We start from the raw sequence: 449013 nt of genomic DNA, 5'->3' as shown, positions 1-449013 counted from the left end.
TTTCTGGGCGATGTGATCCTGCCGTTCGTGCTGGGCGGGGCGATCGCCTACTGCCTCGACCCGATCGCCGACCGGCTGGAGGCGCTGGGGCTGAGCAGGACCGTCTCTGTCGCCGTCATCTCCCTCGTCGCGATCCTGATCTTCGTGCTGATGTTCTTGCTGGTGATCCCGACACTGGTGACCCAGACATCCGCGCTGATCGCCGCGGCACCGGACATGCCGGAGCGTCTGCGCGAGTTTCTGTCCGAGCATTACCCGTCCGCGCTCGACCAAAGCAGCACGGTCTATCAGCAGCTTGCCCGCGTGGGCGAGGCGATCGAGGCGAAGGGGGGCGCGCTGATCGAAGGATTGCTGACCTCCGCGTTGGGGCTGATCAACGTGCTGGTCCTGCTGGTGGTCGTGCCGGTCGTCGCGTTTTACCTGCTGCTCGACTGGGACAACATGACCGCCCGCATCGACGAGTTGCTGCCGCGTGACCATGCCCCCACGATCCGGGTAATCGCACAGGACATCGACAAGACACTGGCATCCTTCATTCGCGGGCAAGGCACCGTCTGTCTGATCATGGGAACATACTATGCCGTCGGACTGATGGCCGTCGGGCTGAATTTCGGTCTGGTCGTCGGATTCATCGCGGGTCTGATCACGTTCATCCCTTATGTGGGCGCGCTGATCGGCGGGGCGCTGGCCATCGGTCTGGCCCTGTTCCAATTCTGGGGCGAATGGACCTGGATCATCGCTGTCGTCGCCATCTTTGCCTCGGGCCAGTTTCTGGAGGGCAATATCATCACCCCCCGGCTGGTCGGAAATTCGGTCGGGCTGCATCCGGTCTGGCTGTTGCTTGCCTTGTCCGTCTTCGGCGCGCTTTTCGGGTTTGTCGGCATGCTTGTCGCCGTTCCGGTCGCCGCGGTGATCGGCGTGCTGGTGAGGTTTGCCACCGGCCAATACAAGCAAAGCCTGCTTTATCGCGGTCTGACGGACAAAGACTGACCATGGCGCGACAACTTGCCTTTGACTGGCCGTCGGGCGTGGCGCTGGGGGCCGATGATTTCTTTGTCTCCGATGCCAACCGCGCCGCCTACGACAGTCTGACGCTGCCGGTCGACTGGCCCGACGGGAAACTGGTGCTGACGGGTCCGGCAGGCAGCGGCAAAAGCCACCTTGCGCGTATATTCCAGAACAGGACCGGGGCATATCTGATCGCGGCGGCCGACCTCACCGAGGCGCCACCGCCCGAGGGTGCCGTGATCGTGGAGGACGTGGACCGCCTGCCCGAACGGTCCGAGACCGCGATGTTCCACCTGCACAACCATCAGCGCAACACCGGCCAGCCGCTGCTGATGACGGCGCGAACGCCCCCGACCCGCTGGGACATCGCCCTGCCCGATCTGGCCAGCCGGATGCAGGCCAGCATGGTCGCCCATATCGCGGACCCGGACGATGCGCTGCTGACCGTGCTGATCCTCAAGCTGTTCAGCGACCGCCAGATCACACCGCCGCCGGACCTTGTCCCCTACCTCGCGCGACGGATCGAACGTTCGTTTGCCGCTGCCGCGCGGGTCGTCGACATGCTAGACCGCGCGGCGCTTGAAAGCCGTAAACCGGTTTCGCAGCGCATGGCCGCCGGTCTGCTGGACAACACAGGGGCGGATGACGGATAAGCATGGACCTGCGGACGTGTCACAAAACCGCAACCAAGCACACGGTAAACCATGATGATGACAGCCGATTTCCTTGAAAGCCCGTTTCCCGCGCCGATCACGCTCGACGATGTGGACCTGACCACCGCCGACCGTTTCGTGAACCGCGAACTCAGTTGGTTGGGCTTCAACGACCGCGTGCTGGAAGAGGCTGAAAATGCCCGTGTGCCGCTGCTCGAACGGCTGCGGTTCCTCTCGATCTCGGCCACGAACCTCGATGAATTCTACACGGTGCGTGTAGCGGGCCTGCGCGAGCTGGCCCACGCGGGCAACACGACGCCGGGTCTCGACGGGCGCACGCCTGCCGAACAACTGGCGCTGATCGACGTACATGCCCGCGCCTTGATGGCCCGGCAACAGGACGTATTCCGTGCATTGACCTCCGATCTGGCTGCCGCCGATATGCACCTTCTGGTCCGCGACGATCTGACGGACGCCGACAAGAGCTTTCTGGACGATATGTTCCTCGATCAGGTTTTTCCGGTCCTGTCGCCGCTGGCCATCGACCCGGCGCACCCCTTCCCGTTCCTGCCGAACGAAGGCTTCGCGCTGGCGCTGCAACTGGAACGCGCCAGCGACAAACGTGCGCTACGCGCCCTGCTGCCGGTGCCTGCACAGATCGACCGTTTCATCCGTCTGCCGTCCGAAACCGGCCACCGCTTTCTGCCGCTGGAGGAACTGTTGCTGCTCCACGTCAGCCGCCTGTTCCCCGGCTACCGGATCAAAGGGCATTGCGCCTTCAAGGTCTTGCGCGACAGCGATCTTGAGGTCGAGGACGAGGCCGAAGACCTCGTGCGTGAATTCGAGACCGCCCTGAAACGCCGCCGCCGGGGCGAGGTCGTGCGCCTGAAACTGTCGGACAACGCGCCACCCGCGCTCAAATCGCTGATCATGGGAGAGCTGCACGTCACCGAAGACGAGGTGGTCGAGGTCGACGGCATGATCGGCATCGCCGACCTCAAGGAGCTTGTGGTGGACGAACGGCAGGACCTGCTCTGGCCGCCGTTCAGCCCGCGCGTGCCCGAACGGGTACAGGACCATGACGGCGATATGTTCGCCGCGATCCGGCAGAAGGACATGCTGTTGCACCACCCCTACGAGACCTTCGACATGGTGGTGCGGTTTCTGGCGCAGGCCGCGCGCGACCCTGATGTCGTGGCAATCAAGCAGACGCTTTACCGCACCTCCCGCAACTCACCCATCGTCGACGCGCTTTGCGAGGCGGCGGAGGACGGCAAATCCGTCACCGCCTTTGTCGAACTCAAGGCGCGGTTCGACGAGGCCGCCAATATCCGCCAGTCGCGCCGTCTGGAGCGGGCGGGCGCGCATGTGGTCTACGGCTTCCTGAACTACAAGACCCACGCTAAGATCAGCACCGTGGTCCGGCGCGAGGGCGACAAGCTGGCGACCTACACGCATTTCGGCACCGGCAATTACCACCCGATCACCGCGCGCATCTACACCGATGTCAGCCTGTTCACCTGCAACACGCAGCTGGGCCGCGACGCCACCAAGGTGTTCAACTACCTATCCGGCTACGCCCAACCCGATGACCTCAGCAACCTCGCCATCTCGCCCATCGACCTGAAATCCTCCCTAATCGAGATGATCGAGAACGAGACCAAACTAGCGCAGGCCGGCAAACCCGCGACGATCTGGGCCAAGATGAACTCGCTCATCGAAAAGGACGTGATCGACTCGCTCTATGCCGCCAGCCAGGCGGGCGTACAGATCAGCCTTGTGATCCGCGGCATCTGCGGTCTGCGCCCAGGTGTCGTGGGGCTGTCGGAAAACATCCGCGTGAAATCCATCGTCGGGCGGTTCCTCGAACACTCGCGCCTTGTCTGTTTCGGCAACGGCCACGAATTGCCCAGCAAGAAGGCCCGAGTGTTCATGTCGTCCGCCGACTGGATGAGCCGGAACCTCAACCGCCGCGTCGAAACCCTGATCGAGATCACCAACAACACCGTCAAGGCGCAGATCACCGGGCAGATCATGGCGGCCAACCTGCATGACGTAGCGCAAAGCTGGGTCATGGACGGGCGCGGCACCTTCACCCGCGATCTACCGCCCGAAGGTGAATTCGCCTTCAACTGCCACCGGTTTTTCATGGAAAACCCGTCGCTGTCGGGGCGCGGCTCTGCCGGGGCGTCCGATGTGCCGCGCCTAACCCACACCGACGATTGACAGCGGCCCACGGCAGACCACATGGTCGCACCGGGGATGAACGAGGCTGCCATGCAAACGCAAGACACTGCGACAGACGACACGATCGACTGGGGCGGCTTCGGCAGACCCCTGTTCGAGGATGCCGCCGCTATGGGTCTTGGCCGTGTCGGTGTGCTCGACGTGGGCTCGAACTCCGTCCGTCTGGTGGTGTTCGACGGGGCCGCGCGCTCGCCCGCCTATTTCTACAACGAAAAGGTCATGTGCGCCTTGGGCGCGGGCCTGTCCCAGACCGGCCACCTGAACCCCGAAGGCCGCGTGCGTGCGGTATCGGCGATCAAACGCTTTGCCGCATTGGCCGACGGCATGGGCATCAGCCCGATCACGGCCGTCGCCACCGCCGCCGTGCGCGAGGCGTCGGACGGCAAGGATTTCCGCGCCGAAATCCTGCGCGAAACCGGCATAAAGCTCTGGGTGATCGACGGCAAGGAAGAGGCGCGCCTGTCCGCACAGGGTGTGCTGCTGGGCTGGCCCGGGTCCTACGGGCTGGTCTGCGACATCGGCGGCTCTTCGATGGAACTCGCCGATCTGGCAGAGGGCCGCGTCGGGCGGCGCGTGACCTCGCCCCTGGGTCCGTTGAAACTGCGCGAGGTGCCTGGCGGCAAGAAGGCGCTGAAATCCCACATCAAGGACATCATGCTCGGCCTGCATGACGACATGGGCAACGAGACCGGAATGCGTCTCTTCCTCGTCGGCGGCTCCTGGCGGGCCATCGCGCGTGTGGATATGGAGCGGCGCGGCTACCCGCTCACCGTGCTGCACGAATACCGCATGACCGCCCGACAGGTCACCGCGACAGCGGACTATATCGCGAAAAACGACCTGCAGGAGTTACGTGGGCGCTGCGGCATTTCCGACAGCCGGATGTCGCTGGTGCCGCTGGCGATCGAGGTGCTTAAACGACTGGTCCGCGTGTTCAAGCCCAAGGATATCGCGATCTCCTCCTACGGCATCCGCGAAGGGATGCTCTTTGAACAGATGCCGCGCGAATTGCGCGAACGCGACCCCCTGGTCGAGGCGTGCCGCTTCGCCGAAAGCAAGGATGCCCGCCTGCCCGGCTTCGGCCGCATCCTCTACGATTTTGTCCTGCCGCTGTTTCCCCGCGCCAACTGGCAACGCAAACGGATCATCAAGGCCGCCACACTGCTGCATGACGTCAGTTGGCGCGCACACCCCGACTACCGCGCCGAGGTCACCTTCGACAACGCCACCCGCGCCAATCTAGGCGGGTTGAAACACTACGAGCGTGTGCTGCTCGGGCTGGCGCTGATGTATCGCTATACGTCCAAACCCGGCGGCGGGCGGTTCGATACGCTGCTCGATATGCTCGACGACGATCAACGCAAGGAGGCGGAAATCCTGGGCCGCGCCATGCGCCTGGGCGCAATGCTTTGGCTGTCACCGGACGAGGCGCCGGGGTCTTTGAAATGGAAACCCAAGGCCCGCGAATTGACGTTGACGCTGACCGAACACGCCCGGCCATTGTTCGGCGAAGTCGCGGAATCACGCTTCAACGCACTGGTGTCGGCATTGGATGCCACCGGCACCGTCCGTTTCAAGGGCTGACACGCGGTCTTGACCTAAAGTTCGATTTCCTCACCTTCGGGCAATTCCGGCAGGGGCGCATTCGGATCACGGCGAATGATGATGTCGCCGTTCGGCAGCATCTCGGGGTTGCCGTAGTTGTCGAAATCATCGACGATCTCCAGCAGCATTTCCAGCCGCGGACCAAGCTCTGTCAGCATCGCGGCGATCTGTGGGCCGAATTCCTCCATCATGGAGCGGAATTCGTCCATCCCCGGCTCCATCTCCGCCATCAGGCCGCGCAGCAGCAGTTTGGCCCCTTCCTCCATGAGGTCGAGGCCCTCTTCGGTTTCTTCGGTCTGCGCTTGCACCGGGCTGATCGCCAGACACAGCGCCACGGTCAAAGCGGCGAAATGTTTCATGATGACAATATAGCCCAATCCGCGCCGCTTTCCAAATCACAGATCGAGGTCGAGCGTGACAGGGAAATGATCCGACGCAGCCAGCAGCGCATTGCGCAGCGGTAGGTCCTCGTAACAGTCCGGGTGATCGAACGGATGCCAGATTTGCCAGCGCGGATTGCGCGCGCGCAGACCGGGCGACACCATCACGTAGTCCAATAGCGCCTGCAGATACGGTCCGTCGCGTTTCTTGAACCGGGCGGTAGAGACGATTGCACCCACACGCTGCCCGAGCGCCAGTTGCGCGTGTGGATCGTAAAGCGGCACAGCATCCCCCTCGCCCAGCACGATCTCCACCCCCGACCGGCCGAACAGCTTTTCGTATTCGTCCAGCCCTGGCCCGTCATTGAAATCGCCCAGCACGATCAGGTCGTCGCCCTGGTCCAGATGCTGGTTCACCCGCTGGCGCAACCAGATGCACTGCGCCAGTTGCTTGCGCCGGTTCTGGATCGAAATGCGGCTGGCCTCGGGATCGTCCCGCGCGCCGTGCGGGGCCTTGGATTTCGCATGTACGCCGATCAGACGCAGCGCGGCGTCGCCCTTCGTCAGCGCCACCTCCAGCGGCGGCTTGGACCAGCGGATGATGTCGGGGCGCGCGTCGACGTCGATATCCATCTGCAATTCGTAGTCGAACCGCGGCGCGGGGCTGTCACCATCCAGATCGCCGACTGGATCATGCCGCGCCTGCACCACGTCGGGATCATAAAGAAGCGCGATTTCCTGCTGCGTGTCGTTGGTAAACCCCATCACCACCGCGCTGGTCCGCAGGCCAAAACGCGCGGCGAAACGCTCCAGCGCCGTCGTGCCATCGCGGTGGCGGCTCGTGTCCGGCGCTTCGATGATCATCACCACATCGGCATCCATCGCGCGGAACACATGACCCAGCGCCGCGATCTGCTGCGCACGGCTCACATTCCAGCGGCCGGACCAGCCGTCATCTTCTTTCAGGTCGCCGTTGTCATCGAATAAATTGTTGAACCATTCAACGTTGTACGTGGCGATCCTCATGCAGTTTCGCTCTGCCGTTCCTGGGTGATCTGCTCCCACGCGCGGTTCACCGCGATCAGGCGGGTTTGTGCCAGCTTGACCGCTTCCTCCGGCACGCCGCGCGCTTTCAGCTGATCGGGATGCGTTTCGCGCACCAGCTTCCGCCAGGCCGCGCGGACCTGATCCATCGGCGCGTCGGCGTCGACGCCCAGCACGTCGTATGGATCGCGCTCGGCATCGCGCACGAATTGCGACCGGATTCGCACGAACCGCCGCTCGTCGAAACCGAAGGCATCGGCCACCTCGCGCAGGAAATCGTTCTCGCGCGGGTGATAGACGCCGTCGGCCAGCGCGATGTGGAAAAGCCCCTCCATCAAGTCGCACAAAGGCGCATCATCTTCGCCGTACATCCGCTTGATTCTGCGTGCATATTCCTCAAACCCTGCCACGTCTTGACGGGCCAGGTTGAAAACGCGCGCCGCCTGCGCCTCGTCCTCGGGCGCGATGTGGAACACCTCGCGGAAGGCGGTCACCTCATCACGGGTGACCTGGCCATCGGCCTTGGCCATTTTCGCGCCCAGCGCGATCACCGCGATGGTGAAGGCGACCGACATATCGGGTTTTGCGCGCAGCTTGTCGAACACCGAAGACAGCCCTTCACCGGCGGCGAGGGCGGATAGCGCGTCGGAGATGCGGGTCCAGATCGACATGGGTTGAGTTTAGCAAACCGCGCCGCGGATGTCAGAGCCGTTTTTGCGCGATCACCAAATCTATGTCGCGTCCGAACTTGTAACCCACGCCCGGCAACAGTCCGGTGCGGGCAAAGCCCATTCGGTCGTGGAACGCGAGACCCTGCCTATTCTCGGCGCTGATCGCGGCGATCAGCGTGGTTTTACCCGCGTCACGGGCGTGATCGGCAATCCGTCCCAGCAGCGCCCGCCCGACCCCCTTGCCCTGTGCGGCGGCGGTAACGGCGATGGAATACTCCACCGTACGGGCATAGCCGGGACCAGCGCGAAACGGGAAATACGTGGTGTAGCCCAGCACCGTGCCGGCGTCGTCAAAGACCAGAACCGGGGCGTCACCGGTGATCATCGCCCCGATATCGTCTTGTGTTTTTTCAACATCGGTGAAGGTCACTGTGGTGTCGCGCACGATCGGGTTGATCAACGCCAGCAGCGCGGGAATATCCATCGCGGTCGCAAGGCGGACGGTCATAGCGTGACAGTGCCGCCAGGCGTTTGGATCACGGCGATGAAGCCCGGATCGCCGGTTTCGAACCTGACGCGCGGATCGTCAATCGGCACGTTGTCGCGCAGCCAATCGGCCCGTGGGTGCGAAACGATCCAGCTTTGCAGGCGGCACACGCTGTCGGGAAGCCGGGCGCTGGGCGGGGTGATTCCCGGTGCCCATTGCAGCAGCGACGGATAACCGCCCTGCATCGGCAGGCTGCCGTCGTCAGGCACCGTCAGCTGCCAGCGCAGATCGCCGCGCGACAGGCTGACAGGCGGGCCGGTGATGTCAGGAGCAAGCATCAGATCGTCGGTACGGCAGATCCAGTTCGCAAGGCGCGGCGGGCCGCTGAAATTGTCTAAACCGAACCATGTCGGTCGCCCGGTCGGAACTGCGGCCGGATTGCGCGCAATGACTTCGAGATAGACGTCACCCATTCCCAGCAGCCTGTTGTGCGTGCCGAAATGCACGTGATCCCCGCCCGGCGCGAGAGTGACGCCGAGTCGCTCCTCGGTCCAGACAACGCCGTCGGCGAGGGTCTCGCAGCCGATGGCGATGTGATCGAAAGCCAGCATCAGGTGCGGGTTTCACGGATAAGGCGCAAAATATCCTCTGCCGCCGCAGGGATATTGGTGCCGGGTCCGAAAATCGCCTTCACGCCGTTGTCGTAAAGGAATTGGTAATCCTGCTGCGGTATGACCCCGCCACAGATCACGAGGATGTCCTCTGCACCAGCATCCTTCAGCGCCGTGACCAGCTTCGGGGCCAATGTCTTGTGGCCCGCCGCCTGAGAGGAAATGCCTATGACGTGAACATCGTTGTCGACAGCGTCCTGCGCAGCCTCCTCCGGGGTCTGGAACAGCGGGCCGACATCGACGTCGAAACCGATATCGGCGAAAGCGGTGGCGATCACCTTTGCACCGCGGTCATGACCGTCCTGCCCCATCTTCACGACGAGCATGCGGGGCCTGCGGCCCTCTTCCTCGGCAAACGCCTCCACCGATTTCTGGATCGCGACAAAGCCTGCGTCGCCTTCGTAAGCCGCGCCGTAGACACCTGCCAATGTCTTCACCTCCGCCCGGTGCCTCCCGAAGGCCTTTTCCATCGCCATGCTGATCTCTCCTACGGTGGCGCGGGCGCGGGCGGCGTCGACCGCCGCCTCCAGCAGATTGCCGCCTTCGTTGGCCCGGCGCGTGATCTCTGAAAGGGCCGCGTCACAGGCCGCCTGATCGCGCTCCGCCTTCGTGCGTTCGATCCGCGCGATCTGCGCCTTGCGCACGCCCGCGTTGTCGATATCTCGGATGTCGATGGGGTCTTCGCGGTCCTTGCGGTATTTGTTGACGCCGACGATGACTTCCGTGCCGCGGTCGATCATCGCCTGCCGCGTGGCGGCGGTTTCCTCGATCCGCAGTTTCGGCATGCCCGACGCGACGGCCTTGGTCATGCCGCCCATCTCCTCCACCTCCTCGATCAGCGCCCATGCCTTCTCGGCCAACTCGTGCGTCAGGCTTTCGACGTAGTAGGACCCCGCCAATGGATCGACGACGTTGGTGATGCCGGTTTCTTCCTGCAATATCAGTTGGGTATTGCGCGCGATACGGCTGGAGAAATCTGTAGGCAGGGCGATCGCCTCGTCCAGCGCGTTGGTGTGCAGCGACTGCGTGCCACCGAGCACGGCGGACATCGCCTCGTAGGCCGTGCGGATGACATTGTTGTAAGGGTCCTGTTCCTGCAACGACACGCCGGAGGTCTGGCAATGGGTGCGCAGCATGGAGGATTTTTCGTTCTTCGGTTCGAATTCCGCCATGACGCGCGACCAGAGCAGGCGCGCGGCACGCAGTTTCGCGGCCTCCATGAAAAAGTTCATGCCGATGGCGAAGAAGAACGACAGGCGGGGGGCAAATTTATCGACATCCATACCCGCCTTGATCGCCGTGCGGACATATTCGCGACCGTCCGCGATGGTGAAGGCAAGCTCCTGCACCAGGTTCGCGCCTGCCTCCTGCATATGGTAGCCGGAGATCGAAATACTGTTGAATTTCGGCATGTTATCGGACGTATAGGCGATGATGTCCGCGATGATACGCATCGACGGTTCGGGCGGATAGACATAGGTGTTGCGCACCATGAATTCCTTGAGGATGTCGTTCTGGATCGTGCCTGACAGGACCGAGACGTCGTGCCCCTGCTCTTCCCCTGCGACGATGAAATTGGCCAGAATCGGAATCACCGCGCCGTTCATCGTCATGGAAACGCTGACTTTATCCAGCGGGATGCCGTCGAACAGGATCTTCATGTCCTCGACGCTGTCGATGGCGACGCCCGCCTTGCCCACGTCGCCCTCTACCCGCGCGTGATCGCTGTCATAGCCCCGGTGCGTCGCCAGATCGAAGGCGACGGAGACGCCCTGCTGTCCGCCCGCGAGGGCCGCGCGGTAGAAGGCGTTGGATTCTTCTGCAGTGGAAAAACCCGCATATTGGCGGATCGTCCAAGGGCGGCCTGCGTACATCGTGGCCTTCACGCCGCGCGTATAGGGGGCCGCGCCAGGAATGCCGCCGATATGCGGCAGATCGGCCGTGTCGTCTGCGGTATAGAGCGGTTTGACGGGGATCCCTTCGAGCGTGTCCCAGGTCAGGCTGTCCACCGATTTGCCGCGCAATTCCCTTGCGGCGATTTCGGCCCAGGTGTCTTTAGATGCCATGTCCGTCTCCGTGGTTGGGGTGCGTGGGTGCGGGAAGTGACGGGGAAGTGAGGTTTTGCCGCACCGAAGGCTTAGCTTTTGCGTGCGACCCGCCTATATCATGTAGCATGAAAAGATTTTTGACAGCGGGCGTCGCCGCCCTTTCGTTTCTTGCAGCCCCCGCATCGGCCGAGGACATCGACGTGCTGGGCCAGTGGCAGGAGGAGCATGCGACGATCTTCAATGCCGCCGACGTGGTGCTGGACGACCTGATCTGGCAGGCCCGCCCGCTCGTGGTTTTCGGCCAATCACCGCAGGACCCGCAATTCCAGCAGCAGATGGCGATGATTCTGTCGGAGATCGACCGGCTGGAAGAGCGCGACGTGATCGTCATCACCGACACCGATCCGGAAACCCCCAGCGACCTGCGGCTGGAATTGCGCCCGCGCGGGTTCATGTTGGCGCTGCTGGGCAAGGACGGGCGTGTCGCGTTCCGCAAGCCCGCACCTTGGAGCGTGCGGGAGATTTCGCGGTCCATCGACAAGATGCCGCTGCGCCAGCAGGAAATCAGCGACCGGCGGCTGGGCAACGGATAGCGCGCGCGCCGGTCGTTCGTGGCTGTGGCGGTGGGCTGTCTCATTCGAATTCCATGATAACGTCGTCGACGGCGAGGCTGTCGCCCGCCGCCGCGTTGATCTTCGTCACCACGCCCTTGCGCTCGGCCCGCAGGATATTCTCCATCTTCATGGCCTCTACGGTACACAGTGCCTGTCCCTCCTGCACTTCGTCGCCTTCGACGACGTTCACGGTGACGATCAGGCCAGGCATCGGGCAGAGCAGCAGTTTGGACGTATCGGCCGCCACCTTGACCGGCATCAGTTTGGCCAGTTCCGCCTGACGCGGCGTGTGGATGTGCACGGGCATATCCGCACCGCGATAGCGCACGCGGAACCCGCCGGGGATCTTGCCGACCTTGAGCACCAGCGGCGTGCCATCGACCGTGAGGCGCGCCAGCGGCTGCCCCGGTGTCCAGTCGCTTTCCACGCGCAGGGTTTCGTCGCCGATGGCCACGGTCGCACCATCGGGGTCGGCGGCGATGAAGGTCGAAAACGCCGTGTCCTGCAACGTCACCACCCATTCGGCGCCGACCTTGCGTTCGTGGTTGTCCATCCGGCCCGACACGCGGGTGCGGCGGATTTCGGCGACACGGTGCATGGCCGCGACGGCGGCGGCGATGCGGATCAGGTCCCGCTCCGGCAGGGTGACGCCAGCAAAACCGTCGGGATACTCCTCTTCGATGAAGGCCGTGGTCATGTTGCCGGAGGTGAACTTCGGATGGTCATAGACCGCCGACAGGAACGGGATGTTGTGACCGATGCCCTCGACCTCGAACGTATCAAGCGCAAGTCGCATTTCCTCGATCGCGGTGGCACGGTCGGGCGCCCATGTACACAGCTTGGCGATCATCGGGTCGTAATACATGCTGATCTCGCCGCCCTCGTAGACGCCAGTGTCGTTGCGCACGCAGTGATCGGCCCAATGGCCCTCTTGCGGGGGGCGATAGCGGGTCAGACGCCCGATGGAGGGCAGAAAGCCGCGATAGGGGTCTTCGGCATATAGGCGGCTTTCCATCGCCCAGCCGTGGATTTTCAGATCGTCCTGTTTGAAGGGCAGTTTTTCACCATAGGCCACGCGGATCATCTGTTCGACCAGATCGATACCTGTGATGAGTTCCGTGACCGGGTGTTCGACCTGCAAACGTGTATTCATTTCCAGGAAATAGAAGTTCCGGTCGCCATCGACGATAAACTCGACGGTGCCGGCACTGGCATAGTCCACCGCCTGAGCGAGAGCCACGGCCTGTTCACCCATGGCCTTGCGCGTCGCTTCGTCCAGAAACGGCGACGGCGCTTCCTCGATCACCTTCTGGTTCCGGCGCTGGATCGAGCATTCGCGTTCGTGCAGATAGACGGCGTTGCCGTGGCTGTCGCACAGCACCTGAATTTCGATATGGCGCGGCTGCGTCACGAATTTCTCAATAAAGATGCGGTCATCGCCAAAACTGCTGGCGGCCTCGTTCTTGGAGGACTGGAACCCCTCGCGCGCCTCTGCGTCGTTCCAGGCGATGCGCATACCCTTGCCGCCGCCGCCGGCACTTGCCTTGATCATCACCGGATAGCCGATTTCGCCCGAGATTTTCACCGCCTCGTCCGCATCCGCGATCAGGCCCATGTAACCCGGCACGGTCGAGACATCCGCCTCCTGCGCCAGCTTCTTGGAGGTGATCTTGTCGCCCATCGCCTCGATCGCGCCTTTGGGCGGACCGATGAAAGCGACGCCCTCGGCCTCCAGTGCCTCGGCGAATTTGGCGTTCTCGGACAGGAAGCCGTAACCGGGGTGCACCGCCTCTGCTCCGGTTTGCCGGATCGCATCCATGACCTTGTCGATCACGATATAGGACTGGTTGGCTGGGGCCGGGCCGATATGCACCGCCTCGTCCGCCATCTGGACGTGCAGCGCGTTGCGGTCTGCATCCGAATAGATCGCCACGGTCGCGATGCCCATCTTGCGGGCCGTCTTGATCACACGGCACGCGATTTCGCCCCGGTTGGCGATCAGGATTTTCTTGAACATCAGATACGGTCCTTTGCACGCAAAAACGCCGCCGGAGCAAGACCCCGACGGCGTTGGAATTGTACCGGCGAGAGCCGGTAGGTTTTAGCGACCGGTGACGTCGTTGACGAGCGCACCGGCAAGACCGCCAGCAAGCGCGCCTTCGACGCACTGACCGCCACGGCCCAGCGTTTCGCCAGCCACGCAGCCGATGCCTGCGCCAACCAGTGCACGCTCACCATCGGTGTCGATCCCGGCACAGGCCGAGAGACCGACAAAGGAAACTGCTGCGAGAACGGTAGATACTTTAAGCATATTTTTCTGCCTTTTTCTGTCGAAGTGAATGTGTGGGCAGAATCATCATTCTGCTTGTGAACATCAAGCCTAATGTTGGGTTGATATCCAATAACGGGGGAAAACCTTACCAAAATACCGCGCCGCGCGGCGGAATACGGCGCAGGCGACCGGCCAGACGAAAAGACCGGCACGGCCCGGGGAGGGCCGTACCGGTCAGGGGAAGGGTAACGGTTTCGAACGTTCGCAACCAAGGCGTGTTGGGGACGCCCGGTTGCACGTTCGACTGTCACCGCGTTTTCGCGCGCCGCAAAGACAAACCTTGCGACCGCGCCGGAATGCGCCATTTCCCGCCAATTCGCGCCGCGTCGAAGCAGTTTTCCGCCGACAGCCATCATGCGCCGTCGCCAGTGATTTCGGGGAAAGAGACGCGCATGCGGTCCGCGTCGATACGCAGCAGGGCCTCGTAATCCGCCGGATCGAAGTCATCCCCGACAGGGACCACCTCCCGCCCCAGAAGCCAGCCCAGCCGCCCGGCATCAAGGTTGCCGCGCACGAAGGGTTCGGTCCCGAAATGATCCCAGAGCGCCTGCATGAAGCCCGCGTCGGCCCGCCTGTCGGCGGGTTTCCGGTCGGGATAGCGTTCGCGCGCGACAAGGGGCGTCGCGCCATCCTTGTGCGGCCGCCGGATAGTGAACTGGAAATCCGTTCCGGGCAGCCGGCCGGGGAAGCCGCGGTGCTTTTCCATGTCGGGCAGTGATGCGCGTCCCATCAGAACGGCTCCCATGTGCAGACGCCGTCCTGGACGGCGTAGGGTTGGAAATACTGGGTGATGTCGGGGGCCGGTTCACCGAACGGCACCTCGGCCTCGGACAGGGAGATCACGACATTGCCGTCGGTCCAGCCGTTCGCGGCAAGCGCGGGCACGACGACATCGGCACACAGGTAGTCGATATCGTCGACGAGTTCGGCAAATGTGACCAGCCCGCCCTTGATCTCGGGTGCGAGGAACCGGAACCGCGCCATCCTTGCAGGCTCCTCCTCCAGCACGACTTCGAACAGGACCATTGCCTTGCCGGAGGGCACGGCGACTTCCTGGGCTGCGGCTGGGCCGGTCGTGGCCAGCACCAAAGTCAGGGCGTGAGCGACCCTCATTCCGGTGCGGTCTCCGGGCGGGTTTCAAAGATCGCCGGGCTGGTGATTTCGATCAGTTCCATATCGTCGGAATGGCGCACCTCGCGGTGGACGATCCCGGAGGGTTGCAGCACGCAGGACCCTTCGCGCAGGATATGTTCGCCCTCGCCTGCGTATTCGAACACGACCCAGCCCTTCGTCACATAGACAAGCTGAAAATCGAGCGCGTGGGAATGCCACGCGCCTTCACTTTCGCGGCCCGGCACGGCGCGGATCACATGGGCGTTGAAGTCGCCACCGGTTGCAGCGTCGATCCCCATCTGGCGGTATTCGAAAAAGGCGCGCAGGCCCTGCCCCTCGAACGGGGCATCGCCGACATGGGAAATACGAAATGCCTGATCAGCCATGAGCGTCTCCTTACAGCGGAATATTATCGTGCTTTTTCCACGGGTTCTGCAACTGCTTGCCGCGCAGCGACGCGAATGCGCGGCACACCCGTTTACGGGTGGAATGGGGCATGATCACCTCGTCGATGAACCCCTTTTCGGCGGCGACGAAGGGATTTGCGAAACGATCCTCGTAGTCCTTGGTGTGGGCTGCGATTTTCTCGGCGTCGCCAAGATCGGCGCGGTGGATGATCTCGGTCGCGCCCTTGGCGCCCATCACCGCGATTTCCGCCGTGGGCCAGGCATAGTTGAAATCGCCGCGCAGGTGCTTGGACGACATCACGTCATAGGCCCCGCCATAGGCCTTGCGGGTGATGACCGTGACCTTCGGCACCGTCGCCTCGCCATAGGCGAACAGCAGTTTCGCGCCGTGCTTGATGACACCGCCGAATTCCTGTGACGTGCCGGGCAGGAACCCGGGCACGTCGACAAGCGTCAGGATCGGAATTTCGAAGGCATCGCAGAACCGGACAAACCGCGCGGCCTTGCGGCTGCTGTCGATGTCCAGACAGCCCGCCAGCACCATCGGCTGATTGGCGACGACGCCGACGGTGGACCCTTCGAGCCGGATGAACCCGGTCAGGATATTCTTGGCGAAATCCTCCTGAATTTCGAAGAAATCACCCTCGTCCGCCAGTTTGAAGATAAGTTCCTTCATGTCGTAGGGCGTGTTGGCGTTGTCAGGGATCAGCGTGTCCAGGCTGTGTTCGATCCGATTGACGTCGTCGAAGAACGGTCGCACCGGCGGTTTCTGGCGGTTGTTGAGCGGCAGCAGATCGACCAGACGCCGCACCTCGATCAGCGCCTCGACATCGTTTTCGAATGCCGCGTCCGCGACTGAGGACTTGCGGGTGTGCGTCGTCGCCCCGCCCAGTTCTTCCGCCGTCACCACCTCGTTCGTGACGGTCTTGACCACGTCGGGGCCGGTCACGAACATGTAGGACGTGTCCTTCACCATGAATATGAAATCGGTCATTGCAGGGCTATAGACGGCCCCGCCCGCGCATGGCCCCATGATGACGCTGATCTGCGGCACCACGCCGGATGCCATGACGTTGCGCTGAAACACCTCGGCGTAGCCCGCTAGCGAGGCGACCCCTTCCTGAATGCGTGCACCGCCACTGTCGTTCAGCCCGATCACGGGTGCGCCATTCTGCATCGCCATATCCATGATCTTGCAGATCTTCTGGGCATGGGTTTCCGACAGCGACCCGCCGAAGACGGTGAAATCCTGACTGTAGACATAGACCATGCGCCCGTTGATCGTGCCCCAGCCGGTCACGACGCCGTCGCCCGGAGGACGCTGCCTGTCCATGCCGAAATCGGTGCAGCGGTGCGCCACGAACATATCGAATTCCTCGAAGCTCTCGTCGTCGAGCAAAAGTTCGATCCGCTCGCGCGCGGTCAGTTTGCCCTTGGCGTGCTGTGCGGCGATCCGCGTCTCTCCCCCGCCCAGACGGGCGACGGCGCGGCGGTCTTCAAGCTCTTGCAGAATGGACATTGGGGCGTGGCTCCTGACCTGACGGTGACGCGGTCGATCCTAGCAGATCAAGGCGGACAGAAAACACGAATTTTGCAAAGCGAGCCGCGATCCATGGCGTCGATTTGCAAAACTGCAAACCAAGGATCGCTACGGCATCCTTGCCCATGGACACCCCGTCTGTCCCGGCCTAGCTATATCCTATGACAACTGCCCCTCTGGTCCGGTTTCTGGACCGCACGACCCCGCCCCATATCGCGACATTGATCCTGCTGGCGGGGATCTCCGCGCTGACCATGTCGATCTTCGTGCCGTCCCTGAACCGGATGGCCGATTACTTCGACACGTCCTACAGCATCATGCAGTTGTCGATTTCGGGATACCTCTTCGCGACGGCGGGCCTGCAGCTCTTTATCGGGCCCATCGCGGACCGGTTCGGACGCAGACGGGTGGTTCTGACGTCGCTGGCGATCTTTGTCATCGCCACGATCGGAGCCCTGTTTTCGACCTCTGTCGAGGCGTTCCTGTTCTTTCGCATGTGCCAGGCTGTCGTCGCCGCGGGTATCGTGCTCAGCCGCGCCATCGTGCGCGATATGGTGCCGCAGGATCAGGCCGCGTCGATGATCGGCTACGTCACGATGGGCATGGCGCTCGTGCCGATGTTCGGCCCGATGATCGGCGGGCTGGCGGACCAGCTTTTCGACTGGCGCGCAACCTTTGTGTTGCTCGCGCTGGCCGGGGCGGGTGTCTGGCTTTTGTGTTTCAACGATCAGGGTGAAACGGTCGCCAAGGGCGGCGTGTCCTTTGCCGACCAGATCAAGGGATATCCCGAGCTGCTCCGCTCGCCCCGGTTCTGGGGCTACTCGCTGTCCTCTGCCTTCGCCTCCGGCGCGTTCTTTGCGTTTCTGGGCGGCTCGTCCTTCGTGGCGGGCACTGTGTTCGGGCTGTCCCCGCTCTGGACCGGCATCACCCTGGGCGTTCCGGCCATCGGCTATGCCACAGGCAATTTCTTTTCCGGTCGCTACTCGGTCCGGGTCGGGATCAACCGGATGGCATTGATCGGGTCGATCATCATCAGCGCGGGCATGGGCATGGGACTGCTGCTGGCGCTGGCCGGTTTCAACTCTGCCCTGCTGTTCTTCGGCTTCTGCACGTTTCTTGGTATCGGCAACGGGCTGATCCTGCCCAACGTCATGGCGGGCACCCTGTCGGTGCGCCCGCACCTGGCAGGCACCGCAAGCGGTCTAAGCGGTGCGATCATGATCGGCGGCGGTGCCGCACTTTCCGCGCTGGCCGGTGCCTTCCTCGATCCGGCCTACGGTGCGATTCCCCTGCAGATCATCATGTTCCTGACCAGCCTTGCATCGCTCGGGGCCATCATGTTCGTGATCCGGCGTGAAAGACACGTCACGGCTTGATTTGCAGCCTTCGCAGGCCCTATTGCAAAGCCAGCAAAGGGGCCCGTCATGAAAAAACAGAAGCTGTTCGCCGGGGCCAAGCTGCGCGAGTTGCGCGGCCGGGCCGGCCTGACGCAAAAAGCGTTCGCCACCCGGCTTGGCCTGTCGCTGCCCTATCTCAACCAGATGGAGAACAACAACCGCCCCGTCAGCACCGCCGTGCTGGTCGGCCTTGCCGAGGAGTTCGGGTTCGACGTCAGCGAGCTGGAGTCGGCAGACGAGGCCCGCCTTGTGAGCGACATGCGCGAGGCGCTTGCCGATCCCGTGTTCACCGGCCCTGCCCCTGCCCTTTCAGATTTGCGCCTTGCCGCGGCAAACGCGCCGACGCTGGCGCGCGCCCTTCTCGACCTGCATCGCAGCTATCAACAGACCCACGAAAGGCTTGCGTCGTTGAACGAGGCGCTGGGTCGCGACGACAGCCGCCCTGCCCCCAGCCCGTGGGAGGAGGTGCGCGACTTCTTTCATTATTGCGACAACTACATCGACGCCGTGGACCGGGACGCCGAGCATTTCGCGACCCGAGGCACGCCCGGGACACCCGTGCTGCAAAAGGCCATCGCGGCGCTCGAAAAGCGTGGCGTCACATTGCGGATCGGTGCCTGTGACCACCAGCGCCACTATGACGCCGCGACCCGCTGCCTCACGATCTCGGGCGATCTGTCGCTGGCGACCCGCAGTTTTCAGCTGCTGCATCAGGTGGCGCTTCTCACCCGGAACGACCTGCTGGAAGCGACGCTCGATCTGGCACGGTTCCAGTCCGGGGCCGCACGCGACATCGCCAAAATCGGCCTGGCCAACTATTTCGCCGGGGCCGCCCTGATGCCCTATGCCGCTTTCCGTCAGGCCACGCAGGATACGCGGCACGATCTGGAACAACTCGCCACGCGCTTCGACGTATCGCTGGAACAGGTCGCACACCGGCTGTCGACGCTGCAGCGCCCCGGTGCGAAGGGTGTGCCGTTTTTCTTTGTCCGCGTCGATCAGGCGGGAACCATCACCAAGCGACACTCGGCCACGTCACTGCAGTTCGCCCGCTACGGCGGGGCCTGCCCGCTGTGGAACGTGCACCGGGCGTTCGAGACACCGGGTCAATTCCTGCGTCAGCTTGCCGAAACGCCAGACGGCGCACGCTACTTCTGCCTGGCCCGCGACGTCAGCAAGACCGGCGGTTCCTATCTTGCCCCAATGCGCCGCTATGCCATCGGTCTGGGCTGCGAGGTCGCCCATGCCGGTGCCCTCGTCTATGCCGACCACATGAACATCGCGGCCCCCGAGACGTACGAACCGATCGGGATTTCCTGCCGCATCTGCGAGCGGAAAAACTGTCATCAGCGCGCGGTGCCGCCACTGGAACGGAACCTGCGCATAGACCCGGATGTGCGCGACGTGCTACCCTACCGCATAGATTGATTGATTTTATTTGGGGGATGCATGATGTCGCCTGTTTCAACCTATGATTTATTGACCGAAGTCTGGTTCGGATTCTTTCCGTTCTTGCTTGTCATTGTGTTGGCCGCGATCCTGAGCCTCGTTCTGTCCAACCCGCGCAACCGAATGGGAACGGTGTTTGGTGTCGCGCTGGCCTTCGGTGCAGTCGGGCTGACCCTGGGAATATTTGCGGGGTTAAGCGACCTGTCCGCCGTCACCGCTGCAATCTCGGCCGTGCTGGCCGGGATCATAGGTTATCTGATCGTCACACTGCGCGACCGGTTCACGGATGAAACACGCGACGGCAAGATGACGGGCTTGGCCGCCGTTTTCGCCCAGACCGCCGCCGCGCAGGACAAGGATAGCGAAAGCGGCGGCGACGGTACCATTACATTGGACGAATTGTCGCCACGACTGGTGATGCTGGCGGTGACGATGCTGATGTTTACCACCACTTTGGGCATGTTCTGGGGGCAGGGTCTTGCAAGCGCGCGCGCGGCGGCCGGTCATGACCGCACGATCGCGGCAGAGGAGCGCGCAGCGCAGGCCAAACAGGACCAGACCCGCCTGGAAGCCGAGATCGCCGCAGAAGCCGCCGCGTTGACGGCGGCACATGAGATCGAAAAGCTGCGTTTGGGCGCGGATGTGTCGCAATAAGGCTTGCCAAGTGCCTTGCCCACCCGCAGTTTCGCGACAGGGGTAACCGGAGGGGCATACCATGGAACTTCAAGGCGAGCGTATCATCGCGGCGGACCCTGCCACGGTCTGGGCTCATTTGAACGACCCCGAAACGCTCAAGGCCTGCATCCCCGGCTGTCAGGAACTGACCGGTTCACCCGAAGACGGGTTCGAAGCGACGGTCAAGCAGAAGGTCGGTCCGGTGTCCGCCACTTTCAAGGGCGCGGTGACGCTCACCAACGTCAACGCCCCCACCAGCTATACGATCGTGGGCGAGGGCAAGGGCGGCGTCGCCGGTTTCGCCAAGGGCAGTGCCGACGTCACCCTGAGGGAAGTCCCGGACGGGACGGAATTGGTCTATGCCGTGGATGCGCAGGTCGGCGGCAAGCTGGCGCAACTGGGCAGCCGGATCGTCGGCGGTTTCGCCCGCAAGATGGCCGACCAGTTCTTCAAGAACTTCAAGGACGTGGTCGAAGGCGGCGAGACCGCCTGAGACACGCGCCTAACGTTGCTGCGTCTGCCAGTGCGGATGAATCCACGGCTCGTCGTTGACCGGGGCCAGGGGCGCGCGGTTCAGGATATGATCCGACACCTTTTCCCCCACCATGATCGACGGCGCGTTCAGGTTGCCGTTGGTGATGCGCGGAAAGATTGAACTGTCCGCCACCCGCAAGCCATCGACACCGATCACGCGGGCTTGCGGGTCCACCACGGCCATCGGGTCGTCCACGGCCCCCATCTTGCAGGTGCCGCAGGGGTGATAGGCACTTTCCACGTGTTCGCGGATGAAATCGTCAAGGGCCGCGTCCGATTGCGCCGCCTCGCCTGGCTGGATTTCCTTGCCGCGATAGGGCCTGAACGCCTCCTGCGCGAAAATCTCGCGGGTCAGGCGGATGCAGGTGCGGAAATCCTCCCAATCTGTCGGGTCCGACATATAGTTGAACAGAATGCGCGGGTTGTCGTCGGGGTTGGCCGACCGTAACGTAACCTGCCCACGCGAGACAGACCGCATCGGGCCGACATGCGCCTGGTACCCGTGCCCCTCGGCGGCGACCTTGCCGTCGTAGCGCACCGCGATCGGCAGGAAATGGAACTGGATGTCGGGGTAATCCACGCCCGCCTTGGATCGAATGAAACCCGCGCTTTCGAACTGGTTCGACGTGCCGAGGCCGGTCTTGCGCACCAGCCATTCGAACCCGATCCGGCTTTTCCACAGCAACGTCCAGTATTTGAACAGCGACACCGGCTTGATCGCGGCCTGCTGGATGTAAAGCTCCAGATGGTCCTGCAGGTTCTGGCCCACACCGGGGCGGTCGGCGATCACGTCGATGCCATGCTCGGCCAGATGCGCGGCGGGGCCGATGCCTGACAGCATCAGCAGCTTGGGCGAATTGAGCGACGACGCGGCGATGATCACCTCGCGGTTGGCGGTGATCACCTCCATGCTCCCCTTGCGGGTCACCTCGACGCCCGTGGCGCGCCCGTCCTCGATCACGATCCTGCGGGCCAATGCGCGCACCAGCGTGCAATTGGGGCGTTTCAACGCGGGCCGCAGGTAGGCGTTCGCGGCGGACCAGCGCCGCCCTTTCCAGATCGTCGCATCGAAGGGGCCGAAACCTTCCTGCTGCCTGCCGTTGTAATCGTCGGTAATCTGATAGCCTGCCTGCCGTCCGGCATCGACAAAGGCGCGGGTCAGCGGGTTTTTGCGCGGGCCGCGGGTGACATGCAGCGGGCCGCTGCGTCCGCGCCACGCGGGATCGCCACCGTGCCCGCCCGAATGCCAGTTTTCCATGCGCTTGTAGTAGGGCAGCACATCGGCATAGCCCCAGCCCTGCGCACCGCTTTCCGACCAATGGTCGAAGTCGCGGGCATGCCCGCGCACGTAGATCATCCCGTTGATCGACGACGATCCCCCGATCACCTTGCCCCGCGGCGTGACCAGCGTTCGCCCGCCCAGATGCGGCTCCGGTTCGGTGCTCATCCCCCAGTCGTACATCTTCATGTTCATCGGATAGGACAACGCCGCCGGCATCTGGATAAACGGCCCGCCGTCCCAGCCGCCGTGTTCGATCACCAGCACCTTCTGCCCGGCCTCGGCCAGCCGGTAGGCCATGGCACAGCCTGCGCTGCCCGCGCCCACGATCACATAATCCGCATTCATCTCGCTCGTCCTCTTTCACGATTCTCGGGCGGGTCAAGGATCGCCGCAGGCGACCGTGCGCAGCACGGCTTGTCCTTGACGCGACTGAGACTCGCATCACCCTCGGTCAGGTGACCTGAGGAACGGCATGATCCCTCAGGCACCTCATTGCAGTTGGGCCTGTGCCCGCTACCCGCACCGCCGTTGCCCATTCCGGGTGATCACGCGGTGCCGGCAATCAATCAAAATGTGCGGAAGCACTCCGCCAGGTCAGGCCCGGTCAGAACGGTGCCTCCACGTCGCCCATCGCCACATAGACACCCTTCAACTGGCTGTAGTGTTCAATCGCCGCCTTGGAGTTCTCGCGCCCCACGCCGGAATTCTTCATCCCGCCGAAAGGAGCCTCCACGGGTGCGAGGTTGAAGGTGTTGATATAACAGGTCCCCGCCTCGAACCCCGCCGCCATGCGGTGCGCGCGGGTCAGGTCGTTGGTGAACACCCCCGCGGCCAGCCCGAATTCGGTGTCGTTGGCCCGGCGCAACGCCTCTTCCTCGGTTTCGAAATCCAGCACCGACAGCACGGGGCCGAAAATCTCCTCTCGCGCGATGGTCATGTCGTCGGTCACATCGGCAAAAACGGTCGGTTCGATAAAGAACCCCTCGCCCTCGACAACATTGCCGCCGGCCACAAGCCGCGCGCCCTCGGCCTTGCCCTTGTCGATATAGCCCAGCACGATCTCGCGCTGTCGTTCGGACACCATCGGTCCAAAATTCGTGGCTTCGTCCAGTGGATCGCCCATCTTCACACCCGCCAGCCGCTCGGTCATGCGTTTCAGGAACGCCTCCTTGATGCCCTTATGTACGAAGACCCGCGTGCCGTTGGAGCAGACCTGACCGGTCGAATAGAAATTGCCGAGGATCGCACCCGACACCGCCTTTTCCAAGTCGGCATCGTCGAAAACCACCATCGGGGATTTGCCGCCCAGTTCCATCGTCACGTGGCGGATGCCTTCGGCGGCGGCGGCATAAACTTTTTTGCCTGTCGGCACCGATCCGGTCAGCGACACCTTGTCGACGCGCGGGTCGGTGATCAGCGATGCACCAACGGCGCCGTACCCTTGGATGACATTGTAAACACCGGCAGGCGCGCCCGCCTCCATCAGGATTTCCGCAACTTTCAGTGCCGAAAGCGGCGTGGTTTCCGACGGCTTGAACACCATCGCATTGCCGCAGGCCAGCGCGGGCGCACCTTTCCAGCAGGCGATCTGCGTGGGGTAGTTCCACGCGCCGATCCCGACGCAGACACCCAGCGGCTCGCGCCGGGTGTAGACCCAGTCCTCGCCCAGTTGGATATGCTCGCCGGTCAGCGATCCCGCCAGCCCGCCGAAATATTCCAGCGCATCGGCACCCGACGTGGCATCGGCGACAGAGGTTTCCTGATACGGCTTGCCGGTGTCATAGGTTTCCAGCACCGACAGGTCGTGATTGCGCTCGCGCATGATATCTGCGGCCCGCCGCAGCACCCGGCCCCGCTCCGTGCCCGTCATCGCGGCCCAGGCCTTCTGCGCGCGCTTCGCGGCATTCAGCGCCTGATCTACGATCGCGGGCGTCGCCGCATGCAGCGTCGCGATCACCTCTCCCGTGGCGGGGTAGATCACCGGAATTTCGTCGCCTGCCGTATCCTCGACGTATTGCCCGTCGATGAAGTGGCTGGCCGTGGGTTGGATATTCATGTCGTTCAGTCCTTTGGGGTTGCCCCCGCGCGGTCCGCGCAGGGGCGATTTGCTTTATTCGGCAGGAACCGCGCCTGCGCTGTTGTCTGCGGTGTCGATCCGGGCGACCTCGGCCCGTTTGCGCAAGAAGATATACGCAAGGCAGGCGACATAGATGCCGATCACCACGGTGCCGACCCACTGGATCTGCAGCCACTGGCTCTGGAACAGCAGCGTCAGCGCGAAGAGCACCACCGTGTTGCCCACAACATAGACCACCGATCCGAACCGTTCGACCGTCAGGTTCAGGTTGTCGGTGTAGAGCCGGATCAGACTGTCGAAGGAGTTCACCACGAAGATGATTCCGACGATGGTCATCGCCCAGTTGATCATGCCGGCGGTCGGGATGTCGTTGAGGTAGTAATAGTAAACGACAGAGAACCAGACGCCGAGCGGGATCGACGGAAAGACCAGCAGGGCCGCCAGCAGTTGCCAGGTCGTCAGACCACCGACGAAGCGTGACGTGAACTGACCGATCATGATCGACCAGGCGAACCACCAGAACAGGTAGAATTCGTGGTAGTCCGTCAGCGGGATGATGAACTTGTGCAGATTGGCGAAGTAGCCGCCGATGTTGCTGGCCGTGGCACCGAATTCACCCAAGCTCATGCCCGCGTTGATCCACATGAACGCGATCAGCCCGAAGAATAGCAGGGTAGAGCTGACCGACAGCACCTTCACGAACTTGATGTCGGTGGAGGAGAACGCCGCCACGAGGATCACCAGGAAGCAGATCACGTAGAACACCGGCAGGATCGTCTCCCCGTCGCCGACCTCGGCGATGTAGTATGGCATGTAGATCAGGAACAATGCGCCGGTGAAGGCACAGGTCGTGATGATGACGATGTTGTTGAGCAGCTTGACGAGCGGGATCTTGAAGAACCCGATCCGCGGCTCGATGGCGCAGAAGTAAAATGCGGTCAGGAAATAGAACGCCCAGATCAGAAAGCCCCAGAACCCGAATTCAAGTGCAAGCGGGTTGGTGAAGGCATAGGCCGGCTCCGCCGCCGTATCCGCATAAAGCGGATAGTCGAAGGCCAGCGGGAACATGATCAGCCCCACGTCGAGGCCCGATGTGAACAGGATCGCGATGAAGGTGAACAGCCCCACGGGCGTCGGCCCGATCAGGCGCATGTTCCACCATTTTATGGTGCAGATGATCACAAGCACAAAGGCCATGATCACTCCGAACGAGATGATTGTCGTCAGCATTTGTCCCTCCCTTGGGGGTTTGGTGTGCGCCGTCCGGCGCGTTTGCGGGGGATTATTCCCCTCTTGGAAATCTCTGGTTTTCTTCCAGCACGTTGAGGTCCATGTGGTTACGCATGTATCGCTCGGACGCTTTTTGCAACGGCTGGTAGTCCCATGGAAAGTACGATCCGTTACGCAGGGCCTCGTAAACCACCCAGCGGCCGGCCTGTGAATGGCGCACGTTCGCGTCGAACGCATCGAGGTCCCAACGCGCTTCGGCCTTGGCGCGCAGCTGGTCGCGCGTGCCCTGGTGGTCGGGGTGCTCGGCCAGATTGGTCAACTCGTGCGGATCGGCCTCCATGTCGAACAGCTGATCGGGGTCGAGGGCGCACATATTGAACTTCCACTTGCCATAGCGCAGCGACACCAGCGGCGCATAGGATGCCTCTGCCGCGTATTCCATCGCCACGGGCGTGTCGCGATGGCCGCCCTGCCCCAGCGGCACCAGGCTTTCGCCCTCGGTCCAGGGCATCACCTCGGACATATCCACGCCCGCCAGATCGCAAAGCGTCGGGCAGATGTCGATGTTGCTGACCGGCGTCGTGATCAGCCCCGGTTCCATTTCGGGAGCGGCGATCATGATCGGCACGCGCGCCGATCCGTCGTAGAACGACATCTTGAACCACAGCCCGCGCGCACCCAGCATGTCGCCGTGATCGGCCACGAACAGGATCGTCGCCTCCTGCCGGGTCATCTTTAGCGTGTGCAGCAACTCGCCGACCTTGTCGTCGAGATAGCTGATATTGGCGAAATAGGCGCGGCGCGACCGCTTGATATCCTCATCGCTGATGGTGAAGTTGTCGCGGTCGTTGGCATCCAGAATGCGCTGCGAATGGGCGTCCTGTTCTTCATATGGGATCGGGCCGACCTCCGGCATCAGGTGGTCGCAATCCTCGTACATATCCCAGTATTTCTTGCGCGCGACATAGGGGTCGTGCGGGTGGGTAAAGCTGACGGTCAGACACCATGGCCGCTGGTCATGGCCGCGCGACAGATCATAGAGCTTGCGGGTCGCGTGATAGGCGACCTCGTCATCGTATTCCATCTGGTTGGTGATTTCGGCCACGCCCGACCCGGTCACCGAGCCCATGTTGTGATACCACCAGTCGATCCGTTCGCCGGGTTTGCGGTAGTCCGGGGTCCAGCCAAAATCGGGCGGATAGACATCCGTGGTCAGGCGTTCCTCGAACCCGTGCAGCTGGTCAGCGCCGACGAAGTGCATCTTGCCCGACAGGCAGGTTTGGTAGCCGGCCCGGCGCAGATGGTGCGCATAGGTCGGGATGCTCGATGCGAACTCGGCGGCATTGTCGTAAACGCCCGTGCGCGACGGCAACTGCCCCGACATGAAAGACGCCCGCCCCGGCGCGCAGAGCGGCGACGCGGTATAGCCCTGCTGAAACCGCGTGGACCGCGCCGCCAGCTTTTTGATGTTGGGCGCGTGGAGCCAGTCGGCAGGGCCGTCGGGAAACAGCGTCCCGTTCAACTGGTCCACCATGATGATCAGAATGTTCGGTTTGCTCATGTGACCCTCCCGGTCAGGATGTTCAAAAGCGCCAGCGACCGGCCCAGCGGGTCGGTATCGGTGTCGGACAGTGCCGCCTGCAGATACAACCCGTCGATCAGCGCCGCCAGCAGGTCCGCCGCCTGACGGGGCTTTGAGCATAACGGACGCAGCGCATGTGTCAGGTTCGACCGCAGACGCCGCTGATAGATATGCAGCAATCGCAGCGCCTGCGGGTCGGTCTGGGCCTGCCCGTAGAACGCCATCCAGGCGCTGACACTGGCGGGATCGAAACAGGTGTCGGCGAAATTGGCCCGCAGGATCGCCGCCGCCCGGTCATGCGGCGTGGTCACCTGCGCCAGCGCGCTGCGTACCTCGGCCCCGTATTCGCGCAAAATCTCGCGCATCGCAGCCAGAAAAATCTGGTCCTTGCCGCCAAAATAGTGATGCGCCAGCGCAGAGGACATCCCCGCCCGCTTGGCAATTTTGCTCACCGTCACGTCGAGCGAGCGCGCCGCGCCGATTTCGGCGATGGTGGCCTGCACAAGCGCCTGACGGCGGATCGGTTCCATTCCCAGCTTTGGCATGCTCCCTCCTAACCGGTTTTTTATTGATCCGTCAATCAACTTCCGGCCCGTGCATCATTTTGCCAAAAATACTCGCGCCGCAGGCGGGGTGGCGCGCGCAGCGCGGCACCCCTCGCGACCGCGCAAGCGGGCGCAATCACCCCTTGGTCTGGGCTACCGCAGGCGTTACCGCACGGCGGGCCACGGCCTCGCGCCAGGTGATGAAACTGACCGATCCCATGATGACCACGCCACCCAGCACCACCCAACCATCGACGGCCTCGCCAAAGACCACGGCCCCCAGCAGCACCGCCCAGACCAGTTGCAGGAAGGTCACCGGCTGCGTCACCGTCAGCGGGGCCGCGGCAAAGGCCATCGTCATGGTGTAATGCCCGGCGGTGGCAAAGCAGGCGACCAGGAACAGCCAACCCAGTTGCGTCACCGTGGGTGTCACCCAGACCGCGACGGCGAAAGGCAGCAGCCCGATGGTCACCGTGATCGACAACATCCCGACGATCACCGCAGGGGCAAGTTCGCCGCTCAACTGCTTGGCCAGCAGATAGCCCACGGCGAACATCACGGCCGTCCCCAGCATCGCGATATGGCCCGGCTCCACCGCCTTCATGCCGGGGCGCAGGATGATCAAAGCGCCGATCAATGCCACGATCACCGCGATCAGGCGGCGTGGCGGCAGCTTTTCACCCAAGAACAATGCCGCCCCCAGCGTCACATAGACCGGCGACACATAATTCATCGCCGTGACCTCCGCGATGGGGATACGCGCCATGGCAAAGAACCACAGGATCACCGCCAGCGTGTGCGCCACCCCGCGCCAGACGAAGAGCTTCACCTGCCGCCCCGTCAGATGCGCCGACAGGATCGGCCGGATCATCGGCAATAGGAACACCAGCCCCAGCACATAGCGCAGAAACGCGCCCTGTGCGGCGGGCATATCAGCGCCCAGATGCTTCACGATGGCCGTCACGGCGACGAAATTCAGGCCGGTGACGACCATCCAGAAAATGCCGCGCGAGGTGGACGTGCTTTGCATCCGCTATCGGTGGCAGCGCGCCGCCGGAAAGGCAAGCGCGCGTGCCAGGCGCAAGGTCATTCCTCGGCGAAGGCCGCCATCACCGCGTCGGAGGCTTCGAAATTGGTGGTCACGTTCTGCACGTCGTCGTCGTCTTCCAGCGCATCGACCAGCTTCATCAGCTTTGTCAGACTGTCGAGATCGAGTTCCGTCGTCGTCGTGGGCCGCCAGATCAGCCGCGCACTTTCGCTTTCGCCCAGCTCGGCCTCAAGCGCGTTGGACACCTCGTTCAAGTCGGTGTCGGCGCAATAGATGACGTGGCTTTCCTCGTCGGATTCCACATCCTCCGCCCCGGCCTCGATCGCGGCCATCATCACCGTGTCCGCGTCGCCCACCGACGCGGGGTAGGTCACGGCCCCCTTGCGGTCGAACATGAACCCCACGCTGCCGGTCTCGCCCAGGTTGCCGCCGTTCTTGGAAAACGTCGACCGCACGGTCGATGCGGTGCGGTTGCGGTTGTCGGTCATCGCCTCGACGATCACGGCGACACCGTTGGGGCCGTAACCCTCGTAGCGGATCTCGTCGTAGTTATCGCCCTCGCCCGACTGCGACTTCTTGATCGCGCGGTCGATCACGTCCTTGGGGACCGAGTTCGATTTCGCCTCCTTCACTGCCAAACGCAGGCGCGGGTTCTTGTCCGGATCGGGGTCGCCCATCTTGGCGGCGACGGTGATTTCCTTGCTCATCTTGGAAAACAGCTTGGCCCGGATCTTGTCCTGACGGCCCTTGCGGTGCTGGATGTTTGCCCATTTGGAATGGCCGGCCATGTGAAACCTCGTCTGCGCGATATGGATGAATTCGCGCCTCTATAGGCCAAGCCCCCGGTCCCCGGCAAGGCCCCGCGCGGACGCGCCGTTCAGGCCGGGACCAGTGGCCAGATCAGCGGAATGACAGCGGACACGATCGGCGCCAGCGACAGGTTCAGCGGCACGCCGATGCGCATGAAATCCGAAAACCGGTAACCGCCCGGGCCATAGACCAGCGTATTGGTCTGATAGCCGATGGGTGTCGCGAAACTGGCGCTGGCCGCCACCATCACCGCCACCACCAACGGACGCGGATCGACGCCCAGCGCAGTGGCAAGACCGATGGCGATGGGGGTCATCACGACGGCCACCGCATTGTTGCTGACCAGTTCGGTCAGCACGTTCGACAGCACGTAAACGGCAAGGATGACGAAAAATCCGGGCAGGACCAGCATGACCGGGGCCAGCGCGTTCGCCACCAGTGCGACGGCACCCGAGGATTGCAGCGCCGCACCCACGCCCAGCATCGCAAAGATCAACGCCAGCAACGGGCCGTCGATGTTCGAGAACGCCTCGTCCGCGTCGATGCAGCCGGTCATCAGCACAAGTGCCACGCCCACGATGGCCAGCAGCAGGATCGGGGCCGCGTTCAGCGCCGCCAGAACCACAACGGCCAGCAACACGCCGATGGCGATGGGAGCCTTGTTGCGGCGATAGGCGCGCTCGGACGGGCGCGACACATCGCCCAGGTTCATGTCGTCCGACAGGCGCTGGATGTCCTCGGGCGCGCCTTCCAGCAGCAGCGTATCGCCGACTTTCACGACGATATCGTTGATCTTCTGGTCGATGTTCGTGTTCCGGCGATGCACGGCCAGCGTATAGACCGCATAGCGCCGCCGCAGCCGCATAGCCCCCAGCCGTCGCCCGACCATGCGGCAATCGGGTGTGATCAGCACCTCGACGGTGGTGGTTTCCACCGCCGACACCTGATCGACCCGGCGCAGTTCCGGGGTGGCCTGCAGCGACAGAAGCTCGCTCATCGCGGTGCGCAGGATCACCCGGTCCCGCGCCTGCAGTTCGACCGCATCGAGGTTGTAGCGCAGCGATGTATCGCCGCGCACCACGTCGATCAGCCGCACGCCTTCGCGCTTGAACAGTTTGACGTCCGTGGCCTGCCGTCCGATCAGGTTGCTTTCGAGCGGGATCACCGCCTCGGTAAAGAATTTCATCTTCGACCGGTCCGACAGCATCGACGCCATCGACGTGCGGTCGGGCAGCAATCGTCCGCCGAAGAAATAGAGATACGTGAACGTCCATGCGACGACCACGATCCCGATGGGTGTGATTTCGAGGATCGAGAACGGCGTCATGCCGCTCGACCGGGCGACGCCGTCGACGAGCAGGTTCGTCGACGTGCCGAGCAGCGTCATCGTGCCGCCGACGATGGCCGCGTAACTGAGCGGAATCAGCAGCTTGGAAGCCGACGTTCCCAGACTGGATGAAAGCTGGATGAACACCGGAATCATCACGACGACCAGCGGCGTGTTGTTCATGATGGCACTGGCGAAGGCCACGAACAGCAGCGCACCGCCGATCGCACGCGCGGGGCTGATCCGGGCCTGCCGTTCGACCACCTGCGTCAGCGCGTTCAGCGCGCCCGTGCGTACCAGCGCGCCCACGATGATGAACATCGCGGCGATGGTCCATGGCGCGGGGTTGGACAGGGCCTGCACCGCATCGTCATAGCGCAGGATGCCCGTCACCAGCAGGATCGACACGCCGATGATGGCCACGACCTCTGTCGGATAGACCTCGCGCAGGAACATCACGAACATGCCCGCCACGACGCAAAGCGTCAGGATCGCGGCTTCAAGTTCGGTAAAGGTGAAGAAATCTATCACGGATGGGCCTTTGCGTGGGAAAATGGCCGAGGGCTTTGGGCGAGTGTCGACGCAGAGCGCGCCGCTTGCAAGCCCGGCGTTCAGTCGGGCCCAGCCGCCTGCAGCCGCCCGCCCTGACGGACCATCGCCACGCGCGTGGCCTTGCCGGTCCGGTCGTCGGTTTCGACGTAGAGACCCGACAGCGTCGCCTCCTCCGCCGCGGGGGTGAAACGGTCCTTTGGCATGCCGGTTACGAAGCGGCGCAAAGGCTCTGCCTTGTCCATGCCGATCACGGAGTTGTAATCGCCGCACATGCCCGCATCGGTCAGATAGGCGGTACCGCCGGGCAGAATCATCGCGTCCGACGTCGGCACATGGGTGTGCGTGCCCACGACGACGCTGGCGCGCCCGTCGCAGAAATGCCCCGTCGCCATCTTTTCCGATGTCGCCTCGCAATGGATATCCACAAGGCTCGCCTGCACCTGCCCGCCCATCGGATATTGCCGCAATGTCGCATCCAGTGCCGAGAACGGATCGTCGAAGGCGCGTTTCATGAACACCTGCCCCAGCGCCTGACAGACCAGGACCTTGCGGCCCTGCGACGCCTCGAACACCCGCGCACCCACACCGGGGGCTGATTTGGAGAAGTTCAATGGCCGGATGATCCGCGGCTCCGTCGCACAAAACGACAGCATGTCCTTCTGGTCAAAGGCATGATCGCCCAGTGTGATCACATCCGCGCCTGCATCCAGCAGCACCCACGCATGCGCCGCCGACAGCCCGTGGCCGGAAGTCGCGTTCTCACCATTGACCACGACAAAATCGAGCCGCCAGTCGGCGCGCAGCCCCGGCAGCCTGTCGGTGATCGCGGCACGCCCGGCGCGGCCCATCACATCGCCCAGAAACAGTATCCTCATGGTGTGACGATCCCGGTCTCGGTGACGATCATATCAAGCGGCTGATCGGTCGGCTCCAGCGGCAACCCGTCCGCCTCCTGCGCTGCATAGGCAAAGCCGATGGCCAGCGTGGGCCGCTGTGCGCGCAGCCCTTCCAGCGTCCGGTCGTAGAACCCGCCGCCATAGCCCAGCCGCCCACCTTTGCGATCGAATGCGACAAGCGGCACGATCAGCACCTCGGGCACAATCCAGTCGCCACCTTCCGGCACCTGCGCGCCGAACTCTCCCGGCACCATCGCGCAGCCCGGCGTCCAAGCGCGAAACTTCAACGGCTGTCCGGCTCCCATGATGACCGGAACACCGACCGGGCCGTGGGCCGCGGCCTCCTCCATCGCGGGTGTCGGGTCGATCTCGGTGCGCATCGCCATATAGCCCGCAAGCGGCACCCCGCGATGCCCGGCCAGCACGCTGCTCAGAAACCCCGCGCTTGCGGCGAGCGGATCATGCGCCGCGGCACGGCGTGCAAAGGCAGCCTTGCGCGCGGCCTGCTTGATCGTGGCCAGATCGGTCACAGCAGCCAGACCGCGGCCAGCCCCAGAAAGGCAAAGAACCCGACAACATCCGTCACCGTCGTCACGAAGGCACCCGAGGCAAGCGCCGGGTCCACACCCATCTTTTCCAGCACGATGGGAATGCCGGTGCCCGCCAGCCCTGCGACCACCATGTTGATCACCATTGCCACGGCAATCACGACGCCCAGCATCGGCGTGCCGAACCAGACGACACCGATAACACCCATGACCACGGCAAAGACCAGCCCGTTGATCAGGCCCACAAGCACCTCGCGCCGGATCACACGCCAGACGTTCGCCCCGGTCAGGTCGCGGGTCGCCAGCGCGCGGACAGCCACCGTCAGCGACTGGGTCCCGGCGTTTCCGCCCATGGAGGCGACAATCGGCATCAGCACGGCCAGCGCCACCAGCCCGGCAATCGTCTCCTCGAACAGCGAAATCACCAGCGAAGCGAAGATCGCGGTCAGAAGGTTCACCGCCAACCAGGGAAAACGCTGCTTGGCGGTCTCCCGGACCCGGTCGGACAGCGACCCGTCGCCGACGACACCGGCCAGTCGCATGATGTCTTCCTCGGCTTCTTCCTCAAGAAACACCATCGCATCGTCGATGGTGATCACGCCGACCAACCTGTCGTCATCGTCGACCACAGGGGCAGTGATCATATGATAGTGGTTGATCGCCTGCGCGACCTCCTCCACATCCTGATCGACATGGAAGGTGCGAAACGTGTCCTCGACGATATCCTTGAGTTTCACATCGCGCCGGTTGCTCAGGATGCGGCCCAGCGTGACGTAACCCACGGCCTTCAGCCGGGCATCGACGAGGATCAGGTGATAGAATTGTTCCGGCAGCGTATTGTCGTCCGAACGCAGGTAGTCGATCGCCTCGCCGACGTTCCAGTATTCCGGCGCGCGCACAAGTTCGGACTGCATGTGCCGCCCGGCGGATTCCTCAGGGTAGGTCAGCGCCTTTTCGACCGCGACCCGGTCCGTGGCATCCAGCGCGCCCAGCACCTGTTCCTGCTGGTCCTCGTCCAGATATTCGACCAGATCGACGACATCGTCACTATCCAGATCGCGCACGGCCTCGGCCAGTTCGGCAGGTTCCAGCGCCTCGATCACTTCCTCGCGCAGGGACTCGTCAAGTTCCGACAGCACGTCACCGTCGACGCCCGCGCTCCAGACATCCAGCAGCGCCGCACGTTGGCGACCGTCGATCAGCTCGATCAGATGGGCGATGTCGGCGGCGTGAAGCGGCTCAAGCAGGGCGTCGATGGCCGGCTTGTCACCCGCCTCTACGGCGTCCAGCACGTCTGACAGCAGGCTGTCGGTGATACCGAAGGCCTCTTCTTCCAACTCGTCACGCATGTCGTTTGCGTCGCCCATCCCGGCCTCCCTCGGCTTTGCGCCAACATAGTTGTTCGGTAGGGCGCGGCAACCGCATTCCCCCGCCGGATCGGTGATTTACCCCGTTTGCAAAGCGGCCTATCACGGGCGCATGGCAAAGCAACTTCTTCTTGGGCAAACGCTTTGGTTCGATGGCAATCCGCTGACGGGTGACTGGGCGGACTGCGCACGGCATGACAGCGCGGGCGGCGTGCTGATCGACAGCGGGCGGATCGTCGCGGTGGGGCGCGGTGCAGATCTGCGCGCCGCCCATCCCGAAGCGGTGATAACCGACTATGGCGACGATCTGATCACCGCCGGTTTCGTCGACGCCCACATGCACTACCCCCAGACCCGCATGATCGCGAGCTGGGGCAAGCAGCTGATCGACTGGCTCAACACCTACACCTTCCCCGAAGAGGCGAAGTTCGGCGATCCCGCCTATGCCGCCGCCGTCGCCGCCGATACGCTCGACCTCGCGCTGGCGCAGGGCACGACGACGCTGGCCAGTTTCTGCACGATTCACCCGGAAAGCGTGGATGCGTTTTTCAGTGCCGCCGCCAGCAGGAACATGGCCATCGTCGCTGGCAAAACCTGCATGGATCGCAATGCGTTGCAGGGCGTTCTTGATACACCACATGAAGCCTACGACGACAGCAAGGCACTGCTGGAAAAGTGGCACAGGCGCGGACGGGCGCAGTATGCGATCACGCCGCGATTCTCGCCGACCTCCACGCCGGATCAACTGTCAGCGCTTGGCGCACTCTGGGCGGAATACCCTGACGTGCTGATGCAAACGCACCTGAGCGAACAACTGCCTGAAATCGCCTGGGTCCGCGAGTTGTTCCCAGAGGCGCGCGATTATCTGGATACCTACGAGGCGTTTGGCCTGCTAGGCGCGCGCGGCCTTTACGGCCATGCGATCCATCTGGAACCGCGCGAAATCGACCGGCTGGCAGAAGTCGGCGCGGCAGTCGTGCATTGCCCGACATCCAACACCTTTATCGGGTCCGGGCTGTTCGATCTGATGGGCGTCGCGGCGTCCGGTATCCGTACCGGGCTGGCGACGGACACCGGTGGCGGGTCATCGTTCTCGATGCTGCACACCATGGCCGCCGCCTATGAGATCGGCCAGTTGCGCGGTGTGGCGCTGCACCCTGCGCAGCTGATGTGGCTGGCCACAGCCGGGTCGGCGCAGGCGCTGCACATGACCGGCGAGATCGGCAATCTGGTGCCGGAGGCCGTTGCGGATATCTGCGTGCTCGATCTGGCATCGACGCGGGCCATCGCGCAACGGCACCGACGCGCGGACGATATCTGGGACGCGCTGTTTCCGACGATCATGATGGGCGACGACCGTGCGGTGCGCGATGTCTGGGTCGCAGGCAAGCGGGTGCAGCACGCCTAAAGTGGCACCGCGCCCTACTCCGCCAGCGCCCGCGCAAGCCTGTTCTGCCGTTCGACCACGTTCGGCAGATCAATCGTCGCCATCTGCCCCTCCGCCACGACCTGCCGCCCCTCGACGAACAAGTCGCGCACCCGTGTCGGCCCGGCCAGCAGCAGCGCCGCCGGATCCCAGCTGCCTGCGCTTTCGATCCCGCTCACATCCCAGATCGCGATATCGGCGCGCTTGCCCACGGCGATCTGGCCGCAATCGTCACGACCCAGCACCTGCGCGCCGTCGCGTGTGGCGATCTCCAGTGCCTCGCGCGCGCTCATCGCGTCCGCACCTTTCGCGACCCGTTGCAGCAACATCGTCTGCCGCGCCTCGGCCACCAGATTGCCCGCGTCGTTGCTGGCCGAACCGTCGACGCCCAGCCCGACACGCACGCCAGCATCGCGCATGGCGCGCACCGGCGCGATCCCGGATCCCAAGCGGCAGTTGGAACAGGGGCAATGTGCGACCCCGGTGCGTGTTTTCGCAAAAAGGTCAATCTCTTGCGCGTCCAACTTTACGCAGTGCGCGTGCCAGACATCGTCTCCCGTCCAGCCCAGATCCTCGGCGTATTGGCCGGGACGGCAGCCGAATTTTTCCAGGCTGTAGGCGATGTCTTCTTCATTTTCGGCCAGATGGGTATGCAGCATCACGCCTTTGTCGCGCGCAAGCAGGGCCGCGTCGCGCATCAGGTCCCGGCTGACGGAGAACGGCGAACAGGGCGCGACACCGACGCGGGTCATGGCACCTGCGCGCGCGTCGTGGTGGGCGTCGATCACGCGGATGCAATCGTCGAGGATCGCGGCCTCACGCTCCACCAGACTGTCAGGCGGCAGGCCGCCGTCGCTTTCCCCGATGCTCATCGCGCCGCGTGTCGGGTGGAACCGCAGGCCGATCTCTGCTGCGGCGGCGATTGTATCGTCGAGCCGCGATCCGTTTGGATAGAGGTAGAGATGATCGGAGGTCAGCGTGCAGCCGGAGAGCGCCAGTTCGGCCAGCCCGGTCTGGGCCGACACGAACATTTCGTCCGGGCCGAAACGCGCCCAGATGGGGTAGAGCGTCTGCAACCAGCCGAACAGCAGCGCGTCCTGCCCGCCGGGCACGGCGCGGGTCAGGGACTGGTAGAGATGATGGTGGGTGTTCACCAGCCCCGGCGTGACCACGCAACCTTCGGCCAGCACCTGCACGGCATCGGGTGCATCCAGATCTTCGCCGATCGCACTGATGACGCCGTCGCGCAGCAGGATGTCGACACCGGCAAGCTCCTGCCGCGCGTCATCCATCGTCACGACAGACCCGGCCCGCCGGATCAAGACATCAGCCATCGGCATAGTCCTGCAGGATTTGCAGGGCCACCGCGTGGATATCGCGGTTGGCCGCAGCGATGACGCGCCCGCCATGATGCGCGGCACCGCCCTGCCAGTTCGAGACGATCCCGCCCGCCGCCGTGATCACGGCAATCGGCGCATGGATGTCGTAGGGTTGCAGACCCGCCTCGACGACGAGATCGACCTGCCCTGCCGCGAGCAGGGCATAGCCGTAGCAATCCATGCCGTAGCGGGTCAGCTGCACCCTCTCGGACACCGCGTCGAAGGCGCGCCGCTCCATGGTGGAGCCGACCTCGGGAAAGGTGGTCAGCAGCGTGGCGCGTGCGAAGGGGCGGCTCTTGCGGGTGGCCAGATCGGTGGTGCCGTGCGGGCCGGTCACATAGGCCTGTCCGAACCCGCCGACGAACCGCTCCTGTATATAGGGTTGGTCGATCAGGCCGAACAACGGGCCTGTCGCGTCGGCTACAGAGATCAGCACCCCCCAGGTCGGCGTGCCGCTGATATAGCCGCGAGTTCCGTCAATCGGGTCAAGCACCCAGGTCAGGCCGTTGCTGCCCGGTTTAGTGCCAAATTCCTCGCCCAGGATTCCGTCGTCGGGCCGTTCGCGGGTGATCACGTCGCGCATCGCCTGTTCGGCGGCGCGGTCCGCTTCCGTCACCGGGTCAAACCCGGCCCCCTCTGCCGTCTTGTCGTCTGCGACAAGGCCCGGTGCGCGGAACAGTCGCAGGGTTTCGGGGCGGGCGGCATCGGCCGCAAGATGCGCCACGCGGATCAGATCCGCCTGAACGTCGTCATCAATGTGCTGGATCATGGCTGTCCTGACTACCTCTACCCTAGCGGTATCGCGAGTGTCAGAACAGCGTCAAGTCATCAGGCCGTGAGGTTTCTAGGCCGCCTCGCTCAGCACGCGGGCCAGATCGAACAGGCGGCGGCGCTGATTTTCCGGGATCGCGTAGTAGGAGCGCAGCAGCTCCAGCGCCTCCTTGTCGGTCAGGATGTCACCTGGCAGGTCGGAGGCCTGATGCTCGGCCGCGGTCGCCGCATCGAGCCCTTCAAAAAAGAACGATACCTCGACCCCCAGCACAGCGGCGATGTCCCACAGGCGCGACGCGCTGACGCGGTTCATGCCGGTTTCGTACTTCTGTATCTGCTGGAATTTGATGCCCACTTTTTCCGCCAGCTGCTGTTGGGTCACGCCGTTCATCCAGCGACGGTGACGGATGCGTTGGCCCACGTGGACATCAACTGGGTGGCTCATCTTCAATTCCTCTTCAACTTCGTCCGTCGTCGCGGAGCGGCACCGGAAACCGTATTTTGCGGGGCAGGACGATTCCATCTCCCCGGCGTGCCGCAGTGATTGCCACCCCTATCACAAAACACGCAACGGTTGCAGCGCCCGACCTGACCTTAAAGACAGGTTCCGCGCCCCGATCCTGCGCCAAACCCCTGAACTCTGCGTTAATTTTGAGCAGGGTGTCGCGGCCGACCGTTTCCGCTATGGTCCGCCCGAACCTAACTTTTATCGCCGGAGAACGCGCCAGATGCAGGCCTTTCAGACCCATGATTTCAACACCGCCCCCACCCTGCGCGATGTGCCGGTTCCGCAGCCGGGGCAAGGCGAGGTCTTGATCGACATCGCGGCCTGCGGGCTGAACTTTGCCGATCTGCTGATGGCGAAGGGGACCTATCAGGACACGCCGCCGCCCCCCTTCACGCTCGGGATGGAGGTCTGCGGCACCGTTACCGCGCATGGCGAGGGTGTGACCGCCCCGGCGGTCGGCGCCCGTGTCGCGGTTTTCGGCGGTCAGGGCGGGCTGGCGCAGCAGGGCGTGTTCCCGGCGGCGCTGTGCCGCCCGGTGCCCGACGCGATGCCATCGGAGGTCGCGGCGGGGTTCATGGTCGCCTATGGCACGTCGCATCTGGCGCTGACCCGGCGTGCGCGGCTGCAACCCGACGAGACGCTGCTGGTGCTGGGGGCCGCGGGCGGCGTGGGCCTGACGGCGGTGGAGATCGGCAAGGCGCTGGGGGCGACGGTGATCGCGGTGGCGCGCGGTGCGGACAAGCTGGCGGTGGCCAAGACAGCGGGCGCCGACCATCTGATCGACAGCGAAACGCAGGATATCAAATCCGCCGTCAAGGCACTGGGCGGGGCCGACGTGGTCTATGATCCGGTCGGCGGCGGCGCGTTCAAGGCCGCACTCGGAGCCTGCAACCGCGAGGCGCGGGTGGTCGTGATCGGCTTCGCCAGCGGTGACGTGCCACAAATTCCCGCCAATATCATACTGGTCAAGAACATCAGCGTGATCGGGTTCTACTGGGGCGGGTATCTGAAATTCGCACCCGATGCGCTGACCGACAGTCTGGCGGATCTGATGGCGCTTTATGCGGACGGACTGCTGAAACCGCACATCAGCCACGTGGTGCCGCTGGCACAGGCGCAGGATGCGCTCGATCTCCTGGCGAGCCGCAAATCGACCGGCAAGGTCGTCGTCACGCCCTAGACGCGGGCGTCAGGCGACCGCGGTGGCCGCAAGTGCCGGTTTTCCGCGGTAGGCCGCCCGGATCATGTCCGCCAGATCCGCGACCATCGGCGTGTGCGTCTGCCGGCTGTGATACATATTGATGCTGGTCTGCCCCAACTCCGGCAGGCCGCAGCCTGCAGGCAAGACGGCGCAATGCGACGGCACGGTGCCGTCCAGCATCACATGCACGGCAAGATCGGCGCTGACCGTCGCCTCGATCGTGCGCGACGAGGCGGATTCGACCGCCATGTCCCAGGCGATACCGGCCGCATCCAGACGCGCCTGCGCCATCTGGCGGAACATGCAACGTTGCTCGAACGCGAGCCGCAGCGGGCGTTGCTTGTAGGCGGTGCCGCCAGGGGCGCCGATCCAGACCATCTGCCGCGCGCCGAGCCGCTCACCGCCCGGGTCGAGATCGTCTTCTGTCGTCAGGACGACATCGGTCTCGCCGCGCGCGAACTGCTGTTTCAACTCGACTGTGAAGGATGACAGAAGCTGCACCCTGACCCGCGGATAGGCCGCGGCAAAGCGTTGCAGGACGGGCGGGATCGCCGGGTACACGATGTCGTGCGGCACGCCGAGCACGATTTCGCCCTCGTAGGTGTTGGCCGTCAGACGCCCGTAGGCTTCGTCATTCAGCGCGAGCATGCGGCGCGCGTAGCCCAGCAGTTGTTCACCAGCCGCCGTCAGGGCGATGGTCCGGGCGGAGCGGTCGAGCAGCGAGACGTTCAGGTTCTCCTCCAGCCGCTTGAGCTGCATCGACACGGCGGACTGCGTGAGGTTGAGGAAGCCTGCCGCGCGGGTCACGCCGCCCTCTTCCGCCACAGCGACGAACGAGCGGAGCGCGGTCATGTCCAGATTTCTCATCATCACGATCCTTGATGTCATACATAACTTTAATTCGTTTTCATAATGCATGCCTGCAGTGCATATATCAAGCAACAAGATATGAAATACGTCAAACTTCACGAAAGGACATCAGATGACCGATTTGACCTGCACCGAGACCCGCGCCCCCGGCGCTGCGCGCGCCGGCATCGTCAAGACCCTTCTGATCTGGCGGGCCTTGTGGCGGCAGCGACGTGCGCTGGCACGCCTCGACGCCGCCGGTCTGCGCGATATCGGGGTGGCCCCGGATGCAGCCCGCGACGAGAGCATCCGCAAGCCCTGGGACGTGCCCCGGACCTGGCGCGACTAGCGACAATCGACCCGCCTTGCGGCGGGTCGTTGCGCGGCCTGCGACAAACTGACCTGATCCCTGCTGAAACCGTTCGAAATGCTGCCGAATAGCCTTGAAAAACGCTGTGGGCCTGCCAATATCTGAGGCAATACGTCACTTCGACGTGCGCAGTTGTAATTTCGGAGGCATCTATGGCTCAATATCAATCCACTCGTACGGCGGGCGGCATACGCACGGCGGCGATCGACGAGGGCCTTCGCGCCCACATGAACAAGGTTTATTCGATCATGTCCGTCGGCATGGTCATCACTGCGGCTGCGGCCTGGGCGTTGTCCGGGCTCGCAATGACCACAGACCCCGCACAGGCAGCGCTGCAACTCAACGCCGACACCTATTTGACGTCGTTCGGTGCCACGCTTTGGACCAGCCCGCTCAAGTGGGTGGTCATGTTCCTGCCGCTGGTCATGGTTTTTGCGTTCGGCGCGATGATCAACAGGCTGTCGGCCGCGGGGGCGCAGACGTTCTTTTACGCCTTCGCCGCAGCGATGGGTGTGTCGATCTCCTGGATCTTCGCGGTCTTCACCGGGTTCTCGATCATCCAGGTGTTCCTGATCACGGCGGTGGCCTTCGCCGGTCTTTCGCTCTGGGGCTACACGACCAAGAAGGACATTTCCGGCTGGGGCAGCTTCCTGATCATGGGTGTGATCGGCCTGATCGTGGCGTCCATCGTCAACCTCTGGCTGCAGTCGCCCGCGATCATGTATGCGGTGTCGATGATCGGTGTGCTGATCTTTGCCGGCCTTACCGCCTATGACACGCAGAAGATCAAGACCGACTACATCGCACATGCCGCGCATGGCGATCAGGAATGGCTGGCGAAATCGGCGATCATGGGGGCGCTGAACCTCTACCTCGACTTCATCAACATGTTCATGTTCCTGCTGCAGCTGTTCGGCAGCCGCGAATAAAACAGGTCGAACGACCCCAAATGATTGGCCCGCCGGACACCCGTCCGGCGGGCTTTTTTCGTGGCCGCTATTCCGGCTGAACGTCCGGATTGAAGATGTCGTATTCCGGTTTGTAGATATCGCTGCGCATGCCGAACGCCCCCATGACACTGTGGAACGGGAAGTCGTGGGGGTAGCTCACATCCGGCACGATGTCGTCGGCGCTCAGCCCGCGCGACGCCTTGAAGGCGTCGTTCATCCAGACGAGATACGGCACCCGGAACTGCACGTCGGGTGCCACGGAGACCGGCACGCCGTGCAGATAGATGCCGCCCTCGCCCAGCGACTGCCCGTGATCGGACACATACATCATCACGATGTTGGCGTCAGGGATCGCGGACAGCTGGTCGATCAGGTCGGCCAGCAGGAAGTCGTTGTAAAGCAGCGTGTTGTCATAGGCATTGTACAACTCCTCCCGGCCACAGTTGCCGACCTGCACAGTCTCGCAGACCGGTGTGAAAACCTCGAATTCGGGCGGGTATTTCTGGAAATACCGCGGGCCGTGGCTGCCGGTGTGGTGCAGGGTCACAAGAACGCGGTCGGCGTCGCTGGCCATGATCTCTTCGGCCAGCCGGTAGTTCAGCGCACCGTCAAGGCTGCCGTCCGGGCAATCGTCGCCGTCGCATCGGGCAGCGATGTCGCGGCCGCGTTCGACGCTGTTGGCCTGGAACGGCGGTGTGCCGCCGCCGTTGGTGCGATAGATCGTGTCGATCCCGCTGCGGGTCATGTAGCTGACCAGCGGCTCGTAGGCGGTGCGCGGCGATGCGGCACGCCCTTCATGCGTGTTGATACAGGCCATCGCGCCGATCGTGTAGGTGGTGCAGGCGTTGCCTACCGGCAGTACGATCAGACCCTTGTCGCGGGTGTAGGGGTTGGTCTCGCGCGCATAGCCATAGTAGGCGAAATTGTCGGCGCGCGCCGCCTCTCCCATCACGAAGACCACGATATCTTTGCCTTCAGGCGGTGGCCGGATGAACGTGGCGTCCGGCAGCAATATCTGCGCGCGGTTCCGCATCGCCTGTTTGTTATAATAGCGCCCCGTGTTCACGATATAGGACCACGGCAGGATGCGCCCGCCCAGCCGCGTGCCATGCGCATCGTACCACAGCCACGTGCTAGCCGTGGCAAAGAGAAACGCCAGCAGCGCCGCAAAGACGCCGACCGCGCTGCCAAGACGCACGAACCAGCGCGGCTGTCTGATGCGGGCCTTCCAGATCAGAACCGTCGGGACCACACCGAGGACCAGCGCATAGGCCCCGATCTGCCAATGCCACAGATCGGCGGATTGCTGGGTATTCGTGGCCAGAATATTCGTGATCATCGTCAGATCGAGTTCGACCCCGTAGCTGTGCATGAAGTACAGCGCGACGGCATTGGTCAGAAAGAACAGGCTTGCGACGATCTTGGCCAGCGCCACGGAGACCACGCTGAGCAAGAGCAGGAAGCTCGCCATCAGGCCGACCTGCAGTATCTGCAGCGACAGCAGGTTGAGCACCGTATCGCCGCCCGGATCGGAGACCGAAACCGCATAGCGCACAAGCGGGTCCTGGAAGAACAGCAGGTGCGCCAATGCGACGGCAAAGACGAAGACGAGAAGCGGACAATCGAACCGCGAGGTCATGATTTTCGCCAGCATGGCAGCACTTTCGTCAATTTGGCCCGGAGTCCGGGGTTGATAGGACGCCTGACCGACACGGGCAAGATCGCGCGGCGCACCTTGTCAATCGGGCGCCATCGCCGTCGCCTTGATCATCGCATGCACGGCCTGTCCAGGCTGCAGGCCCAGCCGCTTTGCCGACCGTTCGGTCAGCGCCGCCCAGAACGTCGCGGACCCGGTCCGCAGGCCGACCGAAACACCGCCCTGCCCGTCGGATGTGATCCGGGTGATCGTCGCAGGCAGGACATTCAGCGCACTGACGTCCGGCGGCGGCGACAGGGCCAGAATGACGTCATGGGCCGGAACCCGCAGGCGCACCGGAGCACCGACCATGCCGATCAGCCCCGGCAGCAGGATTTCGCCGCCGTCGAACACGGCGCGGGTCAGGTTGTCGCCGGTGTCATGCCCGGTCACGGTGCATGTCAGCAGCCCGCCCCGATCATGACGCGCCAGCAGCGCACCGCTGTCCGGGTCGCTCAGCACGTCGGCCAGCGGTCCGGCCTGCGTCACGCGACCGTCTTTCAGCAGGACCAGCGTGTTGGCCAGGCGCACTACCTCGGACATCTGATGGCTGACATAGACCACCGGAACACCAGAATGATCGCGCAGGCGGACGATATAAGGCAGGATTTCGGCCTTGCGCGGCCCGTCGAGTGCTGCCAGCGGTTCATCCATCAGCACCAGATCGGGGTCGCGCATCAGCGCGCGCCCCAGCGCGACGCGCTGTCGTTCGCCCCCCGACAGCGTCGCGGGCCTGCGCTGCAAAAGCGGCGAGAGGCCAAGCAGGTCGATCAGACGGTCCCTGTCGTGGGTGCCGCCATAGCTCAGGTTGCGTGCGACGTTCAGATGCGGGAACAGCCGCGCATCCTGAAAGACATAGCCGATCCTGCGCCGGTGCGGCGGCAGCCAGATGCCGCACGCGCTGTCGTACCAGACCGTGTCGTCCAGCGCGATCCGGCCCTGTTCGGGCCGCCACAACCCGGCAAGTGCGTTCACGACGGTCGTCTTACCCGCACCCGACGGCCCGAACAGGGCGGTCACCCCGTCCGGCGCATCGAATGCCACATCCAGCGCCGTTGCGCCGATCCGCCCGCTGATCTGCACCGACAACATCAGCGCTGCACCTTCCGGGCCAGCCATTCGGACAGCACCAGCGCACCCATGGCCAGCGCCGCCGCGATCAGCACGAGCGAGACCACCGCCGGTTCCTCGCCCGGGACCTGCAGCAGGGCGTAGATGGCGGAGGGGATCGTCTGCGTCTCGCCGGGGATCGCCGCGACGAAGGTGATCGTCGCGCCAAATTCGCCCAGCGCCTTGGCAAAGCCCAGCACTGCCCCGGCGATCACGCCGGGCAGGATCAGCGGCAGCGTGACCGTGCGGAAAATCCGCCAACGCGATGCACCAAGCGTCGCCGCCGCGTCTTCAAGCCCGGTATCGACCGCCTCGAACGCCAACCGGATCGCGCGCACCATCAGCGGCAGAGCCATGACAGCCGCAGCGAGCGCCGCACCGGTCCAGCGAAAGGCCAGCGTGATGCCGAAAAGATCGTGGATCACGGCACCCAGCACCCCCTGCCGCCCGAACAGTACGAGCAGCAGATACCCCGTCACGACCGGCGGCATCACCAGCGGCAGATGCACCAATCCGTTCAGCAGGTGCCAGCCGGGAAACCGCTTGCGCGCCAGCACATAGGCCAGCGCCACGGCAACGGGCAGCGTCAGCACCGTCGCCCAACCGGCGACCTTCAGCGACAGGAACACCACGGTCCAAAGCTCGGGCGACCACGTCATGGATCGGCAGGGTCCGGCGCAGCAGTGAAACCGGCAGCCCGCAGCTGTGCCTGCGCATTTGGCGACTGCAAATGCGTCACGAACCGGGTTGCATCGGGATGACCGCTGATCGCGGTCACCGCCGCCTGATAGCTTATGGGCGTGTGGCTCTCTGGCGGGATGCGGGCGACAATCGCGAGGTCCGGAACGACAAGCGCGTCACTGGCATAGACCAGCGCCAGGGGCACCTCGCCGCGTTCCACCAACGCCAGCGCCGCGCGGACGTTATCGACCTCGACCACACTCGCCGCCACCGTATCCCATAGGCTCATTCCCACCAGCGCCTCTCTGCCGTAGATGCCTGCCGGGACCGACCGGGTGAACCCCATCGCCAACTTCCCGTCGCCCAGCGCAGCTTGCATCGCATCCGGTGTCAACGGGATCGCGCCACGACCGCGCGGCGCGATCAGGACGAGCGTGTTTCCCGCAACAGACACCACCGTTTCGGGCAGAACCGCGTCCTGCGCCAGCAGATGATCCATCCAAGCCACATTCGCCAGTAGTACGACATCCGCCGGTGCGCCCTGCGACACCTGACGGGCGAGTGCGCCGCTGCCGCCGTAGGAAATGCGCACGTCGCCGAAATCGGTCGCGATCTCGTCCAGCGGACCCTTTAGGCTCGCCGCGGCAAAGATCGTCAGCGGGGCGGACAGCACCGGTTGGGCAAGGCACAAGGCCAATCCGACAAGGGCAAAAAGGGTTTTCATCCCGCCGGTTATCCGCGCTCCGCCGCGGGGTGACAAGCCCGCATCAGTGCCAGACGTCCATCCGTGCCTGCAATGTCCGCACCCTTTCGCGCACGGCCTCGCCGATCTGTCCGTGACGGGGCGTATCGCGCAGTGTCGTCAGCCAGTGGGCGGGTGGCACCTTGATGCGGCGCTGCCCGTCCCATCGCAGACCCTGCAACACCCTCATAGCCGCGCCCGGCAGCCGATCGGGTATCTCCCGCCCCGACAGCGTGGCCCAGACGCCTGTCCAGCAGCGCCCGACCGACCACGGGTTATACCCGCCGCCGCCCAGCACCAGATAGCGCGGTGCAAGCGGCATCAGCCCCGCCGCAACCGCCCAGTGGGTGTTGTTCGACATCGCAAGCCCCGACTGCGGATCCTCCAGCAGCGCGTCGGCCCCGCATTGCAGGACGATGGCATCGGGCGCGAAACGCTGCACCAGTGGCAGGATCAGCTCCTCGCGCACCAGCGTCATGTCATCGTCGTGGCTGCGGCGTGGCAGCGGGATGTTCCAGACCTGCCCCGCGCCCCGGTCGGTCAGCGCACCGGTGCGGGGCCAGCGGTTTTCCTCGTGCACGGAAATCAGCAGCGTGTCGGGATCGTCGGCAAAGGCGTATTCCACCCCGTCGGCATGATGCGCGTCGATATCCACATAGGCCACGCGCGCGGCCCCGTTGCGGCGCAGCGACTGGATCGCCAGCACCGGATCGTTGAGATAGCAGAAGCCGTTGGCCCGGTCCGGCATCCCGTGATGCGTGCCACCTGCGGGTGTGTAGATTATGCCGCCACCGGCCAGCAGTTCCCCCGCCAGCATCGCCGCCCCGACGGATGTCGCAGGACGGCGATACATCTCTGGAAAAATCGGGTTGGACGGTGTGCCGAGGGCGTGACGGGCGCGCACCGCGTCGGTCACGGCCTGCGTCGCCTCTGCCGCCTGAAGTGCCGCGATATAGCGCGGAGTGTGAAAGCCGGTGAGCGCGGCAGGCTTGGCGCAGGGCGAGGTCAAATATTGCGCAGCGGGCAGCCAGCCCATCGCGCGCGACAGATCGAGAACGGTCGAGACACGCGGCACCCGTAGCGGATGCGTCGGCCCATAGCTGGACGTGCGGTAGATTTCGGCACCGATCAGCCGGGGCCGCGCACTTGTCTGCGCCGTGGCATCGTGTGACGATGGGAAAACACTGGTCATTTCGCGCAGAGAACAGCCCCAATTCATGCCCAAGATCAAGCAAAAGGTCCGGCCCCTGCACCTGCGCGGCGCAGCGAAGACGGATGTGCGCACCCAGTTTGCGGCGCTGTGCTACCGGATCAAGCGCAAGGAGTTGCAGATTTGCTTGGTCACCAGCCGCGGCACCGGGCGCTGGATCCTGCCCAAGGGCTGGCCGATGCACAAGCAGACGCCGGCCAGTGCGGCCGCCACCGAAGCCTGGGAAGAGGCCGGGCTGACCGGCAAGGCCGGCAACACCTGCCTCGGGGTCTACAGCTACCGCAAACCTGTCCGAAAGCGCCCGCTGCCGATCTTGGTGCTGGTCTATCCGGTAAAGGTGCGCAACGTGCACAGCGACTGGCCGGAAAAGGACCAGCGCCGGCGCAAGTGGTTCACCCCGGCCAAGGCAGCGACGAAACTGGCCGAACCGGACCTGCGGCTGATCGTGCAGAATTTCGATCCCGCGCTGCTGCCACGCGCCTGACCCGCTTGCACAAACGGCGCCGCCGCCTATCTTGAAACGCAGAGCAGGCCCCGGAAAGCACACCCATGATCCGCTATCAGTTGACATGCGATCGCAACCACCCCTTCGAGAGCTGGTTTCAGTCGGCGGATGCGTTCGACCGGCTGCAATCGGCAGGGCAACTCGAATGCACGACCTGCGGCTCGACCCGGATCAGCAAATCGCTGATGGCACCGACCGTGCAGGCGAAGCCCGACCGCACGCCCGCGACCCTTGATTCCACGCGCGAAACAGCCCTTGCCAAAATGCGCGCCCACGTCGAGGCGAACGCCGAGGACGTCGGCCCCCGGTTCGCCCAAGAGGCACGTGCGATCAACGACGGCATCACCCCGGAACGGGCGATCTATGGTCAGGCCAACGGGCAGGAGGCGCGCGCGCTGTTGCAGGACGGCATCCCTGTTCTGCCGCTGCCTTTCGTGCCACGCAAAAAGGCCCACTGAAGCAGCGCACCCTGCGCATTATCTTGCCAGAAATACTCCCGCGCGGCGCGCTCCCGCACTCACCACAGGCAAAGACGCCAGCGATGATCCACGCAAAACGTGTCGTGCGCCCGATCAGGGCGCTCCTTTCGGTCAAACCTGCATTGCCCTGCGCCGCGCTCCTGCGTAAGAGAGCGCGGAGAATTCAAACCGCAGGCCAGCAATCCGGGACCTGACATGCCAACACTCGTGATGAAATTCGGCGGCACCTCCGTCGCCAACCTCGACCGGATCGCCCGCGCGGCAAAGCGCATCGCGGTCGAGGTCTCCAAGGGCTATGACGTGATCGTCATCGTCTCGGCCATGTCGGGCAAGACCAACGAGATGGTGGATTGGGTCAGCAGCACCTCGCCGCTTTATGACGCGCGCGAATATGACGCGGTCGTCAGTTCGGGCGAGAACGTGACCGCAGGCCTGATGGCGCTGCGCCTGCAGGAGATGGATATTCCCGCGCGCAGCTGGCAGGGCTGGCAAGTGCCGGTCAAGACGACATCCGCCCATGCCTCTGCCCGGATCGAGGAAATCCCGACCGAAAACATCAACGCGAAATTTGTGGGTGGCATGAAGGTCGCCGTGGTGGCCGGTTTTCAGGGTGTGAGTGACGAGGGCCGGATCACCACGCTGGGGCGCGGCGGGTCCGACACCACTGCAGTGGCCTTTGCCGCGGCTTTCGGCGCGGAGCGTTGCGATATCTACACGGATGTGGACGGGGTCTATACCACAGACCCACGCATTACCAACAAGGCGCGCAAACTGGACAAGATCGCGTTCGAGGAAATGCTGGAACTGGCCTCGCTCGGGGCCAAGGTGCTGCAGACCCGCTCGGTCGAACTGGCGATGCGCTACAAGGTGCGCCTGCGGGTGCTGTCATCATTCGAGGAACCGTCGGACACGGCTGGCACGCTGGTCTGCGACGAGGAGGAAATCATGGAACAGAATGCCGTGGCCGGTGTGGCCTATTCCCGAGACGAGGCGAAAATGACCCTCATTTCCGTGGCCGACCGCCCCGGCATCGCCGCCGCGATCTTCGGTCCGCTGGCGGACGCGGGCGTGAACGTCGACATGATCGTGCAGAACATCTCCGAGGAAGGCCGGACCGACATGACCTTCTCTTGCCCCACCGATCAGGTCCTGCGCGCGGGCAAGGCGATGGCCGAGGCGATGGAAAAGGGTGACATCAACTATCATGATCTCGTCACCGACGAAGGCGTGTGCAAGGTGTCGGTCGTCGGCATCGGGATGCGGTCCCACGCCGGTGTCGCCGCCCGGATGTTCAAGGCGCTCAAGGACGAGGGCATCAACATCAAGGTCATCACGACCTCGGAAATCAAGATTTCCGTGCTGATCGACCGCAAATATCTCGAACTGGCTGTGCAGGCCCTGCATGATGCGTTCGGGCTGGAAAAGGTGGCCTAGCGCCTCTCAGCCCATTCGCCGAACCCCTTCGAGCAGATCGTCCTGCAACGCATCGCCATGCAGGACCGAAATATCGCCGGTCGTTTCCAGAACCACGGCGCGGACATCTTCCAGACGCAGCACGTTTGCCTCGCGCAATTTGGCGATCACGTCGTCCCGCGCGACCCGTGTCGCGGTCAATGCGTCTTCGACGATGATGCCGTTCTCCATCAATAGCACCGGATCGTTCTGGACAGTCCGTTCGAACCGCTCCGATGACTTGCGCAGCCGCGCCACTGCATATTGCACGCCCAGCAAAGCCACCGTGGCGAGTACGGCCTGAAAAAACCCCGCCCAGCCGGTCGCCTGACCTGCACCCGCCAGTAGCGAGCCGGTCGCGACGGTGACGACGAAGTCGAAGGCCGTCATCTTGGAGAAGGTCCGCAGACCGATCACGCGGACCAGCAGCACCACCCAGGCTACGGCGAGCGACGACAGGATCAGCCCGCGCAGAACGACATCGAGAAATTCGTGGGAGACAAACATTTCGGAACGATCCTCTCAGGTTAGGTGCCGCGCTGCAGGCGGTTGCCGCGCATGATGAACAGACGCGAGAGGGTCACGACCTGCGCCATCGCGATCAGGCCGAGGCCGCGTTCGTAGATGCCGTCGATACCGGTCGGCAGGAAAAAGAAGATCGGCGCGGCAAGGATCCACAGCCCGCCGATGATCCGCATCACATGGCCATAGTGCGCACCTGCGCGAGCAGCGCCGGGCGCGAGGCAAAACGGGATCACGGCCATCAGCAGACCCAAGGCATAGACCAGATAGATGTGTATGACCGCGCCGTCCTGATCGGCGTCGCCATATTCGTTGCGCGCGCCGACCAGAAAAACCACCAGCGCCAGCAGGGCAAGGCTGACGAGGCCGATGCTCCAGCCGATGCCGCCCAGATGCACATGGGCGCAAAGCAGGGCCGTCGCGATCAGGGAAGCGGAAAAAGTATAAAGGCCGATATCGACAATATACTCGTATTTGCCCGCGCCCAGATCGCTGATCGTATCCGCGATCCAGTCGTGTTCGGGGACGACGAAATCCGCGATCAGGATCGACGCGGCGAAAAGGACGCAGCCGATCACAGCATACCAGCCAAGCCAGATCATCAGTGTCGGCCGTTCCCGTCCCGCGGATGCGATCGCATTATCCGTCATATCTGTCCCCACCAGTTACGGGACAACGCGCGATGGCTGTGTATCGTTGCGCGCTGCCGGACAGGACCGTCACATAAGGCGACCAGCGACATGCTTGAACTTGGCCGTTCAACTCTGCCGAATGCTCCGCTATGAAGACGCCAAGGGGGCCAGTGATGCCACATCGCACGGAAACAGGAAGTCGCAAGCTGCTGGGCAAGCTGCGCGCGGCGTTGGCGGATGACGGGGCCGGTCAGGCCCGGCTCGACCGTGTCGTGCAGATCATCGCGGAGTCCATGCAGACGGAGGTCTGCTCGATCTACCTGTTCCGTGACGCCGAGACGCTTGAGCTTTGCGCCACCGAAGGATTGCAGGCCGAGGCCGTACACAAGACCCGGATGCGGCTGGGCGAGGGCCTTGTCGGCCGTACCGCGCGGTCCCGCCGAGTGATCAACACCGCCGACGCGCCCGCCGCGCGCGGCTTCCGCTACATGCCGGAGACCGGCGAGGAACGCTATTCGTCGTTCTGCGGTGTGCCGATCCAGCGGTTGGGCGACATTCTGGGCGTTCTTGTCGTGCAGTCCAAGGCCGCACGCCAGTATTCCGCCGACGAGGTCTATGCGCTCGAAGTCGTGGCGATGGTGCTGGCGGAAATGACCGAACTAGGTGCCTTCGTGGGCGAAGGTGCGGCCCTCGCAGCACCACACCAGCGCCCGTCGCTTTTTCGCGGCTCCATCGCGCAGGAAGGCGCGGCAGAAGGCACCGTCTATCTGCACGAGGCGCGGGTCGTCGTCACCAACCCGATCTCGGACGATCCCGAAAGCGAGTTGGTGCGTCTGCGCGAAGCGATGGATACCCTGCGCACCACGGTGCAGGACATGCTCAACGATACCAGCGGCATGGACCATGAACAGACCCAGATTCTGGACACCTACCGCGAATTCGCCAACTCGCGCAGCTGGCTGCGCCGGATGGAGGCGGATGTCACAACTGGCCTGTCGGCAGAGGCCGCTGTCGAGAAAGAGCAGTCGCTGGCGCGCGCGCGGCTGAACCGGTCCGGCAATGCCTATATGCGCGAGCGGATCAACGATCTGGACGATCTGTCGAATCGGTTGCTGCGCATCCTGACCGGTCAGGGTGCCGACGCGGGCGAATTGCCCGAAAACCCGATCCTTGTTGCGCGCAACATCGGCCCGGGCGAGTTGCTGGAATACGGCAAGGCGCTGAAAGGGATCGTGCTGGAGGAAGGCTCCGTCGGATCGCATGCCACCATCGTCGCCCGCGCCTGGGCGATCCCACTGGTAATCAACGCCAAGGGCGTGTCGGTCGAGGCGCTGAACGGCGACACGATCCTTGTCGACGGCGACCAAGGGATCGTCCACCTGCGGCCCGAAGAATCCGTGCAGGGCGCATTCCGCGAAAAGATCGCGATGCAGGCGGCGGCGCAGGAACGCTATGCCTCGATCCGCGATCTGCCCGCGACGACGACCTGCGGCACGACGATCAACCTCACAATGAACGCAGGGCTGATGGCCGACCTGCCGTCGCTCGAAGGGTCCGGGGCGGAGGGCGTCGGCCTGTTCCGCACCGAATTGCAGTTTCTGATCCGCAACAAGATGCCCCGGCGCGGAGAACTGTCGCAGCTGTATCAGCGCGTCATGAAGGCTGCGAAGGGCAAGCGGGTGGCGTTCCGCACGCTCGATATCGGGTCGGACAAGGTCCTGCCCTACATGAAGCCCAATGACGAGCCGAACCCCGCGATGGGCTGGCGTGCGATCCGCGTCGGGCTGGACAAGCCCGGCGTGCTGCGGATGCAGTTGCAGGCGCTGATGCGGGCCGCCGACGGCGGGCCGCTGACGGTGATGTTTCCCTTCATCACCCAGCTGGACGAATTCCGGCAGGCCCGGGCACAGGTCGACAAGGCGCTGATCCGCGAGCGGATATTGGGCCACCCCCTGCCCGCCACGCTGGAGGTCGGCGCGATGCTGGAAACACCGTCGCTCGCCTTCGCGCCCGATGCGTTTTTCGACGAGGTCGATTTCGTCTCGATCGGAGGCAACGACCTCAAGCAGTTCTTCTTTGCCGCAGACCGGGAAAACGAGCGGGTCCGCAAACGCTACGACACTCTGTCGTTCAGCTTTCTCGATTTTCTGTCCACGGTCGTGCGCCGGTGCGATGCCGCAGGCACACCGCTGTCGTTCTGTGGCGAGGATGCGGGCCGCCCGGTCGAAGCCCTCTGCTTTGCCGCATTGGGGTTCCGGCACCTGTCGATGCGACCTGCCTCTGTCGGGCCGGTCAAACACGTACTACGCAGGGTCGATCTGGGCGAGGTCCGCAAGATCATGGAACAGTCGCGGGACAACGGCGACATTTCGACACGCCGCGCCGTCGCGGACTGGCTGGCCTATCAGGTCTGAGGGAGCGTGCCGTCATGCCCGACATGATCACCGACCCGGACGCCTATTTCGCCAAGGGCTGCGGCCGTTGCGACCGCTTCGACACCGCCGATTGCAGCGCAAAGGTCTGGGCCAAGGGTCTGGCCGCACTGCGCGAATTGTGTCTTTCCGCCGGGCTGACCGAGACGGCAAAATGGGGCCATCCCTGCTATGTGCTTGGGGATCGCAACATCGCGATCTTCGGTGCGTTCCGCGATGATTTCCGGCTGACGTTCTTTCACGCCAGCCTGCTGGACGATCGCGACAAGGTTCTGACGAAGGCCGGTCCGAATACCCAGACCGCAGGGGTGTTGCGTCTTGCCGATGCAGATGACGTGGCACGGCTGAAACCGCAGATCACCGATCTTCTGGCGCAGGCCATCGACCACGCAAAGGCAGGACGGCTTCCGGAAAAGAAGCAGGCGGAATTCGATCTGCCGGACGAACTGACAGACGCACTGGACGCTGACCCGGAACTGTCCGAGGCCTTCGACGCACTGACACCCGGGCGGCAGCGCAGCTATGTCATAGCGTTGTCGTCGGCCAAGAAATCAGAAACACGCGTCGCGCGTATCGCAAAGTTTCGCGACAAGATCATCGCCGGCAAGGGCGCACAGGAATACTAGGCGCGGTTGACCGGCAGCTTGCGGGCGGCCAGCTCGCGGTGGAATTCATCCAGCACCGCCGCGTCGCCATGGATGCGCGCGATCCGGCGCAGGCCGAAATGCACATGCGCCATGCTGACATAGTAATCGACGAAAGCGAAATTGGTGCCCGCACCGGCGGCGGCCCCCAGCAGCGGCACCGCCTGGCTGGCCAGTTTTTGCGACAGCACCGCACCGAAACGCGGCGCGATCTTGGCAATCAGCTTGTGCAGGGCCGCGCCCGACAGGCTCAACCTTGCGCCGATGAAAGACGTGTCGACGCCATTGTCGGCGCTACCCGGTCCACCGGCACCAAAGACCGCGAGACATTCCATCCGGGTTTCTTCGCTCAGCGGGTCCTCGCCGTATTCTGCGGCCACACCCTGCACGGCGCGAAAGATCACCGTTGTCGCCACGGGCAATTCCGCAAGTGCCGTGGGCAAACCGCCAAGGCCGCCCAACGCACCGGAAATCGCACCAAGAACCTTGTGCATCGCATCGGTGCGCGCCAAGCCCGACAGCCGCCCGGCCCGTGACCGTTCGGCGGCGTTGTAGCTGTAGGTCAACGCGGAGCGCGCGGCAGAGTCGATCTGCCCGCGCACGCCCTTGGGCAGCAGTTTCATGCCATCCTCGACCTGCCCACCGACGAAATTGATCGCCGTCATCAGCACGCCGTTGGCTTTCAGCTGGCGCGCGGCAAGCCCCGCGATGGCGCTGCGTGCGTCATCGGTCAGCGGCGGCGGCGCATCCTCCGGGTTCACGACCTTCAGTTTGTCCGAATCAATCGTCATGTCACTAAAATGGGGTCATTGCGGGGAATTGCAATCAGGTGCACGTGTGACCTGCCCCCTGACATGGTCCCAGGCGTTGTCTTTCAACGGCAGCCCCAGCACGCGGTCGGGGTTCGTCGGGGGTGGCATTTCAACCCTGTCCAACCTGTCGAAACCGAAACGCCGGTAGTACGGCAGATCGCCCACCAGCAGCATCCGCGACCAGCCCGCATAGTAGGCGGTATCAATCGCCATATGCATGAGCAATGCGGCGATCCCCTCGCCCTGCCGAGTCGGGTGCACGGCCACCGGGCCAAGCAGCACCGCCACGTCGCGCCCGACCTTCACCGGCCAGTTGCGGATCGCCCCCGCCAGCGTGCCATCGGGGTCGCGCGCGGTGAAACACAGTGACGCTATGGGGGGAACGTCGTCGCGCAGACGGTAAGAAGACAGCGCCGTGCGACCGGGCGCAAAGCACAGATCGAACAGCGCCTCGACCTCCCACCAGTCGGCGGCGACTTCCTGCGCCAGCGCGATCTTGATCTGCTGTCTCATGTCTTTGCTCTGGCCTTGCCTCGGCGCACAGGCTAACCGCAGGTGACGGAAACGAAAAGGGACACCTCATGTTCTACGCCCCCGAAGACGGCCACGGGCTACCGCACAACCCATTCAAGGCCATCGTCTCGCCCCGGCCCATCGGCTGGATCGGCACGCGCGGCAGCGACGGACGCGACAACCTGGCCCCCTATTCCTTTTTCAACGCAATCGCCAACGACCCGCCGCAGATCATGTTCGCCTCTAACGGATCGAAGCCCGACCGCGGCGACACCAAGGATTCGGTCGGCAATATCCGCGATACCGGCGTTTTCACGGTCAGCATCGTGGGCCACGACCTGCGCGACCGGATGAACATCAGTTCCGGTCCGGAGCCCCGCGAAACGGATGAATTCGACCTGTCCGGCCTGCCAAAGGCAGAGGCCCGGCGGATTGATTGCCCGTTTGTTGCGGATGCACCTGCGGCACTTGAATGCAGGATGACCCGGATCGTCGATCTGGTGGGCGACACAAACATCATGGTGCTGGCAGAGGTCGTGGGCGTGCACATCGCGGACGATTGCCTGAAAGACGGCCACCTCGACGTCACGGTCTATCGGCCGGTCGCGCGCATGGGTTACCTCGACTACACCACCGTCGACGCGGTTTACCAGTTGAAGCGGCCGGGCCAGAACTGACGTGATCCGGCCGCCGAACCACGGGTCCGGTCAGGCGGACGGGAATAGGGCCACCAGATATCCCGCATAGGCGAGCAGCATCGCCAGCCCGGTCAACCGGCCCAGACGGCCTGTCCCGTAGGCCAGCGCCACCAAGCCAGTCGCCGTGGCGAGCAGCAGGAGGCTGTTGAACCCCGCGAGCCCGGCCGTCACGGGCAGCGGAACGACAAGCGCCGTGACACCCAGAATGCCAAGGATGTTGAAGATATTGCTGCCGACCACGTTGCCCAACGCCATGTCGGCCTGACCTTTGCGCGCGGCGATCACCGACGTGACAAGTTCCGGCAGACTGGTGCCGATCGCAACGATGGTCAGCCCGATCACCGCCTCGGACACCGCAAAGGCGCGGGCGATACCGGTCGCGCCGTCGACCAGCAGCTTGGCCCCGGCCAAAACACCGACCAGCCCGGCGACGAACAGCAGCGCCGCCGGGGCGAGGCGGCCGACGGCGGGCAGGTCCGGTGTGGCGGGTGCCTCCTGCGACCCGCGCAGGGTCACGAAAAGATAGGCCGCCAGTAGTGCGACCAGCCCGAAGCCCACGATGCGCCCGATCTGGCCCGACGCGATCAGCGCGACGCACAGGGCCGATACCGCGATCAGCACCGCGCCGTCCCGCCCGCGCGCACCCGTCAGCGCGACGGGCGCAAGCAATGCCGCAGCGCCGAGGATCAGTAGGATATTGGCGATGTTGCTGCCGACCACGTTGCCCAGCGCGATCCCCGGCGCGCCGTCAATCGCGGCAAGCACGCTGGTCATCAGTTCCGGGACCGATGTGCCGAAGCCCACCAGCGTCAGCCCGATCACCATCGGCGAAAGGCCCGCGCGGCTGGCAATCGTGACGGCGCCGCGCACCAGCGCCTCGCCACCGCCCACGAGGGCCGCAAGCCCGCAGACCACAAACAACAGATCGGTCGACATTCCGGTGAACCCCAAATGCAATCACGCGCGTGTCGGCCTGATCCTGCATCGACGATGAAGTGGCCCCGCCGGGCAGTTTGCGCAAGATCGGCGCGAAAATATTCCGCCGACCCGCCCGGTGTCAGTGGTCGCCCAGAATGCCCGTGCGGACGCCGTAGTCGACGGCCAGTTCGTAGTCCGGATCGTCATCACTGTCGACGACCAGATGGCCTGCGCGCGCCAGAAGACGGTGGCAGTCGCGGCTCAGGTGGCGCAGCTGGATCCGCTTGCCCTGCGTCTCGTATTTGCCCGCGACGGCCTCGATGGCCTGCAACGCCGACTGGTCGGCGACCCGGCTTGCGGCGAAGTCCACGATCACCAGATCGGGGTCGTTCTCGACATCGAAAAGTTCGGCAAAGCCGTCGGCGGAGCCAAAGAACAGCGGACCCTGAATCTCATAGACTTTCGCGCCCGCCTCGGTCCGGCTCTCACGTTCGATCGCGTGAATACGCGTGGCGTTCTGCCAGGCATAGGCCAGCGCCGACACGATCACGCCGACGACCACCGCAGTTGCCAGATCGGTCGCCACCGTGACCACGGTCACGAGGATCGTGACGAAAGCGTCGGTCTTGGGCACCTTGCGCAGGATGGTCAATGAGTTCCACGCAAACGTGCCGATCACCACCATAAACATCACGCCGACGAGTGCTGCCAGCGGAATCTGTTCGATCAGGCCGGAGGCGAACAGGATGAACGCCAAAAGGAACAGCGCCGCCGCGATGCCGGCAATACGGGTGCGCCCGCCGGACTTCACGTTGATCATCGACTGGCCGATCATCGCACAGCCACCCATCCCGCCGAAAAATCCGGTCACCGTATTTGCCACGCCCTGCGCCACGCATTCCTGGCTGGCACCGCCGCGCTTGTTGACGATCTCGCCAACGAGGTTCAGCGTCAGCAGGCTTTCGATCAGGCCGATGGCCGACAGGATCAACGCATAGGGCAGGATGATCATGAAGGTGTCCCATGTGGCCGGCACCATGGGGATGTGGAACATCGGCAAACCGCCTTCGATGCTGGCCAGATCGCCGACGCGCGGCACGTCCAGACCGAAGACGATCACGACCGCCGCTACGATCCCGATTCCGGCCAGGGGCGCCGGGATCGCCGTCGTGACCCGCGGCATCACCCAGATGATCGCCATGGTCACGGCGACCAGCGACAGCATCAGGAACAGCGGCCAGCCGGACAGCCATTCGCCATTGGCCATGCCGTGACCAGCACTTTCCGCGGTGCCGGGCACCTGAAACTGGCTCATCTGTGCCAGGAAAATCACGATGGCCAGACCGTTGACGAACCCCAGCATCACCGGATGCGGCACGAGCCGGATGAATTTACCCCAGCGCATGATGCCGACGAAAATCTGGATCAGACCCATCAGCACGACCGTCGCAAAAAGATATTCCACGCCGTGCTGCGCCACGAGGCTGACCATGACGACGGCAAGCGCACCGGTCGCACCGGAAATCATACCGGGACGCCCGCCGATCAACGCCGTGATCAGGCCCACGATAAAGGCCGCATAGAGGCCCACAAGCGGGTGAACCCCGGCGACGAAAGCAAAGGCCACGGCCTCCGGCACCAGCGCCAGCGCGACGGTCAGACCGGACAGCACCTCGATCCTGATGCGCGAGGCGTTCATCGGGGTCTCGGGGTCGCGAAGCGAAAGACTGTCGGCAAAACTTGCCAGAAGGGCGCGGGCCATGGGGATTACCTGTCACGATGCGTGGTTTTGCCGCCGCCTAACGGACCCGTGGTCGATTGTCACCCCCTGCCCGGCATTGCGCGCGGCACCGGGTCCACTTGCCACACCTTTCGCTCTCTGATTGTCTGGCGACGGACCCACGGTGCGGAGCGACCCATGACGAAACTCGGGATTATCGGCGGCTCCGGCATCTATGATGTCGCCGGGCTGGAACAGGCGGAATGGGTCACGGTGGACAGCCCTTGGGGTGAACCCTCTGACGCATTCTTGACCGGTCGCCTGTCCGGAATGGACATGGTGTTCCTGCCACGCCACGGGCGCGGCCATGTGCACAGCCCGACCGACGTGCCCTTCCGCGCGAATATCGACGCGCTGAAGCGGCTGGGCGTTAGCCATATCGTCAGCGTCTCTGCCTGCGGGTCGTTCAGGGAAGAGCTGGCACCGGGCGACTTCGTCATCGTCGACCAGTTTATCGACCGCACCTTCGCCCGACCCAAATCCTATTTCGGGTCCGGTTGCGTCGCCCATGTGAGTGTGGCGCATCCGACCTGCGCGCAGCTTTCCGCGGCCTGCCACCGGGCCGCGACGGCGGCGGGTATCACGGTCCATGACCGCGGCACCTATCTTGCGATGGAGGGGCCGCAGTTTTCGTCCCGTGCGGAAAGCCTGATGTATAAATCCTGGGGCTGCGACGTGATCGGCATGACCAACATGCCCGAGGCGAAGCTCGCCCGCGAGGCGGAGATCTGCTACGCCTCCGTCGCCATGGTCACCGATTACGACAGCTGGCACCCCGATCACGGGGCCGTCGATGTGGCAGAAGTGACCGCGACGCTGCGGGGCAACGGGACCAAAGCCGCCGACATGATCGCGGCCCTGCCTGGGGTACTCGGCGATCGGGCGGACCCCTGCCCGCATGGCTGCGACCGCGCGCTGGACAACGCGATCATGACGGCCCCCGACAAGCGCGATCCGGCGCTGGTGGCCAAGCTGGATGCCGTAGCCGGGCGTGTGCTGTGATCGCGACCCTGCGCAATCTGATGATCGCCCTGATGCTGGTGGCCCTGCCCGCCTGCGCCGACGACTATGTCCGGGTCGACGGGCAGATTTCCGACGATGATTTCTACCGGCTCGTCGCCTGCGCCGCACCGCCGGGGGGCATCTGCGCCTTTCCCATCGTGCGATGGCCCGCGCAACAGGCGCAACAGCTGACCTATGCCATCGCCCCCGCCGCCGACGGCTACCCCCCTGCCCTGGAGGCGGAACTTTCGGCAGCACTCGACCGCGTGATCGCCGAGATCAACGGTGCGGGAGCTGCTGTCCGTCTGGCCCGCGCCGCAAAACACACGACCGCGGATGTGGTGATCTATCCGCTGGACCTGCGCGACGGGGACCGGATCAGCGGGCTGGGCCAGCCGCAGGTCGACGGGCTAGTGATCGGCGCGGCCCATGTTCACATCTGGTGGAACGCAGGCCTGCAGATCGACGACGCGCTCATCGTCATGGCGGCCGACATTCCGCGGCACGAAGTGTTTCCGATCCTGCTGGAAGAGATCACGCAGTCGCTCGGCCTGCTGACGGATATCAAGGGTCGCTGGTACGAAACCCGGTCCGTCTTTTCCGAAGACAGCAACAGCGTGATGAAGCTGGGCGCGCAGGACCGGATGGCACTGCGCCGCCATTACGGCCCCGGATAGGGCGCTGGCCATGGCACACAGAATCGTCAATACATCGTCCGCCCGATGACAAAGGACCCACCATGAAGACCGTTCAGGACTACATCCGCACGATCCCCGATTTCCCGCACGAGGGGATCATGTTCCGCGATGTCACGACGCTGTTTGCGGACCCGCGCGGCTTCCGGCTGGCCATCGACCAATTACTGCATCCCTACGTCGGGCTGAAAATCGACAAGATCGTCGGGCTGGAGGCACGCGGTTTCATCCTCGGCGGGGCCATCGCGCATCAGCTGTCACGCGGATTCGTCCCGATCCGCAAGAAGGGCAAATTGCCCGGCCAGACGCTGGAGCAGGCCTATACGCTGGAATACGGCGAGGCGGTAATGGAGGTGCATGACGACGCGCTGCAACCGGGCGAAAAGGTGCTGCTGGTCGATGACCTGCTGGCCACCGGCGGCACGGCGGAGGCCGGAATCAAGTTGATCGAAAAACTGGGGGCCGAGGTGATCGGATGCGCCTTCGTGATCGACCTGCCCGATCTGGGCGGCCGCGCGAAGCTGGAAAAGATGGGCATGGCGGTGCACACGCTTTGCGCTTTCGACGGCGACTGAAGTCTGACGCCCTTGGGCGGCTTTCCCCTGTCCTGTCACAACCGGCACGAAAGTTGAATTGCATCCGCACCGTCGCTCGGCCATATTGCGGCACAAGTCAAAACGAACAATGCGCCACGCAATTTCGGGCGACATGACGGCAGGTGAGGCAAGGATGCGCATTCTTTTCATAGGTTTGTCCATGGCGACACTGGCGGCTTGCGGCAGTTCCGTCGGCAACGGCGTCGTCGCCAAGGCCTGTATCGACGCCGACCGCCGCGCCGCGACGCCGCAACTGTGTTCCTGCGTACAACAGGCGGCGAACCGCACGCTCAGCGCATCCGACCAGTCGCTTGCGGCATCGTTCTTCGAAGACCCGCAGGCGGCGCAGGATATCCGCCAGCGCGGTATTCCCAGCACCTCTGCGTTCTGGCGCCGCTACCGGAATTTCGCCGATACGGCGCGGTCGCTCTGCGGCTGATCGGCCGACGGCTTGTCGTCAGACAATCCGGCAACGATCGCATCGGCCGCCACCGCGATCAGATCCAGTGCCGTTTCGAAATCACCGGTGTAATACGGGTCCGGCACATCCTGCGCCGCAAAAAGCCGCACCGGCGTCGCGTTCCCTGCCGGGCGGATCGCCTCGACATCCGCGCGGTTCCGACGATCCATCGCAAGGATCAGGTCGAAACGGTCGAAATCGGACGCTGTGATCTGTCGCGCGCGCTGGCCGGACAGGTCCAATCCACGTTTGCGCGCCGCGTCGATCATCGGGCCGTATGGTGGATCGCCGACATGCCAACCGCCGGTTCCGGCGCTGTCGACCGACCAATCCGGCGCGCGTTGTCGCAACATGGCCTCTCCTGCCGGGGACCGGCAGATGTTGCCCAGACAGACGATCAGAACAGCGGTCAGCGCAGCACCCCGCGCCGCCGCATCGCGCGGGCATAGATCAGCAACAGGATCAGCACGACGAAGATCGCCGCCGAGAACGCCATCTCCGCAGGCCCGCCCATCGTCATCGCCGACGGCTCCGCCACGCCGTAGGTAAAGACCGCCGATACGATCAGCCCCAGCAGCGACAATCCGAAGGCGGCGACCGCAAACCGCGACCGCAGCAGCAGCAAAAGCGAACCCGCAATCGAGAACCAGACCCCGATGCCCCAACTGAAATCGAACCAGAGCGGCGCGTTTTCCAGCATCGCGATCCGCTCCGCCGGCATCTGCGCCAGATAATCCGCAGCGCCTGTCCGCGTCATGACGTAGTCGTATCCGCCACCCGCATTCCACAACAGCGACAGAACGCCGACGATCCAAAGGTGAACGGGAGTTTTCATGGCGATGCCCCTTCTTGTCCGATGAACCGGACGATACCACATTGAAGGGCGTGCCCAAATGCCCAATTTACATGGCTGTGCGACCGACACGGATGATCGACAAAGCTGGTGCGCGTGAGTATCACCGCTGCCATGACGCTTCATCGCGCAACAGACTCTCTGGCAACCGGCGTCCAGGCGGGCGACCGTCGCGCGCTTGCCCGCGCGATCACGCTGGTGGAAAGCGGGCGGGCGGACCATCGCGCCGACGCGCTGGCTCTGCTCGACCAGCTTGGCACCGACCGGCAAGCCTTGCGGATCGGCCTGTCGGGCACACCCGGAGTCGGCAAATCGACCTTCATCGAAAGTTTCGGTCTGATGCTGACGGGCATGGGCAAGAAGGTCGCCGTGCTCGCAGTCGATCCCTCCTCCGCCCGCTCCGGCGGGTCGATTCTGGGTGACAAGACCCGGATGGAGCGGCTGTCGCGCGATCCCCACGCCTTCATCCGTCCCTCGCCCAGCCAGACGCAACTGGGCGGCGTGGCCCGCCGCACCCGCGATGCCGTCGCCCTGTGCGAGGCGGCGGGTTATGACATCGTGCTGATCGAAACCGTGGGCGTCGGCCAGTCCGAAACCATGGTGGCGCAGATGGCCGATCTGTTCGTCCTGCTGTTGGCCCCGGCGGGCGGCGACGAACTGCAAGGCGTGAAACGCGGGATCATGGAAATCGCCGACCTGATCCTGATCAACAAGGCCGATGGCGATCTGAAACCGCAGGCCGCGCGCACCTGCGCAGACTACGCCGGTGCCCTGCGCCTGATGCGCAAGCGCGAGCAGGACCCGGACGGGTTTCCCAAAGCCTTGACCGTGTCCGCGCTTGAGGACAGCAATCTTGAAAAGGCATGGGACGAGATGACTGCGCTGGCCGACTGGCGGCGGGCGCAGCGGGTCTGGGACACCACCCGCGCAGCACAGGGCCGCTATTGGTTCCACGAGGAGGTCCGCCTGCAGATGTTGGAACAGCTTGAACGCAATCCAGACCTGCAGCACCGGATGACGCGGATGGAACGGGCCGTGACCGAGGGCCAGATCGCCCCGGCGGTGGCCGCGGCAGAGGTGGTGACTGCGCTCATGCGGGCCACCAAGACCGACGCCGGGGAATTCCCGCCAGAGGATGCGTAATCCGGGTTGACGGGTCGCCGGAATCCCCATATCCCGCCGAAACTGAATTCAAGGTCCCGCGTCCGCGCGGGATTTGGCCGTTTGACAAGGGTGACCCGCAATTCTGTGCGCGTGACACCCTCATAGACAAGGAAAATGATCATGTCGCGTCGTTGCGAACTTACCGGTAAAGGCCCGATGTCTGGCAACAATGTCAGCCACGCCAAAAACCGCACCCGCCGCCGGTTCCTGCCCAACCTGCAGGATGTGTCCCTGCGCTCCGACACGCTGGGCCGCACGTTCAAGTTCCGCGTATCCAACGCGGCCCTGCGCACGGTCGATCACCGTGGCGGCCTCGACGCCTTCATGGCCCGCGCGAAAGAGGCGGAACTGTCCGCCGACGCGCTGAAGGTCAAGAAAGAGATCGACAAGGCCACCGCGTAACGCGCAAGCCACGTCACCGATTTGCAAGGCCCGGTTGATGATCAGCCGGGCCTTTTGCTTTGCCGCGCTATTGCAGCAGTATCTGCGCCCGCGCCGTCTGCCCGTTCGCGTCGATCACCGTCAGCGCCGAATACCCGGCCCCCAACGTGCCCAGATCGACCTCGCGCGCGTGGCTCGTCAGCACCGGCGCGCCGTTGGCCAGCCATGTGAATGGGGCGGCACCGTCGCGCACCTTGGCCGTCAGGCGCGCGGCATCGAGGGTCGCCCCGTCGGGCGGAAAGGCGATCCGGGGGCCATCCGCCAGCGACACGCCGCGCGGGCGGAACCGCTGCAACGCCTGCGGCAGTTGCGCCGTCGGCAGCAGCAGCGTTGCCGCAGGCGGGGCGGCAATTGGGTCGATCCGCGTTTTCAGCCGTTCGAAAGCGGCAAACATCACCGGGGCCGCCAGATCACCGCCGAAGACACCCGGCACCGCCGTGCCATCGGCGCGCCCCATCCAGACGGCCACCACATGCCGCCCATCGAACCCCACCGCCCAGGCATCGCGGTGGCCATAGCTGGTGCCGGTCTTGAACGCGATGCCCGTCCCCTGCACCCCTGCCGGGCGCGGTGTTTCCAGCAGGATGTCGGCCACCTGCCAGGCCGCCACGTCTCCCAGCACCCGCTGCGGCGCAAATCCGTCTGTCGCCGCTGTCTGCCACCGCAGATCGACCGCCACACCGCCGTTGGCGATGGCGGCATAGCTACGGGTCAGGTCTTCCAGCGTGATCCCGACACCGCCCAGCGCGACAGCCAATCCCGCACGCCCGCCGGGGATCACCGGCTTGGCCCCGGCGCGTTCCAGCGCCGCGATCAGGTGTTGCGGCCCCAGCGCTTCCAACACGCTGACGACAGGGATGTTCAGCGACAATTGCAACGCCGTGCGCACCCGCAATTCGCCGCGAAACAATCCGTCAAAGTTCTGCGGCGCGTATCCGCCAAAATCCGTGGGCCGGTCGGCGATGAGCGTCTCGGGGTGGATCAGCCCCCGGTCAAAGCCCACCCCATAGACCAGCGGCTTCAACGTCGATCCGGGCGAGCGCAGCGCCTGCGTCAGGTCGACAAACCCCGCCCGGCCATCCGCGCGATATGCGGCGGAACCGACAGAGGCCAGTACCTCGCCCGTCCGATGATCCGCAACGATCAGCGCCGCCTGCACGCGGTCGCTGCGTCCTGCCGTCACGTCTGCTGCAAGTTGTTCAAGCGCTGTCTGCACAGACCTGTCCAGTGTCAGATCATGGCGCGGGGTGCTCGGGTCGGCGGCAACCACCCGATCCGCCAGATGCGGTGCGAGGGCAGGTAACAGGTGTCGCGTGGGCGGCACCGGCCGCCGCATCGCCCCTTCCAGCGTTTCGCTGTCCAGCACGCCCGCCCCCTCCATCCGGGCCAATACCCTGTTCCGCGCGGTTGTCGCGGCGACGGCATCACGGTCCGGGCGGCGCGCCTCCGGTGCCTGCGGCAAAGCCACCAGCAGCGCTGCCTGCGCCGCCGTCAGCCGCCGGGGCGGCTTGCCGAACCACGCCAGCGACGCTGCCCGCACCCCTTCGATATTTCCACCGAACGGCGCGCGGTTCATGTAGAGCGTCAGGATCTCGTCCTTGCTCAACTGCCGTTCCAGCGCCAGCGCGACCCTGATCTGGCGCAGCTTGCCGCTCCACGCCCCTGTACCGCCATCCTCCAGCAGACGTGCGACCTGCATCGTCAGGGTCGATCCGCCCGATACGATCCGCCCGTGCCAAAGCGCCTGTGCAGCCCCCCGCGCCATGGCGACCGGATCAACACCGGCGTGATCGTAGAACCGCTTGTCCTCGTAGCGCAGCAGCATGGCGACATAATCGGGATCGACCGTATCCAGCGTCGTGCCCATGCGCCAGCGCCCGTCGGCCACCGTGTAGGCGCGCAGCAGATCGCCGTTGCGGTCCAGCACCTCCACCGATTGCGCGATCTCAAGCGGCGGCAGCACCGCCGCGTCGATCCACGCGTCAAAGCTGTCGCGCCCCAGTGCCGCGGCCCAAAGTGCGGCGACGAGGATGATCAGGCGGCGCATGTCACTCTGTGACGACGACACGGCCCGTGTCGGTGCGCGCACGCATCTGCGGGCGATACATATCCTCCACGCTGGCGGCGGGGTGATGGAAGTTGCCGGGTGACACGGCCCGCACGATGTAGGCCAGTTGGAACGGCGCGTCGGATCGCCAATCCACCGCCGCAAGGAACCTGTCGCTACGGAATTCGGCGTTCTCGCTGCGCACGGGTTCCAGCCAGTCGAGCGCGCGGATATCGCCGCCCTGCAGCAGGTTCGGGTTGTCGATCTCGAACCCGGCGGGCAGCGGATCGTCGACCATCAGCCGCCCTTCCTGCCGCCCGATGGGTGCGACCGTCAAGACGGTGACTAGCCGCGTCCCGGCAGCTACGTTGCCCACATCGGCGAACGCGCCATCGGTGGTGAAATACTCGCGCCGGATGGCGTAACCATTGCCGCCCGCAGGTTCCGGCGTCTCTGGAACGCCGAAGGTTGTCACCGTGATCTCGGTATCGCGCGGGCTGCTGTTGGCGATAGCGATGGCACCCGCGCTGGTATCGTCCTGCAGCACCTGCACGATCGGTCCTTCCGGTGCGCGGCCATCCACCGTGATGCCCTCGGTCCGCAGATCACGGATCAGCGCATTCGCGGCAAGCAGCGTCCAGGCCGCCTCCTGCGTGCTGGCGCGTCCTGACCGGTCGGCAATCGCCAGCGTCAGCGTCTCGCGGTCCACCGCATCCGATCCCGCCTCGACCGCCAGTGCCAGCACGGCGGCGGTGTCGCGACGATAGGAGCCATAGTCGCTGCGCCAGATCATCCGTTCAGCGGTAGCATAGTTCAGCGCCAATTTGCGCCCCGCCTGCGCGAACATCGCATCCGCACGACGTTGGTCACCGTATTGCGCCAGTGCCGCGCCAAGCTGCGCCAATGCCACGGCGTTGAACGCCGATGCCTTTTGGTCGGCATAGTAGCGCAGATCGCCGACCGCGGCAGCCCCTTCGCGCGCCAGCACCATCATTGCATAGGCCAGGTCAGATCCGCCTTCGTCGAAATCGGGGTAGTAGTTCACCCGGTTGCGCAGGTTGTCGATGGCGTTCCGGAACGCGAGGTCGGGCACGTCATGGCCCTCCGCCCGTGCGCGGCTCAAGAAGTCGGTGACATAGGCATCCAGCCACATATCGCCGCTGCTCGCGCGCCACAGGCCAAACGCGCCGTTGGCCGCCTGATTGGCCAGCACCTCGGTGATGCTCTGCTCGATCCGTTCGGACAGCTGATCCCGCGTGCCCAACCCCATCGCGGCAGCAACACTGTCGAGATACAGCAACGGCATCGCGCGGCTGGTCAGCTGCTCCGTGCAGCCATAGGGGTAGCGATCCAGCGTCGACAGTAGCCCGGGCGCATCGAAGCGCGCCAAAGCGCCGACGGACAGGGTCGCGTGGCCGGTGCCGTCGACCATGCCGTCAAAGACATTGCGATCAAAGCTGAAGGTCGATCCCGCCGCCAGCGTGAAACGTGATATCCGGCTGACCTCCGGGTCGTTCACGACGACAGGCACCGTCAGCGATTTTTCCAGTACCTGCCCGTCGGGCGTCGTCAGGCTGATGTCGATGCTGTGCACGCCCACGTCGAATGCGCCGAACGGCACCGCAAAGACTTTCTTTTCCGCCTCATCCAGCGTGAAAGTCGCAGGCGGCACGTTGGCCAGCGCCAACCCGTCGGCGCTGAGGTTCAGCCCGACCACACCCGTCGGTCCATCCGCATGGACGATCTCCAGCAGCAACCGGCTCTGGTCACCTGGGGCGAGGAAGCGTGGCACGGATGCCGTCACGACCACCGGATCGCGCACCAGCACTTCCGCCTCGGCCTCACCCACGCCGGTCTCTGACCAGACAACTGCCATCAGCCGCACGGTGCCGTTGAACGCGGGCAGATCGAAAGTCACCGTCGCGCGGCCATCGGCCCCGACCGTGACCGGCCCTTCGAAATAGGCGACGAGTTCTTCGGTCGGCGGCGGGCTCTGCATCGACATGCCGGCCATCGCGTCACCGCCCGAGCGCACCGTGCCCATGTCATCGTTCAGCCCGTCGATCAGCCGTCCGTAAAGATCGCGCATCTCCACGCCCAGCTTGCGCTGGCCAAAGTAGTGGCCGGACGGGTCAGGGCTTTGAAAGCCGGTCAGGTTCAGGATACCCACATCGACCGCCGCCAGGGTCACATAGGCGGTCTCGCCCGCCGTGACCCCATCCACCTGCACCCCGACCGATAGCGTCTCGCGCGGTTGCGCGGCATCCGGCACATCAATGCTCACCGCCAACGCCTTGTCGCCCGGATCGACTGCGGCATAGCCCAGCCCCAGAGCGCGCGCCGGGTTGCGGCCTGCGTCGGCATCCATCGGACGGATCACCGTGGCGCTGACATAGGCGCCCGCGCCCCATTCCTCTGTCACCGGCAGGTCGATCACGTTTTCGCCCTCGGTCACCTGCACGGTCTCCATCGCGATCAGGCGGTTCGACATCACCGTCACCACCGCCGTCCCGGCATAGCGCGGCACGATGCGGAACCGGGCGGTGTCACCCACCGCATAGCTTTCGGCATCGAGCGAGGCCTGCAAGAGGTCGGGCGTATCCGTGGCCTCTGCAGGGGCGTACCATCCCGCATAGAAACTCTCGGCGGAGGCAAGGTAGTCCGCCCCGGTCCGTTCCACCACCAGTTCGTATCGGCCCCACTCCACATTCGCGCCGACGGTCACCGGTGCCGCGCCCAGCGTGGTCGTGCCCGTGGCGATCCGCTCACGCGAGGTGACGGGCTCCCAGTTCCAGTCGCCGTAAAGGGAATACCACTGATAGCGCGTGGTGACGCGGTTCAGCGTCCATTGCACCGGCATCTCCTGCGGTTGCAGGTCGGCCTCCAGGCCGATCAGCTGGAATTCAGCGCGCTGGCCCTCGCCCAGCACATCGTCGAACAGCGGCTTGATCCCGATCATGTCGGTGCCGGGCAGAACCGGCACGGTGATCTGCCGTTCGACCGGGCGGCCGGACCCTTCGGACACCCGCGCCGTCACACGCAGTTCCAGCGGCTGGTTGACGCTGATGTCGGCCATCTCCACGCCGACCCGCGCGATCCCGTCAGCACCGGTACGGCCCCCGTCCAGATAGGTCAGTTCGGCATCAACAGGTTCGTCGTAGCGACCGAAGCGATATCCGGGATAGGCATCAAGGCCACCAGACGCGCGCAACAGCGCCTCGCCCTCGACCGGCAGGTCACCGGCGGGCGGACCGAACAGGTAACGCGCGTCGATGGTCAGCGTCGGGCTGTCGCCCACGCGCAGATCGTTCGGCAGTGACAGGTCGAAGTCGATCCGCTCGGGCAGGAAATCTTCGACCAGCACTGACCGCGTCGCCAACGCCGGGGCCTCGACATCGGCCTTCAGCGCGATCTGCCATGTGCCGCGCGGGGCCGTGCCCGCGACCGGCAGCGCAAAGACATGCCCGCCCGCCAGATCGTCCAGCGATGTCGTGCGGCTGTATTCCACGCCGTCGGGTCGGGTCAGTATTGCGGTCAGCGGCACGTCTGTCAGCGCGCCCGCCTGCGCGTCGCGCATCAGGGCGGTGACATGGATCGTCTCGCCTGCGCGATAGGCCCCGCGGTCCGTGGCCAGAAACACATCCATCGGCGGCGCAGGCTCGCGCCCCTCCACACCCCGATCGGACAGATCGAACGCCGCATCGCGCAGCGACAGGAACGCCGCATCGTCGCCATGTGCCACCGTCACCAGCGCGGGCGCATTTACGCCCACCCCGCGCGTCAGACCAGCGGCGAATTGTGCAATACCGCGTGCATCCGTCTGCGCCGTCGCCAGCACTTCGTTGCCCTCGGACAGCAGCGTGACGGTCGCACCGTCCTTCGCCGCCGCGTCCGCCAACCCGCGCACCGATACCGTCAACCCGTCGGTGCCCAGGTAGCTGGCGATGCCAAGATCGGACAGCACGAACCATTGCGTCGCGGGCGGGTTGTCGTAGGGGTCTGCCCCCGGCACAGCCGCCGACAGCACATAGATACCGGCGGGTTCATCGCTGAGCATGTCGGTCAGCGGAATGCGCGTCAGCACGTCGCGGTTCAGCTCCGTCCCGGTCTGCGCAGTGCCTTCCCAGACGGTTCCGGCGAACCGGCTTTCCAGATACTCCTGATCGTAGGCATAGAGCGGCGTGTTGAAGACACCCTCCTGCATCGCGCGGATCACGTTGCGGTCGGTCATCCGCCGCAGCGTCAGCGCCACCTCCGGCAGGTTCACCGTCTCTACCGGGATCGCGATATCACCCAGCCGCGGCAGCACATAGGCACGCGAGGTGAAGCGCACGGCTGGCGATCGGTCGCGCACGTAGAGCGTCAGTTCCACCGGGCGCAGCAGTTCCTCGCCACTCGCCGCGGGCAGCCCCTGACGCAGCACGATCCGGTACCGCTCGCCGTGCTGAACGCCGGAGATACACAGCTGCCCATCATTGACCTGCACCACCATCGTCGGGTCGGGCAGTTGCACATAGGGCGTATAGTCGACACCCGCCTTGACCAATTCTTCGTTGAAGGCCGCACAGATACGCGGATCGGCGCTGTCGCTTTCCACCTGCGTGTCGGTCACCCGGAACCCGTATTTACCGATGGCGTCGTCCAACGCCGCTTCCAGCACGTTCGACGGTTGCAACGATAAAGCCAGCCGCAGGGTCGGAATCATGTCGCGCCCACGGCCACGTGCCTCGAGCGCAAGCGCAAGCTCGTTCAATGCCGTGACCCGTTCGCCGACGGACAGCGCCCGCAGATATCCCGCGACCGCCGCCGGGATCATCCGGCCCCGCATATTGGACCCGTCGTCATTGCGGATCACGGCCGCATAGCCCACCCAGTCGCGCGAAAGATCGGTTTCCGCAGCCCGGCCGCCCAGCGTCCGCTGCGCGCCGGAATCTTCGGGCCGGTCGCGCCCGATGGCCAGCGCCAGACCATAGGCCGCGCTCAGATCGCCGTCGCGCAGGAAATCCAGATCGGCGGCACGGGCGGCCGATTGCTGCAGGACAGGCGTCGCGGTGGCATAGACCTGCCCGGACACCGCACCGTCGTATGGCGCGTATTCCGTGACGCTCCGCTTGGGAAAACAGGCGTTCGAGCGGGCATTGAACGTAAAGGCCGTACAGCTTGCGTCATTCAGGCATGCCGCCTCGCAGGCCTGCAGGGTGGTATCGAAAATATTGGCGATGTCATTGCCCAGAAAATCCACGTTCTGCGTGATCACCACCCTGCGGTCCGGGACCACCTGTGATTGCTGAGCGGTCGCGCCAATCGCGCAGATCATGAAAACAAGCGATGTGAAAATGAGAGCGATGAGACGCGACATGATGCAAACTCCGGTCTGAATGGGCCGGATGGTGGCACGGGTCCCGGATTCGGGCAATGGCGCAGAAGGTGAGGTTTTCCGCACCTTTCGCGCAGGGATCAGCCGTTCGCCGACCCCTGATAGGGACGCAGGAACACCGGCTTTCCCGCCTCCGACAGGTCGGGATCGTGGCGATACCCGCCGCTGGCGAAGCCGCGCAAATCCGCAGGATCCGTCAAACGATTGGTCACGATATAGCGCGCCATGGCACCCCGCGCCCGCTTGGCGAAAAAGCTGACGATGCGCGGTCTGTCGTCCTTCACCTCCATGAACTGCGGCGTGATCACCTGCAGTTTCAGGGCCTTGCGATCCGCCGCGCCGAAATACTCCTGACTGGCGCAATTCACCAGCACATCGGTGCCTGTCGTCTCTGCCTGTGCGTTCAGCGCCTTGGCGACGGTATCGCCCCAGTAGTCATAAAGCGTCCTGCCCCGCCGCGTCTTCAACCGGCTGCCCATTTCCAAACGGTAGGGCTGGATCGCGTCCAATGGGCGCAGCAGGCCGTAAAGCCCCGACAGGATACGCAGATGGTCCTGCGCCCAGGCCATCTCGTCATCGCTGAGTGTCTTCGCCTCCAATCCCTGATACGTATCGCCGTTGAACGCCAAGGCTGCCGGTTTCACGCTCTCCGGTGCCGGCTCTGCCGCAAAGGCGCGAAACCGGTCGCGGTTCAGCCGCGCCAAATCGTCGGAAAGGCTCATCAGCCCCTTCAGGTCGCGCAGGGTCAGGTTCCGCGCTGTCTTCGCCAGCCGCACCGCATCGTCCTGAAACGCGGGCTGCGTCGGCGCAATCCCGACCGGGGTCCAGTCGAGCGCCTTGGCAGGCGAAATGACGGTCAGCATGGGGCACTCCTTTGGCGCGGCATTCGGAGACACGACCTAGCACGTTTTTTCGCGGCCAACACCCAAATGGGTGATGCCGCAAAGACAAGACGCGGGGCAAGGTTAACGAATCGCCGTCCCGCATGTCTGGTCGGCCCAAACCTCAGCCACCAGAAAGTTTATAGCAAATGCATTACTCTCCTCATCTCAAAGCAGCAATCGCCACAGCCGTTCTGTTCGCCCTCGGCGCATGCAGCGGCGGGTCGTCCTCCGATACCATGGATATGGATATGACCCCGGGCGCTTCAGGCTATGGCGATCGTGTCGCCAGCCTCCGGGCGGCTACCGACAACGGCAGCGCGAGCTTTGGCGGTCGTCCGACAAGTGCCATTACCGGTGATACCTTCTTTGTGCCCGGCACGGTGACGATGTCCGGTCAAATGGCTTTGTTGAACGAACGCGCCACCCTGGATGCGTTGGATACCACGGTCGACATGCAGGATACGACCACGGGCGCAATCCTCGCGACACGCGACGCCCTTTTCGCACCGGACGTCATCGGCAACCTGTCGATCACGGCGACGCTGACCGACCAAAGCGGGACATTCACCGGAACCGCGACCGACTTCGTCGATCGGACGAACGCTGCCCATAGCGGCACGATGACGATCAGCAACGGCACCCTGACAGCTACAACCGCGAGAGACGGCGAACAAGAAATCGATGTTGCGGCCATAACGTCGGGCACCCTCACGACTCCGCAGGGTGCGGATCGCGACCTCAACGGCTTTCTGGGCGGGGTGGTCGCGAACGTGAACGGCCCGGTCCTGACAGGTATCGTGCGCGGCGTCGCGGCGGACAATCAGACGAACACCTTGATCGGGCTTTTCGGAGCGAATTGACGGTCACGGGACGCGGCGACTGTCGCTTCCTTCCCGTCCTTGCGCGCGTGTCATCGGCTCGCGGCGCTCTATTGCGCTGTATGCCGAAACATTCCAAAGTCGAGGCATGTAATTCAAAAAAAGGATTATTTGCCCATGTCCCGAATGAATATCGCCTTGTCCACAACCGCTTTCGTCGTGGCGCTGTCAGCCTGCGGCGGCAGCACGACCACGTCGTCTCCCGCGTCCTACGAGGGTCTGTTGCAGCGATTCAACGCGAATTCCAACGCGGGAAGCGCCCCGCTGGAGGGTGGTGGCCTGACGCCGGTTCCGGCCACCACCTACTTCACCCCCGGCAGCTTCACCTATGCCGGGGAAATGACACTGACCACCGACCCTGCGACGATCGCTACGCTCAACGCAGCCGCTACCGACGAGGACCGATTGTTCCCGCTCATCCAATCCGCCTCGCTCATGCCTGATATGATCGGCACCATGACGATCACGGCAAACCTGACCGACACCGACGGCAGTTTCACCGGTGCCGTACAGGATATCCGCACGGCGGACGACGCTCCGGTCGATGGCGCGCTGTCGCTTGTCCGTGGCAGGATCATGGCGGAACCCGACTTCTTCGGCACCACGGGCGTCAAGTTCGATGGCGGGTTTGGTGGCGATCTGACCACGGCAGACGGCGCGACCAGCAGCTATGCCGCCAGCCTGCGGGCCTATGCCTATGATGACGGCGGCCCGCTCATCGCTGGACTGGGCGAAGGTACGCGCACAGATATTTCAACCGGTGGGGAATCAGGTTTCGTCGCATCCTTTGCCGCGCGGTGACCGCGTCAGCTGTCCTCCAGTACCTCCAGAAACGCATCGCCGAACCGTTCGGCATAGCGGTCCCCGATCAGCCGGGTCAGCCCCGCCATATCCGCATCGCGCAGCTGTGCAACCTTGGCCAGTTGACCGGCGCTCAGACTCATCGGCTTGTCGGCCCCGTGCGGGCCACGCTGCAGGTCGGATTGCACGGACAGTAACCTGTCGTAGATCGCGCCGGCATCACGTCCGGCCAGTTTGCGGCGCTGCGGGTGCACGTCATCCTGTGCGCCCGCAATCACTTCGAGAAACGCGCGGCCATAGCTTTCCAGCTTTTTTGCACCGACCCCGCCGACCGCGGCCATCTGGTCCAGCGTCACAGGCTTCTTCTCCGCCATCTCGATCAGGGTGCGGTCGGTGAAGATGATATAGGCCGGCACGCCCGCGCTTTCCGCCAGCGCGCGTCGCTTGGCCTTGAGCGCCGACAGCAGCGGCGCGTCCTCCTCGCTGACCTGCGCGCGCACCTTGGGGCCGACGCCCCTGGCCGCGCGGATCGTGTCGCGGCGCAGGTCGATCGTCGCCTCGCCCTTCAGGATCGGGCGGGCCTTGTCGGTCATCCGCAAGGCACCGTGGCGTTCCGGGTCCGGGCGGATCAGGTCATGGCCCATCATCTGCCGGAAGATCGCCTGCCACTGTCGCTTGTCGTAATCCTTGCCCACGCCGTAGGTCGGGAGGCTGTCGTGGCCGCGCTGCCTGATCTTGTCGGTCTGCGCACCCAACAGAATGTCGATCAGGTGCCCCGCCCCGAACCATTCCTCGGTGCGCAAGGCGGCGGACAGCGCCATGCGCACCGGCGTCGTGCCATCGAAGACCTCTGCCGGTTTGTCACACAGGTCGCAGGTGCCGCAGGTCACGTCCGCCTCTCCGAAATAACCCAGCAGCGTTTTACGGCGGCACTCCAGCGCCTCGGCCAGCCCCAGCAGCGCGTTCAGACGTGCATGATCCGCTGCGCGCCGTTCCGGCGGGGCCAGCCCCTCGTCGATCTGCTGACGGCGGTAGCGGATGTCGTCGGGGCCAAACAGTGTCAGCGTCTCCGCCGGTGCACCGTCGCGCCCCGCGCGGCCGATTTCCTGATAGTAGGCCTCGACGGATTTCGGCAGGTCCGCATGCGCGACCCAGCGGATATCCGGTTTGTCGATGCCCATGCCGAAGGCGACGGTGGCCACGACGATCAGCCCGTCCTCCTGCTGGAACCGGCGTTCGACGTCGCGCCGGTCCTGCGCCTCCATCCCGCCGTGATAGTGGCAGGCGGAATGGCCGCCCTCGCGCAGCCCCTGCGCCAGGGTTTCGGTCTTTGCGCGGGTGCCGCAATAGACGATACCGGATTGCCCCTTGCGCGCGTCGGCAAAGGTCATGATCTGCGCCCGCGGGCCATCCTTGACCGCAAACGTCAGGTGAATGTTCGGCCGGTCAAAGCCATGCAGGAACCGGGCAGGCTGCACACCGTCGAACAGCTTTTCGATGATCTCGGTCTGCGTTTCCGCATCCGCCGTTGCCGTGAAGGCCGCAAGCGGCACGTCCAGATCACGCCGGAGCGCCCCGATGCGCAGGTAATCAGGGCGGAAATCGTGACCCCACTGGCTAACGCAATGCGCCTCGTCGACGGCGATCAGACCGACGCCCGCCTGCCGCAGCATCCGTGCCGTTCCGCCGGCGGCAAGCCGCTCCGGCGCCATGTAAAGCAGCTTGAGCGTACCATCCTGCAGCGCCGTCCAGACGGCATCGGTCTCTTCCTCGGTATTGCCCGAGGTCAGCGCACCCGCCGCCACCCCGGCCGCCTGCAACCCGCGCACCTGATCGCGCATCAGGGCGATCAGCGGCGAAATCACCACCGTCACCCCGTCGCGCATCAACGCGGGCAATTGAAAGCAAAGCGATTTGCCGCCACCTGTCGGCATGATCGCGAGCGTGTTGCGCCCCGCGATCACGGCGTCGACGATCTCCTGCTGGCCAGGGCGGTAGGCATCGAAGCCGAATACATCACGTAACAGCGTGGCAGCGCTCATCCCGGTGTCCTGTTTTTCTTGTTCTGCTCTTTTCCGCACAATCGCAGAAACCGGCATATCGAACAAGGCGCGGGCAGACGTTGACACAAAGTCTGCAAACAAATCCTTATACAGGATTTGCCCGCAAAATTTCGTGAAATTTTGGCGCCCGTTGCGTCCGGCCCGGTGACGCACTACCCCTGACCCCGACAAGGGAGACACGCATGGGTGAGATCACACTGGTCCGGCACGGGCAGGCCAATTCAAGCGCCACGGACGAGGCGGGCTATGACCGGCTGACCGATCTGGGCCACCGGCAGGCCCGCTGGCTGGGCGAATGGATGGCCGCCCACGACGGCCCATTCGACGAAGTGCATGCCGGCACCCTGCGCCGTCAGCAGGAAACGGCTGCAGGCATGGGGTTCGACGACGTGCAGACCGATCCCCGCCTGAACGAGATCACCTACTACGACCTGACTGCGGAGATGGACCTGCATCAGCCCGACCTAAAACGCAGCGGGCCGGAAGACTTCGCCATCCACTTCCCGGCCACGCTCACCGCCTGGCGCGACGGCCATATCAAGGGCACGGAAAGCTATGACGCCTATGGCAAGCGTGTCGCCGACGTGCTGGCCGAGGCCGCACGGCCCGGCAAACGCATCCTTTGCGTCACCTCCGGCGGGATCATCGCGCGGGCAGTGGCGCATATCCTGCATCTCGACATTCCGCGCATGGCGCAGATCGCGCTGCCGATCCTGAATACATCGGTCCATCGCATCCACGTCACGCCGCACGGGCCGATCCTGGCCACCTTCAATTCCGCGCCACATCTGGACCACGCCGACAGGCTGGCCGCGCGCACGAACTACTAGGAGACCGCAATGCTGAAACTGCACTACGCCCCCGGCACGATTTCCATCGCCGTCGCCATCGCGCTGGAAGAGACCGAAACACCCTATGAGACGATCAAGGTCGATTTCGCCAATCAGGCGCAGACGAAACCCAGTTACCACGCAATCAACCCCAAGGGCCGCGTGCCCGCGCTGGAAACGCCCGACGGTATCCTGACCGAAACCGGCGCGGTGCTGGAATACGCCTGCCCCGGTCTGGTGCCCAACGATGCCTATACGGCGGGACGGATGCGCGAGGCGATGTATTATCTCGCCTCCACCATGCACGTCGCCCATGCCCACAAGATGCGCGGGCATCGCTGGGCGGACCGGCAAAGCAGTTTCGACGACATGAACCAGAAAGTGCCGCAGACCATGGCCGACTGCTGCGCCTATCTGGAAGGTGCCTATCCTCTTGACCCTTACGTGACCGGCGCCGATTTCACGCTGGCCGATCCCTATATGACGCTGGTGCTGGGCTGGCTGGACGGCGACGGTGTGGATATCACGCAGTATCCCAAACTCGCCGCATTTCTGATCCGTATGCGCACACGGCCTTCGGTGCTTGCGGTCATGGAAAAGGGAATGCTGACGTGACCCACATCTGGCTGCGGGCAGAGGAACGGCCGCACGAACAGCGCGTGGGGCTGACGCCCGAAGGTGCCGCCAAACTGCTGGCGGCGGGTTTTGACGTGACGGTCGAAGACAGCGCCCAGCGCGTCATTCCGTTGTCGGACTATGCAGACGCGGGCTGCGCCACGGCACCTTTGGGCGGCTGGACCGACGCGCCAGACGATGCGGTGATCTTCGGGCTGAAGGAACTGCCCGATGCCGATTTTCCCCTGCGCCACCGCCACATCATGTTCGGTCACGCCTACAAGGGCCAGTCCAGCGGGCGCGTGCTGCTGGACCGGTTCAAGGCAGGCGGCGGCACACTGCTCGATCTGGAGTATCTGACAAATCCAGACGGCAGACGGGTCGCGGCCTTCGGCTATTGGGCGGGCTATGCGGGGGCCGCCGTGGCGCTGAAATGCTGGCTGGCACAGCAAGGCGGCGGGGTCGCCGGGGCGATGTCGACCTATCCCAACGCGCAGGCGCTACGCGACGAATTGGCGGGAGCGATGCCCGAGATACGGCCGGATGCGCTGATTATCGGGGCGTTGGGACGTGTTGGCACCGGGGCCGCCGATTTATGCGCGGCACTGGACGTGCCGACAACACGATGGGACATGAAGGAAACCGCATCCGGCGGCCCGTTCCCGGAGGTGCTGGAGCACGACATCTTCCTCAACTGCATCCTCGCCCGCCCCGGCACGCCGGTGTTCGTGCCGGCTGACACGCCACAGGCCGACCGCAAGCTGACCGTCATCGGCGATATTGCCTGCGACCCCGACAGCGATTTCTCACCGATCAAGGTCTATGACCGCACGACGACATGGGACGCCCCTGCCCTACGTGTGCATGAGAACCCGCCGCTGGACGTCACCGCCATCGACAATCTGCCCGCGATGCTGCCGCTGGAAAGCTCCGAAGATTTCGCGGATCAGCTTTTGCCACATCTGCTTTGCTTCGACACTGACCCCGAAGGTGTCTGGGCGCGGGCACGGGATGAGTTCAATGAACACGTGTAGTGCTTATGTAACCGCGCCTGACCTTGGGGAAGCGTGAAGCGCCTCCCCAAGGTCAGGCGCTGTCCGGCTTCGCCGGACAAATGAAAACGGCTGGCTACTTGCTGCCGAACAACCGGTAATACGCCCAGTCCGGCAGGAACTGCGACAAGCGGAACACCCATGAAAACAGCAGCGGGAAGCTCTTCTTGAAATCGTCGCTGTTCATATGCTCGAACACTTCGCGCGCGGCCTCTTCGGGCTCCATGATGAAGGGCATGTGAAAATCGTTCTTGTCGGTCAGGCGAGTCTTGATGAACCCGGGGTTCACGACCTGCACCTGCACCGGGCTGGTGCGCAGGTCGGCCTGCATGCTTTCGGCCAAGGCCATCAACCCGGCCTTGGACGCGGAATATCCGATCGCGCCCGGCAGGCCCCGGAACCCGGACAATGAGCCAGTCAGCACGATATGCCCCTGACCGCGGGCGATCATCGGGCCGATCACGGCCCCCACGCAACGCGACGCGCCAAGATAGTTAATCTCGCCCATCTTGTCGGCTTTTTCGTTGTCCCATTCACTGGCCTTCATCGGCCAGTACACACCGGCGAGGTAAACCATCCCGTCAATCTCGCCGACCTCCTTCGCCGCCGCCTCGACCGCGTCGCGGTCAGCCACGTCGACCGTGACGAAGGACGCCTTCCCCGGCAGTTCCTCGACCAGCGACTTGAGGCGATCCTCCGACCGGGCCGACACGATCACCTCGGCCCCGGCGCGGCTCAGGCATTTGGCGACCTCGCGCCCCAGCCCCTCGCTTGCACCCACCAGCCAGTATCTCTTGCCCTGCCATGTCTTCAACGGTCACTCTCCTGCATAAACATCCTGTTTCGGTCGCATGGTGGCGACGAGTTCGGCCACCTTGATACCAAACTTGCGAAACTGGGATCGGTTCATAATCGCACCGTTGGCCATCAGATACATCCAGTCGGTGGTGTCCAGTATATGGCCGCCCGCCTCTGCGGCCAGCTTGATCCGGTAGCGCAGCACGACAGCCGACCCAAGTTGCTGCCCTGTGCCCGTGCCGACCAGATCGGGCGCATCCGCCCTGATCGCCCCGTCATTGCCCAGCCGCAGCGTCCAGACCCGTTCCTGCACGGTGCCGCTGTCATAATGAAACGTCTCTGTCATCGTGCCGACGTTCCCCTGCCACGACGCCTCGAAATCCGCGACGAAGCGCGACGTCACCCGCCCCAGCGGGCCATAGATCACGCCCTCGCACTGGATCGGGCCATTGAACCGCTCGCGGATGTCAAAGACCGGACCATCGGCATAGTCTTGCGGCATCTGCGCCAGAAACGATGCCCGGCGCGACAGCCCCCACCAGAGCAGCGCAACGATCAATGCGCCCAGCGCCAACATCACAGCGGTCCACATGGGATCAATCCTTCAGCGTCGTGACCGCCAGCAATCCGATGGCCACCAGTTTCAACAGTGACGGCACGCCCGCGTAAAGCAGTGTCAGCATGGCCGTCGCGTCGTCGGGTTGTGCGGCCTGACCCGATTGGAACCCGGCGCTTTCCAGCACCGGCAACAGGACGACCGCGGCAAAGGCCAGCGTGAATTTGCTGACCAGCGACCACAGGCCGAACCCCTGCCCCCCGTTCGGGGCAACCACGCTCATCCGTTTGGCGAACATGGCGGGCAGCAGGGTCAGATCGGCGCCTATCGTCGCTCCTGATAATACGCAGACAACGGCAAAGAGGATCACATCACCCTCGCCCAGCGTCAGGGTATAGCCGAACGACAGCACCGCCAGCACCATCGCGACCAGCAGAACCCGCTTTTCCCCGAACCTGCGCGCCAGCGCCGACCAGCCGGGCGAGGACGCGGCGGCAGCCAGAAAGAAGAGCACAAGCAGTGGCCCTTCCCAGCCCACGCCGCCCAGCACGCTTTCGACGTAGAACAGGAACAGGGTCGATGACACCGCCAGCGGCGTGGCGTTCACCAGCGCCAGCAACAGCAACCGCCGCGCGGTGCCGTCCGACCAGATCGCCTTGATCGGCGTCGGCTCCGTCGGCACGCGAGATGTCCACTCCGGCCACATCCAGATGACAGCCACCAGCGTGACGACGGCAAAACCCCAGGCGAATGCCGCGAAGGCATCGAACCCGTAGCCCATCAGCAACGTCGGCGTCACCGCCGCCACGCAGATGCCCAGCAATGCACCCGTCTCGCGCCACGCGGCCAGCCGCACATGGCCGTCCTTGGCATCCCCCGCCTTGGCGATGCCCTGCGCGTAGAAATTGATCGTCAGGAAACTGAAGGCCGAAAACAGCCCGGCCAGCGTCAGCCCAAACCACCACAGCGGCGCGATCGGTGGTTCCACCGCGAAAAGCCCGATCATCGACAGCGCCAGCACACCGCCCGCGAAGGCCACCGCAATCGGGCGGGTCCGCCCGCCCAGCCGTTCGGAAATCCAGCCCAGCACCGGGTCCTGCACCACATCGAACAGACGCAGCGCGAATAGCATCGTGCCCAGTGCGGCCAATGTGACGCCGTAATTGTCGACATACATTTTCGGCGCGTAGATATAGATCGGCAGCCCCGCCGCGTTGATGACGGCGGCGAACAGGCAGTAGGCGGGCAGCCGCGTCATCACATGGGCGTTCACCGGCTGATCTCCTCGCCGGGCGGTTCCGGACGCGACCGGAACGTCGCCTTTTTCCACCACAGCTTCACCGCCTGCCAGTGGATGAGCGCCAGCACACGACGCGATCCGAACGGGCGGCGGATCGCGGCCCAGAGGATGCCGCGATTCGTCAGCGGCCTGCGCGGCCCTTTTAACGTGGCGACCAGCCCGCCGTTGCCGCGCGTATAGTCAATGATGATGTGGATGCTGTCCGGCTGGATTTCATAGCGAAAGGTATAGCCCCCTTCGATCGGCTGAAACGGCGAGACGTGGAATATCTTGGTGGCCGTCAGCGTGTCCTCTTTCGTGATCTCGCGTAGGTCATCATGGTGACACAGGTAGGAGTGGCGGTCACCAAAGGTATTGCTCACTTCCGCAATGACGACCCGCAGCACCCCGCCTTCATCATGGCACAGCCAGAACGACACCGGGTTGAACACGTGGCCAAGCAGACGCGGCTGCGCCAGCAGGTCGATCCGCCCGGTCACATCCAGATCATGCGCCGCCAGCACATCGCGGACCCATGCGGCCCCGGTGCCGCCTTTAGGCGCGCCGCCATGGTCGCTGTCATGCAGCGACATCAACCCCGCCCCGTTGCGCGTGAACAGTGCGGGCCCGGAAACCTCCGCCTCTGCATCGAGCAGCACGTAGTCGATAGAATAGCGAAAGGCGTTCTTCACCGCACCGCGCCGCCCATGATAGGTCTCTCCGGCGATATGATGCACCGCTGCCGTCACTCCGCCGCGACGTCCAGCCGCTCCATCGCATTGAGCGCGTGCACCACGTCATAGGCCGAAGACAGGCCATCCTCGTGAAAACCGTTTTTCATCCAGGCACCGCAGAACCACGTCCGGTTTGACCCGTTCATCATCGCTGCCTGTTTCTGTGCAGCCAGTGCGCCGGTATCGTAAACCGGGTGGCGCAACGTGACCTCGTCCCAGATCAGCTTGGGGTCGATGGCCCGCGTGGTATTCAGCGTCACCATAATCTCGTCGCCCGTCAGCCACGGTTGCAGCGAGTTCATCCAATAGGTCAGGTCGATCTGGTCGGACCTTTTGCCCGCGTCCTCGGTATAGATCCACGACGACCAGACTTGCCGACGCCTGGGCATGATCGACGTGTCGGAATGCAGCACGACCTTGTTGGGCTGGTAGCGCACCGCGCCCAAAGTCGCGCGCTCTGCCGGGGTGGGGTCCGACAGCATCGACAGCGTGTCGTCGGAATGGCTGGCGAAGATCACCTCGTCGAACATCTCCCAGTCGCCGCCATGCGCCTTCACTTCGACGCCCTTTGGCCCGCGCCGCACGGCATCGACCTTCGCATCGAGCCGCATGTCGACGCCACGCTGGAACATATCCGCGCCCAGCCGCGCGACATAAGACTGGCTGCCCTCGGCAACGGTGTACCACTGGTGCTGCCCGGTCGCACCCAACAGCGCGTGGTTGTCGAAGAAGGACAACAGCGTATGCGCCGGAAAATCCATGATTTTTTCCTTCGGCGTCGACCAGATCGCCCCGGAAAACGGCAGCAGGTAGTGGTCACGGAAATGCGCCGACAGCCGCAGCTTGTCCAGCAATCCGCCGATGGTCAGCCCGTCCTCCGCACTCGCAGCCAGCCCGTGTTTGTTGAAGTGGAAAATGTCGCGCACCAGCCGCAGAAACTTCGGGTTGGCGATGTTGCGGCGCGTGGCAAACAGCGCGTTCAGGCTTTCCAGCCCGTATTCCATCTGGCCGCCGTTGAAGGACGCGCCGAACGACATCTTGGATTTGACCACCGGCACCTCGAGGTGCTCGAAGAGCGCCGTCAGGTTCGGGTAATTTGCATAGTTGAACACGATGAAACCGGTATCCACCGCCTGATCGCGGTTTGTCCCCGCCATCTTCGTGCGCGCGTGCCCGCCCAGCCGCTTTTCCGCCTCGAACAGGACCACCCGGTGATCCTTGGCCAGCAGATGTGCAGCACCCATGCCCGAAATGCCCGCCCCGATCACCGCAACTCTGCGGGGGGCGGCTGTCGTCGTTTCAAATGGCATGTGGCACAGGCTCCGTTACGCTTCGTGTTGTAGTCATATTTACGTCACGATGTCATGCCCGGATTAGTTTCAATTTCCGCAGCTTAGGATTGATCCACTCCTCTGCGCCCTGCGTAAACCTGTCATGTTGACGACCTACACCCCCTCGGCCAAACCAATGGCAGGCCTGATGCGCTCCGCGAACCCGCGCGGCGTATTGCGCCTGACTGATGACGAGGGGCCGCAGGTGGTCGAGGACAAGAATGCAAAGCGCATGGCGTGGGTGACCGAAGTCCGTGCCATCCGTGACGACAAGAACAAGGATGCCTTCGCCCGCGTCTTTGCCCATTTCGCGCCGCGCGTAAAAGCGTTCCTCATGAAATCCGGCGCAACACCTGACCTTGCCGAAGAATGCGCGCAGGACGTGATGGTCACGCTCTGGAACAAGGCGCATCTCTTCGATCCGGCCAAGGCCAGCGTTTCGACGTGGATATTCACCATCGCGCGCAACCGCCGCATCGACTTTCTGCGCAAGCAACGCCGCCCGGAACCCGAGGACCTCCCCTGGGGCCCAGAGGCGGAACCCGATCAGGCCGATGCCCTTGCCCTGCAGCAAGAGAGCGAAAAACTGGGGACGGCGATCGCCGCCCTGCCCGCCAAGCAAAGAGAACTGATCGAAAAGGCCTATTTCGGCGAATTGTCGCAAAGCGAAATCGCCGCCCAGACCGGACTGCCGCTCGGCACGATCAAATCCCGTATCAGACTGGCGCTTGACCGCCTGCGCCACGCCATGACCGAAAGACCCCACAAATGACCGCGATCAAACATCACCTGACCGATGCCCTGCTGATGGGATACGCCACCGGCACCCTGCCGGAAGCGTTCAGCCTCGTCGTCGCCACGCATATCTCGCTTTGCGACGAGTGTCGCGCGGCAGCGGCGAGCTATGATGCCGTCGGCGGCGTTCTAGTTGACGGGACTGCCCCCGTCGCGCTCTCCGCCGATAGTCTCACCGCCACGCTTGACCGCATCACACGGCAGGACACGTCTGTCGCCAAACCCGTAAAGGTTGTCGATGGCGTCTTCCCCCGCCCGTTGCAGGACTACGTTTCAGGCGATCTGGCCGACGTGAGATGGCGCAAGATCGGCGGCGGCGTCAGCCAGATGGTGCTTGAGACCTCTGATGCGGCCACCGTCCGCCTGCTGCGCATCCCCGCCGGCACCGCCGTACCCGATCACGGCCATGGCGGCACAGAGCTGACGCTGGTGCTGCAGGGTGCCTTCGTCGATGAAACAGACCGTTTCGGCATCGGCGACGTCGAAGTCGCGAATGAAGACCTGCACCACACCCCTGTGGCAGAGGAGGGTGCCGATTGCATCTGCCTCGCCGCCAGCGATGCGCCGCTGCAATTCAAGGGCCTCCTGCCCCGGATCGCCCAGAAATTCGCAGGTATCTAGATGGTCGCGGTCTATCCTTGTAGCCGCAAAACCATATGCGGCAGGCTGCGTCCGGGGATCGACCCGGACGGCACCCTTCCGGCAGTCTCAAACCCGATCCGGCGATAGAACCCTTCCGCGCCCGGATCGGAATCGAGGTGCAGACTCGCAAGTCCCAGATCCCGTGCCGCCCGCGCGACTTCCGACCACAGCATCCGCCCCACACCGCGCCCCTGCCAGTCGGGGTGAACGAAGAACGATTTCACTTCGCCGCTCTGCTCGTCGTCATCGACCGCAAGGCCGACAAACCCGCAAGGCGCGCCGTCTTCCGCCACCCAGAATCGTATCGCATCGATATCATCCACCGTCACACGCAATTCATCCACGCAGGCCGCCATGAACGCATCGTCGTAGCCGTTTGATTGCTTCGAGATCATCGCGATGGTCGTCAGCGCCGCCGCATCTCCGCGCACGGCACGCCGAACTGTCACGGCCGTCATACTGGCAATCCCAGAAACCGCGCGCCGCTCATCAGATCCGGCGCGACATGATGGCCCAGCGCGCGCACCTCCGGCGACGGTTGGACAATATCCGGCACTTGCACCACACGCGCGCCGGATGCCACCGCCGCGCGCGTGCCGGTATCGCTGTCCTCGAATGCCGCGCAATCGTGCGGATCGGCACCAAGGTGCCGCGCCATCGCCAGATACCCCTCCGGGTCCGGTTTGCCCTTCGCCACCTGATCGCCGCCGACGATATGCGCCATGAAGGGCAGCAGGCCCGCGTCACCCAGATGCTCCGCCGCCCGCGCGCCGCGGGTCGAGGTGACGACCCCGGCCGGGATACCCGCGACCTTTAGCGATTGCAGCAAGGTCATCGCACCGGGCTTTACCGGAATGCCCGCGCCGAAGGCCACGGCAATCGCCTTACCCCATGCGGTATCGAACGCCGTCCTGTTCACATATTGCCCGATGGAACGGTCCAGCACCGCCGCGCTGTCCGCATCGCGCAGGCCGATACAGCTGCAAAACACGGAGTCCAGGTCGACCTCGCCAGCCAGCCCATGCGCCTGCCCGACAGCCACGAAAGTCTCCAGGCACAGCCGCTCGGTATCGAGCAGCAGCCCGTCCATGTCGAACATCGCGGCCCTGATCATGTCAGCGGGTCAGTTCCACGCCAGCGGTTCGTAGACACCATGCCGCTTAACATACCCGTCACCGCCCGGCGACAGGTAGAACGTACGCCCCGGCACAGCACCGCTCACGACGAAGAAGTCCAGCGTCCGCGCCAGATGCCCGGCCCGCGTGCCGCAGATGTGGGTGCCGCCCCGGCAGGGCGTCAGTTGAAACGTGTGCAACTCACCGTGCTCTTCCGACAGCACCGAAATCGCGCCGGTGTCGAAGGGTGTGTCCTGAAAATTGTCGGCATAGAGCCGGTTGATATCCGCCGTGGCATCCCAGACGAACTGCTCTGCCGACGCGGCGACCCGGTCACCCGTCGCCTGCACCGTGCCCTGACAGGCCGCCAGCACGCCCGTCGCCGCCAAAACCAGGATCATCCGTTTCATGGCCGTTCTCCCATTGTCGCTCATACTCTGGCGTCAGGACTTGGGTTGTGCAAGCGGCACGACCGGCGCGGGCGCGTCCTGCGCCAGTTCCTCGAAATCGAAGTTGTGCAAACGGCCCGACCGTTTCCCCGCCTTCTCCGCACTGATCATGATGTCGTCCACATCCTTGCGGGCCTGCGTGAAGTGCCGGTCGAGGTTGCCGACCCGGGTCACCAGCCGGTCCACGTCACCGTGCAGCATCCCCAACTCCTTGCGGATCGCACCCGCCTGCTCGCGCATCCGCGCGTCCTTCAGGATCGCGCGCATCGTGTTCAGCGTGGCCATGCAGGTGGTGGGCGACACGATCCAGACGCGGGCTGCAAACCCGTCGCGCACCAATTCGGGGAAATTGGCGTGCAGTTCGGCATAGACCGCCTCTGACGGCAGGAACATCAAAGCGCCGTCGGCGGTCTCGCCCTCCAGAATATATCTGTCGGAAATATCCCTGATGTGTTTCTTGACGCTGACGCGCATCGCCTTGGCGGCCTCGTTCGCCTCCCACTGGGTGCCCGCGTTGCGGATCGCCTCGTAGGCTTCCAGCGGGAACTTGCTGTCGATCACGATCGGCCCCGGCGGATTGGGCAGGTGGATCAGGCAATCGGCCCGCTTGCCGTTGGAAAGCGTGGCCTGCAACGTGTAGCTATCCTTCGGCAGCGCCTTGCCCACGATATCGGTCAGCTGGATTTCCCCGAAAGCCCCGCGCGTCTGCTTGTTGGACAGGATGTCCTGCAACGACAGCACGTCGCCCGACAGTTTGGTGATGTTGTCCTGCGCCTTGTCGATGGCCTGCAACCGCTGCTGCAACTCGCCAAGGCTCTGCGCGGTGCGCTGTGCCGATGTGCCCAGATTGGCGTTGAGCGAGGCCGTCACCTGCGCCAGCCGCTGCTCGACAAGCTGGATCGTCTTGGCCTGCTGCTGCGCCTGCGCCTCCGTCACCGCGTTCAGCCCGCCGAACAACTGCTGCTGCCCGTTGCCCAGCATCTCGACCCGGCTGCCCAACCCGCCCATCTGGCTGGCCAGCACTTCGGCCATCTCGAAAGACTTGCCCGTGCGCCGCACCGCCATGATCAGCAGCACCACGATCAGCAGCACCAGCACAACAGCGAGGATCAGCCCGATCACCAGAGGATCGCTGAAGGCATAGGTCGCGTCACCGATCTGGATCATGTGCGGCCAAACAGGCGTTCGATATCGCTCAACTTCAACTCCACGTAAGTCGGCCGCCCGTGGTTGCACTGGCCCGACATGGGCGTCGCCTCCATTTCGCGCAGCAGCGCATTCATCTCGGCCCCCTGCATCCGGCGGCCCGACCGGATTGATCCGTGACAGGCCACGCGGGACAGGATCGCCTCGATCTTGGATTGTACCCGCGCGCTGTCGCCCTGATCGGCCAATTCGTCCAGAATATCACGCAGCATTGCGGTGGCATTCACCTCGCCCAAAATCGCGGGGGTCTCGCGCACCGCGATGGCCCCGCCGCCGAACGCCTCGATCCCCAGCCCCAGTCGCGCCAGATCGTCCGCGATCTCCAGCAACTGCGCGGCCTCGCTGTCGGTCATCTCCACGATCTCGGGGATCAGCAGCGCCTGCGTGGCCACGCCATTCTCGGCCATCTGCCGCTTCAGCTTCTCATAAACCAGCCGTTCGTGCGCCGCGTGTTGATCGACGATCACCATGCCGGTTTCGGTCTGCGCGATGATGTAGTTCTCGTGCACCTGCGCCCGCGCTGCTCCCAGCGGCAGGTGGTCGGGTTCGTCGTCCACCACTGGTTCGATCCGCGCCGACGGGGTTTCCGCGAACCCCGACTGCGGCGCTTGCGCCTGAAACGTCATCGACCGCGCGGTAAACGATGGCCGATCCATCTGATAGACCCGCGCGCCGGTCGGTTGCGGTTGCATCGCGCCCAACGTCGCGGCACCCACAGTGGTCGATGCGCGGTGCCCCGCCTCCGCCAGCGCGTGCCGTAGACCCGACACGATCAGCCCGCGCACGGTGCCCGGATCGCGGAAACGCACCTCGGATTTCGCCGGATGCACGTTCACGTCCACCAGCATCGGATCGCAGTCGATAAACAGCGCAGCCACCGGATGCCGGTCACGGCTCAACACATCCATATAGGCCGCGCGCAAAGCACCCAGCAGCATCTTGTCGCGCACCGGCCTGCCGTTCACGAACAGATATTGCGCCACTGCCGCCCCACGCGAATAGGTCGGCAAGGCGGCATAGCCCGTCAGGTGGAACCCATCCCGCTCCGCATCCAGCCGCAGGGCATTCTCCGCAAAGTCGCGCCCGATGACACCCGCCAGCCGCGCGTGCAATGCGTCGAACATATCGCCGGTCTGCGCATCGGCGCGGAACGTGGTGCGGCTGTCGCCGCCCGACACATCGCGCAGGATGAACGTTATGAAGGGTTCCGCCATCGCCAGCCGCTTGACGACATCGCCCACCGCCTGTGCTTCCGCCCGGTCGGTGCGCAGGAATTTCAGCCGCGCGGGCGTGGCGTAGAAAATGTCGCGCAACTCCACGACCGTGCCGCAGGACAGCGCCGCCGGTTTCACCGCGCCCGTCTTGCCACCCGCCACAGCAAGCGCCGCCCCCTCTCCGCTGTCGACGCGGCTGGTGATCGTCAGCCGCCCGACCGCACCCAGCGACGCCAGTGCCTCTCCCCGGAAGCCGAAGGAGTGGATGTTCAGCAGGTCGGATCCGTCGATCTTTGACGTAGCGTGCCGCGACAGCGCCAGCGGCAGATCGTCCGCCGCGATCCCGCAGCCGTCGTCCGTCACACGGATCAGCGTCTTGCCGCCGTCGGCGATCACCACCTCGATCCGCGTGGCCCCGGCGTCGATGGCGTTTTCCACCAGCTCCTTCACGGCAGAGGCCGGACGCTCCAACACCTCGCCCGCCGCGATCCGGTTGATCGCGGCCTCGTCCAGCTGCCGGATCACCGGCTGTGGCTTTATCTGGGGGTCTGCAATGGCCATGCCACAAGGGATAGCATGACCGTCCGCGATTCTGCGAGTGTCACACCGATTTTTCGGCGAAAAATCGACGCCTGCGCATTTTCGCGAAAATGCTCATTCGGCGACCGGCAATCCCTCCGGTTGCCCCACCACCACGAAATGCAGCGCGTCCGGCTGCAGCAGTTCGGCGGCCACCCGGTTCACATCCTCAAGCGTCACCGCCTCGATGTAGTCGTTGCGGTTGATGACGTAGTCCGGCGGCAGGCCGATCATCTGCATGCCGACCATGATGTCGGCAATTTCGCCGTTGCCGTCGAACCGCAACGGATATTCACCGGTCAGGTAGGTCTTGACGGTTCCGAGTTCATCCTGCGTGATCCCGTCCTCTGCCATGCGGGCCCATTCAGCGCGGATCACGGCGATGGCCTCCGCAATCGTCGCATTGGACGAGGCGACCTGCCCCAGCATCAGTTCCGCGTGCAGTTTCGGCACCAGAAACGTGCTGATCCCATAGGTCAGCCCGCGCTTTTCGCGAACCTCGTTCATCAGCCGGCTTTCGAACCCGCCGGCACCCAGAATTTCATTCACGATATAGGCGGCAAAGAAATCGTCGTCGTCCCGCTCGATCCCTTCATGACCGAAAAGCGCCACCGCCTGCGGGGTCTCGAAATCGACGACCGTCACACCGCCCGCCAGGCCGAAATCAGCCTCTTGCGGCAACGGCGGACCTTCGGCAGGCAATGCGCCCAGCAGCGTATCCAGCATCGGGCCAAGCTCTTCCGCGGTGATGTCGCCCACAGCGGAGACATAGAGCCTGTCGCGCGTCAGCACGTTGCGATGTGCCGCGACCATGTCGTCACGGGTCAGCGCATTCACGCTCTCGACGGTGCCGTCGGCAGCTGTGCCGTAGGGGTGGTCGCCAAACGCGGCGGCGTTGAATGCCGCACCCGCGATCCGGGCGGGGTCCTTTGCATCGGCTGCGATTCCCGACAGGACCTGCGCCCGGACCCGGTCGATGGCGTCCTGATCGAAACGCGGGTCGACGAGCGCGTCGCGCAACAGCGCCAGCGCCTCGTCGCGATTTTCGGTCAGGAACTGCGCCGAGATCGAGGCGGTATCGTCATAGACCCGGAACCGGAATGTCGCGGCAAGACTTTCCAGCTTCGCCTGAAACGCCCGCGCGTCCAGATCGCCTGAGCCTTCCTCGATCAGGGCCATCATCAGGTTGACCGCCCCGCGCTTGCCCGGCTCATCCAGCGACGTGCCGCCGCGGATGCGGATTTCAAGCGCCACGAACGGGATCGACGGCTCCTCGACCACCCAGGCGCCGATCCCGCCCGGCGATGTGATCGTCTTGATTTCGACTGCGGCCTGTGCCGCCGCCGCGATCAGCGTGAAAACTGCCGTCAGTATGAAATGCCGCATCACCGGGCCTCCTCTTGGCTGGCCACGACCCAGCCGGTCACCGCGCGATCACGGTCCAGGACCTGCCGCGCCACGGCCTTGACGTCGTCCGCCGTCACATCCTGCAAAATCTGCGGCCAGTCCTGCACATCCGCGATGGTCAATCCCTGTGTCAGCGCCGCGCCATAGCGCCGGGCCAGACCCTGCACATCGTCCTTGGCGTAGATTTCCGACGCGCGGAGTTGCGTGCGCAGGCTTTCCATGCGTTCGGGGTCGATCTCCTGCGCCAGAAAATCCGCGATCGCCGCGTCCATCGCGGCCTCGGCCTCCGACAGGCTGACACCTTCCGACGGCGCCACGGTGATCGCGAAGGTGCTGTCGTCCAGCGCGCTGCCGTTGTATCCCGCGCCGGTATAGACCGCCGTCTGGGTGTCGAACTGCAATGCGATACCAAGCGTGGAAGTAAACGGCGAACCACCCAGCAACTCCGCCAGATAGACCAGGGCCGCGGCCTCCTCCTGCGCGCCTGCATCGCGTTCCGGGGCCAGGTAGGACCGCGTCAGATAAGGCTGGCTGACACGCGGATCGACATAGGTGATCCGCCGCTCGGCCCGTTGCGGTGGCTCTTCCGGTCGCGCGCGCGCCGGTAACTCCGGCTCTGCCGGGATCACACCGTAATAGGTCTCGGCGAGCGTGCGCACGGCGTCCGGCTCCACATCGCCCGCCACGACAAGGATTGCGTTGTTGGGGGAATAGTAAAGATCATAGAACGCCAGCGCGTCCGCCATCGACAGCTCCGCCATCTCGTGTTTCCAGCCGATGATCGGCACGCCGTAGCGGTGGTTCTGGAACTGGGCGGCCTGAAACTGCTCACGCGCCAGCGCGCCCGGATTGTTTTCGGTGCGCTGGTTGCGTTCTTCGAGAATGACCTGCCGTTCGGTCACGATATCTTCGGGGGTCAGCACCAGATTGTTCATCCGGTCGCTTTCCATCCGCATCATCAACTCCAGCCGGTCTGCCGCGACGCGCTGGAAATAGGCGGTGTAGTCGTAGCTGGTAAAGGCATTGTCCGACCCGCCGTTGGCGGCGACCGTGGCGGAGAACTCCCCCGGTGCCAGCGTATCGGTGCCCTTGAACAGCAAATGTTCCAGAAAATGCGCGATCCCGGACGTGCCCGGCGGCTCGTCCGCTGAACCGACCCGGTACCAGACCATATGCACCACGACCGGCGCGCGATGATCCTCGATCACCACGACATCCATGCCGTTGTCGAGCGTGAATGTCGTGACGTCTTCGGCTCTTGTCGCGGTCGCCAAAGCGGCGACACCAGCAGCAAGAGCGATCAGGAGATTACGCATATTGATATGTTCCACACAGTGCGTTGATAGATTGATGTGGAAGTTAAAGCCGAATGCTTATTAAGCAACTCTCGCTTACACGGTTGTGATCGAAAGACCGCGCCCGATCCGAGGGGCGGAAAGCGAAGCGCCCGCCCCGTGGGGGCGGATCGGGCGCTGCCAAATCGCGGATTTGGCAAACAGACCTACAGCCAAAAGGCCTATGTCGCCTTGCCTTCCAGCGCCGCGATCCGGGCCGACAGCGCCTCATTCTCTTCCCGTGCCTTCTGCGCCATGGCGCGCACCGCGTCGAATTCCTCGCGCGTGACCAGATCGCGGTCGGCCAGCCAGCGGTCCATCATGGACGACATGGCGTTTCCCGCCTCGTCGCGCGCACCCTGTGCCACGCCCATGGCGTTGGTCATCAACTGGCTCAGGTCGTCGAAAATCTTGTTTTTGCCTTGCATCGTGCCGCTCCGGATCAAAGGACTGTTACCTTCTATATGGGTCCGGGGTGGACGGGGCGCAAGCCGGTTGACTTTGGCCATATCGCCGCACAAGACAGGATCATGACAGGCCCCATCCCCTTTCCCGACATCTCGCCCTTCGTGTTTCCGAACGGGCTGTTCGGCTACGACATCCCGCTGCGTTGGTATGCGCTGGCTTATATCGTGGGCATCGCCATCGGCTGGCAGGTGATCGCGGCGGCCCTGCGACGCGACAGGCTCTGGCGCAATGACAGCGCACCTATGGCCCCCGCCAAACTCGAGGACCTGCTGACCTATATCGTGATCGGCGTGATCGCGGGGGGGCGGCTAGGCTACGTGCTGTTCTACAACCCGTCACGTTTCATCGCGAACCCGCTGGAAATTCCGATGATCTGGACCGGCGGCATGTCGTTTCACGGCGGGTTCCTGGGCGTGGTCGCGGCGGTCTGGCTGTTTTCGCGCCGTCATGCGGTGCCGCTGGGCTCGCTGGCCGATGTGGTTGCCATCGCCGCGACCCCTGCGATCCTGCTGGTGCGGATCGCCAATTTCGTGAACGCAGAACTCTGGGGCCGCCCCACCGACCTGCCCTGGGCTGTGGCCTTTCCCGGGCAGGCCGCGCAAAGCTGCGCAACGGCGACGGAACTCTGCGGCCGCCACCCTTCGCAGCTTTACGAGGCAGGTCTCGAAGGGCTGCTGCTCGGCGGTGTTCTGATGACGCTCGCCTTCGGCTTCGGTGCGCTAAAACGGCCGTGGCTGCTGACCGGCGTGTTCTTCGCAGGCTACGGGATCGCGCGCTTCCTCATTGAATTCGTCCGTCAGCCCGACGCGCAGTTCCAGTCGCCCGGCAACCCGCTGGGCCTTGCACTGGAATTCGGTGGCTACGGGCTGACCATGGGGCAGATCCTGACCCTGCCGATGATCCTTGTCGGGGTCACCGTGATCGTGCTGGCCCGGCGGCGGGCGTGACCCCGCTGGGCGATCTGATCCGCGCCCGGATCGCGGCGCAGGGGCCGATCACGCTCGCCGACTACATGGCCGACTGCCTCATGCACCCCGGCCATGGCTATTACGCCACGCGCGATCCCTTTGGTGCGGATTTCATCACCGCTCCCGAAATCAGCCAGATGTTCGGCGAACTGGTCGGGCTGTCACTGGCGCAATGCTGGCTGGATCAGGGCGCGCCCGCACAGATCACACTGGCCGAACTCGGGCCGGGGCGCGGCACGCTGATGGCGGACACCCTGCGCGCGACGCGTGGCGTGCCCGGTTTCCATGATGCGCTGACCGTGCATTTCGTCGAAACCTCCCCGCATCTGCGCGCGCTTCAGGCCAAAGCTTTGCGAGGAGCAAACTGGCACGATACCGTGGCCACTTTGCCCGATCAGCCACTCTACCTCATCGCCAATGAATTCCTCGATGCCCTACCGATCCGCCAGTTCCAGCGCGCCGGCCAAGGCTGGCGCGAGCGTGTGGTGACCATAACACCGGAAGGTCTGTCCACCGCCCTCACCGCCCCTGCCCCCCTCGCCGGCCTGACGCACCGGCTGGAGGACACCGCCGAAGGCGACATCGTGGAAACCTGTCCGGCCCTGCCCGCCATCGTCGCCGACATCGCGACACGTATCGCCCGGCACGGCGGCGCGGCGCTCTTCATCGACTACGGCGACTGGCGCAGCCTCGGCGACACCTTCCAGGCCCTCCGCGGCAACGCGGCCGTCGATCCCTTCGCCGCTCCGGGAGAGGCGGATCTGACCGCCCATGTCGATTTCGAGGCCATCGCAAGCGCAGCCGCCCCTGCCCAGCCGACCCCCATGATCCCGCAAGGCGTGTTTCTGGAACGGCTGGGCATCACCGCCCGCGCGCAGCAACTGGCGCAGGGCCTTGCGGGCGACGCGCTGGACCAGCATATTGCAGCCCATCACCGGCTGACCCACCCGGACGCGATGGGCCGGCTGTTCAAGGTCATGGGGCTTGTGCCGAAAGGCGCAGCACCGCCACAGGGGCTTGAGGCATGAGTCTGGACATCATCACCCACGATCTGCTGGCCGGGTTCCCGCACGGCTTCTTCGGGCGCGCGGGCGGTGCGTCGTCGGGCGTGTTCGCGGGTCTGAATTGCGGCTTCGGCAGCTCCGACCAGCACGACATCGTCGCGATCAACCGCGCGCGCGCGGCACAGGCGGTGGGCGTCGCGCCGGATGCGCTCTGCGGCGTGCATCAGGTGCATTCAGCGGATGCCATCACGGTCACAGCCCCCTTACAGGACAAACCGAAAGCCGATGCGCTCGTCACCGCCAAACCGGGAATCGCATTGTCGGTGCTGACCGCCGATTGCCAGCCGGTGCTTTTCGCCGATGCCGCCAACGGTGTGATCGGCGCGGCACATGCCGGCTGGAAGGGGGCGGTCTCCGGCATTCTGGAAAACACCCTTGCCGCGATGGAGGCGCTGGGCGCCGACCGCGCCCGCACCGTTGCCGTCATCGGCCCCACGATCAGCCAGCGCAACTACGAGGTCGGGCCGGAGTTCTTCGACGCGGTCATGGCCGAACACGACGGGGCGGCACGGTTTTTCGCGAACGGCACCGGTGACCGGATGCATTTCGACCTGCCGGGGTTTGGCCTCGCGCAACTGCGCGCGGCGGGCGTCGGCGATGCCGCCTGGACCCGCCACTGCACCTATGCCGACCCCGCGCGGTTCTACAGCTATCGCCGCGCCACCCACGCGAAAGAGGCCGATTACGGACGCCTGATCGCGGCCATCTCCTTGCCGAATGGGGCGGCAATCTGACGCCCCGCCGCCACGGCGTTGCCGCAATCCGGGAAACAATGGGCGGCCTTGATCCCCGATTGTCCATCGCCTCACACTGATCGTCCTTGTTTTGCAGCCCAATCCGGCCTGGCCCCACCCTACTGTCGCACTGCCATAATCAATGGCGCAGGCCGCGCGAAGTTTTTTACGCGCGGTCAAACTCTGGCCGTCTTGACGCGCCAGTCTGTTCCCATCGACGGCCAATGCCAAAGACCGACTGAAAAGGAACGACACATGACCGACAAACGCTGGATGAAATCCGTGAAAGCCGAAGCCGAAACCTGCACGACCAAGATGCCATGGGAGCGCGGCCTGCGCCGTCAGGCCATGATCGCCCGCCGTCTGGAGGCCGAGGACCGCTGCGCCAAGATCACCCTGCCGCCGCTGCCCGCCTTCATGACGCTCGACGCCGCCGGCTAAACCACACCTCATTTTCTTCAGTCGGCAAACAAGCCGCGCAGGTCCTCCCCCTGCGCGGCTTTTTCGTGCGCAGGGCCGAACACGACATTCAGGGCGCGATTCGCCCGTATGCGACCCGATTTCCCCGCGTGGCAGCCCGAATTATGGCAGCAGCGTCCACGCCCCGGCGACAATCCCGACCCGGCCAACAGGATTGATGCGCCCGCGCCGCAAATCATCGAAAACCTTTGACGATCCTGCCCCGATTGCGTCACATTTGGTCCAACAGCAACAACTCCTCAGATGTTGTCGGTGGGGCCGGCAGATGAGAGCGACCGAAAGGTTACTCTGATGAAAACGACCCCACGCACCGCCGAAGGCCTCTCGGCGGACACCCATACCTCTCCGGCCCGCATGGGACGGATCGCTAGTCCAGATGGGCAACCTCTCCGCACACGGCCTCTGATGCGGAAATACGAGGTTGCCCACCTGACCTCCTCCGGTGATATCGACGACTTTACCCGCATCGCCCCCGCGACACCTGCGTTCGAGGACAGCTTCGCCGCCCTTGGCCGCGGTGCCATCGTGCAGACCGAAACCGGCCCTGTCGCGGTCGAGGATCTGCTGCCTGGCGACCGCGTGAAGACGACGACCAGCGGATACCAGACGCTGAAATGGCGCGGCGCGATGCAGATCGTGCCCGGCGCGCAGAACCACCGCCCGGAAATGGGCACGATGACGCGGATCACGGCGGATGCGCTCGGACCGGGCCGCCCGGGTCCCGACCTTGTGCTGGGGCCTGCGGCCCGGATGCTGCACCGCCACGCGGGCGTGCGCACTTTGACCGGCAACGACGCGGCTTTCGTCCCTGTCCGTGATTTCATCGACGGCGCCAGCATCATCGAGCTGCGCCCTATCGCCCCCGTCAGCGTCTATCAGCTTGGCTTTGACAGCCACGAGCGCATTTCCGTGAACGGCATCGAGGTCGAAACCCTCCACCCCGGCCCGCCCCACACGTTGCAAGTGAAACACGATATGCGCATGATCTTCATGTCCCTCTTCCCCCACAAACGCGACATCAACGCCTTCGGCACGATGTGCCACCCCCGGATCAGGCTGCGCGATCTGGATTTGTTCGCGGTGGCGTGAGGGGGGCTGGCAAGACGACCATGTGAGAAACGTCTTCAGTGCGGGACCTTGCTGCCGTTCGTTCTCGAAAGTCAAATTTCCGCATTCACGGTTTCTAGTGGTCTCGGTCGCACAAGTTGTGGTCGGCCAATGACGCCAACACGTAGCAATCCTCGGATACACCTTCACCGTCGCAGCCTTTCGATATCCGGCTGAGTTCCTTTTCAAGTGTTCTAAGACGTTTGATCTTCGCTCGTACCTCTTCAAGTTGGAACGTGGCAATGTCCGTTGCAGCCTCGCACGACCGGTCCGGATGCTCTTGTAATTCGATCAACGACGAAATCGCTTCAATCGAAAACCCAAGGTCACGCGCATGGCGGATGAAACTCAACCGCTCCAAACCAGCTTTGTCGTATCGTCGTTGGTTGCCGGATGTGCGTTCTGCCTCAGCCAATAATCCCATTTCCTCGTAATACCGGATGGTCGGAACCTTGACCTTTGTGCGCTTTGAAAGCTCGCCGATGGAAAACATGAAAAAAACCCCTTGAACCTCTAGTCACTAGAGACATTACACTATGAGCAAGCAAAGATGAAAGAGGATTCCCATGGCTGGTTGCTGCGGACATGATGCCAAGTTTGACGGCGTTTCAGATGACTATAAAAGACGGCTCTGGATCGTCATCGCGCTCAACGCGACGATGTTCTTTGTCGAGATGACAGCAGGTCATCTGGCCAAGTCTCAAGCATTGCAAGCCGACGCCCTCGACTTTGCGGGCGATGCTCTGACCTATGGCATTTCGCTTGCGGTTATCGGGGCATCGCTCCGCGCGAGAACGAACGCGGCATTGTTCAAAGGCGTCAGCCTTCTTCTGATGGGTCTTTGGGTGTTCGGATCGACGGTCTATCGCGTCTTCTATGTTGGCGTCCCCACCGCAGAGATCATGGGTATTGTTGGCTTTCTTGCGCTGCTCACCAATCTGGCAAGCGTCTTGCTGTTGGTGCGCTACAAGGACGGTGATGCCAATGTCCGATCGGTCTGGCTGTGTTCGCGCAATGACGCGATTGGGAATGTAGCAGTGATGTTTGCAGCGCTTGGTGTGTGGGGGACAGCAACGGGTTGGCCTGACCTGATCGTGGCAACCGTCATGGCCGGATTGTTCCTATCATCAGCCTTCCAGATCGTGCGCCAAGCCTTGGCAGAGCGGCGGGAAATTTCCGATCACAATCACGTCGAAGCATGATGCAGCCAGTCTTGATCGTCTTCGGTCTTGCGATCGCAGCAGCCACTCTAGCCGCGATACTTTGGTCTATCGCATACCCTGAGCATCGCCTTTGGCCGCCAAGGCGCTACACCAAGGCGACTCCTATTTTGGTTTGGGTTCCGACATTCACGCTATTCGGTATCCTGATCATCCTTGGGTTGATGAATTGGGGAAGCCTGCCAATCCCGACTTGGCTGCGGTTCGGTGTTGGCATTCCACTGATCATTGCTGGCAACGTCATCGTATGGTCAGAGGTGGCGCAATTCGGAATAGCCCAGACTGGCGGCGCGAAAGGATCGCTTCGAACGGGCGGCATGTATCGCTATTCGCGAAATCCACAGTACGTTGCAGATATTGCAATGATTGTCGGCTGGATTGTGCTTTGTGCGTCGTCTGAAGCGGCGCTCATCGGTCTTGCCGGAATAGCCGTTCTTTTCGCCGCGCCTTTCGCCGAAGAGCCGTGGCTCAAGGAGCAATACGGTTTCGCGTTCGAGAGCTACAGAGCAAAGGTCCGACGGTTCTTGTAGACAAATGACCAAATGCAAAGGCAGACCTTCGCCACGGTGCGGCATCTTGGTAGGTGTAGGCTCAGTCCCGACATTCGCCGCGCATGCCCCACCGTGGTGCTGCATCGGCTCCGTCTCATCACCCCCCATGTCACATCCGCAACACCCGCAGCCAAAAACCACCCGACTGCCTTTGCGTCGCCCTATTCCACAGTAACGTCGGCAGAATGACCTACGCCCGCGCCAACACCTTCGCCCTTTCGGGCATCTTCATCATCGCCATCACGCTGCTCGCGTGGGGGCAGCCGATGATCTGCACCTGTGGCTATGTCCGGTTCTGGATCGGGTCGATCTTCCATTCCGGCAACTCCCAGCATATCGCCGACTGGTACACGCTCAGCCACATCCTGCACGGGGTCCTCGTCGCCCTCGCCGGGCGGCTGCTTTTCCCGCGCATCCCCGGCCCGTGGCTGCTGGCCATCGTCGCCTTCACCGGCATCGCGTGGGAGATCGTGGAGCACACCGAATGGGTGCTGGGGGCCTTCCGCGCCACCACCATCAACCAGGGCTACTACGGCGATTCCGTGCTGAACGCCGTGGCCGATTACATCTGGATGCTGGGCGGTTATTTCGCCGCCCGCGCCCTGCCGACGCTCTGGGTCATCGTGGGCGTGCTGGTGCTGGAACTGACGGCTGCCTTGATCGGCCGCGACAGCCTGGCGCTCTCCACCCTGATGCTGATCTATCCGGTCGAGGCGGTGGAAAACTGGCAGCAGGATCTGAACCCGATGCGCGGCAACGGCAGCTAGATATCAGTTAACAAACTGTTAATAAATGAAAACCTTCCCCGTGGGGAAGGTCCGCCCGCTCACGCCTCTTTCGCCAGCCGCGCTTCGAGCACGTCGAACGGCACGCCCGGTTCGTCTTTCGACCCGCGGATCACCAGCGAGGTCTTGACCGACGCCACGTTCGGCGCGCTCGTCAATTCCTCCGTCAGGAACCGCTGGAAACTGCGCAGGTCGGGGGCTACGCATTTCAGGATGAAATCCACCTCACCGTTCAGCATGTGGCACTCGCGCACCAACGGCCAGCCGTCACAGCGTTTCTCGAAGGCGCTCAGATCCGCCTCCGCCTGACTGACCAGCCCGACCATCGCGAAGACCTGCACCTCGAACCCCAGCGACCGGGCGTCGACATCCGCGTGGTACCCGCGGATATAGCCCGCTTCCTCCAGCGTGCGCACACGGCGCAGGCACGGCGGCGCGGAAATGCCGACCCGCTTGGCCAGTTCGACGTTGGTCATGCGGCCGTCGGCCTGCAGTTCGGCCAGAATCATCCTGTCGATCTCGTCTAGCTTCTGGCCCGGCATCGGTGTCTCCCGCCTCCTAATATCATTACGATAACTACGCAAAAGCACCGAACAGCGCAACAATATTTCAGACCTACGCAAGATGTGCAAAAAATCGACGCGGCAGCGGCCCTCTTCACCTTCGCTGTTTCGCGTCCTATATCGGGTGCCAGCGACATTGGGGGACCAGCATGACCGACACGCGCCACACCAAAGTTCTGATCGTCGGCTCCGGCCCCGCGGGCTATACCGCGGGCGTCTATGCCGCGCGCGCGATGCTGTCCCCCGTCCTGCTGCAGGGGATCGAACCCGGCGGCCAGTTGACCACCACCACCGAGGTCGAGAACTGGCCCGGCGACACGCAGGTGCAGGGCCCCGACCTCATGGTGCGGATGGAGGCCCACGCCCGCGAGATGGGCTGTGAGATCATCGGCGACATCGTCACCGCACTCGACCTGTCCAAGCGCCCCTTCACCGCGCAGACCGACAGCGGCACCGTCTGGACCGCCGACGCCGTGATCCTGTGCACCGGCGCCCGCGCCAAGTGGTTGGGCCTGCCGTCGGAGGAGAAATTCAAGGGCTTCGGCGTCTCGGCCTGCGCCACCTGCGACGGCTTTTTCTACCGCGGGCAAGAGATCGTCGTGGTCGGCGGCGGCAACACCGCCGTGGAAGAGGCGCTGTTCCTGACCAATTTCGCCTCCAAGGTCACGCTAGTGCACCGCCGCGATGAACTCCGCGCCGAAATGATCCTGCAGGACCGCCTGAAGAAGAACCCCAAGATCGAACCACTCTGGTTCCACGAGGTCGAGGAGGTCACCGGCACCGAAAACCCGCTGGGCGTCGAGGCCGTGCGCGTCAGGCACACCAAGACCGGCGAAATCACCGAAATACCAGCCAAAGGCATCTTCATCGCCATCGGCCACGCCCCCGCCTCCGAACTGGTCAAGGACCAGCTGGAAACCCACAACGGCGGCTACGTCAAGGTGACCCCCGGCACCACCCGCACCGCCATCCCCGGCGTCTTCGCGGCGGGCGACCTGACCGATCACATCTACCGTCAAGCCGTCACATCCGCCGGGATGGGCTGCATGGCAGCACTCGACGCGGAAAAATTCCTCGCCGAAAGCGCCGATACGGATGTGGAAAAAGACACCACGCTGCCGCTGGGTTACGGCGCACCGCAGGACGCTGCCGAATGATCAAGCTCGTCACGGCTCTGGGTCTTCTGGCCTGCGGAACCACAGCGCAGGCCGATTGGCTTTGCGGTGCCGACGATCTGAACGCCGAGGGCAAACTCGCCTTCGGTCCCGGCCCGTTCACGGTCACGCAATCGCCGCTGACCTTTGGTTTCGTAGGGTTCGCGCCGCTGCCGCTTGACCCGATGGACCCGGACGTGGCGACACCGGACTGGCCCGGCACAGTCCTTGCCGAAGGCATGACCGACAACTACCCCGGCGCGATCCTGGTCGTCTCCGTGCGGCAGGTCGAAGGACAGACACTTGCCTTTACCCATGCCGCGAAAACACCGGAGAGTACGCTGCCGCAGGAACCCGACCGCGCACCGGTGACGTGCCGACCGCAGGATTGACGCGAGATCGTCACGGTCCGCCCGCCGTCATCCCGCCATGGCGGCCAAACCGGGCCAGGTCCGGTCACCTTCCGCGATAAAGCCGGGAATATCGGCCTCCCACTTCTGCTGGATGCCCGACGAATAATTCATGTAAAGCTTCCCGTCGACGATCCGCCACGCCTCCGGCGTCGTCGAAAACAGCTGGCCTTTCGCGGCCACGGCCCAGGCGCAGAACCCGCCGTATTGCGGGGCATAGGCCTCCGGGTCGCTCAGGAACGTCTCGCGGTTTTCCGCGGACGCGAAATGCCAGGTGGCATCGTTCCACATCGCCGCGAAATCCGCCGACCCTGCGACGGCCTCTCCTTGGGTGAAATAGGCCACCGGGTCGGTGCCGCGGATCGCGATCCCGTCCGCGTCGGTATAGACGGCACTGCCGGTAAAATCCTCCGGTGCCAGCAGCCTGACGGCGACAAAGGCACCGCCTGCGGCGATACCTGCAAGTCCGGCACCGGCAATCAGGGTGCGGCGGTTGATGACTGACATGATCGGCCTCCTTGCGATCAGCATGACGCATGCCCGCCCGGCGATCCACCCACGCCGCGACACGTTCCGGTGACGCTCTGTAACACGCAAAGCGTCAGACCCATTTCCAGGCGGCCGCAGCACATCGGGTGCCACGGGCGCCCCGCGTCACTGCGCGTGGTGCATTTCCTGACCACGCCCGCCACAATTCACCAAATCCGCACGCGCGCGCTTGAAACTGGCCACATTCCCCGGCTACCACGCGCGCAACAGTCTCAAATTCACGAGTAGTCAGCCAAAATGTCCCAGACCCTCGCCCCGATCCCGGAACTCTACGTCTCCTACGACTCCGCGCAAAAGCTGAAGGCAGAGGCGGCGGATCTGACCAGCCACGATCTGACCCCGCGCCAGATCTGCGATCTGGAATTGCTGATGAACGGCGGCTTCAACCCGCTCAAGGGGTTTCTGGGAAAGGACGACTACGACAGCGTCGTCGACACGATGCGCCTGACCGACGGCCAGCTTTGGCCGATGCCGATCACGCTCGACGTGTCCGAGACATTTGCAGATACCGTAGCGGTCGGACAGGACATCGCGCTCCGCGATCAGGAGGGCGTGATCCTCGCCACGATGACGATCACCGACAAGTGGGAACCGAACAAGTCGCATGAGGCAGCTTCGGTCTTCGGGGCCGACGACAGCGCCCACCCGGCGGTCAACTACCTGCACAACCAGGCCGGCAAGATCTACCTCGGCGGTCCGATCACGGGCATCCAGCAGCCTGTGCACTACGATTTCCGCGCGCGCCGCGACACGCCGAACGAGTTGCGCGCCTATTTCCGCAAGATGGGCTGGCGCAAGGTCGTGGCGTTCCAGACCCGAAACCCGCTGCACCGCGCGCATCAGGAACTGACCTTCCGCGCCGCGAAAGAGGCGCAGGCGAACCTGCTGATCCACCCCGTCGTCGGCATGACGAAACCCGGCGACATCGACCATTTCACCCGCGTGCGCTGCTACGAGGCGGTGCTGGATCAATACCCGTCATCGACCACCGCCATGTCGCTGCTGAACCTGGCCATGCGCATGGCCGGCCCGCGCGAGGCGGTGTGGCACGGGTTGATCCGCAAGAACCACGGCTGCACCCATTTCATCGTCGGTCGCGACCACGCCGGCCCCGGCAAGAATTCCGCCGGTGACGATTTCTATGGCCCCTACGACGCGCAGGACCTGTTCCGTGAACATCAGGACGAGATGGGCATCGAGATGGTCGACTTCAAACACATGGTCTATGTGCAGGACCGCGCGCAGTACGAACCCGCCGACGAAATCAAGGACGCCGAAGATGTCACGATCCTGAACATCTCCGGCACCGAACTCCGCCGCCGTCTGGCCGAGGGGCTGGAAATCCCCGAATGGTTCAGCTTTCCCGCGGTGGTCGAGGAGTTGCGCAAATCCCGCCCTCCACGCGCGAAACAGGGCTTCACCGTGTTCTTCACCGGCTTCTCCGGCTCCGGCAAATCCACCATCGCCAATGCGCTAATGGTCAAGCTGATGGAAATGGGCGGCCGACCCGTCACGCTGCTCGACGGTGATATCGTGCGGAAAAACCTGTCGTCGGAACTGGGATTCTCGAAGGAGCACCGCGATCTCAACATCCGCCGGATCGGCTATGTCGCCAGCGAGATCACGAAAAACGGCGGCATTGCCATCTGTGCGCCCATCGCCCCCTATGCCACGACCCGCCGCGCGGTCCGCGAGGAGATCGAGGCTTTCGGTGCCTTCATCGAATGCCATGTCGCAACGAGTATCGAGGAATGCGAACGCCGTGACCGCAAGGGCCTCTACAAGCTGGCCCGCGAAGGCAAGATCAAGGAATTTACCGGCATTTCAGACCCTTACGACGTGCCTGAAAACCCCGAACTGCGGCTTGAGACCGAAAGCGTCGAGGTCGACAACTGCGCCCATCAGGTGATCCTGAAGCTGGAAAGCATGGGTCTGATCAAGGCCTGACTTTGAATGAAGGGCGTCGCCGCCGGTGTCCGTCTTCTTTTGGTCGGAAATACCTCACAGGGGTGCGGGGGTGTGAAACCCCCGCGCGGCCCGGCACGGGCCGCCCCCCGGGCGACGCGCACGGCGCGGCGCAAAACCTGCACCCTAGATTCTATCCGCGGGAGGACGGCAACGAACCGTGCCTAGTGCACCGTCACCGGCTGCAGGTTATTTTCGCGCGCCAGATGAAAGGCCAGCCTGCGGTTCGCGACCAGCGCCAGTTGCGCGCCGTTCTCGTCATGCACCGAAAACAGCGTTTCCAGATCGCCGACCTCGTCCTGCACCTCTTGCGGCAGATCGGAGGCGGCGACGGACTTCACATAGACGATGTTCTGATCGACCTTGTCGAATTTCACTTTGGTATCCATGACCTTATCCTTTCCTGATCGCAATCGTCTGAACAACGCGGTCGGGCACCGCGCGGTTCAGATCGACGTGCAGCAGCCCGTTCTCCATCCGCGCCTCGCCCACGTCCACGCCATCGGCCAGAACGAATGATTTTTGGAACTGCCGCCCGGCGATACCGCGGTGCAGGAACACCCGGCCCGCGCTGTCGTCGGTCTGCCGCCCGCGCACGACAAGCTGGTTGTCCTCCAGCGTGATCGCCAGATCGTCCTCAGCAAAACCGGCCACGGCCAGCGTGATCCGATAGGACGTCTCGGAGGTCTGTTCGATATTGTAGGGCGGATAGCCGTCATTGCCGGTCTTCGCCGTGCGTTCAACCAGCCGTTCGAGTTGTTCAAATCCCAGCAGGAACGGATGCGTTCCCAAAGCCATCTTCGTCATGTGACACGTCCTTATACGTCAAGCGACTGTGTTGGTGCGGCCCCTTACGGCGACCATTGATCGAAATATGGGGTGCGGCAGTGACCGGTGCAAGGGCTGGCAAGGCCGTGCAGTGCTGCGGGGCAGCATAAATCGCTAGGCGGAATCGCCGGTTGCGGTTAGTATCGAGGCTCTTTTCAGGGCAGCAACGGGCGATACGCATGAACACCTCCACCAAGATGGAACAGCAAGAGGTCCTGCGGGTGGAACTGGCGGTGCTGCGGCAGGAACACCGCGACCTGGACGACGCGATTCACGCGCTGCACGCCAAGGGCACGCCCGACATGCTGACCCTACAGCGGCTCAAACGGCAGAAACTGGCGCTCAAGGACCAGATCGCCCGGATCGAGGACCGCCTGACCCCCGATATCATCGCCTGAGACCCGTTGCGCACGACCGCGCCGTGGCTATAGTGCCGCTTCCCGTCGCAGCAGGCCAACTGACATGACACATCCCTCCGTCGGCATCATCATGGGCAGCCAGTCCGACTGGCCCACCATGCGTGAAGCGGCCGAAATTCTCGACACCCTCGGCGTGGCGCACGAGACCCGGATCGTTTCGGCGCACCGCACGCCAGACCGTCTTTGGGAGTATGGCAAAACGGCGGTGGACCGTGGCTTGCAGGTGATCATCGCAGGCGCGGGCGGCGCCGCCCACCTGCCCGGCATGATGGCCTCGAAAACCCGCATCCCCGTAATCGGCGTGCCGGTGCAGACCAGGGCGCTTTCCGGTGTCGACAGTCTCTATTCCATCCTGCAAATGCCGCGCGGTTACCCCGTCGCCACCATGGCCATCGGGGCTGCGGGCGCGGCGAATGCGGGGTTGATGGCCGCCGGCATCCTTGCCTTGCAGGACGCCGACCTTGCCGCGCGGCTGGACCGGTGGCGCGCCGAGCTGTCCTGCTCGATCCCGGATACGCCCACCAATGACTGAGGCGCTCAAACCCGGTGGAACCATCGGTATTCTGGGCGGCGGACAGCTGGGCCGGATGCTGTCGGTTGCGGCGGCCCGCCTTGGCTTCAAGACCTGTGTGTTCGAGCCGGGCGGCGATTGCCCCGCGTCGCACGTCGCAAACTTCCACATAAAAGCCGGCTATGACGACACCGACGCCCTGTGCCGGTTCGGCCAGTCCTGCGATGTCGTCACCTATGAGTTCGAGAATATTCCGACCAGCGCGCTCGACCTGCTGGAAACGCTCGCTCCGATTCACCCCGGTCGGCAGGCCCTTGCCACGTCACAGGACCGGCTGACCGAAAAGACGTTCCTGAACGATCTGGGGCTGGCCACCACACCCTTCGCCGACGTGCCCGACATGGCGGCGCTGACGATGGCGCTCGACCGGATCGGCACGCCCGCCATCCTGAAAACCCGCACCATGGGCTATGATGGCAAGGGGCAGGCCCGGATCATGGCCCCCGATCAGGCCAAAGCGGCCTTTGCCGACATGGCAGGCGCGCCAGCGATCCTCGAAGGCTTTGTCGATTTCAGTCACGAGGTCTCGGTCATCGCCGCGCGTAATGCCGCCGGGCAGGTCGCCTGCTATGACCCGGGCGAGAACGTGCACCGGGGCGGCATCCTGCACACGACGACCGTGCCCGCTAGGCTGACGGCAACCCAGCGCACGGACGCCGTGCTGATCGCCGCCCGTATCCTGAACGCGCTGGACTACGTCGGCGTCATGGGGGTTGAGCTGTTCGTGACCCCGCAGGCGCTGATCGTGAACGAGATCGCGCCGCGCGTGCACAACTCCGGCCACTGGACACAGAACGGCTGCCTGATCGACCAGTTCGAACAGCACATCCGCGCCGTCGCGGGCTGGCCGCTGGGCGACGGTGCGCGCCACGCGAACGTCACCATGGAGAACCTGATCGGCGATGACATGGACCGTGTGGCCGAGATCGCCGCGACAGACGCCGCGCTTCACCTCTACGGCAAGGTCGAGGCGAAGCCGGGCCGCAAGATGGGGCATGTAAACCGGGTGACAGGGGCGGTGTGAGGGCAGTTGGGCCTTACGCAGATTGGAATAGCGTTAGGCCGATCAGAAGCATTTACCATCGCTGAGCCGGTCAATACTGACGTCCCTTGGCTCGTGATTGACCTAGAATGCTGACGTCCCGTTGCGGGGAAGAGGCGGAGACTGGTCGTTCGCTAGGGCCCGACTTGAAATCTGCTACGCGGGACTTTGCTGCTGTTCGAACAGATTCAACTTATGTGTGGTTTATACAGTTTCACCAGCCACATGAACTTGATTTGAGATAGAGACACTGCCATCTCCAATACAAGATTGCGCTGAAAGGAACATCGGGCATGAAAGCGGTTAAGTGGCTCGTTGTTATCGTCGCATTCCTCTTTCTTGCCGTCTTTTTGCTAGCGTACTTTACCCCTGCCGCATATTTGAAGATTTTCAGCGAAGTGGGTGTTTGGCCGATCTCGCTAACTTGGTCTGTAAACAATGCAAGCGAACACCTTGAAAACGCGCCTCTCAAATACTGCGAAGACCCATTTCTCCTTTCTTGGCAAGGCAGCTTCGGTGAAATTAGATTGCTCCCAGAGCATGTCACCCCTCCGGAAGCCGACGAATACACAAAACTAATCTTGGGTCGAACAGATATTATAAATGAAAGTAGAAGTGCTGCACTAACCGCGATGTCGAATTTCAATTCTCAGCTTATCGCTCGTTGCTTCTAGCTGACGCAAAAGCGGACCTTGGCTTCAACGCAGAAAAGCTGCTCGATGGGCTTATTCCTGCTTTTCACGGCGAGACGTTCCCAATAACTGCTATGGACCGACCGCTGCGCTCGCATCCCCTGTCGGACTCCTCTAAAGCCGACGCAACAACACGCCGCCCACCCCGCTCAATCCAGCCCGAACACCACATCCCCGATGCTCAGCCCGCGCTGGAACCGGCCGTCGGTCAGGAACGCCTGCACCTGTGCGATCACCAGCGGGTTGTTCATCATGAAGGTATGCGTGACCGGCAGCACGATGTGGTCGGTCATGCCCTCCAGCCGGGTCGAGGCGACAGAGACCTTGCCGTCGTCGGGCCCCTCGATCAGCGAGGAATAGACCGGGTTCAGGCTGGCGTCGCCTGCGATGATCCCGATCTCGTAGGGCACCGCATCCAGTGAGTTGGGCACGGAGGTGATCCCGGCGTCGATCTGGTCGGCGGTGCCAAGCTGCAGCCCCGCCGGGCCGTGCACCCACTCGAAGGGTTCGAAGTCACCGAAGATGTCGACCAGTTCCGACCCGTGGTTCGGCGGGGCCAGCATCACCACGCGGCCCATCTTTTCGGGGCGTTCCTCCGACAACCAGGCGCGCACCAGGATGCCGCCCATCGAGTGCGTCACGAAATTCACCCGTTTGTCGCCACAGGCCGCCACATCCGCCGGCACCGTCTCGCGCACCAGCATCTCGATGGGTTGGTCGGTCGAAGGATAGCCGGTGTTGACGACCTGATAGCCCGCCGATTCCAGCACCGCCGCCATCGGGGCCAGCGACACCTCGGACCGGGCCAACCCGTGCAGCAGCACCACGCATTCGTCCGTGGTGCGTGGCTCGGCATGCACGAGGCTCTGCGCGATGGGCGCGCAGCCCAGAAGCGTCAGACTGATGATCGCAAATCGTTTCATACCCCATAGGTAACACCGCCAGACCCAAAAGGAAGGTCAGCCGATCCTGACCTTGCGTCTTTCTGCGCGGCGGCCCAGCATCACGCCATGCTCCGCCCGCCCCGCCTTGCCGTCCGCGCGATCCTGCTGCACGAAAACCGTCTGCTGCTGGTGAATGCCTGGAAAGGCAGCGACCGGCTGCTTTGCGCGCCCGGTGGCGGGGTGGAGCCGCACAGCAGCCTGCCCGACAACCTGATCCGCGAGGTGATGGAAGAGACGGGATTGCAAATTTCCGTCGGCGCACCCTGTCTGGTCAACGAGTTCCACGATCCCGACCACGACTTTCATCAGGTCGACGTCTATTTCCGCTGTCGGATCATATCCGGCGATCCGCATGGCGACTGGACCGACCCGGAAGGCATCGTGACGCACAGGCGGTGGGTCACCCGTACCGACATGGCCAGCCTGCGGGTCAAGCCCGACAGCCTCGCCGCCGTCGCCTGGCAGGACGCCGATGCGCCCGGCTACGACCCATTGGAGCCGATCCTGCGCTAGCGCCTGATCAGTGACACGGCGATTCCGCCCAGCACCAGTGCGCCCGCGATCAGCAGCCGCGCGCTCAGCGCCTCGTCCAGAAAGACCACGCCCGCCGCGACAGCGATGACCGGCACGCTCAACTGCGCGACGGCCGCTGTCGTCGTCGCCAGCCGCGGCAGGACCCGGTACCACAAGGCGTAGCCCAGCCCCGAGGTGACGGCCCCGGCCAGCACGGCCGTCGCCACACCGCCGACGGTGAGCGCCCCGGGTCCGGCCAGACCCAGCCCAAGCGCCACCAGCGGCAGGCACAGCACGAAGTTGACCGCCGTCGCCCCCAGCGCATCTGCCTCGCCCCGGCCCAGCAGCGTGTAGACGCCCCAGCCCACGCCCGCCGCGACCATCAGGAGCGATCCGGCAAGTGGCACGGCCGCGTCCCCGCCGGGCCACAACAACACCGCCAGACCCACCAGCGCGATCCCTGCCCCGGCCCAGCGCAGCGGCGTGATCCGCTGCCCCTCCACGATGGCCCAGCCGAACATGACGACCTGCAGCACACCGAACAGGATCAGCGCACCCAGCCCCGCATCGAGGCTGAGGTAGGCCGCGGAGAAACCGATCATATAGATCGTCAGTGCCACGGCCCCGCCGAACCGCTTGGCGCTGAGGACAGGCGGGAACGGCACCGACCCGCCAAGGACCAGCACCGCCAGCATCGCCGCCCCCGCCGCCGTGCGGATCGCGGCAAAGACCAGCGGGTCCATCCCGTATGTCGCGACACCGATCCGGTTCAGCACCGAATTCGCTGCAAAGGCGGTCATGACGAGAGACGTGAGAAGAAACAGCTGCATGACCGGCAGCTAGATTACGGATACCCCGGTGATGCAATCCCCGTCGCGCCGATGTGATACGACGGGATGCGAATGACGGTCAGTCAGACGATCCGCGCGAACAGACCCTTGCCTTGTCGGGTTACAGGCTTCACGGCTTGCCCGATCCTCATACACCAAACCTTTTCGGTGATGCGCAGCGATATGGGTTGTCGTTGCGAAGTCCGGTTCGGCCAGCGTGGTCTTGTACTGCGTGGCGAAGACGCTGGCGTTGCGCTGGTCGCGTTCGAACACACCAGCACAGGATTTTTCGGTGCTTGCTTCGGGCACGACGGAAAAGCCGCGCAAATCCAGTGCCTGATCGGGGCGATGAAATAAGAAAGGGCGCCCCGGTTTGGGACGCCCTCGGTGTTTGTGACGGTGATGCTTTCAGGCTCTTTTGCAAGCAAAAGACCTTGCCGCATCCAGCCGCGTTTGCCCTGCGGGCAAAACGCGTCTTACATCATGCCGCCCATGCCGCCCATGTCGGGCATGCCGCCGCCAGCGCCACCGGCACCTTCTTTCTGCGGCTTATCGGCGACCATCGCTTCGGTCGTGATCAGAAGACCGGCAACCGATGCGGCGTCCTGCAGCGCGGTGCGCACGACCTTTGCGGGGTCGATCACGCCGAACTTGAACATGTCGCCATATTCCTCGGTCTGGGCGTTGAAGCCATAGGTCTTGTCGTTGCTTTCGCGGATTTTGCCCGCAACGACCGATCCGTCCACGCCGGAGTTCTCGGCGATCTGACGCAGCGGCGCCTCGAGCGCCTTGCGGACGATGGAGATACCGACGTTCTGGTCGGAGTTCGCACCTTCCAGACCTTCCAGCACCTTGCCGGCCTGCACGAGGGCGACACCGCCACCCACGACGATGCCTTCCTGCACGGCCGCACGGGTCGCGTTCAGGGCGTCGTCGACACGATCCTTGCGTTCTTTCACTTCTACTTCGGACATGCCGCCGACGCGGATCACGGCAACACCACCGGCGAGCTTGGCCACACGTTCCTGCAGCTTCTCGCGATCGTAGTCGCTGTCGGTGGTTTCGATCTGCGCGCGGATCTGCGTGACCCGTGCCTCGATCTCGGCCTTGTCGCCGCCGCCGTCCACGATGGTGGTCTCGTCCTTGGTGATGTTCACCTTCTTGGCCGAACCCAGCATGTCGATCGTGACGTTCTCCAGCTTCATGCCCAGATCTTCGGAAATCACCTGACCGCCGGTCAGGATCGCGATGTCCTGCAGCATGGCCTTGCGGCGGTCACCGAAACCGGGAGCCTTGACGGCCGCGATCTTCAGACCACCGCGCAGCTTGTTCACGACGAGCGTGGCCAGGGCTTCACCCTCGACGTCCTCGGCGATGATCAGCAGGGGCTTGCCGGACTGGATCACGGATTCCAGCAGGGGTACCATCGGCTGCAGCGACGACAGCTTTTTCTCGTGCAGCAGGATGATCGCATCCTCCAGCTCGGCCGTCATCTTTTCGGTGTTGGTGGTGAAGTAGGGCGACAGGTAGCCGCGGTCGAACTGCATGCCTTCGACGACATCGGTTTCCGTTTCCAGACCCTTGTTTTCTTCAACGGTGATGACACCCTCGTTGCCGACTTTCTGCATCGCGTCGGCGATCTGACGACCGATTTCGGCTTCGCCGTTGGCGGAAATTGTGCCGACCTGCGCCACTTCGTCGCTGTCGGTTACGTCGCGTGCGGCGGCCTTGATGGCCTCGACGACTTTCAACGTCGCGAGGTCGATGCCGCGCTTGAGGTCCATCGGGTTCATACCGGCGGCGACGGATTTCATGCCTTCCTTGACGATGGCCTGCGCCAGAACCGTCGCGGTGGTGGTGCCGTCACCGGCTTCGTCGTTGGTGCGGGAAGCGACTTCCTTCACCATCTGCGCGCCCATGTTCTCGAACTTGTCTTCCAGCTCGATTTCCTTGGCAACGGACACACCGTCCTTGGTGATGCGCGGTGCGCCGAAGGATTTGTCGAGAACCACGTTGCGGCCCTTTGGCCCCAGCGTGACCTTTACGGCGTTGGCCAGTGTGTTGACACCTTTCAGCATGCGATTGCGTGCGTCGGTATCGAATTTGACGTCTTTAGCAGCCATTGTTCAGCTCCTTGAATTTCTATGTGTGGATTGCGGTCATTCGGTCGGCAGGCGAGGCCCGCCCTCTGGCTTACAGCGTGCCCAGAATGTCGCTTTCTTTCATGATCAGAAGGTCTTCACCGTCGATCTTCACCTCGGTGCCGGACCACTTGCCGAACAGGACCTTGTCACCGGCCTTCACGGCCATCTCGATCAGCTCGCCGCTGTCTTTGCGTGCACCTGCACCGACGCTGACGACTTCGCCCTCGGCCGGCTTTTCCTTGGCGCTGTCCGGAATGATCAGGCCGCCCTTTGTCTTTTCGTCGCTTTCGATGCGACGCACCAGTACACGGTCATGAAGTGGTGTGAATGCCATGTCGAAACTTCCCTTGCTTGCGTTTCTCCCGATGTTAGCACTCACACGGGGCGAGTGATAACGCAGCGTAGGTAAGTAAGTGGCCGGTGCCTGTCAACGGGCCACGTCGCGTTTTTTTCCCGCGCCGCCGCGCCCCGGAGCGGCAGCTTTGCCACACAGCTGCGCGCCATCCGCAAAAACCCTTTGGTTGCGGCACCGGGCTGCGCTAACACCATGCCAGCGAAAACGCGAATCGAAAGGAACGGCAATGCGCAATATGGAGACCCTTTGTACCCACCCGTGGTAGCGCACTGCCTAAGCGTGCGTCCCGCGACGCACCCCCTTTCCCGACATTCCAGACGTTTTCAGGACACGTTCCATGCATCCCCCATTTATCTTCACCGACCACAGGGTCGGCCCGCATCCGCATCCGTCCGCCGGCGTGAAACCGCCGCGGCGCAGCCTGCCTGCCCGGCTTGACCTGCGGCCTTCATCGACAGGCTGGCCACCGGTGCCGCTGATCGCACCGCCCGCGACGCTGCCGCTGTCGCCCAGCGGACGGCCGATGATTGCCGGGCTGCGCCTGCAGGTCGTGCCACCGCCGCGCCGCAGCCTGCGCGATCATCTTGGCCGCTGGCTGATCCGGATCGGACAGCGTATGATCATGCAGCAGCGTCCGGGCTGACCATCGCCCGGACGCCCCACCCGTCACCCGGAGGATCCCGCCCCGTGTTTCTGCGCATCTGTCTGACTGCCGGTCTGGCCGCCTGCCTGACCGCCCCGGCCCTGCCCGCCTTCGCCCTCTGCGACGGCCCGGGGCTGATCGAAACGATGCCGCCGGACGATCTGGCCGCCCTGCGCGCCGCTACGAATGCAACGCCCTACAACGCGGGTCTGGTCTGGCAGGCAACGCGCGATGACGCGACGATCACCGTGATCGGCACGATCCACATCGACACCCCCGCGCTGCCCGCGATCCGTGACCGGGTCGCGCCGCTGGTCACACAGGCCGACCTGCTGCTGGTCGAGGCCACGCCGACGGAAGAGGCCGCGATGCTGGCAGCCCTGGCCGAAAACCCCGATTTCTACCTGATCACGGACGGCCCCACCCTGCCCGACCTGCTGCCCCCCGATCTGTGGGACAAGGTCACCGCGGCGGCAGAGGCACGCCAGATACCGCCCTTCCTCGTGGCCCAGTTCCAGCCCTGGTATCTGGGGCTGACCCTTTCGATCCCGCCCTGTGCGATGGCCGGGGTCGCCGCGGGCGCGCCGGGGCTCGATCACCTGCTCATCGCCGACGCGCAGGCCGCCGGCGTGCCGATACAGGCGCTGGAGCCGTGGGAGACGCTCTTCGACATCATGCGCGAGGGCACCGTGGCCGAACAGATCGAACAGCTCGAAGTGGCCCTGCCGCCGGTATCCCTGCAGGAGGCGATCTTCGCCACCATGCTCTCGGGCTACGCCACCGGCCGCACCGCCGAGATGTGGGAGGCCTCGCGCTACGCCGTGACGGCGATCCCCGGGATCGACCCCGAAACCGCGGCGGAAATCTTCACCCGTACCGAACAGGGACTGCTGATCGACCGCAATCTCGACTGGATGCCGGTGATCGCGCGCGCGGCGGCCACGCATGACGATGTCGTCGTCGCCGCAGGCGCGGCCCACCTGCCCGGTGAATACGGTGTGCTGAACCTGCTGGCGCAGGACGGCTGGACCCTCACCCGCCTCGATTGATCCAGCACCCCGCTTCTTCCGGTTTCAAATACCTTGGGGAGGCTGCCGCAGGCAGACGGGGGCGAAGCCCCCGAACCCTTGGGCGCAGCCCAAGCCAGCCAAAGGTGCGGGCGCAGCCCTCCGCGCGGTCAGACGCGGCCGGGCACCGTCAGGTATCGGTATCGCCGTAATCGGCCAGCCCGCGGCGCCCCGTCTCCGTCAGCGCGTAAACGCCCTTTTCGACCCGCCGGAACCAGCCATAATGATCGTTGCGCATGATCGCCGTGGCGTCCGGCACCTCGGCCCAGTCCTTCACCACGCTGCCCTTGGACGCGCCGTGCACCGCCAGAAACCGCGCACAGCGCAGCGCGTCCTGCCGGTATCCCGTCACCAGCCCGTGCCGCGTCGCCCCGCCGGCGTTGGGATCGCCCTTCAGCCGCTCGAAAGCCTTGAGCAACCGCTGCCGCTTCTTCTTGGCTGTGCGCGCGGCATAGGGGCCGGGGTCGCAATGCGCCTCCACATGCCCGTCGCGCAGCCGCACCGTCAGCACGCCCAGCCCCACGCGCCGGGCCAGCGCCACATTGTCCTTCAGCGCGCGGGCGAATGGTTTGCCGGGCTTGTGCGGCACCGCCACGTAAACCAGGTCGGTCGCCGCCAGCCGCGCGATGCCCTGATGGAACAGCGCCAACGAAAACCCCAGTTTCAGTTCCACCACAACCGGGTCCTCGCCACCGCGCACTGCGACGATATCGGCGGCCCCCACCTCGCCCTTCACCTCATAGCCCTGCCGCTGCAGGAACGCCTTGACGGGGGGATAGAGATCGGCCTCGCGCGGGTTGGTCATGGCGCGTATCCTGCCGGTTTCGTGCCGCGGGACCAAGACCGAAAAAGTGCGGGGCGCGCGCGTACAGCGCGCGCCCCGCACCCGGCTGCATCAACGGCCGCGCGATTTGCCCGGCAACGGCACCGGCCTCACGTTGCGTTTCAGGCTGGGCCGCCGCAGGTCGCGGGGCGGCCCCTTGTGTGGCGGCCTGTCGTCCGGGATCGACGGCACATCCGCGTTGTGGACAGCCGGAGTCTTTTGCCCAAAGGCAGGTTTTTCAGGTTTATCTGGCATGGTGAGCCTCTTGAGTTCTGGAAAATTCGGGTGCGGCACGGCGCACCTGCGATCCCCGCTTGGGGTCAGGCGAACAAGTCCATTGTCAGGATACTCCTCTGGGAAAAGGTCATGTGCCGACTGACAGTAAAGTCATGGCACGGGCGAGGTCAGATTGCTGAATTGTCCATCGGCTCGTCTCCTTTTCAATGCACTGATAGCAGCATAACCGCCGCCGAAAGTCAAATCCGGCGGGGCCGTGACAAACCGCAATCGCCTACCTATAAGGCGCGCAAATCACCCGATTGAAGGCATGACGACCCATGACAACGCTCGTTTTCGGCCACAAGGCCCCCGATACCGATTCCCTCGGCTCCGCCCTGATCTGGGCCTGGTACCTTGGCCACACCGGTCAGGATGCCAAGGCCGTCCTGCTCGGCACACCGAATACCGAGGCTGCCTTCGTCGCCGACCGCTGGGGTTTCGCCGTGCCCGACATCATCGATGACGTGGAGGACGGACAGCCCTGCGTGATCGTCGATACCAACAACCCCGCCGAACTGCCGGCCAACATCAATCAGGCCAACGTCACCGCGATCATCGACCATCACCGCCTCGTGGGCGGGCTGGAAACGCTGGCCCCCATCGACATCACCGTACGTCCGCTGGCCTGCACCGCCACCATCATGCACGAGATGATGGGCGAACACGCCGCCCAGATGCCCGAGGGCGTCAAGGGCCTCATGCTGTCGTGCATCCTGTCGGACACGCTTGAATTCCGCTCGCCCACTACCACGGCGGTCGACCGCACACTGGCCGAAGGGCTGGCCGCGTCGCTGGGCGTCGCCATCCCGGATTACGCAGCCGATATGTTCACCGCCAAATCCGATGTCTCCCGCTTCTCGGACGCCGAACTGCTGCGCATGGACAGCAAGGCGTTCGACATGGACGGCACCGCCCTGCGCGTCTCGGTGCTGGAAACCACATCCCCCGCCGTCGTGCTCGACCGCAAGGACAGCCTGATGGCCTCGATGACGGATGTCGCGCGCGAGGACGGCGTCGATCAGGTGCTGCTCTTCGTGGTCGACATCCTGAACGAGGAAGCGACGCTACTGGTGCCCAACGATCTGGTGAAATCCATCGCGCAGGCTTCATTCGGCGCGACGGTCGATGGCGATACGGTCGTGCTACCCGGCGTGATGAGCCGCAAGAAGCAGATCATCCCGAACCTCAAGCGTTAATCTGACGATGTGCCGTTAACGATTTGGGGCGCATCACGCGCCCCTTTTCATTTTCACCGCCCCGGTGCACGGTCGGTGCACGCCCGGTGCACGGGTTGTGACAATCCCATTCACGGTTAACAGGCCCTGCGTCATGTCCCAGATCATCACCCGCTTTTCCGAAATCTCAGGCGACTACGATGCCGCCTTCGTGGATCTCTGGGGCTGTATGCACGACGGGCTGAAAGCGCATCCTGCAGCGGTGAAGGCGATGCAGGATTACCGCGCCACAGGCGGCGTGGTGGTGCTGGTCACCAACTCCCCCCGGCCTTGGGATTCCGTCGCGCAACAGATCGCAGGGCTGGGCGTGCCGGACGACGCATGGGACGCGATCGCCACCTCCGGCGACAGTGCGCGCGCGGCGATGTATCGGGGCGTGGTGGGGTCGAAAATCTGGTTCATGGGCGAAAGTCCGCGCGACGACGATTTCTTCAAGCCTCTGAAAATCATCGACGATCCCGTCAACATTCAAAAGGTTCCGCTTGACGAGGCCGAAGGCATCGTTTGCTGCGGCCCCTTCGATCCCTACGCCGACCCGGACGTAAATCGCCCCGAGTTTCTTTATGCAAAGCAAAAGGGGCTGAAGCTGCTCTGCGCCAATCCCGATATCGTCGTGGACAGGGGTGAGGACCGCGAATGGTGCGCCGGAGCGCTGGCGAAACTCTATACCGAAATGGGCGGCGAGAGCCTCTATTTCGGCAAGCCGCACCCCCCGATCTACGATCTCGCCCGCCGCCGGCACGCGGCGTTAGCAAACGCGCAACCCGACCCGCGTATCATCTGCATCGGCGACGGCATCGGCACGGACATTCTGGGTGCCGTGCAGGAAGACCTCGATTCGCTGTTCATCTCCGGCGGCCTCGCGGCGACGGAAACGAAAACCGACGACCAACCTGACCGCCAAGCGTTAACCGATTATTTACAAACGGAAATGATGTCGCCCACCTACAGCATCGGGCATTTGCGCTAGGCAGAAAACACTTGCCAATGCTGCATTCGCAAAGTAATTAAATTTCAAACTGGTGTATGCTGGTGGAGTTTAATTACCTGACGGAGGCAGAAATGCTCGACAACGCACCGCGCGGCACGATCTGCATCGAAGACATCGAAATCGGCATGACCCGGTCACTGCGCAAGGTCGTGACGGACCGCGACATCGAACTTTTCGCCGAGGTCTCCACCGACCGCAATCCAGTCCATCTGGATGATGACTACGCCCACGACACGATCTTCGGCGGACGCATCGCGCACGGCATGCTGACCGCCGGTCTGGTCTCCGCCGTGATCGGTGAACAGCTCCCCGGCCACGGTACCGTCTATCTGGGCCAGAGCCTGAAATTCATGGCTCCCGTGCGCCCCGGCGACATGGTGCTGGCCGAGGTCGAGGTGACCGATATCGACCACTCCAAACGCCGCGTGACGATGGACACCCGCTGCATCGTCGAGGGCAAGAAGGTCCTGACCGGAGAGGCGACGGTGCTGGCCCCCTCGCGCAAGTTCGACTGACCTTGCACGCGCTTGCGCCGCGCGCTACGCAGCGCCATGCGCATCATCCGCGACACCCTGTTCATCGACCCCGCCGACCGGGGTGCCGCCGCCGCCATCGGCAATTTCGACGGTGTGCATCTGGGCCACCAATCGGTGATCGACCTGGCGCGTGGGGTCGCTGCGGACACCGGCGCGCCGCTTGGCGTGATGACGTTCGAACCGCACCCCCGCAGCTATTTCGCCCCCGACAGCGCACCTTTCCGCCTGATGAACGCCACGGCCAAGGCCAACCGGCTGGCGAAACTGGGCGTGGAAAAGCTCTATGAGGTGCCGTTCAACGCCGCCCTCGCCGCCCTGTCGCCGCATGATTTCGCGCAGGACGTCATCGCGAACCGTCTCGGCCTGACCCATGTGGTCGTGGGCGAGGATTTCCGCTTTGGCAAGGACCGCGCCGGCACCGCCGCAGACCTGCAAGCCTTTGGCGCGGAAATGAATTTCGGCGTCACACTGGCCCCGCTGATCGACGGCGAGGCGGGCGAAATCTCGTCCACCGCGATCCGTCTGGCGCTCACGGAAGGTCGCCCAGAGGATGCGGCAACCATGCTGGGCCACTGGCACCGGATCGAAGGCACGGTGATCCGCGGTGACCAGCGTGGCCGCGATCTGGGTTATCCGACCGCGAATATGTCCATTGCCGGGCTGCATCAGCCGAAATTCGGCGTCTATGCGGTGAAGATCACGGTGCGCGACGGTCCACTCGCGGGCAACTACCACGGTGCTGCCTCCATCGGAACCCGCCCGATGTTCGGTGAAAACCAGCCGAATTGCGAAACCTTCATTTTCGATTTCAGCGGCGATCTCTACGGCGTGGAAGTGTCTGTCGCGCTGGTCGACTTCCTGCGCCCGGAACTGAAATTCGACAGCCTCGACGCGTTGATCGCGCAGATGGACGCCGATTGCGCTCAGGCGCGGGACATCCTGAAACATGCCTGATCCCGCGCCCTTCTGGCATGCCAAGAAAATGGCCGATTTCACCCGCGCCGAGTGGGAAAGCGTCTGCGACGGCTGCGGCAAGTGCTGCCTGAACAAGCTGGAGGACGAGGACACCGGCGAGGTCGCCCTGACCCGTGTGGCCTGCCGCCTGCTCGACGACACCACCTGCCGGTGCACACAATACCCGATCCGTCACCAATTCGTGCCGGAATGTATCGTCTTGACCCCCAGGACGCTGAAAGACAACCTTTATTGGTTGCCGCAGACCTGCGGCTACCGCCTGCTTTACGAAGGTCGCCCGCTTTACGACTGGCACCCTTTGGTCAGTGGCGACCCGGACAGCGTGCACCGCGCGGGCGTGTCCGTGCAGGGCATGACCGTACCGGAATTCGAGGTCGATGACGACGACTGGGACGACCACATCATAGAGGAGCCGACCTAGATGTTCTTCGCTTCCGACAACGGCGGCCCCGCGCACCCGCGTGTGATGCAGGCGCTAATGGACGCCAACGCAGGCTACACCTCCGGCTACGGGGCAGAGGCCGCGATGGAAGCAGTGACCGCGCAAATCCGCGAGATGTTCGAGGCCCCCGACGCGGCGGTCTATCTCGTCGCGACCGGCACCGCGGCCAATGCGATCCTGCTGGCCACGATGGCAAACCCGTGGGATACGATCTTCTGCTCGCCCGTCGCCCATATCCACGAAGACGAGTGCAACGCACCGGAATTCTACAGCGGCGCAAAGTTGACGCTGGTGCCCGCGACCGATGCCAAGATGACCCCCGACGCCCTGCGCGCCGCCATCGCGGCAGAAGAGTCGCGCGGCGTGCACGGACCGCAGCGCGGCCCGGTGTCGATCACGCAGGTGACCGAAAAAGGCACAGTGCATTCGCTGGACGAATTGCGCGCGCTCACCTCAGTGGCGCAGGATTTCGGCTGCAAGGTCCATATGGACGGCGCGCGGTTCACCAACGCGCTTGTGGCGCTGGGATGCACGGCCGCCGAGATGACGTGGAAATCCGGCGTCGATGCCGTCAGCTTCGGCGGCACCAAGAACGGGCTGCTGGGGGTCGAGGCCTGCGTGATCTTCGACCCGAAACTTACCTGGGAGTTCGAGTTGCGGCGCAAGCGCGGCGGGCATCTCTTCTCCAAGCACCGCTATCTGTCCGCCCAGATGGGCGCATACCTGACCGACGGGCTGTGGCTGGAGATGGCGCGGATGGCCAACGCCCGCACCGCGCAGCTGGCCGCGGGCCTGCGCGACCACAACCGCGCAGAGCTGCTGCACGACCCACAGGCCAACATGATCTTCACCCGGTACCCGCGCCGCGATCACAAACGCCTGCTGGATGCGGGCGCGACCTACTACGTCTGGGACGGAGACGCGCATCAGGGCGACCCGGACGAACCTCTGACCGCGCGCCTCGTCACCGACTGGTCCGCGACAGAAGAAAGTGTCGACCGCTTTCTCGCCATCCTGCGCGACGGTTGAGGCCCGCGCCGCGGCCCTTCTTTTGGTCAAAAATACCTTGGGGGGGCAGCCGCAGGCTGCAGGGGTGAAACCCCCATATGATCCGCAGGATCGTTCCGGGCGGGGGCGCAGCCCCCGCCCCCCGGTCCGGTCAGATCATATCTGACCGGACAGATGCGCCTCCAGGTCGATCAGCCGGTCCTCGCCCCAGAACACCTCGCCGCTGTCCACCACGAAGAACGGTGCGCCGAAGACGCCGGCATTCACCGCCTCTTCGAGATTTCTCGCAAAGGTCTCGGCACTGCGCAGCATCGCCTTGTCGGCGAGGTCGGCATCGAACCCGGCAGCAGTCAGGCAGTCGCGGATCACGTCGTCGTCCGCGATGTTCTTCTCTTCCGCCCAGCAGGCGCGGCTGATTGCGGCGACGAGCCCCGCCACGTCGCCGCCCGCCTCTTGTGCTGCGATGATCGCATAGGACGCGGGCGCGCCGTTGGTGGGCCAATGCGCGGGTTTCACGTTGATCGGCGTGTCCAGCAGGGCGGCACGGCGGCGCATGTCCTGCAACCGGTAGGCCTGCCGGTTCGGGTGGCGCTGGCCCGGCGGCGTGCCGCCCGTCCGTTCGAACAGCGCCATGATGTCCAGCGGCTTGTAGGTCAGCGTGGCACCGTGACGGGCCGCGATCTCGGCCGGGCGCTGCCCGCACAGATAGGTGTAGGGCGACAGCGTCGCGAAGTAGTAGTCGATATGGGCCATTCGGGCCTCCTTTGCGGCTGGCAAATCTTTGCGCGACGGTAGCGGTGTGCTACGCGGTGTCAACGCTCCGAATCCGTGACGTTGCTCACGCCAGCCTGCCAAAGGACGCCGCCCACATGGCCCACATCAATGAACCGAAACTCATCTCCGGCAACGCGAACCGCCCGCTGGCGGCACAGGTCGCGCGGCGCATGACGATGCACCGGGGTCGCGCCGTCGACCTGGTCGACGCGCGGGTGGAGCGGTTCAACGACGGCGAGATATTCGTCGAGGTGTTCGAGAACGTGCGCGGCGAGGATATGTTCATCGTGCAGCCCACCTCGAACCCCGCCAACGACAACCTGATGGAACTGCTGGTCATCGCCGACGCCCTGCGCCGGTCGTCGGCCGCACGGATTACCGCCGTGATCCCCTATTTCGGCTATGCCCGGCAGGATCGCCGGTCCAAGGCACGTACGCCGATCACCGCCAAGCTGGTCGCCAACATGATCGTGGAGGCCGGGGTGGAGCGGATCCTGACGCTCGACCTGCACGCCACGCAGATTCAGGGCTTCTTCGACATTCCGGTCGACAACCTTTACGCCAGCCCGATCTACGCGCTCGACGTGATGCACTACTTCAAGGAGCAGCGCGACGACATCATGGTCGTCTCACCCGACGTGGGCGGCGTGGCCCGCGCGCGCGATCTGGCGCAGCGCATCGGCGCACCCCTGTCCATCGTCGACAAGCGCCGCGGCAAGCCCGGTGAGGTGGCGGAAATGACGGTGATCGGCGACGTGAAGGACCGGATCTGCATCGTCGTGGACGATATCGTGGATACCGCCGGCACGCTCTGCAAGGCGGCAGAGGTTTTGATGGAACACGGCGCGAAAGAGGTGCACGCCTATATCACCCACGGTGTGCTGTCCGGCCCCGCGGTCGAACGGGTAAGCAAATCGGTGATGAAGAACCTTGTCATCACCGACACGATCCACGCCACCGACGCGGTCAGAAACTGCAAGAATATCCGGATCGTGCCGACAGCACCGATGTTCGCACAGGCGATCCTGAATACCTCGAACGGGACCTCCGTGTCCTCGCTCTTCGATCACGCGACGCTGGGGCCGATCTACGAGGGCATGTATCGAGGCTAAGCCGCGCCGTCAGATGTCCCAGGTATCCTCGCTGCGCAGGGCGCCGATGGCCTGCCAGGCGGCGCGGACTCGGGCGATCCTGGTATCTTCCCAGGTGCGGAACACGATGTCGAAACCGGTGGATGTGATCGCCTCGGCCTGGATATCGGCACGCTGATTGGTGGTGCTGGACATATCGAACATCGACATGGTGACCATCACGGCGGGTGCGGCAGCGAAGGGTTCCGCAAAACGGATCGCCATCCGGCGCATCCGCGGGCCGGTGCCCGACCACATTTCGCCGTCATCCTCGAAATCCGAAAACAGCGTCACCTCGCCCTGATCCACACCGATGCTGTGGCTGTCCAATCGCTTCATCGTCACATCCGTCCGTTCCGTCCCTGCCGTGGTTTATGACGTAATGGTCAGCGGATTTCGATACTGAAATGAACCGCATGTCAGGCTTTTCGCATGGTGCCTTAAGCGATGCAGTATCGTGCGTCACACCGTCCGGCTCCGATCAACCGCAGGCCGGGACGACTGGGCTGCCGTACATCAGGAACAGCCGGGTTCTGCCAGCGTCTCGCTGAATGGGCTGAGAATGGCACTGGTGCAATCGCTGCAGCGAAGTCAGCGACACGGCTAGTAATCGTGTGAGGTGTCGATGTCAGGTTTGCGGGACGAAGCTGCCCTTCAAATTTCTTTCACCGGCTACATGGGGAAGCGGCAACCTGAGGCAAGACTTCCCAAGCTATCAAAACGTGGTCGCCATCTTCAACGGGTGAAAAATTAACCATAAGTGGAAAACCGCGTGTCGTATTCTGCACCACAGACCGAAATCCGAACACGCCCGAAGCGTTTAGCTCGTACTGGCAAATTTCTGCGGGGATTCCTGCTGCACTCATAACTTCTGAGATAACTGAGCTATCCGTATCTTGAGAGCCATGCAAAGTTATTCCGCAAGCACGGGCAACAGTGAGTTGGGCATAAACTGCCGTCATGGTCCCAAGCGTCCAGTTTTTCTCTGGAAACTGCCAAGACTGTCGTTGCGCTGTAGCTTCCTCTACGCCAATGTCTGCCTCCGGCAAACTCAATGGGCCAACAAGGCCTTCTGAAACGAATGGATCGGCATCAATCAGTGGCAACAAGCAGCGCATCAAGAACTCGTCTGGCAACTCCCTGGCATCAGCCAAGACCGGGAACAGACAGGCGAATGTGAACAAAAACTGTTTAATCACTTTCATCGGACAACTGACCAGCGCTCCTAAAACTCACTATGCGTGTCTTACATCATATAGCTACAAATGCTTCAGTTGCGAATGCTCGCTCTTTCGACGCCTCCCCAACGCCGCCAAACACACCGTACAGCCTTCATGCTGCTGGATAGATTTCACACCCATCCACAAAAAAGGCCCCGCGATACGGGACCCTTTCCGAACTTGTTTGCGACCAAACGGGATCAGTTACGCGCTGTCAGGCCGATGTGGTCGCCCACCGCCACCATGTCAGCGATCAGCTTGGCGGCGTCGTCCACCGGGCCGGGTTCGTTCTTGAACGTCTCCTGCGCCTTGGCATGGGCAGATTTCGCATCAGCCAGCAGACCGTCGAATGTCTCCTGCGTGACCTCGCCGCGCGGCAGGGCGCGTTCGGCCAGAACCGTGACGCCCTTCTGCGTTATCTCGGCGAAGCCACCGACGACGATATATTCGTCGGTGCCGCCGCCGTGGACCACACGCAGCACGCCGGGGCGCAGCGTGGTGATCGTCGGCGCGTGATCCGCCATCGCCGTCATGTCGCCGTCGGCCCCGGGGATCTGCACCTCCGAGGCTTCCAGTGACGCCAGACGCCGCTCGGGCGAGACCAGATCGAATTGTAGATTTGCCATAAGGGCTACTCCTTAAATCCGATCAGGCGGCGCTTGCAGCCATCTTTTCGGCCTTGGCCTTCACGTCGTCGATGCCGCCGACCATGTAGAAGGCACCTTCGGGCAGGTGATCGTATTCACCGGCGACCACGGCCTTGAAGGACGCAATGGTGTCTTCCAGCGGCACCTGCACACCAGGCGACCCGGTGAACACCTGTGCGACGTCAAAGGGCTGCGACAGGAAACGCTCGATCTTGCGGGCGCGGGCCACTGTCAGTTTGTCGTCTTCACTGAGTTCGTCCATGCCCAGAATGGCGATGATGTCCTGCAGCGATTTGTAGCGCTGCAATGTCTGCTGCACGCCGGCGGCGACGGAGTAGTGCTCTTCGCCCACGATCGCGGGATCGAGCAGACGCGAGGTCGAACCCAGCGGGTCCACAGCCGGATAGATACCCTTTTCCGAGATCGCGCGGTCCAGAACGGTCGTGGCGTCGAGGTGGGCAAAGGACGTGGCCGGTGCGGGGTCGGTCAGGTCGTCCGCAGGCACGTAGATCGCCTGAACGGAGGTGATCGAACCGTTCTTGGTCGATGTAATCCGCTCCTGCATCTGGCCCATGTCGGTGGCCAGCGTCGGCTGGTAGCCCACAGCGGATGGGATACGGCCAAGAAGAGCCGACACTTCGGAACCGGCCTGTGTGAAGCGGAAGATATTGTCCACGAAGAACAGAACGTCCGTGCCGGACTGGTCGCGGAACGCCTCGGCCATAGTCAGACCCGACAGCGCCACACGCATACGCGCACCCGGAGGCTCGTTCATCTGGCCGTAGACCAGCGCCACCTTGGATTTCGTCAGGTCGTCCATGTTGATGACGCCCGATTCGATGAATTCGTAGTAAAGGTCGTTGCCCTCGCGGGTCCGTTCTCCGACGCCCGCGAACACAGAGTAACCCGAGTGCACCTTGGCGATGTTGTTGATCAGCTCCTGGATCAGAACCGTCTTGCCCACGCCGGCACCACCGAACAGGCCGATCTTGCCACCCTTGGCATAGGGGGCGAGCAGGTCGATCACCTTGATGCCGGTGACCAGCACCTCGGACGCGGTCGACTGTGCCTCGAATGGTGGCGCGTCGGCATGGATCGAGCGGCGCTCTTTCTCGCCGATGTCGCCGCGCTCGTCGATGGGCGCGCCGATCACGTTCATGATCCGGCCAAGTGTCTCGTCACCCACGGGCACGGTGATCGGGCCGTCGGTGTCGGTCACGTCCTGACCGCGCACGAGGCCCTCGGTCGAGTCCATCGCGATGGTGCGGACGGTGTTTTCACCAAGGTGCTGGGCCACTTCGAGAACCAGCTCCTTGCCGTTGTTGTCGGTCGTCAGCGCGTTGAGGATCTCCGGCAGGTGATCATCAAACTTCACGTCGACGACGGCGCCAATCACCTGCGTGATCTTGCCTTTTGCATTTGCCATAACGTTTCTCCGGTTCTCTTAAAGCGCTTCCGCGCCCGAAATAATTTCAATCAGCTCGTTCGTGATCACGGCCTGACGCGAACGGTTATATTCGATGGTCAGCTTGTCGATCATCTCGCCTGCGTTGCGCGTCGCGTTGTCCATGGCGGACTGGCGCGCACCCTGTTCGGAGGCCGCGTTTTCGAGCAATGCCGCAAAGATCTGCGTCGCCACACCGCGCGGCAGCAGGTCGGCCAGGATGGCATCTTCGCTTGGTTCGTAGTCGTAGAGGGTCGCGCTCGCGTCCTCCTGCTCTTCGAACTGGGCGGGGATGATCTGCTGGGCGGTCGGGTGCTGCACCACGACGTTTTCGAAGCGCGAGAAGAAGATCGTCGCGATGTCGAACTCACCGGCATCGAAGCGGGACAGCACGTCCTGCGCGATGCCCTGCGCATCGGCATAGCCCACACGCTTCACATCCGTCAGATCGACGTGGCCGACGAAGTGATCCGCCAATTCGCGCTTGAGCACATCGCGGCCTTTCTTGCCGACGGTCAGGATTTTCACCGTCTTGCCTTCGGCGAGCAGCTTTTGCGCATGGCTACGTGCCAGCTTGGCGATGTTGCCGTTGAAGCCGCCGCACAAGCCACGCTCTGCCGTCATGACGATCAGCAGATGCACCTTGTACGATCCGGTGCCCGACAGCAGCTTAGGTGCCGCGGGCGATCCGGCAGCACCGGATGCCAGCCCCGCCATCACGGCGTTGAACCGTTCGGTATAGGGGCGGGCGGCCTCGGCTGCATCCTGGGCGCGGCGCAGTTTCGCGGCCGCGACCATCTGCATCGCCTTGGTGATCTTGCGGGTCGATTTGACCGTCGCGATCCGGTTTTTAAGGTCCTTGAGATTAGGCAAACCTAGTTCTCCTTATCTGTGGGACGTTCAGGCGAAATCTTTGGCGTAGGCGTCGATTGCGGCTTTCAGCTTGTCCTCGGCGTCGCCCTTAATCTTGGGGTCTTCCTTGGTGATGAAATCCAGAACGTCCTTCGCCTCGCCGCGCATATGCTTGAGCAGACCCGCCTCGAACCGGCCGACATCGCTGACGGCGATCTTGTCGAGGTAGCCGTGCGTGCCGGCATAAATGACGGCGACGATTTCGGCGTTGGTCAGCGGCGAATACTGCGGCTGCTTCATCAGTTCGGTCAGGCGCGCACCACGGTTCAGCAACTGCTGGGTCGCTGCGTCGAGGTCGGAGCCGAACTGCGCAAAGGCGGCCATTTCACGATACTGCGCCAGTTCCAGCTTCACCGGACCGGCGACGGATTTCATCGCGTTGGTCTGCGCGGACGAACCCACACGCGACACCGACAGACCGGTGTTCACCGCAGGACGAATGCCCTGATAGAACAATTCGGTTTCAAGAAAGATCTGACCGTCGGTGATCGAGATCACGTTGGTCGGGATAAACGCCGACACGTCGCCACCCTGGGTTTCGATGACCGGCAGTGCCGTCAGCGAGCCGGAGCCGTTGTCCTCGTTGAGCTTGCAGGACCGTTCCAGCAGGCGCGAGTGCAAGTAGAACACGTCGCCGGGATAGGCTTCGCGGCCCGGTGGGCGACGCAGCAGCAGCGACATCTGGCGATAGGCCACGGCCTGCTTGGACAGGTCATCGTAGATGATCAGCGCGTGACGCCCGTTGTCGCGGAAGTGTTCCGCCATGGAGGTCGCGGCGTAGGGGGCGAGGAACTGCATCGGTGCCGGATCGGACGCGGTCGCGGCCACGACGATGGAGTATTCGATGGCACCGGATTCTTCCAGACGCTTCACCAGCTGGGCCACGGTGGACCGCTTCTGACCGATGGCGACATAGACGCAGTAAAGCTTGTCGCCTTCGTCTGTCGCCGCATCATTGTAGGATTTCTGGTTCAGGATCGTGTCGAGCGCGATCGCGGTCTTGCCGGTCTGGCGGTCGCCGATGATCAACTCACGCTGGCCACGGCCGACGGGGATCATGCTGTCCACGGATTTCAGGCCGGTCGCCATCGGCTCGTGCACCGATTTGCGCGGGATGATGCCCGGAGCCTTGCTGTCGGCCACGGCGCGCTTCTTGGCACCGATCGGGCCCTTGCCGTCCAGCGGGTTGCCAAGGCCGTCAACGACGCGGCCCAGCAGTTCGTCACCTACGGGCACGTCCACGATGGAGTTGGTGCGCTTGACGGTGTCGCCTTCCTTGATGTCCCGGTCAGAGCCGAAAATCACGACACCGACGTTGTCAGCTTCGAGGTTCAGGGCCATCCCGCGGATACCGCCGGGGAATTCGACCATCTCGCCGGCCTGCACGTTGTCCAGACCATAAATGCGGGCGATGCCGTCACCGACAGACAGCACGCGGCCCACTTCGGCCACTTCGGCCTCTTGACCGAAGTTCTTGATCTGGTCCTTCAGGATCGCAGAGATTTCAGACGCTTGGATCGCCATTATCCGACCTCTTTCATAGTGTTCTGGAGTGCGTTGAGCTTGGATTTGATCGAGGTGTCGATCATTTTCGAGCCCACTTTAACGATAAGACCGCCGATGATGCTCTCATCCACGGTCTCGTTGATTGTGACGGCCTTGCCGACCTTGTCTTTCAGTGTCTTCGCCAGCTTGTCCTGCTGTGCCTTGGTCAGTGCCTTTGCGGTCGTGACGTCGGCGGTGACTTCGCCGCGCTCCTCGGCCAGACGCTCGCGCAGGACGCGAGTCAGCTGCGGCAGCACGAACAGGCGGCGCTTGGACGCCAGCAGCGACAGCGTGTTGGCCATCGTGTCCGACAGCTTCATCTTTTTGCCGATGGCGGAAGTCGCGGCGGTCTGCTGGTCGCGGCTGTAAAGCGGCGAGGTCAGCAGGGTGCGGAAATCGTCGCTGTCGTTCATCGCCGTTTCGAGCGCCGCGACATCGCCTTCCAGCGCCTTGAGTTTCTTGCCGTCGCGGGCAAGGTCAAACACGGCCGATGCGTAGCGTTCGGCGATGCCTGTGGAGATACCAGCTGTTTCGGACACGTCCACCCTTCCGAGTTGTTGGCACCCGGTCGTCGGACCCCGAGCAAGCGGGGCAACAGCGGGCAGCGTGTTAGGCCCTCGCACGGTGGCGGGGGCGGCAAAATCTAGCGCGATGTAACAGAGGTGTTATGGCGTCGCAAGCACCCTGCGACACAATTTCCCGGTTTCACCGCACCCCATGTTAGCGGTCACATCCGCCATGTCGACCCCGCCTGCGCCATCACAGTCGCTCCCGATCCTGACGGCCGCGCGACGCGCGCGACCGCCTTCGGATTCGCTTTCGCCGCGTCGCTAGCGCCGCTGCGCCACGAAGAACCCGTTGTTGTCGCCATCCGCCTGGACGACGCCGTTCACGTATCCTGCACCGTTGCCCAGAAATTCACCGGAGATCAGCGCATTCACGTTCCGGGTGCGCCCGACCTGGTCAATCTGGCCGGTCAGGCTGTTGCTGAACTGCCAGAACTCGGCCGGGTCCGCATCCCGATCGATTCCGCCGGGACCGAGGGTCAGCACACCTGTGGCAGGACGGTTCTGCGCGTCGACGAAGTCATTTGCCCCGCCGCCGATGGTATCGTTGATGAACGACGCGCTAAGCGTCAGGTCACCCACGACGCCTGTGGCAACGTCCCCGATCGTGATCTGGCCATCGTACTCCACCTTGCCACCCTGCGGAAACTGGCTGGCGCGGGTCACGCCCAGATTGCGGGACGCATCGTAGATTCGCAGCCCTTCCACGCCGTTGGCACCGAATGCACCGTTGTCGCGCACCGCAGCGGCGAAGGCCCGCGCGGCAAGCTCTCCCTCGGAGGGTTCTTCCAGCAGTTCGGCCAGACCGCAGCCCGACAGAAAGGCGGCGGTCACGGTGGCGGTCAATACCTTTGAAATTGTCATGGTCATATCCTCATTCCGTTCAATGCCGCAAAGCGTAGCAAGCTGCGCGCCATCTACAAAGCCTGAATTCCGGTTTCGGCTCAGCGGGTGCAACGCCGCGCCGGTTCGGGGCGTCCGCCCGCGATCCCTTCCAGCGCGCGCAGCGGGTTGCGTACCCGTGCGCTCAGCCCCGGTCGCGTGGGGGCGGTCACGTGCTTGCTGACCTCGACCATCAGAACCCCGCCCGCTGCGAACACGGGCAGATGGTGGCCGACCTTTTCGACCGCCCCGGCCACGCGCCGCCACGCCCGGTTGTCGGTCGGGGGCTGATAAAGCGTCGACAGGGACTGTTCGGCGACGAAATCATGGCGGCGCAGTTGCGCCTCAAGCTGCCCCATAGAATACGGCCTGCCATAGCCGAAGGGGGTCCTGTCCGACCGCGACCAAAGCCCGGCGCGGTTCGGCACGATAAAGACCGCCCGGCCCTCGGGTGCCAGCGCGTGCCAGCATTCGTCCAGCAGTGCCGTCGGATGCTCGGACGTTTCCAGCCCGTGCATCATCACCAGCCGGTCGATCTGCCCGCGCGCGATGGGCCAGAGCGTATCCTCGCACAGGACCGACACGTTGGGCTGCCCGGCGGGCCACGGCATCACGCCCTGCGGCCCCGGCATCAGGCCAATCACACGCCGCGCGTCCTTCAGGAACGGCCGCAGCAGCGGCACCGCAAAGCCGAAACCCGCGACCGTCTGCCCGGTCACGTCGGGCCACCAGCGCGTCAACTCGTCGCGAATGACCTTCTGCGCCCGCCGCCCGATGGGGCTGCGATAATAGAAATTGCGCAGGTCCAAGACATCAAGATGCATCGGTCGGGTCCGTCGCTTTGACCGGGCGGGCCGGGGTTGACAGGACAATAGCAAACCCCACCATGAAAGCCATGACATATGATATTCTCACCGTGCCGTGCCTGTCCGACAATTATGCCTATCTGATCGCCAATCGCGCGACCAAGGAGGCGGCACTGATCGACGTGCCGGAGGCCGCGCCGATCCTCGAAACGCTGGCCCGCGAAAAGGGGCTGACGCTGACGACCGTTTTGCTGACCCATCACCACTGGGACCATGTCGACGGGCTGGGCGATCTGCGGGATGCGCTGTCCGGCAAGGGTGATCTTGCCGTCATCGGATGCGCCGACGATGCGCATCGCCTGCCCGAACTGACCCAAAAGCTGCGCCCGGGGGACCGCATCACGGTCTGTGATCTTGACGTCGCGGTCATGGCCGCCGATGGCCATACACTCGACCATATCGCATTCCACATGCCCAAGATCGCCGCCCTGTTTTCCGGTGACAGCCTGATGACCCACGGCTGCGGCCGCCTGTTCGAAGGCACGCCGGACCAGATGCACGCCACCGTGCAGCGGTTCGCGAAACTGCCCGACAACACGGCACTTTACTGCGGCCACAACTATGCCGACGCCAATCTGGAATTCGCCGCCCGCTTCGCCCCCGACGCACGGGCCTTGTCGAAACGCAAACACCACCTAGATATGCTTGCGGACGAGCACTGGCCCACGACCGGCGTCACGCTCGGCGAAGAAAAGCGACTCAACCCCTATCTGCGTGTGCACCTGCCCGAGGTGAAGGCGCGGGTCGACATGCCCGACGCGCCCGATGCGGCGGTGTTCGCCGAAATCCGCGCCCGCAAGGACCGCGCCTGACGGCAGAAGTAACGCCTGCCAGAGCAGCACAACGGTTACGAATACGGAACATCACCGAAATTGTGATGCCCCGCGCAAAGAAAATCCTTGAAGGTTGGCGAATAAAACCAAACCTTAAAGGTAAGAGGCCACGGTCAGGATGGGCGTCCGCCATTCTGCCCCCGATCAAAAGGAGCACCGAACGTGCCATCTTTTTCCACGACGCTCGAACAATCCATTCATGGCGCGCTGGCCCTGGCCAATGCCCGCAAGCATGAGCTTGCGACGCTGGAACACCTGCTGCTGTCATTGATCGACGAACCGGACGCGGCCCGCGTCATGCAGGCCTGTTCCGTCAATCTGGATGAACTGCGCAAGGACCTCGAGGATTTCATCGACGAGGATCTGGCGAACCTGATCACCGATGTCGACGGGTCGGAGGCGGTGCCGACTGCCGCGTTCCAGCGCGTAATCCAGCGCGCCGCGATCCACGTGCAATCCTCCGGCAAGACCGAAGTGACCGGCGCCAACGTGCTGGTCGCGATCTTTGCCGAACGTGAAAGCAACGCCGCCTATTTCCTGCAAGAGCAGGACATGACCCGCTATGACGCGGTGAACTTCATCGCACATGGCGTCGCCAAGGATCCGGCCTTCGGCGAAAGCCGCCCCGTCACCGGCACGTCGGACGGAGAGACCGTCGACAACGCCGAGGCCGAGGAAGAGAAAAGCGCACTGGCCAAATACTGCGTCGACCTGAACGCCAAGGCCTCCAAGGGCGACGTCGATCCGCTCATCGGCCGTAACCACGAGGTCGAACGCTGCATCCAGGTGCTGTGCCGCCGCCGCAAGAACAACCCGCTGCTAGTGGGTGACCCGGGTGTCGGCAAGACCGCCATCGCCGAGGGTCTCGCCTTCAAGATCGTCAACGACGACACGCCGGAGGTGCTGTCGTCTGCCACGATCTATTCGCTCGACATGGGCGCGCTGCTGGCCGGCACCCGCTATCGCGGCGATTTCGAGGAACGGCTCAAGGCGGTGATGACAGAGATGGAAGATCACCCCGACGCGGTGCTGTTCATCGACGAAATCCACACCGTCATCGGCGCCGGCGCCACATCCGGCGGTGCGATGGATGCCTCCAACCTACTGAAGCCTGCCTTGCAGGGCGGCAAGCTGCGCTGCATGGGCTCCACCACCTACAAGGAATTCCGCCAGCATTTCGAAAAGGACCGCGCCCTGTCGCGCCGGTTCCAGAAGATCGACGTAACCGAACCCTCGGTCGAGGATACAGTGAAAATCCTGCGCGGCCTGAAACCGCATTTCGAAGAGCATCACAGCATCAAATATACCGCCGACGCGATCCGCACCGCGGTGGAACTGTCCGCGCGCTACATCAACGACCGCAAGCTGCCCGACAAGGCCATCGACGTGATCGACGAGGCCGGTGCGGCACAGCATCTGGTCGCGGAATCCAAGCGCCGCAAGACTATCGGTACCAAGGAGATCGAGGCCGTGGTGGCCAAGATCGCCCGCATCCCGCCCAAGAACGTCAGCAAGGACGATGCCGAGGTCCTCAAGGATCTCGAAAAATCGCTCAAGCGCGTGGTCTTCGGGCAGGACGACGCCATCGTGGCGCTGTCCTCCGCGATCAAGCTCGCCCGCGCGGGCCTGCGCGAGCCGGAAAAGCCCATCGGCAACTACCTCTTCGCCGGGCCGACCGGTGTCGGCAAAACGGAAGTGGCAAAGCAACTGGCGGATACGCTGGGCGTGGAATTGCTACGCTTCGATATGTCGGAATACATGGAGAAACACGCCGTCAGCCGTCTGATCGGTGCCCCTCCCGGGTACGTCGGTTTCGACCAAGGCGGCATGCTGACCGATGGTGTGGATCAGAACCCGCATTGCGTGCTGCTGCTCGACGAGATGGAAAAGGCGCACCCGGACGTCTACAATATCCTGCTGCAGGTGATGGACCACGGCAAGCTGACCGACCATAACGGCCGCACGACTGACTTCCGCAACGTGATCCTGATCATGACGTCGAACGCCGGGGCATCTGAAATGTCCAAGAACGCGATGGGCTTTGGCCGCGAAACCCGCGAGGGCGAGGATACGGCGGCCATCGAACGCACGTTCACGCCGGAATTCCGCAACCGTCTGGATGCGATCATCAGCTTCGGCGCGCTGCCGAAACCTGTCATTCTCCGCGTGGTCGAGAAATTCGTCCTCCAGCTTGAGGCGCAACTGGTCGACCGCAACGTGCATATCGAACTGTCGAACGCCGCCGCCGACTGGCTCGCCGACAAGGGATATGACGCCAAGATGGGTGCGCGCCCGCTGGGCCGCGTCATTCAGGAACACATCAAGAAGCCGCTGGCCGAGGAACTGTTGTTCGGCAAGCTGATGAAGGGCGGTCTGGTCAAGGTCGGCGTGAAGGACGGCAAGATCGACCTGCAATGCCTGGAACCCGAACAGGCCCGCATCGGCGGGTCCGGCAAGAAACCCCCGCTGCTGACCGCAGACTGATTTGCGCCTCGCGCTGACACTGATCTCATCCCTCGCGGCCCACCCGGCTGCGGGGGATTTTTCCTTGGCCTTCCCGCTGGACTGCACGCTGGGCGAAGATTGCTACATCCAACAATTCACCGATCACGATCCATCTTCCGGCGCTACCGATTTCCGGTGTGGCCCGCAAAGTTACGACACACACACCGGCACCGATTTCGCGCTGCCGACACTGGCGGCCCAGGCCGCGGGTGTCGCCGTCCTTGCCGCCGCGGATGGCGAGGTGCGCGCCACACGCAACACCATGAGTGACGTCCTGCAAGTGACGGATAATGCACCCGACGCCAGCGGGCAGGAATGCGGCAATGCCGTCGCCCTGCGCCACGACGACGGTTGGGAAACACGCTATTGCCATCTGGCGCAGGGGTCCGTGACGGTCACCACCGGCGACCGCGTCAGCAAAGGCGACATCATCGGCTTCGTCGGGCTCTCCGGGCAGACGCAGTTCCCGCATCTGCACCTCGCGGTCAGCCACGAGGGTCGCAACGTCGATCCCTTCGATCCCGATGGCGTCATCGACTGCGCGGCACCGTCACTCGAAACGCTCTGGGACACGCCATTTCCCGCCCCGCCCGGCGGGATCATCGCCACCGGCTTTTCACCCTTTCTGCCGGGGTTCGGCGCGGTGCAGGCCGGGGTCGCGGGCGTGCCCTCCATCGGCCCCGACGACCCGGCCCTGATCCTCTGGGGCCATGCGTTCGGCACACGCGCGGGCGACACGCTGCATCTGAAAATCACCGGACCCGAGGGCGTGTTTTTCGAAACGGCCGAACCGCTCGACCGGGTGCAGGCGCAGGTCACGCGCTCGGGCGGCAGACGCGCGCCGGACGGTGGCTGGCCACCCGGCATATACACCGGCGAAATCTGGTTGGAACGGGGCGGTGCCGTACTCGACCGCCAGCAAACAACCGTCACGGTGACGCGCTAGCGTTCGGTCAGTTTCAACTCGATCCGCCGGTTCTGCGCGCGCGCTTCCGGCGTATCCGCTGGGTTCAGCGGCTGGTACTCCCCGAACCCGTTCGCCGCCAGCCGCTGCGGCGGAATGCCCAGGAAGTCCTGCATGTAGCGCACCACCGACAAGGACCGTGCCTGCGACAGCTCCCAGTTGTCGCGGAACTGGCCCTGCCCGGAAAGCGGCACATCGTCCGTGTGCCCGTCCACCCGGATCACCCAGTCGATCCCGGCGGGAATATCATCGGCGATGTCACGCAGGATCCCCGCGACATTGGCGATCTGACGCTGCCCCTGCTGCGACAGTTGCGCCTGTCCCGGCTCGAACAGCACTTCGGACGAGAAAACGAACCGGTCGCCCTCGATCCGCACGCCGTCCTGCCCCTCCAGCACGTCGCGTAACTGGCCAAAGAAATCCGAACGGAACCGTTCGAGGTCCTGCGCCTGCGCGGCCAGCCTTGCGGCTTCCTCTTCAAGCCGCGCGCGTTCGGCCTCTTCCAGCGTCCGGCGGCGGCGCTCCTCGGCCGCGACACGGGCCAGTGCGGTATTCAACTGCGACCCCAGTTGCTCGATCTGCACGTTCGCCGCAATATCCGCCTCCTCGGCCACGTTCAGCAACGTCTGCAACGTTCCCACCTGCTCGCGCAGCGCCGCCACCTGCTGGTTCAGCAAGGCAACCTCGCGCTGGCTTTCGGCGGACAGCGCCTGTTCGTCGCTCAGCGCGGCGTTGGCCTGCGCCAGCAGCGCCGCCTGCCGGTCGCGTTCCGTCTGGCCGGTATCGGCGGCGTCCTGTGCGGCGGCCAGAGCACCCAGCGCCTCGGCCAGCCGCGCCTCGAGGCTCGCACGGTCCTGCGCGGTTTCCGTCTGTCCTGCGGCCAGCGATTCCACCTGTGCCGCCAGCGCCTGCTGCCGCAGCAACGCCTCGGCCAGTTGATCCGCCAGCGTCTGCCGCTCCGCCTCCGTCTGTGCCTGCGTCTGCGCAAGCGCATCGCGCTCCGCAGCCGCCGCTTCCTGCGCCAGAAGCGCGCTTGCCAGACGTTCCTGTATCTCGGCCTCCGTCACCTCGCCCTCGGCCAACGCGGCATCGAGCGCCGCTTTCGCCGCCTGCAACTCTGCCCCCGTCGCCTCGCGCGCGGATATCGCGGCGGCCAGACGCACGGTCAGGTCTTCGGCCTGATCCTCGGTTTCGGCCAGCGTGGCCCGCGCCTCGGCCAGTTCCGCCGCCGTGGTGTCCTGCAAAGACAGGGCGGCGAGCAGCCGTGCATCCAGATCGCTGCCCTCCGTCAATGCGCGGGCCAGATCGTTTTCCGCCTGCTGCTGCGCCAGCAGCGCCGCGGCAAGGTTCCGATCAAGATTGTCGCGCGCGTTTTCCGCCGCCGCCAGCAGGGTCAGTGTCTCCTCGGCCTCGCGCCGCTGTTCCTCCAGCGCCAGCGTCATCGCCGTCAGTTCGGTATCGGCATTGGCGAGCCGCTCGCGCAGGGCCTCTGCCGCCGCGGCCTCCGCCAGCCGTTCGGCCTCAAGTGCAGTCAATTCCGCCGTGTTCTGGGCATTGGCGTCTTCAAGTGCTGCGATCCGCGCCGCATCCGCTTCGCCGGTCGTCTCCAGTTCGGCGATCATCGCCTCCAGCGCCTCGCGCCGCGCCGCGGCAAGCCGTGCGGCTTCGGTACCTGCGTCGATCTCGCTGCGCGCGGCAGCAAGCGCGAGGTTCAGCGCCTCCGCCTCGCTCAACAGTTCGACCTGCTGGCCTTCAAGCACCGCGATCTGCGCATCGGCGGCAGCGTTCTGTTCTTCCAACCCGGCTATTTCATCCTCGGCGGCCTGTTGTTGCTCACGCAGGCCAGCGATCTCCGCCTCGCTGGCCGATTGCTGGGTCAGCAACCCCGCGATCCGATCCTCGTTCTGTGCCCGCTGCGCCAGAAGCCCCGCCACCTGCGCCTCGAACCCGGTGATCCGGTTCTGCGCCTGCGTCAGCGCGGCAAGCCCGGCGTCGCGCTCCGCGGTCAGCTCCGCAATGATCGCCGCCTGCGCATCGGCCTGGTTTTCCGCCGCCGACAATGTCGCGGCAAGGGCGGCATTGGCGTCCTCCTCCAGCCCCAATGCCGCCGCCAGCGTGGCGACCTCTGCCGACAATTCGTTCAACTGGCTTTCCTGCCCGGTGATCGTCTCGCGCAGCACGAACTGGATCACCATAAAGATCGTCAGCACGAACATCAGCACCAGCAACAACCCGGTCATGGCGTCCACGAAACCGGGCCAGATCGCGTTCTGGAAACGGGCCTGTCTGCGGGATAGCGCCATGGGTCAGGTCCCGTCGCTGGTGGGGCGGCCCCGCCCCTGCTTGATTGCGCGGCTCAGCCCGGCAATGTCGTTGCGCAGATCGGCGACGGTTTCTTGGCGCCCGGCAGACATTTCCTCAAGGATGCGCAGCAGTTGCACGTCGATCGACCGCAGCCGCATCCGGCTTTCCGCGTCGATCCCCTCCATGCCGCTGTCGCCGATCTTCTTGAGCAGGCGGTCCTGCCCTTCGGCGATGCGCAGCAACACATCAGTATCGGCATGGCCCTGCCCCTGCTGGTGCGCCATGCCCTCGACCACGTGCAGCAACTGTGCGATCCGCTCGTCGACATGCGCGCGGCTTTCCTCGGAGCGGACGAAAAGCGTCTGCATCGCGTCCATCTGCTCGGCAAGATGATCGACGAAACTGGCCAGCATTCCGGTGTCGCTCGTGCCCTCGTCGCCTGCAGAAAACCCGAGCCGAGTGATCGTCGACAGCCATTCCTCCAGTTCGCGGTAAAACCGGTTCTGGCCGTGGCTGGCAAAAAGCTCCAGCAGCCCGACGACTAGCGATCCCGCCAACCCCAGGAGGGATGACGAAAACGCCGTGCCCATACCGCCCAGCTGGCTCTCCAAACCCGCCTGCAGGCGGCCAAAGATATCCGCACCGTCCTCTCCATCGCCGGGATTGAGCGACCGGATCGTCTCGACCAGCGCCGGAACGGTGGTCGCCAGACCATAGAAGGTGCCCAGAAGGCCGAGGAAAATCAGCGTGTTGCCGATATAGCGGGTGATCTCGCGATCCTCGTCGATCCGCTGGCTGACGGAATCCAGGATCGACCGGCCGGAGCTGGACGACAGTTGCATCCGCGCGCCGCGTGATCGCAACAAGGTGGCCAGCGGCGCCAGCAGCGAGGGCGCCACCCGGCGTGCGCTGCCATCCGCGTTCGACCGGGCGAAGCCCTCGATCCATTGAACGGAGTTCACAAGCTGGTAAACCTGCCCGAAACACGACAGCACGCCCAGCACAAATACTGCAAAGATCACGCCGTTGAGGTAGGGATTGGACCAGTAAATTGCAGAAATCTGCGCAAAGCCCAGATACAGCCCCGCACCGACCAGTCCCAGCACGATCATCATGAACGTGATCTGGCGGATCGGTTGCGAAAACTGCGGCTCGGCCTCGGGTTCCAGCGTGTTGGTCACGGTGTCAGCCACCCAAATGTCCCCTTTTCAACGGGTTTCTTGCGCCTCTTATAGGGTCTGTGCCGCCCGAACCCAATGATTATTCGCCGGTCGCATCCACCGGTGTCTGCGCGGCGGTCAGGGCCTGCACGCGGGTGACCAGCCATTGCATGTCTTCGTCCGCGATCCCCATTCCGGTCAGGTGCGATGCGGTGTTGTAAAGGTATTCTGTGTTGGGGCCCCGTCCGCCCACCGCGCGGGCGATGATCTGCGCCTGCTTTTCCAGGTCGAACTGGCAATACTGCACGTGGTCCGGGCTGATCACGTAGGCCAGCGCCTCCAGCGAGCTGCCATCCTCGCAGGTCAATGTGACTGTCTTTTCGGTATAGGCAGACGAAATCAACTCGCGCGCGCGCAACTCGGCCAGCACCGCGTCCTGCTCATGATCGGCCACGCGAAACGCGACCCCGGTGCAGCTTTCGCCCGGCTGCGCATCCAGCGCCAGCACCAGGCCGGGGTCGTCCTGCGATCCGCGGTGGTGGATCGACAGCATGCAGAAGCTGCGGGCATAGCCGTCCAGCCGCGCCTTCACCGTTTCCGCGGGCACGAACCCCGGGTTCCACAGCAACGATCCGTATCCGAAAACCCACAACGCCATCGGCGATCCCCTTCAACTCCGGCTGGTTCTTCTGACTGCGCGCCTGTAAACACGCAAAACCTGTTGATGAAAAGGGTCGCCGATGCGCCGACTGACAATTCTGGTGGCCGTTCTGGCCGTGATCTACAGCGCCTATTGGTTCGTCGGGGCCACGGCGGCAGAGCGCGGCGCGCGCAATATGCTCGACACGCTGCGCGCGGGCGGCTGGCAGGTCGCGGCGGACGACGTGGCCACGCGCGGCTTTCCGTCACGCTTCGACACCACCGTCACCGCGCTCGACATGCAAAGCCCGGACGGCAGCTTTGCCTACGGCACCCCCTTCGTGCAGGCCATGGCGCTCAGCTATCAGCCGAACCGGGTGATCGCGGCCTTCCCGCCGGTGCAGGCGATCCGTCTGGGTAGCCAGACGATCACGCTGCAAAGCGACGGGCTGCGTGCCAGCGCCGCGGTGGCGGCCAGCACCGCCCTGCCGCTGGATACCGTCACCGCCGAAAGCGGTCCGGCCCTGCTGCAGTCAGATGCCGGGTGGTCGCTGCAACTGGACCGCGCGATCATCGCCCTGCGCGAAGACGGCCCGACGCCCAATACCTACGATCTTTACTTCGACGCCGATGCGCTGGTGTTGCCCGCTTGGCTGCAATCCGTGCTGAACCCCGCAGGCGTGCACCCCGCCGAAATCGGCACGCTGACGCTCGACACGACCGTGACGCTCGACCGCCCGCTCGACCGGCATACACTGGCCGCCATCGAAACCGTATCGCCGCATGTCACGAAATTCGCCGTCAACAGCCTGACCCTGCGCTGGGGCGACATGGCGGTCACAGGTGCGGGTGATCTGACGGTGCAGCCCGATGGGACACCCGTGGGCCGCATCACGTTCGAGGCGTTGGCCTGGCGCGACATGATCACCATGGCCGTGAACGCGGGCCTGTTGCAGCCAGGCCTGCGCCTGACCGCCGAAAGCATGGCCAACACGCTCGCCGCCGGGTCCGAAACGCTGGAGCTTCCGATCACGTTCGAAAACGGGCGCATGTTCGCAGGCCCGATCCCACTGGGGGCCGCGCCGAAATTTCACTAGGCTCACGCCCCGCCGAACACACCTGTCAAGGCGCGGCGGACGAGGCCCGTGACCGACGGCCGCGGCTGCGCGTGGAACGGCAACGGGCGGCAGACCTCGATCGCGGCGACACCGACCCGCGCGGTCAGCGCCCCGTTGATCACGCCCTCGCCGAAGCGGCGCGACACCTTGGACAGCATCCCGCCGCCCGCCACCGACCCGATCAGATCGTCGCCCACCGCGACCGCGCCGGTGGCGACCAGATGTGTCAGGACGCTCCGCGTCAGCCGCCAGCTGCCGAAGGTCCCGGACCGGCCGCCGTAAACCTCCGCGATCCGGCGGATCATGCGCAGGTTCGCGGTCAGCGCCGTGAAAACGTCCGCCAGCGCCAGCGGCACGATGGCCGTGACTGTCGCGACCTGCCGCGTCGCGGCCTCCACTTCACGCATGGCGCGCGCATCCAGCGGGGCCAGCACTGTCGTCTCGGCCAGTCCCAGCAGCCCGTCGGCATCGAAGATGTCGTCCTGCTGTTCGGCCAGACGCGCGCGGCCCCAGCGCGTATCCTCGCGCGCGGCATAAAGCCGGTTCAGCATGGCGATGACCGTGCGCGCGGCGGCAATATCCTGTGTGCTATGGGCCCCGTCCGCCGCCTTGTGCACGGTGTCGAGCCGCTTGAGCCGCGAGAACGCGACAAGTTCGCGCAATCCCATGATCGCCAGCACGAGGCAGAACAGCACGACCAGCACCAGCGCGATCATGCCCAGCAAGGGCGACCGGTCCAGAAGCCCGGTGATATAGTCCCACGCCGCCAGGGACACGACAAAGCCGATCAGCGCCAGCAGGAGCGACCAGAACCAGCCCGCCAGCGCCGACGGTTTACGCGCGGCCAGCGCCGCCACCTGCTGCATGGCCGCACCCGTGGGCGGCGCATCGGTATCGAGCACCAGCGGCGCGTCAGCCGGGCCGGGCGTTGTAGCGGTATCCGCGATCTCGATCAGAACCGGGCCCTTCGCCATCACACCGCCCTTTCCCAGATCATGTGTACATCCGGCAGTTTCTCTTCATTGCCGCTCCCATCGGTAAATCCCGCGGCATGAAAGCCTTCCCGCTCATAGAACCGCACCGCGCCCGTATTGGCCTGAAACGTCCAGAGCGTAAGCCGGTCGCGCCCGGCCTTGGCGGCGGTCAGCAGTGCCTTGCCCCAGCCCTGCCCGCGCAACCCCGGCGACAGGTAGAGCGCCGCGATCTCGCGCCCCTCCAACGCCAGAAAGCCGAAACCGTCCCGGCAATCGGCGACCCAGACCTGCGTGGACGCCACCAGCCCGGCGCAGAATGCGTGGTCCTCTGCCGCGCTGTGCAGTCTCGGCATCCAGTCGGTCTCGGCGATCCAGCCGCCCAGCGTGTCGGCCATGGCACCGGCGTCGGCGGCGACAGCGGGGCGGATCACAGCCTGTCCCCGATCAGGAATTCCGCCGCCTTGTCCAGCCGGATATGCGGCGGCCCGTCGCCGGGGCGCAGCGTCAGCGGCGCGGGCGCGAAACTCATCACCTCGTATCCCGCATCCTGCCACGTGGCGGCCCCCGACCGCGCGGGGCCAAGCAGGTGCGACGGATCGGCAGGCAGGGCGCCGGGGTAGAACGCCGCCTGCTTGTCGGACCCCAGCAGCCGCCCCCGCACCACGTTCAGCGGGCCATCGCGGTGCTCCACCGTTTCCTCGACCGTGGTGCGCAGCGCCGCGATCGACATCGCCTCGGTCTGCGCACCGGCAAAATCGGCGCGGTCGCGCGCCTCGCGCAGCAGCGCCTGCGTGATCGCCGTCAGTTGCGGGTGCTGCGTATGGTGCAGATGGTCGGCCTTCGTCGCCGCGAACAGGATCTTCTCCACACGCCGCCCCCGGAATATCCGCGTCAGAAACGCATTCCGCCCCGGCCGGAACGCACCCAGAATATCCGCCATCGCCTGCCGCAGGTCCTCCACCGCGGGCGGGCCCGCGTGGATCGCGCCCAGCACGTCCACAAGCACGATCTGCCGGTCGATCCGCGCGAAATGGTCACGAAAGAACGGCTGCACCACCTTGCGCTTGTAGCTGTCGAAACGTCGCGCGAACTCCCGCGCAAGCGAACCGCGCGGGGCGGCGCTTTCGGGCAGCGGCGCAAAGGTCAGCACCGGCGATCCGGCCAGATCGCCCGGCAACAGAAACCGCCCCGGCGAACAGTCGGAAAACCCCGCAGCCCGCGCCGCCTGCAGATGCGCGGTAAAGGCGCGGGCAAGTCCTGTCGCGCGCCCCTCGTCAAGCGTCTCTGCGGGGTCGATCCCGGCCAGTTCCGCCAGAAACGCATCGCCCCCGGGCCGCCCGGCGGCGCGTGCGATACTGGCCGCCGACCACGCCGCGAAATCCTGGTCCAGCAGCCCCAGATCGAGCAACCACTCTCCCGGATAATCCACGATGTCCAGATGCACCGTGCGTGGCCCCGACAGCCCCGACAGCAGCCCCGTCGGCTGCACCCGCAGCGACAGGCGCAATTCGCTGATCGTGTTGGTGCCCTCCGGCCAGCGCGGCTCTGCCGCCGTCAGCCGCGCCAGATGATCCTCGAAGGCAAAGCGCGGCAGCGTGTCGTCGGGTTGCGGCTGCAGATAGGCGGTGCGGATCGCGCCATTGGCCGCCGCCCGCAACTGCGGCATTCGGCCCCGGTCCATAAGGTTGGCCACCAGCGAGGTGATGAACACCGTCTTGCCCGCCCGCGACAACCCCGTCACCCCCAGCCGGATCACCGGATCGGAGAACGGGGCCGAGACCGTGTCGGTGACCGCGCCGACGCTGCGTGATATCTGATCGGCGAGGGCTGCGATTACCAAGGGCGGCTCTTTCCTGACAATGTCCTGCCCGGCAAGATAGGCATGGCACACGCCGTTGTGTAGGCATTGATTTTGCACCGCCCAGGGCTTAACCGCACGCCATGCCCCGCTACGCACTCCAGATCGAATATGACGGCGGCCCCTTTGCGGGCTGGCAGCGGCAGGCCGATCAGCCCACGGTGCAGGGCGCGGTAGAGGCGGCACTGGCACGGCTGGAGCCGGGCGCTTATACCATCGCCGCCGCCGGACGCACCGATGCGGGCGTGCACGCGACCGGACAGGTGGCGCATTGCGACCTTGGCCGCGACTGGGACCCGTTCCGCCTGTCCGAGGCACTGAACTACCACCTCAAACCCGCGCCGGTCGCGGTCGTGCAGGCAGCCCGGGTCGATGACGACTGGCACGCCCGGTTTTCCGCCGTAGGCAGGCGCTATCTGTTCCGTATCGTGTCGCGGCGCGCACCGCTGACCTTTGCGGCAGGTCAGGCATGGCGGCTGAACCACCGGCTCGATCCGGCGGTGATGCAGGCGGGCGCGGCACATCTGCTGGGCCGGCATGATTTCACCACCTTCCGGTCGACCGCCTGTCAGGCAAACAGCCCGGTCAAGACGCTCGACAGGCTCGACATCACCGCCGAAGCGGCCCCCAACGGGGTCGCTTATCTGTTCGATGTGCGGGCGCGGTCCTTTCTGCACAATCAGGTCCGCAGCATCGTCGGCACGCTCGAACGGGTCGGCAGCGGGGCCTGGCAGCCGGATGACGTGGCAGCGGCACTTGCGGCGCGGGATCGCGGCGCATGCGGCCCGGTCAGCCCGCCCGACGGGCTTTACCTCGCCGGTGTCACCTACCCCGACGATCCCTTCGCCGGGGCTTGAGGGGTGGGTGCGTAAACCGGCCCGGACATCGAATTGAAACAGCTGTTTGTACCTGTCCCGCGGCACGCCGGGCAGCGGTCGGCGACGCAATCGCAGTTTCTAAACTTGTCGCAATGGTGACTGACCGAGCGAGTATCCTTGGTCCAACCCTTAATCAATCGTTGTCGGTCAGTCCCGCCCCCGCCCCGGCCAGGCGCGAGGCTGCGGTGGCGGGAACAAACGTCTTTGCCGCCAGTGCGGCCAGCGCATCCCAGACAGGGTCTGGAACCTCAACCGGCCCTGAGGTCAGGCGCGGCTCCGGCCCCGTATCCGACAAGGCAAAAATCATGTCCCGGCCCGCCATGTCGGCCCGTGCGGTCAGCCCCCGTTCGGCACAGGCCCGCATCAGCATCGCCGTCAGCAGCGCGGGCGCATCGGGTCGTCGCAGGCGCACGCGGTCGGCCCCGCAAAGCATCAGGTCGATCGCGACCGGCCCCGCCATGACCGCGCGTGCATCCGCAATCGTCATCCCGTCGGGGTCCAGCGTCACCGGCGCGTATGGTCCGGCCAAAGCCGTCACCAACTCATCTGCCGCCGCAGGTTGCACAGCCAGCAGCCACCGGCCCGCGCGCGCAAAATCCTCGGCGTGGCCCAGCGGAACTCCGGCGCCCCGCGCCGCCTTGAGCAAAAGCGCCTCGGCCTCTGTCAACGCGCGCTTCATGCAGGGGCGACCGGCAGCCACCAGTCGTCGGCGTCGTCCAGCTCGTCCCAGAGCGGTGCGCCCTGCGCCAGCGTGATCCGGGTCCAGCGGTCCGATTTCGGGTCGAACTTGGCCGCGCCGAAAAACGACAGCTTGCAGCGCAGCATGTCGATAGGCAGGCACGTGTCCCCGATCAGGTTGTCGCGGATTTCGGCATAAGGATGCCGCGCCAGCGTCTGCACGCGGCGCACGGCACAGCGATGCTGGGGACAGCGCCGAAGGAATGCCGCCACCGTCCCGTCCGTGCCGTCGAGGGTGGCACGCAGGGCCTTGACCTGACGCGCGATATCGAGCGGACTTTCAAGCGCCGCGCCGTCTTCGGTGAACCGGTCGCCCAGCCGCGGCTCCTGCTTCTCCTCGGACACATACCAGAAACGCGCCTCGCCCGCGCCCTCATAGGCCAGTTCACAGGCCCAGCCCCAGTCCCTGTCGATCAGCGCCGAAAGCTCCGCGCAGGACATCGCGGGGTCGATCTGCGGGACGAAGGGTGTGGCCATGCAATCGGTCAGCCCGTCGATCAAGTCGCCAAACGGTTCCAGACACAGGGCAGCGATCAACTCCTGCGTATCGACCGAATAGATGCCGCTGTTCCGGACGATCCGGTCGATGGGGGCAGCCCCCAGCATCAGGTCTGGGGTCAGGGTCGCGACAAAGGCGGGCCACTCGCGGCGCAGGACGGCGATTCGCTCCGCCGCGATGGCGTCCGGCACCTCCCACTCGGCAAGATGCTGCGCCGCCCGCGCCGTCAACGCATAGAACCGGTCGATCCGGTCGGGTGACAGCGACGGGACGGCCCGCACCCGGGCAAGTGCTGTTTCGCGCACCTGTATCCACGCATCGAGCAGCAGGGGGTGTGCCACCAGAAACGGTGCCATGCCCAGCCCAGTGGAATTGCCGATACCCAGATGCCGCTTGACCTCGCGCGGCAGGGTGCCGCCCCCGACATGCTCCACCAGATTATGGGTGAACCCGCGGATCAGCCAGACCGTCAGCATCTCTGCCATGAACGGCCCCGACAGCCCGGGGCGGTCGGCGATCCGGGTCCTGTCGGCGATGCCGAACTTGCCGTTGCCGTAAACGGCGGTGGTGCGCATCAGATACCCCACATCGCACAGCATCGCCATGTCCGGCGCACGCCCGGCCCGCAGCGCCTGCACCACGTGATCGAACAGGCGCACGGATTTGTTCGCACGGCTCAGCACGAGATCGCGCTCGGTAAAGCGCGCGGCTTCCTGATGCGGCGCGCTTGCGACGATCCGGGCGATTTCGGCAGCATCCGGTATCCCGTCATAAAGCACATAGGCGGTATCCCAGGCCGTCGCGATCACGCGGTCGGTGCGCATCTCGGGCGGCAGGTCGGTCGAGACCGCAACCAGAGCATAGTCATACCCCCCCAGCCGCAGGCCATAGACCGCATGACCGAACCCGTCTGCGTCGATCTGCCAGACCCTGCGGGTCACGCGCACATCCTCCCGCGCCAGATGCCGCATCAGGCTGCGCAGGAACGACAGGCGCGTCGGAAAGGACGCGCCCATGCGGCGCAGGCGCATCACCGTTTCGGGCGGACGCAGTGGTACCTGTGGCGGAATGTCGTCCTGGTCGAGCATCGCGATCCTGCAACTTTCTGGGCACGCGCAACAGACGCACCGGGGCGCAGAATGGCCCGCAATTCACCCCCGGTCCAGTGCCGGATACGACACCCGGGCGGTGAAATTGACGCAGGTCCGCGACACCGCTACGTCACAGGACATAGCAGCGTGCCGGAACCCGGTATCCGGGGCAAAAAAAGCGGCGAATTCCTGCACAAACCCGTGTTGAGCCATTCCTATCCGGGGACAGCCGCTTTACCATTGCCGCATCAGAGACCGCCCCGCGATTTCGGATCCCGGGGCAGACGGGGCAGGCTATGATTTTTCCAGATGTTCGGGCCGCATGCGCGGCTGGGTTTTTGTCGGTAACGGCGATGTCGCTTGCAGCCCAGGAGGTGCAGTTCAACGCCCCCGCCGCCGACGAGGATCTGCAGGATCTGCTGCGCGCCGCATCCCTGTCGCTGGCCATCGACCCCGAGGAAAACCCCGCCCCAGAGGACTACATCGCCGCCGCCCGCGCCGATTATCGCCGTATCCTGACCGCGCTCTACGCCGACGGCTACTACGGCGGCACGATCTCGATCCGTGTCGACGGGCGCGAGGCATCGAGCCTTGCCCCGCTCGACGCACCGTCGCGGATCGGCACCGTCGCCATCGACGTCAATCCCGGCCCGCGCTTTACTTTTGGCCGTGCCGAGATCGCCCCGCTCGCCCCGCAGACCGAACTGCCCGAGGGCTTCGCCAGCGGCGAGCCCGCACAATCCGACATGATCCGCCAGGGCGTGCAGGCCGCGACGACCGCCTGGCGCGAGGCGGGCCACGCCAAGGTGGAACCGGCGGGACAGGACATCGTCGCCCGCCACCCGCAGGAAACCCTCGACGTCTCCGTCGCCCTGTCGCCCGGCCCGCGCCTGACCTTCGGCGCGCTCACCGTCAGCGGCAACGAGGACGTGCGTACCGGCCGCCTGCTTAAGATCGCAGGCCTGCCCACCGGCGCCGTCTATTCCCCGCAAGAGGTCGACGACGCAGAGAACCGCCTGCGCCGCACCGGTGCGTTCGATTCCGTCGCTCTGGTGGAATCCGAACAAATCGGTCCTAACAACACCCTGCCCTTCACCGTGCAGGTGGTCGAATCCAAGCCCCGCCGCTTCGGCTTCGGCGTCGAACTCTCCTCGCTGGACGGGCTGACCGTCTCGTCCTTCTGGCTGCACCGCAACTTTCTGGGCGGGGCCGAACGGTTCCGCGTCGATGGAGAGGTGTCAGGCATCGGCGGCGAGACCGGCGGCACCGACTACAAGCTGTCCGCCAGCCTGCGGCGCCCCGCCGTCTGGGGGCCGGACACCGATTTCCTGACCACCGCGTCGATCAGCCGGCTGGACGAACCCAACTACCTGCTCGACCAGATCGCCATCGAAAGCGTGCTGACCCGTCCTTTGGGCGAATACACCACGATCTCCGGCGGCCTCGGCATTCTTGCCGCGCGCGAGGATTCGGACGCGGGAGAACGTGAATACATCCTGCTGACCGCACCGCTTAGCGCCGAATACGACCGCCGCGACAGCACGACCGATCCCAAGTCCGGTTTCTACATCGACGTCGACGCAACCCCCTTCATCAGCATCCAGGGCGGCGACAACGGCGCGCGGCTCTATGCCGACGCCCGCGCCTATCGCAGCTTCGGCACCGATGACCGGGTCACGCTCGCCGCGCGCGGGCAACTCGGCAGCGTCTACGGCGCGTCGCTCGACACCGCACCGGCGGATTACCTGTTCTACTCCGGCGGCGGCGGCACCGTGCGCGGGCAGGAATTCCAGTCGCTCGGCATCGACCGGGTGATCGGCGGCGAGGATATCCGCACCGGCGGGTTGTCATTCGCGGGCGCACAGCTGGAGGCGCGGGTCGGTGTCACCGACAACATCGGCCTCGTCGGCTTCTACGATGTCGGCTACGTCGGCGAAACCGCGAACCCCACGGACGACGGCGACTGGCAGGCGGGCGCGGGCTTTGGCCTGCGCTACAACACCGGCATCGGCCCGATCCGGCTGGACATTGCCACCCCGGCCAGCGGCGACGATGCCGGCGAACGCGTCGAGATCTACATCGGGATTGGACAATCGTTTTGAAGAAACTTCTGCTCGCCTGTGCCATCGCCACCGCCCCCCTGCCCGCGCTCGCGCAGGATCAGGAGGAAGAGGACAAGGGTTACCTCACCCGCCTGATCGAGGATAATCTCTCGGGCGCGGGGCGCGAGGTGAATATACTCGGCTTCCGCGGTGCGCTCAGTTCCGCCGCCTCGCTCGACGTGATGACCATCGCCGACGAAGACGGCGTGTGGCTGACGCTCGAAGACGTGGTGCTCGACTGGAACCGCTCCGCGCTGCTGCGCGGCGCGTTGCAGGTCGAGGAGCTGAGCGCCGAACGTATCATCGTCGCACGCGCGCCGATCACCGAAGCCAGCACCGCCCCCGCGCCCGAGGCGCAGCCCTTCTCCCTGCCCGAACTGCCCGTCAGCATCGACCTGGGCATCCTGAACATCGACCGGATCGAACTGGGCGAAAGTTTCCTGGGCGAGGAAATCGCGATCAGCCTGACCGGTTCTGCATCATTGGCGGGTGGCGAAGGCACCGCGACGGTCGAGGCGCTGCGGCTTGACGGCGATCTGGGCCGCTTTGCCATCGACGGGTCCTACAGCAACGCCACCGGCGTGCTCGGCCTCGATCTCGCGCTGGAGGAAGGCCCCGCCGGGATCGCCGCCACCCTGCTCGACCTGCCCGGCGCGCCCGCCGTCGCCCTGACGGTGCAGGGCACCGGGCCGCTGAACGACTACGACGCCGATATCACGCTTGCCACCGACGGCACCGACCGGATCACCGGAAACGTCCGGCTGATCGAAACCGAGGGGCTGCGCAGCTTTGCCGTGGATATCGGCGGTGACGTGACACCGCTTCTGGTGCCGGAATATCAGGAATTCTTCGGCCCCGACGTGGCATTGGTGGCCGAAGGGCGCACCCTGCCCGACGGACGGCTCGACCTGTCCACCTTCGATCTGGAAGCGCAAAGCGTGCAGTTGAAAGGCAGCGCGCTGATCGGTGCACAGGGCTGGCCCGAGCGCCTGTCGCTCACCGGCAACATCGCCGACAGCGAGGGCGACATCGTGCTGCTGCCGCTGGCCGGAGAGAAGACATATGTAGATCGCGTGAACCTTGCGGTCGGTTATGACGGCAGCCAGTCCGAAGACTGGTCGGCCGAATTCACCATCGCCGGTTTCGACCGGCCCGGCCTGCTGATCCGCGAGATCACGTTGCAGGGTGGCGGCATCCTGCGCTCGGGCGAGGGCGCGGCCACGGGCGAGGTCACCGCCGATTTCTCCTATGCCGCGCGCGGACTACAACTGGATGACGCGGGCATGTCAGAGGCTTTGGGTGACGAGATTACCGGCGTCCTGCAGGCCAACCGGACAGAGGGCGGACCGGTCAACCTCACCCGTCTGACCCTGACCGGTCCCGGCATCGAAATGGCCGCCGACGCGATGATCGCTGGCGGCGGCGACGGTTTTCGCACCACCAGCAATGTCGATCTGACGGTCTCCACCCTTAGCCGGTTCTCCACTCTCGCCGACCGCGACCTCGGCGGTGACGGTGCGCTGACGATCGTGAGCGAAATCCTGCCCCTCGACGGCATGTTCGATGTCGCGGTCACCGGTGCGACGAACGATCTGAAAATCGGCGAAGCGCAAGTCGATCCGCTGCTCGCCGGAACCGGTGACATCGACATCCGCGTGGTGCGCGACACCGCGGGCACCCGGCTTGAAACCCTTTCGGTGATCACCGACGAGGTCACGATCACCGCAGATGCGGACCTGACGAGCGGCGCCAGTGACGCGCGCTTCGACGCGGCGATCCGCGAAATCGGGCTGGTCGTGCCAGAGCTTTCCGGCCCGGTCACGCTCGTCGGCAACGCACAGCGCGACGACATGCTGGTCACGAATTTCGACGTCACCGCCACCGGCCCCTCCGCCACGATCACAGCGGTGGGCGAGGCGACACCGGCGGGCAATGACGGCCAGTCCATCGCCGCGACGGTCGATGCCGCGATCGCCGACCTGTCCACCTTTGCCGAACTTGCGGGGCGCGATCTGGACGGCGGGATCGACGCGACCTTGTCCGGCATCGTCCTCACCGACGGGCTGCGCTTCGATCTTGAACTGGCTTCCGAAACCCGCGATCTGGCGGTCGGCATTCCGGAGGTCGATACCCTGCTGAACGGGACCGGCACGCTTTCGGTCAGCGCCGCCAGCCCGCGCGACGGCATCTACCGCATTCAGGATCTGGCCGTCGATACACCGGCGCTGCGCCTGCGCGCCGATGCCGGCTACGACGCGGAAGGGCCGGCCAGTGCCGTCTTCGATTTCACCCTGACTGACGCCGGACAGGTGGTGGCGAACCTCGACGGTCCGGTCAGCCTGCGCGGCAACGCCGTGCGCGCTGCCGACGGCGCCGCCACCGTCGACGTGACCGGCACCGGCCCCGGCACGACCTTCGCACTCGACGCGATGATCGCCGCCGTCACGAACGAGATCACCGGGGACCTCGACGCCGCCGTCGCGGACCTGTCGGTCTATCGCGATCTGGTGGGCATGCCACTGGCCGGATCGGTCGAGGCGAGCGTGACCGGCACCGCCCTGCCCGACCTGTCGCGATTTGACGGAACCGTCGATCTGGCGTCGAGCGATCTGGCCATCGGCAATCCGTCCGTCGATCCACTGCTGGCCGGTGACGGCACGTTGCAGGCCACCGCCGCGATGACGGAACAGGGCCTTCAGGTCGAACAGGTGAACGCACAATATCCCAACGTCACCGTCGTCGGTTCGCTGGAAAGCGCGGATGGCGACGGCACCGGGCAATTCGACGCGCGGCTGCGCGACGTCGGGCTGATCGCGCAGGGTGTCAGCGGCCCCGCGACGGCGACCGGCACCGCGAGCCTCAGCCGCGACGGTCTCTGGTCGGTCGACATGGACGCGACAGCACCCGGCGTCGACGCGACAGTGGACGCGACATACGATACCGAAACGACCGAGGTCGCGGGCAGCGCAAACGCCTCCGTCAACGATCTGCGGCCCTACCGGATGCTTACAGGCCAGCCGATTTCCGGCGGGTTCGACGCCACCGTCACCGGCTCCGTGCTCACCGATCTCAGCCGTGCGGACGCCGACATTCGCATCGAAACCCGCGATCTGGGAATCGGCAACGCGCAGGTGGATCAACTCCTGCGCGGTCTCGGCACACTGCGCGCCAGCATCGCCCAGACGGCGGACGGTTTGCAGATCAGGGATTTCTCGGCGCAGACACCCAACGTCAGCCTGACCGGATCGCTCGACGGACGCGCGGGCGGTGCCGGGCGCGGGCAGTTCGACGCGCGCCTGCGCGATGTCGGCCTGTTCACCGATCAGATCAGCGGGCCGGTCACGGCATCCGGCACGGCCAGTCGCACCGCTGCGGGCGTCTGGAACGTGAACGCCGACGGCACCGGGCCGGGCGGCATCACGCTGCGCGCGGACGGTGCGTATTTCGAAAGCGGGCGGCTCGACATGGACGTGAACGGGCGGTTGCCGCTGGGCCTTGCTAATGCGGCGCTGGAGCCGCGCCGGATCGACGGCACCGCGACCTTCGACCTGAGCGTCAACGGCCCACCTGAACTCTCATCGGTGTCCGGTCGGGTGGATCTGAACGGCGCACGGCTGACCGCGCCGACGCTGGAAATCGCGCTGGAAAACCTGAACGGCGGCGTGACGCTGAACGGCGCGACGGCACAGGTGAACATCACCGGACAGGTCAGCAGCGGCGGATCGGTCAGCGTGACCGGGCCGATCGGGTTGAGCGGCGGCAACAACGCCGACGTGACGGTGCGGCTGAACACGGTCGTGCTGCGCGATCCGGAGCTTTACGAAACCACCGTCGCGGGCCAGATCAACCTGCGCGGCCCGCTGGCGGGCGGCGCGCGGATTTCCGGGCGGCTGGATGTCGGCGCGACGGAAATCCAGGTGCCCTCCTCCGGCGTCGGATCGCTGGGCGACCTGCCCAACGTGACGCATGTCGGCGCATCCGGCGCGGTGCGCCAGACCATCGCGCGGGCCGGTGCGAACGAGGCTGCGGCGACGGCCTCCAGCGGGGGCGGCGGTGTGGCCTATCCCATCGACCTGGTCATCAGCGCGCCGTCGCGAATTTTCGTGCGCGGGCGGGGACTGGACGCGGAACTGGGCGGCACGCTGACGCTGGGTGGCACCACCGCCAACATCGTGCCCATCGGCCAGTTCGACCTGATCCGCGGGCGGCTGGATATCCTGCAGCAGCGGTTCGATCTGACCGAGGGGCGCGCGTCGCTGCAGGGTGATTTCGAACCCTACCTGCGGCTGGTCGCCACGACCGAGGCCGCGACGGGCACGCTGATCAACATCATCGTCGAGGGACCGGCATCGGAACCCGAAGTCACGTTCGAATCCATCCCCGATCTGCCGCAGGACGAGGTGCTGGCACAGCTGATCTTCGGCCGTGACATCGCCGACATCAGCCCGCTGCAGGCGGTGCAACTGGCCGCAGCGGTGGGCACTCTTGCCGGTCGTGGCGGCGGCGGGCTGATCGACACGTTCCGACAGGATATCGGGCTGGACGATCTGGACGTGACGACCGACGAGGACGGCAACGCCGCCGTGCGGGCCGGTGCCTATATCGCCGAGAACGTCTATACCGACGTGACCCTGTCCAGCGACGGATCGACGGAGGTGAACATCAACCTCGATATCACCGACGAGATCACGGCGAAGGGCACGGTGGACGATGACGGGGAAACCAGCATCGGCATCTTCTTCGAACGGGATTACTAGCCGAAAAAGCGCAGGCTTTTTCGGCTGGTGCGCTGTCACTTTGCCCGCAAAGTGACAGCGCACTCCGCCGCCATTCCGGACGCCAAGCAACGGTTCTGCCAGAACTACCTAGAATCTTAGATTTCGCATGCGAAACCCATCGCGCGATTCTTCAACGAATCCAAAGACCGCACGCCGCGTTCACGTTATCTTAACCGCGCGTCTCGCCTTTCAGGCCGTTTGCAGCACGTCCTGTTCCTCGTGGTAGGGACAGGCCACGCCATGCCCGTTGCCAAGGTCGATCATCGGTGGGCGCTCGGCGGCGCAGCTTGCGCGGGCCTTGGGACAGCGGGTGCGGAACACGCAGCCGGATGGGGGTGCAAGAGGCGACGGCAGTTCGCCTTCCAGTATGGGACGCACGCGCGCCTTTTCCAGCTTGGGATCGGGGATCGGTACCGAGGAGATCAGCGCCTGGCTGTAGGGATGTTCGGGGCGGGTCGTCAGCGTCTTGGCGTCGGCGACCTCCATCTGGCGGCCCAGATACATCACGATGATCCGGTCACTGATATGTTTCACCACGGACAGATCATGCGCGATGAAGATCATCGACAAGCCCATGTCGCGTTGCAGTTCCATCAGCAGGTTCACCACCTGCGCCTGCACCGACACGTCGAGTGCGGAGACGGGTTCATCACAGATCACCAGCTTGGGTTTCAGGATCAGCGCGCGGGCGATGCCGATACGCTGGCACTGCCCGCCGGAAAATTCGTGCGGGTAGCGGTTGATGAGGTTGGGCAGCAGACCGACCCGCTCCATCAACTCGCGCACACGCGCCTTGACGTCCTTGCGCGGGGTTTTGGGTTCGTGGGTAATGAGCGGCTCGGCGATGATTTCGCCCACCGTCATGCGCGGATTGAGGGCTGCGAGCGGGTCCTGAAAGATCATCTGCACGTCGCGGCGGTGCACGCGGCGTTGGCGGGTGTCCATGTTGGCCAGATCCGCGCCCTCGAACATGATCCTGCCGCCGGAGGACGGCACGGTGCCGACGATGGCGCGGGCCAGTGTGGATTTGCCGGAGCCGCTTTCACCGACGACGCCGAGGCATTGCCCGGCTTCGAGGTCGAAAGACATCTCGGACACCGCGTGCAGCTTGTTCGGCGCGGTCCAGGGCCAGGACCCGGGTTTGCGCACGTCGAAAGTGACGGACAGATCCTGCACGGAGAGAATGGGATTGGCCATCACGCGACCTCCTCTGGCTTCAGGTGGCAGGCGCGGCGGCGGGCATCGCCGTATTTTTCAAGATCGGGGCGCACTGTCGGGCAGTGATCCATGACCTGCGCGCAGCGGGGCGAGAACGGACAGCCCTTGGGCAGGCGCGACATATCGGGCGGTTCGCCCGCGATGGTGGCCAGCGCGCCGTCTTCCCGGTCGAGCCGGGGCACGGCCTGCAACAGCCCGCTGGTATAGGGGTGCGCGGGGTTTTCGAAGAGGACCTCTGTCGGGCCTTCCTCCATGATCTGGCCGCCGTACATGACCAGCGTGCGGTCGCAGAAGCCCGCGACGACGCCGAGATCGTGGGTGATCAGGATGACGGCGGTGCCGAATTCATCGCGGATGTCACCCAGAAGCTGCATGATCTGCGCCTGCACCGTCACGTCGAGCGCGGTTGTGGGTTCATCCGCGATCAGCAGGCGCGGCTGGCACAGGAGCGACATGGCGATCATGATGCGCTGGCGCATCCCGCCGGAAAACTCGTGCGGATACATGGTGATCCGGTTGCGGGCGTCCGGGATTTTCACAGCGTCGAGCATCTTCGCCGCCTCGTTCACCGCGTCCTTTTTCGACATGCCCTTGTGGAGTTGCAGCACCTCGGCCATCTGATCGGAGATTTTCAGGTAGGGATTGAGCGAGGTCATTGGGTCCTGAAAAATCATCGCGATGTCCTCGCTTCTGATCCGGTTCAGGTCCTTGCGACGCATCGTTAGCAGGTCCTTGCCGTCGAACAGCGCACGCCCGGTGGAGCGGCCGTTTTTGGCCAGGATGCCCATGGTGGCGAAGGCGGTCTGGGATTTGCCCGACCCGCTTTCGCCGACGATGGCCAGCGTCTCGCGTTCGCCCACGTCGAAGCTGACACCGTTCACGGCGTTCACGTCGCCGTCGTTGGTGGTGAAGGTGACGGTGAGATCCTCGATCTGCAAAAGGCTCATGATCTATCGGTCTTTCGGGTCAAGGGCGTCGCGCAAACCGTCGCCGACGAAGAAGAAGGCGAAGATGGTCAGCACGAAGAAAATGAGCGGGAAGAACAGCTGCCAGAGTACGCCGTAGGACATATTCGCCGCCCCTTCGGAAATCAGCGCGCCGAGCGAGGTGTTGGGCTCCTGCACGCCGAGGCCGAGGAAGCTGATGAAGCTCTCGAAGATAATCATCGTAGGCACCAGCAGCGTCGCATAGACGATGACGATGCCCAGCAGGTTCGGCACGATATGGCGCAGGATGATCTTCATCGGGTTGACGCCGATGGCGTGGGCGACCTCGACGAATTCCTTGTTCTTGATGGTCAGGGTCTGGCCCCGCGCGATCCGCGCCATGTCGAGCCAGGAAATCAGGCCGATGCCCAGAAACAGCATGAAGATGGAGCGGCCGAAGATCACCAGCATCAGGATCAGCACGAACATGAAGGGGATCGACATCAGCACGTCGACCACCCGCATCATGATGTTGTCGACCCGTCCGCCGTAGTAGCCCGCGATGGCACCGTAGAGCGTGCCGACGATGACAGCCACCAGCGATCCGACGATACCGACCATCAGCGAAATACCGGTCCCCTGCACGACGCGGGCAAAGAGATCACGCCCCGATGAATCGGTGCCGAAGTAGTGACCGGTCTCGAACGAGGGGACGCCCTTGAACGCGTTGGCCCCCATCAGGGTGAAGTCGATCGCGTCGCGTTCGTACTGTGCGATGAAGCTGCCGAAGATCGCGAAGGCGGCGATGAAGGCGAGGATGAAGAGAGAGACCACCGCGGCCTTGTTGCGAAAGAACCGCTTGCGGGCGTCGGCCCAGAGCGAGCGGCCCTGCACTTCGGCCAGTTGGGCGGCCTCGCCGACGCTTTCGACACTTGCTGCATTGGGTAACATGAGCCGTCCCCCCTAATAGCGGATTTTCGGGTCGATCCAGGCGTAGAGGATGTCGACCGCGAGGTTGAACAGGATCGTGAGCGTACCCACCAGAATGGTGATGCCCATGATGACAGAGTAGTCCCGGTTGAAGGCGGAGTTCACGAAGAATTGGCCGATCCCGCCGGTGGAAAAGAAGATGTCGATCACGACGGAACCGGTGATCATGAACACGAATGTCGGCCCCAGATAGGACAGCACCGGCAGGATCGTGGGCTTGAACGCGTGTTTCCAGATCACGCGCCGCATCGGCAGGCCCTTGGCCTGTGCGGTGCGGATAAAGTTGGTGTTGAGCGTTTCCAGCATTGAGGACCGCGTGATCCGCGCGATGGACGCCATGTAGGAGGTGGAGAGCGCGATCACCGGCATCACGAGGTTTTCCCACGCCCCGCCGTTCCAGCCGCCGCCGGGCAGCCAGCCGAGCCAGAGCGTGAAGATCAGCACGAGGATCGGGGCCATGACGAAGTTCGGCAGCACCTGCGCACCGACGGTGAAGCCGACGGCGAGGTAATCGAGCCAGGAGTTCTGCTTGAGGGCTGCGGCGATCCCCAGCGATACGCCGACGATTGCGGCCAGCGCGAAGGACCAGAAACCGTAGGTCAGTGTGACAGGAAAACCCTGCGCGATCACGTCGTTGACCGACTGGCTCTTGTATTGAAAGGACGGACCGAAATCGAATTGCGTGACGACGCCCCAGACATAACTGACGATCTGTTTCCAGAAAGGTTGGTCGAGACCGTATTTCGCCTCGATATTCGCGAGCACTTCGGGCGGCAGCGGACGTTCGGAATTGAACGGGCCACCGGGAGCGGAATACATCAGCACGAACGACAGGATCACGAGGATCAACAGCGTCGGGATCGCGACGGCAAGGCGTCGGACGATAAAGCTAAGCATGTGTCATGGGTCCACGCATGAGGGATGCGAATAGAACAATCGCGGCCCCGGATCGGTTCCGGGGCCGCGTGGGCGTTACACCGCCAGGTTACTCGGCGATCTTGTAAAGATCCTTGGAGTAGTTGTTCTGCTGGAAGTTATTGTAGGGCCAGCCTTCCAGATCCTCGGCGATCATGTCGACGGCCGCATAGTGGTAGATCGGAATGATGGGCATTTCCTCGGCGATGATCTGCTCGACCTCGGTATAGGCGGCCTGCGGGTTGTCCGAGGTCTTTGCCTCGGCCAGCAGTTCATCGACGCGGGCGTTTTCATACTTCGCGTCGTTGTAACCGGAGTCGGACTGCATCAGGTCCAGGAAGGTCGATGCCTCGTTGTAGTCGGCGCACCAGCCGGCACGGGCGATTTCATAGTCCTGGTTGCCGCGGGTTTCGAGGAAGGTCTGCCATTCCTGGTTGCCCAGTTCGGTTTCGACGCCCAGCGTCTGCTTCCACATCTGCGACACGGCGATGGCGACGGATTTGTGCGCCTCGGACGTGTTGTAGATCAGGCTGATCGACAGCGGGTTGTCGGAGCCGTAGCCAGCCTCAGCCATCAGTTCGGCAGCGCGCGCGTTGCGATCTTCCTGGGTCATGTCGGCATAGCCGATGGAGGGTGTCTCGAACCCGGCGGTCGCCCAGTGGGTGAAGGTGTAGGCCGGCTTCTGACCACCGGCCAGCACGGCCTCGGTGATCACGTCGCGGTCAATCGCCATCGACAGGGCCTGACGCACGTTCTGGTCCTGCAGCGCGGGGTTACCGGTGTCGGTCATGTTGATGGTGTAGTAGTAGGAACATGCCTCCGGCACGGACACGGCCTGTTCGGGATATTCAGCCGACAAGCGCGGGAACTGCCCTGCGGGGACCTGGGTCTTGTCAAGCTCGCCCGCCAGATAACGGGTCAAGGCTGTGTTTTCATCGGTAATGACCAGTGCGGTCACTTCCTCGATGATCGTGTTCTCGTTGTCCCAGTACATTTCGTTGCGCACGCGGGTCAGACGCTCCTGCGGCACATGCTCGGACAGGACGTAGGCCCCGTTGGAGACGATGTTTTCGGGGCGCGTCCATTCGGAGCCGTGCTCTTCCACAGTGGCCTGATGGACGGGGAAGGTGGTGCCGTGCACGACCATCTGCGCGAAATACGGCAGCGGCTGCGACAGACGGACCTCGAGCGTCGTGTCGTCGACTGCGGTGACGCCCAGTTCCTCGATCGGCATGTCACCGGCGATGACGGCTGCACCGTTCTCGATCGACATCAGTTCCATATACCAGCTGTAAGGCGAGGCCAGTTCGGGCGATGCGGCGCGGCGCCAGGCATAGACGAAATCACCTGCGGTCACGGGATCGCCGTTCGACCATTTCGCGTCGTCACGCAGGTTGAAGGTGAAGGTCATGCCGTCGTCGGACACTTCGTAGTCGGTTGCGACACCGGGGACGAGGTTACCGTCGGCATCCTGGTTCATCAGACCCTCGAACAGGTCGCGGACGATCTTGGAGCCGTCGACGTCTTCGACAAGGCCGGGATCGAACGACGGGCTTTCGTCGCCGACGCGGTAGATAAAGGTCTGGTCTGTGGCCAGCGTTTCGCCGGTTTCGGGATGGGTGGCGTGGGCGTCGGCATAGGCCGCACCGGTGCCGAGCAGGACCAGAGCGGTCGTCGCTTTGAAAGTGTTCATCAATGTCATTTGGATACTCCCTTGCATGGGGCGCGTGATCGTGGCGCCCGCGTTGTCGGTTGTCTTCACACGTCATGCGCGTGTTGATGGGGTATCATTTTGTGGCGGCACGGAAATGGCAAGCCGCTTTTTGGCTTGACGCCACGGGAGATTCAAAAGTTCGCCGCATTGCACAGCATGACGCAATAATCTGACATTCTGACCGATGTTTGCGCATAGTGCAGCGCCGGGCCTCCGTCGCGCGCATATGACCGCCCGGTTCGACAGATCGATTCGCAATGGCCGCGCGGGGGCATTTCGCCCCCGGCTTCATCTGCTCAGGCGTCGCTGCGGTTCATCCGGTTGTCGATCAGATCGTCCACCACCGCCGGATCGGCCAGCGTCGACGTGTCGCCCAGCGCGCCGAAATCGTCCTCGGCGATCTTGCGCAGAATACGGCGCATGATCTTGCCGGAGCGGGTTTTGGGCAGGCCCGGCGCCCACTGGATCAGGTCGGGCTTGGCGATGGGGCCGATTTCGGAGCGGACCCAGGTTTCAAGCTCCTTGCGCAGCTCGTCGCTAGGTTCCTGCTCGCCCATAAGCGTGACGTAGGCATAGATGCCCTGCCCCTTGACCTTGTGCGGATAGCCGACGACGGCGGCCTCGGCCACCTTGGGGTGGGCCACCAGCGCGCTTTCGACCTCTGCCGTGCCCATGCGGTGACCGGAGACGTTGATCACGTCATCGACGCGGCCGGTGATCCAGTAGTAGCCGTCTTCGTCGCGGCGGCAGCCGTCACCGGTGAAATAATAGCCCTTGTAGTCGGCGAAATAGGTCTTCTCGAACCGCTCGTGATCGCCCCAGACCGTGCGCATCTGCGCGGGCCAGCTGGATTTGATGCAAAGCACGCCCTCGGCGGCGGTTTCGGTCTGTTCCTCACCGGTGGTGGGTTCGAGGATCACGGGTTCGATCCCGAAGAACGGCAGGGTCGCGGAGCCGGGTTTCGTCGTCGTGGCACCGGGCAGTGGGGTCAGCAGATGCCCGCCGGTTTCGGTCTGCCACCAGGTATCGACGATGGGGACGTTTCCGCCACCGACGACCGTATGATACCAATTCCACGCCTCCGGGTTGATCGGCTCTCCCACGGTGCCAAGCACCTTGAGAGATGACAGATCGTATTTTTCGACCCACTCGTTCCCCTGCCCCATCAGCGCGCGAATGGCGGTGGGGGCGGTGTAGAACTGATTGACCTTGTGTTCCTCGCAGACCTGCCAGAAGCGGCCCGCATCGGGGTATGTCGGCACGCCTTCGAACATCAGCGTGGTGGCACCGTTGGCGAGCGGGCCGTAGACGATATAGCTGTGGCCCGTGACCCAGCCCACGTCCGCCGTGCACCAGAAGATGTCACCGTCGTGATAGTCGAAGGTGTATTGGTGCGTCATCGAGGCATAGACGATGTAGCCGCCGGTGGTGTGTACCACGCCCTTGGGCTGGCCGGTGGAGCCGGAGGTGTAGAGGATGAACAGCGGATCCTCGGCATTCATCTCTTCGGGCGGGCAATCATCGGCGACATTGGCCTCTGCCTCGTGCAACCAGACGTCGCGGCCATCCTGCATGGTGATGTCGCCGCCGGTGCGTTTGACGACCAGCATCTTCGTGTCGACCGTGATCTTGTCGAAGGCCTTGTCGGCATTGACCTTGAGCGGGGTGTTTTTGCCACCGCGCGGGGCTTCGTCGGCGGTGATGACGACCTTGGCCTCGGACCCGTTCACACGGGCGGCGAGAGCGTCGGGCGAGAACCCTGCGAACACGATGGAGTGGATCGCCCCGATCCGCGCGCAGGCGAGCATCGCGTAGGCGGCTTGCGGGATCATCGGCATGTAGATCACGACACGGTCGCCCTTGGCCACGCCCATGCCCTTCAGGACGTTGGCCAACTTGCAGACATGTGCGTGCAACTGGTTGTAGGTGATGTGCTGGGAGTCCGCTTTTGGATCGTCCGGTTCCCAGATGATCGCGGTCTGGTCGCCCCGCGTCGGCAGGTGCCTGTCGATGCAGTTGGCCGAGACGTTGAGCGTGCCGTCCGCGAACCATTTGATGTCGACATTGCCGGGCGCAAAGCTCGCCTCGCGAACCTTCGTGAAGGGTTTGATCCAGTCGATGCGCTTGCCATGTTCGGCCCAGAAGGCATCCGGATCGGCGATGGAATCGGCATACATCTTGTCATAGGTGGCCTTGTCGGCATGCGCTGCGGCGGCAACCTCTGCTGACGGTGGATAGGTTTTGGCTTGCTCTGACATGGCTGGTCCCTCCCGACTTCGTTTCGCCCGTATCATGGGCAGAATTGCACGGATGCCAAGCATCGGTGCGCGGGAAAGCGGCAGTTTTTGTAAATTCCCGCTTGTAGTCGTGGCGTCGTGGTGAAGAATTTTACAAATTGAGTGGGTGGCCCAACAAGTGTCGCAGTCGTAGCCATCAGCCATGAAAGCCCTGATCGTTCTTGGAGCCGCCGTCTGGCCGGACGGCCCGTCGCCCACGTTGCGGCGGCGGGCGGATCATGCGGCGCGGGTCTGGGTGCAGGGCGACTTCGCGAAGGTCATCGCCTGCGGCGGGATGGGCCAGCATCCGCCGACCGAGGCCGCCGCCATTGCCGACATTCTGCGCGGCCACGGTATGCCGGGGGCACACATTCTACTGGAGGAGCAATCCACCACGACGCTGGAAAACCTGCGTTTCGCCTTGCCGCTGCTTCGGGAGCACGGGATCACGCGCGTCACCATCGTGACCGACAGCTATCACGGCCCCCGCGCGCGGCTGGTGGCCCAGGTGTTGGGGGTGCGCGCCACGGTCGACAGCCCGAGCCTGCGCGGCACGCATCTCCCGACGCAGGTGCGGCAGCATCTGCGCGAGGTTTTCGCCCTGCCCGCCTATGCCGTGCGGCTCTACTGGATGCGCTGGCGCGGGGCATTGGACGCTAGGCAGAGATGAAAATCACTCCCAGCCCGACCCCAAGCGCCAGACACAACGGCCCATATAGTCTGCGGTCCAGCCATGCGAAGGGCTGCTGCGGCGTCATTCGGCGCCAGAGCGGGACGTAGGAGAGGATGCCGCGCAGGATCAGCAGCAGGGCAAAACTGCCGATGATCGCGTTGCGCCAGAAGCCCGGGGCGGCCCAGACCGCGATGGCGACGACCAGCAGGCCCGCCGCGACCACGCCGCAGGGGATCGGCCCGGGCATCCGTTCCGCCCCGCGCGCGCCGACGACGGTGGCGACAAGGCGGCGTTCGTCACGGATCGGAAACCAGTAACCGCAGCCCCACAACACGTGGATGGCGGCCAGAATGACCAGAGCGGCGGAGACGAGGGCACAGAGAATCACCATGCGCCCAGTCTAGCATTTCGGCGAAACGGCCGCCGCTGCGCGATCAGTAGTAGATGCTGAAGGCGCGGCGCACGGCGTCTGCGCGGGTCAGGCCCTGTGCTGCCAGCTGTTCGTCAGAGATCGCGTTCAGTTGCGCGACAGTCTGTGCGCGGCCGTTGTTGTTCGTCATCCATACGATCATCCGGCCAAGGGCGCGGAACGGTACGGTTGCGATATCGACGAGGATTTCGCGGTAGGTGATGATGTGGGAGTTGGGAAGGGATGTCATTTTCAGCCTCTTGGGTTCATTGGTTTTGCTTCGGCCTCCCCCCTCTTGCACTGCTATAGATGGCAACCACGCGACCGCGCCGCAACGCACGCCTGCGCAACCCCGTCATGCGGTTCGCGCATGGGATGGCGCACAAATAAACGGGGCGCGTGGACACCCCGTTTTTCATTACGGATTTAGCTGACCGTCAGAGCGGGTTGTCCATCCGCACGGCGTAACGCGCCTTGCCCTTCACCGGTTTGCTGAAGGTAAAAGCCACCGATTGCTTGTCCGCGCCCTGATTGCCCTGAAAATACGGCAGGTCGAAGACATCCGCGTTCGACCCGTCCCTGATCGCGCCTTCTGCGATGAAGCTATCGACGAAACGGGCCTGGCCGCCGAAGGGCATGTTGGAATCCGTGTCGGCCTGCCAGGTCTTGGCTGCGGCCGATTGGGTGTGCACCAGTTGCGCCGGGTTATAGACCGGCTCGTCCACGCCGTTGAACGTGTTGTTGGCGAAATTGATGGCACGCATCCGGGTATAGTCGAGATCGGCGAAGGTGGTATCGACGTGGTCAATCCGGCGGATGTTGCCGTTGATTGCGCGGAACACGTTGCCGGTCACCGTCAACCCGTGCACAAAATGCCCGGACCCGTGCGGTTTCACGACGATGAAGTTGAACCAGTCGGCGGCCCCCAGCGCGGTAAAGACATTGCCTGTCATGGTCAGCCCGCCGAACGACAGCTGGTTGCCCAGCGCCGGCGTGGCGTCGTGTTCGTTGGACAGTTCGATGAAGTTGTTGTCGATGTAATTGCCGGTGATCGCCGTCATGCAGTTGGGCGAGGTCAGGATGATCCCGCCCTTGCGCACGGCATTGGTATCGCTGTCGCCGTGGAACCAGTGATTGCCGTTGATCAGCCCGCCGGTGCCCGCCAGCACGCAGAAGTGCTTGAAGAGTGCGACGCGGTTGTCGCGGATCTTCACGTCGTTGGCATTGGCGTTGAAGGCGATGGTCGTGCGCGCCGGGACCGGCAGCGCCTGCTCGTTCGAGATGAACTGGCAGCGATCCAGCATCATGCCCTGACAGCCGTTGCCGATGGAGGTCAGGCCCCGGTCCTTGGGCTTGGTCACGAAACAGTCGCGCAGATGGAACGTCAGACCGGCGGGCGCGATCATGATGCCCGATGCCTCGCCCTCGCACTGGAATTCGATATCATCCAGCACGAATTGGCTAAGGCTGTCGTAGCCGGAGAAATCCAGCAGATATTTGAACCGCTTGAACGTATAGGTCTGGGTGCCGACGGCATCGAAGAGCGGTTGGCTGAGGGTGATGACCTTCTGGCCGACGTTGACGGCGGCCACGTAAACCTCGCGTCCGACGCCCGCGCCTTCGACCAGCGACCCCACGGGAATGTTGGCGATGTTCGTCACGTTGCTGAGCCGCGTCGCCTGGCTGGCGGAGTATGAGGCGGCGGAGGTCACCTGCGTCGTGTCCCAGGCAGGCCCGGCGGCGGCACGTATCTGGCCGTTGCGGATCACCCGGCGTGTGGCGAAGACCGTGCGCTGCGGGTCGGCGGCCTGCACATCGAACGGTTCGGTCAGGGTGATGCGTCGCCCGTTCAGGTTCAGCGAATCGTGGTCGGAGAAGTTGATCAGCGCCTGATAGGCCTTGCGCAGGGCGATCTCCTCGTCGCCGAACGCATCGACATAGGTTTGATAATCGTATTCAGTTTGCAGGATGAAGCGTTTCGCGGCGGGCTGGGTCACGGTGCCTTCGAAGATCACGCGACTTTGCAGGGTGACGTCGTCGGCCAGGCGGAACGTGCCCGCCGACACCAGCACGCGGCGTCCGTTGGCGGCGGCATCCGCGGCCTCAAACGCGGCGGAATCGTCGGCGACGCCGTCGCCGATCGCGCCGAAATCCTTGACGTCGACGACCGACATGATGTCGCGCTGAAAGGCGGATGTGATATCCTCGATGATCAGATCGTCGAGCCGCACGACGCCACCGCTCGGCCCTGTCAGGTCGATCCCGAAGTGGCCGAAATCGGCGGGCAGCCAGACCATATCGACGCCGGTGCGCGCGCCGGTGCCTATGATCGCGCTGACCTCGACGATTTCGCCATAACTGGTGAGTTGCGTGGCGGGGCCGGTTTCTGTCAGGCCCGTGGCTTTGCCGCCCGCGTTCAGGCCCGGATAGCCAGCGATCCGCACCGACGGCAACGCCCCGGCGACCGCCTTGATCCGCGCGGTCACACGCAGGTAGCAGCCTTCGAGGATCGGCGTTTCGCCCATGTAGCGGACGCGCGTTGTGCTGGCATCCTTTTGCAGTTCAAGACAGCCGCCGAAGTCCTGATCGGCGGACACGAACGCCGCCGTCGTCGCTGTCGCATAGGTTTCGGTGCCCGGTGTGCCGTCCTCGCGGGACCAGACGCCAAGACCCGCTGCGAACGGCAGCGGCATAAGCACGACTCCATCAGTGATTGCCTTGTTCATCGCATATCCCTTTGTTTGGGGTGCGCCGTCATGCAGGAAGCCTGCGCTGCACGACAGCACCACATTACATCGTCGCCCGGCCGTCGCGCCGGGCAATCGTGCAATGGGATAAGCTGCGAATGGTTAGTCTGGTCTTGGGCCACCGCGCGGTGGCGCGGGCAACGGGATCAGGCCGACAAATCCGCCTCGACCAGTGCGACGCCGTTGATCTGCCAGCCGTCGCCGGTTTCGATCATTTCGTATTCGAGGAAATGCACGTTCCCGTCGGAATCGCGGAGCATGATCTTCTGCATCGGGCGTCCGTTGACCTCTCGCAGTTCCAGAAAGCGCACGGCATCGTTGTCCCAGACCATCGGATAACCGCGTTCGACCATCTGGCCGAAATTCTGCGGGTTGCCGAAAATGCCCTGAATGAACGGGCTGGCGAAAGTCCAGGCGGTTTCGACATCGCGGTCGTTGAAGGCGTCGAGCTGGCTGGAGATGACGTTTTCAATTGCGGCTGACGGCGTCGCGTCGTCCTGCGCGCGCGCGGCGACGGCCGCGAAACTCCAGATCGCCAAGATCAAAATCAGTAAACTGCGCATGTCGTCCTCCCGGGTGCGTCTTTCACTAGATACGGTCGCCGGGCAAATATGGTTTCATTTCCGGCGCGTCGTCGCCTTTGGCTTGAGGGTGCGGGCAAAAGCGACGGACCGCGCGAACCACGCCGCAAGCGCGTCCCTGTCGTCCAGCAACGCCTGCGACACAGCGACATAGCCGTTCATCACCGCGCCGTGCCGCAGCACCGGACTGTTGTCGTGATCCGCGCCATAAGCCACGATATCGTCACGCGACAGGCGGATGCACATTTCGCCGTCGGGTCCGACGAAGCTGAACATATTGCCGTTCAGGGCGGTATAGGCAGAGGTCTTGCCCTTGCGCTGCACATCGGGATGCGCGCTGATCAGATCGTCATAGACCGACACCACCGCAGCACGATCGAAAGACATGGCAGGGCTCCTTTGCTTGGCCATGTCTATCACGTTTCTTGTGTCGTGTCAGGCCTTGGCCAGCGCGTCGTCGATCAGGGCGATGGTTTCATCGACGCCGTAAAGTGCGATGAACCCGCCGAAACGCGGCCCCTGCGATGCGCCCAGCAGTACCTCGTAGAGTGCCGTGAACCATGTGCGCAGCGGGTCGAAGCCATGGTCCTTGCCGACGGCGAATACCATCGTCTGCAGGGCTTCGGCATCCAGCCCGCCATCCCACACCACCAGCCGGTCCGCCAGATCCTGCAAAGCAACCCGTTCCTGGGCCGTCGGCGCACGATAGACTTTCGCCGGCTTCACGAAATCATGGTAATAGCGCACGGCAAAGCCCGCAGCCTGATCCAGCTGCGGATGTGTTTCGGGCGATGCATCGGGGGCGTATCGCCGGATAAAGCCCCACAGCGCGTCTTTCTCCTCGGCCCCTGAAACGGAGGCGAGGTTGAGCAGCATCGCGAAGGGCACGACCATGTCCGATTCCGGCACGTCCTGTCCGTGGATATGCAGCACCGGGTTGTTGCATTTGCCCGCCGCGTCCTGCGTCGGGTAGGCGCGCAGCTGCTGGTGATACTCGTCCACCGCCTTGGGGATCACGTCGAAGTGCATCCGCTTGGCGGTCTTGGGCTTGAGATACATGAAATACGACAGGCTTTCGGTCGCGGCATAGGTCAGCCATTCGTCGATGGTCAGCCCGTTGCCGGAGGTCTTGGAAATCTTGTGACCATCGGCGTCAAGGAACAACTCGTAAGTGAAATGCTCCGGCTTACGCCCGCCCAGGATTTCGCAAATACGGTCGTAAATCGGCGTGTTGGTGCTGTGGTCCTTGCCGTACATCTCGAAATCGACATCGAGCGCGGCCCAGCGCGCGCCGAAATCGGGCTTCCACTGCAGTTTCACATTGCCGCCGGTGACGGGCAGCGTCATTTCATCGCCGGTTTCGTCATCGAATGTAATCGTGCCGTTCTTGGCATCCACATGCTTCATGGGCACATACATCACCCGCCCGCTTTCAGGATGGATCGGCAGGAAGATCGAATAGGTCTCGCGCCGCTCATCGCGCAGAGATTTCAGCATCACGGCCATGATTTCGTTGTACTTTTCGCAGGCGCGAAGGAGGACGTCATCGAACTGGCCAGAGCCGTAGAACTCCGTCGCGCTGATGAAATCATACTGGAACCCGAAGGTATCCAGGAAGGTGCGAAGCCGTGCGTTGTTGTGATGACCGAAACTTTCATGCGTGCCGAACGGGTCGGGCACGCGGGTCAGCGGGCGCTGCAGATGCTGCACCAGCAATTCCGGGTTGGGCACGTTGCCCGGCACCTTGCGCATCCCGTCAACGTCGTCGGAAAAGCAGATCAGCTTGGTCGGGATGTCGGAGATCATCTCGAACGCGCGACGGATCATCGTGGTGCGACTGACCTCACCGAAGGTGCCGATATGCGGCAGACCGGACGGACCGTATCCGGTTTCAAACAGCACGTAGCCCTTTTCGGGCGGTGCCTTTTCATACCGTTTCAGCAGACGCCGCGCCTCTTCGAAAGGCCAGGCCTTGGAGGTCATTGCAGCATCGCGCAGATTGGTCATGTCGATCTCTCATCCGGAATGAAGGCGCAGGGGCGCCGATAACCGGCTCTCCCTATTGCGCGGCGGTGCAAGGGTCAATAAATCCACGGGAAGAGTTGAAAGGATTTTCCCATGTCGCACGACACGCCGTTGACCGCACCCGATGCCCTCGTGGCATTGATGATCGCCGTGTCGGCCTCTGATTCCGATATCCGCACCGCCGAACTGGTCAAGATCAGCAATGCGATCAACATGCTGCCGGTCTTTGCCGGTTATGACGAGGCGCACCTGCCCCGCGTCAGCAATGTCGTGTTCGACCTGCTTGAACAGGAAGACGGGCTTGAGCGACTGTTCGCGCTGATCCGCGCGACGCTGCCCGAACGCCTGTTCGAGACGGCCTACGCGCTGGCCTGCGACGTGGCGGCCGCCGATGGTGTGATCGACGGGGCCGAGGCGCGGATGCTGGAGGAAATCCGCGACGAACTTGCGCTCGACAGGCTGCATGCCGCCGCGATCGAGCGTGGATCGCGGGCGCGCCACCTGACGCTTTAGGCACAGGATCAGGAACGATTTTGTGACCGCTACGTTATCTCCGTGAAACACGCATAACGGAGATTGAAAATGGAATATGGACTTCTGGGACTCATCATCCTGATCGCCGACCTCTATGCCATTTACCAGGTTTGGACGTCACGCACCGGCACCGCCGAAAAGCTGATCTGGACACTTGTGATCGTCGTGCTGCCCGTCGTGGGTCTGATCATCTGGCTGCTCGCCGGACCGCGCGGCAAAGCCGTAAACGTCTGACGTCAGCCAATGATACATTGAAAAGGGCGGCCTTCGGGTCGCCCTTTTTTCGTCGCAAACGTCCGTTAACTCCCATGACCGAAACCGCCGCCTGCGCGGCATCGCAATTTGAGAGGGAGAGCATCATGGCATTCGGATTTATGGGTCTCGCGTTGATTCTGGCCAATATCTACGCGGCCTATCAGGTCTTGCAGGCGAACATCGCGCAACCGGAAAAGCCGATCTGGATTTTCGTGATTTTCGCCCTGCCGATCCTGGGATTGATCATCTGGCTTCTTGCAGGGCCCCGCGCGAAGGCGACCTGAGCAGCCTAGCTTTCCTCGCCGTAAAGCAAAATCCAGCGTTGTAAAAGGCGCTGCTGCAGGCGACGTGCCCTGCGGTTCCAGCCTGCGGCCCCCGGTGGCTGGTCGTCGTCCGACAGTTTGCCGCGGGCGCGCGCCTCCGGCTCTGCCGCGAAAATCGCAAAGGCCAGATCGCGGCCGCTGGCCGTCCGCACGTAACCCGCCAGCGTCGTGACGAAATTGAGCGTTCCGGTCTTCGCACGCACTTCGCCCGGGAAATCGGGGATGTCGCGCCGCTCCGCATCGGTCATGGGTATCCATTTCATGATCGGGCGCAGGATCGTCTCCGCCCCCTCGGCAGTCAGCAGGGTGACCATGTCCTGTGCCGATATCGCGGATTGATCGCTCAGCCCGGAATGATCGGCGAACGTCGCCGTGATCCCGGCCCGGGACCGCGCCCACTGCGTCATGCCGATGGCGGATGTGCGCAGTCCGCGCACCTCTCCCGCACGCTCCGCCGTGGCCATCAGCCCGGCACCCTCTGCGGTGATGTTCGTCGAATAGAGCATCATCGCGCGCATCATCGCGCGCAGACCGGCGCTGTCGTGACCGACAATCTCGGTCGCGGTGGGCAGCGCGTCGACGATCCGGGGGTTCTTCAGCACGATCCCCTGCGCCCGGGCGAGCGTCTGGAACACGTCACCGGCATATAGCCGTGGATTGCGCACCGGCAGCCAGCGCGATCCCGCATCGCCCAACGCGCCGCGCGCCACCGTCCATTCGTCGATGTTGTCTTCCTGACGGTAGGTATAGACCGGCACGCGCCGGTCGATGACCTGCATCCGGCTGGTATAGGCGCGCGGCCGTACGGTTTCGCCACGGGCATCCATCGCGACGTCATAGCGGCCGCCCTGCCGTTTCCATTCGAAATGCACGCGGTTGAAATTCAGGTTCAATCCGCTGATCGCCGGGTTGTAGCCAAGATGGTCGGCCTGCTCCTCGTCGATCTCGTCGAGGTAAGGCAGCGCGCCGCCCCAGACGTGGAAATCGCCCTTTACTTCGCGCAACCCGCTGGCTTTCAGGTTGGCCACGAGGGCGACCAGCTCGTCGGTCACAAGATTGGGGTCACCGCCGCCGGCAAGGATCAGATCGCCGTCCAGCACGCCGTCGCTGATGGGACCCGTCGCCAGAACGCGGGTGCGAAACCGGAAATCGGGGCCAAGGCTTTCGAGCGCGTAGAGCGCGGTCACCGCCTTCGTCACCGAGGCAGGCGGCAGCGCCACCTCGCCATCGGTGGTCTCGAGCACCTCTCCGGTGCGGGCATCGGCCACGACGAACCCGACCGTGCCGCCAAGATCGGCCTCGGCCAGCATTTCGGCCGTGCTGACGCGGGCGAGGATCGGCAGATCGCTGCCGGGTCTGGCGACCGGGCGCAGCGACGTAAGCGGAGCCTCGGCAAGGGCGAGCGTCGCCACGCTGGTCAGGGCGGACGACAGAAGGGCGCGGCGGGTCAGGCGACTGGACATGGTCGCGACATTAATCAGATGCGCGGAGCGGGGGCAACGGCCCGCACGCGGCTTTGAGCGGCCGTGTGTTCACCATTCACCCCGCGCGCGGATCGCGCTGGAGGACTGCGGCGACATCGGCAGGTTGATGAAGCACCAGACCGGGGTCGGATGACGCCCCAGCGCCGCAGCGGCCCGGCCCCTGATCCGCGCGCCCCGAAAGGCACGCGCCGCCATCGACAACCGGGCGGGCAACCGGTCACCGGGGCGCGCCAGCACACCGACGGCCACGTTCTGCATGATCCAGCGCCAGTCCTGCCAGCGGTGGAACTGCACCAGATTGTCGGCCCCCATCAGCCAGACGAAGCGCACACCCGGGTAACGCCGCATCAGCGCCTTGAGCGTCTGCGCGGTATAGCGCGTGCCAAGTTGCCGTTCCACATCCGTGACCGTCACACGCGGGTCCTGCATCACGGCCTTCGCCGCCTGCATCCGTTCGGGCAAGGGGGCCGGGCCGCGGGCCTTCAGCGGATTGCCGGGGCTGACCAGCCACCACACACGATCCAGTGCGAAGCGCGACAGGGCCGCCTTGGTGATATGCACATGGCCTGCATGGGCGGGATCGAACGATCCCCCCAGCAATCCGATCACCTGACCGGGACGTGCTGTCGGCAAGCCCTGCACCGTTGCATTTCTCCACTTCCGTTGCCGTCCGACAAACACCGGCAGACAGGTAAAAGTAAACCCGTCAGGTCAGGTAGCGCATGAACGCGAACCGTCTGCTGTCGGGTGCCCAGCACGGCACATTGATCGTGCCCTGCCCGCCGCGCAGCCGGGTCAGCACCCGGGACGCCCCGCCGCGCGCAGGCATCAGACACAGCGCGACATCGCGGTCTCCGGGGTGTCCGGGCGTTCCCGGTGGGTAGGAAAGATAGAGGATATGCGCCCCGTCAGGCGATGGATGTGGGAACCAGTCGACGGTTTCGCCGTCGGTCATCCGTTCCGGTGCGCCGCCGTCGGGGGCGATGCGCCACAGATCGACGCCCTGCGCCGTCTCGCCGTTGAACCAGATATAGGCACCGTCCGGCGTGTAGTCGGGGCCGTCGACATGCGTGAACCCGCGGGTCAGGCAGGTCTCGTCCGCACCGCTCACCCCGGACGTGTAAAGCCTGACGACATCGTCGCCGCGCGCGCCCACATAGGCGATCCGCCCCCCATCCGGCGACCAGCCGTGCCACCATGACGGCACCGCTTCGGTCACCCTTTCGGGCTGGCCGCCCGATACAGGCAGCGTATAGATGCAGGACCCGTCCGTCCGGCTGCTGTCCGAGATCGCCAGCCGCGTCCCGTCGGGCGAGACCCCGTGGTCGTTGTTGCAGGAGGTGGCAAAGCCCGTGTCGATGATCTGCAGTGCCGGTGCGTCCAGGGGCACTCGGTATAGCCTGCCGTCGCCGTTCACGATCAGGAAGCCGCCCGGGTGCCAGTTCGGCGCCTCGATATGGCCCTCGTGGCGCAAAATAACGTCGACGGCACCGTTCAGGTCGCAGATGCACAGCTCGCTGATCATCGCAGGGGACCATGGGGCCGCATCCGGTTGCGCGCTGCCTCAGTCATCGAGTTCGGCGGATTGCGCCCAGAGGTTGATCTGCTCCTCGTCTGCGTATGTGTCGATTTCGGCCAGTTCCCCTGCAGTGAAGGTCAGGTTATTGATCGCACCGGCACAGTCGACGACTTGCGATGCTTTCGAAGCCCCAATCAAGGCGGTCGTGATGCCGCCGTCGCGCAGCACCCAGGCGATTGCCATCTGCGCCAGCGTCTGCCCGCGCGCCTCCGCGATCTCGTTCAGCTTGCGGATGTTGGCGATGGCCTTGTCGGTCAGCATTTCGGGAAACAGCGATTTGTTCTGGCTGGCCCGTGACCCATCCGGAATACCGCCCAGATATTTCTTGGTCAGCATGCCCTGCGCCAAAGGTGTGAAGGCGATGGAGCCGACGCCGAGTTCGGCAAGTGCATCCTTCAGCCCGTCGCGTTCGACCCAGCGGTTCAGCATATTGTACGATGGCTGATGGATTACACATGGCGTGCCCAGATCGTTCAGGATCGCCACGGCTTCGCGGGTGCGTTCGGTATTGTAGGAGGAAATCCCGGCGTAGAGCGCGCGGCCAGACCGCACGATCGTGTCGAGCGCGCCCATCGTCTCTTCCAATGGCGTGTCGGGGTCGAAGCGGTGGGAGTAGAAGATATCGACATAATCCAGACCCATCCGTTTCAGCGACTGATCGCAGGACGCGATCAGGTATTTCCGACTGCCCCATTCGCCATACGGCCCCGGCCACATACCGTATCCCGCCTTGGAACTGATGATCAGCTCGTCCCGGTAAGGCATCAGGTCCTCGCGCAGGATCGACCCGAAGGCATGTTCGGCGGACCCCGGCGGCGGGCCGTAGTTGTTGGCCAGATCGAAGTGCGTGATACCGTGATCGAAAGCGGTCAGGCAGATATCCCGCTTCGTCTCGTGCGGGGTATCGTGACCGAAGTTGTGCCACAGCCCCAGCGACACCGCCGGCAACCTCAGCCCCGACCGGCCACACCGTCGGTAGATCATGCGGTCATAGCGGTCGGGATCGGGCGCGTAGGTCATGATGGTCTCCTTGTTGCGGGCTTCAGAAACGCACCACTCAGGCGTGATGTCAAACGGGCGGCATTTGTCGTCAATCATTCCTGAACTTCTGCCCGCTAACCAAGGAAAGCACCTTCTCAACACAGCGACCAATTCGTGCAAGACCATGTGACCGACCAGATCGAACCGCCGGGTGACGGCGATGACGGTAGGTGCTGCGCACGAACGGCCGAGCATGAGCGTATGGTCGGGCGATACGCCAGTGACGGGATGCTGGTGCAGGCGCTGGACGGAACGATCCTCTGGGCCAACCCGGCCTATTGCGCGCTGATGGGGTACGACGCATCCGAAATCTTGGGACGCAACCCGCTGTCGTTCTGCCTGCCTGTGGATGAAACGCCGACAGCAAGGGCCATCGCCGATTTCCGCTACGATCCGCACGATCCGTCAGCCGCGCGGCTTGCGTTGTTCCGGAACCGGCGCAAGGACGGATCGCTGTTCTGGAACCAGATCAACCCGTCTTTTCACCGATATGCCGACGGCACCTGGGTCGTCATTCTTGTATGTCGCGATGTCAGCGCGCAAGTGCTCAAGGACCGGCAGTTGCAGCAGACCTCTGCCGATCTGGCGCGCCTCGCCTGCTATGACCCGCTCACAGGTCTGGCCAATCGAGCGGCGCTGATCGATTACCTCGACCGTCAGCTTGAGGGGGAGAGCGACGCGGCACTGGGGCTGATCCAGATCGATCTGGACAACTTCAAGGGTCTCAACGATCAGCACGGTCATGCGGCGGGCGACACGATGCTGACCCATGTCGCACGCCAGTTGCAGAACACGATGCGCACGGGCGACTTCGCGGCACGGATCGGCGGCGATGAATTTGTCGTGGCCTGTCCCGACATCGGGTCGCTGGCCGAATTGCAGATCCTCGGGGCCGCCCTCGCCCAGGCCATCGGGCAGCCATTGAACGCGGGCTCCGTCGTGCTGACCGGTCAGGTGTGCATCGGCGCGGCACTGGCGGATGAGGCCACGACCGACGCCGACGACATGCTGCGCCGGGTCGATTTTGCGCTGTCCAATGCCAAGCGACAGGGCACGGGCCGGGTCGTGGCCTATGACCACGACCTGCACGCCCGCCACGCGCAGGAGGTCCAGCTGGCCGAAGAACTGTCGCATGCGGTCGCCGAGGACGCACTCAGCTACTTTTTTCAGCCGACGATGTCGCTCGCCACCGGTCAGATCAAGGGGATGGAAACGCTGGTGCGGTGGCAGCATCCGCGGCTGGGTCTGATCCCGCCGGACCGGTTTCTGCCGCTCGCGCGCCGGCTGGGCCTGATGCCCGAGATCGACTTTGGCGCGATGTCGGCTGCAATCTCCCTGAAATCGGCCTTGACACGCACGGCGTTCCACCGGATCCGCGTCGGGTTCAACTGCTCCGCCGACCTGCTGCGCCATCCCGAATTCACGGCGCGCCTGTTGGGTCAACTGGCGCAGCAGCAGGTGGAGCCGCAGGACATCGTGATCGAGGTGCTTGAAACGGTGGTGTTCCACAACACCGCGCAATCGACCCCGCTGATCGAGACGCTGAGCACCCTGCAACGGCATGGCTTCACTACATTGCTGGACGACTTCGGCACCGGGCACGCCGGCCTTGCCCATCTCGCGCAACTGGCGATCAGCGGCGTGAAGATCGACCGCAGCATGACCAGCAAAATCACCGACGGTGGGACCGACGCCAAGATCATCGCGATGATCCTTGACCTGTGCAACGATCTTGGCCTTTATGTGGTAACGGAAGGCATTGAAAACGCACAGGAAGCTGCGGCTCTACTGCGTATGGGCGGTACCACGGTCCAGGGCTACTGGATCGCCAAACCGATGCCGCGCGATGAAACAATAGCCTGGCTGCAAACCCGCCCTGACCTGATGCCGCAGCTTGAAAATTCGGCAATTGCCCCGGTCCCACGCCGTCGCTATCTAGGGGAGAATTTCTGAACCCGAGCGGAGCAAGCAATGGCCAGCTATCAGTTTGTCTATTTCATGGACGGTGTGTCGAAAACCTATCCCGGCGGGAAAAAGGTGTTCGAAAACATCCGGCTGAACTTTCTGCCTGGGGTGAAAATCGGCGTCGTCGGCGTGAACGGCACGGGTAAGTCCACGCTGATGCGGATCATGGCAGGTCAGGACAAGGATTTCGCCGGCGAGGCATGGGCCGCCGAGGGCGCGCGCGTGGGCTATCTGCCGCAGGAACCCGAACTCGATGCCGGTCTGACCGTGCGCGAGAACGTGATGCTGGGCGTGGCGCCGAAAAAGGCGATCCTCGACCGCTACAACGAGTTGGCGATGAACTATTCCGAGGAAACCGCCGACGAGATGGCGAAGCTGCAGGACGAGATCGACGCGCAGAACCTCTGGGATCTCGACGCGCAGATCGACGTGTCGATGGAGGCCCTGCGCTGCCCCCCTGACGATGCGGATGTCACAACCCTGTCGGGCGGTGAAAAACGCCGCGTGGCGCTTTGCAAGCTGCTGCTCGAAGCGCCCGACATGCTGCTGCTGGACGAGCCGACCAACCACCTCGACGCGGAAACCATCGCCTGGCTGCAACAGCACCTGATCGACTACAAGGGCACGATCCTGATCGTCACCCACGACCGGTACTTCCTCGATGCGATCACCGGCTGGATCCTCGAACTCGACCGCGGGTCGGGCATCCCGCACGAGGGTAATTATTCATCGTGGCTGGAGGCCAAGGCCAAGCGGCTGGAGCGCGAGGCGAAAGAGGACAAGTCCAAACAACGCACGCTGGAGCGGGAACTGGAATGGATGCGGCAGGGGGCAAAGGCACGTCAGGCCAAATCCAAGGCCCGGATCAGCGCCTATAACGATCTGGCCAACCAGTCAGAGCGCGAAAAAATGGGCCGCGCCCAGATCATCATCCCCAACGGTCCGCGCTTGGGGTCAAAGGTGATCGCGGTCGAGAACCTCAAAAAGGCGATGGGCGACAAGCTGTTGATCGAGGATTTGTCGTTCGATCTGCCCCCCGGCGGCATCGTCGGCGTGATCGGCCCGAACGGCGCGGGTAAATCCACGCTGTTCTCCATGCTGACCGGACAGGCGCAGCCCGACGAAGGGTCGGTGGAATATGGCGACACGGTCAAATTGTCCTACGTCGACCAGTCCCGCGATGCCCTGTCGCCCGATGCGACCGTCTGGGAAGAGATCACCGGCGGCGCAGAGATTATCGAACTGGGCGATGCGTCGATGAACTCGCGCGCCTATTGCTCCGCCTTCAACTTCAAGGGCGGCGATCAGCAGAAAAAGGTCGGCCTGCTGTCGGGTGGTGAACGCAACCGCGTGCACATGGCCAAACTGCTGAAATCAGGCGGCAACGTTCTGCTGCTCGACGAACCGACGAACGATCTGGACGTCGAAACCCTGCGCGCGCTGGAAGACGCGCTGACCACCTTCGCCGGCTGCGCCGTGGTCATCTCCCACGACCGCTTCTTCCTCGACCGCATCTGCACACATATCCTCGCGTTCGAAGGCGACGCGCATGTGGAATGGTTCCAGGGCAACTTCGAAGACTACGAAGAGGATAAAAAACGTCGGCTCGGTGCGGACGCGATGGAGCCGAAACGGATGAAGCACAAGAAGTTTGTGCGATAGAGATGTTTCTTTTTAGGGGGCATTGAAATATCTTTTCCTTACGCCCACATCGGTTATGTCAAGGGAGATCGGCTGTGCCGATTGTTGGGCAGATGAGCAATTCCGTAAGGAACAATGCAATTCCAGTCCGCGAATTTGGAAGTGCTTAGCGGCGCTGTGTGAGCCTGTAGCCGGGCGTAGCTAAGGAGGGTCCGGAGCGAGTGACTCAATCCGGGGGGTCTTCCGCCAAGGCATGCCCGAGTGATCATAGGGTTAGCCTGAACTGCTATAAAGGGCAGTATAATCTACTGAGCGTATGAAATCGCTCGACCGGTCGAGCATCGCTTAAAGGCTAACGCCATGCGGTACTTTACCAAGCTGAAGGGACGAGTGAGTTATGACAACATTGTTGGAACTATCGCGCTCGTACTGACGATCCTGAGTTTCGTACTCTAGACGTTGGGCGGTCTTCGGACCGCCCTTCTCACTTCCGCTTCACAAACTCCGTCAAAATCACGATCCGCTGGCCGTCGACCTTCCCCTCGATCTGTCCCGCATCATCCGGCACCAGTGATATCCCGCGCACCGCCGTGCCGCGTTTGGCGGTGAACCCGGCGCCCTTGACCACCAGGTCTTTCACCAAAACCACCGTATCGCCATGGTCCAGCCGCATGCCGTGCGCGTCCAGATGCACGACTTCCGCCTGCCCTTCGGCGCGGGCCAGCACGTCTGGCTCCATCATCATGTTTGCGCGGGTTTCGACGGCCCAGGCCTCGCCGATCTCGCCCAGTTTGCGCCAGACGGCGATCTGCACACCGGGGTCCACCGACCAAGCCGCCCCTTCGAGGCAGCGCCAATGGGCGGCGTCGACCGGCACCTCGCCGCGGCAGGCGGGGCAAAGCAGCGCCTGATCCACCTCCGTCACGTCGACGGATTTCAGCCCTTCAACCGCGCCGCAAAACTCGCAAACGCCGCCCGCGCGGTCCATCAGTTCATCCCAACGCATCGCCAACTTTCCCGAACCAGCGGAACGCCGGGCCTGTTGCCGCGTTCATCCAGCAACGCCGTAACAAACAGGAGCCTCCCATGAAAGGCATACTTGCCTGGCTGATCGGCATCCCGATCCCGATCATCATCCTCGCCTACATCATTTTCTAGGCCGACCATGACAAGCAGCGTTCCGCCTGCCACAGGCGGGACCTGCGATTTACCTTGCGTTCGCATCCCGCAGCCCCCATATGCGCAGTGCAGACGTTACCTATCTCGACCACTGTTCTCCTTATCGGCCACAGTCTCTCGATCTAGCACTGACTACGCCAAGCTGCCGCACGATGCGGGCAGTCCTATATAAGGAAGACACACGATGGCTACTGGCACCGTGAAATGGTTCAACACTACCAAAGGCTTCGGCTTTATCGCTCCCGACGGCGGCTCCAAGGACGTGTTCGTCCACATCTCCGCAGTCGAGCGTTCCGGCCTGACCGGCCTGAAAGACGACCAGAAGGTCACATTCGACATCGAAGCAGGCCGTGACGGCCGCGAGTCGGCTGTGAATCTCGCACTGGCCTAAGTCTTTTCAGACTTGACGATTTTGGGGTGTCCGTGCGCGGGCACCCTTTTTTATTGGCTGGTAACGGCTTAGCGACCTGACCCGAGTGCAGCGGATTTATTGATTTCCGGTGCAATCGGAAGTAGCATGTTGACGCGACGTTACCTCTATCGACCACTGCACCTTCATCCGGCACAGTCCTTCGATCCAGGAATGTAAGCCAGCCCGCTGCAATCACGCGAGCGGTCAGAATGAAGGAAGATCGACATGGCTTCAGGCACTGTCAAATGGTTCAACGCCACCAAGGGATACGGATTCATCGCGCCAGACGGCGGTTCGAAAGACGTTTTCGTCCATATTTCTGCGGTCGAACGGTCGGGGCTGACCGGTCTGAACGATGACCAGAAGGTCACTTTCGACATCGAGGCCGGGCGCGACGGGCGCGAAAGCGCGGTCAACCTCGCCCTCGCCTGAGGTAAATTTCGGCCAACAAAAAAGGCGCAGGTGACTGCGCCTTTTTGCGTTCCGGTGGCTGTGCGTCCTAGTCTTCCAGCACGAACGTCACCTTCAGGATCACCCGGTACTCGGAAATCTTGCCGTTATCCACGGTCACCTTCTGGTCGGCGACCCATGCGTTGCGGATCGCCTTGAGCGACTTGGACGCGCGTTCGATCCCGTTCTCGACGGCGTCGTCGAACGACTTGGTGGATGAAGAAATGATCTCCGTGACTTTTGCGACTGACATGGTTGGTCCTCCTGTGTGTTTGAGATTAACACCCTAGGGTCAGGGTCCGTTCCAGTCCACCTCGGTTGCGGGCGCGACCACCAGTTGCCCGTCGGGAAACGGCTGCATCAGCGGCTTGCAGGTATCGGGATCGCCGGCGCACCACACGGCGATCTGATCTTCGCGCAAAATCACGCCCATCCGATGGTGGATATCGCGCACATCCGCCGACGGTGGGCAGGTCACGGTGGCGACCTGTGCGACTTCGGTCCCTCCGGGCGCACGCCAGACGTCGTAGATTGCAGCGAAATACAGCAGTGCACCGTCCTTGTGGCTGATCCGCCACGCCGTTTTCCGGCGCGTCTTGCCCGTCCACTCGTACCAGCCATCCACCGGGACGACGCAGTGCTGCACATCGGCAAAGGCGCTTTTGTCGAAAACGGTCTCCGACCGGGCGTTGACGATCGTCTCCATCACCGGGCGGCCACGCGCGTTCACCCGCCCGACCGGGATCATGCCCCAACGCATCATGCGCGGACCATCCGTCGTCAGCGTCACGACCTCCTGACCCGGTGCGATATTGTGGCGCGGCGGCTGCACGATGCCGGGCAACTCCAGATCGCGCGTCAGGAACAGCCGCCCCGGCATGTCAGTCTGCCGCCGTCCGGGCAAGCTCCGCGACAGCAGGCCCCAGCGCACCGACGATCACGTCGACCCCTTCGGCGTTCGGGTGGATGCCATCGGCCTGCATGAACTCCGACACGCCTTCCTGCATTCCGGCCGCCGCCGACAACCCGGCAAAGAAGCTTGGGACATAGGCCGTGTCGAATTCGGATGACAAATCGCGATACATGCCTTCGAACGCCGCCTTGTAGTCCAGCCCGTAGTTGCCGCCGACGACCAACCCGACGAGCAGCACATCAACGTCAGCAGCCTCTGCCTTTTCCAGGATCGCGCGCAGGTTCTGTCGGCTTACCGCCGGATCGAGGCCGCGCAGGTAATCGTTACCGCCCAGCGCCACGATCATCGCATCGACATCCGGCGTCAGCGTCCATTCGGTGCGCGACAGCCCGCCCGCCGTCGTATCGCCCGACACACCGGCATTGCGCACCTCGGCGTCGACGCCTGCGTCGTCCAGCCAGTCCTGCAACTGCGGCACGAACCCGTCCGCTGTGGGCAAGCCGTAGCCTGCCGTCAGGCTGTCGCCCAGTGCGGCGATCACGACCGTTTCCGCCTGCGCCACTTGCGCGCCCAGCACAAAGACAAAACCAAGGTTGCGCACCGCGCGTAGAACCCCATATCCAGATGCAACCGCCGCGCTGAAAGTCATAACCATGTCCGCTCCTGTTCTGTCCCTTTCAGATGTGTCGCTTTCGCTGAATGGCAACGCCGGGGTTGTCGATATTCTGCACGACATTTCGCTCGACGTCACGCGCGGCGAGATCCTTGGGCTGGTCGGGCCGAGCGGCTCCGGCAAATCCTCGCTGCTGATGGTCATGGGTGGGCTGGAGCAGGCGACGGCTGGCACGGTGACCGCGTTGGGTGAGTATCTGACAGCGCGGGACGAGGACGGTCTTGCTCGGTTTCGCCGCGATCACATGGGGGTCGTTTTCCAATCCTTCCACCTGATCCCCACGATGACGGCGCTGGAAAACGTGGCGACGCCTCTGGAACTGGCGGGTGTGAAGGATGCGTTCGACAGGGCCGAGGCCGAATTGGAGGCGGTGGGTCTGGCCCATCGCGCAGGCCACTACCCCGCCCAAATGTCGGGCGGCGAACAGCAGCGCGTCGCATTGGCCCGCGCATCCGCCCCGCGCCCGTCGATCCTGCTCGCGGACGAGCCGACAGGCAATCTGGACGAGGCCAACGGCACCGCGATCATCGACCTGCTGTTCGGTCTGCGCGACAGGCACGGGGCCACGCTGATCATGGTGACGCACGCGGCATCGCTGGCGCAGCGCTGCGACCGGGTGATCCGCCTGCGCGACGGGCGCGTCGACACCGCAACCGAAGCGGCATGAGCCTGCGTCTCGCCGCAACCTTCGCCCGGCGGGAGCTGCGCGGCGGCCTGCGCGGATTCCGCGTGTTTCTCGCTTGTCTGGCGCTGGGAGTCGCCGCGATCGCTGCCGTCGGCACCGTGCGCGCGGGCATTCAGGCCGGTCTGGAACGCGAGGGTGCGGCGTTGCTGGGCGGCGATGCAGAGGTCGAATACACCTACCGCTTTGCTCGCGACGATGAACGCGCGTGGATGGAAAGCATCGCCGATACGGTATCGGAAACCGTCGATTTCCGCTCCATGGTGGTGGCAGGCGAAGACCGCGCCCTGACACAGGTGCGAGCCGTCGACAGTTTTTATCCGCTCGTCGGGCAAGTGACGCTCGAACCCGCCATGCCGCTCGATACGGCGCTCGCCGACCGGGGCCTTGTCATGGAACGGCTGCTCGTCGACCGTCTCGGCCTGAAACCCGGCGATACGGTCAGCCTTGGCGAACAGCAGTTCACTCTGCGCGCCGTGCTGGAACGCTACCCCGACAACGCCGCCGCCGGTTTCGGCCTTGGCCCGCGCAGCATAGTGCTGACCTCCGATCTGGAAGGCTCCGGTCTCATCGTGGAAGGCACGCTGTTTTCCACACAATACCGGCTCGACCTGCCGGAAGATGCTGATCTGCAAGCATTGGAAGACAGCGCCGAGACCCAGTTCAAGGACAGCGGTTTGCGGTGGCGCGACAGCAGGCGCGGTGCGGGCGGCACCGAACGGTTCGTGGACCGGATCGGCGCGTTCCTGATCCTGATGGGCCTCAGCGGGCTTGCCGTGGGCGGTGTCGGCGTATCGGCTGCCGTGCGCGCCTATCTTGCGGGCAAGACAGGCACCATCGCCACACTCAAAACGCTGGGGGCCACGCGGCGCACGATCTTTCTGACCTATTTCCTGCAGGTCGGTCTGCTGACCCTGATCGGCGTCGCCATCGGGCTGGTGCTGGGGGCCGGTGTGCCGCTCCTCGCCGCTCCTCTGATCGAGGCGCGCCTGCCGATCCCAGCGGAATTCACGCTGCAGGTCCGCCCGCTGGCAGAGGCGGCACTCTACGGCATCCTCGCCGCGCTGATCTTCACGCTCTGGCCACTCGCCCGCACCGAGGAAGTCCGCGCCGCCACCCTGTTCCGCGACGCACTAGGCAGCAGCCGCAGCCTGCCCGCCATGCGCTACCTGATTGCGACCGCCGTGCTGCTTGCATTGCTCGTCGGGGCCGCGATCTGGTTTTCTGGCAATGCATTCCTAACCCTCTGGACCACCGGCGGCATCGTCGCGGCGCTGGCGATCCTCGTGTTCGCCGCGACGCTCGTCCGCCTGATCGCCCGGCGCGGCAAACGCCCGGCCCGGGGGCGTCCGATCCTGCGCTGGGCATTGGGTGCCATGGGTGACCGGTCGGGCGAAACAGTGTCCGTCGTGCTTTCATTGGGGTTGGGGCTGGCGGTACTTGCAACCGTGGGCCAGATCGACAGCAACCTGCGCCGCGCCTTTACCGAGGAACTGCCGCAGGACGCGCCCAGCTATTTCTTCGTCGACATCCAGCCGGACCAGATCGCGGGCTATACCGAACGGCTGGAAAGCGATCCCGCCGTGACCGATTTCGAAACCGCACCTATGCTGCGCGGCATCATCACGACGATCAACGATCAGGACGCGGCAACCTTTGCCGACAACCACTGGGTCGTCACGGGCGACCGCGGCATCACCTATGCCGACACAATCCCCGACGGCACGATCATCACCGCAGGCGAATGGTGGCCCGCAGATTACGACGGCCCGCCGCTGATCAGCTTTTCGGCAGAGGAGGCCGCGGAAATGGGCCTGTCCATCGGCGACGTGATGACCGTGAATATCCTGGGCCGCGATATCACCGGCACGGTCAGCAGCTTTCGCGAGGTCAGTTTCGAGGATGCGGGCATCGGTTTCGTACTGGCGATGAACGCGGGCGCGCTGGCGGGTGCACCGCACAGCTGGATTTCGACCGTCTATTCCGAACCGGAGGCCGAAGCGCAGATCCTGCGCGACCTCGGCAGCGCCTATCCCAACATCACGGCAATCCGCATTCGCGACGCCATCGACCAGGTCGTCGTCATTGTCGGCGGGATCGCGCAGGCCACGCGCTACGGCGCATTGGTGACCCTGCTCGCCGGTTTTCTGGTGCTGATCGGGGCGGCGGCGGCGGGCGAGCGCAGCCGCACCTACGAGGCCGCCGTGCTCAAGACGCTAGGTGCCTCGCGCGCCCGCATCATGGCCAGTTTCGCCCTGCGCGCCGCCCTGCTCGGGCTGGCGGCGGGTGTGGTGGCGCTGGGCGCGGGCATCCTCGGCGGTTGGGCGGTATCGACCTACATCATGGAAACCTCGTTCAGCGTGGTCTGGTCCAACGCCCTGCTGATCATCGGCGGCGGCATCGCCGCGTCTCTGCTCGCCGGTCTGGCCTTTGCCATCCGCCCGCTGGGCGCCAAACCCGCACAGGTGCTGAGGGCGCGCGAATGACCGATCCACAGTTCTTCGGTTACGGCAGTCTCGTCAATCTGGCGACGCATATCTACGAAAACCCGCGCCCTTGCCGCCTGCCCGGCTGGCGGCGCGTCTGGCGCGACACGAACCACCATGCGCAAAAGGCCACGCTGTCGGTCACCGCTGAACCGAATGGCCTGATCGACGGTGTCGTGGCCTCTGTTCCCGCGGGCGACTGGCGCGCGCTCGATGCGCGCGAGGCGGGCTACACGCGGCAGACCGTCACCAACCCGCAATCAGGCACGCCGCTGGCGATCTACGAGGTGACGGGGCAGAACGAAACGCCACCCACCGGCCCCTACCCGATCCTGCTCAGCTATCTTGATGTGGTCGTGCAGGGATTTCATCAGCTTTACGGGGCCAAGGGCGTCGCCGGTTTTTTTGCGACGACGGACGGCTGGGACCGGCCCGTGCTGAACGACCGCGAGGCACCGCTTTATCCGCGGGCGCAAAAACTGAGGGCAGAAGAAACCGTGCTGGTCGATGCCGCGATCGCCGGGATGGACCTGACATTGCTGGATCACACGCCCTAGCGGCGCAGGTGCAGGAGTTGCAGCAACCGGCTTTGCCGCCCGAAGGGCTGTTCATCCGGCGTTGTCTGTGCCGCCATGACCCGCCGCGCGAGCATGAAGGCGATCAGCGCAAAGACAGCACCCCCAACCGCCTGCCCGATCAGCACGCCCGGTGCGCCGAACCACGCGGCCCCCAGCAGCACGAAAGGCACGGTGCCCAAAGTGTGCCGCCCCCAGTTCACCCAGGTCGAATAGAACGGATGCGCCAGATTGTTGAATGCCGCGTTCGCCACGAAAATCACGCCGTTGAAGAAGAAGAGCAGCGACAGCGGACCCGCGAACAGGAACACCAGCGTCAGCGCCAAACCGTCCAGCTGGAACAGCGCCTGCAGCGCGGGGCGTAGCAGGAACAGCAGGAGCGACATCAAGACGACGACCAAACCGGTAAAGATCAAACCGTCGCGGAACGCGCCGCGCACCCGGTCGGGCGAACCCGCCCCCGCATTCTGTCCGATGATCGGCCCGACCGCCCCCGACATCGCAAAGATCACGCCGAACGCCACCGGCGTGATCCGCGCGACGATAGCCATGCCGGCCACCGCATCCTCGCCATAGGCCGCCATGGATCGGGTGACGTAGGCCTGTCCGATGGGGGTCGCCAGTTGCGTCAGGATCGCGGGGAAGGCGATGATTGCGACAGGCTGCAGATCCACCGTCAGCGTCTGCCACGTCGGCCTGTCGAACCCGCCGTAATGCCGGATCAGCGGCAACAGCGCCGTGGCGGCGATGACCATCCGCGCCGCCACGCTGGCCAGCGCCGCACCCGTCAGTTCCAGATCAAGGCCAAAGATCAGGATCGGATCGAGCACGGCATTCATCAGCCCGCCATAGAGCGTCGCCATCATCGCCCGGCGCGCATCGCCATGCGCCCGCAGGATCGCCCCGCCGACCATGCCGACCATCAGGAACGGCAGCGACGGCACGATGATCCGCAGGTAACTGACCGACAGATCCAGCGTCTCTCCGCTGGCCCCCATCAGGCGCGACAGCGTGCCAAGGTTCATCCAGACGAGCGCAGCGAATACAGTACTGAACACCACACCCCAGATCAGCGCGTTGGTGGCACGGCGGCGTGCCAGCACGGAATCGCCCGCCCCTAACGCCCGCGCTACCAGTGCGCCCGCCGCAATCGCCATGCCGATCCCGAATGAGGTCGTGAAAAACAGGATCGCCCCGGCATAGCCGATGGCCGCCGCAAGTTCCGCCTTGCCCAGCATCGCGATGAAGATCATGTCGATAAAGTCGACCGCAAAGACCGCCATCAACCCGACGGACGCCGTCAGCGACATCACCGTGATGTGCCGGAACAGATTGCCGGTCACGAATTTGGCCTGGGTCTCGGACATCTGCGGCACCTTTCGCGGAACGCGGCAGGCGACCACGTTTCGCGCGCCCCGTCAATCGTCGGCTGACGGTGTCGTCATGTTCGGTTCGGTCAGAGTGACGGCTTTTTCTGCAACAAAGGCATCACATCCGCCATCTCCGGCCCGCGCTGCTTGCCGGTGACCGCCAGCCGCAGCGGCATGAAAAGCCCCTTGCCCTTGCGGCCCGTCGCGTCCTTCACGGCACTTGTCCATGTCGACCAGGTATCGTCGGCATAAGGCGGCTCGCCCAGCATATCAAACGCCTGTGCGACAAATGCGCGGTCCTCGCCCGCCACTTGCGGAGTAGCCCCATCACGGAACAGCGCCCACCAACCCTCGACATCGTCCAGCTTGGTGATGTTGTCGCGCACCGCCTGCCAGAAGGCCGGGGCTAAATCATCGGGAACGCCGGCGTCTTTCAGTGTGTCCGCCACGTCCACGTGCGTCAGCGTGCCCAGATAGCGGGCCGTCAACGGCCAGAGGTCCTCTGCATCGAATTTCGTCGGTGCGGAGCCAAATTTCGACAGGTCGAACCCCGCCACAACGTCGGCGACAGATGTCCGCAATTCCACAGGATCGGCCGACCCCAGCCGCGCCATGAGCGACAGGATCGCGAAGGGCGAAACCCCGCTCTTGCGCAGATCGCGCAGCGCCAGCGTGCCAAGGCGTTTCGACAGCGCCTCGCCCTGCGGGCCGGTCAACAGCGAGTGGTGCGCGAAACGCGGCACGGCCCCGCCCAGCGCCTCGATGATCTGGATTTGCGTGGCGGTGTTGGTGACGTGATCCGACCCGCGCACCACGTCCGTGATGCCGAATTCCACATCGTCCACGACGGACGCGAGCGTATAGAGGATTTGCCCGTCGTTCTTGAACAGCACGGGATCGGAAACGGAGGCCGCGTCAATGGAAATATCCCCGATGATGCCGTCTTCCCACTCGATCCGCTCGTGCTTCAACTTGAAACGCCAGTGCGATCCGCGTTCGGCGCGCAGCGCGTCCTTTTCCGCTTCCGACAGGTTCATCGCCGCACGGTCATAGACCGGCGGTTTGCCCATGTTCAGTTGCTTCTTGCGCTTGAGGTCAAGCTCTGTCGGCGTCTCGAAACACTCGTAAAGACGGCCCATGTCGATCAGGCGCTGCTTGGCCTCGTGATACTGTGCCATGCGCGCCGACTGCCGCTCCACCCGGTCCCAGGTCAGGCCCAGCCAAGTCAGATCGTCCTTGATCCCCTGCACGTATACTTCCTTGGACCGCTCCGGGTCGGTGTCGTCGATGCGCAGGATGAATTCGCCGTCGTTCTGCCGGGCAATCGCATAGTTGAACAATGCGGCACGCAGGTTGCCGATATGGATCCAGCCGGTGGGCGACGGGGCGAAACGGGTTGTGGTCATGGGGCTCTCCGATCTGAAACGCTGCTTTGTCACGGCGGCGGGCGTTTGTCCACATGGGCGATATCACGCAAGCGTTCATGGTCAGGGATGCTGCGGGCGCTACTGTTATCGCAAGGACAACATAATGGAGGATACGCAGATGAAACTCACACGTCGCCAAACCCTGCTGTCAGGGGCGGCCCTGCCGCTGGGTGCAACGCTCGCCGGGTCGGCGCAGGCAGACGGCCACACCGCCGGTACGATGCCGACGCACCGCGATTTCGTGCTGGGCGATTTCAAGGTCACGACTCTGCTGGCAGGAAACCGCCCGGTTGAAAATCCCCATGAAATCTTTGGCTTGAACGTCGACGACGCGACCTTCGAGGAGGTCAGTGAAGCCAATTTTATCGGCACTGATGCGGCACAGTTCTTCTTTACGCCGACGGTCGTGAACACCGGGTCAGAGGTGATCCTGTTCGATACCGGGCTGAACGCGGGCGGGTTGCTGAGCGCGCTGGAGGCGGCGGGTTACACCGCAGATCAGGTCACGCATGTCGTGCTGACCCACATGCACGGCGATCATATCGGCGGGCTGACCGACGACAGCGGCGCAGAGACCTTCGGCAACGCGGCCTATGTCACAGGTCAGGTGGAGTTTGACGCCTGGGCCGCAATGGAGAACGAGGGATTCGACAACAAGGTCAGACCCTTGGCCGAAAAGATGAGCTTTGTCGGCGATGGCGATGCGGTGCGGTCGGGTGTGACGGCCGTGGCGGCGTTCGGGCACACGCCGGGGCATATGGGCTATATGCTGGAGAGCGGCGGCAAGCAGCTTTTCCTGATGGCCGATACCGCAAATCATTACGTCTGGTCAGTGGCTTACCCCGATTGGGAGGTCCGGTTCGATCAGGACAAGGCGGCTGCGGCAGAGACCCGCAAGCGGATCATGGGTATGGCCGCGGCCGACCGTATTCCACTGATCGGCTACCACATGCCGTTTCCCGGCATGGGTTACATCGAGGCAGGCGGCGAGGGCAGCTTTCGTTACGTGCCGCACAGCTATCAGTTGATGTAGCGGCTCAACTAGGTTTGACCGGCCAGCGCGTTGCAAGGTCGGTCAAACCCGCGCGGACCAGTTCGCGCACAACGCCCAGATCGACATCCGCCAACTTGTTGATATAGAGACACGATTTTCCGATCTTGTGCTTGCCCAACCGGTCGAGATAGCTTTGCAGATCGGCATAGCCGGGCATGATATAGAGCACCGTGTTCGCCTTGCGCGGGCTGAAGCCGGTGGCCAGAAACGTGCCCGACCGGCCGCTTTCATAGGTATAGTCATAGGATCCGTAGCCGATGATCGACGGCCCCCACATCTGCGGGGTCCAGCCGGTTTCGTCGCGCATCAGCGCGTCCAGCGTTTCGGCGTCGGCGCGACGCACGGGGTGGTCCACCGATGCGATGAAATCGGCGACGCTTTGCTCTGTCACCCGGGTTTTGTTTTCGGCCATGGCGGACACTTTCCTGATATTCAGGTCATGGTTAACACAGACGCCTGCCACGACAAAACCGCCTGTCACACCCCGTGCACCGGGCGTGCACAGCGCGTCACCGGACAAACACGCCAGTGGCGTTAATCATTGGGTGAAAAATGCCGGCTGATCTGCAGAGCCTTCGCTTGCCAGGAAGGGCAACGCCTGACTTCGGGGAGGCGTGAAGCGCCTTCCCGTGGGGAAGTCAGGCGCTGCCCGGCATGCCGCCGGGCGGTGGATCCTCGGAAAAAGTGATACATGCTTTCAAGCCGTTGAAACAGCGTCACCCGCTTTCGTCGCGGTAGCGGTTCACGATGGGGTAGCGCCGGTCGAGCCAGAATGCCCGGTCGGTCAGCCGCGTGCCGGGGGCGGACTGGAACCGCTTGTACTCGCTGATGTAGATCAAATGCTCCACACGCTTGACCATCTCGCGGTCATACCCGGCGGCCACGCAATCGGCGACGGATTTGTCCCCGTCCACCAGCATCTTCAAAATCCCGTCCAGCACGTCGTAGGGCGGCAGGCTGTCGCTGTCCTTTTGATCGGGGCGCAATTCGGCGCTGGGGGGTTTGTCGATGATCGTGGTGGGGATCACCTCTCCCGCCGGGGCCTTCATCCACGGGCGATGGTTGGCGTTGCGCCAGCGGCAGGTGTCGAACACCCGCGTCTTGTACATATCCTTGATCGGGTTGTAGCCGCCCGCCATGTCGCCGTAGATCGTGGCGTAGCCCACCGCGACTTCTGACTTGTTGCCGGTGGTCAGGAGCATTTCGCCGAACTTGTTCGACTGCGCCATCAGCAGCAAGCCGCGCAGGCGGGACTGGATGTTTTCCTCTGTCAGGTCCTCGTCCAGCCCGTCGAACAGCGGTGCCAGCGTTTGCGTGATCGCGCGGCGCGCCTGTGCGATCGGCACCGTGTCGTAGTCGCAGCCCAGCGCATCGACTACCGCCTGCGCATCGTCCAGCGAGGCTTGCGACGTGTATTCCGACGGCAGCATTACGCAGCGCACGTCGTCGGGGCCAAGCGCATCGGCGGCGATAGTCGCCACGATGGCGCTGTCGATCCCACCGGACAGACCCAGCAGCACCTTCTTGAACCCGGTCTTGCGCATATAGTCGCGCAGGGATTCGACCATGGCGCGGTAGTCTTTTTCCAGATCGTCAGGGAAGACTTCCATCACGCCGGGGCGGGCGCGCCAGCCGTCATCCGTCCGGTCGAAATCGACGTGATGGACCATTTCGTCGAAAAGCGGCAGTTGCACTGCCAGCTTTGCACCGGGGTTCAGCACGAAAGAACCGCCGTCGAAGACCTGATCGTCCTGTCCGCCGACCATGTTGACATAGACCAGCGGCACATCGTTTTCGGTGACCCGGGCGACCATCTTGTTCATCCGCACGTCGAACTTGCCCTTCCGGTAAGGCGAGCCGTTGGGCACCACCAGGATTTCGGCACCGGATTCGACCATTGCCTCGGCCACGTCAGGATACCAGGCATCCTCGCAGATCGGCGAGCCGATGCGCGGGCCGTCAGGGATCGCGTAAGGCCCCTGGATGGCACCGCGGTTGAACTGCCGCACCTCGTCGAAGACGTTGTAGTTGGGCAGGAAGTGCTTGAGCTGACGCGCGACGATCTCGCCACCGCGGCAGATGTAGTAGGCGTTGTAACGCCGCACGCCCTCCACATACGGCCCGCCGATGGCCAGCGTCGGGCCGTCCGCACAATCGGTGGCGAGTTGCGCGATCCGGTCCATCGCCGCGATTACAAAGGCCGGCTTCATCACCAGATCCTGCGTCGAATAGCCCGCGATGAACATCTCGGGCAGGGCCACCATATCGGCACCGGCCGCCTTGCCCTGTTCCCAGGCCTCGCGGGCCTTGGCGGCATTGCCGTCCAGATCGCCCACGGTCGGGTTCAGCTGGGCGAGTGTCAGGCGAAAAGTCTGTGTCATCGGCGTATCCTGTGCGTGCGCGCAAGATGTAGCAGACTGACGCCCGAGGGGAAGCGGATTGCCGCAGGGGCGCACTGGTCGAAGCCCCGATGAGGCGTTGCCCCGCTCCGCCTGCCCCGCTAGATTGGCGCAACGCTGACGACAAACCGGGGAAGATCAATGAGTTTTGGATGGACCAAGAGTGCTGCAATCGCGGCCATGCTGGCGACCTGCGCCGCCCCGGCGTTCGCCCAGACGGTGCAGACCAAGCAATACGACGACGGTGGCGTCTATGAAGGCGAGTTCCTGAACGGCAAGCAGCATGGCACCGGCACCTACCGGCTGCCCAACGGCTATGAATACACCGGTGAGTGGTTCGAGGGCGAAATCCGCGGCACCGGCATCGCCACCTTCCCCAACGGATCGGTTTACGAAGGCACCTTTGCCCGCGGCAAGCCCGAAGGCACCGGGCTGATCACATTCGCTGACGGCGGCACCTACGAGGGCGACTGGGTCGACGGCAACATCACCGGACGCGGCATCGCCAATTACGCCAATGGCGTGACCTACGAGGGCGAGTTTCGTAACGCGATGCACCACGGGCAAGGCACGATGCGCAGCCCGAACGGGTATATCTACGAAGGGCCCTGGGTGAACGGCGTCAAGGAAGGGATCGGGCGGATCACCTACCCGGACGGCGCGGTTTACGAGGGCGCGCTGAAGGCGGGCGAGCGTGACGGCGAAGGCACGCTGACCGCCGCCGATGGCACCGTCTTTGCGGGCACATGGGTCGAGGGCCAGATCCAGGGCGAAAGCCGTCTGGTGCAGGCCAACGGCGATATCTACGAGGGCGATCTGGTCGCCGGGCGGCGCGACGGCGTGGGCAAGGTGACCTATGCCAACGGCGATGTCTACGAGGGCGGCTTCAAGGACGACCGCCGCCACGGCCAGGGCACCTTTACCGGGACAGACGGGTATCGATACGTTGGGTCCTGGGTGAACGGGCAGATCGACGGGCGCGGTGTCGTGACCTACCCCGACGGATCGGTTTACGAGGGCACGTTCCGCGCCGACCTCGCCCACGGGATCGGCAAGATCACCTATACGGACGGATCGAGCTATGACGGCGAGTGGGAAAACGGCGTCATCAACGGGACCGGCACAGCCGTTTACGCCAACGGACTGGTGTACGAAGGGCAGTTCCTGAACGCCAAGAACCACGGGCGCGGCAAGATGACCTATGCCGACGGATACACCTATGACGGCGAATGGGCCAACGGGCAGCGCAACGGGCAAGGTGTGGCGACCTATGCCGATGGCACCGTCTATGAAGGGGAGTTCGTCGACGGCCAGCGCCATGGCACCGGCAAGATCACCCTGCCTGACGGCTTCACCTACGAAGGCCAGTGGTCCGAGGGCGAGATCGACGGGGTGGGTGTGGCGACCTATGCCAATGGCGACGTATACGAGGGCAGTTTCGTGAAGGGCCGCAGGCAGGGGGCAGGCACGATGCGCTATGCCACCGGCGAGGAAATCAGCGGCGACTGGGACGACGGCGCGCTTGAGCAGGACCCGGCGCAGGCGCTCGACAATGCGACGGCGCCCGGCGCGCCGGAGGATACGGATGTCGTGCCGGAGGGCGGCGAAGGCAACTGACGCTGGGGGCTGCCTGCACTTGACCCGTTTCAGACGACTTCGCCCGCGTCGAGACGTGCCAGCCACTCCGCCGCCTCCTCGCGGATCGTCGCCTTCTTGTCATCGTCCATCCTGTCCCATGTGGCGTACATCTGCCCCATGCGATTGTTGCCTGCGAACCGGTCGCGGTGCCGGACGAGGAAATCCCAGTAGAGCAGGTTGAAGGGGCAGGCATCGGGGCCGGTCTTGTCCTTCACCTTGTAGACGCAGGATGTGCAGTAGTTCGACATCTTGTCGATGTAATTGCCCGACGACACATAGGGTTTGGACGCGATGATCCCGCCATCGGCGAATTGCGACATGCCGATGGTATTGGGGGCCTCCACCCATTCGTAGGCGTCGGCATAAACGCATAGATACCAGTCGTGCACCTGTGCGGGGTCGATCCCCGCCAGCAGGGCGAAGTTGCCGGTGATCATCAGGCGCTGGATGTGGTGGGCATAGGCCTCATCTCGCGTCTGGGCGACGGCCTGCGCCATGCAGTGCATCTTTGTCTCGCCGCCCCAATAGAGCCAGGGCAGCTTGCGGGAATGGTCCAGTTCATTGCGTTGGGTGTAGTCCGGCCCCTCGTGGAAATAGATGCCGCGGATGTATTCGCGCCAGCCGATGATCTGCCGGATGAACCCTTCGGTTGCGTTTAGCGGTGCGTCGCCATCGCGGTAGGCCTGTTCGACCTGCTTGCAGACCTCCAGCGGGTCCAGCAGGCCCGCGTTGATGTAAAGCCCGATGATCGCGTGAAACATGAACGGCTCGTCCGTCAGCATGGCGTCCTGATAATCGCCGAAGCTGGGCAGGCCCTTCTTGATCCAGTGGGTCAAGTGGCGTTGCGCTTGCCCCGCGTCTGTGGCGAACCAGAAATCATCGAGGGTGCCGAAATTATCGGCAAAGCGGTCTGCCACCAGGTCCAGCACCTCTTGCACCGTGTCATCGGGGGTGAAGCGCATAGGGCCGTTGTAATCCACGTCTGCGGGCGGGGCCTTGCGGTTGTCGTGGTCGTAGTTCCACTTGCCGCCCTCGGGATCGTCGCCATCCATCAGCAGGCCGGTCTTGCGGCGCATGTCGCGGTAGAAATACTCCATCCGCAGCTGTTTGCGGTCCTTGGCCCATGCGTCGAATTCATCGTGGGTGGCGATGAACCGATCGTCGGGCAGGCTGTGGGATTTGATCGGCAGGTCGCCCAGCGCCTCGATCAGTCGCCATTCGCCCGGTTCGGTATAGACGACGCCGGCGGCATCGTATTCCTCGGCCCGGCGCAGGATCTCGCCGGTGATGGAGCCTGCGTTACCGGGATCGTCCAGCCGGGTGTAGGCGACCTGCCAGCCGTCCTCTTCCAGACGCGCTGCGAATTTGCGCATGGCCGCGAAGCAAAAAGCGATCTTCTTGGGGTGGTGGCTTACATACGTCGCCTCGTCCGCAACCTCTGCCATGACGACGACATCATTACCCTTATCGCACTTGCGCAGCGCCGAGAGATTGTCCGACAGCTGATCGCCCAGAACGAGAACCAGCCTCACCACGGCACCTTTGCGCCGCTGTAGTCGTAGAAATTGCCGGTGTCGTCGGGGGTCAGGCCCGCGAGGACAGAGATCAGGTTTTCCGCCGCCTCCGCCGATTTCACCGTCTTGTGGCGGCCCGCGTAGTCTGTGGTGAACGGTGTTTCCACGGTGCCGGGATGCAATGCCACGCAGATGGATTTCTTGTGCGACCGGCCCAACTCGATAGCGGCACCGTGCACGATCTGATTCAGCGCGGCCTTGGACGCGCGGTAGGAATACCAGCCGCCGATCCCGTTGTCGCCGATGGATCCGACGCGGGCGGACAGCACCGCAACCATCCCGCGTTCGTCCTTGGGCAACAGACGGGCGGCGTGTTTCAGGATCAGTACGGGGCCGATCGCGTTGACGGCCATGACCCGCGCCATGGCGCCCGGCTCGACTGCGGAAAGCGATTTTTCAGGCGCACCACCCTCGGGGGCGAGGATGCCGATGGCCACGAAGATCAGATCGAACGGACCTTCGATAACACTTAGCACACGGTCGACCGCAGCGGCATCCGTCACGTCCAGCCCGTCCTTGCGCGACAAGCCGGTGACGGCGACGCCCTGCCCCTCAAGATGTTCTGCGATGGCCGACCCGATGCCGCCGGTCGCGCCCAGTATCAGTGCTTTTTCCATAGCCCAAACACTAGTGCCGCCGGATGGGTTGCCCAGACGCTCCGCCCCGCTTTTTCGCAATTACGCGCCCCGCGTAGCAAAAACATGCTTTCCATCAATCGCGGCGTCGGTATAGTCGCGCCCATGAACACCGTCGCACATATCCCAACCGCCGCCCGTTTCGGGCTGCTTGGCTGCGACCTGCTTCTCCTTAGCCGCCTCTGAGCGTGCCATCCGGCGCGACCGCTCAGAGGGTGAAACGCGCCATGACATGCTAAGGAACAAAGGATCAATCAAATGACAAACGACGTGTTGATTTTCGACACCACCCTGCGCGACGGGGAGCAGTCCCCCGGTGCCACCATGACCCACGCCGAAAAGCTGGAGATCGCGGAACTTCTGGACGACATGGGCGTCGACATTATCGAGGCCGGCTTCCCCATCGCTTCCGAAGGGGATTTCAAGGCGGTATCCGAGATTGCCGCGCAAGCGAAATCGGCCACGATCTGCGGGCTGGCGCGCGCGAACTTCAAGGATATCGACCGCTGCTGGGAAGCCGTGAAGCATGCCAAATCACCCCGCATACACACGTTCATCGGCACGTCGGAGCTGCACCGCGCGATCCCGAACCTGACGATGGACGAGATGGCCGAGCGTATCCACGAGTGCGTCACCCACGCCCGCAACCTGTGCGACAACGTGCAGTGGTCGTCGATGGATGCGACGCGCACGGAATGGGATTTCCTGAAACGCACCATCGACATCGCGATCAAGGCGGGGGCGACCACGATCAACATTCCCGACACCGTGGGCTACACAGCGCCGCGCGAAAGCGCCGACCTGATCCGGCGTCTGATCGCAGAGGTCGACGGAGCCGAAGACGTGGTGTTCGCCACCCATTGCCACAACGATCTGGGCATGGCCACGGCCAATTCGCTGGCCGCTGTGGAAGGTGGCGCGCGCCAGATCGAATGCACGATCAACGGGCTGGGCGAACGCGCGGGCAACACCGCGCTGGAAGAGGTCGTGATGGCGCTGAAGGTGCGTGACGATATCATGCCCTACCACACGAAAATCGACACTCGCAAGATCATGAACATCTCGCGTCGGGTCGCCACGGTGTCGGGCTTTGCCGTGCAGTTCAACAAGGCCATCGTCGGCAAGAACGCCTTTGCCCATGAAAGCGGCATCCATCAGGACGGGATGCTGAAGAACAAGGAAACCTTCGAGATCATGCGCCCGGAGGATGTGGGCCTGTCGGGCACGTCGCTGCCGCTGGGCAAGCATTCGGGCCGGGCCGCCCTGCGCGCCAAGCTGGAGGCGATGGGCATCGACATGGCGGACAACCAGCTGAAAGACCTGTTCGTGCGGTTCAAGGATCTGGCTGACCGCAAAAAGGAAGTGTTCGACGACGACATCCTGGCACTGGTGCATCAGAATTCGGGGGCCGAGGACCGGCTGAAGCTGCTGTCGCTGAAGGTCGTCTGCGGCACCGACGGCCCGCAGACTGCCGAAATGACGATGGAAATCGACGGCGAGGCGCATAGTACCGAGGCCGTGGGCGACGGCCCGGTGGATGCCACCTTTAACGCGGTCAAGGCACTGTTCGAGCATGCGGCGCGGCTGCAGCTTTATCAGGTGAGCGCGGTGACCGAAGGCACGGATGCGCAGGCCACGGTATCGGTGCGGATGGAAGAGGACGGCCGGATCGCGACCGGGCAGTCGGCCGATACCGACACCGTGGTGGCCAGTGCGAAAGCCTATATCAACGCGCTGAACCGTCTGCTGGTGCGGCGCGAACAGTCCGGCGTCGGTTTCGACACCAAGGGCGTCAGCTACAAGGACGTCAGCTAGACTGTGCACCGAGGTTGCAAAAGTGAAATTTTGCAACCTCAGAACCCCGAAAATTCGACTGTTGTGAGCAGGAATAATCAAGCGGCGGATTGACGCCCAGCGCCCAGAAACAAGGGGTTTCATTCCCCTCTCGCCACACCTTATAAGGCCCCAACCCAGCCCCCGACCGCGAGTCGCGGGGCAGTGTGAATTTGTGGAACGGGAAGTCGGAAAATGGCCTTTTGGGGAAGTTTGTTTTCGTCGGACATGGCGATCGACCTCGGCACGGCGAATACGCTTGTCTACGTGCGCGGCAAGGGCGTCGTCCTGTCGGAGCCATCCGTCGTCGCCTATCATGTGAAGGACGGGCAGAAGAAGGTTCTGGCCGTGGGCGAAGACGCCAAGCTGATGCTGGGCCGCACGCCCGGGTCCATCGAGGCGATCCGTCCGATGCGCGACGGGGTGATCGCGGATTTCGACACGGCGGAAGAGATGATCAAGCATTTCATCCGCAAGGTCGCCAAACGCTCCACCTTCTCAAAGCCGAAGATCATCGTTTGCGTTCCGCACGGCGCCACGCCGGTCGAAAAGCGCGCGATCCGGCAGTCGGTCCTGTCCGCCGGTGCGCGCCGCGCCGGGCTGATCGCGGAGCCTATCGCCGCCGCCATCGGGGCCGGCATGCCGATCACCGATCCGACCGGCAACATGGTCGTGGATATCGGTGGCGGCACGACCGAGGTTGCCGTGCTGTCGCTGGGTGATATCGTCTATGCGCGGTCCGTCCGCGTCGGCGGCGACCGGATGGACGAGGCCATCGTCAACTACCTGCGCCGCCAGCATAACCTGTTGATCGGCGACAGCACGGCGGAGCGGATCAAGACCTCTATCGGCACGGCGCGGATGCCCGACGACGGACGCGGGTCGTCGATGCAGATCCGCGGGCGTGACCTGCTGAACGGCGTGCCCAAGGAAACCGATATCAGCCAGGCGCAGGTGGCCGAGGCGCTTGCCGAACCGGTGCAGCAAATCTGCGAGGCGGTGATGACGGCGCTGGAGGCCACGCCGCCCGATCTTGCGGCCGATATCGTCGACCGTGGCGTGATGCTGACGGGGGGCGGTGCGCTTCTCGGCCAGCTCGATCTGGCGCTGCGCGAACAGACCGGGCTGGCCATTTCTGTGGCCGACGAAAGCCTGAATTGCGTCGCGCTCGGCACCGGCAAAGCATTGGAATATGAAAAACAACTGCGTCATGTGATAGACTACGACAGCTAATGTCCCCAGACCGGAGGTAAGGCAGCGCCTTGGCCCGTGAACGCACATCACAGAACTATACAGGCCCGATCCGCAGATTGCTGGTCGGGTTGCTTGTTCTTGTGCTGCTGGCGGTTTTCATCGTCTGGCGGATCGACAGCCCGCGCGTGGAACGGTTCCGCGCCGCGGTGATCGACCAGGTCGTGCCGTCGTTCGACTGGGCCATGGCGCCGGTGACAGGTATCGTCAATCTGGTGGCGGATTTCCGGTCATATCAGCAGCTTGCCGCGCAAAACGCCGATCTGCGCCGCGAATTGCAGCAAATGAAGGCCTGGAAAGAGGCCGCGTTGCAGCTTGAGCAGGAAAACGCCAAGCTGCTGGGGCTGAACAACGTGCAGATCGACCCGCAGCTGACCTATGTCACCGGTGTGGTGATTACCGACAGCGGATCGCCCTTCCGTCAATCGGTGCTGCTGAATGTCGGCGCGCGCGACGGGATCATCGACGGCTGGCCCACGATGGACGGGATCGGCATTGTGGGCCGGATCGCGGGTGTCGGGCAGGATACGAGCCGCGTTATCCTTCTGACCGATACGTCGAGCCGGATTCCCGTGACGATCCAGCCCAGCGGGCAGAAGGCGATTCTTGCGGGCGACAACACGCTGAACCCGCCCATCGAGTTTCTGGAAAACGCCGATCTGGTGCGCCCCGGCGACCGGGTGGTCACATCGGGCGACGGCGGGGTGTTTCCCGCCGATCTGCAGGTGGGTCAGGTCGCGCTCGGCAACGACCGGCGGCTGCGGGTGCGGCTGTCGGCGGATTACGGGCGGCTGGAGTTTCTGCGGGTGCTGCGCGCGCAGCCGCACGAGGTGATCAGCGATCCCGGCGGCCTGCTGGTGCCCGAGGGTGGTGTGACGCCGCCGCCGGTCGTGGAAGAGGACACAGCCGCCGCAACGGAGGCTGCCGATGGCTGAACGTCCGACGGCGCAGATCGTGCTGGGGCGGCTCGCCTTTGTGGCGCTGGCGCTGGCCATCGTGTTTCTGCAGCTTTTGCCACTGAACACGGTGCCGGGCCAATGGGCGGCCCCCGATCTGCTGCTGGCCTGCACGCTGGCCTGGGTGTCACGACGGCCCGAACTTGTTCCGGTTACTGTCGTGGCGGTGATTTTCGTGACGACCGATATGCTGTTTCAGCGACCGCCGGGGCTTTGGACCGCGCTTGTCGTGATCCTCACGGAAATTTTGCGTGCGCGCGCGCTGCGCATGCGCAATATTCCCTTTGCGTTTGAATGGGGGGCCGTGGCTGCGGGCATCGTTGGTATCACGGTCGCGAATCGTGTCATCCTTGCAATCGTGATGACGCCGCAGGCGCCGCTGGGGCTGACGCTGATCCAGATGATCATGACGATCCTCGTCTATCCGCTTGTCCTGATCGTGGCGCAGTTCGTGTTCGGCATCGCGCGCCCGTCACCGGGGCAAACCAACAGTCTGGGGCACCGTCTATGAGACGTATGGTCAAGGAAAACGGCGACAGCGCCCGCAAGATCACCCGTCGTGCCCTGTTGATGGGCACGGTGCAGCTGGGTGTCGTGGGCGCGCTGGGTTACCGGATGCAGTCGATGCAGGTGGAACAGGCCGATCAGTTTCGCCTGCTGGCCGAGGAGAACCGCATCAACATCCGCCTGATACCACCCGCGCGCGGCCTGATATTCGACCGCAACGGCCGGGCGCTGGCCGAAAACGAGCAGAATTACCGGGTCGTCATGGTGCGCGAGGACGCGGGCGATGTCGACGACGTGCTCGCCCGGTTGACGGAACTTGTCTACATCGACCCCGACGTGCTGGCCAAGGCCCGCGAGGAGATCATGCGCCGTTCGCCCTTCGTGCCGGTGACCATCGCGGACCGGATGACTTGGGAGGACATGGCGCGCATCAACCTCAACGCGCCTGCCCTGCCCGGCATCACTGCCGAGGTCGGGCTGAGCCGCGCCTACCCCTGGGGGGCGGATATGGCGCATGTGGTGGGCTATGTCGGGCCGGTCAGTGACTATGATCTGAGCCGGATCGACGATCAGGACCCGCTGTTGCAGATCCCGAAGTTCCAGATCGGCAAGACCGGCGCGGAAAACAAGCTGGAGCGATTGTTACGCGGGTCGGCGGGCACCAAGCGGATCGAGGTGAATGCCATCGGGCGTGTGATGCGCGAGCTGGACCGGCAGGAAGGTGTCAGCGGCGCGGATGTGCAACTGACCATCGACGCGCGGCTGCAAAGCTATGTGCAGGCGCGGCTGGACGGCGAAAGCGCCGGGGCTGTGGTGATCGACCTCGAAAACGGCGATCTGCGCGCCGTGGCCTCGGCCCCGACGTTCGACCCGAACCTTTTCGTGCGCGGGATTTCGGTCAAGGACTGGACCGACCTGAACGAGAACAAATATCGCCCGCTGGCCGCCAAGGCGGTGCAGGGCATCTATCCGCCGGGCTCGACGTTCAAGATGGTCACGGCGCTGGCGGCCCTTGAAGACGGCGTGGTGACGCCGGAGGAAACCGTCTATTGCCCCGGGTTCGTGGAAGTGTTCGGCACGCGGTTCCATTGCTGGAAGCGCGCGGGCCACGGCAATATGAACCTGCACGAAAGTCTCAAGCAGTCCTGCGACTGTTATTACTACGAAATCTCGCAGCGCGTCGGCATCGACAAGATCGCCGCGATGGCCCGCAAGCTGGGGCTGGGCATCCGACATGACGTGCCACTGTCGGCGGTCGCCAGCGGGCTGGCCCCCGACAAGGCCTGGAAGACCGAAGTGCGCGGCGAGGACTGGCGGATCGGCGATACGGTCAACGCCTCTATCGGTCAGGGCTATGTGCTGGCCTCGCCGCTGCAGCTGGCGGTGATGGCGGCACGGCTGGCGACGGGGCACGAAGTGAACCCGCGTCTGGTAAAAACCGTCGACGGGATCGAACAGCCCAGCGGGATCGGCGAAAAGCTGGATATCAACGAGAACATGATGCGCCGTATCCGCGAGGCGATGTCGGCGGTGGCCAACCATTCCCGCGGCACGGCCTATCGTAACGCCCGGATCGTGCCGAGCGAGATGCGGATGGCGGGCAAGACCGGCACCAGCCAGGTGCGCCGGATCACGGCGGAGGAACGCCAGCGCGGTGTCACCAGCAACGCCGATCTGCCGTGGGAACGGCGCGATCATGCGCTGTTCGTCAACTTCGCCCCGGTGGAAAACCCGCGCTTCGCGGTGGCCGTGATCGTGGAACATGGTGGCGGCGGATCGACCGCGGCGGCCCCGATCGCCCGCGACATCACCTTGCAGGCGCTTTATGACGGCACCCCGCCGCTGTCTGCCTATCCGTCCGAAGTGCGTGGCCGGATCGAAACACAACAGCGGCGGATCAGCGAGATGATCGCCGACGGTGCCACCACGCAGGACCGGGCGTAGGTCATGAGCTATCTCGCCCATAACGCTAAATACGTGCCGACCGGCTTTCGCAAGCTGATGTACCTCAACTGGCCGGTCATCATCCTGCTGACGGCAGTGGCCTGTGCCGGGTTCATGATGCTTTATTCCGTCGCCGGCGGATCGACGGAGCCGTGGATGACCACGCAGATCGAGCGTTTCGCACTCGGCATGGCGCTGATGCTGATCGTGGCGATGGCCCCGATCTGGTTCTGGCGCAACATGGCCGTGGTGGCCTATGGCACCGCCATCCTGCTGCTGATCGCGGTGGAGTTCGTGGGCGTGGAGCGGAACGGATCGCAACGCTGGCTCGACCTTGGCCCGATGGACCTGCAACCATCGGAGGTGATGAAGATCACGCTGGTGATGCTGCTGGCGGCCTATTACGACTGGCTGCCGCGCAAGAAGACCTCGCGCCCTTTGTGGGTCGCGATCCCCGTGCTGATGATCTTGGCACCAACCTATATGGTACTGAACCAGCCGGACCTTGGCACGTCGCTGCTGCTGCTGGTGGGTGGGGCCGCGATGATGTTTTTTGCCGGGGTGCACTGGGCCTATTTCGCCACCGTGATCGCCGCGGGTGTCGGTGTGATCGTGGCGGTGTTCGAATCGCGTGGGACCACGTGGCAGATCCTCAAGGATTACCAGTATCGCCGGATCGACACGTTTCTGGACCCGTCGAACGATCCGCTGGGCGCCGGATATCACATCACGCAGGCCAAGATCGCATTCGGGTCCGGTGGCTGGACCGGGCGCGGGTTCATGCAGGGCACGCAGTCGCGGCTGAACTTCCTGCCTGAAAAACACACCGACTTCATCTTTACCACGCTGGCCGAGGAATTCGGGTTCATCGGGGCCTCGGCCCTGCTGACGCTTTACGTGCTGATCGTGGGGTTCTGCATCGTGTCGGCCATCGCTAACAAGGACCGGTTCGCCTCTCTGCTGACGCTTGGGATCGCGACGGCGTTCTTCCTCTATTTCGCGGTGAACATGGCGATGGTGACAGGGCTGGCCCCGGTCGTGGGCGTACCGCTGCCGCTGGTCAGCTACGGCGGGTCGGCGATGCTGGTCTTGCTGATCGGCTTTGGCCTCGTGCAAAGCGCGCATGTGCACCGGCCACGATGATCAACGTCCTGTTTTCCGCGCGGGACGACCGCTGGCCTGAGTATGAAGCCCCCCTGCGCAAGGCCTTTGCCGATCATGGTTTGCAGGCCGCGCTTGGCCGGGATTTTGCGCCCGCCGATGTCGATTACATCGTCTTTGCGTCCAATGGTCCGATGTCCGATTTCACGCCCTATGTGCGCACAAAAGCGGTGCTGGGGTTGTGGGCCGGCGTGGAAAATATCGTGGGCAACGAGACGCTGACGCAGCCGTTGGCGCGCATGGTCGATGACGGTCTGACGCGCGGCATGGTGGAATGGGTCACGGGGCATGTGCTGCGGCACCATCTGGGAATGGACGCCCATATCGTGAACTCCGGTCATGTCTGGGACGATACGCCGCCACCGCTGGCCCGTGACCGACCGGTAACAATTCTTGGGCTTGGCGCATTGGGGGCGGCCTGCGCGCAGGCGTTGGCCGGTCTGGGCTTTCCGGTGACGGGGTGGAGCCGGACGGCGAAACAGGTCGACGCGGTGCGCTGTCTGCATGGGCCGGAGGGTTTCGGCGACGCGCTGCGCGCAGCGGAGATCGTCGTGCTGTTGCTGCCGCTGACCGATGCGACGGAGAATGTGCTGGATGCCGACGCACTGGCGCTGCTGCCGCGCGGGGCCGCCATCATCAACCCCGGACGCGGACCGCTGATCGACGACGCGGCCCTGCTGGCGGCGTTGGACAGCGGACAGGTGGACCATGCCACGCTCGATGTGTTCCGGGTGGAGCCGCTGCCGGGAGATCATCCTTTCTGGGCGCATCCGAAAGTGACGGTCACGCCGCATATCGCGTCGACCACGCGGGCGGACAGCGCATCGCAAGTGATCGCGGAGAATATCGCGCGGGTGGAGCGCGGGGAGCCTTTGCGGCACCGGGTGGACCGGGACGCGGGGTATTAGAGATGGCGGCTTGCAGTCGGTTTGCCGTATGATCGCATAGGGCAGCCCACGACCGCGGGCAAGCCGGGCGAAGTCAACTGCTATCGCAGTTTCGGTGGCTTGTCCGGATCCATACCGGGTGCGCCCGGGGCCTTGGGCGACTTTGGCTCCGGCAGATCGAACCGCAAGCCGACCTTGGCCAGATGCGCGGCGACCGGATCGCTCGCCTTGATGAAAATTACGTCCATCGCGCCGGCCTCGATCCCCGAAAAGGTCAGCGCCTCGCTCGCGGCATTGGCCAGTGCCTGTTCCGAGTCGTCCACAGCATCGACAAATGCCAGCACGTGGCCCTTCATCCCGCTGTCGTGCACGGCCCCCGCCAGAAAGGCAAAGCGGGCCAGACCGGCTGCGATGGCAAGTTTGCGGTCGAGACCCGTGACGACCTCTTCAGGCAAGCCCGCCGGTTTCGTGAATTCAAGTATCCGCGCTTCGGACTGTTCGGGACCGTGAGCGAGTGTTGCGACCAGCCAGTCAATGCCCTCGCCGGGGATCAGCATGGCGGAGGGGGCGACCTGCAGGTTCAGCGCCAAACCAATCTGCTGGCCCGCCAGCATCTGCGCCAGCGCCCGCCCCGGCAGCCCGGCGTAGGGCACGGTGCGGCCGGTGAATTCGGACAGGCGTTCCTCGCGGTCGAAAACAAGAACGAATTGGCGATCCTCGATGTCAAAGAGTTCCGGTGTGATTTCCGCGCCCTCGGGTTCACCCGCCAGCAGCAGAAACAACTCCGTATCGGCCAGCCGTTCGTAGAACCGCAGGCGCGCCGCGTCGTCATCCGGGGCGCTTTGCATTGCGGCATGGGCGGTGTCGAGATCGGTCATAGCACCTCTTTCACGCGGGTCCGCAGGGCGGGCAGCACGTCGGTTTCGAACCAAGGGTTTTTCTTCAGCCACCCGGTATTGCGCCACGACGGGTGTGGCAAGCAAAAGACGCGCGGCGCATGATCGCGCCAGGCGGCGACGCGGTCGGTCACGCCCATCCTGCCGCCCAGATGCCATTTCTGCGCATAGCCGCCGATCAGCACGGTCAGCGGCACGTCTCCCAGATGCGCCAGCGCCCGGACGCGCCATGTATCGGCGCAAATGCGGGGCGGCGGTAGGTCTGACCCCGCCGCGTTGTAGCCGGGAAAGCAGAAGGCCATGGGCAGGATGGCGACCCTGTCGCGGTCGTAGAACGTGTCACTGTCCAAGCCCAGCCAGTCGCGGAGCCGGTCGCCGGAGCGATCCCAGAACGGGGTCTGCGCCTCGTGCACGCGCATGCCCGGCGCCTGCCCCGCGATCAGGATTCGCGGCGGTCCGTCGAACCAGGCGATCGGGCGCGGGCTGTGGCGGGTCGCCGTCTGGGCAAAGCGGTCGGCGCAGATGCGGCACGCGCGAATGTCATCCTGCAGGGTCATGCCCCTGATGTAGTGCAGCCTTCGTATTCTGGCCACAGGTCGCGACAAACCCGGACCACACGCGGTTTTGCATTGAGACCGGGGCGGCTTTTCGCGCAAATAGGGGTAATAAAACCAAAGGGGTGATCCTGCGGGGCGGTCGTTAACCTATTGCAGATATGCAGGCTCGGCCCCACCTGAAACCCGAGCAGCAAACCGAGACGACACAGCCATATGTTGGAATTCGCAAACGTCAGCAAGTCCTTCTGGACAGGCAAACAGCGCAAGGTGATCCTTGACCGCGTGTCGTTTCGTGTGGAGATCGGGCATTCGCTGGGCATTCTGGCCCCCAACGGCACCGGCAAGACGACGCTGATCAACATGATGGCGGGCCTGGAGAAACCCGACGAGGGCACGATCACCCGTGCCTGCAGGATCTCCTTTCCGCTGGGGTTCATGGGCGGGCTTGTGGGGCGGCACACGGCCAAGGAAAACACACGCTATGTCGCGCGGCTCTACGGGCTCGACCCCGATTACATCGAGGCATTCTGCCGCTGGCTCTGCGGGTTGGAGGAATATTTCGACATGCCGGTGGGCACCTACAGCCAGGGGATGCGCGCGCGCCTCAATTTCTCCCTAATGTTGGCACTGGATTTTGATATATACCTGATCGACGAGGGTATGCCGCAGACCATGGATGCCGATTTCAACAAAAAGGCAGGCGAAATCCTGCGCGAGCGACTGGAGAACACGACCGTGATCATCGTATCGCATCAGGCGGCCACGCTGGAACGGTTCGCCCGCTCCGCCGCCGTACTGCGCGATGGGCACCTGCATATGTTCGACACTCTGGAAGAGGCCAAGCAGCTTTATGACTACCAAGCCTAAGGCAAAGAAGTTCCGCGTGCGGCGCGGCGCGTCGATGGGGGCCGATGCGTCCGCACAGCCCGACGTCGTTACACAGGCAGAGCCGCAGCGCCGGGTCGCCGCAGGCGGTGCCGCCGCAAGCGCCAATGTGAGCAGCGCGGCACAGGTCGCCGCCGAAACATCGCTCGACGATATCCGCAAGGAAGGGCTGACTGGCCGCCAGCTGCGCATGGCGCGGCGGGTGGCACAGAAGAACGGACTGGCGGTCACATCAGATTTCGACGCGGTGCGCCAGTTGCGCGCGGCGGGCATCGACCCGTTCCAGCGCAACACGATCCTCGAGCTTGTCACACCCGAGGCAGGTGCCGCCGCAGCGGCGGGGGCAAAGCGTGCCGATGGCAAGGCGGAACTGGGACGTATCCAGTTGCCGCAAACCGTTCCGCAGCAAGGCAACAACCTGCCGTCGACCGAACGGGCCGCCCCGACACCGCCGGACCGCGCGAGCGAGATCATGAAAATCCAGCGCGATCTGGCGAAACGCCGGCGCCGCCGGTTGTTCCTGCTGATGACGCGGCTGTCGGCCTTCGTCTTTCTGCCGACCATTGCGGTCGGCTGGTATTTCTACGTCATGGCGACGCCGATGTTCGCCACGAAATCCGAATTCGTGATCCAGCAGGCGGACAGTGCCACCGGTGGCGGCAATTTCGGCGGCCTGTTCCAGGGCACCGGCATGGCCACGCAGCAGGACAGCATCACGGTGCAGTCCTATCTGGCGTCACGCGCCGCGATGCAGCGGCTGGACGAGGACCACGATTTCAAGGCGCATTTCAGCGGCGAAAATATCGACCCGATCCAGCGGCTCGAACCCGGCGCTACCAACGAAGAGGCGTTCGGCATCTACGAGGATATGGTCAAGATCAGCTATGACCCGACCGAGGGCATCCTGCGGATGGAAGTGATCGCTGCCGATCCCGACACCAGCCAGGAATTCTCCGAAGCCCTGATCGGCTATGCCGAGGAGCAGGTCGATCAACTGACCCGTCGTTTGCGCGAGGACCAGATGGCCGGGGCCACGCAGAGTTTCGAAAGCGCGCAGCGCCGCCGGGCCGAGGCGCTGGACCGGCTGACGGAACTGCAGGCGCAAAGCGAAATACTGGACCCGGTGAGCGAAAGCGGCGCGTTGCTGCAGCGGATCACGAACCTGGAGATCGAGCGCGACACCCGCGAACTGGAACTGCAAAGCCTGCTGGACAACATCCGTCCGAACGAGACGCGGGTCAATCAGGCACGCGCAGCCATCGGACGGCTGGACGAAAGTATCGACAACCTGCGTTCGCAGCTTGCGTCGACCACGGGGCAGAGCGGCACACTCGCCAATATCACCGCTGAATTGCGCAAGGCGGAGGAGAACTACCAGACCGAACTTCTGATGCTGCAGACCGCACAGACCCAGATGGAAGCCGCCCAGATCGAGGCGAACCGGCAGGTGCGTTATCTTTCGCTGGGGGTGGAACCCGTCGCCCCGGACGAGGCGACCTATCCGCGCGCGTTCGAAAACACGCTCTTGGCGTTCCTGATCTTTTCGGGGGTCTATCTGATGATCTCTCTCACCGCGTCGATCCTGCGCGAGCAGGTGACATCGTGATGCGCGACGTCGCGGTCGGTGATCTGACCGTTTCCAACGACCGGCCCCTGACCGTGATCGCAGGGCCGTGCCAGTTGGAAAGCCTGGATCACGCCCAGATGATCGCGGGGCATATGGCAGAGGTCTGCCGCGCGGCAGGCGCGCAGTTCGTGTTCAAGGGCAGTTATGACAAGGCCAACCGCACATCCGTCGACGGGGTGCGCGGGCTGGGCATGGACGAGGGGCTGAAGGTGATGCAGGCGGTGAAGGACGGCATCGGTTGTCCTGTGCTGACGGACGTGCATGGGCCCCGTCAATGCGCGACCGTGGCCGAGGTCTGCGACATCCTGCAAATCCCCGCGTTCCTGTGCCGGCAGACTGACCTGCTGCTGGCGGCAGGTGAAACCGGTGCGGCGATCAACGTCAAGAAGGGGCAGTTTCTGGCCCCCTGGGACATGCCCAATGTCGTGGCCAAGATCGAAAGCACCGGCAATACGCGGATTTTGCTGACCGAACGCGGCGCGTCGTTCGGCTATAACACGCTGGTGGCCGACATGCGGTCGCTGCCGACGATGGCCAAGACCGGCTACCCGGTGGTGATGGACGCAACACATTCCGTGCAACAGCCCGGCGGACAGGGCGGCAGTTCCGGCGGGCAGCGCGAATTCGCGCCTGTGATGGCGCGGGCGGCGGTATCGCTAGGCATCGCGGCGGTGTTCATCGAAACGCACGAGGCCCCGGACACGGCCCCGTCGGACGGGCCGAACATGATCCCGCTCGACCGCATGGGTAAGCTGATCGACAGCCTGATGGCATTCGACGCGCTGGCCAAGGCGGACCCGCTGCGCGTCTGACAATCCGCGATGGACCGGCGCGGGGCGTGCGGCTAAGGTTGCTGAAATTTCAGCAACCATTTGACGGCCCCATGCGATTTCTGACCCTGATTGCCCTGCTCTTCACGCTCGCCCTGCCCGCCACGGCACAAGAGGCCGATGGCCCGATCGCCACCGGCAACAGCGCCCAGCAGGACGCCGATATCGCTGTGCGCATCCGCGACATTCTGGAAGAACTGGGCGACTACGGCGATGTCACCGTCACCGTCAGCGAGGGTATCGTGACCTTCCGCGGCACCGCCACGTCGATGATCGAGGCGGCGGAGCTCAACCCGCTCGCCAACCGGGTGCAAGGTGTCGTCGCCGTCAAGAACGAGGTGACGGAAACCACGGATATCCGCGAACGGCTGAACCCGGCGATGGAACGGTTCCGCACCCGGATCGACCAATTCATCATCTTCCTGCCGCTGGCGCTGATTTCCGGCGTCGTGGCGCTGGTGATCATCCTGATCGGGATGCGGATCGCACGGGCAAAACAGCCCTGGGACAGACTGGCACCAAACGCCTTCATCGCAGAGCTTTATCGCCAATTCGTGCGTATCCTTTTCGTGATCGGCGCGATCGTGGTCGCGCTGGATATCCTGAACGCCACGGCACTTTTGTCGACCATTCTGGGGGCTGCCGGTATCATCGGTCTGGCGCTGGGTTTCGCGGTACGCGACACGGTGGAAAATTATATCGCCTCGGTCATGCTGTCGATCCGCCAGCCGTTCCGGCCCAACGACACGGTGGAGATCAACGGCGATCAGGGCAAGGTGATCCGCCTGACCAGCCGCGCCACGATCCTGCTGTCGTTTGACGGCAACCACATCCGCATCCCCAATGCGACAGTGTTCAAAAGCCGGATCATCAACTTTTCACAGAACGCCGAACGGCGGTTCATGTTCACACTGCTCGTCGACCGGACCGAGGATCTGCACGAGACCCGCGCGCTGATCGAGCAGACGGTGCAGGGCCTGCCGTTCGTGCTGGACGTGCCTGCAGCGCAGACCTGGATCGAAAGCGTCGATACCGCCAGCGTCGAACTGGTGGTCACCGGCTGGATCGACCAGAACGCCTCGTCACTCGTGCTGTCGAAGGGCGAGGCGATCCGTCAGGTCAAGCTGGCGTTGAAGAAGGCCGAGATCGACCTGACCGGATCGGAACAGGTCATCATTCTGGAGGGCGATGCGCCGGATGCCCCCACTTCGCGCCGCAAACCCCGTGAAAAACCGCTCGAAAGCAGCGATGTGGAAACCGTCACGGCCAAGGCCGACGAAGCCCTCGACCGGATCATCGAGGCGGAGCGCGGTGCCGAAAGCAACGAGGATTTGCTGCGCAAGGAAGCCCAGAAAGAATGAGGATATTTGCCGGATTTGGGCTTGATCGTCCGGTTTGATCCAAGTATCTGATGCGTCGCTGCTGGGATGTAGCCAAGTGGTAAGGCAACTGTTTTTGGTACAGTGTACCGTAGGTTCGAATCCTACCATCCCAGCCAGCAAATCGGTGACAGGACAGTGAGGCGTACGTGGCACCCATTGCCGGGGGTTCTCTTTTATTTTTGCCGTGTTCCGGGTACCCTGACATGACGGGTCGTGACCATTTCGGTGAAGGCACGCATGGCCATTGTTCCAGTTCGACGCCGTTCCCCTCCGTTCACGTTCATCCTGACCGCTGTTCAGCCCGAAGGACATCGTCCCACTCTACGGAATAGCGCACCGAAAGCGATTTCGGTGCGTCGCGAAGTCCGGTAGCCTGCCCCTGACCCCTACGTCCAAAGCACAACACTGACCGGAGCCACGCACCATGAAACGTTCCCGCATCAACGACATCATTGCCGAATCCGACGACATGATGCGCCGGTTCGGCTTTACCCTGCCGCCCTTTGCCTATTGGACGCCCGGTGAGTTCAAGGCGCGCAAGGCGGAGGCGCAGAATGTCATCGACGCCCGCTGCGGCTGGGACATCACCGACTATGGCGCAGGCAATTATGACGAAATGGGTCTGTTCCTTTTCACGCTCCGCAACGGGCGTCTGTCCGATCTGCAACGGGGCGGCGGCATGTGCTATGCCGAGAAACTTCTGATTTCGAAGCAGGACCAGTTGAGCCCGATGCACACGCATGTGGTGAAGGCGGAAGATATCATCAACCGGGGCGGCGCGACGCTGGTGGTCGAACTTTACGGGTCGGATGCCAAAGGCGGTTTTGATGAAACCAGTGGCGGCACGGTCTTTTGTGACGGGATCAGGCATGATTTCGCCGCTGGAGAAAAGTTGCGCCTCTCGCCCGGGGAAAGCGTGACGCTGATGCCCGGCGACTGGCATGCCTTCTGGGGCGACGGCGGCGATGTGCTGATCGGCGAGGTTTCGACCGTCAACGACGACGAGACCGACAACATTTTCCGCGAACCGATCGGGCGGTTCGCCAATATCGAGGAAGACACCGACCCGGCGCACCTGCTCGTCAGCGATTATCGCACCTGGTTGGGCTGACGCGACACTCCGGTCCCGCAAGTTACCCGAGCATAGCACCTGATGGCGATGCCCTGTTTTGACATCCACAGCTTTCCCGGCTACGCAGAAATTGTGTCCAGATGGATACAATATGAAAGATCCGACCGGTGAGCACGTCCGAAACCTCCGAACTGTCGCAAGGCGGTCTCGCCTTTTCCAAGCTGATGGACGCAATCGCAGCGGGTGAGTTTCAACCGGGTGACCGTTTGCGCGAAGTCGACGTGGCCGACCGTCTTGGCCTGTCCCGCACCCCCGTGCGCGAGGCCCTGCGCCGGCTCGAGGCCGAGAACATCATCGAACACCGGCCCCGGATCGGGGCCGTGATCCGCACGTTGGGTCGCACCGAAGTGGTCGAACTCTACGAGATGCGACTTGTCCTTGAACGGACCGCCGCCGAAATGGCCGCGAAACACGCCGTGTCGGCAGAGATTGACGCCCTGACCGCGATCAACGACCAGATTGCAGGGGCGACCGCGGCACCGGCCAAGGCCGCCGCAATCAACCAGCAGTTTCACCGCGCGATCTATCTGGCCGCCCGCAACCGGTTCTTGCTGGAATCCGCGCGTGCATTGAACAACGCGCTTTTGCTGCTGGGGCCGACGACCCTGGCCGACCCCGCCCGTATCGAAACTGTCGTGGCGCAACACACACGCATCATCGCAGCGATCGCAGCAGGCGATATCGCCGCAGCCGGTGCGGCCGCTGCGGACCACCTCGATGCGTCGTTGCGCCACCGGCTGTCGGTCATGCCGTCGTGATACCGGTTCTGATCGCCCATGCGGTCGCGGCCTGCGGCGTCGCCATCTTTCACCTGCTGCACCTGCCCTTGCCGTGGTTGCTGGGCCCTATCGTGGCCTGTCTCCTCGCGGCTTTGCTCGGTCTGCCGATGCGCGGGATCGCCAGCCTGAACAACCTGATGCGGACAATTCTGGGCGTCGCTGTCGGGGCGACCTTCACATGGGCGTTGGTGGTGACGATGGCAGGCATGTGGACGACGCTGATCCTCGTTCCGCTCATGGTGTTTGTAATCGGACTGATCGGCGTGCCCTATTTCCAGCGCCTCTGGGGGTTCGACTTTGCCACCAGCTATTACGGCGCGATGCCCGGTGGTCTGCAGGACATGCTTTTGTTCGGCGAAGAGGCGGGCGGCGACGTGCGCGCGCTGTCCCTGATCCACGCGACCCGCGTGATGGTGATCGTCGCGGCGCTGCCGTTCATCCTGCAAGGATACTGGGGCGTCGATCTTGGCAATGCGCCCGGCGTGCCTGCAACCTCTCTGCCGTCGTCACAACTTTTGCTGATGGCGGTCTGCGGTGTCGCTGGCTGGCAGATCGCCAAGGCGGTGGGCCTGTTCGGGGCGTCCATCCTCGGGCCGATGATCCTTGCCGGTCTTCTTGCACTCACCGGCGTCCTTCAACATCGCCCCCCGGCCGAGGCGATCTGGATGGCACAGTTTTTCATCGGAATGACGGTGGGCACGAAATATGCGGGCGTCACCGGGGCCGAGGTGCGCCGCGATGTCGCCGCGGCCCTGGGGTTCTGCGTGATCCTGCTGATCCTCGCCGGTCTCTTTGTCGAGGCGATCCACGTGTTCGCCCTGGCGCCGCCGATGGAAACGCTGCTGGCGTTCGCGCCGGGCGGTCAGGCGGAAATGACGATACTAGCGCTGATCGCCGGGGCCGATATGGCCTTTGTGATCGCGCACCATGTGTTGCGGATCGTGGTCGTCATTCTGGGCGCACCCATCGCGGCAAGGCTGTTCAAGACCAGACAGGGGGATTGACCATCCGAACCGGTGCACGCGGCACCGGTGGTGTGATACGGCTCAGGCGTGACGCCGCATCAGCCAATCGACAAGTGCGGCAGCACCGCCACCGGCCAGCAGATACGGGTTGTCGTGCAGATAGCGGTCGGCATTGGCGCGCGTGGCCCGGCGCAGGGCGTCGTCCGTCAGACCGACGTGGATCGCGGCCCCCGCGTGATCTATATCGAAGACGTTACAGGCGTAAGGCACATCGAGGATCGCCTTCGCCAGAAACCCCGAGGCGGTCAGATCACGGATGACCATACGCCCGGCAGCGGCGGCCTCGATCCCGACATTGCTGGTCTGGGTCAGGACGGTGTGCGCGCTGGCGATCGCTTCGGGCAGCGGTCCATCGGATTGCGCGATTGCGGAACGGTCGACGCCGCATCCCACCAGAATGTCGATATAGGTCTGCAGCACCTCCTGCGGCTCGCGCGGGTGCAGGCGCAACATGACCTGCACCGAGGTGGCGCCTTTCAGCGCGGAGCCGAGGTTGCGGATCATCATGCGATTGCCGGTTTCGAACCCACTCTGTGTCGCGACCAGAAGCGTGTGCCGGTCCGGCGCATCATCGGATGCGACATCGCGGTCTGCCGGATCGGGCGGCGCGTGGGGTTGCCCCAGGTATCCACCGGCAAAGATCGCGTCCCTATCTACGCCCCATTCGGCGGCGATATAGTCAGCCTGCACCGTATCCACGAGGCACATTCCGGGTGCCTTGCTCGGCGTTTGGCGCGCGGAGTTGGCCACCGTGAAAAGATAGGCGTCGCACATCGGAATACCGTATGACGCGCAAGTGTCCGTCAGGTGCAGCCCAGCCACGGAACGGCCCATGGTCGAGACCGCAAACCGGATATTACCACGCGGACCCGCGCGGTTCAGCAGCCGGTCATAGTGATCGTGCAATTGACGGTGCCGGTTCCAGTGCGTGCCGACAAAATGCCGGGCCAGATCGGCCATCGGCTTGGCCTGCCCGCTGTCGGTGTCGTCATGCCCCGTCAGCCCCTGCAGCCGCCATGCCGTGCGTCCGTGAAGGATCATCTGGGACGATAGCCAGTGCAGGCGCACGTCGGGACTGTCGAGGTCTGCGACCGCCGGCACGCGGGATCGGAATTCGTCCATCGCTGCGTCGCTTTCCAGCCCCAGCATCAGCACGAGAACGCGCAAACCCCGTGCTTGGGCAGATTGCAGCAATTCGACCATCGCGTCGCGGTGTTGTTTTTTGTTAATACTGCCTGCGACCACGACGCAGTTACCGGCGGCATCGAGCCAGTCGCGTGTCTTTTGCGTCTGCACCGCAGCAGCGCGCGCGTCGGACGCCGCGCGGGTGGCCATGGCCAGCAGCCGCCGCATTGCGGGCGGCTTGTCCGACAAATCCGGCACATCGCACTGCCACAACCCGAACCTGATCTGATCTTCTGTGACGGCCCCGCGGCAGGTATCCTGCAACAGAACAATCGTTTCGGGCCGGCTGGAATGCACCAGCACGGTGTCGAAATCGCCGCTGGCCAGCAAACGGCTGGTTTCAAATGCAAACGTCGCCTCTATCAGATACTTGTCCGCAAAATCGAGCGCCACAGCGTCCACCAGTTCTTGCGGGGCACCGGTCATCGACACGGCCTGATCTGCAAAACGGTGCGCGGCACGGTCCATCGCATCCAGCGTCGCCCGTGCGTCCGGCCCATACCAGTGATCGGTATCGGCGGCGACGACACGTGGATATGCGCCGAGCGCCCCGCGGTCGGAGGCGCGCGTCAGGATCATGGCTGAACGGTCCTTGAGCTGCGCAATATCCGTCTGATCGGTGAGTCGGTCGATCACGACGATCGTGCGGGCCATGTCGGCGATATCCGGTACCCGGTCCACATCTTTCATCGCCGTCGCAAGCGTCTGATCGGGCCGGCCAGTCTCCTTGGCGATCGACGCATAAAACGCCTGCACGTCGTCAGGCTGACCGGGCACGCCTACGCGCTGGGGGATAAACGCAACCTCACCCGCTGCGATTTGCAGCAGATCGGCGTAGAGCCCATCCTGCTGTGGTGCGTCGGATGCCGGAACCAGCGCGCACAGCTTTTCAAGGGCCGGTGCGTCGGCAAGGAAATGACGGGCCAGCCTGTCACGCAGGTCGCCCGGAATGTCGTCGGCATAGATCAGCCCGTCCGCGACGATCAGTCCCGCGAGGGTGTCGAAAGCGGCGGCATCCGTTCGACTTTCGGCAGCCAGACGGCGCAGCGTTTCACGATCCGCCCATGTCGGCAAATCGCTGTCCGGGAACAGGGTTGCAAGAAATGACATATAGGTATCATGCGCATCGCCCAAGCGCGTCGCGCCGGCGGCGGCACAGGCGGCGACGGTCTTGTGCCTGTCCCAGACGAACCGGTCCAGCGCCTGCAACAGCGGCACGACCGCCGCATCGACAAGGCGGGGGTCTTTTGCGGTGTCCAGACGTGGTGCCAGAACGCGGCAAATCCGGCTCAGGGCAGCCTGGTCCGGCGCCGCGGCCACGGCGGCGGCAGAGATCAGGGCAAGACACTGCGCATCCGGGTCGACGCAGGCATTCACCGCGCGAAAGATCGCCAGCCCGCGACCGTCCTCGACACCATCCGCATCGGTTGCCTCTGCGTACGGCGGTGCATCACCTGCGCCGATTTTGTCCAGCAGATCATAATACGCCAGTTCCGCCTCGAAGATTGCGGAGCCGGCGGGGTACGCGGCCAGCGTCTTACGCAATGCGCTCAGAAGGGACAGGGCCGGTGTGTCGCCGCTCGAGGTTGAATCGGGCTGTGTCATCTGCGGGCTTTCACGTCGGAGGCGGGATGAAGTGGTTTGAGACCTATCATGAAACGTCTCCTTGCAAGGCGTCACGGATCGCCTTGCGGTCCACCTTGCCGCTGGCATTACGCGGGGGATCGTCAGTGGAGAAGGTCACCGTATCGGGCACCATATAGGCCGGGAGGACCCTGCCCAGAGCGACCTTGACCGAGTCAGGGTCGCCCGGGTCGCAGAACAGGACTGCCGTCAGACCCGCGACACCCTGCATGCCCTTCGTGGTCGGCACGACGATCGCCGTCTGTGCACCCGTCACCGCGCGCAGTGCCGCCTCGACCTCGAGTGTTTCGATGCGATGCCCGCGGAGTTTGATCTGATCGTCAAGCCGCGAAACGAAATGCATCTGCCCCGCGTCATCGACCTCCACCAGATCGCCGGTGCGATACCATCGCACCCCGTCGCGGAGCGTGAATTTCGCCGTCGTGACCTCGGGCAGGTTCCAGTATCCCTCTGTCAACTGCGTGCCGCTGAGCCACAACTCCCCCTGCCCCGCGCCGACGATCGGCCTTTCGTTGTCGGGGTCGAAAATCCCGGTGCTTCCCTCTTCCCAGCCTTCGCCGATCGGTACGATTCCGCGGCGGCAATCGGTGTCCGCCCGAAAACGGGTTTGCGTCAGGGCGATGGTCGCCTCTGTCGGTCCGTAAAGGTTGTGGAGCATGCTTGCCGGTGCGGCCGCTTGCCATGCCCGCGCCAAATCTGCAGACAGCGGCTCCCCGCAAAAGAGTGACAAACGCAGATCGGGCATCGCGTCGGGTTTCAGGCTGCGCGCGCGCGCCAGAAGTGCCAGTTGCGACGGCACCGAGAACCAGCAGGTCACGCCGGTACGGGCCACTTTGCGCGGTGCCGACAAGAGATCCGCGCCGATGAAGGGCACGATTGCGCCGCCGGTCGTCGCTGGCACCAGCAGATCATGCACGCTGAGGTCGAAACTCATCTCGAATGTCTGCGAATGACGGTCGGTCGCGGTGTAGCCGAACAGGTCACAGACAGCATCGAGATAGGCGACGACGTTTCCGCGGGTGATGGGAACGCCCTTCGGAACACCCGTGGTGCCGGACGTGAACAGGATATAGGCCGTGTCTTTGTCCGTCGCATCGCGGCTTACGATGTCCGCCGTCGGGTCGTTCGTGGCCGGCAAAAGGAGATCATCGACGTCGCCCTGCCCCTCCGCATTGCCGACCAGAATACCCGTGATGCCTGCGTCATCGCCGCAAACATCGCGGAAAACATGCAACGACGCAGCATCGACGAGGATACATTGCAGGTTCGTCTGCGCGATCATCTGCCGGAGCCGCGCCACAGGCGTCGTCGGCGTCAGCGGCACCCACCCGCGCCCCGAAAGGGTTATGGCAAGCGTCGCGAGATAGGCGTCGGCCCCGCGCGCGGCCATCACGCCGATCAGCGGCGCATCGCCGCCAGCCGTGGCAATCGCGCCCGTGTAGGCGGCGATTGTCGCATGTGCGTCGGCATAGGAAACCTGCGCGTCCTTGAGGATCACGAACGGGGCGTCACCGCCGTTTCGAAATTGGTGGGCCAATCTGGTCGAGAGCGCGTCACGTATCGCCATATCGTCCTCCAAAGCAGATCACCAACGGGCCGTTCAATTTGCACGATCCTGATCGCCGTCCGATTTGACGACATGGAAATCAAGATCGGGGTCCGGAAACGAAGGCATGTGGCGCGCGGTCCGGATCGCGCAGGCCATCTTGCGTCGTGCGGTGTCGAGTGGCTGAAACAGGCTTGGAATCGGCTGGTCCCATGTGCCCTGATCCTGCCAGCCCAAATTGCGCAGGCGGGACAGATACGGCCCAGAGGTGCAGTAATGGTCGGCGAAGGCGGCACCGTGACGCCGACCCTCGGCGAGCACGGCTGACGACAGCGCGGCGGTGGTGTCGTCCCCATCGGCCCAAAGCTCGATCAGGCGGATGACGCGCGCGGGGCGGTCCCTGACCTCTTCCACGCGGAACACCGCCACGCCCGCCAGTTCACCATCGTCGCGCGCAATCGCCATCGTCCGGTAGGTCAGTGCCGGGTGATCGCTGTATCGCCAGTTCATATAAGCGGTCGACCGGTCGGTTCCGAAATACTGCGGTCCAGCCAGACGTGCGAAAAGACGGTCCCATCGTGCGTCGAACCGACCCAAATTGTCTGCACCCGATGCAATGCCATTCGTGACATCGCGCGGACTGTCCCCGGGTGCCATTCCCGTCAGGGCGAGGAATGCCGCCGCATCGACCGGCGCGACAAGACGCGGCACATCGTCGATGACCGAAAAGCGCAGTTGTTTATAGAGCGGAACCAGATCCGGGTTGATGCCAAGGGTCGCGATGACGTCGACCGGCAGCCTGTGTACCGCCGACATCAGCCGCAATCCGACACCCTTGTCGCGGTAGTCACGGGCGGCCATCAGATTGCAAAGCCAGACACCCGGAACCACGCCCTGCGGCGTGCGGAACGGCGTTGGCACCAAGCCCTGCATCCCCACCAGCCGCGCACCATCCCAGATTGTCAGTGCGCAGGGCGCGTCGTCCTCTCCGAACGCTGCGCCGCGCCGGGCGAATTGCCACATGAGGAGTTTTTCATCCCGACCGAAAATATGCGCAGCCCCCCATTCGTCGCGGAAGAACTGCATGATCGCGGGAACATCTTTCGCGGTGGGAAACCGCATTTCAAGCCGTTGCGATCCGGTCATGCGGAAGCTGCCGGCTTGCGGGCCTGCACGACAAGGGAAAACCCTTCGTCGGATCGGATATCGTCGGAGCGCGCGCCGAAACACCTGCTCTCCGTCACCTCGAGGCCCGCAGTTGCGATCCGGTCCAGAACCTCATCGGCGCTGCCCCAACGACGCACATGGTCGAGCGCCGCGGCACGCACCGGTGCATTGATAAAAAGACGGCCATCGTCGCTGAGCGTGGACCTGAGATTTGCAAGCGCCGCGTCAGGGTCGTCGACGATTTCCAGCACCTGGCTTGCGACGACGATATCGTATTTCTGCGCTACGGTCGATACGGTGCAGATATCGCAGTTTTCAAATTGCGCGGGCTTGTCGATGCCGAATGCCGACAACGCAGCGCGGGTCTGCGCGATACTTTCATCGCTGATGTCCCATCCGGTCAGGGACCGGCAAAACGGCGACGATGCGGCCAGCGCCATCCACAGCCCATGGCCCGGCCCGACTTCAAGATATGTAAAGGGATGGGCCGCTGCATCCACGATATCGGTCACGAAGGACATAAGCGGGCCGACGTGCTGTCGCCACAGCACCTGCGACACCAGCAACCCGTGCATGTAGCGCCCCATATCGGGCTTGTCGGCGGCATAGATGCCACGCAGGACATCATCGAAGCTGTCGTTCACGCGACCGCCCGTGCGCCGCATCTGCAACTCGGCCTTGAACATCTGCCCGCACATCCACTTATAGTCGTCCATCGCGGCGTCGCGGTCGTCGCCCAGCAAGGTCAGGACGTTCCCCGACAACCGGTCGAGAACCTGCACCTGCGTGGCTGTCAGCCCCGCGAGCATCGCACCGACGATATGCGCCTGACCGGGTTGCCGCGCGATCGCCAGCGTCGCGATTTCGCTGAAACGCGGCGCGTCGGGCGGAAGGTTTCCCTGTTCCGGCATCACGACGTCTCCTTGCCCGCGTCGTCGTCGATCACGTTCCATGCGACGATCTCGACAGGGCCGTCGGCGGCCTGCGCGAAGAGCCTGTCGCCACTGGCGTGCACACGACCGTCATGCGGAACATCTTTGGTGTCGAGTGGGAGAGCCACCTTTTTGATCCGCAGTCGCGTGCCGTCGGCGCTGATTGCCCACGGCCTATATCCCGGACTGCCGAAGGGACCGAAATCGGCTGCACGCACGAAGTCATGAACCTGCGCCCCGGTCAGCGCCCAGTCGATCCGGCCATCGCCGACATCGGCCTCCAGATACCCGCGACGCCCGGCGTCGGGCTGCGCGTGCCAGTAAAGGGTCGCACCGTCGGCGATCTTTTTCATAGTTGCGGCGAGCAGCGCGATCCCCTCTTTCATACAGCGACGATAGACTGCGAAGCCGCTGTCGTCAGCGCCAATCGCGATCTCCTGCACCGCACAAATTTCGCCACTGTCGAAGGGGAAGGTCATCCGGTGCAGCGTCACGGCGGTGTGCCGCTCTCCGTTTCGGATCGCCCATTGGTATCCGTTGCGTCCGGCATAGGCAGGCAGGGCTCCGAAATGCAGGTTGACCGTGCGCCCGGCGAAAAGATCGAGTGTCGCGCGCCCGATGATATGGTCATAGTTGCACGCGCTGACCAGCCAGTCCGCCTTGTGCCCGACCATCGCCGCCCGGCCCGCGTCGGTATTGACCTGTTCCGCCGGCAGACAGTGCAGCCGGTCACGGACCGCTGCGGGAGGGTCGTCGACAAATGCAAGAGTGTGGGGGGGCAGGACGTCGACGCCAAGCGTGCGGCATAATGCGCCAAGGGCCGTGCCTTCCCCGATCAGCGCAAAGGTTATCGGGGCGGGTACCGTCACGCAGCGATATTGCGGTAGATCGCCGCGATGGATGAAAATGCGTCTACGTCGAGGTCGGAAATATCGACGAACACGCCGGTCCTGTCCTCGATCGCGAGAAGCAGGTCGATAAAGGAATGACTGTCGATCAGCCCCGTGGCCAACAGGTCGGTGTCGGGCGCGATCTGATCCGCGGTGACGGGCTTGGCCGAAAGCGAAACCACCTGTGCGGTACAGAAGGACACGAAGTCATTGTAGGAAATATCGGTCATGCGCCGGTCTTAGCCTTGTTGAGGTGGTTTGCGAAGAGCGTGTGGTCGATCCGCTGGATTTCCAATGGTGATTCCGGACCGTCGAAGATGTCCGAGCGGAACCCGAAGCGCACACCGAAGCCGCGCAGGATCGTCAGCGTCGTCTCGTCGTAGGAATTGCTGGGGTGCGCCATGACATCGGGACAGGCACCCAGAACCTGCAGCAGGTGAATCGCGTTGCGAAAATACTCCGACACCTGCCGTTCCATATCAAGTCGCCTGAAGTTCACCGGGTGGGAGTAGGAATGCAGGCCGATCACATGGCCCGCATCACGCAAGGCTACCAGATGGTCGTCCTGCATCCATATCCGTCCCTGAATTTCCGACAGCCGTTCCTGGTGGTCAGCCATCAGCCGGACCATCACGTCGTCATACTCCTTGACGGTCAGGACCGTATCGCGCACGAAACGGAACTGCCGGTCACTGTGTGAATAGAACGCATGGCTTCCCATATAGGCGGCAGCGGCGTCCGTTCCGGCGGCGGCCTTTACGTCCCGCTCAGGGTAGAGCGCCGCAGCCCGTTCAAAAAACGCATCATAGTAGGCGTCGACGCTGTCAAAGCACAGGTTGCGAAAAAGACGGTGCAGTTCGAACGGTTCGGGCACACCCTGAAAAACACTCGAATAGACGAACCAGATGGCGGTCAGGCCGAATTCCTCGAGTATCGGCACCGCGATTTCGTATTGGCTCAGCAATGAATCGTCGAAGGTGATGCAGACCTCTTCGGGGGCAAGCGTTCCGGCGGCATATCGGTCGAGCCAGTCCTGTGCCGGCAAAATCCGGAACCCATCGGCATCGGTCAGAAAAGCGCGGAATTCCGCCGCGGTCAACGCGCCCTGCACATGCGGATGCCGGTCATGATCCGTGAGATGATGGAACATCAGCGCGAACGGGCGGTCGGATATCGGGTTCGTTGCAGGCTGTGACACTGGCAGTCCGGAAATTGGGGCCGGACCCCGTGCCGGCAGATGGGCGAGTGTTAGTCCGGACCCACCCCGAAAACAATCCGTCGGGGTGGATCAGGATACCGCGGCAAACGGCGCACTAGCTGTCCTGCGTGACGGTCTGCCGCTGCCGACCGAGGCCCGCGATCTCAAGCTCCATCACGTCGCCGGGTTTGAGATAGACCGGCATCGGCTTCATCCCCATGCCCACACCCGGCGGTGTGCCAGTGGTAATCACGTCGCCGGGGTGCAGCGTCATCAGGCTGGACAGGTGCGAGATGATTTCGGCCACGGTGAAGATCATCGTGCCGGTGTTGCCGGTCTGCATCCGCTGCCCGTTCACGTCGAGCGACATATCGAGGTTCTGCGGATCGGCGATTTCGTCGCGCGTGACCAGCCACGGCCCGGTGGGGCCGAAGGTGTCGCAGGATTTGCCCTTGGTCCACTGCCCGGTCAGCTGGGTCTGGAAATGGCGTTCGGATACGTCGTTGACGATGCAATAGCCCGCGACATGGTTCAGTGCGTCTTCGGTGCTGACGTATTTCGCCGCCGTGCCGATGACGACGCCCAGTTCGACTTCCCAGTCGGTGTTGGTCGATCCGCGCGGCATGCAGACATCGTCATAGGCGCCGACGATGGCGGAGTTGGCCTTGAAGAACAGGATCGGATGTTCCGGGATCGCCGCGCCGGTTTCAGCGGCGTGATCGGAGTAATTCAATCCGATGCAAAGGAATTTGCCGATGTTGCCGACACAGGGCGCGATCCGGGGATCGCCCGGCACAAGCGGCAGGCTGTTCGTATCCAGGACGCGCAGCCTGTCGAGCGTCGCATCGTCAAGCGTGGACCCGGTGATATCATCCACATGGGCGGACAGATCGCGCAGCTGCCCGTCGGCATCAAGCATCCCCGGCTTTTCGGCACCCGCGTCCCCATAACGTACAAGTTTCATGTCACAGTCTCCTAATGGCTGTCGCGCGGGGTAAATTTGCGCGAGATGTCGCGGTATTGGTCGGCACTCTTCAGGGTCATGCCTTCGTCGAAACGGCCCACAAGGTTGCGGAAATATTCCTGCCAGGGCGTCTGGTTGTCGGGGTAGGCATAGCCGCCCGCCTGTTCCAGTTGCGTGGCACGGTCGGCCAGTTCATCGAGCGGGACCAGCATGTCGGCGCTGCATTTGCGTAGGTCGATGCGGACCCGGTCACCGTTCTTGAGCAGCGCCAGGCCACCACCGTCTGCCGCCTCTGGCGATGCGTTCAGGATTGACGGGCTGCCCGAGGTACCCGATTGCCGCCCGTCGCCGATACAGGGCAGCGCGTGGATGCCCTTCTTGATCAAATAGGACGGCGGGCGCATGTTCACGACTTCGGCGCCGCCGGGATACCCCTTTGGGCCCGCGCCGCGCATGAAGAGAATGCAGTTTTCGTCAATCCTTTCGGCCTCATCGTCGATGCGATGGTGAAAATCCTCCGGCCCGTCAAAGACGACGGCGCGGCCCTCCCATGCGTTGGGATCGTCGGGGTTCGACAGGTACCGGTCGCGGAATTCTTTGCTGATCACGCTGGTTTTCATGATCGCGCTGTCGAACAGGTTGCCGGACAGGTTGATGAACCCGGCCTGCTGCATCAGCGGATCGGCGACAGTCTTGATGACATCTGTATTGCTGGACCGACGGTTTTCGCAATTCACCCCCATCGCCAGCCCGTTCGCGGTGATCGCGTTTGGGTGCGGCAACAGGCCAGCGGCCAGCAGTTCGGCCACCACGGCGGGCACACCGCCCGCCTGCTGGTAATCCTCGCCCAGGTATTTGCCCGCCGGTTGCAGGTTCACCAGTAGAGGGACGTCATGGCCGATTTTCTGCCAGTCGTCGTTGGACAGTTCCACACCGAGGTGCCGGGCGATACCATTCAGGTGGATCGGCGCATTGGTCGAGCCGCCGATGGCGGAGTTGATGACGATGGCGTTCTCGAACGCGGCCCGCGTCATGATGTCGGAGGGGCGCAGATCTTCCCAAACCATGTCCACGATCCGCTTGCCCGTTTCATAGCTGATCTGCCCGCGCTCCCGATACGGCGCCGGGATCGCAGCGGCACCGGGCAATTGCATGCCCAGCGCCTCTGCCAGCGAATTCATCGTGGTGGCCGTGCCCATGGTGTTGCAATACCCCACGGACGGGGCCGATGCGGCTGCGATTTCCATGAACTCGTCGGTGTCGATGTTGCCTGCGGCCAGTTCCTCGCGCGCTTTCCAGATCACGGTGCCGGACCCTGCCCGTTCACCCTTCCACCAGCCGTTCAGCATCGGGCCGACCGACAGGGCGATGGCGGGGATGTTCACGGTGGCAGCAGCCATTAACAGGGCCGGTGTGGTCTTGTCGCAGCCGATGTTCAGCACGACGCCGTCAAGCGGATAGCCGAACAGCGTTTCGACCAGCGACAGATAGGCAAGGTTCCGGTCGAGCGACGCCGTGGGGCGTTTGCCGGTTTCCTGAATGGGGTGCACCGGCACCTCGATCGGGGTGCCGCCGGCGGCGATGATGCCGTCGCGCACCCGCTTGGTCAGTTCCAGATGGTGGCGGTTGCAGGGGGACAGGTCGCTGCCCGTCTGGGCGATGGCGATGATCGGCTTGCCCGATTGCAATTCCTCGCGTGTCAGGCCGTAGTTCAGATAGCGTTCCAGATAAAGCGCCGTCATCTCGGCATTGTCCGCGTTCATGAACCACTGGCGCGAGCGCAGGTTCTCGATCCCTATTTTCTTCGTCATTTATCGCTGTTCCTTGTGGCGAAGTGCTGCCGCGGGCGCGCGTATGGCGCCGTCGCCGCCACGTTATCGCCTTGCCCCGGAAAGAACCAGCCGCAGAGCCGGGCCTGTCAATTTTTCCCGGTGGTGGTAAGGCTTGGCGGCGAACTCTGGCAAAATGGTAAGGAGCGACGGCCATGGCATTGAAAACAACCGCGGCCCAGATGGTGGCCGCCGCACGCGCAAGGGTTGCAGAGGTCGAGACAGCGGAGGCGATTGCGCTGTTGGACGACCCGCAGGTGGTTTTCGTGGACCTGCGCGACCCGCGCGAAAGGGTCCGCAGCGGTGCCATTCCCGGCAGTTTTCACTGCCCGCGCGGGATGGTCGAATTCTGGGTGGATCCGGACAGCCCCTATTTCAAACCGATCTTTGGCGAGGACAAGCGGTTCATTTTCCACTGTGCCTCCGGCTGGCGATCCGCCCTGACGGTGGCGACGTTGCAGGACATGGGGTTCGACGCCGCACATCTGAAGGACGGGTTCGGTGACTGGGTGGCACAGGGCGGCCCGGTGGAACAGATCGACCGTTAGGCGCGGCGTCCGATGTCGTGCTGCAGGATCGCCGCATCGCTGCGCGACAGCATCGGGCGCGCGAACCCGCCATAGGCCTGCGGATCGCCGCGCAATTCAGGCATTCGTTGCAGCAACCTGTCCTGTTCGTCGGGTGACATCGTGGCGAGGGCGGCGCTGGCGGGGTGGAAGCTTTCCGTGGCGACGCCGTTGGCGAAAACGATCTCGTGGCGCGGCAGCATCATGTGGATATAGGTGACGTCCGACAGGCTGTGATCGCGGATCACGCGGGTATCGTCGATCAGGTCACTTGCGGCGACCAGCACCTCTTCCTGATTGAAGAGCGCACGGGCACGCGCGCCGCGCAGCACGATCCGGTGATCGGGCGACACCAGCAGGCCTGCATCCGGCACGTCGCGGTCCAGCGCACCGGCGCGCAGGCGCACCGGCATCAGGTCGCGCACGACACGCATCCGCGCGCCGCTGACCTGCTTGCGCCCCAGCCAGAGGATTTCAGCAGCCTCGTTGTCCTGGGTCTGGACCCTGTCGCCCTCCAGCAGGCTCGCCACATCGCGGGGGCCGTCCGGTGTGAGGATCATGGTGCCCGGCGTAAAACAGATCACGCCCCCGGGTGCCGTTTCCGCCGCATCGCGGATCACTGTGGCAATGTTGGCGCGCACGACCCACAGGTCGGTCAGGCGCGGCGGTATCCTGTCCTGAAACATCAGCAGCGGCTTGCGACCGGCCCCGGTGCCGATCACCGACACCGTCCAGACCTGCCGCCCGTCGGTGACGGTAAAACAGCTTTCGAACAGCGGGTCTTCCAGCACCGGGCGGTCCTGCGCGGGCAGATCTCGATCGACCGCCCACAACAGCCGCCGCACGCTCAGCGCGGCACGGCGGCGCAGGTCGGCCTCTCCCGCGGCATCGGTCAGGGGCAGAATGTCGCCGGGGCCGTCGACGCGCACCGCCTCGCCCGTCCAGCGCCATGTGCTGCCCGCGCGAAGATCGGCGACAGGGCCGGAGCGCTGCCCGTCGATCTCTGTCTGCGACCATGCGATGACGAACGTGCCACGAAAGCCCGTGTTCATGCCTTACCTCTGCCTCAACCTGCCGCGTCATTGGCGCGCGGCTTTGTTGCAGCCAGACTAGACCGCGCGGGCGGCGCGGATCAAGCGGCGTCAAGCGGGCGGGCTGTGGAATTCGTCAGAAGTTGAATTCAAGGCGCAACGTGCCCAGCACCTGCCCCTCGGACTGGCCATCGAATTCGGGGCTGAGGTAGGTCAGGCCGTAGTAGACCGATGCCGTCTCCGTAAACTTGTAGTCGACCCCGGCGCGGGCGCGAAACCGGGTCTCCTGCAGGCCTGTCACGCGGTCCTCCGGCAGATAGACACTGTCGAGGACATGCGCCATGTCGGCGCCCAAGACCAGCGCCAGACCGGTGCCGGTATTTGTGCTGGCGGGATAAAGCTGTCCTGTGACGACATCGCGCAGCATCAGGTCATCGTGGCCGTAGCTACTGTAGCGCAGGTCTGCCCCGATCCGGGCCAGCGTCTCCGCACCGACGGACACGCCGGTAAAGGCGCGCAGGCTGACATCGTCGCGCAACTGCCACTGGCGCGCCGCCTCTCCCGCCGCGCTGAACACGACCTGGTTTTCGAGTTGTTCATCCACAAACGGCGGCTGCGGCAGGCTAAAGGTCTCGTGGAAATCGCGTTGCAGCCGCGACAGCCCGGTCTGTTCGCCAATGGCCGTCACCTCGGCCCCAAGCGTGTAGAACATGCCGTCGGCGGCGAAATGCGTTTTCACCCCCAGCGAGATCGCGCCGACGAAGGGGCGGTCGCCAGGTCGAGGCGAGCCGCCGGAGGGCGTGATGATCTCGGTGCGGAGACGATATTCAAGTATGTCGCCAAAGCCGGCGGCACCCGGCGCATAGGGGCCGAAACCGCGAATATGCGAATAGGTGAAACTGCCGGTGCGCCAGCGGTCACCGCGATCCCCCAGAAAGTCGTTGGTGAACATGCTGCCGGTGCCGATCCATTCACGCCCCTGCGCCGTGGCGGGTTGGCCCAGCAAGGTGAACAGGATCATCAGGCTTGTCAGGACGCGCATCGGCAGCCTCGCATTGGTGGTTCTGCACCCGTCATAGAATGGGCGACGTAGTGACGCCAGCATCTGCCCGGCGACGCGTCGCAGATATCCGACCGGCGTTAAGGAAATGCCACACATCGCGGCCGAGGGGCCTTGCCGGGCGCAGGCAAAACCTGTCAGCTAGCGCAAAAAGGGGACCGCTTTGGCACAGGGCAGCATCATCGTCGCGGGTGCGGGGATCGTCGGCGTGGCGACCGCGCTGTGGCTGCAACGCGACGGGTTCGACGTCACACTCGTGGACCGCACCGGGCCTGCGGCGGGCACGTCCTACGGCAACGCGGGCGTGATCGCATCCGGCGCCATCGTGCCGGTCGCCGTGCCGGGGCTGCTGGCCAAGGCCCCGGCAATGCTCCTGAACCGGGACGAACCACTGTTCCTGCGCTGGACCTACCTGCCCCGGCTGGCACGGTTCCTGCTGCCGTTTCTGGCGAACGGGCGTGCGGCGCGGGCCATCGCGGGCGATCTGCACACGCTGTTGCACGATGCCGTGGCACAGCATCACAGCCTCGCCGACGGCACCGATGCTGCGCAATTCCTGAGCGATGAAGACTGGATCTACGGCTATGCCGACCGCAAGGCGTTCGAGAAGGACCGCTTTGGCTGGGACATCCGAAAGGTGTATGGTGTCCCCTTCACCGAGATCACGGCAGAGGAGATCGCCGCGGCGGAACCGGCGTTGGCAGGGCGCTTTGGCCACGGCGTGCGGCTGACGCAGCATGGCCGGATCAGCGACCCCGGTGCCTATGTCACGGCCTTGATGGAGACTTTTCTGACGCGCGGCGGGCAATTCACGCAGGCGGAGATCAGTGATGTCGTATTGCAGGATGACCGGTGCGGCGGCCTCGTCACGCCGGATGGCACCCTGACGGCGGATCAATATGTGCTGACGCTCGGCGCATGGAGCGGGCCGCTGACCAAGCGACTGGGCATTACGGTCCCGCTGGAAAGCGAGCGCGGCTATCATCTGGAGTTCGTGAACCCCAGCGTGCAGTTGAACGGAACGGTCATGGTCGCATCCGGGAAATTCGCGCTCAACGGCATGGACGGGCGTCTGCGCGCGGCAGGCGTCGTCGAATTGGGCGGGCTGGAGGCCGGACCGTCCGATGCGCCGTTCGACCTGCTACGCCGACAGGTGGCGGAAGTCTTGCCGGACATGACATATGACCGCGTCGATACCTGGATGGGTCATCGCCCAAGCACCACCGACTCGCTCCCCGTGATCGGACACGCGCCCAAGGCAAGCAACGTCCTGCTGGGCTATGGGCACCAGCATATCGGTCTGACGGCGGGGCCGAAAACCGGGCGCTGGCTGGCACAACTGGCCGCTGGGCGACCGCCTAACACGAATTTGACAGCCTTCGCCCCCGGCCGCAGCGGGCGCAGGACGTCAAACGAAAAGGAGCGACCCAGATGATCATCGGACACATCGGCGCACGGGCGGGCAGCAAGGGCGTGCCGGGCAAGAACTTCAAGGACCTGCACGGCAAGCCGCTGATCGACTGGTCGCTGGATCAATTGATTGCGGCAGAGCAGGTCGATCATTTCGTGGTCTCCTCCGATGACCCGCGCATTTACGAACACGGACTGAAACGCGGCGGGATGGATATCGGGTTGCGGCCCGCGCATCTGGCCACGGACGCGGCAGGCAAATGGGGCGTCTGGCAACACGCGCTGGCAGAGGTGGAAAGGCAGGTCGGACCTGTCACTGCGTTTCTGGACCTCGACTGCACGTCACCCCTGCGCGCGCAGGCGGATATCGACGCGGCGCTGGCGCTCTTTGCCGAAGAGGTCCCCGATATGGTCATGTGCTGCTGCGAGGCGCGCCTGAATCCCTACTTCAATCTGCTGGAGCCCGACGCAACGGGCGCGTTGCAGGTGTCCAAACCCCTGCCCGGCGGTGTCGTGGCGCGGCAGGCGGCACCGAAGGTCTATCAGCACGCAACCGGCACCTATGTCGTCTCGCCTGACTACCTCAAACGTTCGCAAAGCCTGTTCGAGGGCCGCGTAGTCGCCTGCGAGGTCGATGCGGCGCGCGGTCATGACATCGACAGCCCGGAGGATTTCGAAGTGGTGAAGGTGCTGATGGCGCAGCGGCTGGGCCTTAGCGGCTGAACCAGCCCTGCCAAGGCTTTTCCGCCGCTTTCTGCGCGGCATAGCCTGCTTCCAGCGCGGGTTTGTCGTATTCCGTCGCGATCCAGTCCCGCAGGGTGATCCCGGTGGCGACGCGCCGGGCCAGATAGACGTTCAGCACGTAGTCCAGCACACCTGTCGCGGTCTTGCGAATATGGATGTAGCGGAAACTGAGTTGACGGCGCGCCTCGGCATCGCTCGCGTTATGCTGGTCCAGCAGGTAGAATGCCGCCGCCAGCCCGGTGCGGTCCGCCCCGGATTTACAGTGCATCAGGAACGGCTTTTCGATGCTGTCGAAGGCCGCGAACAGCGCCTCCAACGTCGCCTTCTCCGGCACTTTGCGCGCACCCATCGGCACGTCGACCAGAGTCATACCCAACTGCGCAAGGCTTTCGACCTCGAACAGGTAATGCGCGCGCTTGCCCGGCCCGCGCAGGTTCAGGACAGATTTGATACCCATGTTGCGATAAGTTTCAAAGCGCGCATGATGCGGGTGGTTGGAGCGATAGACCCCAGGCGCGATTTCTTCGAAATTGCGCCACCAGAACCGCAGGATCCCGTGATCCACCCACAGGTAATGCCGCCATGAACTCGCCCGCGCGGCGGGCGTGGAGATGTCATCGCCGAAGGAGTTGCGAAAGCGGCTCTCCCACTGTTTGAAGCGATGATAGGGGTTGCGGGTCATGGCGCGGCACTTAGCCGATTGCGGGTGACCTGACAATCGACAAGGGCGTTTGCCCCGCCCCGGCAAACCGCCTAAACCGGGGCCGACAAAACAAGGAAAGACGCCATGGACATCGCAGGCCGCAAGATCGGACCGAAGGAACCGCCGCTGGTGATCGCGGAGATCGGGATCAACCACGGCGGCGATCTGGCCGTCGCCAAGGAGATGGTGCGCCTTGCCGCGGGTGCAGGCTGCGAGATGATCAAGCACCAGACCCATATCATCGAAGACGAGATGACCGACGAAGCGAAACAGATTTTCCCGCCCAACGCAGACGTGTCGATCTGGGAGGTGATGGAGCGCTGTGCCCTGTCGAACGCAGACGAGGCGGAGTTGAAGCGCTATACCGAAAGCCTGGGCATCATCTGGATTTCCACGCCGTTCTCCCGCGCCGCCTGCGACTTTCTGGAAACGCTCGACGTGCCCGCCTACAAGATCGGATCGGGCGAGGCCGACAACCTGCCGCTGATCCGTCACATCGCGCGCAAGGGCAAGCCGGTGATCATGTCGACGGGCATGCAGACCATCGACACGATCCGTGCGTCGGTACAGATTTTGGAGGATGCGGGCGTGGACTATGTCCTGCTGGAATGCACGAACCTCTACCCCTCGCCGCCGGAAATCGTGTCGCTGCAAGGGGTGACCGATTTGAAAAACGCTTTCCCGAACGCCGTCGTCGGTTTCTCGGACCACTCCATCGGGCCGGAGATGGCGCTGGCGTCCGTCGCACTCGGCGCCTGTATCCTCGAACGCCACTATACCGACACCCGCTACCGCGCGGGCCCCGACATCATCAACTCCATGGACCCCGCCGAGTTGCGCCATATCATCGACCGGTCCCGCGAAATCCACACGGCACTCCATAACCCCAAACAGCGCACGGACGCCGAAGGCCCGGTCTATGCCTTCGCACGCGCCTCCGTCGTGGCCGACCGCGATCTGGATGCGGGCCATGTGATTACCGAAGCCGACATCTGGGCGCGCCGTCCCGGTTCGGGCGAGATTGCGGGTTACGAGTTCGACAAGGTGCTGGGCAAGACCCTGACCCGCGCCATCACGCGCAATACGCAGTTGAAATGGTCCGATCTGGATGGCTGACACGCTGGTGTTGCCGGATACGCAGGTCTGGATGATCAATCTGGATCGTGCGGTGGAGCGGCGGAGGACGATGGAAGGCAGGCTCGCCGCTCTTGGCCTTGCCTACACCCGTTTCCCCGCTGTGGACGGCGCGCAAGAGTGGACCAAGCTAAAGCACAGCGTCGACATCCCGGCCTTTCAGCGCAATACCGGGCGCGACGTGATGAAGGGCGAGATCGGCTGTTATCATTCGCATCTGGCCGTCTGGCAAAAGCTGGCCGAAAGCGACGCGAAACAGGCACTGATCATCGAGGACGACGTCGTCTTTCACGATGATTTCACGGCGGCCCTGCATCTTGCGCTCGATCTGTCGGACCGCTGGGACTTTCTGAAACTCAACAAGATCCGCGCCCAGCATCCGGTCATGCAATTCAGCGCGGGGGGCTACGATTTCAACGCCTACCGCGGCCCGTCGACAGGGTTCGGCTGCTACCTGATCAAGCGCGATCTGGCCGCCCGGCTGATCCCCGCGATGACGCCGATCACCCGCCCCATCGACATCGAAGCGGATCGGATCCACGTCCACCACTTCCGGCATCTGGGGATGGAGCCGTTTCCGTCCCACGTGGACGACGGCAACGTCAGCACGATCACCGGCACCGGTTACAGCAACGTTCGCAAATATCCCTGGTATCGCCGCCTGCCCGCCTACGCCCTGCGCTGGCGCAACCTGCGGGCCAAGACGCGTCATCTCGCGCAGTCCCGCACAAGCTGATCGAACGCCTCGGGCGCGACGACGCTGACACCGGTCTCCGGAAGCGCGTCGTAGACCAATGCGACGTTGCGCTGCCGTTCCTCGGACGCGATGGCGAGCGGCACGCGGACGCTAAACAGGGTGATGGCAGGAAACAGGGTGCGCAGACTGAAAAGCACCGTCGAATACCACGAGATGACGAGCGCAGGCAGCGTGTCGCTTTGCAGCAAATGCAGTTCGAGCGGTTGATCCAGCGGCGTCACCTCAACGCCGAGATCGGCGATCCGCGCAAGTTTCGCCGGGCTTTCCAGACGATGCGGCACATAGCGGACCTGCCAGCCGGCCAACGCAGTCGTCAGGGTGCGCAGATGGCCGATCTCGTCATCCTCCGTCAACTCGCGCCCTTCGCTCAGCCACTGGCCCGCGATCACGGCCGTGCGCGGTGCGACCTGTCCGGCACCGTCACGCCGCGCGTCCAGCACCGTCATGGCATTGTGCATGAGAGCGCCGCCGGTTTCGGCTTCGTCCCGCCGGGTCGCGAACATTGAGAAAAGCTGCGGCAGACCGTCCACGGGTGCGCGCAACCCGCCCGACCGGCGCAACCTGTCGATCAGAAAAACCGAGGCCGCACCGTCATCGAGCCAGACCGTCGTCCGCCCGAACCAGCGCCCCATCAGGCGCAGCCATGAAATGCGCGGCTCGCCCAGAAAAACCGCCCGTTGGCGCAACACCCCATGGCGCAACAACGCGCGCGCGATGCGGGACGTGAAGCCGATACGCTGCACGCTGCGGCGCAATCCACGGCGCGGCGTTTCCTGCAGACGGGTGACGCTGGTCCAGTCGTCGCCGATCAGTTGCGACAGCTGGCGGTGTGACGGGTGGCCGGACGCTTCGCGGTCGACGACGACCAGATGCGCCGCCTTGTCGGCGCAGAACCGCGTCCGCGCCTCTGTCGCACAAAGAAGCTGAAACGGGGTGATGACGATAAACAGGTTGCTTGCCATCCGCCTTCCCCCATAAACGTGATGCAATTCCGGCTAGCAGGTCACGGAAATCGTGACAAGCCGGGCCACCCGCGTGCCGGGGTCCGACCGAAATGAAAGGCGCACGCCCGAAATGAGCAAATCCATCCTTTTCGTCACCGGCACCCGGGCCGATTTCGGCAAGCTGGAGCCGTTGGCGATTGCCGCCCGTGACGCGGGACTGGACGTTTCTTTCTTCGTGACCGGTATGCACATGCTTGCCCGCTACGGGCTCACCAAGATCGAGGTGCACCGCGTGCCCGGCGTCACGGTCTATGAATTTCTCAACCAGCGCATCGGCGATCCGCAAGATGTGATCCTGGCAAAGACGGTGACCGGGTTTTCCGACTTTCTCCGCGAGGCGCAGCCGGACCTCGTCGTCATTCACGGCGACCGGGTCGAGGCGCTGGCGGCGGCACTCGTCTGCGCTACCAACTACATCCGTTCCGCCCATATCGAGGGCGGAGAGGTGTCCGGCACCATCGACGAGGTGTATCGCCACTGCAATTCCAAGCTCTGCAGCCATCATTTCGTCAGTTCAGACGTCGCCGCCAAGCGGGTCATGGCGCTGGGCGAGGACGCCGGGGCGATCCATGTCATCGGCTCGCCCGAGCTTGATTTCCATGCCCGCCCATCCGGAGTGACGATGGATGAGGTCCGCGCGCGCTACGATATCCCGTTCGACGATTTCGGCATCTGCGTGTTTCATCCGGTCACGTCGGAAGCCGCGACCATGGCCGTCCAGGCACGCGATCTGTTCGACGCGCTCAAGGCATCGGACCGCGCGTTCGTCGTGATCGCGCCCAACAACGACCCCGGCTCGGACGGGATATTCGCGCAACTCGATACCCTGCCCGCAGACCGGTTCCGCGTGCTGCCGTCGATGCGTTTCGCGCATTTCTCCGAACTGATGAAAAACGCGGCCTGCCTTGTGGGCAATTCGTCGGCGGGCGTCCGAGAAGCGCCGTTCATCGGGCTGCAGTCGCTGGATATCGGCACCCGGCAAAGCAATCGCGGGCAAGCCCCGTCGATCCATTTCGCGATGGCGCATGAAAGCGACAAGATCGCGGAGTTCCTGTCGGGCGCCTGGGGCGCACGCGAAGGGCGCGATACCGCTTTCGGCTCCGGCTCTGCCGCCGACCGTTTTGTCGCTGTGCTGAACGATCCCGATTTCTGGGCCGGATCGCTGCAAAAAACCTTTCATGACAACCCCTGACCTGCCCTTCGCGCTGCGCGCCTATCTGAGGGCAACGCGGGCCATTCCCCTCGTCGCGCGTCCATTGCTGTGGCGCAGACGCAGGCGGGGCAAGGAACACCCCGACCGCTGGCGCGAAAAACTGGGCCGCGCGGGCCTGCCGCGCCCCGAGGGTCGCCTGATCTGGCTGCATGGCGTGGGCCTAGGCGAGGTGCTGGCTTTGCGCGGGTTAATCACGGCACTCGCGGCGGCTGATACCGCAGCCCATTTCCTCGTCACCTCTACCACGTCCAAGGGGGCGGATGCGTTCGGCAGCAACCTGCCACCCCGCACCACGCACCAGTTCCTGCCGCTCGACGCGCCGGGCTATCGGGCGGCGTTCCTCGACTATTGGCGGCCCGATCTTTGCATCTGGTCGGAACAGGACCTGTGGCCCGGGTTCGTGGTCGATCTGCACGCACGCGGTATCCCGCAGGCCATCGTGGCAGGGCGGATCGGCGATGCATCCTTCGGCAAGCGCAAACGCTGGGCGGCCGCCTATGCCGCACTTTACGACATGATCGCGGTCGTGGACGCGCAGGACGAAACCTCCGCCGTGCATTTCCGCGCACTGGGCGCAAAAGATGTCACCCGCTACGGATCGCTGAAACCGGCCGCACCGCCCCTGCAGGTGAACGACGCAAAGCTGACGGAAGCGCGCGCGGCAATAGGGCGGCGATTCACCTGGGTCGCCGCATCGTCGCATCCGGCGGACGAGGCGGTGGCACTGGCCGCCCACAAGCTGGTCCGCGAACGCAGGCCAGAAGCACTGCTGATCATCGCGCCGCGCTTCCCCGACAGGAACATCCGGGTGCCCGACGACACCCTCCGACTGTCGCAACGTGCCTTGCCCGGCCCAGACGATCCGATCTGGCTGGCCGATACCACGGGCGATATGGGGCTGATCTATCGCCTGTCGCATTGCGCGCTGATCGGCGGCACGCATGACGCGACCGAAGGCCACAATCCGTGGGAGGCAGTAGCGCTGGACTGCGCCGTTCTGTTCGGGCCGCGCACCGGGAATTTTGCCGCCGACTATACGGCCCTGCTGGAGAACCACGGCGGCGTGCAGGTCGCCTCGCCCACCTCATTGGCGGCATACCTCTGCGGTTCACTCGCCCCGCAGCGTGAAAACGCGACCGACCTGCTTCAGGGCTACCGCGAGCGGGTCGCGGCGCTGGCCCGCAAGCTGCTGGAACTGGTGGGTGACGCATGACCAACAATCGTTTCCCCACACCGCGCCTGCGCCGGTTCTACATCATCTATACGCTCGCGTGGGTGCTGCTCCTGCCCGTGGCGCTGCTCTATCTGCTCTGGCGTGGACGGCGCGACCACGGCTATATCGCGCGTCTGGGTGAGAGGTTCGGGTTCTACCGCGCACCGCTCAGGAACGCCGTCTGGGTCCATGCCGTCTCGCTGGGCGAGGTGCGGTCCGCCGTCGCCCTCATCCGGGGGCTGCTGGATCAGGGCGAACGGGTCGTCATCACCCATTTCACCCCTGCCGGTCGCCGCGCCGCCGCTGCCGCATTTGCCGACGACATCGCGGCGGGCCGGGTACAGACCGTCTGGGTGCCGCTGGAATTCATGTGGTGCTACCGCCGGTTCTTTGCCGCCTTCACCCCGAAATACGGGCTGGTGATGGAGATCGAATTCTGGCCCGTGATGGTGCGCGCGGCACATCGGTGGGGCGTACCCCTCTTTCCCTGCAATGCGCAATATCCGCATAAATCCTTCACGAGAGATATGGAAAAATCAAAATGGCGTCTTGATTTGTTGCGCGGCTACGCCGGTTCGTTCGTGAAGTCGGACCTGCAGCGTGACCGGTTCGCAGCCACGGGCGCGCGCAATATCCATGTGACCGGAGAGCTGCGCTTCGACCAGCCGATCCCCGACCATCAGGTCGCGGCGGGCCAGCATCTGAAACGGAACATGCCGCGCCGCGTCATCACGATCACAAGCGTCGTGGTCGGCGAAGACGGGGCCTTTATCGCGCTGATCAAGGCCACGCGCGGCCCGGATGCGCCGCTCTTCGTATATGTCCCCCGCGCACCGGAACGGTTCGACGAAAGTGCCGCGCTTCTGGCCGATGCAGGTTTGCGCGTCGCACGGCGAAGCGAAACGCTGCCCCCCGACCTGACAGCCGACAGCCTCCCCGAATGCGATGTCTTGCTGGGCGACAGCATGGGCGAGATGTATTTTTACCTCGCACTCTGCGATCAGGCGCTGATCGGTGGCAGCTTCGTGCCCAAGGGCGCGCATAACATCTCCGAACCGCTTGCGCTGTCGAAACCGGTGATTTGCGGACCGCATACCTGGACCATCGAATTCCCGTTCGTCGAGGCACAGGCCTCCGGTGTCGCCACGCAGGTTGCGGACGTGGCGGAGCTGATCGCGCACGTCAGGTCCGGCACAGCCCCCGAACCCGTCCGCGTCAAAGCGTTCTTCGACACGCAGTCCGGGGCCGTCGCGCGCACGCTCGCCGCGATCCGGAAAGAGACCGGTTAACCGACCCGGTTCGTCGTCGCGGCATCGAAAACCGTGACGGCGCCGGCCGCGACCGACAGTGCGATTTCATCAGTGCTGTCCTCGTCCATCCGCCCCGGCAGGCGGGCCGTGACGCGCGTGCCGGAAATGTCGAAGCTGACATAGCACTCCGCCCCGGTGTTCTCGATCATCACCGGCATGACCGTCAGGTCACCTGCGCCCCGTGCCACACTGAAATGTTCGGGCCGGATGCCGACGATCAGATCGTCGGGCAGCACCGTGTCCGGGTGGTCTGCCGCCAGCACGGTGTCGCCCAGCGCATAGCCGTCGGCGTGGCGCTTCGCCGGGATCAGGTTCATCGGCGGCGACCCCATGAAATCGGCCACGAATGTATTGGCAGGGGTGTCATAGATTTCAGCAGGTGTGCCGATCTGCTGAACGTAGCCATCCTTGAGCACCACGATCCGCGTCGCCAGCGTCATCGCCTCGATCTGGTCGTGGGTGACATAGACGATGCTGGCGTGCGTGGTCTTGTGCAGCCGCTTGATCTCGGCGCGCATCTCCACCCGCAGCTTGGCGTCCAGGTTCGACAGCGGTTCGTCGAACAGAAACAGCTTTGGGTCGCGCACCAGCGCCCGGCCCATCGCCACCCGCTGGCGTTGGCCGCCGGACAATTGCGCGGGCTGCCGGTCCAGCAGGTGTTCGATCTGCAAGAGCGTTGCGACCTCGTGGATCCGCGCCTGCATCCTGTCCTTCGGCACACGTCGGATTTTCATGCCGAACCCGATGTTTTCGCCCACCGTCATCGTGGGGTAGAGCGCGTAGGACTGGAACACCATCGCGATATCGCGGTCCTTCGGCGGCTCCTGCGTCACGTCGCGCCCGCCGATCAGCAACTGCCCGCCGGTGATCTCCTCCAGCCCGGCGATGCAATTGAGCAATGTGGATTTGCCGCAGCCCGACGGTCCGACGAGGACCAGAAACTCGCCGGCCTTCATCGCGATGTCGATGTCATGCAGCACGTCGACCGCACCATAGGATTTTCGCAGGTTCCGCGTGGTCAGCGCGTCTTGTGTCGCGGTGTCTAGGGCCATGGGTCTTTCCCTTCGTGGCTAACGGGTCCGGTGGAGTTACGCACGAGCAATTCTGCCCGGCACAGGGTCTGAAGCGAAGCAGCCTCCGCCCCGTCGATCAGGTCGATCAGCATGTCGGCAAGCGGGACGCAGGCATCGCGCAGGGGTGCGCGGGTGACGGTGAGTGCGGGCGCGAAGTTGATCGCGCGCATTTGTGGCAGTGCATCGTCATGCGCGATGATCGACAGCTCGGTCGGAACGGCAATGCCCAGATCGCGCGCTGCCCGCTGCACCCCCGCCGCAACCGGCGTCGAATCGCAGATCAACGCGGTCGGGCGCGGCCCGCGCCGCCCCGACAGCATCGCCAGCGCCTCGGTATAGCCCTGATCCTGTGTCGCGATCCCCTGCGCGATAAATGCCCCGGGTGCGACCAGCCCCGCACCCGCCATCGCATCGACGAAGCCCCGCCTGCGCGCACGCGCATAGGCGAAACGCGCGGCTCCGCCGATCAGGGCGATGCGGCGATGCCCCAACGCCGTCAGCAGATCGACCGACTGGCGCGACACATCCGCATTGTCGATGTCATAGAACGGATAATCCACCTCTTCGCCGGTGCGACCATGCACGACGAAGGGGATGCCGCGCTTGCGCAGGAACGCGACGCGCGGGTCGTCCACCAGCGGCGCGTTCAGGATGAACCCGTCCAGAATATCCCGCTCCATCATCCGCGCGTAAGGGACGACAGGATCGTCGGACTGATCGACCGCCAGCACCAGATCGGTCTCGCGCGCGGCCAGCGCCGCCGTCAGCCCCGTCAGGATTTCAAAGAATGTCTGGTCCGCGCTCATGTCCGGCTTGATCTTGACGATCATGCCGACCATCCCCGACCGCCCCGTCACCAGTCGCTGCGCCGTGCGGTTCGGGCGGTATCCCAGCCGCTGCGCAGCATCCTGCACCCGGTCGCGGGTGCGCGCGCTGACCTCGGGAAACCCGTTCAGCGCGCGGCTGACCGTAGCGACGGATATGCCCAGTTCTGCACTGATATCCTTGAGCGTTGCCACGGCACATCCCGAGAGTTTCAAATCGTTTCAAATTTGCGATTAGCACATATTTACCAATATTCAAAGAATATCACGCAAGTTTGCCTGCCGCTGAAGATGCAAAGTTAAATCGTTTTGAAAATACATATCAAACTGTTACTCTCGCGCCGAATCGAAAACGCAGGACAAAGGGGCGACAATGCGGGAATGGTGGCGGGATGCGGTGATCTATCAGATTTATCCGCGCAGTTTTCAGGACAGCACCGGCAACGGCACCGGTGACCTGAAAGGCATCGCCGACCGCCTGCCCCACGTCGCCAGCCTTGGCGTCGACGCGATCTGGCTGTCGCCATTCTTCACCTCCCCCGACCGCGACATGGGTTACGATGTGAGCGATTACACCGACGTCAGCCCGCTTTACGGCGATCTGGCCGATTTCGATGCGGTCGTCGCCACCGCCCACGATCTGGGCCTCAAGGTCATCATCGACCAGGTGCTGTCGCATACCTCCGACCAGCATCCGTGGTTCGCCGAAAGCCGCGCCAGCCGCGACAATCCGAAAGCGGATTGGTATGTCTGGGCCGACCCACAGCCGGACGGCACGCCGCCGACGAACTGGCTCTCGGTCTTCGGCGGCTCGGCATGGATGTTCGACCCGCGGCGCAAGCAATATTACATGCACAACTTCCTGACCGAACAGCCCGACCTGAATTTCCACAACCCGGACGTGGTCGATGCACTGCTCGACACGATGCGATTCTGGCTGGACCGGGGCGTCGACGGCTTCCGTCTCGACACCGTCAATTTCTACACCCACGACAAGCGGCTGCGCCAGAATCCGGCGCTTGCGCCCGATCCATTCCCCAACAATCCCTACGAGGCGCAGGAACATCTCTATTCCAAGTCGCAGCCGGAAAACCTCAATGTGCTGCGCCGGATGCGCGCGCTGACCGATCAGTATGACGACATCATGATGGTCGGCGAAGTCGGTGAAATGGGCGACCGGCAGGTCGAGCTGATGGGCGAATATACCGCCGGCACCGACAAGCTGCACATGGCCTATTCCTTTGCGATGCTCAGCCACGACCACACCGCTGCACATTTCCGCCGCTGCATCGAGACCTTCGCGACCGCAGCACCCGACGGCTGGGCGAAATGGTCGTTCTCGAACCACGATGTGGACCGCCACGTCTCGCGCTGGACACCCGAAGACGGCGACACCGATGCCGTGGCCAAACAATCCATCGCCATGCTGTGCAGCTTCCCCGGCACGCTGGGCATTTTCCAGGGCGAGGAACTGGGCCAGACCCAGACCGACATCCTGCTGCCGGAAGTGCAGGATACCGCCAACATCGCCTTCTGGCCCGAATACAAGGGCCGCGACGGCTGCCGCACGCCGATGGTCTGGGATGCCACCCAACCCAACGCGGGCTTCAGCGACGGCACGCCATGGCTGCCGGTCAAACCGCCACAGGCCGCCCGCGCCGTCGCCGGGCAAGAGGCCGCCAACGACAGCGTGCTGCACAGCTATCGCGCCGCCATCGCGTTCCGCAAGAACCGGCCCGAATTGCAGCGCGGCGACACCGCCTTCATCGACCTGCCCGAACCGCTGCTCGCCATCGCGCGCAGTCTGGACGGCAGCACCTTGACCGGCATCTTCAACCTGTCCGACACGCCCATGGTATTGCGCGTGACCGGAAAGACAGAGCCTGTCGGCCCGGCCCACGCAACGCTGGACGGCGACACGCTCGACCTGCCACCGCACGGATTTATCTATCTGGCATCCGACACCACGCCTGCGCTGAGCGTCATCACACCAACGGCCGTGAAAACGGCCATCCCGGCCTGAGCGCCGGACACGCATTCAACGGGAGGAGACCCAAAATGAAAACCATCATCAAGACACTGGGCGTAACCGCCGCGCTGCTGGCGACCACCGCCCCCGCCATGGCCTTCGAGGACGGCAAGCTGGTCATCTGGACCGGCGCAAACCGTGACAAGGACGCGCTGCTCGCCGCGGCACAGCCCTTCGTCGACGATCTGGGCATCGAGGTCGTGGTCGAGGTCGTGGACCCTGACCTGACCGACAAGTTCCAGCAGGCCGCGGCCACCGGCGATGGCCCCGATATCGTCCTTTGGGCGCATGACCGTTTCGGCGAATGGGCCAACGGCGGTCTGATCGCACCTGTGCAGCCCAGCCAGGCTTGGGTCGACGGTGTGCTTCCTGCCACCATGGAAGGCGTGAATTTCGACGGCAAGACGTGGGGCTACCCTGTCTCGGTCGAGGCCGTGCACCTGATCTACAACACCGACCTGATCGACACGCCGCCCGCGTCCTTCGAGGAGATCGCCGACCTTGAAATCGACGCGCAGCCGATCCTCTGGGACTACAACAACACCTATTTCACCATGCCGCTGCTGATGGCCGGCGGCGGCTACGCCTTCCAGAAGGTCGACGGCTCCTACGACGGTGACGATACCGGCGTGAACACACCCGGTGCCATCGCCGGCGCCGAGGTGCTGAAATCGCTCTTCGACGATGGCATCATGCCGCAGGGCGTAGATTATGGGGTCATGGACGGTGCCATGAACAACGGCGAGGTCGCGATGGTCCTCAACGGCCCGTGGGCCTGGGGCGGGCTGGAAGGCTCCGGTATCAACTTTGCGGTGGCCCCGATCCCTACCGTGAATGGTGAGATTGCACCGCCGTTCCTCGGCATCCAGACGCTGGCAATCAATGCCGCATCGCCGAACGCCGACCTCGCGGTCGAACTGATCGAAAACTATCTGGCCACCGACGAAGGGCTGGCAACATGGAACGCCAACGGCGCGCTGGGTGCACTGGCCGACATTTCCGCCGCAGAGGCACAGGACGACGAGAACGTGAGCAACATGCTTGCCGTCGCGGCGAACGGCGTGCCGATGCCGTCGAACCCCGAAATGGGCGCATTCTGGGCCGCAATGGCACCGGCGCTGACCAACATCACCTCGGGTGCTGCAGAGCCGGAAGCCGCGCTCAACGATGCGGCCACCCGCATTCTGGGCGAATAAGTCTCCGGGCGGCGCGTCTTTGACCCGCCGCCCATTTCCGCCACGCAAGGGCAGCCCCGATGACAACCGCCAGTGACATCCCCGCGCAAGTGCCGGAGCGGTCCGCCATGCCCCGCTTGATCGGCGTGGCTCTGGCGACTCTGCTGATCCTCTTCGGCGCGTTCTTCCTCTACCAGACCGCGCAGCCGGTCTATGGCGCGATCATGCTGGCGCTGGCGGTCGGCGTGGCCATCGTCTTCGGGGCAAACCGGTTCTACGGCGCGCGCTTCATCTTTCCCGGTGTCGCCGCCGTCCTGATCTTCATCGCCTTCCCGGTGGCCTATACCGTCTATCTGGGCTTCACCAACTACGCGTCCTCCAACCTGCTGACGTTCGAACGCACGATCGAGGTGCTGACCTCACGCAGCACCGCCGACCCCGCCACTGAACAGCCCTTTGCCGTGGCCCCTGACGGCGATCAATACCGGATCTGGTTGCCGGAGGCCGGTTTGCTGTCGGACCCCGTGACGCTTGATGGCACCGATACCACGGCCAACCTCGCCTCCGCCGAAACCCCCGCGACGCTGCTGGAACGCCGCGATGCTATCGCCCTGCGCGGCGGCTTGCAGGCGCTGACGCTGGCGCCGGAGGACGGACCACCACTCTTGAACGCGGGCCTGCGCACCTTCGCCCAGATCACGCCGGACTATATCCGTGACGGCGACACGCTGATCCGTTCGGCAGACGGTGCCGTCCTGCGCCCCGACCACGACACCGGATTCTTCGTCACGCCCGAGGGCGAACAGGTGCCCCCCGGCTGGCGCGTGAACATCGGGTTCGACAATTTCGAGCGGATCTTCACCTCCGCCGGCGTGCGCGGCCCGATGCTGCAGATCTTCGTCTGGACGCTGGTGTTCGCCACGCTATCGGTGGTCTTTACCTTCGCCGTGGGCCTTACCCTCGCGGTCATTCTGCAATGGCCCCACCTGCGCGGCAAGGCGATCTACCGCATCCTGCTGATCTTGCCCTACGCCGTGCCCGCCTTCATCTCGATCCTCGTGTTCCGGGGCTTGTTCAACCAGAACTTCGGCGAGATCAACATCATCCTGCAGGCACTTTTCGGGATCGAGCCGAACTGGTTTTCCGACGGCACACTGGCCCGCACAATGGTGCTGATCGTGAACACATGGCTGGGCTATCCCTATATGATGCTGCTCGCCATGGGCTTTTTGCAGGCGGTGCCGGAGGACCACAAGAAGGCCGCCGCACTGGAGGGCGCATCCGCCCTGCGTGTGTTCTTCACGATCACCCTGCCGCAGATCATCCCGCCGTTCCTGCCGCTGCTGATCGCGTCATTCGCCTTCAACTTCAACAATCTGGTGCTGGTCTATCTGCTGACCCAAGGCCTGCCCGACATCCCCGGCACGGTGATCCCGGCGGGCGAGACGGACATTCTGGCCAGCTTCACCTACCGGCTGGCCTTCGACAGCTCCGGCCAGCAATTCGGCCTCGCCGGGGCGATCACGCTGCTGATCTTCGTCGCGGTCGCGGCGATTTCCTATGCCAATTTCGTCGCCATGCGCCGTGCAGCCCAGCGCAGGTCGGGCCGATGACGGGCGTATCTACGGGACGGCGGGCGGGGCGTCGGCGCAGCCGCGCGGCGCACCGCCGGGCGACAGAAAGGACTAGACAATGATCGTCGAACGCCCCCGCGACCTCCTGATCAAGAAAATCTGCGCCCACGGATTCCTGCTGATTTTCCTGGCGCTGATCATGTTCCCCTTCATCGTCGTCGTCTCGATCTCGTTTCGCGAGGGCAACTTTTCCGTTGGCCAACTCTGGCCGGAAAACCCGACGCTGGAACACTGGTATCTGGCCTTCGGGCTCGACTACACGCGCGACGACGGCACGGTCGTCACACCGCCCTACCCCGTCCTCTTGTGGATGTGGAATTCCATCAAGATCGGCCTGATCGCCGGTGTCGGCGTGCTCGCGCTCTCCACGATCTCTGCCTATGCCTTCAGCCGCATCCGCATCCGCGGCAAAGGCGCGATGCTCGACACGCTGTTCCTGATCCAGATGTTTCCCACCACGCTGGCGCTCGTCGCGATCTACGCGATCTTCGACGCGCTGGGCGAGGCGACGCCGCTTCTGGGTCTCAACAGCCACCTTGCGCTCATCGTGATCTACCTCTCCGCCGTCACCCTGCATATCTGGACGATCAAGGGCTATTTCGACAGTATCGACACCGCACTCGACAAGGCCGCCGCCATCGACGGGGCGACGCCGTGGCAGACCTTCCGCCATATCTTCCTGCCCCTCGCGGTTCCGATCATGGCAGTGGTCTTCGTGCTGGCCTTCATCGGCTTCATCAACGACTACCCGATCGCGTCGGTTCTGATCCGGTCCGAGGACAAGATGACGCTGGCTGTCGGCTCCCGCCTCTACCTCAACGAATTCCGCTACCTCTGGGGCGATTTCGCCGCCGCCGCGATCCTGTCGGGCCTGCCGATCACCGTGGTGTTCCTCTTCGCGCAGAAATACCTCGTCTCCGGCCTCAGCGACGGGGCGGTCAAGGGCTGATCACACGTCGAAGCGGATCAGGAACGTCGTGCGCGCGTCATCCGCCAGCGTGATCGTGGCCCCCTTGGCCTGCAGCAGCCGCCGCACGATGGGCAGCCCCATGCCGGTGCCGCCCGCGTCGCGCCGTGTGGTGAAATAGGGGTCGAAGATACGCGCACGGTTGCCTTGCGAAATCCCCGCACCGTCGTCCGTCACCGTCAGTTCCGCGGGCGTGGCACGCACCATCACGCGCTTGGCCCCGTGCGACCGCGCGTTGCCGATCAGATGGTCCAGCACCGGCTGCAACACCTCGGGCGCAAGCGGCATCGGCGCATCGCTCTCGACCTGCACGATGTCCGGCAGCACCAGATCGGCGAGCCGGCACTGCCCGTCCGGCATTACGTCATGGCTCTTGGCCAGCGCCCGCTGCGCATCCAGCAACTGTCCCATCCGCGCCACCGCCCCGTCGACGCGGGCCAGTAACCTGTCCCGCTCCGCCTGCGGCAGATCGCCGTCGCCCAGCAGCTCCGCCGCACCACGCACCACTGTCAGAGGTGATTTCAACTCGTGCGTCACGTGGTCGGCATAGGTCCGCAGCACCGCCTCGCGCGTCTGCAATGTCTCGCCCATATCAAGGATCGCGCCGCCCAGCGCCCGCATTTCGCGCGTGCCGTAGTGGCGCAGCGGCGTCACGTCGCCACGCCCCGCGCGCACCCGGTCGGCATGGGCAGCCAGCGCGGTGATAGGGCGCAACAAAATCCGCCACAGCACCCAGCCCACATAACCCGCCACGATGACCACGCAGATACTGACCAGCAGCACCGCCTCGCGGTAGCCGGTCAGCGGAGAGATGTACCGCACCGCCACGATCCCCGCGACCGGCAGGCACAGCACGACGGCAATCGTGGCCCCCAGCACCATCGCGAGAGAGGGGCGCCATTTGGCAGTTATGCCGCGCTGCATGGCCCCATCCGGATGCCCACGCCATGCACCGTCTCGATCGCGTCATCGCAGCCCGCCTGCGCCAGCTTGGCGCGCAGGTTGCGCAGGTGGCTGTCCATCGTGCGATCGCTGACGTGGATGTTGGTGCCATAGATCGCATCGACCAGTTGCGGCCGTGCCATGACGTGATCGGGCCGCTGCATCAGCTTGGCCAGCAGTTCCATCTCGCGCGCGGTGAGCGGCACGGCGTCGTCGTTCACTAGACAGACATGCTGCTCGCGGTTCAGCGCCAGCGCGCCGCGGCGCAGCGCCTTCGTCGTGACCGTTCCGGGTGCCGTGCGTTTGAGGATCGCGCGCACCCGGGCGACCAGCTCGCGCGGCGAAAACGGCTTGGCGACGTAATCATCGGCCCCGAGTTCAAGGCCCACGACCCGGTCGATCTCGTCCCCCTGCGCCGTCAGAAACAGGATCGGCACCGCACTGTCACGGCGCACCGCGCGGCAAACATCCAGCCCGTCCATCTCCGGCATCCCGATATCGAGGATGATCAGATCGGGCGTCGCCCGGCGCACCTGATCCAGCGCCGCCTGCCCGTCGCCCACCTCCGTCACGGTGAATCCGGCCTGCGTCAGGCCGATCCGCAGGATATCGCGGATCTGCTCATCGTCGTCGGCGATCAGAATGTGATGGCTCATGACGCAGCCCCCTTCTTCGGTGCCGATGCTACGGCCACAACAGGTGCGGCATCAAGCCACCAGCCGTCCTTGCGCAGGCTGTCCGGCACAACGCGGATTACGAGTTTCTTCATCTGTCCCACTCCATCTATCTGGTTGGGACCGGGATGCCAGACGGCTTGCGCAGACCCGCCTGCAGGTTTGTGCAGTTTTCGCGCAGAAACGGTTAACCCGTGATCGCGTCGCGGATCTCCTTCATGTTGGCGCCATAAGGTGCGGGGTCGCTGGTCGATCCGCCCCGGAACACGGCGGACCCCGCCACCAGCACATCGGCACCGGCCGCCGCCACCTTTGATGCCGTCGTCGGATCGACCCCACCGTCGATCTCGATATGCACGGGGCGGTCGCCGATCATGTCGCGTAGGGCGCGGATCTTGTCCGTCATGTCGATGAACTTCTGCCCGCCGAAACCGGGGTTCACCGTCATCACGCAGACCAGATCGACCATGTCCAGCGCATCGGCCACGGCGATGGCAGGAGTGCCCGGGTTCAGCGCGACACCTGCCTTGCAGCCCAGCGCGCGGATGTTTTGCAAGGTGCGGTGGATATGCGGCCCGGCCTCGACGTGGGCGGTGATGAAATCGGCCCCGGCATCGGCAAAACCCTCAAGATACTGATCCACCGGCGAGATCATCAGATGCACGTCCATCACCGTCTTGATATGCGGGCGGATCGCCTTGCAGGTCTGCGCGCCGAAGGTGATGGCGGGCACGAAATGCCCGTCCATCACGTCGACGTGGATCCAGTCCGCGCCCTGCGCCTCCACCGCTGCGATTTCGGCTCCGAAATTGGCGAAGTCCGCCGCCAGAATAGAGGGTGCGATCTTGATGGAACGGTCGAATGTCATGAGCGGGCCTCTGGTGTTTTTTCGCCTGCGGACATAGCCTCTGCCTGCGCGATTGTCACCGTGCATCGTGACATCGAGACCGGATCGGGTTGCCCACATGGAAACTGTCACCCTTCGCCATTCGGATGTGCTGCCGGGCGATGCGGTCGCCATGGTCAGCCGCGTGATGCTGCGCCGCAATCGCCCCAAACGCCTGCACGATCACGACTTCTTCGAACTGCTCTGGGTGCAGAACGGCGAGGTCCGGCACAATACGCCCGACGGTGTGACCATTTTGACCGAAGGCTGCGTGCTCTTCGTACAGCCACATCATGCCCACGCCCTGCAGGGCAAGGGCGATGCGGCCATGGTGGTTTCCGTCACGATGCACCCGGATGCTGTCACGGCGCTGGCTCGGACCCACACCGGTCTGCGCGGTCATCTACTCTGGTCGGACGCCCCCGCCCCCGAGGTAGTCCACCGCGACAGCCTGCAACTCGCACAACTCAACCGGGCCGCGATACGGCTGGAAGAGGCACCGGACACGGCGCTGCACCTCGCCGCGTTCCTGCTGCCCCTCTGCGCCGAAGCGATCGACGAGACCGGGCTTTCGCCTGATGCACCGCATTGGCTGCGCGCGGCCTGCACCGCGGCGCTGGCCCCCTCGGTCTTTCGTGATGGCGCGGCGGGTCTGGTGGCCCGTTCGGGCAAGGCCCACGCCCATGTCACCCGGAGCCTGCAGCGCTTTGCCGGCGTGTCCCCCGCGCAATACGTCAACGCGATCCGGATGCGCCACGCCGCCCGCGAGCTCACCGGCGGCAGCGACACATTGGGCGACATCGCGGCAGAGATCGGCCTGCCGAACCTGTCGCATTTCCACAAGCAGTTCCGCACCTTCCACGGTGTCTCGCCTGCGCAATACCGTGCCGCGCGGCAACGTGACGTCGCGCAGCCGGAATAACATTTGACCATTTGGTCAAAACTTGCCAAGACAGATGCAAAGTGACAGCTTTGCCCCGATTAAGGAGGCCCCGTTTTGCCCACCGCAACACAGACAGCGACCGACACAGCACAGCTGCCGCAGGTGCATCTGCCGCGCAACGACGGCATGCCGCTCGACCTCGACTGGGTCGCATCGGTGCAGGCCAACACCTCCGCCATCGAACGCCGTGCGGCCACCCTGCCCGGCCGTCGGTCGGTCAAAAAGGATCATCAGGCCGCGTGGCTCTGCAAGGCGATCAGCCTGATGGACCTCACCACCCTGTCGGGTGACGACACCCATGCCCGCGTCCGCCGCCTGTGTGCCAAGGCCCGCCAGCCGGTCTCCCCCGCAATTCTGGAAAAACTGGGGATGCAGGGGCTGACCACCGGGGCCGTCTGCGTCTATCACGACATGGTCGAAACCGCCGTGCAGGCGTTGGACGGCACCGATATTCCCGCCGCCGCCGTTTCTACCGGCTTTCCCGCCGGCCTTTCACCCTTTCACCTGCGCCTGCAGGAGATCCGCGAAAGCGTCGCCGCCGGTGCGCAGGAAATCGACATCGTCATCAGCCGCCGCCACGCGCTCACCGGGAACTGGCAGGCGCTCTATGACGAGATGCGCGAAATGCGCGAAGCCTGCGGCGATGCCCACGTCAAGGCGATCCTCGCCACCGGCGAACTCGGCACCCTGCGCAACGTCGCCCGTGCCTCATTGGTCTGCATGATGGGCGGTGCCGATTTCATCAAGACCTCCACCGGCAAGGAGCCCGTCAACGCTACGCTGCCCGTAACGCTCACCATGATCCGCGCGATCCGCGCCTATCAGGACCGCACCGGCACCATGGTCGGCTACAAACCCGCGGGCGGCATCTCCAAGGCGAAGGACGCGCTGGTCTACCTCGCCATGATCAAGGACGAGCTGGGCGACCGCTGGCTGCAACCCGACCTCTTCCGCTTCGGCGCGTCATCGCTGCTGGGCGATATCGAACGGCAACTCGAACATCACGTGACTGGCGCATACTCCGCCCAGTGGCGTCACCCGATTGGATAAGCACATGACCGTGAAAGAGATTTTCGAGACGATGGACTACGGCCCCGCCCCCGAAAGCGCCAAGGAGGCGTTGCAGTGGATCGCTGACCGTGGCGGCATCGCGGGCCATTACATCGACGGCAAATTCGGCCCGCTCCGCGACGATTTCGCCTCGACCAACCCCGCGACCGGTGAACGCCTCGCCGGTGTCACCAAAGGCACCGCCGCCGAGGTTGCACAGGCCGTCAAGGCCGCCCGCAAGGCCCAACCCGCATGGGCCAGGGACCACCACAAGCGCGCCCGCGTCCTCTACGCCATCGCGCGGCAGATGCAGAAACACAACCGCCTGCTGGCCGTGATGGAAACGCTCGACAACGGCAAGCCGATCCGGGAAAGCCGCGACATCGATGTGCCGCTGGCGATCCGGCATTTCTACCACCATGCAGGGTACGCCCAGCTGATGGACGACGAACTCCCCGACCGTGAGGCGCTCGGCGTCTGCGGCCAGATCATCCCGTGGAACTTCCCGCTGCTGATGCTCGCGTGGAAAATCGCGCCCGCGCTGGCGATGGGCAATACCGTGGTGCTGAAACCCGCCGAATACACCTCGCTCTCCGCCATGGTTTTCTGCGAGATTTGCACCGCCGCCGGTGTCCCGCCCGGCGTGGTGAATATCGTGACGGGCAACGGCGACACCGGTGCCGCGCTGGTGGATGCCGACGTGGACAAGATCGCCTTCACCGGCTCCACCGCCGTGGGCCGGATCATCCGCCAGCAGACCGCCGGGTCCGGCAAGGCGCTGTCGCTCGAACTGGGTGGCAAGTCGCCCTATATCGTGTTCGACGACGCCGATCTGGATTCCTCCGTCGAAGGGCTGGTGGATGCGATCTGGTTCAATCAGGGGCAGGTCTGCTGCGCGGGTTCCCGCCTGCTGGTGCACGAAGGCGTGGCCGATGCCTTCTACGCCAAGCTCAAGACCCGCATGCAGGGCCTGCGCATCGGCGATCCGCTGGACAAATGTATCGACGTGGGCGCCATCGTGGACCCGGTGCAGCTCAAGCAGATCACCGCGATGGTCGATGCCAACGACGAAGGCGAGACCTTCCAGACGACCGCGCCCGACGGCTGTTTCTATCCGCCCACCCTCATCACCGGCCTGTCCCCCGCATCGACCCTGATGCAAGAGGAAATCTTCGGCCCCGTCCTCGTCGCCACCACCTTCCGCACCCCTGCGGAAGCGGTGGAGATCGCCAACAACACCCGCTATGGCCTCGCCGCCTCCGTCTGGTCCGAAAACATCAACCTCGCCCTCGACATCGCGCCCAAACTGGTCTGCGGCATCGTCTGGATCAACGGCACCAACATGATGGACGCCGCAGCCGGGTTCGGCGGTGTGCGCGAAAGCGGCTTCGGGCGCGAGGGCGGCTGGGAAGGCTTGCAGGGCTACACGAAACCAAAGACAGCCCCGAAACCCGCCAAGCCCATCGCCGCATACACCACCGAAGACGGCACCCCCGCCGACCCGCTGGACCGCACCGCAAAACTCTACATCGGCGGAAAGCAGGCGCGGCCAGACGGCGGATACTCAACGCCTGTCTATAACCCCAAGGGCAAGCTCTTGGGCCACGTCAGCACCGCCAACCGCAAGGACATCCGCAACGCGGTGGAGGCGATGAACGCCGCCAAAGGCTGGGCAAAAACCACCGGCCACCTGCGCGCGCAGATCCTCTATTACATCGCGGAAAACCTGAACGCTCGGGCCGCGGAATTCGCCGACCGCATCAAGGCGATGACCGGCAAATCCGGCACGGCAGAGGTCGATACCGCGATCCAGACGCTGTTTTCAGCCGCCGCCTGGGCCGACAAGTTCGACGGTCAGGTGCACGGCGTCCCGATCCGGGGCGTGGCGCTTGCGATGAAGGAACCCGTGGGCAAGATCGCCGCCCTGTGCGACGACACCCCCCTGCTGGGCCTCGTGCAGGCCATGGCCCCCGCCATCGCCATGGGCAACCGGATTACGCTGGTGGCGAGCGGCCCGTTTCCACTCGCTGCGACCGATTTCTATCAGGTTCTCGAAACCTCCGACGTGCCGGCGGGCGTGGTCAATATCCTGACCGGCGATCACAGCGCACTGGCCCCCGATCTGGCGAAACATCTCGACCTCGACGCGGTCTGGTCCTTCTCGCAGCATCCCTTGGCAGAGGTGATCGAGCGGGAAAGCGCGGGCAATCTCAAACGCACATGGATCACCTCAGCACCATCGTTGAAAGAAACCCTGCACGCCGCAACCGAGGTCAAGAACGTCTGGGTGCCCTACGGCGAGTGACCCTCTTCTTCTGGTCGAAAATACCTCGGGGGTTTGGGGGCTGGCCCCCAAAACGACACTCCGCAGAACGCAGGACCGCAACTTTTTCAGGCTGCGGCCCGCAAATCGCGCCACTCAAAACATGAAGTCGGCGCAGCCTTCCTTCAGATCACGCTACTTCCGCTTGTCCTTCGCGCGCCAGGTATTCAGCCAGCGCCGGAACCGGCCGCGCTTTTCGGCGACACCGGCCTGCACCTCGTCCATCCGGTCGCCCGCGCTGTCCAGCAGCGGATCGACCGACCGCTCTCGGAACTGGAACCACATCGCGCGCAGGAACACGATCGCCACGATCAGGAAGCCGAAAAAGAAGATGTTGAACCACGGGATCACCCGCACGTCCGGCCCTTCAACCAGGCGGATCGCGATGGCGTTGGGATAGATCGACGCCCAGCGGATGCGCCAGCCGTAATGCGTCATCACCGCCCATTCGTCGGAACGGGCCGCAGCCGCGGCTTCGGCCTGCAGGTCGGAGCTGTCGAACTTGAAGTAGGGTGGCCAGATCCAGCCCGTATCCTCGTTGCGATAGACCATCACCCCGGTGCTGTCGCGCTGCCAGAAGCCCAGCAACCAGGTTCGCTTCTTTTCGGTATTTATCAGCCGCAGGTCACGTGTCGGCTGCTCGGCATTGCCGCTGTCGGCCTGCGCATAGAACAGCCGGTTGAAGCTGGTGAAATCGGTACGGATCACCTCGGTCGAGGTGATGCGCACGACATCGTGCTGCGGCAGCGCATAGTGCAGCACCAGTCCGAACAGCAGCAGGACGATCAATCGCAGGATAATTCCGATTCGGCGCATGACGGACCTCAGTTCGCGTTGGTGATGTAAACGATCGTGGCCACGATGGCCGGCGGGATCACGAAGACAAGCGCGATCAGCTTGGGGCGGAAACTGGCATTGTAGGCCTTGATCCCCCTTTCGACGAATTCGGCGCGCGTCATGCCTTCGACCGGTGCGGCATCGTATTCGTTTTCCAGCTTTTCACGCCGGACAGAGCGGGAGTAGATCGAAATCGACAGATAGATCACGCCCAGCGCGATGAACCCGAATACCACAAGCCTGACGAAACCCATCTACTTTCCCCCTACTGCGCCCCAAGGGCCAACCCGTCTGACCAACTCGTCGACACGGTCTTGGCCGGTCGCCTTGCGGCCCCAGGGCGTCTCCGCCGGGGCCGGCTCTTCCATCGGGGCCTCGTGCCCGAACAGTGCAGCACGGGTACCCGCCTTGTCGACCTGGTATTCCCGCTCCAGAAAGTCAGCGACATAATCCTTCTTTTGGTCGCTCCAGTCCATATAGGCGCGATAGAACACTTCCTTGTGGCAGATGAACAGCTGCCGGATGTCCAGCGGCGACAGCTCCGCCAGCAGCATGTTCACCAGATCCATATCCGCATGGTCGCGCGCGCGCAGCGTGTAGAAATAGGCCGGATGCTCCGACGTGATCTTGGGCCACGGTCCATCTTCCTCGGCCCAGCGCGCGAGGGCCGCGAGGCCCTGCCACGCCTCCGGCAGAAGGGCCGCGTATTTCCGCCCCAGCCGCCGCAGATCGCGGCGCGTCGCGCCCGTCAGATCGTCGCCCATGGTCGCGGCGACCTCGGCCACCACGAAATCCATCTTCTGGTGCAGGATCGCGGCAGCGTCGATGCCGCGCGCCTCCACGATCGGCTCCACCAGATCGTTGTCCTGCAGGAATTTCGCGATCCGGCTGCGCTCCGACAGGCCGATCACGTCGTCGATGGGCAGCGCACCCACCTCTTCGGGTGCGCGCACCGTGATCGCGGCAGGGCTGTCCACATCACGGAACACGTAGATCCCGCCGAAATGCGCCGTCCAGAAGTTGTCCTGCTCGAACGTCATCCGTTTGAGGTTCACCGGGTTGCGGGTCACGTCGCCCGTATCCTTGGCCAGGCCGATCATCTGCGCGATGAGCACATCGTCGAACCACGCATCCTTTTCCGATTTGAACCGGTCGATCATCGCACCCAGCCTGGCCGCGGTGGCGACGGTGCCGTCAGTCGTATCCGCCTCGACCACCACGCGGCGGATGTCGAAAAGCCTAGCCGCCGTCTCGACGCTGTAGACCGAATTCACCAATTCGCCCGCCACCGCGTCCCGCGCGGTCAGCGCGAACAACTGGGTCTGGTTCTCGGCGATGAACTGGCGCAGGATTCCCCGCGAGGTCGAAAAACGCATGTTCAGCAGCGGTGCGGTCTTCTGGTCGGTCGTCAGCAAGATGAACTGCCGGTTCACGCCCGCGTGGTTGAGGTATTCGTCATCGCCCAACTCGTCCCCGATTTCCGGGCTGTAGCCGGAAATGTCGATATGAAAATCCGCCAGCTTCGTGGTCTTGCCGGTCAGCGACTTCAGCGCGCGGTTGTAGCGATCCACCAGAATCGGGCTGTCCACCCGGATCAGGTTGCCGAACATCAGGCCCTTTTCGATCAGTCTGTGCATCGGATCACCATGTTTCCCGCGTCCAGTTGCGCGGCAGCCCCGCCACGGACAGCACCAGGATCGGCGCCCAGACGATGGCGGCACTCAGCGCCAGCCGCCCGAAATAGACCACGGTCGCCCCGATCCCCGGCTCGAACAGCGCGGCCAGACTGGCCCCCTGCACGACATACAACACCATAAAAAACGCAGCACTGATCGCAACCATCGCCACCGTCGCCAGCACTCCCAGCAGCATCAGCGGTCGTACCCCTTCTGGCATCACCATCGACAGCAGCTTCGGCACCAGCCAGGCGATCAGCGCCAGAAAGATCATCGGGACGATCAGATCGTTCATCCCTTGCTCTCCAGATAGCGGCGCTTGGCCTCTTCCTGCCGCTCGTAGTCGCGCACCATGTTGGCGATGGCGACCTCGTCGGATTTGTCGGCATAGCGGAATTCACTGTCGGCGTAGCGGTTGATTTCCTGAATCACCATGTCGACGGTGATCGGCACCCGCAGGTCGGCGATCATCGCTTTCTTGGCATCGTAATCCTTGAACAGGAACAGGTCGGGGTTTTCCATCCACTCGTCAGGCAATTCGAAATCCATTGCGCGGACCTTCACCGCGTCGGTGATGTTCTTGATCGCGCGACCGGTGAACCGCTCGTCGGCTTCCTGAATGCCCTTCAGATAGGTGCCGAGTTTCGCGATGGTGTCCAATTCGCCGATCTGGTCGTGCACCCGGTCGAAGACCCGCATCAGCCCTTCCTCATGGGGTCGCGCATGGCCCTCGAAGGACGCCGCGACCGCCTTCTTGATCTCCTGCGCGCTGAAAACCTCGTGTTCGCCCACCGGAATATCGTGGTTCTTGCCCATCAGCAGATAGAGGATGTCGATATAGTCGTCCCGAGTCTGCGGGCCGTCCACAAGGAACCGCGCCCCCGCCCGCTGGCGCAAGGCGTCGTCGACGTTCTCGGGATAGTTCGAGAACATCCCGAACGTGCAGTTCCCCCGCACGACGGTGTTGGCCCCTGCGAAGCTCTCCATCAGCACCGCCGTGATCTCCAGTTGCCCCGCGCTTGACTGCCGGTCGCCCCGCTTGCCGGCCAGCTGGTCGATATCGTCGATGGTGCCGAACCCGATCGCACCGGGATCGAGGATGTTGTTGATGAAGGCCTTCGCGTTCTGCCCCGATTTACCCTGATAGCTGTCGATGTTGTCGGTGCTCAGGTTCTGATAGCGGAATGGATAGCCCGCGACCTGACAGTAATCATTGATCAGCCCCGCCATCATCTGAATCAGCGTCGTCTTGCCGGTGCCCGGCTTGCCGTCACCCATGAAGGTAAAGATGAAACCGCCCAGTTCCGCAAAAGGATTCAGCCGCCGGTCGAAATCATAGGCCATGACCATCTTGGCCAGCTTCATCGCCTGATACTTGGCGATATGGTTGCCCACCACCTCGTTGGGCTTCTTGAAAGTCATGGTCAGCGTGCTGGATTTCTTCGCGCGCGCTGGGCTGAACCCGTCGACCACGAATTCATCCGCCTCGACCCGCCAGCTTGCGGCGTTGAACGGCTCCAGCCGGGCCGCCGTGCTGGCCCGGCCCGCGACCTTGTCCATCAGCGCCTCGGCAAAGGCCAGGATGGTGGCGACCAGCTTGGGCTCCGACGTGGCCAGCCCCGCGATGTCCTGATCCAGTTCCCACAGCGCACCGTGCAGCGCCAGCTGCCCGTTGTCGGTCAGCACTTCCTCGACATCGCCGATCTCGACCGTTTCCTCGCTCGCGTGGCTGCCCAGCAGAAAGGCGGTTGCCGACCCGAAAACATAGAGCGTGATCAGCGCCTCCGCCGTCAGCAGTTCGGAAAATTCCGCGCGCTTGCCGTCGGCCAGGCTGCCTTCGAGGTTGCTGCGCTTGAGGTCTTTCAGCGCCGTGCGCTCCGCAAACTGATCCGCGATCGCCAGTGCGATGGCGATGGCCCGCCGCAGCGATTGCTGCACCGTCGCCTGCAGGGGCGAGACCAGACCGTCGCCGCCTTCGACCGCCTCGATCCGGGTGGTCAACTGGATGCCTTCGGTCCGCTTGGTCCGCCGCGTCACCAGCCCCGGCGTGGTCGACCGGAACGCGCGCCGCGTGCCGATCCCCGACGACCGTTCCGCCACGGGCTGCGCCGATCCACTGGCGACCCGCGGGCTGTGGTCGAACCCGTCGAGCAGGTCCAGGGCGGCGGCATAATGCGCGCGGACGTCCTCCTCGCGCAGTTCCATCTGATCGCTTGTCTGGCTCATCGGTCCCTCTCAAAATCCTTGCGGTGCTGAAATATGCGTCTCGATCCGGGCGATCCGGCCCGCGTCATCGGCGGCATAGCAGACGTGCCGCTGCCGTCTCGTGCCAAAGACCGACCCGTCGCTGAACCCGGTCAGGCAGTTCTGCAGCGCGTCGGGCCGGGTAAAGATCGGGCCGCCCTGCCGGAATCCGTCCGCCTCCAGCGCGCGGACCATATCCGCCACCGGGGAACCGACCGGAAACTGCTGCGGGATCACGCGGTGAAACCGGTCGCCGTTCATGCTGCCGTAACCGCCCTGCCCGCAGGCCACCAACCCGGCCAGCAACAGCACCGCGCCACCCGAAATCGTCAACATCATGCGCCGCTTCATCATCCAGCCTCACCGGTAACTCAGCACGCGGCCATTGTCGCTGACCACGAACTTGCGCACGTCGCGGAATCCGGCGGGGTTCTTCTCGGCCAGCGCCTGATAGGGGCGTTCCGGCATGATCAGCGACCGTTCCATGCGCGACACACCGGCGTCACCCGCAGGCCCGTCAAACGGATCGCGCGCGAAAATCTGCCGCTCGACCGTGCCGAACCAGCCGGATTTCACCTGCTCGGCGCGTTCCGCCACAAGGTCCTCCTCGGTCCACACCAGCGTCCAGTCCTCGCCCACCGGGCTGTTGGCGGCCTCCAGCACCTCGCGCAGCGGCCCCGCCTGCCGGGTAAAGGCGTGGGAATACATCGGCCCGATGTGGAACCGACGCAGGCGCGTCGGATGCAGATCGTCGAAATCCTCGTCGAATCCCTTGGCGATGGTCAGCAGCTTCAATCCGTGGATGCTTTGCGCCATCAGGTGCGCCTGCACCTCGGGCCAGCGGCGTTCATCCTTGGGTAGGCCGGTGCGGCCCGTGTCCTCGACATCCATCAGGTAGATCACCGGCAGGTTGACCGTGCTGTCGTAAACCGCCCAGTGGATCTGGAAATGCCGCCGCAAACCGTTGTTCTCGATCCAGATCGCCTGCGGGTCGTTGCGCGCCCAGAACTGCCCGCCCTTGAGCAATTCCTCGTAGTATAGCCGCTGCGACAGTGCGTATTGCAGCTTCGTCGGGATTTTCTGTTCGCCCACGATGGTGCGCACCATCTGGTCTTTCAGATCGTCGTCCGACGGCATCGACCGCAGATGCGTCTGCGCCTGCAGCGCGTCGTTCGCCATCTCCAGCAGTTCCTGATAGACCGGAAAGCCGCTTTCGATCCGGTCGAACGTCAACTGCCCTGCATGTTCGAACCTGCCAGAGAAATGGTATTTGTGCGCCAGTGACCGGAAGGTGATATTCAGCCCGATGATATACCGTGCGATCGCGTCGATATCCCGCCGGCTCAGCCGCCCCTCCGCCTCCATCGTGGCGGCTACCTTGTTCAGATAGCCGGTGATCCGCTCGAACTTGCCGAAATACCGCCGCGTGATGCGGGTATCTTCCAGCTTGAAGTGGTCGAGGGCGAGGTCGGATTTAGCCATCAGTCGTCACCGCCACCTAAATTGACAGACCATTCAGACTGCGACTTCCCGTAGTAGTAGATTGCCCATGCAGCTTCATCTTCTCGGAAGAAGCGCCGGGATGCCCACTGTCTTATCCCGGCAAAAAACGCAACGGCACCCCCCCCGATCAGCCCAAGCTGCGTGGCCGAAGCGACAAACATTCCGCCAATCAGGACGATGAAGCTCAGCACGTTCGTCGCCACAACATACTCTGGCGCATTTACGTCTTTCCGTGACTGGGTAGGTGCAGGAACGGGTGCCTTTGGCGCACCCCAAGATATAACCACAATGGAAAGCAGCGCGACACCGCTAGAAGAAATCCAGAAGACTGCGCCGGGTTTCCCTTCCACCAGACCAGAGCAGATCTCATAAACGAACAGGCAAAGCATCAATACGACCAAGGCATCCGCGACATTACGCAGAGGCCCTGAGAGATACTGTATCCCTGACCGAACGATCCTACGCACCGTCGCCATACTGATTGCTGTCGTGCTTCTCCACGATCTTCTGGAACCGGCGGATGAAGCGTTCGTCGGCCTTCGCCTTCTGCTCCAGCACCTCGCGGGCGAAAACCATGTGGTCTTCGTGGGCTTCCAGCATGTCGGCCATGCGGGCGTTGGTGGCAGAGCCGATGGCGGCCATCGCGGTCTGCGCTTCCTGGTCCGTCTTCACGCCGATCTCGTTGATCTGGTGGGCGACGTCCTGCTGCTGCGCTGTTTTCAACGACTTGGACAGCGCGTCATACAGCACCACGCGCTGTTTCGTGTCCGTCTCCAGCTTGTTGATCAGCACCATCTGCGTCGCCGCCTGATTCTGCAGCGAATCGATCCAGGTCTTGCCCTTCTCGATATAGCGTTCCAGCGTCTGCGATTTCGCCAGCTTCACCTGTTCCTGCTGCACCAACTCGTTGTATTTGGTGTTCAGATCAGCCAGTTGCGTTTCCAGCTTCGTGCGCTTGGCCGCGTCTTGCTCCACGGAAATCTTGTTCTCGACCTCGATGATCTTGGGGTCCATCGCCAGGATTTCGGCGCGCACAGTCTCCAGCTCGCCCACCGTCACCTCGCGCTCGTCCAGCGTGCCGGTCAGGTTACTCTCGACGGACGCCTTCTGCTCGTTCAGCACGGCCAACTGGTTCTGCAACAGTTTCGTGATCACGTCGGATTTGGAAATCAGGTCCTGCAGCTTGTCGTCGACGGAGGCGGTGCGCATCCGCTCCTCGCGCATGCTGTCGGCCTTGGCCTTGGAAAAGAACCCGATGAAACTCTCCATGCCGGTCTTGCTGCGCATCTCGTCGAAATCACGCGAAAACGCGGCCGTGACGTCGTCCAGCCCCATGATGAGTTCCGCGATGTTCGCGTTCATCAGTTCGGTGTGCTGGTGCACGTCCTCAAGCGATGCGTTCTCGATATCGACAGAAATGTCGGTGCCCTGCGCCATCTTCTGCCGCGCGGTCTCGATCCGGCTGGTCAGTTCGGAAATCTTCGACTGCGCCTCGGCCACCTGGGCCTGACTTTGTTCAATCTGTGCGTCGAAATCGGCCATGTGGAAAATCCCCTGCTGTGGATGCGTTATCTTCGATCTAGGAAATGCTACATCAACATGCAAATCCCCGTCACCCGCATTCAACGGGAAACATGGGCAAAATTCGGGCAAAAGCCGGATTTCGCCGCTTACGGGCAAATCACGGCATTTCGCGACGAACGGCAAGTCTGGAAATCCCGCCCCGACGGGGGCGGGTCCGGGTCAGCTTTCGTCGAACAGCACCAGGTCGTCGACGTTGGGTTCGTTCGTGCCGAAGACCTCCTCGCGCGACAGGATCGTCGGCGGCAGTTCGACACCGCGCTCATAGTTCTCGGGGTCCACGCGCAGCGACTCCGCCCGGCTACGGATATGCACCGTCATCGGAACGTCGACCTGTTCGTAAAGGTGAATGATGTCCTGATTGAACATGCGGATACACCCGGCAGAGCCGGAATTACCGATCGAGCGCAGATCGTTCGTACCGTGGATGCGGTAGTATGTGTCGCGCCCGCCGCGATAAAGATAGAGCGCCCGCGACCCAAGCGGGCTGCTCAGCCCACCCGGCACGCCGGATCGGAACGGCCCGTAAACCTCCGGCTCCGTGCGCAGCATGTTGGCGGTGGGCGTCCAGCCCGGCCACTTGCGCTTGAGCTGGATCGTGGCACCACCGTTGATCGACCGGCCCTGCCGTCCCACGCCCACGGGGTAGCGCACCGCGGACCCGTCGTTGCGCACAAGATACAGGAACTTGGCATAGGGATCGACGTCGATGGTACCGCCCGGCTGTTCCCCAAGATACTGGCCCGACATGCGCCGGTTGATGCCTTGGGTGTATTCCGGCGGGATGCCCGGCAGGTTGTAGCCCTCGTCGGTGATCGGCGCATAGCCATCGGCAAAGGACGCCACGGCACGGGCCGACGGGTTCGATGCCGGGGCGCGGGGGCTGCAGGCCGCAGCGGTCGAGGCCAGCATCATCGCGGTGAATGCGCGGCGGTTCATCAGGGTCTTGGCGGGCATGGCAGCACCTTAAATTTGCGACTCACCCCCGCGGTGCAGCGGTGAAATCCATTCTTCAATACAAGATAGGGCCGCCATCCCCACAGCAACCGCTACATCTACAGTGCTCAAAGCAGCACCTGCCGGATAGTTCCACAAAACCGGCAAATTTACGAGTCTGGAATGCCGGACCCGCGCAACCTGTGACAATTCACGCGCGGGTCCGGTGCCTGTTCAGCCCACGACGTTGAAGTCCGGGCCGTAGGGATAACCGGTGATATCTTCGTTGCCACCCTCGGTGATGAACATGATATCGTGCTCGCGGTAGCCACCCGCGCCCGGCTGACCCTCGGGGATCGTCAGCATCGGTTCCATGCTGATCACCATGCCGGGCTCCAGCACCGTGTCGATGTCTTCGCGCAGTTCGAGCCCCGCCTCGCGGCCATAGTAATGCGAGAGCACACCAAAGGAATGGCCGTATCCGAATGTCCGGTATTGCAGCAAATCGCGCTCGGCGAGGAAATCGTTGATCTTGGCCGTGATGTCGGCGCAGGAGGCACCGGGCTTCAGCAGGCTGATCCCATATTCATGGGCGGCGACATTGGCCTCCCAGATCTTCCGGCTCGCGTCGTCGACCTCGCGCACGAACAGCGTCCGTTCCAGCGCCGTGTAGTAGCCGGAAATCATCGGGAAGGTGTTGAGCGACAGGATATCGCCGACCTGCAGTTCCCGCGACGTGACAGGGTTGTGCGCGCCGTCGGTGTTGATGCCCGACTGGAACCAGACCCAGGTGTCGCGATATTCCGCATCGGGGAACCGTTTGGCGATCTCAAGTTCCATCGCGTCACGGCCTGCCATCGCCACGTCGATCTCGCGCGCGCCGGGCTTGATCGCGTCGCGGATCGCGTAACCGCCCACGTCGGCGACCGCCGCGCCGTGGCGGATCAGGTCAAGCTCGGCCTGGCTCTTGTGCATCCGCTGCCGCATCGTATCGGGCGCGATGTCGAGCGACGTCGCAGGCGTCAGGAATGCCGTCAGCTTGTTGGATTGCAGCACGGTCAGGTGATCACCCTCGTAGCCGATCACCTTGCCCGGCCCGGTCACCGAAAGGATCGCGCGCCAGTAGTTGTCACGCTCCCAATCGGTATAGGTGATGTTGTCACCGAACCCGCGCCGCCACGGCTGGGCCGCGTCGATCCCTGCGCTGATCGTGACGGTCTCGGTCGGCGTGACGACCTGCGCATAGGGGCGACCGAATGCGCAGTAAAGAAAGCCGGAATAATACGCGATGTTGTGCATCGACGTCAGCACGCAGGCATCGACGCCCTTGTCGGCCATCGTCTCGCGCAGACCATTCAGGCGGGATTCGTATTCGCCATCGGCAAATGGCAGGGTCTTTTCGCCCTGATGGAAACGGTGGAACTGGTTGCGGGTGTTCATGGGTCAGACCTCAAATCAATAAGGTCCCGGCGTTCAGGACGTGGGGCAGTTGCCCGAGCGGCCCTGTTACGGGCCTGCGACGACGCCATCGTCGCGGCTCTGCCCGCTGCTTAATCCGGTGGTGGCGTTTCTGGCAAGCAAATTTCGCGGGTGACAATCCCGGCCCTTGCGGCCAGTCTGCCGCCCATGTCGATCTGGACCTCACTGCGCAAACTGATCCGCGGCCGCCCCGCGCCCGAACGCCCCGCCGCCCTGCCGCCGGGCAAATCGCGCGTGCATTTCCTCGCCGGTGATTTCCGGGACGAGGCCGCAGCCCGCAGCTACTGCTACCACGCGCCCGGCGACGCGCCCGAAAAGCTGACCGTCGACCAGCCCGGCGCCTTCATCGACACCCAGCACGTCGAGGTCAGCTTCGGCACGCATCGCGACAGGCTGCTGGAATTTCTCGACGATGAAGTCGCCGCCGACCTGCTGACGGAGATCGATGGGCAAAATACGCTGATTATCATTGAGGAACAGGCCTTTGCAGGCCTTCCTTACACCTTGGACGACACCGAAATCCTATCGTATCTCGGATCGCAGGAGGTGGATGTATGACGGAGAAGGTCAATCTGGCCGAAAAACTGAGCCAGTTCGATAACCATTGGTCGCCGCGCATCGTCGCGGGCTATAATGGCAATGATATCATGGTGGTGAAGGTCGAAGGTGAATTCGTCTGGCACAGCCACCCGGACACCGACGACCTGTTTTTGTGCCTGAAAGGCGCGGTGGACATCGAGTTGCGCGACAAGACGGTGACGCTGACCGAAGGCGAATTGTGCGTGGTGCCAGCGGGCGTGGAGCATCGGCCCGTGGCGCGGGGCGAGGCGCATCTGCTGCTGATCGAACCCAGCGGCACGCCGAACACCGGCGATCCGGCGACAGCGGTGGACAAGCCTGTGATCTGAGCGGCGGCCTTCCCCGCGGGGAAGGTTTTTTAAACGTTAACAATGCGTTAACCTAAAATGCGCGTCGATCACCCGACAAGCGTGCGCGTCAAATCGCTGTCCGGTCGGGCGAGTTCCCCCACGATATCAAAGTGATGTCGCCCGTTGTGAATGCGCCGTTCGCACCCCCAGGCCTCTGACAGCCAGCGCGCCTGATCCAGAAACGCCGGGCGTTCATCCGCGCCGACGACCACGCTGACGGCGGAGGCGGGCGGCGGCTGGTGGATCGGGCTTTCGGCGCGCGCTTCTGCCGGGGTCAGGCGCAGATCGGCGTTCATCGAGGTTTTCAGCAGCGGTGCGAGGTCGGAAAGCGGCGAGATCGGCACCGTCTTTTCCACCCGCGCCAGCCAGTCGCCCGCGATGTGCCGGTCCAGCATCCGCGCCACCAGGTGCCCGCCCGCCGAATGGCCGGTCAGCCGGATCGGGCCGTCGGACAGGCCAGCCACCGCGCCCACCGCCGCCGCGATCTGGCGGGTGATGTCGGAAATCCGGACGGCGGGGCAAAGATCGTAGGACGGCATCGCCACGGCCCAGCCATGCGCCAGCGCCCCGGCCGCCATATGCGACCAGTAAGATTTGTCGAAGTCGAGCCAGTAGCCGCCGTGCACGAAGACCACCGTGCCACGCGCGGCGTCCCCCGGCTGGAACAGGTCGAACCGGTTGCGGGATGACGGGCCGTAGGTGATGTCATAGGTCGCCCGCGCCGTAGCGCGAAAGGCGCGAGCCGCCGTCGCCCATTTGTCCGGGTAGGACGCGCCGTCGGGAATGAAGCGTCCGTTGGCATAGGCCTCGTCCAGTTCCATCGCAACGCTCCGTCCAATTCCGGGTTAGGGCTTTACGCCACCCCTGCCCCCGTTACATATGGCGCGAACCCTAGCGGAGACCTATCATGCTTGACCAGACGACCGATCTCAAATCCATGCTTTCCCGTCCCGACCTGCTGTGCACCAAGGCGTTTCTGGCCGGTGAATGGGTCGACGCGAAAAGCGGCAAGACCTTCGACGTGACCAACCCCGCCCGCGGCGACGTGATCGCGCAGGTGGCCGATCTGGACCGGTCGGAATTGAAGGACGCCATCGCAGCCGCCGAGAAGGCACAGAAAGGCTGGGCCAAGCTGGCCGCCAAAGAGCGCGCAAAGGTGCTGCGCAAGTGGTTCGACCTGATGATGGAAAATCAGGAAGACCTGGCGATCATCATGACAGCCGAGCAGGGCAAGCCGTTGACGGAATCGCGCGGCGAAGTCGCCTATGGCGCGTCATTCGTCGAGTGGTTCGGCGAGGAGGCCAAGCGCGTTTACGGCGAAACCATCCCCGGCCACATGGCCGACAAGCGCATTCAGGTCATCAAGCAACCCATCGGCGTGGCCGCAGGTATCACGCCCTGGAACTTCCCCAACGCGATGATCGCCCGCAAGGTCGCACCCGCGCTGGCCGCCGGTTGCGCATTCGTCGTGCGGCCCGCGTCGCTGACGCCGCTGTCGGCGCTGGCGATGGGCAAACTGGCGGAAGAGGCAGGCGTGCCGAAGGGGCTGTTTTCCGTCGTGACGACGACATCGTCGTCGGAAGCGGGCAAGGAATTCTGTGAAAACCCGATCGTGCGCAAGCTGACCTTCACCGGGTCGACAGAGGTCGGGCGCATCCTGCTGAAACAGGCCGCCGATCAGGTGATGAAATGCAGCATGGAGCTGGGCGGCAACGCCCCTTTCATCGTGTTCGACGACGCCGATCTGGATGCGGCCGTCGAAGGTGCCATCGCCTGCAAGTTCCGCAACAACGGGCAGACCTGTGTGTGTGCGAACCGGATCTATGTGCAGGCGGGCGTATACGATGAATTTGCCAAAAAGCTGAAGAAGGCGGTCGAGGACCTCAAGGTCGGCGACGGGTTGGAAGACGGCACCACGCTCGGGCCCCTGATCGAGGATGCGGCGGTCGAAAAGGTGAAGGAACACCTGAAAGACGCGCTGTCCAAGGGCGGCGAAATCCTGACCGGTGGCGAAGCGCATGATCTGGGTGGCAAGTTCTTCAAGCCGACCATCGTTACGGGTGCCACGCAGGACATGCAAGTCGCCACCGACGAGACATTCGGCCCCTTCGCGCCGCTGTTCAAGTTCGAGGACGAGGACGACGTGATCGCCAAGGCGAACGACACGATCTTCGGCCTCGCGTCCTACTTCTACGCCAAGGACCTGTCCCGCGTGACCAAGGTGGCCGAGGCGCTGGAATACGGCATCGTCGGCGTGAACACCGGCATCATCTCGACCGAGGTGGCCCCGTTCGGTGGCGTCAAGCAATCCGGTCTTGGCCGCGAGGGCAGCCACCACGGGATGGATGATTACATGGAGATGAAATACATCTGCACGTCCGTTTGATCCTACACGACCAACACGATCCGCCCGGCACCGCCGGGCAGCGCCCGTCCGCCCCCATGGGCGGGCGCTTCGCTTCCGCCCGCGGACAGGCGCTCCCCTCGGTCACGCAATTTCCAAACGTCATCGCCAAGGATTGACGCAACAGCCGCGTCATAGTCCTGTGATGCGCATGACAGTCAGTGACGAGGATCTTGCCGACGCAGCGGCCCATGGCGACGGGCAGGCCTTTGCCAGCCTGCTCGACCGGCATTACGACCGGCTGTTCGCCTTTTGCTTTCGCCTGACCGGCGCGCGGGCAGAGGCGGAAGACCTGTGCCAGGACATCTGCGCCGCCCTGCCCGCCAAACTGGGCAGCTATCAGCGCCGCGCCAAGGTGACGACCTGGCTCTACCGGGTGGCCGTCAATGCCGCGCACGATCGCAGGCGCAGGCGGGCCACCTATATGAAAGCCACGACCGGCTGGGGTGACTGGGAAATCGCGCGGACGGCAGCCAATGAAGAGACGGCGGCGCAGGTCGATTGGCTGACGCAGGCGATGGCACAGTTGAACGACGATCTGCGCGACACGCTGGCGCTGGTGCTCGACGACATGACCCACGCGCAGGCGGGCGAGGTTCTGGGCGTTTCGGAGGGCACCATAAGCTGGCGGGTGTCCGAGGCGAAAAAGGCGCTGCGCGCGCTGAAGGAAAAGGAGGATGCGTTATGACCGATGACCGCGACGATCTTGACGACCTCAAGGCGATAATGGCGACCGCGACCCCACGCCCCGATGCCGCGCGCCGGGCCGAAAACCTCGCCCTTGCGCAAAAGAATTTCGCGGCGCTCCAAGGATCGCGGGACGCCGGGCGTCACACTTCTGCAACCGGGCCGATGGGCCTCTGGACAGGAGTGAAGACGATGTTGAACGCAATGACGACCAAGGGCGGGTTGACCGCCACGACCGCACTTGTCGCGGCGGGGTTTCTGTTCATGACCCCGATGGGGCAAGAGATGTGGCGCGACGCACCGCTGGCCGATCTGGGCCGCGAGGACACGAAGGTTCCGGCCGAAGAGCCTGATACGGGCGCGCCCGCGGATACTGCCGACAGCCTGCCCGCCGCGGATGCCGAAGTGGCGGCGACCGACGGATATGTGGCCGACGATCAGGCGCGCATCCGCCGCGAGGCACTGGAAAGCGTGGTTCCGGAAAATCTGGTCATCGAAGCACCGGCCCTCACGATCGTCGCCGAGGACGAAAGCGACATGGCACCGATCGACCAGGGTGCGGGCCCTGCGGCACAGGCCCCCGCCGCACCGCGCGCACAGGCGGCACCCGAAGGTATCACGCTGGAATCGCTCAGCGTCGATCCCAATATGGCCTTCCCTGCCCCCACGCCGGAACCCACCGTCGCGGTTCCCGCACCCGATACCGAGGCCTTCGCCAACGCGGAACAGAACCCGCTGAAGATCACGCAGGAGGAACCCGTGTCGACGTTTTCCATCGACGTGGATACCGCCAGCTACGCGGTCGTCCGGTCGTCGCTGATGCGCGGGCAATTGCCGCCGGCGGATGCGGTGCGGGTCGAGGAGATGGTGAATTATTTTCCCTACGACTACCCCGCTCCCGGCGCGGATGAGGCCCCGTTCCGCCCCACCGTGACCGTGACCGGCACGCCGTGGAACGCGGACACGCAACTCGTGCATATCGGCCTTCAGGGCCAGATGCCCGCGATAGAGGACCGCCCGCCGCTGAATCTGGTGTTCCTGATCGACACCTCGGGCAGCATGGACGACCCGGCCAAACTGCCGCTGCTGCGCCAGTCGTTTATGCTGATGCTGGACAACCTGCGGCCCGAGGACGAGGTCGCAATCGTGGAATATGCGGGCAGCGCGGGGCAGGTGCTGGCACCGACGGCGACATCTGAAAAAGGCATGATCGTCGCGGCCCTGATGCGCCTTGGCGCGGGCGGGTCGACCAATGGGCAGGGCGGGCTGGAACAGGCCTATGCCGTGGCCGAAGGCATGGCGGCCGACGGTGAGGTCAGCCGCGTGATCCTGGCCACCGACGGGGATTTCAATGTCGGCATCTGGGATACCGACGGGCTGACCGCCTTTATCGAAAAGAAACGCGAGAGCGGCACCTACCTGTCGATCCTGGGCTTTGGCCGTGGCAATCTGGACGATGCCACGATGCAGGCGTTAGCGCAGAACGGCAACGGCACGGCGGCCTATATCGACACGCTGTCGGAGGCGCAGAAGGTGCTGGTGGATCAGTTGACCGGCGCGCTGTTCCCCATTGCTGGTGATGTGAAGGTGCAGGTGGAGTTCAACCCCGCCGCCGTCGCAGAATACCGGCTGATCGGCTACGAGACCCGCGCGCTGAACCGCGAGGATTTCAACAACGATGCGGTGGACGCGGGCGAATTGGGCGCGGGCCACAGCGTGACGGCGATCTACGAGGTCACACCGGTGGGCAGCCCTGCGCAACTGTCCGACCCGCTCCGCTATGGCGAAACCACGGTGTCGGGCGATGCGGACGAGCTTGGTTTCCTGAAACTGCGTTACAAGGCACCCGGCGAAAGCGTCAGCCAGTTGCTTGAAACGCCGATCATGGCGGGTGAAGGCACGGCCAATGCAGAGGCGCAGTTCGCCATCGCAATTGCGGGCTTCGGCCAGTTGTTGCGCGACAATCCCTATCTGGGCGACTGGTCCTATGTCGATGCCATCGCCCTGGCCAACGCCAACAAGGGTGCCGATGAATTCGGTTACCGGACCGAAGCCGTGCAATTGATGCGGCTGGCGCAAAGCCTGTCACAGTAACCTGAAAACAAACACTATATTGCCGACCGGCGGGAAAATGTCCCGCCGGTCTTTTTCGGTGGTCTTTCCTGCGGATATGACGCAATTTCAGGCAACTGGCGAAAATTTGCGCACGATTGCACGACGAGACCTCCGACGAATGCTTCCAGACGACCATCCCCGCAATGCCGAACGCCTGTCCCGCCTGAGCGATTTCGACATCCTCGACACGCCGCCGGAAGATGTGTTCGACGACATCGTCAAACTGGCCTCCGAAATCTGCGGGATGCCGGTGTCGTTGATCAGCCTCGTGGGCGAGGACCGGCAGTGGTTCAAGGCCGCGACCGGTTTCAACGCGGAAGAAACCTCGCTCGAAGAGGCGATCTGCGGTCATGCGATCCTGGAGGATCAGGGTGTCTTTGCGATCCCCGACCTGACGCTGGACCCGCGCACCGCCGACAATCCGCTCGTGACCGGTGGGCCCAACGCGCGGGCCTATGCCGGTGCGCCGCTCGTGACCAAGGACGGGTTGCCGATGGGTACGCTGTGTGTGCTGTCGACCGAACCCAAGACGCTGAACGCGTTTCAGACCAATGCCCTGCGCGTGTTGGCCGATCAGGTGATGTCGCAGCTCGAACTGCGCCGCGCCTTGCGTAACCAAGACGTGTTGCACCACGAAATGGACCACCGCGTCAAGAATTCGCTGCAAACGGTTCAGTCGCTGATCCAGCTTTACCGGCGCAAGGTGACCGACCCGCAGGCGCACGCCGCTTTCGACGCGGTGCAGCGCAGGCTGCAATCCATCATCATGCTGCACAAGGAGTTGCATAACAGCAGTTTCGTCGAGCAGGTGAACATGGAAACATTCATGAACGGGATCAACGGGTTGCTGGCCGATACCCTACCCGACACGGTGACGCTGAAGCATCATTGCGATCCGCTTTATCTGGCGTCGGCGCAGGCATCCGCCGTGGCTGTGATCGTCAGCGAATTCGTAGCCAACGGGATCAAGCACGCCTTTCCCGACGATCAGACCGGCGAGATCGCGGTCGTTCTCAGCATAGCTGACGAGGATGTCGTCGTGACCTGTACCGACAACGGCGTCGGCAGCGGGGCAAGTACGCAGGATCGCGAGGCCGACCAGATCGAAAGCCTCGGAACGATGATCATGGAAGCCTCTGCCAGCCAGATCGGCGCGACGCTGTCGCGAAAGGCGACCGCAGACGGGTATCGGCTGGAGTTGCGGTTCAGCCGCGAAAGTCGGGAGCCTAGGGCAGTTCGTCCGACGGAATGATCGGAAAAAATTCGCCGCCCGACCGCAAACCGAACCAGCTTGTGCCATCGACATCGGCATGTTCGCCCAGTTCGACCAGCCGGTAGAAGGACTTGCGGTCGATCAGCGCCTCCAGATTGGTGCGGACGAGGACATAGGGCGATGGCTCGCCTGTCTCCGGGTCACGCTCCACCCGGATCGGGTTGTCGGGTCCTGCGGTGACGTAATCGCCCACGTTGGTTTCGAACCGCAGGTCCTGACCCTGCTTTTCGAAATCGACCGCGACGAAGGGCGCATCGTCCACCGTGATGCCGACCTTTTCGACCGGCGTGACGAGGAAATAATCGTCGCCGTCACGGCGGATGATCGTGGAAAACAGCTTGACCAGCGCGGGCCGTCCGATGGGCGTGCCGAGATAGAACCACGTGCCGTCGCGCGCGATCCGCATATCCAAATCGCCACAGAACGGCGGGTTCCAAAGATGGACCGGGGGCAGTCCCTTTCCTTTCGTCGCGGCCTGCGCCGAGGATGCGAGACTTTCCGCCGACGGGGGCACACTCTTTTGTGTTTCGGGTCGTTTTGCCATTGGGGTCATCCGCCATATCTGTTGTTATATCGCCATATAGCGCAGCTGGAGAAATGTCATGACCACCACCGATGATCTAGTCACCGAGATCGAGGCGCTGTCGGCGCAACTGGGCCGCGCACGCACGTCTATCGCGCGGCGCTTCATCGGGCAGGACCGGGTCGTGGACCTGACGCTGACCGCGCTCATCTGCGGTGGCCATGCGGTGCTGATCGGCCTGCCGGGGCTGGGCAAGACGCGGCTGGTGGATACGCTGTCGACGGTGATGGGGCTGGATGGCAACCGCATCCAGTTCACGCCGGATCTGATGCCTGCCGATATTCTGGGGTCCGAAATCCTTGATACCGATGCGGCGGGCGGGCGGGCGTTCCGCTTTGTCGAGGGGCCGATTTTCTGCCAGTTGCTGATGGCCGACGAGATCAACCGCGCCTCGCCGCGCACGCAATCTGCGCTGTTGCAGGCGATGCAGGAGCGCGAGGTGACCGTCGCGGGCGCGCACCGCAAGCTGGGGATGCCGTTCCACGTGCTGGCCACGCAGAACCCGATCGAACAGGAAGGCACCTACCCGCTGCCCGAAGCGCAGCTCGACCGCTTTCTGGTGCAGATCGATGTGCCCTACCCTGACCGCGCCACCGAACGGAATATCCTGATCGCCACGACAGGGGTGGAGGACGAAGCCGCGACGGCGGAGTTCACCGCAGAGGAACTGCTGGCGGCACAGACCCTGCTGCGCCGGATGCCGGTGGGTGATGCTGTGGTGGAAATGATCCTCGATCTGGTGCGCGCGTTCCGGCCTGATGCCGACGCGCCAGAGATCGTGCGCCAGACGGTCAGCTGGGGCCCCGGCCCGCGCGCCGCACAGGCGCTGATGCTGACCGTGCGCGCCGCGGCACTGCTGGACGGGCGGCTCGCCCCCTCGGCAGAGGACGTGATGGCGATGGCTGTGCCGGTGCTGGAGCACCGCATGGCGCTGTCATTTGCGGCCCGCGCACGCGGCGAAACCGTGCAGAACGTGATCCGCCAGGTCGCCGCCCGGATCACGCAGGCAGAGGCCGCCGCGTGACGACAAGCCCGCTCTCCCTGCGCAGCCGGTCAGAGGCGCTGGCCGCCCCGCTCCCCGCATTGCTGGCGGGCGCGGAACATCTGGCCGCTACCGTCCTGCTGGGCGACCACGGGCGCAGGCGGGCGGGCATGGGCGATACGTTCTGGCAATACCGCCCGGCACAGCCCGGCGACGACGCGCGCGGGATCGACTGGCGCCGCTCCGCCCGGTCCGACAGCAATTTCGTGCAGGACAAGGAATGGCAGATCGCGCAGTCGGTGATCCTCTGGGTCGATCAGGCGGCGTCTATGGGGTTTGCGTCCGATGACGCGATCCCGACGAAAGCCGACCGCGCCCGCACGCTTGCGCTGGCCACGGCGATTCTGCTGTTGCGCGGCGGGGAGCGTGTCGGCCTGACCGGCCTGCGCCTGCCGCCACGCCGGGGCGAGGCGCAACTGGCCCGCATGGCGGAGGCGCTGTCGCAGGACGACGACACCGATTACGGCCACCCGGAAGCGCAGGGCATGCTGCCGCATTCCCGCGCGCTGTTCGTGAGCGATTTTCTGGGTGATCTCGCGCCGGTGTCCGAAGCGCTGACCAAGGCGGCGGATCGCGGCGTGCGCGGTGCCTTGTTGCAGGTGCTCGACCCGCAGGAAGAGGCATTTCCCTTTGACGGGCGCACGATCTTTCAGTCCATGACCGGCGGGATGGAGCATGAGACGCTGAAAGCGGGCGATCTGCGCGACCGCTATCTGGACCGGCTCGCCGCGCGCAAGGACGCGCTGTCGCAACTGGCGCGCACGACCGGCTGGCAGTTCCACACCCATCGCACTGACACGCCCGCGACTGCCGCGCTTTTGTGGACCTACGGTGCGCTGGAGCGTCACGCGTGAACCGGTCTGATTTGCATTATCTTGCCCGAAATACTCCGGGGTTCGGGGCAGCGCCCCGAGACGTCGGTCACGGATGGTGCCGCTGATGTGGTCGGTCGGGTCCATCGGATTTACCGCGCCCTGGCTCTTGCTGGGGCTGATCGCATTGCCGATCCTGTGGCTCTTGCTGCGCGCGGTGCCCCCTGCCCCGATCCGGCGGCGCTTTCCCGGCGTGGCGCTGCTGCTGGGCCTGACCGACAAGGACAGCCAGAGCGACCGCACGCCATGGTGGCTGTTGCTGCTGCGCGTGCTGGCCATAGCCGCGATCATTCTCGGCTTTGCCGGGCCGGTGCTGAACCCGCAGGCGCAGCAGTCCGGCTCCGGTCCGTTGCTGATCATCGCCGACGGCACATGGGCCGACGCGCGCGACTGGCCCGCGCGGCAGGACCGGATCACCGCCCTGCTGGCCGAGGCGCAACGGCAGGGCCGCACCGCCGCGATCACCACGTTGACCGATATTCCTACTGACGGGCTGACCTTCCAGTCCGCCGATGCGGTCGCCCAGACCGTACCGAACCTGCGTCCGCAGCCGTGGGAACCGGCAATCGCAGACCTGCGTCCGCTGATCGACGGGCTGGAGGGGGATTTCGACACCTATTGGCTGTCCGATGGCCTCGCCCGCGAAAGCCGCGACGCGCTTCTGCCCGCGCTGGAGGTCTTCGGCACCGTCACCGTGTTCCAAAGCCCGCGCCAGACCATCGGGTTGCGCCCAGCGCGCTATGCCGACGGCGATGTGGTTATCTCAGCCGTGCGCACGCCGGTGGGCAATGCCACCACGACGCAGGTCGCGGCCATCGGCCTTGATCCGGCAGGCGTGGAACGCCAGTTGGCGACGGCCACGCTCGACTTCGCCGCCGGTGACGCGGTGGCGGAGGAAACGCTGGTGCTGCCGCCGGAACTGCGCAACCGGATCACCCGGTTCGAAATCCCCGCTGCCCGCTCCGCCGCCGCTGTCACGCTCACCGACGACGCGTTGAAGCGGCGCGAGGTGGCGCTGATCGCCGGGCGCGAGGAGCGCGAGGAACTGGAACTGCTGTCGCCGCTGTTTTATCTGCGCGAGGCGCTGGAGCCGACCGCCGATCTGATCGACGGCACGCTGGACGATATTCTGCTGGCCAATCCCGATGTGATCGTGCTGGCCGATGTCGCCAATCTGGCGGGCGCGGAACAGGCCGATGTGCTGGACTGGATCAACCGGGGCGGGATGTTGCTGCGCTTTGCCGGGCCGCGGCTGGCCGCCTCCGAGCAGGGCCGCAATACCGAAGACCCGCTGCTACCTGTGCGCCTGCGCGCCGGGGGCCGGTCCATCGGCGGGGCGATGAGCTGGGGCGAGCCGAAGCAGCTGGCACCCTTTGACGAGACATCGCCGTTCTACGGCCTGCCCGTGCCCGACGATGTGGAGGTCACCAGCCAGGTCGTGGCACAGCCAGACCCCACGTTGGCAGAACGCGTGATCGCGCAACTGGCCGACGGCACGCCGCTGGTCACCCGCCGGACCCATGGCGAAGGGCAGATCGTGCTGTTTCACGTGACCGCCAACGCCGAATGGTCCACCCTGCCGCTGTCTGGTCTGTTCGTGCAGATGCTGGAACGGCTGGCGGTGTCGACCAGTGTTACGGCACCCGATGCCGCAGACCTCGAAGGCACGACATGGTTGCCGACCGAGGTGCTGGACGCCACCGGGCGGCTGAGCGATGGCAGCACCCTGCCCGGCGTCGACGGTGCGCTGCTGGCGACGGCCACGCCGGGGCCGGAGTTGCAACCGGGGCTTTATGCCGGGGCCGATCGCCAGATCGCCGTGAACGTCATGGCCCGCGATACCGTGCTGTCGCCCGCCACATGGCCCGCGCGCATCGCGGTCGAGGGGCTGGCGGTGGTGCGGGAAACCGCGCTGAAAGGCTGGCTGCTGACAGCGGCGCTGGCGCTCTTGCTGGTGGACATCATCGCTTCGCTGCTGGTCGGGGGCCGCCTGCGCGGGCCGCGCGCGGATGCAACAGCGACCGTGCTGATGCTGGCGTTGCTGGCCGTGCCGAACACAGGCCTGGCGCAGGACGATGAATTCGCGTTGGCCGCCACGTCCGAGGTCGTGCTGGGCCATGTGCTGACCGGCGACGCAGAGGTCGACGAGATCGCCGAGGCCGGGCTGCGCGGCGTGTCCGAAACCCTGTTCCGTCGCACCTCCATCGAACCTGCAGCCCCGATGGGCGTGAACCTCGAAACCGACGAACTGGCGTTCTTCCCCTTCCTCTACTGGCCGATCACCGCCGATCAGGCGCTGCCCAGCCGCGAGGCCTATGGTAAGCTGAACCGCTATCTGCGGTCGGGCGGGATGATCCTGTTCGATACCCGCGACGCGGATACCGCCGGTTTCGGATCAGGTTCGCCCGAGGGGCGCAAACTGCAGGCGATCGCGCGCACGCTGGATATTCCGGCGCTGGAGCCGATCCCGCAGGACCATGTGCTGACGCGCACCTTCTACCTGTTGCAGGATTTCCCCGGCCGCTACGCCAGCCGCGACATCTGGGTGGAGGCGGCACCGCTGGATGCGGCACAGGCCGAGGGGATGCCGTTTCGCAACCTCAATGACGGGGTCACACCGGTGGTGATCGGCGGCAACGACTGGGCCGCCGCCTGGGCGGTGGACGACAACGGCAACCGCATGTTCCCGGTGGGGCGCGGGCAGGCCGGTGAGCGGCAGCGCGAGATCGCCCTGCGGTTCGGCGTGAACCTGATCATGCATGTGCTGACCGGCAACTATAAATCCGATCAGGTGCACGTGCCTGCCCTGCTCGACAGGTTGGGCCAATGACCGGCACCGTGATTTTCGACCCGCTGATCCCGTGGACTATCGTGGGCGTGCTGACCGCGCTAGTGGCGCTGGGGATCGTGCTGGCCGTCTGGCGGCGCCTGCCCGGCTGGTGGCTGCGTGGACTGGCGGGGCTGGCGTTGCTGCTGGCCGTGGCCAACCCGTCGCTGCAACGCGAGGACCGGGAACCGCTGTCCGATATCGTCATGCTGATCGTGGACGAAAGCGCCAGCCAGCGCATCGCCGACCGACCTGACCAGACCGCCGACGCCATCGCCGCTGTCCGGGCCGAGGTCGCGCGGCTGACCAATACCGAATTGCGCATCGTCACGCTGGGCGACGGCGAGGGTGACACCGGCACCGCGCTGATGACATCGCTGTCGGAGGCATTGGCCGAGGAGCCGCAGGGCCGCATCGCGGGCATCATCCTGCTGACGGACGGGCGGTTGCACGATATCGAGCGCGCGCCTGCCCTGCCCGCGCCGCTGCATACGCTGCTGACCGGACAACCCGATGACTGGGACCGCAGGCTGGTCGTATCCAACGCGCCCGCCTTCGCCATTCTGGGTGAACAGGTCACGCTGACCCTGCGGATCGAGGATCAGGGACAGGCCCCCGATACAGGCGGTTTTGCAGGTTTGACCATCGCCATCGACGGGGCGGAACCGCTGCCGTTCGAGGTGCCCATCGGGCAGGACATCGAAATCCCCGTGGACCTGCCGCATGGCGGCATGAACGTGCTGCAATTCGCGACGCCAGTCATCGACGGCGAATTGACCGACCGCAACAATGGCGCGGTCGTGCAGATCAACGGCGTGCGCGACCGGCTGCGCGTGCTGCTGGTATCGGGCGAACCGCACCCCGGCGAACGCACATGGCGCAACCTGCTGAAATCCGACGCGGGCGTCGACCTCGTGCATTTCACGATCCTGCGTCCGCCGGAAAAGCAGGATGGCGTGCCGGTGAACGAACTGTCGCTGATCGCCTTCCCGACGCGCGAGCTGTTCCTGGAAAAGATCGACGAATTCGACCTGATCATCTTCGACCGCTATTCCCGGCGCGGCATCCTGCCATCCGAATACCTCGACAATATCCGCTCCTACGTCGAACAGGGCGGGGCCGTGCTGGTGTCGTCGGGGCCGGAATACGGCAGTGCGGAAAGCATCTATCGCTCGCCGCTGGGGAATATCCTGCCCGGCCGCCCCACCGCGCGGGTGTTCGAGGAAGGCTTCACCCCGACGCTGACCGATCTGGGGCAGCGGCACCCGGTCACGGAGGGGCTGGAATCCTTCTCGCCCGCCTCGGACGAAGGCGAGGGCCCCGGCTGGGGCCGCTGGTTCCGCCATGTCGAGGTCATGGTGCCCGACACCGCCACCACGGTCATGGCCGGGCTGAACGACCTGCCGCTGCTGATGCTGGAACGGATCGGAGAGGGGCGCGTGTCGTTGATCGCCTCCGACCAGTCATGGCTCTGGGATCGCGGATACGAGGGCGGCGGGCCGCAGCTGGAATTGCTGCGCCGTCTGGCGCACTGGATGATGAAGGAACCAGAGCTTGAGGAAGAGGCGCTGTGGGTCGAGCCGGCGGGCCAGACCATGCGCATCATCCGCCGTACGCTGGATCTGGAAACCGGCGACGTGACCGTCACCGGCCCGGACGGCGAGGAGACCGTGCTGACGCTGGAAGAGGTCTCGCCGGGGCGGTTCGAAACGCTGTGGGAAGCGCCGGAGATGGGGTTCTACCGCCTCACAGACGGCGAGGAAGATACCGTGATCGCGCTTGGCCCCGCTGCCCCGCGCGAGTTCGAACAGACCATCGCCAGCGGTGATCTGCTACAACCGCTCGTCGATACCACGCGCGGCGGTGTGATGCCGTTGTCCGCAGGCAACCCCGACATCCGTACCGTGCGCGAGGGCCGCCCCGCCGCCGGGCGTGGCTGGATCGGCGTGACCCCGCGCGAGGCATACCAGACCGCCGAGATCAGCATCACCCCGATCCTGCCCGCCTGGGCGTTCCTGTTGCTGGCGTCACTCTTGATGGTGGGCGCGTGGCTGCGCGAGGGGCGGCGCTGACCCCGGACCCAAATGACCGATTTGTGACCGCCCACGCGCTCTGACGCCGCTATTGTCGCGGAAACGGGACAGATGGACATCGGACATGAAGAAGCAACGCCGCAAACCGCAGGCCAAACGCCAGCAACAAAAGGCGCAGAACGCCCCTGCAGCACCTGACCGCCGGGCTTTCATGCGGCTGGCGAAAAACGCGGCCATCGGCCTGCCGATCGTCGGTGTCGGCTGCTATTTCGCGATCCGCAAGGTGCAGGGCGATCTGCACGAGGCCGACCTGACGCGCATCGGCGGCGGTGTACCGGCCGTCGTGCAAATCCACGACCCGCAGTGCCAACAATGCCAGACGCTCCAGCGGCAGGCACGCGATGCGCTGTCGGAGTTTGGCGACGACGAGGTCACCTTTCTGGTCGCCAATATCAAAACTGATGCCGGGCTTGCCTTTGCCACCGCCCAGGGTGTCAGCCATGTCACGCTGGTGCTGTTAGACCCTGACGGGCAGCGCGCGGGCATCCTGCGCGGCCCCACCGACAGCGCCGAGGTCGACCGCAGGATTGCAGCGCATGTGGCTGCCTATCGCTAGTGTGGTAGGGTAAATTCCACTGGTGCGTCATACCAACCGGTCACGTTGTCGCTGACCTGTATGAAGACGGTTTCCGTCCCCTCGGGAATGACGATCCCGGATTGCGACCGGGTGAACGGTTGTTCGTTCACATGCGGATGCGCCAAAACGCGGGTGCCAAGCACATTGCCATCGGCATCCAGCACGCGCCAGCCGTCGGCATAGTCGTCCCAGCCGGTATCGGCGTGAGCGATTGTCACGTCGAAGCGCCAGGTGTCGCCGGTTTGCGTGGCGACGACCTCGACCACCTCGGGTTTGTCGGCGAAAGCGGGGGTGGCGCAGGCCAGCAGCGCGCAGATCAGAAGCTGTTTCATAGACGTTTTCCTAGCAGAATATCGCGCGGGATCGACGCAAATTCGCGTGACCAGACGATGAACCCGACGATCACCACAGCCACCAGCAGCGCCCATGGTCCCGCCAGCCAGGCCAGCGCGCCCATCGCGAAATAGATCGACCGCAGGCCGCGGTTGAAGTTGATTGCCGCCCGCACGTTCAGCGCCGCCGCCTGCATCGCGCGTGGCATCGCCTGCGGGTCTGCCGGGTCGTTGGGGACCGCCCCCATCATGACCGAACAATAGCCGAAGACCCGGTTCGACCAGACGAATCGCAGGAAGCCGCTGACCAGCAACAGCATGACCAGCGCCAGCTTGATCTGCCAGATGACGGCCGGCACGTCCCGTGCGGCGACCTCTGCCGCGACGCCGCGCAGCGGGTCGGTATTGGCGATCAGCGCCAGCACACCCCCGATGGCAAAGACGCAGGTAGAGGCAAAGAAGGCCGTGCCCTGCCGCAGCCCGTTCAACACCTGACTGTCGAAAATCCGCGGGTCGCGGAACACGAAGACGCGCATCCATTCCTTGCGGTTTTCGGCCATCAGCGCTGTCACCGACGGGCGGCGTGCCGGGGGATGCTCGATCAGCCAGCCGCTGCCGAGCCAGACCACGAGGAGGCAGGCGACAGCGGCCCAGTCGAGCGGTGCCAGCACCGCGATGTGATCCAGAAATGTCATACCTTTCCCTAGCGCGAAGCCTTGCGACTTGCCATATCGAAAAATTGGTTATATTTCTTTACCAATCCTGCCCAGTGGAGCACGTTCCATGCAAATGCCAACACCGAACCCGGCGATCATCGCCCGCAAGGCTGCCATCGTCGCCCGCCTGCAAGAGGTGCTGCCGCGCGACGCGGTGATCCACCATGAAAGCGAGACCCGCGCCTATGAATGTGACGGGCTGTCCGCCTACCGCTGCCCGCCGCTCTGCGCCGTCCTGCCCGCCACCACGCAGGAAGTGTCGGAGGTGCTGCGCGTCTGCCACGAGATGGGCGTGCCCGTGGTGCCGCGCGGGTCGGGCACGTCGCTCGCCGGTGGCGCGATGCCGACGGCGGATGCGGTGATTCTGGGCGTGGCCCGGCTGAACGCGGTGCTGGAAACCAGCTACGAGGACCGGATCATCCGGGTGCAGACCGGGCGCACGAACTTGTCTGTTACGGGGGCGGTGGAGGCGGACGGGTTCTTCTATGCGCCCGACCCGTCCAGCCAGCTGGCCTGCGCCATCGCGGGCAATATCGCGATGAATTCCGGCGGGGCGCATTGCCTGAAATACGGCGTGACGACAAACAATCTGCTGGGTGTCACCTGCGTGCTGATGGACGGCACGGTGGTCGAGATCGGCGGCGGCCATCTGGACGCGGGCGGGCTGGACCTGCTGGGTGTCATCTGCGGGTCCGAGGGGCAGTTGGGCGTGGTGACCGAAGCAACCCTGCGGATCCTCCACAAGCCCGAGGGCGCGCGCCCGGTGCTGATGGGCTTCGACAGTTCCGAGGTCGCGGGCGCCTGTGTGTCCGACATCATCAAGGCGGGCGTGCTGCCCGTCGCCATCGAGTTCATGGACCGCCCCTGCATCGAGGTCTGCGAGGCCTTTGCCAAGGCTGGCTATCCGATGTGCGAGGCGCTGCTGATCGTGGAGGTCGAGGGATCGCCGCTGGAAATCGACGAGCAACTGGCGCTGATCATGGAGATCGCCCGCACCCACAACCCGGTGGAACTGCGCGAAGCGCAGGACGCGGATGAGGCCGCGCGCATCTGGCTGGGCCGCAAATCCGCCTTCGGCGCGATGGGGCAGATCAACGACTATATGTGCCTGGACGGTACGATCCCGGTGAACGAGTTGCCCTTCGTGCTGCGCCGGATCGGGGAGTTGTCGGATGAATACGGGCTGAAGGTCGGCAACGTCTTTCACGCGGGCGACGGCAACATGCATCCACTGATCCTCTACAACGCCAACACCCCCGGCGATCTTGAAACCTGCGAGGCGCTGGGGGCGGAAATCCTGAAACTCTGCGTCGAGGTCGGCGGCTGCCTGACGGGCGAACACGGCGTGGGCATCGAAAAGCGCGACCTGATGACGGTGCAATACACCGCCGCCGATCTGGAGGCGCAGATGGCCGTAAAGGATGTGTTCGACCCCGCTTGGCTGCTGAACCCATCGAAGGTCTTTCCGCTGGCGTCGAGCGAGGCGCGGCGGGCGGCGTAAGGGGCTTTGCCCCTCTTGGCTCTGAAGGGCCAATTCACCCGAAGGTATTTTCGACCGGAAGAAGACAGGCGATGCACAAGACAGAAACCGACATCGCGCAGGCAGTCAAAGCGACACGCGATCCCCTGCGCATCACCGGCGGCGGCACCCGGCCCGTGGGGCGACCGCATGACGGCGAAACGCTGCCTGTCGCCGGGCTGTCGGGAATCACGCTCTACGAACCCGGCGCACTGACACTGGTGGCACAAGCGGGCACGCCGGTGGCAGAGATCGAGGCGGCGCTGGCAGCCGAGAATCAGCGGTTGGCGTTTGAGCCGATGGATTTCCGCAGGTTGCTGGGCACCGAAGGCACCCCCACGATCGGCGGTGTGGTGGCGGGCAACGTCTCTGGCCCGCGCCGGATCGCCGTGGGGGCCTGCCGGGATTTCATGCTGGGCGTGCGGTTTGTCGACGGGGCGGGCAACATCGTCAAGAACGGTGGCCGCGTGATGAAGAACGTGACCGGCTACGATCTTGTGAAGCTGATGACGGGGTCCTACGGCACGCTGGGGGTGTTGACCGAGGTTTCGCTGAAGGTGCTGCCCGACGTGGAGACCGCCGCGACCCTGCGCTTTGCCGGGCTGGATGTCGCGCGGTCCGTCGCCTGTATGTCACGCGCGCTCGGCTCGCCGTACGAGGTGACGGGGGCGGCGCGACGTGGCGAGGATACTTTGATCCGCATCGAAGGGTTTGCGCAGTCGGTTGAGTATCGTACTGGAGTCTTGGAAAAGCTGCTGGCGGACTACGGCACGGCAGACGTTGTCACAGACGCCGGGGAACACGCGGCGCTGTGGCGCGACATCCGCGATGTGGCGCAGTTTGCGGACCATTCAACCGTCTGGCGTGTGTCACTGCGGCCCTCGCAGGCGGCGGATTTCATCGCCGGGCTGTCCGGGCATGATCTCGACCATGCGTTGGACTGGGGCGGCGGGCTGATCTGGATTGCAAGCCGCGACAACGCCGACGCCGCGCTGCACGACAAACTGCAAGAGACTGCCGGGCAATCCGGCGGGCATTGCACGCTGATCAAGGGTGATAAGACCTTGCGTGCCGCCGTCCCGTCGTTCCAGCCTGAACCGCCCGCTCTCGCCAAAATCTCCGCGAACCTGCGGGCGAAGTTCGACCCGCGCGGCATCCTCAACCCCGGAACCATGACCTGATGCAGACGACATTCACGCCAGAGCAGTTGCAAGACCCCGGCACCGCGCGCGCCAACGAGATCCTGCGCGCCTGCGTCCACTGCGGCTTCTGCACCGCGACCTGCCCGACCTATCAGGTGCTGGGCGACGAATTGGACAGCCCGCGCGGGCGCATTTACCTGATCAAGGACATGCTGGAAAACGAACGTGTGCCCGATGCCACGACCGTCAAGCACATCGACCGCTGCCTGTCCTGCCTCGCCTGCATGACGACCTGTCCGTCGGGCGTGCACTACATGCATCTGGTCGACCACGCCCGCGCCTATATCGAGGACACCTACAAGCGTCCGCTGTCCGACCGTGCCTTGCGTTGGCTGCTGGCGCGTATCCTGCCCTATCCCACGCGGTTTCGCGTGGCCCTGCTGGGTGCCAAGATCGGGCGTCCCTTCGCCCGGCTGATGCCCGACGCCCGCCTGCGCGCGATGCTGGAGATGGCACCGAAACAGATCCCACCCGTCAGCCGCAACGACGACCCGCAGACCTTTGCCGCGAAAGACAAGAAGATGCGCGTGGCCCTGATGACAGGCTGCGCGCAACGGGCGCTGAACACCGACATCAACGATGCCACGATCCGCCTGCTGACCCGGCTGGGGGCAGAGGTCGTCGTGGCCGAAGGCGCGGGCTGCTGCGGGGCGCTGACACACCACATGGGCAAGGAAAGTGAAAGCCATGCCACCGCTGCCCGCAATATCCGGGCCTGGTGCGCAGAAATGGACAAGTCCGGGCTGGACGCGATCGTGATCAACACCTCCGGCTGCGGCACCACGGTGAAGGACTACGGCCACATGTTCCGCAACGATCCCGCCCTTGCCGCCGATGCCGCGCGGGTGTCGGCCATCGCAAAGGACGTGAGCGAGGTGCTGATGGACCTGTTGCCAAAGGATGCACCGCAGATCGACCCGAACATAGCCAAAACGGGGATCGCGGGAACGGATGCCGTGCGCCTGCCGTCGGAAGCCGAGACTGGCACCGGCGCGATCAAGGTCGCCTATCACGCCGCCTGTTCGCTGCAGCACGGCCAACAGATTAAGACCTACCCCAAGGACTTGCTGAAACGCGCGGGCTTCACCGTGCTGGAACCCGCCGACAGCCACCTGTGCTGCGGGTCGGCCGGGACCTACAACCTGATGCAGCCGGAGATTTCGGGGCAACTCAAGGCGCGCAAGGTCCGCACGCTGGAGGTGCTGACGCCCGACGTCATCGCCGCGGGCAACATCGGCTGCATGATGCAGATCGGCAGCGCCACGGCCACACCCATCGTGCATACGGTCGAGCTGCTGGATTGGGCCACCGGCGGGCCGAAACCGCCCGCGCTGGCAAAAGGTGGCAATGCCGCACCACCGGTGCCAATTCTGCGCTAGGGCCACAGAATTGCCGCACATGGCAGGCAAATCGCGCCAGACTGCCGCGACATCACAGGCCCGCCATGCGCATATTCCTCACGATCCTTCTGCTGCTGACAGCCAACCTGTCGGCGGCGCAGCAATCCGGGCTGGTGACGCTGGAGACCGGGCAGGACAGCCGCGGATGGGAGGCGGTCGGCCGTCTGGATATCGCGGGGCAGGGTTTCTGCACCGCCGCCCTGATCGCCGACGACCTGATCCTCACAGCCGCGCATTGCCTCTACGATCGCGACGACGCGCTTCTGTCCGCGGACCGCTTCAGCTTCCGAGCGGGGCTGCGCAACGGGCGGGCCGAGGCCACGCGCGGGGTGACGCGTTTCGTCGCGCATCCCGCCTACGTGGCCGAAAACGACGGCACGGATATGCGCAGTGTCGCCGCCGATATCGCCGTGCTGGAGCTGGACCAGCCGATCCGCTTTACCCGCATCCGGCCCTTCGTCGTGTCCGACCGTCCGGCCCGCGGCGATACCATCGGTGTGGTGTCATACGGTGCCGGTCGCGAAGACGCGCCCAGCCTGCAGGAGGTCTGCAGCGTGATGGGCCAGAACCGGGGCGCCGTGATCATGACCTGCGACGTGGCGCATGGATCAAGCGGTGCGCCAGTCTTCGCGATGGCGGGCGGCGTGCCGCAGATCGTGTCCGTCATCTCCGGCATGGCCGAGGTGGACGGACAGCAGGTGTCGCTCGGCACGTCGCTTGGGCAACCGCTCGATGAATTGCGCGCACATTTCGCCACCATCGGCCCGGCCCGGATCGGCGGCGTACAGCGCATCATCCTGAACGGACAGCGCAACGATACCGGTGCAAAATTCGTCAGCCCATAAGGCGCACCGGGGGTCTTGAAACCCCGCAAAACCGTTCCCAAATATTGGTCACGAGGATGCCCATACGGGGCCTCGCGACGAACGGCCTGTCCCCCTGCGGGAAGGCTGAAACCCATGTTATCGCTTTGAAAAGGATGACCAAAATGCGTACACTTGATCTGACACCACTCTACCGTGCCACTGTCGGTTTCGACCAGATCGCGGATCTGATGGACCGCGCGCTCGCCAGCGACGTCGGCAACAACAGCTACCCCCCATACAACATCGAAAAGACGGCTGACGACGGCTGGCGCATCTCTATCGCCGTGGCCGGTTTCGGCGAGGATGACCTTGCCATCGAAGTCAACGACCGCAGCCTGATCGTGACCGCGAAAAAGGCGGAAGACGAGGAAGAGCGCACCTATCTGCACCGCGGCATCGCGACCCGCGCGTTCGAACGGCGCTTTACCCTCGCCGATCACGTGAAGGTCACAGGCGCAAGCCACGCCAACGGGATGCTGCACATCGACCTGATGCGCGAAGTGCCCGAAGCGCTGAAACCGCGCCGGATCGAGATCGCGAAAGCGGCCGACAAGGACGCCAACCTGATCGAGGAAAAGTCGGTCAACTAAGTCTGACCGCATCACATGCAAACGCCCGGCACTCCGCCGGGCGTTTTTCGTTTCAGGCCGGTTTTTCCGATCAGAACGTCAGCGACACATGGGTGCCGGTATCGGGCATCTCGTCGGTGATATTGGCCTTGATGATCTCGTAGAAGAATTTGAGACCGCTGGTCGTGGTCAGCCATACTTCTGCCTTGGCCGGCGTGAATTTCATCAGGCGCAGGTCCGGGTCTTCCTTGTCTTCCTCGTACCAGGCGGCGGCGATGGGGTTCCAGATTTCGTCGATCTTGGCCTTGTCATCGGACAGTTCCAGACGCCCTTCGATGTCGGCGTAAAGCCCGGCCTTGTCGTCGGACACGACGAACTTCGCGTCCTGCGGGCCGGTGGTGACGGTGTCGACCAAGTGCGTGCCGACGGCGGACAGGAACCAGATCGCACCCGGTTTGTCGTCGTCGAAGTTGGGCGACATCGGCACCAGATTGTGATCGCTGGTCAGCCCCAGCATACCGGCGCGGACGCCCTCCAGACGGTCATAGAATTCTTTCTTTCGGTCGGACATATCGGGTCTCCATGGTCTGCCCGCCGGGTCATCCAGCGGTGTTGCCATTTCAACCCCGAAGTGCTGTGAAGCGTTCCCGTCAGGGCCGCGGCTCTTTCAATTCCACCTCGACGAACCGCATCGGGGCGCTGCCGTCGTTGACCACGTTGTGCGCGACACCGGCGTCGCGGCGATAGGCCTCTCCCGCCGCCACATTCACGCTGCGCCGCGTGTCGCCGGGTTCTTCCAGCAACATCGCGCAGTCGGTCACGGCGGTGATCACATAGTCGAACCCGTGCGTATGCCAGCCCGTTTCTGCCCCCGGCGCGAAATCGAACCGGGTGACACGCACGCGCGCATCATCGACGAGCACCGTCGTCACGGCCTGCGCGCGCTTCGTCAATGCGCCTCTGCCCAGTTTGCGCCCTGCCCCGCGTCCACTGCCAGCTTCACGGACAGCTTCACCGCCGGGTCGGCCGCGTTTTCCATCACGTCGCGGGCGACGTCGATCAGATCGTCCACCGCGCCCTTTTCGACCTCGAAGATCAGTTCGTCGTGGACCTGCAAAAGCATTTTCGCGGGCAGATCGGCGATGCGGTCGGGCATCCGCACCATGGCGCGCCGGATCACATCCGCCGCGGTGCCCTGAATAGGTGCGTTGATCGCCGCGCGCTTGGCGAAACCGGCGTGCGGTCCCTTGGCGTTGATCTCGGGCGTGTGGATTTTCCGCCCGAACAGTGTTTGCACATAACCCGTCTCTTTCGCGTCCGCGACGGTCTTGTCCATGTAGGCGCGGATGCCGGGGAAGCGTTCGAAATAGCGGTCGATAAAGCCCTGCGCCTCGCCGCGCGGGATGCGCAGGTTGCGGGCCAGACCGAAACCTGAAATGCCGTATATCACGCCGAAGTTGATCGCCTTGGCCTGGCGGCGGATATCCGGCGTCATTTCGTCCAGCGGCACGTCGAACATCTCGGACGCGGTGAGGGCATGAATATCCTGTCCCTCGGCAAAGGCCTGTTTCAGCGTGTCGATGCCCGCGATATGCGCCAGAATCCGCAATTCGATCTGGGAATAGTCGAGTGACACCAGCACCTTGCCCTCTTCGGCGATGAACGCCTCGCGGATGCGGCGGCCTTCTTCGGAGCGCACGGGAATGTTCTGCAGGTTCGGATCGGTCGAGGCGAGCCGCCCCGTGTTCGCCCCCGCGATGGAGTAGGACGTGTGCACGCGCCCGGTGTCGGGGTGGATATGGTCTTGCAGCGCATCGGTATATGTCGATTTCAGCTTCGACAACTGCCGCCAATCGAGAATCAGGCGCGGCAGATCGTGGATCGTCGCCAGATCCTCCAGCACATCGACGCCCGTGGAATAGGCTCCGGTCTTGCCCTTGGACGGCGCCTTGCCGCCCGGCATCTCCAGCGCGAGTTCATCGAACAGGATCTCGCCCAGCTGCTTGGGCGAGCCGACGTTGAACTTTCGCCCTGCCGTTTCCTGAATCTCGTCCTCCAGCGCGGCCATCTTCTGCGCGAACCCGTTGGACATGCGCGACAGCGTATCGCGGTCCACCTTGATCCCGTGCCGTTCCATCTCCGCCAGCACCGGCACCATGGGGCGTTCCAGCGTTTCGTAAACCGTGGTGACGCCGACCTGATGCAGCTTCTGGCGGAACAACTGCCACAGGCGCAGGGTGATGTCGGCATCTTCGGCGGCGTATTTCACCGCGTCGTCGATGCCGACCTTATCGAAGGTGATCGCGGATTTGCCTGTGCCCAGCAACGGTTTGATCGGGATCGGCGTGTGACCCAGATAGCGTTCGGCCAGCCCATCCATCCCGTGATTGTGCAGCCCGCCGTGCATCGCGTAGGACATCAGCATCGTATCGTCGATGGGGGTCACGTCGATGCCCAGATTGGCGAAAATCTTGGCGTCGTATTTCATGTTCTGCCCGATCTTGATGACCGACGGGTCGCGCAAAAGCGGTGTCAGCATCTTCAGGCATTCATCGACATCCATCTGCCCTTCGGCACGCGCGTCCGATCCGAACAGATCGTCCTGCGCCGCGGCCTTGTGGGTGAGCGGAATGTAGCAGGCTTGCCCCGTCTCCACCGCCAATGAAATACCGACGAGTTCGGCGCGCATTTCGTTCAGCGCCGTAGTCTCCGTGTCGATGGCGACATGGCCGCGCTCCTGAATACGGTCGATCCAGACCTGCAGCGCGGCGGCATCGCTGACCTTCTCGTATTTTTCCGCGTCGAACGGCACCGCCTCCGGCTCGTCTACGTCACCGGCAGGGGCCGCATCCTCGATCACCGGTGCCTCCGCTCCCAGCCGGTCGGCGATGCGCTTGGTGACGGTGCGGAATTCCATCTCGGCCAGAAAGCCCAGCAGCGTGTCGGCGTCCGGCTCCTTCACCTCGAGACTGTCGAGGCCGAAGGGCAAGTCCATATCGCAATCAAGTTGCACCAGCTTTTTCGACAGTTCGATTTGCTCACGGTGGTCGATCAGGGTCTGCCGCCGTTTCGGCTGCTTGATCTCCTCGGCCCGGTCCAGCAATTCCTCCAGCGATCCGTATTCGTTGATCAAAAGCGCCGCCGTCTTGATCCCGATGCCGGGCGCACCCGGCACGTTATCGACCGAGTCCCCCGCCAGCGCCTGCACATCGACCACGCGGTCGGGGCCGACGCCGAATTTCTCGTGCACACCGTCGCTGTCGATCCGCTTGTTCTTCATCGGGTCGAGCATTTCGACACCGCCGCCGACCAGCTGCATCAGGTCCTTGTCAGAACTCAGGATCGTCACACGGCCCCCCGCATCGCGCGCCTGATGGGCGAGCGTTGCAATGATGTCATCCGCCTCGAACCCCTCCAACTCCTCGCAGGCGATGTTGAACGCCCGCGTGGCATCGCGGGTCAGGGGTATCTGCGGGCGCAGGTCTTCGGGCATCGCTTCGCGGTTGGCCTTGTACTGGTCGTACATATCGTTGCGAAACGTATGGCTGCCCTTGTCGAAGATCACCGCCACATGCGTCGCCGCATCGTCGCCGGTATTCCCCTCCACATAGCGTTGCAGCATATTCACGAACCCGCTGACCGCCCCCACCGGCAAGCCGTCGGATTTCCGCGTCAGTGGCGGCAGCGCGTGGTAGGCGCGAAAGATGAACGCCGATCCGTCGATCAGATGCAGATGGCACCCCTTGCCGAATTGCTGAGCCATATGCGTTCCCCCTGCCTGCCGCGAACCCCGATTTTGCCACGATCCCACCGGTGCCGCCAGCGGTGATTTCAGGGCAGCGACCAGGTGAAGGGCGTCCAGACGCCGACACGCACATCCGCCGCGCGCAGCATGTCGCCGACCCAGACGTTGCAGGTCCGCAGGATATTGAAATGTCCTTTTGCGGGAAAGAACCGGTCCTGCACCGACAGCCCGGGTATCGGCAGGGCGACGGGATCGGTATCGGCGAAACTGCCGCGGATCGCTTCCACCAGATCGGCAAACTGCGCATCGTCCAGTGCGATCACAGTCCACTCCGGCGGCGCGATGAACGGGCCGGAAAGGTCCACCCGCATCACCGCGCTGTCACCCCGCACTGCTTGCCAGACAGTCGCGGCCTCGATATCGCCGTAGGTGCCGGTCACGGTATAGAACGCCTTTGACCCCCAGCCGAGGATGATCCAGCCGTCGATCACCTGTGTCACCGGCAGGCCCGCATCGTCCAGGAATGCAAAACCTTCGCGCGTTTCCGGCGTGATCGGCAGCAGGATATCGGTATGGATCGGCCCCGGTACCAGATAGATGCGGTGCGTGGCTGCCTCGGTCACTCGCCCAGTCTGGATCAGGCCGCCGACGGTGCCGGCCAGAAAATATGCGACGATGGCAAATACCGGCGCAAGCAGCGCCCGGCGCAGAAGTCTCAGACCTTGCCCTCGAAATCCTTGTGCACGATCTTGGCGTCGCAATAGCCGCATTCGACATAGCCCTTGTCATGCGGGATCGAATACCAGACGCGCGGATGCCCCAGACCGACACCGCCACCATCACAGGACACGCGCCACTCGTTCACGATGCGGGTCTCTGGTGCGGGAGTGGTCATGGGATCAGCCTGTCGGTTGTGTTGGACTCCGCGGATTGATACCGCAGGCAGGACACCGGGGAAAGACCATCATGACCGACGCGCCACAGGAAAATGCCATCGAAATCCGCAACCTGCGGAAAACCTATGCCGCCACCGGGCGGTCAGAGGCGAAAGACGCGCTCAAAGGGGTCGATCTCGACATACCGCGCGGCACGATCTTTGGCCTGCTCGGCCCCAACGGTGCGGGCAAATCGACGCTGATCAACATTCTCGCCGGTCTGGTGAACAAGACCGCGGGCAGCGTGAAAATCTGGGGTTTCGATCAGGATGTAAACCCGCGCCAGTCGCGCGCGGCGATCGGGATCATGCCGCAGGAACCCAACCTCGATCCGTTTTTCACGCCCGGCGGATCGCTCGACGTACAGGCGGGGCTTTACGGGGTGCCCAGATCGCAGCGCCGCACCGATGAAATCCTCGACCTGATCGGATTGAGCGACAAGAAAAACGCCTATGCCCGCTCGCTTTCGGGGGGCATGCGCCGCCGCCTGTTGCTGGGCAAGGCGCTGGTGCACAGCCCGCAGATTCTCGTTCTCGACGAACCCACGGCGGGTGTCGACATCGCCCTGCGTAATCAGCTTTGGGCCAATGTGCGCAAGCTCAACGAGGCGGGGATGACGATTATCCTGACGACCCATTACCTCGAAGAGGCGGAGGAGATGTGCGACGAAATCGCCATCATCAACCATGGAGAGGTGATCGTGCGGGACACCACCGCACGGCTTCTGGGACGGCTGGACAGCAAGACGCTCGTGGTGACGCCGACTCAGGATGCCCCCCTGCCCGCGCTCCCCGATGCGATCAACGGACAAAAGCGTGCCGATGGCGCGCTGGCCTTCACATACTCCAGCAGCCGGACGGATGCGGATACGATCCTGACCATCATCCGCGACGCGGGCATCGGCATCCGCGACATCAGCACGGAGCAGTCCGATCTGGAGGATGTGTTTCTGGCGCTGACAGATGGAACGGTGGGGTTGGCGGTGAAATAGAAACCTTCCGGGGGAAGGTTTCAGCCGCAAACGGGCGGAGCCCCGGGCAAGGCGTCGGCGTAGCCGCGCGTCGCCCCGCCAGATTACTTCGGCAACATCCGCCCCAACTGCGCACCACCGATGATGTGCAGGTGAAAATGCGGCACGTCCTGCACGCCGTGGCTCCGGGTGTTGGCGATGGCGCGGAACCCCTGCTCCACCCCCGTGATCCGGCAAACCTCCGCCACGGCAGCGAAAAACCCGGCCTGTTCCTCTGCCGAGGCGTCCGCCGCGAAGTGATCGAGGCTGACATAGGATCCCTTCGGAATCACCAGCACATGCACCGGCGCCTGTGGCTCGATATCGTGGAACGCCAGCGCGTGGTCGTTCTCCACCACCGTCTTGTTGGGGATTTCGCCGCGCAGGATTTTGGCAAAGATATTCTGGTCATCGTAGTCAAACATCGTGTCGGTCCTCAATCTACAAACAGGTGCGGGGTTTCGGCCAGTTTCAGCGCGGTCTCATCGTCGACGTCCAGAAACCGGCGCAGGGCGGCGGCGTTTTCGGTCACGGGTCGATCCTCGCGCAGGGTCGACATGTTGGCAAAGCCCGCATCCCTGATCCGCTCGCTCTCGTAACTGACATCGTTGCGGATCGTCGGCAGCAGCCGGTCGATCACCTGCTCCGGCGTCTGGTCGCCCGCCAGCCCGACACGGCGCGCATGACCGACCAGATAGTCATCTGAAAAATTACATTCGATCTCCAGCAGCCGCGTCGTGGCGCGGTCGGAAAAGAAATCCTGCATCAGGTCGATGTTGGCCGTATCCAGACAGATGATCAGCCGTTTGGCATCGTAGTAGTCGAACAGCATCCGCATCAGCGCCCGGCGGTGCCGCGTGCGTTTGGCCAGCGATGACTGCGCGCCGCCCAGATCGGGCAGATCGGTCTGGTCCTCGTTGAACAGGTATTCCAGCGCCGGGATGTCCGTGTGTTCGCGGATACCCGCGATCAGGCGCTTGGCCACGTGCCATTTCTTGCAGGCCACGATCAGCAACTCGCGGTCGCGGCCCAGCGTGGTTTCCTTTTCCCAGAACCGCATCCCGAACCGTCGCCCGATCCGGCCCCGCCCGGTCACGAAGCGGAACAGGTTGCGCCCCTCGTCCGTGATCGTGAAATCCTCTTGGTCAGAGGCATAGACCCGGCCCAGCTTCTCCTTCAGCTCTGCCGCCTCGCTGCTGATCTTGCGGGCAAAGAGCGCATCCTGCCCCAGCAGCAGATCGTAGTGATCGTTGTAAAACGTCACCGGCATCCCGTAGTCGGTGAACATCAAAAAGGTCAGCGTCCGGCTGCGGATTTCCTCGCGTGGGACGACGTGGCGCACGAGCGTCTGAAAGAACGTCTCGTCCGGGATCCAGGTCGTGCGGAAGAACCGCATCACGTCGGGCCGCTGTCGGGTGAAATCCAGCACCCATTCCACCGTCCGTCGGCGCAGGCACCACCACTGGCTGCCGATCATGATCTGCAGGTCGGCCGGCACGGCGCGGGTCAGCCCCAGCCTGCGCTGTGCGTTGAAGCTCCAGTAGAACCGTTTCTTCTGGGTGCGTTCGTTGAAGAAATGCCGATAGATCAGCCGCTCCTCGCGGAAGCCTGTCTTGATCCAGTCGCTGCGGAAATAGTCGAAACTCTCGATATAATCGACATCGTCACGGTCCAGGAAATCATGGGCGAAGCGCGCCGATTTGATCGCCATGCAATCGCCCGACACCATATAGAAATGGCTGGCGCGGGGGAATGCCTCCACCGCCGCCTCGACCGCGTGCAGCGTCGCCTGCACCAGCGACCATTCGCCCCAGCCGCATTTGATCCGCTTGGCGGCGAAAACCACGTTGGGGTTGTCCGCCAGCCCCTCCTGAATGGCGGCAAAGGCAGCCTTGGGCGCGCGCGCGTCGAAATGGATCGCGATATAGTCACCCGCCGCCGTCAGCTGCTGCGCCTGCTGGATAATGGCCCCCGGGTCCTTGTGGCAGAGCAGAATAAACGCGATTTTAGCCATATAAGCGACAGAATTGCCTGTATTGTCCGGGTCGTCACCTTTTCATACAGTGATGCCGCGCAGAAGAAACGGGGTTTCTTTGCCGGGACGATGAAACTAAAGAAGAACGCATAGCGCAGGCCCCTGGCCCATATTGAGGAAAGAGTGACGGATGGGTTTTCCAGGCACCTGGATGACGGACAGCGAAAGTGTCGTGTATCGCGTCGTGCCGAAATGCGCCTGCTCGACCATCGGCCAGATCATGTATTACTCCGATCACGGCGAATTCTTCGACGGCGACATCCACGATGCCAAGCAGGGCATGCACAAATGGGCGATGGACGACAGCCAGCCACTGATCACCGCCAACGTGAAAAACCATCAAAGCTATGCCTTCACCTGCGTCCGCAACCCCTACACGCGCATCCTGTCGTCGTTCTTCGACAAGATCTGCGGCATTCAGCGCAACGGCAAATACTATCGCGGCAACCTTGTCCCGCTGCTGATCCAGAAATACGGGATCGAGGTGGGCAGCCCGGACGACGGGTTTCAGTTCGACCAGATCAAATCCTTCCGCCGCTTTCTGCTGTTCGCCCGCGACACCATCCGCTGGCGCCGCCCGATGGAACCCGACATCCACTGGTCGGCCATGTCGGGACATATCAGCACGTTCATCGTGAACGGCGGTCGCTACGACAAGATTTTCTGGACCGAACAGTTCAACGACGGGATGCAGCAGGTCCTGTCCAACATCGAAACCCCGCACCCTGTCGATATCGCGGCGATCCCACGCTTCAACGAAAGCGAAGGTCACGGGCCCAAACGCGCACACCCGGTCGAGGATTACTTCGACGACCTGTCGATGCATCTGGTCTATGAAATCTACAAAAAGGATTTCCACCTGTTCAAATACGATTTCGAAAACCCGGCCAACAAGATGCCGATCGGCGAAATCGACCTGAACGAGGTGCACGCCAAACTGGGCGAGTAGGGCGGGCTAGGCCTCTTGGCGCAGCTCCGCGATTACAGCAGCCCGGTCCAGCCGTGCGCCGGTCTGCAGATACTCCATCGCGCGCAGGGCCGCCTCATGCGCCTCCAGCGATGACCCCGCCACGCAGTCCTCCACAACCCGGCAGAAATAGTCGGACTGGTGCCCATCGACAAAGGTATAGTGCACGCACACATCCGTCAGCCCGCCGCACAGGATCAGCGTATCGACGCCCAGACCGCGCAGAAGAATTTCGAAATCCGTCCCGAAGAACGCGGAATAGCGCCGCTTGGGGACGATGTAGTCACCCTCGCGAAACCCCATCTCTTCCTTGGCGACGTCGGTGCGCGGGTCGCCTTCGAGGCAGTGCACGTCCTCGTCCCCGTCCAGTTCGCGGCCGAAATCCACCAGATCGGCGCGGTGGATTTCCTGCACGAAGATGACCGGAACGTTCGTGTCGTGCGCCGCGTCCACCAGATCGCGGGCCGCCAGCATCGTGTTCCTGTAGCCCGGCATGTTCGCGATAGACCGCTCCGCGCTGTCGTCGATGAAGGTGCTTTTCTGGATGTCGATCACCACAAGCGCGGGTTTGCCTACGATCGTGGGTCGGGGCTCTTTCGATGCGGTCGTCATTGTCGTTCCCCCAGGCCTGTTCAGTAAAACGCCACATCGGCGACCGCGATATCCGCTTCCATCGCCTCACCGACCGCCAGAATGCCGATGCGGCGCAGTTGCGCCGGATCGAACCGCTCCTGCGTATTGTTGCTTTGCAGGTCGGCAAAGGCGAACCGCAGCGTCGTCCATTCCGCAGGTGCTGTGAAGCCGATCCGAAACGACTGCCATGGCCGAGACAGCTGATCGGTGCGCAGGCGAACGTCGTAGTCCGCCCCGTTCCCGATCAGGTCGAGCGCGATCCCCGTCCACGCGCTTGCATCCACCCGCAAATCCGCCGCCATCTGGATGAACCCGCCATTGTTGTCGAGCGACACATCCCCCGTCAGCCGCGTGGCCTTGCGCCCGGCCACTGTTTCGCGGCTGATCTGCCCGGTCGACACACCACCCATGACGGTATCGGCGACGAATTCCCACGACAGGTCCAGTGCGGTCACGACGGGGTCTTGTCGGCGATGCTTTCAAAATGGATGCGGTCTGCTTCCGGCACATCCAGCGTGGCCCAGGTATCGTCCTGCGGCGGCGACGGCGGCGTGTCACAGCTGCGGCGGTGGATGTTTACCTTGGCGATGAAATGCGCAGAGATCGGTGCCGTGACGAACAGGAACGCCATGATCAGCAACTCGTGCAGCGACCCCTGCCCATTGACGAAGGAATAGATCATCGACCCCAGCAGCAACGCCCCGATCCCCACGGTGCCGACCTTGGTGGGCGCATGCAGGCGGGTCATCGGATCGTTGAATTTCAGCAGGCCGATCACCCCCACCAGCGCAAACCCCGCGCCGATAAAGAGGCAGATCGCAGCGGCATATGTTCCGATTATCTCCCAGATCATTCGATGATGTCCCCCCGCAGGATGAACCGCGCGTAGGCGACGGTCGACACGAAGCCGAGCATGGCGATGATCAGCGACGCCTCGAAATAAATCTGGGTGCCCTGGTAAATCCCCAGCAGCACGATCAACCCGATGGCGTTCACCACCATCGTGTCGAGCGCCAGGATACGGTCGCCCACCGTCGGCCCCAGCACGAGCCGCAGCATCGACATGCCCTGCGCGAAGACGACCACGACGAAGGCGACGATCATCGCCACGTCCAGAACGGTCTGTGCCATGCTCATACGAAAATCTCCTTCAGGCGGGCCTCGTACCGGGTCTTGATGTCGTCGCGCACGCTGTCCGGGTCATCGGTGTGCAGCACGTGCACCAGCAGGCTGTGCCCTTCGTTGGACAGATCGGCCGATACCGTGCCGGGTGTCAGCGTGATCGTGCCCGCCAACACGGTGATCGCCTCGGGCTGTTTCAGCTCCAGCGGGATCACGATCCAGGCCGGGCGCAGCTTGTCGTTCGGCACGGTCAGCACGATCCATGCGACCTCGACGTTGGCGACAAGGATATCCCACAGCACCATCAACGTGTAGCGGATCATCTTCAGAAACCGGAAGCCCTTGGGCGTGTCCGGCCACCAAACGGCCGTCATGCGCGGAATCAGGACCCCCAGAATGACACCGAAGACCAGCATCCCGGTGGAAAACTGGTTTTGCAGCAAAATCCAGACGATCGCCAGCAGGATCGTCAGCAAGGGGTGGGGAAACAGCCAGTTGAATGCGCGGGTCATGTCAGTGATCCCCTCCGTCAGTCTCGCCATAGCCGTCCGCGCCCGCCTTGGCGTCGCTCAGCTTGCCGGGTGTCTCCAGCACGGTGGCGATGTAGTCGTCGGGCGCGAAAAGCTGCGCCGCTATGGCGTTGGCATAGGCGGTCGCGGGTCCGGCAAAGACCGTGTGCGCCACCAGCAAGGACAGCAATCCACCCACCGCGACGTAGGACAGGCGGCTGGGGGCGTCGGCGACGGGCGCATCGTCTGCGTCCTCCTCAGGCACAAGACTCTGCGCCTTCCAGAACACCGTGCCACCGGCGCGGGCAAATCCCACGACGGCGATCAGGCTGGACCCAAGCACCAGCGCCCAGATCCAGACCATCAGCGGCGCATCCCAGCCCGCGTCGAGGATCAGAAGCTTGCCCAGAAAGCCCGACAGCGGCGGCAGGCCCGCCATGGCAATGGCTGCGACGAAAAACAGCGCCGCCGTGACCGGCGCGCCCGCGATGGGCGGCATCGGAATGAGTGCCAGGCTCTCGCGCCCAGACCGCACCAGATCGGTGATCAGAAACAGCGCCGCCGCCGCCAGCGTCGAATGCACGATGTAGTAAAGCGCCGCCGCGATCCCCGCTTCGGTCATGAGCGCAATCGCCACCATCACCATGCCCATCGACCCGATGACGGAAAACGCGACCAACCGGTCCAGCTTGCGCGCGGCCAGCACACCGACCATGCCGACCGCCACGGACAGCAGCGCCGCGGGCATCAGCCAGACCGCGTGCAGACCCGCCGTCACGTCCAGATCGGGGGGGAAGATCATCGTATAGACACGGATGATCGCATAGGCACCCACCTTCGTCATGATCGCGAAAAGGGCGGCCACAGGTGCCGGTGCCTCGGCATAACTCGACGGCAGCCAGAAATGCAGCGGGACAAGTGCCGCCTTGATCGCAAAGACCAGCAGCAACAGCACGGCGGCCACGCGAATACCCACACTGGCGCCCGCGTCGATCAGCGTCACGCGCTGCGCCAGATCGGCCATGTTCAGCGTGCCTGTCTCGGCATAAATGGCACCCAGCGCGAACAGGAACAGCGTCGAACCCAGCAGGTTGAAGAGCACATATTGCACCCCCGCCCGCAGCCGCCGGTTGCCGCCCGCATGGATCATCAGCCCGTAGGAGGCGATCAGCAGCACCTCGAAGAACACGAACAGGTTGAACAGGTCACCTGTCAGGAACGCGCCCATGATCCCCATCAACTGGAACTGGAACAGCGCATGGAAATGCCGCCCGCGCGTGTCCCACCCCGACCCGATGGAATAGAGCAACACGAAGAACGCCAGCACCGTCGTCAGCAACACCATCAGCGTCGACAACCGGTCGCCCACCACGACGATGCCGAAGGGCGCGGCCCAGTCCGACAGTTGATACAGCAGCACCGTGCCGTCCGACGTCTGCCAGACCAGCGCCAGCGCCGTGGCGAAAAGCGCCGCGACACCCCCCAGCGAAAACACCCGCTGGATGCCGATGTGATAGCGCGCGGCCAGCACGATGAACGGGGCCAGCACCGCTGGCAGGACGATGGGCAGGATCAGCCAATGCGTCATAGCAGATCCTCCTCCGGGTCGGCCCTTGTCTCCGGCTCCGGGTCGTCGACGTGGTCATCGTTACCGCCCAGAAACGCGCCCAGCGAAATCATCACGACAACCGCCGTCATGCCGAAAGAGATCACGATGGCGGTCAGCACCAGCGCCTGCGGCAGCGGATCGGTGTAGCGTTCCGCATCCGTCAGAATCGGCGGTGCGCCGACCGTCAGCCGACCGGATGCGAACAGGAACACGTTGACCGCATAGGTCAACAGCGACATCCCCATGATCACCGGAAAGGTCCGCAGGCGCAGCACCAGATACAGGCCCGCCGCGGTCAGGATACCGATGGCGGAGGCGACGAGGAATTCCATCAGACGGTCCCCCCTGCCGGGCTGGTCGGTGGTTCGGGATCGTCACGCGACGGATCGACATCCATCGCATGCTCGTTGTCGGGCACATGCGCACGCCGCGCCAGCCGCGAGAAACTTTCCAGCGACAGCATGACCGCCCCCACCACCGCAAGGAACACTCCCAGATCGAAGAGCGCCGCCGTCGCCAGCTCGAATTTCTCGAATGGCGGAATGCGGACATAGGTGAAATCGGAGGTCAGGAACGGCTTGCCCACGAACCATGACCCGATCCCGGTCAGCCCGGCCACCAGAACGCCCGCGCCGATCACCCCATGATAGGGAAAGCGGACCCGGTCAGACGCCCAGTTGAAGCCGCTGGCCATGTATTGCATCACCACGCCGATGGACACGACGAGACCGGCGATAAACCCGCCGCCAGGTTCGTTGTGGCCGCGCAGGAAGATGTAGAAACCCACCAGCATCACCACGGGCATGATCACCCGCGTCAGCACCACCATCATCATCGGGTGCATGTCGCCCGCGCGGGGCTGATCGGGCCTGCGGTTCAGCAGACGCGCGCGCACCGGCCCGTTCAAGAGCGTTTCGGTCAGCGCATAGATCAGCAAGGCCGCGATCCCCAACACGATGATCTCGCCGAAGGTGTCGAAACCCCGGAAGTCGACGAGGATCACGTTGACGACATTGGTACCGCCGCCGCCCTTGTAGGAATTGGCGAGGTGGAAATCGGAAATCGACGGGGCCACAGTGTCGCGCAGCAGGTAGTGCAGCGAAAGCGCCGTCGCGGCCAGCCCCCCGACGACCGCCACACCGGCATCACGCACCCGCCGCAGCAGGCTGCTTTCGACGGGCGTGCGGTTGGGCAGGAAATTCAGCGCCAGCAGCAGCAGGATGATCGTCACAACCTCCACGGTCAGCTGCGTCATGGCCAGGTCCGGCGCGCTGAAATAGACGAAACCGACAGACACCATCAGCCCGACGATGGCGATCAGGATCAGCGACAGCAGGCGGTTGCGATGCAGCACGACAAGCCCCACCGTCGCCGCGACCAGCATGATCCAGCCCGCAATCGGCACGATGCCGGGGGTCTGCATTTCGCGCGTGTTCGCACCCGCGGTTCCGGTCGCCCAGGCGTGATAACCCACAGCCAGCACCACCGTCGCCATCACCGCGCCATAGCGGGTAAAAGCCCCGTTGTGGGCGCTGTGGATCACCGCGCGCGCGGCCTTGACCACGGCGATGATCAACCCGTCAAAGATGCGCTTCGCCTCCGGGCGCGGTGCCGCATCCCATATCCGCAGCGCGGGCGCGAATACCGCCAGCACGATCAGGCCACCCACCACCGCCGCGATCGACATATAGAGCGCCGGCACCAACCCGTGCCAGATCTTGAAATAGGCCTTCGGCACCTCCGCCGCGTCGCCCAGCACCGCTGCGGTGACCAGCTTCACGAAAGGCTCGGCCAGGAACGGCGCCACACCGATGACCACGACCAGCACCACCAAGAACGCGGGCGGCAGCCACATACCCGCGCCGGGGTCATGCGGCTTGGCCGGGTAATCGTCGCGCACCGGGCCAAGGAACGTGTGGCTGATGAAGCGAAAGCAATAGGCCGCGGAAAACAGCGATCCCAGCACCGCCAGCACCGGCACGATCCATTCGGAGCCGAACAGCACGGTGTGGTTCGCCTCTTCCAGCATCATCTCCTTGGACAGGAAGCCGTTGAGCAGCGGGATCCCCGCCATCGACAGTGCAGCGATGGTCGCGATGGCGAATGTGATCGGCATCAGGTGCCGCAACCCGCCCAGCCGCCGGATATCGCGGGTATGCGCCTCGTGATCGACGATTCCGGCGGACATGAAAAGCGCCGCCTTGAACGTCGCGTGATTAAGGATATGAAACACCGCCGCCATCGCACCGAAGGCCGTGCCGGTGCCCAGCAGCATCGTGATCAGCCCCAGATGCGACACGGTGGAAAACGCCAGCAGCGCCTTCAGGTCATGTTTGAAAAGCGCGATCACCGCCCCCAGCACCATCGTGATCAGCCCCGCCGTGGTGACGATGGCCACCCACTCCGGCGTGCCCGACAGCACCGGCCACATCCGCGCCATCAGGAAAATCCCCGCCTTCACCATGGTGGCCGAATGCAGGTAGGCCGATACCGGCGTGGGGGCCGCCATCGCGTGCGGCAACCAGAAATGGAACGGGAATTGCGCCGATTTCGTGAAACAGCCCAGCAGGATCAGGATCAGCGCGGGCAGATAGAGCGGATCGGCCTGGATCAATTCCCGGTTCTGCAAAATGACACTCAGGTCATAGGAGCCCACGATCTGCCCCAGGATCAGCATCCCCCCGATCATCGCCAGCCCGCCCATGCCGGTGACGGCCAGCGCCATGCGCGCGCCCTGCCGTCCCTCGGGCAGGTGCTTCCAGTAGCCGATCAGCAGGAAGGACGACAGCGATGTCAGCTCCCAGAAGACCAGCAAAAGCAGGATGTTATCCGACAGCACGATCCCCACCATCGCGCCCTGGAACAGCAGCAGATAGGTAAAGAACTCGCCCATGTTGTCCTTGCGCGACAGGTAATAGCGCGCGTAGGCGATAATCAGCAGCCCGATACCCAGGATCAGGCAGGCAAAGAAAAAGCCCAGTGCATCCAGCATCAGCGTGAAATTCAGCCCCAGCACCGGCATCCAGTCGATGCCCGCCGTCACCACCTCTCCGGCCAGCACGGCTGGCAGGTTCGTAAGCAGCCCGATCAATGCGGCCAGCGTGACGGTAAAGGTGATCCCCGCGCAGGCCTGCCGCCCCGCCTGATACATCAGCCCGGGCAGCAGGGCCCCGAAGAAGGGCAAGGCGACGATAAGAAATAGCGACAAAAGGGCGGCTCCCGATCTTGTGGCCCGCTGGGCGGTCATGCCTTTGTGATGGGAAATCGCTCCGATCTCAAGGGCCTCTGCCCTGCGCGCGGCACCGCGACTTGCGACAAATCGGTCGCCCGCCGTGCATCACGCGCTAGCTTTGCCGCGACAGGCAGGCAGCAAGGCGGCGACATGACCCATATCCTGATCATCGGCAGCGGCCCGGACGCGCTGCGCGCGCGTGTCTGGCCGCGCGCGCCTTTCGACGCGGTCGTTGCGATCAACCACGCCTGGGCCGTCCGCCCGGATTGGGATTACCACATCCACCCAGATGACTTCGCGCCGGAAAAGCGCCCGCAAACCACAGCTCCGCACCAGCGTATCGTGACCTCCGCCGACTACGTCCCGTTGCAGAATGCCTACGGCGGCTTCGTCTATGCGGGCGGCACCATGGCCTTTACAGCCGCCTATTGGGCATTGGCCGCGTTGAAACCGCGCGTGATCGCCATGATCGGCTGCGACATGGTCTACCCCGCCAACGGCCCCACGCATTTCTACGGCACCGGCGCGCCCGACCCGCTGCGCCGCGACATCAGCCTGCGCAGCCTGCCAGCCAAATCGGCGCGATTGCAGGCGCTGGCCGCCCGCGATGGCTGTGCCATGGTGAACCTGTCCACAGAGGAAAGCCGCCTGACCTTTCCGCGCAGCACACCGGCGCTGTCCGCCGCGTGCGCGCCGCTGCAATATGACGCAACAGCCGTCGCGGCGGCCTTGGCGGAGGAACACCGCCTTGGCTACTATGTGCCGTCGGGCAAATACTGGAAGGAGGAAAGCCGCTTCGACCCCGCCGCCATCGACGCGCTCGACGCGGTCTGGATCAAAGCAGGCCAGCCTCTTTGAACAGCACGGCAAGGTCCGCCTTGGGCCGTGGCCCGATATGGCCGATCACCTCTGCCGCCGCGATCACGCCCATGCGCCCGCAGTCTTCCAGTGACCGCCCCCTTGCCATGCCGAACAGGAACCCGGTGGCGAACTGGTCGCCCGCGCCCGTCGCATCCACCGGCACCACCGGCGTCACGTCCGCCGTCACTTCTTCCGCCCCGCGCCGCAGGATCACCGGATCGCCGGAGCGTGTGCACACCACCGTGTCACAGACCTGCGCCGCCTGATCCAGCGCGGCTGACAGATCGTCGGTTTCATAAAGCGTCGTCCACTCCGCAGCATTGCCGAGCACGAAATCCATCTCCTCCGCGATCAGGCGCTTGAAATCCGCGCGGTGCCGGTCGGCGCAGAACGGATCGGACAGGGTGATCCCCGATTTTCCGCCCGCCGCGTGCATCAACCGCGATGCGGCGGCAAAGGCGGTTTTGCCCTCCGGCTTGTCGAACAGATAACCTTCGAGAAACAGGATCTTGCTGCCGGTGAACAATCCCTCCGGCACATCGCCCTGCCCCAGATCGGCCCCGGCCCCCAGATAGGTGTTCATCGACCGCTCACCATCGGGCGAGACAAAGATCATCGACCGCGAGGTCGGCGCTTCAGCACTGGCGGACGGCGGGTTCGGGAACGCCGTGCCGGCCTCCTCCATCCCCTGCGCATAGAACCGGCCCAGCGCGTCGTCCTTCACCTTGCCGATGAACGCTGTCGACAGGCCCAGCCCGCCCAGCCCGGCAATGGTGTTCGCCACGGACCCGCCCGGCGTTTCCGTCCGGTCGGTCATCGCGGCATAAAGCACCTCTGCCCGGTCACGCTCGATCAGTTGCATGATGCCCTTCTCGATCCCCATCTGGTCGAGAAACATATCAGGCGCGCTTGCGATCACATCCACGATGGCGTTGCCGATACCGATCACGTCATAGGAATTCATAGGTTTTTGTCCTCGAACTGGCACAGGTCGCGTATCAGGCAGGCCGCGCATTTGGGTTTTCTGGCGACGCATGTATAGCGCCCGTGCAGGATAAGCCAGTGATGCGCGTGCAACTGGAAATCTGCCGGAATGTGATCCTCGATCGCGTGTTCGACGGCGACCACATCCTTGCCCGGTGCGATCCCCGTCCGATTGCCGACACGGAAAATATGCGTGTCCACTGCCTGCGCGGGCTGGCCCCACCACATATTCAGCACGACGTTCGCCGTCTTGCGCCCCACGCCGGGCAGCGATTGCAGGGCGGCACGCGAATTGGGCACCTCGCCGCCGTAGTCATCCACCAGAATCCGGCTCAGCTTCATGACGTTCTTTGCCTTCTGGCGAAACAGCCCGATGGTCTTGATATGCTCCGTCAGCCCCTCGATCCCGAGGTCGAGCATCTTCTGCGGCGTATCGGCCACCTGGAACAGCGCGCGCGTCGCCTTGTTCACGCCCGCGTCCGTCGCCTGCGCCGACAGGGCCACGGCGACGACCAGCGTATAGACGTTCACATGCTCCAGCTCACCCTTGGGTTCGGCCTCCGCCGCCTGAAAGCGCGTGAAAATCTCGCGGATGGTGTGATAGTCGAGTTGCTTTGCCATGCCGCCCCGTATGCCCGCCCGGTGCCGCTTGCGCAATATTCGGGTCGCACGGCGCGGGTCCCGCGCCTATCTTCAGGTCATGGAACACGAACACGCATATCACTATCAGGTCATGGCCCGCGCGATCGACATGATCGACGCGGCGGATACCCCGCTGACCCTCGATGACCTCGCCGCGCGGATGCAGATGTCGCCCGCGCATTTCCAGCGCCTGTTTTCGCAATGGGTCGGCGTCAGCCCGAAACGCTATCAGCAGTATCTGGCGCTGGGTCACGCCAAGACACTGCTGCGCGACCGCTGCACCACGCTGGAGACGGCGGATGCGGTCGGCCTGTCCGGGTCGGGACGGTTGCACGATATGTTCGTAAAATGGGAGGCGATGAGCCCGGGCGAATTCGCCAAGGGCGGTGCCGGTCTGACGATCCGCTGGGGCCGGTTCGACAGCACATTCGGCCCGGTGCTGATCATGGCCACCGACAAGGGCATCTGCGGCATGGCCTTCATCGCCGAAACCGGAGAGGCGGCGGCGATGGCCGACCTGACCGCACGCTGGCCACAGGCCCGCTATGTCCACGACCCCGACAGTCTCACCCCTTGGGCACAGGCGGCACTGGGGGCCAGCGAGGACGTCGTGCCGCTCTACCTGATCGGCGCGCCGTTCCAGCTCAAGGTGTGGGAGGCGCTGCTGACGATTCCAACCGGCCACGTCACGACCTATTCAGACATCGCCGCATCCATCGGCAACCCGCGCGCCGTGCGCGCCGTCGGCACCGCCGTGGGACGCAATCCGGTCAGCCTGCTGATTCCCTGCCACCGCGCATTGCGCAAATCGGGCGAACTGGGCGGCTACCATTGGGGCACGAAGGTGAAGCGCGCCATGCTCGCGTGGGAATCGGCGCGCAGCGACACCTTGGCCAAGAGCGCGTAATTCAAGCGAAAACCTGCCGCCGCCCCCCGCGCTATTGGATATCAGCGGGGGTTGGTGGCATATCTGGTGCATCCACCGGCGCAGGATTTTGCGCATCCACAAGAATGGAAGACCGATATGACATTTTCGAAACTCCCGATGCTGCTTGCAGCCTCCTCGCTCACCTTCGTCGCGGCCTGTGCGGGCGGCCCCAACAACAACGAAAACGCCTCCGGCGGCGCGCTGCTGGGTGCCACGGCGGGCGCTCTGATCGGTGCCGCCACCGGTGACAGCCCGCGTGAACGCCGTCAGGGTGCCCTGATCGGTGCCGCAATTGGTGCCGCAGGCGGTGCCGCCATCGGCAACCAGCTCGATCGCCAGGAAGAGGAACTGCGCCAGGCGCTCGGCAACAACGTCGGCATCGTCAACAACGGCTCCAACCTGACCGTGACGCTGCCGCAGGACATCCTGTTCGCCACCGGCAGCGCCGCCCTGACCGGCGCGCTGCAGAACGATCTGGTGACCGTGGCCCGTTCGCTCAACAATAACCCGAACACCACAGTCAGCGTCATCGGCCACACCGACAACGTCGGCGAGGCTGCGTTCAACTTCGACCTGTCGCAGCGCCGCGCGCAGGCCGTGACCTCGGTGCTGATCAACGCCGGTGTCTCCGCAGGCCGGATCCGCACCATCGGCCGGGGCGAGGATCAGCCGATCGCGTCGAACCTGACCGCCGAGGGCCGTCAGCAGAACCGCCGCGTGGAAATCGTGATCACGCCGAACTGATCATTAACCATTCCGCAACAAAGGGGTCGCCGGTGGCGGCCCCTTTTTCGTTGTGACCCTTCGCACGTGGTCATATCATTTTACCAATCGTCACGAGAAAGCCGTCAATGCCGTTTGAACCGATCCAGCAGGAAAAACTGTCGCAAGGCGTCGTGCGCCAGATCGAGGGGCTGATCCTGCGCGGCATCCTGCGCCCGGGCGAACGGCTGCCGTCGGAACGGGAACTGTCCGAGCGTCTCGGCGTGTCGCGCCCGTCCCTGCGCGAGGCGCTGTCGAACCTGCAAGAGCGTGGCCTGCTGACCTCTCGCGCCGGGGCCGGTGTGTTTGTGGCCGATGTGCTGGGCAGCGCCTTCGCGCCCGCACTCGTCACGCTCTTCGCCACCCATGACGCCGCCGTGTTCGATTACATCAGCTTTCGCCGCGATATGGAGGGGCTGGCGGCGGAACGTGCGGCGCGACTTGCCTCCGACACCGATCTGGCGGTGATCCAGACGATTTTCGACAGGATGGAAGCCGCGCATCGCAAACGTGACCCCGCCGACGAGGCCGCACTCGATGCCGACTTCCACCTCGCCATCATCGAGGCGAGCCACAACATCATCATGCTGCACATGATGCGGTCGATGTATCAGTTGCTGCGCGAGGGCGTCTTCTACAACCGGTCTGTTATGTTCAAACAACGCATGACCCGCGATCACCTGCTCGACCAGCACCGCGCGATCAACACGGCCCTGCAGGCCCGCGACCCGCAGGCCGCGCGCGCCGCTGTGGCGGCACACCTCGACTATGTCGACAAGGCCTTGTCGGATCAGCAGAAAGCCGACGCCAACGAGGTTTTCGCCAGGAAGCGATACGAGCACGAGGCCGGGCGCGGCTGACCGCCTGCGCATGTGCCCCGCATCAACCGATCAGCACGCCACCTGCCGGATACCCGCGATAACTTCGGGTGGAACGTCATGGGGTTCCAGAAAACCACCGGTGGATACCCAGTCGGACATCTCCGGCTGCGCGCAATCCACCGACAGCACACCGACGAAACTGCCCAGCTTCCCCTCGCCACGCACATAGACGTCGACGCCGAAGCCTTCGGTCCAGCCGGTATTGATCACATACCAGCCCTGTGAATAGACACCTTCCAGCGGCTGGTCGTAGATGAAATCGGCTGCGATATGCTGCACCGCGCCCGCGGCGGTGGCGGTCAGCAGCGCCGTCAGAACAGCGGCGGTGGGAACGATGCGCATGAGCGACTCCTGTGCACAAATGAAAAGCCCGGCCACATCACTGTAGCCGGGCAAATCGCAATGTCATGCAAAGAAGCAGATCAGTGCAGCTTGGCATCCACCTGACCGATCGCATCGTCGATCAGCTTGTCCTTGCCGGAGGCATCCATCTGTTTCATCAGGATGTCGTTGGCGGCCCCCACGGCGACACTCACCGCGCGGTTTCGGATGTCCGCGACAGCGGCGGATTGTGCAGCGGCGATCTGCTCCTCGGCACCGGCGAGCCTGCGCGCGACAGAGGATTTGATATCCTCCTTGGCCTGTGCGGCGGCGCGCTCGGCCTCTTCCTTGGCGTTGGCGACGATCCGGTCGGCTTGCTCCTGCACGTCCTTCTGCTTGCGCTCGTAGGACGCGAGCAGCGATTGCGCCTCTTCGCGCAGCGCGCGGGCTTCGTCCAGTTCCGCACGGATGTCGGCGGCGCGCTTGTCGAGCATCTGGGCGACCTTAGACGGCACCTTGAAATAGAGCAGCACAGCCACGAACAGCAGGAACGCCAGCGTGACGATGAAGTCAGTGTTCTTCAGCGACACGAACGGGCCTTCGGCGGCAAGCGCGGGGCTGGCTGTCAGGGCGAAAAGGGCGGCGATCAGAAATCTCATGGTGCTACCCTTTCATCCGTGCGTTGACGGCTGCGGTGACGGTCTTCGCGTCAGCCTCGCCGCCCAGCGCGGCGACCAGTTCCTTGGCGGTGTCCTTGGCGACCTGCGTCACGCTCTTGACCGCACCCTCACGGATTTCGGCAATCGCCGCTTCGCTTTCGGCGGTCTTTTCGGCGATCTGTGCATCGGCCTTGGCCAGTTCGGCGTCCAGTTCCTTCTGGATGTCCGCCTTCGCCGCAGTCACGATCTCGTTCGCCTGCGCGCGGGCGTCGGCCAGCGCCTTGTCATAGGCGGCCTCGGCCTCGACGGCCTTTTGCTTCAGCTCTTCGGCTGCGGCGATGTCATTTGTAATCGTGCCCGACCGTTCGGCCAGCACCGACCCGATCCGGGGCAATGCGACGCGGCTCAGCACGAAATAGATCACGACAAGCGCGACCAGAAGCCAGAAAATCTGGTTTGGGAACGTCTCGAAGTTCAGCTGCGGCATGCCGCCACTGGTTTCGACCGCAAGTTCGTCAGTCTCAGTTGCCATAATAGTCCCCGAATACCTTGGTCATTTACCGGTCGGGGCGGTTTGCGCCCCGACCGGCCGTAAGGATATCTGGTGCGTTCTTAGACGGCGAACATCAGCAGAAGGGCGACGAGGAACGAGAATATCCCCAGGGCTTCCGCAAATGCGAGACCGATGAACAGGGTTGCCGTCTGCGAGGCAGCGGCGGATGGGTTGCGCAGCGCGCCGGCCAGATAGTTGCCGGCCACGTGACCGACACCGATTGCGGCAGCGCCGGACCCGATAGCTGCAAGACCTGCGCCGATGTGTGACAGTTCACCTTCCATGAGAATTCTCCTTACGTTGGAAGTTAAGTAGGTGTGCGACGGGAACACCCCGCCACGTCGTTAGTGATGCGGGTGCAATGCGTCCTTGAGATAGACGCATGTGAGGATGGTAAAGACGTAGGCCTGAATACCGGCCACAAGGACCTCCAGCCCGTAGATCGCGGTGATACCAAGGATCGACACCGGGCTGATCAGCCAGATCGCCGCGAAACCGGCGAAGACCTTGATCACCGCGTGACCGGCCATGATGTTGCCTGCCAGACGGATGGAGTGGCTGACGGGGCGCACAAAGTAGGAAATCACCTCGATCACGGCGATGATCGGCCGCAGGATCGCCGGTGCGTCCTTCATCCAGAACATGCCGAGAAACGATGCGCCGTTCAGCACGAAACCGATGACCGTGACCGCGATGAAAACGCCGAAGCCCAGCACGGCCGTCACCGCGATGTGCGAGGTGGGCGAGAAGGACATCGGGATCAGCGCCAGATAGTTGGCGAACAGGATGAACACGAAAAGCGTCATGATGTAGGGGAAATATTTCGCCCCTTCCTTGCCGCAGACATCCTCGACCATCTTGTAGATGAAGCCGTAGATAAGCTCGGCAATCGACTGTACGCGGCCTGGCACGATGGACCGCTTGGAACTGCCCAGCACGAAAAGTGCCGCGATGCAAAGCACCGAAATCGCCATCCACAGCGTCGCGTTGGTGATCGTGAACATGCCGATGGGGCCATCGCCGAACAGCGGCTTGATGATGAACTGGTCCAGCGGGTGGAATACCAGACCGCCTTCTTCGGCTGCTTCAGTCGCCATTTTTGTCGCCCTCGTCGTTACCGGCCGCGGCCAGTTGTTTGTTCTGCACTTCCCGCGCCGACCGCATCATGGTGTTCACACCGGCGGCAAGGCCCAGAAAGATAAAGAGCACCAGAAAGATCGGGAGCGTCCCGAACAGGTAATCCAACCCGTATCCGATGCCGAAACCGATCGCGAGACCGGCCACCAGTTCGATCACCATCCGCCAGGCAAGCTGTGCCTGGGAATAGTGTTCCTCTGAATGGTTCTTGACCTGCGGACCCTTGCGTCGGTGCGCCAGCTTCGCCTCCAGTGCGGCGAGTTTGCCGCTTGGGTCGTCAGGATCAGACAAGGCGATTGCCCCCTTCAGATGCTGCGCAGGGTGTATGGTGCACGCGGGACCGAGTCAATACGCCCGCAAAGCCGCCAATTGCCATTGAAAACATTGAATAAATTTGCGAATGTTTCGCATGCGAAACCCGAATTAACCCTTTGTTAACCTCGGGCGACATTCAACCGGATGGTTGACGTTTTAACCCGTTGCGATCAATGACATCGCATGGACAGCCAGCTTGATACCGTCTTTGCGGCCCTGTCGGACCGCACCCGCCGCGCGATCCTGTCGATGCTGCTGGAGGACGACATGGCCGTGACGGACGTGGCCGAGCCGTTCGAGATGTCGCTGGCCGCGATATCGAAACATCTGGGGGTGCTGACCGCGGCGGGACTGATTTCGCAGGAAAAGCGCGGGCGGGTAAAATGGTGCAAGCTGGAACCCGACGCGCTGCGCGAGGCCTCCGTCTGGATGCTGGGGTTCGGCCAGATGGGCGGGCTCGACCTCGATGCGTTCGAGCGTTTTCTGAACGCCGAACTACACGACACGCCACCCACATGACCCGCATCACGAAAAAAGGCTGCCTGCTTGGGACAGACAGCCTTTTTCTTGGGATACGAGGGGGCGGGGTCTAGATCACGCCTGCGACGAACCGCAGAATGACCAGAACGACCACGACCAGTCCGACGAGATAAATGATGCTGCGCATTGTATGTCCTTTCACTTTCTTGAGAACATAACCCCATTGCGCGGCGTAGGTTCCGCAAAATTGGGCAATGCGACCAAAAAATGTGCTATGACGGGCGCACCATTCCGGAGGCAGCCGATGAAATCCGCCGTCATTTTCCTTGCCCTCATACCGGCCTTTGCCGCCGCGCAGGGGGCCTGTCCTGCCGATCCGCCCACCCCTGACCCGTGCCTCGTCGGGACGTGGATGGGCGAGAATACGGCCGGGCAACGCATCTACGACATGATCCAGAACAATCCGCCGCCCGGCGTCGACCGCACGACATTTCCGGTACCCCCCGCCATGCTGGGCATCACGATCTTCGAAGACGGCTTTTATGCCACCCTGCCGCTGCACGCAGAGGCTGCCTGGCAGGACGTCAGCGAGGAAGACACCGTCACCGTCCAGATGGACCTGAGCGTGGGGTCGCAATTCGGCCATATCTGGACCACCGGCAGCAACGCGAACTTCTGCACGATGGAGGGTAATCTGGTGACGCTCCTCGTGCAGACCGAGAGCGGGCTGGGCGGTGGCGGCGAGACGGTGATCGCCCCAGGCGCGGGCGGCGGGTTTTCCCCGGTCATGGGCTATACCTGCGGCGGCGGGTTCATGCAGTTGAACGTGCAACTGCCCGCCCCGATCGGAACGGTCACCTACAACCTTCAGAAATTCGACGACGACCGGTTCGAGGACGAATGGCGCGATCTGCTGGCGCTACGTGGCGAGTTGGTGATCGACCCCTTCACGATCGACTGATCAGCCGTCGTCACGCAGCAGCAACAGCAACGCCGCGACCGTCAATAGAACCCCGGCCAGAGTCCAGACCGACGGCCATGCGGCACCCAGCGCTACTGCCCAGACGATCACCCAGCTTGGCGTCAGGTAGGTATAGGCCATCACCTTCGACGCGGGAAGCCGCAGCGTGGCGAATTGCAGCAGCGTGAAGGTCGCGGCGCTGGCGAAGGCCGCGGTATAGAGAATGGTGATCCAGACGATCCCCGGCAGGGCGGTCCAGTCCGTCGCGCGGATGTCGCGCCAGCCCACGATGGTTAGGATCACGGACCCCGCCAGCAGAACGCCAAAGCTGAAGACGATGGCGGATTCACCCCGGTTCAGCCGTCGCACCAGCGGGGTATAGATCGCGTGGGCCATCACACCCCAGAAATAGATCCACTCGCCGCGCCCGACCTCGAACCGCAAAAGCGCGCCGATGTCGGCACGGAAAATCACCCAGAGCGCGCCTACGGCCCCGATGGTGAGCGCCAGCGCCATGCGCGGGGTCAGGCGCTGGCGCAGCAGCAGCCAGCCGAACCCGGCGGACAGGATCGGCGTCAGCGTGAAGACCGCGGCGGCACTGACCGGCGGCGCGGTCTTCAGCCCCTCGAACATCAGCACGAAATAGGTGGTGAAAAAGATGGCGAGCAGGCCGTAGCGCCAGGGTGCGGCGGCATCGGCCCGCCGGACGCCGACGGTGCAGAGCGTGACCACGCCCATGATCGCCGTCGCCAGCCAGAACCGCACCACGTTCAGCGCCAGCGGCGTGATCTCGTTCGCCGCCAGCGCGCCCAGCGCAAACGATCCGGCCACCAGCAGCGAAAACAGCAGCATCGCCAGATGTCCGGCGCGGGCAGGCTCCATCAGGTATCCCACGCCTTTGCGGCCTGCTTGATCGCTTTCAGGGCGGCCTGCACCTTGTCGGTGCGGTGCAGGTCCACGTGGGTCACCAGCCACATCGGCGTGCGCCATTCCGGGCGCGGCGGCGTCACCTCGTGATAGGTGCCGCCCGCCATCTCGTAGTTCGGCATGAACCCGATGCCGGAGCCGGATTTCACCGCGTCGATCATGATCGCGGATTCGTCGGTGCGGAACGTGATCCTGTCCGCCGGGACAAGCTGTTGCAGCCAGCCGTTCCACGGCGCGCGGCTGTTGGGATCGTCTGTGCCGATGAAGTTGTGATTGGCCAGATCGTCGTCGTCCTGCGGCAACCCGTGGCGCGAGACATAGCTTTCGGACGCGACAAGGTGCATCTGCGGATTAGCCAGCGCCTGCACCACGTTGTCAGGCTCGTCCGGCGCTGCGCCGCCACGAATGGCGACATGGGCCTCGCCATATTCCAGCCGGAACAGCCGCTCGCCGGTCAGATACCTGATCCGCAGGTCCGGATAGGCGACCTGCAGGTCGGCGATGACCGGCATCAGCAGCGAAGAAAATGCGGCGAGCGTCGTAATGGTCAATTCGCCCGATACTCCGGCACCCTGCCCCTTGATCCGGCTGGCCAGCTGGCTGAACTGCTCGTCCGTGGTCTGGGCGACACGTAGCAGATCCTGACCGGCCTCCGTCGCGGTATAGCCGCGGGCGTGGCGCTGGAACAGCCTGACGCCGAGACGTTCTTCCAGCGCGTCGATATGGCGGATCACGGTGGCATGATGCACGCCCAGCACCTCTGCCGCGCCGCTGACGGTGCCGTTGCGGGCCACCTGAAAGGCGGTGCGAATTTCATCCCAGTTGTCCACGCGCGGCCTCATCTGTGCAAATACAAACACCTGCTGTCAGTTTGGGGGCATTTCGTTCGTGGGCGCAAGGGGTGTAGCGAGGGCATACTTGGGATAAAGGCACCGCATATGACACGACACATCCTGCGCATCGACGCATCCGCCCGCTCTGCCACGTCGGTCAGCCGGAAGGCGACGGCGCATATCGCGGCGGGATATCCCGGTGCAGACGTCACCTATCGCGACCTCGCCGCGACGGCCTTGCCGCAGGTTGACGAAACATGGGTGTCGGCGCGCCTGAAACCGGCGGAGGAATTGACCGAGGACGACCGCGCCAGCCTCGCCCTGTCCGACACGCTGGTCGCCGAGTTGCAGGCCGCCGACACGCTGATCATCGGGATGCCGATCTACAACTTCGGGATGCCTGCGGCGCTCAAGGCCTGGGTCGATCTGATCTGTCGCCCCAAGGTCACCTTTCGCTACACGCCGGACGGCCCCGTGGGCCTGATGACCGGCAAGCGCGCGGTCGTCGCCGTGGCATCGGGTGGTGTCGCCGTCGACAGCCCCGCCGATTTCGCCACACCGCATCTGCGCAAGGTGCTGGGCTTCGTCGGGATCGACGATGTCACGGTGATGGTCGCAAAGGATGTCACTGCAGGTGCTGCTGCCTGACACGCACCTCCCCCGCTTTGGGGGACTTGCACCGACAGGCGGAGACCCGCAACACTGCCGCCATGAAAATCCTGCGCAACACCCCCGACCTGCTGGTGATCGAGGACCGTCCTATCCTGCTCAGCCTCGCGGTCGCCGCCTTCACCGTGCTCTATGTCGCCGTGGGTTTCGACGCCTATCGCGACGGCGACTGGTTTCTGGTCGTCCTCATGGCGGTCTTGACCGTCGGAATGTGGTCGGTGATCCGGGTCGTGGCGCGCCGGGTTCGGCTGCGCTTTGACCGGGCGGCGGGCAAGTTGCTGATCCGCGAGCGGTCCTTCAGCGGCACACAGGACTGGACCTACGCGCTGACCGATCTGGGTCACGCCCGGGTCGATGTGAACAGCGGCGAGACCGATACCTACCGCCTCGAACTGGTCTTCACCTCCGGCATGGACGCAGGTTATGCACATCCGGTGACGCTGGGCCACAGTAGCGGGTCCGGCCCGCAAAAGACGGCGGATGCGATCAACACCTGGCTGGGTCGCGACGACTGACGTTTCTCCGGTTCCAAACAGGCTTTGACCCGGTGTCACGGTATTCACTAGACTGCCGTGCATGAAGATCGTCGCCCACACCGCCGACCGCATCATCCTCGATGATACGCCATGGCTGTTCTCGCTGATGTTCGCGGGCTTCGCGCTGGTGCTTGTCGGGGTCGGGCTGACGATGCTGTTTTCCGGCCGCATCGGCATGGGGCTGCTGATGCTCCTGTTCGCGGCACTAGTCTGCGCCGCACTCACGCTCGTCGTGCGCCGGACCCGCATCTTCCTCGACCGCACCCTCGACCTGATGGAAATCCGCACCCGCACGTGGCGCGGCACCGCCAGCACCCGTCACCGTCTGTCCGACCTGCGCACCACCACCGTGCAGACCATGGGCGGCGACCGGCAGACCCACCGGCTCGCCTTCGTGCTGGAGCATGAAGACGACCCCATCCCCGGCACGCTGGCCTATTACAGCGGTAGGCGCGCCCATACCGCCCGCGACACCGTCAACACCTGGCTTGCAGGCGTTGACTCCCGCCCGCAGCGCGACTAAACGCGGCCCATACCCGGATGGCCTCAGCTTTCCGGTCCCTTGATGCAATCAGGGATCGCCACCAGTCAGCGCGTCGCGCCCACTGGTGCGATTGTCGTTTGCAGCGCCGGTTCCTATCTTGAGGCCATACCGAAAACGGATCGAAAGGCGCGCGCCAATGTTTGAAAACCTGTCAGAACGGCTTGGATCGGTCTTTGACCGCCTGACCAAGCAGGGTGCGCTTTCCGAAGACGATGTGAAAACCGCCCTGCGCGAGGTCCGCGTGGCCTTGCTGGAGGCCGACGTGTCGCTGCCCGTGGCCCGCGATTTCGTGAAGGCCGTACAGGACAAAGCCACCGGTCAGGCCGTCACCAAATCCATCACGCCGGGCCAGCAGGTCGTCAAGATCGTGCATGACGAGTTGCAGCACGTCCTCACCGGGGCGCAAGACCCCGGCAAGCTGAAGATCGACAACCCGCCCGCGCCGATCCTGATGGTCGGCCTGCAAGGCTCCGGCAAGACCACGACCACCGCGAAACTCGCCAAGCGCCTGAAAGACCGCGAGGGCAAGCGCGTGCTGATGGCCTCGCTCGACACCAACCGACCCGCGGCAATGGAACAGCTTGCGATCCTCGGCAAGCAGATCGGCGTCGACACATTGCCCATCGTGAAGGGCGAGGATCCCGTCCAGATCGCCAGGCGCGCCAAGACGCAAGCCTCCTTGGGTGGCTACGACGTCTATATGCTGGACACTGCGGGTCGTTTGCACATCGACCAGGAGCTCATCGCACAAGCCGCTGCCGTCCGCGACGTGGCCAACCCGCGCGAAACCCTGCTGGTCGTCGACGGCCTGACCGGTCAGGACGCGGTGAACGTCGCGCAGGAATTCGACGACAAGATCGGCGTCACAGGCGTCGTCCTCACCCGGATGGACGGTGACGGGCGCGGCGGCGCGGCGCTGTCGATGCGCGCGATCACCGGCAAGCCCATCCGCTTCGTCGGCTTGGGCGAAAAGATGGACGCGATCGAAACCTTCGAGCCGTCCCGCATCGCAGGCCGCATCCTCGGCATGGGCGACATCGTGGCGCTCGTCGAAAAAGCGCAGGAAACCATCGAGGCCGAACAGGCCGAACGCATGATGAAGCGCTTTCAGAAGGGCGCGTTCAACATGAACGACCTGAAGATGCAGCTTGAGCAAATGATGAAGATGGGCGGCATGGAAGGGATGATGGGCATGATGCCCGGCATGGGAAAGATGCAGAAGCAGATGGACGCCGCCGGGATGGACGACAGCATCCTCAAGCGCCAGATCGCACTCATCAACTCCATGACGAAAAAGGAACGCGCCAACCCCGCGCTCCTGCAGGCCTCCCGCAAGAAGCGCATCGCCAAGGGTGCGGGGCTGGAAGTCTCCGAACTCAACAAGCTCATCAAGCAGCACCGCCAGATGGCCGACATGATGAAGAAGATGGGCAAGATGGGCAAAGGCGGGATGCTCAAGCAGGCCATGAAAGGCATGATGGGCAAGGGCGGCGGCATGCCCGACATGAACGATCCGAAAGCGATGGAGGAAGCGGCCAAGGCGCTGCAGGGTCAGATGCCCCGAGGCGGTATGCCCGGCATGGGCCTGCCCCCCGGCCTGTCGGGCTTCGGAAAGAAGAAGTAACGATATGCACGCGCCCTCGTATCATTTTGCCAAAAATACTTCCGCCGGAGGCTCCGACACCGCCCCACGCGGGCGGCTGATACCCTGCGAGAACGGCACCACAGGCACCCAAAATATCGTCACGCGCCAGCGTGTCCGTGAGGTCAAGCCATGACACTTGTTCCGCACTGCCCGACCCTGAAAACGGACCGCCTGACGCTGCGCGCGCCGCAGGCGGGTGATTTCGACGCGGTCGCCGCGTTCCTGGGTGATCCTGTCCGCTCTCCCGGCTTCGGCGGGCCGACGGATCGCAACGACGCATGGCGCTGGTTTGCCTCCATGATCGGCCACTGGCACCTGCGCGGCTACGGCTTCTGGTTCGCTGATCTGCACGACGGCACGCCCGTCGGCATGACCGGCCTCTGGAACCCCGAAGGCTGGCCGGAACCGGAACTCGGCTGGGTCCTGTTCGACGGAGCGGAGGGCAAAGGTTACGCCGTCGAGGCCGCGAAAGCGGTGCGCGAACATGCCTACACGACGTTGGGCTGGACGACGCTGACGTCGAACATCATCCCCGCCAACGACAAATCCAAGGCCGTCGCCCGCCGTCTGGGTGCCACCTATGAACGGACATACGACAACCCCAGTATGGGCGAGGACGAGCTGTGGCGTCATCCCGCCCCAAAGGACCTCACATGAGCAACCCCAACGAAAACCGTCTGCCGTGGGAATATCTCCCGCAGGGGCAGGCCGCCGTCGCGGTCGAACGCATCGGACAGGCCCTGCCCCGCATCGCCACCGACCGCACGGTCATGCGTGGCCCATACATGGAAGACTTCGACATCTTCGCCGATTTGGTGACCTCCGACCGGGGCCGCTATGTCGCGGGACCGCTCACGCGCGAGGGCGCGTGGGACGATTTCATCCAATTGACCGCCAGCTGGATCCTGCGCGGCAGCGGGCTGTGGACGGTCGAGGATATGAACGACAAATCCGTGCTGGGCTTCGTCCTGCTGGGTCACGAAACCGGCGATCCCGAACCCGAACTGGGGTTCCTGTTCACCGAGGAGGCAGAGGGCAAAGGGCTGGCCTTCGAGGCGGCTGAGAAGGCACGCAACAACGCCTGGAATGCGCTTAGCTTCGAAACGCTGGTCAGCTATATCGACCCCGACAACGACCGCGCCATCGCACTGGCGAAACGTCTGGGTGCGGAACGCGATCCGTCCGCCGATCATGACGGCACCCACGCCTATCGCTACCCCCGTCCGGAGTGGTCGGAGGCCTGATGAAAACGCTGACCACCCATAAGCTGACGCTGCGCCCCTATGTCAGAGCCGACTTCGATGCCTACGCGGCGTTGATGACGGGACCGCGCGCGCAGCACATGGGTGGTCCGCACGACGTGGAAACGGCGTGGCAATATTTCACGAACGACGCGGCGTCCCACACGCTCAACGGTTTTGGCTGTTTTGCCATCCTCGCGGGCGATGCGCTCGCGGGTTTTGCCGGCATCATCCAGCCGCCGACCTTCCCGGAACCTGAAATGGGCTGGGGCCTCTACGACGGGTTCGAAGGGCGCGGCATCGTGACCGAGGCCGCCCGCGCTATCCTTGCCGATGCCTTCGCAACGACCGGGCGCGACAGTTTCGTCAGCTACATCACCCCCGACAACACCCGTTCGATCCGCGTGGCGGAACGTCTGGGTGCGGTCCGCGACGAAACGGCCAATCCGCCCGCAGGCTGGAACAGCCACGTCTATCGCCACTTTCCGACGCGAAAGGGACAGTCATGACCGTGATTTTTCGGTGCACGCGCGGTGCACGTCCGGTGCACGCGTTTCACACACCCGTTTTCATCGTTTTCGGAGGCCAAAAATGACCGACGATACCACCCGTGCGGCGGACCTGCTCAAGGGTCACCGCGACAGCATCGACCGCCTCGATGCGATCCTCGTCTATACGCTGGGCGAGCGGTTCAAGCACACCAAGGCCGTGGGGAAACTCAAGGCCGCACATGACCTTCCGCCGTCCGATCCCGCCCGCGAAGAGGCCCAGATCGCCCGGCTGACAGACCTTGCGAACCGGGCCGATCTTGATCCCGAATTCGCCAAGAAATTCCTCAACTTCATCATTGAGGAAGTGATCCGGCATCACAAGCAACATCAATCGTAATCGGGGTCGCCGGAAGGCCCCAAACCACTGCCAATCAAAGGAAATACTCTCATGGCTATGAAAATTCGTCTCGCCCGCGGCGGCTCCAAGAAGCGCCCCCACTATGCCATCGTCGCCTCCGACAGCCGGATGCCACGCGACGGCCGCTTTCTGGAAAAGCTGGGCACCTATGCGCCGATGCTGCCCAAGGACAGCGAGGACCGCGTGAAGATGGACATGGAGCGCGTGCAATACTGGCTGGGCCAGGGCGCACAGCCCACCGACCGCGTCGCCCGCATGCTGGAAGCCGCAGGCGTGATGCCCAAGAAGGACCGCTCCAACCCCAAGAAAGGCACACCCGGCAAGGCCGCGCAGGCCCGCGCTGACGAGAAGGCCGAAAAGGCGAAAGCAGCCGCCGAAGCCGCCGCCGCCCCCGCCGAGGAAGCCCCCGCGGAAGAGGCCGCTGCGGAGGAATAAACTCCTGTTTGCGCGGGTCTTTTTGGGAAGGCCCGCGCATCTCCCGCCCCTTTGTCGAGGGCCGTCACGGGCCTTTCACCAAGGAGCATCGGTATGACAGATCGCATCACGGTCGGATCCATCGGCGGGGCGTTTGGCGTCCATGGCGAGGTGCGCCTGAAATCCTTTTGCGCCGACCCGGCCGCCATCGCCGATTACGCCCCGCTCTATACAGAAAACGGCAGAACTTTCGCCCAGATCGTGCTGACCGGTCAGACCAACAACGGGCTGACCGCGCGCGTCGACGGGATCACGACGAAGGAACAGGCGGATGCGCTGAAAGGTACCGCGCTTCTGGCCGACCGTGCCACCCTGCCGACCCTGCCCGATGACGAATACTACTATGCCGATCTGGTCGGGCTGACCGTGCTGGACACTGGCGGACAGATTCTGGGCACCGTCAAATCGGTCGACGATCACGGGGCCGGCGATCTGCTGGAACTGATCGTGCCGGGACAGGCCGAAACAGTGCTGCTGCCCTTCACCCATGCCGCTGTCCCCACCGTCGACCTGCGCCAGGGGCGCATCATCGCGGACCCGCCGGACGGTGTGTTTCCGGAATCGAGGGACGACTAGCTTTACCACCGACGCATCCGCAGGGCATAGTCGGCGCAACCCAACCCGCCCCAAGGCAAACCCATGCAGCAAATCCTGCTACACCCCGGTTTCCACCGCACCGGCACGAGTTCGATCCAGCATTTCCTGTGGCGCAACCATGAGGTTCTGGCCCCGCATGTGGCGTTGATGATGCTGCGGCACATGAAACCGGTGATCCGGCAATGTGCCCATTTCACCAGCACGCGCGATCTGCTCGATCTGCTGGAACTGGCCGAGCGGCTGGATGCGGCCTTTGCCGAAAACCCGGTGCCCGAGGGGCGACATCTTATCATGAGCGCGGAAGGGATCTGCGGTCAGATGCCCGGACGGCCAGGGGTTCCCGACTACAGTGCCGCACCGCTTCTGATCCAGTATTTCACCGGTTACCTGACCGAGCGGTTTCCGCAGGCACAGGTGCGCGTGATCCTGTCGACCCGCGATGCCGATGCCTGGCTGAAAAGCGTCTATGATTATCAGTTGCGGACGTCGCGGCTGACGATGGATTATCCCGACTTTGCCGAAACCTACCGTGCGGCGGCCGATCTCGATCAGGCGCTGGAAGATATTGCCGGGCTGATCGACCCTGTCGACGTTCTGTTTCTTCCACTGGAAGAGGCGATGCAGCACCCAAAGGGACCGGGCTGCGCCCTGCTGGACCAATTGCCTGTGCCCGACACCACGCGGGCGGCGCTGATCCCGGTCGGCATCGGCAATGCCGGACCCTCGGACGCCATCCGCGACCGGTTTCTAGAGTTGAACCGATCCAACATGAATGACACGCAATTGACCGAGACCAAGACCGCGATTGCGGAACAGGCCGATCTGGGCACATGGAAAAGGCACTGACCGCGCATGTTTTCTGACCCCACCGCCCCCGCGCCATGACCGATACGCCTACCCCCCGCGCGGCGGGCCGCAAGTCGATCCGTGCGGCAACCGCGCCGCGAGAGCTGATGACGGACACGCCGGAACTGGCCGGTGCATGGCTGGCGCAGGTCATCACGCTGCTGCCGACAGCGTTTCCGGGTATTCTTGGTGAAAGCCTGACCGGCAAGGCGCTGCAGGACGGGCTTTGGCAGTTGCAAACCTACGACTTGCGCAGTTTCGGCGTCGGCAGGCACCGCAACGTCGACGACACCCCGGCCGGCGGTGGTGCAGGGATGGTGTTGCGGGCCGACGTGCTCGAGGCAGCCATCCTGACCGCCCGTGCCGCGGCCCGTGGCAGGATGCCGCTGATCTATCTGTCACCGCGCGGACGCCGGTTCGATCAGGCGATGGCGCGGTCGCTGGCGCAGACCGATGGCGTGACGTTGCTCTGCGGTCGTTTCGAGGGCGTGGATGAGCGGGTGCTGGAACATTTCGACATTCTTGAGGTTTCGCTGGGTGATTTCGTCATGACCGGTGGCGAATTGGCCGCGCAGGCCATGATCGACGCGACACTCCGGCTGCGACCGGGTGTGCTGGGCAACTTTGCCTCGACCGAGGAAGAGAGTTTCTCCGCCGGCCTGCTGGAACATCCGCAATACACCAAACCGGCGGAGTGGCAGGGGCGTAAAATCCCGCCCGTGCTGCAATCCGGCAACCACGGGCAGATCGCGGCATGGCGCCGCGACGCAGCCGAACGCATCACACGGGAACGCCGCCCTGATTTGCTGCCGGAAACCGACCCTGATGGCGAAGAAGACAGCTGAGGCCAAATAGCCTCACTCCGGCACTATCCGGACCGGCGACCTGTCAAAACTGATCATAATACTGTATAGATACAGCATAACCCTAAAATTGGAGGAATGCTGTTGAAGGTCGTATTCGCGCGTCTTGTCACCCTGATAACGTCACCGTTCACGAGACTGGTCAGGACTGAAAAACCCGCGATAAACCGTCTTCTCCGGTTCTTTCTGATCAGCCTTGGATGCGCTGTCGTTACGCTACTGATGGCTGATGGCGGCGGCGCGGGATTTGCACTGGGCATGGTATTGACCCTCGGGTCTGTCATACTCACCCTTCACCGCGCTTTTGGCATTATTCGCGATATGCTCGGCACCGGTGCTAAAGCCTGACGATCATGCAAACGCAAAACGCGCCCCCGGTGAGAGAGCGCGTTTGAAGAAAGATGCCGTGACAGCACCTCGCCGCTTGGCGATTTAGCCTTTGGAATCGTCCAGCAGTTCGGAAACCGCGGTGTCGTCCATGCCGTTGCAAAGCACGGCAATGTCACCGAGGGACACATCGTCCATGGTTTCCATGTCGATCTCGGAAGTGATTTCAGAAATCAGCATGAACTTGCCCGACACGTCCATTGCGCCGAACTCGGTGCATGTGACGGCCAGCGCATCGGTGTGCGCGTCAGCGAAAGCGACGGTCGATGCGCTTGCGATCACAACGCTCAGGGCGGCTGTTTTGATGATATTAGTCATAGTAATCTCCATTCTTGTATTCGTGCGCTTTTGCGCAGTCGAGGGTCAAACACCCCCACGCCGACATGGTTCCTCAAAAAGTAAGAAAAATCGAAAAAAGTATTCGAGAGATGACCGGTTCGTGATTTGACACATCGCCGATGCCTTTGGCGTCCTTAAAAAACGTATGCCCGGACCGGTGTTTTGACCCGCGAAAGCCGCTTGATCCACGCGACCCTTCATCCTATACGCAGCCATCGCCGGGCGGGTTACCGATTCCGGCGGCTGATCTATGGCACCACCTGGAGCATGAGCGTCACTGCGTTGTGGCGGACCTCACCGGGCAGGCCGGACGATCACACATAAAGATGACGCAATCTCTGGCGGGCGCGATCCAGCGGACCCGGTAACGACGCAGAGCAATGGCGGCTGAGACACGAGACGCGGGATAACCCGTGCCAGTTACATAAGGAGCGCATCATGAACGTGATCGCACAGATCGAAGCCGAGCAGATCGCTCAGCTGGGGAAAGAAATTCCCGACTTCAAGGCGGGTGACACCATCCGCGTCGGTTACAAGGTGACCGAGGGCACCCGTACACGTGTGCAGAACTACGAGGGTGTCTGCATCGCGCGCAAGAACGGCAGCGGCATCGCCGGATCGTTCACCGTCCGCAAGATTTCGTTCGGTGAGGGTGTGGAACGTGTTTTCCCGCTCTATTCCACCAACATCGACAGCATCACCGTCGTGCGCCGTGGCAAGGTTCGCCGCGCAAAGCTGTACTATCTCCGTTCGCGCCGCGGTAAGTCCGCGCGGATCGCAGAAGTCGCAAACTACAAAGCGCCAAAGGCGTAAGGGGTCGTTCCATGAAAAAAGATACACATCCCGATTACCACATCATCGACGTCAAAATGACCGATGGCACCGTGGTGCAGATGAAATCCACCTGGGGCAAGGAAGGCGACACGCTGTCGCTCGACGTCGACCCCTCGGTGCACCCTGCATGGACCGGTGGCGGCACGCGCCTGATGGACGCCGGCGGCCGCGTGTCCAAGTTCAAGAACAAATACGCCGGTCTTGGGTTCTAGCCACCCGCACAGACCTTGCAGCGACACAACGCCGTCCCGGACCGGGGCGGCGTTTTGATATGTTGCCCCGAGGCCGCAATCGCACACCGTCACGCATGCAGGATGGTCGCGTGGTTGAAACACTGTGTCCATCATCACCCTAATGTTGCAAAGATGCGCGCGAAGAGCCGCCATGTTGAGGAATTGTTTCATGATGTCCCGGGTAATACTGCTTATCGGTCTGGCCGCCGTCACCTTTTTGTCCGCCTGCGGCGGAACGACGCTCCGCGAGAGCGCCACGCTTTCCAGCTTCACCACGCCATCATCCTCGGGCGATATCAGGGGTCAGTTGAACGGCAGCCCGACCGGCCGTCTGATTGATCGCGACGGCGATGGCTTTGCCTATACCGCCGGATCGATCAGGGGCACAGGCCTTGCCGCTGAGACAGGCCTGGTGGCAGGCACGACGGTTGCAGCGCCGCCGACTAGCGGCTCTGCACGGTTTATCGGCGGCTATGAGCTGTTGGAAATCGAGGATATTGCCCTCGTCGGCAGCACCATCTCGGGCAATGTCAATCAGGTCCGGGGATTGATCGGACTCGGGGTCGATTTCGACACGGGTAGATTGACCGGCTCAAGTGGCGATCTTCTGGTGGATGGACGCGCCAATGGGCGCAGTCTGACAGGGTCGGTGACCTACCGCGGCCTCGACGGCGATTTGCGCGGCCTGATCGGCAGCGACAAGACCGTTGCCGCCTTCCACGGCAATAGCGATGATCTGATCTATGCGGGTGGGATTCTGGCATATCGCAACTAAGGTGCCGTTCCGGCGGGTGGCGCATATCGAGGCGTCATCCCGCATGGCGCTGACAGGCGGGCAAAATCATTGGGGTCGCACAGATGTTCACGCCGGCGATGACGATAGCGATGATCGGTGACAGCCACGAGGCCGCACTCCTGCGGCTTCTGGTCGAACGGATGGGCCTGCAGGTGCAGCTTGTCTATCTGGAAAGCCCGGGCGACCTGATCGACCTGCTGAGCGAAGGCAAGCGCCTGCCCCCGATCCTGATCATCGCAGGACCCGCAGACGGCAACGGATTTGTTTTCGGTCGTCTTGGCGAGGCGCGCGACAGCGACTTGCTGAGCGACGACAGTATGTCCGCCGACTGTCTGAAAGACCGTGTTCATCTTGATGGTCAACTGGTCATCAGCACGGCGCGTCAATCCGGCCAGCGCGCGATGGCCGAAGTTTTCATGGACGGCGGCGCCGGGGCGTTTCTGGCGCCCGAGGGATGGCCCCCGGCTGCCAGCGTCTCGCTGTTTCTTCATATCTTCCTGCACGAATTCCTGCTGAAAGGGCGCGATGTGGAAGACGCGATGCAGCGCGCGCACGGCTATGCGGATGCCTTCACGCTTTATCTTGCATGAACGGAGCCGCAAAACCTCTCCAACGCAGTGTCAACGCTGAAGCGGTGCGATGCTGCAACTGATCATCCATGGGCGTATGGGTTGACCCCTGTGGCGGACGACCGACGACATCGCCGTCCGTGTCGCAGTGCGGTGGCTCTACAAACGCCTTCAACCCGGTCAGATCCTTGCGGTGCATCTCCCGTGTCCATTTCGACAGACCGGCGAATTTCCAGATCGCATTGAACGGCCGGGGCAGGTCGTTGACGAAATGGGCGAGGACCCGCGTCCGCTCGGCGCCTTCCGGCCGCAGTTCGAACGTCAGGCGGGGGCGGTGCGGCGGCCCGGGACCGACGAGTGTCAGAGCGACCTCCTCGTTTTCCTTCAGTTCTACAACTTCCTGATGGCCGACGCGCTTGCCTTTGGTGAAAAAGACGGTCTTCGCCCCGACTTGCCCGTCGGCCCCCTCGACTGCGCAGGTCGATTTTGTCTCCTTGGGCCAGGCCGACCATCGCATCAGGTGCGCCTGCAGCCGGATATCGTCATAAACCTGGCTGGCCGGTGCGTTCACGATGATGTCTTCGGTATAGGCGACCCTTGTAGGTGCAAGCAGCGACAGCGTGCCGATGATCAGAATGATTGCCAGCAGGCAGTAGAGCGCGATTTCCATGAGACTGTTCCCCGAGGCTTGCGAAGTGAGCGAAGATATAGGATCATTTTCATCAAGTAACTTGATTGTCAAGCTAAAGGGATGCGATGTCCAGTGACGAGCGTGACATAAAGCCTGTTGACCTCGTCGCCGCGTGTCGCCGGCTTTACGCGGCGATCGACAGGCTCGATACAAAGGCAGCCGCTGTCGTCGGTGTCAATCGCAACGATCTGCGGTGCCTGAACCTGCTGGCCGAGGGTCCGGTGCGCCCAAGCGCCATCGCGGCAGAACTGGGCCTGACGACCGGATCGGTAACGACCCTGCTGGATCGGTTGGAAAACGCAGAGCTGGCCAAACGCGAACGAGACCCCGACGACCGACGCGGGGTGATCGTGCACCCGACGGCGTATCTTTTTGAAACGCTCGGGCCACTCTACAAAGGCGTCGCGGACGAGGTTGCACGGATCGCGTCGGGGTATGCGCCCGCCGAACGTGCCGCAGCGGTGGCGCATCTTGACGACGCCACCTCTGCCTACGAGAAAATGCTGCGAGACTGACCGACCGGCCATCCTGCGTTACCTCGTCCGCGGCACGAAAAAAGCCCGCCGGATCGGCGGGCTTACATCTTCGCTGCGTTGTGGATCAGGCAGCGTTGCTGCGACCGCCGCCGCGCGGCTTGCGCCGCCGGTTGCCACCGCCGGGCTTGCCTGCGTTGGCCTGGGCGGGTTTGCCGCCCTGCCCTTGCCGCCCGCGACCGCCGCCGCCGCCGCGCCCGCGACCGCCACCGCCGCCGTTCGGTTTCTTCTTCTGACCCGGCAGGATTTCCCACGCGGTACCGGAGGCGACAGGGATATCCTCCTTCATCGCCTTCTGGATATCGCGCAGGTCGATCATCTCGTCAGGCGCGCAAAAGGCGACGGCTGAGCCTTCGGCCCCGGCGCGAGCCGTCCGGCCAATCCTGTGCACATAGTTTTCGGCAACGTTGGGCAGATCGTAGTTATAGACATGGCGCACGCCGGGAATGTCGATGCCGCGGGCGGCCACATCGGTCGCGACCAGCACACGGACTTTGCCCTCGCGGAAGGCTGCGATGGCGCGCTCGCGCTGACCCTGGCTTTTGTTGCCGTGGATGGAAGCAGCGGCAAAGCCCTTTTTCTCAAGAAACTTATAGAGCTTTTCGCAGCCGTGCTTGGTGCGGCCGAAGACAAGCGCCAGCTCGTCCCGGTGATCGTCCAGCAGCTCGACGAGCAGGTCGGCCTTCGCGGCCTGTGCTACATAGTGCAGCGACTGGTTGATCTTTTTCACAGCCTGCCCCGGCGGGTTCACCTGGACACGCACGGCGTCGGTCAAATAGGCATCGGCCAGCTCGGACATCAGTTTCGGCATGGTGGCCGAGAACATCATCGTCTGACGGTCCTTGGCCAGTAGCGGCGCGATCCGGCGCAGCGCATGGATGAACCCCATGTCGAGCATCTGGTCGGCCTCGTCCAGCACCAGATAGATGGTTTCGTCCAGCCGCACCGCGCGACGGTCCAGCAGGTCGATCAGACGGCCCGGCGTCGCCACCAGCAGGTCGACGCCACCGGCCAGACGCTTGGTCTGGGCCACGATACCAGCGCCGCCGACAACGAGGGCAACCTTAAGGTGCGACCCCTTGGTATAGTCGGTCAGATTGTCGGAGATCTGTTTGGCCAACTCACGCGTCGGCGCGAGGATCAGGCCCCGCACGGTCTTGGGGTTGGGCTTCACGCCAGCCTTCATCAGCGCGTCGATCATCGGCAGGCCAAAGGCCGCCGTCTTGCCCGTGCCTGTCTGGGCCAGGCCCATGACGTCGCGCCCGTTCATGGCGTGCGGGATCGCCTGGGTCTGGATGGGTGTCGGGTCGGTGATGCCTTGCTCTTTCAGTTTCGCAACAAGGCGGGGCGCGAGGCCCAGCATATCAAAATCCATAAGTGTCTTTCTTGGCGGGGCCGGATCGTATATCCGGGGCCGCGCATAAGGGTTCTGGCCTGACGCCACATGCACAGACCAATAGCAGGTTGCGCCCATATGCTGACGGGGACACGTGGATCGTGTCGCTGCCGATCAGGCGCTGGACCCCCTGCGTGATGTGGGAACCGGAAAATAGACGACGCCCTGCTGTGACCGCTTCGGTCACGCTCTGCTCACGCGGCAGGGGCGTCGGTTGAGTGGCACATGGGGCTTTGTGGCCCGCATGTCAACAGGCGTGTTAAAATGGGCTCGCGGGTACGCCTGTGCTTTTCACGTTGTCGTGCCGTCCCTATAATATGCGCAAAACAAATACACCGAAGGGCAAGGCAGTGGCACATATCATCGTTGTCGGAAACGAAAAAGGCGGCGCGGGGAAATCCACCGTGTCGATGCATGTGGCCACGGCGCTGTCGCGGATGGGCCACAAGGTCGGCACGCTGGATCTGGATCTGCGGCAAAAGACACTGGGTCGCTATATCATCAACCGTCGGACCTATCTGGACAAGATGGACATGGCGCTGCCGACACCGGACTACCACGACCTGCCGGAGGTGGACGCGGCGTCGCTGCCCGCAGGCGAAAACGTCTATGACCACAGGTTGTCGATGGCCGTCGCGGGGCTTGAGCCGAACAACGATTTCATCCTGATCGATTGTCCGGGATCGCATACGCGCCTGTCGCAGGTTGCGCATTCGCTGGCCGACACGCTGATCACGCCGCTGAACGACAGCTTTGTCGATTTCGATCTGCTGGCGCATGTGGATACCGAGGGCGAGGATATCACCGGCCCGTCGGTCTATTCCGAAATGGTCTGGAACGCGCGTCAGCTGCGCGCCAAGGCCGGGCTGTCGCCGATCGACTGGGTCGTGGTGCGCAACCGGATGGGCGCGCAGGCGATGGTCAACAAGGAAAAGATGGAGCGGGTGATCAACAAGCTGTCCAAACGGATCGGCTTTCGCACGGCACCGGGCTTCAACGAGCGGGTTATCTTTCGCGAGCTGTTTCCGCGCGGCCTGACCCTGCTGGACCTGCGCGATCTGGGTGTGAAGGGGATGAACATCTCCAACGTGGCTGCCCGGAACGAATTGCGCGGGCTGATCGCGGCGCTGAACCTGCCGGGTGTCACAGTAGAATTCTGACAGCAACGGGCGATTTGCCTGCAAACCCTGCAAAACCGGACAAATCGCCGCCCTGTTAGCGGTTGCCTTTGTGCGTGGCTTTGCCATGGTGGTCCCACGCCGGAATTGGGGGGACCAGATGCAGAAGTTTTTTCTGGAAGAACGCTTTTACACATTCGTCATCGTCACGGCACTGACGATCCTGTGTGCCATCGGGATGATCTGGTGGGGATGGCTGGTGGTTCCTTTCGTCCTTTTTGCAGGACTGACCGCCCTTGGCATCCACGACATGAACCAGCGGCGGCACGCCATCCTGCGCAACTATCCGGTGCTGGGTCATGTGCGTTTCTTTCTCGAAATGATCCGCCCGGAAATGCGGCAGTATTTCCTGGAAAGCGACGCCGAAGAAGTGCCGTTCAGCCGCGACGCGCGCTCGCTCGTCTATCAGCGCGCCAAGGGGGCGGAGGACAAGCGCCCCTTCGGCACCCGCGAAAAGGTCTATGAGGGTGGTTACAGCTGGCTGACCCACTCCATTGTGCCCACACATTTCGAGGACACCGATTTCCGGGTCCATATCGGCGGCAAGGACTGCAAGAAGCCCTATCAGGCGTCGCTCTACAATATCTCGGCAATGAGCTTCGGTTCCCTGTCGGCCAATGCGATTTCGGCTCTGAACAAAGGTGCCAAGCTGGGCGGCTTTGCCCATGACACCGGCGAGGGCGGCATCAGCCGCTATCACCGCGAGGGCGGCGGCGATCTGATCTGGGAGATCGGATCGGGCTATTTCGGCTGCCGCACGCATGAGGGTGAATTCGATCCCGACCGCTTTGCCGAACAGTGCGAAGACGACCAGATCAAGATGATCGAGATCAAGCTGAGCCAGGGTGCAAAGCCCGGCCATGGCGGGATGCTGCCCGCCGCCAAGATCACGCCCGAGATCGCCGAGGCGCGCGACATCCCGATGGGTGTCGACTGCGTCTCGCCCGCGTCACATGCGATGTTCTCGACCCCGATGGAGTTGGTGCAGTTCATCGGGCAGCTGCGCGAGTTGTCGGGCGGCAAGCCGATCGGGTTCAAGTTGTGCATCGGGCATCGGCGCGAATTCATGTGCATCGTGAAGGCGATGTTGGAGACCGGGATCGCGCCCGACTTCATCGTCGTGGACGGGACCGAAGGCGGCACTGGCGCGGCACCGCTGGAGTTCGCAAACCACGTGGGCATGCCGATGGTCGAGGGGCTGTCGTTCGTGCACAACACGCTGCGCGGCGCGGGGCTGCGCGACGAGATCAAGATCGGTGCCGCGGGCAAGGTGACGTCGGCATTCCACATCGCCCGTGCGCTGGCGCTTGGGGCCGACTGGTGCAATGCGGGCCGCGGTTATATGTTCGCCATCGGCTGCATTCAGGCGCAGGCCTGCCATACCAACCACTGCCCTGTCGGGGTCGCCACGCAGGACAAGGAGCGCCAGAAGGCGCTGCACGTGGCGGACAAGAGCCAGCGTGTCGCCCGGTTCCATGACAATACGCTCAAGGCCTTGGGTGAGATGGCTGGCGCGGCAGGGCTGAACGATCCGCGCGATTTCCTGCCCTATCACTTCATGCAGCGCGACGGTGACAGCCAGATGAAGGAAGGGTCGGACAGCTTTCCTTATCTGCCCGAAGGCTTCCTGCTGAAAGACGGTACCGATCACATCGAATACCGGACACGCTGGAAGCGAGCGAACGCCCACGACTTCGCGCCGCCGCAGTGAGGCCCTAGCCGTTCAGCCCCAACTGCTTGCGCAAGGCCGCGACGTCCACCTTGGACCGGTGGCGCCGGTCCATTGGGAGCGCCGCACGGTGGCGCACGTCCTGAACGCCGAAACGGCCCGCGCTCCGCGTCCATTCCGCAAGTTGCGCGCGGTCGCCTGTCACGGCCAGAACGCCACGGTCGCCGTCCGTGACCAGCGCTGCCCGTTCCGCGCCGGGCCAAAGGCGCGCAGCGGTTTCGATGGCGAAGGGATAAAGCGGGCCTGCCCGGGTCTGCACCACGTCCCGGTGTCGCCCCAACAGCCAAAGCCGCCCAGCATCGTCGAGACTTCCCGCATCGCCGGTGCGGTGCCAGATCTGACCGTCCTCGTGCAATTTCGTCTCGGCATCCTGCGAGGGATCGAGGTAGCCGGTATTGACGTGATCCCCGGCCACGACGATCTCTCCCTCCCAGATACGGACCTGCGTTTGCGGAACAGGCACGCCCGCCAGCAGACCGGCCCCATCGTGCATCCTTTGCAGATCGTCAGCTGCGATGTCGGCAGCATCGAGGTGCGCGATAGGTTCCGCCTCGGTCGAGCCATAGACGCTGACGACACGCGTGTTCCCGCACGCCTGCAACCGCGCGACCAGATCGGGAAATACGGGGCCGCCGCCGGTAAATACGGTATGCAGATCGGGCGATCCGTTCGACTGCGCCAGCGTTTCGCACAGGGCCGGGGGCAAAAGCGCGCGGGTCACTTTTTGCTTTTGTATCCACCGCGACAGATCATCCGGCGTGACACGGTCCAGCCTGGACATCTTCCAGTTCGGCAGCACGGATGTGCGGCCCGCCGCAAGGTTGATCAGAACAAAAACCGGAAAGGCGACCAGATCGCGCTCCGCCTTTTCGCTGTGCAACAGCGGAGCAACGGCGGCATGCTGCGCCATGAGGAACCGGTGGCTGCGCGGGATCGCCTTGGGCCGCCCGGTCGTGCCTGAGGTAAAGGAGATCAGCGCCAGATCGTCCGGGGCGGGCGTGTCGGGCAACGGGGTGCCGGTCGGTTTCGCCCGTGTCCGGTAATGCCGTGTGCGCCAGAGCGCAGGCAGGAATCGCAGCAAGCCATAGGCCCCGGAGGTGCACAGGCCAGTAACATCCGCCGTCGCCACCGCGTTGCGCAAACCGGCCAGGCCCATCGCGGGTTCCGGCAGCACCGCCACCGCACCCAGCGACCATACGGCGGCGAGCGTCGCGTAAAGGTCCGGCCCGATGGACATCGCGATCAGGATACGGTCACCCTGCCCCATCCCCTGCGCCGACCATGACGCGGCGAGGTCCGCCGCCCGCGCCTGCAACGCCGCGAAGCTGACGGTCTGCCCGTCCCCGGCGATCAGGGCGGCGGACGCGCCATGGGCCGCCACCGCGTTTGCGAAAGCGGAGAGCAGTGTTTCAGTCAAGCCGCCGCCCCATCAGCGCGTAGCGGCGGAAGACTTCGGCATTGTTCATGCCCGACCGGAGCGCCGACAGGTTGTCTTCGTGCATTAGTGCGTGGATTGCGGTGTCGAACCCCGCGGCGCGGGCATTTGCATAGAACCGCTGGCTGAGCGCGTGACCGGCCCCCTTCTGCAAGCTGGCGTAGGTCTTGAGGATCACGGTTTTGGTCTGCGGCCCTTCGGCATAGTTCGGGATGCCGAACAGGAAGCCCTTGAGCGCGCCATCGGGCGCGCGCGCGAACAGGATCAGATCCTGCTGCAGCATCGGCACGACCGGCATGTACATCGCCAGAAAGTCGGACAGGGCGATATCCTTGTAGAACGGATTCTGCGCGAAGGCGGTGCAGGACAAATCATGCACCTGCGTGAACAAACGTTTCGGGTCGCTGCCGTCCCAGGTTTCCACATCGAAAGTCTCGGTGTCTTTCGGCGGCACGACGGGAATGTCCTCCAGCTTTGCCGAGGCGGAAAAATACCGGCTGATCGGTTCAAATCCTGCGGCGCGGAAACATGCCAGATCGTGCGGTCCGCTCTTGGGTTCCATCAGGAAGGCGGTGCGTCCATCGCTTTCGCTGACCAGCCGGTAACTGTGCCAGGTGTCGCCATCCATCGGACCGATCAGGGCGCGTGCACCGGACTTAAGCGCGGCGTCTGCAATATCTTCTAGCAGGGCACTGCCTGCCTCTGCGCTTTGAAACTTGATCTGCCCGACAGCCATCGCGCGGGCATCGTTCCAATCCGGCGCGTCGTGGAACAGCGTCGCCTTTGCGCCGGTATTCGCGAACTCCTGTTTCAACTGACCCCTCCCTGCCCCAGAACACCCATGGCATAGCCTGCCCATGGAACCACGCCGGTGACGACTGTCAACTTTGCCGCGCGATGATCGACAAATCGCGCGGACCACAGCGCCGGAACCAGCACGGCGACGATGGCTGTCAGTGCGACGGTCCAACGCATGTCACCCGACCAGGCCACCACCGCGCCGTTGGCCGGGATCAGCCAGAAATAAAGCGCGGCGAGCGCGATGCCCGTCACAGCCCCGGCCATCAACCGGCTGCCGACACCGGCACCCGCCAGAGCCATGAAACCAACCGAGAGGCCAAGCGCGTGAGCCCCGTAAAAGGCGAGCGCATTGAACCCGGTCACCAGACCGATCGACAGCCACGCAAAGCTGGCAAGTGCCAGAGCGGCGACGATATCAAGCTCCGGGTAGGTCGCGCGACAGGGCATCCGGCTACGCGACACCGCATGCGCGACGAAGGCCAGAAGCGGCAGAATCGTGTTTTGCAGCGCCGTGACCGAGATCAGCATGAAGGCCGAGATCACATAGACCCGCGCGGCATGGGGGGTCAGACGCAGGCGCGGGGCGGCGGCGAGGAAGACGAAGATCGCCAGCGTGAACAGCCCCATGATGATGAGCAGCACGAAGGGCGGACTGTTCAGATTGCTTTCCAGAAACACCATGATGCCCGCGGGCAGAAAGAAGTTGTCGAACCCGCGCCAACTGTCCGCCTCGACCAGTGTGCCGAAGGCGGCGACGATCAGCGCCAGCAGGATGACGTTGGCGCGCGGCACGTCCGAGAGCAGCAGCAGGCAGATCATCGACAGGATCAGGGCGATCAGGAAAAACGCGACGGATCCTTCGATGCTTTTCTGGCCATCCTCGATGGTAAAGAACTTGCGGCCGTAGCGGCTGCCGGTCAGGGCGGCGGCGGCATCGGCCAGCGTCAGGATCGCGATGGGCAGGACATAGAGCAGCGCATTTCCGTCGGATAATAGGAACACGGTGCCGACGGCCAGCGCGAGCAGGATATCACCGTAGGACTGCCGTTCGACGCCGTGCAGGGTTTCCCCGAGGCCGCCCCTGGCGAAATGCGGCATCCGCAAGGCAAACATGACGATCAATGTAAGACCGACCAGCATGAAAACCGGCCAGCGGTCGGTAAAAAGCCACGGCAGCGTCAGCGCATAAAGCCCGGTGCCGATGTGGACCAGCTTGCGCTGCACCTCGGGGTTGAGGCCCCAGCGACGCGCCAGTGACCGGACAATTCCCATCAGGCCCAGCAGCACGATGATGGACGCGACGGCGATGGCGATCTGGGTGGTCGCGGTCAAATGACGTCCTCGATCACGAAGTCGGAATAGAAAAACGCCTTGTCCTGCGCCTTCAGCCGGTTTTCCAGCGGGACCTGTGTCTGCACCTTTTCAGTCATAGGTCCGGGCAACCGTCGCGGGACCATCATGTTCCAATAGACCAGACGCGCGCCGGGGTTCGCGGCGGACAGGATGCTGTCATAGACCTGCGAAAAGACGTCTTCAGACATATATTCGAAGATGTCCGACAGGTTGAATCCGTCGGCCTTTTCGCCGGTGCCGATGAAAGCCTCCAGCGATCCCAGCCGGATGTCGAGCCGGTCGAGCCTGCTGCGGATTGTGTCGTAGTGTGCGGCCCGCCAAGTCATCGGCAGTGCGGCACCGTGGGTGCCTTTCATGATCCAGTGCAGATAGGGATTGTCCGCCGGGTCAAGCGTGATGGCGGCATGGCGGATGCGCCGGGTGACGTGGTCGGCCACCGATCCCTCGACATGATCGAAAAACGCTTTGTCGCGGCCCATGCGGCCCATCGTGAAACGCGAGAAAAAGACTTTCAGCAGCAGCTTCCACCGCCATGTTTCAAAGCGGTTCAGCAGGAAATCGCGCCGCGCGTCTGGCGGACGACTGACGAAGATGTCGTCGATGGTGCGGCGGGAATGGGCCAGCGGCAGAAGCCGTCGGCGGAAAATGCGGAAATAGCGTTCGAACTTACCCGCGCCGCCGGCACCATAGGCGGCGACCAGCGGTTTGAGGTCTTGCCAGAACGCGCGGGTTTCCGCGTCGACCTCGGCTAGCGCCCGGTCCAGCAGAACGACCCGGTCGCCGCCTTCGCGCGCGCCCATCAGGACAAGGAAGTCGGCATGGCTCAACATGCGCATCGCGCCGATGCGCAGGTGCAGGCAGGCAATCTGCGCGGGCGACAGATCGACCACGACGACGCGGGCTGGGTCCAGCGTCAGCAACGCCAAAGCGTTGTCGCCCGCCGAGCAGATCGACACCAGCGTCTGCCCCGGATCGGGTTTCATCGCGGCGCAAAGGACGTCTGCATCTTCCCACAACTGGGCGTAGCGGATGTGATCGAACCGGGCCTTGCCCGCGATTTCAGACGTCATGTTTGACCACCTCTCCGGTCGCGCCGTCGACCTGCAGCATTTCGCCGTCAGTCACCCACTGGGTCGCCGCCTTGAGTCCCACGACGCAGGGGATGCCCAGTTCACGCGCGACGATCGCGGAGTGGGACAGCAACGATCCGCGTTCCACGACGATGGCGGACGCGTTTGAAAAAACAGCGATCCAGCCCGGGTCGGTATGGCGCGCGACAAGAATGTCGCCCGGTTCCAGACGCTCTGTCCGGGGGTCACGGATCACACGGGCGCGGGCGGTCACCTGACCGGCCGAACATCCGGTGCCGGTGCGGGCGTTGCCTGTCTGCGCTTCCGGGACGGCGACCTCGGTCTTTGGTTGGTAGAGCGCGGGGCCGCGCATCGTGATCCGCTCTTCCGAGTCCGGCCGGCCTGCCGATGCGGCATCGGCCCGTGCACGTAGTAAGACGAGCGATTGCAGATCGTGGCTGAGGCCAAAGCCTTCGACAGCGCCTAGGATTTCATCCTTGGTCAGGTGGAATATGTCACGCGGGGCGGCGATGATCCCGCGTGCGGCAAATTCGCGACCGAGTGCGAGAAAGACCTGACGTGCGTATCCGAAAATCCGGGTTCGCTCGAACCGCAGATTCTCGCGGTCGCGGACACGCGCTTTCGTCCAGCCGATGATCCATCTGGTGCAGACGCGACGGATCGGATTTTTGGGGAACAGCGACTGCCAATCCGGATCGACGCTTGCGGTGTGTGCGGCGGGTGGTCGCTTGGCATGGGCCTGAATGGCGTAGATCAACTGCGCCGGATCGTCTGTCAGCGGGATCGATTCAAGTTTCAGCTCTTCGGTGCAGCGGTCACCGAATTTGCGAAGATAATCGTCAAACGCGGCCTTCAGGTCTGCATGATCGGACAGCGCGTCCAGAAATTCATCGGCAGACACGTCCGCCAGACCGGTTTCCGCAACCTGCCGCCCCATTCGGGCGATGCGCTGCGCGGGTTCGGCCGAGACGATATCGCCCTGCCCGATCATCACATCGTTGTGCAGGGTCAACCCATCCGGCCCCAGCCATTTTTCCAGCATGTTCCGCGACGCGCCGAAGGCGATCATGCACAGGAAATCGTTGACCAGCGGCGCATCCCAGCGGTCCAGCAGCGTGCTTTCGATCCGGCGGTATTCGACGGCGAGTTGCGTGGGCGTCGCATCGTCGAGGTCAAGACCTGAGTTCAGCGCCGCGTTCAGACGCGCATAGAATTTCCGGCGGGTCGCGGGCAGACGGATCGCGGCCCAGACCAGCCGCAGCGCGACATGCCCGACGCGCCCGTACTCGCGCCATTTGCGCCAGCCCTTCAGGTCGGGAGGGCCGATCCGGGATGTGATCTCCTCCGGCATCGGCTCCGACACGCCCATCATGGTTTCCATGTAGGCGCGGTTCAGCGCGAAGCCGGGCAGCAGCGCGAGCGCGCGATACCAGTTGACAAGGTTGTAATAGACCCGCCCGTCCAGCCGCGCGAGCATGTTGCCGAACACCGCACTGTTGGCAGCGATGGTGTCGTCACGCACACCCAGAAGCTGCACGAACGCCCGATAGACGCGGTCATAGACATGCACGGCAAAGCTGTAGGTGAGCGGACTCACCATGCCTGGGTAGCTTTCGACGATGTTGGAGTTATCGAAAATCTGCAGCGTGTCGTCGCGGTTGGCGGCGGGCAAGAGCGGGGTTGTGATCGGGCGGGCCTGCAGAATGTGTAGCCCGTCGCCGTCGATGGCCCATTCGATGTCTTGCGGTGCGCCGAATGCGGCCTCTGTCCGGCGGGCCAGATCGGCGACCTCGGTGACCTGCGCATCGGTCAGCACCGGATTGTCCGGCGTATCCCCGGTGTCGCCGACGATCCACGTCTGGCCGTCCTCCTCGCCCGAGACCAGTGCATCGCCCAGACCCGCGATTGCCGACACGACCACCAGATCGCGGCGGCCCGACACCGGGTCCGCCGAAAACGCCACGCCCGACACATCGGCGGCGATCATGCGCTGCACGACGATGGCCGGTGCCGCAGCAGCCCCGCCGGATTTGACGGCCCGATAGGTCGCGACCGTATCGGAGAACCCCGACTGCCAGACCTGCTTGGCCGCCGCAAGCACTCCGCCAGCCGGAACGTCCAGAAGGGTGTCGAACTGGCCCGCGTGGGAATGATCGGCCCCGTCTTCGGCCTGACCGGACGATCTGACCGCGAATGGCCCCGGGCCAAGGGCTTGCAGCGCGACGTCGAGCGCGGCCTTGAGACCACTGGCCGCCACGGGGCCGGATTTGCCGGCAGTAAAGGCATCAGCCGAGATCGCGAAGAAAGCGGGTGGATGGAATCCAGCAGCGTCAAGCCGCGCGAGGGCGGCTGCCTTGCCGCCGACCTTGGCGGCATCCTGTGATCCGTTGATGATGTAGCTCACGCGCCACCGCCAAAGACGAGAGGCAGGAAGCCCGCACTGGCATAGCAGAGGAAGACCCACAGACCCGCGACCGTGTCCAGCCGGTCCTGCGCCTCCGGGGTCGGTGCCTCCATATAGGCCAAGGCACGCTGCACAGCCAGACCGGCACCGGGCAGAGCCACGATCAGGATCGCGAACAGGCCACCTGCGGCCAGACCGACCCCGATCAGCAGCAGCAATGACAGGCCGAGGCACCCCAGCCAGACCTGTGTCGCGACCTTCGGTCCCCACAGACCGGAATAGGTTTCGACCCCCACACGTTCGTTCTGCGGTGCCCAGAGCTTGCGCCCGATTTCCAGCAGGCAGCCGTTCACGAAGGACAGCGCGATAAAGAGCCAGAGCGCATGGTGCGGTCTGCCATGGGGCAGCCACTCGATCCCTGTCAGCATGAGGTCGATCAGCGGCATGATCGCCATATGGCTGAGGAGATAAAGGATCGGACGGGCCTTGAGCCAGCGCGGCACGCCGAATTCCGCCGTCATAAGAACAAGCCAGAGCCAGACGAGACCCAGAAGCCAGATCAGCCCGGCCCCGTAGAGCAGCGCCGTCACTGCCGCGACGGGCAGGGTCGCAATCCCGAGCACGACGATCAGCCGGAGGCTGACGATTCCGCTGGGGATCGGGCGTTCGGGGCGGAACAGGCGGTCATCCTCGCTGTCCTTGACCTCATCCGCGACACGCAGCTGAAAAAACAAACAGAAGACCAGAATGAAGCCCGCAAGATAGGCCGTGACCCCCGGCAGCGGTCGGTCGGCGAGAACGGCAGACAGCGTGATGGAAGCGGCTGAAAACACAGCCAGCAACGGCACCGTTTTCGCCAGTGGAAAACGGGTCGCCTGATATCGCCAGAGGCGTTCGGAGAGCGTCATCTGTTTCATCTGTGGCGCGCCAGATTTTCATGCGCACGGGTAAAGTGACCGGCGGCGATGGCCGCCACGATGGATATCTCTCCGCAAAGGCAGAGCCCCGCCGCGACCTCTGCCAGTGCCGCCCCCTTTTCGTTGCCGCGCAGCCCGAGGATGTTCAACCCCGCAGTCTGACTGGGCAGGCCGGTACCCCCGCCGACGGACCCGACGAGGATATTGGGCATCGTGACCGAACAGAACAAATCCGTGCCGCGCCGTTCCATCCGGGTGAACCCAACGGCACTTTCGGCCACGCAGGCGGCATCCTGACCTGTGGCGATGTAAAGTGCGGCCAGACCGTTCGCGTAATGCGCCTGCGCGCCCATCTGACCGGACAGGAGCGATCCGAGGTTCGCGACGCGGCCATAATAAAGCATCGCGTCGACTGTCGTGCCAAGGTATTTCGTCACGTCCGCCGCGGACAGCGTGACCGACGCCGATACCTTGCGCCCGCGCCCTGTCAACAGCCCCAAAGCCGAGGCTTTCTTGTCTCCCGAGAAATTCCCCTCGATATACCAGCGGTCGACGGGCACGACGCAATGGGCGGCAATGTGTTCGCACAGCGCATTGGTGGCAATCGTCACCATGTTCTGGCCGGATGCATCACCCGTGCGGTAGCGGCAGATCAGAAAGACGACATTGTTGTCGAGGATCGGTTCGACCGAGATCAATTCGCCGTGCCGGGTGGTGCTTTCCGCCGCATCCTTGAGCGCGGCCACGTTGTCGACGATCCACTCGACGAAAAGCCCGGCGGTGATCAGCTTGTCGAATACGAAGGCCGGGGTGCGGATCACGCCCTCGTAAAGCACCGCCGTGCTGACGCCGCCGGCCTTTGACGCGGCAAAGGCGCCGCGCCCGTAGGAGGCGACCAGCGCCGCCTCCGTCGTGGCCAACGGCACATGGTAGTCGCCGGATGCGTTCAGCCCGTTGATGCGCAAGGGTCCTATCACGCCAACCGGGACTTTCACCGTGCCGATGAAGTTTTCGATGTTGCGGCTGTAGCTTTGCGTATTTTCGAGCGTCTGCGGATCGGCCATCTGCGCCTGATCGCCCTCCTCCACCGTGCCAGCCGTGCTGATCTGTTCCCAATAGCGGGCGACGGTTGCCGGTGTCGCGTTGCGGACAGGTCGCAGGGTGCGGAAAATCGTGTCGCGCCGGTCCATGCGCTGCGCCAGGCCGACCTTGGTATAGCGGTCACGCAGACGGCGCATCATTTCGGTGATGTGGAAGGGAATGATCATCGGTGGCGTTTCTGTCGCACTGTCGCGTTTCCTGTTGCCGCTGAGGGCGACACCACGACAATAACCGACAATCATGGCTTGGCCACCGCTCGATGGTCTGTCGCGCTATTTCAGTGCGGTTTCGACTGCGCGTGACAGTTTCTCCACAAGTTCAGAAATCTGCGCATCTTCTATGATGAACGGCGGGGCCAACAGCACGTGATCGCCGGTTCGTCCGTCGATCGTGCCGCTCATCGGGTAGCAGATCAGGCCCGCGTCGAATGCGGCGGCCTTGATCCGGGCCGCAATCCTGCGAGCGGGATCGAACGGCGCCTTGGTGTCGCGGTCCGCGACCAGTTCGATGGCCTGGAACAATCCCCGCCCGCGGATGTCACCGACATTAGGATGCTGCCCGAAGGTAGTGCGCAACGCGTCGGTCAGACTTTCGCCCTTGGCATGCACCCCGGCGACAAGGCCCCGGTCCAGCATTTTCGACACCACTGCGACGCCGGCCGCAGCGGCTGTCGGGTGACCCAGGTAGGTGTGGCCGTGCTGGAAAAAACCACTGCCGTTTTCGATGGTTTCGTAAGTGTGCCGGGTGCACAGCATCGCGCCGATCGGCTGATACCCGGCCCCCAATCCTTTGGCGATGCACAGGATATCGGGCGCGATACCGTCCTGTTCGCAGGCAAAGAGCGTTCCCGTCCGCCCCATGCCGCACATCACCTCGTCGAGGATCAGCAGAATACCGTATTGATCGCAGATTTCGCGAATGCGTTTGAAATAGCCGGGTGCCGGGGGAACGGCACCGGCAGTCGCGCCGACGACAGGCTCGGCCGCGAAGGCCATCACGTTTTCGGGTCCGACGCGCAGCAATTCCTCTTCCAGCAGATTGGCGGCGCGCAGGCCGTAGTCTTCCGGCGTTTCGTCGTCACGCTTCAGCCGGTAGGCGTAGCACGGGTCGATGTGGCTCATGTCGATCAGGAGCGGGCCGAATTGCGCCCGCCGCCAGGCGTTTCCGCCAGCCGACAGCGCACCCATGGTGTTGCCATGATAACTTTGCTTGCGCGCGATCAGGCGTCCACGTTGCGGTTCGCCCTTTTCGACAAAATACTGGCGGGCCAGCTTGATCGCGGATTCCATCGCCTCCGACCCGCTGGAGACCAGATACACGCGATCCAGATCACCCGGCGCATTTGCGATCAGCAGATCGGCCAGCGTTTCTGCCGGTTCGGATGTGAAAAACCCGGTGTGTGCATAGGCGAGCGCATCCAACTGCGCCTTGACCGCGTCGATCACCGTGCGATCACCATGGCCAAGGCAGGACACTGCCGCCCCGCCTGACGCATCGAGATAGGCCTTGCCGCTGGCATCGTAGAGGTAGCAGCCTTCGCCGCGTACCGCGACGGGTAGCAGTTGTTTGCAGTGACGCGGAAAGACATGCGACACCCTACGCCGCCCCCGGTATCTGGACGCGCCGGCCACCCGGTTGGAAATCATCCATGGCGAACGACCAGATCGTTCCGGGCCAGCGCACCTCCATCTGCTGCAGACGCGGGCGATAGACGGCGGTGTAAAGCGTGCCGAACCCGGCATCGAACGCGGTGGAATAAAGTGGCGGGCGCAGGAAAGCGCCGATGAACTGATCCTCGGGGTCGCGGTGCAGGGTCAGCCTCTGTAGCAGAAATCGCTCGCGTTCGACCGTCGCGGTAAAGCGGGCATGGCTGATCCACTCCACATGCTCCTGATGGTTGGTCGCCACAGCCGCGTGGGTGATGACGGTCGGACGATCAGGCGACATCATCGCCGTCAGGTAGTGCCGCTCGGCATCCAGCACGGTGACGTTGTAGCTCATGTGGGTGGGCACGCGGGCCAGAACCGCGCCGGCCTCTTCGGCGGTCGTGCAGGTCTGCAGGACATAGCGCAGGATCAATGGCACGCCGAACCCGTCGCCCACCACGCGCCGGCCGCCGAAGGTCAGCGAAACGGCAAGCCCTGCATCGTTCATCCCGTCGACCAGCCCCCAGAGCCCGTCCGACGTCCCCATGACCTGCCGTCCCTGCCACCCGGTCCGCAGGATCAGACTGTCAAAGGCGTTCGGGTCGTAATCGTAGTTGCGGACCAGGACCGGCTCCTCACCGGGCCAGATCGCCTGGCTGCACCCCGCCAGATAGGGTGGCGGGCAATAAAAGCTGAGGAAACGCGCCGCCTGATCGCCGCCACCGGCCTGTTCACACAAATCATCGTAAAGCGGCATCAGTTCCGGCATGTGGGTTTCCAGCGCACGGCGGCTTTCCAGATAGCTGGGGCGCGCGGCGTCACCTTCCTTGAGCCACCACTTTCGGTAGTCGGGCCAGTATTCGGCGAAAAGCCCGGCCCATCGTGGGCCGGGCTGATCTTCTTTGAGGGCGCGCCATAACATGGCTGCTCCTTACATGATTTTGAAAGCGGGATCAGCCAATGCAGGTCCGGCATTTGCCACCGGCAACGGTTTGCCGTCAACCGATTGCTTGATCCCGTGGATCCACTTCTTCGCGCGTTCGTTCAACTGGAAGCTCTTGGTCATCGACCGGCCACGGGTCACCAGAATACCGATGTCGGCACCTTCGTAACGATAATCGCCCGGCTGCAGAATACGCAGGAAGAACGCCTCGTTTTCCGACTCGACCGCGCGGCGGTGATAGTCGAAACGGTCGAACACGACGCTGCCGTCTTCCTTCATCTTGTAGATGCCGGTTTCCGGGACGGCCGTGCAGATATCGACGCTGTCGTCGGTGTGCTTGATCACCATCTGCGACCAGCTGTCGATCATGGACGGGTCGGCCCAGCGGGCGTTCAACTCGTCCACATCCAGATCGAATTTCTTTTTCGAGAATTCGAGCAGGTGGAACAGGAAGAGCGGCGCATCGGCGTGCGCAAAGGCCGCGTGATTCGTCATCGACGAACAGCCGGTGATGCGCGGGTTCAATTCACCCAGCCACAGATCGCCGGTCTTCTTGTCGATCAGGAAGTCGAGTTCGAAATACCCACGATAGCCTTCCTTGCGCAGTTGCTCACCGAATTTGAAGGTCAGATCGCGGGCTTTTTCGCGCACTTTTGGTGGGAAGGCGGTGGACAGGATTTCGTTGCCGCACCAGCCGCCACGATAGGGCGTCAGTTCCTTGAAGCCCACGAGTTCGGTCATCAGCGGGCCGACGATCGTGCCTTCCTTGGTCGCGCAAGCCTCGATGGCAGAGCCGCGGCAGTCGATCCGCTTCATGATCTTGATCTCGCCCTCGCCGACGATTTCATGTTCGTGGCGGCGGAAATCGGCCTCGGACTTGATGAAGAACGTGGTGTGGCCGCTGTCGCCGTAGGCCGATTGCAACACCAGATCGTGCCCGATCCCCGCCTTTTCACAGGTCTCGCGCAGGTCCTCGTAGGATTTGACCTCGGCCAGCACGTTGGGCACCGACGGCACGCCGGCCTTGTTGCCGATACGGACGGTTTCGATCTTGTTGTCCATCGACGTGCGCAGCTTGGCCTTGGGGAACCAGACGTCGGCACCCAGTTCCTTGGACAGACGTTCCGTCTCTTCATCGAACATCAGGAACACGAACTTCGGTTTGCCACCGCGCCGTTTCACGAAGTCGATAACTTCCTTGTGCTGCAACAGGTAGTTGTTGATGTCCTCGATCGACTGGAATTCCGCGTGCGGCTGTTCGGACGGGCAGAACACGTTGGGATGCTTGCCGCCGTAGCAGTCGATGTAGCAGATATATTTGAAGTTCTTGACCCATTCGTCGAGGCCCAGAAGGTTGAAGTTCGTGGCCGAAATGAAATAGATCGGGTCCTCGTTGCGGTGAAAGAACCGGCGGATTTCGGAAATATTCTTGAGAACAGTTGCCATGTGATTGGTCCTTTTCGTTATTTTGGTGATTGCGAAAGGTGCTTGGGTTTCACGGATTTCAGCGCCTCGGGCGTGAAGACCCGGAGGCCGAGATCGGGCCGGTAGCCGTGGATTTCATTCACGTCCAGCGCCCGCATGAAGGCCAGGATTTCGTGGCTGATGACCTGCCCCGGCACGAGGATCGGAAAGCCGGGCGGATAGGGAATGATGAAGCCGGCGGAAACGATTTCCTCGCCCGCCTCCATCGCGTCTTTCAGCGATCCGTCGAGTTCGAGGTAGTCGCAGTTCGCCTCGTCATAGCTGAGGTAATATGCCGTCCTGATATCGCCCTCTGGTGTCACGTCATCGGGGCGGAAGGCATCGTGGAAGCGGCTGAAATCGGGCAGCGGCGGGTAGTTTTCCGTAAGGTTCTTCACCCGTCGATCGAACGAACGTCTTTCCATCTTCGACGCGTCGTCCAACAACTCGTCCAACTCGTTCGCGATTTCGACCAGCACCTCGATCAGGTAGGCCACCGATGACCGCGTCGTGCCGATGTTGGTCATGAAGAGGACGGTATTGCGCGAGGTCTTGTTGATCTGGATGCCGTATTTATCCATCAGGATCTGGGTTTTGAACGTGTCGCCGTCCCAGCCGGTGCCGCCGACAGCAAGGGTGACCCGCGTGGCGTCAAGAACGAAATCGTCCTGCTCCCAGCAATCCCACATATCCGTCCAGCCCTGTTCGTTGTCGTAGTAGCTGGTCACTCCGGACTGGCGGAATTCCTCCGGGATCATGTCACCCGCCGTCAGAACGCGGAAATACTTTTGCAGCATCGGGTGTTCGCTGATCGCGCGGCGCATGGACATGGCTGCCTCGACCTGGCGCTGCACAAATTCGAACCCTTCGAGTTCGACCTGACGCCGCCCTACATCCAGCGACGCGATGATCTGGTAGTTGGGCGACGTGGATGTATGTGTCATATAGGCCTCGTGGAACGACTGCTCCACCTCGCCCTTGAAGTCCTGATCGTTGACGTGGATCATCGACCCCTGCCGCAATGATGTCAGTGTCTTGTGCGTCGACTGCGTCGCATAGACCCGCACCCGGGCAGAGGGCGGCGCGATCAACCGGGTCTTGAGCCATGTCTCCTCGTCCGCGCCTTCCAGCTTTTTCTGCTGCTTTTCATAGGCGTCCTTATGCGCATCGGTGCGAAACCGTTTGCGCAGGTTGTTGGCGGTGCGCATCCCTGTGCGCTGGCGGTATGTCGGGCTGAACCGGGCGAAGGCAAACCATGCCTCGTCCCACAGGAACACGAGGTCCGGCTTGATCGCCAGACATTCCTCCATCACCCGTTCGACGTTATAGACCAGCCCGTCGAAGGTGCAGTTGGTCAACAACAGCATCCGCACGCGGTCAAGCTTGCCCGCCGCCTTCAGCTTCAGCAGCGTGTGCTTGATCTCCTTCAGCGGCACCGCGCCATACATCGAGTATTCGTTGAGCGGGTAGCTGTCGAGATACACGACTTCGGCCCCCGCCAGCACCATCCCGTAGTGGTGCGACTTGTGGCAATCGCGGTCGACAAGAACGATGTCACCCGGACGCACAACCGCCTGAACGACGATTTTGTTGCAAGTGGATGTGCCGTTGGTGGCAAAGAATGTCTGTTTCGACCCGAACGCGCGCGATGCAAGTTCCTGCGCTTCCTTGATCGGGCCGTGCGGGTCCAACAGACTGTCGAGACCGCCGGACGTGGCCGATGTTTCCGCCAGAAAGATATTCGGGCCGTAGAATGCACCCATGTCCTGAATCCAGTGGCTGCGGGTGATGGATTTGCCGCGGCTGATCGGCATCGCGTGGAACACGCCGGTCGGTTGCTTGGAATACTCGACCAGCGCCGTGAAGAACGGGCTTTTGTTGCGGGCCGCGACACCGCGCAGGATGTTCAGGTGCAACTCCATGAAGTCTTCCTGATTGTAGAAGACACGGCGACAAATCCCCAGATCGAGGCCCGCGATATCCTCGACCGACCGTTCGGTGACAAGATATGCGTCGAGTTCGGGGCGGACACGCTGGATCAAGCGGCACAGTTCCGGACCATAATCCTCTGGCAGCATCGCGTCGATGGCGGACGCGCCGCCGGCGCGGCTGAGGTACTTGTTCAGAATTTCGTTCTCGTTGTCGGACTTCAACACAAGGCCGGGGCGCACGACGATGGCCTGGATATTGTGGTTGAACAGGACCGCGATCAGCGCGTCCTCGAGGCTCGGCACAACCACGGCCTCATAATGGAACGGGTCTTCCGGACGGCGCATCCGGGCGACATTGCTTTTCAGCCAGCGTTCCTGCTGGTCGTTGACGTGATCGACGATCAGAACCTCGAAGTAGGGACGCATCATCGCGCGCGCTTCGGGCGACTGCAGCGCCTCGTCGTTCTGTTCTTCCTCGTCGACGCTGTCACGGTCCAGCGGGATCGTCCGACGCCGGTACGCACCGGTAGTTAGCGCGCGCGTGACGCGAGTGGTGGTGAAGGCGAGGTCTTCGTAGTTGCCATGCGCGAACTGACGCCGCATGTGTTCGAACGCCGCCATGCCGGGGAAGGCCCAGTAGGGTTCGATCAGCGCCAGCGATTCGAACAGCGCCTCGATCCGCTTTTTCGCATCGTTCAGCTTTTTCGCCGCGGTTTCACGACACAATATATTCGTCGCCTCGCGCAGCGCGCTCCAGCGTTCGGCCCGCAATTGCGTTGCGGAATAGTATTCGCTGACGGAATCCATCGCTCGTCCTCCAGTTCTGGCAGGATCGCGATGGCCGGGATGCCGCCAGGATAGCGGCACCCCCGTCGCGATCAGCCGGTAATCGTGCGGCCCTTGAAGGCCGTTGGTCCGCCTCCGATTGCGGTTTCCCGCATCCGGATCTCTGCTTCGGTATCCGCCGGCACATCGGTATGCAGCCCGGCGCGCGATCCCTGCTGCGGCACCGACAGAGGGCCGAGCGTGTTGAGAAAGCTGTCGGTCCCACTGGCCCGGTCGTAAACGGTAAAGTCGACGGAACGGTCACGGAACGACTTGAGCACCTGCCCCAGCCCTTTCATACCCGTTTCACGCTGACGGCGCACCATGGACAGATCGACCTCGATCGGGAACATATCTTCTTGTCCAGCCGACTGGTGCAGCACCAGCGATGTCGGATCGACGACACAGGACTTGCCGACGCCGCCCGCACCCAGACCGTTCACATCTATGACGTAGCATTGGAACTGTGCCGCCGTCGCGCGCGCGATGGCCAGTTCTGCGTCGCGGTCGGTCGTGCCGGTCAGCACGGGGTGCAACAGCACCTCCACGCCCTGCGAGGTCAACTCGCGTGTGGTTTCCGGGAACCACATATCATAGCAGATCGACAAGCCAAAGCGTCCGACGTCCGGCACGTCGAAGACGCAGAATTCTTTCCCCGCCTCGATCCCCTCTTCATAGGGCAGGAACGGGAACATCTTGGCGTAGCGCTTGATGATATTGCCGTCGGGGTCGATCACAAGCGATGTATTCCGCACCAGACCGTCATCGGGCGAGGTCAGGAACATCGACCCCGGAATCAGCCAGATCTTGTGCTTTCGCGCGGCATCACAGAACCGGTTGATGATATCGTTCTCGGGCGGCAGCTTGAATTGCTCCAGCGGGCCAAAGGGGGCCAGTTCGCTGAACAGCACCATCTGGGTCCAGGGAAAGCGCGCCATCAGCACGTCGAGCCGCTGCATCATCCCATCGACGTTCGGGTGTAGCGCATTGACGTACATCTGCACGCCGGCGATTGCGAAAGGGGTCATTCCTGGTGCACTCCGTCGCCGCAGGTCGGCCCGGGTCGGGCACATGGAATCCTTGCAGCACACATGCCCTTACGCCCCTTCCACGCGAACGGAAACAGGTGATCGACCGTGACGTTGTGCAACTTGAACGACCATCACCCAGTTTACGCTGCCGCAGACGCGCGCGACACGCGTGCCGCCCGCCCGCGTTGCAGGAAAATGACCAGACCAAGCAGAAGAAGCGCCGGAATGAACATCAGATACTTCGACGGCTGACTAATGGGTCGCAACACGCGCAGAACCTCCTGATCCCAGTCAAGACCAGCCGATTCCGCCGCCGAGCCAAAGGCAACGTCGTCGATCATCAGCTTGTCACCATCCTCGATGAACATCAGACCAGCGTTTTCAAGCCGCTCTTCGCCTGTTTCACCCTCCTCGATATTCAGGAGCGCCACGAATTCGATGGGGTCACCCAGATCGTTCACACCGGCGACACGCAGACGCAGATCCTCGCCCACCGGTGTCGCCAGGGCGGCAGAGGCAAGTTCCGTCGGCGCTTCTTCAGAATAGGGCGGCGAGACCATGTCCATCCAGAAACCGGGACGGAACAGGGTAAACGCGATCAGCAGCAGCGCGATTGTTTCGTAGAACCGGTTGCGCGCCAGGAAGAAGCCCTGCGTGGCCGCCGCGAACAGCAGCATTGCGATGGTCGCCACGACAAAGACGAATATCCCCTGCCCCCATCCGACCCCGATCAGCAGCAGTTCAGTGTTGAAGATGAACAGGAACGGCAGCGCGGCCGTCCGCAGGCTGTAGAAGAATGCGACGACACCAGTCTTGATCGGATCACCACCCGACACGGCCGCGGCGGCGAAGGATGCAAGCCCCACCGGCGGTGTGACGTCTGCCATGATACCGAAGTAGAACACGAAGAGGTGCACCGCGATCAGCGGCACGATCAGCCCGTTCTGCTGGCCCAGCGTCACGATGACCGGGGCCAGAAGTGCCGACACCACGATGTAGTTCGCAGTGGTCGGCAGACCCATCCCTAGGATCAGCGACAGGATCGCCGTGAGGAACAGGATCGCGAGGATGTTGCCGCCCGACAGCACCTCGACCACGTCGGCAAGGGCAGAACCCACGCCGGTCTGGCTGACCGCACCCACGATGATACCGGCGGTCGCCGTGGCGATACCGATGCCGATCATGTTGCGCGCACCGGTTTCCAGACCGTCGATCAGATCGCGGATACCGTTGCCGATGGCCGCACCCATGCGCCCTTCGCCGCGCATGATCGCCATCAGCGGACGCTGCGTGACGAGGATGAAGATCATGTAGGCCGTGGCCCAGAACGCCGACAGGCCAGGCGACAGGCGGTCCACCATCAACGCCCAGACCAGCACGACGACCGGCAGAATGAAATGCAGACCCGACCGCACGGTCGGCCCCGGCAGCGGCAATGCCGTCACTGGCGCATTCGGATCGTCCAGTTCAAGCGGTTCCTCTTTCGACGCGATATAGAGCAGGCCGACATAAACAGCCGTCAGAAAGGCAAAGACGATATAGGCTGCGGTTTCGGGGAACGCGGGCCGGATCCAGCCCATGCCGTAGTAAACGGCGAACGACAGGGCACAGATGCCAGCCACCGTGAAGGCGATACCGACCAGGCGTTGCACGATGGGCTTGGGTGTATAGGCGCGCGGCAGGCCCTCCATCCCGGCCTTCAGCGCCTCAAGATGCACGATATAGACCAGCGCGATATAGGAGATGACAGCGGGCAGAAACGCGTGCTTCACCACGTCGAAATAGGGAATGCCGACGTATTCCACCATCAGGAACGCGGCAGCGCCCATGACGGGTGGCATGATCTGCCCGTTGACGGAGGACGCGACTTCGACAGCGCCCGCCTTTTCGGAGCTGAACCCGACCTTCTTCATCAGCGGAATGGTGAACGTGCCGGTCGTGACGACGTTGGCGATGGACGAGCCAGAGATCAGACCGGTCATGGCCGACGACACCACGGCGGCCTTGGCCGGGCCGCCTTTCATGTGACCCATCAGGCTGAACGCCACCTGAATGAAGTAGTTGCCTGCCCCGGCGCGATCGAGAAGCGATCCGAAAAGCACGAACAGGAAGACGAAAGACGTCGACACGCCCAGTGCAATGCCGAAGACTCCTTCGGTCGTGATCCACTGGTGGTTCACGATCTCGGACAGATTATTGCCCTTGTGCGCGATGATGCTGGGCATGTTCGGCCCAAGCACGGTGTAAACGAGGAATACGGTCGCCACGATCATCAGGGCCGGACCGAGGGCGCGGCGCGTAGCCTCCAGCAGCAGCATCAGACCAACGACGGCGACGACGAAGTCCTGCATGATCGGCGCACCGACACGGCCCGAAATATCGCGGTAGTAGACAAAAAGATAAAGTGCGGCCAGCGCACCGACGATGGCCAGACCCCACTCCCAGACCGGAATACGATCCTTGGGCGAGCCAAGCGCGATCGCTGCGACGATGACCAGCGCCACGACCGGGATCCACCATGTCGTCGTACCGTCCTTGGAGGCTGTCATAAACAGGAACGCCAGCAGGACCGGCACGATGATACCAAGGCCCAACTGAAACTTTGTGCGGGTTGCGGGGAAGGCCGCGAAGGCGAGGAAAATGGCAAATGCGAGGTGGATCGAGCGGCTTTCGGTGTCGTTGAACACGCCGAAACCCACCATGAAAGGAATGGGTGATGCGATCCAGAGTTGAAACAGCGACCAGGCGAGTGCAACGCAGGTGATGAAGATGCCGATGGTGCCGGTGGCACCCCGACCGCCGGTGTCAGAGGATGCAACCAGCGCGTCGAGTTCTTCCTGCGACAGCCCCCCGCGTCCGGCGGCGGCGTTTTCTACGGCAGCGGCCTGCTGCTGGTTCGGATCGTCTGACATATCACTTCCCCCTGCCGCCTATTTTCAGGCTCGCAAATTCTTGTTCTCTAGGTTGTCGCGCGGCGAAAGAATCGCCGCGCGACTGTCTCATTCAAGCCGGTTATGGCTTATTCCATCCAGCCCTGCTCGCGGTAGTAGCGGGCAGCACCGTCATGGATCGGCGCGGACAGACCTGCGCTGATCATTTCTTCCTCGGTGAGGTTTTCGAAAGCGGGGTGCAGGCGCTTGAACCGGTCGAAGTTGTCGAACACGGCCTTGACCACCTGGTAAACCACTTCGTCATCCACATCGGCAGAGGTCACGAACGTCGCTTTCACGCCGAAGGTCTGGGTTTCGTTGGGTGAACCCTCGTACATGCCGCCGGGGATCGTCGCGGCAGCGTAGTAAGGGTTGTCCGCGATCAGCGCGTCGATCTCGGGACCGGTCACGGGGATCAGCACGGCCTCGGTCGTGGAGACCGCTTCCTGGATGGATCCGTTGGGGTGCCCCACGGTGTAGATGATCGCGTCGACCTTGTTGTCGCCCAGCGCCGCGGCCTGCTCGGCCGGCTTCAACTCCGACGCCAGTGCGAAGTCGTCCATCGTCCAGCCCAACGCGTCCATCACGACCTGCATGGTCGCATACTGGCCCGAACCGGGGTTGCCGATGTTGACACGCTTGCCCTGCAGATCGGCGAAGGTCTCGATCCCGGCATCGGCGCGCGCGATCACGGTGAACGGCTCACCATGAACGGAGAAGACCGCGCGCTCGGCTTCGAACTGGTTGCCCTCGAATTCCGACGTGCCGTTGTAGGCGTGGTATTGCCAGTCGGACTGGGCCACGCCCATGTCCATGTCACCGGCCATGATCGCGTTGATGTTCGCGATGGACCCGCCGGTCGAAGGCGCGGTGCACTTGAGGTTGTGGTCGGCGGTGCCGCGGTTCACCAGACGGCAGATCGACTGACCCACCACGAAGTAAACGCCGGTCTGGCCGCCGGTTCCGATCGTGATGAATTGTTCCTGCGCGGAACTGGCCGTACCGGCCATCATCGCACCGGCAAAGGCGAGATACTTGAAAACTTTCATATCGTACTCCTGTTGGTTTCGGCGACATCGGCAGGCTGTTGCGTCTCCCGATCCGGTCCGGTGCACGGCCGCCTGCTGGCGATCAAGCGTTCCGACCCGGAATGCGCCGTTTCTTTCACCGTAGGCTTTGCGCCGCACCGTGCGGACCAACAAACGGCCCGCCAGTGACCAAGAGCGCAGCACCTCTGGTCAACTATGGATGCTAGGCGCGTCTATTATTTCGATCAAGGCGAATATTTTTACGGACGTTTTCTGCCGCAGGCATGCCGGTTGCGCACGTCATAGCAGCGTCGCGTGCACCGTGAAGGCGCACGTTTCCGGGGCCAAATTCCATAAGTATCGAATCAGCGCCAAGTGATTGCCCGTCGCGTTTCACCCCGGCTCTCGCATTTCCTGATCGCAAAACGAATCTTCCGCATTGCAGCGGCAATTCACTGGATTTGAGACAGCGTTGAATATTTTAACCGCATCGCCACGCTTGCAGCCACAAAAAAAGACGGGCACCCGGCCCGCCTTTCTGTTTGCCGAATGGCTTGCCTCAAACGGTGGCAATCGCCTCCGCAAGTGCCGCCTCGAAAATCTCCAGACCTTCCTCGATGATCTCGTCGGAGGCCGTCAGCGGCACCATGATCCGCAACGCGTTGCCGTGCATGCCGCAGGACAGCAGGATCAACCCACGCTTGAGGGCATTGGACACGACGGCTTTCGTCAGCGCGGCATCGGGTGACGCGGTCTCGAAATCGGTGACGAATTCAACGGCCAGCATCGCGCCAAGGCCGCGGATGTCCCACATGCGATAAGGTGCCACGCGCGCGCCAATTTCGGCAAAACGTGCACGGAACGTCTCGCCCAGCGCCGTCGACCGGGCCAGCAGACCCTCGTTCTCGATCGCCTCGATTGCGGCAAGAGCCGCCGCACAGGCCACCGGGTTGCCGCCGTAGGTGCCGCCGAGGCCGCCGGGGGCCATGGCATCCATGACTTCGGCGCGGCCGATCACACCTGCGATGGGATAGCCGCCGGCCATCGACTTGGCGACGGTGATCAGGTCAGGCACGACGCCGGAGTGCTCGACGGCGAACCATGTTCCAGTGCGACCGAAGCCTGCTTGAATTTCGTCGGCGATCAAAAGGATGCCGTGTTCATCGCAAATCGCGCGCAGCGCCTGCATCATCTCGAACGGCACTGGCGTATAGCCACCCTCGCCCAGTACAGGCTCGATGATGATCGCGGCGATCCGCTCCGGCTGCGCATCCGTCAGGAACAGGTTCTTCAAGCCAGTCAATGCGTCCTGCACGGTGATGCCATCGCGGACGCTCGGGAAGGGTGCCCGGAAGATGTCCGACGGGAACGGGCCCACGTCCCTTTTATAAGGACTGATCTTGCCGGTCATACCGAGCGTCAGAAGGGTGCGGCCGTGATAACCACCTGTAAAGGCGATCACACCGGGGCGCCCGGTGGCCGCGCGAGCGATCTTGACCGCGTTCTCGACGGCTTCCGCACCGGTGGTCACCAGCAGGGATTTCTTGGCGTGGTCCCCCGGTGCCAGCGCGTTCAGCTTTTCAGCCAGGGCGACGTAGGGTTCGTAAGGGACGACCTGAAAGCTGGTGTGCGTATAAAGGTCTTCCTGCGCTTTGGCCGCCGCGACGACATCAGGATGCCGGTGACCGGTGTTCAGCACCGCGATACCGCCGGCGAAGTCGATGTAGCGATTGCCTTCCACATCCCAAAGCTCTGCATTTTCGGCGCGGGCTGCAAAAACGGGTGCGGCAGAGGCGACGCCGCGTGCGACGGCGGCATCCTTGCGGCTCAGTAATCCGGCATTTGTACGGGTCACGTCGTCGGTCGAGGAGACGATTGCGATTTTCGGCTTTGCGGTTTTCGCCGCTTTCGAAGTCCGTGTCTTGGTCTTTGCAGGTTTGGCCATCGGGATAATCCTAAGCAACAGGGGAATCACGCGCACGTTGGATGTGCGTTTAATTTTCTCATAAATCGTTTAATTTATCTGTCAATGGGGCGTGAGCGGCCCTGCGATTTCGGGCGAGAATACCCTCTTTCTGTGCTCGTGCCGGCCCTCTATAACTAACGTGTTGAACGCAAACACAAATGATCTGGCGACGGGGCGAATGTCTTGGATATCGGCAAGAAACTACAGCAAATCCGCAAGGCGCGGGGTCTGTCCCAGCGGGAACTCGCCGCGCGCGCCGGGCTGACCAACGGCACGATTTCGCTCATCGAGCAGAACAAGACCAGCCCATCCGTCGCCTCTCTGAAGAGCCTTCTGGACGCGATTCCGATGAGCCTGGCCGAGTTTTTCGCCACGCTGGAGGACAGCACCAGCCCGCGATATTTCTACACGGCCGAAGATTTCATCGAAATTGCGCCGTCCGCCGGGCAGACAGGTGTCTCGCTGCGCCAGTTGGGCGACGCGAGCCACCACGCCCTTCAGGTGCTGGACGAAACCTATCCTCCCGGCGCGGATACGGGGCCGGAACTGCTGAGCCATCCGGGCGAGGAAGCCGGCATCGTCATTTCGGGAGAGGTCGAAATCACCGTCGCCGATCAGGTGCGCGTGCTGCGAACCGGCGAGGGATATCTTTTCAACAGCGAACTGCCGCACCGGTTTCGCAATGTCGGCGACGCGCCGTGCAAGGTCATCAGCGCCTGTACGCCACCCACGTTTTAGTGCCGGACATTTGGTCTCTCATGTCGACAGGCGCAGACCGCGATCGCGCCTGTCGCTTGCGCATCATAAAAACAGGAAACGGGGCGATTGTGCGGCCCACCGCCCCGCAGTCCTAGCTTGCGACAGCCTTCATGAAACGATCTCGGATCACGACCGGGTCCATCGTGATCACGGGCAGTTTGATATTGCCGCTGTCGCATTTGCACACGATGATCGTCATCTTCTTGCTGTCGATGGCGGCCTGCAGGGTTGTGCCTGTATCGACGTCCTTGCAGACGACCACGTTGTCGCAACCGCACGCCTTCGCCACCTCTTCCAGCCTGGTTTTCTTGCCCGCATAGGTCGGCTGATCGCCGGTCGACCCGTAGGAGCCGTTGTCGATGATCAGAAGGATATAGTTGTCGGCTACGTTGTTGGCGATGGTCGGCAGAGTACCGAGGTTGGTCAGCACCGACCCGTCCCCGTCGATGGAGATCACGGTCTTGTCCTGGGCCAGCGCCAGCCCAAGCCCGATGGACGACGACAGCCCCATGGTGCCGAGCATGTAGAAATTCTTGGCGTTGTCGTCGATCATATGCAGCTCCTGACTGGGCAGGCCGATGTTGCAGACGACCAGCTGGTCACGCAGGATTGGCGCGATGTCGCGCAGGATTTCGGAACGGATCATTGGTCGCCGTAGCCTCCCCAGAATGACGCATCCGTCAGGATCGCGACAGGTTTGTTGCACATGAAGGTGTATTTCAGGATCGCGTCGAGTTCGCTTGCGTCCGCCTCCCTGTGGAAATGATAGGTCGGGATGTTCATCTGGCTCAGCAGCGCCTTGGTGTGCACCGCCATTTCGACCTGGCAGGCGACAGGCTCGCGTAACTCGCCACGGTAGCTGATCAACATCGGCAACGGCATCCGGTAGTATTGGATCAGTGTCGCCAACGTGTTGATCGTCACACCGATCGCCGTGTTCTGCATGATGATGGCCGACCGCTTGCCGCCCATGAAGGCACCGGCGCAAAGCCCCATCCCCTCATCTTCCTTGTTGGACGGAATGTGATAGATTTCGGGCCGCGCCTCGACCTCGTCGATCACGCCGGCCAGCTGTTTGCACGGCACGGTGGTGATAAAGGATACATCGTTGGCGACAAAGTCATCCACGATCTTCTTGCTGATGCTCAAGGGATTAGGTCTCCTGTTTGTGCCCGAAGGCTGAAGGTTCAATAACAATGGGCGGCCACCGGCGCGGTGATGGAACTATATTTGCATATCTCATTGCCGGTTTCGCCTGATAGGTCAGGGGCGCAGAATAATCTTGGGCGCGGCCACGGTTCCCGCGCGGATATCATGAAATGCCTGTTGTCCGTCTTGAAAGGGGCGTTCTTCCACCCAGTCGAGCGCACCCAGACGTCCATCGAAAATCGCAGCGGCGGTATCGCGGAAATCCTGCGCCGTGTAGGTATAAGTCCCGATGAAGGTGATCTCCTGCAAGGTCATGCGTCGGACATCCAGCCCCCCTGTCGCCTCGCCCAGCCCGATATGCATGATCACGCCGCCCGGACGGGTGATCGCCGTGGTCTCGGCCCGGGTCGCCGCGTATCCGACACCGTCGATCACAAGATCGGCGGCATCAAGCGCGCCGGGGGGCACGGTCTTGAATTCCTCGATCCGATCCAGCGCCTTGCGGCGCAGCGGGTTGGGTTCGACCAGTCTGATGTCCCTCGCACCGAACGCCCGCAGGCACAGGGCCGCACCGACACCGATCGCCCCGCCACCGACCACGACACAGGCCGCATCGGCAAGCGGCATGTCCAGCGCCATGCCTCCCAGACGCACGGCATGCCAGCCGCAGGCCAGCGGTTCGGCAAGTGCGGCAAGGGACAAGGGGACGTCCGGCGGCACCTCGACCAGATTTTCGTCGGCAATTGCGACATATTCGGCGAAAGCACCCTGACGCGGCGGCATCGAGATGATCAGGCGATCAGGGCAAAGGTTGTCGCGTCCGGACGTGCAGGCGCGGCAGGTGCCGCAAGTCACAAGAGGGTTGATCGTGACCCGCGCGCCATCCAGCGAGCCACCGACACACGTGCCCGCCGCCTCGTGACCCAGTATCAAAGGGGCCGGACGCCGTTCGTCATGCCCAAGAAAGGCATGCATGTCCGATCCGCAAATGCCAGAGGCCGCGATTCTGACCAGCGTTTGCCCGGCAGCAGGCAGCGGGTCATCCACATCGCGATAGGCGAGCGTTTCGACCCCCTCGTAAACCAATGCCTTCATATCGTCGGAGCCCCTGACGGCTTGGGTTTTACCAGTCCGTCACCGGTGAAAGCTGCGCCATAAATCCGGCACTCGCGGTCTGGACGGGGATGGTCCCTATTCATCGGGTGTCAGGTCGAAATTCTCGCCCGGAAAATACTTGGCGAGCCGGACATCTGCCGCACGTGCATGTCCCTCCATCCCTTCGAGCCGCGAGATGCGCGCTGTCGCTTCGGCCACGCGCCTCGATCCGTCGCGGGTCGCCTGCTGCCAGGTCACGATCTTCATGTATTTGTGGACCGACAGACCGCCGGTGTAAGAGGCTGCCCCCGACGTCGGCAGCACGTGGTTGGTGCCCGATGCCTTGTCTCCGTAGGATACGGTCGTCTCTTCGCCAAGGAAGAGCGAACCATAGCAACTCAGCCGCTCCAGCCACCACGGCAGATCCCGGGCCTGCACTGTCAGGTGTTCCGGCGCATATTCATCCGAACAGGCGGCCATTTCCTCACGATCCGCGCAGAGGATCACCTCTGCATAGTCACGCCAGGCTGCCGCGGCATTGTCGCGGTTCACGTCCGGCAGGTCATCGATCAGTTCGGGGACGCGGGCCATCACGTCTTCGGCCAACGCACGGTCGTCGGTGACAAGCCAGACCGGAGAGTTGTAGCCATGCTCGGCCTGGCTGACCAGGTCGGTCGCCACGATATGCGGGTCGGCAGTCGCATCCGCCAGGATCAGACTGTCGGTCGGACCTGCTATCATGTCGATGCCGACGCGCCCGAACAGGATTCGTTTCGCCTCGGCCACGAACTGATTGCCCGGTCCGACCAGAATGTTGGCCTTGGGCAGGCCGAACAGGCCGAAGGTCATTGCGGCGACACCCTGTACGCCGCCCATCGCCATGATCCTGTCGGCACCGCAGATATGCGCGGCATAGATGATCGCCGGTGCCACACCGACACCCGGACGCGGCGGCGACGCGACGGCAATATGGTTGCACCCCGCCACCTTTGCCGTCGTGACGGTCATGATCGCGGACGCGATGTGGCTGTAACGTCCTCCCGGCACATAGCAGCCCGCCGCGTCGACCGGGATCGCCTTTTGGCCCGCGGTCAGCCCCGGGACGATCTCGACCTCGATGTCGCTGACCGTCGCTTTCTGCGCTTCGGCAAAGCGTCTGACGTTATCATGAGCGAATTGAATGTCGTCTTTCAGTTTCTGCGGCACACGTTCCGCCGCAGCCGCGATCTCTTCGGCCGTCAGCATCACGTTGCCATCATATTTGTCGAACCGGGCGGCATATTCCAGCGCCTTGGTATCGCCGCCTGCTTCGATGTCGCGCAGAATGGCCTGAACGGTGTCGTGCACGTCAGATGCCCCGGATTGCGCGGTATGCGTCGCCTTCTTGAGATAGTCGCGGGGCATGGATTTTCGCCTTCTCTCGCTGGTGTCAGCAACCGATCCAAATGAAACCGGGGCCGTTTCTTCTGCACGGAGATCTTTGGACGGAGTCAGCGTATCTGACACCCAATTACCGCGCCTCCGGTGTCGGATGCTGATACGGGTAAAAACCCGATTGCAACGCCAACAGGAGTCGACGGCAATGTAAGCGCTTACATAAATTGATGCAAGCGCTTACATCGCGTGCTGATCTCCCCTATCCTGTACCCGACCGGGCGCACCAAGACGCCTGACCGAAACAGGAAGCGGATGACAGCGACGAACACCACACCGACACTTGAAGACGTGGCGAACCGCGCCGGTGTATCGACGGCGACCGTGTCGCGGGTCATCAATTTTCCCGACAAGGTCGCGGACAAGACCCGTCGGCGGGTCAACGCGGCGATCACCGCACTCGGCTACTCACCCAATTTCGGTGCCCGCGTCATGGCGGCACGGCAGACCAATACCATCGGCGCGATCATTCCGACGATGGAGAACGCGATTTTTGCCAGGGGGCTGCAGGCGTTTCAGGACGAACTGCACCTGCATGGCTACACGATGCTGGTCGCCAGCACCGCCTATCGTGCCGACATCGAAGAGGAACAGATCAGATCTCTCGTCGCGCGTGGCGCGGACGCGCTTCTGCTGATCGGGCATCGGCGTGATCCCGCGATTTACCGGTTTCTCGATGCCCAGAATGTTCCGGCTCTCGTGACATGGGCCTATGATGCGACAGCGGAACGCCCCTCTATCGGCTTCGACAACAAGGCCGCGATGCACGACATGGCGATGCGGGTCATCGATATGGGCCACAGAAAGCTGGCGCTGATCTCGGCGGAGACCGCATCGAACGATCGCGCGTCGGCGCGGCATGACGGTCTGCTATCGACGATGCGGGCCAAGGGGCTGCGCCAGCAGGACCTCGCCTATATCGAAACGACCTATGGCATCGACGAAGGCGCCGTGGCGTTCGAAAAGTTGATGGCTCTTTCGCCGCGCCCGACGGCAGTCTTTTGCGGCAACGACGTGCTTGCCGTAGGGGCACTGCGGTCCGCGCGCGCGTTGGGGGTTCCGGTCCCCGACGCGGTTTCAATCATCGGCTTCGACGATATCGAACTGGCGCAGGTCGCGTATCCTCCGCTGACGACGGTTCACGTCCCGCACCGCGAAATGGGGCGTCTGGCCGCGCGGGCGCTTGTCGGTGTCCTGAAAGACGGAACCCCGTTGCAAGGGGTCGAACTGCAGGCACAGCCCGTCTTTCGCGGAACGCTGGCACCGGTTTGAGATTATTCGTGCCGGATCGCATCGTGCGTGAAAGTGATGAAAATGGCGGACTGGGGAGGATTCGAACCCCCGACCCCTTGATTCGTAGTCAAGTACTCTATCCAACTGAGCTACCAATCCGCGTGATGGCGATTTAGCCCCCGGAGGCTGGCGATGCAAGGGCAATCGGCGGAAAAACTTCAATCGGCGGACTGGACGATGGACGGGGCCTCGACCTCCGGCAGCGACAGATCCGCCTTGGGCAAATGGATGCAGAACGTCGTGCCCGTCTCGTCGGTGCGTTGCAACTCAAGCCGGCCGCCATGGCCGCGCACCAAGTCAGCCGCGATCACCAGACCAAGGCCCGAACCGCCCTTGCGCACGCCGCCCTGGAACGGCTGGAACAGATGTTCACGCGCCTTGGGCGGCAAGCCGGGGCCGGTGTCACTGACGGAAATCCACCATGCCGTGTCGTCCTCGTGTCCGGAAATGTTGATCTCGCCGGGCTTGTGCGTCGCCATGATCGCCTGCCGCGCATTGCGCACCAGATTGAACAGGATACGAAAAATCTGTTCGCTGTCGGCGCGGATGGTCATGCTGGCCGGGACATCTTCCGAAAAGGACAGGTCATAGTCTCCGGCGGCAAGACGTTCGCTGTCGATGACCTCGTTGACGATCGGGGCAAGTGCGACGCGGGCCAGCACCGGCTGGGGTTCGTCAACCCGGCCAAAGGCCAGCGTGGTTTCGCACAGGTTCACGGCACGGGTGATCGACCCCACCAGCTTGGGTGCCATGCGCTTGACCAGCGGATCGTCCGAGCTTTCAATCCGATCGGTGAACAGTTGCGCCGAGGTCAGGATATTGCGCAGATCGTGGCTCACCTTCGCCACCGCGCCACCAAGCTGCGCCAGCCGATCCTTCTGGCGCAGCGCGCCGGTCAACTGGCTTTGCAGCGTCTGCAGGGCCTCCTCGGCATCGCGCAACTCGCGCACACCGGCGCTCGGTTCGATGATCCTGCGCGCGTCCTCGGGGTTGGCCGCATAGGCCTGCATCGCCGTCACCACGCCCTTGATCGGGCGCACCAGCAGGTAGCGCACGGCCAAGAACAACAGCAGCGCGGTGATAATCGAAATCACCGCAGACAGGATCAAAACGTTGCGGCCGTATTCCAGCATGGCGGCGCGTAGCGGCATCTGTCGCATCGTCACCTCGATCAGCAGGCCGCCGTCCCGTACCGGGTTACCCAGCACGCGAATGATTCGGTCCTCGGTGTCCCAAAGGGTCATCATCGCGTCGCGGATCAGCATCATGCCTGCGGGGTCACGCATATCGTAGGTCGCGTGGATCGGCGCAGGGATGGGTGAGGACAGTGCAAGCTGACGCACCTGATCGCGGCGCAGAACGACGTTGAAGACATCCGCGTTGCGCAGCAATTCCGCCTCAAGCTCGGGCGAGATCATGTCGTCGGCCTCCAACGCCAATGACGCGATCTGTGCGCGTTCCAGCCGGGCCAAGATGTAGTCCTCGCGGAACCGCGCGACCGACGGCACGAAGATCAACACCTCTGCCAGCATCACGAAGACGACCGTCAGGATCAGGAATCGACCTGATAGGGTGTTGAGCATCGGTGCGCCGCCTCCGGCTGGCCTAGGGTATCCAGCGTTGTATAAAGCCTACGACCCGTTTGACCATCGCACTTTCGAACAGGCGCGGGCTGAAATAGGCCCCGGCGGCGCGTTTGTTGACCTCGCTTATGGTGGGATAGGGCAGAACAGTGTTGGCGACGGCGCTCATTTTCATCTTGTTGGCGATGGCCATGGCCCACATGCCGATCAGCTCGCCCGCAAGATGCCCGGCGATGGATGCGCCGACCGGCCTGCCCTTGAACACCATGACCTTGATAAGGCCCGTCGTCTTGCGCTCGGCAATGGCCCGGTCGTTTTCGTCGTAGGGGAACCGGACGACCTCTAGCGCATCGCCGTGTTTGTCACGCGCCTGCGCCTCGGTCAGGCCGACCTGCGCCAGTTCGGGGTCGGTGTAGGTGGCCCACGGGATGTGGTCGGTCCGCTGCTTGGACGGCAATGCAAAGAGCATAGATCGGATCAGGACACCGGCGTGGTAGCCCGCGACATGGGTGAATTGCAGACCGCCGGCAACGTCGCCCGCCGCATAGACGCGACGGTTGGTGGTCGAGCGCAGATCGGCACCGACTTTCAGGCCGCTCCGGTCGTGCGCGATATTGCCCTTTTCCAAATCCAGCTTCTCGGTGTTCACCTTGCGCCCGACGGCCATCAGCAAATGCGAGCCCGTGAAATCCCCTTTGGGCGTGTGCACGGTGATCCTGTCGCCCGCGCCGCTGATCCGGTCGGCCTGCGCCTCCTCGACGATTTCCACGCCTTCGTCGCGCAGCCGGTCCAGCACGATAGCCGCCATTTCCGGGTCGTCCTTGCCGAAGGCCTTGGCCCCCTCGATCACCGTGACCTTCGACCCCAATCGCACATGCGCCTGCGCCATTTCCATGCCGATGGGACCACCGCCGATCACGATCAGATGGTCGGGCCGCTCACGCAAATCGAAGATGTTTTCGTTGGTGAAATGCTTGACCCCGTCCAACCCGTCGATGGGCGGCACGAAGGGGCCGGAGCCTGTCGCAACGACGAATCGCCGCGCCTCGATCACGGTGTCACCCGCCTGCACCTCGGTCTCGGAGATGAAGCGGCCGAATTCCTGAATGACCTCCACACCCAGCCCTTCGAACCTTTCGACACTGTCGACGGGTGCGATGGTGGCGATGACGTCGTGTACATGGTCCTTGGCGGCGGCATAATCGACCTCCGGTTTCGCCACTGCCACGCCATATTTGGCGTTGTTCAGCCCCTCATGCGCGTGCTTGGCCGATGCGATCAGCGCCTTGGAGGGAACACAGCCGTAGTTCAGGCAGTCGCCGCCCATCTTGTGCCCTTCCAGCAGCACGACCTTCGCGCCCATCTGGACAGCCCCCGCCGCAATCGACAACCCGCCCGAGCCGCCGCCAATGATGCAAATATCCGTCTTGATCCGGTTCATGGCTCAGATGCCTTTCTTGCCGCGCACGGCCTTCAAAATCAGTGGAAGGGCCGCGAGGACGCAGAGACCCAGAAGCGGAAGAAGAAACTGCGGCTGGAAAATGATGCCGAGGTTCGGGCTTTCGCCGCGGTCGAATACCTGCCCCAAACCCGCGCCGACGGAGGTATAGACGATGGCACCCGGCATGATGCCGAAGAACGTGGAAACCGCGAAACGATAGAGCGGCACACCGACCAGCGCCGGAACCAGATTGGCTACAAAAAACGGCACGGCAGGCACGAGACGGATCAAAAACAGCATCGACCACTGGTTCTGCTCGTCGTCAATCTGGTCTTTCAGTTTCTTGACGGTGCCGTCACTGCTGTCCATTCTCTTGGCCAACGTATCGCCCAGGCCCCAGCGCGCGGCCAGAAACAACCCGATCGCACCGATTGTGGCGCCCGCGATATTGTAGAACGCGCCGGGGAAGAACGGAAAGAACGCAGGCAGGCTGGCGAACAGAAAGCCGCCTGTCAACGTGGCGATGGTGGCCCCCGGAAGGCTGAATGCCACGATCACCGCATAAGCCGCGATGAACGCAAGCACCGTCAGCAGGTAATTGTCGTCCCGAAAGGCCAGCAACGACTCGCGGTTTTCGGCCAAGGTTTCGAACGATAGATAATCGCGCAGAAAGATCGCGCCCAGCACCGCGACCGTCACGATGATGATCAGCGGAAGTCGCTTGAGAATCGGGTTGGTTGTGTCTTTGTCTGTCACGTCTGTCATCTTTCTGCCCTCCGGCGTATCTGGTTGGATCACAGATGGACTGCGGATCGCCCGGAACATAGCCCCCTCACGTTGCATTGATCGTTTCGCGACCCATGTTTCAGAAATCATGTGCCCCATACGCGGGACTGAAACATTTGACGCGATGGATGCGCGCGATTTGTTGCACAAATGCTGGCTCCGTCGCGTTGACAGCCCCAGCCCGCCCCTCTAAAGGACAGGTCTGAATTGTAAGCGGCCTCGAATCCATTTCCATGGGTGCGGCCATCAACCGGAGGACACGCGATGAAGCGCACGTTCCAGCCTTCCAACCGGGTTCGCAAGAACCGCCACGGATTTCGCGCACGCATGGCCACCAAGGCCGGGCGCAAGATCCTGAACAACCGCCGCGCCAAGGGCCGCGCGAAGCTGAGCGCGTAAGCGCACCGGCACGGAAAAGCATTTGAAACCGCCGGTGGTACCCGTGGATGGCGAAGACGCCAAAACCACGGCAGGGCCACCGGCGGTTTCCGTTTGTTCGAAACCCGTAATGCTGACGAAACGTGCGGATTTCCTGCGCGCCTCCCACGCACGGCGGCAGGGCACGCCTGGTATCCATCTACAGGCGCGCAAACGCAGTGCGGATGAACCTGCCACCGGCATTCGTGTCGGTTTTACATGCTCCAAGAAGGTCGGTAACGCCGTCGCCCGCAACCGTGCCAAGCGCCGGCTGCGCGAGACCGCGCGCCTGGTACTGCCCACGCATGGCCGTGACGGCTGGGACTACGTGCTGGTCGGGCGCAAAGACACGACGGCGACGCTGCCCTTCGACCGCCTGCAGGCCGATCTGATCCGCGCGTTGGCCAAGGTCCACACATGACCCCGCTCGCTTACATCGCCGCCCTGCCCGTCCGCGCCTATCGTCTGTTGTTTTCGCCATGGGTCGGACATGGCTGTCGCTATCAACCGACCTGTTCGGCCTACGCGCTGGAAGCGCTGCAAAAGCATGGCGGCATCAAGGGCACATGGCTCACGATCCGGCGCATCGGCCGCTGCCATCCCTGGGGTGGTGCCGGCATCGACAACGTGCCAGACTGACATTCACCTGATCTAAGTCAGATGCGCGGCGAGCACCCGATGGAACTCCGCCTCCCTGAAATAGAAACTGTGACTGTGCGGCCAGTCGAGCGTCCCAGCATAACGGGTCGCGTAATAGTGTGTCCAGTCAACCCCGGCCATTTTCGCGACCGTCGGCGACGGCAGCCCTTCGCGCCCAAGCCTTTGCCGTCTGTCATGATACAGGTCCTCGGAAATATGCAGAACCTGATCCATTTCCGAATGAAACACCGCACATCGCCCGGCGAGTTTATAGACGGATTCAGCAAACCAGTGGCCGGGCGCGGCCCAATCGCGATCGATATCGGGCGCCACCAGCACCACGTTGCGCAAGCTGTTGCGCAACCGCGTCCCAAACGCCGCCCCTACGGCCCGGTGCAGGGCCTTGGCCAGCAAATATCCACCCATCGAATGGGTGACGATATGCAGCTTTGCCGTCGGACGCGCCGTGAGCACGGCGGATACGCAGGCCTCCAACAGGAACGTCGCGGCGATCGCGGCATCCTTGCGATCCGCCTGATAGTTGAACAGCCGCCCGTCCGTCGCCCAGTCACAGGCCACGACGGCACCCTTGTATCCCTTGCCAGTCAGCCCGCGCCTGAGGTTGACGACCTCGTTCAGGAAACTGTTCTGCGGCACGCGAAACCCGTGTAGAACCAGCAGAATATCTCCGGTGACGCTTTGTGATACGACCTCTCGCGCCCACTTCTTGGGGTCCACGATATCTGCGGCGCTCATCTTCTGGTGCGGCTTGGTGACGCGCACGAACGTCGCTGCCCGCGCGGATTCATGGGTGAAATGAATGCCGTCGTCGGCAAGTTTGCGGGCGGAACAAATATACTCCATCAAAATACCTCTCTTTGAAATAAGAGAAGCGTATCGATCGATGCGTGAAAATCCAGTCCGGCGTTCAATCCAGCTTTTCGAACGAAATGCTGACGTCGCCGATCGTGAACCCATATCGCATGACATAGGCGCGGTTGAAGAGCCGGTCTTCGGTCAGCAGCCACATCCAGTCGTCGAACGTCACGCGCAGCGTTTCCGACGTGCCGTCCGCAGAAGGCACCGGCAGGTCGATCTCGTATTGCCAGTTGAAGCGATTGTCCTGTTCCTGACCGACAGCCTGCCCGATTACGCCCGGCGCCGTACCTGTCCAGCTGTCGGGTCCGGTCTTTTGCAAGGTCCATATACGCTGTTCGGTCGATCCGTCCTCATAATCGAAATCCTCGACCAGGGTCAGCGTCTCGCCATCCCAATCACCGCGAATGTTCACGACGAAACTGCGGCGTACCGTGCCCAATACATCCTGAAACTGGCCATAGGCCACCAGTTCGCCGTCAAAGAATTCTTCGAGGTTCAGCTTGCGGTCGGGGTCGAGCGACGCGTCCTCGAAAGACGGCCTGCCGGAACAGGCGGCGAGCAGAGCAAAGGCACATAGGACGAGACAGCGCATGGGACACCTTTCGTGGATCAGATCAAAGGTAGGTCGCTCCGGCCCTCGGGCAAACGCCCGCCGGTGGCGTAAAGCTGCGTGGCGATGGCCGGATCGTGCAGGTCGACATAGCGCGCGTCCGACCGTCGCGCATAGGCGGGCCTGCCGAATAGGCGCAGCGCGCCATAGATCGCCCAGCGCCGCTAAACGCTCACCTTCGCCTTTTCCATCGCGATCCGCATGATCCGGTCTGCGAACAGACGGTCCGCTGCCCGCACTTCCCGGCCCGCAATATCCTGCCACGCCAGATACAGATAGTCATGCACGATGGCCGCCTCCAGCCACGGCCCGACCCGCCCGACCAAAAAGCGAAATCCCAGCGGAACACTGGTCAGGTCGGTTATCATCCCCGCGGGCACGACGATGGGGTGCCATACCCCGCTGCCGTCGCACCAACTGACCTGATAGGGTTGACCGGTCAGGTAGTCCGCATCGTCACCGCTGCGCAGTTCCGGCGCGTCTTTCAGGCGCAGCAGAACGAGTGCCGTATCGTAGCGAAAGCTGACGACACGGCGGCTGCCATGCGGATACGGGTCGGCACCGGGCGCGTGTTGCGGTGTGGAATGACACTGCATCGGGGGCCTTCCATGTTCTGAAACCCCTTGGCTGCGACGATGCCACGGTTTAGGGCTGGCGATATGCTGGACCATGATACCGAAATTCACCCACTTTTCCACGGTGCGCCCAAAACCACCGAATTCAAGAAGCTGCGCAAGCGGATCGTGGCGAACGTGCGCGAAGCAGTCGAGCAATATGGCATGATCGAACGCGACGCGCGCGATCCCGACACACCGCCGGTGCGATGGCTGGTTTGCCTGTCGGGCGGCAAGGACAGCTATACCCTGCTTGCCGTGCTATACGAGTTGAAATGGCGCGGTCTACTGCCGGTGGACCTACTGGCCTGCAATCTGGATCAGGGGCAACCGGGTTTTCCCGCGACAGTGCTACCGAAATTTTTGTCGGATATGGGCGTGCCGCACCGGATCGAATATCAGGACACCTATTCTATCGTGATGGACAAGGTACCCGCAGGGCGGACGTTCTGTGCGCTCTGCTCGCGGTTAAGGCGCGGCAACCTCTACCGGATCGCGCGCGAGGAAGGCTGCTCTGCCGTGGTGCTGGGCCATCACCGCGACGATATTCTCGAAACCTTTTTCATGAACCTGTTTCACGGCGGCCGCCTCGCGACGATGCCGCCGAAACTGGTGAATGAAGAGGGCGACCTGTTCCTCTACCGTCCGCTCGCCCACGTCGCCGAGGCCGATTGCGAAAAATTCGCCAGCGCCATGCAATATCCGATCATCCCCTGCGACCTCTGCGGCTCTCAGGATGGGCTGCAACGCCAGCAGGTCAAACAAATCCTCGACGGCTGGGAAAAGAACAGCCCGGGTCGCCGACAGGTCATGTTTCGCGCGCTGATGAACGCGCGACCGTCGCACCTGCTTGACCCCAAACTTTTTGATTTCGCGGGTCTGTCTCTTCCGTCTCAACCTTAACGGATCGGTTACCTCAATCGCGCTAGGGTCCGGCATCGGGCGTCATGGCGGGGCCTGCATGGTGGAGGATGCCGATGCTGGCTTTGTTGAGTTCTCTTTTGCGGGGCGTCACGCGACGCAGGCGGCGCGCAGACCATGCACGACTACTTCGCCTGCTTGACGCAAACTGCGCCAAGGCCGCGCGCAACCGCGCGGACGCCACGCTGATCGCGGTCCATATCGACGATACGGTGCCGCAGGACCCCGCACAAACGGAAGGCGGTGACACCGGGTTTTGCCGCGCACTTGTGAAAGGACTGACACGCAGAACCCAAGGCACCATGCAGGTCATTGCCCTGGGCGAGCGCCGGTATGCGATCCTGCCCGACGCACGGTGCCTGTGGGGCGATCACGCGCTCTGTGAACTGGCGACACAGGTGCAGCTCCTCGCGCTCGATCAACTCGCCGTCTCCGGGCATGGGTCAGCCTCCTCGATCACGGTTGCATATGCACGCGCCATGGACCTTCCGGAACCGGGGGGCGAGGCGCTCTGGTGCGCAACCCGCGCCGCGCTGGACGAGGCAGGTCGCGCCGGTGTCAACTGCGTTCTCGGGTATACGCCGGAAATGCAGCACCAACTGGCGCTTCGAACCAACCTGGCGAATGACGTGCGCCCGGCCCTCGCCTCCGGCGCGATCCATGCGATGTTCCAGCCGCAGATCGACATTCAGAATAACTGTATCGTCGGGTTCGAGGCGCTGGCGCGCTGGCAACACCCGACCCACGGCATGATCGCGCCCGCGGATTTCCTGCCGGTCGTGGCTGACGGGGGCATGATGCGCGAATTCGGGCTGGCGATGCTGCGCGCCGCACTGCGCGCGCTCAAGAACTGGGACGATGCGGGCTACAGGGTGCCGACCGTCTCTATCAACATGTCCGCGGACGAATTGCGCGATCCGCACCTGATCGACGCGGTCTGCCTCGAACTCGACGCTTTCGACATGCTCCCGGACCGGCTTGTCATCGAAGTTCTTGAAACGGTGGTGGCGGAGGGCGGCGACGACCTATTGCTCCGCAACATCCGTGCCCTGGCCGAAATGGGATGCGCCATCGACCTTGACGATTTCGGCACCGGGCGGGCCTCGATCACGACGATCCGCCAGTTCGGCGTCAACCGCATCAAGATCGACCGTTCGTTCGTGCGTCACGTGGACAGCGACCCCGATCAACAGGACATGATCATCGCAATGCTCACCATGACCGACCGCCTCCGGGTTCGCGCCCTGGCCGAAGGCGTTGAAACCACGGCCGAACTCGACTTCATCGCGCGCACGGCCTGCCGTCTCGTGCAGGGCTACGCGGTATCGCACCCGATGCAGGTCGCCGACGTGGGTCCGTGGATACGTAACAGGCTGTTGGCCGGCGCACGGCACGCACCGCACCGGTATCTTCAATAACCCGCGAACCGGCGTGGCACAGTGTCGTCAAACCCGGCAAATCAGGCAAAAGAGCTTGACCTTTCGGCCCCCGACAGGTTGAACCACCCTGATCTTTCACCTGTCATGGGCGGCACGAAAATGGACGAGCAGAACAAGAATCTGATCCTGGCGACGGTTCTCAGTTTCCTGGTCATAATGGTCTGGTTCTGGATGTTCCCGCCCGAAGACCCGACCCTGACCGATCTGCCCCCGCAGGCGACGCAGACCCAGGGCGATGCGACCACGCCCAGCGCCGGTACCGATGCGTCCACGCCCGACCTGCCCGCGACCGCGCAGGAGGCAGTCTCCGACGCGCCCCGGATCGCCATCGAAACACCGAACCTCTCGGGCTCGCTGTCGCTGCAAGGCGGGCGGATCGACGATCTGGCACTGACACAATACCGTGAAACGCTCGACCCGGGCGCCGACACCGTTCACCTGCTCAATCCTGTTGGTGGTCCGAATGCCTATTTTGCCCTGTTTGGCTGGGCGCCCGCCGACGGGCTGACTGCCGATCAGGTTCCCGGCCCCGATACGCTGTGGTCCGTCGAAAGCGGCGAGACGCTGACGCCCGACACCCCCGTGACATTGGTGTGGGACAACGGTGCGGGTCAGATTTTTCGCACCGAAATCTCGGTCGACGATGACTTCATGTTCGATTTCGCTCAAAGCGTCGAGAACACCAGCGGCGACAACATCGCCCTGCGCCCCTATGGCCTGATCCGCCGCCACGGGGAACCTGCTGATCTCAAGAACTTTTTCATCCTGCACGAAGGTCTGGTGCGGTTTGTGGACAACGAACTGGCCGAAGTGGATTACGACGACATCGTCGACTATGACGTCGACCCAGCCGAGCGGACCCGCGCAGACCGTGTGGAAGCCACCGAAAACGGCTGGATCGGTTATACCGATCACTACTGGATGACGACGCTGATCCCCGAACAGGGCAGGCCGTTCCGCGCCACCTCCAAGTATTTCGAGACCCGCGATCTTTATCAGGCCGAGGCCGTGATGCCGCTCGAAACCGTCGCGGCGGGGGACAGCGCGACCGTGACGACCCAGCTCTTTGCCGGTGCCAAGGAATGGGACGCGATCCGCACATACGAGAACGACGAAGGCGTCACCGGGTTTCTCGACAGCATCGACTGGGGCTGGTTCTTTTTCCTGACCAAACCGATCTTCTGGCTGCTGCACACGCTGAACGTCTATATCGGCAACATGGGCTGGTCGATTGTCGTGCTGACCCTGATCATCAAGGCGATGGTGCTGCCGCTGGCGTTCAAATCCTTCGTGTCCATGGCCAAGATGAAAGAGCTTCAACCCGAGATGGAGGCGCTCAAGGAGCGCACCGGAGACGACAAGCAGGCGATGCAGCAGGGCATGATGAAGCTCTACAAGGACAACAAGGTCAATCCGGCCTCAGGTTGTTTGCCGATCCTGCTGCAGATCCCGATCTTCTTTTCGCTCTACAAGGTGATCTTCGTCACTATCGAACTGCGCCATGCGCCGTGGATCGGATGGATCAAGGATCTGTCCGCCCCGGATCCATCGTCGATCTTCAACTTCTTCGGGCTGCTGCCCTGGGCCGCACCCGAACCCGGAAGCATCCTCGCCCTGCTGTTCATCGGCCTCATGCCCATCGCATTGGGCATTTCGATGTGGCTCCAGCAAAAGCTGAACCAGACGCCGACAGACCCGACGCAGCGCATGATCTTCGCCTGGATGCCATGGGTGTTCATGTTCATGCTCGGCTCTTTCGCCAGCGGTCTGGTGCTCTACTGGATCGCCAACAACATGATCACCTTCGCGCAACAGTACCTGATCATGCGCAGCCACGGGTCCAAGCCAGATGTCTTCGGCAACATCAAGGCCAGCTTCAAAAAGGACCCGAAACCGGCGAACACCCCTGACAAACCCAAGGCGAAGTCAAAGCCAAAGGCCGGGGGCAAATAGATGGCGACCGTCGCGCAAATCTGGCGACACCCGATCAAGAGCTATGGGCGCGAGAAGATCGCGCAGGTGCATCTGACCGCAGGGCGGACAATGCCGTGGGATCGCGTTTTTGCCGTGACGCATGACCGCACGAAATTCAGTGCCGCAGCACCAGAGTGGGTCAGTTGCCGCAACTTCATGATCGGGGTCGTGTCCCCCGCGCTCGCGGGCATCTGGGCGCGTGTGGACGAGGCGGCGGGCACGATCACGCTGCGCCACCACGACCTCACCGACATCACCTTCGATCCGCTGGAACCGGCCGACGTGACACGCTTTCTGCATTGGGTCGCTCCGCTCACCGCGACGCAAAGCGTGCAACCCACGGCCCTTGTCAGCGCACCGGAACGCGGCATGACCGATACCGATTTCCCGTCGATCTCGATCATGAATCTGGCAAGCCATCAGGCCGTGGCCGACCGGCTCGGCGGCACGCTGGAGCTTGAACGCTGGCGCGGGAACATCTGGCTCGACGATCTGCCGGCCTGGGGCGAACATGACTGGGTCGGCAAGACCGTCAAGATCGGTACAGCAACGCTGTCGATCCGCGAACGGGCGGAGCGGTGCAAGCACACGATGGCAAACCCTGTGACCGGACAGCGTGACCGCGATACGCTGGGTGCGCTCCGCGCCGGGTGGGATCATCAGGATTTCGGCCTTTACGCCGAAGTCCTGACCGACGGCGATATCACCGTCGGCGACCGCTGCGAGGTCTTGTGATGCAACTGCCCTTTCCGGAAGTCGAAACACCCGACGACGCCAGCCTTGAAAAGGGCCGCAAGTTGTTCGCAGGCGAAACGACGTTTCTCAAAGGTGTGGTCGCGATGGACGGCCTGCCCCCTGCCGACCGGGCCGAAGTCTGCTTTGCCGGGCGCTCCAACGTCGGAAAGTCGTCGCTGATCAATGCGCTGACCGGGCGCAAGGGCCTTGCACGGGCCTCCAACACGCCGGGCCGCACACAGGAAATCAACTACTTCACCGCAGGCGATATCTACGTCGTCGACCTGCCCGGCTATGGTTTTGCAAATGCGCCCGTGCCTGTCGTGGAAAAATGGCAACGCCTGCTCAAGAACTACCTGTCCGGGCGTGCGAACCTGCGCCGCGTGTTCGTCCTGATCGACGCGCGGCATGGGGCCAAGGCCGTGGATGAGGAGATCATGACCCTGCTCGACCGCTCTGCCGTGACATTTCAGGCGGTCATGACCAAGGTCGACAAGCTGCGCGGCGACGCGCTCTCCAAATCGCTGGACATGACCCGCGCCGCCCTGGCCAAACACCCCGCCGCTTTTCCCGAACTGGTCCTGACCTCTTCCGAAAAGGGCGAGGGGATCGCCACCCTACGCGCCATCATTGCGGGGATAGACTGATGAGGACCCAAGACATGACACGCGACTGGATCGGCACCGCAAAGACGCTTTCGCAGGCCCTGCCCTATCTGCAACGCTACGCCGGGGCCGTCGTCGTCGTGAAATTCGGCGGCAATGCCATGGGCGATCAGGATGCCATGGCCGAATTCGCGCGCGATATCGTGCTGATGAAACAGGTCGGCCTGAACCCGGTCGTCGTGCACGGCGGCGGCCCGATGATCAACGAGATGCTGGGCAAGCTGGGTATCAAATCCGAATTTGTGCGCGGCAAGCGGGTCACCGATCAGGCCACTGTCGAAGTCGTCGAAATGGTGCTGACGGGCCTTGTGAACAAGCGCATCGTGCAAGCGATCATGGATGAAGGCGGCCGCGCGGTCGGCCTGTCGGGTAAAGACGACGACCTGATGGTCGCACAGGCCGACGACCCGGAACTGGGCTTCGTGGGTCGCCCGATCGAGATGAACGTGCAGGTGCTGCGCGATCTTTATGGTGCGGGAATCATTCCCGTGGTGGCCCCCGTGGCCACCGGCATGGACCCGGCCGAAACATTCAACGTCAATGGCGACACCGCCGCAGGTGCTATAGCGGGGGCGCTCAAGGCAGACCGCCTGCTCCTTCTGACCGACGTGCCCGGCGTCAAAGGCGCGGATGGTCAGGTCGTCACCCAGCTTACACCCGAAACCGTGCGCCAAATGACCGATGACGGCATCATCGCGGGCGGCATGATCCCCAAGACCGAAACTGCGTTGAAGGCGATCGAGGATGGCGTGCGCGCTGTGGTCATCCTGGACGGGCGCATCCCCAACGCATGTCTGATCGAGCTTTTCACCGAATACGGTGCCGGCACCCTGATCCGGCGCGAAAAACCGACGGAAGCATCCTGACCGGAAACGTGCTATCATGGTCCTTTGGCAAAAAGGGATCATAGGATGCGCAAGGTATTTCAGATCACGGCCCTGCTCGGCAGCCTTTCGGCGACGCCTGCACTCTCGGCCGTCGACCCCTGCATGGTCGGCACATGGTGGGCCGACATCAGCGACATCGCCGACCTCATGACGATGCAGACGGGCCAGACCGCAACACCACTCGGCGGCGACGCGCGTATGGACATCTCCGCCAGCGGCGCGATGCGGATCACCGTACGTGACTTGCAAATCCGCATGGCCTTGCCGAATGTCCCACCCACGACGGTCACCGTGAACGGTTACAGCAGTGGGCACGTCGATGGCGACGGCGCCGTCTTTCTCATGTCGGTCGGCGACTACAATCTGGTCGGCTCGGCGGATCTCGGCGGTCAGGTGATGTCCATTCCCTTCACCTCGGCGTCGGGCATGTTCGGTGGCAGCGCCGGAGGCTACTGGTGCAATTCCAGAGAACTGATCTTCGAGACCGATCCCAGTGCCCCGCCGCGGATGGCGCGGACCTGGCAGCGCGGATAGCGTTGCGCCGCCCGTCATGCCGGTTACTGTGACCTGCATGACGACGGAAGATCTGACCCTTGCCCTGCGTTCACACAGGCTGTGCCTTCTCGGTACCTGCCCGACCGTGGCGGACGATGGTCTGCCGCACGACGGAACGCTGCACCTGATCGGCCCGGAAGAGCCGCAGTTCTGGCCGATCTTCACCGAAAGCGCGGAATACCGCGACGGCGCGGGCGACCCCATGGACCGATGGTCGCGCCGCGTACTGGGGCAAGTGGCGGCTGACATGGGCGGCACGGCGTTTTTCCCGTTCGGCGGCCCGCCCTACCATCCATTTTTCACCTGGGCGCAGCGCAGCGGTCGTTTCTGGCCATCGCCCATCCATTTTCTCGTGCATGATACCGCCGGACTGTTTGTATCCTTTCGCGGTGCGATCCTGCTCCCGAACAAGAACGCCCCTGCGCCAGGCACCAAACCCTGCATCACATGCGCAGCCCCCTGCGCGAAAGCCTGTCCCGTCGATGCATTCGCAAACGGCTATGACGTCGCCGCATGCAAGGCGTTTCTGTCATCGCCCACAGGAACCGATTGCATGACCAAAGGCTGCGCCGCACGCCGCGCCTGCCCGGTCAGTCAGGGCAACCGCCTGCCCGCGCAGGCCGCTTTTCATATGGAGGCCTTCCTGTGACCACCCGCCGTCTGATCCTGATCCGACACGCGAAATCCGGCTGGGACGATCCGTTCGCCGACGATCACGAACGCAAGCTCACCGAAAGGGGGCACACCGCATCACGCGCCATCGGCGACTGGCTCTTGCAGCATGCCTATCTGCCCGATCTGATCCTGAGTTCGGATGCCACGCGCACCGTGCAAACCACCGAAGGTGTGATCGCAGGCCTCGGCACCACACCGGCCACCCGCTTCGTGCCGAAGCTATACCACCCCTCGCCCGATACCATTTGTGACGTGGCACAGGCTCATAGCGCCGCCACAATCGCCATCGTCAGCCACAATCCCGGCACGGCCATGTGCGCGGCTGGTCTGGTCCGCAAGCGCCCGTCGCATCGTCGCTTTTCCGACTATCCCACATGCGCGACGACTGTGATCGACTTTGCCAAAAGTGAATACGCCAGACCGGGCAAGGGAACCTGTGTCGATTTCGTCGTGCCGCGTGATCTGACCGACTGAACGCAAACGGGCCGCACACTTGTGCAGCCCGTTCATCACATCCGTTCCGCTTTGGCTCAGTGCCCCAGAATCTGGCTCAGGAACAGCTTGGTCCGATCCGACTGCGGGTTGTTGAAGAACGCTTCCGGCTCGTTCTGCTCCACGATCTGGCCCTGGTCCATAAAGATCACGCGGTTGGCGACCTGACGGGCAAAGCCCATCTCGTGGGTCACACACAGCATGGTCATGCCCTCTTCGGCCAGTTCGATCATGGTATCGAGCACCTCTTTGATCATCTCGGGGTCCAGCGCCGATGTCGGCTCGTCGAACAGCATGATGCGCGGGCGCATGCAAAGGCTGCGGGCGATGGCGACACGTTGCTGCTGCCCACCGGACAGCTGACCGGGGTATTTGTCGGCCTGCTCGGGGATCTTCACCTTTTCTAGGAAATGCATCGCGGTTTCGATGGCTTCCTTCTTGGGCGTCTTGCGCACCCAGATCGGGGCCAGCGTGCAGTTCTCAAGGATCGTCAGGTGTGGAAAGAGGTTGAAGTGCTGAAAGCACATGCCCACCTCGGACCGGATCTTGTCGATGTTCTTGAGGTCGGACGACAACTCGGTCCCATCCACCAGAATTGTCCCCTGCTGATGCTCTTCCAACCGGTTGATGCAACGGATCAGCGTCGATTTGCCCGAGCCGGACGGCCCGCAGATCACGATCCGCTCGCCACGGTTCACCGTCAGGTTGATGTCGCGCAGCACGTGGAATGTCCCGTACCACTTGTTCATGTTGCTAATCGAAATCGCCACCTCGTCAGAGACTTGCATCTGGCTGCGGTCGATTGTGCGGTCGGTTGCTGTATCGGACATATCACATGCCTCCCTTAACGATTTTCACGCTGGAGTTTGCGCTCCAGGTAGAGTGAGTAGCGGCCCATGGAGTAGCAGAAGATGAAGAACATCAGGCCGATGAAGATGAAAAGCTCCCAGTAGATGCCGTTCCAGTCGGTGCTGGCGCGGATCGCGGAGGCGATGCCAAGCGGGTCGAACAGGCCGATGAAGACCACTAGGGTGGTGTCCTTGAACAGGCCGATAAAGGTGTTCACGATCCCCGGAATGGAAATCTTGAGCGCCTGCGGCAGCACGATCAGACGCATCGACTGCCAGTAGTTCAGGCCCAGACTGTCGGCCCCTTCGTATTGCCCCTTCGGCAGGGCGGCGAGGCCACCACGGATCACCTCGGCGATGTAGGCGGCCGAAAACAGCGTCACCATGATAATTACACGCAGCGTCAGGTCAAAGTTCGTGCCGGGCGGCAGGAAGTAGTTGAGCAAAAGCTGCGCGGTAAACAGCCACACGATCAGTGGCACGCCACGGATCACCTCGATAAACACGACCGCCGAAGTCTTGATGATGAACAGGTCTGACTGACGCGCCAGCGCCAGCAGGATGCCCAGCGGCAGCGAAAGGATGATCGCCGACAGGCCGATCACCACCGACAGCATGAAGCCACCGAATGCTCGGCTTTCCACGAATTCGATCCGCAGGGGAATGGCGCTGTTCAGTTCCGCCGACAGCGTTCCTGCAAACAGCAGCCAATACAGGATCGGCACGACGATAGCGGCGATAATCCCGGCCAGTGGACTCATCGGGGTGACGAAGCGGAACACCAGATACCCCAGACCAAAGCCGAGTGCGACGGCGATAGGCAGCCAGACCGATCCGCCCCATAGCAGCCAGAAGCAGACGAACGGGGCCGCCAGCGTCACCGCCAGCATGGCACGCGGAATGGACGGAAACAGTACCGGTGTCAGCCCGACGAGGAAAATCACCAGCGCCAGAACCGGCCGCCAGTACAGCTCGCTCGGGTAGTAACCGAACAACAGCTGATGCCAACGGTCGCCTAGCACGGCCCAACAGGCCACCGACGCGTCCTCGCCCATCGTTTCGTCGCGGATCGCACGGCAATCGGACAGCGAGTTCGCATCCCAGATACCGCCCAGCATCCAGGGACCGACGTGGATCAGGACCCAGTAGATCACATAGATGGACACAAGCGTCAGGATGATGTTCAGCGGCGAGGAAAACAGGTTCTCCCGCCCCCAACGCACCAGCCCGATCTGCGAAATCGGCGGCTCCGATTCAGGCAACATCGTCTCGCGCACATATGGCACGGTTTGTGCATGTGTATCGCTCATATCAACGCTCCCTCAGCTGTGTGCGGTTGTTGTAGTAGTTCATCACCGACGAAATCAGCAGCGACAGCACCAGATAGAACAGCCCCAGAAGGAGCATTCCCTCCAACTCGCGGCCGGTCTGGTTGATGGTGATGCCGCCCAAGGTGGCGCGCACGTCCATGTATCCCACGGCAATCGCCAGCGAGGAGTTCTTGGTCAGGTTCAGGTACTGCGAGATCAGCGGCGGCACGATGACGCGCATCGCCTGCGGCAGGATCACCAGCCGCATGGTGCGGTTCGGTTTGATGCCCAGCGCGGACGCGGCCTCTGTCTGGCCCTTGGAAACGGCCAGAATACCCGCCCGCACCACCTCTGCGATAAACGCCCCGGTATAAAGCGACAGTGCCAGCCACAGCGCGATCAGCGAGTTACGCAAATGCACCCCGTCGGAAAAGTTGAACCCCTTGAGATAGGGCTTCACGATCGTGGCCCCCAGAAAGAACAAGACGAGCGCAACAGGGATGAAAAACACCGCCAGATTGGTCCATAAAGTCTTCGGTCGCACGCCCGTCGCTTCCTGTATCCGCGTGGCACGGGCGTTCAGGAACCGGATGACGATAATGCTGATCGCCAGCGTGCCCAGGATAAGCAACCAGTCGATGCCGCCGGACGACACCGGTGTCAGCCCCTCTTCCGCCGCGACGGCCTCGTTGCCACTCAGCGAATTGGTGAAGCCGATCCGCGGGATATAGGTGCCCCGGTTGGTGATCGCGACGCTGTCGCCCAAGATCATGCTGGCGGCAGGATCCTCGCCGCGAAATTCGTTGGGCCGCGGTGTCGATTCCGTCACCACCGCGAAGATCAGGATGATCCACAGCAGCAGCGGCACGTTGCGGAAGCCCTCGACGTAGGCCGCCATCAGCTTGTTGACGACCCAGTTCTTCGACAACCGCAGCACACCCGCGATGACGCCGATGATGGTCGCGGTGACACAGCCCAGAAACGCGACGAGCAGCGTGTTGAGAATACCGACGATCGCCGCGCGCCCATGGCTCATCTGGTTGTTGTAGTCGATCAGCATCTGGTTGATGTCGTAACCGGCAGAAGAACTGAGGAACCCGAAATCGAAATCCTTGCCCAGCGCGTTCAGGTTGCTGATGGTGTTGTCGACCAGCCACCAGAGGCCGGCCATGATCAGCACCAGTGCGACGACCTGAATCGTGATCGAGCGGTATCGCGTATCGTAGATAAGCTGGCTGGGCCGAAACGCTGGTTTCGGCGCGTCAGTGAGCGTTGACATATATCTCTCCCGTGGCACTCGTTTTCTTGGTCGTCACCAGCCCGGTTTTCCGGTGTCACGGCGACGCGATGTGCGCGTTTATTCTTGGGTCGTCATAGCAAAAGGCCCGGGGTGATCCCCGGGCCTTCGCCGTCAGGTCTTAGCGGAAAGGAGGCGAATAGATCAGGCCACCTTCGGTCCACATCGCGTTCAGGCCACGGGCCAGACCGATGGGTGTGCTTTCCCCGATGTTCTTTTCGAAGATCTCACCGTAGTTGCCGTTCGCCATGATGGCGCGCGCGGCCCAGTCGGCGTCGAGACCGATCATCGCGCCCAGTTCACCTTCGGTGCCCAGCAGACGGTTGATCTCCGGGTTGTTACCAGGGGCAGCGGACAGTTCACCGATGTTTGCAGATGTCACGCCCAGCTCTTCGGCAGAGATCAGCGCGTTCAGCGTCCAGCGGGCAATGTCGCCCCACTCGTTGTCGCCATGACGGACCAGCGGGCCCAGTGGCTCCTTGGAGATGATCTCGGGCAGCAGGACATGGTCACCAGGTGCTTCGAAGGTCGCGCGTGTCGCGGCCAGACCGGATGCATCCGTGGTGTACACGTCGCAGGCACCGGCCAGATACTGCTGCTGGGCTTCCGCGTTCGTCTCGATCGGCACAGGCTCGTACGAGATATTGTTGGAGCGGAAGAAGTCGGCAAGGTTCAGCTCGGTCGTGGTGCCGGTCTGGATGCAGACGGTAGCGCCGTCCAGATCCTTGGCGGATGTCACGCCAAGCGCCTTCGGCACCATGAAGCCCTGACCGTCGTAGTAGTTGACGCCGACAAATTCGAACTTGAGGTCGGTGTCGCGCGAGAAGGTCCAAGTCGTGTTACGAGCCAGCAGGTCGATCTCGCCCGAGGCCAGCGCGGTAAAGCGTGTCTGACCGGTCGTCGGAACAAATTCGACAGCCTGCGCATCGCCAAGAACGGCAGCAGCGACAGCGCGGCAGACAGCGACGTCAAAGCCGGTCCACTCGCCATTCGCGTCGGGTGCGGCAAAGCCGACCAGACCGGTCGTCACGCCACAGTTCAGCGTGCCACGTGCCTTGACATCGTCAAGTGTGGCAGCCGAAGCAGCGGCAGCAGACAGACCAGCAACGGTCAGCGCGCCGAGAAATACGGATTTTTTCATTTTTACCTCTTCCTGAGTTTCCACCGGAGTGATTGGCGGATTTTTTCACCCCCTGAAGGGGCGTTTACGAATTGTAAGGGGTTTGCCCCCCTGACGCGGGCAGAGTGTGCGAATTCGCGGCAAGAGGTCAAGGGCAACAGTCGGGAATCAACCCTGAAAACAAGGGTATTTTCCCTTGCAATCGTCAACCGCGGGTGATTCGCCCGAATCGGCTCAGCCTGTGGACAACGCAAAGAACCGCGCGGCATCCAGAAAGGCCTGCCGCTTGATCGCTTCCTGCGCCGCGGCCTCGTCGTCCGCGCCCCATTGCTCGGCCTGCCAATGCTCGTCGATCCGCGAAATCTGCCAAGCCTCGGCTGCATCGACCTGCCCGCGCATCACCGCCAGTGCGATCACCAGCGACCCCGACAGCGCGATCAGATCATGCGCCGCGGCAAGCTGGAACGGCGTCAGACGGTCCAGTTCCGCGCGCAATTTCGCCAATGCCTCGCGGGTCTGCGGCACATGCATGACGCCCTCCCCGACGAACAGACGCGCACCATAGGTGTTCGCCGCCCAATCCAGAAGCGGGTCCCAGCCCGCCGCTTGCCGCGCCACCAACGCTTCGGGGCCAGCCGCACGATAGCACAGCAGGTCACTGTCGCCATAGGCGGCCAGCAGCGCCACGACTTCGGAAAACTGGGGCGCGACCTTGTCGATGGCGGCATTGGCACCCCGGGTCACCGGCATGATATTCGGGTCGATCTTACCGCTTTGCGCGTCCCATTCGGCGGCGATGGCCTCTGCCATGGCGCGGGTCGGTGCGATCAGCGCTGCCTTGGCCGGTGTTTTGACCTCACGTCCGTCAAGCGCGATACCGAAACCGCCATCCTGCGCGACAGGCTGCGCCTCTTTCCAGAACCGCTTCGCTTTCCACTCGCTCATGTCTGCCGTCCCGTCAGCGTGTCGATGGCCTGCGCCAATTCGCTTGCGTCATGCACGATCATATCGGCCTTCAGATCAACCACCGGATGATACCCCCAGGCCACGCCGATGGTCTGCATTCCGGCGGCCCGGCCCATGTCGATATCATATGTCGTATCCCCGACCATCACCGCACGGTCAGGTCCGACCCCGCATTCATCCATCGCCGCCTGCACCATGGCCGGATGCGGTTTGGACGGGTGGAAATCCGCGTTTTGCGTGCTGGCAAACACGCCCTCTAGACCGTGCATGGCGATCATTCGGTCAACGCCGCGGCGGGATTTGCCGGTAGCCACAGCGAGTAGCGTATCGTCCTGCGCTGCCAGTTCGGACAGCAACTCCCTGATGCCGGGGAAAAGCGGGCTCTCGCCCTTCGCACCCGGTGCCTCGTGCAACTGACGAAACGCATCCTGGTAGCCGTTGGTCAACCGCACGACATCGGCCTGCGGGCTCAGCACCGTGAACGCTTCCATCAGCGACAGCCCGACAATGGACAGCACATTCTGCCGCGTCGGCACCGGCAACCCCTCGGCGGTATAGGCGACCTCCATCGCGGCCATGATCTCGGCCTGGCTGTCGACGAGCGTGCCATCGACATCGAATACAATTAATCTCAAACTTTCCGTAAGGTCACCCATGGGTTACCCCTCCGGCATGTTGAACGGATCGAATGGCGCATGGCTCACATGCCAACCCACGAAATCCCAGGTGTTCTGCATATGCTCGGGCAAGGGTGCGACAAACTGCATCTCCGCACCGGTCATCGGATGCAGGATCGTCAACGACCGCGCGTGCAGGTGCATCTTGCGGGAAATGTCGCCGCCCATGCCCGCGCCCCAGCCGTCGCCCAGGTTTTCCTGCGCCGATCCGCCATACTTCCCGTCGCCGATAATCGGATGCCCGATCTCCGCCATATGCGCGCGCAACTGGTGCGTGCGCCCCGTGATCGGCACCAGCGCGCACCATGATGCGCGGCTGGCCAGGGTATCCATCACCGCGTAGTCCGACACCGCCCGTTTTGCCCCTTCTGTGCTGTCCACATCGCGCGGATGCACGCAGCGCATCTTCTCGTTATCACCGCCGCGCCCGCCGCCGGATTTCACCAGCCCGTATTTGATCGTTCCCGCGCGCGGATGCGGCACACCCGCAATCGCGGCCCAGTAAATCTTGCGCGTCTCGCGGTGCTTGAGGTTCTCTGTCAGACCCTTTGCCGCCATGCGTGTCCGCGCCAGCAACAAGACGCCCGACGTGTCCCGGTCCAGCCGGTGCACCAGTCGCGGCTTTTCGTCGTAGTCGAACATCAGCGCCTCGGCCATACCGTCGATGTGGCGCGTGGTGTTGGTGCCGCCCTGCGTGGCGATGCCCGGCGGCTTGTTGATCGCGATGATATGCTCGTCACGGTACAGCACACAGGATTGGATCAGCTTTGCATCCGCCTTGGTCACACCGTGTTTCAGCAGGTTGCGCTGGCTCTCGACCTCTTCCTCGGTCGGCAGCGGCGGGATGCGCACGCTTTGCCCGATATCGAGCCGGGTGTTCGATTTCACCCGCCCGCCGTCAACGCGCACCTCGCCCTTGCGGCACATCTTTTCGATGCGCCCCTGCGTCAGATGCGGGAACAGGCGGCGCAGATAACGATCCAGCCGCTGATCGCCGTCATCGGGGCCAACAACCCGTGTTTGCACGCCACTCATGTGAAGCCTCTCGCGATCCAAAGACCGGCAGCACAGGCCGCCAGTGAAAACAGAACCGACGCCATAACATATCCGCCCGCCGCCGCCACCCTGCCCGCGTCAATCAGCCGTAACGTATCAAGGCTGAACGCGGAAAAGGTGGTAAACCCACCCAGCACCCCGGTCATCACAAACGGCAGCCACCCCTGCAGCCCCTTGGTCGTCAGGCCGTGCCAGACAACACCGATGACGAACGACCCTGCGACATTGACGGCAAGCGTTCCCAGCGGAAACGCCACAGCCAGTCCGACCAGGTACCGCAGCACCGATCCCAACGCGCCGCCCAGGGCCACCTGCAACATGATCACGACTTGTTCCTCTTCGCGCGCAGCCCGGCGAAATAATCTACGCGCTTTTTCAACTCCCGCTCGAATCCGCGATCCACTGGCAGGTAATAGACCCCGCGTTTCATGTCGTCGGGAAAATAGTTCTGCCCGCTGAACCCGTCCTCTGAATCGTGGTCATAGGCATAGCCCGCGCCGAACCCCTGTTCCTTCATCAGCGTCGTCGGCGCGTTCAGGATATGGGCGGGCGGCGGCTCCGATCCGGTTTGCTTGGCTGCCTTCATCGCCGCCTTGTAGGCCACGTAACCCGCGTTCGACTTCGGCGCGAGCGCCAGATAGGTCACCGCTTGGGCCAAGGCCAGTTCCCCCTCTGGTGACCCTAGCCGCTCGTAGGTTTCCCACGCATCCAGACACACACGATGCGCCTGCGGGTCCGCCAGCCCGATATCCTCGACCGCCATGCGTGTGATGCGCCGCGCCAGATAGCGCGGGTCCTCGCCCCCCGTCAGCATTCGCGCGTACCAGTAGAGTGCCGCATCGGGGTCCGACCCACGCACGGATTTATGCAGAGCGGAAATGAGGTTGTAATGCTCGTCACCGGTCTTGTCGTATTTCGCCGCGCGCTTCATTAGCCGCTTGGTCAGGTCATCGACACCCAGCTTGCCCTCAGTCTTCCACGCGGCGATCTGCTCGATCAGGTTCAGAACCGCGCGCCCGTCGCCGTCCGCCATGTTGATCAGCGCGTCACGCGCAGCGGGGTCGAGCGGCAATGGTTTGCCCAGCTCTTTCTCGGCTCGCTGAATCAAGAGTTCCAGATCGGCCGTGTCCAGCCGTTTCAGGATCAGCACCTGCGAGCGGGACAGCACGGCGGCGTTCAATTCGAACGACGGGTTTTCCGTGGTGGCACCGACCAGCAGGATCGTCCCGTCCTCCATGTAGGGCAGAAATCCGTCCTGCTGCGCCTTGTTGAAACGGTGGATTTCATCGACGAACAGCAGCGTACCTTTGCCGTTCGCCCGCCGCATCTTGGCCGCCTCGAACACCTTGCGCAGGTCCGGCACGCCGGTAAAGATCGCGCTGATCTGCACGAAATGCAGGTCCGTTTCATCTGCCAGCAGACGCGCGATGGTGGTCTTGCCGACACCCGGCGGCCCCCAGAAGATCAGTGACGACAGCGACCCGGACGCCAGCATCGCGCCGAGCGGCGCATCGGGGCCAAGCACTTGCTCTTGCCCGATCACCTCGGCCAGCTTTTGCGGGCGCAGCCGGTCGGCGAGCGGTCGCGGACCGGTATCCTGCGCCTTTGCGCCAGTGTCGAAAAGGTCTGCCATGATCATCAGTCTCAATGTTTAGCGCACAGGTCGCAATGCAGACTTTTCCAAAAGTCTGCGCAAATCTTTTCGAAAAGATTTCCCGCTATCAAGCAACAAGGCCCCGCGTCTTCCGACACGGGGCCTTGTGAAATCCTGCACGGAAACGGCGCTTATTCAGCGTCGTCCATCTCGACCAAGCGGGCCTTGTCGGCGGCACCCTTGGCATCCACGTCACGATCGACGAATTCGATGATCGCCATCGGTGCCATGTCACCGTAACGGAAACCGGCCTTCAGCACGCGGACGTAACCGCCCTGACGCTCGGCGTAGCGTGGGCCAAGGACGTCGAACAGCTTGGCTGTGTGCATTTCCTGCTTCAGGCGGGCGTTGGCCTGACGGCGGGCGTGCAGATCGCCGCGCTTGGCAAGCGTGATCAGCTTTTCGATGGTGCGCTTGAGTTCTTTTGCCTTGGGCAGAGTCGTTTTGATCTGCTCGTGTTCGATCAACGAACCGGCCATGTTTGCAAACATCGCCTTGCGGTGTTCGTGGGTCCGGTTCAGCTTGCGGTAGCCGCTTGCGTGACGCATTTGAAAGTCTCCATTTTGTGTTAGGGTGGGCTGTCCGATGCGTGTCGGAAGCGCCTTTATTGGGGCTGAATTGCCCAGGGGGTATGACACGCGGCGGGGATGATCCCGCCGCGCGGTATTCTAGAACGCGTCTTCGAACTTCTTGGCCAGATCCTCGATGTTGTCCGGCGGCCAGTCCTCGACGTCCATGCCAAGGTGCAGACCCATGCCAGACAACACTTCCTTGATCTCGTTCAAGGACTTGCGGCCGAAGTTCGGCGTGCGCAGCATCTCGGCTTCGGTTTTCTGGATCAGATCACCGATATAGACGATGTTGTCGTTCTTCAGGCAGTTTGCCGACCGCACGGACAGTTCCAGCTCGTCCACTTTCTTGAGCAGCAGCGGGTTGAACTCCAGCCCGTCGTCGTCGGACCCGGCAGAGGCGGACTCTGGCTCGTCGAAATTGACGAAGATCGACAGCTGGTCCTGCAGGATGCGCGCGGCATAGGCCACGGCATCGTCAGGGGTCAGCGACCCGTCGGTTTCGACCTTCATGGTCAGCTTGTCGTAGTCCAGCACCTGACCTTCGCGGGTCGGCTGCACGTCATAGGACACTTTCTTGACCGGCGAATAGATCGCGTCGATCGAAATCATGCCGATCGGCGCGTCTTCCGGCTTGTTCTTGTCAGCGGCGACATAGCCCTTACCGGTGTTGACGGTCAGTTCCATATAGAGGTCCGCACCATCGTCGAGGTGGCAGATCACGTGATCCTTGTTCAAGATCTCGATACCGTTGGTCTCCGAAATGTCACCGGCGGTGACGACGCCGGGGCCTTTGGCCTGAACGCTCAGGCGCTTGGGGCCTTCGACTTCCATGCGGATCGCGACACCCTTGAGGTTCAGCACGATATCGGTGACGTCTTCACGCACACCGGACACGGATGAAAACTCGTGCAGCACATTGTCGATCTGCACGGCTGTGATCGCGGCGCCTTGCAGCGACGACATCAGGATGCGGCGCAGCGCGTTGCCGAGCGTCAGGCCGAAGCCACGCTCCAGCGGTTCGGCGACCACCGTGGCCTGGCGTGCGGGGTCGTTCCCCGGTTTCACGTCCAGTTGTGTCGGCTTGATCAGTTCAGCCCAGTTCTTGTGGATCATGTGTCCCTCCATTCCTGTCTGCCTTTCATGTCCAAAAGGCAAACGCCCGAGGTTTCAAAATGACGGATTGGGGCCGTGGAAAACCACGACCCCAAGGCGTTCGGTAATGTCTTAGACGCGGCGGCGCTTGGGTGGGCGGCAGCCGTTGTGCGCCATCGGCGTCACGTCACGGATCGACGTGATGTTGAACCCGACGGCGGCCAGCGCGCGCAGCGCACTTTCACGACCCGAGCCGGGGCCCTGCACTTCGACTTCCAGCGTCTTGACGCCGTGATCCTGTGCCTTCTTGCCCGCATCCTCTGCGGCCATCTGGGCGGCGTAGGGTGTGGATTTCCGCGATCCCTTGAACCCGCAGGTGCCGGCGGACGACCACGAAATGGCGTTGCCCTGCACGTCGGAGATCAGTATCTTGGTGTTGTTGAAGGAAGAATTCACATGCGCAACGCCGGCGGCGATGTTCTTGGAGACCTTCTTTTTCGTGCGGCGAGTATCGCGTGCCATAAGATCAGCCCTCCCTTATTTCTTCTTGCCGGCAATGGCCTTTGCGGGGCCCTTGCGCGTGCGTGCGTTGGTGGATGTCCGCTGACCGCGCACAGGCAGGTTGCGGCGGTGGCGCAGGCCACGGTAGCAGCCAAGGTCCATCAGGCGCTTGATGTTCATCTGCGTCTCGCGGCGCAGGTCGCCCTCGACGGTCAGGTTCGCGTCGATGTATTCACGGATCGAAAGGATTTCCGCGTCCGAAAGCTGGTTCACACGACGGGAGGCGTCGATGTTCACGGCTTCGCAGATGGTTTCGGCGGTCGAGTTGCCGATACCGGTGATGTAGGTGAGGGCGATTGGAACCCGCTTTGCAGTCGGGATGTTGACGCCGGCAATACGTGCCACGTGTGCTATTCCTTTTCGTTGCGGGTCCGTGATGCCAGACCCTTTTTTCACAACATAAGCCCGCAGCTTTGGAGCGCGGGCCACAGTCATATCGAGGTGGTCAAATGAGGTGCGACCTCATGCGATTCCCTTCCGGGATGGTGGCTTTTAGGAGTGTTGGACGGGAGCGTCAAGCCCTTGCTTCTACACCTTTCACCCAAGAAAGCGGATAAACATTCACCCTGTCACCCGGATCCGATCCGATCGCTAAATCGTCAGCTTCAAACATTGCAGAAATTTGGCTCATCTGCTGTCTTAACCCGTCCAATTCATCTTGTCTGCTAGGTACAAAAAACGGTGCGGCTAAGCAAAAAAGGACTAGAATAAAAGGAGCGCCGATAAGGTAATTTAGCGCTAGCAAAATAAAAACTCCAACGACACTCGCGATAGCCATACGGTTTCTTACAGATCGACTTATCTCACGATAATCGGCAGATGCTTCGCAAAACAAAACAAATGCTTCTTGTAGGTCCGGAGGGATTTCACAAGTGGTAGATATCTGTTCAGTCAAGAGCAGCCCTAATGCTCTCGGCCACTTCATCCACGCTGGCTAAGCCGTCCACCGACGCCAGATCACCCTTGGCATAGTAGTAGCCGACCAGTGGCGACGTCTGCTTGTAATACGCCAGCAACCGGGTCTTGAGGCTTTCCTCGTTGTCATCGGCGCGACGCTGGAAATTGGAGGCGCCGCAGTTGCTGCACTTGCCGTCGGCAGGGATCGGTTTGGTATTGTCGTTATAGACCTCGCCACACCCGCCGCAGGTGGAGCGGGCCGTGATCCGCGCGACGAGCGCGTCGTCGTCGACCTGCATTTCGATGACACGGTCGAGGTTCTCGCCCATGTCTGCCAGTAGTTCACCCAGCGCGTCGGCCTGCGCCAGCGTCCGCGGAAACCCGTCAAAGATATAGCCGTCGGCACCGTCGTCCTTTTCCAGTTGTTCGCGGATCAGGCCGATGACGATCTCGTCGGTCACGAGCTTGCCCGCGTCCATGACGGCGGCAACCTTCTTGCCCATGTCGGTGCCCGAGGTACGGGCCGCGCGCAGCATGTCGCCGGTGCTCAATTGCACCATGTTGCGTTCGTCCACCAGCCTGCGCGCCTGTGTCCCCTTACCCGCACCCGGCGGTCCCAGCAGAATAATGTTCATCGACGCGACGGTCCCTTGCGCTTGGCCCCGCCACGCTTGCCACGCAGTTGAGACTTTTCGATCAGCCCCTCGTACTGATGGGCCAGAAGATGCGACTGGATTTGCTGAATCGTGTCCATCCCCACGGACACGATAATCAAAACCGACGTCCCGCCAAAGTAAAAAGGAATGGCCAGCTGCGCGCGCAGGATTTCGGGCAGCAGCGCGACGAGCGCAAGATAACCGGAGCCAAGGACCAGAATGCGGGTCACGACGTAATCGAGGTACTCCGCCGTCTTCTTGCCGGGCCGGATGCCGGGAACAAAGCCGTTCTGGTTCTTGAGGTTGTCGGCCACATCCTCTGTCTTGAACGCGACTTCCTTGGTGTAGAAGTAGGTGAAGAACACGATCATGCCGCCGAAGAACAGCAGATAGAGCGGCTGACCGGGGCCGAAGTAGGCCAGGATCGTGGACATCACCGGCCCGGTGGATCCGCCGCTGAACGTGCTGATCGTGGTGGGCAACAACAGCAGGGCCGAGGCAAAGATCGCGGGGATCACACCCGCGGGGTTCACCTTGATCGGCAGGTGGCTGGAAGAACTGTCATAGACCTTCATGCCACGCTGCTGGCGCGGATACTGGATGTGGATCTTGCGCAGGCTGCGTTCCATGAAGACCACGAAGGTCAGGATCGCGATCACCATGAGGATCACGCCGACAATAACCGCCGGGCTGATCGCGCCCGATCGACCCTGGCTCAGGAACTGTGCCATGGCGGCCGGAATTTCGGCGATGATGCCGACGAAGATGATCAGCGAGATACCGTTGCCGATGCCGCGCGCGGTGATCTGCTCACCCAGCCACATCAGGAACATGGTGCCGCCGACGATCGTGATGACGCAGGAGGCGGTAAAGAACAGCCCCGGATCGGAGGCGAGGCCACCGGCCTCGAGCGATTTCGCAAGGCCGTAGGCCTGTGCCGTCGCCAGCAAAACCGTGCCGTAGCGGGTGTACTGGTTCAGCTTGCGCCGCCCCTGTTCACCCTCTTTCTTGAGGTTTTTCAGCGGTTCCCACATGGACCCCAAAAGCTGCACGATGATCGAGGCAGAGATGTAGGGCATGATGCCGAGGGCAAAGATACCCATCCGCGACAGCGCACCACCGGTGAACATCGACAGGATACCGCCGATACCCGCTGCCGCCTCGTCCATGAAGGCGCGCAGTTCGGCACCGTCGATGCCCGGAACGGGGATATAGGTGCCAAGGCGATAGACGCACAGAAGGCCAAGGGTAAACAGGATGCGCTGGCGCAGTTCGGTCGCCTTGCCAAGCGCGCCCCAGCTCATGTTGGCTGCCATTTGTTCAGCTGCGGATGCCATGCATGTCTCTTTTCATCAAGAAACGCCGCACAACGGTTCCCCGTCGGCGGCGTTTGGGAAATCAAAACCTTATGTAGGCGACGGTTACGCCGCTCACAAGGCGTTACTCGGCCGCCGCTTCTTTTGGTGCGGTCACGGTCAGCTTGCCGCCAGCCTTTTCAACGGCTTCGACGGCACCGGCGGATGCGCCGGTCACGGAGATGTTGACCTTCGAGGTCAGCTCGCCCTTGGCCAGCACGCGCACGCCGTCCTTGGCGCGGCGCAGTGCGCCGGAGGCGACCAGCGCTTCCTCGGTGATGTCGTTCTTCGCGTCGATCTTGCCCGCGTCGATGAATTTCTGGATCAGGCCCAGGTTGATGACGGCGAACGTCTTGCGGTTCGGCTTGTTGAAGCCGCGCTTTGGCAGACGTTGATAGAGCGGCATCTGGCCGCCCTCGTAGCCCTTGATGGCCACGCCGGAGCGGGATTTCTGACCCTTGATACCACGGCCACCAGTTTTGCCCATGCCGGAACCGGGGCCACGACCGACGCGCTTGCGTGGCTTGGTTGCGCCGGGATTGTCGGACAGTTCGTTCAACTTGTACATTGTCGCTTCTCCTTTTGCCGGAAGTGACCCCCAGCGACGGGAGCGGTCAGACACGGCGTTTCAAATGCGTCGGATTCTCTGTGCCGACTGGCGGCGTATAGCGGTGGGTCAGTTCGGGATCAAGAGGGCTTTGCCCCGCGATCTCAACCGAAATTCTGCGGTATGAAATGCGTGCACCGGGCGTGCACAGCGCGTGCACTGATGTGACGCGATCCAAGATGGGCAAAGCGCACGGATTTTCGGTCAGAGTCCGCTGTCGGTGCACAGCCGGAACCCTTCCGCGCGCAGGGTATCAACAATGTCACGGACATGCCCACCGTCACGCGCCTCGATCACCACGTCGAGTTCGGCCTGCTTCAGCGAGACCGACTGCATCATGCGCTGGTGGATCACCTCGACGACGTTGGCGCCCGCCTCGCCGATGATGCGCGAAATGTTGGCCAACTGACCCGGCGTGTCGTCGATCTCGAACGTCAGGCGTGTGATCCGGCCGTCGCGCACGAGGCCGCGCAGGATCAGCGTCGACAACAGCCGCGAGTCGATATTGCCGCCGCAGATCACGAGGCCAACCTTCTTGCCCGCGTAATCCGCGAGCCGGTTCTTGATGACGGCAAGCCCGGCACCGGGTGCGCCCTCGGCGACCAGCTTTTCGGCGGAGAGCAGATCGAAAACGCTCTGCTCGATCTCGATTTCGCTGGCGCTGTCGACGCGGGTGACGTGGCTGCGGATGATGGCAAGGTTCGCGGAGGCCGGCGATTTCACGGCGATCCCCTCGGCCAGCGTCGATCCGGCGAAGTGTGGTTCCGCGCGGTCGAAATCCGCCTTTGCGGCGTCGAAGACCGCGGCCTGTGCGCCAACAATCTCGATCTCCGGCTTCATCGCCTTGGCGGCCACGGCCATGCCCGCGATCAGACCGCCGCCGCCGATGGGCACGACGATCACGTCGAGGTCGGGGGCCTGTTCCAGCATTTCGATGGCGACGGTCCCCTGCCCTGCGGCGACGATCGGATCGTCGAAGGGGTGCACGAAGGTCAGACCCTCGCGCGCGGCCAGGTCGAGGGTGAACTGCACGCCTTCGTCGAAACCGTCGCCATGCAGAACGACCTTTGCGCCGAAATCCTGGGTGCGCTTGACCTTGTTGAAGGGGGTGCCCTGCGGCATGACGATGGTGGAGGCGACGCCCAGCCTGGTCGCGTGATAGGCAAGCCCCTGCGCGTGGTTGCCGGCGCTGCAGGCGATGACGCCGGCCTGTTTCTGCGCATCGGTGAGGGTGAGCAGTTTGGCCAGCGCGCCGCGGGCCTTGAAAGCGTTGGTATGCTGGAGATTTTCGAGTTTGAGATGCAGGTCGATCCCCAACTGCCGGGACAGGCGTGACGCGGGCACCAGCGGCGTGCGGATCGTGGCGGACCGGATCGCGGCGTAGGTGTCGGTGATGAGATCGGGGGTGAGCATGCGGGCGGTCCTTGGGCGGGATGGCCGGACCGTGCTGGATGCGGGTGGGGGCGTCAAGGGAGGGGGGCGGGCGGAGGGTTCAGCAGCCGGTCGAAGAATGAAAAACGCCCCGCAGTTTCCTGCGGGGCGACTGTATCGTTCGGCGGGTCGAAGCCCCGCCCTACCGACAGAAAAGAGTGTCAGCCCTTTTCCTCGATGATCTCGACCATGTGGCTGACCGAGTTCACCATGCCGCGGATGGAGGGGGTATCTTCCAGTTCGCGGGTGCGGTTCATCTTGTTCAGGCCCAGGCCGATCAGCGTGGCACGCTGTTTGGCGGGGCGGCGGATGGGGGAGCCCACCTGCTTGACGACGATTGTCTTGGCCATTGAAACTCTCCTTAACCGTCGACTGTCGCTTGCGCGTCGGTCGTGTTGTGGGCCACATCGCTCTGCTCGTCGATGACATCGCGCTTGGGCAGGATGTCGGCGACCTTCTTGCCACGGCGCTGTGCGACGTGACGCGGCGACTGTTCGGACTGCAGGCCGTTCAGCGTGGCGCGGATCATGTTGTAGGGGTTGGCGGAACCGGTCGATTTCGACACGACGTCCTGCACGCCCAGCATTTCGAAGACGGCACGCATCGGACCACCGGCGATGATGCCGGTTCCCACGGGAGCGGTGCGCATCACGACCTTGCCGGCACCATGATGGCCGGTGGTGTCGTGGTGCAGGGTGCGGCCGTCGCGCAGGGGCACGCGGATCATGTTGCGCTTGGCGGATTCTGTCGCCTTGCGGATCGCCTCCGGCACCTCTTTGGCCTTGCCCTTGCCGAAGCCGACGCGGCCCTTTTGATCGCCCACAACCACCAGGGCTGCGAAACCAAAGCGCTTACCGCCCTTGACGGTCTTGGACACACGGTTGATCGCGACCAGACGGTCGGCGAATTCGGGTGTCTGTTCTTCACGGTTGCGGCCACGGCCGCGGTTCTCACGTTCTGCCATAAATGCAGTCCTTTTGATGTGGGCACCCATGGCAGGGTGAACCCCGATTTATCCGATCCCAGTGCGCTGGATGCGCCCGAATCATCGAAGGCGCGGAGCGAACCCCGCGCCCTGCGCTTGCCCTAGATCTTCAGACCACCTTCACGGGCAGCGTCGGCCAGAGCCTTGACCTTGCCGTGAAAGAGGAAACCACCACGGTCGAAATACGCAACCTCGACGCCCGCCTTCTTGGCGCGTTCCGCGATTGCGGCACCTACCTTTGCTGCGGCCTCGACATTGTTCTTGCCGACCACGCCCAGATCCTTTTCGAGCGAAGACGCGGACGCCAAGGTGACGCCGTTCACATCGTCGATCAGCTGAACGCTGATGTTCTTGTTGGAGCGGTGCACGGACAGACGGGGGCGACCCACGTTTGCCGTGACCTTCTTGAGCTTGTTCCGAACGCGCATGCGGCGTTTCAGAAACAGACTTCTTTTGCTGTTTGCCATTGTCGCGTTCCTTACTTCTTCTTGCCTTCCTTGCGGAAGATGAATTCGCCCTTGTACTTGATACCCTTGCCTTTGTACGGCTCGGGCTTGCGCCATTCGCGGATGTTCGCCGCGACCTGGCCCACAAGCTGCTGGTCGATCCCTTCCACGACGATCTCGGTCTGCTTGGGAGCAGTCACCGTCACGCCTTCGGGCACTTCGAAATTGACGTCATGGCTGTAGCCCAGCGACAGTTTCAGGACATTGCCCTGCATCTGTGCGCGGTAACCCACACCGGAAATCTCCAGCTCTTTCTTGAAGCCGTTGGAGACGCCTTCGGCGAGGTTGGCGACCATCGTGCGGGACATGCCCCACTGCTGACGGGCGCGCTTGGATTTGCCGCGTGGCTCCACCGAGACGGACTGGCCGTCGACGGTGATCGTCACATCGTCTGTCGCCTTGAAGCTGCGGGTGCCCTTGGGACCCTTCACTTCGACGGTCTGACCGGAGACGGATGCCGAAACACCGTCGGGCAGGTCGATCGCTTTCTTACCAATACGAGACATTGCGCTCTCCTTAGAATACGGTGCAGAGCACTTCGCCGCCGACGTTGGCGGCCCGTGCGTTTGCGTCCGACATCACACCCTTGGGGGTGGAGACAATCGACACACCCAGGCCCTGACGGACGGACGGGAGGTCATCGGCGCCCATGTAAACGCGACGACCGGGCTTGGAGACCCGCTTCACTTCGCGAATGACGGGAGTGCCTTCGTAATATTTCAGTTCGATGCGCAGGGCGGGGTGACCATCCTTGCCGTCGATCTTTTCGTAGCCGCGGATGTAGCCTTCGTCGGCCAGCACATCCAGCACCCAGGCGCGCAGCTTGGAGGCAGGTGATTCCACCGTCGCCTTGCCGCGCATCTGGTTGTTGCGGATACGTGTGAGCATATCACCGATAGGATCGTTCATATCATATGCTCCTTACCAGCTCGATTTGACCATGCCGGGGATTTCGCCATTGGAACCGAGGTCCCGCAGCGCGATCCGGCTGATCTTGAGTTTACGGTAATAGGCGTGTGGACGCCCGGTCAGCTGACACCGGTTGTGCAGACGCACAGCCGACGAGTTGCGCGGCAGTTTCGCCAGTTCAAGGGTCGCCTTGAACCGCTCTTCCACGGGCTTCTCTTTGTCGTTGATGATCGCCTTCAGGGCTGCACGCTTTTCGGCATACTGCGCCACCAGCTTTTCACGCTTCACTTCGCGTGCGATCATGGATTTCTTAGCCATTTCCAGTTCCTTCCCGCTCAGCTGTTGAAAGGCATGTTGAAGTGCTTCAACAGGCTCTTTGCTTCAGCGTCGGTTGCTGCAGTGGTGCAGATAACGATGTCCATTCCCCAGTTCTCGTCGATCTTGTCGAAGTTGATCTCGGGGAAGATCAGGTGTTCCTTGATGCCGGTGGCATAGTTGCCGCGGCCGTCGAAGGATTTGCCGGACACGCCGCGGAAGTCGCGGATACGTGGCATGGCGACCGTGATCAGACGATCGAGGAATTCATACATGCGGTCGCCGCGCAGCGTGACTTTGGCGCCCAGCGGCATGTCTTCGCGGACGCGGAAACCGGCGATGGATTTCTTGGCCGTCGTCGTCATGGCCTTCTGGCCGGCGATGGTGGTCAGGTCTTCCTGCGCCGTCTTCGCCTTCTTGCTGTCGCGGACAGCTTCTGCGCCGCAGCCGATGTTCAGGACGATCTTGTCCAGACGCGGGATCTGCATGTCGTTCTTGTAGCCGAACTCTTCCTTCATCTTTGCGCGGATGGTGTCCACGAAAAGCGTGCGAAGGCGCGGGGTGTAGTTTGCTGTATCGAGCATCAGATCGCATCCCCTGTTGTCTTGGCGAAACGCACCTTGTTGTCGCCATCCATGCGGAAGCCGACGCGGGTTGCCTTACCGTTTGCATCGACAATCGCCAGGTTGGAAAGCTGGATCGGCATCGCCTTGGGTGTGCGGCCACCTTGGCTGTTTTGCGATTGCTTGGTGTGGCGGATCGCCATGTTCACACCGTCGACCACGGCCTTGCCGGCTTTGGGGTCGATGGAGGTGATGGTGCCCTTGGCGCCCTTGTCCTTGCCGGCAAGAACGACGACGCTGTCACCTTTTTTCAGCTTGGCGGCCATTTACAGCACCTCCGGAGCGAGCGAGATGATTTTCATAAAGTTCTTGGCCCGCAACTCGCGCACAACCGGCCCGAAGATACGGGTGCCGACAGGCTCGTTGTTGTTGTTCAGGATCACGGCCGCGTTGCAGTCGAAACGGATCGCGGTGCCGTCGTCACGGCGAACTTCCTTGGACGTGCGGACGACGACGGCCTTGCGGACGTCACCCTTCTTCACACGACCGCGTGGAATGGCTTCCTTCACCGATACGACGATAATGTCACCGACACTCGCGTAACGACGGTGGGAACCACCCAGAACCTTGATGCACTGAACACGGCGCGCGCCGCTGTTGTCAGCAACATCCAGGTTGGTCTGCATCTGGATCATTTGGTTTCCTTCCGACCTATGGGGTCTGTCCCGATTTCCGACCGGGGCCCCAGGGTTTCGTTGTGGCTGGTGGTGGCCGTCCTAGGAGGCGATCACTTCCCAGCGTTTGGTTTTCGATTTCGGTGCACATTCCTGGATACGGACCTGGTCACCGACGTTGAAAGCGTTGTTTTCGTCGTGCGCGCGGTACTTCTTGGATTTCCGCACGGTCTTGGACAGCAGCGGGTGCTTGAAGCGACGCTCGACCGACACGGTGACGGTCTGGGCGTTCTGGTTGCTTGTCACAACCCCGGAGAGGATACGCTTTGGCATTAGTTGGACTCCCCTGCGGCAGCGGCTGCTTTTTCGTTCAGAATGGTTTTCACGCGCGCGGCGTTGCGGCGGGCGGCGCGGATGGCGGATGTGTTTTCCATCTGGCCTGTCGCCTGCTGGAAGCGCAAGTTGAACGATTCTTTTTTCAGATTGGTCAGATCGTCACGGAGCTGGTCCGGCGTCTTGTCGCGTAACTCGTTGGCGTTCATGCCATATTTCCTTTGTTTCAGACACTGGGAGGCCGCATGGATGCGTGACCCCTGATCCAGTGGATGGAGGTGAAGTGCGCCGTATAGGGGGGAAGTGGTTGGGTGGCAAGGGGTTGCGACACGCGCGACCGGAATACTAGTGTTGTCCGGCAATAGCACCTTTTCAGCACTGCACCTGTGGTGCCCGAATTTGAAACAGAGAACCGATTTCGATGGCGAACCGTTCTGCAGTTATCGAGAACCTAAACTGGTTCACCGAAAAGGTATCGAACCGGATCTGGACCATCTCGCTGGGCGTCATCGCGACATGCCTGACCTTCGTTCTGGAAGGCGCGTCACTTGACGAGGCAGCCTTCCTTTCGCCCATTCAGGTTGCCCCGCCACTGATCCTGTCGCTGACGGCACTCGGGTTCGACCTGGCCCAGTATGTCTGCGGTGCGGCGCAAAGTTCCCGCACGCTCGCCAAGATGGAGGCCCAAAAGGTCGACAAACTGCCATACGATCGCAACGCAGTGTTGTTTCGGGTGCAGAAGGCTGCGTTCACCATGAAAGTCATGTTGTGCATCATGGCGACGACATGGCTGATTACCCTTGTCGCGATCAAGACGTTCAAGACCGCATCGTTTTCGCTTTTCTGACCGTTGGGAGGTCTTTCACCCATGCATTTTTCATCGCACCCCATTACCTGTTACCTGCTGGCCTGCCTTGTCGCAGGCGGTCCGGGCGCAGCCCAGACCGACGACGAAATCGACGGAACCGACTGGGCAGGGCCGCGGATCGTCGCGCCGGAAACGATGGGGCAGCAACCGAAATCGGATTCCGCCGATACGGAGCTGACTGCCTATCTTGATGGATCCGACGCACAGCAGTTGGCGTCGGCATTGGCCACGCCGGGAACAGACGCGTACGCAGCGGCGCTTTCCGCGACACTCACATCGAACGACCCGGCCTTGTTCGCACTTGGTCTGCAGGTATTGTCCAGCGGTGCCGGCGTGTTGGCATTTTCCAGTCAGCCCGGCGATCAAGACGACACGGCCGGTGATGATATCCCCGCGGCGTTCTCGGTGGCGATCCCCGAACTGATGAAAGACTGTCGCTTCAGTCAGGCGATCACGACGGGGCTGTCGACCGAACAATCGGTCTATTGTGAAAACGCGGGCGGGTATCTTGCCATCGGGTCGGAACGGGTGACGATCGTCAGCGGCACCGGGGACAATCCGTTGCGGCTGGAAGCGGTCAGCGGTACGCGCCATGTATTTCAGGTTACCAAGGGCGATTTGCATTTTCTTGCGGAACTTGCGAACTGGCCACTCTGACGACCACTTGGACAGGAAGGTCCCCGCATTCATGCCAAAGATCACGTCGCTTTTCACCACCCCGCTCTACCGCGCACCGCTTTCGGCGCATGGCAAGCCCATCGACCCGGACGAGCTGGCGCGGTCCTGCGACGTGATCGCGAATGACGACGAGGCCGGGCAGGAGTGGTGCGAGGCGCATGATTTTCCGGGGTATACGTCCTATGCGTCGCTGACCGATCTGCCGTGGCGGTTTCCGATCTTCAAGGACCTCAAGAAGGTGCTGGACAAGCACGTGAAGGCCTTTGCCAAGGAATTGCACTTCGATCTGGGTGACAGGAAGCTCAAGCTGGAGGATCTGTGGATCAACATCCTGCCCGAGGGCGGCATCCACACGGCGCATATCCACCCCCACGCGGTGATCTCCGGCACGACCTACGTCGCGATGCCAGCAGATACGAGCGCCATCAAGTTCGAGGACCCGCGCCTCGCCATGATGATGGCCGCCCCGCCCCGTCGGAAAGATGCGCCGGAGCATTTACGGCAGTTCGTGTATGTGAAGCCGGAGGTCGGCGACGTGCTGCTCTGGGAAAGCTGGCTGCGGCACGAGGTGCCGATGAATATGTCGGAGGACGAACGGGTGTCGGTGAGTTTCAACTATCGGTGGGGGTGAGTTATGGACCAACAACTTATTGAAATGATTGAGCGTAATGCGCAAGGCTTACAGCTTGGACAGCGAGTAACCGCTAGGCAGCTAGCCGGAAATTTGTGGCCTAATGATACACGTGCAAAATCGGACACTGGCGTTGCGGTTCGCGCTCAGGTAGCGGCTGGTAAATTTCCGATGCTACGTGATCTCGGCGTAGATAGCCGGAACAATGTAAGGTATGAACGAATTTAGCTATCAACCACTTCTCAACTCTGTTCCTCTTAATTGACCGATATAAATATGAAAGCCCCGCTGATCGTTCAGCGGGGCTTTCATGTTCTGACTTGGTGCGCTCTCATCGTTTTCTCAAGAGAAAGCGACTGCCTCCGCCTCGGTGCCTCGCTCAAGCGAGACCCCGTTTACCAATCTTCGCGCACCACGGTCCGGGTCTTGATGGGCAGCTTCATCGCGGCAAGGCGCAGGGCCTCGCGGGCGATGGGTTCGGCGACGCCGTCGATTTCGAACATCATGCGGCCGGGCTTGACCTTGCAAGCCCAGAAGTCGATCGAGCCCTTACCCTTACCCATACGCACTTCGACGGGTTTGGAGGTCACGGGGGTGTCCGGGAAGATACGGATCCAGACGCGGCCCTGACGCTTCATGTGACGCGTCATGGCACGGCGTGCGGCTTCGATCTGGCGCGCGGTGATGCGCTCCGGCTCGACCGCCTTCAGGCCGTAGGTGCCAAAGTTCAGGTCGGACCCGCCCTTTGCTTCACCCTTGATGCGGCCCTTGTGCAGCTTGCGGTGTTTTGTACGCTTTGGCTGTAGCATTTACATTGCCTCCTAGCGACGCGGGCCGCGAGGGACAGCGCCCTCTTGCAGCTCGGCATGTTTGCGGTCGTGCGCGGATGGATCGTGCTCCATGATCTCGCCTTTGTAGATCCAGACCTTGATCCCGATGATGCCGTAGGGCGTCATCGCTTCGTAGAGCGCATAGTCGATGTCGGCCCGCAGGGTGTGCAAAGGCACGCGGCCTTCACGGTACCATTCGGTCCGCGCAATCTCGGCACCGCCAAGACGACCGGCGAGGTTCACCCGGATACCCAGGGCACCCATCCGCATCGAGTTCTGCACCGCACGTTTCATCGCGCGACGGAACGAAACACGACGTTCCAGCTGCTGACCGATGCTTTCGGCGACCAGCATGGCGTCCAGCTCCGGCTTACGGACCTCGACGATGTTGAGGTGCAGTTCGGACTTGGTCAGCTGCGCGAGTTTCTGGCGCAGGCTTTCGATGTCCGCACCCTTCTTGCCGATGATGACACCGGGGCGGGCGGCGTGGATCGTGACGCGGCACTTCTTGTGCGGACGCTCGATGATCACGCGGCTGATGCCGGACTGCTTGCACTCTTCCTTGATGAAGGCCTTGATCTTGAGGTCTTCGAGCAGAAGGTCGCCGTAGTCCTTGGTATCGGCATACCAGCGGCTGTCCCAGGTGCGGTTGACCTGCAGACGCATACCGACGGGATTGACTTTGTTACCCATTACGCTTGCTCCTCAACTTGACGCACGACGATCGTGATTTCCGAGAACGGCTTGATGATCTTGCCGAAACGGCCGCGGGCCCGGGGGCGTCCGCGCTTCATGATCAGGTTCTTGCCGACATAGGCTTCGGCGACGACCAGTTCATCGACGTCAAGGTTGTGGTTGTTCTCGGCGTTGGCGATGGCCGACTGAAGGCATTTCTTCACGTCGTCCGAAATCCGCTTTTTGGAGAAAGTCAGGTCCGTCAGGGCCTTTTCGACTTTCTTGCCGCGGATCAGGCCAGCAACGAGGTTCAGTTTCTGTGGCGAAGTCCGCAACATGCGCAGTTTTGCACGTGCTTCGTTGTCGGCCACACGGCGGGGATTGGTATCCTTGCTCATGGCTTACTTCCGCTTCGCTTTTTTGTCTGCGGCGTGACCGTAATAGGTGCGGGTCGGGGAATATTCACCGAACTTCTGACCGATCATGTCTTCCGAGATGTTGACGGGGATATGCTTCTTGCCGTTGTACACACCGAAGGTGAGACCAACGAACTGAGGCAGAATGGTGGAACGACGCGACCAGATCTTGATCACTTCGTTGCGGCCGCTTTCGCGCGATGCTTCTGCCTTTTTCAAGACATAGCTGTCGACGAACGGACCTTTCCAGACGGAACGTGCCATGAATTACCGGCCCTTCTTCTTGGCGTGACGCGAACGGACGATAAGCCGCTGCGACGCTTTGTTCTTGTTGCGGGTACGTTTACCCTTGGTGTCCTTGCCCCATGGGGTCACGGGTGTCCGGCCACCGGATGTGCGGCCTTCACCACCACCGTGCGGGTGGTCGATCGGGTTCATCGCGACACCGCGGACCGAAGGACGGATGCCCTTGTGGCGGGTGCGGCCGGCCTTGCCGAAGTTCTGGTTCGAGTGGTCGGCGTTGGACACGGCACCGACGGTGGCCATGCATTCCTGACGCACCAGACGCAGCTCGCCCGAGGACAAGCGAATCTGGGCGTAGCCGCCATCACGACCGACGAACTGGGCGTAGGTGCCCGCGGCGCGTGCGATCTGGCCGCCCTTGCCTGCCTTCAGCTCGATGTTGTGAACGATCGTTCCGATGGGCATGCCGGAGAACGGCATCGCGTTGCCTGGCTTGATGTCGGCCTTGGCGGAGGCCACGACCTTGTCACCGACAGCGAGGCGCTGGGGGGCGAGGATGTAATTCTGTGTGCCGTCTTCGTACTGGATCAGCGCGATGAAGGCGGTGCGGTTCGGGTCATATTCGATCCGGGCGACGACAGCGGACATATCCAGCTTGTTGCGCTTGAAATCGACGATGCGATAGAGACGCTTTGCGCCCCCGCCGATACGACGCGAGGTGATCCGTCCGGTGTTGTTCCGGCCGCCCGATTTCGTCAGACCCTGGGTGAGGGATTTGACGGGACGTCCTTTCCAAAGCTCCGAACGGTCGATCAGCACCAGCCCACGCTGGCCCGGCGTCGTCGGTTTGTACGACTTGAGTGCCATGTTAGCTTCTTCCGTTTGCTTGGCGGACCGCAGGCATGTGCCCCGATCCTGATGTGAGAGGCCCCCGTAGGTGCCCGGTTAGGTGTCGGATTTGTGGGGGCGAGGCCCCACGATCCCGACAAAACACACAGCCCCGGACGAATCCGAGGCTGGGTGGTTGGGGGCGTATAGCTTGGAGGGTGTGGGGTGGCAAGGGGGGCTAAACATCACTACCCGCAAGTTTCTTAGCTAAGTCCGAGAGCCTATTCGCACGTTCGTCAGCAAATTCTTCAAAACTGAGCTCTCTATCCGAGAATTTACAAAGCGCCTGCTTCAAATACTTTTTTCGGTTATCTTCAGAAATGTCAGTGAAGTAGACTTCCGGCGCCTTCGCTTTTATTGAATTATTATCACTTCGCGTCAAGAAGCAGAAGTTTGCCAGACAATTAATATCTCTGGGCTCAAATCCTAGATCCTCAAGATGCTTTCGTGGGAAAATATGATGAAACTCATGCTTGCTGCCCTTTTTCAGAACTTTTGCAGTATCGATCTTTGCCCCGCTCAGAAACGAGTGAGGTGACCTTCCTGCTAACATCAAGATGAGTGCCCTAGAATTAGCATTACCGGTAGAGAATCGGGCCTTCCGAAAGTCTATTTTTAACTCAAAGCTGGAAAACTTAAAATTATGGGTTTCATCATCTCGGAGTGCCCGCATTTCTCTTATGTCGCTTGCCTGTCTCGCAGATACATCCGAAGAAAATCTCCTCGTAAAAATGGATCTCCAAAACCACTCAACTAATTTTGACTTCTGTTTGTCGCTATAATTTACACCATCCTTTTTGTTTGTGGCAAAAAACGTACTGAGTGGAACTAAGATACCTGGAAATGGCAGCATCTTGAAATTTGTTACCGAAAGTTCTCTTTTGAGAAAATCAATAGCCCCCAAAATTCCTGCTTCGATTTCAAGAAACCTTGCTCGGATATCATCACCTTGAAGGTCCAGAATTTTGCTGGGTGATGTTTCACCGGTGATAACAGCGGCACAGGTCCTTAGTTGCAGGTCTCTTTCAGTGGTCAATTCTTCAAAACCGTGCTCCGAAATCTTATCTTGTAGCTCCCTAAATTTTTCAATTAGGTCAAAATCATCTGACCAACTCCATGCAGCAAGCAACTCGAATAAATCAAGTTCGGTTCCCGCCCTATTAATGCGTTCAAAAACGATAGCGACTTGGTTTCTATCCTGAGTCTCGAAAGTCTGGTTCTGAATGCGATACTCTTTAAAAATTGATTGCACACGATCAACCATTTCTAGCTTCTCATCAGCTAGATCTTTTGTGGCAACACGATATGCTACAGTATCAAAAAATGTCTTAACTGGAAAATGCCTTGCAAGATCAGCTTCCTCAGTATCCAGAGCGAAAAACGAGGTGTCTTGAGGATTATTCTGAGCCTCAAGATCGAAGTATATGTCGGCCCAGTCATTATCAGTAGGTTCTAATTCAGTTTGAAAAACGCTAAATAGACTAGTGAGGCGCTGCTGCCCATCGAGTACATAGTTTACTGGATAATCTCTTTTGGGCTCAGGCAACTCGAACGAGCCTAGCTTTTTTTCGGTGTTAAGCCTGTTGTCTGTTTGCCAGAACACGATCGTGCCGATCGGGAAGTTCTTGTATATACTATCAATGAGAAATGCGACTTGCTCAGGTTCCCACACAAAATCCCTCTGAAATGCAGGAATTCGAATATCGCCTGACGCAACCCGATCAACTAATGCACGTATCGTCAAGTCTGCCATCGTTTACCCTCAAATTGTTTCTCGCAGCATAGCAAGTGATAGAAAAAGAAAAACCCCGCGCAAGGCGGGGTCTTCCTGTTTCTCAACTTAGGGACAGTTACAGACCCGTGCTCACGTCAATCGTGTTGCCTTCGATCAGCGTCACATAGGCCTTCTTCACGTCCTTGCGGGTGCCCAGGGACCCACGGAAGCGCTTGACCTTGCCTTTGGTGATCGACGTGTTCACGGCCTTCACCTTGACTCCGAAAAGCGCCTCGACCGCTTCCTTGATCATCGGCTTGTTCGCGTCGATCGCCACTTCGAAGACGACGGCGTTGTTTTCGGACGCGGTCGTCGCTTTCTCGGTGATGATCGGTTTGCGGATCACGTCGTAATGTTCTGCTTTCGCGCTCATGACAGACGAGCCTCCAGTGCTTCAAGACCAGCCTTCGTGATGACGAGCGTGTCACTGCGAAGGATGTCGTAGACGTTGGCGCCCTGCGAGGGCAGCACGTCCAGGGTTGCGATGTTGCGGGCGGCGCGCATGAAATCCGCGTTCACTTCCGCACCGTCGATGATCAGGGCACGCTTCCAGCCCAGCGATCCGACCTGCTTGGCCAGTGCCGATGTCTTGGCGTCCTTCACGTCGATGCTGTCGATGACGACAAGCTCTCCGGCCGCTTTCTTGGCGGACAGGGCGTGCTTGAGGCCCAGCTTGCGGAACTTCTTGGTCAGCTCGTGACCGTGGCTGCGGGGCGTCGGACCCTTGTAGATACCACCCGAGCGGAAGATCGGCGCGCCGCGCGAGCCGTGGCGTGCGCCGCCGGTGCCCTTCTGGCGATAGATCTTCTTGGTCGAGTAGGACACTTCGGAACGGCCCAGCGTGGAGTGCGTGCCCTGCTGCGCGTTGTTGCGCTGCCAGCGAACGACACGGTGCAGGATGTCCTGCCGTGGCTCCAGCCCGAAGATCGCATCGTTCAGGTCGACGGAACCGGCGGACTTGCCATCCAGTTTGATTGCATCAGCTTTCATTGTTCTCGCCTCCTTCGGATGCGTCATCTTTGGCTTCTTCAGCCTCGGCAGCTTCCAGTGCGGCCTGTTCCGCCTCGGCGGCGGCCTTTGCGGCGGCTTCCTCTTCAGCGGCGGCAGCGGCGGCGGCTTCCTCGGCCAGACGCTTGGCTTTTTCATCCAGCGACTTCAGGCCGGCGGGATACATCACGTTCTCGGGCGTCGGCTTTTTCACCGCGTCCTTGACCGTGACCCAGCCACCCTTGGCACCGGGAACTGCACCCTTGACCATGATCAAGCCACGGTCGGCGTCGGTTCGCACGACCTGCAGGTTCTGCGTGGTGACACGGGCGGCACCCATGTGACCGGCCATCTTCTTGCCCTTGAACACCTTGCCGGGGTCCTGACACTGGCCGGTGGAGCCGTGCGAACGGTGGCTGATCGACACACCGTGCGTGGCGCGCAGACCGCCGAAGTTGTGACGCTTCATCGCGCCCGCGAAACCCTTACCGATGGAGGTGCCGGCGACGTCGACGAACTGACCCTCGAAGTAATGGTTGGCGGTGATTTCCTCGCCCACGCCGATCATGTTCTCTTCGGCGACGCGGAATTCGGCGACCTTGCGCTTTGGCTCGACCGATGCAGCGGCAAAGTGGCCGCGCATGGCCTTGGACACGCGCTTGACCTTGGCGTTGCCCGCACCCAGCTGGACAGCGACGTAGCCGTCCTTTTCAAGGGTGCGCTGTGCGACGACCTGCAGATTTTCAAGCGACAGAACGGTGACGGGGACTTGCTTGCCGTCTTCCATGAACAGACGGGTCATGCCCATCTTCTTTGCGACAATACCGGTACGCAACATATCTGATGCCTCCCTTACGCTTGCAGCTTGATTTCGACGTCCACGCCAGCGGCCAGGTCGAGCTTCATCAGCGCGTCCACGGTCTGGGGGGTCGGATCAACGATGTCGAGCAGACGCTTGTGCGTGCGGATCTCGAACTGGTCACGGGATTTCTTGTCGATGTGCGGGCCACGCAGAACGGTGAACTTCTCGATCTTGTTGGGAAGCGGGATCGGGCCACGAACGGACGCCCCTGTACGCTTTGCGGTGGAAACGATTTCCTGTGTGCTTGCATCAAGCACCCGGTAATCAAACGCCTTGAGGCGGATACGGATGTTTTGGCTTTGTGCGGCCATGTGCATCACCCTTACTCTGAGGGCCGAGATCGGAGAGGAAGACCCACGCTCATCGCGGGCCCTCGTCGCGTCTTTTGGTCCAACTGAAAGAGGGCACGCTTGCGGCGCACCCTCGCTGGATAGCGGGCGTATAGGGATTCGCGCTGCCGGACGCAAGCCGTTTATCGGTCATTTCCAGCGTTTTCCGGGCGCTGACTGTGCGGGTCAGAGCACCCGCAGCAGCAGTTGCAGCGCCAGCAGCAGGATGACGGCACCCGCCAGCACCTCGACCCCGACCAGCAACACCGCGGTGCCGCGAGCAGAGGCCGCCTGCGCCAGCGTGCTTTCGCGCGCGGTGACGGCGGCAAGGGCCACCAGCCCGGTAAATGCGGCCGTGCCCAGACCCATGACCAAGACACCGACGATGCCGATCCAGTAAATCCCGAGCGCGTAGGTGAGGATCAGCAGGAACACCGCCCCGGTGCATGGACGGATGGCGATGGCGGCGATGACGGCCACCGCATCGCGCCACGTGCGGACCGCTTCGGCCTGTTCCGGCGTGGGGGCGTGGGCGTGCCCGCAATCGGCGCACACGGCGGATGGGCCGACGTGGCTGTGGTCATGCTGCGGCACCGGTCGGCGCAGACGCCAGGCCTTGCGCAACCCGCGCAGCAGCAGCCACAACCCGACCCCGGCGATCAATGCGTAGCTAAGCGGCGCAAGCGTGCGGTCGGCGACGGCGGTCAGTTGCTCGCGCCCCCAACCGAGCAGCGTCAGCGCGATGCTGACGAAGATGATCGCGGTCACGGCCTGTGCCAGCGACGACAGCACCGCCAGCCCAGCGAGACGGCGCACGGGCACACGCACGCCAAGGCCGTAGCCGCCGATGACCAGTTTGCCATGTCCCGGCCCGGCGGCATGCACGAAGCCATAGGTCAGGCAGAGCAGCCAGAGTCCGGTCATCGCTCCCGGCTCACCCGCACGGAGCGCGCGCAGGGTGGCCGCCATGGCGTTCTGCACGTCGCGCTGTGTGGTCGCGGCCCAGCGGCTGACGATATCGGAGCCGCCAAAGCCCCAAAGCCATAGGGCGAAGGCCGCCAGCATGGCCAGCAGCGCGCCCGCTATGATGCGCATGTGACGGTGATGGTTTCGGCGAAGGCGACGCCGACCTCGGGGAAATCCTCTTCCGGGCCGACGTCGGATGCGGGACGGCCGTAAAGAAGTTCATCGACAAGCGAATAGGCCGCGTTCAGATCGGGCGGAATGACGGTTGCAGTGCAATCGTCGCGTCCCGTGATACGGACCGGACCGTTCAACGTGTAGGACACGTAATAGAACGGATCGTAGACCTGGATCGTCAGCGGCGCACCGGGGTCGGGTAGCGCCGTGATCGGGCGGACATGCGCCTCCTGCACGATACCGTCGGTATAGGTGACGCTGTAATCGGTGCGTCCGGCAAGCGCGACCGGGCGACCGTTCTGGGTGACCTCCAGATCGCCGCCGAAATCGGCAGGCCAGTCGGCGACGGCGGCGGTAAGCGTCGCTTCTTCCGCAGCGGTCAGTTGCAGGTCGCCGTCCATGTCCACGCCCAGATCGCTCGTCAGCATGAGCGAAAAGAAGTCATCGTAGCGCCAGTCGAGCTGAATGCCCGCCGGTCTATCGCCTTCGAAGATCACAGTGACGTCGACGCCCACAAAAAGATGCGGGTGCGCCGTGGCGGGGGTTAGCGGGATCAGGCAGGCGATGGCGGTGAAGATGGGTGTCGTGCGCATGGCGGGAACTTAATGCGGGCGAATGACGGCGACAAGTAAGGGTGCGGGGGAATTGTGCTGGCGGGCGGAATGCTGCGGGGGGCGGGTACTGTTTCGGAAACCGGGGCAGATGGGCGTCGGGGAATTGAGGGCGGACTTTTGGTGATCGCCTGACGGCGCAGACGGCCGGTCGCGCCAACGGAAAAAGGCCGCCCGTTTGCGGGGCGGCCTTTGGTGTTGCGCTGCGGTGTGCGGCGTTACTCGGTGATTTTCGACACTACGCCGGCGCCGACGGTGCGGCCGCCTTCGCGGATGGCGAAGCGCAGGCCGTCTTCCATGGCGATCGGTGCGATCAGCTCCACGTTGAACTTCAGGTTGTCGCCGGGCATCACCATCTCGGTGCCCTCGGGCAGCTGCACCGTGCCGGTCACGTCCGTCGTGCGGAAGTAGAACTGCGGGCGGTAGTTGGCGAAGAACGGCGTGTGACGGCCACCCTCTTCCTTGGTCAGGATATAGGCCTCGGCCTCGAACTTCGTGTGCGGCTTCACCGAGCCGGGCTTGCACAGCACCTGGCCACGCTCCACCCCGTCACGATCCACGCCGCGCAGCAGCGCACCGATGTTGTCGCCCGCCTCACCGCGGTCCAGCAGCTTGCGGAACATTTCCACGCCCGTGCAGGTCGTCTTCTTGGTGTCGCGGATGCCGACGATCTCGATCTCGTCGCCCACGTTGATCACGCCACGCTCCACACGACCGGTCACGACCGTACCGCGGCCGGAGATCGAGAACACGTCCTCGACCGGCATCAGGAACGGCAGGTCCACCGCACGCGCAGGCGTCGGGATGTAGGTGTCCACGGCTTCCATCAGCGCGCGGATCGACTTCTCGCCGATCTCCTCGTCGCGGCCTTCCATCGCGGCCAGGGCCGAGCCGGGGATGACGGGGATGTCGTCGCCGGGATACTCGTAGGAGGACAGCAGCTCGCGGATTTCCATTTCCACCAGTTCCAGCAGCTCTTCGTCGTCGACCTGATCGACCTTGTTCATGTAGACGACCATGTAGGGGATGCCCACCTGGCGGCCCAGCAGGATGTGCTCGCGCGTCTGCGGCATCGGGCCGTCGGCGGCGTTCACCACCAGGATCGCGCCGTCCATCTGGGCGGCACCGGTGATCATGTTCTTGACGTAGTCGGCGTGGCCGGGGCAGTCGACGTGCGCGTAGTGGCGTGTGTCGGTCTCGTATTCCACGTGCGCGGTCGAGATCGTGATGCCGCGGGCCTTCTCCTCGGGCGCGCCGTCGATCTGGTCATAGGCCTGGAAATCGCCGAAATACTTCGTGATCGCCGCCGTCAGCGTCGTCTTGCCGTGATCGACGTGACCGATCGTCCCGATGTTAACGTGCGGTTTGGTCCGTTCAAACTTTGCCTTAGCCATAATGGCCTCCTTGCATTTCTGGTGTCTGGCGGGGCGGTGCCCTGCCTTGCGTTCGTGTCGGTCGGGCGGGGATCACCCCGCCCTGCCGGTTATGCGTATTTCGCCTGGATCTCTTCTGAGATGTTGCTTGGCACCGGATCGTAGTGGTCGAACTGCATCGAGAACTGCGCACGGCCCGAGGACATGGAGCGCAGCGTGTTGATGTAGCCGAACATATTGGCCAGCGGCACCATGGCGTCGATCACGATGGCGTTGCCGCGTGTGTCCTGACCCTGCACCATGCCCCGACGCGATGTCAGGTCACCGATGATGCCACCGGTATATTCCTCCGGCGTCACGACCTCGACCTTCATGATCGGTTCGAGCAGCTTCGCACCGGCCTTGCGCATGCCTTCACGCATACACATCCGGGCCGCGATTTCGAACGCGAGGATCGAGGAATCCACGTCGTGGAACTTGCCGTCCAGCAGCTCGACCTTGAAGTCGATCACCGGAAAGCCCGCGAGCGGACCGGAGTCCATCACCGACTTGATGCCTTTTTCGACACCGGGGATGTATTCCTTCGGCACGGCACCGCCGACGATCTTGCTTTCGAACGAATAGCCTTCGCCCGGCTCTGTCGGCATGATGTTCAGCTTCACCTCGCCGAACTGACCCGACCCACCGGACTGCTTCTTGTGGGTATAGGTGTGCTCGACAGCGTGACCGATGGTTTCGCGGTAGGCCACCTGCGGCGCACCGATGTTGGCCTCGACCTTGAACTCGCGCTTCATGCGGTCGACGAGGATGTCGAGGTGCAATTCGCCCATGCCTTTCATGATGGTCTGGCCCGATTCGATATCGGTCTCGACACGGAACGACGGGTCCTCGGCTGCAAGACGCTGCAACGCGATGCCCATCTTTTCCTGGTCACCCTTGGTCTTCGGCTCGACCGCGATTTCGATCACCGGATCGGGGAACGTCATCGTTTCGAGCACGACAGGGTCCTGTGGATCACAGATCGTGTCGCCGGTCGTGGTGTTCTTGAGACCGCCGAGCGCGATGATATCGCCAGCGAACGCTTCGGTGATTTCCTCGCGGTTGTTGGAGTGCATCATCATCATGCGGCCCACGCGCTCTTTGTTCCCCTTGGTGGAGTTGAGCATCGTGTCGCCCTTTGCCAGCTTCCCCGAGTAGATGCGGGTGAAGGTCAGCGAGCCCACGAAGGGGTCGTTCATGATTTTGAACGCAAGACCGGCAAACGCCATGTTGTCATCGGCACGGCGCGGGATGTCGCGGGTTTCGGTTTCGTCACCCGGCTTGAAGCCCATGTAGTCGACCACGTCCAGCGGGCTGGGCAGATAGTCGATCACGGCGTTCAGCAGCGGCTGCACACCCTTGTTCTTGAACGCGGAGCCACCCAGAACGGGCACGAATGCCATGGCCAGCGTGCCCTTGCGCAGCAGTTTGCGCAGGGTGTCCACGTCAGGCTCGTTGCCTTCGAGGTATTCCATCATGGCGTCGTCGTCCATTTCGACGGCCGCCTCGACCATTTTGCCGCGCCATTCGTCGGCCATATCCTTGAGGCTGTCACGGATCGGCTTTTTCACCCAGGACGCGCCCAGGTCTTCGCCTTCCCAGACCCATTCTTCCATGGTGACCAAGTCGATCAGGCCTTCCAGCTCTGTCTCTGCGCCGATCGGGATACCCACGGGCACGGCTTTCGCACCGGTGCGGTCCTCGATCATGCGAACGCAGTTGAAGAAGTCGGCGCCGATCTTGTCCATCTTGTTGACGAACACCATGCGCGGCACCTTGTAGCGGTCAGCCTGACGCCACACGGTTTCGGTCTGCGGTTCTACCCCGGCGTTGGCGTCGAGCACGCAGACGGCACCGTCGAGCACGGCAAGCGAACGCTCGACCTCGATGGTAAAGTCGACGTGGCCGGGTGTGTCGATGATGTTCATCCGGTACTTGGTGTCGGACGTGCCGTCGGCGGTGGGCTCTTCCTGGCGCTGCCAGAACGTGGTGGTCGCTGCAGAGGTGATCGTGATGCCACGCTCCTGCTCCTGCTCCATCCAGTCCATGGTGGCGGCACCGTCGTGCACTTCGCCGATGTTGTGAGACTTGCCCGTATAGAACAGGATACGCTCCGAACAGGTGGTCTTGCCTGCGTCGATATGCGCCATGATCCCGAAGTTACGGTAGCGGTCGAGTGGGTAGTCGCGTGCCATTTTGTGTGGCTCCTAAATTACCAGCGGTAGTGGCTGAACGCCTTGTTGGCGTCGGCCATCTTGTGGGTGTCTTCGCGCTTTTTCACCGCGGTGCCGCGGTTGTTGATCGCATCCATCAGCTCGCCTGCAAGGCGCTCTTCCATGGTGTTCTCGTTGCGCTTTTGCGCGGCGGCGATCAACCAGCGGATGGCCAGCGCTTCGCGGCGCTCCGGGCGGACATCGACGGGCACCTGATAGGTAGCACCACCGACACGGCGCGAACGCACTTCGACGGCTGGTTTGATGTTGTCGAGGCTTTCGTGGAAGACTTCCACGGGGGATTTCTTCAGCTTTTCCTCGACGCGGTCGAAGGCATTATAAACGATCCGTTCAGCGACGGATTTCTTGCCGTCGATCATCAGGTTGTTCATGAATTTGGTCAGCACCTTGTCGCCGTACTTGGCGTCAGGGAGGACTTCGCGTTTTTCAGCGGCGTGACGACGTGACATTTTGTTTCTCTCTCAATTCTCTCTATCGGTGTCGTCCTCGGGCCTGCCCCGAGGATCTCCGGCTTCAAGAGATCCCCGCCTGCGCGGAGATGACCTGAACGCCGGCGTTCAGGTCACTTCGGACGCTTCGCGCCATACTTGGAACGACGCTGCTTACGGTCTTTGACACCCTGGGTGTCGAGAACACCGCGCAGGATGTGGTAACGGACACCGGGAAGGTCTTTCACACGGCCGCCACGGATCAGGACGACGGAGTGTTCCTGCAGGTTGTGGCTTTCACCGGGGATGTAGGAGATCACCTCGTAGCCGTTGGTCAGGCGGACCTTGGCGACTTTCCGCATGGCGGAGTTCGGCTTTTTCGGCGTGGTTGTATAGACGCGTGTGCAGACGCCACGCTTTTGCGGGCATCCTTCCATGTGCTGCGACTTGGAACGCGTGACTTTCGGCTGGCGCGGCTTGCGGATCAGCTGCTGAATCGTTGGCATCGTGTGATGTTCCCATCTATTCACATAAGTGCGCCCGGAAACGCGGTTTCAAAATGCACTTTGACAAGCACAAAAGACCCGCTGTCGCACCCTTACCGGAGGTGCGGAGCGGTTGGGCTACAGAGGAACAAGGTAGCATTAACCCGGTTCTTGAACGCTTCAACTTTGATATCGGGACCTGACAAGGGATTACCCCTGTCGCCCGGATGAGCGGCGTATATGGGGAGTCGTGTAAGGTGTCAACAGGGGGGCCCCGCCCAGCCCCGCTGCGAGGATTTTCGGTGCCTCCGCTGCGAGGAATTTCGGTGCGCGAAGGCCAATCGGCAGATTTCCGACTGTCGTAAATTGTGGTGGTTTGCAGCACTTGCCACGCCATTCAATCTGCCGGTAGCCTGTCTCGGTCACTGAATTTTCAGACCATTTATTGATCGAGGGGAGATCATCGCCATGAAACGCAAACTGACAGTCGCCTGTGTGGCCATCGCCGGGTTGAGCGCCTGCGAAAGCGCCGTCGCGCCGACGCAGGGTATCACCGAGTTCAACACCGCCCGCGTCGCCTATGCCAACCTACGCACGGCACCTTTGTCGAATGTCGCACCATCGGGCAGCTTCAGCTACAACGGCAAGTTCACCAGCAACGCCGTCATCAACGACGAGAACGGTTATTCCATCATCGGCGACGTGCAAATGAACGTCGGCTTCCTGTCGGGCGGCGAAGTCACAGGCCAGATCAGCGACATCAACCTGATCGACCGCGCGACGCCGGAGTCGAACCAGCAGTTCACCGCCGGAGACGGATCGACCAATCCCGGCGTTTTGAACATTGCCGGATCGTATGGCGGGAACGTCATTTCAGCAACGGCGACGGGTGAGCTGGGTGCGGTCCTGACCGGATCGGCGTTCGAGACACAGACGCGCATGAATCTTCAGATGGACGGCAACGTGCGGTCCGCGACCAACGTGAGCGACACGATCACCGGCACCGCGACCGGCAACGGCACGCCGATCAATGGCGTGAACGGGATGCGCGTCGGCGTGACCAGCGGTCAGTTCTACGCCCAGAACTGATGCAATCCGGATCAGGCGCCGGGGCGTGACAGCCTCGCGCGCCTGATCCGCAGGATACGTTCGCGGTAAAGCGTGAACAGACCCATCGCCACGACGATGGATGCACCCAGCAGCGTCAGTGGTTTGGGGAATTCGCCAAAGACGATCACACCCAGGATCAGCGCGACCAGCAGGCTGGTATAGCGGAACGGTGCGACGAAGCCGATCTCGCCCACGCGCATGGCGGATACCGAAAATACGTAGCCACCGATGATGAACAGTGCAGCCCCGCCTAGCAGGCCGATGCCGCCGGACGTCACGGGTTGCCACGTCTCGACCAGAAGACCCGTGGCGGCCATCAGCGTCACTCCGACCGCCGCCACCAGCGCAACCGCGGTCGACGGCACGTCACGAGACATGCGCCGTGCTGCAAGATCGCGGATGGTGACCAGCGCGACAGCCCCGACGGCATAAAGCGAATAGAGATTGAAGTCGGCGCCTCCGGGCCGCACGATCAGCATGACACCGGCGAAACCGACGACAATCGCGGAAAGACGCCGCCAGCCCAGCGGTTCGCGGAACACGACGGCGGCAGCGAGCGCGACGGTCAACGGAAGCGCCTGAAGAATGGCCGAGACATTGGCGATCGGCATGTTGAACAGTGCCGTGATAAAGAGGAAGGCGCCGCCCATCTCTGCCAAGGTCCGGGTGATCAGCAGACGCCAGTCGCGGACGCCGAAGCCGAAACGCAACTGCCCCATCCACAGGCAAAGCCCGATCATCAGTGGGACGACGATCAGACCGCGCAGGAAGATCGACTGGAACAGCGGCAGGTGCTGGGACGCTGCTTTCATAAAAGCATCGTTGATCGTGAAGGCCGTCATCGACCCCATCATCAGCATCGCGCCGCGCATGTTATCCGTCAGGGTCGCCATGCAAGCGGCCTAGCAGCGGATCGCGCGCCGCGCCAGTGGCTATTCCGCAGGGACCCGCATCGGGGCGTCCTGCGGAAGATCGCGAAAGCGGATCATCTTGCCCGATGCCTCATCCCAGAGTTTCCACTGGACGCAGGCGATCGCCTCGAAAAAGCCCAGCCGCGTCGGCTGCAGCACATCGGACAACGCGATGTGACAGTCCCGCAACCGGTAGCAGGGGATGCGGGCGTGCAGGTGGTGCAGATCATGGAACGCGAAATTGAAGGTCAGGAAGTGAAAGACCCGGCCCCAGTCCAGGACGCTGGACCCTTTCAGCGACGCTTCCTCAAAATCGCAATGGCCGGCGTGCTCCCAATATGCGTCTTCGTAGTTGTGCCCGACGTACACCATGAAGACGCCGAAGCAGGCCGAAATCACACTTGCAAGAATCGTGAACGCAAAGGCCTGCCAGCCGAACACGAAGTAGAGAAAAGCCCAGAAGCCGAACATCAGCCCATTCTGCATGGCCACGTCGCGCATCCCGGTTTTGCGCGCGTTCTTGGGAAAACGGTAGCGGATGAAAATGACAAAGATCGGCCCGAGAAAATAAAGCACGAAGGCCGATCTGTATATCCGGTAGAACAGTTTCATTCCCGGACTCGCCGCCTGATATTCGGCGACCGTCCAGGTCAGGACCTCGTGCGCATCGCGCTCGTCAAGATTACCGATGTAGGCATGGTGCCGGTTGTGGTTGTAGCGCATGGCGAAATAGGGATTGCCGGTAAAGGTTCCGGTCAGTACGCCGACGACCTCGTTCACGTTGCGACGGCTGAAATAGGACAGATGCCCGCAATCGTGCTGTATGCCGAAGAACCGCGTGGTGCCGCCGAAGAACATCACGACCGCCAGCGCCATGACGGGCAGGTTGCCCCAGAATACCGTCCCGAGGGCGATGGCCCCGAAGTAAAGTGCTGCGGTATTGGCGACGTGAAACCATGCGACCCGGTCGATGGGCGCGGCGTAGGGTTTGGCAAGCTGGCGAATATTCATGGGCAGTCTTTCTCAATGGGCCTGAAAAATGGCAAACTTCAAAATATGACCAATTGGTAAAGCAGCCTTACGCGCACGGCAAGTCAGGCTATCCTGCCCTGCCCGCCCGGTGCATTGCCGACGTTCAGACCAGCCGAACCAGCCGCCCACGGCGTTGGCGGATGTTTTTGTAGTCCCATTGGATATCGCGGGCCTCTGACAGCCAGGCCGACAGCGCAGCGGGATCGATCTGATCCACCGCAGTAAAGCGGACCTCGGCGGCCATGAACGTGCCGGTTTTCGCCAGACCCGGCGTGGTGAATGACTGTTCGCTCCAGAACATGAGGCGGATGCAGGTCTTCAGCTTGCCGTAGCCGACAATCGGGTTGTCCTGCAGGAACCAGACCGGATGCGCGTGCCAGATCTTGGCTGTCGCATCGGGCAGGCCGTCGTTTATCGCATGCATCAGGGCTGTGCAGATCGCCTGATCCGGTTCGGGCTGTGCCGCGTTGTAGTCGTCAATCGTCGCGTAGGTCATCCCATGTCTTTATCACATTACCCTGCCCCACAAAGAAAAAGGGCCCGCTGTTTCCAGCGGGCCCAATTCTTTCAAAGCGATATGCAGCTTATTCGTCGCGGCTTTCGGGGGTGTCGACGATCATGGTATCGAACTCGTCCCCGCCCACGACATCTTCGCTTGCCGATGGTTCCGGCGCGGCAAGGGCAGCGGCTTGCTCGGCCTCTTCCCGGCGCGCCTCGATCACGACGTTGTCACGCTCGGACGCGATGCGCTGCACGCGGCTTGTGGCACCGCCCGTCCCGGCCGGGATCAAACGACCGACGATCACGTTCTCTTTCAAGCCGACCAGCTTGTCCCGCTTGCCCTGCACCGATGCCTCGGTCAGGACGCGCGTGGTTTCTTGGAACGACGCGGCAGAGATGAACGACCGGGTCTGGAGCGACGCCTTGGTGATACCAAGCAGGATCGGTTCGCCCTGTGCTGGACGATCACCGCGCTTGAGCGCCTTCTCGTTCGCCTCGTCGAACTCTGCCTTGTCGACGTTTTCGCCCTTCAGCAGAACGGTATCACCGCTGTCCTGAATCTCCCACTTCTGGAGCATCTGGCGCACGATCACTTCGATATGCTTGTCGTTGATCTTCACACCCTGCAGGCGATAGACGTCCTGGACCTCGTCGATCATGTAGTCAGCCAAGGCCTCGACACCCATGACCGCAAGAATATCGTGCGGGGCCGGGTTGCCGTCCATGATGTAGTCGCCCTTCTGGACGAAGTCACCTTCCACGACGGGGATGTGCTTGCCCTTGGGCACCATGTATTCGACCTTCACCTCCGGATCGTCGGCGGATTCAATCGCGATGCGGCGCTTGTTCTTGTAGTCCTTGCCAAAGCGCACGTAGCCGTCGATTTCAGCGATGATCGCGTGATCTTTCGGGCGGCGCGCCTCGAACAGTTCCGCCACACGTGGCAGACCACCGGTGATGTCCTTGGTCTTGGCACCCTCGCGCGGAATACGCGCGACGACGTCGCCGGAGTTGATCTGCTGGCCGTCCTCGACCGACAGAACCGCGTCGACCGACATGCCGTAGGACACGGGGTTACCGTCATCCTTGACCGCAGGTTCGCCATCTTCGCCGACCACGATGATCTTCGGCGCCAGTTCGTTGCCCTTTGGTGCAGCGCGCCAGTCCGACACGATCTTCTGTGTCATACCTGTCGCATCGTCGGTTTCCTCGCGCACGGCGATGCCGTTCACCAGATCGACATAGCGGGCGGTCCCGGATTTCTCGGCGATGATCGGCAGGGTATAGGGGTCCCATTCGAACAGCTTGTCGCCGCGATGCACCTCGGCACCTTCCTTGACGAATACCTTGGAGCCATAGCCGACCTTGTGGTTTGCACGCTCTTCGCCGTCTTCGCCGATGATCGCCAGCACCATGTTGCGCCCCATGACCACCGTTTCGCCCGATGAGTTTTCCAGCAACGATGCGTTGCGGAACTCGATCTTGCCGGGCTGTGACGCCTCAAGGAACGACTGCTGGCCGCCCTGGGCCACACCGCCGATGTGGAAGGTCCGCATCGTCAGCTGTGTGCCGGGTTCACCGATGGACTGTGCTGCGATGATGCCGACAGCCTCGCCGATGTTGACGCGGGTACCGCGGGCAAGATCACGCCCGTAGCACATGGCACAAACGCCATCCTCGGCCTCGCAGGTCAGCGGGCTGCGGATACGCATCTTGGCGATGCCGGCCACGTCGATCATGTCCGACTTGCGCTCGTCGATCAGCTCACCCACTTCGACGATCACCTCGTCTGTGCCGGGCTTCACGATCTGCTCTGCCGCGACACGACCCAGCACACGCTCGGCCAGCGACGCGACGACCTCTCCATCGTTCACAGCCGCCTCGGCGGTGATCGACGCCTCGGTGCCGCAATCGACCTCGCGCACGATGCAATCCTGTGCGACGTCGACCAGACGGCGGGTCAGATAACCGGAGTTCGCGGTCTTGAGCGCGGTATCAGACAGACCCTTGCGGGCACCGTGGGTGGAGTTGAAGTATTCAAGAACGGTCAGACCTTCCTTGAAGTTCGAGATGATCGGCGTCTCGATGATTTCGCCGTTCGGCTTGGCCATCAGGCCGCGCATACCGCCCAGCTGCTTCATCTGCGTGACCGAACCACGGGCGCCGGAGTGGGCCATCATGTAAACGCTGTTCGGCTCCGCCTCGGCCCCGTCCTCGGTATGACCGGTGGACGAGATCGTGGACATCATCGCATCGGTGACCTTGTCGTTGGCTTTCGACCAGGCATCGACGACCTTGTTGTACTTCTCACCCTGGGTGATCAGGCCGTCCATGTACTGCTGTTCGAAATCCTTCACCTGATCGCGGGTCTCGTCGACCAGCGCCCATTTGGTGTCGGGGACGACCATATCGTCCTTGCCGAAGGAAATCCCGGCGCGGAACGCCTCGCGGAAGCCCATCGTCATGATCTGATCGCAGAAGATGACGGACTCTTTCTGGCCGCAGTAGCGATAGACGGTGTCGATGACCTGCTGCACTTCTTTCTTGCGCAGCAGACGGTTGACCAGGCTGAACGGTGCCTTGGCATTGAGCGGCAGAAGCGCACCCAGTCGCAGACGACCGGGGGTGGTTTCGAAGCGCGTCAGCACCTCGTTGCCTTCCTCGTCGATCTGCGGGATGCGGGCCGTGATCTTGGCGTGCAGGTGCACCTGACCGGCGGTCAGCGCGTGCTCCACTTCCTCGATGTTGGCGAACGACATGCCCTCGCCCTTCATGCCGGCGCGTTCAATCGTCGTGTAGTAGAGACCCAGGATCATATCCTGCGACGGCACGATGATCGGCGCGCCGTTGGCAGGCGACAGCACGTTGTTTGTGGACATCATCAACACGCGGGCTTCCAGCTGTGCCTCGAGGCTCAGCGGGACGTGCACGGCCATCTGGTCGCCGTCAAAGTCGGCGTTGAAGGCCGAACAGACCAGCGGGTGCAGCTGGATCGCCTTGCCCTCGATCAGGACGGGTTCGAACGCCTGGATGCCAAGACGGTGCAGCGTGGGCGCACGGTTCAGCATGACGGGGTGTTCGCGGATCACCTCGTCCAGAATGTCCCAGACTTCGGGCCGTTCTTTTTCGACCAGTTTCTTGGCCTGCTTGACGGTGGACGACAGGCCTTTGGCCTCAAGCCGCGAGTAGATGAAGGGCTTGAAAAGCTCCAACGCCATCTTCTTGGGCAGACCACACTGGTGCAGCTTCAACTCGGGGCCTGTCACGATAACCGAACGACCGGAAAAATCGACGCGCTTGCCCAGAAGGTTCTGGCGGAAGCGGCCCTGCTTGCCTTTCAGCATGTCGGACAGCGATTTCAGCGGCCGCTTGTTGGCACCCGTGATCACGCGGCCACGGCGGCCGTTGTCGAAGAGCGCATCGACGGATTCCTGCAACATCCGCTTTTCGTTGCGGACGATGATATCGGGCGCGCGCAACTCTATCAGACGCTTGAGACGGTTGTTACGGTTGATCACCCGGCGATAAAGATCGTTGAGATCGGAGGTCGCGAAGCGGCCACCGTCCAGCGGCACCAGCGGGCGCAATTCCGGCGGGATCACCGGCACGACGGTCATGACCATCCATTCCGGGCGGTTGCCGGACTCGATGAAGGATTCCACGATCTTCAGGCGCTTGATGATCTTCTTGGGCTTCAACTCGCCCGTCGCCTCTTTCAGGTCGGCACGCAACTGTTCCGCTTCGCCTTCCAGGTCGATCTGGGACAGCATCTCGCGGATCGCCTCGGCACCGATGTTGGCCTGGAACGCGTCCATGCCGTAGACGTCCTGCGCGTCGTTGTACTCTTCCTCGTTCATCAACTGACCGTAAGTCAGGTCAGTCAGACCGGGTTCGATCACGACGTAGTTTTCGAAGTAAAGGATCCGCTCAAGATCGCGCAGCGTCATGTCCAGCATCAGACCGATGCGCGATGGCAGCGACTTGAGGAACCAGATGTGTGCCACAGGTGCGGCGAGTTCGATGTGACCCATCCGCTCGCGGCGGACCTTTTGCAGCGTGACTTCCACGCCGCATTTCTCGCAGACGACACCGCGATACTTCATGCGCTTGTACTTGCCGCACAGGCATTCGTAGTCCTTGATCGGGCCAAAGATACGCGCGCAGAACAGGCCGTCACGCTCGGGCTTGAACGTACGGTAGTTGATGGTTTCGGGCTTCTTGATCTCGCCGAAGGACCACGACAGGATCCGCTCCGGCGACGCGAGCGAGACCTTGATCTCGTCGAACGTCTTGGCCGGGGTGAGCGGGTTGAACGGGTTGTTTGTCAGTTCCTGGTTCATCTTCAATTCCTTTGAATTGGGTGCATTGGGCGCGGACGGGGCCGATTATTCGCGAATAATCGTGACCCCCAGAATTTTCGCGAAAATTCTATTCCTCGACCTCCGCATCCAGGAGTTCCATGTTCAGGCCAAGGCCGCGGACTTCCTTCACGAGCACGTTGAAGCTCTCCGGCACGCCGGCCTCGAAGTTGTCCTCGCCCTTGACGATGCTTTCATAGACCTTGGTCCGGCCCGCGACGTCATCCGACTTCACCGTCAGCATTTCCTGCAGCGTGTAGGCCGCGCCATATGCTTCCAGCGCCCAGACCTCCATCTCGCCGAAACGCTGACCACCGAACTGGGCTTTGCCACCCAGCGGCTGTTGCGTGACGAGGGAGTATGGCCCTGTCGAACGGGCGTGGATCTTGTCGTCGACAAGGTGGTGCAGTTTCAGCAGGTATTTCACACCCACCGTGACCTTGCGCGAGAACTGCTCGCCCGTGCGGCCGTCAAACAACACCGACTGGCCCGAGGTGTCGAAACCGGCGCGGGTCAGCGCGTCGTTCACGTCGGCCTCTTTCGCGCCGTCGAAAACGGGCGTCGCGATCGGCACACCGCGTGTGACGTTGCCCGCCGCCTCGATCAGATGCGCCTCGTCCATATCGGCCAGACCTTCGGCATAGACGTCATCGCCATAGACGATCTTCATCGCGTCCTGCACGGGTGTCATATCGCCAGAACGGCGGTATTCCTCCAGCGCCTCGTCCACTTGGATGCCCATGCCGCGTGCGGCCCAGCCCATGTGCGTTTCGAGGATCTGACCGACGTTCATGCGCGACGGCACGCCCAGCGGGTTCAGACAGAAATCGACCGGAGTGCCATCGGCGAGGAACGGCATGTCCTCCATCGGCACAACCTTGGAAATCACACCTTTGTTGCCGTGGCGACCGGCCATCTTGTCGCCCGGCTGCAGCTTGCGCTTCACCGCGACGAACACCTTGACCATCTTCATCACACCCGGTGGCAGATCGTCTCCGCGGCGCACCTTCTCGACCTTGTCTTCGAAACGGGCATCCATCTGGCGCTTTTGCGCCTCGTACTGCTCGTTCAGGGCCTCGACCACCTGTGCGTCGGCCTCGTCTTTCAGCGCCAGTTGCCACCACTGCCCGCGGGACAGTTCCGACAGCGCCTCTTCGGTCACTTCGGAATTCGCCTTGAAGCCTTTGGGGCCTTTCACGGCAACCTTGCCGATGATCATATCGTGCAGACGGGCGTAGATGTTGCGATCCAGGATCGCCATCTCGTCGTCGCGGTCACGGGCAAGGCGTTCGACCTCTTCCCGCTCGATCTGCAACGCACGCTCGTCTTTCTCGACACCGTGGCGGTTGAACACACGCACCTCGACGATCGTGCCGAAGTCACCGGGCGGCAGACGCAGCGACGTGTCACGCACGTCGGATGCCTTCTCGCCAAAGATGGCGCGGAGGAGTTTTTCCTCCGGCGTCATCGGGCTTTCGCCCTTCGGTGTAATCTTGCCCACGAGGATATCCGCAGGCCCGACCTCGGCGCCGATGTAGACGATGCCGGCCTCGTCGAGGTTGCGCAGGGCTTCTTCGCCGACGTTGGGAATGTCGCGAGTAATTTCCTCTGGCCCCAGCTTCGTATCACGGGCGGCGACCTCGAATTCCTCGATATGGATCGAGGTAAAGACGTCATCGCGGGTGATCCGCTCGGAGATCAGGATCGAGTCTTCGTAGTTGTAGCCGTTCCACGGCATGAAGGCGACGACGACGTTCTTGCCCAGCGCCAGTTCACCGATATCCGTGGACGGACCGTCGGCGATCACCTCGCCTTTCAGAACCGTATCGCCCACCTTAACCAGCGGACGCTGGTTGATGCAGGTGTTCTGGTTGGACCGCTGGAACTTGCGCATGCGGTAGATGTCCACGCCCGCGTCACCCAGCTCCAGATCGGATGTCGCGCGCACGACGATACGCTGCGCATCGACCTGGTCGATGATACCTGCACGCTTCGCCATGATCGCGGCGCCTGAGTCCCGTGCCACGACTTCCTCGATACCTGTGCCGACAAGCGGCGCCTCGGCCTGAAGCAGGGGCACGGCCTGACGCTGCATGTTCGATCCCATCAGCGCGCGGTTCGCGTCGTCGTTCTCCAGGAACGGGATCAGCGATGCAGCGACAGAGACCAACTGCTTTGGCGACACGTCGATCAGGTCCACGTTCTCGCGCGGGCTGAGCGTGTAGTCGCCGTTCTTGCGGGTCGAGACCAGTTCGTTGTTGAACGTGCCGTCTTCGTTCATGTTGGCGTTGGCCTGCGCCACGGTGTGACGCATTTCCTCGGTCGCCGACATATAGGACACATCGTCGGTGACCTTACCGTCCACGACCTTGCGATAGGGCGTTTCGATAAAGCCGTATTTGTTCACGCGGGCAAAGGTCGCCAGCGAGTTGATCAAACCGATGTTCGGCCCTTCCGGCGTCTCGATCGGACACATGCGACCATAGTGGGTCGGGTGCACGTCGCGCACCTCGAACCCGGCACGCTCGCGGGTCAGACCGCCAGGCCCAAGGGCCGACAGTCGACGCTTGTGCGTGACTTCCGACAGCGGGTTGGTCTGGTCCATGAACTGCGACAACTGGGATGACCCGAAGAATTCGCGCACGGCGGCAGCCGCGGGCTTCGCGTTGATCAGGTCCTGCGGCATGACCGTGTCGATCTCGACCGACGACATACGCTCCTTGATCGCACGTTCCATCCGCAGAAGACCCACGCGATACTGGTTCTCCATCAACTCGCCGACAGAGCGTACGCGGCGGTTGCCGAGGTGGTCGATGTCGTCCACATCGCCCTTGCCATCGCGCAGTTCCACCAGTGCCTTGATACAGGCGACGATATCTTCCTTGCGCAGGGTGCGCATGGTGTCTTCGGCATCCAGATCGAGACGCATGTTCATCTTCACGCGGCCCACGGCGGACAGGTCGTACCGCTCACTGTCGAAGAACAGCGTGTCGAACAGGGCAGAGGCGGCATCGACGGTCGGCGGCTCACCCGGGCGCATGACGCGGTAGATGTCCATGAGCGCGGTTTCGCGGTTCATGTTCTTGTCCGACGCCATCGTGTTGCGCATGTAGGCGCCGACGTTGATGTTGTCGATATCGAGCACGGGAACCGATTTCACACCGGCGTTGACCAGATCCATGACGGTGCCGCCGATGATCTCGCCATCCTTGTCCATCTCGAGCGTCAGTTCGTCACCGGCCTCGACGTAGATCGCACCGGTTTCCTCGTTGATGATATCACGCGCGACGAACTTGCCGACAATCTGGTTGAACGCGACGAGCAGGTCGGTAACCTTGCCCTCGTCGATCAGCTTCTTGACGGAGCGTGGAGTGACTTTCTCGCCAGCCTTTGCGAAAACCTCGCCAGTCTTGGCATCGACCAGATCATGTGTCGGACGGGTACCGCGCACGCGCTCTGGGAAGAATTTGGTCGTCCAGGCCTTGCCCTTCTTGTCGAGCTTGTAGTCGACGGTATTATAGTAGGCGTTCATGATCGCCTCCTGGTCCAGCCCCAGCGCATAAAGCAGGGTGGTCACAGGCAGCTTGCGGCGACGGTCGATGCGGCAGAACACGAGGTCCTTGGCGTCGAATTCGAAATCGAGCCACGACCCACGGTATGGAATGATCCGGCAAGCGAACAGCAACTTGCCCGACGAATGGGTCTTACCCTTGTCGTGGTCGAAGAACACACCGGGAGAGCGGTGCATCTGGGATACGATCACACGCTCCGTCCCGTTGACCACGAATGTGCCGTTCGGCGTCATCAGGGGCATGTCGCCCATGAACACGTCCTGTTCCTTGATGTCCTTGACGGATTTCGCGCCGGTATCTTCATCCACATCGAACACGATCAGGCGCAATGTGACCTTCAGCGGGGCACTGTAGGTCATGTCGCGCTGCTGACATTCCTCGACGTCATACTTGGGCTTTTCCAACTCGTACTTGACGAATTCGAGAACGGCGGTTTCGTTGAAGTCCTTGATCGGGAACACCGACTGGAACACGCCCTTGATCCCCTCGCCGTCCAGCGGCGTGTCGCTGTCGCCGGAGCGCAGGAACAAATCATAGGATGATTTCTGAACCTCGATGAGGTTCGGCATTTCAAGAACTTCACGGATTTTACCGTAGTACTTACGCAGGCGCTTCTGACCGAGGAAGGATTGAGCCATATCAGCCGGGTCTCCATAATGTCAGAACGCGCTTTGGCCGGGGCACCAAAACGCGTCCGAATTTGGGCAGGATCGTTTCAATACCTGAGATGTGTCCCAAACATCTCTCCCGAAACGGTCGACTTACCTTTCAAAACGCACGCAAACAGGCGCTTTGAGAGATAAGCTTTTCAGTGTCTATCTAAATTTGAGCATGTTTTGTCTACGCACCGAGTGGGTCAGTTATGCGAGATTCGAATGAAGTGCAACCCTTGGCAAAAAATTATACTTGACGTGAATGATGCGATCTGAATGACACGCGCCGTGTATCGTGAATGTCGTTGCCGACACGACGCTCAAGCGTATATTCTCAGTTGAATTTCCTCTTATATATCAAAGCTCACTGTCAACCTGTCAGTAAGAACAGAAATGAGTCTGTTCGTCCGCCACGGGCGCATTTCCGAAATCCGCTTCCTCCGGGATCCGACCAAATGCGATCTTCGCACCAAGATAACCACCAGGCAGATCGACACGCGGACCCAGCGAAATTATTTCCGGCCCATGATCGGCACGCAACCTATCCATCATCTCGCTGATCCGGTCCCATCGCTCGCGTCGCTCTACCAGGCTCGACGCACCGTCTCGATCAGAAAGATGTTCGAATAAATCATTTGTGACGGCATCTCTCTCGATCAGACCATGCAGGGTCACGCTAACCGAACGTGGTCGGAAAGCGAGCTGCCGATTGGATAGGGCCAGCCCTTCGGACAGGGCATGAAGGAAAGTATTGTCGTCCCGTGCCGGGCCAAATCCCATCTCGAAATGTCGATGCAAATTGTTGGTCGGCTCAGTAGAACGGTTTCCACGTTTCGCACTCCGGAAACCCAGCGATAACCTGGTTGCAAATAAATCGGTTCGTCGGAGCCGCCGACTTGCCCCAAGGCATAATTGGCGCGCGCACTGACCTACTTTTTCTACATTTCGCCAATCTGCAGGCAGTATTCGGCTATGCCCGAACATACGCTTCTTTGTTTGTGGTCGTGTAGTAGGAAACCCATGTAGCTCACTCCAAAATCGCTCCCCCTCGACGCTACCCCATATGGCCCGAGCCTGCTTTGGGGCGAGAGCCCACAATGCCGGAACATCGAATACACCTGCCGCTTCGAGCCTACCTGCGACACCAGCGGCAATTCCCGGTATTTTCCGTAGGGGCAAGTGGTTCAGCTTTCCTGGCAGGTCCATCATTTCCAAGCGAACAAGCCCGTCCGGCTTATTCATTTCAGCTCCGATCTTGGCCAAAAGTTCAGTCGGTGCGAGGCCTATGGAACAAGTGAGCACTTCACTGAAGTTCTGCCTCAACGCTTTCTTGATCTCCATCGCCAGAGCAGCTCCACGTGCCGCTTCGCTCGGTAATAATTCGCAAACCAATTCGTCTATCGAACGGACGTTGGCGATCGGCAGACATTTTTCGATCACCTTCATGATACGCAAATGAAGTCGAACATAGACATCGTGTCGTGCAACGACGAACACCATGTCGGGTACGGATGCCCGTGCATCGGTAAGTGAAACGTTCGACTTCAACCCCCGCGCCTTCGCCTCACGGCTGACGGCGATACATCCGGTATACGGCGAATCCAACGGGACGACGCCGACTGGCCGATCCCTCAAATCAGGGTTGAAATGCTGCTCGGCAGTTGCGAAGAAACTGTCAAAATCAAGATAAAGCCTTTCGACGCAATGAATTTTTTCCACCGGACCTTCGCTTATGTATTTCTCCCGTCGAAAAGAACAATACATGAACAAAATGATGAGTCGCAACTAGTTTACAGTTGATGAAATGGCGAAACGCGAGAAAAGGTGCAGTTTAAGCAGCAGCGTGTGATCTGTGACTTTGTCGATTATCGTCAGATGTTTCATCGCCAGTGATCTGAGTATCCAGAATAAAAAACCCGGATAGCAAGACTGCAATCCGGGTTCGTTTTGAAGAGCTTGGTTCTTACTTCGACAGTTCCGTAAGAACTCCTGCTCGCTTCGGTCTGCCTTAAGCCAGTTCGACCTCGGCGCCGGCTGCTTCCAGCTTTGCCTTGATCTCTTCGGCTTCTGCCTTCGCAGCGCCTTCTTTGACTTTGCCGCCAGCTTCGACGAGGTCCTTGGCTTCTTTCAGGCCAAGACCTGTGATGCCGCGGACTTCTTTGATGACGTTGATTTTCTGTGCGCCAGCATTCTTGAGAACGACGTCGAATTCGGTCTTCTCTTCAGCCGCTTCAGCAGCGTCGCCACCAGGGCCTGCCATCATGACAGCGCCGCCGGCTGCGGGCTCGATACCATACTCGTCCTTGAGGATGGTTTTCAGTTCTTGTGCTTCGAGAAGGGTCAGACCAACGATCTCTTCAGCCAGTTTCTTCAGATCAGCCATTTGCTTTTTCCGTTTCTAAATAGTGTGTTCCAACGTGAGGCTCACGCCCCAGGTCAATCCAGATTGCCTTATGCAGCTTTCTCTTCGATGGTCGAAAGAATGCTCGCGATGTTCGAAGCAGGCGCGCCAATGGCCCCGGCGATGTTGCTGCCCGGTGCTGCGATACAACCGACGATGGAAGCGATAAGCTCCTCGCGCGATGGCATCCCGGCAACGGCTTTCACACCAGCCACGTCCAGTGCGTTCTCACCCATTGCGCCACCAAGAACGACCAGCTTGTCGTTCTTCTTGGCATATCCGTCGACCACTTTCGCTGCTGCGACAGGGTCTTCGGAATAGGCGAGGACGGTCATGCCTTCGAGGTATTCGGCAATGCTTGCGCATGGCTTACCCTCAAGGGCGATCTTGGCGAGCTTGTTCTTGGCAACGCGCACGGACCCGCCCGCTTCACGCATTTGCGCGCGCAGGTCCTGCATTTCGGCAACTGTCATGCCTTCGTAGTGGGCAACCACTACGACGCCAGAGCTTTCAAAGACTTGGCCGAGTTCCCCGACCAGCTGTTCTTTTTGTGCTCTATCCACAGTTTCACTCCAAGTTTGGGGGTCTCCCCCCGGCTCATGTTTGCCCCCGGTCTTGTGGGGGCGTTCGGGTCCAATCTCAGGGTCCCGAGGCCGCGATCGCCCGAGGGTCGAAACCCTTGGGATATCTTGTTCTCGTTTCCCATCTCAGGAAGGAATTATTCGCGGCTTGCGCCTTGAACCCTCCGTCTCGGACAGAACGGGGCGATGGTCTGCCCCGTCATTCGCCGGCCCTTGCGGGCCGGGGAATTCTCAGTTGCCGGTGGCCGAGGCGACCGACAGCGACACGCCAGGGCCCATGGTCGAAGACACGTTGATCTTCTTCATGTAGGTGCCCTTGGCACCCGACGGCTTGGCCTTGCCGACGGCATCGACGAATGCCAGCAGGTTTTCCTCAAGCTGCTTGGCGTCGAAAGAGGCCTTGCCGATGCCGGCATGCACGACGCCGGCTTTCTCGGCCTTGAACTGGACCTGACCGCCCTTGGCCGCTTTCACGGCTTCGGCCACGTCCATCGTCACCGTGCCGACCCGCGGGTTCGGCATCAGGTTGCGTGGGCCAAGCACCTTGCCCAGACGACCGACGACGCCCATCATGTCGGGTGTCGCGATGCAACGGTCAAAGTTGATCTCGCCGCCCTGCACCGTTTCCATCAGATCTTCCGCACCGACGATGTCGGCACCGGCGGCTTTGGCTTCCTCTGCCTTTTCGCCACGGGCGAACACGGCCACGCGGACCGTTTTGCCGGTGCCGTTGGGCAGGGACACCGTGCCGCGGACCATCTGGTCGGCGTGGCGCGGGTCGACACCCAGCTGCATCGCGATCTCGATGGTTTCATCGAACTTCGCCTTGGCGTTTTCCTTGACGAGCTTCACGGCCTCTTCGACGGTGACGTTCTCTTTGCCAGCAAATGCTTCGCGCGCTGCTGTCGTGCGCTTACCATATTTTGCCATTACTTCACCTCGATGCCCATGGAGCGGGCCGAACCCGCGATGATCAGCATTGCGCCTTCGACAGACGTCGCGTTGAGGTCCTTCATCTTGGCTTCGGCGATTTCGCGCACCTGCTTGCCGGTGATCGACCCTGCGGTGTCACGGCCCGGCAGCTTGGAGCCGGACTTCAGCTTGGCGGCCTTCTTGATGTAGTAGGACGCGGGCGGGGTCTTGATCTCCATCGAGAACGACTTGTCCGCGTAATAAGTGATGACGGTCGGGCACGGTGCGCCGACTTCCATTTCCTGCGTCTTGGCGTTGAACGCCTTGCAGAATTCCATGATGTTGATGCCGCGCTGACCCAGCGCAGGACCCACGGGTGGGGATGGGTTGGCTTTACCTGCAGGAACCTGCAGCTTCAGCGTCCCGACGACTTTCTTGGCCATGTGGCCTCTCCTTCTTTCAGCGACGGACCACGTCCGCCCTACAATGCCCGTCTCCGGGCGTCTTGCCGTGGTTTGCCGTCATGGCTCCCACGTCTGACCACGCCTATTGCTTCACAACCTGCGTGTATTCCAGTTCGACCGGGGTGGCCCGGCCAAAGATCGAGACCGTCACCTTGAGGCGCTGGTTCTCGTCGTCCACTTCCTCGACCATGCCGTCGAAATCCTCGAACGGGCCGTCAGATACCTTGACCTTCTCGCCCACCTCGAAGTGGATCAGGGTGCGCGGTGCCTCCTGCCCTTCCTCGACACGACCCAGGATCGCCTGAACCTCGGCATCGCGCATCGGCATCGGACGGCCCTGCGGGCCCAGAAAACCGGTGACGCGGTTGATCGAGTTGATCAGGTGATAGCCCTCGTCGGACATCTCCATGTGGACCAGCACGTAACCGGGCATGAAGCGACGCTCGGCCGTCACTTTCTTGTTGCGGCGGATCTCGATCACTTCCTCGGTCGGCACCAGAACTTCGTCGATCTGATCGGACAGCCCCTGCTCCTCGACCTTCTGACGGATGGTCTCTGCGATCTTTTTCTCGAAGTTCGAGAGGACGCTAACCGAATACCAACGTTTCGCCATGTGATCGGGCACCTTTGCCATCTGCCGGGCGACCCGAGGGCCGGACCGCGAATTTCCATTGCTATCAGGCGGTTGGCCCGCCCTACCGGAAAATAAAATACGGCGCGCAACACGATTCGCCGCACGCCATTCCCGGAAGTCCGGCGCTCATACCGCCCTAAGCCACTGTTATCAAGGGGGTGGTGGCAGAAAACGGCCACCGCCAGCATCAATTCCGAACCGACCGGTTCAAATCATCCAAGTGTCGAATCTAGCTGCCGAAGTAAGAGAGAACGCCCTGCAGGCCGCCACGGATGATAAGATCGACCAACGAGAAAAACACCGCCGTCAGCGCCGCCATGATGAAGACCATGATCGTGGTCATCACGACCTCACGCCGCGTCGGCCAAACCACCTTTGCAATCTCTGCGCGGGTTTCCTGAATAAAGCGGACGGGGTTGGCCATCGGTGCGATCCTTCTTGCGACAGATGGCGACATACGCAGTCTTGCGGTGCAGTTCAAGCGTTAGCTGTCTGCCACGTCTCCGATCATCGTCACGCCCGGTGTTTCCGCAATGGCTGCGACCTGTGCCGCGTAATAGCGGTCCGCCACCTCGCGCAAATTGGGATCGAACAGTTCGAACGGCGGATTGTCGGCGGTGCTGGGCAGTGCTGCGGCGATGTCGCGCACCGGGCGGCCCGCTTCGTTCAGCAATTCCTGCGACAAGACCTCGCCCACGGCCGCCTGCGACAACCGCGGCATGGCACGATCGGTGACTGGCGCGACGACCGCCGCCGCCTCCCCGACGAGGGCACCGCAGACGTCTGTAAAGTGCGCGGCATAATCCTCATAGCGCCAGACCGTCAGCGATCCGACCCCGTCGGCCTGACGCAACGCGCCGACATAGTCAGACCAGTCGACCTCGGAGGGGAGATTGCGCTCAAGAAACTCCTGCGGTGTCACGACCTTGCCGCTGAGCAGAATCTGGCTGTAGATCGACGCCAGAAAGTTGGACGGATGCCGCACACCGAGGCAGACATCGACGGGCCGCCCAAGAGCATGGGCCAGTTTCGTCACGCGACCCGGTGCCTGTGGGTAAAGCGGCAGCGGCACCTTCCCCCATCCGCGCTGGAAATTGCCGGCAAAGTTTTCTTCGGAAAACACGACGCGGTCCGCGCCATCCGCAAGACGCGCCAATTCTTTCAGGGGGTCGGTGTCGGGACGGGCACGGTTGGGATCGAAGGGAAACCCGAACCGCTCCGCCAGCGTGTGGCCCAGACGGCGCAACGATTCCGGCCCGTAGAACCTGACACCTGCCGCAACCAACGCATCCCCGCTGTCCCGCAGGGATTGCTGCAAGTGGGTGGTGGCGGTCTTGTGCGCACCGATATGCAACACGACCTTGGGTTCAGAGGCTTTGGAGGACATCAGGTGCGGCAGGCCCATGTAATGGCGGCACGGATCGCCGGAGACCGACCGGCTGTGGCCTTGGCAGGGGCAGAAGGACTTGAACCCTCGACCTACGGTTTTGGAGACCGCCGCTCTACCAACTGAGCTATACCCCTAAGGCCGATGTGTCGATTAGCCGGAACCGCCTGACAGATCAAGGGCCAGCCTTGTCATTCCCTTGGAAAATATCGCATCAACACCCGACACTATGCCGAGGCATCCATGATCAAGGCCCTGCGCCGCCGTATCGAACGCTCGCCCCTGCTCGCCCGCGCCATTGCGGCGGTGGTCGGCTGGTATCTGCGGCTTTGCCTGCGCACGATTCGCTGGCAGATCGAAGGCCGCGACAGGCTCGAGGCCGATCTGGCGGAAGGTCCTGTGCTCTGTGTGCTTTGGCACGGGCGGCTGATGATGATTGCGCCCCACTGGCCCCGCACGGCTGGCAACCTGTCATGCCTGCATGACACCGCCCCGGTCGGACGGATCGCCGGCGCGCTTCAGGCCCACTTTGGTCTAGACCCGTTCGAGATGTCGGCGCGCCGGTCGAACATCGCCACCTCGCGCGCGGTCAAGAAGCGTGCCGATGCCGGCATCAGCATCGGTATCACGGCGGACGGCCCCAAAGGACCGGGGTATCAGGTCAAGGATGCGCCACTGGACTGGGCGCGTCTCATGCAGCGCCCGGTTTACGGCTATGCGTTCGCGACGCGCCGTGCACGCCGCCTGAAAACCTGGGACCGGATGATGTTGCCCTGCCCCTTTACGCAGGGGGTGGTCGTGTTTCAGCGCATCGCCGTCGACATCCCACGCAAGCCAACACCCGCAGACACAGACGCCGCCCGCGCGCAGATGAAGGCCGGCTTGGACGCGGCGACGGCGAGAGCGGATGCATTAGTCGCCGGGACCGGCTGACACCGCGCGCAGGGCCGCGATGTCACCGCCCACGATTTCGGCCTCATGCGCCACGATCCGGTCGATGGACCAGTGCCACCATGCGATCTCGTTCAGCGCGGCGATCGTCGCATCGTCGTGGCGCATGCGCACGACCCGCGCGGGATTGCCCGCGACGATGGCGTAGTCGGGTATGTCACCGGACACGACGGCCGCCGCACCGACGATCACGCCGTTGCCGAGGCGCGCGCCCGGCAGGATGCGCGCGCCTTGCCCGATCCAAACATCGTGACCTACAACGGTGTCGGGACCCGGATCAAGCATCGACGGTCGCCCGGCGAGACCGCCGCTGAAAATACCGAATGGATAGCTGGAAAATCCATCGTACCGGTGATTGGCGGACGACGTGATGAATTGAACCCTGTCGGCGATCTGGCAGAACCGTCCGATCCGCAGGTGTTCGGGCGAAAACGGATAAAGATAGGGGGCCAGTACCGCGGCCCAATCCTCGGGCACGTCGTGGGCGCTGGCATAGGTATATTCGCCCACCGCAAAGCGCGGATGATCGACGGCAGCCCGCAGGAACACGGTGCCGGTGTGGGCGCTGCCGTCTGGCAGGGTGACGGGATGCAGGGTTGTGGGGTCTGCGAATGACTGTGGCATTAAGGGCTCCATCAGTTGAAACGGATCGGGTCACTCAACCGGTCATGCGCATCGCGTCCTCCATCGTCATACCGGCAGTCTAGCGATGGCATCCAGCCTATCGCAACCCTGCCGCGGTCGTCTTTTCGGAACGCGCCGCAGGCCGGGCGCGTTGAGAAGACAGTTGAAAAAATGAAAACACGTCAAGGAGAAACCAATGGCTCTCAACACGCTGCACGATGTCTATCACGATCAATTGCAGGATATCTGGAGCGCCAATACCCAGGCGCTCGAAATCGTCAATGCGCTGGGTCGCGCGGCCTCTGACAAGGACCTGTCGGAGGCCCTCATCGCCGGATCGAACGGGATTGCCGACGGTATCGAGGTCGTGACAGAGATCTGCAATCGCCACGACATCAAACCCAACGGTGAACATTGCAAGGGAATGGAAGGTCTGGTGGCCAAGGCAAAGGCGCATGTTTTGGACGCCGATTTCGGTGACGACGCGACGCGCGACGCCATGATCATCACGCAATATCAGCGCATGGTGCACTATGCGCTGGCCGGGTATGGCTGTCTCGTCGCCTTTGCGAACCGGCTGGAACTGGACGACGACGGTGCACAGCTTCAGCAGTGTCTGGACCAGACCTACGACGGTGATCGCACGATGACCGAGATCGCGAAAGGCGGCGTCAATGCGAGGGCCGCCTGAACGGGAGGAGTGTCTCGTTCAGTTTACCGACGATCGGCCGGCCGCTTTGCGGTCGGCCTTTTTCACATCGTGAAACGCGTCTTACCCCTCGAAAACCCGAAAAATGCGTTTCTGCAACATTGCATCACAACCCATGCCGGACGTTGACAACACTGTGACTCACGCGCTGTTGTCTCGCCTTTTGTGGCTTTCATCGCGATGCTGGCGGCAATGCTCTCATACATAAGGAGTCACGACATGACCCATCTTCACCGCCGCGCGTTCCTGTCAAGCACCGCGCTGATGGCGGCGGGTGTCGCACCCGCCACTGCCCAAAGCGACGACGCATTCCGGTACGAGGTCACCCGCACGGAAGCGGAATGGCGCACGATGCTGACGGAGTACGAGTACGAAATCCTGCGCAACGGCCAGACCGAGAAACAACGCACCAGCCCGTATTGGGAACTGGACGAGCCGGGCTATTACGCCTGCAAAGGGTGCGATCTGCCTGTCTATGACAGCCAGTACAAGACGCTGCTGGACAAGGGCTGGGTGTTCTTTCACCACGCAATCCCCGATGCGGCGCTGACTTCCATCGACTACCGCGTTCCGGTCGAGATGGCCGAGGCCGGGATGGTCACTGCGGTCGATCCCAATATCGAATACAATCGCGCCTCCCCGATAGAGACCCACTGCCGCCGGTGTGGGTCGCATCACGGGCATATCCTGATCGTCGACGGACCGATCCTGCATTGCATCAACGGCACGTCGCTGGTGTTCCACGCCGCATGATCGCGGTGAATTATCCTGGCGGGCGGAATGCTGCGGGGGGCGGGTACTGTTTCGGAAACCGGGGCTGATCGGCGTCGGGGAATTGAGGGCGGACTTTTGGTGAACGCCTGACGGCGCAGACGGCCGGTCGCGCCAACGGAAAAAAGCCGCCCGTTGCGGGGCGGCCTTTGGTGTTGCGCTGCGGTGTGCGGCGTTACTCGGTGATCTTCGACACCACGCCGGCGCCGACGGTGCGGCCGCCTTCGCGGATCGCGAAGCGCAGGCCGTCTTCCATCGCGATCGGTGCGATCAGCTCGACGTTGAACTTCAGGTTGTCGCCGGGCATCACCATCTCGGTGCCTTCGGGCAACTGCACCGTGCCGGTCACGTCCGTCGTGCGGAAGTAGAACTGCGGGCGGTAGTTGGCGAAGAACGGCGTGTGACGGCCACCCTCTTCCTTGGTCAGGATATAGGCCTCGGCCTCGAACTTCGTGTGCGGCTTCACCGAGCCGGGCTTGCACAGCACCTGGCCACGCTCCACCCCGTCACGGTCCACGCCGCGCAGCAGCGCGCCGATGTTGTCGCCGGCCTCACCGCGGTCCAGCAGCTTGCGGAACATTTCCACGCCCGTGCAGGTCGTCTTCTTGGTGTCGCGGATGCCGACGATCTCGATCTCGTCGCCCACGTTGATTACGCCACGCTCCACACGGCCCGTCACGACCGTGCCGCGGCCGGAGATCGAGAACACGTCCTCGACCGGCATCAGGAACGGCAGGTCCACCGCACGCGCAGGCGTCGGGATGTAGGTGTCCACGGCTTCCATCAGAGCGCGGATCGACTTCTCGCCGATCTCCTCGTCGCGGCCTTCCATCGCGGCCAGGGCCGAGCCGGGGATGACGGGGATGTCGTCGCCGGGATACTCGTAGGAGGACAGCAGCTCGCGGATTTCCATTTCCACCAGTTCCAGCAGCTCTTCGTCGTCGACCTGATCGACCTTGTTCATGTAGACGACCATGTAGGGGATGCCCACCTGGCGGCCCAGCAGGATGTGCTCGCGCGTCTGCGGCATCGGGCCGTCGGCGGCGTTCACCACCAGGATCGCGCCGTCCATCTGGGCGGCACCGGTGATCATGTTCTTGACGTAGTCGGCGTGGCCGGGGCAGTCGACGTGCGCGTAGTGGCGCGTGTCGGTCTCGTATTCCACGTGCGCGGTCGAGATCGTGATGCCGCGGGCCTTCTCCTCGGGCGCGCCGTCGATCTGGTCATAGGCCTGAAAATCGCCGAAATACTTCGTGATCGCCGCCGTCAGCGTCGTCTTGCCGTGGTCGACGTGACCGATCGTCCCGATGTTAACGTGCGGTTTGGTCCGTTCAAACTTTGCCTTAGCCATGTGCCAATGCCCTTAAATTCTGTGGGGCCGATGCGGCCCGTTTCAACATCGCGGGCGATGTATTGCGAATTGGGCGGGAAATCAAGCGCCAGCTTTGCCTTGGCGGTATTTTGGGTCCGGGTGAAAATAAGTTTCGCGGCGATGTCGATTTCGTGAAACCCCGGACGTCTGGTATGTAGCAGGCCCATGGTTGCCTGCGCCCATCAACAGGAGACATCCAATGCAGTACATCTGCCTGATCTATTCCAACGAAGCCGCCGAACCAAAGCCGGGGACCGACGCATTCGGCCCCTTCATGCAGGGCTACGGGACATTCACGCAGGCCTGCGTGGCGGACAAATCGCTGGTGCATGGCGACGCCCTGCAGCCTGTCGCGACCGCAACCACCGTCAAGGTCCGCGACGGCAAGACGATCGTCACGGATGGCCCCTTTGCGGAAACCAAGGAGCAACTGGGCGGCTACTACCTGCTGGAATGCAAAAATCTCGATGCGGCCATCGCGAAGGCGGCACAGATTCCATCGGCGGCCTTCGGCAGGATCGAGATCCGACCCGTCGTCGTCTGGGACGACTGAGCATCGTGGCGCCCCCGAAACCGCATCAGGTGATTGCACGCACCGTACAGGAGGATTGGGGGCGCATTCTCGCAGCACTGGTCAAGACGCTGGGCGATTTCCAGCTTGCCGAAGACTGCCTGCAGGACGCTACCGCAAGGGCACTGAAAGTGTGGCCGCGCACGGGCCTGCCCGACACGCCGTCCGCCTGGCTGATCACGACCGCGCGCAGACGCGCCATCGACCGGCTGCGCCGCGACGCGCGCTTTGCCGCGCGCGCGCCCGAACTGTCGCATTTGATGGACCTCGCCAATGAAGCGCCCGACCACGAAACGGCCGACATGATCCCGGATCAGCGGCTTGAGATGATCTTTACCTGCTGCCATCCCGCTCTGGACGAAAAGGCCCGGGTCGCGCTGACCCTGCGCACACTGGGCGGGTTGTCGACAGAGACCATCGCCGCAGCGTTTCTTGATCGGCCGGAGGCGATGGCGCAGCGTCTTGTCCGGGCCAAACGCAAGATCGCGGCGGCGGCAATCCCCTACGAGGTCCCGGGCATCGACGCCATGCCGGACAGGATCGCCGGTGTGCTTTCGGTCATCTATCTGATTTTCAACGCCGGCTACACCGCCGCAAACGCGGGCAAATCCGGGTTGAGCGACGAGGCGATCAGACTGGCCCGCATCCTGCATCAGTTGATGCCCGACAATTGCGAGGTGGCGGGATTGCTGGCGCTGATGCTGCTGCACGATTCCCGTCGGGCCGCGCGGCTCGATTCCGTTGGGCGCATGGTCCCTCTGTCCGAACAGAACCGCGCCCGATGGGACCGCGCCAAGATCAAGGAGGGTGACGCCTTGTTGCGGGCTACCCTGCCGCAAGGACGGACCGGTCCTTACCAGTTGCAAGCCGCGATCAGCGCCGTCCACGCCAACAGCCCGACCTGGGACAGGACAAACTGGCGCGAAATTGCGGCGCTTTACGGATTGTTGTACGTGCACACCCCCACGCCGGTCGTGCGGATCAATCAGGCGCTGGCCATTTCCTACGCGGACAGCGTTTTCGCCGGGCTGGCGATGCTCGACAGTCTCGCAGACGAACGCAAGGTAAGCCAATATCAGGGCTATCACACAGCCCGCGCCGATCTGCTGGAACGCAGCGGCGCGCTGAGTGCGGCCTGCACCGCCTATGACATGGCAATTTCGCTGACCGATCAGGCGGTGGAACGCGCGCATCTGGCCGGCAAGCGCGCCGCGATTTCGCATTGAGCGGCGTTATTGCTAGACTGCGATGACAAACACAAAGGAGACGGTCATGAAACTGGGGGCATTTTCCATCAGCCTGAATGTCAAAGATCTTGCCGCATCGCGCGCGTTCTATGAAAAACTGGGCTTCGAACAGATGGGCGGCGACGCAGACCACGGCTATCTGATCCTGAAAAACGGCGACACGATCATCGGCCTGTTTGGCGGCTTTATCGAAGCCAACACGCTGACGTTCAATCCCGGCTGGGACCAGAACGCGCAGAACACCGATGACTTCGACGATGTCCGCGTCATCCAAAAGCGGCTGAAGGCGGCGGGAGTCACGCTCGAACAGGAATGTGACGAAAGCACCGAGGGCCCTGCGCACATCACGTTATTCGACCCGGACGGCAATGCCATCCTGATCGACCAGCATCGCTAGACGTCCATCAGCACGCAAAGCAGGCGGGAATTGCTCAACCGTATGACCGCGGTGCGTCCGTCCGGGATATCGTAGATTTCGGGCGTGCCGTTGTAACCGACCTGCCCCGCGACGATTTTCGGTCCCGGCACATTGCACCGCGCCTGTCCGAATACCTTCAGACAGGACACATCCGGCCCGGATTTCACCGGCAGCAGGTCGAAATTGAAATCAAGGCGTTGTTCACTGCGGACGCGATCCTCAAACTCCAGACCTTCGGGCAGCGCCGCAATCATCGGACATTCATCACCGACAGGTTGGCTGGTCGCGTACCAGTAGCCACCACCAAGGCCAATCACCACAACGGCGGCACCCCCGATCAATCCATATCTGAACAGTTTTTCAATCGTCATGGGTCAAACCTGTTGTCGCGCGGGAAACCCCGCGGTGCCATGCGGCCTGCACTGGCGCGTTTGCCGATCCATTCTTCCAGCTCCGTCTGGGTACGGGTCCGCCCCGCCGGATCGAGCCACGACAGCCCGTCTGCAAGTTGGAACGTCGTCACGTCCGACATGCCGCCATCCTTGTACTTCTGCAGGCGCACGCCCTTACCGCGTCCCATCTCGGGCAATTCATCCAACGGGAACACCAGCACCTTACGGTTTTCGCCCACGACGGCCACGCTGTCACCGTTCACGCGGCGGCAGGTCCGCGCAGTGCCGGCGCCGACGTTCAGCACCTGTTTGCCCGCCCGCGTCTGGGCCACAACATCGTCTTCGGGCACGATGAACCCGTTGCCCTCGGACGAGGCGACCAAAAGGCGCATGCCGGGCTTGTGGATCAGGATATCGACGATCTGCGCCTCGTTGGGCAGGTCGATCATCAGACGCAGCGGTTCGCCCATGCCGCGCCCACCGGGCAGGTTGGCGGCGGAAACGGTGTAGAACCGTCCGTTGGCACCGAAGACCAGCAGACGATCCGTGGTTTCCGCGTGGAAGATAAAGCGTGGACCGTCGCCGTCCTTGAATTTCAACTCGCGGGTCAGATCGATGTGGCCGGTCATCGCCCGGACCCAGCCCATCTGACTGCACACCACGGTGATCGGCTCGCGATCGATCATCGCTTCCAGCGGGACCTCGACCACTTCGGTCGCTTCGGCGAATTGCGTGCGGCGCGCGCCACCTTCGCTGTCACGGCCGAACTTCTTGCGGGTCTCGCGCAATTCCTCGGCAATACGCTGCCATTGCAGATCGCCACTGGCGAGCAGGTCTTCCAGACCCATCCGCTCTTCCATCAGCGCGTCGCGTTCGGCGATCAACTCCAGCTCTTCCAGACGGCGCAGGGACCGCAGGCGCATGTTCAGGATCGCCTCGGCCTGCACCTCGGACAGCGATACCTCCGGGTCGGCACCGGCGACAATGGGCGAGACGTAGTCCCGCTCCGATGACGCGCGCGCGTGATCTTGTCCCCAATCTTCGACCATCAGGGCCTGTTTGGGGTCGTCGTCGTAGCGGATGATATCGATCACGCGGTCCAGATTGAGGAAGGCGATGATGAAGCCTTCCAGCACCTCCAGCCGGTGGTCGATCTTGTCCATCCGGTGCTGCGACCGGCGGACCAAAACATCGCGGCGGTGATCCAGAAACGCGCGCAGCACCTCTTTCAGCGAACAGACCTTCGGCGTCAGCCCGTCGATCAGAACGTTCATGTTCAGCGAAAACCGTGTCTCCAGATCGGAGTTGCGGAACAGCATGCCCATCAGCACATCCGCCTCGACCGACCGCGACCGGGGTTCGAGCACGATGCGGATATCTTCGGCACTCTCGTCGCGCACATCGGCAAGGATCGGGACCTTCTTGGTCTGGATCACCTCTGCCAGTTTCTCGATCAGTTTCGATTTCTGTACCTGATAGGGGATTTCGGTGACGACGACTTGCCACTGGCCGCGGCCCAGATCCTCGACCTCCCATTTCGCGCGAAGACGGAACGATCCGCGCCCGGTGCGATAGGCCTCCGCGATATTCTCGCGCGGCTCCACGATGGTGCCGCCGGTCGGAAAATCGGGGCCGGGGATATAGTTCAGCAACGTGTCGTCGCGCGCGTCAGGCGTCTTGATCAGATGCAGGCAGGCGTCGATCACCTCGTGCAGGTTGTGTGGCGGAATGTTCGTGGCCATCCCCACCGCAATCCCGCTCGACCCGTTGGCCAGCAGGTTGGGGTAGGATGCCGGGAACACCGACGGTTCTTCGAGGCGGCCATCATAGTTGGGGCGGAAATCTACTGCGTTTTCCGACAGGCCTTCCATCAGCGCCTCGGCCAACGCGGTCATCCGCGCTTCGGTATAACGCGCGGCGGCGGGGTTATCGCCGTCGATGTTGCCAAAGTTTCCCTGCCCGTCGACGAGCGGATAGCGCACGTTGAAATCCTGCGCCAAACGCGCCATCGCGTCATAGATCGCGGCATCGCCGTGCGGGTGGAAATCACCCATCGTATCGCCGCTGATCTTGGCCGATTTCAGGAACCCGCCGGTGGGCGACAGTCGTAGCCGCGACATCGCGTAAAGGATACGGCGGTGCACCGGCTTCAACCCGTCGCGCGCATCGGGAAGCGCGCGGTTCATGATCGTGGACAGCGCATAGGTCAGATACCGCTCGCCCAGCGCGCGGCGCAGCGGCTCGGTCGTGTCCAGCGGCGGGACGATATCGTCGGAAGGGTCGTCGCTCATACAAGATTGTGTAGCGAGGGGAACCCGCGGCGGCAAGAGACGTTGGCCCGGGGAACGAGACGCGGATTTTCCCTGCCAAAATCACGTGTTTTCGTGTAAAAGGCCACTGCTGCACGCAAAAAGTCGATTCCACCGAGGGGGATACCATGGGCAAGTTCATCATCGCGACCTTTCTACTCCTGGGGTGGGGCTTCTATGTTCTGTCCGGCGGCGCCGATTTCGAGCCTGAGCCCTGGCCCGGCCAGGTCGCGGCGGTAGAGGTCGAGACACTGTCCAACGACGACAACTCCATCGTGATCGACGTGACCCGCAGCGACACGGCCGCGTTGAACGCCGTCGCTGCCACGCCCCAGACCCCGGTACCGTCACAGGAAGAACAACTGATCGCGGCGCTGCAGACGGCCCCGGCAGAAGAAACCGTCGGCGAAGCACCTGCCGTTACCGAGGCGGTGGCCGAGGTCGACACGGCTGTCGAGGTTGCACCTGCCGACGACACCGCCCCCGCCGTCGATTTGCGCGCCGTTGCGGGCAGCCGGGTCAACATGCGTGAAGGCCCCGGCACAACATTCGGCGTGATCGACACCCTGCCCGGCGGGACAGAGGCCGAAGTGATCGAGGTCAACGACGATGGCTGGGCCCGCATTCGCCTGACCGGCACCAACCAGACCGGCTGGATGGCCGAACGGCTGCTCGATCCGATCTGATGATCGCTTGCCAAGCTGTGCGCCGCACGGCACTGATGGCGCATGACACGCTCTGTCCTGATCACCGGCTGTTCCAGCGGCATCGGCTATGACGCGGCCCATGGGTTGCGCGCGCGCGGCTGGCGTGTCTTTGCTAGTTGCCGGAAGACCGCTGACTGCGCCCGTTTGCAGGCTGAAGGCTTCGACAGCCCCCTGATCGACTATGCCGATCTCGATACGATCTACAACGGGTTGGCCGAGGTGCTGGAAGCGACCGGCGGCACGCTTGATGCGCTTTACAACAACGGGGCTTTTGCCTGTCCGGGTGCTGTCGAAGATCTGTCGGGTGCGGCTCTGCAGGACATTTTCGCGACCAATCTGTTCGGCTATCAGGACCTCACGCGCGCAGTGATCCCGGTGATGCGCGCGCAGGGGCATGGCCGGATCGTCAACTGTTCGTCGATCCTCGGACTGATCGGTCTGAAATGGCGCGGCGCCTATGTCGCCACCAAATTCGCGATGGAGGGGTTGAGCGACGTGCTCCGGATCGAGATGCGTGGCACCGGCATATATGTCTCTCTGATCGAACCCGGTCCCGTGACATCGGACATCCGCAAGAATTCCATCCCGCATTACGAACGCTGGATCGACTGGGAAAACTCGGCCCGGCGCGACGAATATGCCGAGTTGCGCAGCCGTCTTTACGAAGACAACGGACCGGACCGCTTTGAACTGCCCGCGTCAGCCGTCACGAAGAAACTGATTCACGCGCTCGAAAGCAAACGGCCAAAGCCACGCTACTACGTTACCTTTCCGACATATTTGATGGGGGGACTGCGGCGCGTGTTGCCGACGCGGCTGCTCGACGCGATCGCCGCACGGGTCTGACCCTTTCCTTTGGCGATCCGTCTGCTAAGTGACAGGCTAGCAAGCAAAGGAAACCCGATGACTGACGATCCGCTTTTTCTTCTGGTTGCCGTGGCGGTGCTCATCGTGCTGGGTATCCTGCTGTTCGGCATCGGCACCTTCGGCAAGGGCGGGGATTTCAACCGCAAGCACGCCAATCGCATCATGCGTTGGCGGATCGGGGCGCAGTTCGTCGCGGTCATCCTGATCCTGGCCTTCGTCTATTTCCGGCGTCAGGGAGGGTAACGCGATGGTCGTTCTCAACAAAATCTACACCAAGACTGGCGACAGCGGCGAAACCGCCCTGGGCAACGGCACCCGTGTCGCAAAGCACAGCATGCGCGTCACAGCCTATGGCACCGTGGATGAGGCCAACGCCACGGTCGGCATGGCTCGTCTTCACGCGACTGGCGACATGGACGCGCAATTGGCGATGATCCAGAACGATCTTTTCGATCTGGGTGCCGACCTGTGCCGTCCCGATATGGAACAGGACGCAGAGGCCGAGTATCCGCCGCTGCGCATGACCAATGCACAGGTCGCGCGTCTGGAATCCGAAATTGATGCCATGACGCAAAGCGTCGAACCCCTCCGCAGCTTCATCTTGCCGGGCGGGTCGGCGCTGGCAGCACACCTGCACCTTTGCCGCACGGTATCGCGCCGCGCCGAACGGCTGACGGTGGAACTGGCGACGATGGAACACGTCAATCCGGCGGCGGTCAAATACCTCAACCGTCTGTCTGACTGGTGTTTTCAGGCTTCCCGCATCGCCAACGACAATGGCAAGGACGACGTGCTTTGGGTGCCGGGAGCGAACCGGTAGTTTCCGCCCGGCCAATCGCGCGCCTGACCTTATCGTCAATTCCGTGGCGTCGGTGGACGCTGCCGCGTCGATTTTACACTGTTTTCGCCGGTCCACGCACGGTATTGCGGTGCAGAACGCATCAAACGCTTCGAATCTAATGGGAGAACACCGCCGATGAAGGTCCTCGTACCCGTCAAGCGCGTGATCGACTACAACGTGAAAGTCCGCGTCAAGGCGGACGGTTCCGGTGTCGATCTTGCCAACGTCAAAATGTCCATGAACCCGTTCGACGAAATTGCCGTCGAAGAGGCGATCCGCCTGCGAGAAGCGGGCAAGGCCGACGAAGTCGTCGCCGTTTCCATCGGCGTAAAGCAATCCCAGGAAACCCTGCGCACCGCACTCGCCATGGGTGCCGACCGTGCCATCCTGATCGTGGCCGCCGACGACGTGCACACGGATATCGAACCGTTGGCGGTCGCCAAACTGCTCAAGGCCGTGGTCGACGAGGAACAGCCCGGTCTCGTGCTTTGCGGCAAGCAGGCCATCGACAACGATATGAACGCAACCGGACAGATGTTGGCAGCATTGCTGGGCTGGTCGCAGGCGACATTCGCCTCCAAGGTCGACATCGACGGCGATCACGCCACCGTCACGCGCGAAGTCGACGGCGGCCTGCAGACCATCAAGGTCAAGATGCCCACCATCGTCACCGTGGATCTGCGCCTGAACGAGCCGCGCTACGCTTCGTTGCCCAACATCATGAAGGCAAAGAAAAAGCCGCTGGATGAAAAAACGCCTGACGACTACGGCGTCGATGTCAGCCCGCGCCTGAGCATCGTCAGCACAAGCGAGCCCGAAGCGCGCAGCGCCGGCATCATCGTGAAATCGGTCGACGAACTGGTCGAGAAACTCAAAGAAGCGGGGGCTGTATAAATGGCTGTTCTTCTGATTGGTGAAGTCACCGACGGCGCGCTGGCGCTGGACGCGACCGCAAAGGCCGTCACCGCGGCACAGGCCCTTGGCGACGTAACGGTCCTTTGTGCGGGTGCATCCGCATCCGATGCCGCTTCCGAAGCTGCAAAGATCGACGGCGTCAAGGCTGTGATCTGTGCCGAGGATGCCTCGCTTGGGCATCGTCTGGCCGAACCCACGGCAGATCTGATCGTCTCGCTCGCAGGCGACTACAGCCACATCGTGGCACCCGGCACCACCGACGCCAAAAACGTGATGCCGCGGGTTGCTGCATTGCTGGATACGCAAATCATCTCCGAGGTGACCGCCGTCGTCGACGCCGACACGTTCGAACGGCCGATCTATGCCGGGAACGCAATCCAGACGGTGAAATCGGGGGACGCGACGAAAGTCATGACCATCCGGACTGCCGGGTTCGACGCCGCCGGTATGGGCGGTGGCGCAGATGTGTCGACGGTCGATGCCGCCGCTGATCCCGGCCTGTCGGAATGGGTTGAAGACAAGACCGCGGAGTCCGACCGCCCGGAACTCACCTCGGCCGGGGTCGTGGTGTCCGGCGGGCGCGGTGTCGGTTCCGAAGACGACTTCAAGCTGATCGAGGCGCTGGCGGACAAGCTGGGTGCCGCAGTCGGCGCATCGCGCGCGGCGGTGGATTCCGGATACGCACCGAACGACTGGCAGGTCGGTCAGACCGGCAAGGTCGTCGCACCCGATCTTTATGTGGCCGTCGGTATTTCCGGCGCGATCCAGCACCTTGCGGGCATGAAAGACTCCAAGATCATCGTCGCGATCAACAAGGACGAGGAGGCACCGATCTTTCAGGTCGCCGACTACGGACTTGTCGCTGACCTGTTCGAAGCAGTGCCGGAACTGACGGAGAAGCTCGGTTAGATACCAGCAAGAGGCGATAACTAAGAACGATCAAGACGGCCCGCCTTCCGGTGGGCCGTTTCCATTTCCGCACCACCCTTCCGTCGAAACGACTAACGCCCCGCCAAGGCCATTTTAAGGACCGGAACCAGCGTGTTGCTGGCCTCTTGATGACAGGCGACACCCAGCATGCCGCGTGCCGCTTTCATCTGCATCGGCGGGACAAACATCCCCTTGGTGCCTTGTGAAAGGGCGACTTCGGTCGGTTTGGCCACGATAATGTCGCGCACAAGGGGTCGCAGATCGTTCATCATCGACGTCGTGATAAAGAGCGGATCGACACTGAGCGGATTGGCGTGCGTGTCCCAGGGGTCGTCGGTCATGTCGTGGCGGGAGAACCACAAAAGAACCGCGTTCGGGCCAATCTGGCCAAGCATGTTTTTCATGCGCGCCACCCAGGCGGCCCGTAATTCAGACACGACGATGTCGAACCGTTCCGCCGACATATCAAGCAAGGCGCCCAGCATGTGCCGGGTGAACGTGAAGTCGGCAAAATCGACCTCTGCATAGATCGCCTGCAACACGGAAGAGGCGCGAAGGAAGCGATCGTTGCGGCGCGGATGGACCGAATAAAACCGGTTCGACAGATAGTTCGCCCCCATGACCTGCACGACCGTCAGCTGGGCATCGTGGCAGGCCGCCATGATCGTCGGATCGTTCACAAAGGCATCGACCCCGCCGTTGACACAACCAAAGTTCACACAAGGCCGCCCCAGTTCCTTTTCGACCAGCGCGGGAAACGGTCGGTCCACGAACTTGCCGAAGGTCTCCGTCCCGCCGAGGAAGGCAAGATAGGGTTCGTCCAGCCGCCGCCGCGGCCCGCGAAAGAAAATGCGCGACATCCCGTACCTACAAGGCGCGTAGGATAAGCCGCCGCCGTCTATCGTTTCGTGCTTCATGTCCGCTCACCATGATCCATCCCCTGCACCATCGTCGCGATTCATTGCTATTTTCCTAATGCGTGAAAAACCGGCCGGGGCCGGGATGCGGTTGAAGCGCCCGGCGTAACGGGCATAAGGTGCGGCAAAGCAGTCAGGGGAAGATCATGGACATTCAAAAGGTCGGGATCGTGGGCGCGGGTCAGATGGGCAACGGTATCGCGCATGTTTTCGCGCTTGCCGGGTTCGATGTCACGATGACGGATATCAGTGCCGACGCGCTGCAGGCGGCCGTATCCCTGATCGACCGCAACATGGGGCGGCAGGTCGACAGGGGCGGCATCACGGCAGACGAAAAGGCGACGGCAATGGCGCGGATCGCCACCACCGGCACGCTTACCGAACTCGGGCCAAGCGACCTGATCATCGAAGCTGCGACCGAGCGCGAAACGATCAAGACCGCGATCTTCGAAGACCTCGTGCCGCATCTGAAACCGGAAACGATCCTGACCTCGAACACCTCCTCGATCTCCATCACGCGCCTGGCGGCCCGCACCGACCGCCCCGGCAAATTCATGGGTTTTCATTTCATGAATCCCGTGCCGGTGATGCAACTGGTCGAATTGATCCGGGGCATCGCCACCGACGAGGAGACGTTCAAGGCCTGTCACGATGTCGTCGGCAAGTTGGGCAAGACCGCCTCGACATCAGAGGATTTCCCGGCCTTCATCGTGAACCGCATTCTGATGCCGATGATCAACGAGGCGATCTACACGCTCTACGAGGGCGTGGGTTCTGTGAGTTCGATCGATACATCACTCAAGCTGGGGGCGAACCATCCGATGGGCCCGCTGGAACTTGCCGATTTCATCGGGCTGGATACCTGTCTGGCGATCATGAACGTACTGCATGACGGGCTTGCCGATACCAAATACCGTCCCTGCCCGTTGCTGACCAAATATGTCGAGGCCGGCTGGCTGGGACGCAAGACAAAACGCGGATTTTACGACTATACGGGCGAAACGCCGGTGCCGACCCGGTAAGCGACAGTGCGTCAGCGTCAGTCCCTTCGCAGAGCCAGGGTCCGGTCACGCAGCCATGCCATGAAAGCACGTGCATTTCCGATCCGCTCGGCGATTTCCGATTGCGGAACCGGAGGTCCGACGACGGGTGCAATCGGGGTGTCACGCGCCCTGACGACCTCATGCACCAGTAGCCCCTGTCGCAAGGTGGCCGAAACCCGGTTCGCAATCTGGTAGGCGCGGGAGTTCTGCCCGTCGAAACGACACGGCACGACCACGGCGCCCGACGTTCGGATCAGCTTGGCGGTAAATGCGTTCCATTCCGCCTCTTCGACCGGGCCGAACATCGTCGCGGACGTCGCGACGACACCGGACGGAAACAGCGCGACCAATCCGTCTTCATTCAGATGCGCCATCGCCTGTTTGCGCATCTCGACCATCTTGGCCTGCGCGTCAGGGTCGTGCGGGAACGGCACGGGGATCAGAAAACGCGTGGCCTCCTCGTCGAAATTCGTCAGCACGGACCGGGTGAGTATCCGGTAATCCGGGCGAATTTTTCCAATCATCTTGGCCAGCACCATCCCATCGACCAAACCGTGAGGATGGTTGGCGACCAGAATGACCGGACCGGTGACAGGAATATGGGCGAGCTCTTCCGGCGGGGTCGTGATCTCGATCCCCATCACGTCCAGCGCGCGGTCATAGAATTCCTGCCCATGCGCCGGGCCCTGCGCCTCGAATGTCTTGACCCAGCGCGCAACCGTCAACTTGCCGGTCACCATCTCCATGGCGTGGATCACGCCGCGTTTGATCGGATCGGTAAAGCTGTTGGCATAGCTCAGCGCGCGCCTGTCATAGCGGTGCTGCGGGATCGGCGGTTCGGGCACTTGGGATCCACGATGCTGCGTCTTGTCCGGCAAGTCGGATCCTTCCAAACACTCCCGGACCAAACAATCGCGGGCCAAACGATCCCGGGCTGGACTAGTCGCCTTCGCCGAACTTGTCGGCGACCAGCGCAGCAATCGCCTCTGACAAGGCGTCAGCATCGGGACCAGCGGTCTCGACTTCAATAAAGGTTCCGATGGTAGCTGCCAACATCAAAAGCCCCATGATACTGTCGCCGTCCGCGTCCATGCCGTCCTTGCGGACGACAGCGCGCGCATCGTGTGCCTCGACGACCTCTGCCAGTTTGGCCGATGCACGGGCATGCAGTCCCTTGACGTTCTCGATACGCAATCGCTGGATGGGCATGTCAGGGCGTTCCCACGGAATGGCTGTTGATATATTTGTGGGCCGCAGCCAACGACGCCTCGACCGCGTCAGGCACAGCGCGATGGCGTGATTTGGCAAGTTTCACCAGCATCGGCAGATTTGCCCCGTAAAGGATGCGACGGTTGCCGGGATTGCAGGCCAGCAAAGACAGGTTCGACGGCGAACCGCCGAACATATCGGTGACGATCACTACACCCTGCCCCGCGTCGACCGCGTCAGCCGCGGCGCAGATTTCGGTCTGTTTGGCATTGCGGTCGTCGTCGGGACCTATCGCAATCGTACGCACCCTGTCCTGTCGACCGACGACATGCTCCATCGCGGCGCGGTATTCCTCGGCCAGACGTCCATGTGCCACGATCACGATCCCGATCAAACGGAATGTCCCTTCTGTCCGCCCGGCTTGCTCAGGCCGCGCCGTTCCAGCTCCCGATGACGTTTAGACACATGCCAGCCGCTTTCTGCAAGCGTCAACGCAAAGCGTTCCGCGACGGCGACCGAGCGGTGTTGCCCCCCGGTGCAGCCGAACCCCACCGCCAGATGCGACTTTCCTTCGCGTTTGTAGGCCGGCAACAGCAGATCACTCATAGCGTTCAGGTTGGCCTCGAACCCGGCGAAAAGCGGATCGGCGGCGACATAGGCATCGACCTCCGGATCGCGCCCGTCACGGTCGCGCAGGCCCGGTTCCCAATGCGGATTGCGCAGGAACCGGCAGTCCATCACGATATCCAATCCACGCGGCAGGCCACGCTTGTACGAGAAGGAGTGCACCGAAATTCCCAGCAGGCGACCCTGCCCGGGCGCGAACCAGCGATCGATTTCCTCGCGCAGGTCGTGCGGCGAAAGATCGGTGGTGTCGATCAGCACATCGGCCCGCGCGCGCACGGGCACCAGCATTTCGCGCTCGTGCGTGATCCCCACGAGGGGTGCATCGGCGGGTGCCAGCGGATGGCGGCGGCGGGTCTGTGAATAACGCCGGACGAGTTCGTCTTCTGCGGCATCCAGATAGAGCAGCTGCGCCATCAGATCGGACCGGTCGATCACCGCTTCGATATGATCGATCAGCGCGGCGACACTGAAATCACGGTTGCGCACGTCGACACCCAGCGCCAGCGGTCCGGCAGGCGGGGCACCTTCCAAAAGGCGGGGTAACAGCGACAGCGGCATGTTGTCGATGACCTCGAAACCCAGATCCTCGAGCGCGTTGATCGCGGTCGACCGCCCGGCCCCCGACGGCCCCGTCACCAGAACGAATGGCGCCACGCTCACCGTGCCGGCTGCATTGATATCGAGCGTCTGGTTGGTCATCTGTCGCTGCGCCCTGCCTTGAGAAACTGAACCAGTGATGCCGCAAAATGTGGCGAGGCGTAGCCATATAACAAGGGGACCTCACAATCCAGTAGCGTGATCGTGCGAACGGGGGGGATGCGATCCGGTTCCGTTACGTCAAGATCAAGCACAGCGCCGAGTGGCACGCCGGCTGCATGATCCGCACTCAGAATGCCGAGACCCCGCGCCTCGATCAGCCCCGCAATCGTGTCGGGTGGGCTGGCGATGATCTGACCGCTTCCGTTGTTTCCCAGAATGACCCTGTCATCGGCGACGAGCATCGCCCCCAGCGCCATCAACTGCAACGCCATGGCGGATTTTCCGGAACCCGACGCGCCGGTAATCAGCAGTGCGCGAGCCTCAATGGCGACGCAACTGGCGTGCACTATCGCGCTTTCGCCGTGCGGACCGGACGGTGCAGTTGCCATGCTGCCTTAGACCGGCAGGCCGACCACAAACCGTGCGCCGAGCGGATCGGACGTCATGTCGGCCTCTGTGGGGCGAATGTTCTCTGCCCAGATCACGCCGCCATGCGCTTCGATAATCTGCTTGGAGATCGCGAGACCAAGGCCGGAGTTATTCCCGAACTGCCCCTCCGGACGCTCCGAATAGAACCGCTGAAAGACCTTGCCCAACGCCTCGTTCGGGATGCCCGGCCCGGTATCCTCGACCACGACAAGCACTCGGTTTTCACGCTTGCGCGCCCAGACCCGGATCGCATCGCCGTCTTCGCAGAACGAAATCGCGTTGGTGATCAGGTTCACGAACACCTGGGCCAACCGCCCTTCCAGACCCTGCACCGGCATGGTTCCCTCCGGCAGGTCGGTGATGTAGTCGATGCCCTTGTCTTGGGCTTCCTTGCCCAGAAACTCGTTCAGGTTGCCCAGCATCTTGAGAAGGTCGAACGTCTCCTCCTCTTCCTTCACCAGCTCGCTGTCGAGACGCGACGCATTCGAGATATCGCTGACCAGCCGGTCAAGCCGGCGAACGTCATGTTCGATCACCTCTAGCAGCTTTTCACGCTGATCGTCACGCTTTGCCACACGCATGGTGCCGACGGCAGAGCGCAGCGACGCAAGCGGGTTTTTGATCTCGTGGGCGACATCGGCGGCGAATTGTTCGTTGCCCTCGATCCGCTCGTAAAGCGCACGCACCATACCACGCAACGCGCCTGACAACCGGCCGATTTCGTCAGGGCGGGCGGTCAGATCGGGAATGCGGATCTTGGTCGGCGACATCTTGCGCGCGTTCTTGTCCCGGCCAAGCTCTGCCGCCGTGGCAAGGTCGGCCAGCGGGTTCGCGATGGTCGACGCCAGCACGAGGCTCAGGCCGATACTGATCGCAATGCCGACAAGAAACAGCCGCAGCACCTGTTCTCGCTCTTGCGCGACAAGCTGATCAAGCTCGCCTGCCGCATTGGCGATGGCCACGACACCAACCGCCTGCGCGCCCTGTGTGACCGGTGTCGCCACGACAAACGTGGTGATACCGTTGGCGCTCGATGAATGAACGTGCGTGCCGTCGGTGAGCGCCTGTGCGACGCTCGACCGCGCAAAGGCCGCTGTGTCGATCGGTTCAGGTGCGGTGCGGGCATCGGGTGCCACCAGTTGCGCGACGCTTTCCCACAACCCGTTCAGCATATCCGTGATGAACGTGCTGCCGCCGTCACGGACAAGCCCCGGCACGGATGCGTCGCCCGTCGCCCCTTCCGCAGACGCGATCAATGCACCCTCGGGGTCGTAAAGGAACACCTGCACGCCGCCGCGCAGGTCCATGTCATCCAGCGTCATCTGGACATCGATACCGTCACCGGTCGCCAGATTGACCGGCCCGGTTTCGGGCATTTTCGCCTCGATCACGTCGGCGACCAATTCTGCCTCGTTCACAAGCCCGGACGCACGCTGATACGCCAGATTGTCGCGCGACGGATTGATATAGAGAACGCCTGCAATCAGCAGCATCAGCGCGATCAGATTGAAGGTGATGATCTTGCGCGCGATGGGCGAACGGCGGAGCGAGAACAGGCCACGCCGTTCGCGCCGCTCGGTCATATCCTCGCCGATACCCGTCGGCGCGACCCAGTCGTCCCCCAGCACGAGATCCGGTTGCCGTGCGGCATTCCGCACGGACTCCAGATCGCGCACATCAATTTTGGGGACAGCCGTCATGGATCAGACAGACCTATTCCTCGTTATAGCGATAGCCGATACCATAGAGCGTTTCGATGGCGTTGAATTCGTCGTCGGTGTTCCGCATTTTCTTGCGCAACCGCTTGATATGGCTGTCGATCGTGCGGTCGTCGACATAGACCTGATCGTCATAGGCCACGTCCATCAGCTGATCGCGCGATTTCACGAAACCGGGGCGTTGCGCCAGGGCCTGCAGCAGCAGGAATTCGGTCACAGTCAGCGATACGTCCTGCCCTTTCCAGGTCACGGCGTGGCGCAACGGGTCCATCGTCAGCTGCCCGCGGGTCATGACCTTCGTGTCTTCGCCATCGTCAAGTGCATCACCGCTGATAGCATCCTGACGGCGCAGAAGCGCGCGGATACGCTCGACCAGCAGACGTTGTGAAAACGGTTTTTTCACATAGTCGTCGGCCCCCATGCGCAGACCGAGAACCTCGTCGATCTCGTCATCCTTCGACGTGAGAAAGATCACCGGCATGGACGTTTTCTGCCGCAACCGCTGCAGCAGGTCCATGCCGTCCATGCGGGGCATCTTGATGTCCAGCACAGCCAGTTCCGGCATCTTCTTGTTGAAGGCGTCCAGCGCGGACTGGCCATCGTTATACGTTTCGACCTCGAAACCTTCGGCTTCGAGCGTCATGGACACGGACGTCAGGATGTTCCTGTCGTCGTCCACCAATGCGATTTTAGACATGGGAGTTTTTACCCTTACTGCTCTGATTGTTATTCTTGCCTGCTTTTTTTCCGAGTTTTCACCGGATTGCAGGCACGAATCAATCCTAAATTGCGAATCACCCCGAGGGCCGTGCCTTATTTGCCGCTAAATTGCCTAAGGCATGACTAAAATGACGCGGCGGCAGACAGCGCCATTCGCTGCTAGCGCTAACATGAAACTGGTTGCGCTAACGGTAGCGCAAAGGGGGGTGCGGCATGTGAAATCATGATGTTAGGTGGACTCAGGCGGACCATGTCGGTCCGCATGATTTGCAGGAGCAATGCGATGGACCACGGCCCCGTCAACCCGACGATGAAACTTGAGGATCAAGGCATCACCGGGCTGGGCTATGTCTATTACAACCGCTCCGAGGCCGAGCTTCAGGACGCCGCCGTCGCGGCAGGCGAAGGTGTGACCGGCAACGGCGGCACCTTTCTGGTCAGCACAGGCAAGCACACCGGGCGTTCGCCCAAGGACAAGTTCGTGGTGCGCACGCCTTCGGTCGAGGGGTCGATCTGGTGGGAAAACAATCCACCGATGGAACCCGCGGCCTTCGACGCGCTCTATGTCGATATGATCGCCCATATGCAGGGTGGCCGGTACGATGTGCAGGACCTGTTCGGCGGTGCCGACCCGGCACACCGGCTCGATGTGCGCGTCATTACCGAACTGTCGTGGCACGGGCTTTTTATCCGCCACCTGCTCCGTCGCCCCGAACGGGCCGAGCTGGAGGCTTTCACGCCCGACTTCACGATCATCAACTGCCCCTCCTTCAAAGCCGATCCGGCGAAACACGGCTGCCGCAGCGACACCGTGATCGCCCTGAATTTCGACCGCAAACTGATCCTGATCGGCGGCACCGAATATGCAGGCGAGAACAAAAAATCCGTCTTTTCCCTGCTCAACTATCTGCTCCCCGAAAAGGGCATCATGCCGATGCACTGCTCGGCCAACCACGCGCCGGGCAACCCGGTCGACACTGCCGTCTTCTTCGGCCTTTCGGGTACAGGCAAAACCACGCTGTCCGCCGATCCGTCGCGCACGCTGATCGGCGACGACGAACACGGCTGGTCGGATCGTGGCACCTTCAACTTCGAAGGCGGCTGCTACGCCAAGACCATCGGTCTGGACCCCAAGGCGGAACCGGAGATCTACGCCACCTGCTCCATGCCACACACCGTGATCGAGAATATGGTGTACGACCCGGATACGCTCGAACTCGATTTCGAAGACGATTCGCTGACGGCCAACATGCGCTGCGCCTATCCACTCAACTACATCTCCAACGCCTCCGACACGGCGCTGGGCGGGCATCCCAAGAACATCATCATGCTGACCTGCGATGCTTTCGGCGTGCTGCCTCCGATTTCACGGCTGACCCCGGCGCAGGCGATGTATCACTTCCTCTCGGGCTTCACGTCCAAGGTCGCGGGTACCGAACGCGGCGTCACGGAACCCGAACCCACCTTTTCTACCTGTTTCGGCGCGCCCTTCATGCCGCGCAGGCCGGAGGTTTACGGTAAGCTGTTGCAAGAGAAAATCGCCACCCACGGGGCGACCTGCTGGCTGGTCAATACCGGATGGACCGGCGGTGCCTATGGGACCGGATCGCGCATGCCGATCAAGGCGACGCGCGCGCTGCTGGCCGCGGCACTGGACGGCACGCTGGTCGAGAACGTCTTTCGCAAGGACCCGAACTTCGGCTTCGAGGTCCCGCAGACCTGTGACGGCGTCGATGCCACCCTGCTCAGCCCGCGCGACACATGGGCCGACAAGGATGCCTATGACGCGCAGGCCGACAAACTTGTGGCGATGTTCAGCGACAACTTCGCCAAATACGTGCCGTTCATCGACGACGATGTGAAAGCGGCAGCGATTGGGTAATACCTTGCCCGGCGTCGCCGGGCGGCCCGCTCCCTTACCCATGGGCGGGCGCTGCCCTCTGTTGTATTGTCCCGTCATTTGCTAGCATGTAGCCATGAAGCACTTTGCCATCCTCGCTGCGCTGGCTCTTCCTCTCGCAGCACTGGCCCAGACCGGCCCGCAACCCGACAAGATCGGCCCGGCCATGGCGTCGGTCGAAACCGGTGTGATCTGCGCGCCGCCCTCCACCGGCGAGGTAGAGGCACCGGGCACCGTTGCGGGCACCACCCATCTGATCGCCGAGGAACCACCTTTCGTGTCGACCGCCCGCCGTGTGCCCGCCGTTCTGGGTATCGGCTTCGGGATCAAATCAAGAAGTATCGACACAAATGGCATCTCTGATGTGGTCATGACGATTACCCATCCACCGATGGGCAACGCAGGTCAGCAATCGCAGACCTTTACCTCCTCGATCAGCGGCGTGGATCCATCGCTCACGTTCTATCAATTCGATTTTGATTATGAACTTTTGCCCGGGATCTGGCAGATGCAGGCCTCCAAGGATGGCGAAATCCTCTACCGCACAACGTTCGAGGTGCTGCCTCCCGATCAGGTGCCGGAGCTTGCGTCGATCTGCGGGTTCGAGGAACTGCTGTCCTAGAATATACCGCGTCGCACCAGATTAAGTCCCGCGATCAGCAGCACCAGAAGCGTCACCTGCCTGAACCTTCGTTGGTCGATCCGGTCCTGTATGCGCCCGCCGATCAGCATGCCCAGCATGGCCGGGACGATCAGAACCGCCGACAGTGGCGCGGTGTCCGCCCGCAACACGCCGGACTGCAGGTGGGCGAATGTCAGCGCAATGGCACCAAGCCCGTAAATCACGCCCTGCACACGCATCTGCTCGGACTTGGGGGTGTCGATGGCCGTCAGGTAGGCGACTGTCGGCGGACCCCAGATTCCCGACAGTCCGCCGATGAAACCGGCAAAGCCGCCCACCGCCGCCTCGACCCGTGCTGAACTACCGGCCAGCTTTGCCTTCCACCCGACCAGATGCAACAGGGCAAACCCCGCTACCGGGACGCCGATCAGCAGATACAGTGCGCGCTGCGGCAATATCGCGACCAACTGCGCCGATGCGATCAGGAACGCCAACCCGACCAGAAGGAACACGCGGAACCGGCGCACTGCGGCCCAGGCGGCCCCGATCCCCTGCGCCAACGCCTGATAAAGATTGGTTACAAGCGTCGGCAGAATAAGTGCTGCAAGCGCCACATCCGGCGCCAACAGTGATGACAGTCCAGAAATCAAAATCATCGGCATGGCAAACCCGACGATCCCCTTCACCAGCCCCGCGAGCACGGCAACACCAACCGCAAAGGCCAAACCCTGCGGCGTCAGAACGACGAGAATCGTTTGTTCGAGCAATTCCATGTGGCAGATGTAGCTTGCGGCAACAGAGGCTGCACATATATTTCATTGCGACATTTTCGGTCTTAGGAGATAAATTATGCGACCGATTATTGCGCTGCAACCGCAAACGTTCTATCTCTGCGCCTGCACAATGGCTGGAGATTCCCGATGGACGGACAAGACATGACGCAAACCGCCGACGCCGTATTGCCTGATCTTCTGGCGCTTGCCCGCGACAGTCTGCCCGCTGTCGACGACGTGCTCGCCCGCGCGACAGCCTCCGTCCGTGCCATGGTGGTCGAAGGCGAACGTGTCTCCGCCGCGCTGATCGACCGGCACCAGACCGCCGCGCACGGGCTGGCGTGGCTGGCAACATATGCGCAGGCCCTCCACCAGATGCACGACTGGGCCGCGGGCCTGCAGGCTACCGGCAAATTCGGCCGGACAGAGCAGTTATTGCTGCAAATCGCCTTTGGTGAATATCTCTGGCAGATTTACGGCGGCATCCCGATGAACCAGGGCGAATTTGTTCGCGGGCAGGACGTGGGTCTTGGCCAGGAAGACCTGCGCGCGCTCATGATCCCTGCAGTGATGACACTCTGCGACAAGGGCAACACCCAGGATGCAAGGCTGGCACTCGTCACCCTGATGCAGGAGCAGACCGCCGACATCACCGTCGGGGCTTCCGGCCTCGATGACGAGTTGGAGATGATCCGCACACAATTCCGGCGCTTCGCGGTGGAAAAGGTCGAACCCCACGCCCACGACTGGCACCTGAACGATGACCTGATCCCGATGGAGATCATTACCGAACTGGCCGAAATGGGTGTCTTCGGCCTGACGATACCGGAAGAATACGGCGGCTTCGGCCTGTCGAAATCCTCCATGTGCGTCGTGTCCGAGGAATTGTCACGCGGCTATATCGGTGTCGGCTCGCTTGGCACCCGGTCGGAAATCGCGGCCGAACTGATCCTTTGCGGCGGCACCGACGCGCAAAAGGAAAAATGGTTGCCGCGGATCGCCAGCGCCGAAACCCTGCCCACCGCCGTCTTCACCGAACCCAATACCGGCTCCGACCTTGGCGCTCTGCGCACCCGTGCCGTGCGCGAGGGCGACGATTGGCAAATCACCGGCAACAAGACCTGGATCACCCACGCCGCCCGCACCCATGTCATGACGGTGCTGGCCCGCACCGAACCGGACACCACCGACTATCGCGGGTTGTCGATGTTTCTGGCCGAAAAGACCCC

The 449013-nt window shown here is 63.2% G+C and carries 455 protein-coding genes and 3 tRNA genes (2 of these 458 running past the window's edge); 186 read left to right on the top strand and 272 right to left on the bottom strand.

All coding sequences use genetic code 11. From position 1 onward, the window contains the following. The 4 genes in view from AC04PH_RS06020 to AC04PH_RS06005 are tightly spaced (at most 54 nt apart) and all read left to right on the top strand, a layout consistent with a single transcriptional unit that may run on beyond the window. Nucleotides 1-990, top strand: partial view of an AI-2E family transporter gene (locus AC04PH_RS06020; RefSeq protein ID WP_483064835.1) — the 3' portion only. 72 nt of this gene lie to the left of the window's left edge; only the last 990 of its 1062 coding nucleotides appear in the window; its start codon lies beyond the left edge, outside the window; its stop codon occupies nt 988-990. Between the two features lie 2 nt (nt 991-992). Next, entirely contained in the window at nt 993-1661 is a 669-nt protein-coding gene (locus tag AC04PH_RS06015) for a P-loop NTPase family protein (protein WP_483064834.1), read from the top strand. Between the two features lie 54 nt (nt 1662-1715). Beyond that, on the top strand, nt 1716-3887 hold the full coding sequence (locus tag AC04PH_RS06010; RefSeq protein WP_483066158.1) for an RNA degradosome polyphosphate kinase: 2172 nt from the start codon (nt 1716-1718) through the stop codon (nt 3885-3887). A gap of 51 nt (nt 3888-3938) precedes the next feature. Beyond that, the gene (locus AC04PH_RS06005; RefSeq protein WP_483064833.1) at nt 3939-5492 is read left to right on the top strand and encodes a Ppx/GppA family phosphatase; all 1554 of its coding nucleotides are present in this window, start codon (nt 3939-3941) and stop codon (nt 5490-5492) included. Nucleotides 5493-5506: 14 nt separating this feature from the next. Here AC04PH_RS06005 and AC04PH_RS06000 read toward each other — a convergent pair whose 3' ends face one another. From AC04PH_RS06000 to scpA, 6 genes are read right to left on the bottom strand one after another with little or no spacing between them, the layout of a single operon-like run. After that, the gene (locus AC04PH_RS06000; RefSeq protein ID WP_483064832.1) at nt 5507-5890 is read right to left on the bottom strand and encodes a hypothetical protein; all 384 of its coding nucleotides are present in this window, start codon (nt 5888-5890) and stop codon (nt 5507-5509) included. Nucleotides 5891-5908: 18 nt separating this feature from the next. Further along, on the bottom strand, nt 5909-6919 hold the full coding sequence (locus tag AC04PH_RS05995; RefSeq protein WP_483064831.1) for an endonuclease/exonuclease/phosphatase family protein: 1011 nt from the start codon (nt 6917-6919) through the stop codon (nt 5909-5911). Then, nucleotides 6916-7608, bottom strand: a complete 693-nt coding sequence (locus AC04PH_RS05990; protein ID WP_483064830.1) for a TerB family tellurite resistance protein — start codon at nt 7606-7608, stop codon at nt 6916-6918. The genes AC04PH_RS05995 and AC04PH_RS05990 overlap by 4 nt, the downstream gene beginning before the upstream one ends. A 31-nt stretch (nt 7609-7639) precedes the next feature. Next, complete coding sequence (locus tag AC04PH_RS05985) at nt 7640-8116, bottom strand: GNAT family N-acetyltransferase (protein WP_483064829.1); 477 nt, start codon at nt 8114-8116, stop codon at nt 7640-7642. Beyond that, nucleotides 8113-8706 carry a VOC family protein gene (locus AC04PH_RS05980; RefSeq protein ID WP_483064828.1) on the bottom strand — a complete coding sequence of 198 codons (594 nt, stop codon included), beginning with the start codon at nt 8704-8706 and terminating at the stop codon, nt 8113-8115. The genes AC04PH_RS05985 and AC04PH_RS05980 overlap by 4 nt, the downstream gene beginning before the upstream one ends. After that, the gene (scpA, locus tag AC04PH_RS05975) at nt 8706-10832 is read right to left on the bottom strand and encodes a methylmalonyl-CoA mutase (protein WP_483064827.1); all 2127 of its coding nucleotides are present in this window, start codon (nt 10830-10832) and stop codon (nt 8706-8708) included. The genes AC04PH_RS05980 and scpA overlap by 1 nt, the downstream gene beginning before the upstream one ends. A 107-nt stretch (nt 10833-10939) precedes the next feature. Here scpA and AC04PH_RS05970 point away from each other — a divergent pair, with 107 nt between their 5' ends. Beyond that, complete coding sequence (locus AC04PH_RS05970; protein WP_483064826.1) at nt 10940-11407, top strand: DUF4174 domain-containing protein; 468 nt, start codon at nt 10940-10942, stop codon at nt 11405-11407. 40 nt (nt 11408-11447) lie between these two features. Here the strand turns inward: AC04PH_RS05970 and AC04PH_RS05965 are convergent, their stop codons facing one another. The 6 genes from AC04PH_RS05965 to AC04PH_RS05940 all read right to left on the bottom strand — a co-directional run bounded on the left by AC04PH_RS05965 (nt 11448) and on the right by AC04PH_RS05940 (nt 16799). Further along, entirely contained in the window at nt 11448-13445 is a 1998-nt protein-coding gene (locus AC04PH_RS05965) for an acetyl-CoA carboxylase biotin carboxylase subunit (RefSeq protein WP_483064825.1), read from the bottom strand. A gap of 84 nt (nt 13446-13529) precedes the next feature. Beyond that, entirely contained in the window at nt 13530-13739 is a 210-nt protein-coding gene (locus tag AC04PH_RS05960; RefSeq protein ID WP_483064824.1) for a hypothetical protein, read from the bottom strand. A gap of 373 nt (nt 13740-14112) precedes the next feature. After that, entirely contained in the window at nt 14113-14466 is a 354-nt protein-coding gene (locus tag AC04PH_RS05955) for a hypothetical protein (protein WP_483066157.1), read from the bottom strand. A 23-nt stretch (nt 14467-14489) separates the two neighbouring features. Then, a complete protein-coding gene (locus tag AC04PH_RS05950) occupies nt 14490-14873 on the bottom strand; it encodes a DUF6497 family protein (RefSeq protein ID WP_483064823.1) in 384 nt (127 codons plus the stop codon). Further along, nucleotides 14870-15259, bottom strand: coding sequence for a cupin domain-containing protein (locus tag AC04PH_RS05945; protein ID WP_483064822.1), 390 nt, complete (start codon nt 15257-15259; stop codon nt 14870-14872). Before AC04PH_RS05945 ends, AC04PH_RS05950 begins: the two co-directional genes overlap by 4 nt. Before the next feature lie 10 nt (nt 15260-15269). After that, nucleotides 15270-16799 (bottom strand): acyl-CoA carboxylase subunit beta, encoded by a 1530-nt coding sequence (locus AC04PH_RS05940; protein WP_483064821.1) that lies wholly within the window; start codon nt 16797-16799, stop codon nt 15270-15272. Between the two features lie 182 nt (nt 16800-16981). Between AC04PH_RS05940 and AC04PH_RS05935 the strand changes: the two genes are divergently transcribed. The 4 genes from AC04PH_RS05935 to AC04PH_RS05920 all read left to right on the top strand — a co-directional run bounded on the left by AC04PH_RS05935 (nt 16982) and on the right by AC04PH_RS05920 (nt 20834). Next, nucleotides 16982-18196 carry a multidrug effflux MFS transporter gene (locus AC04PH_RS05935; protein ID WP_483064820.1) on the top strand — a complete coding sequence of 405 codons (1215 nt, stop codon included), beginning with the start codon at nt 16982-16984 and terminating at the stop codon, nt 18194-18196. Nucleotides 18197-18244: 48 nt separating this feature from the next. Beyond that, the gene (locus AC04PH_RS05930) at nt 18245-19645 is read left to right on the top strand and encodes a helix-turn-helix domain-containing protein (RefSeq protein ID WP_483064819.1); all 1401 of its coding nucleotides are present in this window, start codon (nt 18245-18247) and stop codon (nt 19643-19645) included. Nucleotides 19646-19669: 24 nt separating this feature from the next. Beyond that, nucleotides 19670-20320 carry a hypothetical protein gene (locus tag AC04PH_RS05925; protein ID WP_483064818.1) on the top strand — a complete coding sequence of 217 codons (651 nt, stop codon included), beginning with the start codon at nt 19670-19672 and terminating at the stop codon, nt 20318-20320. Nucleotides 20321-20381: 61 nt separating this feature from the next. Beyond that, nucleotides 20382-20834 (top strand): SRPBCC family protein, encoded by a 453-nt coding sequence (locus AC04PH_RS05920; RefSeq protein WP_483064817.1) that lies wholly within the window; start codon nt 20382-20384, stop codon nt 20832-20834. Between the two features lie 9 nt (nt 20835-20843). On the opposite strand, the gene betA is transcribed toward AC04PH_RS05920, so the two are convergent. From betA to mgtE, 11 genes are all read right to left on the bottom strand, one after another. Continuing rightward, nucleotides 20844-22502 carry a choline dehydrogenase gene (gene betA, locus AC04PH_RS05915; protein ID WP_483064816.1) on the bottom strand — a complete coding sequence of 553 codons (1659 nt, stop codon included), beginning with the start codon at nt 22500-22502 and terminating at the stop codon, nt 20844-20846. 259 nt (nt 22503-22761) lie between these two features. After that, a complete protein-coding gene (gene betB, locus AC04PH_RS05910) occupies nt 22762-24213 on the bottom strand; it encodes a betaine-aldehyde dehydrogenase (protein WP_483064815.1) in 1452 nt (483 codons plus the stop codon). Between the two features lie 54 nt (nt 24214-24267). Then, on the bottom strand, nt 24268-25461 hold the full coding sequence (locus AC04PH_RS05905) for a BCCT family transporter (protein ID WP_483066156.1): 1194 nt from the start codon (nt 25459-25461) through the stop codon (nt 24268-24270). A gap of 55 nt (nt 25462-25516) precedes the next feature. Further along, nucleotides 25517-27025: a choline-sulfatase gene (gene betC, locus AC04PH_RS05900; RefSeq protein ID WP_483064814.1), complete on the bottom strand. Its 1509-nt coding sequence runs from the start codon at nt 27023-27025 to the stop codon at nt 25517-25519. Next, nucleotides 27022-27591 (bottom strand): choline-binding transcriptional repressor BetI, encoded by a 570-nt coding sequence (gene betI / locus AC04PH_RS05895; protein WP_483064813.1) that lies wholly within the window; start codon nt 27589-27591, stop codon nt 27022-27024. Before betI ends, betC begins: the two co-directional genes overlap by 4 nt. Before the next feature lie 136 nt (nt 27592-27727). After that, nucleotides 27728-28621 (bottom strand): DMT family transporter, encoded by an 894-nt coding sequence (locus tag AC04PH_RS05890; RefSeq protein WP_483064812.1) that lies wholly within the window; start codon nt 28619-28621, stop codon nt 27728-27730. Nucleotides 28622-28677: 56 nt separating this feature from the next. Continuing rightward, nucleotides 28678-29427 (bottom strand): YebC/PmpR family DNA-binding transcriptional regulator, encoded by a 750-nt coding sequence (locus tag AC04PH_RS05885; RefSeq protein ID WP_483064811.1) that lies wholly within the window; start codon nt 29425-29427, stop codon nt 28678-28680. Between the two features lie 89 nt (nt 29428-29516). Next, nucleotides 29517-31241 (bottom strand): SLC13 family permease, encoded by a 1725-nt coding sequence (locus AC04PH_RS05880; protein WP_483066155.1) that lies wholly within the window; start codon nt 31239-31241, stop codon nt 29517-29519. Between the two features lie 146 nt (nt 31242-31387). After that, nucleotides 31388-32203: a TIGR00282 family metallophosphoesterase gene (locus AC04PH_RS05875; protein ID WP_483064810.1), complete on the bottom strand. Its 816-nt coding sequence runs from the start codon at nt 32201-32203 to the stop codon at nt 31388-31390. After that, nucleotides 32200-32754: a 5-formyltetrahydrofolate cyclo-ligase gene (locus AC04PH_RS05870; protein ID WP_483064809.1), complete on the bottom strand. Its 555-nt coding sequence runs from the start codon at nt 32752-32754 to the stop codon at nt 32200-32202. Before AC04PH_RS05870 ends, AC04PH_RS05875 begins: the two co-directional genes overlap by 4 nt. Continuing rightward, on the bottom strand, nt 32751-34139 hold the full coding sequence (gene mgtE / locus AC04PH_RS05865) for a magnesium transporter (RefSeq protein ID WP_483064808.1): 1389 nt from the start codon (nt 34137-34139) through the stop codon (nt 32751-32753). The genes AC04PH_RS05870 and mgtE overlap by 4 nt, the downstream gene beginning before the upstream one ends. A gap of 112 nt (nt 34140-34251) precedes the next feature. Between mgtE and guaD the strand changes: the two genes are divergently transcribed. Further along, nucleotides 34252-35547, top strand: a complete 1296-nt coding sequence (gene guaD / locus AC04PH_RS05860) for a guanine deaminase (protein WP_483064807.1) — start codon at nt 34252-34254, stop codon at nt 35545-35547. A 14-nt stretch (nt 35548-35561) separates the two neighbouring features. Here guaD and AC04PH_RS05855 read toward each other — a convergent pair whose 3' ends face one another. From AC04PH_RS05855 to AC04PH_RS05845, 3 genes are all read right to left on the bottom strand, one after another. Then, a complete protein-coding gene (locus tag AC04PH_RS05855) occupies nt 35562-36899 on the bottom strand; it encodes an 8-oxoguanine deaminase (protein ID WP_483064806.1) in 1338 nt (445 codons plus the stop codon). Beyond that, nucleotides 36892-37713 (bottom strand): inositol monophosphatase family protein, encoded by an 822-nt coding sequence (locus tag AC04PH_RS05850; protein WP_483064805.1) that lies wholly within the window; start codon nt 37711-37713, stop codon nt 36892-36894. Before AC04PH_RS05850 ends, AC04PH_RS05855 begins: the two co-directional genes overlap by 8 nt. A 75-nt stretch (nt 37714-37788) precedes the next feature. Next, a complete protein-coding gene (locus tag AC04PH_RS05845; RefSeq protein WP_483064804.1) occupies nt 37789-38160 on the bottom strand; it encodes a helix-turn-helix domain-containing protein in 372 nt (123 codons plus the stop codon). A gap of 283 nt (nt 38161-38443) precedes the next feature. Between AC04PH_RS05845 and AC04PH_RS05840 the strand changes: the two genes are divergently transcribed. Beyond that, on the top strand, nt 38444-39403 hold the full coding sequence (locus tag AC04PH_RS05840) for an NADPH:quinone oxidoreductase family protein (RefSeq protein ID WP_483064803.1): 960 nt from the start codon (nt 38444-38446) through the stop codon (nt 39401-39403). Between the two features lie 9 nt (nt 39404-39412). Here AC04PH_RS05840 and AC04PH_RS05835 read toward each other — a convergent pair whose 3' ends face one another. After that, complete coding sequence (locus AC04PH_RS05835; protein ID WP_483064802.1) at nt 39413-40294, bottom strand: LysR family transcriptional regulator; 882 nt, start codon at nt 40292-40294, stop codon at nt 39413-39415. A 112-nt stretch (nt 40295-40406) separates the two neighbouring features. Here AC04PH_RS05835 and AC04PH_RS05830 point away from each other — a divergent pair, with 112 nt between their 5' ends. Continuing rightward, a complete protein-coding gene (locus AC04PH_RS05830; protein WP_483064801.1) occupies nt 40407-40622 on the top strand; it encodes a DUF1127 domain-containing protein in 216 nt (71 codons plus the stop codon). A gap of 173 nt (nt 40623-40795) precedes the next feature. Further along, nucleotides 40796-41572 (top strand): Bax inhibitor-1/YccA family protein, encoded by a 777-nt coding sequence (locus AC04PH_RS05825; RefSeq protein ID WP_483064800.1) that lies wholly within the window; start codon nt 40796-40798, stop codon nt 41570-41572. Nucleotides 41573-41639: 67 nt separating this feature from the next. Here the strand turns inward: AC04PH_RS05825 and AC04PH_RS05820 are convergent, their stop codons facing one another. The 5 genes from AC04PH_RS05820 to AC04PH_RS05800 form a co-directional block, all read right to left on the bottom strand. After that, nucleotides 41640-43247 (bottom strand): sulfatase-like hydrolase/transferase, encoded by a 1608-nt coding sequence (locus AC04PH_RS05820; protein ID WP_483064799.1) that lies wholly within the window; start codon nt 43245-43247, stop codon nt 41640-41642. Between the two features lie 84 nt (nt 43248-43331). Further along, nucleotides 43332-44408: a molybdenum ABC transporter ATP-binding protein gene (gene modC / locus AC04PH_RS05815; RefSeq protein ID WP_483064798.1), complete on the bottom strand. Its 1077-nt coding sequence runs from the start codon at nt 44406-44408 to the stop codon at nt 43332-43334. Next, nucleotides 44381-45058, bottom strand: coding sequence for a molybdate ABC transporter permease subunit (gene modB / locus AC04PH_RS05810; RefSeq protein WP_483064797.1), 678 nt, complete (start codon nt 45056-45058; stop codon nt 44381-44383). Before modB ends, modC begins: the two co-directional genes overlap by 28 nt. Further along, on the bottom strand, nt 45055-45804 hold the full coding sequence (gene modA / locus AC04PH_RS05805; RefSeq protein ID WP_483064796.1) for a molybdate ABC transporter substrate-binding protein: 750 nt from the start codon (nt 45802-45804) through the stop codon (nt 45055-45057). Before modA ends, modB begins: the two co-directional genes overlap by 4 nt. Before the next feature lie 43 nt (nt 45805-45847). Continuing rightward, complete coding sequence (locus tag AC04PH_RS05800; protein WP_483064795.1) at nt 45848-47014, bottom strand: acetoin utilization protein AcuC; 1167 nt, start codon at nt 47012-47014, stop codon at nt 45848-45850. Nucleotides 47015-47039: 25 nt separating this feature from the next. Between AC04PH_RS05800 and AC04PH_RS05795 the strand changes: the two genes are divergently transcribed. The 3 genes from AC04PH_RS05795 (at nt 47040) to AC04PH_RS05785 (ending at nt 49450) form a co-directional block, all read left to right on the top strand. Beyond that, nucleotides 47040-47516, top strand: coding sequence for an NUDIX hydrolase (locus AC04PH_RS05795; protein ID WP_483064794.1), 477 nt, complete (start codon nt 47040-47042; stop codon nt 47514-47516). A 65-nt stretch (nt 47517-47581) separates the two neighbouring features. Beyond that, the gene (locus tag AC04PH_RS05790; RefSeq protein WP_483064793.1) at nt 47582-47995 is read left to right on the top strand and encodes a DUF1178 family protein; all 414 of its coding nucleotides are present in this window, start codon (nt 47582-47584) and stop codon (nt 47993-47995) included. Between the two features lie 216 nt (nt 47996-48211). Further along, nucleotides 48212-49450, top strand: a complete 1239-nt coding sequence (locus tag AC04PH_RS05785; RefSeq protein WP_483064792.1) for an aspartate kinase — start codon at nt 48212-48214, stop codon at nt 49448-49450. A gap of 6 nt (nt 49451-49456) precedes the next feature. On the opposite strand, the gene AC04PH_RS05780 is transcribed toward AC04PH_RS05785, so the two are convergent. Then, nucleotides 49457-49975 (bottom strand): DUF421 domain-containing protein, encoded by a 519-nt coding sequence (locus tag AC04PH_RS05780; RefSeq protein ID WP_483064791.1) that lies wholly within the window; start codon nt 49973-49975, stop codon nt 49457-49459. A gap of 20 nt (nt 49976-49995) precedes the next feature. Further along, on the bottom strand, nt 49996-50640 hold the full coding sequence (locus AC04PH_RS05775) for a DUF998 domain-containing protein (protein ID WP_483064790.1): 645 nt from the start codon (nt 50638-50640) through the stop codon (nt 49996-49998). Nucleotides 50641-50795: 155 nt separating this feature from the next. Between AC04PH_RS05775 and ptsP the strand changes: the two genes are divergently transcribed. Continuing rightward, nucleotides 50796-53036, top strand: a complete 2241-nt coding sequence (gene ptsP, locus AC04PH_RS05770; protein ID WP_483064789.1) for a phosphoenolpyruvate--protein phosphotransferase — start codon at nt 50796-50798, stop codon at nt 53034-53036. A gap of 14 nt (nt 53037-53050) precedes the next feature. Then, nucleotides 53051-53680 (top strand): YdeI/OmpD-associated family protein, encoded by a 630-nt coding sequence (locus tag AC04PH_RS05765; protein ID WP_483064788.1) that lies wholly within the window; start codon nt 53051-53053, stop codon nt 53678-53680. Here AC04PH_RS05765 and AC04PH_RS05760 read toward each other — a convergent pair. Both AC04PH_RS05760 and AC04PH_RS05755 read right to left on the bottom strand, forming a co-directional pair. Next, on the bottom strand, nt 53677-54489 hold the full coding sequence (locus AC04PH_RS05760) for an EcsC family protein (RefSeq protein WP_483064787.1): 813 nt from the start codon (nt 54487-54489) through the stop codon (nt 53677-53679). The genes AC04PH_RS05765 and AC04PH_RS05760 overlap by 4 nt on opposite strands. Nucleotides 54490-54504: 15 nt before the next feature. Then, nucleotides 54505-55023, bottom strand: a complete 519-nt coding sequence (locus tag AC04PH_RS05755) for a GNAT family N-acetyltransferase (RefSeq protein ID WP_483064786.1) — start codon at nt 55021-55023, stop codon at nt 54505-54507. Nucleotides 55024-55091: 68 nt separating this feature from the next. Between AC04PH_RS05755 and AC04PH_RS05750 the strand changes: the two genes are divergently transcribed. Continuing rightward, nucleotides 55092-55700, top strand: a complete 609-nt coding sequence (locus tag AC04PH_RS05750; protein WP_483064785.1) for a flavin reductase family protein — start codon at nt 55092-55094, stop codon at nt 55698-55700. 30 nt (nt 55701-55730) lie between these two features. On the opposite strand, the gene AC04PH_RS05745 is transcribed toward AC04PH_RS05750, so the two are convergent. Continuing rightward, complete coding sequence (locus tag AC04PH_RS05745) at nt 55731-56657, bottom strand: calcium/sodium antiporter (protein ID WP_483064784.1); 927 nt, start codon at nt 56655-56657, stop codon at nt 55731-55733. A 121-nt stretch (nt 56658-56778) separates the two neighbouring features. After that, nucleotides 56779-58401 (bottom strand): SulP family inorganic anion transporter, encoded by a 1623-nt coding sequence (locus tag AC04PH_RS05740; RefSeq protein WP_483064783.1) that lies wholly within the window; start codon nt 58399-58401, stop codon nt 56779-56781. Nucleotides 58402-58557: 156 nt separating this feature from the next. Here AC04PH_RS05740 and AC04PH_RS05735 point away from each other — a divergent pair, with 156 nt between their 5' ends. From AC04PH_RS05735 to AC04PH_RS05720, 4 genes are all read left to right on the top strand, one after another. After that, complete coding sequence (locus AC04PH_RS05735) at nt 58558-59421, top strand: S-methyl-5'-thioadenosine phosphorylase (RefSeq protein WP_483064782.1); 864 nt, start codon at nt 58558-58560, stop codon at nt 59419-59421. Beyond that, the gene (locus AC04PH_RS05730) at nt 59418-60098 is read left to right on the top strand and encodes a DUF2927 domain-containing protein (RefSeq protein ID WP_483064781.1); all 681 of its coding nucleotides are present in this window, start codon (nt 59418-59420) and stop codon (nt 60096-60098) included. The genes AC04PH_RS05735 and AC04PH_RS05730 overlap by 4 nt, the downstream gene beginning before the upstream one ends. Before the next feature lie 62 nt (nt 60099-60160). Further along, nucleotides 60161-60691, top strand: a complete 531-nt coding sequence (locus AC04PH_RS05725; protein ID WP_483064780.1) for an adenine phosphoribosyltransferase — start codon at nt 60161-60163, stop codon at nt 60689-60691. A gap of 181 nt (nt 60692-60872) precedes the next feature. Beyond that, nucleotides 60873-61151 carry an arginine transporter gene (locus AC04PH_RS05720; RefSeq protein WP_483064779.1) on the top strand — a complete coding sequence of 93 codons (279 nt, stop codon included), beginning with the start codon at nt 60873-60875 and terminating at the stop codon, nt 61149-61151. Here AC04PH_RS05720 and AC04PH_RS05715 read toward each other — a convergent pair. Both AC04PH_RS05715 and AC04PH_RS05710 read right to left on the bottom strand, forming a co-directional pair. After that, entirely contained in the window at nt 61109-61570 is a 462-nt protein-coding gene (locus AC04PH_RS05715; protein ID WP_483066154.1) for a low molecular weight protein-tyrosine-phosphatase, read from the bottom strand. The genes AC04PH_RS05720 and AC04PH_RS05715 overlap by 43 nt on opposite strands. Nucleotides 61571-61581: 11 nt before the next feature. Further along, the gene (locus AC04PH_RS05710; protein ID WP_483064778.1) at nt 61582-62007 is read right to left on the bottom strand and encodes a hypothetical protein; all 426 of its coding nucleotides are present in this window, start codon (nt 62005-62007) and stop codon (nt 61582-61584) included. A 132-nt stretch (nt 62008-62139) separates the two neighbouring features. On the opposite strand from AC04PH_RS05710, the gene meaB reads away from it, so the two are divergent. Both meaB and rpmB read left to right on the top strand, forming a co-directional pair. Beyond that, on the top strand, nt 62140-63168 hold the full coding sequence (gene meaB, locus AC04PH_RS05705) for a methylmalonyl Co-A mutase-associated GTPase MeaB (protein WP_483066153.1): 1029 nt from the start codon (nt 62140-62142) through the stop codon (nt 63166-63168). A 141-nt stretch (nt 63169-63309) separates the two neighbouring features. Next, nucleotides 63310-63591 carry a 50S ribosomal protein L28 gene (gene rpmB, locus AC04PH_RS05700; protein ID WP_483064777.1) on the top strand — a complete coding sequence of 94 codons (282 nt, stop codon included), beginning with the start codon at nt 63310-63312 and terminating at the stop codon, nt 63589-63591. Nucleotides 63592-63658: 67 nt separating this feature from the next. On the opposite strand, the gene pbpC is transcribed toward rpmB, so the two are convergent. The 3 genes from pbpC to yaaA form a co-directional block, all read right to left on the bottom strand. Next, nucleotides 63659-65677, bottom strand: a complete 2019-nt coding sequence (gene pbpC / locus AC04PH_RS05695) for a penicillin-binding protein 1C (protein WP_483064776.1) — start codon at nt 65675-65677, stop codon at nt 63659-63661. 1 nt (nt 65678) lies between these two features. Then, nucleotides 65679-71036: an alpha-2-macroglobulin family protein gene (locus AC04PH_RS05690; protein WP_483064775.1), complete on the bottom strand. Its 5358-nt coding sequence runs from the start codon at nt 71034-71036 to the stop codon at nt 65679-65681. 98 nt (nt 71037-71134) lie between these two features. Next, a complete protein-coding gene (gene yaaA / locus AC04PH_RS05685; RefSeq protein ID WP_483064774.1) occupies nt 71135-71917 on the bottom strand; it encodes a peroxide stress protein YaaA in 783 nt (260 codons plus the stop codon). 269 nt (nt 71918-72186) lie between these two features. On the opposite strand from yaaA, the gene AC04PH_RS05680 reads away from it, so the two are divergent. After that, nucleotides 72187-72798, top strand: a complete 612-nt coding sequence (locus AC04PH_RS05680; RefSeq protein ID WP_483064773.1) for a hypothetical protein — start codon at nt 72187-72189, stop codon at nt 72796-72798. 135 nt (nt 72799-72933) lie between these two features. Then, nucleotides 72934-73617: a hypothetical protein gene (locus tag AC04PH_RS05675; RefSeq protein ID WP_483064772.1), complete on the top strand. Its 684-nt coding sequence runs from the start codon at nt 72934-72936 to the stop codon at nt 73615-73617. Between the two features lie 5 nt (nt 73618-73622). Here the strand turns inward: AC04PH_RS05675 and recQ are convergent, their stop codons facing one another. After that, on the bottom strand, nt 73623-75659 hold the full coding sequence (gene recQ / locus AC04PH_RS05670; protein ID WP_483064771.1) for a DNA helicase RecQ: 2037 nt from the start codon (nt 75657-75659) through the stop codon (nt 73623-73625). 203 nt (nt 75660-75862) lie between these two features. On the opposite strand from recQ, the gene AC04PH_RS05665 reads away from it, so the two are divergent. The 3 genes from AC04PH_RS05665 to AC04PH_RS05655 are packed head-to-tail and all read left to right on the top strand — an operon-like array spanning nt 75863 to nt 78159. Beyond that, entirely contained in the window at nt 75863-76510 is a 648-nt protein-coding gene (locus AC04PH_RS05665; RefSeq protein ID WP_483064770.1) for a histidine phosphatase family protein, read from the top strand. A gap of 9 nt (nt 76511-76519) precedes the next feature. Further along, nucleotides 76520-77125, top strand: coding sequence for a glutathione S-transferase family protein (locus AC04PH_RS05660; RefSeq protein WP_483064769.1), 606 nt, complete (start codon nt 76520-76522; stop codon nt 77123-77125). Beyond that, a complete protein-coding gene (locus AC04PH_RS05655; protein WP_483064768.1) occupies nt 77122-78159 on the top strand; it encodes a saccharopine dehydrogenase in 1038 nt (345 codons plus the stop codon). Before AC04PH_RS05660 ends, AC04PH_RS05655 begins: the two co-directional genes overlap by 4 nt. 94 nt (nt 78160-78253) lie before the next feature. Here the strand turns inward: AC04PH_RS05655 and AC04PH_RS05650 are convergent, their stop codons facing one another. From AC04PH_RS05650 to AC04PH_RS05630, 5 genes are read right to left on the bottom strand one after another with little or no spacing between them, the layout of a single operon-like run. Then, the gene (locus AC04PH_RS05650; RefSeq protein WP_483064767.1) at nt 78254-78991 is read right to left on the bottom strand and encodes an SDR family NAD(P)-dependent oxidoreductase; all 738 of its coding nucleotides are present in this window, start codon (nt 78989-78991) and stop codon (nt 78254-78256) included. Nucleotides 78992-78994: 3 nt separating this feature from the next. Continuing rightward, a complete protein-coding gene (locus AC04PH_RS05645; protein ID WP_483064766.1) occupies nt 78995-79567 on the bottom strand; it encodes a DUF3833 family protein in 573 nt (190 codons plus the stop codon). 4 nt (nt 79568-79571) lie between these two features. After that, entirely contained in the window at nt 79572-80789 is a 1218-nt protein-coding gene (locus AC04PH_RS05640; protein WP_483066152.1) for an MFS transporter, read from the bottom strand. Nucleotides 80790-80800: 11 nt separating this feature from the next. After that, nucleotides 80801-81559 carry a DUF1365 domain-containing protein gene (locus AC04PH_RS05635; protein ID WP_483064765.1) on the bottom strand — a complete coding sequence of 253 codons (759 nt, stop codon included), beginning with the start codon at nt 81557-81559 and terminating at the stop codon, nt 80801-80803. Next, complete coding sequence (locus AC04PH_RS05630) at nt 81556-82854, bottom strand: NAD(P)/FAD-dependent oxidoreductase (RefSeq protein WP_483064764.1); 1299 nt, start codon at nt 82852-82854, stop codon at nt 81556-81558. Before AC04PH_RS05630 ends, AC04PH_RS05635 begins: the two co-directional genes overlap by 4 nt. Before the next feature lie 253 nt (nt 82855-83107). Between AC04PH_RS05630 and AC04PH_RS05625 the strand changes: the two genes are divergently transcribed. After that, nucleotides 83108-83647, top strand: coding sequence for a sigma-70 family RNA polymerase sigma factor (locus tag AC04PH_RS05625; RefSeq protein ID WP_483066151.1), 540 nt, complete (start codon nt 83108-83110; stop codon nt 83645-83647). Continuing rightward, complete coding sequence (locus AC04PH_RS05620) at nt 83644-84291, top strand: ChrR family anti-sigma-E factor (protein WP_483064763.1); 648 nt, start codon at nt 83644-83646, stop codon at nt 84289-84291. The genes AC04PH_RS05625 and AC04PH_RS05620 overlap by 4 nt, the downstream gene beginning before the upstream one ends. Before the next feature lie 11 nt (nt 84292-84302). Here the strand turns inward: AC04PH_RS05620 and AC04PH_RS05615 are convergent, their stop codons facing one another. From AC04PH_RS05615 to AC04PH_RS05580, 8 genes are all read right to left on the bottom strand, one after another. After that, on the bottom strand, nt 84303-84770 hold the full coding sequence (locus AC04PH_RS05615) for a GNAT family N-acetyltransferase (RefSeq protein ID WP_483064762.1): 468 nt from the start codon (nt 84768-84770) through the stop codon (nt 84303-84305). Further along, nucleotides 84767-85426, bottom strand: a complete 660-nt coding sequence (locus AC04PH_RS05610; protein ID WP_483064761.1) for an HAD family hydrolase — start codon at nt 85424-85426, stop codon at nt 84767-84769. Before AC04PH_RS05610 ends, AC04PH_RS05615 begins: the two co-directional genes overlap by 4 nt. A gap of 9 nt (nt 85427-85435) precedes the next feature. Continuing rightward, a complete protein-coding gene (locus tag AC04PH_RS05605) occupies nt 85436-85837 on the bottom strand; it encodes a hypothetical protein (RefSeq protein WP_483064760.1) in 402 nt (133 codons plus the stop codon). A gap of 33 nt (nt 85838-85870) precedes the next feature. Further along, nucleotides 85871-87043 carry a DNA recombination protein RmuC gene (locus tag AC04PH_RS05600; RefSeq protein ID WP_483064759.1) on the bottom strand — a complete coding sequence of 391 codons (1173 nt, stop codon included), beginning with the start codon at nt 87041-87043 and terminating at the stop codon, nt 85871-85873. Further along, nucleotides 87040-88857 (bottom strand): DNA mismatch repair endonuclease MutL, encoded by a 1818-nt coding sequence (mutL, locus tag AC04PH_RS05595; protein WP_483064758.1) that lies wholly within the window; start codon nt 88855-88857, stop codon nt 87040-87042. Before mutL ends, AC04PH_RS05600 begins: the two co-directional genes overlap by 4 nt. Nucleotides 88858-88950: 93 nt before the next feature. Then, complete coding sequence (locus AC04PH_RS05590) at nt 88951-90261, bottom strand: M16 family metallopeptidase (RefSeq protein WP_483064757.1); 1311 nt, start codon at nt 90259-90261, stop codon at nt 88951-88953. Continuing rightward, nucleotides 90261-91598 carry a M16 family metallopeptidase gene (locus AC04PH_RS05585; protein ID WP_483064756.1) on the bottom strand — a complete coding sequence of 446 codons (1338 nt, stop codon included), beginning with the start codon at nt 91596-91598 and terminating at the stop codon, nt 90261-90263. Before AC04PH_RS05585 ends, AC04PH_RS05590 begins: the two co-directional genes overlap by 1 nt. 200 nt (nt 91599-91798) lie before the next feature. Further along, nucleotides 91799-92044, bottom strand: coding sequence for an accessory factor UbiK family protein (locus AC04PH_RS05580; protein ID WP_483064755.1), 246 nt, complete (start codon nt 92042-92044; stop codon nt 91799-91801). A 102-nt stretch (nt 92045-92146) separates the two neighbouring features. On the opposite strand from AC04PH_RS05580, the gene lgt reads away from it, so the two are divergent. The 5 genes from lgt to AC04PH_RS05555 all read left to right on the top strand — a co-directional run bounded on the left by lgt (nt 92147) and on the right by AC04PH_RS05555 (nt 96419). Beyond that, complete coding sequence (lgt, locus tag AC04PH_RS05575; protein ID WP_483064754.1) at nt 92147-93031, top strand: prolipoprotein diacylglyceryl transferase; 885 nt, start codon at nt 92147-92149, stop codon at nt 93029-93031. After that, on the top strand, nt 93028-94080 hold the full coding sequence (locus AC04PH_RS05570; RefSeq protein WP_483064753.1) for a class I SAM-dependent methyltransferase: 1053 nt from the start codon (nt 93028-93030) through the stop codon (nt 94078-94080). Before lgt ends, AC04PH_RS05570 begins: the two co-directional genes overlap by 4 nt. Beyond that, entirely contained in the window at nt 94077-94850 is a 774-nt protein-coding gene (gene pgeF / locus AC04PH_RS05565; protein WP_483064752.1) for a peptidoglycan editing factor PgeF, read from the top strand. The genes AC04PH_RS05570 and pgeF overlap by 4 nt, the downstream gene beginning before the upstream one ends. Nucleotides 94851-95105: 255 nt before the next feature. Next, on the top strand, nt 95106-95291 hold the full coding sequence (locus tag AC04PH_RS05560) for a hypothetical protein (RefSeq protein WP_483064751.1): 186 nt from the start codon (nt 95106-95108) through the stop codon (nt 95289-95291). Nucleotides 95292-95621: 330 nt separating this feature from the next. Next, nucleotides 95622-96419: a Hint domain-containing protein gene (locus AC04PH_RS05555; RefSeq protein ID WP_483064750.1), complete on the top strand. Its 798-nt coding sequence runs from the start codon at nt 95622-95624 to the stop codon at nt 96417-96419. Between the two features lie 94 nt (nt 96420-96513). Here AC04PH_RS05555 and AC04PH_RS05550 read toward each other — a convergent pair whose 3' ends face one another. Beyond that, nucleotides 96514-96930, bottom strand: coding sequence for a MerR family transcriptional regulator (locus AC04PH_RS05550; RefSeq protein WP_483064749.1), 417 nt, complete (start codon nt 96928-96930; stop codon nt 96514-96516). A 73-nt stretch (nt 96931-97003) separates the two neighbouring features. Here AC04PH_RS05550 and AC04PH_RS05545 point away from each other — a divergent pair, with 73 nt between their 5' ends. From AC04PH_RS05545 to AC04PH_RS05535, 3 genes are all read left to right on the top strand, one after another. After that, the gene (locus AC04PH_RS05545) at nt 97004-97639 is read left to right on the top strand and encodes a cation efflux transmembrane domain-containing protein (protein ID WP_483064748.1); all 636 of its coding nucleotides are present in this window, start codon (nt 97004-97006) and stop codon (nt 97637-97639) included. After that, on the top strand, nt 97636-98187 hold the full coding sequence (locus AC04PH_RS05540) for a methyltransferase family protein (RefSeq protein WP_483064747.1): 552 nt from the start codon (nt 97636-97638) through the stop codon (nt 98185-98187). Before AC04PH_RS05545 ends, AC04PH_RS05540 begins: the two co-directional genes overlap by 4 nt. Nucleotides 98188-98393: 206 nt before the next feature. Continuing rightward, the gene (locus AC04PH_RS05535) at nt 98394-98975 is read left to right on the top strand and encodes a DUF2585 family protein (protein ID WP_483064746.1); all 582 of its coding nucleotides are present in this window, start codon (nt 98394-98396) and stop codon (nt 98973-98975) included. Between the two features lie 59 nt (nt 98976-99034). Here AC04PH_RS05535 and AC04PH_RS05530 read toward each other — a convergent pair whose 3' ends face one another. Continuing rightward, the gene (locus AC04PH_RS05530) at nt 99035-99535 is read right to left on the bottom strand and encodes an Lrp/AsnC family transcriptional regulator (protein WP_483064745.1); all 501 of its coding nucleotides are present in this window, start codon (nt 99533-99535) and stop codon (nt 99035-99037) included. Between the two features lie 170 nt (nt 99536-99705). Here AC04PH_RS05530 and trxB point away from each other — a divergent pair, with 170 nt between their 5' ends. Beyond that, nucleotides 99706-100713, top strand: coding sequence for a thioredoxin-disulfide reductase (trxB, locus tag AC04PH_RS05525; RefSeq protein ID WP_483064744.1), 1008 nt, complete (start codon nt 99706-99708; stop codon nt 100711-100713). Continuing rightward, on the top strand, nt 100710-101102 hold the full coding sequence (locus AC04PH_RS05520) for a hypothetical protein (protein ID WP_483064743.1): 393 nt from the start codon (nt 100710-100712) through the stop codon (nt 101100-101102). Before trxB ends, AC04PH_RS05520 begins: the two co-directional genes overlap by 4 nt. Before the next feature lie 27 nt (nt 101103-101129). On the opposite strand, the gene AC04PH_RS05515 is transcribed toward AC04PH_RS05520, so the two are convergent. After that, nucleotides 101130-101627, bottom strand: coding sequence for a YHS domain-containing (seleno)protein (locus AC04PH_RS05515; RefSeq protein ID WP_483064742.1), 498 nt, complete (start codon nt 101625-101627; stop codon nt 101130-101132). A gap of 279 nt (nt 101628-101906) precedes the next feature. Here AC04PH_RS05515 and AC04PH_RS05510 point away from each other — a divergent pair, with 279 nt between their 5' ends. Next, the gene (locus tag AC04PH_RS05510; RefSeq protein ID WP_483064741.1) at nt 101907-103616 is read left to right on the top strand and encodes a bifunctional sulfate adenylyltransferase/adenylylsulfate kinase; all 1710 of its coding nucleotides are present in this window, start codon (nt 101907-101909) and stop codon (nt 103614-103616) included. A 182-nt stretch (nt 103617-103798) separates the two neighbouring features. Here AC04PH_RS05510 and AC04PH_RS05505 read toward each other — a convergent pair whose 3' ends face one another. After that, nucleotides 103799-104023, bottom strand: a complete 225-nt coding sequence (locus AC04PH_RS05505) for a DUF1150 family protein (RefSeq protein WP_483064740.1) — start codon at nt 104021-104023, stop codon at nt 103799-103801. Nucleotides 104024-104027: 4 nt separating this feature from the next. Then, complete coding sequence (locus AC04PH_RS05500; protein WP_483064739.1) at nt 104028-104441, bottom strand: Hsp20 family protein; 414 nt, start codon at nt 104439-104441, stop codon at nt 104028-104030. Nucleotides 104442-104641: 200 nt separating this feature from the next. On the opposite strand from AC04PH_RS05500, the gene AC04PH_RS05495 reads away from it, so the two are divergent. The 4 genes from AC04PH_RS05495 to AC04PH_RS05480 all read left to right on the top strand — a co-directional run bounded on the left by AC04PH_RS05495 (nt 104642) and on the right by AC04PH_RS05480 (nt 107168). Continuing rightward, nucleotides 104642-104860 carry a YdcH family protein gene (locus AC04PH_RS05495; protein ID WP_483064738.1) on the top strand — a complete coding sequence of 73 codons (219 nt, stop codon included), beginning with the start codon at nt 104642-104644 and terminating at the stop codon, nt 104858-104860. Between the two features lie 64 nt (nt 104861-104924). Then, a complete protein-coding gene (gene purE, locus AC04PH_RS05490) occupies nt 104925-105413 on the top strand; it encodes a 5-(carboxyamino)imidazole ribonucleotide mutase (protein WP_483064737.1) in 489 nt (162 codons plus the stop codon). Next, nucleotides 105406-106476, top strand: a complete 1071-nt coding sequence (locus AC04PH_RS05485) for a 5-(carboxyamino)imidazole ribonucleotide synthase (protein ID WP_483064736.1) — start codon at nt 105406-105408, stop codon at nt 106474-106476. Before purE ends, AC04PH_RS05485 begins: the two co-directional genes overlap by 8 nt. Nucleotides 106477-106787: 311 nt before the next feature. Continuing rightward, nucleotides 106788-107168, top strand: coding sequence for a hypothetical protein (locus AC04PH_RS05480; RefSeq protein WP_483064735.1), 381 nt, complete (start codon nt 106788-106790; stop codon nt 107166-107168). A 167-nt stretch (nt 107169-107335) separates the two neighbouring features. On the opposite strand, the gene AC04PH_RS05475 is transcribed toward AC04PH_RS05480, so the two are convergent. Continuing rightward, complete coding sequence (locus AC04PH_RS05475; RefSeq protein ID WP_483064734.1) at nt 107336-108109, bottom strand: alpha/beta fold hydrolase; 774 nt, start codon at nt 108107-108109, stop codon at nt 107336-107338. Between the two features lie 87 nt (nt 108110-108196). Here AC04PH_RS05475 and AC04PH_RS05470 point away from each other — a divergent pair, with 87 nt between their 5' ends. After that, nucleotides 108197-108643 (top strand): NUDIX domain-containing protein, encoded by a 447-nt coding sequence (locus AC04PH_RS05470; RefSeq protein WP_483064733.1) that lies wholly within the window; start codon nt 108197-108199, stop codon nt 108641-108643. Here AC04PH_RS05470 and AC04PH_RS05465 read toward each other — a convergent pair. Next, entirely contained in the window at nt 108640-109473 is an 834-nt protein-coding gene (locus AC04PH_RS05465; RefSeq protein ID WP_483064732.1) for a DMT family transporter, read from the bottom strand. The genes AC04PH_RS05470 and AC04PH_RS05465 overlap by 4 nt on opposite strands. Before the next feature lie 72 nt (nt 109474-109545). Between AC04PH_RS05465 and AC04PH_RS05460 the strand changes: the two genes are divergently transcribed. Next, nucleotides 109546-109830: a hypothetical protein gene (locus AC04PH_RS05460; RefSeq protein WP_483064731.1), complete on the top strand. Its 285-nt coding sequence runs from the start codon at nt 109546-109548 to the stop codon at nt 109828-109830. Between the two features lie 119 nt (nt 109831-109949). Here the strand turns inward: AC04PH_RS05460 and groL are convergent, their stop codons facing one another. After that, a complete protein-coding gene (gene groL, locus AC04PH_RS05455) occupies nt 109950-111596 on the bottom strand; it encodes a chaperonin GroEL (RefSeq protein ID WP_483064730.1) in 1647 nt (548 codons plus the stop codon). Between the two features lie 70 nt (nt 111597-111666). Next, on the bottom strand, nt 111667-111951 hold the full coding sequence (locus AC04PH_RS05450) for a co-chaperone GroES (RefSeq protein WP_483064729.1): 285 nt from the start codon (nt 111949-111951) through the stop codon (nt 111667-111669). Between the two features lie 358 nt (nt 111952-112309). Here AC04PH_RS05450 and AC04PH_RS05445 point away from each other — a divergent pair, with 358 nt between their 5' ends. Together AC04PH_RS05445 and AC04PH_RS05440 are read left to right on the top strand one after the other, a co-directional pair. Further along, a complete protein-coding gene (locus AC04PH_RS05445) occupies nt 112310-112615 on the top strand; it encodes a hypothetical protein (protein WP_483064728.1) in 306 nt (101 codons plus the stop codon). Nucleotides 112616-112659: 44 nt separating this feature from the next. Continuing rightward, nucleotides 112660-113664 (top strand): TraB/GumN family protein, encoded by a 1005-nt coding sequence (locus AC04PH_RS05440; RefSeq protein WP_483064727.1) that lies wholly within the window; start codon nt 112660-112662, stop codon nt 113662-113664. 148 nt (nt 113665-113812) lie between these two features. Here the strand turns inward: AC04PH_RS05440 and AC04PH_RS05435 are convergent, their stop codons facing one another. After that, entirely contained in the window at nt 113813-114487 is a 675-nt protein-coding gene (locus AC04PH_RS05435) for a DUF2161 domain-containing phosphodiesterase (RefSeq protein ID WP_483064726.1), read from the bottom strand. Nucleotides 114488-115062: 575 nt separating this feature from the next. On the opposite strand from AC04PH_RS05435, the gene AC04PH_RS05430 reads away from it, so the two are divergent. The 6 genes from AC04PH_RS05430 (at nt 115063) to AC04PH_RS05405 (ending at nt 119992) form a co-directional block, all read left to right on the top strand. Continuing rightward, nucleotides 115063-115980 carry a manganese-dependent inorganic pyrophosphatase gene (locus AC04PH_RS05430; RefSeq protein WP_483064725.1) on the top strand — a complete coding sequence of 306 codons (918 nt, stop codon included), beginning with the start codon at nt 115063-115065 and terminating at the stop codon, nt 115978-115980. A gap of 133 nt (nt 115981-116113) precedes the next feature. Next, entirely contained in the window at nt 116114-116989 is an 876-nt protein-coding gene (locus AC04PH_RS05425; RefSeq protein WP_483064724.1) for a TIGR01459 family HAD-type hydrolase, read from the top strand. A 92-nt stretch (nt 116990-117081) separates the two neighbouring features. Further along, the gene (locus AC04PH_RS05420) at nt 117082-117525 is read left to right on the top strand and encodes a MaoC family dehydratase (protein WP_483064723.1); all 444 of its coding nucleotides are present in this window, start codon (nt 117082-117084) and stop codon (nt 117523-117525) included. Between the two features lie 36 nt (nt 117526-117561). Further along, nucleotides 117562-118500, top strand: coding sequence for a bifunctional riboflavin kinase/FAD synthetase (locus AC04PH_RS05415; protein WP_483064722.1), 939 nt, complete (start codon nt 117562-117564; stop codon nt 118498-118500). After that, on the top strand, nt 118493-118942 hold the full coding sequence (locus AC04PH_RS05410; protein WP_483064721.1) for a YcgN family cysteine cluster protein: 450 nt from the start codon (nt 118493-118495) through the stop codon (nt 118940-118942). Before AC04PH_RS05415 ends, AC04PH_RS05410 begins: the two co-directional genes overlap by 8 nt. Next, entirely contained in the window at nt 118943-119992 is a 1050-nt protein-coding gene (locus tag AC04PH_RS05405) for a threonine aldolase family protein (RefSeq protein ID WP_483064720.1), read from the top strand. Nucleotides 119993-120127: 135 nt separating this feature from the next. On the opposite strand, the gene AC04PH_RS05400 is transcribed toward AC04PH_RS05405, so the two are convergent. After that, a complete protein-coding gene (locus AC04PH_RS05400; RefSeq protein WP_483064719.1) occupies nt 120128-120724 on the bottom strand; it encodes a DsbA family protein in 597 nt (198 codons plus the stop codon). Between the two features lie 116 nt (nt 120725-120840). On the opposite strand from AC04PH_RS05400, the gene AC04PH_RS05395 reads away from it, so the two are divergent. Then, a complete protein-coding gene (locus AC04PH_RS05395; RefSeq protein WP_483064718.1) occupies nt 120841-121857 on the top strand; it encodes a ribose-phosphate pyrophosphokinase in 1017 nt (338 codons plus the stop codon). 9 nt (nt 121858-121866) lie between these two features. Here the strand turns inward: AC04PH_RS05395 and AC04PH_RS05390 are convergent, their stop codons facing one another. The 9 genes from AC04PH_RS05390 to AC04PH_RS05350 form a co-directional block, all read right to left on the bottom strand. Beyond that, a complete protein-coding gene (locus tag AC04PH_RS05390; protein ID WP_483064717.1) occupies nt 121867-122214 on the bottom strand; it encodes an H-type lectin domain-containing protein in 348 nt (115 codons plus the stop codon). 326 nt (nt 122215-122540) lie between these two features. Further along, nucleotides 122541-123080, bottom strand: coding sequence for a hypothetical protein (locus tag AC04PH_RS05385; RefSeq protein WP_483064716.1), 540 nt, complete (start codon nt 123078-123080; stop codon nt 122541-122543). A gap of 215 nt (nt 123081-123295) precedes the next feature. After that, complete coding sequence (locus AC04PH_RS05380) at nt 123296-123721, bottom strand: F0F1 ATP synthase subunit epsilon (RefSeq protein WP_483064715.1); 426 nt, start codon at nt 123719-123721, stop codon at nt 123296-123298. A gap of 22 nt (nt 123722-123743) precedes the next feature. Beyond that, complete coding sequence (atpD, locus tag AC04PH_RS05375; protein WP_483064714.1) at nt 123744-125168, bottom strand: F0F1 ATP synthase subunit beta; 1425 nt, start codon at nt 125166-125168, stop codon at nt 123744-123746. An 18-nt stretch (nt 125169-125186) separates the two neighbouring features. Beyond that, nucleotides 125187-126059, bottom strand: a complete 873-nt coding sequence (locus AC04PH_RS05370; protein ID WP_483064713.1) for a F0F1 ATP synthase subunit gamma — start codon at nt 126057-126059, stop codon at nt 125187-125189. A 27-nt stretch (nt 126060-126086) separates the two neighbouring features. Then, nucleotides 126087-127622, bottom strand: a complete 1536-nt coding sequence (atpA, locus tag AC04PH_RS05365; RefSeq protein ID WP_483064712.1) for a F0F1 ATP synthase subunit alpha — start codon at nt 127620-127622, stop codon at nt 126087-126089. Continuing rightward, a complete protein-coding gene (locus AC04PH_RS05360; protein ID WP_483064711.1) occupies nt 127622-128182 on the bottom strand; it encodes a F0F1 ATP synthase subunit delta in 561 nt (186 codons plus the stop codon). The genes atpA and AC04PH_RS05360 overlap by 1 nt, the downstream gene beginning before the upstream one ends. Nucleotides 128183-128473: 291 nt before the next feature. Then, complete coding sequence (locus AC04PH_RS05355; RefSeq protein WP_483064710.1) at nt 128474-129079, bottom strand: hypothetical protein; 606 nt, start codon at nt 129077-129079, stop codon at nt 128474-128476. Between the two features lie 74 nt (nt 129080-129153). Next, on the bottom strand, nt 129154-129915 hold the full coding sequence (locus AC04PH_RS05350) for a class I SAM-dependent methyltransferase (protein ID WP_483064709.1): 762 nt from the start codon (nt 129913-129915) through the stop codon (nt 129154-129156). A gap of 62 nt (nt 129916-129977) precedes the next feature. Here AC04PH_RS05350 and gloB point away from each other — a divergent pair, with 62 nt between their 5' ends. The 3 genes from gloB to AC04PH_RS05335 all read left to right on the top strand — a co-directional run bounded on the left by gloB (nt 129978) and on the right by AC04PH_RS05335 (nt 134241). Then, complete coding sequence (gene gloB / locus AC04PH_RS05345) at nt 129978-130769, top strand: hydroxyacylglutathione hydrolase (protein ID WP_483064708.1); 792 nt, start codon at nt 129978-129980, stop codon at nt 130767-130769. Between the two features lie 183 nt (nt 130770-130952). Next, nucleotides 130953-133274: an ATP-dependent Clp protease ATP-binding subunit ClpA gene (gene clpA / locus AC04PH_RS05340; RefSeq protein ID WP_483064707.1), complete on the top strand. Its 2322-nt coding sequence runs from the start codon at nt 130953-130955 to the stop codon at nt 133272-133274. Between the two features lie 64 nt (nt 133275-133338). Continuing rightward, nucleotides 133339-134241 carry a M23 family metallopeptidase gene (locus AC04PH_RS05335; protein WP_483064706.1) on the top strand — a complete coding sequence of 301 codons (903 nt, stop codon included), beginning with the start codon at nt 133339-133341 and terminating at the stop codon, nt 134239-134241. Here AC04PH_RS05335 and AC04PH_RS05330 read toward each other — a convergent pair. The 3 genes from AC04PH_RS05330 to AC04PH_RS05320 form a co-directional block, all read right to left on the bottom strand. After that, nucleotides 134238-136562 (bottom strand): peptidoglycan -binding protein, encoded by a 2325-nt coding sequence (locus AC04PH_RS05330; RefSeq protein ID WP_483064705.1) that lies wholly within the window; start codon nt 136560-136562, stop codon nt 134238-134240. The two genes, AC04PH_RS05335 and AC04PH_RS05330, sit on opposite strands and share 4 nt — an antisense overlap. A 3-nt stretch (nt 136563-136565) precedes the next feature. Continuing rightward, nucleotides 136566-137678, bottom strand: coding sequence for a biopolymer transporter ExbB (locus AC04PH_RS05325; RefSeq protein ID WP_483066150.1), 1113 nt, complete (start codon nt 137676-137678; stop codon nt 136566-136568). 145 nt (nt 137679-137823) lie between these two features. Next, complete coding sequence (locus AC04PH_RS05320) at nt 137824-138381, bottom strand: gamma-glutamylcyclotransferase (RefSeq protein ID WP_483064704.1); 558 nt, start codon at nt 138379-138381, stop codon at nt 137824-137826. A gap of 82 nt (nt 138382-138463) precedes the next feature. On the opposite strand from AC04PH_RS05320, the gene AC04PH_RS05315 reads away from it, so the two are divergent. Further along, entirely contained in the window at nt 138464-139459 is a 996-nt protein-coding gene (locus tag AC04PH_RS05315) for a DUF2125 domain-containing protein (protein ID WP_483064703.1), read from the top strand. A gap of 2 nt (nt 139460-139461) precedes the next feature. Here the strand turns inward: AC04PH_RS05315 and AC04PH_RS05310 are convergent, their stop codons facing one another. Genes AC04PH_RS05310 through AC04PH_RS05300 form a run of 3 tightly spaced genes read right to left on the bottom strand, consistent with a single transcriptional unit; the run spans nt 139462 to nt 142294 of the window. After that, complete coding sequence (locus AC04PH_RS05310; RefSeq protein WP_483064702.1) at nt 139462-140454, bottom strand: YcjF family protein; 993 nt, start codon at nt 140452-140454, stop codon at nt 139462-139464. Next, nucleotides 140454-140885, bottom strand: coding sequence for a GNAT family N-acetyltransferase (locus AC04PH_RS05305; protein ID WP_483064701.1), 432 nt, complete (start codon nt 140883-140885; stop codon nt 140454-140456). Before AC04PH_RS05305 ends, AC04PH_RS05310 begins: the two co-directional genes overlap by 1 nt. After that, nucleotides 140882-142294 (bottom strand): YcjX family GTP-binding protein, encoded by a 1413-nt coding sequence (locus AC04PH_RS05300; protein ID WP_483064700.1) that lies wholly within the window; start codon nt 142292-142294, stop codon nt 140882-140884. The genes AC04PH_RS05305 and AC04PH_RS05300 overlap by 4 nt, the downstream gene beginning before the upstream one ends. Before the next feature lie 101 nt (nt 142295-142395). Here AC04PH_RS05300 and truA point away from each other — a divergent pair, with 101 nt between their 5' ends. Further along, nucleotides 142396-143169, top strand: coding sequence for a tRNA pseudouridine(38-40) synthase TruA (gene truA, locus AC04PH_RS05295; RefSeq protein ID WP_483064699.1), 774 nt, complete (start codon nt 142396-142398; stop codon nt 143167-143169). 154 nt (nt 143170-143323) lie between these two features. On the opposite strand, the gene AC04PH_RS05290 is transcribed toward truA, so the two are convergent. Together AC04PH_RS05290 and AC04PH_RS05285 are read right to left on the bottom strand one after the other, a co-directional pair. Beyond that, nucleotides 143324-143869 carry a DUF3726 domain-containing protein gene (locus AC04PH_RS05290; RefSeq protein ID WP_483064698.1) on the bottom strand — a complete coding sequence of 182 codons (546 nt, stop codon included), beginning with the start codon at nt 143867-143869 and terminating at the stop codon, nt 143324-143326. Next, nucleotides 143866-145515: a hypothetical protein gene (locus tag AC04PH_RS05285; RefSeq protein WP_483064697.1), complete on the bottom strand. Its 1650-nt coding sequence runs from the start codon at nt 145513-145515 to the stop codon at nt 143866-143868. Before AC04PH_RS05285 ends, AC04PH_RS05290 begins: the two co-directional genes overlap by 4 nt. A gap of 356 nt (nt 145516-145871) precedes the next feature. On the opposite strand from AC04PH_RS05285, the gene AC04PH_RS05280 reads away from it, so the two are divergent. Both AC04PH_RS05280 and AC04PH_RS05275 read left to right on the top strand, forming a co-directional pair. Further along, nucleotides 145872-147620, top strand: coding sequence for an autotransporter assembly complex protein TamA (locus AC04PH_RS05280; protein WP_483064696.1), 1749 nt, complete (start codon nt 145872-145874; stop codon nt 147618-147620). Continuing rightward, nucleotides 147617-152377, top strand: a complete 4761-nt coding sequence (locus AC04PH_RS05275; RefSeq protein ID WP_483064695.1) for a translocation/assembly module TamB domain-containing protein — start codon at nt 147617-147619, stop codon at nt 152375-152377. Before AC04PH_RS05280 ends, AC04PH_RS05275 begins: the two co-directional genes overlap by 4 nt. 210 nt (nt 152378-152587) lie before the next feature. On the opposite strand, the gene AC04PH_RS05270 is transcribed toward AC04PH_RS05275, so the two are convergent. From AC04PH_RS05270 to acs, 6 genes are all read right to left on the bottom strand, one after another. Then, complete coding sequence (locus AC04PH_RS05270; protein ID WP_483064694.1) at nt 152588-153595, bottom strand: oligopeptide/dipeptide ABC transporter ATP-binding protein; 1008 nt, start codon at nt 153593-153595, stop codon at nt 152588-152590. Further along, nucleotides 153595-154563 carry an oligopeptide/dipeptide ABC transporter ATP-binding protein gene (locus tag AC04PH_RS05265; RefSeq protein WP_483064693.1) on the bottom strand — a complete coding sequence of 323 codons (969 nt, stop codon included), beginning with the start codon at nt 154561-154563 and terminating at the stop codon, nt 153595-153597. Before AC04PH_RS05265 ends, AC04PH_RS05270 begins: the two co-directional genes overlap by 1 nt. A gap of 3 nt (nt 154564-154566) precedes the next feature. Beyond that, a complete protein-coding gene (locus AC04PH_RS05260; protein WP_483064692.1) occupies nt 154567-155493 on the bottom strand; it encodes an ABC transporter permease subunit in 927 nt (308 codons plus the stop codon). 12 nt (nt 155494-155505) lie between these two features. Next, entirely contained in the window at nt 155506-156429 is a 924-nt protein-coding gene (gene oppB / locus AC04PH_RS05255; protein WP_483064691.1) for an oligopeptide ABC transporter permease OppB, read from the bottom strand. A gap of 88 nt (nt 156430-156517) precedes the next feature. Beyond that, on the bottom strand, nt 156518-158149 hold the full coding sequence (locus AC04PH_RS05250; RefSeq protein ID WP_483064690.1) for a peptide ABC transporter substrate-binding protein: 1632 nt from the start codon (nt 158147-158149) through the stop codon (nt 156518-156520). Nucleotides 158150-158457: 308 nt separating this feature from the next. Further along, nucleotides 158458-160419, bottom strand: a complete 1962-nt coding sequence (gene acs, locus AC04PH_RS05245; RefSeq protein WP_483064689.1) for an acetate--CoA ligase — start codon at nt 160417-160419, stop codon at nt 158458-158460. Between the two features lie 181 nt (nt 160420-160600). Between acs and AC04PH_RS05240 the strand changes: the two genes are divergently transcribed. Continuing rightward, nucleotides 160601-161107 (top strand): YdcF family protein, encoded by a 507-nt coding sequence (locus AC04PH_RS05240; protein ID WP_483064688.1) that lies wholly within the window; start codon nt 160601-160603, stop codon nt 161105-161107. On the opposite strand, the gene AC04PH_RS05235 is transcribed toward AC04PH_RS05240, so the two are convergent. The 6 genes from AC04PH_RS05235 to AC04PH_RS05210 form a co-directional block, all read right to left on the bottom strand. After that, nucleotides 161094-161501 (bottom strand): DUF3995 domain-containing protein, encoded by a 408-nt coding sequence (locus AC04PH_RS05235; RefSeq protein ID WP_483064687.1) that lies wholly within the window; start codon nt 161499-161501, stop codon nt 161094-161096. The genes AC04PH_RS05240 and AC04PH_RS05235 overlap by 14 nt on opposite strands. Nucleotides 161502-161544: 43 nt before the next feature. After that, on the bottom strand, nt 161545-161769 hold the full coding sequence (locus AC04PH_RS05230; protein ID WP_483064686.1) for a DUF1127 domain-containing protein: 225 nt from the start codon (nt 161767-161769) through the stop codon (nt 161545-161547). Between the two features lie 187 nt (nt 161770-161956). After that, a complete protein-coding gene (locus AC04PH_RS05225; RefSeq protein ID WP_483064685.1) occupies nt 161957-164245 on the bottom strand; it encodes a glycosyl hydrolase family 28-related protein in 2289 nt (762 codons plus the stop codon). Nucleotides 164246-164412: 167 nt separating this feature from the next. Beyond that, entirely contained in the window at nt 164413-164829 is a 417-nt protein-coding gene (locus tag AC04PH_RS05220; protein WP_483064684.1) for a DUF4864 domain-containing protein, read from the bottom strand. Nucleotides 164830-164883: 54 nt separating this feature from the next. Next, complete coding sequence (locus AC04PH_RS05215) at nt 164884-165234, bottom strand: hypothetical protein (protein ID WP_483064683.1); 351 nt, start codon at nt 165232-165234, stop codon at nt 164884-164886. Between the two features lie 48 nt (nt 165235-165282). After that, nucleotides 165283-166854: a lysine--tRNA ligase gene (locus tag AC04PH_RS05210; RefSeq protein ID WP_483064682.1), complete on the bottom strand. Its 1572-nt coding sequence runs from the start codon at nt 166852-166854 to the stop codon at nt 165283-165285. A 111-nt stretch (nt 166855-166965) separates the two neighbouring features. On the opposite strand from AC04PH_RS05210, the gene AC04PH_RS05205 reads away from it, so the two are divergent. The 3 genes from AC04PH_RS05205 to AC04PH_RS05195 all read left to right on the top strand — a co-directional run bounded on the left by AC04PH_RS05205 (nt 166966) and on the right by AC04PH_RS05195 (nt 167945). Further along, nucleotides 166966-167385, top strand: a complete 420-nt coding sequence (locus tag AC04PH_RS05205; RefSeq protein WP_483064681.1) for a tellurite resistance TerB family protein — start codon at nt 166966-166968, stop codon at nt 167383-167385. Nucleotides 167386-167454: 69 nt separating this feature from the next. Beyond that, a complete protein-coding gene (locus AC04PH_RS05200; RefSeq protein ID WP_483064680.1) occupies nt 167455-167640 on the top strand; it encodes a PLDc N-terminal domain-containing protein in 186 nt (61 codons plus the stop codon). A gap of 125 nt (nt 167641-167765) precedes the next feature. Next, the gene (locus tag AC04PH_RS05195) at nt 167766-167945 is read left to right on the top strand and encodes a PLD nuclease N-terminal domain-containing protein (protein ID WP_483064679.1); all 180 of its coding nucleotides are present in this window, start codon (nt 167766-167768) and stop codon (nt 167943-167945) included. Between the two features lie 5 nt (nt 167946-167950). Here AC04PH_RS05195 and dacB read toward each other — a convergent pair whose 3' ends face one another. The 4 genes from dacB to mgrA form a co-directional block, all read right to left on the bottom strand. After that, nucleotides 167951-169447, bottom strand: coding sequence for a D-alanyl-D-alanine carboxypeptidase/D-alanyl-D-alanine endopeptidase (gene dacB, locus AC04PH_RS05190; RefSeq protein ID WP_483064678.1), 1497 nt, complete (start codon nt 169445-169447; stop codon nt 167951-167953). A 69-nt stretch (nt 169448-169516) separates the two neighbouring features. Then, the gene (locus AC04PH_RS05185; protein WP_483064677.1) at nt 169517-170110 is read right to left on the bottom strand and encodes a nicotinate-nucleotide adenylyltransferase; all 594 of its coding nucleotides are present in this window, start codon (nt 170108-170110) and stop codon (nt 169517-169519) included. Nucleotides 170111-170174: 64 nt separating this feature from the next. Next, nucleotides 170175-170993, bottom strand: a complete 819-nt coding sequence (locus tag AC04PH_RS05180) for a TolB family protein (RefSeq protein WP_483064676.1) — start codon at nt 170991-170993, stop codon at nt 170175-170177. A 39-nt stretch (nt 170994-171032) separates the two neighbouring features. Next, nucleotides 171033-172067: an L-glyceraldehyde 3-phosphate reductase gene (gene mgrA, locus AC04PH_RS05175; RefSeq protein WP_483064675.1), complete on the bottom strand. Its 1035-nt coding sequence runs from the start codon at nt 172065-172067 to the stop codon at nt 171033-171035. Nucleotides 172068-172202: 135 nt separating this feature from the next. On the opposite strand from mgrA, the gene AC04PH_RS05170 reads away from it, so the two are divergent. After that, nucleotides 172203-174041, top strand: coding sequence for a putative bifunctional diguanylate cyclase/phosphodiesterase (locus AC04PH_RS05170; RefSeq protein ID WP_483064674.1), 1839 nt, complete (start codon nt 172203-172205; stop codon nt 174039-174041). A gap of 18 nt (nt 174042-174059) precedes the next feature. Then, nucleotides 174060-175715 carry an energy-dependent translational throttle protein EttA gene (ettA, locus tag AC04PH_RS05165; RefSeq protein ID WP_483064673.1) on the top strand — a complete coding sequence of 552 codons (1656 nt, stop codon included), beginning with the start codon at nt 174060-174062 and terminating at the stop codon, nt 175713-175715. A 463-nt stretch (nt 175716-176178) separates the two neighbouring features. On the opposite strand, the gene AC04PH_RS05160 is transcribed toward ettA, so the two are convergent. Next, entirely contained in the window at nt 176179-176700 is a 522-nt protein-coding gene (locus AC04PH_RS05160) for a PhnA domain-containing protein (protein WP_483064672.1), read from the bottom strand. A gap of 357 nt (nt 176701-177057) precedes the next feature. Here AC04PH_RS05160 and AC04PH_RS05155 point away from each other — a divergent pair, with 357 nt between their 5' ends. Continuing rightward, a complete protein-coding gene (locus AC04PH_RS05155) occupies nt 177058-177264 on the top strand; it encodes a cold-shock protein (RefSeq protein ID WP_483064671.1) in 207 nt (68 codons plus the stop codon). A gap of 246 nt (nt 177265-177510) precedes the next feature. After that, entirely contained in the window at nt 177511-177717 is a 207-nt protein-coding gene (locus AC04PH_RS05150) for a cold-shock protein (RefSeq protein ID WP_483064670.1), read from the top strand. Between the two features lie 67 nt (nt 177718-177784). On the opposite strand, the gene AC04PH_RS05145 is transcribed toward AC04PH_RS05150, so the two are convergent. Genes AC04PH_RS05145 through AC04PH_RS05135 form a run of 3 tightly spaced genes read right to left on the bottom strand, consistent with a single transcriptional unit; the run spans nt 177785 to nt 179303 of the window. Continuing rightward, complete coding sequence (locus AC04PH_RS05145; RefSeq protein ID WP_483064669.1) at nt 177785-177988, bottom strand: dodecin family protein; 204 nt, start codon at nt 177986-177988, stop codon at nt 177785-177787. Nucleotides 177989-178027: 39 nt separating this feature from the next. Continuing rightward, entirely contained in the window at nt 178028-178615 is a 588-nt protein-coding gene (locus tag AC04PH_RS05140) for an SOS response-associated peptidase (protein ID WP_483064668.1), read from the bottom strand. A gap of 1 nt (nt 178616) precedes the next feature. Further along, a complete protein-coding gene (locus tag AC04PH_RS05135; protein WP_483064667.1) occupies nt 178617-179303 on the bottom strand; it encodes an arylesterase in 687 nt (228 codons plus the stop codon). On the opposite strand from AC04PH_RS05135, the gene AC04PH_RS05130 reads away from it, so the two are divergent. Genes AC04PH_RS05130 through AC04PH_RS05120 form a run of 3 tightly spaced genes read left to right on the top strand, consistent with a single transcriptional unit; the run spans nt 179302 to nt 183046 of the window. After that, a complete protein-coding gene (locus AC04PH_RS05130) occupies nt 179302-179988 on the top strand; it encodes an ABC transporter ATP-binding protein (protein ID WP_483064666.1) in 687 nt (228 codons plus the stop codon). The genes AC04PH_RS05135 and AC04PH_RS05130 overlap by 2 nt on opposite strands. Further along, the gene (locus tag AC04PH_RS05125; protein ID WP_483064665.1) at nt 179985-182489 is read left to right on the top strand and encodes an ABC transporter permease; all 2505 of its coding nucleotides are present in this window, start codon (nt 179985-179987) and stop codon (nt 182487-182489) included. Before AC04PH_RS05130 ends, AC04PH_RS05125 begins: the two co-directional genes overlap by 4 nt. Then, on the top strand, nt 182486-183046 hold the full coding sequence (locus AC04PH_RS05120; protein WP_483064664.1) for a gamma-glutamylcyclotransferase family protein: 561 nt from the start codon (nt 182486-182488) through the stop codon (nt 183044-183046). The genes AC04PH_RS05125 and AC04PH_RS05120 overlap by 4 nt, the downstream gene beginning before the upstream one ends. Here the strand turns inward: AC04PH_RS05120 and AC04PH_RS05115 are convergent. Together AC04PH_RS05115 and gltX are read right to left on the bottom strand one after the other, a co-directional pair. Next, nucleotides 183043-184431 (bottom strand): MATE family efflux transporter, encoded by a 1389-nt coding sequence (locus AC04PH_RS05115; protein WP_483064663.1) that lies wholly within the window; start codon nt 184429-184431, stop codon nt 183043-183045. The two genes, AC04PH_RS05120 and AC04PH_RS05115, sit on opposite strands and share 4 nt — an antisense overlap. Nucleotides 184432-184520: 89 nt before the next feature. After that, a complete protein-coding gene (gene gltX / locus AC04PH_RS05110; RefSeq protein WP_483064662.1) occupies nt 184521-185840 on the bottom strand; it encodes a glutamate--tRNA ligase in 1320 nt (439 codons plus the stop codon). Nucleotides 185841-185979: 139 nt separating this feature from the next. On the opposite strand from gltX, the gene AC04PH_RS05105 reads away from it, so the two are divergent. Continuing rightward, complete coding sequence (locus tag AC04PH_RS05105) at nt 185980-186894, top strand: MBL fold metallo-hydrolase (RefSeq protein WP_483064661.1); 915 nt, start codon at nt 185980-185982, stop codon at nt 186892-186894. A gap of 4 nt (nt 186895-186898) precedes the next feature. On the opposite strand, the gene AC04PH_RS05100 is transcribed toward AC04PH_RS05105, so the two are convergent. After that, nucleotides 186899-187327, bottom strand: coding sequence for a DUF1801 domain-containing protein (locus tag AC04PH_RS05100; RefSeq protein WP_483064660.1), 429 nt, complete (start codon nt 187325-187327; stop codon nt 186899-186901). 304 nt (nt 187328-187631) lie between these two features. Continuing rightward, the gene (locus AC04PH_RS05095; protein WP_483064659.1) at nt 187632-189296 is read right to left on the bottom strand and encodes an NAD+ synthase; all 1665 of its coding nucleotides are present in this window, start codon (nt 189294-189296) and stop codon (nt 187632-187634) included. 159 nt (nt 189297-189455) lie between these two features. On the opposite strand from AC04PH_RS05095, the gene AC04PH_RS05090 reads away from it, so the two are divergent. Beyond that, a complete protein-coding gene (locus AC04PH_RS05090; protein ID WP_483064658.1) occupies nt 189456-190931 on the top strand; it encodes an MORN repeat-containing protein in 1476 nt (491 codons plus the stop codon). Nucleotides 190932-190960: 29 nt separating this feature from the next. Here AC04PH_RS05090 and AC04PH_RS05085 read toward each other — a convergent pair whose 3' ends face one another. Both AC04PH_RS05085 and AC04PH_RS05080 read right to left on the bottom strand, forming a co-directional pair. Continuing rightward, nucleotides 190961-192487, bottom strand: a complete 1527-nt coding sequence (locus tag AC04PH_RS05085; RefSeq protein ID WP_483064657.1) for a cryptochrome/photolyase family protein — start codon at nt 192485-192487, stop codon at nt 190961-190963. Then, a complete protein-coding gene (locus tag AC04PH_RS05080) occupies nt 192481-193143 on the bottom strand; it encodes an SDR family NAD(P)-dependent oxidoreductase (protein WP_483064656.1) in 663 nt (220 codons plus the stop codon). The genes AC04PH_RS05085 and AC04PH_RS05080 overlap by 7 nt, the downstream gene beginning before the upstream one ends. Before the next feature lie 276 nt (nt 193144-193419). Between AC04PH_RS05080 and AC04PH_RS05075 the strand changes: the two genes are divergently transcribed. The 7 genes from AC04PH_RS05075 (at nt 193420) to AC04PH_RS05045 (ending at nt 201721) form a co-directional block, all read left to right on the top strand. Next, nucleotides 193420-194976 (top strand): 2-isopropylmalate synthase, encoded by a 1557-nt coding sequence (locus AC04PH_RS05075; protein WP_483064655.1) that lies wholly within the window; start codon nt 193420-193422, stop codon nt 194974-194976. A gap of 213 nt (nt 194977-195189) precedes the next feature. Next, complete coding sequence (locus tag AC04PH_RS05070; protein WP_483064654.1) at nt 195190-196227, top strand: rod shape-determining protein; 1038 nt, start codon at nt 195190-195192, stop codon at nt 196225-196227. 29 nt (nt 196228-196256) lie between these two features. Then, nucleotides 196257-197180 carry a rod shape-determining protein MreC gene (gene mreC / locus AC04PH_RS05065; RefSeq protein ID WP_483064653.1) on the top strand — a complete coding sequence of 308 codons (924 nt, stop codon included), beginning with the start codon at nt 196257-196259 and terminating at the stop codon, nt 197178-197180. Continuing rightward, nucleotides 197173-197712, top strand: a complete 540-nt coding sequence (locus AC04PH_RS05060; protein WP_483064652.1) for a rod shape-determining protein MreD — start codon at nt 197173-197175, stop codon at nt 197710-197712. The genes mreC and AC04PH_RS05060 overlap by 8 nt, the downstream gene beginning before the upstream one ends. Further along, complete coding sequence (gene mrdA, locus AC04PH_RS05055) at nt 197709-199652, top strand: penicillin-binding protein 2 (protein WP_483064651.1); 1944 nt, start codon at nt 197709-197711, stop codon at nt 199650-199652. The genes AC04PH_RS05060 and mrdA overlap by 4 nt, the downstream gene beginning before the upstream one ends. A gap of 3 nt (nt 199653-199655) precedes the next feature. Beyond that, on the top strand, nt 199656-200795 hold the full coding sequence (gene rodA / locus AC04PH_RS05050; RefSeq protein ID WP_483064650.1) for a rod shape-determining protein RodA: 1140 nt from the start codon (nt 199656-199658) through the stop codon (nt 200793-200795). Then, on the top strand, nt 200792-201721 hold the full coding sequence (locus AC04PH_RS05045; protein WP_483064649.1) for a 2-hydroxyacid dehydrogenase: 930 nt from the start codon (nt 200792-200794) through the stop codon (nt 201719-201721). Before rodA ends, AC04PH_RS05045 begins: the two co-directional genes overlap by 4 nt. Before the next feature lie 80 nt (nt 201722-201801). On the opposite strand, the gene AC04PH_RS05040 is transcribed toward AC04PH_RS05045, so the two are convergent. Then, the gene (locus AC04PH_RS05040; protein WP_483064648.1) at nt 201802-202578 is read right to left on the bottom strand and encodes an SseB family protein; all 777 of its coding nucleotides are present in this window, start codon (nt 202576-202578) and stop codon (nt 201802-201804) included. Next, nucleotides 202575-203153 carry a uracil-DNA glycosylase family protein gene (locus tag AC04PH_RS05035; protein ID WP_483064647.1) on the bottom strand — a complete coding sequence of 193 codons (579 nt, stop codon included), beginning with the start codon at nt 203151-203153 and terminating at the stop codon, nt 202575-202577. The genes AC04PH_RS05040 and AC04PH_RS05035 overlap by 4 nt, the downstream gene beginning before the upstream one ends. Before the next feature lie 213 nt (nt 203154-203366). Here AC04PH_RS05035 and AC04PH_RS05030 point away from each other — a divergent pair, with 213 nt between their 5' ends. From AC04PH_RS05030 to AC04PH_RS04995, 8 genes are all read left to right on the top strand, one after another. Continuing rightward, a complete protein-coding gene (locus AC04PH_RS05030) occupies nt 203367-204020 on the top strand; it encodes an ABC transporter ATP-binding protein (RefSeq protein WP_483064646.1) in 654 nt (217 codons plus the stop codon). Beyond that, complete coding sequence (locus AC04PH_RS05025) at nt 204004-205644, top strand: KpsE/RkpR family capsule polysaccharide export protein (protein WP_483064645.1); 1641 nt, start codon at nt 204004-204006, stop codon at nt 205642-205644. The genes AC04PH_RS05030 and AC04PH_RS05025 overlap by 17 nt, the downstream gene beginning before the upstream one ends. Beyond that, nucleotides 205644-206477: a 3-deoxy-8-phosphooctulonate synthase gene (gene kdsA, locus AC04PH_RS05020; RefSeq protein ID WP_483064644.1), complete on the top strand. Its 834-nt coding sequence runs from the start codon at nt 205644-205646 to the stop codon at nt 206475-206477. The genes AC04PH_RS05025 and kdsA overlap by 1 nt, the downstream gene beginning before the upstream one ends. Before the next feature lie 71 nt (nt 206478-206548). Continuing rightward, the gene (locus tag AC04PH_RS05015) at nt 206549-207856 is read left to right on the top strand and encodes a mechanosensitive ion channel domain-containing protein (RefSeq protein ID WP_483064643.1); all 1308 of its coding nucleotides are present in this window, start codon (nt 206549-206551) and stop codon (nt 207854-207856) included. Nucleotides 207857-207918: 62 nt separating this feature from the next. Continuing rightward, nucleotides 207919-207993: transfer RNA gene (locus AC04PH_RS05010), tRNA-Gln, on the top strand. Between the two features lie 308 nt (nt 207994-208301). Next, nucleotides 208302-208988 (top strand): D-lyxose/D-mannose family sugar isomerase, encoded by a 687-nt coding sequence (locus AC04PH_RS05005; RefSeq protein WP_483064642.1) that lies wholly within the window; start codon nt 208302-208304, stop codon nt 208986-208988. A 128-nt stretch (nt 208989-209116) separates the two neighbouring features. After that, nucleotides 209117-209767: a GntR family transcriptional regulator gene (locus AC04PH_RS05000; protein WP_483064641.1), complete on the top strand. Its 651-nt coding sequence runs from the start codon at nt 209117-209119 to the stop codon at nt 209765-209767. After that, complete coding sequence (locus tag AC04PH_RS04995) at nt 209764-210792, top strand: AbrB family transcriptional regulator (protein ID WP_483064640.1); 1029 nt, start codon at nt 209764-209766, stop codon at nt 210790-210792. Before AC04PH_RS05000 ends, AC04PH_RS04995 begins: the two co-directional genes overlap by 4 nt. A gap of 42 nt (nt 210793-210834) precedes the next feature. Here the strand turns inward: AC04PH_RS04995 and AC04PH_RS04990 are convergent, their stop codons facing one another. The 9 genes from AC04PH_RS04990 to AC04PH_RS04950 all read right to left on the bottom strand — a co-directional run bounded on the left by AC04PH_RS04990 (nt 210835) and on the right by AC04PH_RS04950 (nt 222150). Further along, complete coding sequence (locus AC04PH_RS04990; protein WP_483064639.1) at nt 210835-213603, bottom strand: hypothetical protein; 2769 nt, start codon at nt 213601-213603, stop codon at nt 210835-210837. Nucleotides 213604-213649: 46 nt separating this feature from the next. After that, complete coding sequence (locus AC04PH_RS04985) at nt 213650-215209, bottom strand: AMP-binding protein (protein WP_483064638.1); 1560 nt, start codon at nt 215207-215209, stop codon at nt 213650-213652. Between the two features lie 33 nt (nt 215210-215242). Further along, nucleotides 215243-216334, bottom strand: a complete 1092-nt coding sequence (locus AC04PH_RS04980) for a GNAT family N-acetyltransferase (RefSeq protein ID WP_483064637.1) — start codon at nt 216332-216334, stop codon at nt 215243-215245. Next, on the bottom strand, nt 216331-217266 hold the full coding sequence (locus tag AC04PH_RS04975) for a class I SAM-dependent methyltransferase (protein WP_483064636.1): 936 nt from the start codon (nt 217264-217266) through the stop codon (nt 216331-216333). The genes AC04PH_RS04980 and AC04PH_RS04975 overlap by 4 nt, the downstream gene beginning before the upstream one ends. After that, nucleotides 217266-218156, bottom strand: coding sequence for a methionyl-tRNA formyltransferase (locus AC04PH_RS04970; RefSeq protein WP_483064635.1), 891 nt, complete (start codon nt 218154-218156; stop codon nt 217266-217268). The genes AC04PH_RS04975 and AC04PH_RS04970 overlap by 1 nt, the downstream gene beginning before the upstream one ends. Then, nucleotides 218153-218407: an acyl carrier protein gene (locus AC04PH_RS04965; protein WP_483064634.1), complete on the bottom strand. Its 255-nt coding sequence runs from the start codon at nt 218405-218407 to the stop codon at nt 218153-218155. The genes AC04PH_RS04970 and AC04PH_RS04965 overlap by 4 nt, the downstream gene beginning before the upstream one ends. Then, nucleotides 218404-219375, bottom strand: coding sequence for a polysaccharide deacetylase family protein (locus AC04PH_RS04960; RefSeq protein ID WP_483064633.1), 972 nt, complete (start codon nt 219373-219375; stop codon nt 218404-218406). The genes AC04PH_RS04965 and AC04PH_RS04960 overlap by 4 nt, the downstream gene beginning before the upstream one ends. 115 nt (nt 219376-219490) lie before the next feature. Next, the gene (locus AC04PH_RS04955) at nt 219491-220339 is read right to left on the bottom strand and encodes a fumarylacetoacetate hydrolase family protein (RefSeq protein WP_483064632.1); all 849 of its coding nucleotides are present in this window, start codon (nt 220337-220339) and stop codon (nt 219491-219493) included. 11 nt (nt 220340-220350) lie between these two features. Beyond that, nucleotides 220351-222150, bottom strand: coding sequence for an IlvD/Edd family dehydratase (locus tag AC04PH_RS04950; protein WP_483064631.1), 1800 nt, complete (start codon nt 222148-222150; stop codon nt 220351-220353). A gap of 173 nt (nt 222151-222323) precedes the next feature. Here AC04PH_RS04950 and AC04PH_RS04945 point away from each other — a divergent pair, with 173 nt between their 5' ends. Then, nucleotides 222324-222716, top strand: coding sequence for a rhodanese-like domain-containing protein (locus AC04PH_RS04945; RefSeq protein ID WP_483064630.1), 393 nt, complete (start codon nt 222324-222326; stop codon nt 222714-222716). Here the strand turns inward: AC04PH_RS04945 and AC04PH_RS04940 are convergent. Further along, nucleotides 222713-223786: a Hint domain-containing protein gene (locus tag AC04PH_RS04940; protein WP_483064629.1), complete on the bottom strand. Its 1074-nt coding sequence runs from the start codon at nt 223784-223786 to the stop codon at nt 222713-222715. The genes AC04PH_RS04945 and AC04PH_RS04940 overlap by 4 nt on opposite strands. Nucleotides 223787-223901: 115 nt before the next feature. Continuing rightward, complete coding sequence (locus tag AC04PH_RS04935) at nt 223902-224807, bottom strand: lipid A-modifier LpxR family protein (RefSeq protein WP_483064628.1); 906 nt, start codon at nt 224805-224807, stop codon at nt 223902-223904. A gap of 181 nt (nt 224808-224988) precedes the next feature. On the opposite strand from AC04PH_RS04935, the gene AC04PH_RS04930 reads away from it, so the two are divergent. After that, entirely contained in the window at nt 224989-226260 is a 1272-nt protein-coding gene (locus AC04PH_RS04930; protein ID WP_483064627.1) for an NAD(P)/FAD-dependent oxidoreductase, read from the top strand. Beyond that, entirely contained in the window at nt 226257-226958 is a 702-nt protein-coding gene (locus AC04PH_RS04925; RefSeq protein WP_483064626.1) for an acylneuraminate cytidylyltransferase family protein, read from the top strand. Before AC04PH_RS04930 ends, AC04PH_RS04925 begins: the two co-directional genes overlap by 4 nt. On the opposite strand, the gene AC04PH_RS04920 is transcribed toward AC04PH_RS04925, so the two are convergent. Then, complete coding sequence (locus AC04PH_RS04920) at nt 226948-227661, bottom strand: phosphatase domain-containing putative toxin (protein ID WP_483064625.1); 714 nt, start codon at nt 227659-227661, stop codon at nt 226948-226950. The two genes, AC04PH_RS04925 and AC04PH_RS04920, sit on opposite strands and share 11 nt — an antisense overlap. Before the next feature lie 105 nt (nt 227662-227766). Here AC04PH_RS04920 and AC04PH_RS04915 point away from each other — a divergent pair, with 105 nt between their 5' ends. Together AC04PH_RS04915 and AC04PH_RS04910 are read left to right on the top strand one after the other, a co-directional pair. After that, entirely contained in the window at nt 227767-228798 is a 1032-nt protein-coding gene (locus AC04PH_RS04915; protein ID WP_483064624.1) for an N-acetylneuraminate synthase family protein, read from the top strand. Then, on the top strand, nt 228791-229552 hold the full coding sequence (locus AC04PH_RS04910) for a glycosyltransferase family 25 protein (protein WP_483064623.1): 762 nt from the start codon (nt 228791-228793) through the stop codon (nt 229550-229552). The genes AC04PH_RS04915 and AC04PH_RS04910 overlap by 8 nt, the downstream gene beginning before the upstream one ends. Here the strand turns inward: AC04PH_RS04910 and AC04PH_RS04905 are convergent. Next, nucleotides 229525-230535: a polysialyltransferase family glycosyltransferase gene (locus AC04PH_RS04905; RefSeq protein ID WP_483064622.1), complete on the bottom strand. Its 1011-nt coding sequence runs from the start codon at nt 230533-230535 to the stop codon at nt 229525-229527. The genes AC04PH_RS04910 and AC04PH_RS04905 overlap by 28 nt on opposite strands. A 112-nt stretch (nt 230536-230647) precedes the next feature. On the opposite strand from AC04PH_RS04905, the gene neuC reads away from it, so the two are divergent. From neuC to AC04PH_RS04890, 3 genes are read left to right on the top strand one after another with little or no spacing between them, the layout of a single operon-like run. Then, the gene (gene neuC / locus AC04PH_RS04900) at nt 230648-231769 is read left to right on the top strand and encodes a UDP-N-acetylglucosamine 2-epimerase (RefSeq protein WP_483064621.1); all 1122 of its coding nucleotides are present in this window, start codon (nt 230648-230650) and stop codon (nt 231767-231769) included. After that, nucleotides 231756-233003 carry a 3-deoxy-D-manno-octulosonic acid transferase gene (locus AC04PH_RS04895; RefSeq protein WP_483064620.1) on the top strand — a complete coding sequence of 416 codons (1248 nt, stop codon included), beginning with the start codon at nt 231756-231758 and terminating at the stop codon, nt 233001-233003. The genes neuC and AC04PH_RS04895 overlap by 14 nt, the downstream gene beginning before the upstream one ends. Then, the gene (locus AC04PH_RS04890; RefSeq protein WP_483064619.1) at nt 233000-234292 is read left to right on the top strand and encodes a 3-deoxy-D-manno-octulosonic acid transferase; all 1293 of its coding nucleotides are present in this window, start codon (nt 233000-233002) and stop codon (nt 234290-234292) included. The genes AC04PH_RS04895 and AC04PH_RS04890 overlap by 4 nt, the downstream gene beginning before the upstream one ends. On the opposite strand, the gene AC04PH_RS04885 is transcribed toward AC04PH_RS04890, so the two are convergent. Together AC04PH_RS04885 and AC04PH_RS04880 are read right to left on the bottom strand one after the other, a co-directional pair. Next, complete coding sequence (locus tag AC04PH_RS04885) at nt 234289-235365, bottom strand: ABC transporter ATP-binding protein (protein ID WP_483064618.1); 1077 nt, start codon at nt 235363-235365, stop codon at nt 234289-234291. The genes AC04PH_RS04890 and AC04PH_RS04885 overlap by 4 nt on opposite strands. Beyond that, entirely contained in the window at nt 235356-236405 is a 1050-nt protein-coding gene (locus AC04PH_RS04880; RefSeq protein ID WP_483064617.1) for a substrate-binding domain-containing protein, read from the bottom strand. Before AC04PH_RS04880 ends, AC04PH_RS04885 begins: the two co-directional genes overlap by 10 nt. A 178-nt stretch (nt 236406-236583) precedes the next feature. On the opposite strand from AC04PH_RS04880, the gene AC04PH_RS04875 reads away from it, so the two are divergent. The 4 genes from AC04PH_RS04875 (at nt 236584) to malG (ending at nt 241997) form a co-directional block, all read left to right on the top strand. Then, nucleotides 236584-238233, top strand: a complete 1650-nt coding sequence (locus AC04PH_RS04875) for an alpha-glucosidase (protein WP_483064616.1) — start codon at nt 236584-236586, stop codon at nt 238231-238233. A gap of 35 nt (nt 238234-238268) precedes the next feature. Continuing rightward, on the top strand, nt 238269-239435 hold the full coding sequence (malE, locus tag AC04PH_RS04870) for a maltose/maltodextrin ABC transporter substrate-binding protein MalE (protein WP_483064615.1): 1167 nt from the start codon (nt 238269-238271) through the stop codon (nt 239433-239435). 59 nt (nt 239436-239494) lie between these two features. Next, nucleotides 239495-241027, top strand: a complete 1533-nt coding sequence (gene malF / locus AC04PH_RS04865; protein WP_483064614.1) for a maltose ABC transporter permease MalF — start codon at nt 239495-239497, stop codon at nt 241025-241027. 79 nt (nt 241028-241106) lie between these two features. Beyond that, a complete protein-coding gene (gene malG / locus AC04PH_RS04860; protein ID WP_483064613.1) occupies nt 241107-241997 on the top strand; it encodes a maltose ABC transporter permease MalG in 891 nt (296 codons plus the stop codon). On the opposite strand, the gene AC04PH_RS04855 is transcribed toward malG, so the two are convergent. The 3 genes from AC04PH_RS04855 to rpe all read right to left on the bottom strand — a co-directional run bounded on the left by AC04PH_RS04855 (nt 241998) and on the right by rpe (nt 244499). Next, a complete protein-coding gene (locus AC04PH_RS04855; RefSeq protein WP_483064612.1) occupies nt 241998-242939 on the bottom strand; it encodes a sensor histidine kinase in 942 nt (313 codons plus the stop codon). Further along, nucleotides 242924-243613: a response regulator transcription factor gene (locus AC04PH_RS04850; RefSeq protein WP_483064611.1), complete on the bottom strand. Its 690-nt coding sequence runs from the start codon at nt 243611-243613 to the stop codon at nt 242924-242926. The genes AC04PH_RS04855 and AC04PH_RS04850 overlap by 16 nt, the downstream gene beginning before the upstream one ends. A 205-nt stretch (nt 243614-243818) precedes the next feature. After that, the gene (gene rpe / locus AC04PH_RS04845; protein ID WP_483064610.1) at nt 243819-244499 is read right to left on the bottom strand and encodes a ribulose-phosphate 3-epimerase; all 681 of its coding nucleotides are present in this window, start codon (nt 244497-244499) and stop codon (nt 243819-243821) included. Nucleotides 244500-244596: 97 nt separating this feature from the next. On the opposite strand from rpe, the gene AC04PH_RS04840 reads away from it, so the two are divergent. The 3 genes from AC04PH_RS04840 (at nt 244597) to AC04PH_RS04830 (ending at nt 248815) form a co-directional block, all read left to right on the top strand. Beyond that, on the top strand, nt 244597-245439 hold the full coding sequence (locus AC04PH_RS04840; RefSeq protein ID WP_483064609.1) for a helix-turn-helix domain-containing protein: 843 nt from the start codon (nt 244597-244599) through the stop codon (nt 245437-245439). Nucleotides 245440-245586: 147 nt separating this feature from the next. Next, nucleotides 245587-246510, top strand: coding sequence for a deoxyribose-phosphate aldolase (gene deoC, locus AC04PH_RS04835; protein ID WP_483066149.1), 924 nt, complete (start codon nt 245587-245589; stop codon nt 246508-246510). Nucleotides 246511-246514: 4 nt separating this feature from the next. Then, entirely contained in the window at nt 246515-248815 is a 2301-nt protein-coding gene (locus tag AC04PH_RS04830) for an aldehyde dehydrogenase family protein (RefSeq protein ID WP_483064608.1), read from the top strand. A 153-nt stretch (nt 248816-248968) separates the two neighbouring features. Here the strand turns inward: AC04PH_RS04830 and AC04PH_RS04825 are convergent, their stop codons facing one another. The 11 genes from AC04PH_RS04825 to AC04PH_RS04775 all read right to left on the bottom strand — a co-directional run bounded on the left by AC04PH_RS04825 (nt 248969) and on the right by AC04PH_RS04775 (nt 259050). Beyond that, complete coding sequence (locus AC04PH_RS04825) at nt 248969-249649, bottom strand: DUF1523 family protein (protein WP_483064607.1); 681 nt, start codon at nt 249647-249649, stop codon at nt 248969-248971. 8 nt (nt 249650-249657) lie between these two features. Next, nucleotides 249658-249924, bottom strand: a complete 267-nt coding sequence (locus tag AC04PH_RS04820; RefSeq protein ID WP_483064606.1) for a hypothetical protein — start codon at nt 249922-249924, stop codon at nt 249658-249660. Beyond that, nucleotides 249925-251307, bottom strand: coding sequence for a DUF6638 family protein (locus tag AC04PH_RS04815; RefSeq protein ID WP_483064605.1), 1383 nt, complete (start codon nt 251305-251307; stop codon nt 249925-249927). Nucleotides 251308-251311: 4 nt separating this feature from the next. Then, nucleotides 251312-251641, bottom strand: coding sequence for a hypothetical protein (locus tag AC04PH_RS04810; protein WP_483064604.1), 330 nt, complete (start codon nt 251639-251641; stop codon nt 251312-251314). Next, nucleotides 251638-253572: an AAA family ATPase gene (locus AC04PH_RS04805; protein WP_483064603.1), complete on the bottom strand. Its 1935-nt coding sequence runs from the start codon at nt 253570-253572 to the stop codon at nt 251638-251640. Before AC04PH_RS04805 ends, AC04PH_RS04810 begins: the two co-directional genes overlap by 4 nt. A gap of 9 nt (nt 253573-253581) precedes the next feature. Then, entirely contained in the window at nt 253582-253929 is a 348-nt protein-coding gene (locus tag AC04PH_RS04800; protein WP_483064602.1) for a hypothetical protein, read from the bottom strand. 21 nt (nt 253930-253950) lie between these two features. Next, the gene (locus tag AC04PH_RS04795) at nt 253951-255072 is read right to left on the bottom strand and encodes a hypothetical protein (RefSeq protein ID WP_483064601.1); all 1122 of its coding nucleotides are present in this window, start codon (nt 255070-255072) and stop codon (nt 253951-253953) included. Next, nucleotides 255072-255569 carry a hypothetical protein gene (locus AC04PH_RS04790; RefSeq protein ID WP_483064600.1) on the bottom strand — a complete coding sequence of 166 codons (498 nt, stop codon included), beginning with the start codon at nt 255567-255569 and terminating at the stop codon, nt 255072-255074. The genes AC04PH_RS04795 and AC04PH_RS04790 overlap by 1 nt, the downstream gene beginning before the upstream one ends. Continuing rightward, nucleotides 255553-256635: a hypothetical protein gene (locus tag AC04PH_RS04785; protein WP_483064599.1), complete on the bottom strand. Its 1083-nt coding sequence runs from the start codon at nt 256633-256635 to the stop codon at nt 255553-255555. Before AC04PH_RS04785 ends, AC04PH_RS04790 begins: the two co-directional genes overlap by 17 nt. A gap of 201 nt (nt 256636-256836) precedes the next feature. Next, nucleotides 256837-257631 (bottom strand): L,D-transpeptidase, encoded by a 795-nt coding sequence (locus AC04PH_RS04780; RefSeq protein WP_483064598.1) that lies wholly within the window; start codon nt 257629-257631, stop codon nt 256837-256839. A gap of 213 nt (nt 257632-257844) precedes the next feature. Then, complete coding sequence (locus AC04PH_RS04775; protein ID WP_483064597.1) at nt 257845-259050, bottom strand: aminopeptidase P family protein; 1206 nt, start codon at nt 259048-259050, stop codon at nt 257845-257847. A 150-nt stretch (nt 259051-259200) separates the two neighbouring features. On the opposite strand from AC04PH_RS04775, the gene AC04PH_RS04770 reads away from it, so the two are divergent. Both AC04PH_RS04770 and AC04PH_RS04765 read left to right on the top strand, forming a co-directional pair. Then, nucleotides 259201-259647 carry a hypothetical protein gene (locus AC04PH_RS04770; protein ID WP_483064596.1) on the top strand — a complete coding sequence of 149 codons (447 nt, stop codon included), beginning with the start codon at nt 259201-259203 and terminating at the stop codon, nt 259645-259647. Next, entirely contained in the window at nt 259644-259997 is a 354-nt protein-coding gene (locus tag AC04PH_RS04765) for a cupin domain-containing protein (protein WP_483064595.1), read from the top strand. Before AC04PH_RS04770 ends, AC04PH_RS04765 begins: the two co-directional genes overlap by 4 nt. A gap of 68 nt (nt 259998-260065) precedes the next feature. Here AC04PH_RS04765 and AC04PH_RS04760 read toward each other — a convergent pair whose 3' ends face one another. Then, a complete protein-coding gene (locus AC04PH_RS04760; RefSeq protein ID WP_483064594.1) occupies nt 260066-260839 on the bottom strand; it encodes an alpha/beta hydrolase in 774 nt (257 codons plus the stop codon). Nucleotides 260840-260925: 86 nt separating this feature from the next. On the opposite strand from AC04PH_RS04760, the gene AC04PH_RS04755 reads away from it, so the two are divergent. The 4 genes from AC04PH_RS04755 to AC04PH_RS04740 all read left to right on the top strand — a co-directional run bounded on the left by AC04PH_RS04755 (nt 260926) and on the right by AC04PH_RS04740 (nt 266476). Continuing rightward, complete coding sequence (locus tag AC04PH_RS04755) at nt 260926-262404, top strand: NAD-dependent succinate-semialdehyde dehydrogenase (protein ID WP_483064593.1); 1479 nt, start codon at nt 260926-260928, stop codon at nt 262402-262404. A gap of 169 nt (nt 262405-262573) precedes the next feature. Next, on the top strand, nt 262574-263110 hold the full coding sequence (locus tag AC04PH_RS04750) for an RNA polymerase sigma factor (RefSeq protein ID WP_483064592.1): 537 nt from the start codon (nt 262574-262576) through the stop codon (nt 263108-263110). Then, entirely contained in the window at nt 263107-265203 is a 2097-nt protein-coding gene (locus AC04PH_RS04745; protein ID WP_483064591.1) for a vWA domain-containing protein, read from the top strand. Before AC04PH_RS04750 ends, AC04PH_RS04745 begins: the two co-directional genes overlap by 4 nt. Nucleotides 265204-265342: 139 nt before the next feature. Next, nucleotides 265343-266476 carry a histidine kinase dimerization/phosphoacceptor domain -containing protein gene (locus tag AC04PH_RS04740; protein ID WP_483064590.1) on the top strand — a complete coding sequence of 378 codons (1134 nt, stop codon included), beginning with the start codon at nt 265343-265345 and terminating at the stop codon, nt 266474-266476. On the opposite strand, the gene AC04PH_RS04735 is transcribed toward AC04PH_RS04740, so the two are convergent. After that, complete coding sequence (locus AC04PH_RS04735) at nt 266451-267041, bottom strand: DUF1285 domain-containing protein (protein WP_483064589.1); 591 nt, start codon at nt 267039-267041, stop codon at nt 266451-266453. The two genes, AC04PH_RS04740 and AC04PH_RS04735, sit on opposite strands and share 26 nt — an antisense overlap. Before the next feature lie 58 nt (nt 267042-267099). Between AC04PH_RS04735 and AC04PH_RS04730 the strand changes: the two genes are divergently transcribed. From AC04PH_RS04730 to AC04PH_RS04710, 5 genes are all read left to right on the top strand, one after another. Beyond that, complete coding sequence (locus AC04PH_RS04730; RefSeq protein ID WP_483064588.1) at nt 267100-268104, top strand: AAA family ATPase; 1005 nt, start codon at nt 267100-267102, stop codon at nt 268102-268104. After that, a complete protein-coding gene (locus AC04PH_RS04725) occupies nt 268101-268976 on the top strand; it encodes a DUF58 domain-containing protein (protein ID WP_483064587.1) in 876 nt (291 codons plus the stop codon). The genes AC04PH_RS04730 and AC04PH_RS04725 overlap by 4 nt, the downstream gene beginning before the upstream one ends. An 85-nt stretch (nt 268977-269061) precedes the next feature. After that, nucleotides 269062-271824, top strand: coding sequence for a DUF4159 domain-containing protein (locus tag AC04PH_RS04720; protein ID WP_483064586.1), 2763 nt, complete (start codon nt 269062-269064; stop codon nt 271822-271824). Beyond that, nucleotides 271821-273893, top strand: coding sequence for a hypothetical protein (locus tag AC04PH_RS04715; protein ID WP_483064585.1), 2073 nt, complete (start codon nt 271821-271823; stop codon nt 273891-273893). The genes AC04PH_RS04720 and AC04PH_RS04715 overlap by 4 nt, the downstream gene beginning before the upstream one ends. An 85-nt stretch (nt 273894-273978) precedes the next feature. After that, nucleotides 273979-274470 (top strand): hypothetical protein, encoded by a 492-nt coding sequence (locus AC04PH_RS04710; protein WP_483064584.1) that lies wholly within the window; start codon nt 273979-273981, stop codon nt 274468-274470. Here the strand turns inward: AC04PH_RS04710 and AC04PH_RS04705 are convergent. Further along, a complete protein-coding gene (locus AC04PH_RS04705; RefSeq protein ID WP_483064583.1) occupies nt 274467-274823 on the bottom strand; it encodes a hypothetical protein in 357 nt (118 codons plus the stop codon). The two genes, AC04PH_RS04710 and AC04PH_RS04705, sit on opposite strands and share 4 nt — an antisense overlap. Beyond that, complete coding sequence (locus AC04PH_RS04700) at nt 274820-275518, bottom strand: DUF599 domain-containing protein (protein WP_483064582.1); 699 nt, start codon at nt 275516-275518, stop codon at nt 274820-274822. Before AC04PH_RS04700 ends, AC04PH_RS04705 begins: the two co-directional genes overlap by 4 nt. A gap of 88 nt (nt 275519-275606) precedes the next feature. Between AC04PH_RS04700 and AC04PH_RS04695 the strand changes: the two genes are divergently transcribed. The 5 genes from AC04PH_RS04695 (at nt 275607) to AC04PH_RS04675 (ending at nt 281116) form a co-directional block, all read left to right on the top strand. Next, nucleotides 275607-277040: an FAD-linked oxidase C-terminal domain-containing protein gene (locus tag AC04PH_RS04695; RefSeq protein ID WP_483064581.1), complete on the top strand. Its 1434-nt coding sequence runs from the start codon at nt 275607-275609 to the stop codon at nt 277038-277040. A gap of 71 nt (nt 277041-277111) precedes the next feature. Continuing rightward, nucleotides 277112-278239: a glycolate oxidase subunit GlcE gene (gene glcE, locus AC04PH_RS04690; protein WP_483064580.1), complete on the top strand. Its 1128-nt coding sequence runs from the start codon at nt 277112-277114 to the stop codon at nt 278237-278239. Continuing rightward, nucleotides 278239-279639 (top strand): glycolate oxidase subunit GlcF, encoded by a 1401-nt coding sequence (gene glcF / locus AC04PH_RS04685; protein ID WP_483064579.1) that lies wholly within the window; start codon nt 278239-278241, stop codon nt 279637-279639. Before glcE ends, glcF begins: the two co-directional genes overlap by 1 nt. A gap of 65 nt (nt 279640-279704) precedes the next feature. Then, complete coding sequence (locus AC04PH_RS04680) at nt 279705-280505, top strand: trypsin-like serine peptidase (RefSeq protein WP_483064578.1); 801 nt, start codon at nt 279705-279707, stop codon at nt 280503-280505. A gap of 143 nt (nt 280506-280648) precedes the next feature. Beyond that, entirely contained in the window at nt 280649-281116 is a 468-nt protein-coding gene (locus tag AC04PH_RS04675; RefSeq protein ID WP_483064577.1) for an Hsp20 family protein, read from the top strand. Nucleotides 281117-281186: 70 nt separating this feature from the next. Here the strand turns inward: AC04PH_RS04675 and AC04PH_RS04670 are convergent, their stop codons facing one another. The 5 genes from AC04PH_RS04670 to AC04PH_RS04650 all read right to left on the bottom strand — a co-directional run bounded on the left by AC04PH_RS04670 (nt 281187) and on the right by AC04PH_RS04650 (nt 285735). Further along, entirely contained in the window at nt 281187-281666 is a 480-nt protein-coding gene (locus AC04PH_RS04670) for a pyridoxamine 5'-phosphate oxidase family protein (protein WP_483064576.1), read from the bottom strand. A gap of 79 nt (nt 281667-281745) precedes the next feature. Beyond that, on the bottom strand, nt 281746-282048 hold the full coding sequence (locus AC04PH_RS04665) for a cupin domain-containing protein (RefSeq protein ID WP_483064575.1): 303 nt from the start codon (nt 282046-282048) through the stop codon (nt 281746-281748). Beyond that, nucleotides 282045-284858 (bottom strand): DNA polymerase I, encoded by a 2814-nt coding sequence (gene polA / locus AC04PH_RS04660; protein ID WP_483064574.1) that lies wholly within the window; start codon nt 284856-284858, stop codon nt 282045-282047. Before polA ends, AC04PH_RS04665 begins: the two co-directional genes overlap by 4 nt. 68 nt (nt 284859-284926) lie before the next feature. After that, complete coding sequence (locus AC04PH_RS04655) at nt 284927-285610, bottom strand: TIGR02117 family protein (protein ID WP_483064573.1); 684 nt, start codon at nt 285608-285610, stop codon at nt 284927-284929. After that, nucleotides 285556-285735 (bottom strand): zinc-finger domain-containing protein, encoded by a 180-nt coding sequence (locus tag AC04PH_RS04650; RefSeq protein WP_483064572.1) that lies wholly within the window; start codon nt 285733-285735, stop codon nt 285556-285558. The genes AC04PH_RS04655 and AC04PH_RS04650 overlap by 55 nt, the downstream gene beginning before the upstream one ends. A 71-nt stretch (nt 285736-285806) precedes the next feature. On the opposite strand from AC04PH_RS04650, the gene AC04PH_RS04645 reads away from it, so the two are divergent. Next, a complete protein-coding gene (locus AC04PH_RS04645) occupies nt 285807-286766 on the top strand; it encodes an ABC transporter ATP-binding protein (protein ID WP_483064571.1) in 960 nt (319 codons plus the stop codon). A gap of 83 nt (nt 286767-286849) precedes the next feature. On the opposite strand, the gene AC04PH_RS04640 is transcribed toward AC04PH_RS04645, so the two are convergent. Next, nucleotides 286850-287209 carry an HIT domain-containing protein gene (locus AC04PH_RS04640; RefSeq protein ID WP_483064570.1) on the bottom strand — a complete coding sequence of 120 codons (360 nt, stop codon included), beginning with the start codon at nt 287207-287209 and terminating at the stop codon, nt 286850-286852. Between the two features lie 11 nt (nt 287210-287220). Next, nucleotides 287221-288798 (bottom strand): DUF5928 domain-containing protein, encoded by a 1578-nt coding sequence (locus AC04PH_RS04635; RefSeq protein ID WP_483064569.1) that lies wholly within the window; start codon nt 288796-288798, stop codon nt 287221-287223. A gap of 151 nt (nt 288799-288949) precedes the next feature. Between AC04PH_RS04635 and AC04PH_RS04630 the strand changes: the two genes are divergently transcribed. Next, entirely contained in the window at nt 288950-289768 is an 819-nt protein-coding gene (locus AC04PH_RS04630) for a sulfotransferase family protein (protein WP_483064568.1), read from the top strand. A gap of 6 nt (nt 289769-289774) precedes the next feature. Here AC04PH_RS04630 and AC04PH_RS04625 read toward each other — a convergent pair whose 3' ends face one another. Genes AC04PH_RS04625 through AC04PH_RS04590 form a run of 8 tightly spaced genes read right to left on the bottom strand, consistent with a single transcriptional unit; the run spans nt 289775 to nt 296867 of the window. Further along, nucleotides 289775-290398, bottom strand: a complete 624-nt coding sequence (locus AC04PH_RS04625; protein ID WP_483064567.1) for a cysteine hydrolase family protein — start codon at nt 290396-290398, stop codon at nt 289775-289777. Nucleotides 290399-290418: 20 nt separating this feature from the next. Next, nucleotides 290419-290874, bottom strand: coding sequence for a CIA30 family protein (locus tag AC04PH_RS04620; protein ID WP_483064566.1), 456 nt, complete (start codon nt 290872-290874; stop codon nt 290419-290421). Then, nucleotides 290871-291272 (bottom strand): Na+/H+ antiporter subunit G, encoded by a 402-nt coding sequence (locus tag AC04PH_RS04615; RefSeq protein ID WP_483064565.1) that lies wholly within the window; start codon nt 291270-291272, stop codon nt 290871-290873. The genes AC04PH_RS04620 and AC04PH_RS04615 overlap by 4 nt, the downstream gene beginning before the upstream one ends. Beyond that, complete coding sequence (locus AC04PH_RS04610) at nt 291269-291550, bottom strand: K+/H+ antiporter subunit F (RefSeq protein WP_483066148.1); 282 nt, start codon at nt 291548-291550, stop codon at nt 291269-291271. The genes AC04PH_RS04615 and AC04PH_RS04610 overlap by 4 nt, the downstream gene beginning before the upstream one ends. A 2-nt stretch (nt 291551-291552) precedes the next feature. Continuing rightward, on the bottom strand, nt 291553-292053 hold the full coding sequence (locus AC04PH_RS04605; protein WP_483064564.1) for a Na+/H+ antiporter subunit E: 501 nt from the start codon (nt 292051-292053) through the stop codon (nt 291553-291555). Nucleotide 292054: 1 nt separating this feature from the next. Next, complete coding sequence (locus tag AC04PH_RS04600) at nt 292055-293638, bottom strand: monovalent cation/H+ antiporter subunit D (RefSeq protein WP_483064563.1); 1584 nt, start codon at nt 293636-293638, stop codon at nt 292055-292057. Then, entirely contained in the window at nt 293635-293991 is a 357-nt protein-coding gene (locus tag AC04PH_RS04595; RefSeq protein ID WP_483064562.1) for a Na+/H+ antiporter subunit C, read from the bottom strand. The genes AC04PH_RS04600 and AC04PH_RS04595 overlap by 4 nt, the downstream gene beginning before the upstream one ends. After that, on the bottom strand, nt 293991-296867 hold the full coding sequence (locus AC04PH_RS04590; RefSeq protein ID WP_483064561.1) for a monovalent cation/H+ antiporter subunit A: 2877 nt from the start codon (nt 296865-296867) through the stop codon (nt 293991-293993). Before AC04PH_RS04590 ends, AC04PH_RS04595 begins: the two co-directional genes overlap by 1 nt. A 174-nt stretch (nt 296868-297041) precedes the next feature. Here AC04PH_RS04590 and AC04PH_RS04585 point away from each other — a divergent pair, with 174 nt between their 5' ends. After that, on the top strand, nt 297042-297749 hold the full coding sequence (locus AC04PH_RS04585; RefSeq protein ID WP_483064560.1) for a hypothetical protein: 708 nt from the start codon (nt 297042-297044) through the stop codon (nt 297747-297749). On the opposite strand, the gene AC04PH_RS04580 is transcribed toward AC04PH_RS04585, so the two are convergent. Further along, a complete protein-coding gene (locus AC04PH_RS04580; RefSeq protein ID WP_483064559.1) occupies nt 297727-298716 on the bottom strand; it encodes an adenosine kinase in 990 nt (329 codons plus the stop codon). The genes AC04PH_RS04585 and AC04PH_RS04580 overlap by 23 nt on opposite strands. Further along, on the bottom strand, nt 298713-299357 hold the full coding sequence (gene nth, locus AC04PH_RS04575; protein WP_483064558.1) for an endonuclease III: 645 nt from the start codon (nt 299355-299357) through the stop codon (nt 298713-298715). The genes AC04PH_RS04580 and nth overlap by 4 nt, the downstream gene beginning before the upstream one ends. A gap of 79 nt (nt 299358-299436) precedes the next feature. Between nth and AC04PH_RS04570 the strand changes: the two genes are divergently transcribed. From AC04PH_RS04570 to AC04PH_RS04560, 3 genes are all read left to right on the top strand, one after another. After that, nucleotides 299437-300285, top strand: a complete 849-nt coding sequence (locus AC04PH_RS04570) for a methylated-DNA--[protein]-cysteine S-methyltransferase (RefSeq protein WP_483064557.1) — start codon at nt 299437-299439, stop codon at nt 300283-300285. Nucleotides 300286-300402: 117 nt separating this feature from the next. Further along, the gene (locus tag AC04PH_RS04565; protein WP_483064556.1) at nt 300403-301050 is read left to right on the top strand and encodes a YiaD family glycine zipper/OmpA-like lipoprotein; all 648 of its coding nucleotides are present in this window, start codon (nt 300403-300405) and stop codon (nt 301048-301050) included. 107 nt (nt 301051-301157) lie between these two features. Continuing rightward, nucleotides 301158-301928 (top strand): FadR/GntR family transcriptional regulator, encoded by a 771-nt coding sequence (locus AC04PH_RS04560; RefSeq protein WP_483064555.1) that lies wholly within the window; start codon nt 301158-301160, stop codon nt 301926-301928. Nucleotides 301929-301958: 30 nt separating this feature from the next. On the opposite strand, the gene AC04PH_RS04555 is transcribed toward AC04PH_RS04560, so the two are convergent. The 6 genes from AC04PH_RS04555 to AC04PH_RS04530 all read right to left on the bottom strand — a co-directional run bounded on the left by AC04PH_RS04555 (nt 301959) and on the right by AC04PH_RS04530 (nt 304910). After that, nucleotides 301959-302291: a hypothetical protein gene (locus AC04PH_RS04555; RefSeq protein ID WP_483064554.1), complete on the bottom strand. Its 333-nt coding sequence runs from the start codon at nt 302289-302291 to the stop codon at nt 301959-301961. A gap of 80 nt (nt 302292-302371) precedes the next feature. Continuing rightward, nucleotides 302372-302929: a F0F1 ATP synthase subunit B gene (locus AC04PH_RS04550; protein WP_483064553.1), complete on the bottom strand. Its 558-nt coding sequence runs from the start codon at nt 302927-302929 to the stop codon at nt 302372-302374. Between the two features lie 4 nt (nt 302930-302933). Further along, nucleotides 302934-303461: a F0F1 ATP synthase subunit B' gene (locus AC04PH_RS04545; RefSeq protein WP_483064552.1), complete on the bottom strand. Its 528-nt coding sequence runs from the start codon at nt 303459-303461 to the stop codon at nt 302934-302936. A gap of 80 nt (nt 303462-303541) precedes the next feature. Beyond that, on the bottom strand, nt 303542-303766 hold the full coding sequence (locus AC04PH_RS04540) for a F0F1 ATP synthase subunit C (protein WP_483064551.1): 225 nt from the start codon (nt 303764-303766) through the stop codon (nt 303542-303544). Nucleotides 303767-303826: 60 nt separating this feature from the next. Further along, complete coding sequence (locus tag AC04PH_RS04535; protein ID WP_483064550.1) at nt 303827-304579, bottom strand: F0F1 ATP synthase subunit A; 753 nt, start codon at nt 304577-304579, stop codon at nt 303827-303829. Further along, the gene (locus tag AC04PH_RS04530; RefSeq protein WP_483064549.1) at nt 304569-304910 is read right to left on the bottom strand and encodes an AtpZ/AtpI family protein; all 342 of its coding nucleotides are present in this window, start codon (nt 304908-304910) and stop codon (nt 304569-304571) included. Before AC04PH_RS04530 ends, AC04PH_RS04535 begins: the two co-directional genes overlap by 11 nt. Before the next feature lie 207 nt (nt 304911-305117). Between AC04PH_RS04530 and AC04PH_RS04525 the strand changes: the two genes are divergently transcribed. Both AC04PH_RS04525 and AC04PH_RS04520 read left to right on the top strand, forming a co-directional pair. Continuing rightward, nucleotides 305118-305453 carry an ArsR/SmtB family transcription factor gene (locus AC04PH_RS04525; RefSeq protein WP_483064548.1) on the top strand — a complete coding sequence of 112 codons (336 nt, stop codon included), beginning with the start codon at nt 305118-305120 and terminating at the stop codon, nt 305451-305453. Nucleotides 305454-305718: 265 nt separating this feature from the next. After that, nucleotides 305719-306375: a hypothetical protein gene (locus tag AC04PH_RS04520; RefSeq protein WP_483064547.1), complete on the top strand. Its 657-nt coding sequence runs from the start codon at nt 305719-305721 to the stop codon at nt 306373-306375. On the opposite strand, the gene AC04PH_RS04515 is transcribed toward AC04PH_RS04520, so the two are convergent. After that, entirely contained in the window at nt 306376-307257 is an 882-nt protein-coding gene (locus tag AC04PH_RS04515) for a DMT family transporter (RefSeq protein WP_483064546.1), read from the bottom strand. It lies immediately after the preceding gene. Further along, nucleotides 307257-308132: a LysR family transcriptional regulator gene (locus AC04PH_RS04510; protein WP_483064545.1), complete on the bottom strand. Its 876-nt coding sequence runs from the start codon at nt 308130-308132 to the stop codon at nt 307257-307259. The genes AC04PH_RS04515 and AC04PH_RS04510 overlap by 1 nt, the downstream gene beginning before the upstream one ends. Before the next feature lie 108 nt (nt 308133-308240). Between AC04PH_RS04510 and AC04PH_RS04505 the strand changes: the two genes are divergently transcribed. The 13 genes from AC04PH_RS04505 (at nt 308241) to AC04PH_RS04445 (ending at nt 316807) form a co-directional block, all read left to right on the top strand. After that, nucleotides 308241-308783 (top strand): FMN-dependent NADH-azoreductase, encoded by a 543-nt coding sequence (locus AC04PH_RS04505; RefSeq protein WP_483064544.1) that lies wholly within the window; start codon nt 308241-308243, stop codon nt 308781-308783. A 62-nt stretch (nt 308784-308845) separates the two neighbouring features. Then, a complete protein-coding gene (locus tag AC04PH_RS04500) occupies nt 308846-309319 on the top strand; it encodes a hypothetical protein (RefSeq protein ID WP_483064543.1) in 474 nt (157 codons plus the stop codon). Nucleotides 309320-309380: 61 nt separating this feature from the next. After that, nucleotides 309381-309863, top strand: a complete 483-nt coding sequence (locus tag AC04PH_RS04495) for a hypothetical protein (RefSeq protein ID WP_483064542.1) — start codon at nt 309381-309383, stop codon at nt 309861-309863. A 157-nt stretch (nt 309864-310020) separates the two neighbouring features. Then, nucleotides 310021-311508 carry a signal recognition particle protein gene (gene ffh / locus AC04PH_RS04490; RefSeq protein ID WP_483064541.1) on the top strand — a complete coding sequence of 496 codons (1488 nt, stop codon included), beginning with the start codon at nt 310021-310023 and terminating at the stop codon, nt 311506-311508. A gap of 150 nt (nt 311509-311658) precedes the next feature. After that, entirely contained in the window at nt 311659-312186 is a 528-nt protein-coding gene (locus AC04PH_RS04485) for a GNAT family N-acetyltransferase (protein ID WP_483064540.1), read from the top strand. Further along, nucleotides 312183-312773: a GNAT family N-acetyltransferase gene (locus AC04PH_RS04480; RefSeq protein WP_483064539.1), complete on the top strand. Its 591-nt coding sequence runs from the start codon at nt 312183-312185 to the stop codon at nt 312771-312773. The genes AC04PH_RS04485 and AC04PH_RS04480 overlap by 4 nt, the downstream gene beginning before the upstream one ends. Next, nucleotides 312773-313279, top strand: coding sequence for a GNAT family N-acetyltransferase (locus AC04PH_RS04475; RefSeq protein ID WP_483064538.1), 507 nt, complete (start codon nt 312773-312775; stop codon nt 313277-313279). Before AC04PH_RS04480 ends, AC04PH_RS04475 begins: the two co-directional genes overlap by 1 nt. Before the next feature lie 82 nt (nt 313280-313361). Beyond that, nucleotides 313362-313658, top strand: a complete 297-nt coding sequence (locus AC04PH_RS04470; RefSeq protein WP_483064537.1) for a chorismate mutase — start codon at nt 313362-313364, stop codon at nt 313656-313658. Nucleotides 313659-313709: 51 nt separating this feature from the next. Next, nucleotides 313710-314114: a 30S ribosomal protein S16 gene (rpsP, locus tag AC04PH_RS04465; RefSeq protein ID WP_483064536.1), complete on the top strand. Its 405-nt coding sequence runs from the start codon at nt 313710-313712 to the stop codon at nt 314112-314114. Between the two features lie 93 nt (nt 314115-314207). Further along, on the top strand, nt 314208-314729 hold the full coding sequence (gene rimM / locus AC04PH_RS04460; RefSeq protein WP_483064535.1) for a ribosome maturation factor RimM: 522 nt from the start codon (nt 314208-314210) through the stop codon (nt 314727-314729). 63 nt (nt 314730-314792) lie between these two features. Further along, nucleotides 314793-315596, top strand: a complete 804-nt coding sequence (locus AC04PH_RS04455; RefSeq protein WP_483064534.1) for a hypothetical protein — start codon at nt 314793-314795, stop codon at nt 315594-315596. Between the two features lie 35 nt (nt 315597-315631). Next, nucleotides 315632-316441 (top strand): tRNA (guanosine(37)-N1)-methyltransferase TrmD, encoded by an 810-nt coding sequence (trmD, locus tag AC04PH_RS04450; protein WP_483064533.1) that lies wholly within the window; start codon nt 315632-315634, stop codon nt 316439-316441. A gap of 102 nt (nt 316442-316543) precedes the next feature. Further along, nucleotides 316544-316807, top strand: coding sequence for a hypothetical protein (locus tag AC04PH_RS04445; protein ID WP_483064532.1), 264 nt, complete (start codon nt 316544-316546; stop codon nt 316805-316807). Between the two features lie 84 nt (nt 316808-316891). Here AC04PH_RS04445 and AC04PH_RS04440 read toward each other — a convergent pair whose 3' ends face one another. Further along, nucleotides 316892-317164, bottom strand: a complete 273-nt coding sequence (locus AC04PH_RS04440) for a hypothetical protein (RefSeq protein WP_483064531.1) — start codon at nt 317162-317164, stop codon at nt 316892-316894. Nucleotides 317165-317623: 459 nt separating this feature from the next. Here AC04PH_RS04440 and rplS point away from each other — a divergent pair, with 459 nt between their 5' ends. The 4 genes from rplS (at nt 317624) to AC04PH_RS04420 (ending at nt 319638) form a co-directional block, all read left to right on the top strand. Then, nucleotides 317624-317998: a 50S ribosomal protein L19 gene (gene rplS, locus AC04PH_RS04435; RefSeq protein WP_483064530.1), complete on the top strand. Its 375-nt coding sequence runs from the start codon at nt 317624-317626 to the stop codon at nt 317996-317998. A gap of 11 nt (nt 317999-318009) precedes the next feature. After that, the gene (gene rpmE, locus AC04PH_RS04430; RefSeq protein ID WP_483064529.1) at nt 318010-318231 is read left to right on the top strand and encodes a 50S ribosomal protein L31; all 222 of its coding nucleotides are present in this window, start codon (nt 318010-318012) and stop codon (nt 318229-318231) included. Nucleotides 318232-318355: 124 nt separating this feature from the next. Continuing rightward, entirely contained in the window at nt 318356-319027 is a 672-nt protein-coding gene (locus AC04PH_RS04425; RefSeq protein ID WP_483064528.1) for a hypothetical protein, read from the top strand. Nucleotides 319028-319110: 83 nt separating this feature from the next. Continuing rightward, the gene (locus tag AC04PH_RS04420) at nt 319111-319638 is read left to right on the top strand and encodes a hypothetical protein (protein WP_483064527.1); all 528 of its coding nucleotides are present in this window, start codon (nt 319111-319113) and stop codon (nt 319636-319638) included. Here AC04PH_RS04420 and AC04PH_RS04415 read toward each other — a convergent pair. Beyond that, complete coding sequence (locus AC04PH_RS04415) at nt 319619-320287, bottom strand: SRPBCC family protein (protein WP_483064526.1); 669 nt, start codon at nt 320285-320287, stop codon at nt 319619-319621. The two genes, AC04PH_RS04420 and AC04PH_RS04415, sit on opposite strands and share 20 nt — an antisense overlap. Before the next feature lie 86 nt (nt 320288-320373). On the opposite strand from AC04PH_RS04415, the gene AC04PH_RS04410 reads away from it, so the two are divergent. Next, a complete protein-coding gene (locus AC04PH_RS04410) occupies nt 320374-320823 on the top strand; it encodes a MarR family winged helix-turn-helix transcriptional regulator (RefSeq protein WP_483064525.1) in 450 nt (149 codons plus the stop codon). Between the two features lie 85 nt (nt 320824-320908). Here AC04PH_RS04410 and AC04PH_RS04405 read toward each other — a convergent pair whose 3' ends face one another. Then, on the bottom strand, nt 320909-322216 hold the full coding sequence (locus AC04PH_RS04405) for a DEAD/DEAH box helicase (protein WP_483064524.1): 1308 nt from the start codon (nt 322214-322216) through the stop codon (nt 320909-320911). A 371-nt stretch (nt 322217-322587) separates the two neighbouring features. On the opposite strand from AC04PH_RS04405, the gene AC04PH_RS04400 reads away from it, so the two are divergent. After that, nucleotides 322588-323397 (top strand): division plane positioning ATPase MipZ, encoded by an 810-nt coding sequence (locus AC04PH_RS04400; protein WP_483064523.1) that lies wholly within the window; start codon nt 322588-322590, stop codon nt 323395-323397. Nucleotides 323398-323515: 118 nt separating this feature from the next. Further along, nucleotides 323516-325126 (top strand): FMN-binding glutamate synthase family protein, encoded by a 1611-nt coding sequence (locus tag AC04PH_RS04395; RefSeq protein ID WP_483064522.1) that lies wholly within the window; start codon nt 323516-323518, stop codon nt 325124-325126. Between the two features lie 4 nt (nt 325127-325130). On the opposite strand, the gene AC04PH_RS04390 is transcribed toward AC04PH_RS04395, so the two are convergent. From AC04PH_RS04390 to gabT, 15 genes are all read right to left on the bottom strand, one after another. Next, nucleotides 325131-326561 carry an AMP-binding protein gene (locus tag AC04PH_RS04390; RefSeq protein ID WP_483064521.1) on the bottom strand — a complete coding sequence of 477 codons (1431 nt, stop codon included), beginning with the start codon at nt 326559-326561 and terminating at the stop codon, nt 325131-325133. Continuing rightward, on the bottom strand, nt 326554-327393 hold the full coding sequence (locus AC04PH_RS04385; protein WP_483064520.1) for a hypothetical protein: 840 nt from the start codon (nt 327391-327393) through the stop codon (nt 326554-326556). Before AC04PH_RS04385 ends, AC04PH_RS04390 begins: the two co-directional genes overlap by 8 nt. Then, complete coding sequence (locus tag AC04PH_RS04380) at nt 327390-328712, bottom strand: hypothetical protein (RefSeq protein ID WP_483064519.1); 1323 nt, start codon at nt 328710-328712, stop codon at nt 327390-327392. The genes AC04PH_RS04385 and AC04PH_RS04380 overlap by 4 nt, the downstream gene beginning before the upstream one ends. Then, nucleotides 328709-329803, bottom strand: a complete 1095-nt coding sequence (locus tag AC04PH_RS04375) for a BtaA family protein (protein WP_483064518.1) — start codon at nt 329801-329803, stop codon at nt 328709-328711. Before AC04PH_RS04375 ends, AC04PH_RS04380 begins: the two co-directional genes overlap by 4 nt. Next, nucleotides 329793-332228 (bottom strand): PEP/pyruvate-binding domain-containing protein, encoded by a 2436-nt coding sequence (locus AC04PH_RS04370; protein WP_483064517.1) that lies wholly within the window; start codon nt 332226-332228, stop codon nt 329793-329795. Before AC04PH_RS04370 ends, AC04PH_RS04375 begins: the two co-directional genes overlap by 11 nt. Further along, nucleotides 332225-333145 carry a UbiA family prenyltransferase gene (locus AC04PH_RS04365; protein WP_483064516.1) on the bottom strand — a complete coding sequence of 307 codons (921 nt, stop codon included), beginning with the start codon at nt 333143-333145 and terminating at the stop codon, nt 332225-332227. The genes AC04PH_RS04370 and AC04PH_RS04365 overlap by 4 nt, the downstream gene beginning before the upstream one ends. Beyond that, a complete protein-coding gene (locus tag AC04PH_RS04360; protein ID WP_483064515.1) occupies nt 333142-334488 on the bottom strand; it encodes a hydroxymethylglutaryl-CoA reductase in 1347 nt (448 codons plus the stop codon). Before AC04PH_RS04360 ends, AC04PH_RS04365 begins: the two co-directional genes overlap by 4 nt. Before the next feature lie 30 nt (nt 334489-334518). After that, complete coding sequence (locus AC04PH_RS04355) at nt 334519-335841, bottom strand: aspartate aminotransferase family protein (protein WP_483064514.1); 1323 nt, start codon at nt 335839-335841, stop codon at nt 334519-334521. A 1-nt stretch (nt 335842) separates the two neighbouring features. Then, on the bottom strand, nt 335843-336814 hold the full coding sequence (locus AC04PH_RS04350) for a C45 family autoproteolytic acyltransferase/hydrolase (protein WP_483064513.1): 972 nt from the start codon (nt 336812-336814) through the stop codon (nt 335843-335845). A gap of 9 nt (nt 336815-336823) precedes the next feature. Then, nucleotides 336824-338302 carry a biotin carboxylase gene (locus AC04PH_RS04345; RefSeq protein ID WP_483066147.1) on the bottom strand — a complete coding sequence of 493 codons (1479 nt, stop codon included), beginning with the start codon at nt 338300-338302 and terminating at the stop codon, nt 336824-336826. Beyond that, a complete protein-coding gene (locus AC04PH_RS04340; RefSeq protein WP_483064512.1) occupies nt 338299-341037 on the bottom strand; it encodes an aminotransferase class I/II-fold pyridoxal phosphate-dependent enzyme in 2739 nt (912 codons plus the stop codon). Before AC04PH_RS04340 ends, AC04PH_RS04345 begins: the two co-directional genes overlap by 4 nt. 71 nt (nt 341038-341108) lie before the next feature. Beyond that, nucleotides 341109-342083 carry a carbon-nitrogen hydrolase family protein gene (locus tag AC04PH_RS04335; protein WP_483064511.1) on the bottom strand — a complete coding sequence of 325 codons (975 nt, stop codon included), beginning with the start codon at nt 342081-342083 and terminating at the stop codon, nt 341109-341111. A gap of 143 nt (nt 342084-342226) precedes the next feature. After that, a complete protein-coding gene (locus AC04PH_RS04330; protein WP_483064510.1) occupies nt 342227-344998 on the bottom strand; it encodes a TRAP transporter permease in 2772 nt (923 codons plus the stop codon). Between the two features lie 107 nt (nt 344999-345105). Then, nucleotides 345106-346065, bottom strand: coding sequence for a TAXI family TRAP transporter solute-binding subunit (locus AC04PH_RS04325; RefSeq protein ID WP_483064509.1), 960 nt, complete (start codon nt 346063-346065; stop codon nt 345106-345108). Nucleotides 346066-346603: 538 nt separating this feature from the next. Then, nucleotides 346604-347989, bottom strand: a complete 1386-nt coding sequence (gene gabT, locus AC04PH_RS04320; protein WP_483064508.1) for a 4-aminobutyrate--2-oxoglutarate transaminase — start codon at nt 347987-347989, stop codon at nt 346604-346606. 204 nt (nt 347990-348193) lie between these two features. On the opposite strand from gabT, the gene AC04PH_RS04315 reads away from it, so the two are divergent. After that, on the top strand, nt 348194-348748 hold the full coding sequence (locus AC04PH_RS04315) for a cupin domain-containing protein (RefSeq protein WP_483064507.1): 555 nt from the start codon (nt 348194-348196) through the stop codon (nt 348746-348748). A gap of 112 nt (nt 348749-348860) precedes the next feature. Here AC04PH_RS04315 and comE read toward each other — a convergent pair whose 3' ends face one another. The 4 genes from comE to hisD form a co-directional block, all read right to left on the bottom strand. Then, the gene (comE, locus tag AC04PH_RS04310; RefSeq protein ID WP_483064506.1) at nt 348861-349415 is read right to left on the bottom strand and encodes a sulfopyruvate decarboxylase subunit beta; all 555 of its coding nucleotides are present in this window, start codon (nt 349413-349415) and stop codon (nt 348861-348863) included. Further along, the gene (locus tag AC04PH_RS04305; RefSeq protein ID WP_483064505.1) at nt 349412-349918 is read right to left on the bottom strand and encodes a sulfopyruvate decarboxylase subunit alpha; all 507 of its coding nucleotides are present in this window, start codon (nt 349916-349918) and stop codon (nt 349412-349414) included. Before AC04PH_RS04305 ends, comE begins: the two co-directional genes overlap by 4 nt. A gap of 114 nt (nt 349919-350032) precedes the next feature. Beyond that, nucleotides 350033-351013, bottom strand: coding sequence for an alcohol dehydrogenase catalytic domain-containing protein (locus AC04PH_RS04300; RefSeq protein WP_483064504.1), 981 nt, complete (start codon nt 351011-351013; stop codon nt 350033-350035). A 96-nt stretch (nt 351014-351109) separates the two neighbouring features. Next, on the bottom strand, nt 351110-352417 hold the full coding sequence (gene hisD / locus AC04PH_RS04295; protein ID WP_483064503.1) for a histidinol dehydrogenase: 1308 nt from the start codon (nt 352415-352417) through the stop codon (nt 351110-351112). Nucleotides 352418-352702: 285 nt separating this feature from the next. Between hisD and AC04PH_RS04290 the strand changes: the two genes are divergently transcribed. Then, a complete protein-coding gene (locus AC04PH_RS04290) occupies nt 352703-353719 on the top strand; it encodes a LacI family DNA-binding transcriptional regulator (RefSeq protein WP_483064502.1) in 1017 nt (338 codons plus the stop codon). 43 nt (nt 353720-353762) lie between these two features. On the opposite strand, the gene AC04PH_RS04285 is transcribed toward AC04PH_RS04290, so the two are convergent. The 4 genes from AC04PH_RS04285 to AC04PH_RS04270 form a co-directional block, all read right to left on the bottom strand. Then, nucleotides 353763-353839 (bottom strand) — tRNA-Arg (locus AC04PH_RS04285). 59 nt (nt 353840-353898) lie between these two features. Further along, nucleotides 353899-355323 (bottom strand): sensor histidine kinase, encoded by a 1425-nt coding sequence (locus AC04PH_RS04280; protein WP_483064501.1) that lies wholly within the window; start codon nt 355321-355323, stop codon nt 353899-353901. A 22-nt stretch (nt 355324-355345) separates the two neighbouring features. Beyond that, nucleotides 355346-356764, bottom strand: a complete 1419-nt coding sequence (locus AC04PH_RS04275) for a dihydrolipoyl dehydrogenase family protein (RefSeq protein ID WP_483064500.1) — start codon at nt 356762-356764, stop codon at nt 355346-355348. A 3-nt stretch (nt 356765-356767) separates the two neighbouring features. Next, nucleotides 356768-357529, bottom strand: a complete 762-nt coding sequence (locus AC04PH_RS04270) for a TVP38/TMEM64 family protein (RefSeq protein ID WP_483064499.1) — start codon at nt 357527-357529, stop codon at nt 356768-356770. A gap of 285 nt (nt 357530-357814) precedes the next feature. Here AC04PH_RS04270 and rpmH point away from each other — a divergent pair, with 285 nt between their 5' ends. From rpmH to yidD, 3 genes are read left to right on the top strand one after another with little or no spacing between them, the layout of a single operon-like run. Beyond that, complete coding sequence (rpmH, locus tag AC04PH_RS04265) at nt 357815-357949, top strand: 50S ribosomal protein L34 (RefSeq protein WP_008231458.1); 135 nt, start codon at nt 357815-357817, stop codon at nt 357947-357949. A 22-nt stretch (nt 357950-357971) separates the two neighbouring features. Further along, nucleotides 357972-358388: a ribonuclease P protein component gene (gene rnpA, locus AC04PH_RS04260; RefSeq protein ID WP_483064498.1), complete on the top strand. Its 417-nt coding sequence runs from the start codon at nt 357972-357974 to the stop codon at nt 358386-358388. Then, nucleotides 358385-358606, top strand: a complete 222-nt coding sequence (yidD, locus tag AC04PH_RS04255; RefSeq protein WP_483064497.1) for a membrane protein insertion efficiency factor YidD — start codon at nt 358385-358387, stop codon at nt 358604-358606. The genes rnpA and yidD overlap by 4 nt, the downstream gene beginning before the upstream one ends. A gap of 12 nt (nt 358607-358618) precedes the next feature. On the opposite strand, the gene AC04PH_RS04250 is transcribed toward yidD, so the two are convergent. From AC04PH_RS04250 to AC04PH_RS04240, 3 genes are all read right to left on the bottom strand, one after another. Further along, nucleotides 358619-359584 carry an alpha/beta fold hydrolase gene (locus tag AC04PH_RS04250; protein ID WP_483064496.1) on the bottom strand — a complete coding sequence of 322 codons (966 nt, stop codon included), beginning with the start codon at nt 359582-359584 and terminating at the stop codon, nt 358619-358621. Next, nucleotides 359535-360077: a DUF3833 domain-containing protein gene (locus tag AC04PH_RS04245; RefSeq protein WP_483064495.1), complete on the bottom strand. Its 543-nt coding sequence runs from the start codon at nt 360075-360077 to the stop codon at nt 359535-359537. Before AC04PH_RS04245 ends, AC04PH_RS04250 begins: the two co-directional genes overlap by 50 nt. Before the next feature lie 182 nt (nt 360078-360259). Next, on the bottom strand, nt 360260-360691 hold the full coding sequence (locus tag AC04PH_RS04240) for a DUF1353 domain-containing protein (protein ID WP_483064494.1): 432 nt from the start codon (nt 360689-360691) through the stop codon (nt 360260-360262). Nucleotides 360692-360754: 63 nt separating this feature from the next. Between AC04PH_RS04240 and ttcA the strand changes: the two genes are divergently transcribed. From ttcA to AC04PH_RS04195, 9 genes are all read left to right on the top strand, one after another. Then, nucleotides 360755-361612 (top strand): tRNA 2-thiocytidine(32) synthetase TtcA, encoded by an 858-nt coding sequence (gene ttcA / locus AC04PH_RS04235; RefSeq protein WP_483064493.1) that lies wholly within the window; start codon nt 360755-360757, stop codon nt 361610-361612. A gap of 74 nt (nt 361613-361686) precedes the next feature. Next, the gene (locus AC04PH_RS04230) at nt 361687-363048 is read left to right on the top strand and encodes an EAL domain-containing protein (protein WP_483064492.1); all 1362 of its coding nucleotides are present in this window, start codon (nt 361687-361689) and stop codon (nt 363046-363048) included. Nucleotides 363049-363168: 120 nt separating this feature from the next. Continuing rightward, nucleotides 363169-365022 (top strand): membrane protein insertase YidC, encoded by a 1854-nt coding sequence (yidC, locus tag AC04PH_RS04225; protein ID WP_483064491.1) that lies wholly within the window; start codon nt 363169-363171, stop codon nt 365020-365022. Beyond that, nucleotides 365023-365778 carry an MOSC domain-containing protein gene (locus AC04PH_RS04220; protein WP_483064490.1) on the top strand — a complete coding sequence of 252 codons (756 nt, stop codon included), beginning with the start codon at nt 365023-365025 and terminating at the stop codon, nt 365776-365778. It abuts the gene before it with no gap. After that, nucleotides 365778-366425, top strand: coding sequence for a ribosome biogenesis GTP-binding protein YihA/YsxC (yihA, locus tag AC04PH_RS04215; RefSeq protein WP_483064489.1), 648 nt, complete (start codon nt 365778-365780; stop codon nt 366423-366425). The genes AC04PH_RS04220 and yihA overlap by 1 nt, the downstream gene beginning before the upstream one ends. Continuing rightward, nucleotides 366425-367309, top strand: a complete 885-nt coding sequence (gene argB, locus AC04PH_RS04210; protein WP_483064488.1) for an acetylglutamate kinase — start codon at nt 366425-366427, stop codon at nt 367307-367309. Before yihA ends, argB begins: the two co-directional genes overlap by 1 nt. Before the next feature lie 45 nt (nt 367310-367354). Beyond that, complete coding sequence (locus AC04PH_RS04205; protein ID WP_483064487.1) at nt 367355-367864, top strand: hypothetical protein; 510 nt, start codon at nt 367355-367357, stop codon at nt 367862-367864. Between the two features lie 37 nt (nt 367865-367901). Further along, nucleotides 367902-368534 (top strand): ferredoxin, encoded by a 633-nt coding sequence (locus AC04PH_RS04200; RefSeq protein WP_483064486.1) that lies wholly within the window; start codon nt 367902-367904, stop codon nt 368532-368534. Then, nucleotides 368531-369034 carry a SixA phosphatase family protein gene (locus AC04PH_RS04195; protein WP_483064485.1) on the top strand — a complete coding sequence of 168 codons (504 nt, stop codon included), beginning with the start codon at nt 368531-368533 and terminating at the stop codon, nt 369032-369034. Before AC04PH_RS04200 ends, AC04PH_RS04195 begins: the two co-directional genes overlap by 4 nt. Before the next feature lie 56 nt (nt 369035-369090). Here AC04PH_RS04195 and AC04PH_RS04190 read toward each other — a convergent pair whose 3' ends face one another. From AC04PH_RS04190 to rpmC, 29 genes are all read right to left on the bottom strand, one after another. After that, nucleotides 369091-369882, bottom strand: a complete 792-nt coding sequence (locus tag AC04PH_RS04190) for an amino acid ABC transporter ATP-binding protein (protein ID WP_483064484.1) — start codon at nt 369880-369882, stop codon at nt 369091-369093. 14 nt (nt 369883-369896) lie between these two features. Continuing rightward, the gene (locus tag AC04PH_RS04185) at nt 369897-371210 is read right to left on the bottom strand and encodes an amino acid ABC transporter permease (protein WP_483064483.1); all 1314 of its coding nucleotides are present in this window, start codon (nt 371208-371210) and stop codon (nt 369897-369899) included. A gap of 1 nt (nt 371211) precedes the next feature. Continuing rightward, nucleotides 371212-372489: an amino acid ABC transporter permease gene (locus AC04PH_RS04180; protein WP_483064482.1), complete on the bottom strand. Its 1278-nt coding sequence runs from the start codon at nt 372487-372489 to the stop codon at nt 371212-371214. A 139-nt stretch (nt 372490-372628) separates the two neighbouring features. Continuing rightward, nucleotides 372629-373648 carry an amino acid ABC transporter substrate-binding protein gene (locus AC04PH_RS04175; protein WP_483064481.1) on the bottom strand — a complete coding sequence of 340 codons (1020 nt, stop codon included), beginning with the start codon at nt 373646-373648 and terminating at the stop codon, nt 372629-372631. A 213-nt stretch (nt 373649-373861) separates the two neighbouring features. Then, a complete protein-coding gene (locus AC04PH_RS04170) occupies nt 373862-374572 on the bottom strand; it encodes an ATP12 family chaperone protein (protein WP_483064480.1) in 711 nt (236 codons plus the stop codon). Beyond that, nucleotides 374569-375249: an HAD-IA family hydrolase gene (locus AC04PH_RS04165; protein WP_483064479.1), complete on the bottom strand. Its 681-nt coding sequence runs from the start codon at nt 375247-375249 to the stop codon at nt 374569-374571. The genes AC04PH_RS04170 and AC04PH_RS04165 overlap by 4 nt, the downstream gene beginning before the upstream one ends. A gap of 3 nt (nt 375250-375252) precedes the next feature. After that, complete coding sequence (locus AC04PH_RS04160) at nt 375253-376305, bottom strand: RluA family pseudouridine synthase (RefSeq protein ID WP_483064478.1); 1053 nt, start codon at nt 376303-376305, stop codon at nt 375253-375255. After that, entirely contained in the window at nt 376302-376646 is a 345-nt protein-coding gene (gene crcB, locus AC04PH_RS04155) for a fluoride efflux transporter CrcB (protein WP_483066146.1), read from the bottom strand. Before crcB ends, AC04PH_RS04160 begins: the two co-directional genes overlap by 4 nt. A gap of 2 nt (nt 376647-376648) precedes the next feature. After that, the gene (locus AC04PH_RS04150) at nt 376649-377959 is read right to left on the bottom strand and encodes a replication-associated recombination protein A (protein ID WP_483064477.1); all 1311 of its coding nucleotides are present in this window, start codon (nt 377957-377959) and stop codon (nt 376649-376651) included. Nucleotides 377960-378111: 152 nt separating this feature from the next. Next, a complete protein-coding gene (rplQ, locus tag AC04PH_RS04145; RefSeq protein ID WP_483064476.1) occupies nt 378112-378528 on the bottom strand; it encodes a 50S ribosomal protein L17 in 417 nt (138 codons plus the stop codon). A 120-nt stretch (nt 378529-378648) separates the two neighbouring features. Next, nucleotides 378649-379665 carry a DNA-directed RNA polymerase subunit alpha gene (locus tag AC04PH_RS04140; protein ID WP_483064475.1) on the bottom strand — a complete coding sequence of 339 codons (1017 nt, stop codon included), beginning with the start codon at nt 379663-379665 and terminating at the stop codon, nt 378649-378651. Between the two features lie 111 nt (nt 379666-379776). Further along, a complete protein-coding gene (gene rpsK / locus AC04PH_RS04135; protein ID WP_483064474.1) occupies nt 379777-380166 on the bottom strand; it encodes a 30S ribosomal protein S11 in 390 nt (129 codons plus the stop codon). A 15-nt stretch (nt 380167-380181) separates the two neighbouring features. After that, nucleotides 380182-380550 carry a 30S ribosomal protein S13 gene (gene rpsM, locus AC04PH_RS04130; protein ID WP_483064473.1) on the bottom strand — a complete coding sequence of 123 codons (369 nt, stop codon included), beginning with the start codon at nt 380548-380550 and terminating at the stop codon, nt 380182-380184. A 169-nt stretch (nt 380551-380719) separates the two neighbouring features. Next, nucleotides 380720-380983, bottom strand: a complete 264-nt coding sequence (locus AC04PH_RS04125) for a hypothetical protein (RefSeq protein WP_483064472.1) — start codon at nt 380981-380983, stop codon at nt 380720-380722. A 109-nt stretch (nt 380984-381092) separates the two neighbouring features. Next, nucleotides 381093-381737: an adenylate kinase gene (locus AC04PH_RS04120; protein ID WP_483064471.1), complete on the bottom strand. Its 645-nt coding sequence runs from the start codon at nt 381735-381737 to the stop codon at nt 381093-381095. Next, entirely contained in the window at nt 381734-383074 is a 1341-nt protein-coding gene (gene secY / locus AC04PH_RS04115) for a preprotein translocase subunit SecY (protein ID WP_483066145.1), read from the bottom strand. The genes AC04PH_RS04120 and secY overlap by 4 nt, the downstream gene beginning before the upstream one ends. Nucleotides 383075-383198: 124 nt before the next feature. After that, entirely contained in the window at nt 383199-383681 is a 483-nt protein-coding gene (gene rplO, locus AC04PH_RS04110; RefSeq protein ID WP_483064470.1) for a 50S ribosomal protein L15, read from the bottom strand. A gap of 243 nt (nt 383682-383924) precedes the next feature. Then, nucleotides 383925-385133 (bottom strand): threonine ammonia-lyase, encoded by a 1209-nt coding sequence (locus AC04PH_RS04105; protein WP_483064469.1) that lies wholly within the window; start codon nt 385131-385133, stop codon nt 383925-383927. Nucleotides 385134-385312: 179 nt separating this feature from the next. After that, nucleotides 385313-385501: a 50S ribosomal protein L30 gene (gene rpmD, locus AC04PH_RS04100; protein WP_483064468.1), complete on the bottom strand. Its 189-nt coding sequence runs from the start codon at nt 385499-385501 to the stop codon at nt 385313-385315. Nucleotides 385502-385512: 11 nt separating this feature from the next. Further along, nucleotides 385513-386115, bottom strand: a complete 603-nt coding sequence (gene rpsE / locus AC04PH_RS04095; protein ID WP_483064467.1) for a 30S ribosomal protein S5 — start codon at nt 386113-386115, stop codon at nt 385513-385515. 122 nt (nt 386116-386237) lie between these two features. Next, entirely contained in the window at nt 386238-386603 is a 366-nt protein-coding gene (gene rplR, locus AC04PH_RS04090) for a 50S ribosomal protein L18 (protein ID WP_483064466.1), read from the bottom strand. A gap of 11 nt (nt 386604-386614) precedes the next feature. Beyond that, nucleotides 386615-387148, bottom strand: a complete 534-nt coding sequence (gene rplF / locus AC04PH_RS04085; protein WP_483064465.1) for a 50S ribosomal protein L6 — start codon at nt 387146-387148, stop codon at nt 386615-386617. Between the two features lie 10 nt (nt 387149-387158). Continuing rightward, the gene (gene rpsH / locus AC04PH_RS04080) at nt 387159-387551 is read right to left on the bottom strand and encodes a 30S ribosomal protein S8 (RefSeq protein ID WP_483064464.1); all 393 of its coding nucleotides are present in this window, start codon (nt 387549-387551) and stop codon (nt 387159-387161) included. Nucleotides 387552-387563: 12 nt separating this feature from the next. After that, a complete protein-coding gene (gene rpsN, locus AC04PH_RS04075) occupies nt 387564-387869 on the bottom strand; it encodes a 30S ribosomal protein S14 (RefSeq protein ID WP_339932874.1) in 306 nt (101 codons plus the stop codon). Nucleotides 387870-387886: 17 nt separating this feature from the next. Next, a complete protein-coding gene (gene rplE, locus AC04PH_RS04070; protein ID WP_483064463.1) occupies nt 387887-388450 on the bottom strand; it encodes a 50S ribosomal protein L5 in 564 nt (187 codons plus the stop codon). Next, nucleotides 388450-388755 (bottom strand): 50S ribosomal protein L24, encoded by a 306-nt coding sequence (gene rplX / locus AC04PH_RS04065; RefSeq protein WP_483064462.1) that lies wholly within the window; start codon nt 388753-388755, stop codon nt 388450-388452. Before rplX ends, rplE begins: the two co-directional genes overlap by 1 nt. Further along, nucleotides 388756-389124 carry a 50S ribosomal protein L14 gene (gene rplN, locus AC04PH_RS04060; protein ID WP_483064461.1) on the bottom strand — a complete coding sequence of 123 codons (369 nt, stop codon included), beginning with the start codon at nt 389122-389124 and terminating at the stop codon, nt 388756-388758. It abuts the gene before it with no gap. Nucleotides 389125-389205: 81 nt separating this feature from the next. Next, nucleotides 389206-389436, bottom strand: a complete 231-nt coding sequence (gene rpsQ, locus AC04PH_RS04055; protein WP_483064460.1) for a 30S ribosomal protein S17 — start codon at nt 389434-389436, stop codon at nt 389206-389208. After that, complete coding sequence (gene rpmC / locus AC04PH_RS04050) at nt 389436-389645, bottom strand: 50S ribosomal protein L29 (RefSeq protein WP_483064459.1); 210 nt, start codon at nt 389643-389645, stop codon at nt 389436-389438. The genes rpsQ and rpmC overlap by 1 nt, the downstream gene beginning before the upstream one ends. Before the next feature lie 212 nt (nt 389646-389857). Between rpmC and AC04PH_RS04045 the strand changes: the two genes are divergently transcribed. Genes AC04PH_RS04045 through AC04PH_RS04035 form a run of 3 tightly spaced genes read left to right on the top strand, consistent with a single transcriptional unit; the run spans nt 389858 to nt 391613 of the window. Beyond that, nucleotides 389858-390283, top strand: a complete 426-nt coding sequence (locus AC04PH_RS04045; RefSeq protein WP_483064458.1) for a hypothetical protein — start codon at nt 389858-389860, stop codon at nt 390281-390283. A 21-nt stretch (nt 390284-390304) separates the two neighbouring features. Further along, the gene (locus AC04PH_RS04040; RefSeq protein WP_483064457.1) at nt 390305-390961 is read left to right on the top strand and encodes a hypothetical protein; all 657 of its coding nucleotides are present in this window, start codon (nt 390305-390307) and stop codon (nt 390959-390961) included. A gap of 31 nt (nt 390962-390992) precedes the next feature. Beyond that, nucleotides 390993-391613 carry a TIGR02466 family protein gene (locus tag AC04PH_RS04035; RefSeq protein WP_483064456.1) on the top strand — a complete coding sequence of 207 codons (621 nt, stop codon included), beginning with the start codon at nt 390993-390995 and terminating at the stop codon, nt 391611-391613. A gap of 395 nt (nt 391614-392008) precedes the next feature. Here AC04PH_RS04035 and rplP read toward each other — a convergent pair whose 3' ends face one another. The 16 genes from rplP to rpsL form a co-directional block, all read right to left on the bottom strand. Next, the gene (gene rplP / locus AC04PH_RS04030; protein WP_483064455.1) at nt 392009-392422 is read right to left on the bottom strand and encodes a 50S ribosomal protein L16; all 414 of its coding nucleotides are present in this window, start codon (nt 392420-392422) and stop codon (nt 392009-392011) included. Nucleotides 392423-392434: 12 nt separating this feature from the next. After that, nucleotides 392435-393136, bottom strand: a complete 702-nt coding sequence (rpsC, locus tag AC04PH_RS04025; RefSeq protein ID WP_483064454.1) for a 30S ribosomal protein S3 — start codon at nt 393134-393136, stop codon at nt 392435-392437. Then, nucleotides 393136-393516 (bottom strand): 50S ribosomal protein L22, encoded by a 381-nt coding sequence (gene rplV / locus AC04PH_RS04020; RefSeq protein ID WP_483064453.1) that lies wholly within the window; start codon nt 393514-393516, stop codon nt 393136-393138. Before rplV ends, rpsC begins: the two co-directional genes overlap by 1 nt. A gap of 3 nt (nt 393517-393519) precedes the next feature. Further along, complete coding sequence (gene rpsS, locus AC04PH_RS04015) at nt 393520-393798, bottom strand: 30S ribosomal protein S19 (protein WP_339932844.1); 279 nt, start codon at nt 393796-393798, stop codon at nt 393520-393522. 3 nt (nt 393799-393801) lie between these two features. Further along, complete coding sequence (rplB, locus tag AC04PH_RS04010; RefSeq protein WP_483064452.1) at nt 393802-394644, bottom strand: 50S ribosomal protein L2; 843 nt, start codon at nt 394642-394644, stop codon at nt 393802-393804. A gap of 199 nt (nt 394645-394843) precedes the next feature. Next, nucleotides 394844-396418: a GmrSD restriction endonuclease domain-containing protein gene (locus AC04PH_RS04005; RefSeq protein WP_483064451.1), complete on the bottom strand. Its 1575-nt coding sequence runs from the start codon at nt 396416-396418 to the stop codon at nt 394844-394846. Nucleotides 396419-396515: 97 nt separating this feature from the next. Continuing rightward, the gene (locus tag AC04PH_RS04000) at nt 396516-396812 is read right to left on the bottom strand and encodes a 50S ribosomal protein L23 (protein ID WP_483064450.1); all 297 of its coding nucleotides are present in this window, start codon (nt 396810-396812) and stop codon (nt 396516-396518) included. Then, the gene (gene rplD / locus AC04PH_RS03995) at nt 396809-397429 is read right to left on the bottom strand and encodes a 50S ribosomal protein L4 (RefSeq protein WP_483064449.1); all 621 of its coding nucleotides are present in this window, start codon (nt 397427-397429) and stop codon (nt 396809-396811) included. The genes AC04PH_RS04000 and rplD overlap by 4 nt, the downstream gene beginning before the upstream one ends. Next, on the bottom strand, nt 397419-398264 hold the full coding sequence (gene rplC, locus AC04PH_RS03990) for a 50S ribosomal protein L3 (RefSeq protein ID WP_483064448.1): 846 nt from the start codon (nt 398262-398264) through the stop codon (nt 397419-397421). Before rplC ends, rplD begins: the two co-directional genes overlap by 11 nt. A gap of 14 nt (nt 398265-398278) precedes the next feature. Further along, the gene (gene rpsJ, locus AC04PH_RS03985) at nt 398279-398599 is read right to left on the bottom strand and encodes a 30S ribosomal protein S10 (RefSeq protein ID WP_483064447.1); all 321 of its coding nucleotides are present in this window, start codon (nt 398597-398599) and stop codon (nt 398279-398281) included. A 204-nt stretch (nt 398600-398803) separates the two neighbouring features. After that, on the bottom strand, nt 398804-399712 hold the full coding sequence (locus AC04PH_RS03980; protein WP_483064446.1) for a nickel/cobalt transporter: 909 nt from the start codon (nt 399710-399712) through the stop codon (nt 398804-398806). Beyond that, a complete protein-coding gene (locus AC04PH_RS03975; RefSeq protein ID WP_483064445.1) occupies nt 399700-400350 on the bottom strand; it encodes a DUF1007 family protein in 651 nt (216 codons plus the stop codon). The genes AC04PH_RS03980 and AC04PH_RS03975 overlap by 13 nt, the downstream gene beginning before the upstream one ends. 236 nt (nt 400351-400586) lie before the next feature. Further along, entirely contained in the window at nt 400587-401762 is a 1176-nt protein-coding gene (tuf, locus tag AC04PH_RS03970) for an elongation factor Tu (protein WP_483064424.1), read from the bottom strand. A gap of 89 nt (nt 401763-401851) precedes the next feature. Then, nucleotides 401852-403975, bottom strand: coding sequence for an elongation factor G (gene fusA / locus AC04PH_RS03965; protein ID WP_483064444.1), 2124 nt, complete (start codon nt 403973-403975; stop codon nt 401852-401854). A gap of 17 nt (nt 403976-403992) precedes the next feature. Then, nucleotides 403993-404463 carry a 30S ribosomal protein S7 gene (gene rpsG / locus AC04PH_RS03960; protein ID WP_483064443.1) on the bottom strand — a complete coding sequence of 157 codons (471 nt, stop codon included), beginning with the start codon at nt 404461-404463 and terminating at the stop codon, nt 403993-403995. A 113-nt stretch (nt 404464-404576) separates the two neighbouring features. Beyond that, complete coding sequence (gene rpsL, locus AC04PH_RS03955) at nt 404577-404948, bottom strand: 30S ribosomal protein S12 (protein ID WP_369439550.1); 372 nt, start codon at nt 404946-404948, stop codon at nt 404577-404579. A 447-nt stretch (nt 404949-405395) separates the two neighbouring features. On the opposite strand from rpsL, the gene AC04PH_RS03950 reads away from it, so the two are divergent. After that, nucleotides 405396-406016, top strand: a complete 621-nt coding sequence (locus AC04PH_RS03950) for a hypothetical protein (protein WP_483064442.1) — start codon at nt 405396-405398, stop codon at nt 406014-406016. An 11-nt stretch (nt 406017-406027) separates the two neighbouring features. On the opposite strand, the gene AC04PH_RS03945 is transcribed toward AC04PH_RS03950, so the two are convergent. From AC04PH_RS03945 to AC04PH_RS03880, 14 genes are all read right to left on the bottom strand, one after another. After that, nucleotides 406028-406930 (bottom strand): DMT family transporter, encoded by a 903-nt coding sequence (locus tag AC04PH_RS03945; RefSeq protein ID WP_483064441.1) that lies wholly within the window; start codon nt 406928-406930, stop codon nt 406028-406030. A gap of 39 nt (nt 406931-406969) precedes the next feature. Next, nucleotides 406970-407959: a fatty acid desaturase gene (locus tag AC04PH_RS03940; protein ID WP_483064440.1), complete on the bottom strand. Its 990-nt coding sequence runs from the start codon at nt 407957-407959 to the stop codon at nt 406970-406972. Nucleotides 407960-408083: 124 nt separating this feature from the next. Further along, nucleotides 408084-408476 carry a DUF1801 domain-containing protein gene (locus AC04PH_RS03935; protein ID WP_483064439.1) on the bottom strand — a complete coding sequence of 131 codons (393 nt, stop codon included), beginning with the start codon at nt 408474-408476 and terminating at the stop codon, nt 408084-408086. An 88-nt stretch (nt 408477-408564) separates the two neighbouring features. Then, complete coding sequence (rpoC, locus tag AC04PH_RS03930) at nt 408565-412821, bottom strand: DNA-directed RNA polymerase subunit beta' (RefSeq protein ID WP_483064438.1); 4257 nt, start codon at nt 412819-412821, stop codon at nt 408565-408567. An 88-nt stretch (nt 412822-412909) separates the two neighbouring features. Next, entirely contained in the window at nt 412910-417049 is a 4140-nt protein-coding gene (gene rpoB / locus AC04PH_RS03925; RefSeq protein ID WP_483064437.1) for a DNA-directed RNA polymerase subunit beta, read from the bottom strand. 393 nt (nt 417050-417442) lie between these two features. Then, a complete protein-coding gene (locus AC04PH_RS03920) occupies nt 417443-418849 on the bottom strand; it encodes a Y-family DNA polymerase (RefSeq protein ID WP_483064436.1) in 1407 nt (468 codons plus the stop codon). Nucleotides 418850-419072: 223 nt separating this feature from the next. Beyond that, entirely contained in the window at nt 419073-419447 is a 375-nt protein-coding gene (gene rplL / locus AC04PH_RS03915) for a 50S ribosomal protein L7/L12 (protein WP_483064435.1), read from the bottom strand. A 68-nt stretch (nt 419448-419515) separates the two neighbouring features. Further along, entirely contained in the window at nt 419516-420028 is a 513-nt protein-coding gene (gene rplJ / locus AC04PH_RS03910) for a 50S ribosomal protein L10 (protein ID WP_483064434.1), read from the bottom strand. Nucleotides 420029-420277: 249 nt separating this feature from the next. Beyond that, on the bottom strand, nt 420278-420976 hold the full coding sequence (rplA, locus tag AC04PH_RS03905; protein ID WP_483064433.1) for a 50S ribosomal protein L1: 699 nt from the start codon (nt 420974-420976) through the stop codon (nt 420278-420280). Next, nucleotides 420976-421401, bottom strand: a complete 426-nt coding sequence (rplK, locus tag AC04PH_RS03900) for a 50S ribosomal protein L11 (RefSeq protein ID WP_483064432.1) — start codon at nt 421399-421401, stop codon at nt 420976-420978. The genes rplA and rplK overlap by 1 nt, the downstream gene beginning before the upstream one ends. A 103-nt stretch (nt 421402-421504) precedes the next feature. Further along, the gene (nusG, locus tag AC04PH_RS03895) at nt 421505-422035 is read right to left on the bottom strand and encodes a transcription termination/antitermination protein NusG (protein WP_483064431.1); all 531 of its coding nucleotides are present in this window, start codon (nt 422033-422035) and stop codon (nt 421505-421507) included. Between the two features lie 250 nt (nt 422036-422285). Then, a complete protein-coding gene (gene secE, locus AC04PH_RS03890) occupies nt 422286-422480 on the bottom strand; it encodes a preprotein translocase subunit SecE (protein ID WP_483064430.1) in 195 nt (64 codons plus the stop codon). A 60-nt stretch (nt 422481-422540) separates the two neighbouring features. Further along, a complete protein-coding gene (locus AC04PH_RS03885) occupies nt 422541-423443 on the bottom strand; it encodes a hypothetical protein (protein ID WP_483064429.1) in 903 nt (300 codons plus the stop codon). 61 nt (nt 423444-423504) lie between these two features. Further along, nucleotides 423505-423580: transfer RNA gene (locus AC04PH_RS03880), tRNA-Trp, on the bottom strand. Nucleotides 423581-423686: 106 nt separating this feature from the next. On the opposite strand from AC04PH_RS03880, the gene AC04PH_RS03875 reads away from it, so the two are divergent. Next, entirely contained in the window at nt 423687-424376 is a 690-nt protein-coding gene (locus tag AC04PH_RS03875) for a lysophospholipid acyltransferase family protein (protein ID WP_483064428.1), read from the top strand. On the opposite strand, the gene AC04PH_RS03870 is transcribed toward AC04PH_RS03875, so the two are convergent. Then, nucleotides 424356-425018, bottom strand: coding sequence for a CatB-related O-acetyltransferase (locus tag AC04PH_RS03870; RefSeq protein ID WP_483064427.1), 663 nt, complete (start codon nt 425016-425018; stop codon nt 424356-424358). The two genes, AC04PH_RS03875 and AC04PH_RS03870, sit on opposite strands and share 21 nt — an antisense overlap. A 196-nt stretch (nt 425019-425214) precedes the next feature. Between AC04PH_RS03870 and AC04PH_RS03865 the strand changes: the two genes are divergently transcribed. Both AC04PH_RS03865 and AC04PH_RS03860 read left to right on the top strand, forming a co-directional pair. Then, on the top strand, nt 425215-425709 hold the full coding sequence (locus tag AC04PH_RS03865) for a ferritin-like domain-containing protein (protein ID WP_483064426.1): 495 nt from the start codon (nt 425215-425217) through the stop codon (nt 425707-425709). A 237-nt stretch (nt 425710-425946) separates the two neighbouring features. Next, complete coding sequence (locus tag AC04PH_RS03860) at nt 425947-426480, top strand: peptide-methionine (R)-S-oxide reductase (RefSeq protein ID WP_483064425.1); 534 nt, start codon at nt 425947-425949, stop codon at nt 426478-426480. 193 nt (nt 426481-426673) lie between these two features. On the opposite strand, the gene tuf (AC04PH_RS03855) is transcribed toward AC04PH_RS03860, so the two are convergent. After that, nucleotides 426674-427849 carry an elongation factor Tu gene (gene tuf, locus AC04PH_RS03855; RefSeq protein ID WP_483064424.1) on the bottom strand — a complete coding sequence of 392 codons (1176 nt, stop codon included), beginning with the start codon at nt 427847-427849 and terminating at the stop codon, nt 426674-426676. Between the two features lie 220 nt (nt 427850-428069). Here tuf (AC04PH_RS03855) and AC04PH_RS03850 point away from each other — a divergent pair, with 220 nt between their 5' ends. From AC04PH_RS03850 to AC04PH_RS03840, 3 genes are read left to right on the top strand one after another with little or no spacing between them, the layout of a single operon-like run. Beyond that, a complete protein-coding gene (locus tag AC04PH_RS03850) occupies nt 428070-428423 on the top strand; it encodes a YciI family protein (RefSeq protein WP_483064423.1) in 354 nt (117 codons plus the stop codon). Between the two features lie 5 nt (nt 428424-428428). Beyond that, on the top strand, nt 428429-429667 hold the full coding sequence (locus AC04PH_RS03845) for an RNA polymerase sigma factor (RefSeq protein ID WP_483064422.1): 1239 nt from the start codon (nt 428429-428431) through the stop codon (nt 429665-429667). A gap of 46 nt (nt 429668-429713) precedes the next feature. Continuing rightward, nucleotides 429714-430085 (top strand): VOC family protein, encoded by a 372-nt coding sequence (locus AC04PH_RS03840; RefSeq protein WP_483064421.1) that lies wholly within the window; start codon nt 429714-429716, stop codon nt 430083-430085. On the opposite strand, the gene AC04PH_RS03835 is transcribed toward AC04PH_RS03840, so the two are convergent. Next, nucleotides 430082-430477: a hypothetical protein gene (locus AC04PH_RS03835; protein WP_483064420.1), complete on the bottom strand. Its 396-nt coding sequence runs from the start codon at nt 430475-430477 to the stop codon at nt 430082-430084. The genes AC04PH_RS03840 and AC04PH_RS03835 overlap by 4 nt on opposite strands. Beyond that, a complete protein-coding gene (locus AC04PH_RS03830) occupies nt 430474-432789 on the bottom strand; it encodes a DNA topoisomerase IV subunit A (protein ID WP_483064419.1) in 2316 nt (771 codons plus the stop codon). The genes AC04PH_RS03835 and AC04PH_RS03830 overlap by 4 nt, the downstream gene beginning before the upstream one ends. A gap of 146 nt (nt 432790-432935) precedes the next feature. Between AC04PH_RS03830 and AC04PH_RS03825 the strand changes: the two genes are divergently transcribed. From AC04PH_RS03825 to AC04PH_RS03800, 6 genes are all read left to right on the top strand, one after another. Further along, nucleotides 432936-433493 carry an SH3 domain-containing protein gene (locus AC04PH_RS03825; protein WP_483064418.1) on the top strand — a complete coding sequence of 186 codons (558 nt, stop codon included), beginning with the start codon at nt 432936-432938 and terminating at the stop codon, nt 433491-433493. Between the two features lie 42 nt (nt 433494-433535). Further along, the gene (locus tag AC04PH_RS03820; protein ID WP_483064417.1) at nt 433536-434360 is read left to right on the top strand and encodes an SDR family NAD(P)-dependent oxidoreductase; all 825 of its coding nucleotides are present in this window, start codon (nt 433536-433538) and stop codon (nt 434358-434360) included. A 57-nt stretch (nt 434361-434417) separates the two neighbouring features. Continuing rightward, nucleotides 434418-434624 (top strand): twin transmembrane helix small protein, encoded by a 207-nt coding sequence (locus tag AC04PH_RS03815; protein ID WP_483064416.1) that lies wholly within the window; start codon nt 434418-434420, stop codon nt 434622-434624. A gap of 4 nt (nt 434625-434628) precedes the next feature. Next, entirely contained in the window at nt 434629-435201 is a 573-nt protein-coding gene (locus AC04PH_RS03810) for a cob(I)yrinic acid a,c-diamide adenosyltransferase (protein ID WP_483064415.1), read from the top strand. Nucleotides 435202-435357: 156 nt separating this feature from the next. Next, nucleotides 435358-436116 carry an electron transfer flavoprotein subunit beta/FixA family protein gene (locus tag AC04PH_RS03805; protein ID WP_483064414.1) on the top strand — a complete coding sequence of 253 codons (759 nt, stop codon included), beginning with the start codon at nt 435358-435360 and terminating at the stop codon, nt 436114-436116. Beyond that, nucleotides 436117-437046, top strand: coding sequence for an electron transfer flavoprotein subunit alpha/FixB family protein (locus tag AC04PH_RS03800; protein ID WP_483064413.1), 930 nt, complete (start codon nt 436117-436119; stop codon nt 437044-437046). 92 nt (nt 437047-437138) lie between these two features. Here the strand turns inward: AC04PH_RS03800 and AC04PH_RS03795 are convergent, their stop codons facing one another. Then, nucleotides 437139-437984 (bottom strand): DUF6473 family protein, encoded by an 846-nt coding sequence (locus AC04PH_RS03795; protein ID WP_483064412.1) that lies wholly within the window; start codon nt 437982-437984, stop codon nt 437139-437141. 146 nt (nt 437985-438130) lie between these two features. On the opposite strand from AC04PH_RS03795, the gene AC04PH_RS03790 reads away from it, so the two are divergent. After that, on the top strand, nt 438131-439006 hold the full coding sequence (locus tag AC04PH_RS03790; RefSeq protein ID WP_483064411.1) for a 3-hydroxybutyryl-CoA dehydrogenase: 876 nt from the start codon (nt 438131-438133) through the stop codon (nt 439004-439006). A gap of 17 nt (nt 439007-439023) precedes the next feature. On the opposite strand, the gene AC04PH_RS03785 is transcribed toward AC04PH_RS03790, so the two are convergent. The 7 genes from AC04PH_RS03785 to AC04PH_RS03755 all read right to left on the bottom strand — a co-directional run bounded on the left by AC04PH_RS03785 (nt 439024) and on the right by AC04PH_RS03755 (nt 444466). Next, nucleotides 439024-439905: a lysophospholipid acyltransferase family protein gene (locus tag AC04PH_RS03785; RefSeq protein WP_483064410.1), complete on the bottom strand. Its 882-nt coding sequence runs from the start codon at nt 439903-439905 to the stop codon at nt 439024-439026. A 61-nt stretch (nt 439906-439966) separates the two neighbouring features. After that, a complete protein-coding gene (locus tag AC04PH_RS03780; RefSeq protein ID WP_483064409.1) occupies nt 439967-440236 on the bottom strand; it encodes an HPr family phosphocarrier protein in 270 nt (89 codons plus the stop codon). A 1-nt stretch (nt 440237) separates the two neighbouring features. Continuing rightward, nucleotides 440238-440630: a PTS sugar transporter subunit IIA gene (locus tag AC04PH_RS03775; protein WP_483064408.1), complete on the bottom strand. Its 393-nt coding sequence runs from the start codon at nt 440628-440630 to the stop codon at nt 440238-440240. Beyond that, on the bottom strand, nt 440627-441562 hold the full coding sequence (gene rapZ, locus AC04PH_RS03770; protein WP_483064407.1) for an RNase adapter RapZ: 936 nt from the start codon (nt 441560-441562) through the stop codon (nt 440627-440629). The genes AC04PH_RS03775 and rapZ overlap by 4 nt, the downstream gene beginning before the upstream one ends. Beyond that, nucleotides 441559-442011 (bottom strand): HPr kinase/phosphorylase, encoded by a 453-nt coding sequence (locus tag AC04PH_RS03765; protein WP_483064406.1) that lies wholly within the window; start codon nt 442009-442011, stop codon nt 441559-441561. Before AC04PH_RS03765 ends, rapZ begins: the two co-directional genes overlap by 4 nt. Nucleotides 442012-442017: 6 nt before the next feature. Beyond that, on the bottom strand, nt 442018-443751 hold the full coding sequence (locus AC04PH_RS03760) for a sensor histidine kinase (protein WP_483064405.1): 1734 nt from the start codon (nt 443749-443751) through the stop codon (nt 442018-442020). Between the two features lie 13 nt (nt 443752-443764). Then, nucleotides 443765-444466 (bottom strand): response regulator transcription factor, encoded by a 702-nt coding sequence (locus AC04PH_RS03755; RefSeq protein WP_483064404.1) that lies wholly within the window; start codon nt 444464-444466, stop codon nt 443765-443767. 306 nt (nt 444467-444772) lie between these two features. Between AC04PH_RS03755 and AC04PH_RS03750 the strand changes: the two genes are divergently transcribed. Next, nucleotides 444773-446371 carry a phosphoenolpyruvate carboxykinase gene (locus tag AC04PH_RS03750; RefSeq protein WP_483064403.1) on the top strand — a complete coding sequence of 533 codons (1599 nt, stop codon included), beginning with the start codon at nt 444773-444775 and terminating at the stop codon, nt 446369-446371. 94 nt (nt 446372-446465) lie between these two features. After that, nucleotides 446466-447011, top strand: a complete 546-nt coding sequence (locus AC04PH_RS03745) for a DUF3859 domain-containing protein (RefSeq protein ID WP_483064402.1) — start codon at nt 446466-446468, stop codon at nt 447009-447011. Here AC04PH_RS03745 and AC04PH_RS03740 read toward each other — a convergent pair. Next, complete coding sequence (locus AC04PH_RS03740; protein WP_483064401.1) at nt 447008-447784, bottom strand: sulfite exporter TauE/SafE family protein; 777 nt, start codon at nt 447782-447784, stop codon at nt 447008-447010. The genes AC04PH_RS03745 and AC04PH_RS03740 overlap by 4 nt on opposite strands. A 147-nt stretch (nt 447785-447931) precedes the next feature. Here AC04PH_RS03740 and AC04PH_RS03735 point away from each other — a divergent pair, with 147 nt between their 5' ends. After that, on the top strand, nt 447932-449013 hold the 5' portion of the coding sequence (locus AC04PH_RS03735; protein ID WP_483064400.1) for an acyl-CoA dehydrogenase family protein. The gene runs 598 nt beyond the window's last position; only the first 1082 of its 1680 coding nucleotides appear in the window; the start codon lies at nt 447932-447934; the stop codon falls past the right edge of the window.

This window comes from Yoonia sp. KMU-150, assembly GCF_056858355.1.
Note: the sequence above shows the minus strand (reverse complement) of the source record. Positions and strands in the feature narration are given on the sequence as shown.

What these genes read in the sequence shown, in the direction of transcription:
- AC04PH_RS06015 (WP_483064834.1), top strand. Translation starts at nt 993, where the DNA reads ATGGCGCGACAACTTGCCTTTGACTGGCCGTCGGGCGTGGCGCTGGGG.
- AC04PH_RS06010 (WP_483066158.1), top strand. Translation starts at nt 1,716, where the DNA reads ATGATGACAGCCGATTTCCTTGAAAGCCCGTTTCCCGCGCCGATCACG.
- AC04PH_RS06005 (WP_483064833.1), top strand. Translation starts at nt 3,939, where the DNA reads ATGCAAACGCAAGACACTGCGACAGACGACACGATCGACTGGGGCGGC.
- AC04PH_RS05995 (WP_483064831.1), bottom strand. Translation starts at nt 6,919, where the DNA reads ATGAGGATCGCCACGTACAACGTTGAATGGTTCAACAATTTATTCGAT.
- AC04PH_RS05990 (WP_483064830.1), bottom strand. Translation starts at nt 7,608, where the DNA reads ATGTCGATCTGGACCCGCATCTCCGACGCGCTATCCGCCCTCGCCGCC.
- AC04PH_RS05985 (WP_483064829.1), bottom strand. Translation starts at nt 8,116, where the DNA reads ATGACCGTCCGCCTTGCGACCGCGATGGATATTCCCGCGCTGCTGGCG.
- AC04PH_RS05980 (WP_483064828.1), bottom strand. Translation starts at nt 8,706, where the DNA reads ATGCTGGCTTTCGATCACATCGCCATCGGCTGCGAGACCCTCGCCGAC.
- scpA (WP_483064827.1), bottom strand. Translation starts at nt 10,832, where the DNA reads ATGGCATCTAAAGACACCTGGGCCGAAATCGCCGCAAGGGAATTGCGC.
- AC04PH_RS05970 (WP_483064826.1), top strand. Translation starts at nt 10,940, where the DNA reads ATGAAAAGATTTTTGACAGCGGGCGTCGCCGCCCTTTCGTTTCTTGCA.
- AC04PH_RS05965 (WP_483064825.1), bottom strand. Translation starts at nt 13,445, where the DNA reads ATGTTCAAGAAAATCCTGATCGCCAACCGGGGCGAAATCGCGTGCCGT.
- AC04PH_RS05960 (WP_483064824.1), bottom strand. Translation starts at nt 13,739, where the DNA reads ATGCTTAAAGTATCTACCGTTCTCGCAGCAGTTTCCTTTGTCGGTCTC.
- AC04PH_RS05955 (WP_483066157.1), bottom strand. Translation starts at nt 14,466, where the DNA reads ATGGAAAAGCACCGCGGCTTCCCCGGCCGGCTGCCCGGAACGGATTTC.
- AC04PH_RS05950 (WP_483064823.1), bottom strand. Translation starts at nt 14,873, where the DNA reads ATGAGGGTCGCTCACGCCCTGACTTTGGTGCTGGCCACGACCGGCCCA.
- AC04PH_RS05945 (WP_483064822.1), bottom strand. Translation starts at nt 15,259, where the DNA reads ATGGCTGATCAGGCATTTCGTATTTCCCATGTCGGCGATGCCCCGTTC.
- AC04PH_RS05940 (WP_483064821.1), bottom strand. Translation starts at nt 16,799, where the DNA reads ATGTCCATTCTGCAAGAGCTTGAAGACCGCCGCGCCGTCGCCCGTCTG.
- AC04PH_RS05935 (WP_483064820.1), top strand. Translation starts at nt 16,982, where the DNA reads ATGACAACTGCCCCTCTGGTCCGGTTTCTGGACCGCACGACCCCGCCC.
- AC04PH_RS05930 (WP_483064819.1), top strand. Translation starts at nt 18,245, where the DNA reads ATGAAAAAACAGAAGCTGTTCGCCGGGGCCAAGCTGCGCGAGTTGCGC.
- AC04PH_RS05925 (WP_483064818.1), top strand. Translation starts at nt 19,670, where the DNA reads ATGTCGCCTGTTTCAACCTATGATTTATTGACCGAAGTCTGGTTCGGA.
- AC04PH_RS05920 (WP_483064817.1), top strand. Translation starts at nt 20,382, where the DNA reads ATGGAACTTCAAGGCGAGCGTATCATCGCGGCGGACCCTGCCACGGTC.
- betA (WP_483064816.1), bottom strand. Translation starts at nt 22,502, where the DNA reads ATGAATGCGGATTATGTGATCGTGGGCGCGGGCAGCGCAGGCTGTGCC.
- betB (WP_483064815.1), bottom strand. Translation starts at nt 24,213, where the DNA reads ATGAATATCCAACCCACGGCCAGCCACTTCATCGACGGGCAATACGTC.
- betC (WP_483064814.1), bottom strand. Translation starts at nt 27,025, where the DNA reads ATGAGCAAACCGAACATTCTGATCATCATGGTGGACCAGTTGAACGGG.
- betI (WP_483064813.1), bottom strand. Translation starts at nt 27,591, where the DNA reads ATGCCAAAGCTGGGAATGGAACCGATCCGCCGTCAGGCGCTTGTGCAG.
- AC04PH_RS05890 (WP_483064812.1), bottom strand. Translation starts at nt 28,621, where the DNA reads ATGCAAAGCACGTCCACCTCGCGCGGCATTTTCTGGATGGTCGTCACC.
- AC04PH_RS05885 (WP_483064811.1), bottom strand. Translation starts at nt 29,427, where the DNA reads ATGGCCGGCCATTCCAAATGGGCAAACATCCAGCACCGCAAGGGCCGT.
- AC04PH_RS05880 (WP_483066155.1), bottom strand. Translation starts at nt 31,241, where the DNA reads ATGTTCGTGATGTTCCTGCGCGAGGTCTATCCGACAGAGGTCGTGGCC.
- AC04PH_RS05875 (WP_483064810.1), bottom strand. Translation starts at nt 32,203, where the DNA reads ATGAGGATACTGTTTCTGGGCGATGTGATGGGCCGCGCCGGGCGTGCC.
- mgtE (WP_483064808.1), bottom strand. Translation starts at nt 34,139, where the DNA reads ATGGGCGACGCAAACGACATGCGTGACGAGTTGGAAGAAGAGGCCTTC.
- guaD (WP_483064807.1), top strand. Translation starts at nt 34,252, where the DNA reads ATGGCAAAGCAACTTCTTCTTGGGCAAACGCTTTGGTTCGATGGCAAT.
- AC04PH_RS05855 (WP_483064806.1), bottom strand. Translation starts at nt 36,899, where the DNA reads ATGGCTGATGTCTTGATCCGGCGGGCCGGGTCTGTCGTGACGATGGAT.
- AC04PH_RS05850 (WP_483064805.1), bottom strand. Translation starts at nt 37,713, where the DNA reads ATGATCCAGCACATTGATGACGACGTTCAGGCGGATCTGATCCGCGTG.
- AC04PH_RS05845 (WP_483064804.1), bottom strand. Translation starts at nt 38,160, where the DNA reads ATGAGCCACCCAGTTGATGTCCACGTGGGCCAACGCATCCGTCACCGT.
- AC04PH_RS05840 (WP_483064803.1), top strand. Translation starts at nt 38,444, where the DNA reads ATGCAGGCCTTTCAGACCCATGATTTCAACACCGCCCCCACCCTGCGC.
- AC04PH_RS05835 (WP_483064802.1), bottom strand. Translation starts at nt 40,294, where the DNA reads ATGATGAGAAATCTGGACATGACCGCGCTCCGCTCGTTCGTCGCTGTG.
- AC04PH_RS05830 (WP_483064801.1), top strand. Translation starts at nt 40,407, where the DNA reads ATGACCGATTTGACCTGCACCGAGACCCGCGCCCCCGGCGCTGCGCGC.
- AC04PH_RS05825 (WP_483064800.1), top strand. Translation starts at nt 40,796, where the DNA reads ATGGCTCAATATCAATCCACTCGTACGGCGGGCGGCATACGCACGGCG.
- AC04PH_RS05820 (WP_483064799.1), bottom strand. Translation starts at nt 43,247, where the DNA reads ATGCTGGCGAAAATCATGACCTCGCGGTTCGATTGTCCGCTTCTCGTC.
- modC (WP_483064798.1), bottom strand. Translation starts at nt 44,408, where the DNA reads ATGGCTGGCCCGGAAGGTGCAGCGCTGATGTTGTCGGTGCAGATCAGC.
- modB (WP_483064797.1), bottom strand. Translation starts at nt 45,058, where the DNA reads ATGACGTGGTCGCCCGAGCTTTGGACCGTGGTGTTCCTGTCGCTGAAG.
- modA (WP_483064796.1), bottom strand. Translation starts at nt 45,804, where the DNA reads ATGAAAACCCTTTTTGCCCTTGTCGGATTGGCCTTGTGCCTTGCCCAA.
- AC04PH_RS05800 (WP_483064795.1), bottom strand. Translation starts at nt 47,014, where the DNA reads ATGACCAGTGTTTTCCCATCGTCACACGATGCCACGGCGCAGACAAGT.
- AC04PH_RS05795 (WP_483064794.1), top strand. Translation starts at nt 47,040, where the DNA reads ATGCCCAAGATCAAGCAAAAGGTCCGGCCCCTGCACCTGCGCGGCGCA.
- AC04PH_RS05790 (WP_483064793.1), top strand. Translation starts at nt 47,582, where the DNA reads ATGATCCGCTATCAGTTGACATGCGATCGCAACCACCCCTTCGAGAGC.
- AC04PH_RS05785 (WP_483064792.1), top strand. Translation starts at nt 48,212, where the DNA reads ATGCCAACACTCGTGATGAAATTCGGCGGCACCTCCGTCGCCAACCTC.
- AC04PH_RS05780 (WP_483064791.1), bottom strand. Translation starts at nt 49,975, where the DNA reads ATGTTTGTCTCCCACGAATTTCTCGATGTCGTTCTGCGCGGGCTGATC.
- AC04PH_RS05775 (WP_483064790.1), bottom strand. Translation starts at nt 50,640, where the DNA reads ATGACGGATAATGCGATCGCATCCGCGGGACGGGAACGGCCGACACTG.
- ptsP (WP_483064789.1), top strand. Translation starts at nt 50,796, where the DNA reads ATGCCACATCGCACGGAAACAGGAAGTCGCAAGCTGCTGGGCAAGCTG.
- AC04PH_RS05765 (WP_483064788.1), top strand. Translation starts at nt 53,051, where the DNA reads ATGCCCGACATGATCACCGACCCGGACGCCTATTTCGCCAAGGGCTGC.
- AC04PH_RS05760 (WP_483064787.1), bottom strand. Translation starts at nt 54,489, where the DNA reads ATGACGATTGATTCGGACAAACTGAAGGTCGTGAACCCGGAGGATGCG.
- AC04PH_RS05755 (WP_483064786.1), bottom strand. Translation starts at nt 55,023, where the DNA reads ATGAGACAGCAGATCAAGATCGCGCTGGCGCAGGAAGTCGCCGCCGAC.
- AC04PH_RS05750 (WP_483064785.1), top strand. Translation starts at nt 55,092, where the DNA reads ATGTTCTACGCCCCCGAAGACGGCCACGGGCTACCGCACAACCCATTC.
- AC04PH_RS05745 (WP_483064784.1), bottom strand. Translation starts at nt 56,657, where the DNA reads ATGTCGACCGATCTGTTGTTTGTGGTCTGCGGGCTTGCGGCCCTCGTG.
- AC04PH_RS05740 (WP_483064783.1), bottom strand. Translation starts at nt 58,401, where the DNA reads ATGGCCCGCGCCCTTCTGGCAAGTTTTGCCGACAGTCTTTCGCTTCGC.
- AC04PH_RS05735 (WP_483064782.1), top strand. Translation starts at nt 58,558, where the DNA reads ATGACGAAACTCGGGATTATCGGCGGCTCCGGCATCTATGATGTCGCC.
- AC04PH_RS05725 (WP_483064780.1), top strand. Translation starts at nt 60,161, where the DNA reads ATGAAGACCGTTCAGGACTACATCCGCACGATCCCCGATTTCCCGCAC.
- AC04PH_RS05720 (WP_483064779.1), top strand. Translation starts at nt 60,873, where the DNA reads ATGGCGACACTGGCGGCTTGCGGCAGTTCCGTCGGCAACGGCGTCGTC.
- AC04PH_RS05710 (WP_483064778.1), bottom strand. Translation starts at nt 62,007, where the DNA reads ATGAAAACTCCCGTTCACCTTTGGATCGTCGGCGTTCTGTCGCTGTTG.
- meaB (WP_483066153.1), top strand. Translation starts at nt 62,140, where the DNA reads ATGACGCTTCATCGCGCAACAGACTCTCTGGCAACCGGCGTCCAGGCG.
- rpmB (WP_483064777.1), top strand. Translation starts at nt 63,310, where the DNA reads ATGTCGCGTCGTTGCGAACTTACCGGTAAAGGCCCGATGTCTGGCAAC.
- pbpC (WP_483064776.1), bottom strand. Translation starts at nt 65,677, where the DNA reads ATGCGCCGCCTGATCATCCTCGTCGCCGCACTTTGGGCCGCGGCACTG.
- AC04PH_RS05690 (WP_483064775.1), bottom strand. Translation starts at nt 71,036, where the DNA reads ATGTCGCGTCTCATCGCTCTCATTTTCACATCGCTTGTTTTCATGATC.
- yaaA (WP_483064774.1), bottom strand. Translation starts at nt 71,917, where the DNA reads ATGCTGACCGTCATTTCGCCTGCCAAGGCGCTCGACTGGACCCCGGTC.
- AC04PH_RS05680 (WP_483064773.1), top strand. Translation starts at nt 72,187, where the DNA reads ATGACCCCGGGCGCTTCAGGCTATGGCGATCGTGTCGCCAGCCTCCGG.
- AC04PH_RS05675 (WP_483064772.1), top strand. Translation starts at nt 72,934, where the DNA reads ATGTCCCGAATGAATATCGCCTTGTCCACAACCGCTTTCGTCGTGGCG.
- recQ (WP_483064771.1), bottom strand. Translation starts at nt 75,659, where the DNA reads ATGAGCGCTGCCACGCTGTTACGTGATGTATTCGGCTTCGATGCCTAC.
- AC04PH_RS05665 (WP_483064770.1), top strand. Translation starts at nt 75,863, where the DNA reads ATGGGTGAGATCACACTGGTCCGGCACGGGCAGGCCAATTCAAGCGCC.
- AC04PH_RS05660 (WP_483064769.1), top strand. Translation starts at nt 76,520, where the DNA reads ATGCTGAAACTGCACTACGCCCCCGGCACGATTTCCATCGCCGTCGCC.
- AC04PH_RS05645 (WP_483064766.1), bottom strand. Translation starts at nt 79,567, where the DNA reads ATGTGGACCGCTGTGATGTTGGCGCTGGGCGCATTGATCGTTGCGCTG.
- AC04PH_RS05640 (WP_483066152.1), bottom strand. Translation starts at nt 80,789, where the DNA reads ATGACGCGGCTGCCCGCCTACTGCCTGTTCGCCGCCGTCATCAACGCG.
- AC04PH_RS05630 (WP_483064764.1), bottom strand. Translation starts at nt 82,854, where the DNA reads ATGCCATTTGAAACGACGACAGCCGCCCCCCGCAGAGTTGCGGTGATC.
- AC04PH_RS05625 (WP_483066151.1), top strand. Translation starts at nt 83,108, where the DNA reads ATGGCGTGGGTGACCGAAGTCCGTGCCATCCGTGACGACAAGAACAAG.
- AC04PH_RS05620 (WP_483064763.1), top strand. Translation starts at nt 83,644, where the DNA reads ATGACCGCGATCAAACATCACCTGACCGATGCCCTGCTGATGGGATAC.
- AC04PH_RS05615 (WP_483064762.1), bottom strand. Translation starts at nt 84,770, where the DNA reads ATGACGGCCGTGACAGTTCGGCGTGCCGTGCGCGGAGATGCGGCGGCG.
- AC04PH_RS05610 (WP_483064761.1), bottom strand. Translation starts at nt 85,426, where the DNA reads ATGATCAGGGCCGCGATGTTCGACATGGACGGGCTGCTGCTCGATACC.
- AC04PH_RS05605 (WP_483064760.1), bottom strand. Translation starts at nt 85,837, where the DNA reads ATGAAACGGATGATCCTGGTTTTGGCGGCGACGGGCGTGCTGGCGGCC.
- AC04PH_RS05600 (WP_483064759.1), bottom strand. Translation starts at nt 87,043, where the DNA reads ATGATCCAGATCGGTGACGCGACCTATGCCTTCAGCGATCCTCTGGTG.
- mutL (WP_483064758.1), bottom strand. Translation starts at nt 88,857, where the DNA reads ATGGCCATTGCAGACCCCCAGATAAAGCCACAGCCGGTGATCCGGCAG.
- AC04PH_RS05590 (WP_483064757.1), bottom strand. Translation starts at nt 90,261, where the DNA reads ATGCGGCATTTCATACTGACGGCAGTTTTCACGCTGATCGCGGCGGCG.
- AC04PH_RS05585 (WP_483064756.1), bottom strand. Translation starts at nt 91,598, where the DNA reads ATGCGTAATCTCCTGATCGCTCTTGCTGCTGGTGTCGCCGCTTTGGCG.
- AC04PH_RS05580 (WP_483064755.1), bottom strand. Translation starts at nt 92,044, where the DNA reads ATGCAAGGCAAAAACAAGATTTTCGACGACCTGAGCCAGTTGATGACC.
- lgt (WP_483064754.1), top strand. Translation starts at nt 92,147, where the DNA reads ATGACAGGCCCCATCCCCTTTCCCGACATCTCGCCCTTCGTGTTTCCG.
- pgeF (WP_483064752.1), top strand. Translation starts at nt 94,077, where the DNA reads ATGAGTCTGGACATCATCACCCACGATCTGCTGGCCGGGTTCCCGCAC.
- AC04PH_RS05560 (WP_483064751.1), top strand. Translation starts at nt 95,106, where the DNA reads ATGACCGACAAACGCTGGATGAAATCCGTGAAAGCCGAAGCCGAAACC.
- AC04PH_RS05555 (WP_483064750.1), top strand. Translation starts at nt 95,622, where the DNA reads ATGAAAACGACCCCACGCACCGCCGAAGGCCTCTCGGCGGACACCCAT.
- AC04PH_RS05550 (WP_483064749.1), bottom strand. Translation starts at nt 96,930, where the DNA reads ATGTTTTCCATCGGCGAGCTTTCAAAGCGCACAAAGGTCAAGGTTCCG.
- AC04PH_RS05545 (WP_483064748.1), top strand. Translation starts at nt 97,004, where the DNA reads ATGGCTGGTTGCTGCGGACATGATGCCAAGTTTGACGGCGTTTCAGAT.
- AC04PH_RS05540 (WP_483064747.1), top strand. Translation starts at nt 97,636, where the DNA reads ATGATGCAGCCAGTCTTGATCGTCTTCGGTCTTGCGATCGCAGCAGCC.
- AC04PH_RS05535 (WP_483064746.1), top strand. Translation starts at nt 98,394, where the DNA reads ATGACCTACGCCCGCGCCAACACCTTCGCCCTTTCGGGCATCTTCATC.
- AC04PH_RS05530 (WP_483064745.1), bottom strand. Translation starts at nt 99,535, where the DNA reads ATGCCGGGCCAGAAGCTAGACGAGATCGACAGGATGATTCTGGCCGAA.
- trxB (WP_483064744.1), top strand. Translation starts at nt 99,706, where the DNA reads ATGACCGACACGCGCCACACCAAAGTTCTGATCGTCGGCTCCGGCCCC.
- AC04PH_RS05520 (WP_483064743.1), top strand. Translation starts at nt 100,710, where the DNA reads ATGATCAAGCTCGTCACGGCTCTGGGTCTTCTGGCCTGCGGAACCACA.
- AC04PH_RS05515 (WP_483064742.1), bottom strand. Translation starts at nt 101,627, where the DNA reads ATGTCAGTCATCAACCGCCGCACCCTGATTGCCGGTGCCGGACTTGCA.
- AC04PH_RS05510 (WP_483064741.1), top strand. Translation starts at nt 101,907, where the DNA reads ATGTCCCAGACCCTCGCCCCGATCCCGGAACTCTACGTCTCCTACGAC.
- AC04PH_RS05505 (WP_483064740.1), bottom strand. Translation starts at nt 104,023, where the DNA reads ATGGATACCAAAGTGAAATTCGACAAGGTCGATCAGAACATCGTCTAT.
- AC04PH_RS05500 (WP_483064739.1), bottom strand. Translation starts at nt 104,441, where the DNA reads ATGACGAAGATGGCTTTGGGAACGCATCCGTTCCTGCTGGGATTTGAA.
- AC04PH_RS05495 (WP_483064738.1), top strand. Translation starts at nt 104,642, where the DNA reads ATGAACACCTCCACCAAGATGGAACAGCAAGAGGTCCTGCGGGTGGAA.
- purE (WP_483064737.1), top strand. Translation starts at nt 104,925, where the DNA reads ATGACACATCCCTCCGTCGGCATCATCATGGGCAGCCAGTCCGACTGG.
- AC04PH_RS05485 (WP_483064736.1), top strand. Translation starts at nt 105,406, where the DNA reads ATGACTGAGGCGCTCAAACCCGGTGGAACCATCGGTATTCTGGGCGGC.
- AC04PH_RS05480 (WP_483064735.1), top strand. Translation starts at nt 106,788, where the DNA reads ATGAAAGCGGTTAAGTGGCTCGTTGTTATCGTCGCATTCCTCTTTCTT.
- AC04PH_RS05475 (WP_483064734.1), bottom strand. Translation starts at nt 108,109, where the DNA reads ATGAAACGATTTGCGATCATCAGTCTGACGCTTCTGGGCTGCGCGCCC.
- AC04PH_RS05470 (WP_483064733.1), top strand. Translation starts at nt 108,197, where the DNA reads ATGCTCCGCCCGCCCCGCCTTGCCGTCCGCGCGATCCTGCTGCACGAA.
- AC04PH_RS05465 (WP_483064732.1), bottom strand. Translation starts at nt 109,473, where the DNA reads ATGCAGCTGTTTCTTCTCACGTCTCTCGTCATGACCGCCTTTGCAGCG.
- AC04PH_RS05460 (WP_483064731.1), top strand. Translation starts at nt 109,546, where the DNA reads ATGACGGTCAGTCAGACGATCCGCGCGAACAGACCCTTGCCTTGTCGG.
- groL (WP_483064730.1), bottom strand. Translation starts at nt 111,596, where the DNA reads ATGGCTGCTAAAGACGTCAAATTCGATACCGACGCACGCAATCGCATG.
- AC04PH_RS05450 (WP_483064729.1), bottom strand. Translation starts at nt 111,951, where the DNA reads ATGGCATTCACACCACTTCATGACCGTGTACTGGTGCGTCGCATCGAA.
- AC04PH_RS05445 (WP_483064728.1), top strand. Translation starts at nt 112,310, where the DNA reads ATGCATCCCCCATTTATCTTCACCGACCACAGGGTCGGCCCGCATCCG.
- AC04PH_RS05435 (WP_483064726.1), bottom strand. Translation starts at nt 114,487, where the DNA reads ATGACCAACCCGCGCGAGGCCGATCTCTATCCCCCCGTCAAGGCGTTC.
- AC04PH_RS05430 (WP_483064725.1), top strand. Translation starts at nt 115,063, where the DNA reads ATGACAACGCTCGTTTTCGGCCACAAGGCCCCCGATACCGATTCCCTC.
- AC04PH_RS05425 (WP_483064724.1), top strand. Translation starts at nt 116,114, where the DNA reads ATGTCCCAGATCATCACCCGCTTTTCCGAAATCTCAGGCGACTACGAT.
- AC04PH_RS05420 (WP_483064723.1), top strand. Translation starts at nt 117,082, where the DNA reads ATGCTCGACAACGCACCGCGCGGCACGATCTGCATCGAAGACATCGAA.
- AC04PH_RS05415 (WP_483064722.1), top strand. Translation starts at nt 117,562, where the DNA reads ATGCGCATCATCCGCGACACCCTGTTCATCGACCCCGCCGACCGGGGT.
- AC04PH_RS05410 (WP_483064721.1), top strand. Translation starts at nt 118,493, where the DNA reads ATGCCTGATCCCGCGCCCTTCTGGCATGCCAAGAAAATGGCCGATTTC.
- AC04PH_RS05405 (WP_483064720.1), top strand. Translation starts at nt 118,943, where the DNA reads ATGTTCTTCGCTTCCGACAACGGCGGCCCCGCGCACCCGCGTGTGATG.
- AC04PH_RS05400 (WP_483064719.1), bottom strand. Translation starts at nt 120,724, where the DNA reads ATGGCCCATATCGACTACTACTTCGCGACGCTGTCGCCCTACACCTAT.
- AC04PH_RS05395 (WP_483064718.1), top strand. Translation starts at nt 120,841, where the DNA reads ATGGCCCACATCAATGAACCGAAACTCATCTCCGGCAACGCGAACCGC.
- AC04PH_RS05390 (WP_483064717.1), bottom strand. Translation starts at nt 122,214, where the DNA reads ATGAAGCGATTGGACAGCCACAGCATCGGTGTGGATCAGGGCGAGGTG.
- AC04PH_RS05385 (WP_483064716.1), bottom strand. Translation starts at nt 123,080, where the DNA reads ATGAAAGTGATTAAACAGTTTTTGTTCACATTCGCCTGTCTGTTCCCG.
- AC04PH_RS05380 (WP_483064715.1), bottom strand. Translation starts at nt 123,721, where the DNA reads ATGGCAAATCTACAATTCGATCTGGTCTCGCCCGAGCGGCGTCTGGCG.
- atpD (WP_483064714.1), bottom strand. Translation starts at nt 125,168, where the DNA reads ATGGCAAATGCAAAAGGCAAGATCACGCAGGTGATTGGCGCCGTCGTC.
- atpA (WP_483064712.1), bottom strand. Translation starts at nt 127,622, where the DNA reads ATGGCGATCCAAGCGTCTGAAATCTCTGCGATCCTGAAGGACCAGATC.
- AC04PH_RS05355 (WP_483064710.1), bottom strand. Translation starts at nt 129,079, where the DNA reads ATGACCATGACAATTTCAAAGGTATTGACCGCCACCGTGACCGCCGCC.
- AC04PH_RS05350 (WP_483064709.1), bottom strand. Translation starts at nt 129,915, where the DNA reads ATGCATCTTGATGTCTTGGACCTGCGCAATTTCTATTATCGCAGCCCC.
- gloB (WP_483064708.1), top strand. Translation starts at nt 129,978, where the DNA reads ATGAAAGCCATGACATATGATATTCTCACCGTGCCGTGCCTGTCCGAC.
- AC04PH_RS05330 (WP_483064705.1), bottom strand. Translation starts at nt 136,562, where the DNA reads ATGGCGCTATCCCGCAGACAGGCCCGTTTCCAGAACGCGATCTGGCCC.
- AC04PH_RS05325 (WP_483066150.1), bottom strand. Translation starts at nt 137,678, where the DNA reads ATGATGATCGTGCTGGGACTGGTCGGTGCGGGGCTGTATCTGGGCTTT.
- AC04PH_RS05320 (WP_483064704.1), bottom strand. Translation starts at nt 138,381, where the DNA reads ATGGCGTTGTGGGTTTTCGGATACGGATCGTTGCTGTGGAACCCGGGG.
- AC04PH_RS05315 (WP_483064703.1), top strand. Translation starts at nt 138,464, where the DNA reads ATGCGCCGACTGACAATTCTGGTGGCCGTTCTGGCCGTGATCTACAGC.
- AC04PH_RS05310 (WP_483064702.1), bottom strand. Translation starts at nt 140,454, where the DNA reads ATGGCGAAGGGCCCGGTTCTGATCGAGATCGCGGATACCGCTACAACG.
- truA (WP_483064699.1), top strand. Translation starts at nt 142,396, where the DNA reads ATGCCCCGCTACGCACTCCAGATCGAATATGACGGCGGCCCCTTTGCG.
- AC04PH_RS05290 (WP_483064698.1), bottom strand. Translation starts at nt 143,869, where the DNA reads ATGAAGCGCGCGTTGACAGAGGCCGAGGCGCTTTTGCTCAAGGCGGCG.
- AC04PH_RS05285 (WP_483064697.1), bottom strand. Translation starts at nt 145,515, where the DNA reads ATGCTCGACCAGGACGACATTCCGCCACAGGTACCACTGCGTCCGCCC.
- AC04PH_RS05280 (WP_483064696.1), top strand. Translation starts at nt 145,872, where the DNA reads ATGTCGCTTGCAGCCCAGGAGGTGCAGTTCAACGCCCCCGCCGCCGAC.
- AC04PH_RS05270 (WP_483064694.1), bottom strand. Translation starts at nt 153,595, where the DNA reads ATGGCCAATCCCATTCTCTCCGTGCAGGATCTGTCCGTCACTTTCGAC.
- AC04PH_RS05265 (WP_483064693.1), bottom strand. Translation starts at nt 154,563, where the DNA reads ATGAGCCTTTTGCAGATCGAGGATCTCACCGTCACCTTCACCACCAAC.
- AC04PH_RS05260 (WP_483064692.1), bottom strand. Translation starts at nt 155,493, where the DNA reads ATGTTACCCAATGCAGCAAGTGTCGAAAGCGTCGGCGAGGCCGCCCAA.
- oppB (WP_483064691.1), bottom strand. Translation starts at nt 156,429, where the DNA reads ATGCTTAGCTTTATCGTCCGACGCCTTGCCGTCGCGATCCCGACGCTG.
- AC04PH_RS05250 (WP_483064690.1), bottom strand. Translation starts at nt 158,149, where the DNA reads ATGACATTGATGAACACTTTCAAAGCGACGACCGCTCTGGTCCTGCTC.
- acs (WP_483064689.1), bottom strand. Translation starts at nt 160,419, where the DNA reads ATGTCAGAGCAAGCCAAAACCTATCCACCGTCAGCAGAGGTTGCCGCC.
- AC04PH_RS05240 (WP_483064688.1), top strand. Translation starts at nt 160,601, where the DNA reads ATGAAAGCCCTGATCGTTCTTGGAGCCGCCGTCTGGCCGGACGGCCCG.
- AC04PH_RS05235 (WP_483064687.1), bottom strand. Translation starts at nt 161,501, where the DNA reads ATGGTGATTCTCTGTGCCCTCGTCTCCGCCGCTCTGGTCATTCTGGCC.
- AC04PH_RS05230 (WP_483064686.1), bottom strand. Translation starts at nt 161,769, where the DNA reads ATGACATCCCTTCCCAACTCCCACATCATCACCTACCGCGAAATCCTC.
- AC04PH_RS05225 (WP_483064685.1), bottom strand. Translation starts at nt 164,245, where the DNA reads ATGAACAAGGCAATCACTGATGGAGTCGTGCTTATGCCGCTGCCGTTC.
- AC04PH_RS05220 (WP_483064684.1), bottom strand. Translation starts at nt 164,829, where the DNA reads ATGCGCAGTTTACTGATTTTGATCTTGGCGATCTGGAGTTTCGCGGCC.
- AC04PH_RS05215 (WP_483064683.1), bottom strand. Translation starts at nt 165,234, where the DNA reads ATGTCTTTCGATCGTGCTGCGGTGGTGTCGGTCTATGACGATCTGATC.
- AC04PH_RS05210 (WP_483064682.1), bottom strand. Translation starts at nt 166,854, where the DNA reads ATGACCAATCTGCGCGATGCTGCAATGACCTCCAAGGCCTGGCCTTTC.
- AC04PH_RS05205 (WP_483064681.1), top strand. Translation starts at nt 166,966, where the DNA reads ATGTCGCACGACACGCCGTTGACCGCACCCGATGCCCTCGTGGCATTG.
- AC04PH_RS05200 (WP_483064680.1), top strand. Translation starts at nt 167,455, where the DNA reads ATGGAATATGGACTTCTGGGACTCATCATCCTGATCGCCGACCTCTAT.
- AC04PH_RS05195 (WP_483064679.1), top strand. Translation starts at nt 167,766, where the DNA reads ATGGCATTCGGATTTATGGGTCTCGCGTTGATTCTGGCCAATATCTAC.
- dacB (WP_483064678.1), bottom strand. Translation starts at nt 169,447, where the DNA reads ATGTCCAGTCGCCTGACCCGCCGCGCCCTTCTGTCGTCCGCCCTGACC.
- AC04PH_RS05180 (WP_483064676.1), bottom strand. Translation starts at nt 170,993, where the DNA reads ATGATCAGCGAGCTGTGCATCTGCGACCTGAACGGTGCCGTCGACGTT.
- mgrA (WP_483064675.1), bottom strand. Translation starts at nt 172,067, where the DNA reads ATGACCTACGCGCCCGATCCCGACCGCTATGACCGCATGATCTACCGA.
- ettA (WP_483064673.1), top strand. Translation starts at nt 174,060, where the DNA reads ATGGCCAGCTATCAGTTTGTCTATTTCATGGACGGTGTGTCGAAAACC.
- AC04PH_RS05160 (WP_483064672.1), bottom strand. Translation starts at nt 176,700, where the DNA reads ATGCGTTGGGATGAACTGATGGACCGCGCGGGCGGCGTTTGCGAGTTT.
- AC04PH_RS05155 (WP_483064671.1), top strand. Translation starts at nt 177,058, where the DNA reads ATGGCTACTGGCACCGTGAAATGGTTCAACACTACCAAAGGCTTCGGC.
- AC04PH_RS05150 (WP_483064670.1), top strand. Translation starts at nt 177,511, where the DNA reads ATGGCTTCAGGCACTGTCAAATGGTTCAACGCCACCAAGGGATACGGA.
- AC04PH_RS05145 (WP_483064669.1), bottom strand. Translation starts at nt 177,988, where the DNA reads ATGTCAGTCGCAAAAGTCACGGAGATCATTTCTTCATCCACCAAGTCG.
- AC04PH_RS05140 (WP_483064668.1), bottom strand. Translation starts at nt 178,615, where the DNA reads ATGCCGGGGCGGCTGTTCCTGACGCGCGATCTGGAGTTGCCCGGCATC.
- AC04PH_RS05130 (WP_483064666.1), top strand. Translation starts at nt 179,302, where the DNA reads ATGTCCGCTCCTGTTCTGTCCCTTTCAGATGTGTCGCTTTCGCTGAAT.
- AC04PH_RS05135 (WP_483064667.1), bottom strand. Translation starts at nt 179,303, where the DNA reads ATGGTTATGACTTTCAGCGCGGCGGTTGCATCTGGATATGGGGTTCTA.
- AC04PH_RS05125 (WP_483064665.1), top strand. Translation starts at nt 179,985, where the DNA reads ATGAGCCTGCGTCTCGCCGCAACCTTCGCCCGGCGGGAGCTGCGCGGC.
- AC04PH_RS05120 (WP_483064664.1), top strand. Translation starts at nt 182,486, where the DNA reads ATGACCGATCCACAGTTCTTCGGTTACGGCAGTCTCGTCAATCTGGCG.
- AC04PH_RS05115 (WP_483064663.1), bottom strand. Translation starts at nt 184,431, where the DNA reads ATGTCCGAGACCCAGGCCAAATTCGTGACCGGCAATCTGTTCCGGCAC.
- gltX (WP_483064662.1), bottom strand. Translation starts at nt 185,840, where the DNA reads ATGACCACAACCCGTTTCGCCCCGTCGCCCACCGGCTGGATCCATATC.
- AC04PH_RS05105 (WP_483064661.1), top strand. Translation starts at nt 185,980, where the DNA reads ATGAAACTCACACGTCGCCAAACCCTGCTGTCAGGGGCGGCCCTGCCG.
- AC04PH_RS05100 (WP_483064660.1), bottom strand. Translation starts at nt 187,327, where the DNA reads ATGGCCGAAAACAAAACCCGGGTGACAGAGCAAAGCGTCGCCGATTTC.
- AC04PH_RS05095 (WP_483064659.1), bottom strand. Translation starts at nt 189,296, where the DNA reads ATGACACAGACTTTTCGCCTGACACTCGCCCAGCTGAACCCGACCGTG.
- AC04PH_RS05090 (WP_483064658.1), top strand. Translation starts at nt 189,456, where the DNA reads ATGAGTTTTGGATGGACCAAGAGTGCTGCAATCGCGGCCATGCTGGCG.
- AC04PH_RS05080 (WP_483064656.1), bottom strand. Translation starts at nt 193,143, where the DNA reads ATGGAAAAAGCACTGATACTGGGCGCGACCGGCGGCATCGGGTCGGCC.
- AC04PH_RS05075 (WP_483064655.1), top strand. Translation starts at nt 193,420, where the DNA reads ATGACAAACGACGTGTTGATTTTCGACACCACCCTGCGCGACGGGGAG.
- AC04PH_RS05070 (WP_483064654.1), top strand. Translation starts at nt 195,190, where the DNA reads ATGGCCTTTTGGGGAAGTTTGTTTTCGTCGGACATGGCGATCGACCTC.
- AC04PH_RS05060 (WP_483064652.1), top strand. Translation starts at nt 197,173, where the DNA reads ATGGCTGAACGTCCGACGGCGCAGATCGTGCTGGGGCGGCTCGCCTTT.
- mrdA (WP_483064651.1), top strand. Translation starts at nt 197,709, where the DNA reads ATGAGACGTATGGTCAAGGAAAACGGCGACAGCGCCCGCAAGATCACC.
- rodA (WP_483064650.1), top strand. Translation starts at nt 199,656, where the DNA reads ATGAGCTATCTCGCCCATAACGCTAAATACGTGCCGACCGGCTTTCGC.
- AC04PH_RS05045 (WP_483064649.1), top strand. Translation starts at nt 200,792, where the DNA reads ATGATCAACGTCCTGTTTTCCGCGCGGGACGACCGCTGGCCTGAGTAT.
- AC04PH_RS05040 (WP_483064648.1), bottom strand. Translation starts at nt 202,578, where the DNA reads ATGACCGATCTCGACACCGCCCATGCCGCAATGCAAAGCGCCCCGGAT.
- AC04PH_RS05035 (WP_483064647.1), bottom strand. Translation starts at nt 203,153, where the DNA reads ATGACCCTGCAGGATGACATTCGCGCGTGCCGCATCTGCGCCGACCGC.
- AC04PH_RS05030 (WP_483064646.1), top strand. Translation starts at nt 203,367, where the DNA reads ATGTTGGAATTCGCAAACGTCAGCAAGTCCTTCTGGACAGGCAAACAG.
- AC04PH_RS05025 (WP_483064645.1), top strand. Translation starts at nt 204,004, where the DNA reads ATGACTACCAAGCCTAAGGCAAAGAAGTTCCGCGTGCGGCGCGGCGCG.
- kdsA (WP_483064644.1), top strand. Translation starts at nt 205,644, where the DNA reads ATGCGCGACGTCGCGGTCGGTGATCTGACCGTTTCCAACGACCGGCCC.
- AC04PH_RS05015 (WP_483064643.1), top strand. Translation starts at nt 206,549, where the DNA reads ATGCGATTTCTGACCCTGATTGCCCTGCTCTTCACGCTCGCCCTGCCC.
- AC04PH_RS05005 (WP_483064642.1), top strand. Translation starts at nt 208,302, where the DNA reads ATGAAACGTTCCCGCATCAACGACATCATTGCCGAATCCGACGACATG.
- AC04PH_RS04990 (WP_483064639.1), bottom strand. Translation starts at nt 213,603, where the DNA reads ATGACACAGCCCGATTCAACCTCGAGCGGCGACACACCGGCCCTGTCC.
- AC04PH_RS04985 (WP_483064638.1), bottom strand. Translation starts at nt 215,209, where the DNA reads ATGGCGATACGTGACGCGCTCTCGACCAGATTGGCCCACCAATTTCGA.
- AC04PH_RS04980 (WP_483064637.1), bottom strand. Translation starts at nt 216,334, where the DNA reads ATGACCGGATCGCAACGGCTTGAAATGCGGTTTCCCACCGCGAAAGAT.
- AC04PH_RS04975 (WP_483064636.1), bottom strand. Translation starts at nt 217,266, where the DNA reads ATGCCGGAACAGGGAAACCTTCCGCCCGACGCGCCGCGTTTCAGCGAA.
- AC04PH_RS04965 (WP_483064634.1), bottom strand. Translation starts at nt 218,407, where the DNA reads ATGACCGATATTTCCTACAATGACTTCGTGTCCTTCTGTACCGCACAG.
- AC04PH_RS04955 (WP_483064632.1), bottom strand. Translation starts at nt 220,339, where the DNA reads ATGAAACTTGTACGTTATGGGGACGCGGGTGCCGAAAAGCCGGGGATG.
- AC04PH_RS04950 (WP_483064631.1), bottom strand. Translation starts at nt 222,150, where the DNA reads ATGACGAAGAAAATAGGGATCGAGAACCTGCGCTCGCGCCAGTGGTTC.
- AC04PH_RS04945 (WP_483064630.1), top strand. Translation starts at nt 222,324, where the DNA reads ATGGCATTGAAAACAACCGCGGCCCAGATGGTGGCCGCCGCACGCGCA.
- AC04PH_RS04940 (WP_483064629.1), bottom strand. Translation starts at nt 223,786, where the DNA reads ATGAACACGGGCTTTCGTGGCACGTTCGTCATCGCATGGTCGCAGACA.
- AC04PH_RS04935 (WP_483064628.1), bottom strand. Translation starts at nt 224,807, where the DNA reads ATGCGCGTCCTGACAAGCCTGATGATCCTGTTCACCTTGCTGGGCCAA.
- AC04PH_RS04925 (WP_483064626.1), top strand. Translation starts at nt 226,257, where the DNA reads ATGATCATCGGACACATCGGCGCACGGGCGGGCAGCAAGGGCGTGCCG.
- AC04PH_RS04920 (WP_483064625.1), bottom strand. Translation starts at nt 227,661, where the DNA reads ATGACCCGCAACCCCTATCATCGCTTCAAACAGTGGGAGAGCCGCTTT.
- AC04PH_RS04915 (WP_483064624.1), top strand. Translation starts at nt 227,767, where the DNA reads ATGGACATCGCAGGCCGCAAGATCGGACCGAAGGAACCGCCGCTGGTG.
- AC04PH_RS04910 (WP_483064623.1), top strand. Translation starts at nt 228,791, where the DNA reads ATGGCTGACACGCTGGTGTTGCCGGATACGCAGGTCTGGATGATCAAT.
- AC04PH_RS04905 (WP_483064622.1), bottom strand. Translation starts at nt 230,535, where the DNA reads ATGGCAAGCAACCTGTTTATCGTCATCACCCCGTTTCAGCTTCTTTGT.
- neuC (WP_483064621.1), top strand. Translation starts at nt 230,648, where the DNA reads ATGAGCAAATCCATCCTTTTCGTCACCGGCACCCGGGCCGATTTCGGC.
- AC04PH_RS04895 (WP_483064620.1), top strand. Translation starts at nt 231,756, where the DNA reads ATGACAACCCCTGACCTGCCCTTCGCGCTGCGCGCCTATCTGAGGGCA.
- AC04PH_RS04890 (WP_483064619.1), top strand. Translation starts at nt 233,000, where the DNA reads ATGACCAACAATCGTTTCCCCACACCGCGCCTGCGCCGGTTCTACATC.
- AC04PH_RS04885 (WP_483064618.1), bottom strand. Translation starts at nt 235,365, where the DNA reads ATGGCCCTAGACACCGCGACACAAGACGCGCTGACCACGCGGAACCTG.
- AC04PH_RS04875 (WP_483064616.1), top strand. Translation starts at nt 236,584, where the DNA reads ATGCGGGAATGGTGGCGGGATGCGGTGATCTATCAGATTTATCCGCGC.
- malE (WP_483064615.1), top strand. Translation starts at nt 238,269, where the DNA reads ATGAAAACCATCATCAAGACACTGGGCGTAACCGCCGCGCTGCTGGCG.
- malF (WP_483064614.1), top strand. Translation starts at nt 239,495, where the DNA reads ATGACAACCGCCAGTGACATCCCCGCGCAAGTGCCGGAGCGGTCCGCC.
- malG (WP_483064613.1), top strand. Translation starts at nt 241,107, where the DNA reads ATGATCGTCGAACGCCCCCGCGACCTCCTGATCAAGAAAATCTGCGCC.
- AC04PH_RS04855 (WP_483064612.1), bottom strand. Translation starts at nt 242,939, where the DNA reads ATGCAGCGCGGCATAACTGCCAAATGGCGCCCCTCTCTCGCGATGGTG.
- AC04PH_RS04850 (WP_483064611.1), bottom strand. Translation starts at nt 243,613, where the DNA reads ATGAGCCATCACATTCTGATCGCCGACGACGATGAGCAGATCCGCGAT.
- rpe (WP_483064610.1), bottom strand. Translation starts at nt 244,499, where the DNA reads ATGACATTCGACCGTTCCATCAAGATCGCACCCTCTATTCTGGCGGCG.
- AC04PH_RS04840 (WP_483064609.1), top strand. Translation starts at nt 244,597, where the DNA reads ATGGAAACTGTCACCCTTCGCCATTCGGATGTGCTGCCGGGCGATGCG.
- deoC (WP_483066149.1), top strand. Translation starts at nt 245,587, where the DNA reads ATGCCGCTCGACCTCGACTGGGTCGCATCGGTGCAGGCCAACACCTCC.
- AC04PH_RS04830 (WP_483064608.1), top strand. Translation starts at nt 246,515, where the DNA reads ATGACCGTGAAAGAGATTTTCGAGACGATGGACTACGGCCCCGCCCCC.
- AC04PH_RS04825 (WP_483064607.1), bottom strand. Translation starts at nt 249,649, where the DNA reads ATGCGCCGAATCGGAATTATCCTGCGATTGATCGTCCTGCTGCTGTTC.
- AC04PH_RS04820 (WP_483064606.1), bottom strand. Translation starts at nt 249,924, where the DNA reads ATGGGTTTCGTCAGGCTTGTGGTATTCGGGTTCATCGCGCTGGGCGTG.
- AC04PH_RS04815 (WP_483064605.1), bottom strand. Translation starts at nt 251,307, where the DNA reads ATGCACAGACTGATCGAAAAGGGCCTGATGTTCGGCAACCTGATCCGG.
- AC04PH_RS04810 (WP_483064604.1), bottom strand. Translation starts at nt 251,641, where the DNA reads ATGAACGATCTGATCGTCCCGATGATCTTTCTGGCGCTGATCGCCTGG.
- AC04PH_RS04805 (WP_483064603.1), bottom strand. Translation starts at nt 253,572, where the DNA reads ATGAGCCAGACAAGCGATCAGATGGAACTGCGCGAGGAGGACGTCCGC.
- AC04PH_RS04800 (WP_483064602.1), bottom strand. Translation starts at nt 253,929, where the DNA reads ATGATGTTGACGATTTCGGGTGGCGCGGTGCTGTTGCTGGCCGGGTTG.
- AC04PH_RS04795 (WP_483064601.1), bottom strand. Translation starts at nt 255,072, where the DNA reads ATGGCTAAATCCGACCTCGCCCTCGACCACTTCAAGCTGGAAGATACC.
- AC04PH_RS04790 (WP_483064600.1), bottom strand. Translation starts at nt 255,569, where the DNA reads ATGGCGACGGTGCGTAGGATCGTTCGGTCAGGGATACAGTATCTCTCA.
- AC04PH_RS04785 (WP_483064599.1), bottom strand. Translation starts at nt 256,635, where the DNA reads ATGGCCGATTTCGACGCACAGATTGAACAAAGTCAGGCCCAGGTGGCC.
- AC04PH_RS04780 (WP_483064598.1), bottom strand. Translation starts at nt 257,631, where the DNA reads ATGCCCGCCAAGACCCTGATGAACCGCCGCGCATTCACCGCGATGATG.
- AC04PH_RS04775 (WP_483064597.1), bottom strand. Translation starts at nt 259,050, where the DNA reads ATGAACACCCGCAACCAGTTCCACCGTTTCCATCAGGGCGAAAAGACC.
- AC04PH_RS04765 (WP_483064595.1), top strand. Translation starts at nt 259,644, where the DNA reads ATGACGGAGAAGGTCAATCTGGCCGAAAAACTGAGCCAGTTCGATAAC.
- AC04PH_RS04760 (WP_483064594.1), bottom strand. Translation starts at nt 260,839, where the DNA reads ATGGAACTGGACGAGGCCTATGCCAACGGACGCTTCATTCCCGACGGC.
- AC04PH_RS04755 (WP_483064593.1), top strand. Translation starts at nt 260,926, where the DNA reads ATGCTTGACCAGACGACCGATCTCAAATCCATGCTTTCCCGTCCCGAC.
- AC04PH_RS04750 (WP_483064592.1), top strand. Translation starts at nt 262,574, where the DNA reads ATGACAGTCAGTGACGAGGATCTTGCCGACGCAGCGGCCCATGGCGAC.
- AC04PH_RS04745 (WP_483064591.1), top strand. Translation starts at nt 263,107, where the DNA reads ATGACCGATGACCGCGACGATCTTGACGACCTCAAGGCGATAATGGCG.
- AC04PH_RS04740 (WP_483064590.1), top strand. Translation starts at nt 265,343, where the DNA reads ATGCTTCCAGACGACCATCCCCGCAATGCCGAACGCCTGTCCCGCCTG.
- AC04PH_RS04735 (WP_483064589.1), bottom strand. Translation starts at nt 267,041, where the DNA reads ATGGCAAAACGACCCGAAACACAAAAGAGTGTGCCCCCGTCGGCGGAA.
- AC04PH_RS04730 (WP_483064588.1), top strand. Translation starts at nt 267,100, where the DNA reads ATGACCACCACCGATGATCTAGTCACCGAGATCGAGGCGCTGTCGGCG.
- AC04PH_RS04720 (WP_483064586.1), top strand. Translation starts at nt 269,062, where the DNA reads ATGTGGTCGGTCGGGTCCATCGGATTTACCGCGCCCTGGCTCTTGCTG.
- AC04PH_RS04715 (WP_483064585.1), top strand. Translation starts at nt 271,821, where the DNA reads ATGACCGGCACCGTGATTTTCGACCCGCTGATCCCGTGGACTATCGTG.
- AC04PH_RS04710 (WP_483064584.1), top strand. Translation starts at nt 273,979, where the DNA reads ATGAAGAAGCAACGCCGCAAACCGCAGGCCAAACGCCAGCAACAAAAG.
- AC04PH_RS04705 (WP_483064583.1), bottom strand. Translation starts at nt 274,823, where the DNA reads ATGAAACAGCTTCTGATCTGCGCGCTGCTGGCCTGCGCCACCCCCGCT.
- AC04PH_RS04700 (WP_483064582.1), bottom strand. Translation starts at nt 275,518, where the DNA reads ATGACATTTCTGGATCACATCGCGGTGCTGGCACCGCTCGACTGGGCC.
- AC04PH_RS04695 (WP_483064581.1), top strand. Translation starts at nt 275,607, where the DNA reads ATGCAAATGCCAACACCGAACCCGGCGATCATCGCCCGCAAGGCTGCC.
- glcE (WP_483064580.1), top strand. Translation starts at nt 277,112, where the DNA reads ATGCACAAGACAGAAACCGACATCGCGCAGGCAGTCAAAGCGACACGC.
- glcF (WP_483064579.1), top strand. Translation starts at nt 278,239, where the DNA reads ATGCAGACGACATTCACGCCAGAGCAGTTGCAAGACCCCGGCACCGCG.
- AC04PH_RS04680 (WP_483064578.1), top strand. Translation starts at nt 279,705, where the DNA reads ATGCGCATATTCCTCACGATCCTTCTGCTGCTGACAGCCAACCTGTCG.
- AC04PH_RS04675 (WP_483064577.1), top strand. Translation starts at nt 280,649, where the DNA reads ATGCGTACACTTGATCTGACACCACTCTACCGTGCCACTGTCGGTTTC.
- AC04PH_RS04670 (WP_483064576.1), bottom strand. Translation starts at nt 281,666, where the DNA reads ATGTCCGACCGAAAGAAAGAATTCTATGACCGTCTGGAGGGCGTCCGC.
- polA (WP_483064574.1), bottom strand. Translation starts at nt 284,858, where the DNA reads ATGGCTCAGCAATTCGGCAAGGGGTGCCATCTGCATCTGATCGACGGA.
- AC04PH_RS04655 (WP_483064573.1), bottom strand. Translation starts at nt 285,610, where the DNA reads ATGCGGCTATTGCGACGCCAAGATCGTGCACAAGGATTTCGAGGGCAA.
- AC04PH_RS04650 (WP_483064572.1), bottom strand. Translation starts at nt 285,735, where the DNA reads ATGACCACTCCCGCACCAGAGACCCGCATCGTGAACGAGTGGCGCGTG.
- AC04PH_RS04645 (WP_483064571.1), top strand. Translation starts at nt 285,807, where the DNA reads ATGACCGACGCGCCACAGGAAAATGCCATCGAAATCCGCAACCTGCGG.
- AC04PH_RS04640 (WP_483064570.1), bottom strand. Translation starts at nt 287,209, where the DNA reads ATGTTTGACTACGATGACCAGAATATCTTTGCCAAAATCCTGCGCGGC.
- AC04PH_RS04635 (WP_483064569.1), bottom strand. Translation starts at nt 288,798, where the DNA reads ATGGCTAAAATCGCGTTTATTCTGCTCTGCCACAAGGACCCGGGGGCC.
- AC04PH_RS04630 (WP_483064568.1), top strand. Translation starts at nt 288,950, where the DNA reads ATGGGTTTTCCAGGCACCTGGATGACGGACAGCGAAAGTGTCGTGTAT.
- AC04PH_RS04625 (WP_483064567.1), bottom strand. Translation starts at nt 290,398, where the DNA reads ATGACGACCGCATCGAAAGAGCCCCGACCCACGATCGTAGGCAAACCC.
- AC04PH_RS04615 (WP_483064565.1), bottom strand. Translation starts at nt 291,272, where the DNA reads ATGATCTGGGAGATAATCGGAACATATGCCGCTGCGATCTGCCTCTTT.
- AC04PH_RS04610 (WP_483066148.1), bottom strand. Translation starts at nt 291,550, where the DNA reads ATGGCACAGACCGTTCTGGACGTGGCGATGATCGTCGCCTTCGTCGTG.
- AC04PH_RS04605 (WP_483064564.1), bottom strand. Translation starts at nt 292,053, where the DNA reads ATGACCCGCGCATTCAACTGGCTGTTTCCCCACCCCTTGCTGACGATC.
- AC04PH_RS04600 (WP_483064563.1), bottom strand. Translation starts at nt 293,638, where the DNA reads ATGACGCATTGGCTGATCCTGCCCATCGTCCTGCCAGCGGTGCTGGCC.
- AC04PH_RS04595 (WP_483064562.1), bottom strand. Translation starts at nt 293,991, where the DNA reads ATGGAATTCCTCGTCGCCTCCGCCATCGGTATCCTGACCGCGGCGGGC.
- AC04PH_RS04585 (WP_483064560.1), top strand. Translation starts at nt 297,042, where the DNA reads ATGACCCATATCCTGATCATCGGCAGCGGCCCGGACGCGCTGCGCGCG.
- AC04PH_RS04580 (WP_483064559.1), bottom strand. Translation starts at nt 298,716, where the DNA reads ATGAATTCCTATGACGTGATCGGTATCGGCAACGCCATCGTGGATGTG.
- nth (WP_483064558.1), bottom strand. Translation starts at nt 299,357, where the DNA reads ATGGCAAAGCAACTCGACTATCACACCATCCGCGAGATTTTCACGCGC.
- AC04PH_RS04570 (WP_483064557.1), top strand. Translation starts at nt 299,437, where the DNA reads ATGGAACACGAACACGCATATCACTATCAGGTCATGGCCCGCGCGATC.
- AC04PH_RS04565 (WP_483064556.1), top strand. Translation starts at nt 300,403, where the DNA reads ATGACATTTTCGAAACTCCCGATGCTGCTTGCAGCCTCCTCGCTCACC.
- AC04PH_RS04560 (WP_483064555.1), top strand. Translation starts at nt 301,158, where the DNA reads ATGCCGTTTGAACCGATCCAGCAGGAAAAACTGTCGCAAGGCGTCGTG.
- AC04PH_RS04555 (WP_483064554.1), bottom strand. Translation starts at nt 302,291, where the DNA reads ATGCGCATCGTTCCCACCGCCGCTGTTCTGACGGCGCTGCTGACCGCC.
- AC04PH_RS04550 (WP_483064553.1), bottom strand. Translation starts at nt 302,929, where the DNA reads ATGAGATTTCTGATCGCCGCCCTTTTCGCCCTGACAGCCAGCCCCGCG.
- AC04PH_RS04545 (WP_483064552.1), bottom strand. Translation starts at nt 303,461, where the DNA reads ATGGCAACTGAGACTGACGAACTTGCGGTCGAAACCAGTGGCGGCATG.
- AC04PH_RS04540 (WP_483064551.1), bottom strand. Translation starts at nt 303,766, where the DNA reads ATGGAAGGTGAACTGTCACACATCGGCGCAGGTCTTGCAGCTATCGGG.
- AC04PH_RS04535 (WP_483064550.1), bottom strand. Translation starts at nt 304,579, where the DNA reads ATGGCGACTGAAGCAGCCGAAGAAGGCGGTCTGGTATTCCACCCGCTG.
- AC04PH_RS04525 (WP_483064548.1), top strand. Translation starts at nt 305,118, where the DNA reads ATGGACAGCCAGCTTGATACCGTCTTTGCGGCCCTGTCGGACCGCACC.
- AC04PH_RS04520 (WP_483064547.1), top strand. Translation starts at nt 305,719, where the DNA reads ATGAAATCCGCCGTCATTTTCCTTGCCCTCATACCGGCCTTTGCCGCC.
- AC04PH_RS04515 (WP_483064546.1), bottom strand. Translation starts at nt 307,257, where the DNA reads ATGGAGCCTGCCCGCGCCGGACATCTGGCGATGCTGCTGTTTTCGCTG.
- AC04PH_RS04505 (WP_483064544.1), top strand. Translation starts at nt 308,241, where the DNA reads ATGACACGACACATCCTGCGCATCGACGCATCCGCCCGCTCTGCCACG.
- AC04PH_RS04500 (WP_483064543.1), top strand. Translation starts at nt 308,846, where the DNA reads ATGAAAATCCTGCGCAACACCCCCGACCTGCTGGTGATCGAGGACCGT.
- AC04PH_RS04495 (WP_483064542.1), top strand. Translation starts at nt 309,381, where the DNA reads ATGAAGATCGTCGCCCACACCGCCGACCGCATCATCCTCGATGATACG.
- ffh (WP_483064541.1), top strand. Translation starts at nt 310,021, where the DNA reads ATGTTTGAAAACCTGTCAGAACGGCTTGGATCGGTCTTTGACCGCCTG.
- AC04PH_RS04485 (WP_483064540.1), top strand. Translation starts at nt 311,659, where the DNA reads ATGACACTTGTTCCGCACTGCCCGACCCTGAAAACGGACCGCCTGACG.
- AC04PH_RS04480 (WP_483064539.1), top strand. Translation starts at nt 312,183, where the DNA reads ATGAGCAACCCCAACGAAAACCGTCTGCCGTGGGAATATCTCCCGCAG.
- AC04PH_RS04475 (WP_483064538.1), top strand. Translation starts at nt 312,773, where the DNA reads ATGAAAACGCTGACCACCCATAAGCTGACGCTGCGCCCCTATGTCAGA.
- AC04PH_RS04470 (WP_483064537.1), top strand. Translation starts at nt 313,362, where the DNA reads ATGACCGACGATACCACCCGTGCGGCGGACCTGCTCAAGGGTCACCGC.
- rpsP (WP_483064536.1), top strand. Translation starts at nt 313,710, where the DNA reads ATGGCTATGAAAATTCGTCTCGCCCGCGGCGGCTCCAAGAAGCGCCCC.
- rimM (WP_483064535.1), top strand. Translation starts at nt 314,208, where the DNA reads ATGACAGATCGCATCACGGTCGGATCCATCGGCGGGGCGTTTGGCGTC.
- AC04PH_RS04455 (WP_483064534.1), top strand. Translation starts at nt 314,793, where the DNA reads ATGCAGCAAATCCTGCTACACCCCGGTTTCCACCGCACCGGCACGAGT.
- trmD (WP_483064533.1), top strand. Translation starts at nt 315,632, where the DNA reads ATGACCGATACGCCTACCCCCCGCGCGGCGGGCCGCAAGTCGATCCGT.
- AC04PH_RS04440 (WP_483064531.1), bottom strand. Translation starts at nt 317,164, where the DNA reads ATGACTAATATCATCAAAACAGCCGCCCTGAGCGTTGTGATCGCAAGC.
- rplS (WP_483064530.1), top strand. Translation starts at nt 317,624, where the DNA reads ATGAACGTGATCGCACAGATCGAAGCCGAGCAGATCGCTCAGCTGGGG.
- rpmE (WP_483064529.1), top strand. Translation starts at nt 318,010, where the DNA reads ATGAAAAAAGATACACATCCCGATTACCACATCATCGACGTCAAAATG.
- AC04PH_RS04420 (WP_483064527.1), top strand. Translation starts at nt 319,111, where the DNA reads ATGTTCACGCCGGCGATGACGATAGCGATGATCGGTGACAGCCACGAG.
- AC04PH_RS04415 (WP_483064526.1), bottom strand. Translation starts at nt 320,287, where the DNA reads ATGGAAATCGCGCTCTACTGCCTGCTGGCAATCATTCTGATCATCGGC.
- AC04PH_RS04410 (WP_483064525.1), top strand. Translation starts at nt 320,374, where the DNA reads ATGTCCAGTGACGAGCGTGACATAAAGCCTGTTGACCTCGTCGCCGCG.
- AC04PH_RS04405 (WP_483064524.1), bottom strand. Translation starts at nt 322,216, where the DNA reads ATGGATTTTGATATGCTGGGCCTCGCGCCCCGCCTTGTTGCGAAACTG.
- AC04PH_RS04395 (WP_483064522.1), top strand. Translation starts at nt 323,516, where the DNA reads ATGCAGAAGTTTTTTCTGGAAGAACGCTTTTACACATTCGTCATCGTC.
- AC04PH_RS04375 (WP_483064518.1), bottom strand. Translation starts at nt 329,803, where the DNA reads ATGACGTCTGAAATCGCGGGCAAGGCCCGGTTCGATCACATCCGCTAC.
- AC04PH_RS04365 (WP_483064516.1), bottom strand. Translation starts at nt 333,145, where the DNA reads ATGAAACAGATGACGCTCTCCGAACGCCTCTGGCGATATCAGGCGACC.
- AC04PH_RS04360 (WP_483064515.1), bottom strand. Translation starts at nt 334,488, where the DNA reads ATGATTGTCGGTTATTGTCGTGGTGTCGCCCTCAGCGGCAACAGGAAA.
- AC04PH_RS04350 (WP_483064513.1), bottom strand. Translation starts at nt 336,814, where the DNA reads ATGTTATGGCGCGCCCTCAAAGAAGATCAGCCCGGCCCACGATGGGCC.
- AC04PH_RS04340 (WP_483064512.1), bottom strand. Translation starts at nt 341,037, where the DNA reads ATGGATTCCGTCAGCGAATACTATTCCGCAACGCAATTGCGGGCCGAA.
- AC04PH_RS04335 (WP_483064511.1), bottom strand. Translation starts at nt 342,083, where the DNA reads ATGACCCCTTTCGCAATCGCCGGCGTGCAGATGTACGTCAATGCGCTA.
- AC04PH_RS04330 (WP_483064510.1), bottom strand. Translation starts at nt 344,998, where the DNA reads ATGTCAGACGATCCGAACCAGCAGCAGGCCGCTGCCGTAGAAAACGCC.
- AC04PH_RS04325 (WP_483064509.1), bottom strand. Translation starts at nt 346,065, where the DNA reads ATGAAAGTTTTCAAGTATCTCGCCTTTGCCGGTGCGATGATGGCCGGT.
- gabT (WP_483064508.1), bottom strand. Translation starts at nt 347,989, where the DNA reads ATGGCCAAACCTGCAAAGACCAAGACACGGACTTCGAAAGCGGCGAAA.
- comE (WP_483064506.1), bottom strand. Translation starts at nt 349,415, where the DNA reads ATGATCCGTTCCGAAATCCTGCGCGACATCGCGCCAATCCTGCGTGAC.
- AC04PH_RS04300 (WP_483064504.1), bottom strand. Translation starts at nt 351,013, where the DNA reads ATGAAGGCATTGGTTTACGAGGGGGTCGAAACGCTCGCCTATCGCGAT.
- hisD (WP_483064503.1), bottom strand. Translation starts at nt 352,417, where the DNA reads ATGCCCCGCGACTATCTCAAGAAGGCGACGCATACCGCGCAATCCGGG.
- AC04PH_RS04290 (WP_483064502.1), top strand. Translation starts at nt 352,703, where the DNA reads ATGACAGCGACGAACACCACACCGACACTTGAAGACGTGGCGAACCGC.
- AC04PH_RS04280 (WP_483064501.1), bottom strand. Translation starts at nt 355,323, where the DNA reads ATGCTCAACACCCTATCAGGTCGATTCCTGATCCTGACGGTCGTCTTC.
- AC04PH_RS04275 (WP_483064500.1), bottom strand. Translation starts at nt 356,764, where the DNA reads ATGAACCGGATCAAGACGGATATTTGCATCATTGGCGGCGGCTCGGGC.
- AC04PH_RS04270 (WP_483064499.1), bottom strand. Translation starts at nt 357,529, where the DNA reads ATGACAGACGTGACAGACAAAGACACAACCAACCCGATTCTCAAGCGA.
- rpmH (WP_008231458.1), top strand. Translation starts at nt 357,815, where the DNA reads ATGAAGCGCACGTTCCAGCCTTCCAACCGGGTTCGCAAGAACCGCCAC.
- yidD (WP_483064497.1), top strand. Translation starts at nt 358,385, where the DNA reads ATGACCCCGCTCGCTTACATCGCCGCCCTGCCCGTCCGCGCCTATCGT.
- AC04PH_RS04250 (WP_483064496.1), bottom strand. Translation starts at nt 359,584, where the DNA reads ATGGGTTCACGATCGGCGACGTCAGCATTTCGTTCGAAAAGCTGGATT.
- AC04PH_RS04245 (WP_483064495.1), bottom strand. Translation starts at nt 360,077, where the DNA reads ATGCGCTGTCTCGTCCTATGTGCCTTTGCTCTGCTCGCCGCCTGTTCC.
- AC04PH_RS04240 (WP_483064494.1), bottom strand. Translation starts at nt 360,691, where the DNA reads ATGCAGTGTCATTCCACACCGCAACACGCGCCCGGTGCCGACCCGTAT.
- ttcA (WP_483064493.1), top strand. Translation starts at nt 360,755, where the DNA reads ATGCTGGACCATGATACCGAAATTCACCCACTTTTCCACGGTGCGCCC.
- AC04PH_RS04230 (WP_483064492.1), top strand. Translation starts at nt 361,687, where the DNA reads ATGCTGGCTTTGTTGAGTTCTCTTTTGCGGGGCGTCACGCGACGCAGG.
- yidC (WP_483064491.1), top strand. Translation starts at nt 363,169, where the DNA reads ATGGACGAGCAGAACAAGAATCTGATCCTGGCGACGGTTCTCAGTTTC.
- AC04PH_RS04220 (WP_483064490.1), top strand. Translation starts at nt 365,023, where the DNA reads ATGGCGACCGTCGCGCAAATCTGGCGACACCCGATCAAGAGCTATGGG.
- yihA (WP_483064489.1), top strand. Translation starts at nt 365,778, where the DNA reads ATGCAACTGCCCTTTCCGGAAGTCGAAACACCCGACGACGCCAGCCTT.
- argB (WP_483064488.1), top strand. Translation starts at nt 366,425, where the DNA reads ATGAGGACCCAAGACATGACACGCGACTGGATCGGCACCGCAAAGACG.
- AC04PH_RS04205 (WP_483064487.1), top strand. Translation starts at nt 367,355, where the DNA reads ATGCGCAAGGTATTTCAGATCACGGCCCTGCTCGGCAGCCTTTCGGCG.
- AC04PH_RS04200 (WP_483064486.1), top strand. Translation starts at nt 367,902, where the DNA reads ATGACGACGGAAGATCTGACCCTTGCCCTGCGTTCACACAGGCTGTGC.
- AC04PH_RS04190 (WP_483064484.1), bottom strand. Translation starts at nt 369,882, where the DNA reads ATGTCCGATACAGCAACCGACCGCACAATCGACCGCAGCCAGATGCAA.
- AC04PH_RS04185 (WP_483064483.1), bottom strand. Translation starts at nt 371,210, where the DNA reads ATGAGCGATACACATGCACAAACCGTGCCATATGTGCGCGAGACGATG.
- AC04PH_RS04180 (WP_483064482.1), bottom strand. Translation starts at nt 372,489, where the DNA reads ATGTCAACGCTCACTGACGCGCCGAAACCAGCGTTTCGGCCCAGCCAG.
- AC04PH_RS04175 (WP_483064481.1), bottom strand. Translation starts at nt 373,648, where the DNA reads ATGAAAAAATCCGTATTTCTCGGCGCGCTGACCGTTGCTGGTCTGTCT.
- AC04PH_RS04170 (WP_483064480.1), bottom strand. Translation starts at nt 374,572, where the DNA reads ATGAGCGAGTGGAAAGCGAAGCGGTTCTGGAAAGAGGCGCAGCCTGTC.
- AC04PH_RS04165 (WP_483064479.1), bottom strand. Translation starts at nt 375,249, where the DNA reads ATGGGTGACCTTACGGAAAGTTTGAGATTAATTGTATTCGATGTCGAT.
- AC04PH_RS04160 (WP_483064478.1), bottom strand. Translation starts at nt 376,305, where the DNA reads ATGAGTGGCGTGCAAACACGGGTTGTTGGCCCCGATGACGGCGATCAG.
- crcB (WP_483066146.1), bottom strand. Translation starts at nt 376,646, where the DNA reads ATGTTGCAGGTGGCCCTGGGCGGCGCGTTGGGATCGGTGCTGCGGTAC.
- AC04PH_RS04150 (WP_483064477.1), bottom strand. Translation starts at nt 377,959, where the DNA reads ATGGCAGACCTTTTCGACACTGGCGCAAAGGCGCAGGATACCGGTCCG.
- rplQ (WP_483064476.1), bottom strand. Translation starts at nt 378,528, where the DNA reads ATGCGTCACGCAAGCGGCTACCGCAAGCTGAACCGGACCCACGAACAC.
- AC04PH_RS04140 (WP_483064475.1), bottom strand. Translation starts at nt 379,665, where the DNA reads ATGATCCACAAGAACTGGGCTGAACTGATCAAGCCGACACAACTGGAC.
- rpsK (WP_483064474.1), bottom strand. Translation starts at nt 380,166, where the DNA reads ATGGCACGCGATACTCGCCGCACGAAAAAGAAGGTCTCCAAGAACATC.
- AC04PH_RS04125 (WP_483064472.1), bottom strand. Translation starts at nt 380,983, where the DNA reads ATGGCTATCGCGAGTGTCGTTGGAGTTTTTATTTTGCTAGCGCTAAAT.
- AC04PH_RS04120 (WP_483064471.1), bottom strand. Translation starts at nt 381,737, where the DNA reads ATGAACATTATTCTGCTGGGACCGCCGGGTGCGGGTAAGGGGACACAG.
- secY (WP_483066145.1), bottom strand. Translation starts at nt 383,074, where the DNA reads ATGGCAGCCAACATGAGCTGGGGCGCGCTTGGCAAGGCGACCGAACTG.
- rplO (WP_483064470.1), bottom strand. Translation starts at nt 383,681, where the DNA reads ATGTACAAGTTGAACGAACTGTCCGACAATCCCGGCGCAACCAAGCCA.
- AC04PH_RS04105 (WP_483064469.1), bottom strand. Translation starts at nt 385,133, where the DNA reads ATGCTCACCCCCGATCTCATCACCGACACCTACGCCGCGATCCGGTCC.
- rpmD (WP_483064468.1), bottom strand. Translation starts at nt 385,501, where the DNA reads ATGGCCAAGACAATCGTCGTCAAGCAGGTGGGCTCCCCCATCCGCCGC.
- rpsE (WP_483064467.1), bottom strand. Translation starts at nt 386,115, where the DNA reads ATGGCAGAACGTGAGAACCGCGGCCGTGGCCGCAACCGTGAAGAACAG.
- rplR (WP_483064466.1), bottom strand. Translation starts at nt 386,603, where the DNA reads ATGGCAAACAGCAAAAGAAGTCTGTTTCTGAAACGCCGCATGCGCGTT.
- rplF (WP_483064465.1), bottom strand. Translation starts at nt 387,148, where the DNA reads ATGTCTCGTATTGGTAAGAAAGCGATCGACCTGCCCGACGGTGTTTCG.
- rpsH (WP_483064464.1), bottom strand. Translation starts at nt 387,551, where the DNA reads ATGAACGATCCTATCGGTGATATGCTCACACGTATCCGCAACAACCAG.
- rpsN (WP_339932874.1), bottom strand. Translation starts at nt 387,869, where the DNA reads ATGGCTAAGAAATCCATGATCGCACGCGAAGTGAAGCGTGAAAAGCTG.
- rplE (WP_483064463.1), bottom strand. Translation starts at nt 388,450, where the DNA reads ATGCTCGATACAGCAAACTACACCCCGCGCCTTCGCACGCTTTTCGTG.
- rplX (WP_483064462.1), bottom strand. Translation starts at nt 388,755, where the DNA reads ATGGCCGCCAAGCTGAAAAAAGGTGACAGCGTCGTCGTTCTTGCCGGC.
- rplN (WP_483064461.1), bottom strand. Translation starts at nt 389,124, where the DNA reads ATGATCCAGATGCAGACCAACCTGGATGTTGCTGACAACAGCGGCGCG.
- rpsQ (WP_483064460.1), bottom strand. Translation starts at nt 389,436, where the DNA reads ATGCCAAAGCGTATCCTCTCCGGGGTTGTGACAAGCAACCAGAACGCC.
- rpmC (WP_483064459.1), bottom strand. Translation starts at nt 389,645, where the DNA reads ATGAACGCCAACGAGTTACGCGACAAGACGCCGGACCAGCTCCGTGAC.
- AC04PH_RS04045 (WP_483064458.1), top strand. Translation starts at nt 389,858, where the DNA reads ATGGCGAACCGTTCTGCAGTTATCGAGAACCTAAACTGGTTCACCGAA.
- AC04PH_RS04040 (WP_483064457.1), top strand. Translation starts at nt 390,305, where the DNA reads ATGCATTTTTCATCGCACCCCATTACCTGTTACCTGCTGGCCTGCCTT.
- AC04PH_RS04035 (WP_483064456.1), top strand. Translation starts at nt 390,993, where the DNA reads ATGCCAAAGATCACGTCGCTTTTCACCACCCCGCTCTACCGCGCACCG.
- rplP (WP_483064455.1), bottom strand. Translation starts at nt 392,422, where the DNA reads ATGCTACAGCCAAAGCGTACAAAACACCGCAAGCTGCACAAGGGCCGC.
- rpsC (WP_483064454.1), bottom strand. Translation starts at nt 393,136, where the DNA reads ATGGGTAACAAAGTCAATCCCGTCGGTATGCGTCTGCAGGTCAACCGC.
- rplV (WP_483064453.1), bottom strand. Translation starts at nt 393,516, where the DNA reads ATGAGCAAGGATACCAATCCCCGCCGTGTGGCCGACAACGAAGCACGT.
- rpsS (WP_339932844.1), bottom strand. Translation starts at nt 393,798, where the DNA reads ATGGCACGTTCCGTCTGGAAAGGTCCGTTCGTCGACAGCTATGTCTTG.
- rplB (WP_483064452.1), bottom strand. Translation starts at nt 394,644, where the DNA reads ATGGCACTCAAGTCGTACAAACCGACGACGCCGGGCCAGCGTGGGCTG.
- AC04PH_RS04005 (WP_483064451.1), bottom strand. Translation starts at nt 396,418, where the DNA reads ATGGCAGACTTGACGATACGTGCATTAGTTGATCGGGTTGCGTCAGGC.
- AC04PH_RS04000 (WP_483064450.1), bottom strand. Translation starts at nt 396,812, where the DNA reads ATGAGCGCGAAAGCAGAACATTACGACGTGATCCGCAAACCGATCATC.
- rplD (WP_483064449.1), bottom strand. Translation starts at nt 397,429, where the DNA reads ATGAAAGCTGATGCAATCAAACTGGATGGCAAGTCCGCCGGTTCCGTC.
- rplC (WP_483064448.1), bottom strand. Translation starts at nt 398,264, where the DNA reads ATGTTGCGTACCGGTATTGTCGCAAAGAAGATGGGCATGACCCGTCTG.
- rpsJ (WP_483064447.1), bottom strand. Translation starts at nt 398,599, where the DNA reads ATGGCCGCACAAAGCCAAAACATCCGTATCCGCCTCAAGGCGTTTGAT.
- AC04PH_RS03980 (WP_483064446.1), bottom strand. Translation starts at nt 399,712, where the DNA reads ATGCGCATCATAGCGGGCGCGCTGCTGGCCATGCTGGCGGCCTTCGCC.
- AC04PH_RS03975 (WP_483064445.1), bottom strand. Translation starts at nt 400,350, where the DNA reads ATGCGCACGACACCCATCTTCACCGCCATCGCCTGCCTGATCCCGCTA.
- tuf (WP_483064424.1), bottom strand. Translation starts at nt 401,762, where the DNA reads ATGGCTAAGGCAAAGTTTGAACGGACCAAACCGCACGTTAACATCGGG.
- fusA (WP_483064444.1), bottom strand. Translation starts at nt 403,975, where the DNA reads ATGGCACGCGACTACCCACTCGACCGCTACCGTAACTTCGGGATCATG.
- rpsG (WP_483064443.1), bottom strand. Translation starts at nt 404,463, where the DNA reads ATGTCACGTCGTCACGCCGCTGAAAAACGCGAAGTCCTCCCTGACGCC.
- rpsL (WP_369439550.1), bottom strand. Translation starts at nt 404,948, where the DNA reads ATGCCAACGATTCAGCAGCTGATCCGCAAGCCGCGCCAGCCGAAAGTC.
- AC04PH_RS03950 (WP_483064442.1), top strand. Translation starts at nt 405,396, where the DNA reads ATGAAACGCAAACTGACAGTCGCCTGTGTGGCCATCGCCGGGTTGAGC.
- AC04PH_RS03945 (WP_483064441.1), bottom strand. Translation starts at nt 406,930, where the DNA reads ATGGCGACCCTGACGGATAACATGCGCGGCGCGATGCTGATGATGGGG.
- AC04PH_RS03940 (WP_483064440.1), bottom strand. Translation starts at nt 407,959, where the DNA reads ATGAATATTCGCCAGCTTGCCAAACCCTACGCCGCGCCCATCGACCGG.
- AC04PH_RS03935 (WP_483064439.1), bottom strand. Translation starts at nt 408,476, where the DNA reads ATGACCTACGCGACGATTGACGACTACAACGCGGCACAGCCCGAACCG.
- rpoC (WP_483064438.1), bottom strand. Translation starts at nt 412,821, where the DNA reads ATGAACCAGGAACTGACAAACAACCCGTTCAACCCGCTCACCCCGGCC.
- rpoB (WP_483064437.1), bottom strand. Translation starts at nt 417,049, where the DNA reads ATGGCTCAATCCTTCCTCGGTCAGAAGCGCCTGCGTAAGTACTACGGT.
- rplL (WP_483064435.1), bottom strand. Translation starts at nt 419,447, where the DNA reads ATGGCTGATCTGAAGAAACTGGCTGAAGAGATCGTTGGTCTGACCCTT.
- rplA (WP_483064433.1), bottom strand. Translation starts at nt 420,976, where the DNA reads ATGGCAAAATATGGTAAGCGCACGACAGCAGCGCGCGAAGCATTTGCT.
- rplK (WP_483064432.1), bottom strand. Translation starts at nt 421,401, where the DNA reads ATGGCCAAGAAAGTCGTCGGGACGCTGAAGCTGCAGGTTCCTGCAGGT.
- nusG (WP_483064431.1), bottom strand. Translation starts at nt 422,035, where the DNA reads ATGGCGAAACGTTGGTATTCGGTTAGCGTCCTCTCGAACTTCGAGAAA.
- secE (WP_483064430.1), bottom strand. Translation starts at nt 422,480, where the DNA reads ATGGCCAACCCCGTCCGCTTTATTCAGGAAACCCGCGCAGAGATTGCA.
- AC04PH_RS03885 (WP_483064429.1), bottom strand. Translation starts at nt 423,443, where the DNA reads ATGTCCTCCAAAGCCTCTGAACCCAAGGTCGTGTTGCATATCGGTGCG.
- AC04PH_RS03875 (WP_483064428.1), top strand. Translation starts at nt 423,687, where the DNA reads ATGATCAAGGCCCTGCGCCGCCGTATCGAACGCTCGCCCCTGCTCGCC.
- AC04PH_RS03870 (WP_483064427.1), bottom strand. Translation starts at nt 425,018, where the DNA reads ATGCCACAGTCATTCGCAGACCCCACAACCCTGCATCCCGTCACCCTG.
- AC04PH_RS03865 (WP_483064426.1), top strand. Translation starts at nt 425,215, where the DNA reads ATGGCTCTCAACACGCTGCACGATGTCTATCACGATCAATTGCAGGAT.
- AC04PH_RS03860 (WP_483064425.1), top strand. Translation starts at nt 425,947, where the DNA reads ATGACCCATCTTCACCGCCGCGCGTTCCTGTCAAGCACCGCGCTGATG.
- tuf (WP_483064424.1), bottom strand. Translation starts at nt 427,849, where the DNA reads ATGGCTAAGGCAAAGTTTGAACGGACCAAACCGCACGTTAACATCGGG.
- AC04PH_RS03850 (WP_483064423.1), top strand. Translation starts at nt 428,070, where the DNA reads ATGCAGTACATCTGCCTGATCTATTCCAACGAAGCCGCCGAACCAAAG.
- AC04PH_RS03840 (WP_483064421.1), top strand. Translation starts at nt 429,714, where the DNA reads ATGAAACTGGGGGCATTTTCCATCAGCCTGAATGTCAAAGATCTTGCC.
- AC04PH_RS03835 (WP_483064420.1), bottom strand. Translation starts at nt 430,477, where the DNA reads ATGACGATTGAAAAACTGTTCAGATATGGATTGATCGGGGGTGCCGCC.
- AC04PH_RS03830 (WP_483064419.1), bottom strand. Translation starts at nt 432,789, where the DNA reads ATGAGCGACGACCCTTCCGACGATATCGTCCCGCCGCTGGACACGACC.
- AC04PH_RS03825 (WP_483064418.1), top strand. Translation starts at nt 432,936, where the DNA reads ATGGGCAAGTTCATCATCGCGACCTTTCTACTCCTGGGGTGGGGCTTC.
- AC04PH_RS03820 (WP_483064417.1), top strand. Translation starts at nt 433,536, where the DNA reads ATGACACGCTCTGTCCTGATCACCGGCTGTTCCAGCGGCATCGGCTAT.
- AC04PH_RS03815 (WP_483064416.1), top strand. Translation starts at nt 434,418, where the DNA reads ATGACTGACGATCCGCTTTTTCTTCTGGTTGCCGTGGCGGTGCTCATC.
- AC04PH_RS03810 (WP_483064415.1), top strand. Translation starts at nt 434,629, where the DNA reads ATGGTCGTTCTCAACAAAATCTACACCAAGACTGGCGACAGCGGCGAA.
- AC04PH_RS03805 (WP_483064414.1), top strand. Translation starts at nt 435,358, where the DNA reads ATGAAGGTCCTCGTACCCGTCAAGCGCGTGATCGACTACAACGTGAAA.
- AC04PH_RS03800 (WP_483064413.1), top strand. Translation starts at nt 436,117, where the DNA reads ATGGCTGTTCTTCTGATTGGTGAAGTCACCGACGGCGCGCTGGCGCTG.
- AC04PH_RS03795 (WP_483064412.1), bottom strand. Translation starts at nt 437,984, where the DNA reads ATGAAGCACGAAACGATAGACGGCGGCGGCTTATCCTACGCGCCTTGT.
- AC04PH_RS03790 (WP_483064411.1), top strand. Translation starts at nt 438,131, where the DNA reads ATGGACATTCAAAAGGTCGGGATCGTGGGCGCGGGTCAGATGGGCAAC.
- AC04PH_RS03780 (WP_483064409.1), bottom strand. Translation starts at nt 440,236, where the DNA reads ATGCCCATCCAGCGATTGCGTATCGAGAACGTCAAGGGACTGCATGCC.
- rapZ (WP_483064407.1), bottom strand. Translation starts at nt 441,562, where the DNA reads ATGACCAACCAGACGCTCGATATCAATGCAGCCGGCACGGTGAGCGTG.
- AC04PH_RS03765 (WP_483064406.1), bottom strand. Translation starts at nt 442,011, where the DNA reads ATGGCAACTGCACCGTCCGGTCCGCACGGCGAAAGCGCGATAGTGCAC.
- AC04PH_RS03760 (WP_483064405.1), bottom strand. Translation starts at nt 443,751, where the DNA reads ATGACGGCTGTCCCCAAAATTGATGTGCGCGATCTGGAGTCCGTGCGG.
- AC04PH_RS03755 (WP_483064404.1), bottom strand. Translation starts at nt 444,466, where the DNA reads ATGTCTAAAATCGCATTGGTGGACGACGACAGGAACATCCTGACGTCC.
- AC04PH_RS03750 (WP_483064403.1), top strand. Translation starts at nt 444,773, where the DNA reads ATGGACCACGGCCCCGTCAACCCGACGATGAAACTTGAGGATCAAGGC.
- AC04PH_RS03745 (WP_483064402.1), top strand. Translation starts at nt 446,466, where the DNA reads ATGAAGCACTTTGCCATCCTCGCTGCGCTGGCTCTTCCTCTCGCAGCA.
- AC04PH_RS03740 (WP_483064401.1), bottom strand. Translation starts at nt 447,784, where the DNA reads ATGGAATTGCTCGAACAAACGATTCTCGTCGTTCTGACGCCGCAGGGT.